The sequence below is a fragment of the Sphingomonas sp. SP1 genome (assembly GCF_058313395.1).
In genome coordinates this window covers 164,925-527,500 of record NZ_JBZFLC010000001.1, presented here as the reverse complement: position 1 = coordinate 527,500, position 362,576 = coordinate 164,925, and the positions used below count along the sequence as shown (strand labels likewise).

Sequence of the window (362,576 nt, the reverse complement as noted above, 5' to 3'; positions counted from 1 at the left end):
GAGTCTGAATAGGGCGATTTAGTTCGATGCATTAGACCCGAAACCCGGCGATCTAGGCATGACCAGAGTGAAGGTGCGGTAACACGCACTGGAGGCTCGAACCGATTAACGTTGAAAAGTTACCGGATGAGTTGTGTTTAGGGGTGAAAGGCCAATCAAGCCGGGAAATAGCTGGTTCTCCGCGAAAACTATTGAGGTAGTGCCTCGGATGTTTTCCTCAGGGGGTAGAGCACTGGATGGGCTAGGGGGTCGCGAGATCTACCAAACCTAACCAAACTCCGAATACCTGAGAGTATAGTCCGGGAGACAGACGGCGGGTGCTAAGGTCCGTCGTCAAAAGGGAAACAGCCCTAACCTACAGCTAAGGTCCCCAAGTCATCACTAAGTGGGAAAGCATGTGGGAATCCCAAAACAACCAGGAGGTTGGCTTAGAAGCAGCCATCCTTTAAAGAAAGCGTAACAGCTCACTGGTCTAAATAAGGGTTCCTGCGGCGAAGATGTAACGGGGCTAAAGTGATGCACCGAAGCTTAGGGTTCGATCGCAAGATCGAGCGGTAGCGGAGCGTTCCGTAGGCCGATGAAGCGGAAGGGTAACCGACCGTGGAGGTATCGGAAGTGCGAATGCTGACATGAGTAGCGATAAAGAGGGTGAGATGCCCTCTCGCCGAAAGCCCAAGGGTTCCTGCGCAAGGCTAATCCGCGCAGGGTGAGTCGGCCCCTAAGACGAGCCCGAAGGGGGTAGTCGATGGGAACACGGTTAATATTCCGTGACCTGGTGGTGTGTGACGGATCATGCAAGTCGTTCTTCCTTATCGGATTGGTAAGGGCGGCGAAGTGGTTCCAGGAAATAGCCCCACCGTATAGACCGTACCCGAAACCAACACAGGTGGGCAGGTAGAGTATACCAAGGCGCTTGAGAGAAGGGTGTTGAAGGAACTCGGCAAATTGCCTCCGTACCTTCGGAAGAAGGAGGCCCCATCTAGACGCAAGTCCTGATGGGGGGCACAGGCCAGGGGGTAGCGACTGTTTAACAAAAACACAGGGCTCTGCTAAGTCGGCTTCAAGACGACGTATAGGGTCTGACGCCTGCCCGGTGCCTGAAGGTTAAGAGGAGGAGTGCAAGCTCCGAATTGAAGCCCAGGTAAACGGCGGCCGTAACTATAACGGTCCTAAGGTAGCGAAATTCCTTGTCGGGTAAGTTCCGACCTGCACGAATGGCGTAACGACTTCCCCACTGTCTCCAACACCTGCTCAGCGAAATTGAATTCTCCGTGAAGATGCGGAGTACCCGCGGTTAGACGGAAAGACCCCGTGCACCTTTACTGCAGCTTCAGAGTGGCTGTGGGAAACAATTGTGTAGAATAGGTGGGAGGCTTCGAAGCCCGGGCGCCAGCTCGGGTGGAGCCACAATGTGAAATACCACCCTGTTGTTTTCTACAGTCTAACCTCGCACCGTTATCCGGTGCAGGGACCCTCTGTGGCGGGTAGTTTGACTGGGGCGGTCGCCTCCTAAAGAGTAACGGAGGCGCGCGATGGTAGGCTCAGGACGGTTGGAAACCGTCTGTTTAGAGTGCAATGGCATAAGCCTGCCTGACTGCGAGACTGACAAGTCGAGCAGAGACGAAAGTCGGTCATAGTGATCCGGTGGTCCCTCGTGGAAGGGCCATCGCTCAACGGATAAAAGGTACGCCGGGGATAACAGGCTGATAACCCCCAAGAGCTCATATCGACGGGGTTGTTTGGCACCTCGATGTCGGCTCATCACATCCTGGGGCTGGAGCAGGTCCCAAGGGTTTGGCTGTTCGCCAATTAAAGTGGTACGTGAGCTGGGTTCAGAACGTCGCGAGACAGTTTGGTCCCTATCTGCCGTGGGCGTCGATACTTGAGAGGAGTTGCCCCTAGTACGAGAGGACCGGGGTGAACATGCCTCTGGTGGACCAGTCGTCGTGCCAACGGCGCAGCTGGGTAGCTATGCATGGACGGGATAACCGCTGAAAGCATCTAAGCGGGAAGCCTCCCTCAAGATAAGGTATCATCGAGCCGTGGAAGACCACCACGTTGATAGGCCGGGTGTGGAAGTGCAGTAATGCATGGAGCTAACCGGTCCTAATTGCTCTGTTCGCGCTTGAGAGTCCCACCATCATCGACAGTTCTGTCGGTGGGGTTTGAGCTCAGCTAGATGACGCCAGTTTTGGTCAGCACGATTTCTAGATATTTGTTCGCACGCCGGCTTCATAGCTTGGTGACCATAGCGCCTGTGACCCACCCGATCCCATCCCGAACTCGGCCGTGAAACCAGGCAGCGCCAATGGTACTTCAGCTTAAGCTGCGGAAGAGTAGGTCGTCGCCAGGCTTTGTAGCCGGCGTGAGAGCAAAACCCATTCACATGTCATGACAAGGCCGCTGCCGGTTGATCCGAGCGGCGGCTTTGTTGTTTTTGCTGCCTTCATTCGCAAGTTGCGTATTGCGGATCGAGGGCAGAGGGCTGCGGCGCAACTGTGTCGTACGTCTGGAATGGTGACGCGGGGTGGAGCAGCCCGGTAGCTCGTCAGGCTCATAACCTGAAGGTCGTAGGTTCAAATCCTACCCCCGCAACCAATATCAATAATGGCCCTCCGGTGACAAGCCGGAGGGCCATTGTCGTATCCGGCTGTCAGCAGCGCTCGATTGGTGCCACTCCGATCCGACGGCACGAACGCGGGGCAGCCCGTTTCAAGGGAAGGCTGCACCGGTTTTGGTGCCCGCAAGCGTGGTCCCCGTCGGCAGCAATGGCTTGGCGCCATCTCCCAGAATGATGAAGGCTGCCCAATAGAAAGGATGGGACGTCTGTTTGTCATCCATAAGGGTTTGCTGCGCCAAGGCCAATGATCCGGCCAGCGGAGAACCTGGCGCGCCTCCGAGCAGGCCGCCCATCAGCCGGCGGGTTGCGCCGAAATCGTCCGGCACGGGCCAATGGCTCGCCACCACCGATCGTGCGCCCGCACCCACAAAGGCGCGTACCAGCCCGTCGAGCGCATAATTGCCCCCTCCGCTGACTCCCGCCTCGCGGCTAGCCGCGACCGTGGCGAGGCCGGCGGTGTCGCAGGCGGAGAGAATGATCACGTCAGCGTCGAGTTTCAGGTCGAAGATCTCACGGAACGAGAGCAGACCGTCGGAATCGCCGCCTCCGAATGAGGTCAGTAGCGCGGGGCGCGGCGGACAGTCAGGCCTCGGCGCCGTCACCAGGCCGTGAGTGGCAAAGTGCAGGATCCGGAAATCGCTCAACTCATTGCCGCGCAGAAGCTCCGTATCGGAAAATGCGGCCCCCGTAATGAGCTGAGAGCGCGCGGCGCCAAACCGCTCCTCGGCGCGCTTGAGCTCGTCGGTCGAGATCGGGGCTTGCCATGCGGCAAGGGGCCAGTCGCAGCTGTCAGCCACCGCCGCCACAGGCCGGGCGGCGGGCACCGCGTTCCCACCCAGGCCAAGATAAAGGCGCCGAGCCGCGGAGGCCGGCACCTGTCGCACATCGAGAAAGCTGCGCGCGCTGACCGCGGTCGAGATTTGCCGGCCGCGCCCGAGCCACGCCACGTTCCGAAAATCATACTCGTCGGCGCCAGCTTGGGAAAGGCGAGCCTTGTATCGCGTGACGCTGGCATCGTCGGTCACCAGCACCGAAACCGGAAGCTGGAGCAGGGCGCCGTCCGGCTCAACGATGAGGTGGCGAACGCCCGGCAGTTCCGCCGCGATCGGCCCCACCAGGCGGGTGAACAAGCTACGCGAACGCTGGATGTCGAAGGGGTCGGTGACTACCTGCCCGTCAGATAAGCGAGCGATGCTGTCGCGCAGCGCGCGCACATCCGCCGCCAGCGCGTCTCGGTCCAGTCCAGCGCGATAGATGCGGGCCGAGGACGGCGTGGCGAACAGTGCGAAGATGTCCGAGCCGGACTCGACAAGTTGCCAATAGGCTTCGCCGGGGCGGAGCTGACGTTGCAGATCCGACAGCTCGACCACCGAACGGCTGAGCGCAAGGTAGCGGGGGTAGGAGCCCAGCCGCGATTGCAGTCCGGTCTGCTCCTCGCGCAGCGCCGCGAGATTGCGTTCGGCCTCGGCCGCCCGGACCCGCTCCTGCGCAGTAGCGTCCGGCCGGGCCTTCAGCTGTGCCAGTTCCTGTTCGGCCTGCGCAATCTCCCGGCTGCGGGCGACCGACAGTCGGAACAGCGACGACGCCTCGTCGCTGCCTTCCGAGAACTGACGCGCTAGGACCGCCTGCGTTTGCGCCACGCCGGGCCTTTGGCGCGACTGCGCCGCCAGGAACATGGCCGTGGCCGCGCTACCGTCGCCGCGCTCTGCAAGCAGTTGGAAATAGGGCCCGAGCAGGCCGCGAAGCGTCGCCCCACCGTCGGGCACGCCATTGCTGTCGCGAACGACCTCGGCAAACAATGCCGCTGCTGCCGGTTTGTCGCCCTGGCGGACCAGCAACGCTGCCTTGCGTGCTCGTGCCGAAAGGAGCGCGGGCGAGTCGGGGTAGACGCGGGCAAGCTCCGCGATCGCCGCGTCGAAGCTGGTGACAGAGCCAGCGCGATCCCCCTTTGCTTCGGCAATCAACGCCTGCTCGATCGCAACGTCGGCGAGCATGAAGGTGGTGGAAACGACCTTGCCGCCGCGGACCGCCTTGATCCGCTGCGCCGCGCTGGCAAGGGCGGCCGATGCGGCCACCAGCCTATCCTGCTGGCGCAAGGCGGTGCCGGACAGCGCCTGGGCCTGCGCATCGAGGATCTCAGCACGCTCGGCCGCCGTCAGGGCGCTGTCGAGGGCCCGCAATTGGCGCGCTTCCTCGCTCTCGTTGTTGAGCTCATAGGAGATCGGGGCGCTGATCTGCCCGACCCGCAGCGCGTCCCGCTCGCTCGTTTTCTCGATCTCCGGTACCGGCGCTGCCAGCTGAGCCAGCGCCTCGTCCGGAGCGCGTCGATTGAGTTCGGCAATGGCGCGATAATTGCGCAGTAAGCGGCGCAGGACGGGATCGGTGGGTCCGATCCGTTCGGCCGCCTGGGCGAATAGCGCGGAAGCCGCGGCGTGGTTGCCGAGGTTCGATTGCTGGAGGCCCTGATTGACCAGTGCTTCGGCCACCGTCAGCGGATCGGTCCGCGCCCGGGCGGCGAGCGTATCGAAGAATTCGGCCGACTCTGCGAACGCGCCGCCGTTGTTGCGATTATAGCCTTCGACCCGAACGCCGGACGATTCCAGCGCGCCGGCCTGGATCCGCGCGAATGCGGCGGGATCGCTGAGATTGGTGGTCGCGACCTTGACCAGCCCGGGTTGCGGACGGTCGTTGACCACGGCAGCGAGCGCCAGCCGAAGGACGCTGTCGTAGCCGGCCAGTCCTTCCGCCAGATACTCCGTCTTCCCGCGGCGGATCGCATAGCGGCGATAATCGAGCTTTTCCGCCGGATCGACGCAGGCGAGGCTGCGCACCGGCCCGATCCCCTCGACCGCTTCGCGGACTTCGGTTCCGCATTGCTGGCCGTCCTTCGGCGCGGCAAGGTCGACGGGCTTGCGGAGCGCCACCACCGTCCCGACCGCGGTTGCGGCGTCCCGACAGGTCAGCCGGTAAGCCCGGTCGAACACCCCGCTCGTGCGAGGATCGAGCGCGGTGAACTGGGCGCTGCACAGCACGCCCTCCGAACCGATCCGGAAGCTGTTGCGGATGGACAGGGGCTCAGCGACAGCCGAAGCGGGGGCGAAGCAGGACACCGCAGACAGAAGCGCGCCAAGCGAGGCATGCAGGCGGGCGGAGATCACTGCTTGCCTCCCCCTTCGATCAGAGCAGAGTTGCCGCTGCCGGCAACGGGTTCCTCGATCAGCTGGTCGGAGCGCAGCGCGCAGTCATTCACCAGGCTGCCGGGCCGCGAGGAGTCACAGGCTTCGTCGCCGGTGAAGAACTGGTCGGACAGCGGCGGCTCCGTGTCAAAGGTAAGATCCGGCCGCGGGGGATCGATCGTGGGTCCAGGATCGATCGTTCCACATGTGGCGGCGGTCAGCAGGCAGCCATTGATGCTGCTGTTGTCGGTGAAGAGCCCCCCGGTGAAGTCCGGATCGGCCGTGATCGCTTTCCACACCGCCGGGCCGGCAACCGTCCCTCCTTCGATCGCGATCTGCCCGTTGATCATCAGTTCGACCAGGCCGTCGGCCCGGGTGCCTGCTGCGGCGAGCGGCACCGTCTGGTCGATGATATCACCGTCGGCGGCCAATAGGCCCGCTGGCACGTCGGTCGTGCTGGTGTTCTGCACCAGAATCTGGTTCGCATCGTACACCGTGATGTCGAAGGCGCGCAGCACGCCCTCCGGTCGCTGCACCGCGGCCGCCTGATTGAGGTCTTCCTGCCGACCGGCGTAGAAGGGGTCGGCGGCCAGTTTGCCGAGGATCTCCTCGTCGGCCGCCCAGACCTGCCCGGCGACGATTTCCAGATAACCCGACAGCTTGCCGCCGCCGTCCGTGATCCCGACCGAACCGGTGGCGGCATTCAGTTCGAAGCGACCGGAGGAAAAGGCGACGGTCTGGTCGAGGGTGAAGCCGGTGGCGGCAAGGTTGCCGTTGACGCGAATGACGCCGGAGCGGCCTTCGGTGCCCGTGTAGAAGGCAAGCGTCCCTTCGCTGCCGATCCGATCGCCACGGACATCGAGGCCGCCGATGAGCATGGTCGGCGCGGCCTCGCCGCCGATGCTGCCGAGATGGATGCTGCCACCGCTGAGCCGGCCAAATTCCGCATTGCTCAGTTGGTAACCCGCGCTGCCCAGCCCATCGCCGATCAGCATTCCGCCGCCATTGGTGGAACGAAGATGGAGCAGCCCGCTCGCCGTCAAGCTTCCCGAGGTGCCGATCGCGAGGTCGCCGGAGGTGACGAGGATATCGTCGGCGGTTACTGCTCCTTCGAATTGGGCGCGTCCGCCGGCCTCGATGGCGACACGACCGGCAGTGACATCGGCAATCGCGAGGTCGGTCGCGGCGCGGATGCTGATGTCGTCACCGCCCAGGGTCACATCGCCTGCGGCCGACACGTCGCCCAGTTGAATGAAGCCGTTGCGGGCCGTCAGGCTCAGGCGCGAACCGCCGGTCAGATTGGCGATGGTGATGGAGCCCGGTGCGGTCAACGCAAACGGGTTGGCGACCTCCATGTTGGCCGCCGTGTAGAAATCCTTGGCGGTCGTGATGTCGGCGGTTCCGGCCCGGATGAGGCCCGCTGCGGAAGGAGGCTCGGCCGTGTCCGGCACGAAATCGGCAGCGCTCAGCTTCAATGTTCCAACGTCAAGCAGGCCGCTGTCAACGAACAGCGACATGCTGCCGCCGGTGGTGAAGGAAAAGCTGTCGATCACGGCCTCGCCGTTGATGACGGCAACATAGCTCGGACCGGCGTTGCCTGCTTCCGAGGCGGCGGAGACGTCGATGGTCAGGCTGGTCACATCCATGTCGGCGTTGCGTACGACAAGGCCGCTGCCGCCCTGGTTGATCGCCGACCCGCCAGCCGTGGTGGCGATGCTGGTCGCCGCAATGCTGCCACCGGTCAGCAGGCCGCGCGTGCCGAAACCGGCCCGATCGGTGACGATGATGTCGACCCCGCCCGGGGCGATCAGCGTGGCGTTCCCGCCAGCTCCGGCAAGGCCGGACGCGCCGCTGCCGGCGCCACCGGTCCCACCGGTCGCATTCGACTGCATGGTGGCGGAGGTGACGTCGACTTTCGCCCCGCGCACCAGCAGCACGGTGCTGCCGCGCTCGGCCCCGCCGCCAGCCCCGCCGTCGGCGCTGCCAAAGCCGCTGCCCGCGCGGCCGCCGGCGCCGCCTGTCCCGTTGGAAGAGGCAAGAACGGTGGTGAAGGTCGCGCGGCCATCGGTCTGGCCGCCGTCTTCGTCGGAGCCGCTTTCGACCCCGAAGGTCACCGCGCCGGCGTCGCCGAAGCCGCCTGCGCCGCCATTGCCCGAAGGTGCCCCAGTTCCGGCATTGCCGCTTCCGCCCGCGCCTCCGGTTCCCCCCACACCGTTCGCGGTCAGCGTCGCGCTGCCGAGCCCGAGGACGCCGTTGCCGGCCGAAGCAAGCACGCTAACCCGCCCGCCGGTCCCGCGCCCGCCGCTACCGCCATTCTGCCCGGCAGCGCCGCTTCCCCCGGCACCGCCGGTGCCATTGGCCGAAGCGATGGCGTTGGGTGTCGTCAGGCTGCTGGGCCCGAAGCTGTCGTTCGTCGCGCGGATGGTCGACCAGCCGCCCCGGCCATTACCTCCCGTTCCACCATTCGCGCCGTCTCCGCCTCGTCCATCGGTCAGGACCGATGCCATTCCGCCGATCGAGATCGCCCCGCCGTCCGCCAGCAGGTGCGCGCCGTCGTCGATCGCCTGCCCATCCTGGAACAGGCCTCCGCCGCGGCCGATACCGCCGGTCACGCCGTCGCCACCGAAGCCGGACGCGTTGGCGGTCAGCTTACCGGCGACGCTGATGCTGCCGCCGTCCAGCGCCTGTATTTCCGCATTCCGGCCGAAACCGTCGCCGCCTTTGCCGCGCACTGAGGCGCCGCCGCGGCCGGTCGCGTTCACCACCAGGTCGGTGCCGACGAAGATCGAGCCCCGGTCGGCGCTGACGATCCCGCTGCCGCCGAGCCCATTGCCGCCGTTTCCGTCGCCGGTCGTCCTGCCGAAGCTTTCGCCGCCATAGCCGCCGACATCGATCGACAGTTTGCCGCCGACGTGAAGGCCGTAGCCTTGGACCTGGCGGGCGTAAGACGCGACCAGCGCGGTTCCGCCCTCGCCGTCGCCGCCCGTGCCGCCACGATCGTTCGGGCCGGCCGAGCCATAGGCTGCGATGGCGAGGTCACCGCCGATGAACAATGGCGTGCCTGCCTGGGCAATCAGGTTGACGTCGCCGCCGAAAGCGTTGCCGCCCGCGCCGGCACTGCCGAGGCCGCCATAGCCGGAAGCGGAGAGATGCAGGTCACCGCCGAATCTAATCGCGTTGCCGGTGCCGGCGGCATTCTTGCCGACCGCGATCGTCCCGCCTTGCCCGACGCCACCCGGGCCGCTGCATCCGCTGCACTCGCCGCCTGATTGGCCCGAGCGTCCGTCGGCGGTCAGGCGCGTATCGCGGGTGACAACGAAGGACGAACCGCCGCCGGTCGCCGAGACGCCGATCTCGCCGCCCGTCCCGTCGCCGCCCTGGCTGCCGCCGCCTCTGCCGGTCACGTCGACGTCGAGCGTGGCATGGCGGATCGAGCCGCCGTCGAGCGCGTCGAACGTCGCGCTGCCGCCCTGTCCGTTGCCGGAATCGAGGCCGAAGGAGGCGAAGCTGCCGAAGCCGAGCGCGGCGATATTCAACGCCCCGGTGGTGATCGCGCCATTGTCCGCGCGGACCTTGACGGCCCCGCCCGTGCCGAGTGCACCGGCCACGCCCTCGCTGTAGACCGGACCGCCATAGCCATTGGCATTGATCCTGGCCGCGCGGATTTCCAGGGACGCGCCGGCTTTTGCAAGCAGATCCACCGTTCCACCGGTGCCGGCCCCAGACGCGCCGGAAACGCCGGTCCCGCCGCGGCCATCGACGTCGATATTGAGCCGCTCGAAGTCGGAACTGTGCCCCTTGCCCGTGCCGCCGGACACCAGCACGGTGCCGCCCCAGCCCTGGCCGCCGCGACCGCCGCAATCCGAGCAGTCCCACGGACCGCCGCCGATGCCCTGCGCGACGATGAATGTTTCATCGTCGATCAGGAAGGATCCCGCAGTCCCGATATTGTCGATCCGTACCGTCCCGCCGGTACCGGTGCCACCCGTTCCGCCGAGTTCATGCAGGTCGCCGCCGCGACCGCTGGCATGGATGAACAGCTCCTCGTCGATCCCGAACGTTCCGCCGTCGGAGGTCTGGAGCACAATCGTGCCGCCGGTCCCGTTGCCGGCGTCCCGGCCGGCCGTGAAGCTGTCGCCGCCAAAGCCATCGGCGGTCAGGAAGACGCGCTTCTCGAAGTCCAGCACGCCGCCGTTATCCGCCAATAGCGAAATGCTGCCGGCGGTGACGTCCTCGGACTCGGTCGACCCGCGGCGGCTGGTATCGGCGGTGAAGTCGCGGTCGAATTGCAGCTTTCCGCCGTTGGTGGCGTAGGCCTTGATGGCGTTCACCGCGGTCAGATCGACAATCGAGTTGAAGGTCGCGTCCTGTCCCACGATGTCGCCACCGACCGTGACCGTGCGCGTGCCCAAGGCGATGCTGTCGCTTGCCCGGGCGTACAGTGCCGAGGTGACGCGGCTGGGGGTAACGCTCATGCTGGCAGTGGCTCCCGCCGCCTTGGCCGGGTTCGCGTCGATCTGTCCGCCGGTGATGTTGTGGCCGGCCGACAGCACTACCGCATTGCCCACGACCTGAGCCGCGCCCGCCACGTCGAAGCCCAGCCTGCCGCCGGCAACGGCCATGGTAATGGCGTCATTCTTGGGCACGGCGACCATGTACACGCGGCGATTGTCAGGATCGCTTCCCTTGGCCGCCCCGGTGATCGCACCCGAACTCGTCAGCTTCTGGCCGGCGCCGCCGGATCCCACGGTAACCTGGATGTCGAACAGTCCGTTGGGGTTGAACGTAATGGTCGCCGCTTCGGCCGCGACCAGCGCGGCGGCCCCGTCGACCTGGGTCGAGCCGGCGTAGTCGATGACCGGCGCCACCATCGCGACATAGTTGCCGCCGCCGGTTGCGGTGATCTGGGCGCCGGCGGTCACCGCCACCGACGACCCCGCCAGCGCCTGGCGGAAGGTGACACGGTTCGTCGCCGTATCGAACCAGTCATTGCTTTCGCCGTCCCAGGGGTCGGAGGTGGTCAGCCCCAGCCGACCGACATCGATCCGCGCGTTGGACCCGAGGATGAGGCCATTGGGGCTGTAGAAGAAGACGGTACCGCCGCGAACGCCATCGACCCGCGAGTTGATGATGCCGTTCAGCGAAACCTTGGCGTCGCCGGTCGGCAGAATGCGATTGAGGACGAAGAAATCGGCCACCCCGCGCCCGTTCTGGAACAGAGCGGTGCCGGAACTTTGGAAGACCTGCACGCCGTTGCTGACGCTGCCGTTGGCATTCCAGGTAATCACCGCCTGCGGACTGTTCAGCGTCACCGTCGTCTTGGCGGAGTTCGGGAGGGCCGGGATGGCGGCTTCCTGCACCACCGAAGCTGACCCGCGGTCGACCGCCCAGCTGCCCTGGAACGAGCCGTCCTGAGCACGCGCCTGGCCGGGCACCAGCAGCGCGGTCGCAATCGCGAGGGTCGAGGTCAGGCAGGCGGTTGGCACACGCATGGCTTATCTCCAGGGGAGCAGTCGGGCGGTCAGCGAAACCAGGAACCTCAGGCCGGGCTTCTGGTCGAAGATGCCGGCCCGCCTCAGCGGCTTGGCGAGGGTCGCGTCGAGCCGCAGGCGATCGCTCAACTCCCCGCGCACGCCGCCTCCGACCGAGTAAAGCCTTTCCGGGCCGCTTTCCCCGTCATCCTTGTTCCAGGCCCAGGCGGCATCGCCGAACACGAAGGGCTGCAGCCGCAAGGCGCTGTCCTTGAACACGGCCAGTCGGGGTCCGCGCACTTCCGCGACGAGGCCGATGCCCCCGTCGCCTAGCAGCGTGCCCGGTTCATACCCGCGCCCGACGGTGAAATTGCCGCCGGTGAATTCCTCGAAACTCAGCAGCGGGTCGAACGCATATTGCGCGCGCGGCGAGACAAAGACGGCGATGTCCCGACCCAGCGCATATTCCCCACTCAATTGCCCGCGGACCAGCGTCGCGGTGGGATCGCCGTCGAACCGACTGGGCGGAACCACGTCGGGATCGAGGCAATCGTCTTTGTCACAGCCGCCGCTGGCGCCGAAGATATCGATCCCCCTTCGCACTTCGAGCGAGCCGCCCAGAATCCAGCGGGGAAAATCGCTGCCGCCGTCCAGCGCGTCGAACGCGGTGCGCAGCCACAGGACGCGCAGCTTGTCGCGGGTGAGCGGTACCAGCAACTCGACGCGCTGGTTCACGATGTCGAGCCCGCCGGACAGATACCAGTTGCGCGATTGACTGCGAACCAGCGGGTAGGACGCGCCGATGGTTGCGAACAGGGTGCGGGCCTTGAGGGCGGGGTCGCTGTCTTCCGCCCCGATGTCGGGTCTGGTCCAGGCGAGCGTCAGCTGCCCGTCGACTACCAAGCCCTCGCTGCCTGGACGGAAGGAATGCCCGGCCTGGAAGATGCGCTGCTCGCGCCAGCCGCCAATCGTGTTGCTGTAGCTGATGGTCGTCACGTCACCGAGGCCGGTCAGCCCGAAAGCCTGTGCCCGTAACTGTCCGGCCCAGCGCCCGGTCTCGCGAGCATTGAGGTTTTGAAGGGTGGCGTCGAGCGAATAGGGGCGACGGATCACCGTCACTTCGCCGATCAATTCTCCCGGCGCGGTTCCCGCCGGCCGAAGCGTCAGTTGCACGTTGTAGCCGGGCAAGTCCCGGGCGAGCAGAAGGTACCGTTCCGCGCGGCGCCGATCGAAGATCTCATCCTCGGCCAATGGCGCCAGATACTGGACCAGCTTGGACTCTGCGCCGCCCGTCTGGCCGCGAGCGCGGATGGCGGTCACCCGGCCGTAAAGGACCTCCAGCCGGACGACGCCGTTCTCGATCCGCTGCACGGGAACCTGGATCGCCGCAAGATAGCCCTTGTCGCGCAGCAGCGTCGCGGCCCGGTCGCGGATTTCGCAAATGGTGCTGACCGGCAATTCGCTGCCCGCAAAGGGGGCCCAGCTGTCCCGCATCTCGGCTGCGGTCGCGCCCTTGAGGTTGTTGAACTGCACCTCGCTGATCGTGACCCGGATATCGGCGAACTGCGGATCGGCCAGGGCGCAGGGCGACCGCTCCACATCTCCCTCGACCGACAGCCTGGGTACAGTCTGTTCCGGAGTGGGCTGGGGGCGAGTGAGCTCATCGCGAGTGGGGGCGATCGTTTGTGACCAGGCCGTCGCCGGAATCATCGCCGCACCTACCAGCGCAGCTGCCGCTCGCCGCCCGCCCCAACAGCCCAGCCCCATCGCTGCCCCTTTTGGTTTAGTGCAGTCACCGGCCGGTACGCGGCGAGTCGTAACCGCTGACTGTGTTAGTAACTTCAGTTGAGAGTCAATGTTGGTGAACGCAAATTTACCAACGGTTCTCGCGGACTGGGGTGTCGAGCGCCGGCCTGCAGCCGGCCCGCGAACCGGATGGCGGCCCCGGGCGTTGGGCCATCGTGCGCATCGCCACTTATAACGTGAACGGGGTCAACGGCCGCTTGCCGGTCCTGCTGGAATGGCTCGGTGCGACCGCGCCGGATGTCGCCTGCCTTCAGGAATTGAAGGCCGCGGACGAGCGCTTTCCAAAACAAGCAATTGCCGATGCCGGCTATCAGGCGATCTGGCGCGGACAAAAGAGCTGGAACGGGGTCGCGATCCTGGCCCGCACGACCATGGTGGAAACCCGCCGTGCCCTGCCGGACGACCCAGCAACCGACCAGAGCCGCTACCTCGAGGCGGCGATCGGCGGCGTGCTGGTGGGTTGCCTGTATGCGCCCAACGGCAATCCCAAGCCGGGCCCGAAATTCGACCTGAAACTGAACTGGCTCGACCGGTTCGAGGCACACGCCAAGACATTGTTCGACCTCGACGAGCCGGTCGTCCTGGCCGGGGACTACAACATCATTCCGACGGAGCGCGACGTGTACAAGCCGGAACGCTGGCTGGACGACGCCCTGTTCGACCCGACCGCGCGCGCCTTGTACGCACGGTTGGTGGCGAGCGGGTGGACCGACGCGCTCCGCTTTCTCCATCCGAACGAGACCGTGTTCACGTTCTGGGACTACTTCCGCAACGCCTTCGCCCGCGACGCCGGGCTTCGCATCGATCATTTTCTCCTGAACCGGTCGGCGGCGAAGCGGCTGCGTCAGGCGGGCGTCGACCGCAGCGTCCGGGCCATGCCCAAGACCAGCGATCACGCGCCGGTGTGGATCGAACTGAAATGAGCGCGCCGGCACCGATGGAAGCGCTGCTGGTCGAACAGCTGCCGGACGAGCCGGGCTGGCAATACGAGCCCAAGTGGGACGGCTTTCGCTGCCTGGCGCAGCGCGAGGGCGCCACCGTCGAACTTTGGTCCAAGTCGGGCAAGCCGTTGGCCCGATATTTCCCGGAAGTCGCGGCGATGATCGCCCGGCTCAAGCCCGACCGATTTCTGCTCGACGGCGAGCTGATCATCGAGACGGACGAAGGGCTGAGCTTCGATGCGCTGCAGATGCGGTTGCATCCGGCAGACAGTCGAGTGCGCAAGTTGGCGGCGGAGACCCCCGCGTCATTGATGGTCTTCGACCTGCTGGAGGTTGGCGGCGAAGCCTTGGCAGGCCTCCCGTTGAGCGGGAGGCGCAAACGGCTGGAAGCGTTCATGGCGGGGCAGCGCGAGCCGGCACTGATGTTGTCTCCCGCAACGGCAAACGCCGCGAAGGCCGCGCGGTGGCTGAAACGAACCGGCGGAGCGCTGGATGGAGTGATCGCCAAGCGACTGGACGATTCCTATCGGTCGGGTGAGCGGGCGATGGTGAAGGTCAAGCAACACCGAACGGCGGACTGCGTGGTCGGCGGCTTCCGCTACGATCGGGACGGCCGGCACATGGCGTCCTTGCTGTTGGGCCTTTACGATGATGCGGGACTTCTCAACCATGTCGGCTTCTGCTCGTCGTTCAACGCAGAAGAGAAGCGCCAGTGGGCCGATGAACTTCGTCCGCTGATCGAGCCGCCGGGCTTTACCGGCTCGCGACCGGACAAGCCGAGCCGGTGGGCCCGGGAGCGAACGAGCGAATGGCAGCCGCTGAAACCCGCGATCATTGTCGAAGTGCTGTACGACCAGGTCACGGCCGGACGTTTCCGCCACGGCACGCGCCTGCTCCGCCGCCGTCCCGACAAGCGGCCGGATCAATGCCGGATGGAACAGCTCGACCATCCGCTGACGCCGGCGCAACTGCAGCAATTGCTCCGCGCCCACTAAGGCCGAGCAGGCCCGATCCCCGGGCCTCGCTACGACGAGCAGATCAGCCACCAAGCAAGCGCGGACCGCTAGCCAGCGTTCGACTAAGGCCGTAGCGTCGCGCCATGCTCGATTTCCTGCGCGCCTTCATTGACGGCGAATATGCACCGCACGGCTATTGCCTGCTGTGGAACCCCACCCTGGTGTGGACTCACGTCGTCTCCGATGCGCTGATCGCCGCCGCCTATTTTTCCATTCCGATTGCGCTGATCGTATTTGTGCGAAAGCGGCCGGACGTGAACTTCGGCAAGATGTTCTGGCTGTTCGCCCTGTTCATCATGTCCTGCGGACTGACCCATGTCATGGGCATCTGGAACCTGTGGAACGGCGATTATGGCGCGGAGGCCGGCATCAAGGCGTTGACCGCCGCGGCGTCCGTCCCGACCGCGCTGTTGCTGTGGCCATTATTGCCGCGCCTGCTGGCGATCCCTTCTCCGACCATGCTCCAGCGGAAGAACGAGGAGCTCGCCGCGGCGCTCACCGAACGCGATCAGGTCCTGGATCAACTTCGCGCCGAAGTGATGCAGCGCGAGCGGGCCGAAGCGGCGCGGTCCAGTCCAAGAAGATCGAGGCTGTCGGGCAACTGACGGGTGGCATCGCCCATGACTTCAACAACCTGCTGCAGGCGGTGGCTGGCAATCTGGAACTGATCGCCCATGCGCCGGAGAATTGCGAAAAGGTGCAGCGCTGGGTCGGGAATGCCACCCTGGCAGTGGAACGCGGGACCAAGCTCACCAGCCAGCTGCTGACCTTTTCGCGTCAGCAGCGCTTGGAATCCAAGCCGATCCATGTCCCGTCGATGGTGGCGGGGATGCAGGAGCTGCTGCGCAACTCGGTAGGGCCTCAGGTCGAGCTGAAGGTTACGGTCGCACCCGATGTCTGTGCCGTGGTTTCCGACCGCACCCAGCTGGAGCTGGCGGTGCTTAATCTCGCGATCAATGCGCGTGATGCGATGCCCTCGGGCGGTACGCTGTCGATCACGGCCGAACGGGTTACGGAAGACGATCGCGAGTTTGTCGCCTTGCGCGTGACGGATGACGGGGTGGGGATGTCGCCCGAAGTCGTCGAACGCGCGTTGGAGCCGTTTTTCACCACCAAGGGGCCGGGGCGCGGGACGGGACTTGGGCTCAGCATGGCCTTTGGCGTTGCCCAGCAAGCCGGCGGCGATTTGAGAATCGAAAGCCAGGTCGGGCAGGGCACCAGCGTCGTAATGCTGATGCCGTGCCATGATGGGTGGGACGAAAGCACCACTTCCGCCGGCAGCAATGGCCTGCAACCGGCGACTCGCAGCGCGACCATCCTGCTAGTGGATGACGATCACGACGTCCGCTCGACGCTTGCCGACCTGCTCGACGCGCACGGCCATGAAGTGGTGCAGGCCGAAAGCGGTCAGGACGCGCTGGCCGAGCTTGAGCAGCGCGCAGTCGAGCTCATGCTCCTCGACTTCGCCATGCCGGGGATGAACGGCGCCGAACTGGCGGAGCGGGCGCTGGCCCTGCGGCCGGATGTCCGCTTGCTGTTCATCACCGGCTTTGCCGAAAGTGAGGCGCTCGACCGGGTCCTGGAGGGTCAGGCCACCATTCTGAAGAAACCGGTGACGGCTGCCGACCTGGCGAAGGCGATCGAAGGAATGCTGGGCTAGGGGCGTTCCTCGAAGCCGCTCAGCACTTCGGCCAGCCAGCGGCCGGCCGTCAGTGCGCTGAGGTCGGTCGGATCGAGCGGCGGGTCCCATTCGGTGAGGTCGATCGCGCGCACCTTGGGGAAGGCGGCGGCGAGCTTCACCGCATCGAGAAAGTCGTGCAGCTGCAAACCGCCGGCCCGCGCGCCGGGGGCGGCGGGAAACAGTGACCGGTCGAGCACGTCTATGTCGCAATCGAGCAGGATCGCGTCGAGCGGCTCGAGCCGGGCGAGAGCCTGATCCATCGCCCACGCCCCGCCATTCTCGCGCACGTCGCGGGCCGTCAACACCAGATGCCCGCCGGAGACCGCGTCCTCATGCATCTCGCGGCTGTTGGCATAGGGGGCGAGGCCGATCTGGCAGATGTTTGCGCCCGGCAGCCCGTCTTCGCGCAGCGCCCGCACCGGATTGCCGTTGCCTAAGCCCTGGCTGAGGTCGCGCATGTCGAAATGAGCGTCGAGCGTGACCAGGCCGACCCGGTTCAGGGGCACGCCCACAGCGTCCGCCATCCCCAGCACGCCGGGACGGGTGACCGCATTGTTGCCGCCGATCAGCAGGGTGAGGTCATGCGCCGAAACGCTGGCCTCCACGGCGTCACGGATCGCTGGAGTTGCCTCCTCGATGCTTTGTCCATGCAGCTGCAGGTCGCCGCGGTCACAGATCGGCGCCGACAATTCCTTGCCGCTGTCCGCGTCATAGCGCCCGATCCGGCGCAGTATCGCCCGCAGCGCGGACGGCGCGAGATCGCAACGGCCCGGCGTCACCGAACCCGCCCCCAACGGTGCGCTGACCCATCCGACCGGCGCGGCCTCGTCACGGGTCAGCAAGTCGAGGAGGTTGGGCCATGCACTGGTCATTGCATGGCAACCTAGCAGCGCCCTATGCGGAGCGCCATGTGGGATCGCCTGCTTACCGATTGTCATGTCTGCACCATGGTTCCGACCCGCGGCGATCCGCTCGGCCTGGTGGAGCACGGCGCCATCGCCATCGCCGACGGCAAGATTGTCCGCGTCGGCAAGCGTGCCGAGATGGCGGGCGCGCAGGTCAAGGAAATCGTCAAGCTCGGCGGCGCCTGGGTGACGCCTGGCTTGATCGACTGCCACACCCATCTCGTGTTCGGCGGCAATCGCGCCCACGAGCACGCCATGCGGCGGGCGGGTGCGACTTACGAGGAGATCGCCAAGGCGGGGGGCGGCATCGCCTCGACCGTCAATGCGACCCGCGCAAGCTCCGCCACCGAGCTGATGGAAAGCGCGCGCGGACGGCTCCGCGCGTTGATGGCCGGCGGCTGCACGACTGTTGAGATCAAGTCGGGCTACGGCTTCGACACGGCAAGCGAACTCAGGCTGCTCAACGTGGCGCGGGCGCTTGGGGGATCGGAGCAGGTGCGCATCTTTCCGACTCTGCTGGCCCTTCACGCGCTACCGCAGGGTGCCGACCGCGCCGAATTCGTGCAGATGGTGATCGAGGAGATGATCCCGGCCGTCGCCCGCGCCGGCACCGCCTACGCCATCGACGGTTTCTGCGAGGGCATCGGCTTCCTGCCGCACGAAATCGAGCAATTGTTCGCCGCCGCCGAGAACCACGGCCTGAGGGTGAAACTTCACGCCGAGCAGCTCAGCAATCGGGGCGGCGCCAAGCTGGCCGCGCGGTACAATGCGCTGTCGGCCGACCATCTCGAATATCTGGACGAGGCGGGCGCGGAGGCGATGGCCGAGGCGGGGACCGTGGCGGTTCTCTTGCCCGGCGCTTTCTACGCGTTGCAGGAAAGCCAGAAGCCGCCCGTCCAATTGCTGCGCGACTATGGCGTGCCGATTGCCGTCGCCACCGACTGCAATCCCGGCACGTCTCCGCTGGTCAACCCGCAGCTGGCCATGAACATGGCCTGCACCCTGTTCAATCTCACACCGGAAGAAGCGCTGGCCGGAATGACGGTCAACGCCGCCCGCGCGCTCGGGCTGGAAGGGGAACTTGGCAGCATCGCTCCGGGCAAGGTCGCGGACCTGTGCGCGTGGGCAATCGACCATCCGGCGGAGCTTGGTTACTGGATCGGGCTGCCCGGGCCGGAGCGGCGAATGCTGGCCGGAGTGGATACGTGGGGCGTGGCGTCGTAGGTTTGACTACATCCTTTGTCATTGCGAGGAGCGCAGCGACGCGGCAATCCACGGCCAGGCGAGAGGGCTGGATTGCTTCCCCCGGCCTCCGCCGGGGTCGCAATGACGAGGACTGACTTGACCGACCAACGCAGAGACAACAGCCGCCGCATCCGCGCTCGCCGAGGGTCCGAGATCGTCGCCAAAAGCTGGCTGACCGAAGCCGCGGTCCGTATGCTGATGAACAACCTCGACGACGAGGTTGCCGAGGACCCGCAGAGCCTGGTCGTCTACGGCGGCATCGGCCGGGCCGCGCGCAACTGGGCCTGCTACGACAAGATCGTCGAGACCCTGGAGCGCCTTGAGAACGACCAGACCCTCCTCGTCCAGTCGGGCAAGCCGGTCGGCGTGTTCCGCACCCACCCCGACGCGCCGCGCGTGCTGATCGCCAATTCCAACCTCGTGCCCAAATGGGCCACCTGGGAGAAGTTCAACGAGCTCGATCGCGCCGGGCTTATGATGTACGGCCAGATGACCGCGGGCTCGTGGATCTACATCGGCACGCAGGGCATCGTCCAAGGGACCTACGAGACCTTCGCCGAGATGGGTCGCCAGCATTATGGCGGGGACCTGAAAGGCAAGTGGATCCTGACCGCCGGCCTCGGCGGCATGGGCGGGGCGCAGCCGCTGGCGGCGGTGATGGCCGGCGCGCACTGCATCGCCATCGAATGCCAGGAAAGCCGCATCGAGAAGCGGCTCGAAACCCGCTACCTCGACCGCCGCGCCGCCACCATCGACGAAGCGCTGGAAATCATCGCCGCCGCCACCGAACCCACCAGCGTCGGCCTGCTCGGCAATGCCGCCGAGATCATCCCAGAGATGCTCGCCCGCGGCATCCGCCCCGACGCGCTCACCGACCAGACCAGCGCCCACGACCCGGCCAACGGCTACCTCCCGATCGGCTGGAGCGTCGCCAAGTGGCAGGAGATGCGCGAGCGCGATCCGCAGGCCGTCGCCGAGGCCGCGCGCATCTCCATCGCCCGCCACGTCGAGGCGATGCTGTCCTACCGGGAGCTGGGCGTTCCCACCTTCGACTATGGCAACAACATCCGCCAGGAAGCGCTCGACACCGGCGTCACCCACGCCTTCGACTTCCCCGGCTTCGTCCCCGCCTATGTCCGCCCGCTGTTCTGCCGCGGCATCGGCCCTTTTCGCTGGTGCGCGCTGAGCGGCGACCCGGAGGATATCTACCGCACCGACAGTCGAGTGAAGGAGCTGATCCCCGACGACCCGCACCTCCATCGCTGGCTCGACATGGCGCGGGAGCGGATCGCCTTCCAGGGCCTCCCCGCGCGCATCTGCTGGGTCGGCCTCGGCCAACGCCACCGCCTCGGCCTCGCCTTCAACGAGATGGTGCGCAGCGGCGAGGTCAGCGCCCCCATCGTCATCGGCCGCGACCACCTCGACAGCGGCAGCGTTGCGTCACCAAACCGCGAGACAGAGGCGATGAAGGACGGCAGCGACGCCGTGTCCGACTGGCCGCTGCTGAACGCGCTGTTGAACACGGCCAGCGGCGCGACCTGGGTCAGCCTCCACCACGGCGGCGGAGTCGGCATGGGCTATTCGCAGCACTCAGGCATGGTGATCGTGGCGGATGGCACCGACGAGGCCGCACGGCGGCTGGAGCGGGTACTGTGGAATGACCCGGCGACGGGCGTGATGCGGCATGCGGATGCGGGGTATGACGAGGCGGTGGACTGCGCGCGGGAGCAGAGGCTCGACCTCCCCATGATCTAACCCAAGAACCTCCCTGTTTCGCGAAGCGGAATGGGGAGGGGGACCGCCGCCAAAGGCGGTGGAGGGGCCAACGCCCTCCCGACAAGAACCTCCCGAAGCCAAACCGTCGCAGGCCCCTCCACCCCTCAGCCTAACGGCTGAGCTTTCCCCTCCCATTGCTGCGCAACGGGGAGGTTCTGGCGAGAGGCAGCGTGAGCTGGCGAAGCAAGCATTGCGCCTCGGAGCGTAGCGGCGCATCATCGCATCGTGGCTAACTCGCTGGACCTCGACCCTGAGTGGGGTGCGATCGACCTGCTTGAAGAGGTCGAGGGCACATTCGGCACCAAGATCGCCGATGAAGAGGCTGAGCGTTGTTCGACAGTTGGAGACTTGTACGACATCCTTGTCGCTCATCTGCCAAACTGGGAGCACCAAAACGGAAGCTGCGGCTCGTCGATGGTGTTCTACCGCCTCAGACGCAGCTTAGCTCCAGGGGACAAGCGCCGAGTGACTCCAGCCACTCCGCTCGCCGCCTATGGTTTGCCGCCGAGCCGCCTGTCCGAGAAGCTCTCGCGTGTTACCGGGCTCCGGCTTCCAGCACACGAACTCACATGGCTCGGAATGACGGGAGGCTTATTGCTGACCTTCGGCATACTGGCTGGCATCGTGGCTCTACTTACTGGTCATTGGATGATCAGCGGTGCAGCGATCCTGATTGCGGCTGCCGGATGGCCGCTCCTGCGAATGGACCCAGGACGCTTTCCGACTGGCACGGCGACTGTTGCGGACTTGGTACGACGAACCGCTCCCCTGAATACAGCCACCCTTCGGACGGCTGGCGCCCGGCCTGCCGATCTCTGGTCAGTTCTTGTTGCCCTCTGTGCCGAGCATGGGAGACTTCCACCCGATCAGATCGGACCAGAAAGTTTCTTCCACAAGAAGAGCTTAGAGCTAGCAACCGCGGGCTAAGGTCGCGGCCGCTGGCCCGGTCTCCGCAAACCCCCTAAACGCCCACCCATGCTCACCCTCAACCCCGAAGCCATCGACCTCGCTACCCTCCGCCAGCTTTGGACCGGCGCGCCGTCTTGCCTCGACGCCGCCAGCATGGACCGCGTGCGCGCGTCTGCCGCCGCCGTCGAGCGCATCGTTGTCGGTGGAGAGACCGTCTACGGCATCAACACCGGCTTCGGCCTGCTCGCCAATGAGCGCATCCCGGCCGGCCGCCTCGCCGAGCTTCAGCGCAACCTGATCCTGTCGCATTCGTGCGGGCTGGGCGACGCGCTGCCGCGGCATGTCACGCGGCTGATGATCGTGCTGAAGCTACTCGGCCTCGGGCGCGGCTATTCGGGGGTGCGGCCGGCGGTGATCGACGCGCTGCAGGCGTTGCTCGACCGTGACGCCATGCCGGTGATCCCGGCGCAGGGCAGCGTCGGCGCGTCCGGCGACCTCGCCCCGCTGGCGCACATGACGGCGGCGCTGATGGGGTTTGGCTGGATCGACCTCGCCGGCGAGCGGGTCGCGGCGGGGGAGGCGTTGCAGCGGCTTGGGATCGCGCCGCTGGAGCTCGGGCCCAAGGAGGGTCTCGCCCTGATCAACGGCACGCAGGCGAGCACCGCCATCGCGCTCGACGCCCTGTTCGCCGCCGAGCGCGTGTTCGGCGCCGCGCTCGCTGCGGGCGCGCTGTCGGTCGACGCGCTGAAGGGCAGCGCCAAGCCGTTCGACCCGCGCATCTCGGCTCTGCGCGGACAGCCCGGCCAGATCCGCGTCGCCGCCGAGATCGCCCGCCTGCTCGACGGGTCTCAGATCGTCGAAAGCCACCATCGCTGCGGCCGGGTGCAGGACCCCTACAGCTTCCGCTGCCAGCCGCAGGTGATGGGCGCTGCGCTCGACCTGCTGGAGAACGCCGCCCGCACCCTCACCATCGAGGCGGCGGCAGTTACCGACAATCCGATCGTGTTCGAGGACGAGGACACGGCGATCAGCGGCGGCAACTTCCACGCCCAGCCGGTCGCCTTCGCCGCCGACACCATCGCCATGGCCCTGTGCGAGGTCGGCAGCCTGTCCGAGCGCCGCACCTCCGTCCTGGTCGACCCCAAGATGAGCGGGCTTCCGGCGTTCCTGGTCGACGACGGCGGGGTCAACTCAGGCCTGATGATCCCCCAGGTCACCGCCGCTGCACTGGTCAGCGAGAACAAGAGCCTTGCCTTTCCCGCTTCCGTCGACTCGATCCCGACCAGCGCAGGCCAGGAAGACCATGTATCCATGGCCCCGATCGCCGCGCGGAAAGCGGGGACCATCGTCCGCAACGCGGCCGGCGTGATCGCGATCGAACTAATCGCCGCGGCGCAAGGGGTGGATTATCACGCGCCGCTGAAGACCTCCGAACCCCTCCGGGCGCTGCACTCGAAAGTTCGTGCGCTCAGTCCCCACCTGGAGGCAGACCGTTATTGGGCGGACGAGATGGCGGCGCTGCAGGCCGCCGTCCTGGGGGGTGAACTGGCGGAGTTCGCGCTCAGCTGACCCGCACCCAAGCCTGGCTCTTGCACAGCAGGCCGGCAACGCAGCCCTGTACTGTCAGCTGATTGCGGCCGTTCAACGTCAGATGGCCGCCGACGTGCCGGCCCAGCTTGGGCACGAACACCTGGCTTTTCCACTTGTTGGGACCGGTCTGGTGAATGCTGTTCAGCACCGTCTTGCCGACGATATTGGGTGCGCCCTGCTTGGCGGCCTTGCGCTGCACCTTTTCCGACGCGTCGACCATACGGCCGCACAGCTGCGCACCGCACTGGGCGATGCGCACCGTCGCAGTGCCTTTTGGCGTCCGCCACAGGCCCTCCAGCGGCGATTTCGCCATGGCAGAGGACGGCACCAGCAGCAGTGCGCCGGCGAGGGCGAAAGCAAGCTTCTTCATGAGGCCCTTTTAGCAATGAAATCTGACCCTAAGCTTGCGCAACAAGGGCGAAAATGTGGCATCTCGTTCGCCCGGCCAAAGCCTAGCTGTCCCACGTGCCGCAACCCGGCTACATGGACGCCATGGCCGAAGCCGCACCAGCCCCAAGCGAGTATCGCACCGGTTCCGACCCACGCACCCTGCGTGACGCGCTTGGCTGTTTCGCGACCGGGGTCACGGTGGTCACCTGCCTGGACGAACAGGGGGATCCGGTCGGGCTTACCGCCAATAGCTTTACCTCCGTCAGCCTCGATCCGCCCCTGCTGCTGGTCTGCGTCGGGCGCGCCACGGCGAGCGCATCGGCGCTAACCCGTGCCAATCACTTCGCGGTGAACGTGCTGCAGACCGGGCAGCAACCCGCCTCCATCCGCTTCGCCACCAAGGATCAGGACCGGTTCGGTACCACCCCCTGGAGCCCCGGCGAGTTCGGACCCCCGGTGCTGCGCGATTCGCTCGGCGTGTTCGAATGCGCCGCCCATGCCGTGCACGAAGGGGGCGATCATCATATCGTGGTGGGTGAGGTGCTGCGGGCAAGCTTCGACCCGACGCTGGACCCCCTGCTCTACTTTCGCGGCCGCTACCGCCGCCTTCATTTCGACTAGCGGCTGAGCGCCAGCCCGGCGAACACGGCGGCCAACGACAGGAAAACACTGGCCGCCGAATAGCCTATCGCCGTCCATGGCTGGTCCCGCCACAGCAAGGCGAAGTCCAGCGCAAAGGCGGAAAAGGTCGTGAAGCCGCCCAGCAGGCCGACGCCCAGCAGCAGCCGCCAGCTCTCGCCCTGGGCCCGTCCGATCAGCCAGCCCGCGAGCAGGCCCATGAGAAGACAGCCGACGACATTCACCAGCAACGTCGCGATGGGGCCGCCCAGCGTTCGGCTGAAGCCCCACCGCAGGATTGCGCCCGCACCGCCGCCGACGAAGACCAGCACCGCGTTCAGTGGGCCGCGCCTTCTGCCTCGGCCACGTCCGCGCCGCGGCGCAGCAACTTGACGAGGTGCAGTGCCCCCACGATCGCGCCCCCGACGATGATTCCGGCGATTGCTCCGCCTAGGGCATTGAGCAGCCACTCCCACACCGGCACCCAGAAGCCGATCGCTTCTGCGCCGGCATGGGCCCCGTCATGGACCAGGTGCGGGATCGTGCCGAAGCCGAGCTCCTCCATCCCGTGCAGAAGGATTTGCCCACCGACCCACAGCATGGCGGCGGTGCCGATGATCGCCAGGGCGGACAACAGCTTGGGGACACCCCGCACAAGGAGACGCCCGAAGGACCGGGCGACGCTCGGTCCGCGCGTGGACAGGTGCAGGCCGATATCGTCCAGCTTTACGATGACGCCCACCAGACCATAGACGGCGACGGTGATACCGATCGCGACCGCGGCCAGGGCGCCGGCCTGCAGTGCGAAACTGCTCGTCTCGACCTCGGCCAGCGCGATCGCCATGATCTCGGCCGACAGGATGAAGTCGGTCCGGATCGCGCCCTTGACCTGCCGCTCTTCCAGCTCGCCGGGGTCGGCCGCTTCCATCAGATCCTCGGCCGTATGGTCGTGACCGCTGAGCTTCTCCCAGATCTTGTGCGTCGCCTCATAGGCCAGGAACGCGCCGCCGATCATCAGCAGCGGCACGATCGCCCAGGCCGCGAAGGCGCTCAGCAACAGCGCGACCGGCAGCAGGATCAGCATCTTGTTCTTGAGGCTGCCCCAGGCGATCTTCGCGATGATCGGCAGTTCGCGCTGCGGGCTCAGGCCCGTCACGTAGCGCGGCGTCACGGCGGTATCGTCGATGACGACGCCCGCAGCCTTCATGCCCGCACGCCCCGCGGCGGCGCCGACATCGTCGACAGAGGCCGCCGCCAGCTTGGTCAGCGTGGCGACATCGTCGAGCAGGGCAACAAGTCCGGACGGCATTCTTTTTCGATCCTCAACGGCGTTCGATGGAAATGGTCGGGCTGGTCTTCGCATTCGCCAACCGGTCGGCGGCCGCTTGATCGTCCGCCAGCACGGCCGCGAGAAAATCGCGACTCAGCGCCGCAACGACCCGGAAGCCGGTGGCCGAAGGGGTGGACGCCAGGAAGTGGTCGCCGCCCGACACCGTCACCAGCGTCTTGCGGCCCGCCGCCGCTTCCTCGAACGGGAGGCGGTGTGTTTGCGGGTCGGGCACGAAGCCCGGCACCACGTCCTTGTCGCCAGTCACCAACAGCATGGGCAGCTTAACGTCCGCAAACGCGCCTGGAGCCACGACTCCCGGAATTGCACCCGGCGAGGAGAACAGCAGCAGCCCGGCGACCGGGGGTCCGGCAAGCGGCCCGGCCGGCGTCTTCGCCCCCGCGCCCATCAACGCGAACAACGAGCCGTAGCTGTGCCCGGCCAGAACGACCTTGTGGCCGGGATAGCGGCTCGCGACGAAGCCGCGCGTAATCATCAGGTCCTCGGCCCGGGCCCCGAACCCCGCCACCTGGTCAAATTCCGCCCGACGCGGATGCGCCCGGCTGTCCACCGCCAGAGGCGCCACCACCGTGAAGCCGGCCTTGCGCCAATTTTCGATGAGGTCGGCGTAGGTGCTGGGCTGCGCCCCCATGCCATGCCCGAACAGCACCACGCCGCGCGTGCGCTCCGCCGGGTGGACGAATAGCGATACCGTCCTCCCCTTGCTCGCCTGCAGCTCGATCCGCTCCGCCGGCGCGACGACTGTCGCGACCGGTCTAGCCGGGGCAAGCGCCGTTGGCGCCGCCAGTTGGAGCAGCAGAAAAGCACTGACGAACATTCTGAAATCCCCCGAAAGTTGCATTCCGCTCGCTCTAGCGACGGGTCCACCCCCTTGCCAGCACCTTGATGATGCCGCATCGGACCGCGCCATGCTGAGCCTAGAGCAAGTCCGCCACGACCGCGCCACAGTGGAGCGCGCCATCGCCGCCAAGGGGGTCGATCTCGATCTCGACGCGCTGCTGCGACTGGACGGCGAGGCCCGCGCGCTGAAGACCGAGATCGATGGCTTGCGCGCCACCCGCAACGCCATCTCCGCCGGCTTCAAAAGCGCCGCGCCGGAGGAGAAGGCCGAACTCGGCCGCCGCGCCAAGGAAGCCGGGACCAAAGCCGGGGAGCTCGAGACGGAGCTGTCGATCAAGGAAACCGAATTGAAGGAGCTTATGCTCCGGCTGCCCGGCATTCCGTGGGACGGGGCGCCGGTCGGTCCGGACGAGAGCTTCAACACAGTCATTCGCACCGAGGGCGCCGTGCCCGACTTCGCGTTCGAGCCGCTCGATCATGTCGCGCTGATCGAGAAGAACGACTGGGCGGACCTCACCCGCATCGTGCAGGTGTCTGGCAGCCGGACATATTGCCTGAAGGGCCGCCTGGCGCTGCTGGAAGGCGTGCTGATGAATTGGGCGCTGCAGAAGATCGCTACTGCCGGCTTCACGCCGATCACCGTCCCCGCCATCACTCGCGAGGACGCCTTCCTCCGCCAAGGCCAATTCCCAGGTCATCGCGAGGAGACCTACCAGCTCCCGAACGACGATCTGTGGCTCGCCGGGACGGCAGAGGTGGCGCTGACGTCGCTGCACTCGGGCGAGATCCTCGACCTGTCGAACGGACCGGTGCTTTATGCGGGCTATTCCCCCTGCTTCCGACGCGAGGCGGGCAGCGCCGGGCGCGACGTGCGCGGACTGCTTCGCGTCCACCAGTTCCTGAAGGTCGAGCAATATGTCATCTGCGAGGCGGACGAGGCTGTGTCAGCCGAATGGCACGCCAAGCTGCTGGGGCTGGCCGAGCAGCTGCTGACCGAGCTCGAAATCCCCTACCAGGTCATCGAAACCTCGACCGGCGACATGGGCCTCGGCAAATATCGCATGAACGATATCGAAAGCTGGGTGCCTAGCCTCGGCAAGTATCGCGAGACGCACAGCTGCTCGACCCTGCACGATTGGCAAGCCCGCCGGGCCAACCTCCGCTACCGTGACGCCGACAGCAAAGTGCGCTTCGCCCACACGCTCAACAACACCGCGCTCGCCAGCCCGCGCATCCTGGTTCCGCTGCTCGAGAACCATCAGACGGAGGACGGCCGGGTTCGGCTACCCGCCGCAATCCGCCCGCTGATGGGCGGGGCTGAGTATCTGTGATCGCCACGCCGGCCTTGAGCCGGGGTCGGCCTTGCTCCATCGTGACCACATGACAGAAAAAGGGCGGGCGTCGGATCAAGTTCGGCCTGACGAACAGGATACCCGTCCGCCGCCGCCCAGCGCCCGAGTTCGCGAAATCGCGGCATTCATTCCGCGCGCATGGAAAGCGATGGCGCCCGTTCGGCCGCTCGGACCGGAAGGCGGACCCAAATGCCTGGTTCTTCCCGGCTTCCTCGCCAGCGACAGCTCGACCGCTGCTCTGCGTCTGGCATTTGCCCGGGCCGGCTGGCGAACCGAAGGTTGGGACCTCGGTCTCAATACCGGCGCCAAGGCCGATACCCTCATGCGGCTGCGTCACCGGTTCGACGCCTTCGGTCAGGGCGAAAAGATACTGATCGTAGGCTGGAGCCTGGGCGGCGTCTTCGCCCGCGAATTGGCCCGGGAGGTGCCGGACCACGCACTGGCGGTGGTCACGCTTGGTTCGCCCTTCTCCGGCGATCCGCACTGGAACAATGTCTGGCGGCTCTACGAATGGGTGGCCGGACACAAGGTGGACCAGCCGCCCATCATGCGCGATCATTCCAAGCCGCCGGTGCCCACGCTTGCTCTATGGTCGCGGAAAGACGGCATCGTCGCCCCACGCGCGGCCTACGGCCTGCCGGAAGAATGTGACGAGGCTGCCGAGCTTGGGTGCAGCCACATGGGCTTCGCGGTATCCGATCGCGGCACCCGCGCGGTTGTCGACAGGACCACGCGATTCCTCGACGAACGCGGGATCTTGCCCCACCAACGACCGGCGGCGTCGCCGTCGCGCTCCTTGTTGCCCCGCGCCTGACTTCCCACCTCTCTCATCAACAAAGAGGAGACAGGCATGACCGACGAAGGCAAGCGCATGGCAAAATATGCGGCGGTAGGCGCGATCATCGCCATTCCCGTTCCGATCGTCGGCCCGATTATCGGCGGTCTGGTGGGGGCCTATCTCGGCCACCGCAAGAACGAGCGGATGGCGCGCGGCGTTTATTGAGCTGAGGCTTGGGCGAGGGCGTCGATCGCCTTCGCAAGCCCCCGGTCGCGGTCGGTGACCTGGCCCGCGTCATGGCTCGTCAGGCGGAAGTCCACCCTGTTCCAGACGGAGGTGAACTCCGGATGATGGTCGACCTTTTCCGCGTGCAGCGCGACACGCGTCAGGAAGGCGAACGCCTCGCTGAAGTCCTTGAAGCGAAAACTGCGATGCAGCGCGCCATCTCGCTCACTCCACTCATCCATGCCATTTCTCCTATCCTGCAATGCCGTACGCTACTAGGCGCAACAGTACCGTGGGTTGGTGATTGATGGGGTCAGCCTGACATGCCTGACAACCCCGCCTTTCACAGCCGGACACATGTCTGGCAGCGACTTGAAATGGCGCTCGGGCGAGAGCAGGGGAGGGGCGAACAAGGAGTATTTGATCATGGCCACCGCGACCGCTGAACTCTCGCCCCTGGGGCTTGAGAACCCGATGGGAACCGACGGTTTTGAATTCGTCGAATATGCCGCGCCAGATCCGGAGCTGCTTCGCTCGCTTTTCGCCAAGCTCGGCTTTCCCGCCATCGCCCGTCACAAGCGGCGCGATCTGACCCTGCATCGGCAGGGCGACATTAACTTCCTGATTAATGCTCAAGACGACACCCACGGCGCGGGCTTCGCCTCCGAACACGGCCCATCCGCCAATGCCATGGCCTTTCGGGTCAAGGACGCCCCTGCCGCCCACAAGCGCGCCCTGGAGCTTGGCGCCAGTGATGCCACCGCTCAAGGGCACGGCTGGCCGGCGATCGAGGGCATCGGCGGTTCGTTGCTCTACCTCATCGACCGCTATGGCGACGAAGCATCCGTCTACAGCGAAGATGAATGGACCTATGAGCCTGGCTGGCAGGAGCGGGTGGCTGAGGCCAACGCGCACCTCGTCTATCTCGATCATCTGACCCACAACGTTCACCGCGGCCGGATGGCTTTCTGGGCCGAATTTTACGAGCGGCTCTTCAACTTCCGTGAGATCCGCTACTTCGACATCGAGGGGAAGGTCACCGGCCTCTTTTCCAAGGCGATGACCTCGCCCTGCGGCAAGATCCGCATTCCACTGAATGAGAGCCAGGACGACAAGAGCCAGATCGAGGAGTTCCTGCGCGAGTACAAAGGCGAGGGCATCCAGCACATCGCCCTTGGATCTGACGATATCTACAAGTCGGTCGACATCCTATCGGAGCGCGGCATTCCGTTCCAGGACACCATCGACACCTATTACGACCTGCTCGACGATCGCGTGAAGGATCATGGCGAGCCGCTGGCGGAGTTGAAGAAGCGCAAGATTCTCGTCGACGGTGCGCCGACCGAAGGGCAGGGCCTGCTGCTGCAGATCTTCACCCAAAACGTGATCGGTCCGATCTTCTACGAGATCATCCAGCGCAAGGGGAATGAAGGCTTCGGCGAAGGCAACTTCAAGGCGCTGTTCGAGTCGATCGAGCTCGATCAGATCCGCCGTGGGGTAATCTCGGCGGAATGACCGAAGCCTATATCTGCGACGCGGTTCGCACCCCCATCGGGCGCTACGGCGGGGCGCTCTCCAGCATTCGCGCCGACGACCTTGCCGCAATTCCGATCCGCGCCCTGATCGACCGCAACCCGGGCGTGGACTGGGCGGAGCTCGACGACGTCATTCTGGGTTGCGCCAATCAGGCGGGAGAGGACAATCGCAACCTCGCGCGCATGGCCGGTCTGCTTGCCGGCCTGCCCGACAGCAGTGGCGGCGTGACGCTGAACCGGCTGTGCGGCTCCGGGTTGGATGCGGTCGCGATGGCCGCCCGCGCAATCCGCGGCGGGGAAAGCGACCTCGTCATCGCAGGCGGCAGCGAGAGCATGAGCCGCGCGCCCTTCGTGATGCCAAAGGCGACCGCCGCCTTCGACCGCACCGCCGAAATCTATGACACCACCATCGGCTGGCGCTTCGTCAATCCCAAGATGAAGGACGCATATGGCGACGACACGATGCCAAGCACGGCGGAAAATGTCGCCGACGAGTTTGCCATCAGCCGCGAGGACCAGGACGCCTTCGCGCTCCGCAGCCAGCAGAAGACGGCAGCCGCCCAGGCGAACGGGCGGTTCGATGCGGAAATCGTCAGTGTCACCATCCCCAGCCGCAAGGGTGAAGCGACCGTCGTCGACAAAGACGAACACCCCCGCTTGACCAGTCTCGACAAGCTGTCCGCTTTGAAGCCGATTGTCCGCAAGGACGGCACGGTCACCGCGGGCAACGCGTCGGGAGTGAACGATGGCGCGGCGGCGCTGATCATCGCGTCCGAAGACGCAGCGCGCCGCAACGGCCTGACACCGCGTGCCCGCATTCTAGGCGGAGCCGTCGCCGGAGTGCCGCCGCGCATCATGGGAATCGGCCCGGCTCCCGCCTCACAAAAGCTGCTGAAGCGGCTTAGGCTATCCTTCGTTGAGCTCGCGGTCATCGAGCTCAACGAAGCGTTCGCCGCGCAAGGATTGGCGGTTCTGCGCGAGCTTGGTCTTCCGGATGACGACGCCCGCGTGAACCCCAATGGCGGCGCGATCGCGCTTGGCCATCCGCTCGGCATGTCCGGCGCCCGGCTGGCGCTCACCGCAACAGAGGAGCTGGCACGAACCGGCGGCCGCTACGCGCTTGCAACCATGTGCATTGGCGTCGGGCAAGGCATCGCTCTCGCGATCGAGCGCGTCTGATGAAGGCACTCTGGGACGTCCTGAATGAAGTCCCGGACCCGGAAATTCCGGTCGTCTCGGTCGTCGACCTTGGCATCGTCCGCGCGGCTGACGAGGAAAGGGTGGTCATCACCCCCACCTACAGCGGATGCCCGGCCACTGCGGCGATCGAGAAGAGCGTCCGCGAAGCTCTCGACGCAGCGGGATATCGAAACGTCCGGATCGACACGGTCATCGCGCCGCCCTGGACCACCAAGTGGATCACGGCGGAGGGACGGGAGAAGCTTCGCCGCTACGGCATCGCTCCGCCAGAACCCTCCGGTGAGGTTCTGTGTCCGCAGTGCGGTTCAGCAGATGTCGAAGAAGTCAGCCGCTTCGGTTCGACGCCGTGCAAGAGCCAGTTTCGCTGCAAGAATTGTCTTGAGCCGTTCGACCGCTTCAAGTGCCACTAATCAGCCGCACTGGGCGCGGTGCAGCAACTTGTGGTCCGCCAGCACGAACGCGACCATCGCCTCGACGACAGGCGCGCCGCGAATTCCGACACAAGGGTCGTGCCGCCCCCCGATGCCGATGCTGGAGGTCGGCTTGAATGCCACCCGCAGCACGATCGTCTGTCCGGTCGAGATGCCACCATCGATTCCGCTCTTTTTCATTGCGTCGAGGCTGGCTCGACCGCTCGCCCTTCCAGCAGCGAAACCCTCGCCGATCTCGACCGCTTTGACCGCATTGATCCCCATCATCGCTCCGGCGAGGTCGGCGTCCAGCTTGGCATAGACCGGCGCCCCCCAGCCGGCCGGAACGCCACTTGCAGCGCACTCGATTACCGCACCGAGGCTGTCCTGCTCCGAGCGGGCCTGATCGAGCAGTTGTTCCCACCTGGCACTGTCGGCTTCCCCGCCGATTTCCGCCACCTGGGCCACAACGGTCACCTCGGGGATGACCAACCGGGCTATCGCCCCCGCCGCGACCCGTGCTGCCGTTTCCCGAGCGGAGGCTCGGCCCCCGCCGCGCGGATCGCGGACACCGTATTTCGCCTCGTAGGCTGCATCGGCATGACCGACTCGGTGCGGCAGCCCGGCATAATCTTTGGGCCGCGCATCGACATTCTCGATCATCAGGCTGATCGGCGTACCGGTTGTCCGGCCCTCATAGACGCCAGATAGAATGCGGACCCGGTCCGGTTCCTGTCTCGGCGAGACATTCCGGCCGGTCCCAGGTCGCCGCTGGTCGAGCCACTGCTGCACCCATGCCTCGTCCAGCGCGAGACCCGGCGGACAGCCGTCAACCACCGCACCGATCGCCGGTCCGTGGCTTTCACCCCAGGTTGTGAAGCGCAACAGGCGTCCGAAGCCGTTCCAGCTCATACTACTTCCTCGATCCGGGCTCCGATCCCACGCATTGCTTCTCGGAAGCCGGGAAAGCTGGTGGCGATCATGGCGGCCTCGTCGATCTCGACCGGTTGAGTGGCAGCGAGCCCAAGCACGAGATGCGCCATGCCGATACGATGGTCGCCCTCGGTACGGACGGCAGCACCACCCGGCACTCCGCCACCCTGGATCACCAGCGCATCACCGTCCGTCCGGGCATCGACGCCGCACGCCTGCAAACCCTCTGCCATCAACGCGAGCCGGTCGCTTTCCTTGTGGCGCAGTTCGTCCAGTCCCTCGATCCGCGTTTCCCCGCGGGCAAAGGCGGCCACGACCGCCAATGCGGGAATCTCGTCGACCATCGAAGGGATCTCCTCGGCCGTGAATTCCGCGCCGAAGATCGGCCCATAGCGCACCCGGACATCGCCGATCGTCTCTCCGGCAGAGCCCCGCACATTGTCCAGCCGGACATCCGCACCCATCCGCTGCAGCGCCATGATGAAGCCGGAGCGCAGAGGGTTGAGTAGCACGCCGGTGGCATGAACCTCGCTATCGGGGACGATCGCTGCCGCTGCCCAGGCGAAGGCTGCGGAGGAGGGGTCGCCGGGCACGTCGACAAGTTGTCCCTGCAGCGTTCGCCGCTGCCCAAGCTCGGTCACGGTACCGTGCCGCCGCACCTCGGCACCGAAATGCCGGAGCATGATCTCGGTATGGTCGCGGCTCGGCAAAGGCTCCGCCACCGCCACCCGTTCCTCCGAGCCCAGGCCTGCCAGCAGGACTGCGGATTTCACCTGGGCCGACGCGGGTGTGTTGAGATGATCGATGCCGCGCAGCTTCCCACCATGCAGCGTCAGCGGCAGCGTGTCCCCGCCCTCGAAACGGACTCCCATCGCCTCGAGCGGACGCCGAACGCGCGCCATCGGGCGGCGGCTCAGAGAGGCGTCGCCTGTGATCCGAACCGTGAGGTCGAACCTCGCGGCCGCGCCCATCAGCAAGCGCGCAGCCGTTCCGCTGTTGCCACATTCGATCGGTCCGGCGGGCGACTGCCATGGCGCTCCGAGGACTCGCCACCGGCCCGGACCAAAACGCTCAACTCGCGGACCGAAAGCGCGCACGGCCGCCGCAGTGGCGAGTACGTCGTCGCTCTCCAGTAATCCGGAAACAATCGTCTCACCCTCGGCCAGCCCGCCGAGGATCAGCGCCCGATGCGAGACCGATTTGTCGCCGGGAACGGCGAAGCGGCCAGACAAGCCACCGCCCGGATGAGCACGCAGTTTCAGGCGGCCTCCGCCGTGCCGGCCAACCGAGCCACATCGGCTGCAAAGGCGAGCGCCTGGTCGCGGTTGAGGCGGGGGTCGCAGGCGCTCCGCCAATTCACCAGTTGCGCCGGATCGAAAAGCTCGCCGCCCAGGCACTCGGTCACCCCTTCGGCCGTGATTTCGAGATGAAGCCCGCCCGGCCACAGACCTTCTGCCTGAAGCAGCGTCGAAAACCGCTTCGCCTCGGCAAGCATGGTCTCGTATCGCCGAAGCTTGCGTGGGCCGCCGCGCTCCGTGTTGCCATGCATCGGATCGCAAACCCACAACGGCCTGCGCCCGGCCGCCTTGATGGCTCTCAACCAGCCCGGCAATATCGCCTCGATCCGATCCGCGCCCAGTCGCACGATGAGCGTCAGCCGGCCCGGCTCGCGCTGTGGATCGAGCAAATCGCACAGACGCAGCAATTCGTCCGCGGCGAGCGTCGGACCGCATTTCACCCCAACCGGGTTGGCGATGCCGCGAAGAAACTCGACATGCGCCCCGTCAACCTGACGCGTGCGATCCCCTACCCACAGGAAGTGACCGGATACCGACCAGTGCCGCCCGTCTGCCGCATCGCGCCGCACCAGCGGTTCCTCGTAGGGCAGCAGCAAAGCCTCGTGGCTGACGAACAGCGGTTCAGCCAGCCGGCGGACCAGGCGCTGTGTGGCGAGCGCATGCGCATGGCCGCGCAGCATTCGCGATGGCTCGGCGCGCCGCTCCATCGGGGTATGCCCACGACCGTTGATCAGATCGCCGCGATAGATCGGCAGGGTGGTGCCTTCGCGTTGCTCAGTGCTGCTGCCGCGCGGCTTGGCGAATTGCCCAGCGATGCGGGCGAGGTGAATGACTGGGCCACCCGTGGCGATTGCCAGTGGCTTTGCCATTTCGTCGAACAGCTTGGCAAGGTCGGCAATCCGCTGAGTGGTCCCGTCGTCAAAGGTTTCCGCGCAATCTCCGCCCTGCAGCAAGAAGGCGCGACCCGCCGCGGCTTGGCCCAGCAGTCCTTTTAAATTCTCGCTTTCCCCAATTGCCGCGATCGGGGCTGCCTGGGACAGCGTCCGTTCCGCCTCCAGCAGGGCATCCGGGTCGGCATAAAGCGGCATCTGCGCGGCCGGGCGGTCCCGCCAGCTTCCAGGATGCCACTTTACCGTATTCATGCCCTAAGAGCCTAGCGCCTTGCCGAGTTCGATCTGGCCCTGCTCCAGCCCCGACGCCGGGATCGTCGCGGTGGCCGGGTCGCCGATCTCCGCCAGCCGATCGAGGATTGCCTGCGCCGCGTCGAGATCGTCCATCCCCTTGATCGAGATGCCCCTGGTGAGGGTGACGTGCGCCTGTTCGACACCCTGCGCCCCGGCAGCGAGGATCGTCCGATTGGGCGCGTCTTCCGCCACCAGCGCGAGCAGCGCCGGGCTGACATAGTCGGGCTTGAGTAGTTCCAGCGCCGGCGGAGGCAAAAGGTTCTCGGTCATCGCGGTGCGAGCCGTGGGCGCAAGGCAGTTCACCCGCACATTGTTCTTCGCGCCTTCGAGGCTCAGCGTCTGCATCAGGCCAACAAGTGCCATCTTGGCCGCGCCGTAGTTGGACTGGCCGAAATTTCCGTACAACCCGCTGGAGGAGGTCGTCATGACGATGCGACCGTAATTGCGCGCACGCATGCCGTCCCAGACCGCCTTCGTGCAGATGACGCTGCCCATCAGGTGGACCTCGACGACCAGCCGGAAGTCGGCCAACTCCATCTTGGCGAAGCTTTTGTCGCGGAGGATGCCGGCGTTGTTGACGAGGATGTCGACCTCGCCTGCCGCGGCGACCATCTCCGCCACTGCAGTTTCATCGGTGACCGAGGCGCCGGCCGCCTGGGCCTGGCCGCCGGCGGACCGAATTTCCTCCACTACTGCGTCGGCGTTGGCGAGATTTTCAGGAATGTCGTTGACGACGACCCGGGCGCCGGCCCGGGCGAGCAACAGCGCATGGGCGCGGCCTAGCCCGCCTCCGGCGCCGGTGACGATCGCGGTCCTGCCCTCAAGCGAAATGGCCATGGTGCTCCCTTTGTGCGGTCGTCAGCGCAGTAGCGCGCTTCATGGCCGAGACAAGATTGCGCAGCGCATCGCCATCAGCCCCCAGCTTCACCAGGGCCGATCCGGCGATCACGCCCCGCGCGCCCGCCCGCATCGCCTCTGCAACATGGTTCGCCGTCGAGATGCCGAATCCAAGCACGGGCGGCGGCGCACCTACGTCTGCAAGCATGGCAAATAGCTGGTCGTGATCCAGCGTCAGTGCATCGCGCGTGCCGGTCACGCCGGGCCGAGCGACGCAATAGGTGTAACCGGAAGAAAGCTCGGCGATCCGGTGCACGACCGGCTCCGGCGTATTGGGGGCGGCGATCATCACCAGGTCGAGGCCGGCAGAGCGCGCGGCAACGGCATAGGGTGCGGCTTCGATGCTCGGAACGTCGGCAACCAGGATCGAGTCGGCCCCGGCGGCGGCGGCATCGGCCATGAACCGATCCCGTCCGCGGGCGGCGAGGAGATTGGCATAGGTCAGGATGCCGAGCGGAACGTCTGGATGGCGGGAACGGAAGCCTGCGATCAGTGCGAAGCAGTCGTCGACCCTCACTCCGGCGCGCAACGCCCGGTCGGCTGCTGTCTGGATGACGGGGCCATCGGCGACCGGATCGGAGAAGGGGATGCCGACCTCGACCATGTCGGCCCCGCCCTCGACCACCGCATCAAGCAGCCGGCTGCAGGTTTCGAGATCGGGATCGCCGAGCATCAGAAATCCGCCGAACGCGCCTTCCCCCTGCGCCCGGAGCCGTTCGAACATTGGCGCGTATCGGCTCATGCGGCATCCTTCAGCGGCCTGACTGCCTGATCTGCTCCCTTGCCCGTCCCCAGCAGCCGGACGGCCTGCGATATGTCCTTGTCGCCCCGACCGGAGAGATTGACGACGAACACCTGGTCGCGACGGCTTTCCCCCGCCATCTTCACGGCATGGGCGATGGCATGTGCGCTTTCAAAGGCCGGGATGATCCCCTCATTGCGCGCCAGTTCCTGAAAGGCAACCAGCGCGTCCGTGTCCTCGACCCCGACGTAGGTCGCCCGACCACTTTCCCGGAGATGGGCGTGCTCCGGTCCGACGGCGGGATAGTCCAGCCCGGCCGAGATCGACCAGCTGTCGGATACCTGCCCGTCGCTGTCCTGCAGCACCAGCGTCTCGGTTCCATGAAGGATGCCGGGCGAGCCGCGAAGGATCGTGGCGCCATGTTCATGGCCGGCCAGGCCCTTGCCCGCCGCCTCGACGCCAATCAGCTCGACCCCGGCATCGCCGATGAAGTCGCTGAACATGCCGATGGCGTTGGAGCCGCCGCCGACGCACGCGATCACCGCGTCCGGCAAGCGTCCCTCGGCCTCAAGGACCTGGGCCCGCGCTTCCTTGCCGATGACCCGCTGGAACTGGCGAACCATGGTCGGGAAGGGGTGCGGACCGGCTGCGGTGCCAAGCAGATAGTGGGTGTCGGCAAAGCTGGCCGTCCAGTCGCGCAATGCCTCGTTGACGGCATCCTTCAAGGTTCGTCCGCCGGCAGTCACGGGGATCACCCGGGCGCCCATCAGCTCCATCCGAAACACGTTCAGCTGCTGCCGCTCCACATCGTCCGCGCCCATGTAGATTTCGGTGTGCAGCCCAAACAGCGCGCCGGCGAGCGCGGTCGCAACCCCATGCTGACCGGCGCCGGTTTCCGCGATCAGCCGCCGCTTTCCCATGCGCCGTGCCAACAGGGTCTGGGCGAGCACCTGGTTGGTCTTGTGCGCGCCCCCGTGCAGCAGGTCCTCGCGCTTGAGATAGATTCGGGAAGTCGTGCCGGCCGCGAGGTTGCGGCACAGGGTGAGCGGCGTCGGCCGACCGGCATAAGTGGTGAGCAGCTGCTGGAGCTCCTCGTGGAAGACCGGGTCTGTCTCCGCTTCGAGGAAGGCGGCCTCCAGTTGCTCGAGCGCCGGGACCAGGATTTCCGGAACGAAGCAGCCGCCGAACCGGCCGAAGCGACCGTCGCTCTTCATGCCCCCACCGTGCGGTCGGGAAGCCGCAGCGCGGCGAACAGGTCTTGCATGGCAAATATATCCTTGCGGCCGGGATGGAGTTCGATGCGGGAGCCGACGTCGATACCGTAAACGCCGGTGCGCTGCGCCGCGCGGGCGTTGTCGGGACCGATCCCGCCTGCGAGGAACGCGTCCGAAAGACGAGGTTCGCCGATCAACTGCGACCAGTCGAACGGCTGGCCAGTGCCGCCCTGGCCATTGTCGTACAACGGCCGGTCGCCGCCGCGATCATGGCCCGGCGTGCTCGCCGTCCAGACCTCGCCGCCGAAGCCGGCCTTGATCGCCGCGATCCGTTCGGGGGCTTCCGACCCGTGCAGCTGAACGGCAGCCAGTTCCAGCTCGTTCGCGGCCGCGATCACATAGGGCGCGGGCGCATCGCGGAAGACGCCGACCGGTCGCATGCCGGCGTTGCGGGCGGCCTCCACCAACGGCAGCGAATGGCGCGCCTCAAGCGCTCGGGGCGTACGGGGAACGAACACGAAGCCTGCATGCGTCGCGCCAGCGAGACTTGCGGCCCAGATGTCGTCGAGATGGGTGAGACCGCAGATCTTGACGTGCCCGTACACCAACGCGCGGGTGGCGTCGGCTATGTCGCGCGCGGCCATCAGCGACGAACCGACCAGAAAACCATCGCAAAAGGGCGCGAGCCGTTCCGTGTCCGCCCGCGATCCGACCCCGGATTCGCTGATCAGCAGCACATCGTCCGGTACCCGCCGAGCCAGCCGCTCCGTTACGGCGAGATCGGTTTTCAGGGACTTGAGATCGCGATTGTTGATCCCGACGATCGCTGCTCCAAGAGCCAGCGCACGGTCGAGTTCGGTCTCGTTGTGTACTTCGACGATCGCGTCCATGTCCAACCGATCAGCCTCGGCAAGGACTTGAGCGGCCGTCTCATCGTCCAGGACGGACAGCATGCACAGGACCGCGTCGGCGCCATGCAGGCGCGCCTCCGCCACCTGGCGCGGATCGACGATGAAGTCCTTGGCCAGGATCGGTCCGTCGAAGGCGGCGCGGACGCTGGCCAAGTCGTCCAGAGAACCCTGAAAGAACGGTCCGTCGGTCAACACGCTGATCGCATCGGCAACCGGAGCGTAGGCCCGTACTGCCGTTCCCAGCGAATGGCGCGCGGCGTGTCCGGAGGGGGAGGCACGCTTCACTTCGGTGATGAAACGTACGCCAGGTTTCCGCAGAGCGTCCCGCAGGCTTCGCTTGGTCGGCGCGGCCGCGGCGGGATCGACGGCCGCCAGCCGCTGGACGACATCCGCCCGTTTCCGCTCGACAATGGTCGACAAAACGTCAGTCACGGCTTGCCTCGATGAATTGCGCGAGCACCTTGCCGGCGCGGCCATCAAGCAACGCTTCCCGCGCGTGTCCGGCTCCATCGCGCAGATCTGAGCATTTGCCGGCCGTGTACAACAGCGCGGCAGTGTTCAGCACGACGATGTCCTGTTCTGCTGGCGCGCCGGCCCCATTCAAAAGCCCGCGCAGCCGGTCGGCATTCTCCACGGCGTTGCCGCCCACGACGCCACCCAGCGCGGCCCGCTCAAGCCCGGCCTGCTCGGGGGTGATCACCATCTCGGTCAATTCTCCGTCCGAAATCCGTACCGCCCGGGTTTCCGCGTGGAGGGCTACCTCGTCGAGGCCGCCGCCATGCACCACCATCGCCCGCTCAACGCCTAGCGCCTGCAGGGTTTGCGCAATTCGACGCAACATCCTGGGGTCCGCGACGCCCAGCAGTTGCACCGACGGGCGCGCCGGATTGATGCACGGACCGAGCAGGTTCATCACCGTCCGCACGCTCAGTTGCCGCCGCACCAGCCCTGCATGTTTCATGCCCGGGTGATAGGCGGGCGCGAAGAGGAAGCAGAAGCCGGTCTGGTCGAGCAGCCGCCGGGCCCGGCCGGGCTCCAGCTCGATTGCCGCGCCCAGCGCCTCCAGCACATCGGCCGAGCCGCATTTGCTGCTTACCGAGCGATTGCCGTGCTTGGCGATCGGCAGGCCGCACGCCGCCGCCACAAATGCCGTCGCAGTTGATACGTTGATCAGCCCGGAACCGTCGCCGCCGGTCCCGCAGCAGTCTGCGTAAAGATAGGATGGCCGCTCGAACGGCAGGGCAGCGGCGGACAGCGCATGGGCGGCGCCGATCATTTCCTCCGCTGTTTCGCCCTTCATCCTAAGCGCGATCAGCATGCCGGCGATCTCCGCCGGTTCGAGCCGGCCGAGCACGAGCCGCTCAAACAGGTGCCGCGCTTCGTCGGTACTCAGATCCTCCCCGCCGAGCAATCGAGGCAGGGGATTGGGAACCGGACCGTGATCCACGGGCGGTGGGAAAGCCGACGGAAGGGGGGCAAGCGCGACATTGTTCATCAGGGACCTCGGGCAAAAAGAAACCCGCCGTGAGGCGGGTCGATGAAGCAGAACTGGAAGGGAGTGGTCGTGGGGTGCGATCAGCTCACCGCCAGCGCCATCGCGCCGCCGAGGTCATGGGCCGCCACCAGCGCCAATTGGCGCCGTCCGTCGAATGGATCGGAAGAGGGGTGCGGGTCATCGTGGCCGGATGTCGACAGTTCGCCGTAGCTTGTCAATGGCTTTGGATACGGTCCATCTGCGGTAATGGATCGGCCACGGATCGTGATTGCGGGTGCAGGCAGCATCGGCTGCTATGTCGGCGGACTGCTGATCGCAGGGGGCGCGGACGTGATCCTGCTCGCCCGGCAGCGGATCGCGGACGAAATTGGCCGACATGGCCTCCGCCTCACCAGTCTCGACGGTGTCGACATCAAGCTTCCCGCCAGTCGCGTTCGGATTGCGACCGATCCGGCAGTGCTGGACATGGCCGATATCATTCTGGTCACGGTGAAAAGCGGTGCAACCGAAGAGATGGCTCATCTCATCGGGGCGCACGCGCCGTCGCCAGCGGTGGTGGTCAGCCTCCAGAACGGGATCGGCAACGCCGATATGCTGCGACGCGGACTGCCGGGGCGGACGATCCTTGCCGGAATGGTGCCCTTCAATGTCGTGCATCTTGCGGAAGGCCATTTTCACCGCGGCACGTCGGGCAAGCTGATCATTCAGAAAGCGAGGGGGGACGCGGTTGCGGCGCTGGCCGTACCGCATCTTTCAGTCGAGACCGCGGACGATATGCAGGCCGTGCTGTGGGGCAAGCTGCTGCTTAATCTCAACAATGCGCTGAACGCCCTGTCCGGCCTGACCCTATACGAGCAGCTGCAGGATCGCGGTTGGCGGACCATCCTCGCCCGACAGCAGGCGGAGGCTTTAGGCTTGCTCAAGCCTGTCGGCATCAAGCCGTGGAGCATGGGACCACTTCCCGTAAGGTTGTTGCCAACCGTCCTGCGCCTGCCCACGCCCTTGTTCCGCTTGCTGGCGCGCTCGGCCGTCACGATCGATCGCCGCGCCCGATCCTCCATGTGGGAGGACCTCGAACGACGCCGCCCGACGGAGATCGACCAGTTGCAAGGTGCGGTGGTCAGGCTCGCTGCAAGCGTTGGGAGGGAGGCGCCGGTCAACGCCCGCGTCCTGCGATTGGTGCGCGAGGCAGAGGCGAAGGGCACCGGCTCACCCGGTCTTGGTCCAGACACGATCGGGTGAAGGAGGAAATGGCGGAGCGGGAGGGATTCGAACCCTCGATACGGTTTTGCCGTATACTCACTTTCCAGGCGAGCGCCTTCGACCACTCGGCCACCGCTCCGCACGACAGCTGCTCGTCGAGAACGCATTTCGACGCGCATCAGCTGCTCAACCAGACGCCTGGAACGCGACCATCTAGTCGGGAGATCGGCCCGGGGCAAGGACGTGCGCTTGGCGCGGGGGAACGGCTGCCCTATGCGCCAAGGACATCATGCGCAGCTTCGGTCCGCCCCCATCCGCCGACGAGATCGAGGCCGTCGCCCGCAAGGCAATGGAGCGGCTGCCCGAGCCGTTCGCAACACATCTCCGCTCGGTGGTCCTGCAGGTGCAGGACTTCGCCGACGCCCGGACGCTGGCGGAATTCGGCCTGGAAAGCCCGTTCGAGCTGACCGGCCTCTATTCCGGTCGGCCGCTGACCGAGAAAAGCGTCGAGGAGTCCGGCGCCCTTCCCGACCACGTCTTTCTCTACCGGCGGCCGATCCTGGACGAATGGGCGGAAGAGGGCGAGGAACTGGAGCATCTGGTGGCGCATATCCTGATCCATGAGGTCGGCCATCATTTCGGCTTTTCCGACGAGGACATGCACGCGCTGGAAGCAGAGGCGCGTTGAGCGAGCTGCTGCGGTTCGACCAGGTCGCCTGCGTGCGCGGTGGAAGACTGCTGTTCGAACGGCTGAGCTTTGTGCTTGCCGCCGGAGAGATGCTGTGGGTTCGCGGACCCAATGGGGCCGGAAAGTCGAGCCTGCTTCGGCTGGCGGCCGGATTGCTGAAGCCAGCCACCGGCGTCGTCGCTGCTTCGTCCGCAGCCCTGGCCGACGACGCCCTGGCACTCGACCGCGAGCAGCCTCTGGGCAGAGCGTTGGGCTGGTGGGCGGAGCTGGACGGTGGGTCGGCCACCGAGGCGATGATCCTGTTCGGGCTGGAAAACTTGCGCGAAGTCCCCGTTCGCATGCTGTCCACCGGCCAGGCGCGGCGCGCCCGGCTGGCGCGGGTCGCGGCATCGGGCGCGCCGCTGTGGCTGCTCGACGAACCGGTGAACGGACTGGACACCGCCAGTGTCGAGTTGTTCGGACGCGCGGTGGAGCGACACCGAGCAGGTGGTGGCGCGGTCGTCGCCGTATCGCACATCGGCCTGCCGGCTCCGGGACTGCGCAGCCTGGAGTTGGGCGAGTGATCGGTCGCCTGATCGTGCGGGAAGTCCGCCGCTCGCTTCGGGGTGGGGCATGGCTGCCGGTGATCTTTTTCCTGTTGGTGGCGACCGCCGTGCCCTTCGCGGTAGGCCCCGACGCGGCGCTGCTCGGAAGGGTCGGCGGGGGAGCTTTGTGGATCGCCGCCCTGACCGCCGCCCTGCTGCCGATCGAACGACTCGTCGAGCCCGACTGGGCCGACGGCGTGATCGATCAACTGGCCGTGCGCGGGATCAGCGGAGAGGAGGTGGCCTTCGCCAAGATCGTCGGTCACTGGCTGACATTCGGCCCGCCTTTGATGACTGCAGCCATTCCCGGCGCCGCGCTGCTGGGATTGGACGGTAACGCGCTTGTTCGAACCCTCGCCACGCTGGCGATCGGGACGCCCGCCCTGGCGGCCTTGGCGGTCGCGGTGGCAAGCCTGACGGCGGGTTTGCGCGGCAATGCGGCGCTTGGAGGGCTGCTGCTCGTCCCGCTCGCCGTCCCTTTGTTGATTTTTGCCGCATCGGCCACCGGCGACGGGGAAGCCGGCGCCATGAAACTGGAGGCTGCCGTCGCGCTGTTCACCATTGCGGGAGCACCGTTCGTCAGCGGCGCTGCCATCCGTGCGCTGCGGACCTAGCGCCTAGTCGCGACTCCAGCGGGCGAAGATCGCGGTCGGCAGCAGCAATCCGCGGGCTTCTTCGCGCACTGCCATTTCCCCGCACTCGACCGATCCGCCGAGTTCCGCCAGCGTCTGCCGAACCAGTTCGCCGATCGCCAGTGCCGACATGCGCACCGCATAGACGGTTAGCACCAGGAATCGGCTGTCGGCATCCAGCAGCTTGCGACAGTCGGCCAGAAGGGGGGCGAGATGCTCTTCCAATCGCCATACCTCGCCGGTCGGACCGCGCCCGAACTTCGGGGGGTCGAGCAGGATGCCATCGTAGCGGCGGCCCCGTCGGACCTCACGCGCGGTGAACTTGGCCGCATCGTCGATCATCCAGCGGATCGGGCGACCGCTCAGACCTGACAGGGCGGCGTTGGCCTTGCCGCCCTCAACGCTTTTTTTGGAAGCATCGACATGGGTCAGTCGCGCTCCCGCCTCGCTGAGGAGGAGGGTGCCCACGCCGGTGTAGCCGAACAAATTCATGATCTCGGCGCCGTCGGCGCGATCACGCATCCAATCCCACTGCGGGGCCATGTCGGGGAAAAAGCCGAGATGCCGGAACGGGGTCAGGGACGCGTGGAAGCGGACCCCGCCACGGGACAGCGCCCAATTTGGCGGTATCCGCCGATGTACCATCCAGCGTCCGCCACCCTCTTCGTCGCTGCCCGGCACAAACTCCGCATCGGCCTGCCAGTCGGCGGCTGCGGGCGCCCACATCGCCTGGGGCTCCGGCCGGATGACCCGCACATCGCCATAGCGCTCGTACTTGCGGCCATCACCGCAGTCGATGAGCCCCCAATCGGCCCATGGCTCGGCGATCAAAGTCTCAAGGTCGCTCATGCGGCAAGTGCGAGCGGTCCGCCGCCGACCGAGGCCAGCGCAACTGCCCCGGCCAGCATCTGCTGGCCAGCGGCACGGGCCGCTGTCAGGTTGACCGACCGAAGTTCGGCAAGCTGTTCTTCGACGGGCACGAGCCGACCGAACAATTCGATCGAGCGAGCGTGTTGGTCGGCGCGGCCCTGCACGGTTTCCAGCGTCATCAACAACGCCGCTTCGACCTGCGCCCGGGCGCGGGTGAGTTCTGCCTCGGTCAAGGTTGCGGCGGTCGCCCCAACGATGTCGCGGGTTAACTGCAACGCCGCTGACGCATCCTTGCAATCGGTGGCGGCGCTGACCGCCAAAAGGCCGCAGTCGGCAAATCCCTGGGTCCAGGCGTAGACCGAATAGCATAGCCCCCGGTCTTCGCGCAGCTGTTGGAACAGCCGGGACGACATGCCACCGCCAAGAGCCTGCGCGAAGAGCGTCACGGCGGGCATGGTCGGGTCGACCGCCGCGACGGTTGGAAAGGCGAGATTCCAGTGGGCCTGTTCGCATTTGCGCCGGTCGATCCGCTGGCCGCCGGTGAATCGCGCTCCGGCGATCGGCGAATACGCGCTGCCGGCCATGTCGCCGAAGCGCTTCTCGGCAAGGTGCAGCAGCTGGTTCTCGTCGACGGCGCCGGTGGCAATCAGGACCAGCCGGTCGGGGGTAAGCTGTCCCTCCACCCAGGTTCGCAGATCGCTGGCCGAAAAGGCTGCGATCGCCCTTTCCGTCCCGATGACCGGATGACCCAGCGCCTGACCGTCGAAGGCCGCTTCGAACAGCAAGTCGCCAGCCAGATCCTCCGGATTGTCCGCGATCTCGCCGAGCTCCGACAGGATGACGCCCTTCTCCCGCTCCAGATCGTCCGGGTCGAAATGCGGAGCGCGCACGAGGTCTGCGATCAGGTCTAGCGCGAGTGGGACATCGCCCCCGAGGGTCCGCGCATGAAACGCCGTTTGGTCGCGCGACGTCCAGGCATTGAGATGGCCGCCGACATCCTCGATGGCCTCGGCAATGGTGCGGGCATCGCGCGATCCGGCCCCTTTGAAGACCATGTGCTCGACCATGTGCGCAAGGCCGCCCTTGCCATGGGGCTCGGAGCGGGAGCCCACTCCAGCGTAGAGGCCGACCGCCGCCGACAGCGCGCCTGGCATTGGGTCCACGACCAGCGTCAGGCCATTGGGCAGCCGGTGCAGGACGGCGCTCATTTCCGCATCTCCGTCTCGCGGCCGCGAAGCGCCAGCAGGTAGATGCCGACTGCGAGCGCGGCGAACAGGAACCACTGGATCGCGTAGGACCGGTGGTTGTTGGGGATGTTCTCCGGAGTTGGCGGCGCGCTGGCCTGGAGTCCGGAGAGGCCCTGCGCCGACACCAGCTTCATCCGCAGCTCGCTGTCCGGGGCGATCACCCCCGCGACCAGCCCGCCGCGCCAGTCGGACTTGGCGCGAGGATCCTTGGACCATCCAATGTCGACCCGCATACCTGGCCCTTCGGCGCCGGTCCGGCAATCGACGAGGTGGCTGTAGCCGCTTTCGCCCTGAAGGTTGCGCCCGGCGACGACTTTCATGTTCATCGGCTGCAGGCACATGCCGGACGCGCGCCGGAAGAGCGGTAGCTGGTCGTCCCTTGTCAGGCTTCCCGGCCATGCGGCGGGGGGCTGCCCCGCGGCGGCTTCGTACCGGGCAAGCAGCGCTTCCTTCTGGGCGGCTCGCTGCAACTGCCAGATGCCGAGGCCGACCATGACGACAGCGGCCGCAAGCACGATCAGGGTCGGAACGAGGGGAAGGCGACGGATCATGAGCTTAGCCGTCCCTCGCGTGCCCGATGGCGGTACTCCGCACCAAGCAGCCAGGCCTTGGCGAGGCGAAGTCCGCCGCCGGTCAGCAGCAAGCCCACCGGGATCCACACAAGGTGCACCCACCAGGCAGGCTCCGCCGCTGCATCGAGGACCAGGGCAGAGATGACCAGCACCGCTCCGACGATGAGAATCAGGAAGGCCGCCGGGCCATCCCCGACATTGAATTGTCCATAGTCGAGGCCGCAGATCCGGCATCCACTGCGAAAGCGGACCGCGCCGAGGAACAGCGGCCCCTCACCGCAGCGGGGGCAGCGGCCAGCCAGCGTCGTTCGGAGCGCGGACGGCTGCTGCCCGGAGCCTTGGTCTTGCACTAGTGGACCGGTGCGCCCCACCCGCCCCACAGGTAGATGGAAACGAACAGGAACAACCACACCACGTCAACGAAGTGCCAATACCAGGCGGCCGCCTCGAAGCCGAAGTGCTTCTGCGGCGTGAAGTCGCCCCTCACGGCGCGGATGTAGCAGACGATCAGGAAGATCGTACCAATGAGGACATGGGCGCCGTGGAAGCCCGTCGCCATGAAAAAGGTCGAGGTGTAGATGTTGGCGGGATGCTCGGCATCCGCGCCGGTCGAGCTGAAGGAGAAAGGCGCGACAGCGTATTCATACGCCTGGATGAACGAGAAAATGATGCCCAGCGCGATGGTCAGCAGCAAGCCGGTCTTCAGGCCCTTGCGGTCGCCGTTGATCAGGCAATGGTGCGCCCAGGTGATGGTCGTGCCCGAGCAGAGCAGGATCAGCGTGTTGAGCAGCGGGTAGCCCAGCGGATTGAGAACCTCCATGCCCTTGGGCGGCCATTGGGCGCCGACGGCGTCGACTGCGCTGGGGAACAGGGCATTATCGAAGAAGGCCCAGAACCAGGCGACGAAGAACATCACTTCCGACGCAATGAACAGAATCATCCCGTAGCGCAGATGAAGCTGGACGATCGGCGTGTGGTCGCCGGCGCGGCTTTCATGAACGACATCGCGCCACCAGCTGAACATGGTGAACAGCACGCCCGCCAGGCCAAGCAGCGTGACAAACTTGCCGTAGGGATTCTCATGCATCCACAGGACGCCGCCACCGGTCAGCAAAAGTGCCGAGAAGCTGCCCACCAGCGGCCAGAGGCTGGGCGGCAGGATATGGTAAGGATGGTTCTTGGTAGCGGCCATCGTGCTGCGGTTTCCTGTTGAGTTTGCGCGAGGGGCTTAGCCGGGCTGTCCCGGCTTTTCCACTGGGAAGAAGGTATAGGACAGGGTGATTTCGTCGATGTCGCGCGTAGCCTCGTCCTCCCGAATTTTCGGGTCGACGAAGAACACCACCGGCATCTCGACCCGCTGACCGGGCCGAAGCGTCTGCTCGGTGAAGCAGAAACACTCTATCTTGTTGAAATACTGTCCGGCCTTGGCGGGGGTGACGTTGAAGATCGCCCGTCCCGTCGTGCTGCGCGCGGTTAGATTGTGGGCAACGTAATTGGTCACCATCCGCTCGCCCGGGTGGATCTTGATTACCGTTTCCTGCGGTTTGAAGGTCCACGGAAGGGCGGGATTGATATTGGCGTCGAAGCGGACGCCCACCTGCCCCGCAACCGCGCCGGGTGCCGCATCGGCGCGCATCGGGGTGCCGCCAAATCCGGTCACCTGGCAGAAGATGCGGTAGAGCGGCACCGAGGCGAAGGCGAGTCCGACCATGAACAGCACGAAGAGCACTGCCCGAAGCGCGACGGTCCGATTCTTGTCCGCCAGCGTCGTCACTGGTTCAGCGACAGCTTCGCAATGGTGATGGCGAAAACCAGAACGACGAAGCCGATCAGCAGCAGGGCGGTGACCCGGGAGCCGCTTTTCTGGCGTGCGCGCACCAGATCTTCGTCGGGACGGGGAGCGGTCATCTGCCTACAGCCAGCGATCGACAACCAGCGCGCCGAAAAGCCCGAACAGATAAAGGATCGAGAAGGCGAACAGCTTCTTCTCGGGCTTCATCTCGGCGGGTTCGGTAGCTTTGTTTGCCAGCACGGCAACGGCAAGAACCATAAAGACTGCCGATAGCAAAGTTGCCGACAGGCCGTAGATCGCGCCGGTCAGTCCGAGTGGCCACGGGACGATCGCAGCGGCGACCATTGGCAAGGTGTAAAGGAACACCTGGCGACGGGTCGTCTCGATCCCGGACACGACCGGCAGCATCGGCACTCCGGCAGAGGCATAGTCGGTTCGCACGAACAGGCTAAGCGCCCAGAAATGCGGCGGCGTCCACAGGAATATGATCAGGAACAGGAGGACGGGCAGGGTGGCGATCTCGCCGGTCACGGCGACCCAGCCGATCAGCGGCGGAAAGGCCCCCGCGGCGCCCCCGATGACGATATTTTGGGCGGTGCGGCGCTTCAGCCAGACGGTGTAGATCACCGCATAAAAGAAAATGGAGAAGGCCAGGATCGCGGCCGCCAGATAATTGGCGGCCAGCATCATCAGCACGACGGACGCACCCGAAAGGCCGATCCCGAAATGCAGCGCTGTCTGGCGGCTGACTCGCCCGGTCGGAAGCGGTCGGTTGCGCGTCCGCTTCATATGGGCATCGAGGTCGGCCTCGTACCACATGTTGAGCGCCGCTGCCCCACCCGCGCCCAGCGCGATGCACAGCACCGACGCGAAGCCGAGCACCGGGTCGATCGGCCCCGGCGCTGCCAGCAGGCCGCACAGCGCGGTGAAGACGACCAGCGTCATAACCCGCGGCTTCGTCAGCGCGAACAGGTCCCGCCAGTCGGCAGGCAGGGCAGGGTTGGCAGCGAGCGTGGTCATGACTCGAGTGGGCGTATAGTGACGTTCATCCGGAGGCGCTAGGCTTCGCGGATGATCACGCGATTCGCCTTAGCGCTCAGCCTTTTCAACGCCATGCCGGCTGTCGCCCAGACGGTCCCTCCAGCACCTTCGGAGGCGCCTCGGGACGACCTCGTCGAGGTGGCTCTCGACACGGAAAAAGGCCGGATCGTGCTGGCGCTCGATCGCGGGCGCGCGCCTGCCACGACCGCCAATTTCCTGCGCTACGTGGAATCGAAGCGGTTCGACGGGATCGGCTTCTATCGTGCCATGCCCTACGGAAAGAGCGGCCTCGTTCAGGCGGGCATTACCAAGGATGCGCGCCTGCTGTATCCGCCGGTCAAGCATGAGCCGCCCTCCGAGACCGGATTGAAGATGGCGGCTGGCGCGGTGGCCATGGCCAATGTCGGACCAGGCACGGCGCGGTCCGATTTTTTCATCCTGGTCGATCCGATCACCACGTTCGGCGACAGCTTTGCGGTGTTCGGGCGGGTCGTCGAGGGAATGGACGTGGTGAAAGCGATCCTCGCCTCCCCGGTAAGCGCGACGAAAGGCGAGGGGTCGATGAAAGGTCAGATGCTGGATCCGCCAGTGACTATCCGGACGGTTCGCAAGTTGGCGGAATAAGCGGGCTCAGCTGCCCATGATCGACGCGATCTCCTGATTGCGGCCGAGATAGGTGTCGCGCCGGCATCGATCGGAGCCACAGCCGCCAAGGCGGGCAAGGAAACTGTTCCGGCTGCTGATCAGCAGGGCGCGCTTGCGGGCGTCGGCCGCCAGATAGCTTTGCTGGTAGAGAATGGTCTGGTGCCGCTCGAGCGCCGACAGGTCGATCCGCGGCTCATTCGCGGCGGTGGCCGGCATGGCCCCTGGCCGGGCCACCTGCTGCCGAGCCGTCCGTGGAGGGGCCGGTCTAGGGATCGAACGGGTTTCCGGAGGAATGCGCGGTGGTTCGGATACGGCGGTCGGCGCGGACCCAATGGGCGATGATCCGGTCGGCGGCTCAAGCACGAGAGGTTCGGCCGCTGCGAGTTGGACGGCCCGGCCGAGGGTGGTCAGTGCTTGCGACACCGCGTCATCGGTCTCCAGATCCAGCGGCAGGTCGCTGTCAGAAGTCGCCGGGTGAAACCAGACGTCCGCAAGCAGGCTGTGCGATCCGTTGGCGGTTGAGATGCCATCGGGCAAGCGCAGCGCGACGGTAGCTCGGCACCGCACGTTGCCGAGCAACTCCGACCCTTCGGCATGGATCGGCGATAGCTGGATTTCGGCCGACGCCGCGGCGATGCGAAAAGCGTCGGGATCGGCCAGCTCGTCGCGGCGCGCTGTGCGGAACAAGGCGCGGCGAACATCCTTGGGATCAGCCTGGTCCGGACAGCCGCGTTCAGCATCCTGGGTTGCGCGGTCGGTCGCAGCTGGACGCGGGGCCGACGGGGTTTGCGAGATGCCGGTTGGCCGGGTCGCGGCGAAAGCCAGCAGTCCCGCCGCCGCTACCACCATCATGGCGAAGGCGCCTCGACCCCGGGGCGCCGGACGGGCAGGCGCCCAGACCTGCGGCACGGCCCGGGCGGCCAGTTGCCGGTCATAGGCGGCGCGCCTCGCCGGGTCACTTAGCACCGCGTAGGCGCCAGACACGCGCTTGGCTTGTTCCGCAGCGTCCGCATCCCGGTTCTGGTCGGGATGATAGCGCCGCATGAGCGCAAGGTAAGCGACACGGATCGCGCCGTCCTCGGCAGTGGGCGACACGCCCAAGGTGCGATAATGGTCGGTCATCGTCGCTTCACGCTGCAGGCCATTCTGGCCCCGAACGTCAATCCTTAAACGGTCCGGGACAATTGCGCGACCTGTGCCGATGTCGGCTTTCACTGGAGAGCGGACGAAGCGTTCAGCCGATCGGCGTTGACAACGCAAAAGACCCGCCTCGCTGCCGCAAGGCGGGTCTTCAGTGTTTGCCGGCCCTGATTGAGCGCGCCGGGCTCAATCAATCTTCGGCAGTGTCTCGAATTGGTGGTAGGGCGGCGGGCTTGGGAGGGTCCATTCCAGCGTCGTCGCGCCTTCGCCCCAGGGATTGTCCGGCGCCTTCTTGCCGGCCGCGAGCGACCAGAACAGGTTGACGAAGAAGACTCCCATTCCCGCAATGGTGATCATGTAACCGATGGTCGAGATGTTGTTCCAATATTGGAAGGCGTCCGGATAGTCCGGGTACCGCCGCGGCATGCCATCAAGACCAAGGAAGTGCTGCGGGAAGAAAATCACGTTCACGCCGATGAACATCACAAAGAAGTGAAGTTTGCCGAGGAACTCGTTGTACATCTTTCCCGACATCTTCGGGAACCAGTAATAGAAGCCCGCGAACAGGCCGAACACGGCACCAAGCGACAGCACATAGTGGAAGTGCGCCACCACATAATAAGTGTCGTGCATGTAGGTGTCGACGCCGCCGTTGGCGAGCACGACCCCGGTCACGCCGCCGACCGTGAACAGGAAGATGAAGCCGATCGCCCACAGCATCGGCGTTTCGAACGAAATGGACCCGCCCCACATGGTCGCGATCCAGCTGAAGATCTTCACGCCCGTCGGGACCGCGATGATCATGGTGGCCGCAGTGAAGTACATCTTCACATTCACGTCGAGGCCGACGGTGAACATGTGGTGGGCCCAGACGACGAACCCGACCACGCCGATCGCGACCATGGCGTAGGCCATGCCGAGGTAGCCGAACACCGGCTTCCGGCTGAACGTCGCGACGATCTGGCTGACGATTCCGAATGCGGGAAGGATCATGATGTAGACTTCGGGGTGACCGAAGAACCAGAACAGATGCTGGTAAAGCAGCGGATCGCCGCCGCCGCTGGCGTCGAAGAAGCTGGTGCCGAAGTTGCGGTCGGTCAGCAGCATGGTGATAGCGCCGGCCAGCACCGGCAGCGCGAGCAGCAGCAGGAAGGCGGTGACCAGCACCGACCATACGAACAGCGGCATCTTGTGCAGGGTCATTCCCGGCGCACGCATGTTGAAGATGGTGGTGATGAAGTTGATCGCGCCCAGGATCGAACTGGCGCCGGCAAGGTGGAGGGCGAAGATCGCCATGTCCACCGCCGGACCGGCCGAGCCACTGGTCGACAACGGGGCGTAGACGGTCCAGCCGGTGCCAGCACCGATGCCGGTCCCGCCCGGCACGAAGGCCGAGCCGAGGAGAAGGATGAAGGCGGGGACGATCAGCCAGAAGCTGACGTTGTTCATGCGCGGGAACGCCATGTCGGGGGCCCCGATCATGATCGGCACGAACCAGTTGGCGAAGCCGCCGATCAGCGCGGGCATGACCATGAAAAACACCATGATCAGGCCGTGGGCGGTAATCAGCACGTTCCAGTGATGCAGCGCTTCATCGAAGTTCGCGCTGCCCGCGCCGATCGGCCAACCCTGCGTCAGGATCTGGATGCCCGGCTGAGCGAGCTCGGCCCGCATGATGCCGGAGATCGCGCCGCCGATGATCCCCGCGATGATCGCGAAGATCAGGTAAAGCGTGCCGATATCCTTGTGGTTGGTGGACATGAACCAGCGGGCAAAGAAGCCCGGCTTGTGGTCCGCGTCGTGGCTGTGGGCATCATGGGCCTCGTGGGCCGTGAGCGGGAGAGTGTCTGCGGTGGTGGCCATGGTTCTGTTGCTCGTCCGCTCTTAATTCGTGTTGCTGCTGTCGGTGGCGCGATTGGCGACGCCGGCCTGCCCATTGCCTGCGACGGGCTGTGCCCCTTCGGCAGTGTTACCGACCGCTGCGGTCGGCGCGGGGCCGGCCGTGACGCTGGTGAGCGTGACCGTGGTTGCCGCCGTGCTGTCCGCTACGGGGGCGGGACGCGCACCCGGCATGGTGCCGCCCTTGGTCGAAACCCACTGTGCAAAGCGCTCGGGCGTCACAACCTCGACGCCGATCGGCATATAGGCGTGGCGGGCGCCGCATAGCTCGGAACATTGGCCGAAGTAGACGCCCGGACGGTCGACCTTGACCCAGGTCTCGTTGAGGATGCCGGGATTGGCGTCGATCTTGGTCCAGAACGCCGGCACGGCGAAGCTGTGGATGACGTCGTTGGACGTGACGATGAACTTCACCACGGCGCCGGCCGGGATCACCAGCCGCTCATCCACCGCCAGCAGGCGCGGGCCATCGCGGTCGGTGCGGGCACGGGCGCCGCCGGTGACCTCATTCGCTTCCTTCAGCATGTTGGAGACGATCTCGAACCCGCCGTTGTCCGGATACTGGTAGGTCCAGTACCACTGGTTGCCGATCACCTTGATCGTGAGGTCCGCGGGCGGCGGCGTGTACTGATGCCGAATGAGGCGGATCGAGGGGATTGCGATCGCCACCAGGACCAGCACTGGGACGAGGGTCCAGACGACCTCGACAAAGGTGTTGTGGCTGGTGCGCGACGGCGTCGGGTTCGCGCCGCGGCGGTAGCGCAGCATGGTGTAGGCGAGCAGGCCCAACACGAATAGGCTGATCGCGGCGCAAAGGAGCAGCAGCCAGTTGTTGTGGAACGCGGCACCCTCCTCGCCGATCGGCGTGAACTGCGGCTGGGTGCCCATCGCGCCGCGCGGCATGCCGACGCCCGGAGTCGGCGCGGCATGGTCAAAGGCCGGCGTAGCCGATGCTCCCGGCGATGCAGGCGCGACTGCACTGGCCTGCGGGGTTGGATCGGTCGCGGCGCCCGGCGCCGTAGTGTTGGGTTGCGCCTCCGCCGGAGCGGCGGTGGTCGCGGTGGTGCTGGCAGCGCTGCCCTGGGCCCCAACTTCCGGCGGAGTTTGGGCACTTAAAGGAGTGAGCCCGGCCGCGGCAAAGGCGATAACCCATCCGGAAAACTTCATTGCAACCCCAAAGACAGCGAACGGTGACGCGACAGGACGAAGGTGCCGCCTGCGACAAGTGGCGGCCTTGTAGCGGGGGACTGCCCCTCTCTCAAGCGCTTGTCTCCGCCTGATGCCTGAACGGTTGATGACCCTTTGTCCGGGTCCTATCAACATGGGCAAAAGGGCAGATGGGTTGCAATGACGAACGAAGAAGTCCTGGCGGAATTCCGCGCCGCGGGTGCGTTACTGGAAGGGCATTTCATCCTGTCCTCGGGCCTTCGAAGCTCGCGCTATCTCCAGTGTGCACGCGTACTGATGGACGGGAAAAGGGCCGAACGCCTGGCGCGGGCGCTGGCAGCCAGGCTGCCGGAGGACCTGCGCGGTGCGGTCGATCTGGTGATCTCGCCGGCGATGGGGGGCGTGATCATCGGCCATGAGATGGGACGGTCGCTGGGCAGGCCGGCGCTGTTCGTGGAGCGGCCGAGAGGAACGTTCGAACTGCGCCGCGGCTTCGCGATCGAGCCGGGCCAGAACGTCCTGCTGGTCGAAGACGTGGTAACCACCGGCCTGTCCTCACGCGAGGCGATCAAGGCAGTGGAAGCGGCCGGCGGCCGCGTTATCGGCGCGGCGGCGCTGGTTGATCGATCGAACGGCTCGGCCGAGTTCGGAGTGCCGTTCACCTCGCTGATCCGACTCGATGTGCCCACCTACCAGCCTGATTCGCTCCCGCCCGAACTCGCGGCCATGCCTGCGGTGAAGCCGGGAAGCCGGGCGGAGGCATGACGGACCAGCTGCGCCTTGGGGTCAACATCGATCATGTCGCCACCATCCGCAACGCGCGAGGCGGCGACTTTCCCGATCCGGTGCGGGCCGCGCACCTTGCTGAAGAGGCGGGAGCGGACGGGATCACGGCGCACCTGCGCGAGGATCGGCGGCACATCACCGATGGCGATATCGAGCGCTTGATGCGCGAGATCCGGTTGCCGCTGAACCTGGAGATGGCGGCAACCGACGAGATGCTTGCAATCGCGCTGCGACACCGGCCGCACGCGGCCTGCATCGTTCCCGAAAAGCGGGAGGAGCGCACCACGGAGGGTGGACTCGACGCCGAGCGGCAGTTCGACCTGCTGGCGCCGATGGTGGGGCGGCTGGTCGATGCCGGGGTGCGGGTCAGCCTGTTCATCGAGCCGGACCCGCGGCAGATCGAGGCGGCCATGCGGCTCGGCGCACCGGTCGTGGAACTGCACACCGGGCGGTATGCGCATTTGTCGGGCGAGGAACGGGCCGTGGAGCTGACGCGGCTGGCCGACGCGGCGGCGCTGGCCGCGAAAAACGGGATCGAGGTCCACGCAGGACATGGCCTGACCTACGACAATGTCGTGCCGGTCGCGGCCATCCCGCAGGTGCGGGAGCTGAACATCGGACATTTCCTGGTGGGTGAAGCCATCTTCACCGGGCTCGACGCAAGCGTCCGGCGGATGCGCGAACTGATGGATTCGGCGCGTTGATCGTCGGCCTGGGGTCGGACCTGTGCAATATCGAGCGGATCGAAAGGTCGCTCGATCGCTGGGGAGAGCGCTTCCTGCGGCGCGTCTTCACCGAGGTGGAGCAGGCCAAGGCCGCGCGGCGGCCGTTCACCGCGGCGGGCACGCTGGCCAAGCGCTTCGCGGCGAAGGAGGCCTTTTCCAAGGCGGTCGGCACCGGCTTCAAGCGCGGAGTGTTCATGAAGGATATCGGCGTCGTTAATCTTCCGTCCGGTAAGCCGACGCTCGCGCTGACCGGGGGCGCGCGGGCGAGGCTTGACGCGCTCACCCCTCCGGGCCACGCGATGGAGGTCCACCTGACCATGACCGACGATCATCCCTGGGCGCAGGCGTTCGTCATTCTGGAAGCCCGCACGCTGGAGAGCTGATTGCCTGACGACACGATGACCGCGGACCCGAATGCCGTGCCGCCGAAGGCCGAGCCGATCGCGACCACGAACCCGTCACCGAAGGAATCCGCGCTGTGGCGCGAGATCAAGGGGTTGTTCTGGGTCCTGCTGGCGGTGCTGCTGTTTCACAGCTTCGTTGCCAAGCCGTTCTACATTCCCAGCGAATCGATGATGCCGGCGCTGCTAAAAGGCGACCGGCTGGTGGTGAGCAAATATCCCTACGGTTGGTCGTGGGTCAGTCCGAGCTTTCACCTGGCCCCGCAAATGGAGGGTCGCCTGCTGGGCAGGATGCCGACGCCGGGTGACGTGGTGATCGTCACTCCACCGGGCGCGCGTGAGGACTATATCAAGCGCGTGGTCGCAGTGGCCGGCGACACGGTCGAGGTCGAGGATGGTCGCCTGATCATCAACGGCCAGCCGGTTGCTCGAGAAGTACGGCCGCCGGCAATGGTGCCGGTGGACGCCAATGCGCCCTGCGGGATCGAGTTTGCCGGGTTCCAGGTCCAGGCGGAGGACGGGAAGCGCTACTGCCGGCTGCCGATCGTGCGCGAAACGCTGCCCAACGGCGCGAGCTACGACACCATCGACCTCGGCAATAGCCCGGGGGACGACTACGGACCCGTCACGGTCCCGGCAAAGCACGTCTTCCTGATGGGCGACAATCGCGACCGCAGCGCGGATAGCCGCTTCGAGGCGGGCGAGCTGGAGCATGGCCTAGGCGGCCCGGTGCCGTGGGAAAATATCGGTGGCCGGGCCGAATTCATCACCTTCAGCCTGGACGGTTCCACCCAGCTGTTGAATCCGGTCAGCTGGTTCCAGGCCCTTCGCTCGGGCCGGGCCGGAGCAAGTCTGCGCCCGGAGGTCCGCGAATAACCTCCGCTTTTTTCCGGAAATCCTGGCGGTGGTCCGCGACCGGGCCGCAATCCTGGAATTGCCGCGCGATTGACGATCGGCGCAGGGGCTGACTGCAAGGCGGCTGAGTCCGCCAGGCTTCAGCGGCGGCACTCACCGAAGACGGACCAGCAAGACCGGTCAGTCAGTTCTTCGAAAACCGGGTCTTGATGGCGGCAAGCAATCGGCGAAGACATGCCTTCACGGGCCGATTGCGGCCCGCCGGTTGCGTCGGCGAGCTCGCGCCCGGCAAGGCCTTACTGGCCGGGCTGCCCCGGGACGGGCGGACCGTCGGCGCCTGGCGGCGGCATCTGGCTCATCATCTGCGCGGCGTTGGGAACCACCTGCACGACCTCGACATCGAATTCGAGATCCGCGTTCGGCGGAATCGGACCACCCGGCGGCGGGTTGGCGCCATAGGCCAGGGTCGAGGGAATGCGAATCTTGTAGCTGCCGCCCTTCTGCATCTTCTGCAGCGCTTCAGCAAAGCCGGGGATCACTTGACCGGCGATCATTGGGGCCGGGCCCTTGCCCTCGGTCGTGTCGAACACGGTGCCGTCCAGAAGGCGGCCCTCATATTCAATGACCACGCCGTCGTTGGCCGTTACCAGCGGCCCTTCACCGGCCTGCACCGTTCGGAACTGCAGCCCGCTGGCGGTGGTCTCACCGCGCAGGGCGCCGGCGCCGAACCAGGCCAGCAGGACGCCCGCGAGAACCAGGAGCAACAGACCGCCGAAGGTGCGAATGCGAGTCGCCCCGGCAACGGGACGGATCGGAACCTGGGTGACGCTCATCGGAGTTCCTCGAAGCGGACTGGCAGCTTGAAAGCAAAAGGCCGCCCGGTTTCGAGCGGCCCCTTGGATATGAAAGTGATTTAGCGGGCGCCTTCGCGCTCCGCCCGCTTGCGCTCCAGTTTGCGTGCGCGGCGGATGGCGGCCGCACGCTCACGAGCGCGCTTCTCGGACGGCTTTTCGTAGTGACGGCGAAGCTTCATCTCGCGATAGACGCCCTCGCGCTGCAGCTTCTTCTTGAGCGCGCGCAGCGCCTGGTCGACATTGTTGTCGCGAACGATGATTTGCATAAAAAGGCCGTCCAACTCCCATCCAAATTGCGTGCCGGTTCGCCGGCGGGCGGCACTGCGGACAACCGAATCGGCCATCGCTTCGCAAATGCCAATGAATATTGTTCGTCGCGAGTCAGACCCACGCCGGTGGTGCGCCCCTTAACAGCGGTCATCGTGGGTTTCAAGCTTCCGCGAGCCGGTCGACCTGCGACGAAAAGAACAGGAGTCAGGGCGGACCGCTCGTTACGGGCAATATCGTTATCGGCCATTAACCCTTTGACATGTATAAGACGTCTTTCCGTCAGGAGGGTCGTGAATGAGCGTGAATCGCCGGGAAATGCTGCGTTGGGGCACGATTGGAGCGGGGGCCGCGATGGTTTCCAGCGCCGCGACTCCTGCCGGTCTGCCGGCGGTCGTCTTCGCCGCGCCCACACCTCCGCCGGTTCCACCTGCTCCCGTGCCCGCGGCCCCGGCCACCCCGTTGGGGGTCAATCCGCAGCTGTTCGCCCGCGCCAAGGCTGCGCTGGACCAGCACAGCCGCCGCGGGGCCGCGCGCTACCGGGATAATCTTGGCATCGTGGATTTCAACATGGCCAGCCGTGAAGCGCGGTTCCACATCGTGGACCTGGCGAACGGTCGGACGGACAGCCACCTGGTCGCTCACGGCCGGGGTTCGGACCGTGCACATTCCGGCTGGCTGGAGCAGTTCTCGAACGACTTCGGCAGCCTCGCGACATCCAACGGCGCTTATTCGACCGCGGAATATTATCACGGCAAGTACGGGCTTTCGATGAAGCTGCATGGACTGGACTGGTCCAACAACAACGCGCTGGAACGCGCGATCGTGGTGCATCAGGCCTGGTATGCCGAGCCCGACATGATCGACATTCACGGCAAGCTTGGCCGCTCGGAGGGCTGCTTCGCCTTCTCGGCCAAGAGCCATTACGAAGTGATGCAGCGGCTGGGCGGCGGGCGCATGATCTTCGCTGACAAGATCGCCTGACGAAAACCGGTTTCGCGAGGGGGTGAAGGGCCGGTGCCGCGTTGCAGCGGTGCCGGCCCTTCCTGTTTCAAGGGGTTTAGCGGGCTGCGGTCTTGGCCGGCTTCGGCGCCAGCTTGTCGACTCCGTTTCGGTCGTTCAATGCCGACAGCACCCGCCCGTCACGGCCGTAGAGATCCTTGTACTGGACCAGCTTGCCATCGGTCAGTGCAGCGGTGCTGAAATAGACGATGTACACCGGCACCGGCTTCACGAAATTGGCCTGGACCGTTTTACCGCTGTCGAGGATTCCGTCGATCCGGGCACGGTCGTACTGCCCGCCGTCGTCGCTCAACAACTCGGTGGCTAGGTCGAGGATATTCTCGGTCCGGATACAGCCGTGACTGAGGAACCGCGCCTGACGATCGAACAACCCGCGATTATTGGTGTCGTGGAGGTAGATGGCTTCGGAGTTCGGCATCACGAACTTGATCTTGCCAAGCGCGTTGCCCGGACCCGGCGGCTGGCGCCAGCGCTGAACCTTTCCATCCTTGCCGCGCACGGCGACGTAGCCCCTCTTCCCACCGACTTCGCCGGCGAGGCTTTTGGGCACTTCCCACCAGGGATTGAGGATCACGCCCGTGGCATTGACCGACAGCTGGGGGGTCGGGGTCTTCACCGCCCCGGCAATCGCCCGATGCTTCCAGCGCGTGACGCTGTTTTCGACGAGGGTGGCGTGTTCCCCGGGGACGTTGACGATGATGTAGCGCGCGCCGAGGTCGCGGGGGAGCCAGCGCCAGCGGTCCATGTTGAGGCGGACCTTGCCGATCGCCGTCGCGTCGGCCGGATCGGCGAGGGACAGGGCGTTCTTGAGCGCGCCATATTGTGGATGCGTCGGCAGCAGGCCGTTCAGCGTGTCGGCGACGCGCATGGTGCCGACCGCTTGCATCAGCAACTGTCGGGGCCGGTCGCCGTCCATGTCCGGGTCCTTGACGAACCATTGATGCCGCGCCGAGCCGCGCACATGGCCAAGCGCCAGATCGCCCGCCAGCTTGTTGAAGCTGTCGGTCGCGGCGCGCGAAATGGTCATCGGGTCGCGGCCCCGCAGCGCCATGTCCAGCACCTCGGGATTATAATCGCGCGGGTCGAGCCCTTCGCGTCCGACCTGACGGATGTAGGCGAGCAGTTCCTGCGCGGCACCGACCTGCCACAAGGGCGGCGGAAGGTCGACCGGCGGGGTCGGAGTGGCCGGAGCGGCGGCCGTCGGGGGCACCGGTTGCGGCGCGGCAACCGGGGCGGACTGCGCCCAGGCCACGGCCGAAGATCCGACTGCGGCGGAGGCCAGCAGAGGCAGAAGGAAATCACGCGCTTTCATGGCACCCCAACCCATTGTTCAATCCGCAAGCGGGCACCTTTGACGCGCACCCGACCCGTCTTTCTTGGGTGAGGTCACCAATACACCGGATGAACCGCGCCCGCCAAGTGTCGGCAGAGCCACAGTGACGTGCGACGATGCCGCCGCTAATGGCATTGCCCGACTCATGACCAAGAACCGCCAGGAACCTTCACAGGAGCGAGACGCTAACGCCGCGAGCGCGCACGACGCGCGCGCGCCGGAGACGTATGGCGTGGAGATCGAAGCCCGCATTCAGGGCCAGGAGGAAGCCGGTGAGCGGCGGCGTGCCGAACGCGAACCGGTCGAGGTCGACGCCCGCCTGCGCGAGCTTGGCAGCGAAGGCTGCGAAGCACGGGTGCTGAACATCTCGTCGACCGGGTTCATGGCCGAGGCGGTCGAGGAGTTCGCCGTCGGCGCGCGGGTGTGGCTGATCCTGCCGGGCCGCGAGCGCGCCAATGCGGTCATCCGCTGGGCCGAGGGCAAGCGGATCGGCGCCGAGTTCGCGGAACCGATCGATACGGACGGGCTGCTCGGCCGCTAGGGGCGGGCGGGACGGGCCAACGCGCGCCGGACGCTCGGCAGGATGCCGGTGACGATCCGCTTCACCCCTTCGAAGTTCGGGTGCACCCCGTCCTGCAGCAGCAGCGCCCGGTTGAGCGCCACCCCCTGCAGGAAGAAGGGATAAAGCTCCGCGTCATATTTGCGCGCCATTCGCGGAAAGATGCTTTCGAAGTTGCGGCGATAATTCGGCGGCAGGTTGGGCGGTGCGAGCATCCCGCCGATGAGGACAGGAATGCCGCGCCGGTCCAGCTCGGCCACGATGGCGTCGAGGTTCTGTTCGGTCACCTTCGGGTCGACGCCGCGCAACATGTCGTTGGCGCCCAGTTCGACGATGGCGAGATCCGGGGTGCGCTCCAGCCGTTGCAGCGTCCAGCCGAGCCGGGCCCGGCCGCCGGAGGTGGTGTCACCGGACACTCCCGCGTCATGGACGGTGGCCTTGATGCCGTGGCGGCGCAGCGCTGCCTGCAGCTGAGGCGCGAAACCGAGGCCACGGCCAAGTCCGTAACCGGCAGTCAGGCTGTCGCCGAACGCCAGGATATAGGGCTCGGCCGCGCGGGGCTGTTGAGCGGCGGCGGGGATGGCGAGAGAGGCGGCAAGCGCGGCCGCGGCAGCTTTCAGGAACATATACCTTCATCTAGGCCGTTGCGGCGCGGCTTCAATCGCCCCATCTGCGCCTGAGCATGGCAGACCCCCTGATCGACCTTTCCGACATTCGCCTGACCCTTGGCACCGGCGCGGCCCGGACCGAGATCCTGCGCGGCATCGATTTTCAGCTGGCCGAGGGCGAGACCGTCGCCATCCTGGGCGCGTCCGGATCGGGCAAGAGCAGCCTGATGGCGGTGATCGCCGGGCTGGAGCGGGCGAGCGGCGGGTCGGCGAAGGTGCTCGGCCAGGATGTGAGCGCGCTGGGTGAGGACGATCTGGCCCGGCTGCGCGGCCGGAGCATCGGGGTCGTGTTGCAGGCGTTTCACCTGCTGCCGACCATGACCGCGTCCGAGAACGTCATGGTGCCGATGGAACTGGCCGGCGTCGATGATGTCCGGGGGCGGGCGGAAGCCGAGCTTGAGGCGGTCGGCCTGGGCGGGCGGCTGACCCATTATCCCGCGCAACTGTCGGGAGGCGAGCAGCAGCGCGTGGCGATCGCGCGGGCGACCGCATCCCGGCCGCGCCTGCTGCTGGCCGACGAGCCGACCGGCAATCTTGATGCAACAACCGGCGCAGGGATCATCGACCTGCTGTTCGAGCGGGTGGCGGCTTCGGGCGCGGGCCTTCTGGTCATTACCCATGATCCGGCGGTGGCCGAACGGGCGAGCCGGATCGTGCGCATCGCCGACGGACGGATCGCCGCCTGATGAATGGCTGGGCGCTCGCCCGAAGGGACCTGCGGGGTGGGGTCGGCGGACTGTGGCTGCTGCTGGTCTGCCTGGCGATCGCGGTTGGTGGCTTGGCGGCGGTAACGAGCGTCGCTTCGTCTATTCGCGCAACCATTGAAAACAATGGCCGCGAACTGCTGGGTGCCGACCTGCTGCTGAGCACGTCGCAGCGCGATGCGACGCCGGAAGAACGGGCGGCGATGACCGCGCTCGGGCCGGTGTCCGAAAGCACGACGCTGCGATCGAACATCGTCACGGCCGGCGGAAGCGCACTCGTCGAGCTGTCGGGCGTCGAAGCTGGCTGGCCACCCGCCGGCGCGGTCCGCTTTGCCGCGGGACGAATGCCCAATGCCGGGGAAGCGGCGGTGGGGCGCGAACTGGCCGACCGGTTCGGACTGCGGGTCGGATCGGGAGTACGGCTCGGCTTTGCGAACTTTCGGGTCAGCGGGGTGGTGACCGAGCTGCCGGCGGTCGGCGGTTTCGCGCTGGCGCCGCCGGTGCTGGTCAGCCGCGAGGGCCTGGCCCGCACCGGCCTGGTTCAGCCCGGCAGCCTTTACACCAGCAGCTATCGCCTGCTGCTTCCGGGAGGAGCAGACGCTAAAGCCACCGGGGAAGCGTTTCAGCAGCGCTTTCCCGACGGGGGCTGGCGGGCGCTGGAGAGCGACGATGCCGCGGGTGGGACGCGGCGCTTCGTCGATCGCGTCGGCCAGCTTCTGCTGCTGATCGCGCTTGGCGCGCTGGGGATCGGAAGCATCGGCATCGCAAGCGCCGCGGCCGCCTTCGCCGCGTCCCGCCAGCGGACCATCGCCGTCTTGAAGGTCCACGGGGCGTCGCGCCGCGACCTCGGTCTGATGCTGGGTTGGAGCGTCGCGCTGCTGGCCCTGATCGCGATCGTCATCGGCCTGGCGCTGGGCGCCGTTGCTCCGGCGCTGGTCGCGCGGGCGGCGGAAGGCCTGTTGCCGGTCCAGCCGGAGCGCGGGGTGCAGTGGGGAGCGTTGGCCCTGTCGGCCGTGTTCGGGGGGCTGGTGACAATAGCGGCCAGCTGGTCGCCGCTGGCGAAGGCGGTGGACGAACGACCGGCGGCCGTCCTGCGCGGGGACGTCGACGAGCGGCGCGGCGTGCGGTGGCGGAACCTGGCCGTTCCCGCGGTGGCCGGACTGGCGGCGGCGGCCTTGGCCCTGTGGAGTGCCGACGATCGCCGCCTGACCTTGTGGGCGTTCGGTGGAGCGATGGTGCTGGTAGTGGCCTTCGTGGCCCTGGGCTGGCTGGTTGCGCGGGTCGCACGTCTGGCCAGCGGGCGCGGTGGGCCGATCACCCGATTGGGCGTTGCTGCACTGCATCGGCCCGGGGCCGCGACGATTCGGTTGAGCGTCGCGTTGGGGCTTGGCCTTTCGCTGCTGGTCGCCTTGGCCGGGATCGGATCGAGCGTTTCTGCCGAATTGACTGGAACGTTGCCACGCAAGGCGCCCGCCCTGTTCATGCTCGACATCCCGGCGGCGGAGGAAGCGCGGTTACGGTCGCTTGCGGCACGCCACCTGCCGGACGCCGATTTGCGGTTGGTGCCATCGCTGCGGGGGCCGGTGACGGCGCTCAACGGCCAGCCGGTCAGCGCGATGCGGGCCATCCCCGAGGGCGCCTGGATTCTGCGCGGCGATCGCGGTCTGACCTTTGCGCGCGATCTGCCGGAGGGCAATCGGGTGGTGGCGGGCGAGTGGTGGCCGGCCGATTATCGCGGGCCACCGCTGATCTCGCTCGACCTCGAAGCGGCAGAAGCGCTGGGACTGAAGGTCGGCGACACCATGACGGTCGCGGTCCTGGGGGCGCCCATTGAAGCGCGGATCGCCAATTTGCGGAGCATCGACTGGCGCAGCTTCGGCTTCAATTTCGCGATCATCTTCGCGCCGGGAGCGCTGGAAGGCGCGCCCTACACGCTGATGGCGACGGCCGCGCCCGATCCGGGCCGGTCAACGCTGGCGCTGGAACGGGCGCTGTCGGCCGAATTGCCGATGGTCAGCGTGATCCGGGTGGCGGAAGTGGTGGAGCGGGTGAGCGCCATCCTGATCGCCATGAACGCGGCGATCACCCTGGCGACAGCAGTCGCGATCCTGATCGGGGTGGCGGTGCTGGCCGGCGCGGTGGCCGCGACCCGGGCCAAGCGGTCGCGCGAAAGCGTGCTGCTGAAACTGGTCGGAGCGACGCGGGGCCAGGTGCTGCGCGCGCAATTGATCGAGTTTCTGGCAATGTCCGGAGCAATCGCTGCGACGGCCTTCGCCCTGGGCACCGCGGCGGCCTGGGCGGCGACCACGCAATTGTTCGAGCTTGCGTTTCGACCCGACTGGCCGGCGCTGGTGGCGCTTCCGCTCGCGGGGATCGGCGTGGCGGTTGCGACCGCCTTACTGGCCGCCTGGCCGGCCCTTGCCGCACGCCCGGCGGCAGCCCTCAGGGCTGTCTGACGGCGGACATGGTTTCCAAATTGAACCGAATCGGCGGGTTGGTCGTTGTGCCCCTCCGAAAGGATTTTTGTGATGTCGAATTTCCCGAGCCTTGGCGATCTAGGTCTGAAGCACGACCCAGCCGGCCGCGGTTATCATGCGGTCTACCGGGAGCATGAAGTCAACCATTGCCCCGGCTGCGGCCGCACCCATTGGCTGATCGGGCGGGTTTCCGCCGAGTGTGCCTTCTGCGCCACGGCCCTGCCGCTGGCCGAAGCGAGCATGCGTCACCATAATCCGCCGGTGGTCATCCAGCACCGCAACCGGAATAATCAGGATCACGCCTGGGCGGCGTAACGAAACTCCCCTCCGGCAACCGACACAGGGCATAGGCGAGGACCGCGAGCAACGCGGTCGCGCGACCGCCGGCAGGGGAGACTAATTCCCCAAGGGGCGACGGCCGGAAGCTTAGCGCGCCGGTGTCCGACGAACGGGCACCGGCGCATTGCACAAGTCCACGCCGCCAGCCGGAACGCGATAGAAGTCGTCCTGCCGATTGGCCCGGGCGCGAAGATAGGCAGCAAAGCTGGGACTGGTTTCCATCAGGTACTGGAACGCTGGACGTTCCGCGGGCGAGAGCGCAGAGGCCAGGCGAACGGCGCGGATCCGCTTCGCCACCGTCCCTTCCTTGTAGAAGCCGAGCGCCTCGGTCCCGCGTGGCAGTGCGCTGAGGTGCTCGATGCCTTCGACAACCCGGCCGACGATGGCGATATTGCGATCAAGATGGCGCGGGCCGTGGCCGATGACGGCGTAAAGTTCGCCGCCCATTCCGGTGTCCGGATCGAGATCGCGACCGACCCCGACCGTCCCGTAGCAATGCGTGAGGCTGACCTGCCCGTTCCGATAGCGTGCCACCGGCCAGCCGCCGCTGTGGCCGGTGCCGGCGGCATAGGGGTCGGACCAGGGGAAGGGCCGGATCGCCAGGCCCCGCGGTGAGCGGGTGTATTCGGCCGGCGGCTTGCGCACGACGGCGGCGGGCAGCGGCTTCTTGTCGTCGTTGGTGCCCCATTGCGCGACATAATTGTCCTGCACCCGGTAGACCGAAGCGCCGTTCCAGTAATCGGCGCCGGCCAGCGCCCGGATATTCGCGACGTGGACCGGCGCGAAGGCCGGGGCGAGCTGGATGACGGTCCGGCCGCCTCCGTCATAGTCGATCAGCAGCAGGTCTTCGGCCGGGATCGTCCGCCAGGCCGAGGCCGGGGCCTGTGCGACGATCTCAGTGGGTGTGAGCGGCTTGGGCGGCGCGGCGGCGAGCAGCAGCAGGGCGGATACGGCGGCGGCAAGGCGCATGAAAACAATCCCCCGGATATACAGATGGTCCGCAGCCTTGCTAACGCGCCGTCATGTTCATCGCCAGACTGATGCTGCTGGGATCCGGCGAACTGGGCCGGGAATTCGCGATCGCCGCCAAACGATTGGGGTGCGAGGTGGTCGCGTGCGACCGGTATCCCCGCGCGCCGGCGATGCAAGTGGCCGACGCGTGCGAAGTCTTTTCCATGCTGGACGGCGCGGCGCTGCGGTCCGCGGTGGAGAAGCACCGGCCGGACTTCATCGTGCCGGAGATCGAGGCGATCGACACCGCCACCCTGGCCGAGCTGGAAAGGGAAGGCTGGTGCGTGGTGCCGTCGGCCAAAGCGGCCCAGCTCACCATGAACCGTGATGGCATCCGGGAATTCGCGGCGGGCGAGCTGGGACTGGAAACCAGTCGCTACCGCTTTGCGGAAAGCCGAGAGGAGGCATTGGCTGCGGCGACATTCACCGGGCTGCCATGCGTGGTGAAGCCGGTCATGTCGAGCAGCGGCAAGGGGCAGAGCACGGCGCAGACGCTGGATGAGGTCGGGGCGGCCTACGATTACGCCGTCGCCAACATGCGCGGCGACCGGCCGCGAGTGATCGTCGAGGAGTTCATCCGCTTCGACACCGAGATCACGCTGCTGACGGTCAGCGCCGTCGATGGAATCCACTTCTGCGCACCCATCGGACACCGGCAGGAAGCCGGCGACTATCGTGAAAGCTGGCAGCCGGCGGCGATGAGCGAGGCGACACTGCGGTCCGCGCAGGATCAAGCGGCCAGGGTCGTCGAAGCGCTGGGCGGGCGCGGCATCTTCGGCGTCGAATTCTTCATTGCGGGGACCCGAGCGATCTTTTCCGAGCTCAGCCCCAGGCCGCACGACACCGGCATGGTGACGCTGGTCGGCCAGAGCCCCAATGAGTTCGAGCTGCACCTGCGCGCAATTCTGGGGTTGCCGGTCGGACCGATCGTCCCGGCCGGTCCGTCGGCCTCGGCGGTGATCCTGGCCGACCGGGACAGCGCAACATTCGCCTTCGACGGTGTCGCCGAAGCGCTTCGTGCCGCCGATGACCTCCGGCTGTTCGGCAAGCCCAGGACATTGCCGAATCGCCGCATGGGCGTGACGCTGGCACGGGGCGAAAGCGTCACTGCGGCAAGAAAGCGCGCGGTCGATGCAGCGTCCCGGGTTCGTATCCGTTATGACGGCGAAGAGGTGAGATGATGCGCTGGATGATGATCGCAGGTCTGGGTGCGATGGCGGCGGCATGCGGCCAGGGCGGCGGCGGCGGCGCCGCGCGTGACGGAGCAGTGGCGGTGAACCTGCCGCAGGATCAGCAGATCGCCGTGCGCAGCGCCGAGCAGGACCAATTGCACGAATTGGACGCGATGAACCGCGACATCGGCCTGAAGCGGGCGATCCTGGCCAGCGGTCTGCGCTGTCGCCGTGTCACCAAGTCGGGCTATGTGCAGGAATACACCAAGCTGTCGATGTGGTCGGCGAGCTGCGATGACGGGCGCGACTGGGCGATCTTCGTCGGGCCCGATGGCAGCGCGCAGGTGCGGGCGTGCAAGGACGTCGGCACGCTGGGCCTGCCCGGTTGCACCATCGCGGCCGACCCGACCGGCCGCACCGCCCGCGCGGCGGCCCGGGCGCAAAGAAGCGGCGGCCAATAGCGTAGAGCGAACGCCGGAGCGCTCCCTGCGCCGCGGTCATCTCGACAATTCGCTCCAGCGAGCCAGATCCTCGGGCCGGTCGCAGTCGGCAAGGGTCGGAAGCAGTGCAGGAACGATCCCTCTGCTGCGAAGCCGCTCCATCGTGAGGCGAAACACCTGATCCGTTCCCCAGGGCATGGCGTCGAACAGGAAATCCGCCGGGTCATTGAGGCCCAGCGCCCAATAGCCCCCGTCCTCGGCCGGTCCGATCACTGCCTGATGGGAGCGCATGAGATTTGCCGCGTCGACGAGATGCGCGGCGGTGAGGTCGGGAAGGTCGGAGCCGATGAACAGCACCGGCGTAGGGATGGCGGCCCGTCGCAGACGTTGCCCGAGATCGCCATCGCCCTGATCCGCGAATGCCAGGTCATCACCCAGCCAGTCGGCGAACGCACGGCGGGAATTGCCGGTGGTGCGGACCTCGATCGCAAGGCGCGAGGCCTTGGCGGCGGACACGGTCCGTTCGGTCAGCCGGCGATGAAGCGCAGCGGCACCCTCGGCGCCGAGCGTCGGGATGAGGCGGGTCTTGGCGCGTCCGGGCTCCGGATACCGGGTGAAGACGACAAGTCGGATCGGGCTCATCACGCGGCTGCTAGATCAACCGGGACCATGGGGCGAATGAATAGTCGCTGGAATCATGGCATGAGCGACAGGTGAGCTCTCCCTCGCACCTCGAGCCCTGGATCCGCCTCGGAGCCTTCGCCGGCGTCCTGTTGCTGCTGGCGGCGGCCGAATTGCTGGCCCCGCGCCGGCGGCAGTCCGTCGGCCGTTGGCAGCGCTGGCCCGGCAATCTTGGCGTGGTCGCGCTCGATACGATCATCGTCCGGATCCTCTTCCCCTTGGGGGCGATGGGCGCGGCGCTGCTGGCGGAGACTCGTGGCTGGGGCATATTCAATGTGATCGAACCGCCCTTGTGGCTGGAGGTCGGACTGGCGGTGATCCTGCTCGACCTTCTGATCTACGGCCAACATGTGCTGTTCCATGCGGCCCCCTGGCTGTGGCGCGTGCATCGGGTGCATCATGCCGACCTGGAATTCGACGTCACCACAGGCCTTCGCTTCCATCCGGTCGAAATCCTGATTTCCATGGTAATCAAGATCGCGGCGGTCGTCATTCTGGGTGCGGCAGCGCTGGCCGTGCTGATCTTCGAAGTCGTCCTGAACGCGACCTCGATGTGGAGCCATTCCAATATCCGATTGCCGGGCTGGATCGACCGGCCACTGCGCCTGTTGATCGTCACACCCGATATGCACCGGACCCACCATTCGGTGGTGCCGCGCGAAACGCACAGCAATTTCGGGTTCAATCTCGCGTGCTGGGACAGGGTGTTCGGCACCTATCGGGATCAGCCGGAGGCGGGGCATGAAGGAATGACGATCGGCGTGCCGCACTATCGGTCCGCGCGCGAGCTACGGCTCGTCAGCATGTTGCTGCAGCCGTTCGGCGAGGCGCGAGAGGGGGACAGGCGATGACGGACGAAATGGCGAACCACGGCTGGGGAAGGCGCTTGTCGATCCTTGCGCTGGTCCTCAGCGTCGGTGGCGTGGGAACGGCCCTGATCGCGGGGCTTGGGACCGGTGCGGGGTGGTGGACGTACGGGGCCGGTCTTGGCGCATTGCGCTACGCCCTGATCGGGGCGGTGGCGGGTGGCCTGCTGGCGATCGTCGCCTGGTTCATCGCACGCCGGAGGGGGGCCAGGACGGGTTGGCTGAACGCATTGGCCCTGCTTACCGCGCTGCTGTTCGTGGGCTATCTCGGCAATCTGATCGTCACTGCGCGGAGCGTGCCCGCAATCCACGACGTGACGACGAATCTGGACGACATGCCGCAGTTCGCCCGCCTGACAGTCAGGGACGACAACCTGAAGAATATCCCCGACGAGGGAAATCCGGAGCTGGCCGCAATGCCGCCCGAGCAGCGGTGGAGGGCACTGCACCGCCGGGCGTACGGCGACATCCGTCCGCTTCGGCTGGCAGCGCCGCCCGAACAAGTGCTGCGGAGCGCGGAACGGCTGGCCCGTGATCGCGGGTGGGAGGTTGCGGCGGTCGATCCGCGCCGCGGTACGATGGAAGCGACCGCCACCACCCTGTTCTTCCGCTTCAAGGACGATGTCGTGGTGCGGGTACGGCCCGATCCCGAGCGCGCCGGCGGTTCGGTCGTGGACATGCGCTCCATCAGCCGGGTCGGGGTCAGCGACGTCGGAGTCAACGCCAAGCGCATCCGTGGCTTTCTGGCGGATCTGGCGGAGGCCGGGCGATGAGCGAATGGACGGTCGGCATCATCGGCGGTTCGGGCCTCTATGCCATGGACGCACTCGAGGATGCGGTCTGGATCGCCGTCGATACGCCGTGGGGCGCCCCGTCCGATCAACTGCTGACAGGGCGGATCGGGGCGGTCCGCCTGGTCTTCCTGCCCCGGCACGGCCGCGGTCACCGCATACCGCCGAGTGAGGTCAACGCCCGCGCCAATATCCACGCGCTGAAGGCCGCGGGGTGCACGGACATTGTCTCGATCTCCGCCGTCGGCTCCCTGCGCGAGGAACTGCCGCCCGGGCAGTTTGTGGTGGTCGATCAATTCATCGACCGCACGGTGGCCCGGCCGGCAAGCTTCTTCGGCCCCGGCCTCGTCGCCCACGTCAGCATGGCCGACCCGACCTGCGCACGCCTGTCGGGACTGTGCGCCGACGCGGCGGTGGCGGCCGGGGCGAGCGTCACGCGGGGGGGCACCTACCTGGCGATGGAAGGACCGCAATTCTCGTCGCGCGCGGAAAGCCGGCTGTTCCGGCAGTGGGGCTGCGACGTTATCGGCATGACCGCCATGCCCGAAGCGCGGCTCGCGCGGGAAGCGGAGCTTCCCTACGCATTGGTCGGCATGGTCACCGACTATGATTGCTGGCGAAGCGAAGGTGAAAGGGTGGAAGTGGCGGCGGTGATCGCCCAGCTCGCCGCCAATGCCGATCTTGGCCGCCGACTGGTGGTCGAACTTGCCCGATCCCTGCCTGAGCAACGGGCGCCGTCGGCAGTCGACAAGGTGCTCGACATGGCGTTGATCACCGCTCCGGATGCCCGCGATCCGGCCATGATCGCCAAGCTCGACATCATCCTTGCGCGGACGCTCGGGTCTCAGTCGTAGAAGCGGGCGATGCGGTTCGGGTCGAGGCCGAGGAAATAGGCGGCAAGGCATGACAGGTTGCGCACCGAGCGCTTGGCCCACCCGTCCCGACGCCACCGCTCGGCGGAGGTCGTGGCCGGGATGGCGAGATGCCGAAGCCGTTTTCGACCGACGCGACGGATGAGGTCGACATCCTCCATTAACGACAGGGCGCGATAGCCGCCGATCCCGTCGTACAGGCTGCGCGAGATCAACAGCCCCTGATCGCCGTAAGGCAAGGCGAGCGCCCGGGCGCGCAGCGTGGCGCCCCGCTCCACCAGTCTCGCCTGCCATTGGGAATCGTCCAGCCGGAAGCCGAAACAGGCAGCCTCGCCCGGCCGATCGTCCATATGCCGCCGGACCGCTTGCAGCCACCCTTCGCCCAACAGGGTGTCGGCATGAAGAAACAACAGCCAGTCGCCCCGAGCCGCCGCCGCCCCTGTTGCAAGCTGTCGGCCCCGCCCGCGCGGCGCGTGGATCACCCGGGCGCCACATTCCACGGCAAGCTGCTCGGTCCCGTCGATCGATCCGCCATCGACGACGATTAGCTCGTCCGCGCCTGCCAGAGGCGCGAGGCAGGCACGCAGGCCGGCCGCCGCGTTCAAGGTCGGAATGACGACCGACAGCGATGCGCCGGCCGTGCTCAGGCCGAGCAGCTCGCGCCGCCCAGCACGCAAAAGCGCGCGCAATGGGGATGGTTGAGCGCGACTGGCCGATCCGCTTCGGCCAGGGTCTCCCCCATGGTGAAGGCGGGGTCGTAGGGAATGAGGGTACAAGCAACGACCGTGGCCCGCGGCTCGCCCTTGCGCTTCACCACCATCCGGCTCGACGCGCACATGATCGAGGCCGGCGATTTGCCGAGGATGTCCCAGCAGGTCTCGGTGATTTCGGGCACGTCGGCGGTCGCGTCCATCTCGGGAAACAGCACCAGCGCCGCCGGGTCATCGGCGTCGACCGACAAGCCGCTTGCCGCAAACAGCGCGGAATAACCGGCCCGGGCACGCGCTTCGTCCTCGCCGGGAAGCTGGCGGCCGGCGATCGCCAGCCGAAAGCCCTGATCCGACAGCCACCGGCACCCGGCGATTGCCTTGTACCACGTGCCGGCGCCGCGCTCAGCTTCGTGGACCGGCCGGCTGTAATGGTCGAGGCTGACGCGCATCGTCAGCCGGTCGCTGCGAAGCGCAAGCAGCGCGTCCTCGAAACGGCGCATCGGGCGCATGGCGTTGGTCAAGATCAGGACATCGAAGCCGCGGGCGAGCGCGGCCTCCATCATCCTGGGCATGTCCGGGTTCATGAAGGGCTCGCCGCCGGTGAAGCCGATCTCGCGGGTACCAATCGCCTGGGCTTCGTCGAGGTAGCATTCGACCTCGGCCAAGGTGAGATAGACCAGCGCGTCGTTGCGCGGACTGCTTTCGATGTAGCAGGTCCGGCAGGCGAGGTTGCACAGCGTACCGGTGTTGATCCACAGCGTGGCGAGACCCGTCGGCGCCACCATCGCCCGCCGCTCCCCGGAAGCGGTCACCAAAGGATCGCGGAACTTGCCCGGATCGAGTGCACGGGCACCGGCCACGACAAAGGGGCTGAGGTCGTTCACCGGCGCGGACCCTAGCGGCCGCCCCACACTTCGGCCAGGCGCGCGTCTCGCCCGCAGCGTGAGCGATAGAAGCGATAGCGGATCGGGTTCTTCTTGTAATAGTCCTGATGATACTCCTCGGCCGGCGTGAAGGCCGACGCCGGAAGCACCAGGGTCGCGACCGGCTTGCCTAGTAGCTGCGCGCTACGGGCCTTGGCCGCCTCGGCGACCCGCCGCTCGGCCGCGTTGGCGACGAAAAAGGCGGAACGGTACTGATAGCCGCGATCGCAGAAGCTTCCGCCCGCATCCAGCGGGTCGATCGTCCGCATGAAGCGGGCCGCCAGCTGGCCGTAGCTGACCTTCGCCGGATCGTAGGTCACCCGCACCGCCTCGATATGCCCGGTATCGCCGGCCGATACCTGCTCATAGGTCGGATTGCGGGTCCGGCCCCCGGTGTAGCCCGAGACGGTGGACACCACGCCGGGGATTTTGTCGAAGTCGCTTTCGGTGCACCAGAAGCAGCCGCCCGCGAAAATCGCGGTCGCCCGCTGTCCGCTCGGCGCGGACTCCGCCGGCGCCGGCTCGCTTCCGCATGCCGACAAGGAAGCGACAAGGGCGGCCGCGGCCAGGCGTCCGGCCGTCACGGTGCGCCGGCTATGCCGCACGGAACGTCATCGCGGCGCCGTTCATGCAGTATCGCTTGCCGGTCGGCGGCGGCCCATCGTCGAAGACATGGCCGAGGTGCCCACCGCAGCGGCGGCAATGGACCTCCGTGCGCTTGAACGGTCCGAAGCCGTCGGGCCGGGTCCGGACTGCGCTGGGGATGGGCGCGAAGAAGCTCGGCCAGCCGGTACCGCTCTCATACTTGCTCTCGGACCGGTAGAGCGGCAGCGCGCAGCCGGCGCAGGCGTAGATTCCGCGCCGCTTTTCCGCATTCAGCGGGCTCGAACGGGGCCGTTCGGTCTGCTCCTCGCGAAGAACCGCGAAGGCCGCGGGCGACAAGGTGCGTCGCCATTCGTCGGTCGACCGGGTGACCTCGAACGTCGGCTTGGCCTCGGACGAGCCGCAGCCCGCAAGCAGGCCGCCAAGCGCCGTCAAGGAACCGCCCAGAAAGCCTCGCTTCGTCATGTGCGTGTCCATACTGCCCTTCAGCCTTGCTTGACCCGGGCAGGCTTCGATGCCCTACGCGAGAGCATGGAGAGTGCGGCGGCCGGGTTCGCGCCAGGCAGCGAAGATGGGGAGCGGTAGTGCCGATGCCAAGCCACAGGGGACGCGGCGCGCTGGCGGGCAGGCTTGGCCTCCTCATGATCCTGGTCGGGGCGATCGCAGCCTTTTTCCTGTTCGACCTTCATACCTACCTGACGCTCGACAGCCTCAAGGCGCGGCAGGCCGGCCTTGCCGACTTGCTCAGCGAACGCCCGCTGATGGTGATTGGTGGTTTCTTTCTTCTCTATGTCGCGGCGACCGCATTATCGCTTCCGGGCGCGGCAATCCTGACCCTGGCGGCGGGCGCGATCTTTGGACTGTGGCTCGGCACCCTGATCGTGTCGTTTGCAAGCGCCATCGGGGCGAGCCTGGCGTTTCTGTCCTCCCGCTACCTGCTACGCGACTGGGTGACGGCGCGCTTCGGCCGGCGAACGGCCGGAATCGATCGCGGCATCCAGCAGGACGGCGCCTTTTATCTCCTGACCCTGCGGCTGATCCCCGCCTTTCCCTTTTTCCTCATCAACCTGGCGATGGGGCTGACGGCGATCCGGCTGCCGGTCTTCTACCTGGTCAGCCAGATTGGGATGCTGCCGGGCACGATCGTTTACGTGAATGCCGGGACGCAGCTCGCCAGGATCAAGGGTACGTCCGACATCCTGTCGCCCGCGCTGATCGGCTCCTTCGTCCTTCTCGGGCTGTTTCCACTCGTCGCCAAATGGCTGATCGGGCTGGTCAAGCGTCGCCGCATCTACACGGCATGGCAAAAGCCCAGGCGTTTCGACCGCAACTTGGTGGTGATCGGCGCCGGAGCAGGGGGACTGGTGACCGCCTTCATCGGTGCGACCGTCCGGGCCAAGGTGACGCTGGTCGAAGCGCACCGGATGGGGGGCGACTGCCTCAACACCGGCTGCGTGCCCTCGAAGGCGCTGATCCGCAGCGCACGTGCCGCCCACGACCTGCGCCGCGCGGGAGACTTCGGGATCCTGTCCGTTGAGCCGACCGTCGACTTTCCGGCGGTCATGCGGCGCATCCGGGACGTGATCACCACCATTGAGCCCGCCGACAGCGTCGAGCGTTTCACCGGCCTGGGCGTCGACGTGCGCATCGGTCATGCGACGATCGTCGACCCGTGGACGGTGGAGATTGCGGAGCAGGGCGGCGGCAAGTCGCGACTTACGACCCGCGCGATCGTGATCGCTGCCGGTGGTGAGCCGGTCCTGCCCGACATCCCCGGCCTCGAGGCGTCGGGCGCGCTGACCAGCGAAACGCTGTGGGACGCCATGGCCACGCGCGACCGGGTGCCAGATCGGCTGGTGATCGTCGGTGGCGGTCCGATCGGGGCCGAGCTGGCGCAATCCTTTGCGCGCCTTGGATCAGCGGTCACCCTGGTCGAGGGCGGCCCGCGCATCCTGCCGAAGGACGATGTCGAGGCTTCGGAATTGATTCGAGACGCGCTCCGCCAAGACGGCGTGACCGTACTGACCGGACACCAGGCGCACCGCTGCGAAGGCAAGACCCTGATCGTTCAAAGCGACGAAGGGGAGGTCGCGCTGCCGTTCGATGACATCGTCGTTGCCGTCGGCCGCCACCCGAGGCTCAAGGGATACGGGCTCGAAACGCTCGGCATCGACACCGACCGCCCGCTTGCACTGAACGAGCGGCTGCAGACGGTCTTTCCCAACATCTATGCCTGCGGCGATGTCGCCGGCCCCTACCAGTTCACGCATTTCGCCGCCCACCAGGCCTGGTACGCCGCGGTCAACGCCCTGTTCGGCACCTTCCGCAGCTTCCGAGCCGATTACCGGGTCATCCCTTGGACCACCTTCACCGATCCCGAGGTCGCGCATGTCGGCCTTACCGAGGCAAGCGCGGCCGAGGAGAATGTGCCGTTCGAGGTGGTGCGCTTTGACATCGGCCACCTCGACCGGGCCGTAGCGGAAGGCGCCCGGGCAGGATTCGTCAAATTGCTCGTCCAGCCCGGCAAGGACCGCATCCTCGGGGCGACGATCGTCGCGTCAGGGGCGGGCGAGATGCTGGCCGAATATGTCCTCGCGATGAAGCATGGCATTGGCCTCAACAAGCTGCTCGGCACGATCCACGCCTATCCGACGATGACCGAGGCGAACAAATATGCCGCCGGCGAGTGGAAGAAAGCCCACAAGCCGGAGACGCTTTTAAAGTGGGTGGAGAAATTCCATCGCTGGCGGCGGGGCGGCGATACGGGACGGTGATCTTCCGGATTTGCGGGCCGAAGAGTCCCGTCTGTTGGAACAATCAAATATCCGTCCGGTTCAGCCAGGAGATGCCCTCTCCCCTCCAAGCCAAGCCCCTGCGGATCGCCGTGATCGCGCACCTTCGCCACCCCATAGCCGCCCCCTTCATGGGAGGCATGGAGGCGCATTGCGAAACCCTGACCCGCGGCCTGGTGGCGGCGGGGCACGATGTCACGCTGTTTGCCAGCGGGGACAGTGCGGGTGACCTTCCCGTTCGCGCCGTCGCCGATGCTTCGTACGAAAAGGAGCTGCCCTGGGCGGTGTGGCATGGCACTTCGACGCTACGCGAATGGCTGGGCCGCGCGTATCGCCGCTGCTGGGATGACATTCTCACGGGCGGGTTCGACCTCGTCCATAACAATTCCCTGTTTCCGGACCTGCTCGATTGGGCGACCCGCGACGGCATCGCCATGGTGACGTCGCTGCACATCCCTCCGTTCGAAGTCCTTGCTGACGCCGTCGCCCGCAATGCCGCGACGCCCTGGCAGCAATTCACAATATGCTCGGAGCAGCAAAGGCATCTCTGGCCGGCAGTCGAGCCCCGCGTCGCCTGGAACGGCATCGCTATCGATCGCTGGCCCTTTGCGCCAGCAAGCGAGGGACGTGCCATCTGGGTAGGACGGATCACCCCGACCAAGGGGACGCTGGAGGCCATCGCCGCCGCAGAGGAGGCCGGCGTGCCGCTGGACATCATCGGGCCAATCGACTGCCGCGACTATTGGGCCGAGGTGCGGGTCCGCCTGCGCGGCCCGCATCGCTACCTCGGCCACCTGTCAGGCGCGGCATTGACGACGGCGGTTCAGCAGGCCTCCGTGATGATCGCCACGCCGATGTGGGACGAACCGTTCGGCCTGACGATGGTCGAGGCCATGGCGTGCGGGGTGCCCGTAGCCGGCCTCGCCCGGGGAGCGATTCCCGAAGTGGTTGGAGAGGCCGGCGCCGTCGTCGACAGCGTGGCCGCCCTGCCGGGAGCGGTTTGCCGGGCGGTGAAGGTCGCCCGCACAGTGCCCCGCCAGCGGGTGGAGCGGCATTTCACCGTCCAGGCCATGATCGCCCGGTACGGCGCGGCCTACGCCTCGGCGACCGCAGGCTTGGCCGCCGCCTCGAGTTGCGCCAGGACCCGCGAACTGCTGGCATAGGGCTGGTCGGCCTGCTGCCTGGTCAAAGCCAGGTCGGCCTCCACCGGATCGCGCCGCCGGACGAAGTTTTCGCCCTGTTGTTCGACGAGGCCCATCAGCGTGAACGCTTTCAGCCAATGGTCCATGGTCACATGCCCCCATTTGTCGCGAAAGCGATGGGCATTGGCCAGCACGCTGTCGAGGTGATGCACCGGCGGCATGTGGTGGGGGTGATATTGATGATAGGCACGGGCGCCCCGTGTCCAGTGAAAGGGGAGGCCAGCTTCGGCCGCAGTGCGACCGAAGTCGGTGTCTTCACCGCCATACCCGACATAGCCTTCGTCGAACCCGCCAAGGCCCAGGAATTCGGATCGCCTCATGGCGAAGTTGAGCGACCAGAAGCAGCGATAGTCGGTGCAGACACCGATCGGCGTATCGGGAGGGCCCGATCGCTCGCTATGCTTCACCCCCAGCCTGGAAAATGCCGCGAAATCCAAGCCATGATCGGTCGCGCCTTTCGGCAGGTAGAGCACCTCGCCCATCAGAATGCCGTCGGCGCAATCCATCCGCGCCTGATAATCGGCGACCAGCGAGGGGTCGGGGATGCAATCGATATCAAGAAAGATCAGCCGATCGTTCTCGGCCTCGGTGGCTGCCCGGTTGCGGGCCGCCGCCAACGTCAGCCTGCCGCTACCCAGCACATATTGGCGAACGGGGAAGGGCGTGTCCGGCAGACTGTAGGGCTCCTCCTGCATCACCCCGATCACCAGTTCGGCAGGTTGCAGGCGGCTTGAGGCCAGTCCTGCCACCAGGTTGCGGAGATGCGCGTCGCGCCCGGATCCAAGCGTGCAAACGCTGATCGGTGCGCTCACGAGGCCGTCACCGCGCGCAACAGCGGTTCGGATCGCGGTTCGGCCCCCCACGATCGGACCATCAGGCGACGCAGCCACGCGGCTGTGCGATTGGCCGCCTGCGGGTCGACCAGCGCCTTTTGTCGCCTGAGATCGAGGCCGCGAGCCTGCTCCCATAGCCTGCTCCAGGCGGCGGCACTGGCCGGCCAGCCGTCGGCGAAGACGGCCGCCCCGGCCTCGCCAAGCATCCGCGCTTTCCAGCGCTGCTCGTCGAAATAGCGCCATTCGGGGACCACGATCCATGGCCGGCCGGCCGCGGCGACCATGTGAACGGTGGTATTGCCGGCAGACGATACGATCCGGTCGGCGGCCGCGACCCAGCGGCTTGCATCCTCTACCCAGCCCTGGTGCCGCAGATTGGCGGGGGGTGTGTCGTGCCAGGCCTCGGTGACGGATCCGATGGTGATCCACAGACTGTCCGGCTCGGCCCGCGCCCCCAGGCTGAGCGGCGGCGCCGGGGTGCCCTCGCCACCGCCGCCGGCAATGACGAGCACCATTTCCCGATCGTCTGCGATGCCAAGCGCGGCCCGCGCCGCGGCCTTGTCGATCGCCTTCGCTTCCACCCCCAGCCCGCCGGCATGGAAGATGAGGTCCCGCATCCAGTCGGGGCGGCCCGGCTGTTCCAGTTCGGCGGCATAAGGGGCCAATATGCCGATCGCGCTCTCATACGCTGCCATGTGGCCGGTATCGTCACGATCGCCATGCTGCAATACCGGCACGCAGGGGATCGAGGCGATGCGGGAAAGCTGGGCCAGCTCGGCCGAGACGTCGCTGATGAATAGCGCCGGGCGTGCGTCGTGGAACCAGTGCGTCAGCGTCGCGACTGCATCGGTAATCTGGGTCCAGCCGAGCGGGGCACAATGAAGTGTCGGCGGTGTTCGAACATGGGCAAGACCATTCGGCACATCCGTGGCCGCTTCGAACAAGGACGGCAGACGCTGCACATGCGCCCAGTTGGGCAAAGGCGGAAAGATGTCGTCACGCGCTGAGAAGAGGGTCACCGGCGTGTCGGGACCAAGCGCGTGAACCAGCGCTGCCGCGCGTTCGGCGTGACCGCGACCCTGATGATGGACGAAATATCCGATCGCGTTCCTCATGCCGCAAGCAATCCCTGCGCGTCGGCGCGGTCGAATCGTTCGAGCGCTTCCACGATACCGCCTGCGTGGGACGCGCCGGCGAGGTAGACATTGGTCCGCCCGGCGAGGTCGGCGATCGTCGGGCAGTGATTGGCGACCAAAATCGCACGCGGACAGTGTTCGAGCATGTCCCGGTCGTTTCCGCTGTCGCCCGCTGCGAACACGGCTGTTAGCGGCAAGCCCAGTTGCTCGGCGACCCAGCGCATCGCCGCGGCCTTGCCACCTCGACGGGGAAGCACGTCGAGAAGGTTGCCGTGGCTGTGAATCACCCGGGCCGCGAGACCTTGGCTGGCAAGGCGCCGCTCGACGTTCGTGGCAATGTCAGCGCCGGTCGCGAAATAGCTGATCTTGTGACGCCGCTGCTCCACCGGAGGCTGTGGGGTCAGCCCGTCGAGGTCAGCCAGCGCCCTGCGCACCAGTTCCGGCTTCCAGCCATCAGAAAGATATCCGGCGAAGCATTCGTCGAACGCAAGGCGATGGCCATGCCGCCAGTAGATTTCCGAACCGACCGACGTGATCAGGACCGTCGGATCAGGGTAATGCCATTCGCGCAGGATCCGCTGTGCTTCCTGGAGCGAACGGCCGGTTGCGATTCCGAACAGGCGCTGCGGATCGCGGGCTAGGGCTTCCTGCAGGCGCTTCGCGCCGTCACGGCATCCCGTCAGCGTTCCGTCGATATCCGAAAGCAGCAGGTCGCGGCCGCGACGAACCACGCCCAGAGGAGCGCGGACGCCCCTGGCGATGGTCACGAACTGCTCGGCATAACGTTCCCAGCTATGGGCCTGGACGCGAGCCTGGCCGGACCTCGCTGCGGCGATCCAGGCCGCGCGGTCGCCAAGCATGGTCTGCATTGCCTCGACAAAGCCTTGCCCGTCGGCCGGATCGGCGCTGATCCCGTGGCCGAGTTCCGCAACAATGTCGGCTGCACCGCCATGGCAGGTTGCTACCACCGGCACGCCGTGCAGCGCCGCCTCCGTCAAGGTCAGCCCGTAAGGCTCGGTCACCGCCGGGTTTACGAACAGGCCGCGGCTTTCGCGGGCATAGGCATAGAAGGAGGCAATGTCGGATTGCTCATGCCGTTTGGGCAAGGCGAGCATCCCGTGGAGATCGTAGCGATCGAGACCGTCGAGCAGCCCGGCGATAACCTCACGCTGCTCCCGTTCCCCGCTGTCCGGCGCGTCGCGCAGCCCGGCAACGATCACGAGATTGGCCGTCTCGCGAAGGGCCGGGGAACGACCGTAGAGCTCGACCAGTCGGCCGAGGTTCTTTTTGTGGACGGGGCGGGCAATCGCCAGGATGATCGGCTTGGTGGGGTCGCGGAGGAAGGGCGCGGTCAGTGCCATTGCCCGTGCAGGGTCGGCCACACGGGGATGATGCAGCCCAGCCCCGGGCGAGACGCGATGAATCTTCGACGCGTCGGCGGACGGATAGCGCATGAGCTGCCGTTCCACCTCGTCGCGAGACGAGGCGATGATCGCATCGGCGCTGGCAATGGCCCGGTCCTCGAACCCGATCCGAGAATGCAGGTCGGCGCCTGCCGCGACATGGTCGGCCTTGTCGATGCCCAGCGAATGCGCGGTATAGATGAAAGGAATGCCGAAGCGGTCGCGGATCGCGATGGCCGCTTCTGCGGCATCGGCGAAATGGGCGTGAACGATGTCGGGCAGGACCTCGCGCGCCGAAAGGTCGGCGAGCAATGCGGCGATGAATGCGGGACGATCGGCGGTCGCGGCATCCTTGGACAGGTACCGGCGGTCCCCGCTGTCGATCCGGCGAATCCGCAACTTGTCCCCGCAGGCCTGCAGCGGCTGGGTGTAATCCGCGCCAAGACGGGGATCGTCGAACAGGCGGGTGACCAACTCGACATCGACGACATCGTCGCGTGCGGCCAGCGCCTCGGCCGCGCCCCACAGATAAGTGAGGTGGCCGCCGCTGTCCTCGGTGATCCCGAGCGGTATCGGCGGCGGGCGCAGGCATCCGCCGAGTGCAATGGACATGATTCGCAAAACCCGGCTCCCGGATTGAGACGTGTGGGGAACAAGAGAAGCGAACGGTCTCGCGATTGGTTGCTACGGACGAAGGTCGGTGTGCGCGGAGGTGGCGCCAAAAGACGCGGCCTTCCCCGGCCGGATCGATCGTCCCATCGCGGGACGCTTAACCCAAATTCTTAACATTCCGTAAAAACTACGGGTAGCGAATCGATGTTCCCATCCCTTAACCGTTTGTTAACCGCCGCTTCTGGGGCAGAGGCGGTTCGGGGGGAGGAAAACTCTCGTCGGGCATATTCCATGCCGCTGCTCCGGTCTCACACACGGAACGGAAATTCATTCATGAAGAAGCTTCTCATCGGCGCAGCCGCGCTGTCGTTCGTCTCGACCCCCGCGCTGGCCGACAACACGCTGACCTATAACCTGGACGCCGACGTCGGTTCGATCTGCGGCGTGTTCAACTACCAGGGCAACACCGTTGCCGTGCCGTTCGGCGACCTCGCTACGGTCGCAGACACTGCGCAGGTTGTTGTGCCCGCCGGCAGCGCGTCCTACCGCTGCAACTCGGCCGCCGGGTTCACCCGCACGATCAGCTCGGCCAATCAGGGCAAGCTGGTTCGCGCTGGTTCGAACGGCGATGCCAATAACTCGATCGGGTTCGAGATGACGCATGGCGGCGGCAACGGGCTGGGCTTCGCCTATCAGAGCCTCGCTTCGAGCAAAGTCCAGAGCTTTGGTGGTTCGCCGGCGTTCCTCAGCGGCCAGACCGGCGGCGTGACCTTCCGCGTCAACGGCGTGTACAACGTCAATGCGAACGCCAACAATGCGCCGGGCACCACCGTGTTCGCAGGCGAATATACGGATACCGTGACGATCTCGGTAACCGCTAACTAATCGGTCATTTTTCCAACAGAGAAGGGCGGGGCATCTGGTCCCGCCCTTTTTGCAGGACTGAACTGCTGGCCACTGGCCAAGCCATTACGCGTACCGGGGGACGACATGCGACATCTGCTGACCTGCCTGGCTGCGGCCCTGGCCGCATTGCTGCTGCCTAACGCTGCTCATGCTTACGAAGTCAGCCCGCTGCGGATCTTTCTTTCGCCCTCGCAGGGACGGCTCTCCTCGACCATCTCGGTCAATAACACCCGCGACGAGGAACTCTTGTTTGAGGTGAAGACGTTCCGCCGCAAAGTGGCCCGAGACGGAAGCCAGACGCTTGAGCCGGTCGATAGCGATTTCACCGCCTTTCCACTGCAGGGCCGGGTCGCACCCAAGCGATCACAGGCCGTGCGCATTCAATATCGCGGCGCGCCGGTGACCTCCGTTAGCGACTCCTATGTGATTCAGATCGCAGAAGTGCCGGTGATCAAGTCCGGCTTTTCGGGGGTCCGCTTTGCCTATAACTTCGGGGTCGCAGTCTACGTCGACCCCCCCCGGGCCGAGCCGCGCCTGCAGGTTCAACAGCCCGCCTCCTTGCCGAACGAGCTCCGCTTCTCCCTCGTGAACAGCGGAAACGCCTACGGCTTCACAACGGGCCGCGCGCTCCGCTACCGCACAGCCGACGGCGCCACCAAGACCATCGAGCCCGACGAACTGGCAAAGTTGATCGACAAGCCGATCGTGCCGCCAAACAGCACGCGCGACTTCGTGGTGCCGCTGCAAGGGCTAAGCGCGGGTTCGGTCCAGTCCGTCGAATTGATCGACCGCACCCGCTGAGATCGAACATGACTCGCCGGCGTCTTCTCGCGGCCTGCCCGCTGCTGCTTTGCACGTCCGCGCTGGCGTCCGCCGCCGACGCCTCGACCATAGCTGCGAGCGGTCTTGCCGCGACTGACGTGACGCGTATCGACCTGCCCGCGGTGATCGACTCTCGACCGGGTGCCACGATCGATGCGCAAATCAGTGGCGAGACGCTGATCGCCATCGACTCGGCCGACCTGGCGCAGGCACTGACCGGCCTCGCGCGGCCCGAAATCATTGAAGCGCTGCGCTCACGGGGTGGCGCCGATGTTCCCGTTGCCGAACTTGCCAACCTGGGCGTTGCGGCGCGGTTCGATCTTTCCAGGCTCGCAATCGCCATCGACCTGTCGGTCTCGAGCCGCGCCGCAGTGCAGGTCGATCTCTCCTCCGGGTCGAGGGAGATGAGTGGGGACCCGGCACCAGCGGCCGGCTTCTCGGCCGGTTTTACTGCCGCTGTCACCCATTTGCGCGATATCGGCACCTCTGACCGCTCGGCGACCGCGATCGAGGGCGCGGGGTTCGCAAACCTGGGCGGTAAGGGCGGCTATTATCTGCTCTACAGCGGCGCGCTTCGGCTGTCCGGGGAAGATCGGCAGTTCGAGCGCGGTCGGGTGATCGCATTCAAGGACGACCTGAAGCGGGTGCTCCGCTATTCGGCGGGTGACCTGCTCCCCGCGGTGCCGCGCCTGATTGGGGATGTGCAACTGGCCGGCTTCGGGATCGATCGCCGCTACGAAGATCTCCAGCCGCTTCGGAACGTGCGTCCGACCGGCAGCCGCTCTTTTGTCGTCGAGCGTCCGTCGCGGATCGAGATTTACTCCAATGGCGCCCTTGTCCGGACGCTGGACGTGCAACCCGGACCGGTCGATCTGCGCGACATTCCCGCCCTGTCCCTGTCGTCGAACATCAGCATCATCATCGAGGACAGCTTTGGACGCCGGGAACTCGACAGCTTCTCGCTCGGCAACGACCTGGAACTGCTAGCAGCAGGGCTGAGCGAGTTTTCGGTCGCGGCCGGGGTTCTGCGCAATGCGGAATTCGGCAACCTCCGCTATTCGCGCAAGCCGGCGCTGGTCGGCAGCTACGCACGAGGAATCACCAATCGGCTGACTGCGGGTGGCCACCTGGCCTTTACCTCGGCCTACCAGAATGCTGGGCTCGACCTTGCGCTTTCGGCGTTCGGTGGTCTCGTCGTCGCCAGCGGCTCGGTTGCTCGAAGCGATGCGGGGACGGGCGGCGCAATCACGCTGGACTATCGTGGCGATCCCTTTGGCCAGTCGGAACGCAACGGTCAGTTCAACCTCCGCGCGGACCTGCGCACGTCCGGTTTTCGGACGCTCTCCACCTTCGGCATCGCCGACCGGACCAAGATCGAGCTGGCGGCCGACTATCGCTTCGACCTGAGCGAAAAGCTTTCGGCCAGCATGGGCGGAAGCCTGTTCCAGCGCTATGGTGAAGGCGGAGCAAGCTGGTCGGCCTTTGCCGGCCTGCAGGCCAACTTCGATCGCTTTTTCGTAACCGCCACCGGCCGCTTCGCCCGCCGCTCGGACGGAAAAAGCGACAGCGGCGTCCTGCTCACCCTGTCTTTGCCGATCGGGCGCAATCACCTGCTCACCGCTGCTGCCGATCCCGCGCAAGGGGTCGGCCGGGCCGAGATCAGGCGCAGGCGCGATCTGGACATTCCCGAGTTCGACTATTCCGCGGCCATTGCCCGCGATCGCCTCGGCACCGACCTGTCCGCCCGGTCCCGTTTTGCCGGGTCACGCTTCGAAGTCGAAGGATCGGCCGCCCGCCTATTCTCGCGCGAAGACGGCAGCCAGACGCGCCTCACCTTGCGCGCGCAAAGTGGCATCGCCTTTGCCGACGGCCGGTTCGGTATCGGCCGCGATCCCGGGCGGGGCTTCGCGCTCGTGTCGCGTCACCAATCGCTCGCTGGAACTCCGATCGATCTGTTCAGCAGCGGCACCGGACGGCGCGTTGCGCAAATCAATGGTTTCGGACCCGGCATCGTGTCGCAGGTCGCACCTTATCGTCCCGACACCATCACCTTCAACATGCTAGACCCGCCAATTGGCTACGACGTCGGCGCGGGGAAATATGCGACCGACACGGGCGCCTACACCGGCCATGCGATCGAGATCGGAACCGACGAGTACCGCAGCGCCCTTGCCAACCTAACCCTCCCGGACGGACGGCCGCTATCGCTCCGATACGGGCGACTTCAAGGAGGCAAGGGGCCGGCAACCGCCATCTTCACCAACGGGGAAGGCCGCGCCGTCCTGAGTAACCTTGGCCCAGGGCAGTACGAGATCCTTTTCGAGGAACGTTACCGGCACCGCTTCACGGTTCCGGAGGACGCGCCGGCTGTGATCGACCTGGGCACCATCAGACTGGAGGAAGCCCCGTGATTCAGAAACTCCTGCCGTTTGCCGCTGTTGCCGTGTTGGGCATCGCATCCGATCCCGCACGGGCCGGCGAGTGCACCTACGGCATCCACGTGGTCCAGACCGGCAGCACTGCTTACGATCCTGCCAACATCGCGGGCGGGATCGTGCGACTTGCCCTTTCCTCCACGACCACTGGCCTTGCCAAGAATTGTCAGAACACGCCCGTTCGCATCCTGTCGGCAGACGGAGCGGACTTCCGCTTCCGCTACGCGGACGCGCAGCTGCAACACACGCTGATCAACAGCAGTCAGGTCGAAGGACCGCGGCCGTCGCGGATCGACCTCAATGGCAATGCTCGCAAGGACATCACGGAGGGCCGCACGGTCAGCGTCGATCTGTTCGCCGCTCCCGCCGGGCAGTTCGTGCGGGCAGGCTCTTACGACGCCAATTTGGTCGTCCAGGTCGGCGATGCGGCGCCCGTCCCGATCGTTGCCCGGCTGATTGTGGAACCATCATTCCGGTTCGCGGCCGAAAATGGCGCAACGACGAAGACCTTGTCCTTTGGCGAGGTTTCACAGGGCGCGGAGCGAAGCAGCAGCATCTATTATCTCACCAACTCCGCAATTCAGATCCGCGCGACGTCCCTGAATCGGGGCGTGCTTGTCCATGAAGACGGGGATGGGCTGGGTGCGATTCCCTATGTGGCGCGATACAACGGCTCGCCGATCAACCTTACCGCGGGGCCGACCAACGTCGCCCGCGGCTATCAAGGGATGTCGACCCAGGTCGACAATCTGAAAGTTACGATCGAGCCACAAACCGGAAAGTTCGCCGGCAAATATCGCGACACGATCGTTCTGGAATTCATTCCCTATTGAGGGACCGCCGGTCAGAAAACTTCCAGGCTGATCCGGTTGAGCAAGGCCGGATCGACATCCCGCCCGAACTTCACGACAGCGGTCTGAAAACCCGGCCGACGCGACTGCACGATGATCGACGCGCCCTTCACCAGAGCGTCCTTCGCGTTCCCCTGAACCGCCTCGATCCGTGCGTTCTCCGGCAAGTCGACGAAGGTCAGCCGGTATGCGTCGGCATTGCATCGGGAGTGCACCACGACGGTCGGCTGACGACCTGCGGACACGGTAACCCGGTCGATGCCGCAAAGCTCCCGAACCTGTGCCGCAAGCGCGAACCCGACATCGGCCCGGCCAGGACTCGCCAGGCCGAGTGCACCAATGAAAGCAACGAACACGATACGCTTCGACATGTAGCCCTCCTGTTGGAGGCGGTACGTCATTACGTCTTAAGCAATTGCGAATAGCATTCGCCGCGCGTGTTTAGTGAACGCTCCAGTGGCGCCTGGCGAAGGCGAAAGGCCGAACGAAACGTCGATTGTCGCAGCGGGTTCTCATGCATCGTCCGTCGGGCGCGGAGACTTGGCTGGCCGATGCAGGCTCAGGGAATGGTGCCGCTTACAGGACTCGAACCTGTGACCCCCTCATTACGAATGAGGTGCTCTACCAACTGAGCTAAAGCGGCGCGGCCACGTGGGCGAGCCGGGCCACTAACAGCGCCGGAGGGCGGGAACAAGGGGGTGCGGGCAGGCGAGCAGGCTGCGCAAAGGTCAGCGAACGCGCAGGCACTTGGAGCGGAGCGCGTCGAGAGCACGAAACGGCGGCCGGCCTGCCCGCTATTGGCGCGACAGGACCGGCGTAGGGGATTGGCTTCCTGGCGGCCTTCGTCAGCGACCAGCCAGAGCGCGGGCAATCGTGTTGAAAATGTTAGCCAGGTTGAGGCCCAGCATTTGGAAAGCCATCAAGCATGCCAATGCGATCAGCGAAGCGATCAACCCGTACTCTATCGCAGTCGCACCAGTTTCATCGTCGATCAGTCGGAGCAAGTGCCGTCCTCCCCCTGCGGAGATCCGGCAAGCGATGTCTAAGTGAAAGACGTTGGTGCTTCGTTAAGACCGGCCTTGCATGTTCGCCGGAATGGCCAAGAAGAAGTGGATCAAGCGGTTTATGCCCGGTTGGTGGCACGCGAAACAGAAGCGCCGAGAGCTTTTGCCCAAGCTGCGGGAGGCCCAGCGCAATCTTTGTTGGCGGTGCGGGCACTCAATGCGGTTCGGTCCACCGCACAACATGAGCAAGGCGGCGACATTCGAGCATGTCCTGCCATTAAGCTCTGGCGGGACGTGGGCGGTCGAGAACCTGCGGCTTTGCCATATCGGATGCAACAGGCACTTGGCGGCGCAGCCACCTGAGCAGAAGGAGCGCATGCGGACGCGCCATGCTCGGGAGGTGCTGCCGTGAGCGAAGAGTCGCGTTCACCGATGGGCAATGGAGAAAGCAGGCGACGGCTTAAAAGTCTGGACGAATGTCGACCCGGAGAGTTGTTCGAGCGGCGACAGGAAGCTGGCCTCCGCGCGGTAGGGAGTACCCGTTGGGCGGGACCGCAGCTGCTCGACTGCGCTCTGCGTCAAAGGAAAGAGAGACCGGAGAACCCCAGCGAGCCGCTCACTGCGACCACCGTCCTTTTCGTGCTCGTAACCGCCGTCTGCGCTGGGGTAGCTGCGGCATTGGTCTAGTGGCGCGCGTTCGTGGTGTCTGGCAAGCGCAGGCGCGGTGGATGGACGACAGCCTGCATTATTCGTCGCTGTTTTTCCTCCCGATGCAGTAGCACTCACAAAGGATCGCTCATCAGCGGTGGTCTTGCGAGGTCACGTGACGAACGGAGCAGTCAGTGACCTCTGACATATTGAACTTTGCGCGAATGGGCGGAGAACAAGTCCCTACTCCGCCGCCACCCCGGCCGCCTCGAACAGACCACCCTCGCCATCGCCCTCGTTGGCGGCCTCGACCCCACCGGCCTTGGCCTTCATGCGGCGGTCGAAGTTGTCCCAGACGCTGTTCCAGTCGCCCTTGGTCGCGGCCTTGGAATATTCCGTGGCGCGGGTTTCGAAGAAGTTGGCGTGCTCGACGCCGTTCAGCAGCGGGGCGAGCCAGGGGAGCGGGTGCTCGTCGACCATGTAGATCGGCTGGAAGCCAAGCTGGCCCAGGCGCCAGTCGGCGATATAGCGGATGTACTTCTTGATCGCCTTGGGGGTCATGCCCTCGACCGGGCCCATTTCGAACGCCAGGTCGATGAAGGCGTCCTCCAGCCGGACCGTCTTCTGGCAGGCCTCGATGATGTCGTCCTTGACCCGCGCGGTCAGACAATCGCGTTCCTTCACGAAGGTGTGAAACATCTTGATGATGCCTTCGCAGTGCAGGCTCTCGTCGCGGACCGACCAGCTGACGATCTGGCCCATGCCCTTCATCTTGTTGAAGCGCGGGAAGTTCATCAGCATGGCGAAGCTGGCGAACAGCTGCAGCCCTTCGGTGAAGCCGCCGAACATGGCCAGCGTCTTGGCAATGTCCTCGTCCGTGTCGACGCCGAAGGTCGACAGATAATCGTGCTTGTCCTTCATCTCCTTGTACTGGAGGAAGGCGCTGTATTCGCTTTCGGGCATGCCGATAGTGTCGAGCAGGTGGCTGTAGGCCGCGATGTGCACCGTTTCCATGTTGGAGAATGCGGTCAGCATCATCTTGATCTCGGTCGGCTTGAACACGCGGCCGTACTTGTCGTGGTAGCAGTCCTGCACCTCGACGTCGGCCTGGGTGAAGAAGCGGAAGATCTGGGTGAGCAGGTTGCGTTCGTGGGGGCTAAGCTTCTGCGCCCAGTCGCGGCAATCCTCGCCCAGCGGCACTTCCTCCGGCATCCAGTGGATCTGCTGCTGCCGCTTCCAGAATTCGAACGCCCAGGGGTATTCGAACGGCTTGTACTGCTTGCGGGCTTCGAGGAGGGACATCAGCGGTCTCCGGTCTTGTCGTCGGTTGAGCGGGTTTCGATGGTGGTAACGCGAGGGCCGCGATTGCGGGTGGCGGCGAAGACGGCGACCAGCGCGCAGAAAATGGCGATCAGGGCCGCGATCAGGGCGATATTCATGCGAGCAGTCCCTTCAGATGGGGATAAAGGACGACGAGGATGGCGGCGGCGAGGATCGCGCCGCTCACCCGCGACCACCACCGATGGCGGCGGCGTTGCTCGGGATCCGCGGGCGTACCGAAGAAAAAGGGAGCGGTAGAGATCAGCAACAGGATGCCGACGAACTGAGCGTCGTCACGGAACGCGTCGCCCAGACCATAGTCGGCGCCAATACTGGTCGAGGCTGTGATCAGCCCCACGGCCAGAGTGAGCAGGACGAGACCGCCGGCGACGCGCATGCGGCTGGGAGGAACCGTAGGTTCTCTGGTCAGCGGATCATAGCTCGACTGCCGATAGCTCACGATGCTGTTCCCTCGTTGAAGTCATAGGGCTCGGTCGTCGCGTAGGCGATTGCGAAACCGGCCAGGACCAGGCCGAAGGCAAGGGCCATCATGCCTGCAATGAGCAGCGCGGTATGCTTGCGCTGGTCGCCGTGGCGATTGCGCAGCGCCGCGGTCAACATCAGCGCGCCGATCAGCGTCGCCAACGCGCCGACGATCAGGAACAGGATGTTGGCGGCGCTCACCCCAACAGCCTTTGCACGAGCCCGGCGGCAACGGCGGCGAACACCGCGCCGGCGAAGAGGAACAGGACGCCCGCCGTGCGGCGGTTGCGGCGGCGCAGCGGATCGGTTGCGCCGACGGGGAGCAGCAGCAGCAGGATGCCGGCGCCGCCGAGCAACACCGCCGCGACCCAATAGAGATTAAAGGCCGAACCGCCGCTCATCGGCCGAGTTCCGCCGCGGTCGGGCGATATTCGAGCCCGCCCAGGGCGACGACCAGGAAAATGATGCCGACTGCCAGCAGCAGCACGCCCGACTGGCTGCCATAGCTGTTGTTCTCCGTGCCGGAGCGGCGGCGATATTGCCAGATGCCAGCGACGATCAGCAGCACGGCGCCAATGAGCTTGAGGATATCGGCGAGGTCGAGGTTCATTGCCTTACCTCTCCGGCGCAGGAGCGAGCCGGCCGGCTTCCGTCACCGGCAGGCCAGTTTCGGTCGGAACGTAGATCAGCGACGCACGGCTGCTCTCGAGTGCCTGGATCTGCAGGTAGCGAAGGTAACCTTCAGGCCCGCCGAGACTATTCTGCAGGACGAGGTTGGCCCGTGCCGCACCCTGCGCTCGGATCACCTCAGCGTCCGCTAAAGCGATCGCGCTTTCTTTCTTGGCGCGGGCTTCAAGAACCGCAACCTGCCGCGAGGACTGCGCCTCGGCCAAGGCGACCTGTCCGGCGAGCCGCTGCGAGTACACGCGATACTGGGGCCACCCAAGCAACAGAATTGCCAGTAACAGCGCGCCACCGACGATTGCTGCCAAAGAGCATCCCGTTTTCTGGTCCATCACTGACACGCCAGACATTCGTCGTAATCCGTCGTCGCCAGCTCAAACTTGGGGGCTTCGGCGGTATTGTCCGCTTCCACTCCGCCCGCAAAGCCGGCGCGCTGCACGGACTTGGAGCGGAGATAATAGAGCGACTTGATGCCCAGCTCCCATGCCCGGAAATGGAGCATCATCAGGTCCCACTTGTCGACGTCGGCCGGGATGAACAGGTTCAGCGACTGAGCCTGGTCGATGTAGGGCGTGCGATCGGCGGCGAGCTCCAGCAGCCAACGCTGGTCGATCTCGAAGCTGGTCTTGAACGTGTCCTTCTCGTCGGGCGTCAGGAAGTCGAGATGCTGGACGGACCCGCCCTGCTCGAGGATCGAGTTCCACACGGCTTCCGAATTCTTCGATTTCTCGACCAGCAGTCGCTCCAAATGCGGGTTGCGGACCGAGAAGCTGCCGGACAGCGTCTTGTGGGTGTAAACGTTGCCGGGGATCGGCTCGATGCAGGCCGAGGTGCCGCCGCAGATGATCGAGATGGATGCGGTCGGCGCGATCGCCATCTTGCAGCTGAAGCGCTCCATCACGCCCATGTCGGCCGCGTCCGGACAGGGCCCACGCTCGTTGGCGAGCATCATGCTGGCTTCGTCGACCTGCGCCTTGATGTGCTTGAAGATCCTGAGGTTCCAGCTCTTGGCCATGGCCCCTTCGAAGGGGAGACCGCGGGCCTGGAGGAAGCTGTGGAAGCCCATTACCCCGAGGCCCACCGAGCGCTCCCGCTCGGCACTGTACTTGGCGCGCGCCATCTCGTCCGGCGCGCGGGCGATATAGTCGCTGAGCACATTGTCGAGGAAGCGCATCACGTCCTCGACGAAGCGCTTGTCGCCGTTCCACTCGTCCCAGGTTTCCAGGTTCATGGACGACAAGCAGCAGACGGCGGTGCGATCGGCGCCCAGATGGTCCTTGCCGGTCGGCAGGGTGATCTCGGAGCAAAGGTTGGAGGTCGAGACCTTTAGGCCCAGGTCGCGGTGATGCTTGGGCATCGACCGGTTCACCTGGTCGATGAAGATGATGTAGGGTTCGCCGGTCGCCAGGCGGGTTTCGACCAGCTTCTGGAACAGCGAGCGGGCGTCGACCTTGCCGCGTTCCGACCCGTCCTTGGGGCTGCGGAGCGTGAATTCGGAACCGTCGCGGACGGCCTCCATGAACTCGTCGGTAATCAGCACGCCGTGGTGGAGGTTCAGCGCCTTGCGATTGAAGTCGCCACTGGGCTTACGGATCTCGAGGAACTCCTCGATCTCCGGGTGCGAAACGTCGAGGTAGCAGGCGGCGGAGCCGCGGCGCAGCGACCCTTGGCTGATCGCGAGGGTCAGTGAGTCCATCACGCGGACGAAGGGAATGATCCCGCTGGTCTTGCCATTGAGGCCGACCGGCTCTCCGATGCCGCGGACACTTCCCCAATAGGTGCCGATGCCGCCGCCCTTGGAGGCCAGCCAGACATTCTCGTTCCAAGTGTTGACGATGCCGTCGAGGCTGTCGGACACGCTGTTGAGGTAGCAGCTGATCGGCAGGCCGCGGCCGGTGCCGCCGTTGGACAGCACGGGCGTCGCCGGCATGAACCACAGCTTGGAGATATAATCGTAGATGCGCTGCGCATGCTCCGCGTCGTCGGCGTAGGCCGCGGCGACGCGGGCGAACAGGTCCTGGTAGGATTCGCCGGGTAGCAGATAGCGGTCGCGCAGCGTTTCCTTGCCGAAATCGGTAAGAAGCGAGTCGCGCGACGAATCGGTCGTCACCGGAAAACGACGCGAGTCGATGGTCTTGCTGGTGGAGGCCGAAGCCGGTGCCACATCGTCCGATCCGACGGTGCTGGAGCTGGAAAAGTCCATCTGCGCTTCCTCCTGCGGCACGATGAGCGGCCGCGATGTTCCCGTTCTGTTCACAAGGGCCTTATGCGGCATCCTTGCCTGATTCGCCAGCCACGAGAGAGGCCTTCAAGCGCTTGTCCCCGCTATCCACAGGGACGCGTCGGCTCTAGGCCGGGGATATGGTTATCCCCAGCGCCAACCACAAGCTTGCGTGTTGGTGCCCCCTCGTTGCTACAAGATGTTGTGCTTGGAACCGCCGACGGACGCAAGCTGCAAAATGATGGTTAACGATTATTTTGCGATGGATTGTTTGCCGGCAACTCCCCGTCAGCCCGATTTGCCGAGCCATCCCGGAGGCGCCGTGCCGTCACGCGGTTCAGCCTTCGGCGCGTCATATTGATGGCGGCCCGGCACGGCGGCGATGATGATGGTCACTGCCATCACGGCAAGCATGGCCATCAACAGCAGGAAAGGCAGAGGACCAAGCGTGAAGCGGGCCCGTTCAGGCTCGGTCCGAGGCTCGAGTCGCTTGCGATTGCGAGATGCGGAGCGACGCCAAAGCCGGGCAAGATCGAGATAATCTTCCGCGCGAGTCCACCGCTCTACCGAGCGCGGCGCGATGTCGTCCTTGTCGCTCATGAGATGCCCAAGGTGGGACACACAAGACTTTAATACAATGAGGGCCTTGGACGGTGCGACGGCCCCTAGCACCAACTCGTCTTGAAGCCGGCATAGCGGCGGGCGAGTCCGCTTGCCCGCATGTCGGCGGCGATCGATTGGGTCGTGCCGTCGGGACGCTCGCGAGAGAGTGCGCGAAGATCCCGGCTGTATTTGTCCTGCATGTCCCCGATCCGGCCCGTCATGACGAATGGGCCCTCGTTGAGGAGCTCCTGCAAACGGACGGTCGATCGTTCGGCCAGCCGGCGCTCCGCCGGGCACTGGCCATTCACCTCGGGCGCATCGATACCGATGATGCGGATGCGGCGCTGGCCGATCTTGAAGGTGTCGCCGTCGACCACGCAGGCCCGGCCACGGCCTCGCCCGCACCGCGTGAAGGTGGCCGACACACGCTCGGGATCGCTGGCAAGTGGGCCAAGCGGCTCAACCAAAGCGGGATCCAGCGCCGGCCATAGCGCCAAAAGCGCCGCAAGCAGTGCAAAGGGACGCGCGCCCGAAAGGAGGCCGAACAGACCGCTGCGTCGGCGAACGGGCGCGCGGCGTCGAAACCGGCGTTGCGGATAAGCCCTCCTCCCCATCGGCCCGGCTTAGAGCGGAGCCGTTGGAGAGGCCAGCCGTGTCGAGCGGATCAGCCGAGCGGCTGGCCGCTTTCTTCTTCCTCGAACATCGTCGCCACGACATCCGCGTTGGCGCTGAGGCGGACCTGATCGCCGTCGACCGCCGCCACCAGGCCGCCGGGAAGGAAATGATGGTGATCGGTATGCGCCATCCCGCTGTCCTTCTTGGTCAGCTTGATGCGTTCGCCCTCGACCTTGTCGACGGTACCAAGGTGAACGCCGTCGGCGCCGATGACTTCCATATGCTCGCGGATGTTGCTGAGGTCGGCCATTCGGTGATGCTCCTTCTGGTTCATGGGCGTAACGCACGAACGGGCGAGTTGACCCATACCTGCGCGAGGCCGCAGAAATGGTTCGGGCGACGTTGGGGGGGGGGGCACGATGTCAGAACCGGGCCAAGCGCAGAAGCAGAGCACGAGCGGGGCGAGCCTGGTCCAACGTCTGGCCCGCAACGTCCGGGCAACCGACTGGTGGGCAGTTGCAGTCGAACTGGCCGTGGTCATCTTGGGAATCCTGATCGCTTTCGAGCTGACCGAATGGGACCAGCGCCGCCAGGACCGTGCGGAGGAATTGCTGGCCTTGCAGCATATCGAGGAGGAAGCCGCCGGCGATCTGGCGGCGCTGGAGAGAATCCGCGGCCAGCATCGGGAAAGCGTCGGCAACTTCGTGCGGCTGATCGCAGCGGCTGGAGAGGACGGCGCGGAATATAACCGTCCAGGCGTCGACAATTGCAACCTGCTGCGCGTGCCGGCGGTGCGGCGGCGATCGGCCGGTTCGGGCGGACTGGCAGGTGCCGACCGGCTGGCGTTGATCAGCGATCATCGATTGCGTGACCTGTTGCGGGGAGCGGAGGCGGAACGATTGTTCGCGGAAAGCCAGATCAACTATTTCCGCGACGCGTTCGGTCGCTACGCCGGCCAGCTCGATCCTTATACGCGATATGCGCTGAGGCTCGATGGGAACAGTTGCTGGATGGACATCGACGGAATCCGTTCGTCGCCTCGACTGATCGCCCTGCTGCCGATGATCGGCCGGGATCAGCAGAAACTGGCGGAGTATCGCGGGCGGGAAGCAGACGCGACTCGTGCCGTGCTGGAGCGGGTGCGCTGCCTTCAGGCCAACAGCTGTCCGGCCGACCGACCCAGCTGAAAGCCCGTATCCGACGGGGCTTGATCCTTGGTCGGGCGCGACTTATCTGCATCGCGCGGACCGGGCCCCTCTGGCGCGCTATAGCCTTGGCGAAAGCGCGTGATGTCGGACCGCATCGGATGACCCGATGGACCTGGCCCGGCGCGAACCCTCCGCCACACGACGGCAAACCGTCTGGTCTCCGATCGAGCAACATGTTCGAGCAAGAGGAGACGACCAGTGAACCCGCGATTGTACCGCCTGATGGAAACGCACAGCCGAATAGACGGCGCGTTGCGTGACGAGCAGCGGCGGCCCGCGCCCGACCCCTTCCGGCTGGGCCAGCTCAAGAAGCTGAAGCTCAGGGTGAAGGACCTGATGCATCGTTTCGCGCTGAAGCAGGCGATGGCCTGACGTCGTCGCAGAAGGTCGGGTCCGACGCGGACGGCCTGTCCGCCGCTGCAACAGGGAAGTGAGCTTACCAAATGGAATTTCTATTCAACGATTGGCTTGGCACGCCCGTCTGGTTCTGGCTGTCGTTCATCGGCATCGTCATTGCCTTGACCGCCTTCGACCTTGGTGTCCTTCACAAGGAAGACCGGGAGATGGGCATCGGCGAGAGCCTGAGGCTGTCGGCGTTCTACATCGGCATCGCGCTGCTGTTCGGCGCATGGGTCTGGTACGCCAAGGGCGCCGACCTGGGCATGAAATATTACACCGGCTTCTTCATCGAAAAGGCGCTGTCGATCGACAACGTCTTCGTGATCAGCCTGATCTTCACCTATTTCGCGATCCCGCGAATGTATCAGTATCGCGCGCTGCTGTGGGGCATCATCGCGGTGATCGTGCTGCGCGGCATCATGATCGGCTTCGGCGCGGCGGTGGTGCAGCAATGGTATTGGGTGCTGTACATCTTTGCCGCGTTCCTGGTGTTCACGGGGATCAAGATGCTTTTCGCCGGCGACAAGCCGATGGACATCGAACACAACCCGGTGGTGCGCTGGATCAGCAGTCACATGCGGGTGACCAAGGAGCTTCACGCCCAGCACTTCTTCGTGAAGGTGCCGGACGAAAAGACCGGCAAGTTGGTGCGGGCGGCAACTCCGCTGTTCCTGGCGCTGGTCGTGATCAACCTTGCCGACCTGGTGTTCGCGGTAGACTCGGTCCCGGCGATCTTCGCGATCACGACCGACACCTTCATCGTCTACACGTCGAACATCATGGCCATCCTGGGCCTGCGTGCGCTCTATTTCGCGCTGGCCGCGATGGTGCACCGTTTCCACTACCTGAAGTACGCGCTGGCCCTGGTGCTGGTCTTTATCGGCTCCAAGATCTTCGTGTCCGACTTCCTGCTGGGCGGCGACAAGTTCCCGCCGGTGCTGAGCCTGGGCGTCACCGCCGCGCTGATCGCGGGCGGCGTGCTCTTCTCACTGTGGAAGACGAAGGGCGAGCCCGAGCCGAACTGGCCGGCGGACGAGGGACCCGAGGGCGCCAAGCGGCACATCGAGCAACTGACCGATGGCAAGGCGATCTAGTGTTTACGACAACAAGGGAGAAGAAGATGCCTGAAGCGAATCGCCGATCGTTCCTGACCATGGGTGCCGCCGGGATCGGTGCTGCGACCATTTTGCCAAATGTGGTCAGCAGCGCGGCGGCAGCGGCCCCTGCTGCGGCCGTACCCAAGACCAATCTTACGGCGCAGCAGGCACTTGCGCGGCTGATGGAGGGTAATCGCCGCTTTGTCGCCGACCAGGACAATTCGTCGGACCTCAGCACCCGTCGCCGGCTTGCGCTGGCCCGCGGCCAAGGTCCGTTCGCGGCACTGGTGGGGTGCGCTGACAGCCGGGTCGGGCCAGAGCATCTGTTCGGTGCCGGTCTGGGCGAGCTGTTTATCGTCCGAACGGCGGGCAACTATGTTGACGACGCGGGCTACGGCTCGCTGGCCTATGCGGTGGCGGCGCTGGGCGTGCCCTTGATCGTGGTTCTCGGTCACGAGCGCTGCGGCGCGGTTGATGCAGCGACCAAGCTGGTGGTGAACAACGAACAGTTGCCGCCATCGCTGACCCGGATGGTGCAGCCGATCCTGCCCGCGGTGGTCGACGCCCGAGCGACCAATCGGGGCGGCGACCTGGTCGACGCGGCGATCCACATGAACGTCCGCCATGTGGCGCGGACGCTGCGCCGGAGCGACGATGCGCTGCTCGCCGAGCCCCTGCGGTCCGGCAAGCTGCTGGTGGTGGGCGCGTATTATGACCTGGACACGGGCCGGGTGGACTTTTTCGACCGCGGGTAGGTTTCTGGGAGGGGAGCCGTTCGTTGTTCGGGCGGCTCCCCTTACTCTTGAGGCTGGATGTTGAACGCCGCCAGCTTGTGGCCGTCGGGATCGCGGAAGTAAGCGAAATAATAGCCGAACTTCGGATCGCCCCGGAAACCGGGCGCGCCTTCGTCCGCGCCGCCCAACTCCAGCGCCTTGGCATGGAAGGCGTCGACCTTGTCGCGGCTATCCATCACCAGCGCCACCATGTTGCCGTTGCCGCAGTCGGCGGGCTGTTTGTCATACGGCTTGGTAATGACCAGCGCAGGCTGGGCCATGCTGGTTCCGTACATGGTGAACCCGCCCGCCTCGTCGCCGAACTGCATCAGCCGGCGCGCGCCGATCGTGCAGAGCAGCTGATCGTAATAGGCCCGTGCCCGGTCGAGGTCGTCGGTGCCCAGCGTGACGTAGCCGATCATGCCGCCGCGTCCGACGCAGCGGTGCATTCCCCGACCCGGCGCCCCGCGATATCCGCCTTCAGCTGATAATCGCCATCGCCGTAAAGCGAGGTGTTGGTGTCAACCGTTCCGGTGATGCCGTCGGCAGTGAACTGGCCGTTGACCTGGGCCATGATGTTGCCGGACGTCCCCGGCCGGGTGCACTTGAGGGTCAGGTCCATGCGGCCGTTGCGGACATAGGGATTTTCGACGGTGCAGCTGTCGCCCTTGGCGGCGAACAGCTCGGCCGGCGGTGTGCCGTCGGCGCCCACGCAAGCGCGGCTGGCGGTCCGTTCGCCCTGCCTGGCGGCGATGATCGGTGTCTTGCCGTCGGTCGAGCGGAAGCTGGCAACCGTCGTGGTCACCTCATATTGTCCCGGCGCAAGCTTGGCAGGCGCTGCAGCGACCGGGTTCTGCGGCGCGTCGTCCGCGCAGGCCACCAACAGCAAGGCGCCGGCGGCGGTCAACATCATACGCATCACTTCATTCTCCCCTGTTGATCGGATCGGTCACGCGTCTTCTGTGCCGGTGCACTCACCCACCCGGCGGGCGGTCACCTGCATCCGCATGGTCATGTTCGACGAGGGCGCGGCATCGGCTCCCCCCTCCGCGCGCATCTGCATCTGCATGGTATAGGCGTCAGGCGTGTAGCTGCCGGTCAACTGCATCGCCTGCCGGCGTCCGTCCGCCGCGCAATTCATCGCTACGTCGACCTTGCCGGCGCCCCAGTTGAAGCGGTCGTAGCGGCAATTCTTGGCATCGCCGGCGAAGAACTCCTCACGCGGGCGCTTGGCTTCTTCCGGGGTGAGGCAAGTGTTGAACGTCTGACCGCCCGCCATGACCTGCTGCATCCGTTCGCGCACCTGTGGCGGCATGCCGGGTACCTCCATTTCAAGCAACGTCATTGTCTGCTCCCAGCGGCCCGGATTGACGAACCGTTCTTCGACCGCGCCCTGCCGGCGCAGTTCCTGCTGGACATCGGCGACCGAGGCGTTCTCCATCGCGACTTCCGGTTCGCGATTGCATGCGGACAGGGCCAGTGATCCGGCCAACAGCAAGGACGCAGCGCGCATGGCTGTTCTCCCCCTAGGACAAGCCGCAGCATGAAGCGCTCGCGCCGGCTTGGCAATCGAGGGTCGCGTCAACCGATGCCGATCAGGCTGATCTGCCGGCCGTAGCTGGGCTCGCCGAGGTGCGTCGCACGGCGATAGCTGTAGAAGTCCCTGGGTCGAGCGTATGTATCCGCGGCAAGCGCTTCCACCCGGCCGATGCCGGCGGCAGCGAGGCGGTGAAGGACATAGGCTTCCAGGTCGAAGTGCGGTTTTCCCGACGGGCCTTCGCCGAAGAATCGATCGTTGCCGCCGTCCGCCTCGTTGAACCGATCGAGGAAGGGGTGATCCACTTCGTAGCTACGCTGTGCGATGCACGGACCAACGGCAGCGACGATGCGCTCTCGCCGAGCGCCCAGCCGCTCCATTGCCGCGATGGTCGCGTCCGTAATTCCGCCCAGCGCTCCTCGCCAGCCCGCGTGCGCAGCGCCGACCACTCGGGCCTCGCGATCGGCGAGCAGGACGGGCGCACAATCCGCGGTGAGGATGCCAAGCAAAACGCCGGTCTGGCCGGTGACCACTGCGTCTGCTGGCGGACGGTCATCATCGGGCCAATCCCCCGCCTCGACCGCGTCGGCGCTGTGTATCTGGTGCGGCGAGACGATCCGCGCGTTCGGGAGCACGGCGTCGGCCGCGAGGCGGCGGTTTTCCATGATCAGCGCCAGATCGTCGCCGCTGCCCCAGCCGCAATTCAGACTGCTCATCGCCCCGGTGCTGACCCCTCCGCGTCGCCCGAGGAAACCATGGGCGACGCCCTCCAGCGTGTTGGCTCGCCACACCGGCGGGGTCACAGCGCGGCCTCCCACACCCGATCGTGATCGGCCTGGTTACCGACCATGAAGTCGTAGCGGCCCCGATCCTCGAAGCCGTATCGGCGGTAAAAGGCCTGCGCGCGCCGATTGCCCTCCCACACCGACAGGGCGAGGCGACGAGCGCCCCGGCGACGTGCTTCGTCCATCACCCAGTCCATCAGCGAGGGACCAAGCCCAGTCCCGTGCGCCTGCCGGAGCAGGTAAAGTTGCTTAAGTTCCAGCGCTCCGTCGGGCTCGACATGCGGCAGCTTGAGCGGCCCCACCTTGGCATAGCCGAGCGGCTCGCCGCCGACCTCTCCGATCTGGAAGGCGTATCCGGGATTGTCGAACTCGGCCTGCCACGCGTCGGGCGTGAACTGGCCGAGAAAGATTGCCAGATCCTGGTCGGAATAAAGGTGCGCGAAGGTATCGCAGAAGCTGGTTCGAAAGATCCGGTCGATTGCGGGCAGATCGGCAGGGGTTGCGGGACGAATGATCATAGCCCCGCCGGGCTTGGCCAATCGGGGTGGTGGATGGCAAGCACCTTGAACAGCGACCCCATCTCGTCCGGCCTGCACAGTCGGGCGCGCGCCGTTTCGATGTCGCCTGCGCGTTCGGGTGCGGCATTGGCCAGCATCCGGGCGCGGGCGATGATGCCAAGCCGCTCCAGCCAGGGGCCCTGCTCGGCGGGGCCGGCCACGCAGGCCCCCGCCTCGCGCGCGACGTCGGCGACGCGTTGGAAATCGACATGGCTGGTCAGATCCTGCTCGCCAGGCTGGACCAGCACCGGGGCGAAGCGGTGGCCCGCCACCGCCTGAAGCGTGTCGCCGGGACCGCTGCGGGTGAAGCCGTAATCGATGATGAGCGCCGCTCCGCCGATCGCCACGATCCCCTCGGCCAGCCCGCCGACCGCCTCGTCGCGCGCCGGGGAGGATTCCACGATCTCGCCGTCACGGTCGAAGGCCAATCCGCCGCCGGCAACCACCACGTGGCGTTCGGCGCCGCCGACGTGCTGGCGGATCGGAAGCGCGTCGAGAAACTCGTTGGCGACGACCAGCAGCGGCTTGTCGCCGGGAAGGTCGTCGATGCGATCGTGCCACTGGGCGTGGGGAACAGCGCGCGCCTGGGCGGCACGAAGCGTCTCGCTGGTCTCTACGAAATGGACCGGCGGCTCCAGCCCAGCCGAGCGCATGACGCGCAGTGCGTCGCCGGCCAGCGTCCCGCGTCCGGGGCCGAGTTCCACATAACGCACGCCCGGTCGGCCGGCTCTCGCCCACACATCGGCCAGCGCGGCACCGATCAGCTCACCGAACATCTGGCTGATCTCTGGCGCGGTGGTGAAGTCACCATTCGTGCCAAGCGGATCGCGGGTCGCATAATAATAGCTGTTGCAGGCCTCCATGAAGGCCTCGACGGTCACCGCGCCCGCGGCCTTGATCCGCTCGCGCAAGGCACGTTCGAGTGGGGTCAGGCCACGCTCTCCGTCCCCGCGATCGGCTCGACGCGCTGCCGGCGACCCTTGGCCGTGGCCATGAGATAGGCGCCGCCAAGGATCATCGGCACGCACAGCCACTGGCCCATGTGGAGGCCGGTCGCCTGCGCGAACTCGACCAGGTGCGCGTCCGGCTCGCGGATGAACTCGACGCCGAAACGGAACAGGCCGTAGAACAGCAGGAAGGCCCCGACCAATTTACCTGGCTCGTAGCGAGAGCGGGTCTTCCAGAACATCCAGGCGAGGATGGCGAACAGAACGATGCCCTCCAGCGCCGCCTCATACAGCTGGCTTGGATGCCGCGGCGGGCCAAGGACGGTGACGCCGCCCACCACCTCGGGAAATCGCACGGCCCAGGGCACGGACGTGGGAGCACCCCACAGCTCGGCATTGACGAAGTTGGCGAGGCGGCCGGTGAACAGGCCGATCGGCACCACGCAGGCGACATAGTCATGGACGCGGAGCCAGTTCAGCTGCTGCTTCCAGGCGAGATACAGGATGCCGACGCTGGTCCCGATGACGCCGCCATGAAAGCTCATGCCGCCATCCCACAGCTTCACGATCTCCAGCGGGTTCTCGAGATAGAAGCCGGGCCGATAGAACAGGACGTAGCCGAGGCGACCGCCGAAGATGACGCCCAGCGCGGCGTAGAACACCAGATCGTCGGCGTGGCGGCGGGCCATCGGCGCGCCGGGCTGCTTCAGCAGTTTCAGCATGTACCAATAGCCGAGGGAGATGCCGGCCAGATAGGCCAGGCTGTACCAGCGCAGCTCGAAGAAGCCGAGGTCCAGCGCCACTGGCGACAGGCCGAGGTCGGTCCAGGCGATGCCGCCGGAAGATGGTGGAATGGTCATCGCTTAAGCTCTTCCCCCTTTGGGCTCGCCGCCTCATAAGAGCGCCCGACGGAAACGCCAAGGAGAGCGACACGATGCCCAGTGAACTCGACCAACGCTACGACGCAGTGTTGGCCGCGGTTACCGGGCCCGGCGGGCGCATAGTCGTCGGCAAGGACGACCAGGCGCGCACCGTCGTCACCAACTTTCCCGCCACCTTGCCGGCGTTCTTCAAGACTTTCTGTGCGGTCAACGGTCAGGTGGAAGGCGTCATCTGCGGCCCCGACCGGCTGACCTTCGCGGAGCTTGATCGCATATCCGACGATCTCGCACGCGCGCTGGTGGCTCATCATGACATTGCGAAAGGCGACCGGCTCGCGATCGCCATGCGCAACTGCCCGAGCTGGATCATCACCTACATGGCCGCGGTCAAGGCGGGGGCGGTCGCGACCCTGCTCAACGGCTGGTGGCAGGCGCACGAAATGCTCCATGCGCTGGAGCTGACGAATCCCAAGCTGATCATTGCCGACGCAGCCCGGGCCCAGCGCATTGCGGCCGCCTGCGGTCCCTGGCCGATCGTGACCCTGCCGGTAGACCAGCACCACGGCGCCGCGCTGCAGCCGCTGCTGAAGGAAGGCGCGCCGCTCGGCACCCATCTGCCTGAGATCGGGCCGGAAGACGACGCGACCATTTTGTTCACGTCGGGCTCCACCGGCGAGGCGAAAGGCGCGCTGTCGAGCCACAAGGCCGTGACCCAAGGGGTCTACACCTATGCTGCGTCGATCATGTGCCTGCTGGGGATCATGCAAAGCCAGGGCCGCGCGCCCGCCAACCCTCCCAAGACGCTGGTCAACGTGCCCCTGTTTCACGTCACCGGCGAAATCCCCGTCATGCTGAACAGCTTTGTCATCGGGCGCGGAATGGTGCTGATGCCCAAGTGGGACGCGGGCGAGGCGCTGCGGCTCATAGAGGCAGAGCGGATCACCTATTTCGTCGGCGTGCCCACCATGAGCCTCGAGCTGATGAATCATCCCGCTCGTGGCCAGTACGACCTGTCGACCCTGACCGACATCGCGGCGGGCGGCGCACCGCGCCCGGTCGCGCATGTGCAGCGGCTGAAGGAAAGTTTCGGGGATGCGCAGCCGGCGCTGGGATATGGGCTGACCGAAACCAACGCGGTCGGCTGCGGCAACTACTGGCAGAATTATACGGAAAAACCGGCTTCGACCGGACGGGCCCTGCCATTCGTCGAGATCGCGATCCTCGGCGCCCATGACGCCCATTTGCCGACCGGCGAACGGGGCGAGGTCGCAATCCGGTCGGCCGCCAATATCAAGGGCTATTGGAAGAACCCGGATGCGACCGCCTCCGCGTTCACCGCCGATGGGTTCTTTCGTACCGGCGATATCGGTTACCTCGACGAGGACGACTATCTGTTCATCGTCGATCGCAAGAAAGACATCATCATCCGCGGCGGCGAGAATATCAGCTCGGCCGAGGTGGAAGCAGCGATCTACGCCTGCGATAGCGTTCGCGAAGCCGCGGTGTTCGGCGCGCCCGACGAGCGCCTGGGCGAGATCCCGGTCGCGGTCGTGCTGCCGGCGGAGGGCGTCGACCTGACGGAGGAGGACCTGCGCGACTTTCTCGCCGCGCGGCTGGCCGGGTTCAAGGTGCCCGGCCGCTTCATCTGGGCATCCGAAGCACTGCCGCGGCTCGGCACCGGCAAGATCGATCGGGTCGCGCTCAAGGCGCAATACGCCGCTTGAAGCTTGACCGGCGAACGCTGCTGGTCGGCGGGGGCGCCGGCGTCGGGCTGGTCGTGGCATGGGGCCTGTGGCCGCGCACCTACGCGCCCGGCCTTAGCGCCGGTCCGGACGAGCAGGTGTTCGGCCATTATCTCAGGATCGGTGCCGACGGTCGGGTGACGGTTGCCGTTCCGCAGGTTGAAACCGGGCAGGGGGTCTGGACCAGCCTGCCGCAACTGCTGGCCGACGAACTCGGCGCGACATGGGAGAGCGTCGGGGTCGAACCGGCGCCGCCCGGACCCCCATACCGTAACGCGCTTGGCAGCGAGTGGGGAGAAGGACGGATTACCGCCGGTGCGACGTCTGTGCGGGCGTTCGGGCCCGTGATGCGCCAGGCAGGAGCAGCAGCCCGAACGCTGCTATGCCGCGCCGCCGCCGAACAATGGGGCGTCGCTGCGGCCGAATGCGATACCGCCAACGGGTTCGTCATGCATGAAGGCAAGCGGCTAGCCTTCGCCAAGGTCGCGGAACGTGCCGCAAGTTTTCGACTGCCGGCCGACACACCGCTGCGTCCCGCTGGCACCGGCCTGCTGTCGAGCCGATCGGTGGCAAGGCTGGATGGGCCGCCAAAGGTGGACGGATCGCTGCGGTTCGCCGCCGATGTGCGTTTGCCCGAAATGATCTATGCCGCGGCTCGTCTCGGCGATGTCGCCGGGCACCGGGGCGGGCGTGAGGTTCATGCCGGTGAAGGCTGGATCGCTGCCGTGGGGCCGACGGGCTGGGCGGCCGAGCAAAGGCTGGCGGCCTCCAACCCTCGCTTCAACGCTCCGCCGGACGGCACCGACGATGCGCTGGATCATGCGCTGGCTCAGGCCCTTGAAGCAGGTCCGGTCGACGTCGGGGTGCGAATCGGCGAGGGGGACCTCTCCGGGCGAACCGTCAGTGCCGAATATCGGATGGCTCCGATGCTGCACCTTGGCCTTGAGCCGATCGCGGCGACAGCCCGGATGCGCAACGGCAGGCTCGAGGTTTGGGCACCGACGCAAGCGCCCGACGAAACCCGTCGAGCGGCTGCCGCGGCCACCGGGCTTAGCGCGGACGAAGTGCTGCTTTATCCCATGCCGGTCGGCGCAGCCGATGGACGCGCCCTCCACGCGGATGCCGCCCCAATCGCGGCAACGCTGGCCGCCAAGCTCGGCAAGCCTGTGCAGGTCAGCATCGCTCCAAACTGGTCGCGGCGGGCGGAGCGGCCTCTTTCGCCCGCGAAAGCCAAGGTGCGGGCGCAACTCGGGCCGGACAATCGATTGCTGGGCTGGCACGGCAAGGCGGTCGGTGCGACGGAAAGCGACTTTCCCTATGAGATTCCGTTGGTCCGGCTTGAGCAGGCGAGTGCCGACCTGCCGCTCCCCCGCGGATATATGCGCGGCGGCGAACATTTCTTTTCCGCGTTCGTCCGCGAAAGCTTCGTGGACGAGCTTGCGCGCCGCAACGGCTTCGAGCCGCTCGCTTTTCGCATCGCCATGCTCGGCCGTGAACCGCAGCTCGCCCGGGTACTGTCCGCCGCCGCGACGATCGGAGGATGGGATGGCGGCGGGCCGGGAAGCAGTATGGGGGTGGCGTGTCACCAGGCCTATGGCAGCTATATCGCGCTGCTTGCGAGCGCGACGGTCGGCGCGGGCGGGCAGGTTCAGGTCGACCGGCTGGTCGCAGCAGTCGATTGCGGGCGAATGATTAATTCCGGAATTGTGCGGCAACAGGTGGAAGGAAACCTGCTCGGCGCACTGGCGCTGGTCACTTCTCCCAAAGCTTCGTTCCGGCATGGCATGCCAATCGGTGGTCCCTCCGCAGCACCAAGATTGCGGGCGACGCCCTCCATCAGCGTCGAACTGATCCCCAGCACTGCTCCGCCGGGCGGTCTGTCAGGCCTCCCCATGGCCGTATTGGCGCCCGCCGTGGCCAACGCCATTGCAGCGGCGACCGGGCGCCGCTTGCGCTCTCTACCCTTCGACCCGATGTCTGCCTGATCAATGATCCCACCGCCCGACCATCCCGCCATCCCGCCGCGCAAGGTGGGAGTGCTGCTCATCAACCTCGGCACGCCCGATGCGCCGGAGGCGCCTGCCGTGCGCCGCTATCTGGCCGAGTTCCTGTCCGACCGTCGCGTGGTCGAAATCTCGGCGATCGCATGGAAGCCGATCCTGCACGGCATCGTCCTCCGCACTCGGCCGGCCAAGTCGGCTCATGCCTACAAGCAGGTCTGGACAGACGAAGGCTCGCCGCTTGCAGCCATCACTGCTCGGCAGGCCCGCGGGTTGCAGGAGCGGCTGGGTGATGCAGCCTTGGTCGAATGGGCGATGCGGTATGGCAATCCCGGGATCCGGCCGGCGATCGACAAGATGGTCGCGGCCGGCGTCGACCGTCTGCTGGTGGCTCCGCTCTACCCGCAATATTGCGCGGCAACGACCGCGACGGCCAACGACACCGTCTTCTCCATGCTTGCGGAAATGCGCTGGCAGCCGGCGCTCAGGACGCTGCCGCCCTACTTCGACGATGCCCCCTACATCGATGCGCTTGCAGCCGATCTCCAGGCCCAGCTCGCCCGTCTGGAATTCGAACCGCAAAGGCTGTTGCTGAGCTTTCACGGCATGCCCCAGCGGACGCTGCGCAAGGGCGATCCCTATCATTGCCATTGCCGGAAGACTGCACGGCTGTTGTCCGAGCGCATGGCAATTCCCATCGACACGGCGTTTCAGTCGCGCTTCGGCCGCGACAAGTGGCTGGAACCCGCCACGGAGGATGTGCTGGCCGCTTATCCTGCCCAGGGTGTGTCCCGGATCGCGATCGCGGCGCCTGGCTTTTCCGCCGATTGCATTGAGACGATCGAGGAACTGGGCATCCGCGGCCGGGAAACCTTTGTCGAAGCGGGCGGAACCCATTTCGCGCGGCTGGAGTGCCTTAACGACCGAGCCGACGGCATGACGATGCTGGAACAGCTGGTGCGCCGCGAACTTGCCGGGTGGGTGGCGCCCGCTTAGGCTTCTCCGTTTTACGGAGGAGAGCATCGCATGGCACGGGTGGCGATCGTTACGGGCGGAACGCGCGGAATTGGCGAGGCGATCAGCGTCGCCCTCAAGGACATGGGAATGACCGTCGCCGCCAATTATGCTGGCAATGACGAGCGCGCGCGTCAGTTCACGGAGCGGACCGGGATCCGTGCATTCAAATGGGACGTCTCGGACTACGAGGCTTGTCAGGCCGGCGTGCGTGACGTCGAAGCAGCGCTCGGGCCAGTGGACATTCTGGTGAACAACGCCGGCATCACCCGCGACACCACCATGAAGCGCATGGATCACCAGAAATGGCAGGATGTGATCGACACCAACCTCGGCGGTTGCTTCAATATGGCCAAGGCGGTGTTCGAGGGGATGCAATCGCGCGGTTACGGCAGAATCGTGAACATCGGATCGATCAATGGCCAAGCCGGCCAATATGGCCAGGTCAATTACGCCGCGGCCAAGTCGGGCATCCACGGCTTCACCAAGGCGCTGGCCCAGGAGGGCGCACGCAGCGGCGTGACCGTGAACGCGATCGCGCCGGGGTACATCGATACGGATATGGTGGCGGCGGTGCCCGAGGACGTTCTCGGCAAGATCGTTGCCCGAATCCCCGTCGGGCGGCTCGGCCGAGCGGACGAGATCGCCCGCGGGGTTGCGTTCCTGGTCGATGAGAATGCCGGTTTCGTGACCGGATCGACACTGTCGATCAACGGCGGCCAGCATATGTACTGATCGGGTGGCGAACCTCGGGCGTTCTGCGACGTTGAGGTGACATAAAGGCGATGCGGAATACCTCCCGTCGCTCACATGGAGCACTTCTTGTCAGAAGCAGTCACCTATTCGCCGCCCGTCAAGCGATCGGTGCTGATTGCGGGTCACCCGACCAGTGTCAGCCTGGAACCCATTTTCTGGAGCGCGCTGGAAATCGCGGCGCGGGATGCGGCCCTTCCGGTCAATGCGCTGGTGGCGGAAATCGATGCCGCGCGGATGAATGTCGCTGAGCCGCCCAACCTGACCAGCGCGATCCGCCAGTGGCTATTTGGCCGCGCGCTCGGCGGCTGAGCAAATCGCCTGGGCAAAGCGCGGCTTGGCCTGTTCGGCGCAGTGCAGAAAGAGGGCGGGCTCGATCAGCTCGAGCTCGATGACTTGCAGCGCATTGTCCAGCCCAACGACCAGGTCCACGCGGGCGTAACTCGTCTGTGCCGGCGCAGCGGCGAGCGCCGCCTGCGCGATCTCGATTGCTTCGGCAGGTGGCTCGCAGGCCTGGGTCTCGCCGCCGAAATTCGGCTGCACGCGAAAGTCGCCATTGCTGGGACGCTTGACCACGCAATGGCTTGGCTCGCCGTCGAACAGGATCAGCGAATATTCGCCGACGTCGGAGATCGAATGCAGGAACGGCTGGATCATCATCCGCTGGCCATGAACATCGGTCGGAACGTGGGCGCCTTCCCCCCGCCGCAAACGATATGTGCCGCTCGCACCGGCCGAAACGGGCGGCTTCACGACCACTTGATCGGATCCCAGAGTGCCGAAGGCGGCGGCCAGCGCGGCTTCGTTGAGATGATCGACCTCCAGCGTCGGGACGGTCGGGATGCCAAGGGCCGCCAGCTCGCGCAGGTACGCCTTGTCGCCATTCCACCGCAGCACGGTCGAAGGGTTCGCAACCGCAACCCGGTCGGTCTCGAACTGATCGAGCAGATCGAGCCATTCGGCATACCGCAGGTGATAACCCCATGCGACGAGCGGGAGCACCAGATCGAAGGGCGACAGGTCGCCGGCGGCAGTCCAGGGCCGCGACGCGACCTCAGCGCCTGCTTCTCGAAGGGCCTCAGCCTGCACATGGAAAGCCCAGGCGAATGGCTCCGGATAGGCCGGGTCCGGCGTCAGGATCAGCAGGTGCATCAGCGCTGAAGCAGAATGCGGGCCTGATTGGCGATCTGTGCGAGCATGGGAATGGTCGGTGTTCCAGCTGCCCGAGCCCGGGCGATCAGGCCGCGGAATTGCTGCAGCCGGTCGGCATGCCGCTCGCTCCACCGTTCCACCGCCTGTTCCAGGTCGTCGCTGCGCGCCCGGCTGATCCAATCGAGCCGAAGCTGCTCATATTCGCGGGCAAGCCCCGACACCAGCAGCCGCTCCCATTGATCGGCAGGCGCAAAGCGGCCGATCTGGCCCATCGCCCAATCGATCCCCAGCGCCTCGCCCAATCGGACATAGGCCTGGGTGAGCTTCAGCTCGTCGCTTCCCTTGCGGGCAGCAAGCGCGGCGATGCCGAACACGCCATCGAGTTCGTATAGCTTGACGAGGCCGCGGACGATCTCGGGACTTGCGCCGAGAGCTTCCAACCGCTCCTTGCGGGCCAGCGCCTCGTGCCGGACCTCCTCGCGAATGATGTAACGGGCGGCCGCGTTGACCTTGGTCATGCCGGGCTCAAGGAGTTCGACCAGCTTGCTGACACTGGTTTCGCCGCCGCTGGCGCGAAGGATGTCCGCCAGATGGGCGCGGACGCTTTGCGCTGCGGTGGCAAACAGCTCCAGCCGTGCCGCTTCCGATACCTGGGCGCCGTCGATCCGGTCCCACAGGACATCGAGCTGCAGCAGCCGTTCGGCCGCAAGGAAGGCGGCGACGACCTGTTGCAGGCTGGCACCCTCCTCCTCGGTCATGTCGAGCGCGATGCTCGGACCCAGGCGGTTGACGAACCGGTTCGCCACTTTCGTGGCCAGGATCTCGTGCCGCAGCCGATGGGCAAGGATCGCTTCCGGGTGCTTGCGACGCATGGGGGCCGGAAATGCGTCGAGCAGCTGCTCGTCCATCAGCGGATCATCGGCGAGGTGGAGGGCGACGGTGGCGTCCTTGAGGTTGATCTTGGTGAGGCTCAAAAGGACGGACAGCTCGGGCCGGGTCAATCCGCGGTTTTCCGAGACGCGGCGCAGAAGCATGTCGCTGGCGTCCAGTCCTTCGACGCGCCGGTCGAGGTTGCCGGCCGCTTCCAGCAGTTCGAGCGTGCGGACCTGCGCTGGAAGCGCTGCGGCCCCGCCGCTTTCGGCCACGGACAGGGCGAGCGTCTGGAGCCGATTATCCTCCAGTACCAGCTCGGACACCTCTTCGGTCATCCGTGCCAGCAGGAGGTTGCGATCCTCAAGACTGAGCCGCCCTTCGCGCATTTCGCGGTTGAGGGGGATTTTGATGTTCACCTCGTTGTCCGAACAGTCGACGCCGGCCGAGTTGTCGATGAAGTCGGTGTTGATGCGGCCGCCGCGGGAGGCGAATTCGATCCGGGCAGGCTGAGTGACGGCAAGGTTGGCGCCTTCGCCGATGACCCGTGCACGCATCTCGGCAGCGTCGACCCGCAGCGCGTCGTTGGCAGGATCGCCGACCTGCGCATGGGACTGCGTCGAGGCTTTGATGTAGGTCCCGATGCCCCCGAACCAGAGCAGATCCACGTCCGCCTTCAGGATGGCATTGATAAGGCTGGTCGGATCAATCTCCGCTGCCTCCAGGCCCAGTAGTTGACGCGCCTGGGGCGTAAGCTCGATCTGCTTCTGGCTGCGCGGGACGATCATCCCGCCCGGGCTGAGCAGCGCGCGGTCGTAATCGTCCCAACTGGAGCGGGACAGTTCGAACAGGCGCTGCCGTTCGGCAAAGCTGCTGGCCGGATCGGGGTCGGGATCGATGAAGATGTGCCGGTGGTCGAAGGCGGCGACCAGTTTCAGGCACTTGCTGAGCAGCATGCCGTTCCCGAAGACATCGCCCGACATGTCGCCGCAGCCGGCCACCCGGATCGATTGCGCCTGCACGTCGATGCCCATTTCACGAAAGTGGCGCTGGACCGAAACCCACGCGCCCTTCGCGGTGATGCCCATCGCCTTGTGGTCGTAACCGTTCGAGCCGCCCGAGGCGAACGCGTCGCCGAGCCAGAAGCCGCGTTCCAGCGCAATCGCGTTGGCGACGTCGGAGAAGGTCGCCGTGCCCTTGTCGGCGGCGACCACGAAATAAGGGTCGTCACCGTCGTGAATAACCACCTTCTCGGGATGGACCACTTGGTCGTCCACGATGTTGTCGGTAACCGACAGCAGAGAGCGGATGAAGATGCGATAGCTTTCCGTGCCTTCTGCCAGCCACGCTTCGCGATCCGTCGGGGCGGGGAGCTGCTTGGCATAGAAGCCGCCCTTGGCTCCAGTCGGCACGATCACAGCGTTCTTGACCAGCTGCGCCTTGACCAGGCCGAGAATTTCGGTGCGGAAATCGTCGCGCCGGTCCGACCAGCGCAGTCCGCCGCGCGCAACCGGTCCGCCGCGCAGGTGGATGCCTTCCACGCGCGGTGAATAGACCCACATTTCCCGATAGGGGATCGGCGCGGGCAGGCCGGGGATCAGCTTGGGATCAAGCTTGAAGGCCAGCGCTTCCTGCGCGGCGGGCGCGAAAGCGTTGGTGCGCAGGGTCGCTTCCACCACCGCCCGGATTCGGCGCAGGATCCGATCGTCGTCGATCCCCTTCACGCCCTCCAGCGCGTCGTCGAGGTCGCGGCGGCAAGCAGCGATGGCCGCGGCCCGGCCATCCACATTGGGCCGATGAGTCGCGGTGAATTGTTCAACGAGGGCCCGCGTTGCGGCAGGCGACCGCCGCAGTGCGTCCACGACGGTCATCAGCCCGTAAGACACGCCGGTCTGGCGCAGGTAGCGGAACCAGGCGCGCAACCACACCACCGGCTGCGGGTCGAGCCCGGCGAGCAGCACGAGCTGGTTGAACTCGTCGTTCTCGGCCCTGCCGTCGAGCACGTCGGTGATCGACCGCTCCACGGTATCGGCCCGGTCAAGGATCGCCGACAGGTCCGTGCCCGCCGGCAATTCGACCCGGAAATCGTGGATGTAGCCCAGCGTGCCTTCCCCAACTTCGGAGGGGATCTCCTCAAGCACCAGGAAACCGAAGTTTTCGAGCACCGGCACGGCGGAAGACAGGGGGATGAGCCCACTGCGGGCATAAATCTTGAGATGGAGTTCGCAGCTGCCGGGCGCCGATCGTTGGCACAGCCGGACAGCGCGCGGCGTCGCCGAGTCGAGCCGGCTAAGACGCAGAATGTCCTCGGCCGCTTCGGACGGACCGGTGCTTGCCTGATAGGCTTCGGCGAATGCGGTTTCGGCGAAGGTGATCGACAGGCGCGTGCCGCGGGCGGAGCCAACCTTGTCGGCAAGCGCTTCCTCGACCCCCGGGTGCCAGCCGCGAACCATGCTGTGCAGACGGGCGTTCAACCCGGCGCTGTCCGCCATCGGCATCCCGGCGTCGACATATTGCGTATAGCGGATGAGCGCGAGATTGCCCTCGCCGAGCTCGACCGACCAGGCCGTGATGGGCGACCCGACGGCTTCCTCAAGAAGTCCCGCCACCTGCAACCGCATCCGCGTGCTGAGATTGTCGCGCGGCAACCAGACGAAGGTGAACAGATGCCCCTTCAGGATGCTGCGCACCTGCACGAGGGCGGGACGGGGGCGGTCCGCCAGCGACATGGCGGTCAGAACCAGGTCGCGCACGCTGTCGGTGGCGAGGTTGATCAGCAGGTCGCGCGGAAGTGAGCTGATCGCGTGGCGCAGAGCCTTGCCGGAATGCCCCCGGGGATCGAAACCCAGTTGCTGATCGAGCTCCTCCAGCCGGCGGCGCAGGATCGGCACTTCCTCGACGGGGCGGATCAAGGCTTCGCTGGTCCACAGGCCGGCATAGACACCGATGCCGTCGACCTTGCCGTCGCCGACTGGGACGACGACGAGATCCATCGGCACACGGCGATGGACGGTCGATTTGCGGTCGGCCTTTGCCAGCAGCGGCACCTGCCCGCCACCGGCCAGATAATTCATTGCATTGAGGCAGCCGCCCTCATCCGTCGGCGCGCCGGGAATGCTGAAGATGCCAAGCGCGTCGGATGGAACCTGGCCGGGTCGTTCGACCTGATAGCCGAGCAGGGTCAATGCGCCTTCGGCGAACCAGCGCATGAGTTCCGCACCTTCCGCGTCAGGTGCGCGGTCGGCGTCGGCATGAAGCCGCGACTGCATCGCGCGCCAGTCGCGCACGGCCAACCGAACGTCTTCAAGGACCCCCTGAAGTTCGGCGACAAGTTCCTGCCGGGTGCGGGCGTCCGCGCGATCGAGTTCGATATACATCAACGATTCGCGCCGACTGGCATCGTCGCACAGCGGCTCCACCGTCCGAAGTTCGCCTTCGTCGTCGCGCGTCACGCAAACGACCGGATGGAGGAGGCGGTGGATGGTAAGCTGACGGCCGGCGATCGCGTTGGCCACGCTGTCGACCAGGAAGGGCATGTCGTCGTTGACGATGCCAAGGCGCATGCGGCGATTGCCGGCTTCCGATCCGCCGCGCGATTCGAGCCGGATGATGGCGCGTCCGCGCTCTCGCCGCGCTGCGACCTCGAGCAGGAAGCTGGCGGCCTCGTCCTGGTCTTCCGTCGCGAAACCCGCCGTTTCGCCGGGCAATGCGTTGAGCGTCAGGACTTCGCGCAGCGAGTCATGGAGGGACCGCGCCGCGCGCTTGGTTGCCGACATTAGCTGATTTACTCCGCCGATGATCTGGAAGGTCGGCGGCGCTATAGCCCCCCGCTCAAGGGAGGGACAACCCTTAGGGACCGCTCAGGCGGCGACGCGCTTCAAGACCTTGTCGAGCATCGTCGGGTCGCTGACCGCGGCAATGGGCGATACGGCGCCGTGAGCCTCGCGACGCACGAGCACCAAAGCGAACTCGCCGTTGCCGGCCAGGGCATAGAGCGGGCGAGCTTCGGCGGCGCGTAGCCGCGAGACCGCGGTTTCGCGCCAACCGCCGGTATCGCCGTCCGGCCTGCGCAGGCGCCGCTCGGCCTCGACCAGCCCCTTGAGGCCGCCTGGATAGGTGTCGATGAAAGACAGGAATCGGCCGCTGCCGATCTCCTGCCGGGCCGCATAGGACAGGGCGGCAGCATATTCGGTCAGCCGTGCCTTGTCGTAGGTAACGCCGAACACCAGCTTGGCCACAGCCGTCATCGGCGCGCGAGCCTGCACCACGATTTCGTATTCTTCCAGCAGCGCGGCATATTCGTCGGGCGACGCCACCGCGGCGCAGGCGAAGTCGTAGGCAAGACCCAGTGCCTGGTAGAGCGCCTGGCGGCTGCGACCGTCGGCGGCCTTGGCGTCTTCGGCGGTGGCGCGGGCGGCGGACAGCCAGTCGGCCAGCGTCGCTTCGCCTGCCGCCTGCAGCACGTCCGGATCGGCCAGCGGTCCATCCTGCCAGGCGATATGTTCCGCCGGCGGCGCGACTTGAGCCGCGGGTGAGGGCGGAGCGAAGTCTGCAACCGGTTGTTCGGCGGGAAAGTCGTCGAACGAGCCGTCCTGCATCTCTGCCGACAATTCCATCGCCTCGTCGTCCAGCTCGTCGCCGAGTTCCAGGGGCGGCAGGTTCGGCACCAGGACAGCGTCGGGAGCGGCCAGGCCGGGATCGGACTGGAAGACGGGGGCAGGTGCCGGGGCCGGCTGCGCGGCCACCTGTTCGGTCCAGCTGAACACGCCGTAGACGAAGTCGATCGTATCGCCGTCGGACGAGAAGGGCATCAGGATCCCGCGATAGCAGTGGCCGACCCCGCGCTGATTGACGAACTCCGCCTCGATCCCGACCGGCGCGCGGCTGTCGAGGATCTGGTCGTGATATTGCGTCAGCCGCGAGAGCAACGACCCTTCGGGCACCTCGTCCATGCTTTCGATATCATTGTCGAGATCGCATTCGCGGCGCAGTGCCACGCCGATATAGGCGGTGGTGGGGTTTGCCGGACCGGAGGTGAAGTCGAGCAGGACGCTGTTTTTGGCGAATTCGGCGACACTGGCCGGATTGAGATCCTCGATCGACGGAAAGTCGCGGCCGTCGAGCAGCGATGCCCAGTAATTATAGGCGCGCACCTGCAGTCGCCGCTCGTCGGCGCTGGCGGGAACTTCGGTGACTTCGGGCGCGTGGCTACCGAAGGCGGGTTCGAGTTCGTTTGCCAGATCGCGGAAACTGTCCATTGCTGCCCCAGATACAGTTCGTTCCGGACGAATATGACATAATGACGTTACCAAAGCGTTGAGCGTGTCCGCTAAACGGGTGGCACGCGGACTCACTGGAAGAACGGTTCGTCGCAGCGGAGGAATCCAAGCCGCTCATCGTCCGTTCTCCGCCAGGTGAGTCCCTCAACCCTCATTCGTGCCGCCCGCTATTGGCCCGACGATCGGGCGCTGGAACTCTGCTTCGCCGGAGGTCGCCGGTATCTTTACCTCAACGTGCCTCCCAAGCTGGCGGAACAGCTGGCTGCCGCGGGCTCGAAGGGGAAGTTCTTCAATGACCGGATCAAGGGCCGTTTCACCTGCCATGAGCTGGCCGACCGTACCGACACCGATCGGCGGCGCGCCGCCAACGACTAACTTGTCACGGGACAGGCGGAACCGCGTTCGCCCGGTGATCGTTACGCCGCCACAACAGGGAGTGGAGTATCCTCATGGCTGATGATCTGAACAACGACGGCGTGCGCGATCGGGACCCGGTGGTTGAGCGCACTACCATCGTCGAAACCGGCGGCGACCGCAGTGGCGGCGGCGGCGTGCTCGCCATCGTGCTGCTGATCCTGGTCCTCCTGGTGCTGGCGTTTCTGTTCCGCGACCAGCTTGGGTTCGGCGGCGATACGACCGAAATCACGGTCCCCGACAAGATCGACGTCAACATCAATTGATCCGCTGACGGCCGGATTGAGCAATGGAGGCGGCAGCTGGCGCTGTCGCCTCTTTGTTCGTTCAGGCAGCCCAAGCTTTTCACCACCGTCGACGACGCGTAGAGCATCGACATGCTCAGCAATTCTTCCCCAGCCTATATGAGCGGCTTTGGCGGCCATCATTCGACGGAAGCGGTGCCCGGCGCGCTTCCGCAAGGACGGAACAGCCCGCAGCGGCCAGCCTTCGGCCTTTACGCGGAGCAATTTTCCGGCAGCGCCTTCACCATGCCCCGGCACGAGAACCGGCGCAGCTGGCTTTACCGGATGCGGCCGAGCGCTGATCATCGCCCCTTCGTTCGCTATCAGGGTGCGCCGCGCCTGAAGGCGGAGGCCGGGCCGGAGCCGCTGGCGCCCAACCGCCTGCGCTGGGACCCGATCGCCCCGGCGCCGGCGGGGACCGACTTCGTCGACGGCCTGGTCACCGCGGTATTCAACCGCTCGCCGGCCGAGCTGGAGGGGGTGGCCGTCCATCTGTACGCCGCCAATCGTGACATGGACGGGCGCGTGTTCGTGTCCGCCGACGGCGAGCTGCTGATCCTGCCGCAGCAGGGCCGGCTCGACATACTGACGGAGCTCGGCCGGCTGGAGATTGCGCCGGGGCAGATCGCATTGATCCCGCGCGGGGTCCGGTTCCGCGTATTGCTGCCGGACGGTGAAGCGCGTGGCTATGTCGCGGAGAATTACGGCGCACCGTTCCGACTGCCGGACCTAGGCCCGATCGGCGCGAACGGACTTGCCAACCCGCGCGACTTCGAAACGCCGGTGGCCTGGTTCGAGGACCGCGACGAACCGACCGAGGTGGTGCAGAAATATGGCGGGCAGCTATGGACCACGGTGCTGGACCATTCGCCGCTCGACGTGGTGGCATGGCACGGCAACCTGGCGCCATTCCGTTATGACCTGGCTCATTTCAACACCATCGGGACGGTCAGCTTCGACCATCCCGATCCGTCCATCTTCACCGTGCTGACGTCGCCGTCGACCGTGCATGGACGCGCCAATGTCGACTTCGTGATCTTCCCGCCGCGGTGGATGGTGGGGGAGGACACGTTTCGGCCGCCCTGGTTCCACCGCAACGTGATGAGTGAATGCATGGGTCTGCTGACCGGCGAATACGACGCCAAGGCGGAGGGCTTCGCGCCCGGCGGGCTGTCCTTGCACAATTTGCTCAGCGGGCACGGCCCCGACGTGGACACGTGGCGCAGGGCCTCGGAGGCGGAGCTCAAACCCGTCAAGATCGCGGGCACGATGGCCTTCATGATCGAAAGCTGCTGGCCGTTTGAGGTCACCGCCGAAGCGCTCGGACGGGCGCAGCCCGACTACGATCTGGCGTGGGCCGACTTTCCCAAGGCGGTGCTGCCGTGAGCGGGCTCGATCACACCCACGACCCGGCGCTGACGAGTTGGGTCGAAAGCGCGAACGGGCACCGCGACTTTCCGGTGCAGAACCTGCCTCTCGGCGCATTTTCGGCGGACGGGCAGGGGCGGCGGATCGGCGTTGCGATCGGCGATTTCATCCTGGACCTGACGGGCGTTGCCGACCTGCTCGACGAGGAATGGCGCGAGGACCTGGCGCTTCCCGTTCTGAATGCCTGGCTGGCGCGCGGGCCGGCGGATCACACGGCGCTTCGCCACCGCCTGGTCAAGATATTGAGTGACGGGCGCTACCGCGACGATGTCGAGCCGGCGCTGATCGGTCAGTCCGAAGCGACGACCTATCTGCCGTGCATCGTCGGCGACTACACCGATTTCTACGTCGGCATTCATCACGCCACCAACGTCGGCCGGCAGTTCCGGCCGGACAATCCCCTGTTACCCAACTACAAATATGTGCCGATCGGCTATCACGGTCGCGCATCGAGCGTGCGGGCATCGGGCGAGCCGGTGGTCCGCCCAAGCGGCCAGCGCAAGCCGCCGGAAGCGGACATTCCCGAGTACGGTCCTTCGCGGCGACTGGACTATGAGTTGGAGCTCGGCCTGTGGATCGGGCGCGGCAACCGCTTGGGCGAGCCGATTCCGATTGGCGAAGCGGCGGAGCATATCGCGGGATATTGCCTGCTGAACGACTGGTCCGCGCGTGACCTCCAAGCGTGGGAATACCAGCCGCTCGGACCGTTTCTGGCCAAGAATTTCCTGACCAGCGTGTCGCCGTGGGTCGTGACGGCCGACGCATTGCGGCCGTTCCGCGTCGCCGGTTTCGAGCGGCCGGCGGGCGACCCGCAGCCGCTCGAGTACCTTCGCGACGAGGATCCGGCGCCGGGCCTTGGGCTGACGATTGAAGCGCTCATCTCGACCGAACGCATGCGCAGCGAAGGGATCGCGCCGCATCGGTTGAGCCACGGCAATGCCGCTGCCGCAATGTACTGGAGCGCGGCACAGATTGTCGCGCATCACAGCAGCAACGGCTGCAACCTGCAGCCCGGCGACCTGATCGGCACCGGTACCTTGTCGACGGCGAGCGACGACGGGCTCGGTTCACTGCTGGAAATCAGCCGCGGCGGCAAGCTGCCGATCACCCTGCCCAGCGGCGAGACCCGCAGCTTCCTGGAGGATGGCGACGAGTTGATCCTGACCGCCCGGGCCGAAGCGGAAGGAGCGGTCGCGATCGGCTTCGGCGAGTGCCGGGGAGTGGTGGTGGCGGCTTCGTGATGCGATTGATCGCTTGGGGCATGGCCGCCCTGTTGATGGCCGCGCCCGTGTCGGCGGCGCTCACCCCGGCGGAGCAGCGCATCGCAGCCACCGTGACCGTCGAACAGCCGCGGACGCTGGCGCTGCTTGAGCGGATGGTAAACCAGAACAGTGGCTCGCAAAACGTGGCCGGTGTGGAAGCCGTGGCGCAGATGCTCCGCCCCGAATTCGAGGCACTGGGCTTCGCCGTCCGCTGGATCCCGCTGCGACAGACCGGGCGAGCCGGCCATCTGGTCGCGACCAAGGCAGGCCGACGCGGCACGAAAAGGCTATTGCTGATCGGCCACCTCGACACCGTGTTCGAGCCGGACTCGCCCTTCCAGCGTTGGACCCTGGAGGGCGACCGCGGCCGAGGACCGGGCGCGGCCGACAACAAGGGCGGAGTGGCGGTCATCGTCGCCGCACTACGCGCCATGCAAGCGGCGGGGACGCTGCGGCAGGCCAATATCGAGGTTTTCTTGACCGGCGACGAGGAGGATCCGGGAGCGCCGCTCGACCTTGCCCGCCGTGACCTGATCGCGGCCGGCAAACGGGCCGACGCCGCGCTCGACTTCGAAGGGCTGGCGCAAGAAGCCGGGCGCGACATGGGCTCGATCGCCCGGCGCAGCGTCGCGGACTGGACCTTGACTGTCGCCGCCCGTGGCGCGCACTCCAGCGGCATCTTCTCCCCGGGCACCGGCTACGGCGCGAACTATGAGCTTGCGCGGATCCTGGACGAATTTCGCCGCGAGCTGACCGAGGACAAGCTGACCTACAATGTCGGGCTGATCGCCGGCGGCAGCTCGGCCAGGCTCGATGCGGGCAAGATCCGGGCGGAGGTCGCCGGCAAGAGCAACGTCATCGCCAGCGAGGCCGTTGCTCGCGGCGACCTGCGCGGATTGAGCCTCGAACAGGTGGCGCGGGCCAAGTCGCGGATGCAGTCGATCGTCGCCCGCCGGTTGCCCGGGGTCATGAAAGCCGAGCTGCTGTTCGAGGACGGCTATCCGCCTATGGCGCCGACGGCGGGTAATCGCGCGCTGCTCGACCGATTGAACGAGGTCAACACGGACCTGGGTCTGTCCAAGATGGAGCCACTTGATCCGGTCAAGCGCGGCGCTGGTGATATCAGCTTCGTTGCGGCGGATGTGGATGGACTGGTCGGACTGGGGCCGGCCAGCGAGGGCGATCACACGGAAAGAGAGCGGGTCGACATTCCCTCCATCTGGCGGCAGGCGACCCGCGCGGCCATTCTGATGAGCAGGCTGTCGCGGGAGCGCAGACGATGATCGATATCCACGACAATACGGAGGCCGGCCGGTTCGAAACAACGTTCGCGGACGGCAGTGTGGCATTCGCCGAATACCGCATCGAAGGCGATCGGATGGTCTTTCCGCATACCGTCGTCCCCCCGGCGCACGAGGGGCAGGGCGTTGCTTCGCAACTGGCAAAAGCGGCGCTGTCGACAGCGCGAGCGCGTGGGTTGCAGGTTGTGCCCCTTTGTCAATTCTTCGCCGCCTACATGGCTCGCCATCCCGAAACGCACGATCTTCTGGCCGACGATTTCCGGGGCAAGTTGCCGACTGTCGTCTGATGGTGCGCCACCCGGCATTTGGGCCTGTTTGCAGAACAGGCGGAAGGGTCTAGCTTGATGACATGGGGGCAGCCGATCCTTCCGGGCTGAGCGACCGCGTACCCGCGTTCGATTTCACGCAAGTGCTGGGCATCGCCGATGCCCTGCCGATGCTGCTGTGCTTCATCGATCGCGAGCAGCGTTACCGTTTCTGCAATCGCGCCTTTGCCGAATTCTTCGGGCGGCAGCGATCGGAGATCCTCGGCCGAACGCTGCAGGAGTTGCTTGGCGAGGAAGCGTATCGCGAACGGGCCCCCTTGCTGGACGCCGCAATGCGGGGGGAACGGCAATGGTTCGCGGCGGAATTCAATCATCCCGAGCGCGGCCGGCTGGCACTTCAGACCGAGTATCTGCCGCAAAGTGATCCGGACAGCGGCGAGATCATCGGACTCGTGATCCTGGTTCACGATGTCAGCGAGCAGCGGGTCGCCGAACGCGCCCTGCGCGAGTCCGAAGCGCGTTTCCGCAGGATTGCCGATTCCGCGCCGGTGATGATGTGGGTGACACGGCTCGACGGCCGGCGGGAGTTCGTCAACGAAGCCTATCTGCAGTTTGCCGGCCTGACCCGTGAACAGGTCAGTTCCCACGAATGGCGGCAATGGATTCATGCCGACGATTGGGACCGACTGGTCGCCGAGAGCCAGGCGGGCGAGGCGAGCCGGCAACCGTTCACGCTCGAGGCCCGCTACCGCCGGCACGATGGCGAATGGCGCTGGTTGCGGTCGGTCTCCCGCCCGCGATTCGGACCCGACGGGGAGCTGATCGGCTTCATCGGGGCGGCGTTCGACGTGACGGTGGCGAAGGAAGGCGAGCGCGCGCTGAAGGCTTTGGTCGACGAGCGGACCGCCGCATTGTCGGCAAGCGAGGCCCGCTTCCGAGCGATCTTCGATGCGGTGCAGGAAGTGATCGTTCTGTTACGTCCGGACGGCACGGTGCTGGAGGTCAATCAGACGCGCACCGGCTGGCGCGCGCATGATCCGCGCGAGGCGGTCGGTGGCAAGCTGTGGGACGCCCCCACGGTTCGCGCTTTTCCCGAGATTGCGGAGAAGGTGCACGAGGCGGTGGCCCTTGCGGCAAGCGGGGAGAATTATTCCGAGGAAGTGACGCTCGCCCGGCCCGGCTCCGCGACGCATCACCTGGCCGTGACCCTTCATCCCATCCTGGGAGAAAGCGGCGCGGTTCGCTACCTGCTGTTCGAGGCCCGCGATGTGACGGAATTGCGCGGGGCGCAGGAACAGCTGCGGCAAAGCCAGAAGATGGAAGCGCTCGGCCAGCTGACCGGCGGCATCGCGCATGATTTCAATAATTTGCTGACCGTGGTTGTCGGCGGGCTCGATATCATCGCCAAGCGGGAGACCGATCCCAAGCTGCAGCGCTACGCCAGGAATGCGCTGGAGGCAGCAGAGCGCGGCGCCCGGCTGACTGCACAGCTATTGGCCTTCAGCCGTGTGCAACGGCTGGAAGTGCAGCCGACCTATGTCGCGCCGTTGGTCGAGCATATGCGGCCGCTGCTTCGCAACGTGCTTGGACCGCGCATCAACAAGGTGTTCGAACTGGACGGCAATCTGATGCCGGTACTGGCCGATCCCACGCAGCTCGAACTCGCGGTTCTCAATCTTGCGATCAATGCGCGGGACGCCATGCCGGACGGCGGCACCCTCACCATCCGGACCGAAAAGGTGGCGGTCATCGGCGATCCGGAGATGGCCGACGGCGATTATATCGTGCTGAGTATCGAAGACGATGGCACCGGGATGCCGCCGGAGGTCGCCGAGCGCGCGTTTGAACCGTTCTTCACCACCAAGGAAGTCGGCAAGGGAACCGGGCTGGGCCTGTCGATGGTCTACGGCGTAGCGCGCCAGTCGGGCGGGACCGCGCGCATCAAGAGCACGCCTGGCTCCGGCACCTGCATCCAGCTGTTCTTCCGCAAGGCGAGCGAAAACGGCTCCGCTCCGGAAGCCAAGGCCGGGGCGTCGGCCCGGGCCGACGAATCGGTGGGCGGGTCGGTTCTGGTCATCGACGACGATCCCGATGTGCGCGGCTTCGTAACGGCGACGCTGGACGACCTCGGCTACCAGGTGCGCGAAGCGGCCGATGGACCTGCCGGGCTGGCCGAATTCCGGCGTGAGGCGCCCGATCTTGTGATCCTGGACTTCGTCATGCCTGGCCTTACGGGCGCCGATGTCGCGCGGGAGATCATGGCCGAACGGCCCGGCCAGCCGATCCTGTTCGTGTCCGGCTACAGCGAAACGGATGCGGTCCGGGAAGCGGCGCCCGGCGCCCCGCTTCTGGCCAAGCCGTTCCGGGCGGAGGCACTCGACGAAGCGGTGCGAGGCCTGCTCTGCGCGACCTGACCTGCGCCACGTGCAGCCAAGGGGCGGGTTGAACGTTAACCGTCGGGTATTCGCTTGGATGAAAGTTCGGCGCGATGATGACAGGGTTACTCTTGATGGTGGCGCAGGCGGCCGCAACGCCGTTCAATCCCGCGGCCGCGGAGCTGTTCGAACGGGACCCCGTACTGCATGGCTGGGCGGTCGAGGACCATGACCGCAATGGCGACGGCTGGCTGACCACTTTCGAGGCCCAGGGCGCAGCGGCGGCTTTCAAGGAAATGGCCGACGCGGACCGGGACGGACGAGTGACCGTGCGGGAGTTCGAGGAGGCCAAGCGTTTCATCATTGCGCGGAAGGGAAATGCGGGTCCGCAGGTCGCGGCGGCCCGCTGAACCCTATCCCGCGAGCCGCTTGGCGCCGAGACCCATCACCATCTGGTTCGCGCGGTCGTAGCTCAGGGGCTTGCCGAACAGATAGCCCTGGATCGTGTCGCAGCCGAGGTCGCGCATGCGCTCGAAATCCTCCGCGGTTTCCACCCCTTCCGCGGTTACCGACATGCGGAAGCTCTTGGCCAATTGCACGATCGATTGGATGATGGCGACATTGCCTGCCTTGTTACCCGCTTCGCGGACGAAGCTGCCGTCGATCTTCAGCTTGTGGAACACGGCCTTGTTCAGATAGCCGATCGACGAATAGCCGGTGCCGAAATCGTCGAGCGCGATTCCCACGCCGAGTTGGCGCAAGCGACCGAGGACGGCCAGCGTCCGATTATCGTCATCGAGGAATACGCCCTCGGTGACCTCGAGCTCCAGCCGGTTGCCGGGCAGTTTGTGCCGGGCCAGCGCCTGGCTGACCATGTTAGGCAGCGCGGGCAGGATGATTTGCTTGGGGCTGATGTTGAGCGCGACGGTGATCGGTTCGGGCCAGGTCGCAGCCGCCTTGCAGGCTTCCTCGATCACGAACTCGCCCAATTCCCCCATCAGGCCGCATTCTTCGGCCACTGGAATGAAGACGTTGGGCGGGACGAAGCCGCGCTTGGGATGGTTCCAGCGCAGCAGCGCTTCGAAGCCGACCAGCTTTTGCGTCTTGGCGCTGACCAGCGGCTGGAAGGCGAGGTGGAACTGGCGCGAGGCGAGCGCCGCGCGGATGTCGGCTTCCAGCCGGATACGGTCGTCCTGTTCGTGCTGCAGCTCGTGGCTGAAGTAGCGGGCGACACCGCGGCCGGCGTCCTTGGCTTGATAAAGGGCAAGGTCAGCCTTGAGGATGAGGTCGTCGACCGTCGCGCCGTCGATGGGACCGAACGCACAGCCGACCGACACGCCGATGCGGATTTCGACGCCGTCGATCCGATAAGGCTCGGCGACGGAAGCGATAATCCGCTCGGCGAGCTGTTCGACCTTGGCCCGGCTTTGCGCGTCGGGGATCACGATGGCGAATTCGTCGCCGCCCAGGCGGCCGACATGCCCGTCGCTGCCGACCTTGTCGCACAGCCGCTTGGCGACGGCCTGCAGCACGGCATCCCCCTTGGGGTGGCCGAACGTGTCGTTGACCGGTTTGAAGCCGTCGAGATCGAGGAACATGATGGCGCACGGCACATTGCTGGCCATCGCAACGCGCAGCGATTCCCCAAGCAGTTGCCGCACTCGGCCCCGGTTCGGCAGACCAGACAGGACGTCGACGTTGGCGAGGTGAGTCAGCCGTTCCTGGGTGTGCCGGATGTCCGTGATGTCCGACCCGACCCCGCGAAAGCCCTCGAAGCGGCCGGCCGTATCGATGATCGGATCGCCGGCCATCGAGATCCAGCGCGGGCCGTGCGGCGTCTTCAGTTCCATTTCCAGGTTGAGGAAGGCGCGCTTGTCGAGCAGCACGCGCCCAAGTTCGGCATGGCCGCCCAGCAATGCGGGCAAGGGCTGCCCGATAAGCTGGCTGCTGGGCCGCGCAAGCAGCGCGCTCATCCGGCTGGAGATATAGGTGACACGGTTGTCGGCGTCGATCTGCCACAGCCAGCCCACGCCGCGCTGTTCATATTCCTGAAGCAGCAGAGAAGCGCTTTCCGACTGCGACCCCATGTCGGCATTGGCCTTGAGCTGGCGGAAGGCCCAACGGGCGACGATCAGCACCCCGAAGATCGACACGCCCAGCGTGAACATGATGGATAGCATGTGCTGGTAGGGGATGGTGTCGCGGGCGACGAACATGCTGCCGCACATGCCGATGGTGAAGGCGACCATCCAGGCGGTCGCGCTGGCCGGCACCACCACGAGCGCCAGGCCGGCGACGGCGATCCCCGCCATGATCGAACCGGCAATCACCTGGTCGGCGGCGCCCAGCGAGGGAAAGAGATAGAGCGGCAGGCTGAGCCAGACGGCGGCGCGGACGACCACGTCGCCGATCAGCAGGGGCGGCGGCACGGCTTTGCCCGATCGGCCGACGCAGACCACCGCCTGATGCTGCGACCAGCGCATGGCGACGATGTTGAGGGCGCTGACGACCAGCGCCCACGGGAGCAGATATTCGGTCGGGACGGAGCCCCACAGCGCGGTGCAGAACAGGAGCGCCGCGACCATGTTGGCCGCCGCAAAGAAGGGCGCGAGCTGGCCCCGCGAGATGAGCTGGATGTCCTTGAGCGGGGAGGCCGCGCGATCGACATCCTTTGCGGCCGCCACCGACTCGCCATCGGGCAGCCGCGCCGCTATCATTCGCTTGTACCGGTCTGGTGCCTCGTACACGTTGCCTCGCTAGCCTCTTCAGCGCGGATTAGCCGAAGAGGGTTGAGGCCGAGTTAAGATGACGCCGAAATTACAGGCCCAGCTCGTCAAGCTCGCCGGTCACCAGCGGGTGGTACAAGGGCCTTGCCTGACGATAGACGCGTGATGCGATCGGCCGGCCCCAGCCGGCGTCGGCGGCCAACGCCTTGATCAGCGGCCGGACGAACTTGCGGCGGCCCTGCGTGGTCAGGAACCGCTCCAGCGCGGGCACGGCCGGATCGTAGCGATTGGCGACCGCAAGCTCGAGCCAGGCGAACTTCACTTCCATGTTGCCGGTTTCGTTGAGCTGAAATGCCCGCTCCAGCCGGTCGAGCGTGGCGCGGGCTTGCTGGCGCGGCAGGCGCTGGAGAAAGCGGAGACGCTCATCGGTCGTCCAGCGCGGCCATTGCGCGGTCGGGAGAGCGGCGGGCGCGGCAGCCACTGCGCGATCGACCTCGGCAAATGCCTGTCGATCTGCCGGCACGCTGTTGGCAGGGATGCCGGGCTGATAGACCCATTGATCAAGCTGCAGCTTCCGTTCGAGCGCCTGGTCGCCGCGGACGAGATACTGGCGCACCTCGGCCAGGAACATGGCGCTGGTGACGGGCTGAAAGGCGTGGCGGGCGAACCAGCCGCGCATGAAGTCGTCGAAGCGTTCCCGGCCGACATTGGCCTCGATCATGCGCAGGAAGGCGGCCCCCTTTTCATAAGCAATGTCGGTCAGGCCATCGTCCGGGTGGCGGCTCTTGAGGTCGATCGCGAGGCGCGTGTCGGCGCCGTTGGCCCCGCCATTGTCGGCGACGCCCTTGGTCATCGCGTCGATGCCCAGCGCGACCTGCTGCCGGGCGACCTTTTCGCCGTAGATCGCCTCCACGATCCGGCGTTCGGCGTAGGTGGTGGTGCCTTCGTTGAGCCAGAAGTCGGCCCAGGTCGCGTTGGTGGCGAGGTTGCCCGACCAGCTGTGCGCGAGCTCGTGCGCGATCAGGCTGGTAAGGCTCTTGTCGCCAGCGATGAAGGTCGGCGTAAGGAATGTCATGGTGGGATTTTCCATCCCGCCGAACGGGAAGGAGGGCGGCAGTACGATCATGTCGTAGCGGCCCCACTCGTAGGGGCCGAACAGCTGCTCGGCGGCGACGACCATCTTTTCGGTGTCTTCCAGCTCCTTCGCGGCGGCGGGGAGGCTGACGGGCTCGGCCCAGACGCCGGTGCGGGGACCGAGCGGCTGGAAGGCGAGATCACCGACCGCGATGGCGATGAGGTAGGGGGCGACGGGCTTGTCCATCCCGAACTGAAATGTTCGCTTCGGAAGTTCTGGATTGATCGTGCCACGCGACGGCGCGCTCATGACGACCTCGAGCGGCTCCGGCACGGTGATCTGCGCACTCCACGTTTGCCGGATTCCTGGCGAATCCTGCGTCGGGATCCAGCTACGGTTGAAGATCGACTGGCCCTGGCTGAACAGGAAAGGGTGCTGCTTGCCGGCGGTCTGTGCCGGGGTCAGCCACTGCAAGGCCTCCGCATCCGGCCTCGAGCGATAGCGGACGACGATCCGCCGGGTGTCGGGGCCAAGCTCGATCTGGAACGGCGTGCCGAGATCCTTGTCCTCGGCGCCGAAGCTATAGGCGAGCGGCCGGCCGGCGCCGTCGGTGACCGACTGCACCTCATAGCCCTTGCGGTCGAGGACGATGACGCGAGCGGTCGGCTGACGCTCGATATCGAGTGTCGCGGTGCCGCCAATGGTCTTGCTCGCGAAGTCGACTGCGAGGTCGAGCGCAACGTGCTGTACGCGCGCCTCCAGCGGCCGGGCGAAGCTGTGCGGGTCGACGGCGTCGGCGGTGGCGAGAACCGGCGCGACCATCCGACCGGATGGAGCCGGCCCTGGCTCCGGCGCCGGTGCGGGAGGCGGCGCCTGAACCACGGCAGCAGGCACGGTCTGGCAGGCGGCGAGCGCCAGCGCGCTGGAGAACAGAAGCAGGGTACGGGTCATGCGGCGACTCTCAAACAAGGATTGGCCGAACGCCGGCTGAACGGCGATTCGCGGAAATTCAACTTGGGCAACATGGACGCGACGTCCGCCATATGTTCACCTCCGCCGCGAGGTGCGGAAGCGGTCGGCTGGAGAAAGACGTTGCGAGACATGGGCGCTTCGTAGCGAAGCGCGGGTGAGTAGGACAGCGCGCTGGCCCCTCGCGTCAGCCGTCCGGCAGGGTGATATCTATTCAACCGCCGGCTTGTAGATGCTCTGCAACGGACGTTCGAACACCCGACGCACCATGGGTTCGAAGAATTCGAGGGGGGCGCTGTCGTAGGCCGGATCGAAGGCCGCCTGATCGTACTGCTCGCAGAAGCGAGCGGTATCCTCGAAATTGGGGTGGCCGCGGAATCGTTCGCGCAGGTCCCGATCCATGCCCAGGTGATGGAAGAAATAGTAGCCCTGGAAGATGCCATGCTGTTCCACGATCCAGTGCAGCCGCTCGTCGACGAAAGGTTTCAGGATGGCGGCGGCAATATCGGGATGGTTGTAGCTGCCCAGCGTATCCCCAATGTCGTGCAGCAGTGCGGCGACGACATAGCGCTCGTCCTCCCCGGCGCGATGGGCGCGGGTGGCGGTCTGTAGCGAATGCTGAAGCCGATCCACAGGAAAGCCACCATAGTCACCATCCAGCAGTCGCAGGTGGATGAGAACCCGGTCGGCAAGCCTGCCGGCATAAGGGAAGAAGTGGCCGGCGATCACCGCCCAGTCCTCGGCAGTGCCTTCGTCCATCGACCGGAAACCGGCGCGATCGGGTTGGTCGTTCATCGGTGACTCCTCGCCTGATGGAGGGTGCACCTCTCGAACGCGGCTCGCAATGCCGAAAGCAGCAGCCTATATTCGTTGCCATGAGGTGGACGGCCGAGCGAATCCATGGCGACCGATAGCGCGTCGTTGACAGCGGACCGGCCAGCCGCCGCGCCGGCAACGCCACCACTGACCTTGATGAAGCGACCTCGCGCGATCGAGCCGCGCCGCGGCCCGCTGGCGCAGTCGGTCGGGCTGGACCGGCCGTTCTTTGCCGACAAGAATCGGGCGTTCTGGATCCTGCAATCGGCCGGGTGGGCCGGTTATTTCGTCCTTCGCACGCTGGGCGGCGTCGCCAACGCCATGCCTGCGATGTTCGTGGTCCACACGTTGCTGCTGACAGCCACGGGCTATTCGCTGACGCTGCTGATGGGATCGCTGTTCCGGCGGCTGATCACCATGCGAGCGCTTTATACGGTGGTTTTGAGCCTGGGCGCGGTGGTGCTTGCGGCGGCTGCATTCTCGATCATCGAGACCTGGAGTCATTCGACGTTCGTCGATCCCGGCTCGCGGCCGGTGGGCGCCAAATATTTCGGCGCCATCCTGCTGAATTTCGCGCTTCTCGCGGCCTGGTCGGCACTTTATTACGGCATCAACTATTATCTGCTGCTGGAAGAGGAGATCGACCAGCGCGGCAAGCTGGAAAGCCAGGCCTCCACCGCCCAGCTGGCGATGTTGCGGTATCAATTGAACCCCCATTTCCTGTTCAATACGCTCAATTCCATTTCGACCCTGGTGCTGCTGAAACAGACGGAGCGAGCCAACGCGATGCTGGCGCGGCTGTCCTCGTTTCTGCGCTACACGCTGGCCAACGAGCCGACGGCGCAGGTGACGCTGGCGCAGGAAGTGGAAACGCTGAAGCTTTACCTGGAAATCGAGAAGATGCGGTTCGAAGATCGCCTGCGGCCGCATTTCCGGATTGATCCCGCGACCATCGGCGCTCGCTTGCCGAGCCTGCTGCTCCAGCCGCTAATCGAAAATGCGATCAAATATGCCGTGACGCCGAGTGAATCGGGGGCCGACATCTGGCTTTCGGCCACTCGCGAAGCGAACGGCATCCGGATCGAGGTGGCCGATAATGGGGCCGGGGGACAGGACGGGTTGGTCGCGACCCAGTCCACCGGTGTCGGACTGGCGAACACCAAGGACCGTCTGGCGCAAGCCTATGGCGCGGCGCACAGCTTCGCGACACGCACGAACGAACATGGGGGATTTAGCGTTATTGTCGACATTCCGCTCGACACCGGTCCTGTGGCCGGCTGATCGACGACCTCAAGAGGAACAAGCAGTTCATGAGCATTCGCACCATCCTGGTCGATGACGAGCCCCTCGCCACGCAGGGCCTGCGCCTGCGGCTGGAGGCGCATGAGGACGTGGAGGTGATCGCCACCGCCAACAACGGCCGGGAAGCGATCCGCGCGATCAAGACGCACAAGCCGGACCTCGTCTTCCTGGATATCCAGATGCCGGGCTTCGACGGCTTTTCGGTGATTCAGGGCCTGATGGAGGTGGAGCCGCCACTGTTCGTGTTCGTGACCGCCTTCGGCGACCATGCGCTGCGCGCGTTCGAGGCGCAGGCGGTCGATTACCTGATGAAGCCGGTGGAGGAAGACCGGCTGGCCGCGACCATGGAGCGGGTGCGGCAGCGGCTGTCGGAGAAGAGCGGAGCGCAGGAGGCCGAGCGGCTGAAGGCGGCCCTGGTCGAACATGCGCCCGAAGCAGCCGAGGAACTGGCCGAAGGCGGAACGGCCGAGCCGCACGCCTCCAACCGGTTCGAGAAGATGATCAACATCAAGGATCAGGGGCAGATCTTCCGCGTCGACGTGGACACGATCGAGCGGATCGACGCCGCCGGCGATTACATGTGCATCCAGACCGGCGACAATACGCTGATCCTGCGCGAAACCATGAAAGATCTGGAAAAGCGGCTCGACCCGCGCCGCTTCCAGCGGGTTCACCGCTCGACCATCGTCAATCTCGATCTGGTCAAGCAGGTGAAGCCGCATACCAACGGCGAATGCTTCCTGGTGCTCGACTCAGGCGCGCAGGTGAAGGTCTCGCGCAGTTATCGCGACGTAGTCGCCCGGTTCGTCCACTAGGATTGCGGCCCCGCTGCTGCGGCGGTCGCTGCTGGGGCCGCCTTCCACGGCCAGCGCCAGCGCCGCTGCGGCCCGCTTTTCAGCACGGATCGGCGGAAGAAAGCGGCGGCGAAGCGCAGGATCAGGGTCAGCCACAAGATCTGCCAGCCGATCGCCAGCAGGTGCGGCCACCAGCGCTCGTCCAGCGCCGCGCGGGCGAGCATCGCGTAGGGCGAGGATAGCGGGAAGGCGGCGGCGAACAGTCCTCCGGGCCCGTCCAGATTGCCGACCGCGGCGGCGGCGATGGCGAAGATGACCACCTGGCTCATGGTGATCGGCATGGACAGGGTCTGCACCTCGCGCACCGTGGAGGCCTGGGCGCCAATGCCGAGGAAGGCGCCGCCGATCAACAGGTAGCCGAAAGTGAAGTAAACTACCGACAGGAGAATGAAGCCGGGCCAGCCGAGCGCGGGCGCCGGAAGGGCCCCGAGCGCGCCGCTGTCGGCGAACAGCAGCACGCCGACGATCGCCGCGCCTGCCCAGACGGCGATGCCGAGCAGGGACACGCACAGCATGGCGAACAGCTTGCCCAGGAAAATGGCTTCCACCGGCACGGCGGCGGCGAGTACCTCGATCACCTTGTTCGATTTCTCCTCGATCAACTGCGACAGCAGCATGCCGGCGAGCAGGAGGGTCAGGAGGAACAGCAGCACCTGGCCGGCCTGGGCGGTGATGGTGCGCGCCGTGGCGGTCTTGCCGGACGAGCGATCGACCGTGGTGAGCTCGATCGGTCGGCCGGAGAACCATGACGGCAGCTGTGCCTGCGCATTGATAAGCTCGATCTGGCGCAGCACCGGGCTGTCCGCTTCCACCGAGCCGGTCAATCGCGGCTGCTGCGGCGCACCGCTCAGGACCGCGAGCGCGGGCGAGTTGGGCGCGTCGAGCAGCTTGCGGGTCAGTGCCTCGGGATTTCCGTTGGGACGAGCCTGCACGAGCCGCACGGTCGAGCCGGACGGCATGGCGCGAGACAGGCGGTCGCGGGCCGCGTTGAGGGCGGCGAATTCGGCGTCGGTCGCGATGACCGCCACCACCGGCTGTTCCGCCTTGCTGGCGACGCTGGCGCCGATACCCCCGAACAGCGCGCCGATCAGGATCGGGAACAGCGGGCCGATCAGGAAGAACAGGAAGGTCTTGGAGAAGACGGTGGCGGTGAAGTCGCGGCGGCCGATGACCAGCGCCGAGCGGAAGATGTTGAACGCCTTCACGAAGCCTCTCCTTCATCGTCGCCAAGAGCGCGGGCGGCCGCTTCGCCCGCGATGGCGACGAAGGCGTCGTGCAGGCCGGGACGCTCGATGGAGAGCGTCTCGATCCCCGCGCCGCCGTCGATCAGCGCCTTGAGCAGGGGTTCGGGACCGTCGGCGGGAAGCTCGAACGTCCACATCGGGCCTTCGCGCCGGGCATTGGCCGGCAGGGCCGCTCGCCACGGGCCGTCGGCCGTGCGGGTCGTCAGTTGTACGATCGGGCGGAGGGTGCCGCGCGCTTCGTCCACGCCGCCTTCGAACGCGACCTTGCCCCCGGCGATGATCGCGATCCGCTCGCACAGCCGTTCGGCATGGGCGATGACGTGGGTCGAGAAGATGACGGTAACCCCCTCCGCGGCGCGGGCGCGGATTTGCTCCTCCAGCTTGGCCTGGTTGATCGCATCGAGGCCGGAGAACGGCTCATCGAGCACGATCAGCCGCGGGTCGTGGACCAGGGTTCCAAGCAGCTGAACGGTTTGCGCCATGCCCTTCGACAGGGTTCGGATCGGCTTGTTGGTCCAGTCGCCAAGGCCCCGCTCGGCGAGCATCAGGGCGGCGCGCTTGCGGCCCTCCTTCAACGGCAGTCCACGCAGCGCCCCCATGAAGGCGATCGCCTCGCGCGCGGTCATTGCGGGGTAAAGGCCGCGCTCTTCGGGCAGGTAGCCGACCTCGTTCGCCGCCTCCAGCGGACGAATGCGGCCGAGCAGCGAGCGGGTGCCGGAGGACGGGTCGATGATGCCGAGCAGCATGCGCAGCGTGGTGGTCTTGCCCGCTCCGTTGGGACCCAGGATGCCGTAGATGCTGCCGGTCGGTACCGACAGGGTCACGCCGTCGACCGCGCGCTTGTCGCCGAAATCCTTGACGAGCGCGTTCGCCTGAACGGCGAGGTCGGAAAGCGGCGGGGCGTGGAGCACGAACGTTCCTGAGCCAAGACTTGAAGGACAGCCCTTCGACAAGCGCAGGGCAGCGAGCGTAATGGAGCCACGTGTCTGACTCGGAAAGCCTTAAGGAAGCAATACGGTCCGAGGCCGCGCGACTGGGCTTCGTGTCATGCGGCTTTGCGCGGGCCGATGCGGTGCCGGGCGCGGGCGAGGAGCTGAAACGCTGGATCGCCGCCGGGCGGCACGGATCCATGGGGTGGATGGAAGAACGGGCGGGCCAGCGCGCGCATCCCCAGGCGCTGTGGCCGGAGGCGAACAGCGTGATCGCACTGGCGATGAGCTATGCCCCGGCCGAGGATCCGCGGCGACTGGAGAGCGAAACGGGCATCGGGCGCATCAGCGTCTATGCGCAGGGCGGCGATTACCACAAGACGGTGAAGAAGGCGCTGAAGGCGCTTGCCCGCTTCATCGTCGAGACGGTCCCGAGCGAGCTCAAGGTCTTTGTCGATACGGCCCCCGTGATGGAAAAGCCATTGTCGGCCGCGGCCGGGGTCGGCTGGCAGGGCAAGCACACCAACCTGCTCAGCCGAACCCACGGCAACTGGTTGTTCCTCGGGGTCATTTTTACCGAGCTGAGGCTGGAACCGGATCCGCCGCGGCAGGAACATTGTGGAAGCTGCACCCGCTGTCTTGCCGCCTGCCCCACGGATGCCTTCGACGGGCCACGCCGGATCGATGCCCGGCGATGCATATCGTACCTGACCATCGAGCATGCGGGCCCGATCCCGCATGAGTTTCGCGCCGCCATGGGCAATCGCATCTATGGCTGCGACGAGTGCCTGGCGGTGTGCCCATGGAACCGGTTCGCGGAGCAGGCGCAGGCCAATATGGCCTTCCTGCCCCGCGCGGAGTTGGCCGCGCCCAGGCTTGCCGACCTGCTGGCGCTGGACGACGTGTCATTCCGAGAGTTGTTCGCCGGATCGCCGATCAAGCGGATCGGACTGAAGCGCTTCCTGCGCAATTGCCTGATCGCGGCCGGGAACAGCGGCGACCCGGCCCTGTTGCCAAGGGTCGATAGCCTGCGTTCGGATGAGGATCCGGTCGTCGCGGATGCGGCCGAATGGGCGAAGGCGCAGCTTCAGCCCGCGGCTTGCAGTGCCGCGATACATCCCGCCTGATCGGTCGGATCACCCGATGGCCGCCGCGCCTCGACATAGGTGACGCGCAAGGTTTCGCCGGCGGCATTGGCGGGCGGGTAGAGGAACGCGTCGAGCACGCAGGATGGCGCAGACCATTGCAGTTTCACCCCTGCGCCTTCGCGCACCTGAAAGCTGGGCTGGCCGAAGCGGGCGCCGAGTTCGTCAACGGTGAGTCCGACGAGGCCCCCCGCCGGCCGCGGGAGTTGTGGGGCGACCGGGCCGGGCGCCGCCGGCTGGGTCCTGGGGGTCGTCGTACAGGCCGCGAGCAGCAGCGCGGCAGTGGTCGGAGCTAGAAGGCGCATGGCTGCGCTGTTTGGCGGCGCGCGACTGGACTGGCAAGCGGGCGGCGGCTAGGCGGCGCGCTTTCCCGATCTGCTGAAAGCCCCGCTCTTATGACCAAGCCCCGCTACGACGTGCTTTGCGTCGGCAACGCCATCGTCGACGTGATCGCGGACGCGACCGACGCTTTCCTGGCAAGCCAGGAATTGACCAAGGGATCGATGCGGCTGATCGACGAAGCGGAGGCCGAGCGGCTGTATGGCGTGATGGGGCCGGGCCGCGAATTGTCGGGCGGATCGGCCGGCAACACGGCTGCCGGGCTGGCCGCGCTGGGATGCAGCACGGCCTATATCGGGCAGGTGGCGGACGATCAGCTGGGCGCCATCTATCGCCACGACATCAAGGCGCAGGGCATCGATTTCCTGGTCGAACCGCGCGGCGACGTCGGAGCCACGGCCCGCAGCCTGATCCTGGTGACGCCGGATGCCCAGCGGACCATGAACACCTTCCTTGGCGCCGCCCAGATGCTATCGGCCGACGTGATCGATCATCAGGCGGTCAAGGACGCCGGCATCCTCTATCTCGAAGGCTATCTGTGGGATCCGGAAGGGCCGCGCGCGGCGATGGAAGCGGCGATTGCCGACGCCAAGGCGGCCGGGCGCAAGGTCGCCTTCACCCTGTCCGACACGTTCGTGGTGGACCGGCACGGTCCCGACTTCCTGCGTCTGCTGGACGAAGGCAAGATCGACATCCTGTTCGCCAATGCCGCGGAGCTGGCGGCGATGACCGGCGAGCGCGATCATGAGGCAGGCCTGGCCAAGCTGGCGCCGAAGGTCCCGCTGCTGGTGGTGACCCACGGCGAACTGGGCGCGACCGCCACCGCGGGCGGCGAGCGGGCGAGCGTTCCGGCCGAGCCGATCGAGCGGCTGGTCGATACCACCGGTGCGGGCGACCTGTTCGCTGCCGGTTTCCTTGCCGGCCAGGCGCGCGGCCTTGGGCTGGAACAGTCGCTCAGGCTCGGTGCGATCGCCGCGGCCGAGGTGATCCAGCATTATGGCGCGCGGCCCGAAGCCGATCTCAAGGCGCTCGCCGGCGAAGTGCTGCAGCCGGCTTGAGGTTCCGTCAGCAGCGCCAGCCGCTGCCTGTCCAATATTGCCGCTCGCAGCTGCTGTTCTGGCTCACCCAGCGCGGCAGGCTGCGATCCGGCCGGTCGTGCCACCAGTCGTTGAAGCTATCGGGCGCGAAGCTGCGATTGTTGTAGTAAGCCCAGCCTTCGGGACTACCGAAGCCGTAAACGAGTGTCGGCCCTCGCACGCGCCGGCCATGATCGCCGTGGCCGCCGCCGTTGCCGGTGTGAACCCTGACGCCGTTTGACGGCGAGCTTGCCAGCTGAGCGTCAGCGGCGGCGGGAAGAGCGATTGCAGCCATTGCGGCAGCGCAGAGAAGGGGCAGGCGGGACATGGATCCGCGTTCCTTTCCTTTGCCCCCCGGTAGGGCATGAATGCGCGGGCGCAGGCGTGGTTGCAAAAAGGGCGGCGCCGTCGCCGGCGCCGCCCTTCCTTGCCCATGGTGTGCCGATGCGATCAGGCGCCGGGGGAGCCGCCTTCGCCGCCGACGCCGGCCACGTTCGGCGCCAGCTTGTCGACGTCGGCTTCCGGCACTTCCACGATGCCCTTGCCCAGATGGCTGTGGCGGTAGCCGTAGAGGTAGTAGATCACGAGTCCGACCGCGGCCCAGATCGGAAGCACGATCATCGCCTCGAACGGCAGGTTGAGGAACAGGAAGATACAACCCGCGATCGTCGCCGGTCCCAGCAGCCACAGCGCCGGGGTGCGGAACTTGCGGGGGCGGTTCGGCTCCTTCTTGCGCAGCATCATGACCGCGATTGCGACCATCATGAAGGCATAGAGCGTGCCCGCGTTGGCGATGTCGGCCAATGCGCCCACCGGCAGGAAGGCGGCGGCAATCGCCACCACCATGCCGGTCAGCGCGGTCACGATGTATGGCGTCTTCCACTTGGGATGGATGCTCGACAGCTTTTCGGGAAGAAGCCCGTCGCGGCTCATCACGAAGAAGATGCGGGTCTGGCCGAACAGCAGGATCAGGATCACCGACGGCAGGGCGACGAAGGCCGCGATGCCGAGCATGTTGCCGATGCCCGAGAAGCCGATCTCACGCAGGACGTGAGCAAGCGCCTCGTTGGAGCAGACCAGCCAATCGCTATACTGCGGCAGGGCGCACTGGCGGGCGAGCTCTTCCGAGCCGGCCGGGAAGGGCACGCCGCCCGGGCCCATGATCGGCTGACCGCCGGTGGGGGACGCGCCGATCGCGCCGGCGGCGACCAGGATGTAGAAGATGGTGCAGATCAACAGGCTGCCGACCAGGCCGATCGGCACGTTGCGCTGCGGATCGCGGGTTTCCTCCGCCGCGGTGGAGACCGCGTCGAAGCCGACATAGGCGAAGAAGATGGTCGCCGCGGCGCCCACCGCGCCCACGCCCGAACCGAACCCGCCGAAGACGCCGGCAGGAAGGAACGGGTTGAAGTGATCGGCCTCAGCCGCCGGCAGGGTCAGCACGATGAAAACCGTCAGCGCGGTGACCTTGATCGCCACCAGCACGGCGTTGACCTTGGCGCTCTCGCTGGTGCCGATCATCAGCAGCCAGGTGACGAGCAAGGCGATGATCAGAGCCGGCAAGTTGATGAGTCCGCCGGGCGCCCCCCCGAGCGCCAGCGGACCGGCGGCAAGAAAGGCCGGTAGCTGAATGCCCAGGAATTCGTTGAGGATCGTGCCCGAGAAATAGCCCGACCACCCGACTGACACGGCCGAAGCCGCCACCGCATATTCGAGCACCAGCGCCCAGCCGACCGTCCAGGCCAGAAGCTCCCCCATCACCGAATAGGTATAGGTGTAGGCAGAGCCTGCGACCGGGATCATCGCCGCGATCTCCGCATAGCAGAGGGCGGCGACGATGCAGATCGCCCCGGCGATGGCGAAGGCGAGCATCAGGCCGGGACCGGCCTTCTGTGCGCCGGCCGAGGTCAGCACGAAGATGCCCGTGCCGATGACGCAGCCGATCCCGAAAAGGGTCAGCTGGATTGCGCCGAGCGAGCGGTGCAGTGATTTCTTTTCCGCGGTGGCCAGAATGGCGTCGAGCGGTTTGACTCGAGCGAACTTCATTCGATTCCCCTTGATCGGGCGCCCTCCCAGTGGGCCCTTCTCGTCGGGGGCGGAGCCTAGCGGCTGAAACGGAGCGCGCAATCCCCGAAGCCGGCGGGAAAGGAAGCTGTCGCGCTTATGTTGCCTTAGCGCGCCAGCATTGGGCCCAGGGGCTGCCCGCCAAAGATGTGAATGTGGAGGTGTGCGACCTCCTGGCCGGCGCGTTTGCCGGTGTTGGCAAGGACACGGTAGCCCTGGGTGTTCGCCTCCACGACGCGGGCTGCTTCGCCGACGGCTCGGGTCAATGCCGCCAGTTCCGCGTCGGACGCCTTGGCGGAAAAATCGTCCCAGCTGACGTAGGCGCCCTTGGGGATTGCGAGCAGGTGGACGGGGGCGAGCGGATTGATGTCGTGAATGACCAACGCATGGTCGTTTTCATAGACTTTCCTGGCCGGCAGCTCGCCGCGCAGGATTCTGGCGAAAGCGTTTGAATCGTCGTACGGCAGCGTGTGATCGATCGGCATTACGTCGGTTTCCCCGGTTGACCCTGTAGCCCACCCCGCTACCACGGACGGCGATGGTCGACGAGACGCCCGAGAGCCTGATTCCCTATGATGAAATCGTGCAGGAAGCCCTGCGCGACGTGGTGGGGCGTGTTTTGACCGAGGTCGAGCAATCGGGTGGCACGCTGCCCGGCACCCACCATTTCTACATCACCTTCAAGACCCGCATGCCGGGCGTCGAGATCCCCAAGCATTTGTCCCAGCGTTTCCCGGACGAGATGACCATCGTCATCCAGCACCGCTTCTGGGACCTGAAGGTGCAGAAGGACTTCTTCACGGTGGGGCTGAGCTTCGGCGGCGTCCCTTCCACGCTTCGGGTGCCGTTCGCGGCGGTGACCGATTTCGTCGATCCGGCGGTGGATTTCAGCCTCAAGTTTCAGGCGAACGGGGCCGACGGCGAGGGTCATGAGGAACATGACGCGCCGGAAAATGACGGTTCGGACGACGCGCTGCCCGCGGCCAAGCCGGCGGAGGACGGTTCCAACGTCGTGTCGGTGGACTTCACGCGCAAGAAGTGATTCCCGGATCGGCGGCGCCGTTCGTCATTGCGAACGTAGCGAAGCGATCCGGCCGGCTCGATCCATGGCAAGAATCTGGATTGCTTCGTCGCTTTGCTCCTCGCAAGGACGACCCACACGACCGCTTGAGGAACGCATGACCAATACTCGAACCGAAACCGACAGCTTTGGCCCGATCGAGGTCCCGGCCGATTGTTATTGGGGTGCCCAGACCCAGCGGTCGCTCGGCAATTTCCCGTTCGGAGAGCGGGAACGCATGCCGATCGGGCTGGTGCGGGCGCAGGCGATCGTGAAGCAGGCGGCGGCGCGGGTAAACCGCAAGCATGGGCTCGACGCTGGCCTGGCCGACGCGATGGAAGCGGCGGCGGACGCGATCGTCCGGGGCAAGCATGACGACCAGTTTCCGCTGTCGATCTGGCAGACGGGCAGCGGCACCCAGACCAACATGAACGTGAACGAGGTCATCGCCGGCATAGCCAACGACGCTCTGGGCCAGGGGAAGGGCGGCAAGTCGCCGGTCCACCCCAACGACCATGTCAACAAGTCGCAATCGTCGAACGACAGTTTCCCGACGGCGCTGCATGTGTCGGCCGTGCTGGCCGCGGAGCGGGAACTGATCCCGGCGCTCGACCAGCTCCACGCCGCGCTGGAGGCTAAGGCCCAAGCCTGGGACCACATCATCAAGATTGGCCGTACGCACACACAGGATGCGACGCCGCTGACGCTTGGCCAGGAATTTTCCGGTTATGCGGCGCAACTCGCCAGCTGCCGGGCCCGGATCACCGGCGCGCTGGAGGGGAACCTGCGCAAACTGGCGATCGGCGGCACAGCGGTCGGCACCGGCCTCAACGCCCCGCAGGGCTGGGCCGACGACATGTGCCAGGCGATCAGCGACATTGCCGGATCGAAGTTCGTCCCAGCACCGAACAAGTTCGCCGAGATGGCCGCCCGCGACGGGCTGGTGTTCTTTCATGGCGCGCTGGTGACGCTGGCGGTCGCGCTGACCAAGATCGGCAACGACATCCGCTTCCTGGGCTCCGGCCCGCGTTCCGGCCTTGGCGAACTCAGCCTGCCGGAGAATGAGCCGGGCAGCTCGATCATGCCCGGCAAGGTCAATCCGACCCAGGCGGAGTCGCTGACGATGGTCTGCGCCCAGGTCATCGGCAACGGCCAGGCGGTTACCGTCGGCGGCATGCAGGGGCATTTCGAGCTGAACGTGTTCATGCCGCTGATCGGGGCCAATGTGCTGCGATCGATGTCGCTGCTGGCGACCGGCATGGTGAGCTTCGCTGAGCGTTGTGTCGAAGGGATGCAGGCCAACGAGTCTCACATCAAGACGCTGGTGGACCGTTCGCTGATGCTCGTCACGGCGCTGGCGCCGGAGATCGGTTACGACAACGCAGCGACCATCGCCAAGCACGCCCTCAAGAAGGGGCAGACGCTGAAGGAAGCGGGGCTGGAGCTGGGCTTGGTCGACGAGGAAACGTTCGACCGGGTGGTCAAGCCCGAACTGATGTTGGGGCGCTGAAGCGTTCGTTCAGGCGCCGGCCTGCCAGCCGCGGATGGTTTCGCTGGGTGCGAGCAGCATCCAGACGTTCAGCGTGAGATTGTCGCGGATGACGTGCAGCGGGATCAGTTCCAGCACGATGACCAGAGCGACCGTCGCCCAGACCGGCAGCTTGCGCGCCAGCCAGAAGCCGATGCCCATCATCAGGATATCGCTGACCGAATTCAGGATGCTGTCGCCGGTGTAACCGAGCGCAATGGTCGCCTCGCGGTAGCGATTGATGATCACCGGTGAATTTTCGACCAGCTCCCACGCCGCCTCGATCGTGGTGGCATAGAGAAACCGACGCTCGGCGGGGACCTTTTTAAGCAGGAGGGCGAACAGAGCGTAGAAGATGATGCCGTGGATGACGTGGCTGAAGCTGTACCAGTCGGCCAGCATCTGGCTTTGCTCGGGCCCGACCGCGCCCCACCACTCCACCCGTCCGCAGGTGCAGATCGGGGGCCGGCCCATCAGCCACAGCAGGGCAGCAGTGGCCAGGATCAGGAGGGCGGCGGCGATCAGCGGCCGCGCGGCGGAACGCTTCACTCGACCTCGACGGTTAGATGGACGAGGCGGCGGTCGTCACCGATCCGGCGACGGACCTCGGCGGGGGTGACCTTGCCGGTCACGGCGACGATGCTGGCATAGTGGCCAGGTCCCACCTGCCACAGATGGAAGTCATGGATGCGGACGTCACCCGGCCCCTCGATGGCGGAGCGGAGACGGTCGCACAGCGCCTGATCCGGCACCCGGTCGAGCAACACGCCGGCGGTGTCGGCGATCAGGCCGCGGCTCCAGATCAGGATCACCACCGCGCCGACGATGCCGACCGCCGGGTCGAGCCAGCGCCAGCCCAGCCACCAGCCGGCGGCAAGCGCGGCAATCGCCAGGACGGACGTCAATGCGTCGGCCAGGACGTGGAGATACGCCGAGCGAAGGTTGTGATCGTGGTGATGGTGGCCATGATCATGATGGCCGTGGTCATCGTGCCCATGTCCATGACCTCCGAGCAGCCAGGCACTGGCCAAATTCACTATGAGGCCGAGCACCGCGACCATCATGGCTTCCAGATAGTCGACCGGTCGGGGCGCCCAGAACCGGCTACCGCTTTCCCACACGATCCCGACCGCCACCGCCGCCAGCGCCAGCGCAGAGGCGAAGCCGGCGAGACTGCCGAGCTTGCCGGTGCCGAAACTGTAGCGGGGGTCGCGAGCCCAGCGCCGGGCGAGCCAATAGGCCCAGGCCGCGACGCCGAGCGCCAAGGCATGGGTCGCCATGTGCCAGCCGTCCGCCACCAAGGCCATCGACCCGGTGATCGTACCGACCACGATTTCCGCGACCATCATCACCGCGGTCAGCAAGACGACCCAGCGTGTGCGCTGTTCATTGCGATGGTGCGCGGCGCCCAGGAAGTCATGGCCGTGAGTGGAGGGCGTACTGCTCATCGCGCATGTGGCTAGGCGAGCGGCCAAGGCTTGCCAAGCGGGGTCGGAGCGAAGATGACCTGCGGTGATGCTACGCGCCTATGGTCCCGACTGCGACGGAAGCCTGATCGAGGCCGCCCACGGGGGGATACCCGCCGGCGCGACCTGGATCGACCTCGAAGAGCCGACCAGGGACGAGGAGCGACTGGTCGAGAAAACGATCGGGATCGCCATCCCGACCCGTGACGATCTGACGGAAATCGAGCCGTCGAGCCGGCTCTACGAACGTGGCGACGCGCTTTACATGACGCTGTCGGTGCTTCGCGGAGTGGACGAGGGCCAGCCGACGGTGGATCCGATCGGCTTCGTTCTGGCCGACAACCGGCTTGTCACCATCCGTTATTCAAGCCCGCGCCCCGTCTTCGCCTTCGCCCGGCATGTCCGGCACGAGCCTGAACTGGTCCGCGACGCCCTGACAGTGCTGGTACGGCTGCTGGACGCGATCATCGACCGGCTGGCCGATGAACTGGAGGGCGTGGGCAACGAGCTGGAGACGATTAGCAACGGGATCTTTGCAAAAGACATGGACGAGCGGCGCATACCCGCGAAGCAGCTGACGGCGCTGCTGACCCGGATCGGCCGCAGCCAGACCCTGCTGGCGCGAGCGCGTGAGACAGCGGTCAGCGCGGTTCGGCTGCTCAGCTTCCTGAACGGATCGGCCCGAATGAACCAGGACGAGTGCCGCTGGGCGCGGGACCACATCGTCAGCCTGCAAACCGACGCATCCGCTCTGCTCGATCACGCCGGCTACATCGGCGAGAACCAGTCTTTCTTGCTGGACGCTGCATTGGGCCTCATCAGCGTCGAACAGAACGCCGCCATGAAGCTGTTTTCATGGGCGGCGTTGGTGTTCCTGCCGCCGACGTTGATCGCCGGGATCTTCGGTATGAACTTTCACCACATGCCGGAACTGGACGAGCCCTGGGGTTATCCGATGGCGCTGACCCTGATGCTGGCGAGCGCGATCATTCCCTTGTGGTATTTGAAGCGGCGTGGCTGGATCTAGTTCAGGCGCGCAATAGCCAGGGGGCGGCGGCAGGGGCGGACGCAGCGATCGGATCAACGGCGCCCGGTCGATCGGAGCGTTCCTGGGAGAGGCGGCGGGCAAGGGCAACCGACGCGAACGAATCTGGACGAGCGCCAAAGCGTCCGGCTTCGGCCCGGGCAAGGGACGCCATGCGACGTTGATAGTCGTTGGTAGGGTTCATCTGGACTATCCCCGGAAGTAACCGGGACACAACCCGCCGGCGTCTGGCTTTGTTCCCTCCTGCAACCCTGCCGACGGCAATTCGTTTGGGGGCGGTAATGAAAGAACAGAAAAGCCGGGCGGTGCTGATCGGCGACCGCGTCTCCGAATGGGTTAGCAACCTGTTCGCCCATCCCTACATGCAAATCGCAGTGATCGTGCTGTGCGGCGCGTGGTTCCTGGTTGGCCTGCGCGCAGACATCCTGACGGCGGTTCTGTCGATCCTCGCCATCACTTTGTCGCAGATGGTGCTCAATCGACAGGGCGACCGCGAGGCGGAGGACCGCAAGCGCGATATCGCGATGCACGCCAAGCTGGACGAGCTTCTTCACGCCAAGCGCGGTGCCCGCGACGAGATGATGGGGATCGAGGACCTCGAAGAGATGGAGATCGTCGCCCTCAAGGAAGAGGTGAAGGCGGCAATCGATGCCGAGGGCGAGAAGGCGGGGGATCGGCGTGAACGCGCCACCGCCAAGGCTGCCGTCGACAAGGCCGGCAAGCCGAGCGCCCGAAAGAGCGGCCCGGTGAGGTCGAAAGCGAAGGTCAAGGCCTGACCCAGCGGTTTGCGGCCTTCCGGACGGCTTGCTAAGGGCCGCGCAACTTCACCAGACATCAGCGAGACTCGACGCCCATGATCCCGACCGGCCAGGACAGCCTTTCGACCCGCACGACCCTGGAGGTCGGCGGTAAGCGCTATGCTTACTACAGCCTGCGGAAGGCGGGCGCGGCGCTGGGCGATATCAGCCGGTTGCCGTTCTCCATGAAGGTCCTGCTCGAAAACCTGCTGCGGTTCGAGGACGGCACCACCGTCACCCGCGAGGACCTGCAAGCGATGGTCGACTGGCAGAAGGAGCGGCGGATCAGCCGCGAGATCCAGTATCGTCCGGCGCGCGTCCTGATGCAGGACTTCACCGGGGTTCCGGCCGTGGTCGATCTCGCGGCCATGCGCGATGCCTTGAAGAACCTGGGCGGCGATCCGCAGCGGATCAATCCGCTGGTGCCGGTCCACCTCGTCATCGATCACTCCGTCATGGTCGACGAGTTCGGTACGCCGAAGGCCTTCGAACAGAACGTCGACCTGGAATATGCCCGTAATCGCGAACGGTACGAATTCCTCAAGTGGGGGTCGTCCGCGTTCAACAATTTCAAGGTCGTGCCGCCGGGCACCGGCATCTGCCATCAGGTCAACCTGGAATATATCAGCCAGACCATCTGGACCGCCGAAGATACGAACGGCGAGACGATCGCCTATCCGGACACGCTGGTTGGAACCGACAGCCACACCACCATGGTCAACGGCCTGGGCGTCCTGGGTTGGGGCGTCGGCGGGATCGAGGCGGAGGCGGCCATGCTCGGCCAGCCTGTTTCCATGCTGATCCCCGAAGTGGTCGGCTTCCGCGTCTCGGGAGCGCTGGCCGAAGGCATCACCGCGACCGACCTGGTCCTGACCGTGACGCAGATGCTCAGGGCCAAGGGCGTGGTGGGCCGCTTCGTCGAGTTCTATGGGCCGGGCCTCGATGCGATGACCTTGGCCGACCGCGCGACGATCGCCAACATGGCGCCGGAATATGGCGCCACGTGTGGCTTCTTCCCGATCGATGGCCGTACCCTTGACTATCTGCGCCTGACCGGTCGCGATGAAGAGCGGATTCAGCTCGTCGAGGCTTATGCCAAAGCGCAGGGGATGTGGCGCGATGCCGACGCGCCGGAACCGGTCTTCACCGACACTCTGGAACTTGATCTGTCCTCGGTCGAACCGAGCCTTGCGGGGCCGAAGCGTCCGCAGGACCGCGTGCTGCTGACGGATGTCGACGATCAATTCAATTCCGAGTTGACCAGCACCTACAAGAAGACGCTCGACAACCGCGTGCCGGTCGCTGGGGCTGACCACGACCTGGGCAATGGCGACGTTGTGATCGCGGCGATCACCAGCTGCACCAACACATCCAATCCGTCCGTGCTGATCGCCGCGGGGCTCGTCGCCCGCAAGGCGCGCGAGCTGGGACTGGACAGCAAACCGTGGGTGAAGACGTCGCTCGCGCCAGGCAGCCAGGTGGTGACGGATTATCTCGATCGTTCCGGCCTGACGGAAGACCTCAATGCGATCGGCTTCGACCTGGTCGGGTACGGCTGCACGACCTGCATCGGCAATTCCGGCCCGCTGCCCGAACCGATCAGCGCAGCGATCAACGAGCAGGATCTGGTTGCAGTCTCCGTCCTGTCGGGTAATCGCAACTTCGAGGGCCGCGTGTCGCCCGACTGCCGGGCCAACTACCTCGCCTCTCCGCCGCTGGTGGTGGCCTATGCGTTGAAGGGCACCGTGACGTCTGACATGGTCAACGAGCCGATCGGCATCGCCCGTAACGGTGCGCCGGTGTACCTCAAGGACATTTGGCCGACCAACGACGAGGTCCGCGCGCTGATCGATGCACATGTGCATTCCGACCTGTTCCGCGCCCGTTACGCCGACGTCTACAAGGGCGACGAGCGCTGGCGCGGCATCGAGGTGACAGGCGGCGACACCTATGCTTGGCCGCCTGCTTCGACCTACATTGCCAACCCGCCCTATTTCGAGGGCATGACCATGACGCCCAAGCCGATCGAGGACGTTGGCGGGGCTCGCGCGTTGGCACTGTTCGGGGATTCGATCACCACCGACCACATCTCGCCCGCCGGCGCGATCAAGCTCGACAGCCCGGCCGGCAAATGGCTCACCGAGCGCCAGGTCAGTCGTGCCGAATTCAACAGTTACGGCGCGCGCCGGGGCAATCATGACGTGATGATGCGCGGCACCTTCGCCAACATCCGCATTCGCAACCGGATGCTTGACGGCGTCGAGGGCGGTTTCACCCGGCATATCCCGTCCGGCGAGCAGCTGCCGATCTATGATGCCGCCATGCGTTACAAGGCGGAGGGCACGCCCCTCATCGTGCTGGCCGGCAAGGAATATGGCACCGGATCGTCACGCGACTGGGCGGCCAAGGGCACCGTGTTGCTGGGCGTGCGCGCCGTGATCGCGGAAAGCTTCGAGCGCATCCACCGCTCGAACCTGGTCGGTATGGGCGTGCTGCCCCTGCAATTCCCGGATGGGCAATCGGCGGAAAGCCTCGGCCTGGACGGAACGGAAACCTTTTTGATCGCGGATGTCGGGGGGATCAAGCCCCGGCAGGATGTCGAGGTCCAGGTGACGGAGGCTGACGGATCCACCCGCAGCTTCACCGCTCGCTGCCGGATCGACACCTACAACGAGCTTGAGTATTTCCACGCTGGTGGCATCCTTCCGTACGTGCTGCGCCGCTTGGCTGCCTGACCGCCGGCCGAGCAAAGCTAGGGTGAAGGACGGGCGGCAGGGATGATCGTCGAGTTTGCCGGATCATCCTGCAGCGGCAAGAGCACGCTCATCCGCTCGCTGTCGCGCGCGCTGGAGGAGCGGCAGGTGCCCTTTCGATTGGCGAATGCATGGAGCACATCACGGCGGGATGTGGTCCGGGCCATTCGCTGCCCAGGGATTGTCGCCTGGAGCGCGCTAAATCCCGGCCTAGTCTTCAGTAACAGCGGACGTCAATTCCTGGGCGCGGTCGGCTATTCCCTTCGCTTGCGCGGCGAGGCGAGGCTGGTGTTGCTCGACGAGGGGCCGGTCAAGCTACACAAACGAAGTGTGCTGCGATCGTCGCGTGCCGCGCAGCTGCTGCAACGGGGACTTCCGGCGCCTGACCTGTTGGTCCTTGTGACCTGCGACCCCGCGGAACGGCTGGACCGGTTACGGAAGACCAAGCGACCACACGCCCTTAATCGCTCTGATGATTACCTGCTGACCGACCAGTCCGGGCGCGACATGGCGGAACGGTTCGCCACGAAGCGCAAGGTGCCGGTCGCACGGGTGGATACGACGGGCGGTGCGGACGGCGTCCCGCAGCTTTGGCCGGTTCTCGAGCAGCTGATGTCATGATGAACGTCGCGGTCGAGATCATCGGCTGGATCGCGGCTGCACTGATTCTGGGCGCCTACGCATTGCTGACGGCCGGGAAACTCAGCGCGCGCAGCATCGCCTATCAGGCCATGAACGTAATTGGAGCGGTGGGCTTCATCGTCAATTCGGGATGGAACGGGGCCATTCCGTCGGCGGCGCTCAACGTCGTCTGGGCCGGCATTGGCCTGTTCGCGCTGTGGCGGATGGTCAGAGCGCGCCCGCGAGCCACTCCGGAAGCTTGAGACCGGCCAGGTCATCGACCCGACGATGCTCCACGGCCAGCCCGAGATCGGAATAGTATACCCTGGTCCGCGGGCTCGGCCCGGCCGCTGGCACCACCACCAGTCGACGATTGATCTTCTGCCGCCAGTTCATCCGCGCGGTATTTTCCTGCCCGACGAAACATCCCTTGGTGAAGCTGACCCCGCCCAGTTCGCCCGCGTTGCATTCTAGCCAGAGCAAATCGCCCAGTTCGGTGCGGCCTTCGCAGACGCCAAGCGACAGCCGGTGAACGCGCCACGAATCGTCGGCACTGTCTTCGCCGGCCGCTGGAGCGAGCCAGCGCTGGCCCAGTTCTGCCAGCCGCGGATCGGATTCCCCGAAACTGCCGACGATCGTCCAATGCGAACTCAGGCCGGTCTCGCGCTCGATCGTGATCGGGCGGCGCAGGCGGTACAAACTCAGGCGTTTGGTAAGATCATCCGCCGCATCTCGCTCGCAGTCGATCAGCAGGTCGTCGCCATCCGCCCAGACCAGAAAGTCGAACAGACATTTGCCCTGGGGCGTCAGCAACCCGGTCCATACCGGCAGCGCACCGGACACGTCGCTGGTGACCAGCCCCTGAAGGAAGCCCCGTACGTCCTCCCCTGACAAGCGAAGGACTGAGCGATCGGTGAGGGTGGTTCCAGGCATGGGGCTTAGCTAAGAGCGGCACCGTGGAAACGCAAAGCATCACCATCCGCCGTCCGGACGACTGGCACCTCCACCTACGTGACGGCGACATGCTGCGCGCAGTGGCGCCCTATTCGGCGCGGCAATTCGCGCGCGCGATCGTCATGCCGAATCTTTCGCCGCCGGTGACGACCGTCGCCGCCGCCGCGGCCTATCGCACTCGGATCGAGGCGGCGGCTGGTCCTGGCTTCACGCCGCTGATGACCTGCTATTTGACCGACCAGGCGTCGCCCGACGAGCTGCAACGCGGCCATACTGAGGGTGTGTGGGTGGCGGCCAAGCTTTACCCGGCGGGCGCGACCACCAACTCGGCCAGCGGGGTCACCGACGTTTCCAACATCGCGCCCGCGCTGGAGCGGATGCAAAAAATCGGCATGCCCCTGCTGGTCCACGGCGAAGTGACCGATCCGTCGGTCGACATCTTCGACCGGGAGGCGGTCTTCATTGAGCGCGTGCTTGCCCCCTTGATGAGCGACTTTCCCGAATTGCGTATCGTGTTCGAGCACATCACCACCGCCGAAGCGGCCCAGTTCGTAACGGACGGACGCGACCGGATCGCGGCCACGGTCACGCCGCAGCATCTCGTGATCAATCGTAACGCCATCTTCGCCGGCGGTCTGCGCCCGCATGCCTATTGCCTGCCGGTCGCCAAGCGCGAACGCCACCGCCTGGCGGTCCGAGCCGCCGCGACCTCTGGCAGTCCCAAGTTCTTTCTCGGCACGGACAGCGCCCCGCATGTGCGCGAAGCCAAGGAATCGGGTTGCGGCTGCGCGGGTATCTTCAATGCGCCCTATGCACTCGAATCCTATCTTCAGGTGTTCGAGGAGGAGGGAGCACTTGATCGGTTCGAGGCCTTCGCCAGCGAGAACGGGCCGCGTTTCTACGGCCTGCCGCTGAACGAGGATATGGTGACACTGGAATACGCGACATCCATCGTGCCCGAGTGGATTCCCGCCGCCGGTTCCGCGCTCGCCCCGTTCCACGCCGGCGCTGCGCTGCGCTGGAGAATGATCGCCTAGCCGAAACCTCCGCGGCGATCGGAGCCGAGTACTGCGGCGAAATGATCCTCGACTGATCGGTAACATTCGCATGCAACCCGGGTCAGGCCCTTGCGATCGCGCACCTGAATGGCGCCGCGGCGATAGGAGATGAGACCCTGTTCCTGCAGCAGGCGAGCAACCGCATTGACGGTGGTGCGCTGAACACCCAGCAGGCCGGCCAGGCTTTCCTGCGTGAACGGCAGGCGCTCGCCCTCGACCCGGTCGGACGCGTGCAGCAGCCAGCGGGCCGCGCGCGCCTCGATCGAATGAAAGGAATTGCAGGCGACCGACTGCATGACCTGAGCGAGCAGGAAATCCGAATAACGGCAGAACAGGTTCTTCAGGTGCGGGCTCGACTGCTTGGCCGATTCCAGCACTTCCATCGGGACGGCCACCGCCCTGCCGGGGATCTGCACGGCAACATTGGTGAAAGCCGGGGCCGAGCCGCAGCTGACGATCCCACCGATCGCGCCTTCCTTGCCGATCGATGCAACCTCGACCGAGCGGCCGCCCGTAAGCTCCACGATCATCGACACGGTCAGATCGTCGACGGGAAACAGCGTCCGGTCCACTACGTCGCCTGAGCGCATGATGTGGTCGCCGGGAACGAATTCGACCGTCTCCATATGCGGACGGAGCAGGTCACGATCGGCGTCCGTCAACGTCGCAAGCAATCGATTGCCGGCAAATCCCAGCTCGACCACATCAACAGACAGGCTGTCAGGCAAGGTGTCGATCGGAAGATCCATGTGCCCCTTCACGGAAATACAGCGGCAGGTGTTTTCAACCGCACCCCTCCCGTCGGGGCCTGCCAGGCGCAAGCATTACGCCATCGTTCCGATCGGATGCAATAGCAAAGATTACAAGGACTTAGGGCCGTATCTATGTCGGCTTGCCGACACAAAATCTCAGGGGTGCATAAGCGTTCGTTGCCGCCGAGCCGCATCCGTTTGAAGCTTGTGGAAGCGCTTTCCGTCAGTCCAAGCGGCGGCGCAGGCTGCTTACTAGTGCGTATCGCAGAGCATCGAAGGCACGCGCTTGAGGGCGATATGCAGGTTGGGCGTTGATGGATCGATCGAGGCCCCCTATAGGCTCGCATCCTTGCCGCATCCGGAGACGTGGGTGAGTGGCTGAAACCAGCGGTTTGCTAAACCGCCGTACGGGGGATTCCCGTACCGAGGGTTCGAATCCCTCCGTCTCCGCCATTCCTTATCTTGCTTGCGCTTCCAGCATCCGCTGAAGGCACAACGGGTTTCTCCGTGGCAGTGCCGCCTTATCATGGGCCCCGCCAACGATCTTTCAATGCGAAGCGTTGGGGGGGGCTTGCCGGGGGGTTTAGTCGAACCCGCGGGTTCGTACTTAACGAAAGTATCAAAGCAGATAGACGCCCGGGCGTCTTTGGAGGACTCGCGACCGATTAGGCAGTGGCGCGTCGTCTCTGACCCTGCCTGGGTCATTAGGGTAAGCGTTGGGCAACCCGGTAGCTTAGTTTCCCGGCAGGCTGCTGGTAGCGCTGGGGTGGGCGCGATTTTTCGAACTTATAACAATTGACGTGCGTGGACTTCGACCTGTTGCCCCAGCCCATTGGGGCAAACACTGACGGCTGCACAATGGCTTTGCTGATCATCCCAGCACCCGCCTTCAACTGGCGAAGGACAAACGGTCCTTGTTATAGATGTCTTTGTGCTCGACGACCTGCTTCTCGGAGGGCATGGCGGTGAGATAGGTCAAGTAGACCGGAACGGGTCGTGGGAGCGGGATGTACTTGTCAGTTTCCGTAGCTGTATGATTGATGGCGTTGCCTAGAACGAGCCGTGACAAGCCTTCGGCGTCCTCCAATCGGACGCAGCCCGCACTGGCCAGGCGATCGTCCTGCTCGAATAGCGCCCGTCCGGGAGTGTCGTGCAGGTAGATGCCCATCTCGTTGGGAAACTTGAAGACGATCTTGCCGAGTCCGCTGGTCGGTCCCGGCTTCTGCCGAATATAGGCTTCGACCTTGCCTTGGACGACCGCGACCCAATCGACTGTGGCGGGGTCGAGGATCTTTGCGTTCATGGAGAAGTCGGACAGCACTTCATAATTCTTCGACCGGAGATAGGCCCCGCCGCCCTTCAGGACCCGTGGCGCGACTTTCTCGCGAGTGATGTCCGTTGGAATATGCCACGAGGGGTTCTGGATGGCGTACCGCATCATGCCGGCCATGACCGGTGTCTGGCTGTGCTTCGATCCAACGACCACTTTCATGCTTTCAAGAATGCGATCCCCTTCACGCACCTCCAGGCGCGCAGAGGGAATATTGACGAGGATGTACCGGGCTGGACCCCGGGGGAGCGCCTGGGCGCGCTGCAGGTTGAGCGCAACCAGTGCCCGCCGTCTCGGGTCGAGATTACCGGCGATCAATTCGCGCCGAAGTTGAGCATAGATCGGGTTCATCCAAGCCAGCGTTTCAATGAAGGTCTGGACTGACCCGCTTTCGCTCGCACGCAGGAGAAGGATCGTCGGGCGGACCGCGCGTGGGCGGGCAGCCGGGTCGACGTATGCGACCCCCGTGTCGCCGACTTGGACAAGGTCGGAGGCGAAGCGCACAAACGCTTGCGACAAAGCGATGTCCATCGGTCGGCGGTCGCGGCGAGAGTCCGCGAAGGTTTCGGCAGCGAGCTGGCGCAGTTCGCCGGTCCGGTAGGTCGGCGGGGACAAGCCATCCACACTGCTACTTTCCAACAGCTGGAGAAGCGCCTGCGCCGCGCCTGGCCATTGCGAGCCAGTGGCAGGACAAGCACGCCGCGTTTCACGAAGCGCTGATGAAGGCGCCGAGGCCGCTCACCGAGCAGTCGATGAGAGCGGCCGCGGCAAAGGCCGGCGTGAACTGGGCGAAGCTGGAAGCCGACCTCGAGGGCCGCAGCGCCGACGTCGAAGCACTGTTGGAGCGTAATGATCAGCAGGCGATGCAGCTTGGGCTCGACGGCACTCCGGGCTTCATCATCGGCAACACGCTTTACGCGGGCGGCATGGACCTCGCCGGCCTGCAAAAGGCCGTGGCAGATGCGCGCAAGGCGAACGGACCCAAGGCGATCATCCCTCTGAAGCCGGAAGGCATCTGAGGCGAGAATGCGGCTGCTGTTGACCCCCCTAGCATTGCTGCTCTGGCCTGCACCAGCTCAGGCGCGAAGTCAGCGCATTGCGGCGTCGCTAATGACGAGCATGGAGGAGCCCAGGCCCGGAAGCACGATCACCCTGGGTGTTCGCTTCCGGCCCCAGGCGGGGTGGCACGGCTACTGGACCAATCCCGGGGACAGCGGCCTCGCGCCAAAGGTCGAATGGGCCGCTCCGGCAGGTTTCCAGTTCGGCCCCTTGCGGCACCCCGCGCCCACGATCCTCCGGGTCGCCGGGATCAACAGCTATGTCCATGCAGGCGAGCATGTGCTGCTTTCCTCGGTCCGCATTCCGGCGTCGACCGCGCCCGGATCAAAGCTGCCAATCAAGGCATCGCTGAATTGGCTCGCCTGTTCGGACTCATTATGCGTTCCAGGGAAAGCGACAATTGAGATCGAACTGACCGCTGGCGAGGGCACGGCTGGTAGCGACGCGGCGATGATCCGGCGAGCGCAGGCTGAAATGCCCCGAAGGATTCTGGCGAGCGGCAGCTATGTGATCGAGGGGCCAAAGGTGAGACTGGCCGTGCCAGCCGGAGTCCGCCTCGATCCGAGGCGCGCCCGCTTCTTCCCCGACAGCAACGGCTTTCTCGATGCATTCACGACCCGTGTCGGACTTGGTGAGAATGGGAGCCTCCTGACCGCGACCGCATTGGGACGGCCCCCGTCGGTCATCAGTGGTGTGGTGTCTGACGGCCGGAGAGCATATCGAGTTCGGTTCACGACGGCGCTTGTCCAAGCGGAGAGCGGAGGTTCGCCGAACGAGACGCCGACCGCGTTCGCTTCATCGACGGACAGCGAAGGAACACGCAGACCGGCTGAGGGGGCGAAGGAGGTGCGTCGAGCTGCTGTGAAGTCGGCGGTCCGGCGACCAGTTCCAATGGACCGATGGGCCGCGTCGCTACCAGGCGGGACGGTGATACTGCTTGCCGTGCTGGCGTGTCTCCTGGGTGGCTTGCTCTTGAAGCTTATGTCCAGCGTTTTCCCAATCCTCAGGGGGGTAAGCTTCGTCCGCTCCGGCGGCCCGGAGCACGGTGCCCGGCGGTAGGCGCTCGGCTACGACGATTTGATGCGACCACCGTTCGTGGTTTCCTCCACGAAAGCTTAGCAAGCGAGTGCTTCTTTCTCGACCCGACTGGGTCCCTCAGGGACGAGAGAGGGCCGCCCGCGCTTTCGCGGTCGTATTTGACGATGCGAGGGGCCGGGTCTGCGGCACATGTCGGTAAGGTCGGGAGGGCATACCCACTCAAATATCACCAATCAGGCTCTTGACCGTACATCAGAAGATACTAAATAAGAAACCGCTTATGGAAAAGCAATTGCAAACTGATCTGACCATCGAGTTCCGCGAACAGGCTGAGGCCGCCGTCGGATTGCTGAAGGTTATGGCCAATGAAGTCCGCCTGCTGGTGCTTTGCCATCTTGCGGAGAGCGGAGAGCTGTCTGTCGGCCAGTTGCAGGGCCGTGTGGAACTTGGACAGTCCGCCCTGTCCCAGCACCTCGCCAAGCTGCGCGAAGAGGGTTTGGTCGCGACGCGGAAGGAGGCGCAGACCGTCTTTTACCGAGTGTGCGATCCCAAGGCCGCGCAGCTGCTGGCGCTCCTCCACGACCTTTTCTGTCCCGAACTCGGCCGCGAAGGCGCAACCGCAGGAACTGACGAATGACAAGCATTACCTACCCCGCCGACGCCAATCTCAACGCCGCGATCGCGCAGGTGGAGGCCTCGCTTCGCGGGGTAATCCGTGCCCCGCAGGTTAAGGCGTTCTTCGACGAGCCAACCTTCACTGCCAGCTACGTGGTGAGCGATCCCGCTACGAAGCAGGCCGCGATCATCGACAGCGTCTGGAACTTTGATCAGCCGTCCGGTCGCACCAGCTTCGATTCGGCTGACCAGATCGTCGCCTATGTCCAGGAGCAGGGACTGACCGTGGAGTGGATCCTCGAGACCCACGCCCATGCCGACCACCTGTCGGCGGCACCGTATTTGCAGGAGAAGCTCGGCGGAAAGATGGCTATTGGGCGGGAGATCGTCACCGTCCAGGGTGTGTTCGGCAAGATATTCAACGAAGGCACCGAGTTCGCCCGCGACGGATCGCAATTCGACCGGCTGCTGGAAGACGGCGACACACTGACGATCGGCGACATTTCGCTGCTTGCACTGCATGTGCCCGGCCACACGCCAGCCGACATGGCCTACGTCATCGGCGATGCGGCGTTCGTCGGCGACACCATGTTCATGCCCGACTACGGCTCCGCCCGCGCCGACTTCCCCGGAGGCGACGCGCGTCACCTGTATCGGTCGGTCCGGCGGCTGATGCAGTTGCCGGACCAAACGCGGGTGTTTCTGTGCCACGACTACAAGGCGCCGAACCGCGACGAGTATGTGTGGGAGACGACCATGCTGGCCGAGCGCACCGGCAACGTTCACATCCATGAGGGTGTCAGCGAGGACGATTTCGTCGCCATGCGCACACAGCGCGACGCGACCCTGTCCATGCCCAAGCTGATTCTGCCTTCGCTGCAGGTGAACATGCGCGGCGGGCACCTGCCGGAGCCGGACGAGAATGGGGTCAGCTACCTCAAGCTGCCGGTGAATCAGCTGTGAGCGAAGTTTTCGCAACTGCCCAACCGGGACAAGGCCTGATCGGCGGCGTGCTGATCGGCCTCGCCGCAGCACTGATGCTGCTTGGCGCTGGGCGCATCGCCGGCGTGTCGGGCATCGCTGCCAAGGCGACCGGCCTCGGCAGCGGCGACATGGCGATGACCAGTGCATGGGGGTTCCTGATCGGACTCCCGCTGGGTGCTCTGGCGGTCGCCCTGCTGCTCGGCCTGCCCGAAGCGCAGTTCGCTTCGTGGCCGGTTCTGGTGATCGCGGGATTGCTGGTCGGCTTCGGGACGCGCCTGGGTAGCGGCTGCACCAGCGGTCATGGTGTTTGCGGCGTCAGTCGGTTGTCCGGCCGCTCATTGGTCGCAACGGCAACCTTCATGCTGGCCGGCATTGCCACCGTCGGCCTTTCGCACGTCGCGTTGGGATGAGTGGCAAGGACAGGAGAACCACTATGACTCGCAACATGGGCATGCCGGACCGAATGATCCGGACCGTGATCGCGGTGGTGCTGGCTGTGCTGGTCATCACCGGTCAGATCACCGGTACCTGGGCGATCGTCGCCTCTGTCGTGGCGGCGGTGTTCATCGCCACCAGCCTTGTCAGCTTCTGCCCGTTGTATCGCCTGCTGGGGATGAACACGTGCAGCAGGGTCTGATTCGTAGGGTCCTGCCGCCGCTTGTCTCCGGCGCCCTGTTCGGGGCCGGGCTGACGATCGGCGGCATGACCGACCCGGCGCGGGTCCGCGGCTTCCTCGACCTGTTCGGACGCTGGGACCCGACCCTGGCCTTCGTCATGGGCGGAGCGCTGATCGTCATGGCGGTCGCCTGGCGCTTCCGAGAGCGCATGAGCCGCCCGCTGTTCGGCGAGCGCTTTTCGCTCCCTGACCGCAGCGACTTCGACGCCCGGCTCGTCGCCGGCGCGGCGTTGTTCGGCATCGGCTGGGGCCTTGCGGGCCTGTGCCCCGGGCCGGCGGTCGCATCGTTCGCGCTGGCGCCGCTCAGCGTCCTTCCGTTCGTCCTCGCCATGCTCGCGGGCATGGCCCTCCACCGGCTCGTTCCGGAACGCGTATTTCGCTCTCAAACCTTAGGAGCCTGACGTGAAGCTTGCCGTCCTCACCCCGAATGTCACCGCCCTTTCGCAGCCCACGGCGGAAGAGGTCAGCGAACTTGCCAAACGCGGCTTTCGCGCGATCATCGGCAATCGGCCGGAAGGGGAGACCCCTGATCAGCCGGACTGGGCCGAGCTCAAGGCCGCCGCGACCGCGAACGGAATGGAAGCAATCCAGATTCCGGTCGTTGCCAGCAAGATCAGTGAGCAGGATGTGAAAGTCTTCCGGGACGCGCTCGAGCGCCTGCCCAAGCCCATTGCCGCATTCTGCCGAACCGGCACGCGATCGACCCTGCTGTGGGCCTTGGCGAACCAAGGCAACCTTACCGTCGACGAACGCATCTCCATCGCGGCCAAGGAAGGCTTCGACCTTCAGCCTTTCCGGACGCTGCTGGAGGCCAGCGCGGCCGATAAGGAAAACGCCCATGGCCAGGCATGACGTCGTCATCGTCGGCGGGGGGCTGCTGGCATTGCAGCCGCCGCCTCGATGCTGAAGCGACGACCTGGTCTCGACATCGCGATTGTCGAACCTCGCGACGTTCACGATTATCAGCCCGGCTATACGCTTGTTGGCGCAGGGGTCTTCTCAATCGCGGACGTCCGCAGGAGAATGGCCGACGTCATTCCGCGAGGCGTCACCTGGCTGAAGACAGCTGCTCGCAGCTTCGATCCGGACAACAATGCGGTCGACCTGGAGAATGGGCAGCAGATAACCTACCGCCTGCTCGTGGTGGCGACCGGTAACCACCTCGATTTCAATGCGGTCGAGGGGCTTGCGGAGACCCTCGGTCAGAACGGCGTCACCTCCAACTACCGCGCGGACTTGGCCCCGTACACATGGGAACTGGTCCAGCAGCTGAGGTCTGGTACGGCGCTGTTCACGCAGCCACCGATGCCCATCAAGTGCGCAGGCGCGCCACAGAAAGCGATGTACCTCTCCTGCAGCCACTGGGAGACTGCAGGCTCGCTTGGGGCGATCAACGTGGAATTCCACTCCGCCGGTGCCGTGCTGTTCGGCGTGAAGGACTATGTTCCGGGACTGGAAAAGACTGTCCGGCGCTATGGCATCGACCTCAATCTCGCCAGCAACCTGGTGGCTGTCGACGGGCCCGCCAAGACAGCGACCTTTGCATCAGCGGGTGGCCAGATCACCCGCGAGTTCGACATGCTGCACGTCACTCCACCGCAGAGGAGCTGTGCGGTCGTCGCAGATAGTCCGCTTGGGGATAGCGCCGGCTATGTCGACGTCGACCAGGTAACACTGCAGCACAAGCGTTACCCGAACGTATTCGCCTTGGGTGATGCGGGGGGCATGCCGAACGCGAAAACTGCGGCAGCGGTGCGCAAGCAGGCTCCGGTTGTTGCGGTGAACGCCCTTCGAATGCTCGACAACCAGCCTCCGGAGGTTGGTTATGACGGGTACGGCAGCTGCCCGCTCACGGTCGAGAAGGGTAAGATCATCTTGGCCGAGTTCGGCTATGGTGGCGTCCTCCAGCCGACCTTCCCGACTTGGCTGATCGACGAGACCAAGCCGTCGCGCCTGGCATGGCTGTTGAAGAAGGACCTGCTGCCACCCCTTTATTGGTCCGGCATGCTGAAGGGTCACGAATGGCTGGCCCGCCCGAAGCCCTTGGCCCGGATGCACTGACATCATGCTGGAGCCCCTGCAGTATCTGCTCGGTGCCTTCTCTGGCGCCCTGGTCGGTTTCTCGCTTGGCCTGGTGGGCGGCGGGGGTTCGATCCTTGCCGTTCCGCTCATGGTCTACCTAGTTGGGGTCAGGAGCCCGCACGTGGCGATCGGCACCAGTGCGCTGGCAGTGGCGGTCAACGCCGCAATGGGCCTGATGAACCATGCCCGGGCCGGCAATGTCCGCTGGCGCTGCGGACTGATGTACGCGGCGGCTGGTGTGCTGGGAGCCTTTGCAGGGTCCACCTTTGGGAAGGTCTTCGACGGCCAGCGCCTGCTATTCCTCTTTGCGCTGAAGATGATCCTGGTCGGGTTTCTCATGCTTCGGCGCCGCCGGCATGAAGGAACAGCGGGCGCTCAATGCGACCGGACAAACGCGCCCAAGGTGCTTGGTTACGGTCTGGGCACAGGTGCCTTTTCGGGGTTTTTTGGGATCGGGGGCGGTTTTCTGATCGTCCCGGGCCTCGTCGCCTCCACCGACATGGCGATGATCAATGCCGTGGGTACCAGTTTGGTGGCCGTCACGGCCTTCGGCCTGACAACTGCATTCAATTACGCGGTCTCGGGGCTCGTCGACTGGCTGCTTGCGAGCGCATTCATCGGCGGCGGCATATTGGGCAGCGCCTTAGGCGCGCGTGCCGCCAAGCGTCTGTCGGGTGCAGGCCAGCTTACCACGGTTTTCGCAGCGCTGATCTTCGTCGTTGCTGCCTATATGCTTTGGAAGAGCGCGGCGTCGCTTTGAGCCGTGTGAAGAGTGCCTACTGAGGTAGGGCGACCGCGGGAGAGCGACGGCTTCTCGACCACATGTCCCCAAGCAGGCAGGAGGGAATGACCTTCTGTTCCAATTCGCCCTCTCGGTCGGCACACGCACCACCTTTCCGAACGCTTCGCCGCTTCAGTTCGTCGACCTGACGTTAGCGTGGGAGGCCTTTGTGCCATTAATCAAGGACTTAGCTCGCTTGAGTAAGTTGGGGTGCAAAGCGAATTGTTTCTCCTCCGGAACCCTCGCTGCGAAGTGGCGTTCATGGGGCGCTGACTTGCTTCCAAGGCTGTGCTTTCGCTGGCCGACGGAGAACAGGGTCTGCCGTTCAACCATCGGGAGAAGGCAATAATGAAAAAGACTGCAATGGCCATCATGCTGGCCAGCTCCATCTCGCTCGGTGCCTGCACCACGACCAACAACGACACGCTTGCCGACGCCGCCACGGGCGCCGCGGTTGGCGGTCTGGGCGGCGCTGCCGTCGGTGCCGTCGTTCCGGGTGTCAGCCCGATCGCCGGTGCAGCTGTTGGTGCGGCCATCGGCGGTATCGCCGGCGCCGTCTGGGCCGACCGCAACAACGACGGCTATGCCGACGGCTATGTCCAGAACGGCCAGTATTACGAAGGCCAGCCGCAGGGCTATGATTCGACCCTGGGGCGTGTCGCGACTGGCGCCGGCATCGGTGCCGCCGTGGGTGCGGGCGCTGGTGCGCTGATCCCGGGCGTCGGCATCCTCGAGGGTGCGATCGCCGGTGCGGTGGTCGGTGGCCTGGTTGGCGCCGTGTGGACCGACCGCGACGGTGATGGTCGCGTGGACGGCTACACCCAGAATGGCCAGTACTATCAGGGTGCCCCGGCCAACACGAGCACGCAGCCGACCTACTCGGCTCCGGTCCGGAGCGGCGAGCGCGGCTAAGCGCTCATACGCCTAACCTGCTCTCGTTCGCGCGAGAGCAGGAGAGCGTGCCGGTCGCCGAGTGCGGCCGGCACGTTTCGTTTTGGCGGCTTGGAACCGACGAGATATCTCGGGCTCAGCGATCCCAGGTCGAGGTGTAGCCGACCTGCACCGTGACCGGCCGGCCGGCCCGGTCCCGCGCAGGCTCCCACCGGCTGTTGGCGAGCATGATCCGGCACAACTCGGCGTCCAGGACGCCACTGCCGCTGCTGGCGGTGACCCGGCACATCGACACGCGCCCGGTCGGCTCCACGGTCAGCATCAGCGACGCCTCGCCGCGCGGCACCCCGACCTCGTAGAAGAAGGAGGAGGGTAGTCGCGCGCGGTTGCCGCCAACCAGACGCGCCTGATTGCTTAGCCCGCCGCCCGCGCCCACGCCGTCGCCGCCGGTCCCGCCGCCACCGAAACCCGTTCCTGAACCGCCGGCTCCGCGGCCGGGGCCACGCACCGCGGCAGCGCCGGCGCTTGTATCCGAGCCGGACACCGGCGCCCGCTCGTCGCTCGTGCGAACAGGCGAGGGGACGGGCAGCGGCCGCACGGGTTTTGGCGCGACGACCTCCGCCGGGCGCGCGCGAAGGTCTGGCGCGCCGGCGTCGTCACGGGCTCCCTCATCGAGCGGTTGGGGCGGCGGCTCCTCAACCGGCGCGATCGGCTGCGGTATGTCGAAGGTCGCCAGCCGTTCCGCCGCGTCCCGGACCTTGCCGCCCGCAAGGCCGAAGACAAGCGCGGCGCCCAGCCCGATGTGCAGCGCAATCACCAGCGCCATCGCCTTTGCCCGGTCTCGACGGTCGATCGCGTACGGCATGGTCTTGGACATCATCTAGCGAGCCGTATCATTTGTTCCAGCCCGCTCGCGTTCCATCAGCCGGGCAAGCTGGGCAAGTCCATTGAGATAGGGCGGCGGACAGACGGCATCGCGGTAATTTTGCGCGGCGGCGGCACGCAGCGTCCACATCGGGTCGATCAGGTGCGGCCGACCGATCGCGATCAGGTCGGCGCGTCCGGCGGCAAGGATCGAGTTCGCCTGATCCCAGTCGCTGATATTGCCGACCGCCATTGTCGCCACCCGCCCCTCGTTGCGAAGTCGGTCGGCAAAGGGCGTCTGAAACATGCGGCCGTAAACCGGGCGCGCGTCGGCCCAGGTCTGACCCGCGGAGACGTCGATCAGGTCGGCCCCGGCATCGGCGAAGGCGCGGGCGATCTCGACCCCCTCGGCGGGCGTTACCCCATCCTCTCCGGCCCAGTCGGTGGCGGAGATGCGGACGGACATCGGCTTCTGCGCTGGCCACACCTCGCGCATCGCGCGGAAGACCTCCAGCGGGAAGCGCAACCGGTTCCCAAGGCTGCCGCCATATTCGTCCGTGCGTCGGTTCTGGAGCGGGGTGATGAAGCTCGACAGCAGATAACCATGGGCGGCGTGCAGCTCGACCATGTCGAAGCCGACGGCGATCGCTCGGCGGGTCGACGCGACGAACTGGCCCAGCACTTCGTCCATGTCGGCCCGGGTCATGGGGGTCGGACGCTGGTTGGCCGCCGACCACGGCACGTCCGAGGCGGCGATGAGCGGCCAGTTGCCGGTGTCCAGCGGCTGGTCCATGCCTTCCCAGCCGACCCGCGTGCTGCCCTTGCCGCCCGAATGGCCGAGCTGAAGGCAAATCCTGGCCGCGCTGTTCGCATGAACGAAACGCACGATGCGCGTCCAGGCGTCAGACTGCTGGTCATTCCACAAACCGGTACAACCGGGGGTGATCCGGCCGGTCGGCGAAATACAGGTCATCTCCGTGAACAGCAGTCCGGCCCCGCCCTGCGCCCGGGCCCCGTAGTGGACCAGATGAAAGTCCGTCGGCACGCCGTCGACCGCGGAATAGGTCGCCATCGGCGATACCGCGATGCGGTTGGACACTGCCATGTCGCGAAGGCGGTAGGGCGCGAACATGGGCGGGGCGCTGCGATCCTCTCCGGCTTCCCGCCAGAACCACCGTTCCAACTGCCCCAGCCACTCGGCGTCGCGCAGCCGCAAATTGTCGTGGCTGATCCGCTGCGAGCGAGTGAGCAGGGAATAAGCGAATTGCAGCGGTTCGAAGTGAAGATAGCGTCCCAGCGTCTCGAACCATTCGGTGGAATTGCGTGCGCTGTTGGTCAGCTTCAGCACTTCGACGGACCGTTCCGCCTGATATTCCTCCAGCGCAGCATCCTGTGGGAGACCCGGACGATTGAGCACCTCAGCCAGCTTGATCGCATCCTCGAGCGCAAGCTTGGTCCCCGAACCGATCGAGAAATGTGCGGTGTGCGCCGCATCGCCCAGCAGGACGAGATTGCCTTGGTGCCAGCGAGCGCAGCTGATCCGGCGGAAGTTGAGCCAGGCCGCCGACCCGCGGAGATGCGTGGCGTTGCTCAGCAGCGGTGCGCCCTGCAGGTGACGGGCGAAGATCCGCTCGCACGCCGCAATCGCCTCGGCCTGCTCCATTCGATCGAAGCCAAGACCGCGCCAGGTTTCCTCCGAACATTCCACGATGAAGGTCGAGCGCTCGGCATCGAACCGGTAGGCATGGGCCCAGATCCACCCGGCCTCCGTTTCTTCGAAAGCGAAGGTGAAGGCGTCGAATTGCCGTGGTGTGCCGAGCCACACGAACTTGTTGGTGCGAACGTCAACCTCGACGCCGAATTCTTCACGATATGCCTCGCGGACCCGGCTGTTGATGCCGTCGCCGGCAATGACCAGGTCGTGACCTTGCGGAAGCTTCTCCACATCCGCTTCGAACCGCAGGTCCACCCCCAGCTCCCGGGCACGGGCATGGAGAATCTCCAGCAGGCGCTTGCGCCCGATTCCAATGAAGCCGTGGCCGCTGGTGCGCACGGCTTCGCCCCGGAAATGCACCTCGATGTCGTCCCAGTGGGCGAATTCACCGGCGATCCGGGCAGCGGACACGGGATCGTTGCGCTGCAGCTGTTCCAGTGTCTGATCAGAAAAGACCACGCCCCAGCCGAAGGTGACGCCCTCCGGGTTACGCTCGAAGACGGTGATTTGGTGCTCGGGCGATCGCAGCTTCATCGAAATGGCGAAGTAAAGCCCGGCCGGACCGCCGCCGATGACCGCAATGCGCATGCTGGCGAGCCTAGCGAGGCGCGAAGCCGGACCGCAATGAAAAAGGGAGCGGGCAAGCCCACTCCCTTCTCGCGCATTCAACAGATTGGCTTAGAACTTGGTACCGAGCCTCAATCCAAAGGTTTGTGGCCGGCCCGGGGTAATCAGTGTCCGTTCGCAGATGCTGCACACGACGCCGCGCGACAGTTGAGTTTTGTTGTTGAACAGGTTGGTCGCGAACAGCTGCACGCTGTAGGTATCCCAATCGTAACCGGCGGCGAGGTCGAACAGGGAGCGGCCCTTCAGCCGGCCAAGGTAATTGTTCGGATTGATGACGTTTTCCGAATCCCCGATGTTCCGGCGGATGTCGGCCGCGGCGCTGGTCTGAAAACTTACGCCGCCCTGCACGTGCGCGCGGCCCGCTGCCATCGGCCAGGAGTAGCGCGCGTTCACTGCGCCCTTCCACTTGGGCGTAACCGGCAGGCGGGTTCCGGACGGAGTCACGACGAAATCGTCCTCCCCATCGTCGTCCAGCCCGTTGCACTGGCTGTTGCCCTCGGAGAAATTGCAGATGTTCCCCTTCGTCCGGGCGTCCGTATACGCCAGGGCGGCGTTGAGGGTGAGGCCGCCGGCGACATAGCTGACGTCGGTTTCGGCGCCGTTGATGACCGCGTCGCGACCGTTCTGGATCACGGTCAGGCTGTTGAGGCCAAGGAAGCTGAACTGGAATTTCTCCCAACGTTGCCGGTAGATGGCACCATTCCAGCGCACCCGTCCGAAACTGGTTTTCCACCCCAACTCATAGTTGGTGAGGAAGTCGGGATCATAGTCGGGGGCAAGCGGCTGACGGTTGATGCCGCCCGGCCGGAAACCGCGTGACCAGGTGGCGTAGAACATCAGGTCGTCGTTCGGTTTGTACTGGCCGTTCAGCCGGTGGATGAAACCATTGCCCTTGGTCTTCTTGGGCACCGCCCGACCGTCGACCACCTGGCCCACGTTGGTGCAGGGCGTGCCATCCAGTCCACCGGGCGCCAGTTCCGACGTTTCATCGTCGAGCAGCGCCTCGCCATTGACGGTCAGGCACCGCCGGAGGCCGGACGAGCCGCCCGCGCCGTTGGGCGGCGGCGGGAAACCGAAATCCTCGGTGAACAGCGGGTTCTTGCCGAACCCGGCAAAGCCGAACAGCGAATTGTTGTAGCGATACAAGCGACCGCCCGCCGTCAGCGTGATCTGCGGCGTGAGATCGAAGCTCGCCTCGCCGAAGAGCGCATAATCCTTGTCCTTGCGCTCCTGTTTGGTGAGCCACAGCGTGCCGGGCCGACCATTGACCGACAGGTTGGGCGCAAGCCCGTCGACCCGGTAATCCTGGAAGATGTCGTTGGTCTGCTTGCTGTAGAAGGCGCCCGCGATCACCCGGAACCGCTTGTCCTGCGGGGAGGCAAAGCGCAGCTCGTGGCTCATCTTGCGGAAGTCGTTGGTGCCGATGATGTACTGGCGAGGATCGATCGTGTTCCCGGCCGCATCTTGGAAATAGAAATAGTTGGCGAGCCCGCCGTCGCCTTCATAAGCGGTGTCGTAGGCATCGGCGTAATCCGTGTAATCCGTGTCGCTGTAGGTGGGCCGCTTCAGATAGGCGCCGGCGTAAGTGACGTCGAAATTGAACAGCTTGCCTTCAACCGTCAGCGCAGCCTGGGTCCATTTGTCCTTGCTGACCTCATCGCGGAAACGGTCGACGCGCAGTTTGCCGAGGTCCGGGTCCACGCCATAATAGCCGTCGAGCTTGCCGTTCTGGTGCATGATCGTCGGAGTGACGGTCCAATTCTCGTCGAGCTCGATCTGCAAGGCGGCGCGCCCGCCGTAGACGCGATAGTCGTTGAAGTTCTGTTCGGTAAATTCGCTATTGTCGACGCTGATGCCGTTCCGGACGCAGCCGACCGTTTCGCCGTCCTCGACGATCGGGTCGCCGCAATAGGTACGGCTGGACAGGACATTGTCGATGAAGCCACCGTCGCGCTGGTAGAAGGCGACCACGCGGGCAGCGATCCGGTCGGTGATCGGCACGTTGAGCATGCCTTCCAGTGCCCCGCCCCAGTCACCGCCGGTGATCTTGTTGATCTCGCCGTCGACGCGCCCGTTGAAGCTGTTGGGATCAGGCTTGTTGGTGATGATGCGGATGGTGCCGGCCTGGCTGGACGCGCCATAGAGCGTGCCCTGGGGCCCCGCCAGGCTCTCGATCCGCGCGATGTCATAGATGTGGACGTCCAGCGTTCCGCCGATGGTGGTGACCGGCTGTTCGTCGAGATAGGTGCCAACCGACGGGAAAGAGCCCGAGTGATTGCCGTCGCCGCCAGTCGCGACGCCGCGCATGTAGACGGTGGTCGATCCCGGCTGCGACGTCTGGAACGACACGGACGGCAATTGCTTGGTGTAGTCCTCAAAGTTCGAGATGTTCAGCTGATCGAGGCGACGGGTACCGATCGCCTGGATCGACACCGGGACGTCCTGAAGGTTTTCCTCCCGCTTGGTGGCAGTGACCACGATCTCGGTCGTGTCCGGTTCCAGCCCATCGGTCGCGGCCTGCTGCCTGGGCGGGGCCGGCGTGTCGCTGCTGCCCGGTGCCGGCTGGTCAGCCGGTAAGGTCGCGCTCTGGGCCCAGACCGGCCCGGCGAGCGCCGTGGTTGCGAGCATGCCAAAAGCCAGCGTACGCATCTTGACCCTGATTGACATAAGTCGCTTTCCCCCCGGAAACTTGCCTGAAGCAGCATTGCGTCAGACGTGGCGGACCTTGTCAACGCGCACCCACCAAAACTACCGGTTTTGTTGCGCAACCGTTGCAATCAGGTCGCGGGGTAGGACTCCAGAACCGGTCCGAGCGCTTGTTTGAGCGGCGCCAGATGCGGTTCGTAATGCCGCCATTCGGCCGTTGCCTCGCGATAGATCGGCTGGCGCACCTGCTCCGAACTCGCGGTGCGGACCGGCCGCTCGGTCCTGTGGAAGTGGAGGCACGCCGGCTCGAAGTCGACGCCTATGAAGTCGAGCAGCCGCCGCACCTCAGCCTCGGTGTCCTCGACCATCCGCTCGTAGAAAACCCGGTGGACCTTGCCGGGCAGGACCCGATCGACATGGTCCATCAATCGCACATAGTCGGCATAAAAGCGGCCCATGTCCCCAAGGTCGTAGCTGAACGCCTGGCCCCGCGCGAAATGCTGACGATAGTTGCCCAGGCAGCAGCCGAGCGGATGGCGCCGGGCGTCGATGATTTTCGCATTGGGCAGGATCATCGCGATGAGCGGGACATACAGCCAGTTGTTGGGCAGCTTGTCGATGAACAGCGGGCGGTTCGTGCGGCGCTGGACCGACGAGCGCCGAAGATAGTCGTCGCCGGCCGCGGCAAGGTCGGCTCGCCCCATCGCCGCAATCGATGATGGGTAGCCCCGGATGGTCCGAGCCACCGCCGGCAGATCGGGCAGTTCGGAGGTTCCTTCGATCAGGCTGTGGCTGGCGAGAATCTGTTCGACCAGCGTCGACCCGGCGCGCGGCATGCCGACGATAAAAATCGGGTCAGGGGCAGGGGCCCCGCCCTGCGCGGCGCCGAGAAGTTGCGGCGTATAAGTGGCGGTCGCTCGATCCACGGCCTTGCAGATCCCGGCCGCATCGTAAGGGAGCGAACGCCGGCGGAGGGTGTTGGCCCTCGCGTAATGGCGGAACGCCTCGTCATATTGCCCGGCGTCGTGGCGAGCCTTGCCGAGCGCGAAGTGGAGATGAAACAGGTCCTCGTCGCCGACCGTCGGTTCGGCGGTTTCCCGCTCCATCACCGCGACGTCCTCGTCCGAGAAACGGACCGTCTTGAGATTGGCGAGGCTCCACCAGCCTTCGCCCAGCGCCGGGCGCAATTCCACGGCTCGGCGATAGGCCGCAATGCCATCAGACTGACGGCCGACCGTCTTCAGCATGTGCCCAAGGCTCAGCCAGACGCGTGGCTGCGCGGGCGTTCGCTCCAGCACTTTTTCGTAGAGGGCGATGGCTTCGTCGAAGTCGCCCAGCCGGCCGAGCGTCGCCGCCTTGAGATTGAAATTGCCGACGTCGTCGGGTTCGGCCTCGAACAATTCATCGAGGATCGGCAGCGCCTCGGCGGGGCGGCCGGTACGCCCCAGCAGCAAGGCGAGGTTGGCCCGGGCGGGGGTGAAGGCGGGCGCAATCTCCAGCGCCCGCCTGAGCAGCGTTTCCGCATCCTGCGCCCGTCCGATTCGGGCGGCCACTTCGGCCAGCATACGGATGGCCCGCACCTCGAATGGATCGTCCTTGAGATGGGCCTTGAGCAGCCGCTCGGCCACGTCCAGCCGGTTGTCGCCGAGCGCAAGGCCGGCATCGAGCAAGCGCGGGTGGATACGCGACGCGGCGAAGGTCACCGGTCGGCCTGGTCTTCGCAGCCGGCGAGGAAGGCTTCGACCACGCGGTTGAAGATCGCGGGCTGTTCCGCGTTGCTTAGGTGGCCCGCCCCGGCGATCTCGATCAGCGACGCCTGCGGAATGCGGTCCTTGAGATCCTCGCTGAGGGACGGCGGCGTGATCCGGTCTTCGCTGCCGCAGATGACAAGCGTCGGACACCGAATGTCACGCACCCGGGATCGCTGGTCGGCCAGCCACACCGCCGCGGCGCCCAGCCGGTAGGCGGCCGGATCGATGCCGGCCATGGTATTGATGACGCTGCTGCGAAGGTCGGGCGATGCGGCCGGGGCGATCAGCGCGTCGACCCGAGCCTCGGCCAGCCCGCGCATGCCGAGTTCGGCCGCCGCCGCGATCGATCGGTCGTGGATGGCCTGCCCCTCCGGATGGACGGCGAAGGTATCGGCAAGGACCAGCGATTCGCAGCGATGGGGAGCCTGCGCATGCATCGCGATCGCGACCACGCCGCCGAGCGACAGTCCGCACAGATGCGCACCGTCGATGCCAAGTGCCGTCATCGCCTGCCACAAGGCGGCGGCAAATTCTTCCCGGTCTGCATCGCGTCGGAGTGCGCTTTCCCCATAACCGGGATAGTCGAAAGCGATGGTTCGCCGGCTCGTTCCGAAGTGGTCGAGTTGCGGCCGCCATATCGCCTTGTCCGAGCCGACTCCATGCAGGAGCACCAGGGGGACGCCGTCCCTCCCAGCCTCGGCATAGCCGATCGCGCCACCTGGTAAGTCGATTACCCCCACGGGTTCATATTGGCATCGCGGCGGACGGCACGCTAGGCAAAAGCATGACCCGGATGACGGTGAACGGCCAGGCGCTCCACTATCGGCTCGATCCCGAGACGCCCTTGCTGTGGGCGCTGAGGGAAGCGTCCAACCTGACCGGCACGAAACATGGCTGCAGCGACGGCGGTTGCGGAGCCTGCACGGTGATTGTCGACGGCCGCGCGGAACGCAGTTGCACACTGCCGATTGCTGCGCTGGAAGGCGCCGGCGTCACCACCATCGAAGGATTGAGCCAGGGCCGCGCGCATCCGGTGCAGCAGGCGTGGCTGGCGGAGCAGGTGACCCAGTGCGGTTTCTGCGAACCGGGCTTCATCATGGCGATCGCGGCACTGTTGCAGGCCAGCCCGAGGCCATCGCGCGAACAGATCGAGGCCTTGCCCAACCAGTGCGCATGCGGCGCGCAACCACGGATCATGCGCGCGATTGCCCGCGCATCGCAGCAACTCTCATCCGCCGACCTGATTGGTGAACGCAGCACTTCATCGACGTTAAGCACCGGCTCATCCGCCAAAGTGCAGTCAGGAGATAACAAAACATCTCCATGATGAGGTCCACCATGCGTGCCCTGATTGCCCTGTTTCTTCTCTCGACCGCAGCCACACCGGCGCTTGCTGCCGAGCCCGGCAATCGCGGCGCCGATCTGCGCAGCGCAGTGGCCGAACGGGTCCGCGAGGCGCGCGAGCAGCGGACCGAGCGCCGTGAACAGCGCGCCGAGCAACGTGAGCAACGTGAACAGCGTATCGAGCGCCGCGAGGACCGCGCGGAGCGACAGCAGCGCGTTCGGGAAGTCGCCGTGGGCCAGGCGGAAGGGCGCGGCGATCGCCAGGTCCCGCGTCAGCAGCGGGCCGAGCGGCGCGATGGGCGTGAGCGGGCCGGTGACGTCGCGGCGAGGACCCCCGATGGCTTGTCGGGACGCGTATCGCGGGAACTGCAACGGCGGGACCGCCCCGTTCTGACCTCCAGCGGTGAGCGCATCACCGGCCCGGTGGTCAGCACCAGGCAGGGACCCGCACGCAGGGTGTCAGGCAACAGCGTGTCGCGCCAGATCGGCGATCATCTTCAGCGCAGCGGGATCGCCGAGCGGTTGGCCGATCCGCGGGTAGCGGAACGGTGGCGCGAGGATTGGCGGCGTGACCAGCGGCACGACTGGCGGCGCTGGCGCGAACATCATCGCGGCCTGTACCGGACCGGCTATTATCATGATCCGTTTGGCTTCGGGTACCAGCGCTTCGGCCTCGGCTGGCAGATCTGGCCGGCATATTATTCGAGCCGTTATTGGCTGAACGATCCTTACCAGTATCGCCTGCCCTATGTTGGTTATCCTTACCGCTGGGTGCGCTATTGGGACGACGCCGTGCTGGTCGATACGAGGACGGGCAGGGTCGTGGACGTGCTTTACGACTTCTTCTGGTAGACGACGGGCTGCCGTTGGTCGAAGGGGGCGTTGCCGTTTGCGCGGCGACGCCCCTTTGCCGTGGGGTAACCTGAGAGGAACGCCTGCTGCCATGACCCGTCGCCTGCTCCTGATCGCCACTGCAACTCTGGCCATGACCGGCTGCTTCGCCCCGCCGCCGCCAGCGGTGGAGGCGGCCGCGGCGGCGGAGGCGGAGGCGATCGCCACTCCGTCAACGCCCCCGGCGACGGCGCAAAGCGAGCATGACCGGCTGTTCCAGCTGTTCAAGCGCAGCGACGAGGCGAGCCTTCAGCGCAATCCCCTGTCGGCAATCTTTCGCGGCGACATGCGCTATGCCGATCGGCTCGGCGACAACATTACGGACGCCTACTTCGCCGCGGAGAAGGCGGCCGCGGAACGCGATCTCGCCGAACTCGCCACCATCAACCGCGAGGTCCTGAACCCGACCGATCAGCTGGCCTACGACACGTTCAAGTTCAGCACGAGCGACACGCTGCGCGGGCTGCAGCCCGACCTGTTGGCGCTGACCCGGGTCCGGCCGATGAACCACTTCTTCGGCATCCACACCTTCTATCCGACCTTTTCCAGCGCGGATGGGGCCGCGCCGTTCAAGACGCTCGCGGACTACGAGAACAATCTGAAACGGCATGCGGATTTCGTGATCTATCTTGATCGTGCGATCGGGCGCTGGCGCGAAGGCATGGGGACCGGTGTCGTCGATACCAAGATGACCGTGCGCAACATGATCGAACAGCTGGACACCCAGCTGAAGCAGCGGCCGACGGATTCACCCTATTACGGGCCAATCAAGAAATTCCCGGCGGAGATCGGAGCGGCCGATCGCGCCCGGCTGACCGCAGCTTACCGCGACACCATCACCGGCCAGATCTATCCGGCGTTGACCCGCGTGCGCGACTTCCTGCGCGCCGAATATCTGCCGGCGGCCCGCGACGGCGTCGGTCTCATGTACATGAAGGGCGGCGACCAGCTGTATCGGCAACAGGTGAAGTCGACCACCACGCTCGATCTGACGCCCGAAGCGATCCATCAGCTTGGGCTGGAAGAGGTCGCGCGCATCAAGGGCGAGATGGAGAAAGTCCGGCGGGAAGTCGGATTTCGCGGCGACCTGCCGGCGTTCTTCAACCATCTGCGAACCGATCCAAGATTCAAGGCGAAGAGCCGGGCTGCGCTGACGCAGGGCTATTACGACATCGGCAAGACCGTCGATGCCAAATTGCCGGCCTATTTTTCGACCCTGCCCAAGGCGGAACTGGAAATCCGCCCATACGAGCCCTTCCGCGAGAAGTTCGAAGCCGGCGGATCTTACGAACCGGGCACGCCGGACGCATCGCGGCCAGGCGTCTTCTATTTCAACGCCTACGACCTGCCGTCGCGCACGACCCCCGGCATGACCACCCTCTACCTGCATGAGGGCGCTCCAGGGCATCACTTCCAGATCAGCCTGGCGCAGGAGAACACGGCGCTGCCCGAGTTCATGCGCTTTGGCGGGAACACCGCCTATGTCGAAGGCTGGGCGCTTTATGCCGAGACGCTGGGCTACGACATGGGTTTCTACAAGGATCCCTATCAGCGCATGGGGACGCTGGACGACGAGATGCTGCGCGCAATGCGGCTGGTGGTCGACACGGGGCTTCATTCCAAGGGCTGGACCCGCGACCAGTCGATCAAATACATGCTCGACAACAGCAGCATGGGCCGGACCGACGCCACCGCCGAGGTCGAGCGCTATATCGCCATTCCAAGCCAGGCGCTGGCCTACAAGATCGGCGCGCTCACCATCCAGCGGCTACGACGCAAGGCGGAAGCGGAGCTCGGAGACCGGTTCGACATCCGCGACTTTCATGCGCAGGTGTTGATGACGGGCGCCCTGCCGCTGGCGATCCTGGAGCAAAAGATCGATCGCTGGATCGCGGAAAAGAAGGCGGGGTAGGGGTCTCTCGGAAGTGAGCGGCGTCGGGCAAATTTCTGCCGCTTATTTTCACCCCAATCCGTTCAACTGTTGCCGTACAGACACAACCCAGATTACTAATCATTGTCGCGGAACTTCCTACTCGTTGCACCGCTTTTTGAACGCCTCCCACGGGGGGTGATCGTCGTCCTGGCGACGGTCCAGTTCTTCCAATGAGGTAATCTCTTCATGAAATCAGTCCTTACGCGTGGCCGGCTGTTGTCCGGCTCAGCAATGGCTGTGGCCGGCTCATTGAGCCTGGCCTCGCCGGCGCAGGCGGAGTGCGTGGTCGCGGCCGGTGCCGTGACCTGCGGCACCACCGTCACCACAGACACCACGAACACCGGCACAACGCCGGCGGTGGACCGCCATTATCCGGTCGACACCTCGACCTCGGCCTTCACCGGGACGGTGAGCACCGGCGCGACGGTTAGCGGGTTCGGCCTGGCCTTCACCAACACGGTGGGCGGCACCAATGCGCTGAACGTGGTCAACGACGGCACGGTTCAGATCAACGCCGGCAACACGGCCACTCAGGGCGGTTCGGCTGCCCTGCAGATCAACGCGATTGGCGCGACGTCCGTCAATTATTCGGGCGCCGGCGACATCATCAATCTCGGTACCACTGGTGACGGCCTGTTCGTTTCGACGACAGGGACTGGTGACATCGTGGTTAATGTCGGTGGCGATGTCACTTCGGCTGTTGGAGGGAACGGCGTCAACGCGCTGAACAGCGGAACCACCGGAGACATCACCATCACCACCGCTGCCGACACCATTGTGAAGGCAGATCTCGTCGGAGTGTTTGCCCAGATCACCGCTCCCGCCAGCGATGGTTCGATCAGCATTACGAACAACGCCGGCATTGGGTCGCTTGATGGCGCAGCCGACATCACGCATGGTGTTGCCGCTAACAACTTCGGCACTGGCTCGGTCACCATTGAAAACAACGGTGACATCGGCAGTGCGACGGATGTTCCCATCGGTGCGGGCGTACTGGGACAAATCCTCAATGCCGCGTCCACCGGCGACGTCACACTCACCAACACCGGCGACATCTACGTCGCCGACGCTGCCATTGCCGGTTACAATGAGGGCCTCGGCGCCATCAACATCGACAACAGCGGCGCACTTACCAGCACCACCGTGGCGGGCATTTTTGCCCAGCAAGCGGGAACCGGCACCACGGGTGAGGTTGTTGTCAACAATTCCGGTGCAATCGATGCCGCAACTCACGGTATTCAGACGTCCAACGCTGGAACTGGCGGCGTTTCCATCACAAATGACGGTGCAATCACGGCTGCGGGCATGGGTATCCGTGCGCGTGGTTTGAGTGCGACCCAGACCGGCGACATTCTGGTCCAGGGTACCGGATCGATCGATTCGGGCGACCGCGGCATCTGGGCTGTAACGGCCGGGTCGGGCGATGTGACGGTTGACTACTCGGGCGCAATCGCGACGGCCGCTGGGGAGGGCATCCTCGCTCAGGGCACGACTGGCCTTCTGACTGTTACGTCTGGCGACATCACGGCGGCAGGCAACGGGATCACCGCCATCACGACAGATGGCGACCAGGCTATCACCGTGAACGGTGACGTCAGCGGTGGCGATATCGGCGTAAGCACTGATACCACCGGCAATCGGTCTATCACGATTGCAAGCGGCGGATCAGTGATCGGCACGAACGCGGCCATTCAGGTTGCAAACACCGGTGCAGTGACGATCACCAATGCCGGAACGATCGGTACCGACAACACCAGCCTGGCGATCAATGTGCTGGCAGATGCCGACACGACGATCGTCAACCAGACTGGCGGCGTGATCAACGGCGATATCCTGCTTGGCGCGGCTGACGACTCCGTCACTAACGCCGGCACGATCAATGCCGGCACATTGGCCTTCGGCGCCGGAACGGACGTGTTTACCAACCAGGCTGGCGGCGCGGTAACCGTCGATGGCGGAACGCCAGTTACGGGTCTGGAAACCCTGAACAACGCGGGCACCATCACGGCCGCCACCGGCCTTACCTTCGACGGGGGCGATACCGCGCTGAACAACACCGGCACGATCAACCTCGCCGGGGCCATCGACCTGGGTGCTGGAACCGACAGCTTCAGCAACACTGGCGCTGGCGTTCTCAACCTGACGGGCGCTTCCAGCATCGTCGGGGCCGAGACCTTCACCAACAGCGGCCGAATCAACCTGAACACCTTTGCCCTGACCGGCGAAGGTGCGTTTAACAACACCGGTACGATCGACACCAATGGCAATGCGTCGCTGGCGGGTTTCACCAGCTTCAGCAACGCCGGGACCCTTGATTTTGCGGCTGGCACGTTCACCGTTCCGGCAGCGGCGTTCACCAACAGTGGCACGATCCTGGCCGATGAAGGCGCGTCGACCATCACGGGTCAGACGAGCTTTGCCAATACCGGCACGATCGATCTGCAGGACGGCGCCGTCGGTGACGTGCTGACGATCAACAGCGCCTTTGCTGGGTCGGGCGGGTCCAATCTGCTGATCGACTTCAACGAGACCACGGCGGACCGGCTGGTGATCAACGGCGCGGCCAGTGGCTCGACCACGATCAACGCCAACTACCTCGGTAGCGGCCTGATCAATCTGGGCGGCGTACTGGTGGTCGACGCGACCACCGCTTCGTCGGGCGCGTTCGTGCTCGGCACGGTCGGCGGGAATACCAGCCCGCTGGTCGACTACAGCCTGGTTCAGAACGGTGGCGACTTCCTCCTTGTGTCGGCGCCAAACGCCTCGGCTTTCGATCCGCTGGCGCTGGCCGGTTTCGGCCGCAGCCTGTGGTACCAAACCGCCGATGAGGTGATCGCCCAGACCCGCCTGCCGGCCACCACCGTCGGAGCGAGCTTCTGGGGTCAGGTGTACCTCAGCCGCGATAAGTATGACGACGACTCGGTGCAGACCGTTGCCGGTACCGACTTCGGCATCGACCGCAACATCAGGACCAAGCGTCGCGGCATCCAGATCGGCGCCGACTACGGCTTCGGTGGCGGACGCGTGGGTCTTACCGGTGGTCTGGCCCGTGCAAAGGCGGACGATCGTGCCGATGCGACCGACCTCGGGATCAAGGCCCGCGGGTGGAACGTCGGCGTGTACGGTCAATTCGGTGGCGCCACTGGTCTGCACGGCGAACTGCTCGCCAAGCATGATCGGTACAAGCTGGACTTCAATTCCGGCGCGTTCGACGGCGAGGACACGAAGGCCCGGGCGAACGGCATCGACGGGTCGCTTGGATATCGCTTCGGCATCGGCGGCGACGCCACGCTCGACGCGAATGCCGGCGTGAGCTTCGTGCGCACCAAGTTCGACGACATCAACGCCTTCGGGTTCGGCTACGACCTCGAGACGGTGAAGTCGACGCGCGGTCGTGCGGGTCTGCGGGCGGCGTTCGGCGGCAGCATGTCGCCGTACGTCGACGGTACCGTGTACCGTGAATTCCGTGGCGATGGCCGGGTCGCGTTGTTCGACCGCGCGTCCTTCTATGACCTGGAAAGCGAAGGCAAGGCGACCTGGTTCAGGCTGGAGGGCGGCGTTCTGCCCAACCCGACCGGCCTGCTGCTGGCTGCCTGGGCTGACTTCGGCGACCGCAAGGGCATCGGTGCCCGCCTCGGCTTCCGCTTCGGCGGTGCACCGGTCGCGGCTGCGGCCCCGGCGCCGTTGCCGCCCGCGCCCGTGGCGCCGCCGGCTCCCCCGGCGACGCAGACCTGCCCCGACGGGTCGGTGATTCTGGCGACCGACAGCTGCCCGCTGCCGCCGCCTCCGCCGCCGCCCCCGCCGCCCGCTCCTGAGCGTGGTTAGTTGAGCAGTGGCGCGCCGCCAGTCGGCGCGCCGCAACCTGGCCGAGCGTCCCTAAAGGACGCTCGGCCTTTTTGCGTTTGGGGCGGTAGCTGCAGGGATGCCCGACCTGCTGCCAGATCAAGCGCTGCCGGTGGGCACAGAGGCGCGGACGTCAGTTTGCGCTTGCGGTCATTGACCTTGCTTCGGCAATCAGCCGACGGGTGTTTTCGATCCCGTACAGCGCGATGAAGCTGCCCATGCGTGGGCCCTGGGAACTGCCAAGCAGGATCTCGTAAAGTGCCTGGAACCAGTGACGCAGGCTCTCGAACGGATAGCGCTTGCCGATCTCGAACACCTGGTTCTGGATTTCCTCTGCGCTGGCATCGGCAGGGAGTTCGGCAAGCAGTGCATCGAGGTCCCGCAGTGCATCGGCCTCGTGACCCTTGGGTGGTCGGCGCTGCAGGGTCGGGACCACGAAGTCGCGGGCGTAGTTCACGGCGAGGCCGATCAGCTCGTCGAGTTCCGGATTGGCTTCCGGCGAGCAGCCAGGGTTGTAGCGCTGAACGAATTTCCAGGCGGTGTCCTTGTCGTGGCAGCCAGGCAGGCTGACCAGGTTCAGCAGCAGGCCGAAGCTGACCGGCAGCGCATAAGGCCTCGGAACGTCGCCATTGTGAATATGGTGCACCGGATTGCCGAGCCGCTGTTCGATCGGTTGATCCGACCACTTCTCACGGAACTGCCAATATTCGTCGACCGCGCGGGGAATCAGGCCGAGGTGCAGGCTCTTGGCCTTCTTCGGCTCGCGGTAGAGATAGAATTCCAGGCTCTTCTCGCTACCGTAGGTTAGCCATTGGTCGAGGCTGAGCCCATTGCCCTTGGACTTGGAGATCTTCTCCCCCTTCTCGTCCAAAAACATCTCATAGTTGAAGCCTTCGGGAGGGCGGCCGCCGAGCACGCGGGCGATCTTGCCGGATTGGATCGTCGAATCAATCAGGTCCTTGCCGGCCATCTCGTAATCGACGCCGATCGCCACCCAGCGCATCGCCCAGTCGACCTTCCACTGCAGCTTGGACTGTCCAGCAAGCGCCGACTGAGTGACCTCGGTGCCGTCCTCGTCGGCAAAAGCGATGGTGCCCGCCTCGGCATCGACGACGCGGACCGGAACCTGCAGCACGCGGCCAGTCGTCGGGGACACCGGCAGTACCGGCGAATAGGTCTGCCGCCGCTCCTCGCGCAAGGTCGGCAGCATGACCTCCATAATCCCGTCGTATTGGCGCAAGACCTGATGCAGCGCTTCGTCAAATCGGCCCGACGTGTAGCAATCAGTCGAGCTGATGAACTCATAATCGAACCCGAACCGGTCGAGGAAGCGGCGCAGCATCGCGTTGTTGTGGTGGGCGAAGCTTTCGTACTCTCCGAACGGGTCAGGCACGTGGGTGAGTGGGCGGCCCAGATGCTCGGCCAGCATCTCGCCGTTCGGCACATTGTCCGGCACCTTGCGCAGGCCGTCCATGTCATCGCTGAACGCGATCAGCTTGGCCGGCGCGCCGCCGGTGAGTGTCTGGTAAGCGTGCATCACCCAAGTCGTGCGCAGCACTTCGGTGAAGGTGCCGATGTGCGGCAGGCCTGACGGGCCGTAACCGGTTTCGAAGATCATCGGTTCGCTACCGGGCTTACCGTCGGGCCAGCGCTTCAGCAGTTTGCGTGCTTCCTCGAACGGCCAAGCCTTCGAAGTCATCGCCGCATCGCGATACTGCTGATCCACTGTTGCCCTTTCGTTCTCCCCGCCGGTAGAGGTGCGGGGTGGCTGCTCCTTTGCCTCTTCCCGCGTTGCACGCAACCCACGCCGGCATCTGGCTGGCCGCGGGCGGAGAGGTGCGTGAGGCGACCCGAGGCGAGGCGATCGCGCGGGCGGCGGAAACTCCGCACATCCTTTTGAATGCGCCGTTGATCGGCCAGCGGTTGGGCTACCCCGAGCTGTCGGGCCTGGATCTGCTCGAACTTTTCGCATTCGTGCACCCCGCGCGCTTCGCGGTGCCGACAGTGGCGGGGTTTGCGAAAGCGTTGGGAATGGAAGTTCCTGGCGGCGACACCGAGGGCGCCCGGCTGCTTCCGGCGTTGGCGGAACGGCTGCTGGCAGTGCTTGCGGACGACGGCTGGGCGGAACGCGAAGGCGCGTGGACCAGCAACGCGACGTTGCACCGGCTCGGCTGGGGCTGGGCGGGGCTGGTCGGACAGCGCCTCCCACGGCCGGAACGAGGGGAACGCATGCAATTCTCGCGGTTGCCGAGTTGGGAGGAAAGCGCGGACCGTCCGCCGCCACGCCCCGTCCGGATCGGCGATGGCGAAGCCGAAGCGCGGCTGGCGCAACTTACCGGCGCCGGGGCCGAGGCAAGGGCAGGGCAGCGGGCGCTGGCCGGCGCCGTGGGCCAAGTCTTCGCTCCGCGCAGGCGAGCCGAGGCGCCCAACCTCCTGCTGGCGGAAGCGGGGACGGGGATCGGCAAGACCCTTGCCTATCTCGCGCCCGCGTCGCTGTGGGCCGAGAAGGCTGGAGGCGCGGTCTGGGTTTCGACCTTCACCAAGGCGCTGCAGCGGCAGCTGGATGCCGAAGGGGCGCGGTTGTTCGCCGACCCTGACGAGCGCAAGCGCCGGATCGTGATCCGCAAGGGGCGCGAGAACTATCTTTGCCTGCTCAACTTGGAAGACGCGCTTCAAGGCGCGTTCTCTGGCCGGGCTGCGGTGCTTGCCCAGCTGGTTGGCCGATGGGCGGCCTACACCAAGGACGGCGACATGGTCGGCGGCGACCTGCCCGGCTGGCTCCCGAGCCTGTTCCGCCGGGCGGGCGCGACCGCCCTGACCGATCGGCGGGGGGAATGCGTCTACGCCGGCTGCCCCCACTATCGCCGCTGCTTCATCGAACGGGCGGAGCGCGCAAGCCGGGATGCCGATCTGGTGATCGCCAATCATGCGCTGGTCATGGTTAACGCAGCCCGCAGCCGCATGGCCCGTCCGCCCGAACGCCTGCTGTTCGACGAAGGCCATCACCTGTTCGACGCCGCCGACTCGACCTTTGCGGTCGCTTTGACCGGACAGGAAACCATCGAGCTTCGCCGCTGGATCGTGGGCCCGGAGAAGAGTTCTCGCGGGCGGCGGCGGGGCCTCTCGGCAAGGTTGCTGGACGTCTGCTCCTACGACGATGCGGGGGCCGCAGCGCTCGATGGCGCGGTCGAGGCGGCGCGGGCTCTGCCGTCGGACGGCTGGCTCGGCCGGATCGCGGAAGGTGCGGCATTCGGACCGCTGGAGGGCCTGCTGTCGGCAATTCGAGGCACGGTCTATGCGCGGGCCCGGGCGCAGGATGCGGGCTACGGCCTGGAAACCGAGCTGGCCGAACCGGACGGCGCGCTCGTCGCCACTGCGGCCGAAGCCGCGGAAGCACTGGAAGGGCTGCGGCGGCCATTGGCGGCTCTGGCTCGGCGGCTCGAGGCGGTGCTGGAGGATGCACCCGACTGGCTGGACACTGCGGCCCGCGCGCGGGTCGAAGGCGCAGTTGCCGGCGTTACCTGGCGCGGCGAGACGATCGCGGCGTGGATCCGTCTGCTGACGCGCGTGGGCGGCGAGGCGGATCCGGATTTCGTCGACTGGCTGCATGTCGAGCGAGTGGACGGGCGCGAGTATGACATGGGTTTGCAGCGACGTTGGCTCGACCCGACACGGCCCTTGGCGAAGGCGGTGCTGGAACCTGCCCACGGCGTGCTGATCACTTCGGCCACCTTGCGTGGTGGGGACGAGGGCTGGCAGGCGGCGGAAGCCCGGACCGGGGCTTTGCACCTCGCCGCGCCCGGTGACCGGTTTCACGCCGCCAGCCCCTTCGACTATCCCGCCTCGGCCGAGGTGCTGGTCGTTACCGATGTGCGGCAAAGCGACCTGCCCGCCCTGGCCGGAGCCTATGCGCGGCTGATCGAAGCGGCGGGCGGCGGCACCCTGGGCCTGTTCACCGCGATTCAGCGCTTGAAGGCGGTGCATGCGCGGATTGCCGATCGGTTGGCGCGCGACGGGCTGCCGCTGCTTGCCCAGCATGTCGATCCGATCGACACCGGCACGCTGGTCGACATCTTCCGCGACGACCCGCGTGCCAGCCTGCTCGGCACCGACGCGCTGCGCGATGGGGTCGACGTGCCAGGAGAGTCGCTGCGGCTGGTGGTGATGGAGCGGGTGCCCTGGCCTCGACCGACCGTGCTGCACGCGGCACGGCGGATGGCTTCCGGCGGATCGGCGTACGACGACCGGGTGGTGAAGGCCCGGCTGGCGCAGGCATTCGGTCGACTGATCCGGAGGCAGGGGGACCGGGGCAAGTTCGTGATCCTGTCGGCGGCCTGCCCGTCGCGCCTGCTCGATGCCTTTCCCCCGGGTGTAGCGGTCAGGCGGGTGCCGCTGAACGTCGCGATCGATGCAGTGCGGGCGCTAGGAACCGAGCGCGTCGAGCAACCGCTGGCGCACGCGGCGGAGTTCGTCGGGCGAAACCGCTGATACGCTGCCCGCGCCTAGCGGAATGGCGGGCGTATCTTCCGCCCCCGCCGTGCCTTCGCGCAGCAGCTTCTGCACGCCGCGGACGGTATAACCCTCTTCGTTGAGCAGCTGATTGATCCGCCGCGCCAGGGCGACGTCCGCAGGCCGATAGTAGCGACGGTTTCCCGCGCGCTGCAGCGGCTTCAATGGGAATTTGGTTTCCCAATAACGCAGGATGTGTTGGGCAACGCCCAACTCATCGGACAGTTCGCCAATGGTCCGGAAGGCATCGGGCGCCTTGCCGAGCATCTGGCGAAACCCGGACCCTAGCGGCCGCGCGCGACCCGGTCGCGCATGGTCTGGCTGGCGCGGAAGGTCATGACGCGGCGCGGTGCAATCGGCACTTCGACGCCGGTCTTGGGATTGCGGCCGACCCGTTCGCCCTTGTCGCGCAGGATGAAACTGCCGAAGCCGGAGATCTTTACATTCTGTCCGTCGGACAGGGCCGCGCACATGTGGTGGAGCAGCCGCTCGACCATCGACGCGGATTCGGCCCGGGAGAGCCCGAGCTTGCGGTGGACAACATCGCTAAGGTCCGCGCGCGTCAGCGTCCCCGAGTGCATCTCACTGTCACGCCCGCTCCGGGCGACACCCGCATCGGCCATCGGCTTTCTCCAACCCCCGAAAATCATCGACGACCTTCCCCAAGGCCGCCTTCATCACGCTTGTACCAACATTGCTTGTGTCGATAATCCGACAAGAGCATATTTTCGCAGCGATTTCAAAAGCGCAAAGCGGCAGCGCCCCAAGTAAAACCACCGCCCATCGCTTCGAGCACCACACAATCGCCTTTCTTTATGCGACCATCCTGCACAGCGACATCGAGCGCCAGCGGGACGGAGGCAGCAGAGGTATTGGCGTGTTGGTCGACGGTCAGCACGACCCGCTCGGCTGGTAAGCCCAGTTTCCGGGCGGTGGCATCGATGATCCGGGCATTGGCCTGGTGTGGCACGACCCAGTCGACGTCGTCCCGGGAAAGGCCGGCCGCTTCGAGGACCTCGTTGAGGACATCGGCGAGGTTTACCACCGCGTGGCGAAACACCTCCCGGCCCTTCATGCGCAGCTTGCCGACGGTCCCGGTCGTGGACGGACCCCCATCGACATAAAGCATGTCGCCGTGCCGCCCATCGGCGTGAAGGCGGGTCGCAAGGATTCCGCGCTCCCCATCGTCTTCCGCCTTGAGGACGACCGCGCCGGCGCCGTCGCCGAACAGGACGCAGGTGGTGCGATCTTCCCAATCGAGAATTCGGCTGAATGTTTCGGCGCCGATGACCAGCGCGCTGGAGGCATTCCCGCCGCGGACCATCGCGTCGGCGACGGACAAGGCATAGAGAAAGCCGGTGCAGACCGCGTGCACGTCGAAGGCGATGCAATCGTCGATGCCGAGCAGCGCCTGAACCTTGGTCGCGGACGAGGGAAAGGTTTGGTCGGGGGTGGCGGTGGCGAGGACGATCAGGTCAATGTCGGACGCGTCCATGCCGGCGTGGGCGAGCGCCTTGCGGCAGGCCTCGGCGGCCAGGGTCGCGGTTGTCTCCCCATCCCCCGCCACATAGCGCGTGCGGATCCCGGTCCGCTCGACGATCCATTCGTCGGAGGTGTCGACCTGTGCGGCAAGCTCCGCATTGTCCACCCGGCGCTGCGGCAGGGCCGAGCCGACGCCCTCGATAACCGCCCTGCGGGTCACTTGGCCGCCGCCTCGCTGTTCATGAAGGCGTGGGCCTGGAAGTTGTCGAGGTCGTCCGAGATCTTCCGGGTGATGTCGTTGCGCACCATCCGAGCAGCGACGGCGATCGCGTTGGCGACGCCTTTCGGGGTCGCTCCGCCATGGCTCTTCACGACAAGACCGTTGAGGCCCAGGAAAACGGCGCCGTTGTGATTGTTCGGGTCAAGATGGACCTTGAGCATGTGCAGCGCCGGCTTGCTCAATGCAAAACCTGCCTTGGACCGGAGCGAGGACGTGAAGGCGCGCCGGAGGAGGTCGGTGACGAAGCGGGCCGTGCCCTCGGCGGTCTTGAGCGCGATGTTGCCTGAAAAACCGTCGGTTACCACCACGTCGGTCTTGCCGCGGCTCAACTGATCGCCTTCGGTAAACCCGTCGAACTGCAGCGGAAGATAGTCGACCTCCCGCAGCAGGGCGGCCGCCTCCTTGAGCTCGTCGGTCCCCTTCAGCTCCTCCGTGCCGATGTTGAGCAGCCGGACTCGAGGCTTCTTGATGCCGGTCACCGTTCGGGCATAGGCCGCGCCCATGACCGCGAACTGAACGAGGTTCTGTGCATCGCACTCGGTATTGGCGCCGAGGTCGAGCATGATGAGGTCGTGCTCACCCAGGGTGGGGAGCAGGGCAGCAAGCGCCGGACGGTCGATGCCGGGCATGGTGCGAAGCGCAAGCTTGGCAATCGCCATCAGCGCCCCGGTGTTGCCAGCCGACAGAGCGGCGTGGGCATCGCCCGATTTCACCGCGTTGATCGCCATGCCCATGGACGTGGTCCGGGCGCGGCGCAGTGCAGCGCTCGGCTTTTCGGAACCTTCGATAGCGTCCGGAGCGTGCAGCAGATCGACCGAGCCGGCCGGCAGGACCAGCCGCTCGAATTCCGGCCGAAGGCGAGCTTCGTCACCGACGAGAAGGAAGCGGAGCGACCGATCCGCGCGAAGGGCGCGCGCCACCCCGCCCAGCATCGCTGCCGGACCGGAGTCGCCTCCCATGGCGTCGATCGCAATCCGCGGCGCCTCGATGGTCGCGGCGCTGTCCGGCTTGCGGGTCACAGGCTTACGGAGCCGCTCAGACCTCGGTCGAGACGACTTCGCGGCCGTTGTAATGGCCGCAAGCGCTGCAAAGGTTATGCGGGGCTTTCAGTTCGCCGCAATTCGGGCATTCCTGGAAGCTCGCCGGGCTCAGCGCGTGATGGCTACGGCGCATGTTGCGCTTGGAGGGCGAGGTTTTTCTCTTGGGGACGGCCATTGCGGCACCTGTTCTCGTGTTGGCTCAAAAAGAATGCGACGAGCCTCGCCAATGCTCATACGGGAAGCCCCGCGGCGGCGAAGGATCGTCGCGAACGCGTCGCCTATAGCGATTAGCGGCGCGGAAGCAAGCGGGTAGGCGCCGCGTTCACGCCGCGGCCAGCACCTGATCGCCGACAAAGGGATTGGAAGCACGCTCCCGCCCAAAGGTCGAGGCGGGACCGTGGCCTGGAAGAAAGACGGTCTCATTACCCATCGGCCAAAGCCGTTGCTGGATGGAATCAAGCAGCGCCTGATGATCGCTTAACGGAAAATCGGTGCGGCCGATCGAACCGGCGAACAGCACATCACCGACCAGCGCGAGCTTTGAGGGAGCATGGTGAAAGACAAGATGGCCGGGCGTATGGCCCGGCGTGTGATGAACCGCGAAGGTGAGATCGCCGACAGTCACTTCGTCCCCCTGAACGAGCCAGCGGTCGGGCTCGAAGGTCTGTGCCTCGATGCCATACTGCTGCCCGTCATCGGCGAGCCGGGCGATCCAGTAGCGATCCGCTTCATGCGGCCCTTCGATCGGCACGCCCAGTTCGGCAGCAAGCATGCCGGCCTGCCCGCAATGGTCGATGTGCCCGTGGGTGAGGAGGATCTTTTCAACCTCCACGCCCGTCTGCCGGACCGCCGCCCGAAGTTTCGGCAGGTCCCCGCCGGGGTCGACGAACGCGGCCCTGTTGGTCGCCGTGCACCAGACGAGCGAGCAATTCTGCTGCAACGGCGTCACCGGAATGATGGCGGCGCGAAGGGGCGGGTTCCGCTCGGTCATGGCCGGCGCCACTTGCCGAAGCGGGCAATCCGCCAGACGGCGCGCCAAAACCGTGCCTCCAGCAGCATCAGCCGCGCGATCCACTCCGGTGCGTCGCTTGCCTCCGCAATGTCTGCGGCGGTGCCTTTGCCGCTGAACGCAATCCGCGTGGCGGCGAGCAAAAGCCGAAGTTCGAAGACGGTTACGACCAAGAGCCCGGCCCAGCGAAGGGGTGCAAGCTGAGGCAGGATCGACTGGTGCTCGGTCGGAATCAGCCAGCTCGCCAGCCAAACCCCCGCGCAGGAAATGGCCAGCATTCGGACCGCCGTCTTGCGGACGGCTTGCCGGCGACCGTAGCACAGGGCGTAAAGCAGGGGCGCGGTGATGCACAGATCGGCCAGCAGCGCCGCTTCACCTCCAGGCTGCATGAAAGTTGGCGTCCGGGCGAGCAGCCATACCGCCGCCAGCATCGCGACGAATATGGGGGCGTACCAATGTGCGCCGGCGAAGCGAATTGCCCGCTTCACCGCGCCGCCGTCCGCGGGTTGCCCAGCAGGCTATTCTGCCAGAACTGGAGGGTGGACCAGAACAGATAGTCCTGGTTCTCCTTCTTGGCGAAGCCATGACCCTCGTTGTTGGCAAGGAGGTACCAGACCGGCGTGCCCCTGGCCCGAACGGCGGCCACGACCTGGTCGGCTTCGGACTTGGGCACACGCGGGTCGTTGGCGCCCTGGACCACGAAGAGTGGCGCCTTGATCTCGCCGATGCGGGTGAGCGGCGAGATTTCCTGCAGCTTGGCCCGCTGGGCGGGGTCGCGCTCATCGCCATATTCGACCCGGCGCAGATCGCGGCGATAGCTTTGCGTGTTTTCCAGGAAGGTATTGAAATTGGAAATGGCGACGTTGCACAGCGCGCCCCGGAAGGCGTCGGCGTAACGGATCGCCGAAGCGTAGCACATGTAGCCGCCATAGGAGCCGCCGGTCACGGCCATGCGGCTGGCGTCGAGGGCCGGGTCCGCTTTCAGGTGTTCGAGGAAGGCGCCGATATCCTTGACGGAATCTTCGCGCTTGAATGGCCCGTTGTCGAGACTGACGAAGCGCTTGCCAAAGCCGGTCGAGCCACGGACGTTGGGCAGGAAGACGGCAATGCCGAGTTCGTTGATCAGGTAATTGTCGCGACCCATGAAGCCGGGCCGCTCTTGCCCTTCCGGCCCGCCGTGGATGTCCACGATGACCGGGCGCTTGCCGGGGAAGCGGCGCGGATCGGGACGGTAGAGGAACCCGGACACCAGTTCCCCGTCGAAGCTCTTGATCTCGATCAGCTCGGGGTCGCGATTGCCGCTGAGGTTGACTCCGCCGGTCTCGCTCATCGTCCAGCGGGTGATCTTGCCGGTCGCGGGATTGAGCGCAAAGGCGTCCGCCGTGCTGCTGGCGCTGTTGTAGGTGAAGCCCAGATCGCCCCACGGTGCGAACTCCAGCCCGCCCGCGACACCGATCGGAAGGCTGGTGACCGGCCGCACGCGCCGGCTGGCCGCGTCCATCAGATAGAGGCGGCTGATCCCCGCTTCGTTGGTCATGAAGGCGATGGTGCGGCCATCGTGGGAAATGTCGAACTCGTCCACTTCCCAGCGTCCGGCCGGGGTGACCGGAGTGAAGCGACCACTCGCCGGATCGAGCACGCCGAGCCGCTGCACATCTGAGCCTTCGTCGGAGGTCGCCCACAGGGTGCCATTCGGCGCAAACTGCATCCCGCCGTAGGCGATGTCCTTGGAATGATCGCCGATCGGGGTCATGCGCCCGCTGGCAAGGTCGAGCAGGTATGGATCGGAGTTGGTGACCGACTTGTACTCCGCAACGACCGCGCGCTGGTTACCGGGCGCGAAGTCGACGATCGCCCAACCGCCGCCCTTGACCTCAGCCACCATGCGGTTGCTGGCCGGATTGCGCGGATCGATCACATAAAGATCGGTGTCCGTCCCGTTGCGGCGGGTGGAACTGTAGCCGAGCAGCTTTCCGTCGTGACTCCATGGACCCATGGTGTTGCGGCTCTTGCCGTCGGTAAGGAGGTTCAGGCGGCCGGCATTAAGCGTGTAGATCTGGAAGAATTCGTCGCCGCCATTGTCCTTGCTGACCGCCAGCACGTCGCCGGTTGGTGACCAGCTGCCGCCGAGCGGCTCGGGCTCGAAGCTGATCTGGAAGCGATCCATCATCGGCCCGGCCACGCGATGCAGCTGAGGGACGTTGGCGAAGCGGGTGCGGACCAGCATGCTGCGGTCGCGCGCATTCCAGCCGGCAAAGCTGGCGCTGCGCATCTCCATGTAGGGGCGCGAGCGGGCGGCAAGCTCGGCGGGGACGGCAGGCATGCCGTCCGCCACCAGCGCCGCGGGCTTCGGAGCCTCGGCGGCGGCGAGGGGACTGGTGACGAGGGCAGAGGCGACAAGCGCCAGGCGGAGGGTGATGCGCATGGCGGCGACCCTAGTTGGCCGGCTTCTCGGGCTCAAGCGCCGACATCGATGGCGGAGTTTCCTTCATGCGGGCGGCAGTCGCCTCTGCGCCCCGCAAGGCGCGGAGAACGTTGCCACCGGCGAGCTTGGCAAGGTTTTGATCCGACCAGCCCCGGCGGATCAGCTCCGCGAACAGCACCGGATAGGCTTCCACGCCTTCCAGGCCGGTCGGCGTATAGGGGATCCCGTCAAGGTCGGCGCCGATGCCGATATGATCGTAGCCGGCGACCCGCGCGGCATGTTCGACATGGTCGGCGACATCCTTGACGGTCGTTGCAGGCCGAGGGTTGGCCGCTTCCCAGCGCTTCAATCCGGCTTCCACTGCGGCGTTGCTGGCGCGGTGGACGGCCTTCAGCCGGGCCTCCTCGCCGGCACGATTGGCGGACCAGTCCCAGACGGCCTGGCTGATGAAACCCGGCACCCAGGTGACCATCACGACACCCCCGTTGGCCGCCAGTGATCGAAGCACATCGTCGGGCACGTTGCGCGGGTGGGGCGTGATTCCGATCGTGCTCGAATGGGAAAAGATCACCGGCGCCCGGCTGAGAGCAATCGCCTGCCGCATGACGTCCGGAGACACGTGACTGAGGTCAACCAGCATGCCGAGCCGGTTCATTTCGGCCACGACGTCCTTGCCAAAGGAGGACAGGCCGTTCCACTTCGGCTGGTCGGTCGCGCTATCCGCCCATTCGGTGGTCTGATTGTGGGTGAGCGTCATGTAGCGCGCGCCCGCGTCGTAGAAGAGACGAAGCGCCGCGAGGCTGTTGCCGATTTGACGTCCGCCTTCGATACCGATCAGGGAGGCGACGCGGCCCTGCCGGTGCACGCGAACGATATCGCCGGCGGTGTGCGCCATGGCGAGATCCTGCGGGTAGGCGCGGACCAGCCGGTGGACGGTGTCGATCTGTTCGATGGTCTGGCGGATTGCTTCGTCGCCCGTGACCGTGCCCTCGATGTAGACCGACCAGAATTGCGCGCCGACCCGCCCTTCGCGCAGTCGGGCGATGTCGGTCATCAACGGCGGCGTCCGGCTCGCCCCACCGCTGGCCAGTCCGGTCACGTCGCGCTTGAAGTCTTCGCGCAAGGCGTAGGGCAAGTCGTTATGCCCATCGATGAGCGGCGCTCGCTTCAGAATGCGGTCGATCCTTGCCTGGGTGCGGGAATCGACTGTCTGAGCCGTGGCGGGGGCGGCAAGGAAGGCGGCGAGCGCCAGGGCGGTGATGATACGCATGGAGCAGCTTTACGAAGCCCCATCGCCCCGGGCAAATGGAACGGTGAGCGACGCCTTTGCCCTGTTCGACGATGCGCGCAGCGGTGCGGACCCTCGCCTCTACCGCCGCCCGGTCGGGGTGATCGAGGCGCGGACCCAAGCCGAGGTCGTCCCTGCGCTGGCCGCATTGCAAGAGGCTGTCCGAGCCGGAGCGCATGCCGCCGGCTTTATTGCTTATGAGGCCGGTTATGCGCTCGATCCGGCGCTGGCGGCCGCGGCGCGAACGAGTGGCGGGCAGCTGCTGTGGTTCGGCCTGTTCGACGGTTTCGAGGAAGTCGTGGCAAAGGACTGGCTGCCGGACCCGGACGGCGCCTGGGCGCGGGCGCCGCGGCCTCGCATCACCCGCGCGCAATATCTGGAAGCGGCCGGGCAAGTCCGGGACCACCTGTTCGCGGGCGACTGTTACCAGGCCAACCTGACCTTTGGTTGCGATGTCGGGTTCGTCGGCGATCCGCTGGCGCTTTATGCCCGCATGCGGCAGGCGAGCCAAGCGGGATGGGGCGGCGTCCTGCGCTGGCCGGTCGGGTGGCTGCTGTCGCTCAGCCCGGAGCAATTCTTCACTCTGCGGTCCGGAGCGATCGAGGCCAAGCCGATGAAGGGGACGGCGCCGCTGTCCAGCCCGCCGGAAGCTTTGACGAGGGACGAGAAGAGCCGGGCCGAAAACCTGATGATCGTGGACCTGCTGCGCAACGACCTGGCGCGCGTGGCGGAACCAGGCAGCGTGGCGGTGCCCGAGTTGTTTGCGGTCGAGACCTATCCGACCCTGCGGCAGATGGTGAGCCGCGTGACTGCCCGGCTTCGGCCGGGGCTCGACGCGGTGGACGTGCTGCGAACCATTTTTCCGTGCGGTTCGGTGACCGGCGCGCCCAAGATCGCGGCGATGAAGGCTCTTCGGCAGCTCGAGCCGGAACCGCGGGGGGCCTATACCGGGGCGATGGGCTGGATCGAGCCGGGCGGGGATGCGGCCTTCAACGTCCTTATCCGAACGCTGGAGATCGGCAGTGGGGAGGAAACTGCGCGTCTTGGCCTGGGATCGGGGCTTGTGGTGGACAGCCAAGCCGTCGATGAATGGGCCGAGTGCCTGGCCAAGGGAGCCTTCGTGACCGCAAGCAATCCACCCGTCGACCTTATCGAGACCATGCGCTTCGATCCGCAGGAAGGCATAGTCGAGCTGGAACGGCACCTTGGACGGTTGGGGGAAGCGGCGCAGGTCCTGGGCTTCGATTACAATCGACATAATGCGCGCAACGAACTGCAGGCGGCGACCTTTGGCCGAAGCACGCCGGGGATGGCCAGGCTGCTGTTGTCACCGACCGGGACGATGGCGGTGGAGGTGAAACCCATTCATCGGCCGGCGGAGTTGCCGGTGCCGGTTGTCTTGCGACCGCTTCCCGTTGCGCCAAGCGATTTTCGACTGCGCTTCAAAACGACAGATCGCAGCTTCTACGATCGGGCGCGGGCGGATGGTGGCGCGTATGAGACCGTGTTCGTGGATGCAGACGGCTTCCTGACCGAAGGCACGTTCACCAGCCTGTTCGTGGAGCGCGACGGCAAGCTGCTGACGCCGCCGCTCAGCCGCGGACTGTTGCCTGGCGTCCTGCGGGGCAAGCTGATCGACGAGGGCAAGGCGGTCGAGGCGGACCTGCGCGCGGAGGACCTGCGAGATGGCTTCCAGATCGGCAATATCGTGCGCGGGCTGATGCCCGCCCGGCTGGCCTAGGCGGCGAGCGGGAAGCGGAGCATTCGGTCGGCCACCGGCACCAGAGCCGCGGCACTCGTCCCGACCTTCTTGCGAATCTCCGGATGTCCGGCGTCCAGGCCGCCAGTGAGCGAGCCGAAGGCCGGCAAAATCAGCTTGGTTGCGCTGGCGACGTAGCAGCGGCGCGAAATGTTCTTGCCGCGCAGTTGCAGGCGAAGCTTGGGGTGAAAGTGGCCGCTCATCTCCGGCGAGGTGTCGAGCGGGTCGGCCTCGTGTCGCAGGGTGAGCCCCCGCACATACGCCTCCTCCACCAGCCGCCCGCCGCAATGGTCCGCAAAGCCCGGATCGTGGTTGCCGAGAATCCAGACCCAATCGAGCCGCCCGGTCAGGGAAAGCAGCATTGCCCGCGCGGCTTCCGGCAGGCGGTCGCAGCCGAAGCGGTCGTGGAAGCTGTCACCTAGGCAATAAAGTTTCCGCACGCCGGTGCGATCGACCAGATCCGTCAGGGCGCTGAGGGTGGCCTGGCTGTCGTAGGGCGGCAGGAACTGTCCAAGCCGGGCAAACCAGCTGGCCTTTTCCAGATGCAGGTCGGCAACCAGCAGCGCCCGTTCGGCCGGCCAGAAAAGGGCGCCTTGCGGATCGGCGAGGAAGTCGTGGCCGGCGAACGAAAAGGGAACCATCTCAATCGCCCTGTGCCGCAACGCGCACGCTATTCCAAGTGGGCAAGCACATGATCGCGCAACGAGCGCGCATCGTGCAGGGCGTTGTGGGGAACTTCGCTGTTCCGCGCGGTCGAGAACCCCGGCAGTGTGATGAGGCGCATGGTGAGCGGCGGGACCGGCACCATCCGGCCCGAGCCGATGGTGAGCAGGCTGCAGAACAGCGAGAAATCCTCGGGCCAGTCGGCCAGTATCTCGATTTCCCGGAGACCGGCCAGCCACGCCGACATAAGGATTGCGGCCTGCTCCCGGCCAAGCGGATCGTGACGATGCGCATCCGGCACCATCCATAAATAGGGTGCGACGTTCCGCTCCACCCATTCGCTGAGCGGCCGTTCGTGCTGCAGGACGACGTAGAATTCCTCGCCACGGTCCTCCGGGACCAGCGCAAGGCTCAGGAGGGGGCCGCCGAAGCCATCATATTCGCAATCAAGGAAGTAGCGCATGGGGGCCGCTTAGCGCGGTTGGGGCGGCTCGCATATGTCGGTCGGCAACGGACGGCCCTTGCGGCAACGCTCCGCCATCTGGCGCGCTTCTCGTCCGCGTCGCTCCTCTTCCTTGCGGATGGCGCGTCCACGCTTCTCGTCCGCTTCCGACTGGCTGGTCGTGACCGCATCGACCCCGGCGGAGACCGCTTTCACCGGCAAGGTGACGACGTCGACGGCGGTGCTGGCGACCGTGCCGACCACGCAGCCGGATAAGGTTGGAAGCAGCAGCAACGGGAAAAGGACGCGCATCGGAGCGACGATAGCAACCGGTGGTTTCCCCTGCATGAACCTGCGTTCAGTCAAGCCGCATCGCCTCGGCCGCCAGCAACTCGGCCTCCTCCAGCAAGGCATCGTCGGCGGAGCCGCCGGCCGGCAGGGCTTCCCGGCCGATGATCACCATCAGGGGCACGGCCATCGGCGTCACCCGCTCGGCGCGAACGTGGACCATCTGGTCCGCCGCGCGCTCCACCAGACGGGCCAGTCGCCCCAATTCCGTCATTCTGGCCCGTGCGTCCTCCCATGCCGCTTTCATCAGCAGGTGCTCCGGTTCGTATTTGCGCAGCACGTCGTAGATGAGGTCGGTCGAAAAGCTGACCTGCTTGCCGGTCTTGCGCTTGCCGGGATGCTGGCGCTCGACCAGCCCGGCGATCACCGCAACCTCACGAAACGCGCGCTTCAAAAGCATGGACTGTTCGACCCACTCGACGAATTCGTCTTCCAATATGTCCGCCGACAGCAGCGGTGCGGGGTTGTCGATCGGTTCTAGGCCATAGACCGAGATGGCGTAGTCATTGGCAACGAAGCCCAATGGCTTGAGGCCAGCCTTTTCCATGCGCTTGGTGATGAGCATGCCGAGCGACTGGTGGGCGTTCCAGCCTTCGAAGCTGTACACAAGCATGTAGTGGCGGCCGTGGTGAGGAAAGGTCTCGACCAGCAGCTCGTCCGGTCGGGGCAGGCGGGAGCGGCGCTGCTGCACTTCCAGCCACTCGCGCACGTCGTCCGGAAAACGGTGCCATTCGCCAGGGGAGGCGAGAAACCCACGGACCCGGTCGGCAAGGTGCGTCGTCATGCTCATCCGCTGGCCGCCGTAGGTGACGAGCCGCGCTTCCTTGGCCGAGGCACGGACGATGATGTCGCTGTCCTTGAAGCTTTGTACCTCAAGGCTGAGGCCGGCGAAAAAGATGTGGTCGCCGACCACCAGCGTCGAGGCGAAGCCTTCCTCGACGCGGCCGAGCATCCGGCCGTTCTTGAAACGGATGTCGAGCATGGGATTGTCGACGATGATGCCGGCGTTGAGGCGGTGCTGCTGGGCCACCGCGGGTCTGGTAATCCGCCAGTGCCCGGAGCCCCGCGGCTCTTCCACCAGCCGGCGGAACTTGTCGTAGGCGCGCAGGGCATAGCCGCCGGTGGCGATATATTGGAGGACGCGCTCGAAGGTCTCGTCCGGCAATCCCGCATAGGGCGCGGCAGAGCGGATCTCGCGCAGCAGGTCGGCCTGCTCAAACGGCGCGGCACAGGCGCAAGCGAGGATGTGCTGGGCCAGCGTGTCGAGCGTACCGGGGCGGAAGATCTCCGGATCGAGCTCGCGGGCGTCCACCGCGTCGAGGGCGGCGCGCGCCTCGAGATATTCGAAGCGGTTGCCGGGGACGATGGTGCCGTGGCTCGGCTCGTCGAGCCGGTGGTTGGCGCGGCCTATACGCTGGAGGAGGCGGGAGGAGCCTTTGGGCGCGCCCATCTGGATCACCAGTTCGACGTCGCCCCAGTCGATCCCGAGGTCGAGCGAGGAGGTGCAGACGAGGGCGCGGAGGCGACCATCGGCCATCGCTGCCTCGACCTTTCGTCGGGCTTCCAATGCCAGGCTGCCGTGATGGACACCGATCGGCAGGCCGGCCTCGTTCACTTTCCACAAATCCTGAAAGATCAGCTCGGCCAGGCTCCGGGTGTTGCAGAAGACCAGCGTGGTCTTGTGCCGCTCGATCTGCTCCATCACCTGCCGGGCGGCGTAACGGCCAGAATGGCCGGACCAGGGGACGCGGCCCTCGGGAATGAGGATGTCCAGTTCCGGCTCCGCGCCGGGATCGCCGTTAACGAGGTCGACCAGCTCCGCGTCGGCGTCGGGGGCAAGCCAACCCTTGTATGCCTCGGGATCGGCGACGGTCGCGGACAGGCCGACGCGGCGCAGGTCGGGGGCGATCGCCTGCAGCCTGGCCAGCGAGAGGGCCAGGAGATCGCCGCGCTTGTCACGGGCGAAAGCGTGAATTTCGTCCAGGACCACCGTCTTCACCCCCGCGAACATGGTGAAGCTGTCCGGGTAGCTGAGCAGCAGGCTCAACGACTCGGGCGTGGTGAGCAGGACCTGTGGCGGACGGGCGCGCTGGCGAGCCTTACGGTCCGACGGCGTGTCGCCGCTGCGGGTCTCGACCCGGATCGACAGGCCCATCTCCTCGATCGGACCCAGCAGATTGCGCTGGACGTCGACCGCGAGCGCCTTCAGCGGCGAGATGTAGAGGGTGTGAAGGCCGTCCGCGGGCGCTTCCGCCAAGTCGCAGATCGTCGGCAGGAACCCGGCCAGCGTCTTGCCGGCACCGGTCGCCGCCACCAGCAAGGCGTGGCGGCCGGCGCGGGCGCGCTCCAGCATCTCGAGCTGGTGCCGCCGCGGCTGCCAGCCACGGGCGGCAAACCAGTCGCCGACGACCGCGGGAAGCTGGACTTCGCTCAGAGGCCGCTGCTCTTGTCGTTTTCGTGGGCGCGCTGTTCTTCCTGATAGAGCTCGTGCGTCGCCTGTTCGGTCCGCTCGATGCTGGCAGCCGATGATTTCCTGTTGCGCAGGATCGCCCAGGCGATGATGCCCAGCAGGAGGATCGGTCCTAGGATCGTGACCAGGGTCCAATAATCGACGTCGCTGTTACCGCCCATTTTTCTGTTCTCCGTTGCGTGGGCGGAACCAACCGCCGTGTCGCCCCTTAAGTGCGCGATGCCCCGATTGGGTTCCTGGATCGAGCCTTTTCCCGAAGGCATCTATGTGCGCCCGGCCGACGCCTGGGTGGACCCCTCGCAGCCCAAGGAACGGGCGCTGGTCACTCACGGCCATGCCGACCATGCCCGCGGCGGTCACGGAACGGTCTGGGCGACCCCGGAGACGCTGGACATCATGGACGTCCGCTATGGGGCGCAGAATGGGTGCCCGATCGAATATGGGCAGAGCGTCACCGTCGGCGAGGTGGAGGTGAGCTTCGTGCCGGCCGGCCATGTGCTGGGCAGCGCGCAGATCATCCTCGACTGGAATGGCGAGCGGGTGGTGGTTTCGGGCGACTACAAGCGGCGCGAGGACCCGACCTGCGAGCCGTTCCTGCCGGTCAAGTGCGACATTTTCATCACCGAGGCGACGTTTGGCCTGCCGGTGTTCCACCATCCCGAAACGGGCGGGGAGGTCGACCGCCTTCTGACAAGGCTTCACGACAATCCGGACCGTTGCGTGCTGGTCGGCGCCTATGCGCTGGGAAAGGCGCAGCGGGTGATCACCGAGGCGCGCAAACACGGCTATGACGAACCCATCTATGTGCATGGCGCGCTGGAGCGACTGAACCGGCTCTATTCCGACTGGGGCATCGACCTTGGCGAGTTGCGGTCGGCGACCGGCGCCAGCAAGGACGAGATGCGCGGGCGGATCGTGATGTGCCCGCCCGGCGCGCTGAACGACCGCTGGTCGCGACGCCTGCCGGACCCGATCACGGCCATGGCGTCCGGTTGGATGCGGATCCGCCAGCGGGCGCGCCAGAAAAATGTCGAGCTGCCGCTGATCATCTCCGACCATGCCGACTGGGGCGAACTGATCGACACCATCCGCGAGGTCGCGCCCAAGGAGGTGTGGATCACCCACGGGCGCGAGGACGCGCTGATGCACTGGTGCATGCTCCACCAGATCAAGGCGCGGGAGCTGAACCTGGTCGGGTATGAGGACGACGAAGACGAGTGATGTCCGACGTTCGACCTGACGTCGGCAGTGGACAAAAACAGCTTGCCTCCCAAGGGAAAGCGGCACGAAAGTGAGCGGGTGCCGAGCAGGAGTAGACGATGTTGGTCACTGCGTTGCTTGTATCGATTGCCGCGCAATCGTCGCCGCCGCCCGACGCTTCGGCAGAGCCCGTCATAATCAACTTGCTGCCGCCTCCCTGTCCGACTGAAAAATCTCAAGCGGACGTGACGGTCTGCGCAAGTCGAACCCCCGGCTACAGGATCGAACCCGAGATTCTGGCGGGTCAGCGAGCGCGCGATCCGCAATTGCCGGAACGGACGGAGCGCGCCCGCACGGCAGAAGCGACCGCGACGCACTGCGAGGATAAGCTTCTCAAGTGCCAGGGAACGGACGTGATCCCGCTGCTGCCGGTAGCTGCCAGGGCCGTTGAAGCAGTGATCCTGGCCACTCAGGGACAGGATTGGCGCGAGCCATTTCGGACCAAGCCTGACGAGTATCAGGCGTACAAGGCGGCGCGGGAACAACGGCGCGGTAAGGTCGATGTGGCCCTGAGTGCCACTGGTGGGGGCGGCGAGCGCCCCTGACCGGATTTCGTCGCTCCGTCGGCGGCACCGGAACCGATCCCCGGGCGTTTGAACGCTACAACCCATCGACGGAGACAAGGATGAACATCGATACGCTTGCCGGTGAAGGCACACAGATGAAGGGCGACCTCAAGACGTCGCTGGGCCAGGCCACGGGCGATCCAAAGCTGCAGCAGGACGGCGCGCTGGATCAGTTGTCGGGCAGCGCTCGCAAGGGCGTGGGTGCGGTGCGCGACTTCGCCAGGGCGCAGCCGATCGCAACGGCGGCGGCAGCGGCGCTGTTCGGCTTCGGCCTGCTGAAGACCCTGCGCGGCAAGGGCGCCCGCGTCTGATCCAAGGCCGGTCGACTAGCGTGGATGGACTAGCCGTTCACCGCGCCACCAATCGTCCGCTCCCCGGCGTATAACGATCGGCCTGGAAGGTGCGCCATCAGGTCGCGCCGGGGAGCCGGGCGATGGCACAGGATCTCTACGAACTGGAAATGGAGCTGGAGGCGCCGGGCGCCCCTGGCCCCGAAGTCAGCATGGAAGCCTTTCCGGAACTGATCGGCGAAGCGGAGCTGACGACGGCCGAATTGCTGGAAAGCCTGAACCCGGAGGAATTTTGCCGACGGCGAGGCCCGGGCGGATTCATCGTCCTTCGCGCTGATGCGGGCGATCCCGGACAGCGCCGATTACCGCAAATATATTCCGCTAAAATACCGGCTTGATGCCAAGGCCATCGTCGGCCGGCTGGCAGTGGATCTGCAGGAGCTGAAGACTCCCAGTGCCAGCGACCTGCGCAAGATGGCGGGAGACATCTACAAATTCGTGACGGGCGGCAGCATCGCCGCGCCGGTCAAGCTGTTGATCATGACCCTGAAGAACATTCCGGCAGGCTACATGGCCGCCGCGGCCAAGATCGCACGGGACTGGGCGGCCAGCGGCTTTTCACGCGGGGTGGTGATGGGCGCCAACGGCAAGAGCGTCAGATTCATGCTGAACATGTTCGGGCGCCGCGATATCGTGAAGAACAATTTCTTCCCGTATGGGACCAAGGTCGCCATGGCCAACTACAGCGCCGGACTGCTGGCCGGCTATGTCCAGGGGCGGTCGCTGTCGCCGCGGCAGCACAAGATTTTCTGGCGCGAGCTTGGCTATCACATGGGCGACCAATCCTATCGCGGGCCAAGCGACAAATGGAGCCAACGCGACTGGATCGACTGGTATGTCAGCGCCGCGGCCGTGTTCCGGCGCGAGCACCTGACCGCCTAGTGATCGGCCTCGGACCGCTGGATGCCGGATTGAGCCAGTTGTTCGTCGATGTCCGCCACCAGGCGCCGAAGGCCGGTTTCGTCCGTGGACTCGGCGCGTGCGACGAGGACGTCCTGGGTGTTGGAAGCGCGTAGCAGCCACCAGCCGTCGCCGTTCATGACCCGCGCACCGTCGGTCGGATCGACCCTGGCACCCTGAGCCGACAGGCGGGCGAGAACCTCGTCGACAACCGCGAACTTGCGGCTTTCCTCGACCGGAAAACGCATCTCGGGCGTTGCGATGCTGGTCGGCATTTCGTCCTTCAATTGCGTCAGGCTCTTGCCGGACTGCGCCACCGCCTCGATCAGGCGGACGGAAGCATAGAGGGCATCGTCGAAGCCGTACCAGCGGTGCTTGAAGAAGATGTGGCCGCTCATTTCGCCGGCCAGCGGCGCCAGGGTTTCCTTCATCTTGGACTTGATGAGGCTGTGGCCAGTCTTCCACATCAGCGGCTTGCCACCCAACTCGCCGATCCGGTCGAAGAGGGTCTGGCTGGCCTTCACGTCGGCGATGATGGTGGCGCCCGGATTGTCCTTCAGCACGGGGCCGGCGAGGATCATCAGCAACTGGTCGCCCCAGATGACCCGGCCTTTGCCGTCGATGGCGCCGATGCGGTCGCCGTCGCCGTCGAAGGCGATGCCGAAGTCGAGGTTCTTCTCTCGCACCAGGGCCTTCAGATGTTCGAGGTTCTTTTCGACTGTCGGGTCCGGATGATGATTGGGGAAGCGGCCGTCGACGTCGGTGAACAGCAGGTGATGTTCGCCAGGGAGCAGTTTGACGAGCTTTTCCAGCGCGGGTCCGGCCGCACCGTTGCCGGCGTCCCAGCCGATGCGAAACTCACCGCCCTGAAAATCCTCGACGAGCCGAGCGACGTAGCGGTCGAGGATGTCGACGTCCGTGACTTGGCCCTGTCCTTCGCTCCAGCGGCCTTCGAGCGCGCGGGCGCCGAGTTGCTTGATCTCCTCGCCGAACACCGAGCGATTGGGCAGCAGCATCTTGAAGCCGTTATAGTCGGCAGGATTGTGGCTGCCGGTGATCTGGATGCCGCCGTCGACGTCGAGCTCGGCCACCGCATAGTAGAGCATGGGCGATGGGCCCTGGCCGACGCGGACGACGTTGATCCCGCCCTCGGTCAGACCTCGGACGAGGGCTTCCTCCATTTCCGGCGAATGCTCGCGCCCGTCACGGCCCACGGCGAGGCGCTGGACTCCCTCCTCGCGGGCGTGAGCGGCGAAGGTGCGGCCGAGCGCGTAGGCGTCAGCTTCGTGAAGCGTTGAACCGACGACGCCGCGAATGTCATATTCGCGCAGGATGGTGGGATTGAAGCTATGGGTCATTGCGGGGCCGAACTCATAGGAGAGTTGAAGGTTCAATGTCATTGCGAGGAGCGAAGCGACGACGCAATCCAGTTCCGTCGCTGGGTTGCTTTGCGACGCTCGCAATGACGAGGATTCGCTAGGCCGCTTCGGCCCGCTCCGCCGCCGGAATCCCGAGGCCGGCGACCATCTCGCGCAGCTCCTGGCGGGCGGCGATATGACCCATGCCGACATCGCCGATCTGCTTCAGGTCGAGCAAGGTCAGGCCCTTGGGGAAGAGTTCGCGGTAGATGACGCGCTCGCCAAGGCCGGGGATCACCCGAAAGCCGACGCGGCGGGCAAGCTCGTCGAGGGCAGCGCCGACCCGCTGCTGATTATGGGAGCCGATGTGCTGCATCCGGTTGCGCAGCACGACCCAATCGACGCTCTTGCCCGCAGCCTTGGCGCGGGCGGTCCGGCTGTTCCAGATCAGCTCGGCATAGAAGCTGGGCTTGGTGACCTTGAAGTTTTCCGGGTGGACCTGGCCGATGAGGTCAAGGTCGACGAAGCTATCGTTCATCGGAGTGACCAGCGTGTCGGCGCGCAGGATGGCGGCGCGGGCGACGGCATCGTCGCGGCCAGGAGTGTCGATAACAAGCACATCCGCCTCCGCCGACAGTCGATCGATGGCAGCTGCCAGCGCCTCCTCCGTAAGATCGGCGAGCACTTCGAACGTGGGTTGGGCAAGCGCGGTGTCCAGCCGGCGCATGGTGGCGGCGCGATTGTCGAGATAACGGGTGGTGGTCCGCTGGCGATGGTCGAGGTCGAGGACGCCGACACGATGCCCGGCGGCTGCCAGGGCCACGGCGGTGTGAACGGCGGTGGTGGACTTGCCGGTGCCGCCCTTTTCATTGGCGAAGACGATGAAATGCGGTTGAGTCACTTGGATTTCCCTTGTCCGCGCTTCAAAGCGCCCTCACTTGCCGATGTTTAATGCGGGGGAATCGAGGGTGCAAATCATCCGTGGCGGTGAAGATGTCACGGCGGCGCGGCGTGGCTTCGGTGGCACGGTGGCGCTGGTTCCAACGATGGGCGCGCTCCACGAGGGGCATCTGGCGCTGGTGCGCGAGGCGCGAAGGCGGGCAAGCCAAGTGGCGGTCAGCATCTTCGTCAATCCGCTGCAATTCGGGGCGAGCGAGGACCTGGGGCGCTATCCACGGCAGGAGGCGCGCGACCTTGCCTTGCTTGACGCGGAAGGCGTGGACTTCGTCTGGTTGCCGGCGGTGGGCGACATTTATCCGGCAGGATTTGCGACCAGCGTCCAGGTGGCGGGCGTGAGCGAGCGCTGGGAAGGCGCGGCTCGGCCGGGGCATTTCGACGGGGTGGCGACGGTTGTGGCCAAACTGCTGATCGCCGTCGCGCCGGATGTTGCGGTCTTCGGGGAGAAAGATTGGCAGCAGCTCGCGGTTGTGCGGCGAATGGTGATGGACCTTGGCCTGCCCGTGGAGATCGCCGGGCTGGCGACGGTCCGCGAGGCGGACGGGCTCGCCCTCTCGTCGCGCAATGCCTATCTCAGCGAAGACGAACGGCGGCGGGCGGTGACACTTCCAACGACCTTAAGGCGAGCGGCCGCTGCGTTGCGCGAGGGGCGGTCGGCCGACGCGGTTCTGCGGGAAGCTACCGATGCGCTGACCGCGGCGGGCTTTGGTCCAGTCGACTATCTGGCGATGGTGGACGAGACGTCGCTGGAACCGATCGCGGCTGCTGGTCCCGGCGCCCGGCTGATCGCGGCGGCGCGGATCGGGAGCACCCGGCTGATCGACAATCTTTCGGTGGCGGAAACATCACAGCGATCAGGGTGATTTCCGCGTTAACCATTTGGTGACCAGCAGTGCCGCAGCTTCCTCTGCAACACGACGGGGAGATTACCAATGGCCATCAGCCTGAAGAGCGCCGAGTTTCTGATGCGGAGCCGGATCGCGGACGCGGAACGCGGCAATGTCGACGCACTGTTCGACCTGGGCGTCGCTTACTCCACCGGGCGGGGCGGCGTCATCGTCGACCTCATCGAAGCGCACAAGTGGTTCAACCTCGCCGCGCTGAACGGCTGCACGCGGGGCCAGCAGTGTCGCGCGGAGATCAGCGTAGAGATGACCGCGCGCGAGATTGCCGAGGCCCAGCGCCAGGCCCGTTCGTGGCTGGCGGCGACGGGTCACAACGAGCGGCGGATGGTTGCCTGACCCCTCGGAACCCGGCCAAAACCGGATCCCGAGAGCGCGTCGTCACCGCAAAGCCAATCGTCACCGGACGACGACGGTGACCGCCCGACGGTTGCGTGCCCAGGCCTGCTCGTCGGAGCCGGTCGCCTGCGGGCGTTCTTTCCCCCAGCTTACCACCAGCAGGCGATTCTCCGGGACACCCTGGCTGACGAGATAGTTTTTCGCCGCATTCGCACGGCGTTCACCCAGCGCCTGATTATATTCACGCGTGCCACGTTCGTCGGCGTGTCCTTCCACGCTGGCGCGAACATTGGGATTGGCGAGCAGCCAGCGCGCCTGAGCGGAAAGGACCGCCCGATCCTGGGCATCGACGATCGATTCGTCCGTCGCGAAGAAGATGGTATCGGTGCCCGCCGCGGCGACAAGGGCGGCCTGCGCTCCGGGCAGTTCGACCAGCCCAACCTCCTCCGGGTTGGTGCCGATCTCGGTCACGGTGCCTTCCGCGGCGGGCGGCGGCGTGGTGGCGACCTGCTTGCGTCCGCAGCCCGCGACGGTCAGCGCCAGCGCGGCGGCGGTGAGGATCAGGGTCTTGCGCATCTATGTTCTCCTTAGCGCTGAAGTGGTGACCAGGACGGGTCGGAGCCGTCCTGCGGGGTCGGAAGCCGGCGCGCGGTACCGCCGGCGACCGGAACGGCGAACAGGCTTGAACTGCCGGCCGGAGTGAAGCGGTTAAACATGATGAACTGGCCATTGGGCGCCCAGCTCGGGCTTTCATCCTGCCAGCCATCGGTCAGGATGCGCTCGCCACCGCCGCCGGCGTTCATGACGCCGATGCGGAACGCGCCAACCCGGACAAAGGCAATCCGGTCGCCGCGCGGGCTCCAGGCGGGCGAGGCATAGCCGCCGCCACCGAAGCTGATCCGGCGCTGGTCGGAGCCGTCGGCATTCATGACATACAGCTGCTGCGACCCGCCCCGGTCGCTTTCGAACACGATGCGGCTCCCGTCGGGCGAGAAGCTGGGCGCGGTGTCGATGCCCGGTGCGCTGGTCAGGCGGATCGGGGTGCCGCCGCCGGCGGCGTCGGTGACGTAGATATCGGTGTTGCCATTGGCCGACATCGCGAAGGCGATCCGGCGCCCGTCCGGGGAGAAGCGCGGCGCGGAGGTCAAAGCCAGGCTCGGGACCAGCAGCCGCTTGGCGCCCGTTGCGATGTCGAGCACCCATACCCGGGCGCGGCGACCCTGGTAGGACAAGTAGGCGAGGCGGCTGCCGTCGGGTGAGAAGCGAGGCGTCACGACGGTCGCTTCACCCTGGGTCAGGTAGCGCAAGTTCGCGCCGTCCGAATCCATGATCGCGATTCGCTTCAATCGGCGATCCTTGGGGCCGGTCTCGGCGACGAAAACCAGGCGGGTATCGAGGAAGGGCTGCTCGCCGGTCAGGCGGGAATAGACTGCATCGGCGCACTTGTGCGCGGCGCGGCGCCAGTTGGCTGGAGTAACCGCGAAGCCCTGCCGCACCAGTTCGCGGCCGGCAGTCACGTCGAACAGATAGCAGCCAAGGGTGAGCGCGTTGCCCGGTCCGCTTTCGAGGTAGCCGCTGACCAGATGCTGGGCGCCGGCGGAGCGCCAGGTGGGAAAGGCAGGGGCGGAAGCCTGTGCATAGCCATAGGTGGGGATGCCCTGCGGCCCCAGGGGGGTGAACTGGCCAGTGGAGCGCAGGTCGGAGGCGATGACGGAAGCGACCTGCGTGCCAAGGCTGGTATCGACCGTCCCCTGGGTCGGGATTGCCGGAACGGCGACCGTTCCCACGGTGCGCACACCACCGCCGACGATGTCGACCTCCACGGGCGGTGGCTCTTCCTGCGCGTGGGCGGCGCTGCCGATCAACAGCAGCGAGGCAATGGCGATGGATCTCAGCATAATGGTCCTCACGGCACCCGATAGGTCATGTTGATGTTGCCCCAGCCACCTTGCGGCGTGCTGTACAGTTCGGCCGGCAGGCGGAGCGGCGAGCAGGCGCGGTAGACGGCGATGGCCTGATCGGTGACAAGTTCTTCGAAGCGGGCGTTGTCGTCGTCGACGCCGCTGGTACGAACTACCGTCGGCGGGCGGCTCAGGCGGCCGGTAGGCGACAGCCGCAGGTTGAGGACCACCCGGATGCGCTCGGCGCCCGGCCCAAGGGCGGGCTGGCGGTCGGCGCAGGGCTGGATCTGCCGTTTGATCGCCTGGTCGACGCTGGCCTTTGCGGCGGCGCTGAAGGTCGCCGCGGACTGCGCGGCCGGCCGCTCGGATGGCGTGGCATCGGCAATGCCCTTGAGGAAATCGTCGCCTAGCCGGGAGGTGCGCGGAGGTGCGGGTCTGGGCCGGGCGGCTGGCGCAGGAGCGGGCCGCGTGGGCTGCGCCCGTGGAGGGGCAGGACGAGGCGCAACGATCGGAGCTGGCTGCGGTGGAGCCGATGTCGGTTCGATGCGTGGCACCGGAGGAGGCTGAGGCGCCGCGCTTCCAGCGGGCGCCTGGCTTGGCGGCGGTGGTGCGTTGGTCGGGGCGGCAGCCTGAAGCCCAACCTCGTCGCTATCGATCAGCTCGACCTCCATGCTCGGCGGTTCGGGCTCGTTCGGGACGGAGGCGAGGCTGGTGGTCAGCGCGATCACCAGCCCGGCGTGCAGCAGCAGGGCAAGCCCGGTCCCCCCGATCTCACCCCGGTCGAGCCTCATGGCTGATCGCCGCCGACCGAGACCAGCGCGACCCGATTGAGGCCGGCGCGATTGAGCTCGCCCATGACGCTCATAACCTTGCCGTAGTCGAGACCGCGGTCGGCGCGGAGGTAGATGCGCCTGCCTTCGGGCGGCGCCGGCTGGGCCGCAATGGCGGCAAGGCGCGCGGGCAGTGCGGAGGGATCGACGGGCTGGTCGTCGACGAAGATCACCCCGTTCCCGTCCATTGCGATCTGCACCGGGCTAGCCTGCTGGTCGAGCGCACCCGCCCGGGTTTCGGGCAGGTCGACCGGCACTCCGGCGACCAGCAGCGGAGCGGTCACCATGAAGATGATCAGCAGCACCAGCATGACGTCGACCAGCGGGGTGACGTTGATCTCGGCCATCGGCGCGCGGCGGCCACGGCCCCTGCGACTGGTGAGGTTCATCCCCACTAGGCGTCGACCTCCAGCTCGCGGCTGAGTGTTGCGTGGAAACGATCGGAAAAGCGTCCGAGCTTCGCTTCCAGGCGATCGAGGCCGTGAGTCAGCCGGTTGTAAGCGATGACCGCCGGAATGGCCGCGAACAGGCCGATGGCGGTGGCGAACAGAGCCTCGGCGATGCCGGGCGCGACCACTGCGAGCGAGGTGTTGTTGGCCCCGGCGATGGCGGTGAAGCTGCGCATGATGCCCCAGACAGTACCGAACAGGCCGACGAAGGGCGCGACGGAGCCGACGGTGGCGAGGATATTGAGCCGGTCCGACAGCCGATCGAGTTCGGCCGCGATCTCTCCATTCATGCGGCTGGCGAGCCGTTCACGCGTGCCGGATCGGTCGATCGCCTTGGTCCGGGTCGAGCGGCGCCATTCGTCGAGGCCGGCGGCGACGATCCGGGCGCTGGGCACCGGGTCCTTGCCGCGGCTGGCGTGAAACGCGTCGATATCCTTGGCCTGCCAGAAGTCGCCCTCCCAGCGGTCGGTGGCGCGGTTGATGCGGCGCAGGCGGGCGGCGTGCGTGATGATGATGCCCCAGGTCCATACGCTGGCGAGCAGCAGGCCGATCATCACGGCTTTCACCACCACGTCGGCATGCATGAACAGCGCCAGCGGGCTCATCATGTCGGCGGGCTGAAGTGCGCCCGTCATTGTTGTTCCCCCCGAGCAATGCTCTCAAACGTTTCGACCCACTGGCGCGGCTGGCGCGTGGGCCGGCCGTCCAGGGTCAGGAAAGCGGCGGTTATCCGCCCTTCCGCCAATATTTCCGGTCCGCGCCTGACCTGCTGATGAATAAGAACGGAGGCGGCACGAACCTGTTCGACGGTGGAGATGATCTGCAATTCGTCACCCAGCTTTCCGGGGCGGAGATACCGGATGTTCGCCTCGGCCACGGCGTAGACGCCTTCGCCGCCTTCCAGCGCGCCCCGTTGGTCGACGCCGGCGGCACGGAGCATGTCGGAACGCGCCCGTTCCATGAACTTCAGGTAATTGGCGTAGTAGACGATGCCCGCGACGTCGGTGTCCTCGAAATAGACGGTCAGGGCGAAGTGGTGTTCGCGCCCGACAAAGCCGCCGCGGTACGGCCGGCCAAGCTGGTGTTCGTTCATGTGCGCGGGCCTAGCGCCCGGTGCGGATAGCGCAACCGGAGCGGCGCGGCCCGTGGTCAGCGCGCGACGGGCCGCGCCCGATTGGCCGCCGGACCGACCTCCTGCACGAGGCGGACGAGATCGCCCTGCGGCGCGTTCATGTCGGCCAGGTGCATGCCCCAGCCGGGCAGGAAAAACCCGCCGATGCCGACTTCACCACCAATGCGGTCGGTGCGGGCATCGCGCGGATCGGCATTGACCCGAACCTCGAGATAACCCTGCGGTCCGTTGTTGACGCAGCGGGCCGAGGTCAGCCCTTCGGTGCGAACAAAGGGTGTCGGTGGAGCGCCCGCCGTGGACCAGACGATCGGTCCACCCGGGACGGGAAGGGTCGAACGGGTCGCCCAATAGCTGTCGAGCGTTTCCCAATTGCGGCTGCCCGGCCGCGCCGGATTGACGCAGCCGACGGTCATGCCGGGTGCGGGGGAGTAGCCGAACAGCGCACCCTTGGGCGGCGGGTTCTGCGTGCGGAAGCTGACGTAGCTGATGACGCAGCCCGTCTCGCCGGGGCGGCTGCATAGCGGGGTCGACTTGAAGGTTCCGCCGGTGAGCCTGCCTTCGGGCACGAGGACGTTGAAGCCGGGAATGATGGCAAGCGCCATCTGGCGCGCGAGCGGCTTGCCCTCGATTTCTTCCGCGATCAGGCGCTGAAGATGCCAGCTGCCCTGGCTGTGGCCGACGAGGACGAACGGGCGGCCGTTATTGCGGCTGGCGATATAGTAGCGGAAGGCGGCGCGCACGTCGCCGTAGGCAAGCTCCCTGGCCGGCCCAAGATCGGTGCCGACCGCCGCCGCGGCGATCGCCTGGGTCGTCATCTGCCGGTAAACGGGCGCGAAGGTCCGGCAACCGGCGGCGAAGCGGGCGAATTGTGACTGGGCGGCACCGTTTTCCTCGCTGGTCTGAAGATCGCTGTTCATCCCCCGATCCCGGCTGACCGTCGGGTAGACATAGAAGCAGTCGAGCGCGGGGGTGGCGGCGACCGGGCTGAGACCCGTCGAGCCGTAGCCGTTGGGGTTGAGCGCAGTCGTCGGCAGCGGGGTCGAACACGCGTCGCGGCGGCCCGGCAGGCACAGCCAGCTGGCCGCTTGCGCATAGTTGGGTGCGGCGGGAACCGCGACAGCGGGAGCCGCGGCGGACTGGGCGGCAAGCAAGGCAACAACAAGGCTCATCACTTCACTCCATTGCCGTCGAACAGGCCGGTTTGCGCACCGGCGGGCGGGTTGAGGCCAAGATGGGTCCAGCCGCGACCGTTGAGGCAGCGTCCGCGTGCCGTGCGGGCGATGAGGCCGAGCTGAATAAGATAGGGTTCGATGACATCCTCGATAGTGTCGCGCGGTTCGGACAGGCCCGCCGCGAGCGTTTCGACGCCGACCGGGCCGCCGCCGTAGAGGTCGGCGATCATGTGGAGGTAGCGCCGGTCCATCGCGTCCAGGCCAAGGGCATCGATCTCCAGCCGGGTCAGCGCCCGATCGGCGGTGGCAGCGTCGATGTGGTCGGATCCTGCCGCATGCGCGAAGTCGCGGACCCGGCGCAGCAGGCGACCGGCGATGCGCGGGGTGCCCCGGCTGCGGCGGGCGATTTCGTGCGCTCCATCCTCGCCAAGGTCCGCGCCGAGCAGCCGGGCGGCGCGGCGCACCACCTGTTCCAGTTCGTCCACAGTGTAGAAATTGAGGCGCACCGGGATTCCAAAGCGGTCGCGCAGCGGGGTCGTGAGCAGTCCCTGACGGGTTGTGGCGCCGACCAGCGTGAAGCGCGGCAGGTCGATGCGGACGGAACGGGCGGACGGACCCTCGCCGATCATCAGATCGAGCGCGCGGTCCTCCATCGCCGGATAGAGCACTTCCTCGACGGCGGGGTTGAGGCGGTGAATTTCGTCGATGAACAGGACATCGCCGTCTTCGAGGTTGGTGAGCAGCGCGGCAAGATCGCCCGACTTGGCGATTACCGGGCCGGAGGTGGCGCGAAAGCCGACGCCCATTTCCCGAGCGACAATCTGCGCGAGCGTGGTCTTGCCGAGGCCGGGCGGGCCGAAGAAAAGGACGTGGTCCAGCGCCTCGCCGCGCGCCTTCGCCGCCGAGATGAAGACCCGCAGGTTCTCACGCGCGCCCTTCTGGCCGACGAATTCGTCGAGCGACTTTGGCCGCAGCGCGGCATCGGCGTCTTCGGCCGTGCGCTCGGGCGTGGTCAGGCGGGCGGGATCCGTGGCCATCAAGGGTCAGGCGAAACGGTCAACTTGAACAACATGGACACTACGTCCCCCATTTGTTCGCCCCCTGCAATGGGCTTGTCGAGCGGCGCTGGAGTGCGAGAAGGGCGCGTCGGGCGCGACATGGGGCCACCTTGCACGCGGCGGGCGCTGTAGGACAGAGGGTTGGCGAGCGCCCTGTTAGTCGTGCTCGATGCCCGGGCCGGTGATCTCAAGCCAATCGTGCTTGCGTGATTCCCAGACCGAGTAAGCGGGAGCGAAGGCATGGGGATCGTCCAGCATGCCCATTGCGATGGCGATCGTCTCGGGCGAATAATCGTGCTGATAGTATAGCGCTCCGCCACAATCTGGGCAGAAATGGAAACGGGTGACGCCATTGTGACCCGCGTGGGCGTACTCACTCGCCGTGCCCTCGATCGTGACCCGATCGGCCGGAAAGCGCACCTGCGCCGCAAAGGACGAGCCGCTGCGTCGCTTGCAGTCCAGGCAATGACAGATCGATGCCCGCACCGGAGCGCCAAGCGCGGTGGCGCGGAGTTGGCCGCAGCGGCAGGAAGCGGTGTGAGTCATGGTCATGCCTCGATCTCGATCGGGGTTCCGTCGGGAACGGCGCGATAAAGCCATTCGATTTCGGGATTGGTCAATGCAACGCAGCCGTCGGTCCAGTCGGTTAGCGTGTGCCGGCTGCCAAGCGCCGCCTGGCCGTTGGGGAGACCATGGATCATGATGTCGCCACCCGGCGATACTCCCCGCCGGGACGCTGCCGCAACCTGCTCGGCGGTCGGATAGCCGATCCGCAACGAAAGGTGGAACGCGCTTTGCGGATTGTGGGCGGTGATCCGGTAACGGCCTTCCGGCACCCGCCCGTCCCCCTGCTGTTGCTTGGCTGCAAGGCCGCCCCGGCCAAGGGCGACGCGGAAGGCGCGCACCAGCTTGCCGTCGCGATAGGCCAGGAGCCGGCGGTCGGACTTGTCCACCTTCAGCGCGTCGACCCGGGGGTCGGGCAGGGCGGTGCAGCGCTTAGCCGAATAATCCCAAGCCCGGTTCCCGGCGAGGCAGGAATCAGTGCGTGCGTAATCGCCGGCGGTGGTGGCGCAAGCGGTCAACAGGCCGACGAAGATGCATGGCAAGACGCGCCAAACGGTGCGGGCAGGCACCCTCATGACGGCAGTCCACTTTCGGACGTGGCAAGCTTGGATGGAGAAGCTTGGGCGCGCCTGGTCGCCAGCATGACCAATCCGTGCTGCAGTGCGCCTCCGGCCAGGTAGGCCAGCACGTCCCGCCAGTCGGCAACGGAATGGGCCTGCACGAGAGGCACGATCACTTCCCAAGTCAGCGATGCTCCGAGCACGAGAGCGACTTTGCCGCCAAAGCTCGCCAGCAGCCGAACGACCGTGTCGGGCTTGCCCGGCCAGAGTTCGAATATCGACAGGAGGACGGCCCCGGCGATGACGTCAGGACCGTGGTCGCGCAGCAGGCTGTCGTGGTGGACCAGACCGGCGTGCACGCCTGCATAGAGCAGCATGCCGACCGCCACGATCGCCAGGTGCAGAATTCTCATTTCGCGGCCTTGCGCAGCGCCAGGCGCACCAGCGCATCCAGGGTCGCATTCGGGCCGAGCTCCTCGCTCGCGGCGGCGACGGCGCTGCTGGCTTCGGCGGGCTTGAAGCCGAGATTGGCAAGGGCGGACAGGGCGTCCTGGGTGTGGCCGCCGCGCGGAACGGTGGCGCCGGCCGTCGCGGCGAGCGCAGGAAGGCCAAGCTTGCCCTGAAGCTCCATCGCGATGCGCTGCGCCAGCTTGGGCCCGACACCGCTGGCCCGGGAGATGCTGGCCTTGTCGCCGGCCGACACGGCGCGGGCAAGGTCATCGGGCGGGAGGATGGAGAGGATCGCCAGGGCCAGCCGGCCCCCGACGCCCTGCACGCTGGTCAACTGGCGGAAGGCTTCCCGCTCGCCGGCCGAACCGAAGGCGAATAGCGTCATGCTGTCTTCGCGCACCTGCAATTCGGTCAGCAGCATGACGCTGCCGCCGGTCGGGCCGATTGCAGCCAGGGTCTTGGTGGAGGCGAGGACGAGGTAGCCGACGCCGGCGACATCGACGACGGCGCTATCGGCGGTGGTTTCGACGAGGGTTCCGGCAAGCCTTGCTATCAACGTCGCGCCATCCCGCTTGCCCTGTGCTTATCGAAGGGCGGCCCTTGTTCTGCCCATTGGTAGGAAGAAAGACAGCCCTCCGACAAGATTAGGACGGCGGATTTCTTAGCGGATCCCTCGCCCGGCACTTGCCAAATGATGCGCGTGGGTGATGGCGACCGCCAGCGCATCGGCGGCGTCAGGGCCGGCGATCCTTGCGCCGGGAAGCAGGCGCGCGACCATGGCGTGCACCTGATCCTTGGATGCGCCGCCGGTGCCGACCACGGCCTTTTTGACAAGCGTCGGGGCATATTCTCCGACTTCGATCGACGCCCGAGCGGCGCATAGCAGCGCGACCCCCCGCGCCTGCGCGAGCTTCAGGGTCGAGCCAGGGTTCTGGTTGACGAACACCTCTTCGGCGGCCGCGGCCCCCGGCCGGTGCGCGGCGATCACCGCCTCGAGCTGGGCCGCGAGTTCCAGGAGGCGCGCCGGCAGGGTGCCCGTCGCACGGGTCTTCACCTGGCCATTGGCGATGTGGCTGAGGCGATTGCCGTCGGCCCGGATGATGCCCCAGCCCGTTGAGCTGAGCGACGGGTCGAGGCCGAGGATGATCAGCCCAGCCGCTCCATCACGTCGTCCGGGATGTCGTAATTGCCCCACACGGTCTGGACGTCGTCGTCCTCTTCCAGCGTGTCGATCAGCTTCATCAGCTGCCCGGCCTCTTCCTCGCCAACCCCGACCGGGGTCTGCGGGCGCCAGGCGAGCTTCACGGCGGCGGGTTCGCCAAGCGTCGCTTCGAGCGCCTTGGCGACGTCGTGCATGCCGTCCATGCCGGTCCAGATCTGGTGGCCGTCCTCGTCGCTTTCGACGTCGTCCGCGCCGGCTTCGATGGCCGCTTCCAGCACCTGGTCGGAATTGCCGGCCGCCGCGTCATACTCGATCAGGCCAAGCCGTTCGAAGCCGTGGCTGACGGAACCGGACGCACCAAGGTTGCCGCCGTTCTTGCTGAACGCCGTGCGGACGTTGGTCGCGGTCCGGTTGCGATTGTCGGAAAGCGCTTCGACGATCAGGCTGACGCCGCCCGGGCCAAAGCCTTCGTAGCGGATTTCCTCGTAATTCTCGGTGTCGCCGGTCGAGGCCTTGTCGATCGCCCGCTGGATATTGTCCTTGGGCATCGACTGGGCCTTGGCCGCCAGCACCGCGGCGCGCAGGCGCGGGTTCATGTCGGGATCGGGCAGCCCCATCTTGGCCGCGACCGTGATTTCACGCGACAGCTTCGAGAACATCGCCGAGCGCTTTTTGTCCTGCGCCCCCTTGCGATGCATGATATTCTTGAATTTGGAATGCCCCGCCATGGGGTGCCTCCTTAATGCAGTCCGAGGGCGTTGCGATAGGTTTCGAGCAGCGCGTCGGCCTCGTCACGGGCGTGCTTCTCCATCTTCCGCAGGCGGACGACGGCCCGCATCGTCTTGGTGTCGTAGCCGTTGGCCTTGGCCTCCGCGTAGACGTCCTTGACGTCGTCCGCGACGCCCTTCTTCTCTTCTTCGAGCCGCTCGATGCGCTCAATGAACAGCCGCAGCTGATCGGCCGCGACGTTGCCGTCTGACATGTGGTCCCACCCCTATAGTGTTCGGATTCGAACCGCTCGTTAGGCGACCCGGGCGCGGCGCTCAAGCGGTTGAACCTGCCGGGCAAGCGGCTATGGCGGCGGCGCAACACGGAGGTTCATGGTGGTGAAGTCGGTCGGCCCGCGCGGGCGCAAGGTCAGGATCCTGGCGACGCTCGGCCCGGCAAGCGATACCCCGGAGATGATCGCGCAGCTGACCGAAGTCGGCGCCGATGCCTTCCGCATCAACATGAGCCACGGCGACCAGGAGACGAAGCGCCGGCTGGTGGAAACCATTCGCGAAGTGGAGCGGCAGCTTCGCCGGCCGACGACCATCTTGTTCGACCTGCAGGGGCCGAAGTTGAGAGTCGGCAAGATGGCCGGTGGCGGTGCCCTGGTCGAAACCGGCAGCCGCTTCACGCTCGACCGGTCCATCGAGCCCGGCGACGCCAACCGGGTCGAACTGCCGCACGCCGAATTGTTCGAGGCCGTGAGCGAGGGCGATCGTTTGTTGATCGACGACGGCAAGGTGCGGTTGCGGGTCGCCGCGGCCGGGCCTGAGCGGATCGACACCATCGTCGAGGTCGGAGGCCGGATCAGCGACAACAAGGGCGTCAACGTGCCCGACGTGCTGGTGCCGATCCCGGCGCTGACGGACAAGGACCGTTCCGATCTGGAATTTGCGCTGGAGATGGGCGCGGATTTCATCGCGCTGTCGTTCGTCCAGCGGGCGGAGGACGTGGAGGAGGCACGCCGGCTGGTGGGTGACAGGGCCGCGCTGATGGTCAAGATCGAAAAGCCGGCGGCGATCGAGCGGCTGGAAGCGATCCTGCAGCATACGGATGCGGTGATGGTGGCCCGCGGCGACCTGGGCGTGGAGTTGCCCGCCGAAGCCGTGCCGCCGCTGCAGAAGCAGATCGTCGCCCGCTGCCGCGAGCTCGGCAAGCCTGTCGTGGTCGCGACCCAGATGCTGGAATCGATGATCAATTCACCCACCCCGACGCGGGCGGAAGTCAGCGACGTCGCCAACGCCATCTACGACGGGGCCGATGCCGTAATGCTGTCGGCCGAAAGCGCGGCGGGCCAGTTCCCGTGCGAAGCGGTGGCGATGATGGACCGCATCGGCCGGACGGTGGAGGCCGACCCCGGCTATGCCGCGCGGGTCCATTTCACCGCGACCCCCGCCGAGCCGACCACTGCGGACGCGCTGGCGGAGAGCGCCGGGAATATCGCCAACACCGTGCCGGTGGCGGCGATCGTCTGTTATACCTCGTCGGGGTCGACCGCCCGCCGCATCGCGCGCGAACGCGGGCCGGTCCCGCTGCTGGTGATGACCGCGAGCGAAAAGGTTGCCCGGCGGATGGGGCTGGTGTGGGGCGTGCACGCGGTCAACACGCGGGATGTCTCGAGCTTCGAGGAAATGGTTGCCAAGGCCAAGCGCATGGCGCTGCGGCAGAAGATCGCGGGTCCCGGGGAGCGGGTGATCATCATGGCCGGCGTGCCGTTCGGGACGACCGGATCGACCAATGTGATGCATGTGGTGCAGCTGGTCGGGGACGAGCTGGACGATTACGGCGGCGCTTGATCCCGATTCAATTACTGGGGGGGAACAGCAGGCTTGGCACCTCGTCCGGTATCTCACGCGCCAGATAGCCAAGCGTACCGATCTTTTGTCCAAGCCGGCGACCTGCTTCGCCATGGCACCACACGCCCCACAGCAAGGCGGAAAGCGGGTCTGCTCCACGGGCGAGCAGTCCGCCGACGATTCCCGCCAGAGTGTCGCCCGAGCCCGACACCCCGAGCCCCGGACCGCCGCCCCGATAGTGGAATGCCTGCCCGTCCGGTGCGACCACGTAGCTTTCGACGCCCTTTACCAGCGTGACGCTGTCATAGCGGTCGGCGCAGCGCCGCCCGGCGGCCAGCGGGTCCGCCTCGACGTCCGCTTCCTCGCAGTCGAGCAGGCTCGCCATCTCTCCCGCGTGAGGCAGCAGGATCGTCGGGCATTGGGACCGCTGCACCGCTTCCTGACGCTTGGGCAGTGCGTGCAGCAACGCCGCGTCGAGCACAAGGGGATTGCCATTGCCGACAAGGGCGGCGGCAAGCCTGGGGCAATGGCTGTTCCCACGCAGGCCCGGTCCGGCGACGACCGCATCCGCCGTGCCGGCAAGTTTGGCGAGGGGCTTCACCGTCGAAGCCGCAAAGCCGCCATCGCGGCCCTCGGCCATTGCACATACCATCGCTTCGGGCATGGCCATGCCGAGCTGCGGCGCGGCGCTCGTGACCGTCGCGATTTGCAGCCGCCCGGCTCCGGCCCGCATGGCCGCGAGCGCCGTTAGTAGCGCTGCACCCGGCACATCGTGACTGCCGGCGACGATCAGGATCGAGCCGCGCTGGTCCTTGTCCCCGGCGGCGACGGGCGGAAGCGGGTGCCGCCGGAGCAGCGCCGCGTCCAGCTTTGCCACCGTCATCGCGTTCCCACGATGGCGTCGGGCGCGGACGTCTTGGGAGCGGCGCTCTCTTCCAGCGGGGCACCGTGGTTCCACAGCGACAGGCGCGGCGCACAGTCGAGTTCGTGCGGCTGGAAGTCGAAGGTGCAGATCCCGCAATTGAGGATATCCGCCTGCTTGTCGATGCCCAGGATCTGGGCCTCGTCCAATTCTTCGAGGATATAGCGCATGCACAGCACCACGACCTGATGACACACGATCAGCACGCGCCGGTCCGCATAATGGAGGTTGATCGAGTTCATGGCCGAACGAAGCCGCAGGATGACGTCCGCCCAGCTCTCGCCGCCCGGTGGCCGATGGTAGAACTTTCCAAGTCGGCTGCGGTGGGCGGCCTCTTCGGGAAACATCTGGCGGATGCCGAGGCTCGTCAGTCCGTCGAACACGCCAAATTCACGCTCGCGTAAACGCTCATCGATGACCGTGCGGGCCTTGCCACCGGACAGGCCACCCGCTTCGCAGATCGCCTTCGCGGTCTGGCGCGCCCGCAAATAGGGTGAGGACAGGATCACCTCGGGTCGCTGATCCTGGGGCAAGGCGGCAAACCACCGACCGGCCGCCTCTGCCTGGCGATGGCCGAGGTCCGAGAGGGGCACATCGACATCGCGGATGTCGATGCCGATCCGGGCGGCGGCGGCGGCCTCGGCCGCATCCCGGGCGACGTTGCCTTGGCTTTGACCATGACGGACCAGCCACAAGCGTTGGGGCCAGTGGGATTGCGGCATCGTTCCTCCTGTTGCCAAATGAGAAAGCATGAGGGCGGCGAAGGGTCCAGTGCACTTCCGCCATGCCGCGGAGGGGCAAGGCGGCTATCCACCACACGGACGGTGGCGACCGCCAGGTTTCTGTCGTAGGCAGCGGCCGCCATTCGCGAATTTGGCGTATTTCAGGGAAGGGTAGGCGTGGTCGTTGCGGTCGTTCTTGGCATGCACAAGTCGGGGACCAGCCTAATCAGCGAGACCTTGCACGCCAGCGGCATCGAAATGGTCGAGGGTGCACCCTCCGCCCGCTACGACCAGGGCTACCACCACGAGCGGCGCCGGACCGGCGAGATCAACAAGGACCTGCTCGGCGCACGCGGCCGGGACAGCCTGGACACGATCCGGCGGCTTGGCCTGGCGGAGGCGGATCCGGGACATGTCGCCGAGGCAAGGGCATTCGCGGCCGAGATGGATGGGAAAGGCCGCGACTGGGGGTTCAAGGATCCCCGCACCTGCCTCACCTACGAGGTATGGCGGTCGGTGCTTCCGCCCCATAAGCTGATCTGCGTGTATCGCGACCTTGCCGAAGTCATGCGGCACTATCTGTCGCGGCGGGAGGGTGCCCGGGTGGCGAAGGTGCTGGATGCCTGGTTCATCTACAACCAGGCGATGCTGGCGGCCTATCGTTCGGCGGCCCCGGGTGATCGACTGCTGCTCCATTATGGCCGGTTCATGAGCGACAAGACCAGCATCGCAGCACTCGAGCAGGTGCTAGGTCGGACAGTGACTGATCGCCGCGACCGCATGCTTCGGCGCAGGGTAACGGCGATGACCACCAAGCTACGGCTGCGGGCACTGCTGCACCGGCTAGTGACCGGTCGTGACGTTCTTGGCCTGCAGCGCGAGCTGGACGCGGTGGCCAGGATCGATGCGGCATCGCCGCGGATTGCGCCGACCGCCGCTGATTTGGCCGGCTTCGAAGGCACGCGCGCTTGACGACCCTAAACACGCCGAGCGGTGTGCTGTTCTTTGTCAGACGGGATCGATACTAAGGATGGGTCTGAAGAAAAGATTGCGTTCGTCAGCGAAGCAGTTGTGGCTCCGCATCGGCCCGGCCCGGCGCACCCGGGACGTGGTCTTGATCTCTTTTCCAAAGTCCGGACGGACCTGGGTGCGATTCATGCTGGAACGCGCGGGCGCAAGAATTGCATATTCGCATTCAGGGGCGGACAACCGCCTCGGCCTTCCGTTCGAGCGGATCGCTGACAAAGTGACGGAGTGGCGCGATCGCCGCGTCATTTTCATGGTTCGCGACCCCCGCGACACGATCGTATCCTGCTATTTTCAGGCGACGCGGCGGATCGCGGAAGAAGCGCGCTTCCACGGGACAATGGCCGAATTTATCCGTCATCCCGGGTACGGGATCGACAAGATTGCACGCTTCAATCTTCACTGGCTGGAGCAGGCCGAGGTGTTTCGGGACTTCACCGTCCTGACATATGAGGGCCTGCACGCCGACACGCCGGCAGAGCTGTCGCGCGTGGTTCGCTTCGCAATTCGGCGGGACCCGGGAAAAATACGCATCGCGCGCGCATGCGAGGCCGGTCGGTTCGACAATATGCGCAAGGTCGAGGTGGCGATCGGGGACAAGGGCGAGCAGGACAAAACTCGGCTTGGCGGCGGCGCGGTGGGTGACGCCGAGAGCCTGAAGACCCGAAAAGGCAAGGTTGGCGGCTGGGTGGACTATCTATCGCCCGAAGACGTCGCCTACTGCGAGGAGACGCTTGAGCGGTTATCCTATTGGCCACGGCTTGAGGGCTTTCTCAATAAGTATGGAGGAAAGCCGGGTCGGCTTTCGGCTCAGCCGGCGGTGGCGGCAGATACGCCAGCCTGATCGGCGATGAACGCGTCCATCAAGGCCTGTTGCCGGCGAACTTCCTCCGCATAGTCTTCGCAGACGCGGCGCGCGCCGTCCTTGTCCGCGTTGCTCAACAGGCCGACCTTGCAATCCCGGCCGTTGTCCCAGCCGGGATAGTCGGTGATCGGATAAAGGCAGATCGCCTGGATGTCGGCACCCCTGCGCATGGCGGCGCGGACTTCGCCGCAGACATAGTGCAGCCAGGCCGGACGGGCCGTGCCCTCGGCGCCCGTTTCCGAGATGAAAAGCGGCTTGCGGTAGCGTTCCCACACTTCAACCAGCATGTCGCGCAACGGGCGGTATTCGTGGTGGCCCATCGGAATGGTCGGGCCATCGTAATACCATTGGTTGTGCGGGTAGAAATTGAGGCCGATGGCGTCGACCATCTCCGCATGCCCGCCGAGTTCCGGGGCGGCCAGGCCAAGCAGCATATCGTAGGCCTCGAACTGCGAGCTGCGCATGCGCTCCGCTTCACGGCGCTGCATGCTGCTGCGGTTGTGGGGCGCGACGTGGATCAGCGGCTCGGCCCAGAAGAAACGCCGGCCGGGACAAACATGCTCCATCGCGTCGGCGGCGGCGATCGCCGATTGCACCAGCCGGCGCTTCATCCAGCCGATCGGGTGGTCGTCGTCCAGCTCCGGCGGGAAATAGCCCACCTCGAGCGCCCAGGTGAAGAAGCTGATCTCGTTGAGCGGCACGGCGCGGATCGGCTTGCCGGTGTGCTGAAGGTGCTTTTCGGCCGCGGCCGCAGCATAGGCGGCATAGGCGTGGATGAAGTCGTCGCTGCGCGGATCGTGAAAGTCGGGATAACCGTAGTGGAAGATGTCCCAGATCACGTCGATGTCGGCTTCCGCCGCTGCGTCGAGCATCGGGAGCCAGTCGGAGAAGTCGAACTTGCCGGGCACGCTTTCGATGCGGTGCCAGCGCAGGCCGTCACGCACGGAGCGGAAGCCGAGGCCGAGCAGCGTCCGATAGTCCTCTGCCGCCGTCCTGTCGTGCCGCGTCGCCCGCAGCAGATCGAGCCGCACCCCGTCCTTGCGGCGGTGTGAGGAGCATTCGAAACCGGCCATCCAGAAGCCTGGAAACAGCGGTTCAGGAGTGGGGTCGGGCGCCATGGATGGGTCGGCCTTGCCGCCGGGCTGCCGGTCGCGAACGAACGGCAGCCCGATCGGCTTACACGGCCACCCGCATCCCTGCGTTCGCCATCAGGCCATTACGCGCCTGATCCATGCGCCGGAAGGTGGCAAGCGCCTGCCCGACGATCTGGTCCATGTTGTAGTAGCGATAGGTCGCCAGCCGTCCCACGAACGTCACGCCGGCCGTGGAGTCGGCGAGCGCCTCGTACTTCTTGAACAGCGACTGGTTTTCCGGTCGGGGGATCGGATAATAGGGGTCACCCTCCGCGGACGGATATTCCAGCGTGATGGTCGTGCGCGGATGCGACTGGCCGGTGATGTGCTTGTATTCGGAGATGCGGGTGTAGGGGATATCCTCCGCAGGGTAGTTGACCGTCCCGACCTCCTGGAACTGCTCCTTGTCCACGGTCGAGTGGACAAAGCGCAACGAGCGGTAAGGCAGCTTGCCGAACTTCCAGTCGAAATATTCGTCGATCGGCCCCGTATAGATGATGTGCGCGGCATCGATCTCGTCCCGCACGTCGCGGAAATCGGTGCCGAGCGACTTTTCGATCAGCGGGTGATCGAGCATCCGCTCGAACATCCGCGTGTAGCCGTGAAGCGGGATGATCTGGTGCTTGTCAGTGAAATAGCGATCGTCGGTGTTGGTCCGCGTCGGGATGCGGGCGGTGACCAGCTTGTCGAGCTCCGACGGATCGAGACCCCATTGCTTGCGGGTATAGCCGCGGAAGAAGAGCTCGTAGAGCTCGCGGCCGACGGCGTTGATGACGACGTCCTCTGAGGTCTGGATGTCGGCCACCGGCTCGGCCCGCGCGGCCAGGAAGGCGGCGGCCTCTTCGTCCGTCTTCAGGCCCGCGTCGAACAGCTTGTTGAGCGTGGTGCGGTTGATCGGGATCGGGACCAGCTGGTCGCGCACGTTGGCGAGCACGCGATGTTCGTACGGCCGCCATTCGGTGAACTGCGAAAGGTAGCTGACGATCTCGTCGGAATTCGCATGGAAGATGTGCGGCCCGTACTTGTGATACAGGATACCGTCGTCGTTCAATTCGTCATAGGCGTTGCCCGCGATATGGTCGCGCTTGTCGATCATCAGCACCCGGGCGCCATGTTGGGTGGCAAGCCGTTCAGCCAGGACCGAGCCGGCAAAGCCGCAGCCGACAATGAGGTAATCATATTTCTTCGACTTCGGGAACGTCGTGGCGTGACTGGCACCGAACGCCGGACGCTCGATCTTGCGGGCGGGTTCGACCACCTGGTCGATCAGGGCGGCCATGCGCGCCTGGGTCGTGTCCCAGCTCATGTCCGCCAACAGCAGGTCCACCTCGGCCAGCCAATTGTCGTCACCTTGGCTGAGCGCCAAGGCGCGATCGCAGGCGGCGATGAACTGCTCCGCCGTCCCCGCGATGCTGACGCCGGCGATCTTTTCGTAGTGCCGCTTCACGTCCTTGATCGGCGTGGAGACCACCGGGCGGCCACCGGCGAGATATTCGGGAGTCTTGGTCGGCGAAATGAAGCGGGTCGCCTCGTTGATGGCGAAGGGCATCAGCGCCACGTCCCAGCCGGACAGGTAGGACGGAAGTTCGTCGTAGCTCTTGCCCCCAAGGTAATGGATATTGTCGCGGCGCGGCAGTTCATCCTCGCTGATCTTCACCACCGGGCCGACCATCACCAGCTGATAGTCCGGACGGGCGTCGGCGACGGCGGCCAGCAGGTCCAGGTCAATCCGTTCGTCGATTACGCCATAGAAACCGAAGCGCGGCTTTCCGATGCCAGCCTGATCCGCCGGGGACCGGTCACCTTCGCGCGCCTTGGCGAAGTGCTTGCGGTCGACCGACGATGGAAACGGATGGACGTTGCCGTGGCGCTTCTTCTTGGCCTCGTACAACGAATAGCCGCCGGTGAAGACGACGTCCGCCGCCTCCAGCAGCTCGCTTTCAAGATTCAGCAATTCCTGCGGCGCGAAGCGGAAGGCGGACAGCTCGTCCATGCAGTCGTAGACAGTCGCGAGCGCATCCAGGTGCCGCGAGAAGGGCAGCATCATCGGCGTGTAGTACCAGCGGATGAACTTGCCGTGCAGCGGCGCGACATAGCCGTCGAGCAGTCCTTTCAGCACCGTTTCCTGGCGCACCGGGTCCAAGCCCTCGGGGATGCGCGGGGTTACGATGGTGATGTTCTCCACGTTCGCGGCGGGGCGGGCGTGCAGCGACGGGCCTTCGCCTGCGGGCGCGGGGATCGGCTCTTCCCAGACCACGACCGGCATCGACCGTGCGAAGCGGTTCATCAGATGCTGCGGCCGCTGGAACACGAATTCCCAGCGGAGATGAGAAAAACAAATCAGGGTGGTCTGGTTGCTGGAGGACGCCGGAACCGGAGCACTTCCTTCACTGGACACGCCGACAAACTCCGACATTCTTCGATACCTCACACATGAATGGCTGTTAATAACGGTTCAACAACAACGGTCCGATTCGAGTTCCCTCGGTCTTTGGTTGGAAACCCAAAGACTTGCCGCACTGCGACAAGGACCCGGTTATGCGCGCTGGACCGAAGGCTCGCGGATCCCGGCGAACGTCAGACCGGCTCGGCCATCCGGTTCCGGGTCGAGCGACCACCTTCGCGGCCCGCGGCTGCGGCCCGCTCGCGATTGTTGGCGAAGTTGCCGCCCGAGGCCTTCCCGCCCTTGCTTGCGATCTCACGCTGCTTGGCTGGATCCATGGCTGCGAAGCCGCGACGGGCGCGGGTAGGTCGTTCCTGCATTTTTCCTCCGAAACGCCCGGGCGGGACGCGCCGGGCGGCAAGGAAACCGACCGACAAGCGAACGGTTCACAAGCTTAACCTTGGTTAGTGTCCGCTTGGACGGATCGTACGCTCTCCCGCCAGCCGTTGACGCGGACGCGCCGCTGGCCGAAAGCCGCTGCCCATGACGACCACGATCGCGGAACTGGAGCGGCGGCGAGAGGCCGCAAGGATGGGCGGCGGACAGAAGCGCATCGACGCGCAGCACGCCAAGGGACGGCTGACCGCGCGCGAGCGTCTGCAGGTGCTGCTGGACGAAGGGAGTTTCGAGGAGGTCGACACCTTCGTCGAGCATAATGCCACCGACTTTGGCATGGCCGAGCAGAAGATTCCGGGCGACGGCGTGGTCACCGGCTCGGGCACGATCAACGGCCGGCTGGTCTATGTCTTTGCTCAGGACTTCACCGTCTTCGGCGGATCATTGTCGGAGCGGCATGCGCAGAAGATCTGCAAGATCATGGACGCGGCGATGCGCAACGGCGCGCCGGTTATCGGGCTGAACGACAGCGGCGGCGCGCGCATTCAGGAGGGCGTCGCCAGCCTCGCCGGCTATGCCGAGGTGTTCCAGCGCAACGTGCTGGCGTCCGGCGTCATTCCGCAGATCAGCTTGATCATGGGTCCGTGTGCGGGCGGCGCGGTTTATTCGCCGGCGATGACCGACTTCATCTTCATGGTGAAGGATTCAAGCTACATGTTCGTCACCGGCCCTGAGGTGGTGAAGACCGTCACCAACGAGGTGGTAACGCAGGAAGAACTGGGCGGCGCGGTGACGCACACGTCCAAGTCGGGCGTCGCCGACGTGGCGTTTGAGAACGACATCGACGCGCTGCTGGCAGCCCGCGAGTTCTTCGACTTCCTGCCTCTTTCGAACCGGATGGAGGTGCCCGAGCGGCCGTCGGCGGACCCTTGGGATCGGGTGGATGAAAGCCTCGACACGCTGATCCCGCCATCGGCCAACCAGCCCTACGATATGCACGAGCTCATCCGGAAGGTCGCCGACGAGGGCGACTTCTTCGAGCTTCAGCCGAACCATGCGGGCAACATCATCATCGGTTTTTGCCGGATCGAAGGGCGCACGGTCGGCGTGGTCGCCAACCAGCCGATGGTGCTGGCGGGCGTGCTGGACATCAACTCGTCCAAAAAGGCGGCGCGCTTTGTCCGCTTCTGCGACGCGTTCGACATTCCGATCCTGACATTCGTTGACGTGCCGGGCTTCCTTCCCGGCGTCGGCCAGGAGCATAACGGCATCATCAAGCACGGCGCCAAGCTGCTGTTCGCCTATGCCGAGGCGACGGTGCCCAAGATCACGGTGATTACCCGCAAGGCCTATGGCGGCGCCTATGACGTGATGGCCTCCAAGCACTTGCGCGGCGACTTGAACTACGCCTGGCCCACCGCCGAGATCGCGGTGATGGGCGCCAAGGGCGCGGTGGAGATCATCTTCCGAGGGAAAACGCCGGAAGAGATCGCCGAGCGCACCGCGGAGTATGAGGAGCGTTTCGCCAACCCCTTCGTGGCGGCGAGCATGGGCTTCATCGACGAGGTCATCATGCCGCACTCAACGCGGCGGCGGGTGGCGTTGGGATTACGCAAGCTGCGGGGGAAGCAGCTGGAGAACCCGTGGAAGAAGCATGACAATATCCTGTTGTAGTTCGTCATTGCGAGCGTAGCGAAGCAATCCAGGCGGCCGGCTGCTTGAATCTGGATTGCTTCGTCGCTTTGCTCCTCGCAATGACGGCGCATGAAGCAGCCTGCAGTCTACATCATGGCCAGCAAGAGAAACGGAACGCTCTACACGGGCCTGACGTCGAACCTCGTGCAGCGTGGTTGGCAACACCGAGAAGGGCTGATCAAGGGCTTCACCCAACGCTACGGATGCAAGCTGTTGGTCTGGTTCGAGGCGCAAGAAACGATGCAAGATGCCATCGTCCGTGAAAAGCAGATCAAGGCGGGTTCTCGATTTGCAAAGAAGAAATTGATCGAAGCGAGCAATCCAGATTGGCGTGACCTCTATCCGGAGATCGTGTGACTGGATTGCTTCGCTTCGCTCGCAATGGCGAGGAAAATAGATGAAACTCGGACGCCTCAATCACATCGGCGTAGCGACACCGTCCATCGAGCGGTCGGTCGCTTTCTACCGCGAGCGCATGGGCGCGGAGCATATCGGAGAGCCGTTTGACCTGCCGGCTCAGGGCGTCCGGGTGTGCTTCGTCGATGCGCCGAACACGCAGGTGGAGCTGATCGAGCCGCTCGGGCCGGAGTCGCCGATCGTGAGGTTCCTCGAGAGAAACCCGGAAGGCGGGCAGCACCACCTCTGTTTCGAGGTGCCGGACATCGAACAGGCGCGCGCCTGGTTCGAAGGGCAGGGTGCGCGCGTACTCGGGCCGACGCGCATCGGGGCGCATGGGACGCCGATCTTCTTCCTCCATCCCAAGGACATGGGCGGGGTGCTGACGGAAATCATGGAGAGCCCGAAGCAGGCTCATTGAGGCGCTAGGCCGAGCCTTCCGTGCATGGCTTGATTGCCGATGGAGCAGGCCGCTCCCCGGCCGGTTTGAACGCCGCGAAATAGCTGTCGCCGCCGGGCAAACGCTGAAAGCGGTCGAGCCGCAGGCCGACCGCCGCGAGCTCGCACTTGAGCCGTTGGGGCGGGATGCCGTGGCGTTTCACCGGGCGGTCGGCATCGACCACGATCACCTCGCCGTCCGGCTTCAGCCCGGTGCGCAGGTTCCACAGAAAGGCATAGGGGTCGGTGACCTCATGATACATATGGACGAGCAGGATCCGGTCGAAGCTGTTGGCGGGGAGCTTGGGATCGGCCGGTTCGCCCAGCCGCACCGCGACATTGTCGAGGCCTTCGCGCTGGACCCGTTGCGACAAGAGCTCGCGAGTGTCGGCGCTGATGTCCTGTGCGAGCACCCGGCCGTCGCGGCCGACGATGGGGGACAGGCGGACGGTGTAATAGCCTTCGCCCGCGCCGACGTCGGCGACCCACATGCCGGGCCTGATGCCGGCCGCTTCGATCACCGCCTCGAACTCGCCGGCCCGGTCGCGCGCGTCTTCGGTCGAAAAGGCGTCCGACACGATCGGCGCCACGTCGCGGCCGGCCGGCGGGAAGGGGGAGGTGGGAGTGGTAGGCCCAACGCGGCAGGCGGTGAGGAGGAGGGTGAGAACCATTCCGCTTGTCCTGAGCGAAGCGCGTAGGCGCGAAGTCGAAGGGCCTCGACGCGAGGCGACGCCCTTCGACTTCGCTGCGCTGCGCTCAGGACGAGCGGGGTCGGGACAAATCGCCATCCCTATTCCACGTCCTCCACCTCGACCTTTTCGCCGGTCACGCGCTGGCTGAGCGCGGAGGCCATGAACCGGTCGAGGTCGCCGTCGAGGACGTCACCTGGCGCCGTTGAGGTGACGCCGGTACGCAGATCCTTCACGAGCTGATAGGGCTGCAGCACGTAGGACCGGATCTGGTGGCCCCAGCCGATGTCGGTCTTGGCCGCCGCACTGGCGTTGGCCTCCGCCTCGCGCTTCTGCAACTCCACCTCGTAAAGCCGGGCCTTGAGCTGCTTCATGGCTTCGGCGCGATTCTTGTGCTGCGAACGCTGGTTCTGACATTGCACGACGATATTGGTCGGAATGTGCGTGATGCGCACCGCGCTGTCGGTCGTGTTGACGTGTTGCCCGCCGGCGCCAGAGGCGCGGTAGGTGTCGATGCGGAGATCGCTTTCGTTGACTTCAATGTCGATGTCGTCGTCGACTTCGGGATAGACCCAGACGGAGGCGAAGCTGGTGTGCCGGCGTGCGGAGCTGTCGTAGGGACTGATGCGGACCAGGCGGTGCACGCCGCTTTCGACCTTCAGGTTGCCATAGGCGTTCTCGCCCTTGATCAGCAGGGTGGCGGACTTGATGCCGGCCTGTTCCCCGGCGTGGAAATCGATCAGCTCGACCTTCATCCCGTGCCGCTCCGCCCAGCGGGAATACATGCGCTGCAGCATTCCGGCCCAGTCCTGGCTTTCGGTGCCGCCAGCGCCCGAATTCACCTCGACATAGCTGTTGTTGGCGTCAGCCTCGCCGGCCAGCAGAGCGGCGACCTTGTCGCGCTCGGCCCGCTCGGCAAGCTCGGCGAGCGCCCGGACCCCATCGTCGACCAGCGCGTCGTCGCCCTCCAGTTCCGCCATTTCGATCAGCTCGGCCGTGTCCTTGAGCTCGGTCTCCAGCTTGCGGGTGGCGCCGATCGCCTCTTCCAGCCGGCGGCGTTCGCGCATGACCTCCTGCGCGGCTTTGGGATCGTCCCACAGCGTGGAATCCTCGACCTTCGCGTTGAGCTCTTCCAACCGCTTCAGCGCGCGGTCCCAATCGAGGAAGCGGCGCAGCAGCTGGGTCGCGGCGTTGATCTGGTCGATATGGGCCTGCGCTTCGGCGCGCATGTGAGATCCTTTTGTGTCAGACCTGCGAACGGCAGGTCCGACCGGCCCTAGTAGACCCCACCCTGCCTCTGCAAGAAGTCGTCTTGCGCCGGCGCCGGTTGCGGCGCGCTGGGAGCGGGTCGCGGCCGGGGGCGCGGGGCGGCGGCCGTACGCCGGGCGGGGCGAGAAGCCGCCACCGCCGGCCGCTCCACGTCCTCGCCTGACGAGGCGCGGCGGATGGAGCGCCGCGGCTCGGTCTCCGGCTTGAAGGCTTCCCAGATTACGGCGGACTTCGGATCTTCAGTGGTCGGGAAGGTGCCGAACACCCGCCGGCCGCTGTTGCGATCGATGCGGACCATGCGGATGCCGCGCGGCGCGACGAACGGTGTCGGCGGCACGTCCTTGAACGCGGCCTGCGCAAACTGCTTGAAGATCGGCGCCGCAATGCGGCCACCCTGGGCGGCACCACCCATGGAGCGCGGCTGATCGTAGCCAAGGTAGGTACCGGCGACGATGTCGGGCGTGCCGCCGACGAACCAGACGTTGGTCGGTCCCGAGGTAGTGCCAGTCTTGCCGAACAACGGGCGATTGAGGTCGCGCAACACCGTCGCCGTACCGCGTTCGACGACGCCGGTCAGGATATGGACCATCTGGAAGGCTGCCTGCGGATCGAGCACCTGGCGCGAGCGCGAGGGTGGCCGCGGCATGGCCCCGCCATCCCAGTCGCGGGCGTTGCAATTGCCCATCACCTCACACCGGTTGTCGGCACGGAAGATGACCTTGCCGTTGCGATCCTGGATATAGTCGATCAGGCTGGGCGAGGTCGCCCGGCCATGGTTGGCAAGAATGGCGTAGGCGTTGGTGAGCTTCATCACCGTGGTGTCGCCGGCACCGAGCGCGATCGACAGATAGTTGGGGTAGTCGCCGACCCCCAGCTTGCGTGCGGCGTCGGTAATCTTGGGCATGCCGGTCTGCGACGCCGCGCGAACGGTCATCAGGTTGCGCGACTGTTCCACGCCCCAGCGCATGGTCTTGGCGCCATAATAGCGGCCGTCGAAGTTGCGGAAGCATTTGTTGCCAAGGCCGGCGCCCTGCCACACGCAGAAGGGCGCATCGGGGATGATGCTGGCCGGGGTCATCCCGTTCTCAAGTGCCGCTTCGTAGACGATCGGCTTGAAGGTCGAGCCGGGCTGGCGCAACGCCTGGGTCGCGCGATTGTACGAAGATCCCCGCGCATCGAACCCGCCCTGCATTGCGAGCACGCGGCCGGTGCGGACTTCCTGCGCGACGAAGCCGCCGCCGATCTCCGGAATGGAGCGCAGCGCATAGCTGCTGGTGCCGAGCTGCTTGACGATGATGATCATGCCGGGCCGAAGGTGGCTGAAGGCCGACCCGCCGACCCCGCGCTTGGGCTGCTGCGCGGCTGAGGCCGGCAGAGTGCCGGTCGAGCCATCGTCGAACCCGATGCGCGCAGTTCCGCCGCTTTTGGACAGCACCACCGCCTTGCGCCAATCGGGGAAGCCCGTGCCAACAGGCGTACGATCCAGTTCGGCGCGCCAGTCGCCATCGACGTCGACCGACTTTTCGATGTCGCGCCAGCCCCGTCCGCCGTCGAACTTCGCGAGGCCTTCACGCAGTGCTTCGGCGGCAGCGTCCTGCATCTTGGGGTCCATGGAGGTGCGGACCCACAGCCCGCCGGCATAGACGCTATTCGGCCCGGCCTCGGCGTTTTCCCCGAACCGCTTCAACAGGTCGCGCCGGACCTCTTCCATGAAATAGCCGCCCTGCTCGCGGAACTTCACGTTCGAGCCATAGGGAATGGTGCCGAGCGGAGTCGCCGAGGCGGCGGCGGCCTGGCTGTCCGTGATGTAGCCGTTGTCCGCCATTTCCCGCAGCACATAGTTGCGGCGGTCGAGTGCCCGCTGGGTCGCGCGAACCGGATCATAGTTGGACGGCGCCTTGGGCAGAACCGCGAGATAGGCGGCTTCGGGCAGCGTCAGATCGGCCACGTCCTTGTCGAAATAGGCCCGCGACGCCGCCTGCACGCCATAGGCGTTCCGGCCGAGGAAGATCTGGTTGAAATAAAGCTCGAGGATCTGCTCCTTGCTGAGCGTCGATTCCAGGCGAAAGGCGAGGATCGCCTCGCGCACCTTGCGGCTGACGGCGTAGCTGGAGTCCTGAAGCAGCGCTTTCGCCACCTGCTGGGTGATGGTCGAGCCGCCGCGGGCCCGGCCGCCCCCCGTCGCCTTCTTGGTCACGAAGTCGCCGACCGCGCCGATCAGGCCCGGGTAGTCGATGCCGCCGTGGCTGAAGAAGGTCTTGTCCTCCGCCGCGATGAAGGCGTTGATGACCAGCGGCGGATATTCGTCGAAACTCAGCTCGACGCGCCGTTCGCGCGCGAAGGTCTGGACCGGCTGGCCATCGTAGCCGCGCACGTTGGACGGCAGCGGCGGTTGGTAGGCCAGCAGCGTCTGGCTGCTTGGCAGGCCAGAGGCGAAGACCACCCAGACGAGGATGAATGCGAAATAGCCAAGCACGCCCAGCCAAGCCGCTCGGCGAAGCCATTTATTGGCCCACAGCGAGTGCAGCCGATCGGCGATGCGGTGGTGGCGCTCCATCCATTGCGGGGTCGGCGGCGGTGAGGCAACGGCGTCCATCGCGGCCCATCTACCCGTTCGCGCCGCAAGGTCCAAGCTTTGAAACTACGTTTGCCTTCAGACGATTAGCGGCGAGTAAGCGCCGTTTCCGTTTCGATCGCCTGCGTCAGCGCTTCGACGATGCGGCGGCGCTGCGCTGGATCGCGCAACATGGCTTCATCCTCGGCATTGGTGAGGTAGCCCATCTCGAACAGCACGGCCGGCGCCCCGGACTGACGCAGCACCCGGAAAGCGGCGAAGCGATGCGGCTCGGGCCGAAGTTCCAGGTGGCGGCCGGCGCTCCGCAAAAGCCGCACGGCGAAATCGGCCGACCCCGCCATGGCGTCGCGTGCGGCAAGGTCGGCCAGCAATCCGCGCACGCTGGCATCCGGCGATGTCGAGACCGCCGAACCGCCCTGCGCTGCCGCCATTCGCGCGGCATCGACGTCCGAGGCAACGTCTGACACGGAATAGACTGTCGCTCCGCGAGCCGAAGGGGTGCTGCCGCTGTCGGCGTGGAGCGAGATGAACAGGTCGGCGCCCAGGCGGCGGGCGATCTCCGCCCGCTGCCCCAGTTCGAGCGTCTGGTCGCCGTCACGGGTCAGCGCAACCCGCACTCGGCCCCGGGTGGCGAGCCGGGCGCGCAGCTCGCGGGCGACGAGCAGGGTCAGTTGCGCTTCCTTGATGGTGCCCGACGCGCCGCTTGCGCCAGGATCGCGGCCGCCGTGGCCAGGGTCGATCACGACCAGCGGTCGACCGGGGACGCGGGCTTCCGTCACTCGAACATTGGCCAGGCTTTCGGGCAGGCCGACCGTCATTGCCCCGGTCCGCGCCTCGCCCAGCACCCCACGGTCAGCGCCTGAGCGGGCACCCGACGGGTTGGAAAGAACGACAATGACCGACAGGCACAGCAGCAATGCCGCGCCCGCCAGTGATAGCTGTCCCGTTCGCGTTCCCCACCAGCCCGGCATGGCGACGAGCTTAGGCCAGTTCGGCGCGCGCTTGAAGCGGCCTGTTCGGCGGTGGGACGGCGCGCTTCCCTAAGGACGCGGCGCGCTGGTTGCGGCGGTGAAAGGACAATGCTAGGCCCGCTCTGTCCGGCGGATTTCTCGTCCGGGCTTTGCCGGGACCAACTCTTTTTGTGGTTTCCGGTTGTTTTCAGGTTGACGCTGCATGACGCCAAAGATCGCCCGCTTCGCGCTCCTTACAGAGCACGACGGTGCGTCTCTCCCGGCAATTCCCGGGGGGCAGCAGGCAGCAGAGGCACATTCCATCATCATCCTTCCCGGCGCCCGCGGTCCATCCGCGCCCGCGCTGGACAGAGCACGCGCGCGCCGCTTGGGCCCGCCCGCCGCGCGCGCCCGGAGACAATTTCATGACCATGCGCATGCTGATCGACGCGCGCCACCCGGAAGAAACCCGGGTCGCGGTCGCCAAGGGTAACCGGATCGAGGAATTCGATTTCGAATCCGCCGAGCACAAGCAGCTCAAAGGCAACATCTATCTCGCCAAGGTCACCAGGGTCGAACCGTCGCTGCAGGCGGCGTTCGTCGATTATGGCGGCAATCGCCACGGCTTCCTGGCCTTCAGCGAAATCCACCCGGACTATTACCAGATTCCGCTGGAGGACCGTCAGGCCCTGCTGCGTGAGGAGGCGGAGCACGCCGCCGAAGAGGAGCGTCTGCGCGCCGAGGCCGACGACCTGGAACCGATCGACGGCCATCACGAGGATGACGGTACCGACGACCGCCCCGAGGAGATGGGCAACGGCGACGACGACGGGGAAGACTTCGACGAGACGCAACCAGAGGAAGGGTCCGGCGACCGAAACAGCGCCCGCTCGCGCCGCCGTGCCGCCGACGAGGCCGCGGAGGAGCTGCGCCGCAAGCGCCAGAACCTGCGCCGGCGCTACAAGATCCAGGACGTAATCCATCGCCGGCAGGTGCTGCTGGTCCAGGTCGTCAAGGAAGAGCGCGGCAACAAGGGTGCGGCGCTGACCACATACCTGAGCCTCGCCGGCCGTTACTGCGTGCTGATGCCCAACACCTCGCACGGGGGCGGGATCAGCCGGAAGATCTCCAACGGCGCGGACCGCAAGCGGCTGAAGTCGATCATGGCCGAACTGAAGCTGCCGAGCAGCATGGGCCTGATCGTGCGCACCGCCGGGCTGCAGCGGACCAAGACGGAGATCAAGCGCGACTTCGATTATCTCGCCCGGCTGTGGGACGAAGTGCGCGAAAACACGCTGAGCTCCAGCGCTCCGGCACTCATCTACCGCGATAGCGACCTGGTGAAGCGCGCCATCCGCGACCTTTATCATCGCGAGATCGACGAGGTGCTGGTCGAGGGTGAGGACGGCTACAAGGCTGCGCGCGGCTTCATGAAGCTGCTGATGCCAAGCCACGTCCGCCGGGTGCAGCAGCACACGGAATCGACGCCGCTGTTCCAACGCTATGGCGTCGAGGATCAGCTTGGCGCGATGTACCAGCCGGTGGTCCAGCTGAAGAGTGGCGGTTACCTGGTCATCAATCCGACCGAAGCGCTGGTATCCATCGACATCAATTCCGGGCGTTCGACCCGCGAGCACAACATCGAACAGACCGCGTTCGCGACCAACATGGAAGCGACCCACGAGATCGCTCGTCAGCTGCGCCTGCGCGACATGGCGGGCCTGGTCGTGATCGACTTCATCGACATGGAACAGAACGGCCATGTTCGTAAGGTCGAGAAGGCCATGAAGGAGGCGCTGAAGAACGATCGCGCCCGCATTCAGGTCGGCCGCATCTCGGGCTTCGGGCTGATGGAGATGAGCCGTCAGCGCTTGCGCACGGGCGTGCTGGAAGCCTCCACCAAGGCTTGCCCGCATTGTGAGGGCACGGGCCTTATGCGCACCGCCTCGTCGGCGGGCCTCCAGGCCTTGCGCATGCTGGAGGACGAAGCGGCTCGGGGCCGGGGCGAGCGGGTCTGCCTGCGCGCCGGTCGCGAGGCGGCGATCTATGTCCTCAACAAGAAGCGGGCCGAGCTCGCCGACCTTGAGGCGCGCTACGGCGTAATGGTCGAGGTGCTGGTCGACGAAAGCTTCGAAGGTGCACGGATGAGCGTAGAGAGCTCCGGCCCGCGCCCGGTGGCTCCGCCGCGTCCGCTCGCAGCCGCGCAACCGGTCGAGCATGAACCCGAGATCGACGAGATCGAGGAGTTCGAGGACGACGAGGAGTTCGAGGCGGAAACCGGCGAGCGGGAAGATGGCGTCGGCCCCGAAGGCCACGGCGAAGGCGAAGAGCGCAACGGTCGCCGCCGCCGCCGTCGCCGTCGCGGTGGACGAGGCCGCAGCCGTCGCGACGAGGAGCTGGGCGAACAGTCCGAGCAGTCCGAGCAGTCCGAGCAAGTCGATCGGCCGGAGGAGTCGGAGCAGCCCGAGGCGATCGAGGACGGATCGGACGAGGACAGCCGCCGCGGGCGCCGTGGCCGCCGCGGTGGTCGTCGCCGGCGCGGCGAGCGCGAACGGTTGGACGGCGAGCGCGAGGTTTCGGACGAGCCGGCCGAGCTTCCGTCTCCGGACGAGGCGCCGATGAAGGAGCCGGTGCCATCGGAAGATCCGTCGCCCGAAACGGTGGCGGCCGTGCCCGAGCCTCAGCCCGAGGCCGGCGAGGAGAAGCCGAAGGCTCGCCGCCGTCCCCGCTCGCGCAAGGCGCAGGCCGATGCGGCCGAGCAGCCCGTGGCCGAAGCGGCTCCAGCCGAGCAGCCCGCGCCGGAAGTGACGGCCGACGACACCGCTGCCGCCGAAACTCCGGTCGAAAAGCCCAAGCGTCGGACCCGGGCGCGCAAGCCCAAGGCCGAGCCGGTCGAGCAAGCGCCGGTCGAGGACGCTGAGGCGGTGGAGGCCCCGGCCGACGCGGAAACCGTGGCGTCGGAGACTTCGCCGGAAGCCAGCAACGATACGGCCGAACCCGGCGCTTCGCCGCGCCGCGGATGGTGGCAGCGCACGTTCGGCTAAGGATTCGCCGCACCTCCCTGTGGACACGGTTCACGGGGAGGTGCAGCGGATTTTCACCTCCCGTTCAGCCCGGGGCGGAGAGAGCGTCGACATGCGACGCGTGACCAACCTTGTCCGCTGGCTGATGCTCGCGCTGGCGCTTGCCACCGCTGCCGCCCAGCCTGCCGCTGCCCAGTCGCTCCTGCGCGACAGCGAAACCGAGCAGCTGTTCAACGACCTGTCGAAGCCGCTGATCGAGGCCGCCCAGCTCGATCCCAAAACGGTCAAGGTCGTGCTGGTCAACGACAATGAAATCAACGCCTTCGTGGCCCAGGGACAGGTGGTCTACATCCATACCGGCCTGCTGGTGGCAGCGGATAACGCCAACCAGCTGCAGGGCGTGATCGCGCACGAGCTTGGGCACGTCGCCGGCGGCCATTCGATCCGCATGTACGACGGCGTGAAGAAGGCCGGCATGATCCAGATCCTGAGTCTGGTGCTGGGAGGACTGGCGATGGCGGCGGGGGCGGGCGAGGCCGCGATGGGTGCAATGGCGCTGGGGCAGGCCGCGGCGCAGAGCAGCTTCCTGTCCTTCACGCGCGCCCAGGAAAACACCGCCGACCAAGCCGGGGCGGCGTATCTCAGTAAGGCGGGCATGAGCGGGCGCGGCAGCCTCGACTTCTTCAAGAAGCTGCAGAATCAGGAATTCCGTCTCGCCGTTTATGCGACCGACAGCTACGACCGCACCCACCCGCTGTCGTCCGAGCGCATCAATGCGCTGCGCCAATCCTATGAGCGCGATCCCGCATGGAACCGGCCGACCGACCCGAAGCTGGAAGCGCGCTACCAGCGGGTCCGGGCCAAGCTCGTCGGCTACATCTCCGACCCGCAGATGGTGCTGGCGCGCTATCCGGAAAGCGACAAGTCGGTGCCCGCGCATTATGCGCGGGCCTATGCCTACCACCGGCAGGCCTATCGCGACCGCGCGCTGGGGGAGGCCGACGCCTTGCTCGCGACGGCGCCGAACGACCCGTATTTCCTGGAGCTGAAGGGGCAGGTGCTGCTCGAATCCGGGCGCCCGCAGGATGCGATCGAGCCGCTGCGGCGCGCCGTCGCGGCCGCGCCTGACATGCCGATGATTGCTGCCATGCTGGGCCATGCGCTGATCGCGACCGAAAGCCGCGCCAACTTCCCTGAGGCGGAAAAGGTGTTGAAGGCCGCGGTCAACCGCGACAACGACAATCCGTTCGCCTGGTATCAGCTGGGTGTGATCTACGACCGCAAGGGAGATATCGCCCGCGCGGCCCTGGCCACTGCCGAACGCTTCAACCTCCAAGGCAATCCCAAGCTTGCGCTGGTCAGCGCCGAGACCGCCATGCGCGGCATCCCGGCGGGAACGCCGGACTATCTTCGCGCGCAGGATATCGCCATGGTCTCGCGCGAAGAAGTCAAGAAGGACAAGAAGAACAAGTGAGCGAGGGGAAAAGCGGATCGTCCTTGGGCACGGCGATCCTCGGGGGTGTGATCGGGGTTGTGCTGACGCTGATTATTCTGGTCGGCGCCGCCCGGCTCGGCATCACGGATCGCTTCGTGCGCGAGGCCATGAACCGCAATCCGGAAATCCTGGTGGAGACTGCCGACGCCTTGCGCGAGAAGCAGTTCGAACCGGCGCTGCGGGCGCGCCGCGCCGCGCTGGAAACGCCGTTCGGTTCATCGTGGGAAGGATCGGCCAACCCGGATGTGACCCTGGTCGAATTCTACGACTATGCCTGCGGTTACTGCAAGGCGAGCCTGCCGGTTCTCGACCGCTTGGTGAAGGAGGATCCGGGCCTGCGCGTGGTGTACCGCGAGTTCCCCATCCTTGGGCAGAATAGCGAGGCAGCGGCCAGGATGTCGCTGACCGCGAGCAAGGCCGGGCGGTTCATCCAGTTCCACGACGCGCTCTATGCCGCCGGTCGTCCCTCGCCGGACACGCTGGCCAAGGCCGCGGCGGCCGCCGGGATTCCGCAGGCGATCCCGAGCAGTGCGGAGATCGACGCCGAACTGCGCCGCAATTTCCAGATCGCGGGTGAGCTTGGCGCGAACGGTACCCCGCTGTTCATCGTCGGCAACAAGGTGCTGAACGGCGCCGTCGGCTATGAAGCCTTGAAGCAGGCGATCGCGGACGCGCGGGCAGCCAAGGGCTAAGCTCCAGAACGAGTGGGCTTGCCTCTTTCGGCTCTTGTTAAGGTCTCGGCATTAGCCCGGGACCATGGCTGACCTGACCGACGAACTCCTGCAAAGAATTGCTGCACGGGCGCAGGATCCCTCGCGCCGCTACCTGATGGCCGCGGACGACGAAGCACGGGTGGAACTGCCGGTCGAGGAAATCGAGCAGCGCGAAGAGGCATGGACCCGGCGAAATCTTCTCCGGTCTGCCGAGGCCAGCGGTGAGCCGATGTCGAGCGAAGATATTGAGCGCCACATGGACGAGTGGCGTGCGAGCCGCGACACCGCCCGGCTCGCTATGGAGGCGCAGATGCGCGCCTGGGGGCAGGTCCCGCCAAAAACCCAAAGCTTCATCGAGACCGAAGCCTATGTTCGATCGTCATCCGAGCCGGCGGGGGCCAAACCGCTCCAGCCGCCTCCCTCGGCGGCGGGCGACTGGCAGGCGCTCGAGCAAGTTGTCGGCCGTCCCATTCCGGAGGATATCAAGCGGCTCTACACGATTGCGGACGGGGGGTTCGGTCCTGGCTTCACGGGTCTCAACCCCGTGCAACTCATCGGACGCTCTTGCGAGGACTTTCGCCGACGCGGGCCGGACTATTGCGGCACCGTCGTCTATCCGGCCAGCTTCATCCCGCTCGCCACCGAGCATCTGGATTATCATTATGATCTGGAAACGGGCCGTATCATTTCGAGCAACCAGAATTGGGAGAATGATGGGCTCGAGGCCGAGGATATCTACGACATCGCGTTCCAGAGCCTTGCGCAGATGATGGAGGACTGGCTGGCGCGCAGCTGAGATCGACGCGAACCTCGGCTCAGTCCTGCGGCTCGGCGCGGCCCTTGAAGCCCTGCGCCACGACATACCATTCGCTGGAGCCTTTGCGGCTGGCGGGCGGCTTGGCATGCTTGACCGTCGTGAAGTGCTGCTTGAGCTGTGCCAGCAGTTGATTGTCGGTGCCCCCGGCCAGCACCTTGGCGACATAAGCGCCACCCGGCTTCAGCACATCGACCGCGAACTCCAGGCCTAATTCGACGAGCGCCATGGTGCGGAGATGGTCGGTCTGCGGGTGCCCGACCGTGTTCGCGGCCATGTCGGACAGGACGAGGTCTGCCGGCCCGCCCAGCGCATCCTTCAGCCTGGCCTCCGCCTCATCGTCGTTGAAGTCCATTTGCAGAATGGTGACCCCGTCGATGGGATCGGTCGGCAGCAGGTCGATGCCAGCAACCGCTGCCGCCGGCACCCGCCTGCGCACCACCTGACTCCATCCGCCGGGTGCGATGCCGAGGTCCACGACCGTCCTGACGCCCTTCAGCAGCCCGAACTTTTCATCCAGCTCGAGGAGCTTGTAGGCGGCTCGGCTGCGATAGCCTTCCGCCTTGGCGCGCTTGACATAAGGGTCGTTCAACTGCCGCTCGAGCCACTTGGTGGACCCGACCTTGCGCCCCTTGGCGGTCTTGATGCGCTTCAAAGGACGTAGCCGTCGCGCGCCATCAGGCTGCGCAGGATGCCTTCTCGGATGCCGCGGTCGGCGACCCCCAGTTGTTCGGCCGGCCAGATGTCGATGATCGCCTCCAGGATGGCACAGCCGGCGACGACGAGATCGGCCCGCTCCGGCCCGATGCAGGGCAGGGAGGCGCGGTCGGCGAACTCCATCTCGGCAATCGCGGTGCTGATGTCGCGCATGGCGCCGATCGGGACATGAAGTCCGTCCACCGCGCGACGGTCGTAACTTGGCAGGGCCAGATGGACCGAGGCGAGGGTCGTGACGGTGCCAGAAGTTCCCAGCAGCCGGATGTTGGTCTTGTCTGCCGGCAGCAGCTCGGCGAACCTCGCAAAGGCATGGCGCGCCCGTTCGCGCATGCGACCGAAAGCGGCAACGCGGTCGGGTCCCTCGATCGCTTCACGGCCTTCGCTTTCGGTGAGGGACACGACTCCCCACGGCGCGCTCCACCAGGCCTTGATCCGCGGCGGTTCGTCGTCCCCGCCCGGTTCAACCAGCACCAATTCGGTCGAACCGCCGCCGATGTCGAAGATCAACGCAGGTCCATCGCCCGGGCCGAGCAGTTTGTGACAGCCCAATACCGCCAGCCGCGCCTCTTCCTGCGGCGGAATGATCTCCAGGACCACGCCGGTTTCATGCCGCACCCGATCGATGAAATCCCGGCCATTGGCGGCGCGGCGACAGGCCTCGGTCGCTACCGACCGGGCGAGACTAACGCGCCGACGCTTGAGCTTGTCGGCACAAATGCCGAGGGCGTCGACCGCCCGATCCATCGCGTCCTGACTCAGGCGACCGCTGGTCGCCAGCCCCTCGCCAAGGCGAACGATCCGGGAAAAGGCGTCGACCACGGTGAAGCCGCCTTCGGTGGGACGAGCGACCAGCAGCCGGCAGTTGTTGGTGCCAAGATCGATGGCCGCATAGGTGTGGCGACTGGATCCGCGACAGCCTGTCTCGTCGGTGGCCGCTTGCTGGCCGACGTGGCCAAGCGGCGCGCTGGCGGCAAACTGCGCCATCTTGCATCGCCCAATCTTATCTTCACCGCTGCCCGGCTTGAGTCGGGAAAACGGCTGACTTGGCGGCGGTTTAACCGGAAGTTGGCTCCGGCTGCAAGTTGACAGGGGTGGCGGGTCAACCTAGTTGGCAGCCCGCAAGCCCAAGCTGCCCGATCGTCTAATGGTAAGACTACGGACTCTGACTCCGTCAATCGTGGTTCGAATCCACGTCGGGCATCCATCTTCAGGCGCTGAACCCAAGAATTAGCTGGCCGATCGGCGCGGTTCGACGGCTGACTTGCCCCCTTTAAGTTCACGACAAATGCCGCAAATCCAGGTCGCTGGGCGGCGAGTGTGTCGGACCGCTCGACTTACCAAGCTGCCAACCGCGTCGCGCTTGCCCGGTCCAAGCCATAGATGTCGTCGGCCATCGTCAATTCCCCGCCCTCGGGTCGCACCGTGAGGTAGGTGATATAGACTGGCACCGGCTGGGGCAGGGCGACCTGCTGCTCCGGCGCGGAGCCTGCCGCGACCGGCTCGCGGCCCAGCAGCCATCGACCAAGCGTAGCGGCATCCTCCAGCCGGACGCAGCCCGAGCTTGCAGTGCGGGTGCCAAGCTTGAACAGCTCCTTGTCCGGGGTGTCGTGCAGATAGATCCCGTGCCGGTTGGGAAAAGCGAACTTCATCGCGCCCATCATGTTGCCGGCGCCGGGGCGCTGGCGAAGGCGAAGCTCGGTCCGGCCATCGGCAACCGCTTTCCAGTCGGTCGCCGAGGCATCGAGAACCGCGGCATTCGCATCCCAACCGGACAGCGCTTCATAGCCCTTGGCGCGAAGGTAGGATTCGCCGCCGCGCAACACGGCAGGCGCAATGTTGCGGCGGACCAGGTCGACGGGCACGTTCCAATAAGGGTTGAGCGTCGCATGGCTGATCGTGCCGGCGATCAGCGGCGTGGGCATCTCGGCTTTGCCGACCACGACGCGCATGGTGCCGACGGCCCGTTCGCCCTCCATCATCCACAGTCGCTGACTGGCGAGATCGACCAGCACGAACCGGCCGCGGCCTGGAAGCGCGCGCGCGCGGTCGGCATTGGCAAGGATTTTCACCTTGAGCGCGGCGTCGGTGGTGGTCGACGCAGCCGCGCGCAGCTGGGAATAGATCGGATTCACTGCGGCGATCCGCTCGATATGCTCGTCGAGGGACGGAGCCGATGCTAGCTCGGAGAGTATTGCCGCAGGGGTGGGGATGCGTGGTGCAAGCGCCGGATCGGCGTAGATCATTCCCGCGCTGGGCCAATGCAGCGCCTGGACGTAGAGCACCCAGGCCGACGACAGCAGACGCTCCGCCTCCCGCACGGCAGCGGGCTCGCCGGTCGCGGCGCGCTCGGCAGCCGTGTGCGCTGCGTTCGCCAATTGCGGACCTTGGGCAAAGCCGTCGAGCGGCGCCTGTCGCAGCGTTGCCAGCAGACGACGGACAGCAGGGCCGTCGGCGCCGTCGCGCAGCCACAGCGGGCGCTCACCGCGCGCCGTGGCGAAGCGGTCCACCGCATAGGCAGGGGCGAGGCTGGACGCATTGATAGCCCGTGGCATGGCTGCAGCAGGCACTGTCAACAACAGCGCAGCCAGCATCGCCGCGGGGCGGAGCGGCTTGGAGATCAGAGTGGTGAAGCGACCGGACATCATCGGGTTAACGAGCCACTAACCCTTTGGCTCCGGCCGATAGTGTCTCGGCTTAGTGCGCCATCCCGGTGATCCATTGCCCCAGACGCCGCGACAAGGACCGGCGCGCAGGCACGATCACGTCCTGAGTGTGAGAATGCTCGGCCTCGTCGTCCGGCGTTTCATAGAGCGTGAAATTGGCCGGCATGCGCGGCCGCAAGGTTTCCCGCCCGCGCATCATGTCTTCGGCCATGGCGATCGTGCGGTGGACGTCCTCGCCGGTGAAAGGCTTGAGCAGACAACCAAGCGCCAGGTCCGGCATTGAGAAGGGTGGTGCTTTTCCGCTGACGAACAGGCAGGGAATGCCGGCGTCGTTCAGCCGGGCGGCGACCGAGAAGCCGGTCGAACCGCGCGCCAGATGGAGGTCGATCAAGGCAAGGTCAGGCTGCTCGGCGTCGGCAACCGACAAGGCGCCGGCAAAATCCTCGGCCGTGCCGACAACCCGGTAACGCGGGTTGTCCTCAACCAGATATTTCAGGGTGGAGGCGAGTTGCCGGTCGTCCTCCACAATCATGATCTTCAGCATGACGCTTCCCTCCCCAGGGCTGGCCGTGGCCTGTGGATAAGGTTGCGCAACCGAACCGTTCTGCGAATCCCCGCGTTACGAGATTATCGACCAGTGGAATCCGGCGGGCGGCGAGCCGAGTGGCGTCATGCCGTCGACCGCCGCCGGGTAAACAGGTTAAGCGCGATAGAAGATGTGCGCGCCGATTTTCTCGACCCGGCTCAAGCGGCGGCCCCAGACGGGCGCAACATAATCGGCATGGTACCACAGCACGTCATCGGGAAGCGTGTCGGCCAGCCGTTGCTTGGCGATGCGGGTGATGGCCTGGGCATAAGCCCACGACGGACTGGCCGTATTGACCCGCGGAAACTGGCCCGCCCGCACGAAGCTGAACTGCCACGGTTGCTTCACCACCGCGCAATAGCTCGACGGATAGCGGCCCGAGTATGCCCGGTTCATCACCACCTCGGCAACCGCCAGCTGGCCGTCAAAGCCCTCGCCCCGCGCCTCGAAATAAACGGCGGTCGCGATGCAGTTTTCTTCTTCGTTAAGCGCCGCGCCCGTCATGTTGGCCCAAACCAACGGCCACAGGGCGGTGTGGCTCACCGGCTGGGAAATCGCTGCCACTGGCTGCGCTGCTGGCCGCGGCGCGACCGTCACAACCGCCGGCGTGGGCCGGGGGAGGGCGACGCTGGCGCTGGCAGTACCGGCCGCGACCGGAGTTGCATTGATGGTGGAAACCTGCGCGCTGGCGCCGCTGGAGGCGCCGATCGCAAGAATGCAGGCAGCAGCAATAGCCGACGCACCGCCGGCACCGAAAAATCGGGTCATCTAGTCTTTCACACTTTGCGGCCAAGGCCGGACGCGCGAGATACTCGTTGGCGCCGATCTGTCGGCGCGCTCGCGGTCGGTCCCTTGTCCGTCTGGGTCTGAAGCCGGCTCGACGCCCGGCTTCATCGCTGTCGTTAACTTGTGAAAGCCGAGATACGGACCCTCAACGCAAGCGCAACCCAACCGCGGTTGAACCGGTTGAGTCGCAGGATGAAACGAAGGAACAATTCCCTTTTCGGGACAGAGGCTTAGATGGACCGACCCGCTCGGTCGGTAAACCGAGGGGGTCCCTGATCAGGCCGCCTCCGACTTACGCGATTCCCGCTTGCGCTCGTGCGGGTCGAGGAAGCGCTTGCGAATGCGGATGACCTTGGGCGTGACCTCGACCAATTCATCGTCCTGGATGTAGGCGATTGCCTGCTCCAGCGTCATGCGCCGTGGGGGCGTCAGGCGGATGCCTTCGTCCTTGCCGGATGCACGGAAGTTGGTGAGCTGCTTGCTCTTGAGCGGATTGACCTCAAGATCCTGCGGCTTGGCGTTCTCGCCGATGACCATGCCTTCATAAAGGTCGTCGCCCGGCGAGATGAACAGGACGCCCCGGTCCTCCAACGCATTCAGCGCATAAGCGACCGCCTTGCCCTTCTCCATGGAGATGAGCACACCGTTCTGCCGGCCGGTGATCGGGCCCTTGTAGGGGCCGTATTTCTCGAACAGGCGGTTCATGATGCCGGTCCCGCGCGTATCCGACAGGAACTCGCCGTGGTAGCCGATCAGGCCGCGCGAAGGGGCCGAGAAGGTGAGGCGGGTCTTGCCACCGCCAGATGGCCGCATGTCGGTCATCTCGGCCTTGCGCATCGCCATCTTCTCGACGACCGTGCCGGAGAATTCATCGTCCACATCGACCACGACCGTCTCATACGGCTCCTCACGGCCGTTGGGACCGTCGCGGAACAGCACGCGCGGGCGGCTGATGCCGAGCTCGAAGCCTTCGCGGCGCAGGGTCTCGATCACAACGCCGAGCTGAAGCTCGCCGCGACCGGCAACTTCAAATGCCTCGCCGCCCGGCGTCTCGCTGACGCGAATGGCGACGTTGCCCTCGGCTTCGCGCTCCAGCCGCTCGCGGATGACTCGGCTTTGCACCTTGTCGCCGTCCTTGCCGGCGAACGGGCTGTCGTTGACCGCGAACGTCATGGACAGGGTTGGCGGATCGATCTCACGCGCTTTCAGCGGTTCGGCGATCTGCGGCGTGCCGATGGTGTTGGAAACGGTGGCCTTCATCAGGCCGGCGATCGCGACGATGTCGCCCGCCTTCGCGCTCTCGACGGGCACGCGCTCCAGCCCTTCGAAGGCGAACAGCTTGCTGACCCGGCCGTCCTCGACGACCTTGCCGTTGACGTCCATCGCACGGATCGGATCGTTGATGTTGAGCGTGCCGCTTTCGATGCGGCCGGTCAGGATACGGCCGAGAAAGTTATCGCGGTCGAGCAGGGTGGCGAGCATCTTGAACTCGCCTTCCGGATCAAGCTGCGGCGCGGGCACATGATCGACGATTTTCTGGAACAGCGGCGTCAGGTCGCCCTCGCGCACGGTGTCTTCGGTCCCGGCATAGCCGGACCGCCCGGAAGCATAGAGCACGGGAAAGTCCAGCTGATCGTCGTTGGCCTCAAGATTGAGAAACAGCTCGAACACCTCGTCCAGCACTTCGGCCGGGCGCGCGTCGGGGCGATCGATCTTGTTCACCACCACGATCGGACGCAGGCCGAGGCTCAAGGCCTTGCCGGTCACGAACTTGGTCTGCGGCATCGGGCCCTCGGCCGAGTCGACCAGCAGGATGACGCCATCGACCATCGACAGGATGCGTTCCACCTCCGCACCGAAATCGGCGTGGCCGGGGGTGTCGACGATATTGATGTGGGTGCCGTTCCATTCGACCGAGGTGCACTTGGCCAGAATGGTGATCCCGCGCTCCTTTTCGAGGTCGTTGGAGTCCATCGCCCGCTCTTCGACGCGCTGGTTGTCGCGGAAGGTGCCGGATTGACGGAAAAGCTGGTCGACGAGCGTGGTCTTGCCATGATCGACGTGGGCGATGATCGCCACGTTGCGGAGGTTCATTGGTTTTCCTTGGAGAAGTCGCGGCGCCCCTAGCGGAAATGCTGCAGCGCGGCAACCGCATCGCTTGCGCGGCACGTGCGTTTTGATCGCGGAAGGAGATGCACCGATGCCGCAGGGAGACAAGAACGCCTACACCGACAAGCAGCGGCGGGAGGCCGATCACATTGCCGAAGGCTACGTGAAGCGTTGCGTGTCGCGAAAGGAAGCGGAAGAGCGTGCCTGGCGCACCGTCAATGCTCATGAAGGCGGCGGCAGGAACAGCGGATCAGGCCGCACCAGCAGCCGTAGCGAGGCCGCGAAGGAGGGCTGGGAAACGCGCAGGCGCAATGCCCGTAAGAAATAGCTAGGCTGGGGCGGTGAGCCGTCCTCGCCTTCCTCGCACCGTATGGGTCCTGGGTTTCGTCAGCCTGTTGATGGACCTGAGTTCCGAGATCTACCACGCGCTGCTGCCGCTGTTCGTGACGGTCACTTTGGGCGCATCGGTGGCCGTGTTGGGCGCGATCGACGGGGTGGCCGAGGCGACCGCCAACTTTGCCAAGCTTGCGGCCGGGCGGCTGAGCGACCGTTCCCAGCGGCGCAAGCCGTGGATCCTGCTCGGCTACGGCCTGGCGGCCATGACCAAGCCCTGGTTCGCCTTGGCCACCACGCCGGTCATGGTGCTGGGCGCCCGGCTGGTCGATCGGACCGCAAAGGGCATTCGAGGCGCGCCGCGCGACGCGATGGTGGCGGATGAAACGCGTCCCGAAATCCGGGGTGCCGCCTATGGCCTGCGCCAAAGCCTGGATACGGTCGGGGCGTTTCTGGCGCCGCTCGCAGCGGTCGGGCTGATGTGGCTGTTCGCCGAAGATATCCGCGCCGTATTCTGGGTGGCGGTCATCCCGGCCATCGCCTCGGTGACGTTGGCGTGGCTGCTATTGCGTGAGCCGACGCGACATGTCGCCGCGGGAACAATGCAGCCGTTGCTGCGCGGTTTCCGGGAGGTCGACAAGGCGAGCCGGAGGCTGATCCTCGTGGCGTTCGTCTTCACCCTGGCGCGTTTTTCGGAGAGTTTCCTGATCCTCAAAGGTCATTATGCCGGGCTGAGCCTCGCCGCGGCGCCGCTGGTGCTCGTGGTATTCAACTTCGCTTACCTTCTGCTCAGCTATCCGGCGGGGGCGCTGAGTGATCGACGCGACCCGCGCGGCGTACTGGTGGCGGGGATCGCCATGCTGGTCGCCGGCAACCTGGTGCTGGCACGGACGGACGGTTTGGCCTGGGCCGCGGTCGGTGTCTTCCTGTGGGGCGGGCACATGGCCCTTACCCAGGGACTGTTCGCGCGGCTGGTAGCGGATTGCGCGCCCGAACAGCTTCGCGCGACCACCTTCGGCCTGTTCCACTTCGCCACCGGCATCGCGACCTTGCTGGCGAGTGTCGCGGCCGGCCTATTATGGGAGCGGCAGGGACCGACCGCGGCGTTCACTGCGAGTGCGGTGGTCGCGGCCCTTGCGGGCATGCTGGTGATGAGCCTGCCGCCGAGCGGCCGGGCCGAGCGCTAATATCGGGCCTCGACCCTGGCGGAACCTTGCCCGACGACGACCTCTTCTCCGTTCGCGGGACGGAAGGGGGGCATCCGGCCCGACGAAGGGCCACGATCGATGAGCTGATGCTTGATCGCCGCGGCAGCGTGGATGACGATCAGCGCGATCAGGACGAACGCGAGCAGGGCATGCGCTTCGCCTGCCACTTCACCCAAACCCTCGGGAATTCCGGGGATGGTCGGAATGGTGATTCCGCCAATCAGCGTCGTGGGCTGACCCTGCGATCGTGCCGAAACTGCGATGAAACCGCCAATCGGCAGGCCGATCAGCAGCAGGTAGAACAGCCGGTGGTTCCAGGTGCCCGCGATCCGTTCCCAGCGCTTCATGTCGGTCGGGTACGGTGGGGGCGGATTCTTCAGGCGGTAGGTCAGGCGGGCAAGCGTCAGCAGCAGGACCAGCGCGCCGACGGTCTTGTGCCAATTGAACGTTCCCGCCCGCTCCGGGCCCGGCGGCGCGTCTTCGAAGCTGAACCCGAGCCAGATCTGGAAGATGACCAGCGCGGCCGTGATCCAGTGAATGGCCACGGCAAGGTTGGAATAACGGCGGACGGGGTGCTGCTCACGCGCTTCGGGAACACTCGCCATCCGCCATTCTCCTAGGGGTTGTAGGCCTTGAACGACCTAACGGGTGAATTTCTCCCCCTTTTCCGCCTTGTCGAGCAGTAGCTTGGAGAAGGAGAAGTTCTCCATGCGGTCTTCCTGGTTGCGCAATCCCTCGACGATTCTGGCAAGACCCTCGCTATCGGCCCAGTGCATCGGGCCGCCACGGTAGACCGGCCAGCCGTAGCCGTAGACCCACACCACATCGATGTCGGACGCGCGCTGGGCCATGCCTTCCTCGAGGATCTTCGCGCCCTCGTTGACCATGGTGTAGATGGTGCGCTCCGTGATCTCCTGGTCGGTGATCTCGCGGGCGGTCACACCGGACTTGGCGCGGAAGTCCTCGATGATCTCCTGCACCCGGGCGCTCGGGGACGGCTTACGCTTGTCGTCGTAATCATAGAAGCCCGCCTGCTTTTTCTGTCCCCAGCGGCCTTCGGCGGCGAGCGCGTCGCGGATGTTCTCGATGCGGGTCGGATCGCGGTGCCAGCCGATGTCGACGCCGGCGAGGTCGGCCATCTGGAACGGCCCCATCGGCATTCCGAAGTCGGTGTGAACCTTGTCGATCTGCGCCGGGGTCGCACCCTCCAGCAGCAGGCGGGTCGCCTCCGTCTGGCGCGGGATCAGCATGCGGTTGCCGATGAAGCCGTAGCAGACGCCCGCGACGACGGCGACTTTCCGGATCTTCTTGGCGAGCTGCATGGCAGTGACCAGCACGTCGGGCGCGGTTTCCTTGCCGCGCACGACCTCCAGCAGCTTCATGATGTTGGCGGGCGAGAAGAAGTGCAGGCCGAGCACGTCCTGCGGACGGCTGGTCGCCGCCGCGATCTCGTCGATGTTGAGGTAGCTGGTGTTGGACGCGAGGATCGCGCCCGGCTTGGCGATTGTGTCGAGGCGGCCAAAGATGTCCTTCTTGATCTCCATCTGCTCGAACACGGCCTCGATGATGAGGTCGCAGTCGGCCAGCTCGTCAAAGTTCAGCGTCGCCTTCAACAGGCCCATGGCCTGTCCGACCTGCTCGGCGGTCAGCTTCCCCTTGGCCGCGCTCGCCTGATAGTTTTTGAGCATCACGCCCGTGCCGCGATCAAGCGCCTCCTGCGCCATCTCGACGATGGTCACCGGAATGCCGGCCGACAAAAAGTTCATCGAAATGCCGCCGCCCATGGTGCCGGCGCCAATCACGCCGACGCGCTTGATCTCGCGGGGCTTGGTGTCCTCGGGAATGCCGTCAATCTTGGACGCTTTGCGCTCGGCGAAGAAGAAATATTGCTGCGCCTTGGCCTGGCTGCCGCTCATCAGCTCCATGAACAGCTTGCGCTCGACCTGCACCCCTTCCGCATAGGGGCTTTGGGTTGCGGCGCGGACGGCCTCCAGGTTCTTCATCGGCGCTTCGAAGCTGCGGAAGGTGCGGGCGTTGTTCTTGATAAACTCGTCGAAGATCGCCGGATCGGTGCCTTTGATCTTGTCCTGTCGTTCCGAGCTTTTCGGCAGCGGGCGGACCTCGGCAACCTCGGTTGCGTAGGCGACGGCATGCTGCAGCAGGTCGCCTTCGATGATGCGGTCAACCAGGCCGACGTCATAGGCTTCCTGGGCGCTGACCGGCGTGCCGCTAGTGGTCATCTCCAGCGCCTTTTGAACGCCCGCCACGCGCGGCAGCCTCTGCGTCCCGCCCGCCCCTGGCAGTAGGCCGAGCTTCACTTCGGGCACGCCGAGCTTGGCCGAGGGCACGGCCACCCGGTAGTGAGCAGCAACCGCCACCTCCAGTCCGCCGCCTAGCGCGGTGCCGTGAATGGCGGCGACGACCGGCTTGGAGCAATTCTCGATGATGTCGACGACCTGCGGCAGCATCGGTTGGGCGAACGCCTTGGGCGTGCCGAACTCGCTGATATCGGCCCCGGCGAAAAAGGTCTGCCCCTCGCCGATGATCACCACCGCGGCGACACTTTCATCGGCTTCCGCTTCCTCGATCCCCTTCACCAGCCCCTCACGCACGGCATGACCGAGCGAGTTCACCGGCGGGTTGTTGGAGCGGATGATGAGAACGTGGCCGTGCTTTTCAGTGGTGATGGGGGAGGTCATGTGGGGCTCCGTAAGTTAAATGGCCGTGCGGCCGTAATCTTGGCGGTTGAACGGGTGCGACGAGGACAGCCCGCCATCGACCACCAGTGCGTGGCCGTTGACGTAGCTGCTTTCGTCGGAGGCGAGGAACAGGGCGGCGTGGGCGATCTCGTTCGGCTGCCCGCCCCGACGCAGCGGATTGAGGTGGCCGAGCTTGTCCTCGACGCCCTTGGCGCGGGCGCGTTCGTAGACGAATTCGGTCATGCCGGTTTCGATGAGGCCGGGGCAGATGGCGTTCACGCGGACGTTGGAGCCGGCGAGCTGCTGCGCGGCGGTCTTGACCAGACTGATGACGCCCGCCTTGCTGGCAGAATAGGCCGGCCCGCCCGCGCCCGAGCGAAGGCCGGCAACGCTGGCGGTGCAGATGATCGATCCGCCGCCCTGCTGCTTGATCACCGGCGCCGCATGCTTGATGGCGAGGAAGGGGCCGATCAGGTTGACGCGCAGGATCTCCTGCCAGTCCTCGACCGATTGTTCGAAGATCGAGGCAAGCCCGCCGGAGATGCCGGCGTTGGCGAAGAACCCGTGCAGCGCCCCATGCTGTTCGCGCGCGATCGAAACGAGGCGCAGGACGTCCTCTTCCTTGCCCGCGTCGGCAAGGTGGTCGGCGCCCTGCAAATCACCCGCGATCACGGTCGCGCCATGGTCGCGAAACAGCTCGCACGTCGCCTTGCCGATGCCGGAGCCGGCACCGGTAATGACGATCACCTTGCCTTCGAGGCGCGGATGGTGGCGGTGTTCCGGTTCGACGCTCATCAGAACCCCGCCCCGAAGGTGCTTCCGCCATCCACGACCAGCGTCTGACCGGTGACGAAGCTCGCAGCGTCACTTGCCAGGAAGATCGCCGCGCCAGCAAGTTCGCGCGGTTCGCCGATGCGCTTCAGTGCGGCCACCTTGGTCACGGATTTGAGGATGTCCGGATTCTCCCACAAAGCGCGGGCGAAGTCGGTACGGACCAGGCCTGGGGCGATGGCGTTGACGCGCACGCCCTCGGGCCCGAACTCCGCAGCCAGGTTGCGAACGAGCTGCAGGTCGGCCGCCTTGGAGATGTTGTAGGCGCCGATCACGGTGGAACTGGTCAGGCCGCCGACGGACGAGACGATGATGATTGATCCCTCGCCGCGCTCCACCATTTCCGGCGCGACCATGCTGGTCAGCCAGTGGTTGGCGAGGACGTTGTTGTCCATGATCTTGCGGAACTGCTCGTCGCTGATCCCGGCCATCGGCCCGTAATAGGGGTTGGAGGCGGCGTTGCAGACGAGGATGTCAATCTTGCCGAATTGGGCGCGGGTCTCGTCGACCAGCTGCTGCAGCGCTTCCTTGTCGGAGATGCTGGCGGCAATCGCCACCGCCCGCCCTTCGCCATGTTGCGCGTTGATGGCAGCGGCGACTTCGTCGCAAGCGTCCTGCTTGCGGCTGGAGATGACAACCTTGGCGCCCTGCTCGGCCATGCCCTCGGCAATCGCGCGGCCGATGCCGCGGGAAGAGCCGGTAATGATGGCGACTTTGCCGGTCAGGTCGAAGAGTGAGGTCAACTGGCGTCTCCTTTGTCGCTCGTCCTGAGCGAAGCGTAGCGAAGTCGAAGGGCGTTCGCTCGTGCCGGCGCCCTTCGACTTCGCGCTGCCGCGCTCCGCTCAGGACGAGCGTGGTTCTGCATGATCACGGCACCTGCGGATCGACCGGCGCGTGCTTGCCGAACTCGATCATCGCGATGCTGCGGTTGTGGACCTCGTCGGGGCCGTCCGCCAGCCGAAGCGTGCGGATACCCGCCCAGCTGTGCGCCAGCGGCGTGTCCTGGCTGACGCCGGCGCCGCCATGCGCCTGGATCGCGTCGTCGATGATCTGCAGCGCCATGCGCGGCGCCTTGACCTTGATCATTGCGATCTCGGCCTTGGCGGCCTTGTTGCCGGCCTTGTCCATCATGTCCGCAGCCTTGAGGCAGAGGAGGCGGGTGGCGTCGATCTCGATTCGCGCCTCCGCCACGCGCTGTTCCCACACGCTATGCTCGGACAGGCGCTTGCCGAACGCGACGCGGGACTGCAAGCGGCGGACCATCAGTTCCAGCGCTTCTTCGGCCGCGCCGATGGTGCGCATGCAATGGTGGATTCGGCCGGGCCCGAGGCGGCCCTGGGCAATTTCGAACCCGCGCCCCTCGCCGAGCAGCAGGTTATTGGAGGGCACGCGAACGTCCTTGAGCTCAATTTCCATGTGACCATGCGGCGCATCGTCATAGCCGTAGACGTTGAGCGCCCGCTCGACCGTCACGCCGGGCGAATCCAACGGCATCAGGATCATCGATTGCTGCTGATGCTTGCGGGCTTCCACGTCGGTCTTGCCCATCAGGATGGCGACCTTGCAGCGCGGGTCGCCGGCGCCGCTCGACCACCATTTGCGGCCGTTGATGACATAATCATCGCCGTCGCGCTCGATCCGGCATTCGATGTTGGTCGCGTCCGACGAAGCGACGCCCGGCTCGGTCATCAGGAAGGCGGAGCGGATCTCGCCGCGCATCAACGGAGCGAGCCACTGATCCTTCTGCTGCCGAGTGCCATAGCGGTGGAGCACTTCCATGTTGCCGGTGTCCGGCGCGGAGCAGTTGAACACCTCGGCCGACCACAGGATTCGGCCCATTTCTTCCGCGCAGAGGGCATATTCGAGATTGGTGAGTTGCTCGCCCTCGAAGGGGAAGCTCTCGTCCACGTGCTGGAGCGCCCCGCCGGGTGGCATGAATAGGTTCCACAGGCCCTGGCGCTGAGCGAGGGGCTTCAATTCCTCGATCACCGACAGCGGCTGCCACCGGTCCCCGGTCGCGATCTCGCGAACATAGTCCTGCTGGCGCGGGCGGATGTGGCTGTCGATGAATTCGCGCACACGGTCGCGGAAGTGGGCCTGACGGTCGGTAAGGTCGAAGTCCATGACACCTCTCGGAAACGGCTTGCCGGTCGCTCTGTCAGAAAGCCGGAGCCGGCGCCAGCCCGTCGGTGCGGCGCTGGCACGGAACGTCGGTGGACGGCGGCGGTTGGTCGCGGATGCGACTCCTAATCACAGCCGCGACCGCCGTGCTTCTGGTCGCCTGTTCGTCCGACCGTGACTTGGGCGACGAGACCGCGCAGAACGCGTTGATAACCGTCGATCCGGAGGATCGCTCTGGCGCGCCGCTGACGGAGGTGCCGGCCTATATTCCCGGCGCTACCCGGAATGCCGGCGCGGAGCAGCTTCCTCCGCCACCGCCGATCGCGCTTCCCGGCAGTGCGCAGGACGCCGCTGGCATCGTGAGGCGCTATTTCGGGTTGCTTGCGGCGCGGCAATTCGTCGACGCCCACAAGCTTTGGACCGTTGGCGTCGGCGACCTCGCCGACGAGACCTTCGCCGATCAGTTCTCCGGCTATCGCGAATACCGCGGGGTCATCGGCGACCCGGGTCGGGTCGAGGGCGCGGCCGGTTCGCTGTTCGTGACGGTGCCGGTGCAGGTATCGGGCGTGACCAGTTCCGGCGAGCGGTTCGAAGAGCCGCAGATCGTGACGTTGCGCCGGGTCAACAATGTGCCGGGCGCGACGGCCGAACAGCTGCAATGGCGGATCACCAAGGTGGACAAGCCGCCGCATTGACGCGTTCGTCCGGGCCGGGCATCGCCGCTGCCGGAGGACACGCCATGACCGATCTCGAGACCTTCCGCGCCGATACCCGTGCCTGGCTTGAGGCGAACTGCCCGCCGGAGATGCGGACGCCGGTGAAAAGCGAGGATGACGTCTGCTGGGGCGGGCGCCATTTCCAGTTTCAGTCGGAAGCGCAGAAGCGCTGGCTGGAGGTCATGGCGGAGCGCGGCTGGACCGTGCCGGATTGGCCGAAGGAATATGGCGGCGGCGGCCTGTCGCCGGCCGAGGCCAAGGTGCTGAAGGAGGAACTGCGGGCGATCGGCGCGCGGCCGCCGCTGACCAGCTTCGGCATCTCCATGCTTGGGCCGGCGCTGCTGAAATATGGCACGGAGGAGCAGAAGAAGCGCTTTCTGACAGAGATTGCGCGGGGCGAGATCCGCTGGTGCCAGGGCTATTCGGAGCCGGGTGCAGGGTCGGACCTTGCCGGGCTGCAGACCAAGGCCGAGGACGCGGGCGACCACTGGATCGTCAACGGGCAGAAGGTGTGGACCAGCTATGCCGACCAGGCCGACTGGATCTTCTGCCTCGTGCGGACCTCGACCGAATCGAAGCACGGCGGGATCAGCTTCGTGCTGTTCGACATGGAATCGGAGGGCGTTTCGACCAAGCCGATCCTGCTGATCAGCGGCTATTCGCCCTTCTGCGAGACATTCTTCGACAATGTGAAGGTGCCCAAGAGCCAGCTGGTGGGCGAGCTCAACAAGGGTTGGGACGTCGCCAAATATCTGCTCGGCCACGAGCGCGAGATGATCAGCGGTATGGGGCTTGGCGGCGGATCATCGATTCTCGGCAAACAACTGGGCGAGATTGCCGACCCAATGCTGCGCGCCGAGGTGGCGGCGTTCGATGTCGACGCGCTCGCCTTCGCGGCGATGAGCGAGCATTTCCTCGACCAGCTGAAGGCCGGCGAAGCGCACCCCGCCATGCCGAGCATGATGAAATATGCCGGGACCGAGCTCAACAAGCGGCGGCACGAATTGGTGATGGCAGCGGGCGGTTCCGACACGCTGGAGTGGGAGACCGAGCGCACCCGCGGCGGCAAGCCGGCGCGCGAGTGGCTGCGGACCAAGGCCAATTCGATCGAGGGCGGCACCAGCGAGATCCAGCTTGGGATCGTCGCCAAGCACATCTTGCGGCTCCCGGGAGCCTGAATCGAGATCGCCGTTCGTCCCGAGCGAAGTCGAGGGACATTCGGTAAGCGTGTCTCGACTTCGCTCGACACGAACGGAAATAGTTTACGATGACCATACTCACCGACGACCAGAAACAGCTTCAAGACATGGCCCGCTCGTTTCTGGCGGAAGAGGGCACAATCAAGAAGCAGCTTCGCCATTGGCGCGACACGGGCTGCAAGGACGGGCTCGGCCACGCCTTGTGGAAGCAGTTCGGCGAGCTGGGACTGACCGGCGTCATGGTGCCCGAAGACAAGGGCGGGCTCGGGCTCGGCGCGACGGAGGCGGCGCTGGTGCTTGAGGAAGTGGGACGCAATTTGACGCCGTCGCCGTTCCTCACGACCGCCATGGCCGCGGTGCGGGCGCTGGACGGCACGGCGCAAGGCGACCGGTGGTTCCTGGGCATCGTCGCTGGTGAGACCGTAGCCGCACTGGCGATTGACGAAGGCAAGCATCACGCCCCGGAGCAGATCGCGCTGGAAGCCAAGCGGTCGGGCAACGGCTTCACCCTGTCTGGCGTCAAGCAGTTCGTCGTGCATGGCGCGTCGGCCGACGTGATCCTGGTCGCCGCGCGCACCGGTGGCTCGGCTGGTGAGCGGGATGGCGTGACCCTGTTCGCGCTCGAGCGGGACGCGTCCGGGCTTGAAGTCGAAAACGTCACCCTTGCCGACGCGAGCAAGGCGGCTCGGCTGACCCTGAATAATGTCTCGGTCGACGCCGATGCCGTGGTCGGAGACGTCGACGGAGGGTGGACTCCGATCTCGCGTGCGCTTGCAGCCGGCCGAACCGGCGCCGCAGCGGAGCTTGTGGGGCTTGCAGCCGGCGCCACCGACATGACGGTCGAATACCTGAAGGCCCGCAAACAGTTCGGCCGGCTGATCGGCGAGTTCCAAGCGCTGCAGCATCGCGCCGCACACCTGTTCGGCGAGATCGAGATCGCTCGGGCGGCGACGTACAAGGCTGCGGAACTGCTAGACGCGGGCAGCGAGCGGGCGGAGCTGATGGTCCATGTCGCCAAGGCCAAGGCCAATCGCTCCGCGCAGCTTGCGGTGCAGGAAGGGGTGCAGATGCACGGCGGCATCGGCATGACCGACGAACATGACATCGGCCTTTACATGAAGCGGGAAGCCGTGCTCGGCCGGCTGTTTGGCGACTGGCGCTACCATGCGGGCAAAGTGGCGGCGCTGAGCGGGTATTAGTCGTCGTTGCGAGGAGCGAAGCGACCAAGCAATCCAGTGTCCCGCGCTATGGATTGCTTCGCTGCGCTCGCAATGACGAAGTCTCCCGATCCAGCAGGAAATTGATCCGCGCGCTGGCGATGGGTCGCTTGCGGTCCTGTTGCCAGGCGAACGCCTCGACATTGGCGATGCTTCGGCCGAGCCGTTCAATCACCGCGTCGGCATAGGTTTCGCGGTCACGGCCGCCCAGCATATAGTCGACCGTCACGGTGATCGGCTTCATCACCACCTGTTCGCTGTCCAGGGCCTGGCGGAGGGTCGCGTAGGCGGCGAACTCCAGCAGGCCGGCGATGGCCCCGCCGTGGAGGAATTGTGGTCGGCCCATCACATCGTCGTGCCAGGGCATGATGAACAGCGGCGATCCGTCTTCGCGCTGCTCGGTGCGCAGCTGCAGCAGGTCGGCATAGGGCGGAAGATCGGTCATCACCTGCCCTCATAGTCTGAGCGGCCTTTGCCGCAATGCCGCCCCTTTGCGTTGTCACAGCCCGCCGCGATAGATTAGGGACCCTTCATGACCGACCGTGACGAACGCCTCCAGACCATCCTCAAGCTCATCGGCGAGTTCAATAAGAAGGGCGTCGCCGTCAGCGAGGAAACCCGCTTCGCGCAGGATCTGGAGTGGGACAGCCTGACGGTGATGGATTTCGTCGCTGCGGTCGAGGACGAGTTTGACATCATCATCACGATGAACCGCGCCGCCGAGATCGAGACGGTCGGACAGCTGGTCGACGCCGTTGCCGAACTGAAGGGCGAATAAGTGACCGACCCGGGTCTCGCCATGACCGCCGACGCCGGCAAGGCCGCTCCGCGAGGCAGCTCGCCGGACCTGTTCGACAAGTTCCAGCCGTTGATCGACCAGCGCGAACAGCTGCTGTCGACCGGGCTCACTGACCCGTTCAATCTCGTCATGGAACGGGTGGAAAGTCCGACGGTCGCCATTTGCAACGGCCGCCGCACGATCCTGCTCGGCACCTACAATTACATGGGCATGACGTTCGACCCGGACGTGATCGCCGCCGGCAAGCAGGCGCTCGATGACTTCGGCAGCGGCACGACCGGCAGCCGGGTGTTGAATGGTACCTATCGGGGTCACCGGGAGTGCGAGGATGCGCTGAAGCAATTTTACGGAATGGACCACGCGATGGTCTTTTCCACCGGCTACCAGGCGAACCTCGGCATCATTTCCACCATGGCCGGCAAGGATGATTACGTCATCCTCGATATCGACAGCCATGCGTCGATCTATGACGGATGCGCGCTCGGCAATGCGCAGATCGTCGCCTTTCGTCACAATGACGTGGAAGCGCTGGAAAAGCGGTTGAAGCGCCTGCCGGCCGAAGCCGGCAAGCTGGTCGTGCTGGAAGGTGTCTATTCGATGCTGGGCGACGTCGCTCCGCTGAAGGAGATGGTCGCCATCTCCAAGGCGCACGGCGCGATGGTGCTGGTGGACGAGGCGCATTCGATGGGCTTCATCGGCGAGAACGGCCGCGGCGTCGCCGAAGCGCAAGGCGTGATCGACGATGTCGACTTCATCATCGGCACGTTCAGCAAGTCGGTCGGCACCGTCGGCGGCTTTTGCGTGTCCAACCACCCCAGGTTCGAGATCCTGCGGCTGGTCTGCCGGCCCTATGTCTTCACCGCGTCGCTGCCGCCCAGCGTGGTCGCGACCGCAGCGACCTCGATCCGCAAGCTCATGCACGGCGGAGACAAGCGCACGCACCTCCTGCAGAACAGCAAGCGGCTGCACTCCGGCCTGAAGCGCCTCGGCTTCACGCTCGGCACCGACGAGCCGCAAAGCGCCATCATCGCCGTCATCATGCCAGACCTGGAGCGTGGCGCCGCCATGTGGGAGGCGCTGCTGCACGAGGGGCTGTACGTGAATCTCGCGCGTCCGCCGGCGACCCCGCAGGGCATGACCCTGCTCCGTTGCTCGCTCTGCGCCGAACATTCCGAAGCCCAGGTCGGTGAAATCCTCGGCATGTTCGAGGTCGCCGGCAAACGGGTCGGCGTGATCTAGCCCGCCGCCGCCGCCGCTGCCGTGTTGGTCATCAGCCGCCAGCCGTCCGGCAGGTAATCGGTCGACATGTAATAATAGAAGGCGCAGCTGTTGCCTTCGAGGAACGCGCCGCCCTTCAACACCCCAAGCGCGGTGGTCCCGATGAAGACCGGCGCGCCGCTGTCACCGCGCCGGCAGTTGGGCCCCTTGGCCGTCACCCAGCTGGTCGTGCACAGGCCGCCGCACAACTCGCCCGGCGGCGCGAAGTCGGTCAGCTCCACTTCCGAGCAGCTGCCGCCGGTGGCTTCCCCCCGCTTGCAGACCCAGTCGCCGGCGCGGGTCATCGGGCGCGTGATCCAGCCTGTCACCGGCCGAGCGACCGTCCGCGCCGTGTCGGAATAGATGAGTGGGGGATCGTAACCGACGCCGGTGTGCACCTGGATGTCGCGAAAGCCGGTGCCCCACTGACCGGCGAACTTCAGCTGCCGTTCCTCGCCATCGGGCCCGCGATAGCTCATCCGGTCGGCACAGTGCGCGGCGGTCGTGATGCCGCGTTCCTCGCCGCGCTGCACCAGAAAGCCGGTCGTGCAGACATAACGGGTCGTGCCTTCGTCGCTCACCACGCGCGAGCCGCCGATGGCGCCGGCGTTGGCGAAGGTGGCGGCGATCGCGCGGACTTCCACATCCACCCCGGTCAGCCGGGTCAACTCCGCGGCGACCTCGGCGACCGGGCGGGCCACTGCGGACGCGCGCTGAAAGACGAGCAGCCGCCCGGAGCGCGGGTCATGGCCGATGCCGCGCGTGCCCGGCACCGCGGCGGCAATCTGCGCGCGGTAACGGTCGATCGCGGCCAGAACCTCGGCCCTGGTCGCCCCGGCCCCGCCGCGCACGGTGACCGGGATGCGCTCGCCCGTCGCGGTCGGCAGCAGGAGATCGAACGGCTGCTGCGGCCCTTTCAGCAGGACGATCAGGCGCCAGTCGGGCGCGTGTTCGATCGACAGTCCGGCCAGCCGCTCGGCGAAGCGGAGCCGAAGCTGCTCGCTGGCGGGAATGCTGCTTCGCTGCAGCCGCAGGCGTCGCAAGGATTCTTCGGCACTGACGCCGTGGACCTGCGCATAGGCATCGGCGTCGCGCGCGATCGCGGCCGCGTCGGTGTCGATGACAGGCCCGGCGGCAGCGGCTGGGGCGGCGGCCAACAGAAGGGGCAGGAGGTGCTTCAGCATTCTTTGGGGGCGCTTACCACCGTCAATATGAACCGGTTCAAGCAAAAACGGGTAGCGTCCGCTTGCCTGCGGTCCTAGACTCCGTCCCATGTTAGCGTCGGTCGAGGACCGGAACTTCAATTGGCGCCGTGGCGGCGCGGCCGCGGGCGCTCTTTTTGCGACCTTGGTCCTGCTCGGCATGGTCCTGCTGGTCGCCATTTCGAACGAAGCCCGCGACGAGGCCCTGAAGCGCGAACGGCACGCCTATGACGTGACCCTGCTGGTCCGGACGGTGGACGCCACCATTTCGCGCTCGGAGGCCGCACTTGGGCGCTTCGTGCTGGACGAAGACGTCCGGCCCGAAGGCAGCGGCGCCATTTATGCCGACCAGTGGCGCCTTGCCGGTCACCAGATCCGGCAACTGGCCGCCCAGGTCCGCGCCAACCCGGCGCAGCGCGAGCGGGTGGCCGAATTGCGCGATCTTTACCATCAACGCGGGGTGGAGCTCGGCCAGGCGGCGCGGGCTGCGGCGGGCCAGCAGGGGCAGGGTGGGGCCCCCCTCTACTATGCCGCTTCATTGACCCAGACCGGGCCCGACCTGCGCGACAAGCTGGCAGAGATCGCGAATGCCGAACGGTTGGAATTGCGGCGCAGCATGCTGCGAACGCAATTCTTTTCCGCCGAAGCCGACCGGCTGACCGATTATCTGTCGTGGCTTGGCGTCATCGTCGGCCTTGGCGCAATCGGGCTCGGAATCCTGGCGATCCAGGTGCTGCGCGAAAACATCGCCGCGCGCCGGGAAGCGGAAACCCTCGAGCAGGCGGTGGCGCTACGCACGCAGGAATTGAGCGAGGCCAACGCGATGCTCAAGGCCGAGGCGGAAGAGCGAGAGGCGGCCGAGGCCCAACTACGCCAGGTCCAGAAGATGGAGGCCGTCGGACAGCTGACCGGCGGCATCGCGCATGATTTCAACAATATGCTGGCGGTGGTGGTGGGGGGCATCGATCTTGCCCGCCGCCGCCTGAACGGGCCCAAGCGAGAAATCCTGCTGCACCTCAACAACGCGATGGAAGGCGCGACCCGGGCAGCCGCGCTCACTCGCCGGCTGTTGAGCTTCGCCCGGTCGGAGCCGCTGCTTCCGTCGCGGATGGATCCAGCCGAGCTGGTCGGCGGCATGTCGGAACTGCTCGACCGAACCCTGGGGGAGCGGGTCCGGGTGGAGGTGCGCGCACCGGCCGGGTCCTGGCCGGTGTTCGTGGATCCGCACCAGCTTGAGAATGCGGTCCTGAACCTTGCGGTTAACGCGCGGGATGCCATGGACGGCGACGGTGTGGTAACCATCGCCACCGATAACGTCACGGTCGGTCCGGGCGAGGTCGGCGATATCCGTGGCGGCGATTATGTCCGGATATCGGTAAGCGATACCGGCTGCGGCATGACGGCGGAAGTGATGGAGCGGGCGTTCGAACCGTTCTTCACGACTAAGGAGGTCGGCAAGGGCACCGGCCTCGGCCTGTCCCAGATCTTCGGTTTCGCCCATCAGTCGGGCGGAGAAGTCGGGATCGAAAGTTCAGTAGGCGTCGGCACGACCGTTTCCATCTACCTGCCCAGGACCCAGGTGGAACCGGCCGAAGTGAGGATGCACCCGGCGATGCAGCAAAGGTTCGAAGCGGAAACGGCAGTGCCTGGCGCACGAATCCTGCTGGTCGAGGACGATCCGCGGGTCCGCGCGGCGACCGTCGGAGCGCTCGAAGACCTGGATTACGAGCCGGTGTCCTGCTCCTCCGGCGCCGAGGCGATCGCACTGTTTTCGAATCAGGAATTCGACCTGGTCATATCGGACGTCATCATGCCCGAGATGACCGGACCCGAGCTGGTGCGGGAGCTGAAGCAGCTGCGTCCGCAAACGGCGATCCTGTTCGTCACCGGCTTCGTCGGCGACGGCGAGGGCGATGATCTGGTCGGCTATGACCTTCTGCGTAAACCGTTCACCGTCACCGCCCTTGCAACCGCGGTCGCGACGGCGCTCGGCCGGTCTGTGCCGGACGAACCGCGCCGCGCCGCCGGCTAACGGATCGCGCGCGAGCGGAACAAGCGGGGCGCGAGGGTCAGCGCGGCCAGCAAAGGCCAGCGGCGCTGCCACGGCTTCAACTGAATATCGGTCCCGGCGTGGCGATTGATCTTCCACGCGATATAATCGGCGCCGCCGGCGAACGTCGCGCTGGCCTTGGCCAGACGCAGCACGGACAGGGCCTTGCCTTCCAGCCGCCGCCGACGCCAGCTGGAATGCCGTCGCCGGTTTTCCGCCCGGGCGGCCGCGAGCGCGGGTCCGGTGAAGCGCAGGTAGCGCTCCGGGTCGGAATCGACCACCGATTGTCCACGCTCCTTCTTCTCGGCGCGGAGTTCGGCGGAGTAGGTCAGGGCGAAGGCGGCGCGCCACAGGTCGAGCGGTCGCTGGTCGTTCGGGAGGACGGCGAGCGCTGCGCAGAGCAGCGTCGGAGCGGCACGGGCGACGGCCGAGATGGCCCGGCCTTCCGCCGCAACGTCCGACGACCAGACCAGCCGCGACGGTTGGGCGAAGCGGGCCCAGACGGACACGTTGCGGGTCTCCGGCCCGTTGAGACGGTGAAAGTCCGCCTCGCTGAGCACTGCATATTTGGCGTGCAGTCCGTTGTGCGCAAACGGAAAGACATTGGGGGGAATCAACCGGTTCGCGGCCGCCAACCATCGCCGGTCATAGGCGGCGCGGTAATCGGATACGATGAGATAGAAATCGAGCATCAACCCATCGAGCTGGCTCTCGCGCAGGCACGACCCGTAAAATAGCACCGCGCGGCTCGCCGGTCCGTGCCGCGCGGCGATGGCTTCGGCGAGAGCGCGGACCCTTGGATCGACCGGCTGCCGCAGCTCGGCCGCGACAAGATCGCGCAGTTGGCTCATCGAAAACTCAGGCGGCAAGCCGAACGAACGACAGCGGCTGGGCTCGCGACAGGTGGATGGGATGGCCGAGGTTGGCGGTGAAGGTCTCGCCGTCGAGGATAACGCTCGACCGTTCCCCCTCGATGCTGATCTCGTCGGCTTCTTCCACATGAACGCCACTGAGCTTGCCCTGGCCCAGCCGGCCGGCGAGCCCCGCGAACAAGCCGCGAATCATGGAGGACGGCCGCTGTTCGATCGCGACCATCTTGAGCCGGCCGCGCTGCTCTCCCCGCAACTCGCCGCCTAGCAGCAGCTTCTCGAGCGTCGTGACCGCCAGCAGTGCGAAGCGCCCGTTGATCGCGCGTCCGGCCGGAACCGATACCAAAAGCGGGCTCGGTTCGGGCGGCAGGAAGCCGGCCTTCAGGCCGAACAGTCCGCGCAACATCACCGCCACCGCCGTGATGAAATGGCTGATGCCGTTGGGCAGGCCGAGCGGGTAGATCCGGTTGCGGCAGTAGAGCATCGTATCGGCCAGGCCCGCGCCCCCTAGGAACATCCCGATCACCGGGTGCTGGGTGTCCGCGCCGCATCGCAGCGCGATGAGCTCGCGTTCGACGAGGTGGGGCGCCATGTCGCTGCGGGCGATCTCCAGCAGTCGCTCCAATGCGACGATCGGATCGCCTTGTGCCCCGAGGTCCAGCGCGATGAGGTTGGTCTTGCCGTTCGGAAGCACGGCGACAGGCGGAGTCGAACCGCCGAAATGCCCGCCATTGTGCAGCTCGGTCAGAGCACCCTGGACGGTGCCGTCGCCACCGTTGATGACCAGCATGCGCGGCCGGATGCGGGCGATGGTGCGCATCGCTTCGCCGACCTGCTCGACCTGCTCGACCTCATAGTGGAAGATGTCGGGATGCTCGGCACAGAAGGCACGGATACGGGGCAGCTGGCGCAGATTACCCGTGCTGCGAGGGTTGGACAGAAGGGCGATACGGCCGGCGCTCATCTTCAATTCACCTTCACCGCCAGAGAAAGAGCGCCCTTCCAGCCAATAATCCGAATGCCATTCGCCATCGGTTCGCTATAAGCCTGTCCAGAAGCCGGCCGGGAACGATCCCAGCCTTTCATCAACCTTCCTGCCCGCGATTTGCGGCCAAAACATGGTGTTAGAGCAACTTAAACGTGGGTAGCCTGTCGCTGATCGACCGCTACGTCGCCAAGAGCGTGGCCGTGCCCTTGCTGGGCACGCTGCTGATCGCCGCGATGCTGCTGGTCCTCGACAAGATGCTGCGGCTGTTCGATTTCGTGGTGAACGCGGGCGGGCCGGTCAGCGTCGTGTGGCGGATGCTCGCCAATCTGCTGCCGGAATATTTCGCGCTCGGAATCCCGATCGGGCTGTTGCTGGGCATCTTGCTGGCGTTTCGCAAGCTGGCGATGAGTTCCGAGCTGGACGCGCTTCGTGGGATCGGTTCCGGCTTTGGACGCCTGCTGCGCGTACCCTATTGGTATGCCTTCGTCCTGCTGCTGCTGAACCTGTTCATTGTCGGCTGGCTGCAGCCGTGGACCCACTATGGGTATGAGCGGCTTCGCTTCGACCTGCGCTCCGGCGCGTTGGGGGCCAGCCTGAAGGTCGGCGAGTTCAATACCCTGTCCAAGCGCTTCACGCTGCGGATCGATCGGTCGGAGCGCAACGGCACGCAGTTGCACGGCATCTTCGTGCAGGTCGACGACAAGTCCGGCACCAGCGTGGTCGCCACGGCCGAGCACGGGCGATTCCTGTCGACCGACGATCCGGACACGATCCTGTTCCGGCTGGAGCGCGGGCGGCTGATCCAGTCGAACCCGAGCTTCGTCACCCCCCGGACCCTGGCGTTCGAAAGCTATGACCTGCCGATCACGCTGCCGCGGGTGGACAGTTTCCGCGCGCGCGGGGATGCCAGCGACGAGGTCGATGAAAAGACGCTGCCGGAGCTGATCGCCGAAAGCTATGCCGGTGCGGCGGCATCGGGCGAAGCGCAACTCGCGGCCCGTGCGAACCTTCATTTTCGCCTGGTGGAGGTGGTGATGATGCTGTTGCTGCCGCTGCTGGCGGTGGCGCTGGCGATCCCGCCGAAGCGAAGCTCCTCGTCGCTTGGGATCTTCGTCGGGATCGTGATGGTGGTTGCCTACCACAAGATCAATCAGTGGGCGGAGGCGACGGGCGCGCGCGGGAACATCCCGCCCGAGATCGCCTTGTGGATCCCGTTCTTCATCTTTGCCGGCCTGATCGTGTGGATGTACTGGACGATCGCTCGCAAGCCGGGAGGGCAGCCGATCGGCGCGCTCGAGCGGGGCGCGGCAAAGGCCGGCAAGGCGATCGGGCGACTGCTGCCCCAGTTCGGTCGCGGGGCCGAGGCGGGCGCATGATCAACCTCGATTTCTTCCCTTCCCGCCGGCTGGCGCTGTACACGGTCAAGCTGTTCCTGACCCGGACCTTTGCGGTGCTGCTGGCGCTGGTGCTGGTGCTGATGACGCTCGACCTGTTGGGCGAGAGCGGCAAGATCCTGGCAGTCGAGGGTAATGGCGAGGCAGAACTGTGGCGCTATGTCGCGCTGCGGGTTCCGATGCTGATCAGCCGCTTCCTGCCCTTTGCGGTGCTGCTTGGCACGCTCATCACCTTTACAACCCTGAACCAGAACAGCGAGGTCGTCGCAATGAAGGCGGCCGGACTGTCCGCGCACCAGATCCTGGCGCCGCTGATCGTGGCCAGCCTGTTCGTCGCCGGCGCGTCCTTCGCGTTCAACGAGCGCGTGGTCACCAAGGCGACCCGGACCGTCAGCGCCTGGGACGACAATGACTATCGTCCCTTGCCGCCGGAGAGCGGGGTTAAGACCAATGTGTGGATCATGGACGGAGACGACCTGGTCCGAGCGCGGCTGGTTGTGGGTCGAGGCGCCGCCACCCGGCTCGAGCGGGTCGAGATCTACGAGCGGGAGGGCAACCTCATCGAGCGGATCATCCGGGCGGAGACCGCTCGGCCGGACGGCGACGGCTGGCTGCTGCGGAACGTCGGCGTATATAGTTCCAGCATGAACCTGTTGCGGCGGGTCCCGGCCATGCGGGCGATGGAGGGCGTCGAGCCCGCTCGCCTGACGCTGGCCAAGGTCGACCCGGAATCGACCGACTTCTTCACGCTGCGCCAGTCGCTGGACGATCTGCGCGCGTCCGGCCGGCCGACCGCGACCGTGGAATCCGGTCTGTGGCACAAGCTTGCGGCGCCGCTGTCATCGGTGCTGATGCCGCTGCTTGCCGCCGTCGCGGCGTTCGGCCTTGCGCGCTCCGGCAAGACGTTGCTGCGGGCGGTGATCGGGATGGCGCTTGGCTTCGGCTATTTTGTGGCCGACAATTTCAGCCTGGCGATGGGCAATGTCGGGGCCTACCCGCCGTTGCTGGCCGCCTGGGCTCCCTTCTTTCTGTTCCTGCTGATCGGCGAGACGGTGCTGATCAGAAGCGAGGAATGAGCCCCGTTCCGCCGTCGCCCACGAAGGTTATCGCCATGCTGTCCCTGCTTCTGCTTGCTGTTGCTGCTGCACCCACCAAGCCTGCCGCCGCTGTTCCGCGCAACTGGACGTCCATGGTGGCGACCACTCCGGTCGGCTGGCGGGTCGGCAATCCGGCAGCGCGCCTGAAGCTGGTCGAATACGGCTCCCTCAACTGCCCGCATTGCGCGCATTATTCGGAGTTCGCGACCGCGCCGATCATGGCCGCGGTGAAAGGCGGCCGGGCGAGCTTCGAATATCGGCCGTATCTCATCTTCCCGCATGACGTTGCCGCGACCCTGATTGCTCGCTGCGTGCCGGCGGGTCGCCGCTTCGGCTTCATCGAGGATTATTACCGGGCCACCGGTGCCTACACCGACAAGCTGCGCGCGGCCGACCCGTCCGAGCTTGCCGCCGCGCGCGAGGCTGGCGCAGCGACCTTCAACCGCAAGCTGGTCGCCGTCAGCGGCATGAGCCAACTTGCCGCCCGCTATGACCTGACCCCGGCCGCGACCAATCGGTGCGTCGCTGATCAGGCGGGCTTGAACTGGCTGCAGGCGGCCTATGGCAAGGCGCAGGCGGCGGGCGTCAAGGGAACGCCGGCCTTTCTGCTGAACGGGAAGCCGGTGGAATTCAGCAATGCCGCCGAACTCACCGCCCTGCTGAAATAGATTTCGCTAGCGCTGGCCGAGCGTACTGCGCGCTAGTCTGACGACCAGCGGCGTCAGCGCCCGGTGGTTGGTCACGTGAAACGCGCTGTCCGCGCCCAGCGCGCCACTCAATCGACGATGGGCCTCGCCCAGATTGTGATAGGGCACGCCCGGCAACAGGTGGTGCAGCGCGTGATAGCGCAGGCCAACGGGCGCCCACAGGGCGGGCAGCGTGGCTGGCGGCGGAACGTTGACGCTATCCAGATACTGCGCCGTCACGCTCATCGGCTCGCCCTCGTTCTCCCACAGATGCGCAACCAGCGTCCGCACCTGATTGAGGAACAACACGCCCGACGTGATGCACAGCAGGATCAGCAATGCGCGCGGCGGGATCACTCCGCTGATCGCCAATGCGCTGAAGGTCATTGCCCACAGGCTGCAGGCCGTTTCCAGCCGAATCCATTGCCGGCGGAACTCACCCTCGGGTGGCCGGCGGCGGAAATGCGGATTGATCTGCAACCCGGAATAGCGCTCCACCACCAGCTTGCGGAGCGGCGGGATCAGCAGCGATAGCGGCGTCAGCACGGCAAAGCGGACCAGCAGCACGATTGGCGCCAGCGCCGCCGCCACCAGGAACAGCGGCAGGGTCCAGGGCTTCATCAGCGCCAGCGGCAGATACTCGGGATCCTCGACCGTGCCGTAGCGAGTTTTGGCATGGTGCATGTTGTGGATGCCCTCGTACAGAAACGAAGGCACCAGCAGGGGTACGCCGATCAGGAAATTCCAGGCGCGGCGGAAACCGGGCAGCTGGCTGTGCTTGATATGGGTTAGCTCATGAATGAAACTGCCCAGGCGATACAGGGCCAGTGTTGCCACGATGCCGGACAGGACCATGTCGAGTGTCGACGTTATAACCAGGGCAGCCCCCAGCGCCAGGTAGCCAAGCACGGCCGAACCGATGAGATCGGCCCAATAGATGCGGCGGTCGGGCGTATTGAGGTCGCGCGTCAGGTCGGCGGCCGCACGCAGCATGGCACGGTCGTCCGAGCGCGCATCGACACGCGCCTTGCCGGCAACGGGCTGATCCGCAGCCCGTGCGAGGCCGCCATTCGAAAGCGTCATCTGTTGCATAGGAATAGGTGGAGTTAAGATGGGATTGGGGCCTCAACAAGGCGAACGGCCACTCCAAGGCGCTTGCCGTCAGATTTTCAGCAGATTGGCGAGCATGGCATCGCCGGGGGTCGTCAGGATGCTTTCCGGATGGAACTGGACCCCGGCCTGGCGGGCGAGCGGGTCGGAAAAGGCCATCACGGTGTCTCCCGTCCTTGCGTGAACGGTGAAACGGGGCGGCAGGCCGGCGACGCCAAGCGAGTGGTAACGCGCCACACGCAGCGGGCTTGGCAGGGCGGTGAATGGTCCGGCGCCGTCATGGTCGATCAGCGTCGCCTTGCCATGCACCGGGTCCGCCGCGCGTCGCACCTTCGCTCCGGCCTCATGCGCGATGGCCTGGTGGCCAAGGCAAATGCCCACCAGCGGCACCCGGCCCCTGGCCATGGCGATCAGATCGAGGCAGCAGCCCGCGTCCTCGGGTCCGCCCGGCCCCGGGGAAAGCATCAGCAAACTGTCCGACTGCTCGGCCTCGGCCATCGCGGAGGCGGCAGCGACCGAGTTGCGCAGCACCCGGACGTGGGCGCCGAGCCGCCTCAGGCTTTCGACCAGGTTGAAGGTGAAGCTGTCCAGATTGTCGATCAGCAGGACGTTCATGCCGCCAGCACTCCCAGCAGCGCGCTCGCCTTGCGGCGGGTCTCGTCCGCTTCCGCCTGCGGCTCGCTGTCATGCACGACGCCTGCGCCGGCCCTGACCTCGGCAATGCCGCCCGCGACCAGGGCGGAGCGGATCACGACAGCGGTGTCCATGTCTCCGCCCGCGTTGATCCAGCCCGCCGCGCCGCCATAAGGGCCGCGGCCGGTCGTCTCCAGGTCACGGAGCAGCTGCATGGCGCGAAGCTTGGGAGCGCCGGTCAGCGTGCCGACGTTCAGGCAGGCGGCAAGCGCGTCGAACGCATCCAGGCCGATGCCAAGCTTGCCCGTCACCGACGAGACCAGGTGCATGACCCGGGCATAGCGTTCCACGGTCAGCAGTCGCGTCACGCGCCGGGTGCCCGACAGGCTGATCCGCGCAACGTCGTTGCGGGCAAGATCGACCAGCATCATGTGTTCGGCCAGTTCTTTGCTGTCGAGCCGCATTTCGGCCTCGAGCCGGTCGTCCTCGTCCGGGGAGGAGCCGCGCGGGCGCGTGCCCGCGATCGGCTTGATCTCGACGCTGGTGCCCGCACCGTCGCGAAACAGGCGCACGCTGGTTTCCGGACTGGCCCCAAGCAGGGTCCAGCCGGGGCCGGAGAAGAAGAAGCGATAGCTGGTCGGCTCCACCTCGCGAAGGTCGACGAAGGCGGCAAACGGGTCGGCGCAGGGGGCCGAGAAACTGCGCGACGGGACGATCTGATAGACATCGCCCGCAGCGATGGCGTCCTTGGCGCGCAGCACCACAGCCTTGAAGGCCTCGTCATCAAGGTCGGCGGTGATTTCCGCCAATCCTTGGGCTGGGGGCGTGGCCACGCGGCTGGGCGCGGTCGGCCGGGACAGCAACTCCTCCAGGCGACGGGCGGCGTCATGTTGCTGGCGCGGGTCCGGCCCAAACGCCGGGCACAGCAGCCGGGCCCCGCCGGACGGTTCGACCACCGCCAGGCTGTCGGGCACCCAATAGATGAAGTCGGGAAAGCCCAGCGGATGGGGCGCACCGTCGGCCAATTCCTCGCCGAACGCGGCTTGGTCGAAACCGCTGATGCCGAGCAGCAAGGCGCCAAAAGGGTCGGCAGCGCTCAAGGGCGCGGCGCAGCGCAGCAATCCGCGAAGGGCGTGCAGCGGGGCGGGCGCCAGCAGCCGCTCCTGCGGGTCGAGACTGGCCGGCACCGGATAATGCAAGCGCAGGGTATCGCCGGGCGGCAAGTGCAAGCGCGCCGCGAGCAGGTCGAGCAAGGCTCGGCCATTCGCGCTGAGCGCCTCCAGCAACACCTCTCCACCTCGCGCCGTCGCCCGCACCGCCGCGGCCGTCATCACCAGGGTCCGGCCGTCATTGCCTTCGAAGATCGCGGTATCGGGCCGGGTCCCCCCGTCGGTCGCGGCCGAATAAAAGGCGAGCGGGTCGAACTCGCGCTCTACCCGCCGCTGGATGACCTCGCTCATGGTAGCGGTCGCCCGACGGCGGCGGCGACGGGGCGGAGCGAGTTCATCAGGCGTGCGAAACCGGTCGGGTCGAGCGATTGGGCACCATCGGACAGGGCTTGCGATGGGTCGCGGTGGACCTCCACCATGATCCCGTCGGCGCCCGCCGCGACCCCGGCCAGCGCCATGGCCGGAACCAGGTCGCGGATCCCGATACCGTGGCTGGGGTCGACCACGATCGGAAGGTGGGTCTTGGTCTTCACATAGGGTACTGCGTTGAGGTCCAACGTGTTGCGCGTGGCGGTTTCGAAGGTCCGTATGCCGCGTTCGCACAGGATCACCTGCGACTGGCCGGCGGCGAGCAGATATTCGGCCGCCAACAGCCATTCCTGGATGGTGGCGGATAGGCCGCGTTTCAGCAGAACGGGCCGTCCCGCCTTGCCGACCGCCCGCAACAGCGCGAAATTCTGCATGTTGCGCGCCCCGATCTGCAGCGCGTCCGCCTGCGCGGCAACCGCCTCGATATCCGCGGTGTCCATCACCTCGGTCACCACCGGCATCCCGAGTTCGTCCGCGACTTCGCGCAGGATCGAGAGGCCGGCCGGACCATGTCCGGCAAAGCCGTAGGGCGACGAGCGCGGCTTGTAGGCGCCCGCACGAAGGATCCGGGCGCCTGCCTCCTTGGCCGCGACCGCGCTATCGTAAAGCTGTTCGCGGCTTTCGACCGCGCACGGCCCGGCGATCACCGCGAGGTTCGCGCCACCGACCGGGACACCGCCGACGTGGACCACCGTATCGTGCGGGTGAAGCTCCCGGCTGACGAGCTTGTACGGCGCGAGGATCGGCTTGACGCTTTCCACCGCCGGGTCGCTGTCGAGCGCGAGGTCGTTCAGGACGCGCTCGTCGCCCAGCGCACCGAGCACCACGCGCTCGCTGCCGGGCATGTGCAATGGCTTCAGCCCGGCCTCCTCGATCCGGGCAAGCAGGCGCGAAGCGCTGTCGGCGGGGGCGTCGGGCTTGAGGACGATGATCATGTGGGAAACTCGCTGGCTGAAGAGGCAACAAAAAACCCGCCGGGTCGCGGCGGGCTGGCTGAACACAGAAACCTCGAAACGAGGCGGACGTCAGGCAGGCGCGCCGGGCAGGTGCTCGGAAAGCCAGCGCCACCAACGCACGGCGGCCGGAGCGGCAGCAGAAACGGTGCGGGTGGTTTGAGCGGTCATCGGGGGAGGTGTTAGGCGGGCTCGGCGCCGACGGTCAAGCGGCTCTGCAGGCGGTGCATGCGACCAAGGGAGAGCGATTGGGCCGAGGTGGCGCGCCCGGGCAGGTCGGGCGGCCGAGATTTACTCAAGCGGTCGCTTACTGGGCGATGCCGCGGATGGCGATTGCCACCGGGGCAATGCTGGTCGTGCCGTTCGTCGCCAGCTGCTGCGCCCGCTCGATGGCCTGGGCCATTTGCGGACGAGCACCGTCCCAGGCGAAGTCAACGCATTCGCCGTAACGGCTGCGAGCCGAGCGATCGCGATGCGGCTCGCAAACGTAGCGAACGGCGCGCGAGACGCGGCGGTCCAGGCTCTTCTGTCCAGGCGCGCTTGCCAGATTGAGGTCGGCGTACGAAACGCCGCGGCTGAGCGACTCGCCGTCCTCGTCGGCGTATACGGTGACGTCCTTGGCATGTGCCGAGCTGGCCGCAGCCGTCAGCGCGCCTGCGGAAGCCAGCAGCGCTGCCGAGAAGGCGAGCAGGTGCTTGGCGGTATTCGTCATGAGATGAACTCCTGTTTCGATCCCGACCTGCTGGCCGGGAACAGGAATGTTTATGCGCTCGGGTGATGGCGTCCGCATTTGCCGTTCGTTGCGGTCTTCGACGGCAGTCTGCGGATCGACAAAAGGCCGAGGGGTGTCGACAGAGCGGCAGCGCATGTCGACGGCTGGTGGCACCAACGGCGGTGGCTCGACCGCCCGGCGATCAACGGCGGCAGCGAGGCCGCCGCCCGGCAGTCAGGCGGCCTGATTCGTGTGCCGGTCCAGGGCGTCCAGGTAACGGCGCAGCAGGCATTCGTGAGCGTGACGCGCCTCTGGTGACGCTGCGCGCTCGACCGCCAGCCGTTCTTCGCTAAGCCGCCGGCTCAAGTAATCGCGATCCGTCTCCATACACCTTACCCCGCTGAAATTACGGGCAAATATGCCCGCGGGGAACGTGCGGATCTATAACAAATATTAGGCGGAGTGCCCGCTATTCGCCGTCGAGCGGAAGCGTGTCCTCTTCATAAGCGACGCCCGCCGCGCTGCCGGCCGCATCGGCCAGCGGCTCGCCCTCGATCGCATCGCGGGCGGCGAATTCCGCCGCGATTGCTCCCTCGGCGGTTCCGGCGAGCTTGGACGGGCTGCTCAGCGGATGCTCGTTCCCGAACTCGGTATCGTCGGTGGTGACGGCCGCGGGGTCCTGTTCCTCGGGCGTCGGGGGCTTGCGGTCCTGTTCCATGATCAAACTCCTCCAGTCAGCGGTAACGCGTCAATCGGGCAGGGTGTTCGTCGGCTCGTCGAAAAAGCGCTTGGCAGGCCCGGCACGGCTTGCAAGCGTCGACCGCTCGATTCGTCCTTGGGGGTAAGATACTGATGAGCATGCGTTTTCCTGCCGCGCTTGCGGCTGTTCTGCTGGCGACTTCGGCCCCGGTCCTCGCGCAGTCCGCCCGGCAGGATATCCCCGCCACCGCCTTCACTCAGCGGACCTTGCCCAATGGCCTCAAGGTGATCGCCATTCGCGACACCGCCACGCCCAATGTGACCGTGTCCATGTGGTACGAGGTCGGGTCGAAGCATGATCCGGACAAACGCTCCGGCTTCGCTCATCTGTTCGAGCATATCCTCAGCCGCAAGACGGAGAACATGCCCTACAACACCATCAACAAGATGGTGGACGACGTCGGCGGCACCCGCAACGCGTCGACCTGGTACGATCGCACCAATTACTACGAGATCGTTCCCGCGGAGTATCTGGAACGGATGCTCTGGACGCATGCCGAGCGCATGGCCCGCCCGGTGATCGACCAGGAAGTGTTCAACAACGAACGCAACGTCGTCAAAGAAGAACTCCGCCAACGCGTCCTCGCACCTCCCTATGGGCGGCTGTTTTCGTTCGTGCTCGGTGAAAACGTCTATAATGTGCTGCCGCACCGGCGGCCGACCATCGGGTCGATCGAGGATCTGGACAGCGCCACCCTGGAGGACGCGCGGGCGTTTCACGAGGCTTATTACGGTCCGGATACCGCAACGCTGATCGTGGCGGGCAATTTCGAACCACGACAACTCGATGTGCTGGTCGACAGATATTTCCGCTCGATTCCCAAGCGACCGCGGCCGGCGCCGCTGGCGATCAGGGTGAAGGACAAGCCGCTGACCGGCAGTCGGCAGGTTGTCGCCAGCGGACCCAATGTGCCGTTGCCGGTGGTCGGCACCGCCTATCAATTGCCCGGCGCCGGACATCGCGACATGGCGGCGCTGCAGGTGCTGGAGGGAATCCTGGCGGGCGGCGATCACAACCGCCTCGACACCGCGCTGGTGAAGACCGGTATGTCGACGCAGACGGGCAGCTTCTTCAATGACAGCGAAGAACAGGGTTTCCTGGCTTTGATGAGCTGGGTGGCAAGCGGGAAACAGCCGCAACTGGTCGCTGCGGCGCTGGATGCGGAACTGGAGCGGTTGCGCGCATCCGGTCCGACCCCGGACGAAGTGACCGAGGCCGTCAACGAGTTGCTCGCGGCGGGGCTGGGCGAGCGCGAAACGGCATCGACCCGCGCCTTCACGCTTGGCGAAGGACTTGTCCGGACCGGCGATCCGCGGGCGGCGGACAAGCGGCTGGCGGCGGTCACGCGAGTCACGCCCGAGGATGTGCGCCGGGTCGCCCGCCTTTACCTCGATCCGGCCAAGCGCCTGACGCTGCGGTATGAAAAGGGCGACGGGCAGGCCGCCGGCTGGGCCAACCCGACCCCGCTTCCGACCTTTGCCAGCGTTCCCGCAGCGCGTGGCCCCCAACTGCAGTTGAAAGCCGAGGGAGAGCGGCAACCACCGCCTGCGCCAGGCGCCAAGGCGGCCTTCTCCCTGCCGCCGGTAACGGACACGCGCCTGTCGAACGGCGTCCGGCTGGTGTCGGCGCGAAGCGGGCGCGTTCCGCTGGCGACCTTCAGCATCCTGTTCCGCGCCGGCGCTGCCGTCGACGACCGGGCGCAGGCCGGTCGCGCCGCGCTCGCCGCCACGGTCGCCAAGGAGGGCACCGCCACCCGCACCGGCGACCAGATTGCCTCCAGTCTCGAAAAGCTCGGGGCCAGCCTGACCACGACCGCGGGACCGGACGGGACCATCTTGTCCGTCACCGCACCGACCGCCAACCTTGGCGAGGCGGCGGCGATCCTGGGCGATATCGCTCGCAATGCGACCTTCCCGGAGAAGGACTTTGCCCGAGAGCGGAAGCGGGCGCTTGACGGGTTGCAGGTGGCGCTGAAGGACCCGGGCCAGATCGCATCGATGGCAATGGCGCCGGTGGTGTACGGGGCCGCACCCTATGGCGGTCAGGCCAACGGCACGCCGCAAAGCCTGGCCGCGCTGACCCGCACCGACCTCGCCAACTACCGGCAGACATGGTGGCGGCCCGAACTTGCAACGGTGGTGGTTTCCGGCGGGATCGATTCAGAGCAGGCCCGGACGGTGGCGGAGCAGGCGCTTCGCGACTGGCGGGCCAACGGGCCTGCGCCGACCCCGCCTGCGAGCCTGGCGGGCGCGGAGCAGCCAGCGCGGACTCTTGTCATCGACCTGCCCGGTGCGGGCCAGGCGGCGGTGGTCGCAGTGGCGCGAGGACTGAAGCGCACCGACGCGTCCTATTACAACGCGCTGCTGGCCAATTCAGTGCTGGGCGGGTCCAGCACCGGCCGACTGTTCGAGGAAGTGCGAACGAAGCGGGCATTGAGCTATGGCGCTTACAGCTCGGTCAGCGGCGCGCTCGATCAGGGCGTCGTCGCGGCGAGTGCCCAGACCAAGAACGAAAGCGCGGCGGAGGTTGCCAAGATCTTCCTCGACGAATTCGCCCGCATCGCCCGCGACCCGCTGGACGCCAGCACGGTCACCAACCGCCAGACGCTGCTCGGCGGCAGCTTCCAGCGGCAGCTGGAAACCAGCGCGGGTTTGAACGGGCAACTCGGCGCTGCGATCCTGCGTGGCGTGGATCCGGCCGAGGCGCTGGCCTACGCCCAGCGGATCAATGCCACGACCGGGTCCGGCGCAACCGGAGTGATGGGTCGCCTGCTGCAGCCGGAACGGGTGTCGCTGGTGATCGTCGGCGACAGCGCCAAGTTCATCGACCAATTGCGCAAGCTGCGGCCGGATGTTGAGGTTGTCCCCGCCGACCGGCTTGATCTCGCCACGGCGGCGACCCTGTCGGGCACCGGTCGCTAGGCGCCAATTGCCTGGGCCGCGGCATGGCCGCTGGCCCAGGCCCATTGGAAATTATAGCCGCCCAGCCAGCCGGTCACGTCCACCGCTTCACCGATGGCGTAGAGGCCGGGCACCCTGGTTGCTTCCAGGGTGCGCGAGGAGAGGGCATCGGTGCTGATTCCGCCTGCGGTCACTTCGGCCTTGGCATAGCCTTCGCTGCCGTTCGGGTTGAAGCGCCAATTGGCCAGCCGCTCCTCGGCGGACTGGAGAATGCGGTCCGGCGTGTTGGCGAGTTCGGTTGGGATGTTGATGCGCTCGGCCAGCGTGTCGGCGAGCCTCTCGGGCAGGTGCGTGGCCAGCACGGACGACAGTCGCGCCCGGGGCCGCTCGCGCTTGGCCGCCACCAGCCAGCCCTTCGGTCGGCCGGGGAGAAAATCGATGCCCACAGGATCGCCGCGCCGCCAGTAGCTGGAGACCTGCAGGATGGCCGGCCCGCTAAGGCCGCGATGCGTGAACAGGGCCGCTTCGCGAAAGGCGGCGCCATTGCAGCGGGCTCCAACCGGCGCGGCGACTCCGGACAGCGTGCGGAACAGGGTCTCCTCACCGCCAAGGGTCAGTGGAACCAGCGCCGGACGCGGTTCGACGACCTTGAGGCCGAACTGACGCGCCAGGTCATAGGCGAACCCGGTAGCGCCGAGCTTGGGGATGGACGGGCCGCCGGTCGAAATGACGAGGGCCGGAGCGGTCGCGTCGCCGACCTGGAAGCGCCCATCCGAATGCCGCACCTCGCCAACCGACTGGCCGAAGCGGAAGTGAACGTCGCCCTTCGTGCACTCATCCATCAGCATGGCGACGATCTGTCGCGCGGAGCCGTCGCAGAACAGCTGGCCGAGCGTCTTCTCGTGCCACGCGATGCCATAGGCTTCGACCAGCGCCAGGAAGTCCTGCGGCGTGTAGCGGCTAAGCGCGGAGCGGGCGAAATGACGGTTGGCCGACAGGTAGCGGTCGGGCGCGGTATGGATGTTGGTGAAATTGCACCGTCCGCCGCCGGAGATGAGGATCTTGCGGCCCGGTTCGGGAGCATGGTCGATGACAAGGATTCGCTTGCCGCGCTGGCTCGCCACGGCGGCGCACATCAGCCCGGCGCCGCCTGCCCCGAGAATGATCGCGTCGTAGGCTTCGGCGTGCGGCGGCATGCGGCGGCTCTAGCGCAATGGAGTCGAGGGTCCAGAGCAGGATGCTTTCCGGCAGGTGTTTGCGACGTTCCGCTACGGGCAGAAGACAGGGGCTTTCCACAAAGGCCAGCGGGTAACCGATATCGGCGGGCATGCATCCGGCTTGTGGTACCGCAGGATCGCGGGCAGTAGGGTCGAGGCGAAAACTGGGCAGGGACGGGGGTCCGGCCAGCGACGAGCTTGAGGCTGGATGATTGTAGGACGTGCTCTTGTCGAGCTTGGTGATCGGATGCGGGATTTGGGTGAGCCCCGCGATATTGCCTACGCCGCGGCGTCAATCCTGGGGCAGGAACTTGAAGTCGCCCGAGTTGGCTACGCCGCGATCGATCACGATGCCGAAACGCTGCATGTCGAGCAGGACTGGACCGCCCCGGGGGTCGAGACACTCGCGGGAATACTGCCCTTGCGGGCGTACGGATCCTTCATCGACAGTTTGAAGCAGGGCGAATTCACCGTCATCAACGACGTTCGAAAGGACGCCCGCACCGCTCAGGCTGCCGCTGCGCTGGAGGAGAAAAGCTCCCGCGCCTTCGTCAACGCGCCGGTGCTCGAACACGGCCGATTGGTTGCCGTCTTTTACGTTAATGCATCGACCGCGCGGGAGTGGAGCGACGACGACCTGACATTGATCAGGGAATTTGCCGACCGGACGCGTCTGGCGGTGGCACGGGCCCGGGCGCAAATCAGCCTGAGGGACAGCGAGCAGCGCTACCGCACTCTGTTCGAGCGCCTTGACGAAGCCTTCTGTGTCATCGAGTTCGTCGATGGTGCCGACGGGCCACTCAGCGATTATGTTCACGTGGAAGCCAACTCGGCCTTTGTCGAGAATACGGGCATCGCGGGGGTTGTCGGCAAGCGGCTGCGGGAGGTCGTCGGCCGCGATGAGGCCGAGGGTTGGCTCGAGGTTTATCGCAAGGTCCTCCTGACCGGCGAGCCGGTCCGCTTCGAGCGCGATCTGGGGGTCACCGATCGCAAGCTCGAACTTGCCGCCTTTCGGATCGAGCCCGCCAACAGGCGGCAGATCGCGGTCCTGTTCAAGGACGTCACAGCACGGAGGCGAGCCGAGCAACGCCTGCGTGAGCTCAACGAAAACCTCGAAGCGCAGGTCGCCGCCCGAATCTCCGAGCGTGACGGTCTCTGGAATCTCTCGCAAGACATGCTTGCCCGTGCCGACTTTTCCGGAATGATGTCGGCCGTCAGCCCGGCCTGGACGGCGGTCCTCGGCTGGACCGAGGATCAGCTTCTCACCCGACCCTATGCGTCGTTCATGCACGAAGAGGACATGCCGCCGACGCTAGCGGCCATCGCCAACATGGCCGAGACGGGCCAGCCCGCGCGGTTTGAAAACCGCATCGCCACGGCCGACGGCAAGTGGAAGCATATCGACTGGACGGTGGCGCCCGAACCCGATGGCATCAATTTCGTGGCCGTCGGACGAGATGTCAGTCTGGCCAAGACGAGGGATGCCGAACTGACGCTTGCGCAAGACGCGTTGCGGCAAAGCCAGAAGATGGAGGCGATGGGCAGCCTGACCGGAGGGGTGGCCCACGACTTCAACAACCTCCTGACGCCGATTATCGGCTCGCTTGACCTGCTGGTGCGCAAAAAGGTCGGGACCGCGCGCGAGCAAAAGCTGATCGACGGCGCGCTTCATTCTGCAGAGCGGGCGAAGACGCTTGTTCAGCGCCTGCTCGCCTTTGCGCGCCGCCAGCCCCTGCAACCGGTGCCGGTGAACATGGCCGTCTTGCTCGATGGGGTGGCCGAATTGCTCGGTTCGACGCTTGGCCCGACCATCGACATCCGGGTTCAGCTGGACCCAAATGTTTCAACCGCCCAGGCCGATCCCAATCAGCTTGAAATGGCGCTGCTGAATCTGGCGGTGAACGCCAGGGACGCGATGCCCAATGGCGGCGAGCTCACGATCCGCGTCGACAATCAGCGCATCGCGGCCGGGCAGCGATCAGGGGTCAAGCCAGGTAACTATGTCCGCATCAGCGTCCGCGACACTGGCTTCGGAATGAGCCCGGAAGTGCTCAGCCGCGCCGTCGACCCCTTTTACTCCACCAAGGGCGTGGGCAAGGGAACCGGTCTCGGCCTGTCCATGGTGCACGGCCTTGCGGCGCAGCTGGGGGGAGGACTGGAACTCGAGACAGAAGTGGGCGAAGGCACTACGGTCACCTTGTTGCTGCCATCCACCTCGGCACAGGCGCAAAGGGTGTCGGTGCCGATCTCGCCCGAGGGTCCTGCCGCGCTCGGCGGCGTCGCCCTGCTCGTGGATGACGAAGAGTTGGTTCGCTTCAGCACTGCGGAAATGCTCTCCGAAATGGGGTTCGACGTTGTGGAAGCGGCCTCAGCGGAAGAAGCCCTCAGGCTCATCGACGAGGGTGCCAGGCTCGACCTCCTGGTCACCGATCATCTGATGCCTGGGATGAGCGGGGCGGACTTGGCGAGGTCGGTCAAGTCCCGTCAGCCGGAACTGCCAATCCTGATCGTTTCTGGTTACGCGGAAGTCGAAGGCATCGCTCCCGACCTGCGCAGGCTGACCAAACCCTTTCGCCGGGCCGAGCTTGCCGCAACGGTGGCGCAATTGGTGCCAAGCCAGATCCTGTTGCGAGGCTGACCAGCAGGGTTGGCCGGTCATCGAGGCCGGCCACAGCGTTCGTAATGGCCGCTATGACTCGAAAGCGGACAGGTCTCTTGAGACGTCTCGCTTGCCAACAAAAAGGGCCGGAGCGTCGCCGCCCCGGCCCTTTGCTGTTCCTGCAATCGCGGTCGCTTAAGCGGCAACCTCGTCGAGGGCGAGCTTCAGGCCCGGACCCATGGTCGAGCTGATTGCAGCCTTCTTGAGGTACTTGCCCTTGGCTCCGGCCGGCTTCGCCTTGACGATCGCGTCCACGAATGCGTCGTAATTGGCGCGGAGGTCCTCCGCCGGGAAGCTCACCTTGCCGATGCCGGCGTGGATGATGCCCGCCTTTTCGACGCGGAACTCGATCTGGCCCGCCTTGGCGTCGGTCACCGCCTTGGTGACGTCCATGGTGACGGTGCCGAGCTTCGGGTTCGGCATCAGGCCCTTGGGTCCCAGCACCTTACCGAGGCGGCCGACAACGCCCATCATGTCGGGGGTGGCGATCACGCGCTCGAAGTCGATCTGGCCGCCCTGGATGCTCTCCATCAGGTCCTCGGCCCCGACCACGTCGGCGCCCGCTGCCTTGGCTTCGTCAGCCTTGGCGCCCTTGGCGAACACGGCGACGCGAACGGTCTTGCCGGTCCCTTTGGGCAGGTTGACGACGCCGCGGACCATCTGGTCGGCGTGGCGCGGATCGACACCCAGGTTCAGCGCGACCTCGACCGTCTCGTCGAACTTGGAGGTGGCGAGCGTCTTCACGAGGTTCAGCGCTTCATCGACGCCATAGAGCTTGTCGCGGTCGATCTGGTCGGCCTGGCTCTTCTGCTTCTTGGTCAGCTTGGCCATCGCTTAGCCCTCCACAACCTGGAGGCCCATGGCGCGCGCCGAGCCTTCGATGATCTTCGTTGCGGCCTCGACGTCGTTGGCGTTGAGGTCCTTCATCTTGGTTTCCGCAATCTCGGCGAGCTGCGAACGCTTGATGGTGCCCGCGGAAACCTTGCCCGGCTCCTTCGAGCCCGACTTCAGCTTGGCGGCCTTCTTCAGGAGGAAGCTGGCCGGCGGCGTCTTGGTGGCGAAGGAGAAGGAGCGGTCCGCATAGACGGTGATGACCGTCGGGATCGGAGCACCCTTTTCCAGTTCCTGCGTGGCGGCATTGAACGCCTTGCAGAATTCCATGATGTTAACGCCGCGCTGACCCAGGGCCGGGCCGATCGGCGGCGACGGATTGGCGGTGCCGGCCGGCACCTGCAGCTTGATATAGCCGGTAATCTTCTTGGCCATGTCACTCTCTTGTGTTGGCCCGCGCGGAGGCGGACACGAAGTTTAGCGGTACAAGCGGCCGTCCAAGACGACCTCCCGCAGGCTTTCCAACAATGTGCTGGAGGCGGCGCGCTTAGCGGATGAGATGGGTGGAAGCAAGGGTGGCGCATACAGGCCGGGTGTCTATCACCAAGTGACCGACCGCTAGTCGCCGGCGGGGAGCATGCCCCCGGCATGTTCCTTATCCGCCGCGCTCCAAAATGGCCCCCGGCCATTTTGGAGCGGGTGAAGGGAATCGAACCCTCGTCGTAAGCTTGGAAGGCTTCTGCTCTACCATTGAGCTACACCCGCACGAACAACCGCAGTTGCCGCGAAAGGCCGCTGATGGCTGACGTTCGATAAGCCGCCAGCGGTCGTTGGGCCGGATGCACGACGCGGCAGTTTCGGTCAACCTGCTTGGCGGCAAGCCGTGCTCGCGCGGACTTCAGGGAACCCATCAGCCCCAGCGCGCATTAGCAATGTCGGCTCGGCGTTGATGAGCTTACGACCAGTCGGTCGGCACGGGCATTGCGCGACGGCGCAGGTTTCGGCTGGTGGTCGGGAAAAAAAGGGGATCGATCTTGGCCAGCAGTCCGGCGCTACGCCGACATATTCATCCGGTGCACGCCATTTTTTTGGCGTCGATTCTGCCGCTATTTCTTGGCGCGTTGCTCAGCGACTGGGCTTATTCGTCGACCAAGGAGGTGCAGTGGATCAACTTCGCGGCCTGGCTGAACGCCGGCGCGCTGGTCTTCGCGGGGCTGGCGCTGCTGTGGGCGGTCGTCGATTTCTTCCGCTCGGATGTCCGGCGCGACCGGGTGTCGGCGCTCTACCTGCTGGTCCTGATCACGACCTTCATCCTGGGGTTCATCGGGGCACTGGTCCACGCGAAGGACGCATGGGCGACCATGCCCGCCGGCCTGATCCTGTCGTTGCTGGTGTTTCTGCTGTCCGTAGTCGCGGTGGCGCTCGGCTTTTCCACTTTACGGGCGGGAGCCGCACGATGAGCAAACTTCGCCTGTCGGTCGCGCTCGGCGCGCTTTTGCTGGCCGGTTGCGGCTCCGATTCGGAGGTTGCGCAGTACGGTCCCAACCCCACGCTTCCCGACAAGGAGCGGGGGTTGCTGCCCGGCATGACCATCGCCAGCCCGGCCGGCTGGGGCGACCGGCGACCCGTCGTGCCGGAGGGCTATGCCGTGTCGGCGATCGCCACCGACCTCAAGATCCCGCGGCAGATGCTGGTGCTGCCCAATGGCGACATCCTGGTGGCGGAAGGCAAGGGCGGCGGCGACGCGCCGAAGATGCGGCCCAAGGACCTGATCGCGGGCTTCCTCAAGGCCAAAGGGACCAGTTCGGTCAAGGGCGGCGACCGGCTGACCTTGCTGCGCGACGCCAATGGCGACGGCGTTTACGAAGGGCGGACGGTGTTCGCCGAAAACCTCAATGCCCCCTACGGCCTGGCCCTGATCGGTAACCGGCTGTTTGTCGCCAATCAGGATGCGCTGGTCCGGTTCGACTATCAGCCGGGCCAGACCCGCGCGTCCGGCGCGCCGGTGCTGGTCACGCGCCTGCCGGCGGAGATCAATCACCACTGGACCAAGGCCCTGACCGCCAGCGCGGACGGCAGTTACCTGTTCGTGGGCAACGGATCCAACAGCAACATCGGCGAACGGGGCATGGCGGCGGAAGAAGAACGCGCGATGGTGTGGCAGATCGATGCGCAGACCGGGGCGCATCGCCGGTTCGCCACCGGGCTTCGCAATCCGACGGCGCTCGCCGTGCAGCCAGGAAGCGGGCAGTTGTGGGCGGTCGTGAATGAGCGCGACGAGCTGGGCCCCAATCTGGTGCCCGACTATCTGACGTCGATCCGTCAGGGGGCCTTCTACGGCTGGCCTTACGCCTATTGGGGGCCCAACCCCGATCGCCGGGTGCAGCCGTTCAAGGAAGAAATGGTCCGCCAGACGGTTCGTCCGGATTATGCACTCGGCTCTCACACGGCGCCGCTGGGACTGGCGTTCTCTAGCGCTGCGATGGGTGGGAGGTTCGCCGATGGCGTCTTCGTCGGCATGCACGGCAGCTGGAATCGTGAAACGCCGGTCGGCTACAAGGTGGTGTTCGTGCCCTTCCGGGGTGGACGTCCGGCCGGACCGCCGGTTGATTTCGTCACCGGCATGCAGGCAGACGGCAAGACGTTCGGCCGACCGGTCGGGGTGGCGGTCGATCCCCGCGGTGCGTTGCTGGTCGCCGACGACCTGTCCAACACGGTCTGGCGGGTGGCTCCGGCTCAGCGGTCCGCTCCGCCGCGCGTCGCCGCCGTGAGGTGAGCCAGCCGGCCGCAACGATCTGGTTGCCCTATTGCGGTGCGGCGCCCGTGCCGGCGGACCTGTTCGAGCGGTGGAACGCCGATCCGCTGCTGCTGGGCCCGCTCGCAATCGGTTCCGTCGTGCTTTGGCGACTGGCGGAGACGCCGGCGCAACGGCAACGAGCCGCAATCTCGATCGGGTTGGCGCTGCTGCTGTTCGTGTCGCCGTTCTGCGCACTGAGTTCGGCGCTGTTCTCGGCCCGGGTGACCCACCACGTCCTGCTCGCCGCGGTGTTGGCGCCCTTGCTGGTGCATGCTTTGCCGCACGACCGAACGCGCTGGCCTGGGTCGCTGGCGCTGTGGACGGGCTTGCAAGCGGTTGCCTTCTGGCTGTGGCATGCGCCCGGCCTGTATGCGGAGGCGCTTTCGAGCGACCTCACCTATTGGGCCATGCAGGTCAGCATCACCGCCACCGCCATGGGATTCTGGGCCGCGCTGCGCCGATCTAGCGGGCTGTCGGCGGTCGCCGCGTTGCTGGTGAGCACGGTGCAGATGGGTCTTCTGGGCGCGCTGCTGACCTTTGCCGGAGCGCCGCTCTACCGAGCGCATTTTCTGACCACGGAAGCCTGGGGCTTCAGCCCGCTGGAGGACCAACAGGTGGCCGGCCTCATCATGTGGGCGCCGTCCGCCGGGCTCTATCTGGCGGCCGCCCTGCTGGTCGCGCATCGCTGGTTCGCGGCCGAGGAGCGCAGGTTCGCCGCATGATCGAGCGGCTGCGGGCCTGGGGCAACAGCTACACCAGCCAAGGGCGCTATTCCCCGGTCGGGATCCTGTTCCACTGGGTCATGGCGCTGCTGATCCTGTTTCAGCTGGGCTGGGGGTTCTGGACCGACTGGATGATGCCGGGCGGCGACAAGGTCTTTGCCTATCAGGTCCACAGTGCGGCGGGCCTGCCGATCCTGTTGCTCGCCGTGGGACGGATGGTGTGGCGCACACTGATAACCGATCCGTACAACGATGCCGACCGACAGGGCTGGCAGACGACGGTCGCGCATGTCACCGCCTATCTCTTCTACCTGACATTCTTCACGCTTCCGCTGTCGGGCTGGGTGATGTGGTCGTCGGTCGCCGCGCCGGGGCCGCTATATCTGGGCGGGTTGGTGCCGTGGCCGCAGGTGCCGTTGGAAGGGCTGGAGCCCCTGACGCGCTACGCGATTCTGGACCTTGCCGAGGATGTGCACATCGCCTCCGTCATTCTGCTGCTCTTGCTGATTCCGGCACATGCAGGGGCGGCCCTGAAGCATCATTTCTGGGATCGGCACGACGTGCTTCGCGGGATGTTGCCGGAGATCGAGGATTGGCCGGGCCGCCCGAAAGAGCGGCGGAATAGGCCGCAAGCGCCTGCGCTTCCGAAGGAGTCAGGAGTTGGCTGATCCGCAGCATCACGTCACCCGGGTCGTTCCGCCGCTTGCCGATGCTCCACATGCGCAGTTGTTCGGCGAGGTAGGCGGCCGGCTGTCCGGCAAGCGGCGGGTTGGCGGGGCCGAGACCTTGCCCCTGTTCGCCGTGGCAGGCCGCGCAGGCCAGAAGTCCACGGGCGGGGTCGCCCCCGTGATACAGGGGCAAACGGGCCGCGGGGGAAGCGGCAGCGGGCTGCTGGGCGGGCAGGGAGGCGTAGTAATAGGACACGGCCTGCCGCTCTTCCGCGCTAAGCGCCTGCGCGATCCAGCCCATCTGTGCATGGTAGCGCCGGCCGTCCGCATAAGCTTCGAGTTGACGCTCGAGATAGCCGGCATCCAGTCCGGCAAGTCGAGGCGAGCCGGCTCCGTTTCCCCGACCCTCAAGCCCGTGACAGGTAAAGCAGGCGTTGGCGGCGCCGGCCTCCGCGCCGCTGAGGGCGATCACCCGGCCGTCCTGCGCGAACCGGTCGAGCGACGTGCTGTCGGCGGCCGCGCAGCCGGTCAGGCATGCCGCCGAAGCGAGAAGGGGAAATATGCGCACCCGGGCGCAACAGCTCGGTCCATCCGCTTGTTCCGGTTTGCGCCACTTCTGCTGCTCGCCGCCTGCAAGCCGCCGTCCGACCAGCGGCAGTTCGTGCCGGCAGCCGACCCGGCGCAAGGCCTGGCGGCGATCGAACGGGTCGGCTGCGGAAGCTGCCATGCCATTCCAGGAGTCCGCTGGCCGAAGGGCAAGGTGGGTCCGGACCTGGGCGGGTTGGCCGAACGGGCGTTGATCGCCGGCCAATTGCCCAATCGCCCCGATGTGCTGGCGGCGTATATCCGCAATGCGCCCGCGCTGGTCCCCGGCTCCGCAATGCCCGCCATGCCGGTGACGGAGCGCGAAGCGCGCGACATTGCGGCCTACCTTTACGAACAGGAAGTGAAGTGAACGATGTTTGAAGGCTGGCCGCCACCGGTGCTCGATCCGGCAGGACCTTATGCAACGTCCGTGACGCTGCTTAGCTGGATCCTGTTCGCGATGGGCGCTGCCGTGATGTTGGTGGTGCTTATCGCGCTGTACCTGGCGCTGTTCGGCCGGCGCGAAGTCCAGCAGAAGGTTGGGGGCAAGACGATCATCTGGGTCGGCGGGATCGCTTTCCCGCTGATCGTTCTGACGGCCCTGCTGATCTACGGGCTGTCGCTCACTCGCCACTTGTCCGATCCCATTCAGGGCAATGAGTTGCGCGTGCGGATCACCGGCGAGATGTGGTGGTGGCGGGTCGCCTACCTCGACGGGCAAGGCCGCGAAGTCGTTCAGGACGCGAACGAGCTGCACATCCCCGCCGGCCGGCCGATCGTGCTGGAACTGGAGTCCGCCGACGTAATTCACAGCTTCTGGGTTCCGCGACTGTCCGGCAAGCTCGACATGATCCCGGGCCGGCGAAATCTGATGCGCATCCAGGCCGACCAGCCGGGCGTGTTCGGCGGCCAGTGCGCCGAATATTGCGGTGGTCCCCATGCCTTGATGGGCTTTACCGTCGTCGCGCACGAGCCCGCCGTCTTTGCGCGGCTTATCCTGGGGCGCCTGACCCGACAGGCCGCTGCCGCACCTTCGGCCGCCAGCGGTGCACAGCTGTTCGACACGGCGGGCTGTGCCGCCTGCCATCGGATCGCCGGAACTGGAGCCAACGGTCTTGCCGGCCCAGACCTCACGCATGTCGGCAGCCGCCGGACCCTCGGCGCCGGCATCCTGCCCAACAACCGCGGCACGCTGATGGGGTGGATCGGCAACAGCCAGGCGATCAAGCCGAACAACCGGATGCCGCCCTACACGGTCCTGTCGGCCGAACAGCTGACCGAGCTCGCCACCTATCTCGAGGCGCAGAAGTGAGGTCCGAGACCGGGTTCGACCCGAAGCTCTACGATCGGTTTCCAACGTCCGAGCCGCGTCCGCAGAGCGAACTCGAAGAACTCGAACGGGTCTGGAAGGCGCCCACCGGGTGGCGGCGGTTGACCATCGTCAACAATAACTACGTGGGGTTGTGGTACGTCGCCACGGCCTTCCTGTTCTTCCTGCTGGCGGGCGTACTGGCGCTGGTGATCCGCACGCAATTGTCGCTGCCGCTGCTGGGTGTGCTGCCCCAGGAAACCTACAACCAGTTCTTCACCATGCACGGCACGGTGATGATGTTCCTGTTCGCGGTGCCGATCATGGAAGCGATCGGGGTCATGCTGCTGCCGCAGATGCTGGCGGCCCGCGATCTGCCCTTTCCCCGCCTGTCGGCCTATGCCTTCTGGGCCTACGCAGTCGGGGGCCTGAGCTTCTTCGCGTCGATTTTCGTCGGCCTGGCGCCCGACGGCGGCTGGTTCATGTATCCGCCGCTGACCAGCACTACCTATTCGCCCGGGATCAACGCCGACTTCTGGTTGCTGGGCATCGGCTTCATCGAGATCAGCGCCATCGCCGGCGCGATCGAGATCCTGGTCGGCATCCTGAAAACCCGGGCGCCGGGCATGACGCTTGCCCGCATGCCGCTGTTCGCCTGGGCGATGCTGGTGTTCGCGGGTATGATCCTGATCGCCTTTCCCGCCGTGATCCTGTGTACGCTGCTGCTGGAACTGGAACGGGCGCTCAACTGGCCCTTTTTCGACGCGGCGCGCGGCGGCGATCCGATGCTGTGGCAGCACCTGTTCTGGTTCTTCGGCCATCCGGAGGTCTACATCATCTTCCTGCCGGCTGCCGGCCTCGTGTCGATGATGGTGGCGACGCTCGCCCGGACGGAACTGGTCGGATACCAGCTGATCGTGCTCGCGCTGCTCGGCACCGGCTTCATCAGCTTCGGCGTTTGGGCCCATCACATGTTCGCGACCGGAATGCCGACCCTGTCGGTCGGCTTCTTCTCCGCTGCGAGCATGGCCGTCAGCATTCCCGCCGGCGTGCAGGTGTTCAGCTGGATCGCGACGCTGGCGACCGGCAGGCCGAGCGTCAACACGCCGACGCTGTTCGTGATCGGCGGCCTGGTCACCTTTGTCATGGGCGGACTGACCGGCGTCATGGTGGCGATGGTGCCGTTCGACTGGCAGGCGCACGACACCCACTTCATCGTCGCGCATCTTCACTACGTGCTGATTGGCGGCGCAGTGATGCCGGTGTTCGCCGCCTTCTATTACTGGTTCGGAATGACCAGCAAGCGGGCCTTGTCCGAGCGGCTCGGCAAATGGGTGTTCTGGCTGTTCTTCGCCGGCATGCACCTGACCTTCCTGCCGATGCACCTCACCGGCCTGATGGGCATGCCGCGCCGGGTCTATACCTACCTGCCGGGTTACAATTGGGAATGGACCAACCTGCTGTCGACGGCCGGAGCGTTCGTGCTGGCGGCGGGGGTGGTCCTGTTCCTGATCGATCTGGCGCGTAATTTCCGCTTCACGGTCGATGACGACGCCGGCAACACCTACGGCGGCGGGACGCTGGAGTGGCTGCCGACCGGCCTCTATTCGACCCGTAGCATTCCCGTGGTCAAAAGCCGCAGCCCCTTGTGGGACAACCCCGAACTGAGCCGGGAAGTGGAAGAAGGCAGGCACTTCCTGCCGCGCTCGGCAACGGGATTGCGCGAAACGCTGATCACCAGCCCGATGCGCGCGGAGCCGCAGTATCTGCAGATCATGATGGGTCCATCCGTGTGGCCGCTGCTGGCGGCAGTCTTCACCGCGGGCTTCTTTCTGCTGTTGACGGTGCAGGCGTATTTCCTGTCCGTCGCCTGCCTGCCGCTGGCGATCTTCTCGGTACTTCGCTGGCTGTGGGACACGGACCGGCCGGTTGAGCAGAAGCAGGTGGATGTCGGCGCCGGCATCATGCTGCCGACCTATGTCACCGGTCCGAGCGCGCACGGATGGTGGGCCACCATCTGCGTGCTGGTCGTGTGCTTCATGATCTTCCTGATGGCCGTGTTCGGCTATTTGTTCGTGTATGGCATCCACCCGAGTTTCTGGACGGTGCCGGTGGATCGGTGGTGGGCGCTTCCGATCACCGTCCTCTATGCCGCAGGGGCATTGCTGGTGCTGTATGGCCGCAAGCTCATCCGGCGGGAAGGCTCAACCAACTGGAGTCCGACGGCGGCGGTCCTGTTCGCGGCGGCCTTCCTCGTCGCCGGATTGGCGGCCGACTGGATAAGCTGGCAGGAACAGGGAATCGACCCGGAGCGGACCAGCCAGGGGGCTTTTTCCTTCGCCATGCTGGCGCTTCAGGGGCAGCTGGTGGCGATCGTCGTGCTGATGGGCATCTACCTTGCCGCACGGACGGCGCGCGGGTTGGTGACGCGGCCAGCGAACACCACGTTCGACGTGGTCAGCCTGTTCCTGCTGTACACCGCCGCCCAAGGCGCCGCGACGGCACTGCTGCTGCGCCTGTTTCCGGTCAGTGTGCCATGAGGCAGTGGTCGTTTCTGCTTGGCGGCCTGCTGGTCTGGACCGCGCACTTCTTCGGCGTCTACGTCGCGGCCAGCCTGTTTCCGGGCTCGCCCGTTGCTCGGTGGCTGACCGTTGCCATCACTCTTGCAGCCTTGGCGGCGGCCGGATGGCTGCTGGCGGTCAGCTTGCGCGGCCTCAACCGCTTGCAGGCCCCTTCGTTCGAGCGATGGAGCTATGGCATCTCGGCCCTCGGCAGCGGTCTCGCCCTGGTCGCGATCCTGTTTCAGGGCCTGCCGGCGCTATTCAGCCGCTGATCCCTCAGAACCACATCCGCAAACCTGCAAGCAGCGAAAGGCCGCCGGCGTCCTCGCCCTCCGCCTGGCGAAAGCGCCGGGTTGCACCGAACGCCCGCTCGTACGATACGCCGACATAAGGCGCGAACTGCTGACTGACCTGATATCGCAGGCGAAGGCCGAGTTCGGCGGTGCTGAGACCGGCCCCGATGCCGACCTCCCTGATGTCCTGGGCCGACAGCTCAACCTCCGCCAGCGGCTGCAGGATCAATTTCTGCGTGATCCGCAGGTCGTATTCGACCTCGGCCCTGGCGGTGAGCTCGCCTTTGGTCGAGAGGAACAGCGCGGCGTCGACTTCCCACCAATAGGGGGCCAGTCCCTGGACGCCCACGACGAGGTGGGTTCGGTCCGGACCAAGGTTGGCGTCGTGCCGGACGCCGGCCTGCAGATCGAACCAGGGGTCAATCGCCCGGCTCCACAGCGCTTGCATTTCGATATGTTCCGGCGTTCGTCCGCGCTCACCCGCAAGCTCGGTCTTGAGCCACAGCTTGTTGACGTCGCCGCCGTACCAGCCCTGCGCTTCGAGCAGATAGCCGTCCCGGCCCTTGCCGCCCTGCCACTCCAGCCGATCGACAAGAAGCTTGGCGGTGCGTCCGCCGCCGTGCTCCACGCGAAGGTTCTCCCGGGCCCTGGCCATGGCCGCGGCACCAAAGATTTGGTCGGCGGCATGGTCCGGTCCGCTCAAAGCCGCGGCCGGCGGCGGCGCGACCGGCGGTGCCGGCGCGGGGCTTCCATGCCCCGCGTGCGGATCGGCCACGGGCATGTCGTGCCCCGCGTGCGGATCGGTCGCAGGCATGTCGTGACCGGCGTGCGGATCGGCCGTCGGAGCCGAGTGCTCCTCGTGGCTGTCCGGCGGCGGCGGCGGGGCGGGCTCGGGCATGGTGCAATGGCCCATCGCAGTGTGCTCGGCAGTGCACCCGCTCGGCGGCTCCGCAGGCGCAGAAGCGTGGCCCTGATGCTGCGCCACGGCTGGAGCCGCAGCGCCGGCGATCAGCACGGGAAGAAGCGCCCGGATCATGCGGCACCTCCGTCCAGCGGACGAACGGTGACGACCCGCATCATCCCGGCATGCATGTGATACAGCATGTGGCAGTGGAACGCCCAGTCGCCCGGTGCGTCCGCCGTCAGGTCGAGGTCGACATAGCCGCCGGGCAGGACCCGGACCGTATGCTTCAGCGGCTGGTGCGTCCCGTGGCCGTTGACCAGTTCGAAGAAATGCCCGTGCAGGTGCATGGGATGGGTCATCATCGTGTCGTTGATGAGCCGCAGCCGCACCCGCTCGCCCCGCGCGAAGCGATACGGCTCGGGCGCTTCGCTTAACTGCTGGCCGTCCATCGACCACATGAACCGTTCCATGTTGCCGGTCAGGTGGATGTCGATCCGGCGCGTCGGCGCACGCGTGTCCTTGTTCGGCCCGACCGCGACCAGGTCCCGGTAGGTCAGCACCTTGTGCCCGACCTTGTCCAGCCCGATCCCCGGGTCACCGATCCGATCGACCGGCATGGGCGCGATCATGTCGACGCCGACGCCGACCGGAAAGTCGACCTTGGACTTGTCCCGCATGCTGTGGTCCATCGCCGGGCCGCCCCCCGCGGCCGAGCCGTGACCGGCATGCGCGCCATGGTCCATGCCGCTCATCGCGCCCATGCCCATGTCCTTCATGCCGAGCGTCGGGCGCTCCCTCAGCGGCGGGACCAGCGCCCGCAGGCCCGGCCTTGGCGACAGGGTGGCGACGCCCATGCCGGACCGGTCGATCGTTTCCGCGACGATGCTGTACGGCTGGTCGGCGGGCGTGACGATGACGTCATAGGTCTCCGCGTTGCCGATCTGGAACTCGTCGACAACCACCGGTTGCACGGGAATGCCGTCGGTCGCGACCACGGTCATCCGGAGGCCGGGAATGCGGAGGTTGAAGATGGTCTGCGCGGCCGCGTTGATGATCCGCAGCCGCACCCGTTCACCGGCGCGGAACAGGCCCGTCCAGTTCTCGCGCGGGGAGTGGCCGTTGACGAGGAAGCTGTAGGCCGCCTCCGTCACGTCGGAAATGTCGGTCGGGTCCATTCGCGCACGGGCGAACATCGCGCGCTCTTGCGGGGTCATCGGGTCCTTGCCCGACAGCCGGTCGGCCAGCGTGCGCTTCTGGCGATTGAAGAAGCCGCCTTCCTGCTTCAGCCGGGTGAAGATTTGATGGGGGTGCAAAAAGCTCCAGTCGCTGAGCACCAGCACATGTTCCCGGTCCGAATCGATGGGATCGGGACCGGCCGGGTCGATGATCAGCGGGCCGTAATGACCGGCCTGCTCCTGAAGGCCGGAGTGGCTGTGATACCAATAGGTGCCCGACTGCTTCAGCGGAAATTCGTACACGAAGGTGGAATGCGGCTTGATGCCTGGAAAACTCACGCCGGGAACGCCGTCCATCTGGAAGGGTAGGATCAGGCCGTGCCAGTGGATGGACGTATCCTCATCGAGATGGTTTTCCACGGTCAGCCGCACGTTCTGGCCCTCGCGCAGCCGAATAAGCGGCGCGGGCAGCGTCCCGTTGATGGTGACGGCATGACCGGTCCGGCCGTCGACCGGAAACCGGCTCTCGGCCACGGTCAGCTTGATCTCGTTTCCAGCCAGCGTTCCAAAGCCTTTGGCCGACAAGCCATGGCTGACCGGACGCGCCCACGCCGGGCGCGCGGCGGCAAGGGCTGACAGACCGGCTCCGCCGGCAAGAAACGCGCGGCGGTTCCACTCGAGGGTGGCGTTCATAATTCGGGACTCCGGGAAGTCGCGCGCAGACGACGAGGGCTGCGGTTATGCCCGCAGCGCCTCGTCCTGGATGCGGTGCTTTTAGTGGGCGTGGCCTTCGTTGGCGTCGGCCTTCGGCGCCGGAGCAGCCGACATGGCCTTCATCATCGCCTCGCAATGTTCCTTAGCCTTACCGGTCGCTTTGCCCGACTTGCACTCTTCCATCATCCGGGCGTGGTCGGCCGCACTCATGCCATGGTGCTGCATGCCCTTGTGATCTGCGCCGCCGTGCTGAGCGTGGCCGGCATGAGGGTTTTGAGCAGGTGCGGTTTGAGCGACGGCCGGAACTGCGAGCGTGAGCGCGAGTGCGCCAAAAAGGGTCTTCATGATGCCAATCTCCAACGAATATCTGGTCGTGTCGTCAGTCGTTCACGATCCTCGTGGAGGAGGGATGGCAGGAGGGATCGAGGTGCCCAGCAAGTAAGGCGCTGGCGCCGCGGCCTGAACCGCGACGATGTCATCGGGAGAGGCCACAACTTCCGGCGGCTGTGATGGCAGCGCGGTGCAGGCGGCGGCGCAGTGCATGGCCATGCGCGCCTTGCCGGAACTGTCGGACCGGTTGTCGTCGCAATGGCCTTGCGCGGCCGTGGTGGACGAATGGCCTGGCATCGCGGCAGCCGTCGACTGGCTCATGCCGAACGACATGAGGAGCATGGCGGCGATTGCCAGCAGACGACAGAATAGGACGGTCACCACAGTTCACATAGTCGTGCGCGGCTTTACCGGCAATGACTGCCGCGAACCGGCGGCAAGTCTCGGCGCTTACAGTGACAGGAGCGCGATGGCCGACGCGCCTAGGCTGAGCAGTGCGACGATCACCACCAACGCGATCCAGCCCTGCTGCTGCTCCCGCGCCTTCATCCGCGCGCGATCGAGATAGTAGCCACCGTTCCACGGGCGAATTGTGGCAGTACCGACCAGCTCCGTCAGCGCTTCTTCCTGCTCCCCGCCATCGGGCACCAAGGCCAAGGTCGTGCCCGGCCCGAAGGCCTTGGCGTCCTTGAGTTGCTTCAGCAGGGCATCCCGCGCCTCCTGTCGCTTGGCGGCGGATGCGATCAGCGCAGCATTGATGGCTGGATTCATGAACGCAGTCTAACCGGAACACCTTGCCCGCCAAAGGATTGAATCGCTTCAGCAACGACCTTTGAAGCAGGAGCCTTACGATGGCGGCACGGCCAGCCTGGCGTGGACAGATCAAGCTGGCGCTGGTTTCGATACCGGTCGAGATCTATCCGGCGACGAAATCCGGCGCGACCATCGCCTTTCATCAGATCCATGAACCGACCGGCAAGCGGATCAAATATGAGAAAGTCGTGCCCGGCGTGGGACCGGTGGACCGCGACGACATCGTCAAGGGCTTCGAGGTCAGCAAGGGCGAGTATGTGCTGCTCGAGCCCGAGGAGATCGAAAGCGTCAAGCTGGAAAGCCGCAAGACGCTCGACCTGGTGCAGTTCGTCGACACGCACGAGATCGATGCCATCTATTATGACAAACCCTATTTCGTCGTGCCCGCCGACGACCTGGCCGAAGAAGCGTTCATCGTATTGCGCGACGCCCTTCGCGCGGCTCGCAAGGTCGGGGTGGGCCAGCTTGCAATGCGCGGTCAGGAATATGTCGTGGCTCTGAAACCATGCGGACGCGGCATGCTGCTGGAGACGCTCCGCTACTCCGACGAGGTCAACAAGGCGGCGAGCTATTTCCGTGAGATCGAGGATGCGGAACCCGACGCCGACTTGCTGGACCTTGCTTCCACGCTCATCGAGAAAAAGAGCGGAAAGTTCGATCCGGCGGAATTCCACAATCGCTATGTCGACGCGCTGAAAGGTCTGATTGAAGAGAAGCGCAAGAAAAAGGGTGAGCTGGTGATCCAGGATCCGGACGACGGATCGAGCAAGCCCAAGAGCAATGTCATCGATCTGATGGCAGCGCTGAAAAAAAGCCTGGGCGACGACGCGCGGAACGACAACGCGCCGGCGGGCAGGAAGCCAGCAGCGAAGAAGGTCGCGCCGGCGCGCAAGCCTGCCGCGGCGAAGAAGGCTGCTTCTGCTGCTCCAAAAAAGGCGGCGGCCGGCGGGCGGAAACGGTGAGTGCCACTGCGAAGGCAGGGGTTCAATCCGCGGCCGTAGCGCAGCGCCTGTGGCGCTGGACCAGGCCTTTCCCTTCGCAGGAGCAGTCGGGTGGCTAAGTCTGCCCGCGCCAAGGGTTTCGATATCGCGACCTACAATGCCAAGCGGGACTTCACCAAGACCGCCGAGCCGAAGGGTCGCAAGGCCCGGGGCAAGGGCAGCAGCTTTGTCGTGCAGAAGCATGACGCTTCCCGGCTGCACTGGGACTTCCGGCTGGAGCTGGATGGAGTGCTGAAGAGCTGGGCGGTCCCGCGTGGGCCGAGCCTTGATCCGGGCACCAACCGGCTGGCGATGCGGACGGAGGATCATCCGCTTAACTATGGCACGTTCGAAGGGACGATCCCCAAAGGCGAATATGGCGGCGGGACGGTCATGTTGTGGGACCGCGGCAACTGGACACCCGAGCCGGGCAAGAATCCGGCCAAGACGCTGGAAGAGGGGCATCTCCACTTCAGCCTCGACGGCGAACGGATGCACGGCGAATGGGTCATGTTTCGGATGAAACCCAAGCCCGGCGACAAGGGCGAGCCGTGGATGCTGAAAAAGGTCACCGACGAGCATGCCAGGCCCGACGAGGGCGACGCGCTGGTCGAACAATGCCTGGTCAGTGTCACGACCGGCCGGACCATGGCCGAGATCGCTGCCGGCGAGGACGTGTGGGAGTCCAATCGCGGCGGCAAGAAGGGCGGGCGCACAAAACGCAAGGGTGGCGTTGCACCGCCACCATTTCGCGATCCGCAACTCGCAACCTTGGTGGACGAGGTGCCGACCGGCAACGATTGGCTCCACGAATACAAATATGACGGCTACCGATTGCTGCTGGCCACTGGCGACAGCTCGGTGTTGGCCTGGACCCGCAACGGCAAGGACTGGAGCGATCATTTCGCGCCGCTGGTGAAGGCAGCGGCCAAGCTGCCGCCGGGCTGCCTGATCGATGGCGAGGCCGTCGCGCTCGGTGAGGGCGGGAAGCCGGACTTTCAACTGCTGCAATCGACCTTGAAGGGCGGCAAAGCAGAGCTCGCGTTCTACGCGTTCGACCTTCTCGTGGACAGGCAAGAGGATATCACCGCACTGCCCAACATCGAGCGCAAGGCCAGGCTCGCCGCCCTGTTGAAAACCGCGCCGCCTGCCATTCTCTACGGCGACCATGTCGTGGGCAAAGGTGAGAAGCTGTTCGAGGCGATCTGCAAGGAGGGCGGCGAGGGGATCATCTCCAAAAAGGCAAGCGCCCCTTATCGCGGGACCCGGTCGCGCTGCTGGCTCAAGATCAAGTGTATTCAGCGGCAGGAATTCGTGATCGTCGGCTGGCAGGCGAGCGACAAGCGGCGAGGGTTTCGCTCCCTCCATCTGGCGGTCCGCGAGGGCCAATCGTTGCGCTACGTCGGAAAGGTCGGAACCGGCTTCGACACCAAAATGATCGATGAGCTTTCCGGGTTGATGAAGCCGCTGACGCTGGACCAGCCGGCATTGGAGGTGCCCCGCCTGGCGCGCAGGGGCTCTACCTGGATCGAGCCGAAGCTGGTGGCGGAGGTCGCCTTTACCGAATTCACCAGCGAGGGCGTGCTGCGCCATCCCAGCTTCATTGCGCTGCGGTCGGACAAGTCGGCCGGGGATGTCGTCCGGGAAGTCCCGAAAAAGCTGAAGGCGGCGGACCGCAAGGGCGATCTCGCCACTTACGAGAGTCTTGGCCTGCGGCTCACCAGTCCGGAGCGGATCGTCTTCCCCGGGGACGAACTGAGCAAGGGTGACCTCGCCAACTATTATGCCGCCATCGCCCCCCTGCTGATGATCGACCTGGCGAAGCGCCCGATGACCCTTATTCGCTGCCCCCAGGGCCGGTCAAAGCAGTGCTTTTTCCAGAAGCACGACAGCGGTTCGATGGGGGGGCACGTCCTGCATGTTCCGGTGAAGGAGAGCGACGGCGAGGTGCAGGATTATCTGTATGTCGACGAGCCGATCGGCGCGCTGGAATGCGTGCAAATGAACACCATCGAGTTTCATGGCTGGGGCAGCCGGATCAAGCCGCTCGAGAAACCGGACCGACTGGTGTTCGACCTTGATCCCGATGTCGGGTTGGACTTCGGCAAGGTGAAGGCAGCCGCCATTCGCCTGCGCGAACTGCTGGCCGACCTTGGGCTGATCACCTTCCCACTATTGTCGGGAGGCAAGGGCATCCATGTCATTGCGCCGCTCGACCAGACGGCGGACTGGCCGGCGGTCAAAAGTTTCGCCGAACGGTTCAGCCGGGCGATCGCCGAGGCCGAACCGGAGTTGTTTACGGCCAACATCCGCAAGAACCAGCGGACCGGCCGGATCTTTCTCGACTGGCTTCGCAACCAGCGCGGCGCAACCGCCGTCCTTCCGTATTCGGCGCGGGCGCGCGAAGGTGCCCCGGTGGCGGCGCCGGTCGCGTGGGAAGAACTGGATGGGCTGGATCGCGCCAGCATCTTTTCCATTCGCGACGCGCAATTGCTGACGGAACGGGCCTCCGGCGACCTGCTCAAGGGGTGGGGACAGGCACGGCAGTCGCTTCCTCGCCATTGAGTGATGCCATCGGCGGCGTGAAGCCGATCAATTCCCACAAGGCGCGCTGCATCGGAGCGATGCAGGCTTGTGTGTAGGTGAATGGACCATCGGTTGAGAAGGCGATGAAGTTCATGCAGGCATTGGCCTCGAACAAGACCAGCCGACCGTCCGGCAGGATCGAGAAGTCGATTCCGAACAGATCGAGGCCCAAGCGCTTGCGGATGGCGCGAAGCACCTCCGTCACCGGGCCGGGCAAGCCCCCCGCTTCGAAGATGCCGCGCTCTTCCGCGATCAGATCCGGGCGCTCGCCCATGAAGCCCTTGCGGACATCGACGTGAACATTCCAGCCATCAGAGACGACCATATGCCGGAAGATCATCCGGTCGCCGACGCACCAGACTCGATATTTGCGATAGAGCCCGTCGCCGCTGCGAAAATCGATGAACTGGGTCACAAGGTGATCGGTGGCGCCGGCGAGGGCAGGAGCAAGATCTTCCGACTGCCTCGCAACCCCGGTGAAACGACCGGTGTGCGTGCCGGCTTCGCGCACTAATAAGGGGAACTTCAATCCGGATCGGATCACCGCCTTGGCGGCGAGATCGGCTGGCTGGCGGCGGAGGCGGAGGACTTGCGGGACCTGCAGGCCAGGGGTGCCGGCAAGCGCTTCTGCGACCTTTTCCCGGGTGCTTCGCTTCACGGCAGCCGGAGGGTTGATCACTCGCCCTTGAAAGCCGTTCAGTAGCCGGTCGGCGACCTCCAGCACCCGGGGGTTCTGGTCGGGGTCCGTAATTAGATTGAAGACGATATGATAGCGATGGAGCGGCGGCCGCGTGCTCTTTTTCAGGAAGTTGGGCGTCACCCGCAGCCCGTCCCGCGGCACCAGCGTACCAAGCAGCTTGTAGACATCGGTGCTGCCTTTGTCCCGCATCTGGCCAAGTGGGCCCACCGCCCGCGCCTCGTCACTTCCGTGCAGCAGCAGAAGGGTTGGCGAACCGTGAAGCCCTTGCAAGGTCATCAGCGATTGCCGCCCGCGAAATGGTCAGTGGCGCGAACGAGCGCGTCAAGCACGCCCGGCTCGCTGTAGAGGTGGCCGCCGTCCGGCACGATCTCCAGATTCGCCTCGGGCCACGCCTTGTGAAGCGCCCAGGCCGCCCGTGGCGGCGTACAGCTGTCGTGGCGACCCTGCACGATGACACCTGGAATGTGACGGAGCTTCTCGGCGCCGCGCAAAAGCTGGCCTTCGTCGAGCCAGCCGCCGGCGCGCATATAGTGGTTTTCGATCCGCGCGACCGCGATCGCCTTGGCTGGCTCGGTGAATTCTTCGATCGTATCGGGGCTGGGCAGAAGCGTGACAGTGACGCCTTCCCACTTGCTCCACGCCTTGGCAGAGGTCAGTTGAACCTGCGGGTCGTCCGATGTCAGCCGGCGATAATAGGCCTCGACCAGATCATGCCGTTCGTCGAGGGAAATGGAGGCGATGAATTCATCCCATCCATCGGGGTAGATGGAGGACGCGCCACCTTCCTTGTACAGCCAGTCGACCTCATGCTGGTCGAACAGGAAGATGCCGCGCAGCACCATTTCGGTGACACGCTGCGGGTGGGTCTGAGCATAGGCGAGCGCCAGCGTGGAGCCCCAGCTGCCACCGAACACCTGCCAGCGCTCGACGTTGGCGACCTGGCTGCGAAGCTTCTCGATGTCATCGACAAGGTGCCACGTTGTGTTGGCGTCGAGGCTGGCGTGGGGCGTAGACCGCCCGCAGCCGCGCTGGTCGAACAGCAGGATATTGTAGCGCTGCGGATCGAACTGGCGGCGATGGTCGGGCGACGCGCCGCCGCCCGGTCCGCCGTGGAGGAAGACGACGGGCTTGCCGTCCGGGTTGCCGCATTGTTCCCAGTAAAGGCGATGACCGTCACCGACGTCCAGCATGCCGGTGCGGTGCGGCTCGATGGGCGGATAAAGGGTGCGGCGATCGGTCATGTCCGCAACGCTAGCGTCGACGTCAGGCTTGGCATAGCCTTGCCAGATGCGCCCCCTGGTCATCGCCTTCATCCTGCTGCTCTCCATTCCAGCCGCAGCCGCGCCCGCATCGGACCTCCAGCGATGGCAGGCGCAAGCCCAACGGGTGACCATCACTCGCGATCATTGGGGCATTGCCCATGTCCGCGGACAAACCGACGCCGACGCGGTGTTCGGGATGATCTACGCCCAGGCGGAGGACGATTTCCCAAGGATCGAAGCCAACTATCTGACTGCCCTCGGGCGCACTGCCGAAGCGGAAGGCGATAAGGCGATCTGGCGGGACCTGCGCGCCCGGCTTTACGTCAGCGAAGCGGAATTGAAGGCTCACTACGCTGCGTCGCCCCGCTGGCTTCAGTTGCTGATGAGGGGCTGGGCTGACGGCCTGAACTATTATCTTCACAAGCATCCGGTGGTGAAGCCGCGCGTGTTGAGCCGGTTCGAACCGTGGATGGCGCTGAGCTTTACTGAAGGAAGCATCGGCGGAGACATTGAGCGGATCGACCTTGCTGCACTGCAGCGCTTCTATGCGGGCGGAGACCGGGTCGCGCAGGCTGCGGTTCGGACCGAACGATCGGACAACGATCCGCGCGGATCGAACGGGATTGCGATCGCGCCGGCCCTGAGCAGTGGGGGCAAGGCGCTGCTGCTTATCAACCCCCACACCAGCTTTTTCTTCCGGTCGGAGCAACAGGTCACCAGCGAGCAGGGGCTTAACGCTTACGGCGCGGCGACGTGGGGACAGTTCTTCATCTACCAGGGTTTCAATGACCGCGCCGGCTGGATGCACACATCCAGCGGAGTGGACAGCGTGGACGAGTTCGTGGTCCGGCCGGAGCAGATCGGCGGTCGGCTTGGCTACCGCTTCGGGCCGATGATGCGACCGATGACGGCGCGGCCCGTCGTCATCCGGTACCGGACAGCGGATGGAAGGCTGGGAGAACGTCGGTTCAACACTTGGCGGACCCACCGCGGCCCGGTCGTGAAGTCCAACGGGGACGGGTGGATCGCCTTTGCGATGATGGACCGGCCGGTGGAGGCGCTTCAGCAGAGCTTCCTGCGGACGAAGGCAAAGAATCTGGCGGGCTTCATGGAGGTCGCGAAGCTGCAGGCGAACAGTTCCAATGCCACCCTCTTTGCGGATCGTGGCGGCGCCATCGCTTACCTGCATCCGCAGTTTGTCCCTCGGCGCGCTCGAGCACTGGACTATTCCCGTCCGGTGGCACTGACGCCGAAGTCGGACTGGTCTGGCATCCATCCGGCAAGCGAATTGCCCAACGCCGTTCGACCGCCCAACGGCTGGGTCCAGAACACCAACAATCATCCATGGACGGCGGCCGGTCCGTTCAGCCCAAGGGCAAGGGCTTTTCCGCGCTATATGGACAGCTATGGCGAGAACCCGCGGGGCGTTCACGCGGTGCAGCTGCTGTCTGGCAGCAGGGAATGGACGCTCGATCGATTGCAGGCGGCCGCTTACAGCAACCGCCAGCCCGGGTTCGAGATGCTCGTCCCACCGCTGGTTTCCGCCTGGCGGCAGCTGCCGGCCGGCGACGCTCGAAAGGCGCGGTTGAGAGTTCCGGTCGCGACGCTGGCCGGGTGGGACCGGCGGTGGAGCGCGAATTCCGTGGCGAACACGGTGGCGAACTTTTGGGGCGAGGAGCTGTGGAAGCTGGCCACCGGGCCCGACTGGGATGATTCTCTGTCGGTTTACCGGCGGCTGGAGCAGACCACGCCGCGGCAGAAGCTCGATGCCTTGGACACTGCAATTGAGCGGCTGAAGACGGACTTCGGCCGGTGGGACGTGCCGTGGGGCGAGGTCAATCGCTTCCAGCGGATTTCACCGGCCATCGACCACCCGTTCAGCGATCGAGACGCCAGTATCCCGGTGCCGTTCAGCTCTGGCCGGTGGGGCTCGCTGGCCTCGTTCGGAGCGTCACCCAAGCCCGGGACCCGGCGCTGGTACGGGACCGGCGGCAACAGCTTTGTCGCAGTGGTGGAGTTCGGTCCAAGGGTGCGGGCGCGGGCGGTCACGGCGGGCGGCGCGAGTGGGGATCCCCGCTCGCCCCACTTCAACGATCAGGCGGCCAGCTATGCGGCGGGCGCGCTGCGAGATGTGTATTTTTACCCGGATCAGCTCCGGGGACGAATTGAACGAGTGTACCGACCCTGAGGCGTCAGAAGCTCAGTTCATCATAAACCCGGCGGACGTCTCCGTTCCATTCGCCGTGGTACCAGTCGAGCAGTCGGTCGGCGGGGGTGACGCCGGTCGCAACGATCTCACGCAGCGGGTCGAGGAAGCCGCCTTCGTTGTCGCCGGCGGCGTTGAGCCGGGCGCGGGCGGTGAGGCCCGTGGCGGCGATGTCGAGCACCTTCGCAGCCAGGTCGCGCACGGTTTCGCCGTCGGGAGTCGACGCGTCCAGGGCAAGGCGGGGCACGTCCCGGCGAAGCTGCTCGCGCTGATCGATGGTCCAGTGCTTGACGAGGTCCCACGCGGCATCCAGTGCGCTCTGGTCATAGAGCAGGCCGACCCAAAGCGCGGGCAAGGCGCAGATCTTCCCCCAGCGGCCGCCGTCGGCGCCGCGCATTTCCAGGAAGCTCTTGAGGCGCACTTCGGGAAACGCGGTGGACAGGTGGTCGGTCCAGTCGCTCCGACGCGGACGCTCGCCCGGCAGCTGCGGAAGTCTGCCGTCCAGGAAGGCGCGGAAGCTCTCGCCCGCGCAGTCGATGTACTGGCCGTCGCGAAAGACGAAGTACATCGGCACGTCGAGCGCATAGTCGCAGTAGCGTTCGTATCCGAAGCCATCCTCGAACACGAACGGGAGCATGCCGGTCCGGTGCGGGTCGGTGTCTTCCCAGATATGGCTGCGGAAACTCTTGTAGCCGTTGGGCTTGCCTTCGGTCAGCGGCGAGTTGGCGAACAGGGCGGTGGCCACCGGCTGGAGAGCGAGGCCGACCCGGAACTTCTTGGCCATGTCGGCTTCGGATGAATAGTCGAGGTTGACCTGGATGGTGCAGGTCCGAAGCATCATGTCGAGGCCCAGCGTGCCGACCTTCGGCATGTGGTTGAGCATGATCTTGTAGCGGCCCTTGGGCATGATCGGCAGCTCGGCGCGGCTCTTGTCAGGCCACATGCCGAGGCCGAGGAAGCCAAGCCCCAGCCGGTCGCCGACCGCCTTGCACTGCTTCAGGTGCCGAGCGGCCTCGGCGCAGGTTTCATGCAGGTTTTCGAGCGGGGCGCCGGACAATTCGAACTGGCCCGCCGGTTCCAGGCTGATGGTGCCGTCGACGCCGGTCAGCGCAATGATTTTGCCGACCTCTTCGACTGGCTGCCAGCCGAATTCGGTCAGGCCAAGGAGGAGATCCCGGATGCCGCCCGGCTCATCCCATGCGGGCGCGCGGTGATCGGCGACCCGGTAGACGAATTTCTCGTGCTCGGTGCCGATCCGCCACCGCTCCACCGGCTTTTCGCCGCCTGAGAAGACGGCAAGGAGATCGTCCCGACCTTCGATGAGGGGGCTTTCGGTAAGGTCGGTGCGTGTGGTCATGCCGGGCGGCGCTTAGCGCCAGTCTCCGGCCAGCGCCATATAGGCTGAGATCGCTGCCAGCGCGGCGGTTTCGGCGCGGAGGATGCGGGGGCCGAGGGAGATGGCGCGAGCATTGGGAAGCGCGCGGATGCTCTCGCGCTCTTCAGGGGTGAAGCCGCCTTCGGGGCCGGTGAGGATGGTGGCGGGTCCGGGCTGGAAGGCGGTGACGGCTGGCTCGCCACCGGTTTCGTCGGCGAAGTAAAGGGCGCTTTCCGCGGACTGAAGGAAGGCCGGGAGGGCCAGCGGCTCGGCGATCTCGGGCAAGAGCGTGCGTCCGCATTGCTCGGTTGCCTCGACCGCGATGCTGTTCAGGCGTTCGAGCTTGATCCGCTCGACCACGGTCCGGTGGGTAATCACCGGTTGAAGGCGCAGCACGCCGAGTTCGGTGGCCTTTTCGACCAGCCAGTCGACCTGCGCACGCTTCACGGGTGCGAAGGCGAGGGTGAGATCGGGGATGTGTTCGAGCGGTTTGGTCTGGCGCTCGACCGTCAACGTCACGCGCTTCTTGGCCGCGTCGCTGATGCAGGCGAGCCATTCGCCGGAGCGGCCGTCGAAGATCAACAGTTCGGCGCCGACGCCGAGGCGAAGGACATTGCCGAGATAGTTGGCCTGGGCGGCGTCCAGTTCAACGGTTGCGCCGTCCTGCAGGGCCGCGGTCACGAACAAGCGCGGGAGGGATCTGGGCGGCCAGGCGGGAGTCGCGGGCACGGCCTAATGGCCCTTCGGCGCGTTCAACTTGGACAAGTTGGGCACTACGTCCCCCACGTGTCCGCCTTGCCCGCGAAGAGATCGGCCGCAAGAAAGGAGGAGGCGGTCACGATGCATTTGACCGGGATGGCAGGCGCAATCCTACTTTGCAATTTGCGGGTTGGGGGCGGGGTAGGGTCGGCTTTGGGTGGATAACGGACATAGCGCAGGCGCGCCTGATGTGTCAGGTGGAGGTCATGCGACGACGCTATCTCAAGTTTGCCTTGGTGACGGCCCAGCTTTGCTATTTCGTCTCGATTTTGGAGTTTTGGTTTAACAGAACTTTTTGGTCGATGGCCGTCGGTTCATTCTTCCTGCTCAGCATCGGCTGGACCAAGTGCCGACACTGCTCGACGGAGATATGGAAACCGGAAATAATGGGCCGGTGGGTGCCAGTTACGCCACGCATTATCGACGCTTGTCCGGTGTGCAGCAATCCGATGGCCTAATGTCCGTAATGGGTCGGAAGGAGACATCGCCTTACGCACCCGCAAGCATCTTCTTCACCCCGCGTGCTGCCTGCCTCAAGCGCTGCTCATTTTCGACCAGGGCAATGCGGACGTGGCCTTCGCCTTCTTCGCCGAAGCCGACGCCCGGTGCCACCGCGACGCCGGCTTCCACCAGCAGGCGCTTGGCGAACTCCATGCTGCCGAGGTTATGGAAGCGCTCGGGAATGGGCGCCCAAGCGAACATGCTGGCCTGTGGTACGGGGATGTCCCAGCCGGCGCGAGCGAAGCGGTCGACCAGCACGTCACGGCGCTTTTTGTAGAGCTGGCGGTTCGCCTCGACGCAGTCCTGTGGGCCGTTCAGTGCGGCGACGGCGGCGGCCTGGATCGGAGTGAACGCGCCGTAGTCGAGATAGCTCTTCACCCGCGCCAATGCCTCGATCAGCGTCGGGTTGCCGACGGCGAAGCCGATGCGCCAGCCGGCCATGGAGTAGGTCTTACTCATGCTGGTGAACTCAACCGCCACCTCTTTCGCGCCCTCGACCGCCAGGATGGAGGGAGTAGGCGTTTCGCCGAAATAGATCTCGGCATAGGCGAGGTCGGATATGATCCAGATCCCATGTTCGCGGGCGAAGGCGACGAGGCGTTCATAGAAGGCCTTGTCGGCGACATAGGCGGTGGGGTTGGAAGGGTAGCCGATCACCAGCACCTTGGGCCGTGGTACGGTGTAGCGCATGGCGAGGCGCAGGCGCTCGAAGAACGCCTCGCCAGGCGCGGCGGGGATGGAGCGGATGGCGGCGCCGGCGATGATGAAGCCGAAGCTGTGGATGGGGTAGCTGGGGTTGGGCGCCAGCACCACGTCCCCGGGGGCGGTGATTGCCTGCGCCAGATTGGCCAGGCCCTCCTTTGAGCCGAGAGTCACGATGACTTCGCGATCGGGATCGAGCGCCACGCCGAAGCGGCGCTCGTAATAGGCGGCCTGGGCCTTGCGAAGGCCGGGGATGCCGCGGCTGGCGCTGTAGCGATGGGCGGTCGGCTTGGCGGCGACCTCGGCCAGCTTGGCGATGACGTGCGGCGGGGGCGAGCCGTCCGGGTTGCCCATGCCAAGGTCGACCACGTCCTCCCCGCGGGCGCGCGCCGCCGCCTTCATCGCGTTGACTTCGGCGAAGACGTAGGGCGGCAGGCGGCGGATGCGGTAGAAATCGGTGTCCATGGATCAGGTTCTGAACGCAGGATGCGCGACCTTCAACCCGCTGTCCTGTGCGAAGCCGCTAATCCCGATACGCCGGCAGACTCCAGCCGCGGCCGATGGCGATGCCGCGCAGGGCGAAACCCGCAAGGGCGGCAAGGATCACGGCGACTGGTCCGCCAAAACCGAGCATGGACATCCCGACCAGCAGTCCGGCGCTGAGCGCGGCGGCGGTGACGTAGAGTTCGGGCCGCATGAGGATGCTTGGCTCGCCCGCCAGCACGTCGCGGATGATGCCCCCAGCGCACGCGGTCAGAACGCCCATGGCAAAGGCGGGAACCGGCGCCACCCCATAGGCCAGCGCCTTGGCCGCGCCGTAAGTGCCGTAGGCGGCAAGGCCCATCGCGTCGAACCACAGCAAGGCTTGGCCCGCCAGCACCCGCCGTGCACCGGCCCAGACCAGCAGCGCGGCGACGATGCAGATCAACAGGAACATGTTGTTGTGAACCCAGAAGACCGGCGCGCCGATCAGCAGGTCGCGCAGGGTGCCGCCGCCGACACCGGTCGCGACCGCGAAGAAGATGAACGTGACGAGGGTCTGCTTCTTTTCGGCGGCGAGCAGTGCGCCGGAGATGGCGAACACCGCGATGCCGAACAGGTCGAGGGCGACGAGGGCTTGGGGAATGGTCGGGGTGGAAAGGTCGGGGGTCACTTCGCTGTCATTGCGAGGCGGAAGCGACGAAGCAATGAACTTCTCCATGGGGCAGCATCGGATTGCTTCGCTACGCTCGCAATGACGGCTATGGTGAGGCCATGACCCAGACCAGCCTTCCGCCGCTTCCGACCCTCGAAGACTGGCAGCATTGGACCGCCGTCATGGGCCGGGCGCAGCAGATGCTGATGGAGGCCTGGGCCGAGCAACTGAAGGCGCCGGAGGTGCCACAAGCGGCCGCGGTCGATCCGATGGCGTGGCTCACCGCAGGCGCGGAGGCGTGGAGCAAGGGGATCGAAGCCTGGGGCAAGGCGCTGGAGGCGACGCAGAAGGCGGCTGAAGCCAGGGATCGTCGCTTTGCCGCCCCCGAATGGCGCGACAATCCGGTGTTCGACACGATCCGGCAGAGCTATCTCGCCATCTCCGACCAGCTGCTGAAAGGGGTGGAGCAGGTCGAGGGGCTGGACGAGGCAGCGCGGCAGCGGCTGCGTTTTGCCACCAAGAGCTTTGTCGATGCGATGAGCCCATCGAACTTCGCGCTGACCAATCCGCAGGTCTTGAAGAAGACGATGGAGACGCGAGGCGAGAACCTGCTCAATGGCCTGCGACACATGCTGGACGACATCAAGGCGGGCCAGATGACCCAAACCGCCAAGGGTGCGTTCGAGGTGGGGCGCAATCTGGCAACCACGCCGGGCAAGGTCGTCAAGGAAACCCCGCTTTACCAGCTGATCCAGTATACGCCGGTCACGGACAAGGTCCTGAGGACCCCGCTGGTGATCTTTCCACCGTGGATCAACCGCTTCTACATTCTCGACCTGACCCCGGAAAAAAGCTTCGTCCGCTGGTGCGTGGAGCAGGGAATCAGCCTGTTCATGGTGAGCTGGAAGTCGGCGGACGAAAGCTGCCGGGACTTGTCGCTGGACGATTATGTGCTGCGCGGGCAGGTCGACGCGATCGACACGGTGCGCGATTTGCTGGGCGTCGAGAGCGTCCACGCGATTGGCTATTGCGTGGCGGGGACGACACTGGCCGCGACGCTGGCCTATCTGACGGTCGAAGGTGAGGCGGCGAAGGTCAAGTCGGCAACCTTCTTTACCGCGCAGGTCGACTTCAGCCAGGCCGGTGACCTGAAGCTGTTCCTGGGCGATGAGACGATGGGCCTGCTGAATCAGCTGACCGCCGAAAAGGGCTATCTGGACGGACGCTACATGGCGGCGACGTTCAACCTGCTGCGCGGACGTGACCTCATCTGGAACTATGTGGTGAACAATTACCTGCTGGGGGACGAGCCGGCGCCGTTCGACCTGCTGCACTGGAACAGCGATGTGACCAACCTGCCGGCCGGCTGGCACCGCGATTATCTGGAGACGATGTACAAGGGGAACAAGCTGACGGAGAAGGGCGGGATCAGTGTCGCCGGAGTGCCGATCGACCTGGGCTCGGTCGAGACGCCGGCCTATGTGCAGGCCGGGCGCGAAGACCATATCGCACCGCCGGAAAGCGTTTGGAAGATTACCGGCCATTTCCGCGGGCCGCTGCGCTTCGTGCTCGCTGGGTCGGGGCATATCGCAGGGGTGGTGAACCCGCCGTCGGCGCAGAAGTATCAGTATTGGGTGAACGAAGGCGGGGCGGCGAGCTTGGACGAGTTCGTCGCCGGCGGGAGCGAGCATAAGGGCAGCTGGTGGCCGGATTGGCTGAGCTGGCTGAAAGCGCAGGACCCAGCCGAGGTGAAGGTCGCCGGCGCACGGGTGCCCGGCGGGGGCAAGCTTAAGGCGCTGGAGGACGCGCCCGGGAGCTATGTAAAAGCGCGCTAGATGATGCCGCCGCCGAGGCTCAGGCGGACGATGCCGACGATGATCACGAAGATGTTGAGGTTGCGACCGGCCTTGCTGGCGGCGCTCATCTGGCCGACGCCGGCGCCGATGACGGCCAGCGGAATGATCAGCCAGTTCGCCCAGCCGAGCAGCGGAATGAAGGCGACCGCGACCAGCATCAGGGACACCACCCCGATCACGAGGGACACGAAGTTGGTCATGACGGTTCGCTCTCCTATTCGGGCACCAGCTCCGGCGAGCGGGCGCTTCGCCAGGCAGAGATGAGGTAGAGGGTGGCCGCTGTCCAGATGGCGCCGAACGCAATTGCGTGCGCGGCGGTGAACGGCTCGCCATAGCCGAACACCGCGACCAGGAACTGGAGCGTGGGAGCGATGAACTGGAGGATGCCAAGAGTCGAATAGCGCAGCCGGCGCGCGGCGGCGGTGAAGAAGAGCAGGGGAATGGTCGATGCGATGCCGGTGCCGAACAGCAGCAGCATGTCACGCTGGCCGCTGCCCCAGACCGGCGCGCCCGCCGCCGTTTCGCTCCACAGCCATAGGGCGGCCAGCGGGAACAACAGGCCGGTCTCAATCGCGAGGCCGGCGGTCGCCTCCACCCGGGCGATCTTGCGGAGCAGGCCGTAGACGGCGAAGCTGACGCACAGGGTCAGGCTGATCCACAGGTGAGACAGCGCCCCGACGGCGAGCACGGCCACACCGGCGGCGGCAATGGCGACGGCGAACCATTGCAGCCGGGCCAGCGGCTCCTTCAGCAGGAAATAGCCCAGGAGGATGTTGGCGAGCGGGTTGAGATAATAGCCGAGGCTGCCCGCGAGGATGTGCCCGCTGTTGACGGCATAAACGTAGACCAGCCAGTTAACCGCGATCAGTGCCGAGCTGGCGAGCAGGAGGCCAAGCGTCCGACGGTGGGCCAGCGCGGTCCGGACCTGCCCCCAACCGCGGAACACAAACAGCAACGCGCCCAGCAGCAAAAGCGACCAGACGATGCGGTGGGCGACGATCGCCACGGAGGGCACCGCCTGCAGCCATTTGAAATAGATCGGCAGCAGGCCCCACAGGCCATAGGCGCCGACCCCGAACGCCATCCCGGCGCGGGTTCGCGCAATTCTTTCCTGCTGATTCACCATTTTGTCGCCGCTTAAGGGTCGTCTGGCGCGGTGGGAAGGATTTGTTAACCTTTATGAAGGTTCAACAGGGAGCGACGCCCTGCTAGCGCCGGAAACGAGCTCAAAAAAAGGTTAACCGTGATCACTCGTCTCGCCCTGTTGCCGACCGCCGCGCTGCTCTTGTTCCTGGGCGGCTGCGGTCAAGCGCCGCGTCCGCAACAGCCGGTGGTGCAGCAGGAGGACAAGACCAAGCGGGATGTCTGGCAGGAGGTCGCCAATCCGAGCGACGTCAGCCGCATCGCCCGGTTGGACAGCGCGTGGGAGACGGCCCTGCGGGAGGCGCGGGCAAGCTATCGGCGCGAGGTTGCGGCCGAAGGCAAGCTGCTCGATCCCGGGGCCGGGCTGGCCCGTCCGGCGCCGACCCCCGGAAGCTACGAGTGCCGGCTGATCCGACTCGGCAAGACGGAGGCGAGAACCCGCGCCTTCGAACGATTCAAACCCTTTTTCTGTTATGTGGAAGTCGACGGGGACCTGTTGACCATCGTCAAGCAGACCGGAAGCCAGCGCCCCGCCGGCCGCTTGTGGGAAGACGACGAAACGTCCCGGCTGGTGTTTCTGGGCAGCCTTGCGCTGGGCGACGAGCAGCAGCCCAAGGCTTACGGCGACGATCCGCAGCGCGACATGGCCGGTGTCCTGGAGCGGATCGCTCCGTTCCGCTGGCGGCTGGTCATCCCCTGGCCGCGCGGCACGTCGAAGCTCGACGTATTCGAGCTAACCCCGGTGGCGGAGCAGCCGCGAGCATCGTGAGCCTGGCAGACCCGCAGGAGGTACGTGCGTACCTGATCGCGGCGGCGACCGCCGGACATTCGCTGACCTATTCCGAGTTGCTCGAGCGGCTCGGCTATCCGTTCTCGCGACCGAAGATGCGGGCCTTGTGCAAAGTCCTCGCGGCGGTGGACGAGGAGGCCGAAGCGCAGGGCGAACCGGAGTTGGCCGTGCTGGTGGTGCGCCAATCGGACGGCCTGCCGGGGCAAGGCTGGTGGGTTGGAAGCTGGGAAAGGCACGGCTTCGCGGGCGATTGGACCGGGCCCGACGCCCGTAAGCTGATCGACCGGCTGCAGGGCGACGCTTTTCGCTATTGGCAGGCGCGGGACGGCGAGTAAGTTCCCTGCCGACAGAGGGAGTTCAAAATCATGAAAGCTGTTGCCTTGCTTGCGGCTGTGGCGGCCGCCGCACTTGCCGCGCCTGCCGTGGGCCAAGCGCCGCCCGCCGGCACCCAGCCCCAGCCGGTGACGGTGATCCACGCCGGAACGTTGATCGCGATCCCGGGACAAACGCCGCGCCGCAACGCGAGCGTGATTGTGCAGGGCCGCCGAATTCTAGAAGTGCGCGACGGCTTCGCCAACGTGCCCGGCGCAAGGGTCGTAGACCTTCGCACCAGCACGGTGATGCCGGGCCTGATCGACATGCACGTGCATCTTGGCGGCCTCGACGACCGCCTGCAGGCGCGACTGCAGGCGACGGTCCGCAACCAAGAGGACGAGGCGATCACTGGGCTGGTCAACGCCCGCAAGACGCTGATGGCCGGCTTCACCACGGTACGGGACCTGGGCGGCGATGCGGCGGAAATCCGGGCGCTTAAGTCGGCGATCGAGTCCGGCCGCTTCGCCGGTCCGTCGGTGGTCATGGCGGCCAGGATGGTGTCAGTGAGTGGTGGGCACGGGGACGGGCGCAACCTCGTCAATCGGGACCAGGTGGAGATCGCGTCCCATCAAACGGGCAACCTGTGCAACGGGCCGGAAGATTGCCGGCGGGCCGTGCGGGAGCAGATCGGCCAGGGTGCGGAGGTGATCAAGTTCGCCGCGACCGGCGGCGTTCTGAGCAACGTCGCTGGCGGCCTGGCTCAGCAGATGATGGAGGACGAAATGCGGGCGGTGGTGCAGACCGCAAAGATGTTCGGCCGCAAGGTCGCGGCCCATGCCCATGGCGTCGACGGCATCAACGCGGCGCTCCGGTCCGGCGTGGATTCGATCGAGCACGGCACCTTCACCAACGACGAGACTTTTCGGCTCTATCGCCAGACGGGTGCCTATTATGTCCCGACCCTGCTTGCCCCTGCAGCCGCGCTGGCGGACGGACGGCGCGGAGCACTGACGCCGGCGCAGCTGCAAAAGGCGGAACGAGCGGCAGGCAATGCGGAGCGCAGCTTTGCCCGTGCCATTCAACAGGGTGTGAAGATCGCTTTCGGCACGGACTCCGCGGTCAGCCCGCATGGGCGCAATGCGGAGGAATTTGCGTTGATGGTCCGCAACGGGATGCAGCCGATGGCGGCGATCAAGGCGGCGACGGTGAATGCCGCCGACTTGCTGGGCCGTTCCGAACAGGTGGGAACCATTGAAGCGGGCAAGGACGCCGACATCGTCGGGGTGGAAGGCGACCCGCTCACCGACATCCGCTTGCTGGAGAATGTCGGGTTCGTCATGAAATGGGGCAAGGTGGCGAAGCTGGGCGGCCAGCGCCAGGTGACCGAAGTGGACTGACCGGATCATCCTGACGGCGGAGCGATGCTATTCCGCGGCCGGCTTGTTCTGCGAAAAACCAGAGTGCTTCGTTGCTACACGGTTCGCAATGGCGCGCTTAGCCCGCGGACCGGCGCTCGATCGTGGCGCCGACCGCGCTGAGCTTTTCTTCCAGCCGCTCGTACCCGCGGTCGAGGTGATAGACGCGCAGGACTTCCGTTTCTCCCTCGGCGGCAAGACCGGCAAGTATCAGGCTCATGGACGCGCGAAGATCGGTCGCCATGACTTCGGCGCCGGTCAGGCGAGGAACGCCGTGAACGATGGCGGAGCGTCCGCGCACGTCGATGTTCGCGCCCATGCGGCGCAACTCCGGCACGTGCATGTAGCGGTTCTCGAAAATTGTCTCTTCGAGGTAGCTTTCTCCGTCGGCCATGCACAGCATCGCCATGAACTGGGCCTGCATGTCGGTGGCGAAGCCGGGGAAGGGCGCAGTCGAGACAGTCAGCGGCTTCAGCCTGCCGTCGGCAGTGACCTTGATGCCCTTGTCGTGGATTTCGACGATCAGCCCGCAGTGGGCAAGAGCATTGGTGGTGGCGAGCATGTCTTCGGCGCGTGCACCCACGAGGTCGATAGAGCCGCCGGTGATCCCCGCCGCGCAGGCGTAGCTGCCGGCTTCAATCCGATCGGGCATGACGGCATATTCGCAGCCGCTGAGGCCCTCGACGCCGTCGATGATGAGGTGCGAGGAACCGATGCCCTCGATCCGGCCGCCCATCGCCACCAGCAGGTTGCAGAGGTCGACAATCTCCGGTTCGCGGGCTGCGTTGAACAGCTGGGTGCGGCCGGTGGCCAGCACTGCCGCCATCAGCGCGTTTTCCGTTGCGCCCACCGACACCACCGGGAAGCTGTAGTCGCCGCCGCTGATGCGGCCTTTGGGGGCAGACGCGCGGACGTAGCCGGCGGTGAGCTCGATCTGAGCGCCCATGGCCTCGAGTGCGCGCAGGTGAAGATCGATGGGGCGATCGCCGATGGCACAGCCGCCCGGCAGCGAGACGGTCGCTTCCCCGGCGCGGGCCAGCATCGGCCCCAGGACCAGGATCGAGGCCCGCATCCGCCGGACCATGTCGTAGGGCGCGGTGGTTGAGGTGATCTCCTTGGCCCGCAGGGTCATGCGGCGGCCGAATTCGTTCGGGCGCATGGCATCGACCATGGTCGATACACCCAACATGTTCATGAGGTGGCCGAAGCTGTCGACGTCGGCCAGGCGAGGAAGATTGGTGAGAGTAAGCTTGTCGGCCGTTAGCAGTGCGCAGGGCAGGAGGGTCAGCGCCGCATTCTTGGCGCCGGAGATGGGGATAGCGCCTTCGAGGCGCTTGCCGCCCTGGATGTAGATCGAGTCCATTCGCCGCGTTTACGGATTCGTTGCGGGGGCGCAAGTGACGGCCCAACTGGAAGGAGTGGTGACCCGCTAGTTCGTCACGCCTTTTCCAGCGTGCACTGAAGCGGGTGCTGGTTCTCGCGGGCGAAATCCACGACCTGAGCGACCTTGGTTTCGGCGACTTCGTAGGTGAAGACGCCGCACACCGCGATTCCCTGCTGATGCACCTGGAGCATCACTCGGGTGGCATCGTCGATGCTCATCGAGAAGAAACGCTGGAGGCAGAGGACGACAAACTCCATCGGAGTATAATCGTCATTGAGCATCAGCACCTTGTAATTGCTGGGCTTGCGCGTGCGCGGCCGGGTGCGGACGGCAACGCCGCGCTCGATCTCCTCGACGCCGTCACCTTTACCGGGTGCATCGTCCTCGGGGCCCATGATTATCCACTCAAGCATATTCGCGCTCAGATATGGCATCGTTCGAACGCTTGCCAAGCGGGGCTGCTCCGCTTTGTGCCGACACGGTGCAAAAAGAAGAACGGCCGCTCTCCGTGGGGAGGGCGGCCGTTCGAATGCGCCTGACAGGAGGAGGAGAGGTCAGGCAGCAAGCTCGTTGAGCTTTTCCGCGTTCAGCGCGGCGCGGTTCGACAGCGGCTGGAAGGCCTCACCGGCCAGCTTCACCATCGATTCGGCGAAGCGGCTGCTCTCGGCGACCATGCGGTCGAACTGGGTGCGGGCGATTTCGCTCTGCAGCTGAAAGAACTCGGTCGGCGAACCGGCTTCGGTCAGCGTCTTGGCCTGCGCCGCGACCTGCTCGAGGTTTTCGCGGGTGCGGGCCAGGGCTTCCTGGCCGAGCGTCTGCGCGCCGGCAGCGGCGATCTTGGAGGTTTCCACCATCGCCTCGACGTTGGCGCGGGTCAGCTCGACCATCTCGCCGGCGACCTTCTGGCTCTTTTCGACCAGCTGCTGGCCACGCTCACCGGCGTCGGCGAACAGGGTCTGCATCTTGTCGGCGCCCGGCAGCGCGGCGGTGTTGGCGAAGTTGTTCATCCAGTTGGTTGCGTCGAAGTTCATGACGGTTTCCTTTTGTTCAGGTGCCGGGGCAGCCTGCTTGATACGGGGAGTCGGCGTCGCGGAGTTGACCGCCTTGCGGGCGCGCGGCTTGCGCTCGGTCTTCACGCGGCGGGCGTTGACCTTCTTCACGGCCTCGACCACGTCGGCCTCGACGGGCAGTTCCGCGGCCTCAACAGGCGTTTCGATCTGATCGTTCATGGTCTCTTCCACTGTGTCTTCCAATCTCATGTTGCAGTGCACAATATAGTGCAGTGCACAAGATTTCAAGTCCCCGTTCGCAAGTGCAGCATTGACGCGCGGCGCGAGGGCGCGGCAAGAGCGCGCATGGACCAGCAAATCCGCACCCGCCGCGGCCTCCTGATTGTGCTTTCCTCGCCCTCGGGGGCCGGCAAGTCGACCATTTCGAGAATGCTGCTGGCGGCCGATCCTGAGGTCACCATGTCGATCTCCGCGACCACCCGGCCGATGCGTCCGGGCGAAGCGGACGATCGCGACTATCACTTCGTCTCCGAAGAGGAGTTCGATCGGTTGATCGACGAAGGGGAGTTTGTCGAGTGGGCTCCGGTCTTCGATTATCGCTACGGCACGCCCAAGGCTCCGGTTAAGGCGGCGCTGAAGGCGGGCAGTGACATCCTGTTCGATATCGACTGGCAAGGGACCCAGCAGCTTCATGCCGCGATGGGCGAGGACCTGGTGCGGATCTTCATCTTGCCGCCGTCGATGTCGGAACTGGACCGCCGGCTGCGGTCGCGCGGGACGGACAGCGAAGAGGTGATTGCCAGCCGCATGCAGCGGGCCGCAAGCGAGATCAGCCACTGGGCCGAATATGACTACGTACTGATCAACCGCGATATGGAAGTGTGCCTGGCACAGGTCCGGTCGATTGTCGCCGCCGAGCGGTTGAAGCGGCAGCGGCAGCTTGGCCTGGTACCGTTCGTCCGCGACCTCGTAGCGGGCCGCTAAAGCAGCGTCAGGAACCGCGCCGCCGCCATGTAGTCCGCGCGACGATTGGCAAGCGCGGTTTCGGCTTCGGCGTCGCTGCCCCATTTTTCCAGCTGCCACGCCTCGTCGATGGTCAGCGCAATCCAAACGGATACGGGATCGGCTTCACCTTCCAGTACGGCCAGCGCGGCGACCAGCGACCCGCCGATGGTCACCAATGGGGACAGGCCGGCGAGCCGGAAGGGGTCCAGAGCCGCCACCGCGTGAGACAGCCGGGCGACTGTCGCAGGCGGCTGTGAAACGTGGATGATGCCATGGGTCACCGCGAAATCGACGTCGTACCGTCGGCGAGCCCATTGCAGCAGAGGGTCCCAGGCGGCGGCCTGGCGGTCGATCAGCTCCAGCGGTCCATCGGCGCGATAGCAGAGCAGGTCCCCCTCCGCGTACCGGGCGAGGTCGGTCGCGAAGCGCTGGGTGTCGGGTGCAACCCGGTCGATCGCAGCGTTGGCGAGGCCGGTGAGCGGCATGGCGCGCGGATCCACGGTTTCGGCTGTGCCCTGCCATTCGTCGGCGACCGCGCGTGCGAGCGACTGCTGCGGAAGGGCGAGGGGCGCCCGGGCCGGCGTCCGCACGGGGCGGCCGTCAAGCTCCACGCCCCACCCGTTGCTGCCCGCAACCGCTTCCACCTTCGTCCAGAAACGCTTCATCGCGGCTTGATGCGGCTCAGGATCTTGGGCGCGAGGACGGCCTGGGCGAGGCCGATGAAGGCGAGCGGAATGCCTGCCGCCGGGAGCCCGCCCGGGTGAAACATGTCGCTGAAGGCGATGGCGATGCCCAAGAGGAACATTGCCAGCGCACTCAGGCGGATGACGGTGAATACCAGGAATCGGTTGCGATCAGCCCGGTCATCCACGGGGAAGTTCCTCCACAAGCGAAGTCGCGAGCGCGAACACATCCTGCGGCGCGGCTGCGAGCACATCAGCGCCGGAAAGCCTGAGCTCGGCGCCGTCGTGATAGCCCCATAGCGCTCCGATCGCGCGGGCGCCCGCTGCCTTGGCCATGCCCATGTCCCAGCCGGTATCGCCGATGACGACCGTCCGGGACGATTCCGCGCCTGCTTCCTGCATGGCGGCGAGCGCCATGGAGGGGTGGGGTTTGGACGGGTGCCGGTCGGCGGTCTGGAGCGACACGAAGCGGTCGTAGAGTTCATGGCATGACAGGCAGAGGTGCAGCCCCCGGTCCGACTTGCCGGTCGCGACGGCCAGCAGCCAGCCGTCCGCCTCGAACGCATCGAGCGAGGACAGGATACCCTCGAATAGCGGTTCATCGACCTCCCGCGCGGCGCGCATGCCCTGGAAAACTTCGCGATAGGTCGCGGCGAGAGCGGCGTGCTCATGAGGTTCCGCTTCCGGCGCCAGGAAGGCCATCGCCTCGTGCAGGCTGAGGCCGACGACGCGCTTGGCTTCATCCTGCGGCGGGACTGCTCGGCCATGCCGATCGAATGCTTCGCCCAGCGCGCGATGGATGGTGTGGCCGCTGTCGACCAGCGTGCCGTCGCAGTCGAAGATGGCGAGACGGGTCACCGCTTGCGGGTCCGCGGCTTGGCCGGCGCAGCACCGCCACGTGCCCGGCGTTCGCCCTTGCGTTCGCGCCTGCGCTGCTTGGCGGCGGCGGCTTCGCGCTGGCGCTTGACGACCGGGTCCTTGGCGGGATCAGGGTTGTCGAGCGGCATGTTGTCGCCGGCCATCGTGTCGAAGCCGAGGGTCGAAAGGCTTTCGGCAAAGTGGGCCGGAAGTTCAGCCTGCTGGTCGATCACGCGGTTGTCCGGAGCATCGATCCGCAGACGCCGGGCGTGAAGGTGCATCTTGCGGCTGATTCCGCCGGTCAGGAACGCCTCTGCCCCGCCATATTTTGCGTCGCCGACGATCGGGTGGCCAAGTGCCGCCATGTGGGCACGCAGCTGATGCGTGCGGCCGGTGAGGGGCTGCAACTCCACCCACGCGGCCCGATTGCCGGCGCGGTCGATCATCCTCCAGCGAGTGCGGGCCGGTTGGCCCTCGTCTTCATCGACATGCATCTTCTCACCGCCGGTGCCGGGCTGCTTGGCGAGAGGCAGGTCGATCAGCCCCTCTTCAGCCGAGGGCACGCCGACCACCAGCGCCCAATACACCTTGCGCGCGGTGCGGCCGGAGAAACTTTTTGAGAAGAAGGCCGCGGCGCGCGCGGTGCGGGCGACTAGCAGCACGCCGCTGGTATCCTTGTCGAGACGATGAACCAGCTTGGGCCGGCGGCCTTCTCCGTCGACCAGGCCGTCGAGCAGGCGGTCGAGATGCTGGTTGGTCTTGGTCCCGCCTTGGGTGGCGAGCCCCGGCGGCTTGTTGAGGACGAAGGCATCGGGTGTGGTGGCGATCACCATCTCTTGGACAAAGGCTTGCTCGTCGGGGGTAAGCGGGACCACGCGCCGTTCCGGCCGCGCGCTCCGAACCGGGGCGGCCTCGGCGGGAGGCATGCGGATCGTTTGACCGGTTTCGATCCGGTCGCCGGGGGTAGCCTTCTTGTCATTCAGCCGCAGCTGGCCGGTCCGGGCCCAGCGGGACACGGTATTGAAGCTGGTATCCGGCAAATGCCGCTTGAACCAGCGATCGAGCCGGATGCCGTCGTCGTCTTCCCCGACGGTGAAGGTGCGCGTGTCGCTGGTCATGGCCGCGCCCTAGCCGCTGGCCAGCGTCTTCGCAAAGCGCATGGAGGTACGCTTGTAGCCGAGGTGACGGTAAGAGGCCTGCGCGGCGGTCAGGCGGTTATTGCTCTTCACTTCGATGACTCGCGGCTCATAAGCCGTCGATGACGTGGAGCACCAGGCCGACGAGACCGCCGACCAGCGTACCATTGATGCGGATGTACTGAAGGTCCCGGCCGACGGCGGCTTCGAGGCGATTGGTAATGGTGCGCGCGTCCCAGCTGCGGACGGTATCGCTGACCAGCCTGACGATCGAGCTGCCATAGCTGGCGGCCATGCCGGCTACCGCGCGGCGGGCGAATTGGTTGACGGCACTGCGGATGCGGGGGTCGCTCTCAAGCGTCGAGCCCATCGATTTCAGCACTTCGCCCAGCTTCCCCGCCATCACCGCGTCGGGATTGCGGGCGGCGGCGATGATGGCGGCACGCCCCTTTTGCCACAGGGTATCGAGCCATTGTGCGACGGAGGTGTTCGCCAGCAGGTCATCCTTCCATCCCTCCACCCGGGCGCGGGTTTCGGGGTTGTTCTGCAGGTCGTGCCCCAACTCGACCAGCGCGACCTCCATCTTCAGGCGGACCGGGTGCGCCGGGTCGGTGCTCATTTCCACGGTCAGCTTGCGCAGGCCTTCGATGATCGAATCGGCCAGCTTTTCGTCGAGCGCCGCGAGCCGCAGCATCCAGCTGGCACGGCGGCGAACCATTTCACGAATCAGGCTTTCGTTGGCATCGAGCGCGCGGGCGAGCGCGCGGATCGCAGCCTCAAGCATGGGAACATGGCGGTCCTCGGCGATCGCCGATTCCAACGCCTTGCCGAGAACGGGCGCGACCTCCGCCTGCCTGAGCCGGGAGGAGATGGCGGTCTTGACAAGGCCGCCCAGCCGTTCGTCGTCAAGCGCCTCGAAGATGTCGCCGATCAGGCGCGAGGCGCCCTGGCGAATGCGCGAGCGGGTCGCTTCGCCGCCGGCCGGAGCCTGGAGGAAGCGCCCGGCTGCCCCCGCCACGTCGATGTTGCGCATGCGCCGCGCGACCACCGGAGCGATGAGGAAATTGTCCTTGAGGAAAACCGCCAGCGTGTCGCCGATGCGGTCCTTGTTCTTGGGAATGATCGCGGTGTGCGGGATGGGCAGGCCGAGCGGATGGCGGAAAAGAGCAGTAACGGCGAACCAGTCCGCCAGTCCGCCGACCATCGCGGCCTCGGCGAACGCCTTGACGAAACCCCAGCCAGGGTGATCGGCTTCGAACGCCCGAGCGGCGAAGAACAGCGCGGCCATCACCACCAGCAGGCCGGTTGCCGCAGCCTTCATGCCGGCAGCACCGGGCTGGGCAGGGTTGAAGCGGGTCAGGGGTCCTCGAACGGACGGATCGGCGCGGCTCATCGATCCATCAATAGACGAGCCGCGCTTCCGGTTCACTCCGCCGGTTGCGGCAGCTGCTCGACAGGCCGCTGGCCGGCCGGAAGTTCATGCGCGCTATTGCCGATGAAACGGCGGAACACGCGCCCGATCCGGGTCTCGATGCTGATCGCGATCGAATAATAGGCCGGCACCAGCACCAGCGTCAGCAAGGTGGACAGTATGAGGCCGCCGATCACCACCACGCCCATCGGCGCGCGCCAGCTGGCGTCGCCTTCCACCGAAGTCGCGATCGGAACCATGCCCGCCACCATTGCCACGGTCGTCATCAGAATCGGCTGAGCGCGCTTATGCCCGGCCTCGACGATCGCCTCGTCCTTGGGCATTCCGTGATTCATCATTTCGACCGCGAAATCGACCAGGAGGATGGAGTTCTTGGCGACGATTCCGAACAGCATGAGAATGCCGATCAGAACCGGCAGCGAGACCGGATTGCCGGTAAGGTGCAGTGCGATCACTCCGCCCAACGGAGCCAGCAATAGCGACCCCATGTTGACGAACGGCGCCAGGAATCGGCGATAGAGCAGCACCAGCACCGCGAACACCAGCAGAACGCCCGAGATCAGGGCCACGGCGAAGTAGAACATCAATTCCGCCTGCCATTTCTGCTCGCCCAGGCTCAGCTGCTGGATCCCGTCGGGCAGATTCTTGACCGAGGGCAGTTCGTTGATCTTGGGCCACACGTCGCCGCTGACCAGACCGGGGGCAAGGTCCGCGCCCACCGCGAGCCGGCGGACCTGGTCGGTCCGGCTGACACTGGTCGGGCCTGCTCCGAAGCCGACCTCCGCGACGCTCTTCAGCGGGACGGAGCCACCGCTGGCGGTCGGGACGGGCAGGTTCTCGAGCACCGACAGGTCGCGCCGCTGATCCTCCGAGATGGATACGCGGATGGGCACCTGCCGATCAGCCAGGCTGAACTTGGCACTGTTCTGTGCAATGTCGCCAATGGTCGCGATCCGGATCGTCTGGCTGAGGGCAGCGGTCGTAACGCCGAGGTCGGCGGCCAGATCGAAGCGCGGCTTGATCAGGATTTCCGGACGCGTGAGGTCGCCCTGTGCGCGGGGTGCACGCAATTCGGGCAGTCGCTCCATCTCCTTGACGATCCGGTTGGCGGTTTCGGTCAGAAGCTCGGGGTTCTCGCCGCCCAGGAACAGGGTGATGTCGCGTCCGCCGCCGCCTCCGCCTTCCGGACCGCCGCCGCTCTGGCTCTGGAAATTGACGCGCGCGTCGGCGATCGCCGCAAGCTTGGGCGCAAGGCTGCGTTCGAACTCGGTCGACGTGACTTCGCGGTCCTTCTTGAGGACGATGTTGACGAAGCCAGAGCCAGTGAAGATCCGCTGGAACACGCGCTCGACGTTGGGATCCTGGCTAACGATCTCCGCGACCCGATCGACCACCTCCTCGGTTTGCGCGACGGTGGTGCCGGGCGGCATGAAGATGCGCGCTCGGCTGTAGTCGACGTTCACGGTCGGCTGGAAGGTGAAGGACAGCATGGAGAAGAGCACGCCGGTGAGCGCCAGCGAGGCGAAGCCGACGCCGACCATGTAGAGCCGGTGGTCCCAGATGAGGGACTTCAGCTTGTTGAAGCGGCCCGGATTGCGGGCGCGGTATTCCCGGGCCTTGCTGTCGTCGATGCTCCAGCGCAGCGCGTGGAGATATTTTTCCATGATCTTGCCGGACGCGTGCGGCGCCTCGCCATGCGACTTCAAGAAGTAAGCCGCGATCAAGGGTGTGATCATACGCGCGACGAGCAAGCTCATCAGCACCGCAATGACGACCGTATAGCCGAAACTCTTGAAGAATTGGCCGGAGATACCGGGCATCAGTGCAACGGGCAGGAAGACGGCAACGATCGCCATCGTGGTGGCTAGCACCGCAAGACCGATCTCGTCCGCCGCGTCGATCGAGGCCTGGTAAGCGGACTTACCCATGCGCATGTGGCGGACGATATTCTCGATCTCCACGATCGCATCGTCAACCAGCACGCCCGCGACCAGGCTCAACGCCAGCAGCGACAGGCCGTTGAGGGTAATCCCCATCAGGTCCATGAACCAGAAGGCGGGAATGGCCGACAGTGGAATGGCGAGCGCGGAGATGAGCGTGGCGCGAATGTCCCGAAGGAACAGCAGCACGACCAGCACGGCGAGGACGGCGCCTTCGATCAGGCCCTTCATCGCCGAACTATACTGGTCCTTGGTGTATTGGACCTGGTTGACGATTTCCACGAATTTGATGCGTGGATCGTCTTTCTCGAGCTGGCGGAGTTCGGCCCAGGCGTCGTCGTAGGCCGTGACTTCCGAGGCGCCCTTGGACCGCTGAACGTTGAAGCTGATGACTTGCCGGCCGTCGAGTTTGGCGATCGTGCGCTGCTCGGAATAGGAATCCTTCACTTCGCCCAAATCGGCCAGCCGGACGGTGCGGCCCCCGGGTACCGCGATCTGCGTTTGCGACAGGTCGTAGGCGGTGCGGGCGTTGCCGAGCACCCGGACGGATTGCTCCGAACCGGCGATCTCGGCCCGGCCCCCGGTGGCATTGATATTCGTCTGGCGCAGCTGGTTGTTGACCTGGGCCGCAGTAATGCCCTGAGCCTGCAGCGCAGCGGGATTGAGAATGACACGAATCTCGCGATCGACCCCGCCTTCGCGGGTGACCGCCGCGATGCCCTCCACGCCCAGCAGACGGCGGCTGACGGTGTTGTCGACATACCAGCTGAGCTGTTCCAGCGTCATGTCGGTGGTCTCGGCGGCCACGAAGAGGATCGGGTCGCCAGCAATGTCGACGCGGCTGACCTGCGGTTCGAGAATACCCTCGGGCAGGTCGCTGCGGATCTGGGTGATGGCGTCGCGGATGTCGTTGATCGCGCGGTCGGTCGGGGTCCCGATCTCGAACTGGACGAACGTGTTGCTGTTGCCTTCGCGGACCGACGAGTTGATCTCGTCCACGCCGTTGACGCTGCGGATTGCCGCCTCGACCTTTTGCGTGATCTGGTTTTCCATTTCGACCGGCGCGGCGCCGGGCTGCGAGATCGAGACGTTGGCTGCGGGGAAGTCGATGTCGGGGTTGTTGTTCACGTCCATGCGCATGAACGTGACCAGGCCCGCCAGCAGCAAGGCGATGAACAGCACGATCGGCGGCACCGGATTGCGGATGCACCAGGCTGAAATATTACGGAAACTCATGGCGGTACGCCTGTCCTTGCTCGTTCAGCTCAGCGCGCTGCCTGGCGCCGCGGATTGATCTTCTGACCCGGGTTGAGGAAGGGGCCGGCGGAAAGCACCACCGCTTCCTGGCCCGAAAGGCCCTCGACGATCGTAACCCCGTTCTCGTCCACCGAGCCGATCTCGACGGCGCGGCGCTCCACCTCGTTCTTGGGATTGACGATGTAGACAAAGCTGCCGTCCGCATCGGACAGCACCGCGCTTTGCGGAAGCAACGGTGCCGTGGTCGCGCCGGCAGTGATGCGCGCTTCGGCGAACCCGCCGGGGCGAATGGTGGGATCGTAGGGTACTGCGATCCGGACCTCGCCGAGGCGGCTTTGCGGATCGATGACCGGAGCGACCTGCCAGACGGAACCCGCGATCTGCCGGTCGGTGCCCAGCGGAGTCACGGTCGCCGCCATGCCCGTGCGAACGGCGGCAAGATCCTGCTGCGACATCTGGGCGCGCATTTCCATCTCGCCGCCCTGGGCGATCCGGAACAGGCCCTGGCTGCCGCCGCCAATGACCTGGCCGACTTCGAGATTGCGCTGGAGCACCAGCCCGGAGGTGGGCGCGCGAACGTCGAGCAGACCGACACTGGCGCGGGTGGCGCCAAGCTGAGCCTGGGCAACGCGCACCTGCGCCCGCGCCTGATCCAGCGCCGACTTCTTGCGGTCGAGGTCGGCGCGCGACACGAAACCGCGGTTCACGAGCGACGCGCTGCGATCATACTCGTTCTGCGCCAACGCGGCCGACGCGCGGGCTGATTCCACGGCCGCGGCAAGCTGCGCCGCCTGCTGGACCTGGACGGACCGGTCGACGGTCGCAAGCGTCTGCCCCTGCCGGACCCAGCTGCCAGCATCGACCAGCACTGCTGTCACCCGGCCACCGGCGCCGGCAGCGCCGACTGGCTGATCGCGGCGGGCGGCCAGTGCGCCGCTGGCGGTAACGACCCGCGCCACCTGGCTTCGGCCCGGCACGACCACGGTCACCGTCGGGACCTGTCCACCACCCGGGCCGGCACCCGCCGCCGCACCGGGAGCAGCCGCAGGCTCCTCGCTGCCGCGGAACAGGAGGAACGCCCCGACGAGCACGGCAATTGCGACCACGGCGGCAATCAGCAGGTTGCGATTACGCCGCGACCTGTCCACCACCACCAAAGTATCCGAGCGCTCCAGCCGGGTTTCCCGATTCATCACTATTCTTCCGTCCTGTGTCGACGCACTCAGCCGAATGCGGCAACTGTATTACGTTATTAGGGCAGTTGCGGCAACAGGGCGCAGCACGCCGCTTAAGCGCAATCCTTTTTCGACCAATGACGCCGCAGTTGCCGCAAACGTCGGTTTACAGTTGCAGCGGGATTTGGTGAGGTCCTGGCCGAGACACAACAGGGGAGTGATTTGATGATCGAAAGTTATGGCGTGATCGGTTGGATCGTCATCGGCCTGCTGGCGGGCGGAATCGCCAAGCTGCTGATGCCGGGCAAGGATCCGGGCGGCTGTATCATCACCATCCTGCTGGGCATCGCCGGTGCATTGCTGGCCGGTTTCATCGGCAAGTCCGTCGGCTGGTACGATGACGGCGAGGCGGCCGGTTTCCTGGCCGCTATCGTCGGGGCCTTCATCATCCTGTTCATCTACCGCATGGTGGTCGGACGGCGCCGTCGCCTGTAGAATTTCCGTTCAGCAAGGGGCCAGCGAGCCGTCCGCATCACGGCTCGCTGATTGTCTTGCAAGGCGGGAGTTCGATCGATGTTGAAGCAATTGGTTGGTGCGGCAGCGCTGGCTGGGGCAGCCATGGCCTCGACCGGTGCGAACGCACAGACGGTCGTGGCGCAAGCGGTCGGTGGAACGCGACTCGATATCAGCGCCACCGGGGAGGTGAGCCGTGTCCCCGATATCGCGATCATCTCTGCGGGCGTGGTCACGCGAGGCCAGACGGCAACCCAGGCGCTGAGCGCCAACGCCGACCGCATGGAGCGGGTGCGGGCGGCTTTGCGCCGGGCCGGCATTGCCGAGCGGGACATCCAGACCAGCACGGTCAGCCTTAATCCCGACTATGTCTATCAGGAGCGGCAGCCGCCGCGACTGAGCGGCTATCAGGCCAGCAACCAGCTGAATGTCCGCTTTCGGGACATTCGCAATGCCGGCCGGATCCTGGACGCTCTCGTGGCGGAAGGCGCCAACTCGATCAACGGGCCGACACTGACCATCGACAAGCCGGACAGCGCGCTCGATGAGGCGCGGACCAGGGCCCTCGCGGCCGGCCGGGCGCGGGCAGAACTTTATGCCCGATCGCTTGGCATGCGTGTGGTCCGGCTATTGTCGGTCAGTGAGCCTGGCGTGGTGCGTGGACCGGAGATCATGGTCACCGGCATGCGTGCCGAGGCCGCCGATGCCGCGGCCAAGACCGAGATCGTCCCGGGCGAGCAGCAGTTGAGTGTCACCCTGCAGATGAGCTTTGAGCTGCAATAGGATGAAAAAAGGAAAAGGCCGCCCGGCGTGAACCGGGCGGCCCTCCATTGAAACCGCTGGTGACAGCGAGTGCTTAGCGCACCCGACCGCGACGCAGCAGGTTCACGATCGCCAGCAGGATGATGGCACCCAGCAGCGAGATCAGAAGGTTGGGCAGCGAGAAATCGCCCGAGGTGATCGATCCACCGCCAAGTAGCGGGGCGAGCAGCAGACCGCCAAGGATCGCGCCGATGATGCCGACGACGACATTGAGCAGGATGCCCTGTTGCGCATCGGTGCGCATCACAATGCTCGCCAGCCAGCCAAGAATACCGCCGACGATGATGATCAAAATCCAGGTAAGCATGCGTTCCCTCCTGTCATTGGCCTTGCATTAACGTCGCAAGGCCTTGCGGTCACAAGACGCACGCTGGTCCGACTTGTTCCGCAGGAGGAACCATACACAGTTAAGAACGCTTGCGAAACGAGCATTGAAAAAAGCTTCGTTTCCCAGCGTGGGGAGGTCAGTAACGCTGCTGCCGCTCGTACACCTGGCGATAATGCTGGATCCTGGTCACCCGCAGTCCAGGCATGCCGCTGCGATCCACCGCGCGCTGCCAGCTGGCGAATTCCTCCAGGCTGAGGCTGTAACGTTCGCACACCTCGTCGACGGTCAGGAGCCCGCCTGCGACGGCCGCCACAACTTCCGCCTTGCGCCGAACAACCCACCGGGTGGTGCTGGGCGGCGGGAGCGAATCCAGGGTCAGCGGCTCGCCGAGGGGGCCGATGACCTGGTGGGGACGGAATTTCTGATTTTCGAGCATCAGTTCCTCGACGAATGGGTAATGGTCTGTTCGTGAGGCCGGTTTACCGGCACGGCGTTGAAGGAAAGCTGAAACGTGGGGGTTAACGGACCATTCACTCCTTCCTTGCTGTCTCGAACAGAGACGGGCTGCTGTCGGCAAAGGCACCGCTAAGCCCCGGTGCCTCCCCACCGTTCTCGCCGCGCGCAAGAAAGCGGACGAACGCCTGGCGTTCGCGTGGGGGCAGTTCGCGCAGCACCTGCGTGCGCTGAACCAGAGCGGCCGCTCGAATATGACTGTTGTGCGTGGTCAAGCTATTGCGTTCCTCTCGACCGCAACACCTAGCCCCGATGAGTGAATGTCGGGTAAAGAGCCTGACCAATGCACATCGAATTCGGACTTGATCGCCCGGTTTCCGAGGCCCGGATCGTCGTCGCCATGTCGGGCGGCGTCGACAGCTCGGTCGTCGCCGCGCTGGCCGCGCGGACGGGCGCCGAGGTGATCGGCGTGACCTTGCAGCTTTACGATCATGGCGAGGCCGCCAAGCGCTCGGGCGCCTGCTGCGCGGGGCAGGACATCTATGACGCGCGGACCGTGTGCGACCGGCTGGGCATCGCGCATTATGTGCTGGATTTTGAAAGCCGCTTCCGCAGCGGCGTGATCGAACGCTTTGCCGACGAATATGCCCGGGGCCGCACGCCCGTACCTTGTTCGCTGTGCAACCAGGGCGTGAAGTTCACCGACCTGATCGCCTTCGCTCGTGAGCTCGGGGCCGATTGCCTGGCGACTGGTCATTATGTCCGGCGGATCGTGGGTGCCGGCGGGTCCGAGCTCCACAAGGGCCGGGATCCGGCGCGTGACCAGAGTTACTTCCTTTACGGCACTACGCGGGAGCAGCTCGACTTCCTGCGCTTTCCCCTCGGCGACCTGCCGAAAAGCGAAGTGCGGAAGCTGGCGGAAGCGGAGGGCCTGATCGTCGCCGCCAAGCCCGACAGCCAGGACATCTGTTTCGTGCCCGATGGCGATTATGCCGGACTGGTCAAGAGGCTGCGGCCGGCGACGGCCTCTCCCGGCGAGATTGTCGACCTTGCCGGGCAGGTGATTGGGCACCACCCGGGTGTCGTGCACTTCACCGTCGGTCAGCGTCGAGGGATCGAGATCGGTGGGCAGAAGCAGCCGCTCTACGTGGTTCGGATCGAGCCGGACGAGCAGCGACTGGTGGTCGGACCCCGGCGGGCGCTGGCGATCGCGGAGGCGCGATTGAGCGCCATGAACTGGATCGGCGAAGGACAGCGGGAGGTGACCGTCAAGGTTCGCTCGCTGGCGCCGGCGGTGCCGGCCTTGCTCGATGGCGACCGGGTCTGTTTCCGTTCCCCGGAATATGGCGTCGCGCCCGGTCAGGCGGCGGTGATCTATGAGGAGGACCGGTTGCTCGGCGGCGGGTGGATCGAAGAAACGGTAGCAGCCGACCAAAACCTCGTCGCAGCGGCCTGATGGCGCCGCCGCTCAGCGCCGGGGTCTTGCTGTGGCGGCGCAACACGGGCGCGATCGAAGTCCTGCTGGTCAAGCCGGGTGGCCCGTTCTGGCGCAGCAAGGACGAGGGCGCGTGGATGATCCCGAAGGGGATGGTGGAGACGGGGGAAACGCCGGCCGAAGCCGCACTGCGCGAGTTCGAGGAAGAAACCGGCACCGCTTTAACTCAAGTCCCGCATCATCTCTGCCGGGTTCGGCAAGCGGGTGGCAAGATCGTGGAAGTCTTCGCGGAAGAAGGCGATCTCGATCCGGAAGCGGTCTGCAGCATCGAATTCGAGATGGAGTGGCCGCCCAAGAGCGGTGCATTGCAACGCTTTCCCGAGGTCGCCGAAGCGCGGTGGATGACGTTGGACGAGGCGCGTCAACTGATGCTCAAGAGCCAGTTGCCGATCCTGGACGCATTGAAGGAGCGGCTGGCGGCCTAGAGCTGAAAGCTTCCCTCGATCACTGTCCGGCACTCGCCGCCGAGCAGGACCCGGTCACCGGCGAGTTCGCATTGGAGGAGGCCGCCGCGAGGGCCGACCTGCCCCGCCGAAAAACGGGTCCGGCCAAGGCGCGGCGCCCACAAGGGCACGAGCGCGGCGTGAGCAGACCCGGTGACGGGATCCTCGTCGATGCCATGGTAGGCTGCGAACACGCGGCTGGCGATCGCCGTGTCCCGGCCGGGGGCCGTGACCATCACCAGCGAGGGGATGTTGCGGAGCGCCGCGAAGTCGGGACGGACGGCGCGAACCGCGTCCTCATCCGGCAGCGAGACGATCACCGAACCATTGCCGCCGCGACCGCGATGCACCTCGCCAGCAACTCCAAGTGCTGCGAGCGCTTCGGGCGCGTCGCCCGCTTCAACGGTGGCTGCGGGCAGATCAAGTTGGAGCAGGTCTTCATCGCGCCGCACGGACAGGATGCCGGAACGGGTCTGGAAGGTGACCGCGTCGCCGGTGAGCAAGACGTGTCCCGCGGCGAGGGTGGCGTGGCCGCACATGTCGACCTCCACCGTCGGGGTGAACCAGCGAAGATGATAATCGGCCGATCCGTCGGCGAGGGGCACGGTGAAGGCGGTCTCGCTCAAATTGTTCTCGGCCGCAATTGCCTGCAGCTGCTGATCCGGCAGCCATTCTTCCAGCGGCATCACTGCAGCGGGATTGCCGGTCAGGGGTCGCGGGGCGAAGGCATCGACCTGGAAGAAGGGGAGGATCATCGGGTTTCCGTCAACTCGTGCGGCAGCATGCCCTCACGGTCGGTGTGCCCCTCGGGATCGAGGTGAAGAAAGATCTCCACGCCGGGAAAGCGGCGCTGCAGGTCCTCTTCGACCGCGTCCATCCGATCATGCGCTTCGCGCACCGACCATTCCTCCGGTACCCAGCAGTGGAATTGGATGAAGTCGTGCGCGCCGCTGGACCGGGTGCGGACGTCGTGGATGCCCTTCAATTCCGGATAGTCGGCGCAGGCGGCGAGGAAAGCGGCCCTCTTCTCGACCGGCCATTCCGCGTCCATCAGCTGGTTGACGGAATCGCCGGCGGCGCGCCACGCGCCCCACAGCAGCCAGACCGCGATGGCGATCCCGAAGGCGGCGTCGGCACCGCGGATCCTGAGCCATTGGTCGAGCACCAGCGCCGCGATCACCGCGCCGTTGAGGAACAGGTCCGACTTGTAGTGGATGTTGTCGGTCCGGATGGCGATGCTGCCGGTGCGGGCGATGACGCGCTTTTGATAGGCGAGCAGCAGCATCGTGGCGGCCATCGCGGCGATGCTGACCCCGATCCCAAGCTCGGCGTTGGCCGTCGGAGCGCCGTTGATCAGCCGGTCGATCGCGCGCCAGCCGATGCCCAGCGCGGATGCAGCGATCAGAACCACCTGGCCCAGCGCAACCAGCGCCTCCGCCTTGCCGTGGCCGAAGCGATGGTCGGTGTCCGCCGGCAACGCCGCGATACGAACGCCAACCAGCGTGACGATGCTGGCGACCAAATCAAGCGCCGTGTCGGCAAGGCTGCCGAGCATCGCGGTGGAGTCGGTTGCGATCGACGCCCATGCCTTGGCGATCAGCAGGCTCAAGGCCATCGCGATGCTGGCCATCGCCGCGCGTTGGGTCAGGCGGGAACGCGCGTCACCGGTCACTCTCATGGATAGAGCAGCCCTTCTGCCCAGCCCGATCCCGTGCGCACGAACAGGCGACGATGATGCAGGCGGGAAGGGCGGTCTTCCCAGAATTCGATTCGGTCTGGCACCAGCCGGAAGCCCGACCAGTGCGGCGGGCGCGGGACTTCGGGCGCGTCGGCGAAGCGGGCCTGTGCTTCTTCGACGCGCTGTTCGAACGTCGCGCGGCTATCCAGGGGGCGGGACTGGTCCGAGGCCCACGAGCCGATCCGGCTGTCGCGCGAGCGGCTGGCGAAATATTCGTCCGCATCCGCATCGCTGAGCCGCTCAAGCCGGCCTTCGGCGCGCACCTGCTTGCGCAGCGATTTCCAATGGATGCACAGCGCGCCGCAGGGATTGGCGGCAATCTCTTCCCCCTTGCGGCTTTGCAGGTTCGTGAAGAAGCCGAAGCCCTCCGGCCCGTGACGGCGCAGGAGAACCATTCGCACCGACGGCCGGCCGTCAGGCGTGGCCGTGGCAATCGCCATCGCATCGGGATCGTTGGGTTCCTGTTCTTGCGCCTGGGCAAACCAGGTTTCGAACAGAGCGAATGGGTCGTCGGCCATGGCGGCGCAAATAGGCTTGGCACCCGGGCAAGGCAAACTCACTAGCGCGCAAACGAACTTCTGCCCTAAGAGCCTCGGTTATGGATTTGTACGCACGGCTCGGGGTCAAGCGCGGAGCGGACGACGCCGAGATCAAGAAGGCGTATCGCAGTCTCGCCAAGCAGCTTCACCCCGACAAGAACAAGGACAACCCCAAGGCGGCCGAGCGCTTCGCGCAGGTGACGGCGGCCTATGACCTATTGTCGGACAAGGACAAGCGGGCGCGTTATGACCGCGGCGAGATCGACGAGGAGGGCAATCCCAAAATGCCCTTCGGCGGCGGCTTTGGCGGCGGTGGTTATGGCGGCGCCCGCACCGGCGGCGGAGGCGGGCCGGGCGGGTTCGAGGGTTTCCCCGGGGGATTCAGCGGAGACACTGCGGATTTGTCCGACCTGTTCGAAGGCCTGTTCAACCGTGGTGGCGGCGCGCGCGGCGGGGCAAGCCCGTTCGGCCGGCGCAACGCTCCCCCGCAGAAGGGCGCGGACGTCGTCTATCGCCTGACTGTCCCGTTCATCGACGCCGCGACGCAGGAACCGCAGCGCGTGACGCTGGCCGACGGCAAGACGATCGATCTCAAATTGCCTGCCGGCGTCGAGGACGGCACCAAGATCCGGCTCGCCGGACGGGGTGAAGCCGGGCCGGGCGGCGCCGGCGATGCCATCATCCAGCTGGTGATTGAGCCACATCGTTTCTTTACGCGGGACGGTAACGATGTTCGCCTGACCCTTCCAATCACGCTGAAAGAGGCGGTGCTGGGGGCCAAGATCAAGGTTCCGACCCCGGCCGGTCCGGTGATGTTGACCGTGCCCAAGGGAGCCACGTCCGGCAAGGTGCTGCGGATCAAGGGACGCGGCTTTTCTGCCAAGGGCGGGGCAAAGGGCGACCAGCTGGTGACGCTGGCGGTCGACCTGCCGGCGGGTGACGCAGCATTGGAACGGTTTGCGGCCGATTGGGCCGGTGGAGGCAACCCTCGGGCCGGTCTGGGCGTCTAGGCCGCTGATGCAGGGTATTTCACCGCACTCTCCGGAAGCCCGGCGCCGGCGCCTGGCGGAGATCAAGGCCAAGTTCGGCGAGCGCGTGGTGGAGCGGGTGAAGCCCGGAACCAAGCCGTTCGAGATCGTCAAACGGGTTGCGGTCGGCGTCTACAACGACGGTTTCATTCATGCCGGCAACCTTGCCTATCTGGCGCTGCTGTCGATGTTTCCCTTCTTCATCGTCGTGGCGGCGTTGGCGCAGCTGTTCGGTCGCAGCGAGGACAGCGCGCAGGCAGTGGCCACCGTGTTGCAGCAATTGCCGCCCGACGTGGCGAACGTGCTGCGCGGACCTATCCAAGAAGTACTAACGGCGCGCACCGGGCCCCTGTTGTGGTTCGGCGCCCTGGTCGGGTTATGGACCGCGACCAGCTTCACCGAGACGATCCGCGACATCCTCCGCAGGGCCTATGGAACCCAATTCAGCGCGCCGTTCTGGGAATATCGTTTGATCTCCGTGGCGTTCATCCTGGGGTCGGTGCTGCTGTTGATGATCGCCTTCGCAGCGTCGGTGATGATGTCGTCGGTCGAAAAGCTGATCGTCGCGCAATTTCCCCAGTTCGGGGACGTTGCGTCACTGATTCAGATCTATCGCATCGTGCCGGCGGTCGCCTTGTACGGGACGATCTACGCCATCTTCGTCGTGTTGACCCCATCGCGCTATCGCAAGCGGACCTGCCGCAAGTGGCCGGGCGCCCTGTTGGTCACGCTATGGTGGCTGGGCACTGCCGAACTTCTGCCGGAGGCGATCGGCCTGGCGGGCGGCTACAGCCTCACCTACGGCAGCCTGGCAGGCGTGATGATCGCGCTGTTGTTCTTCTTCGTGGTGGGCCTGGGCGTGGTGATGGGTGCCGAACTGAATGCCGCGCTGGCCGAAACCGATGCCGTGGCGCTAAAGGGCGAGGTGTTCGAGGGGCCGTTCAAGGACAGCCTCGAAGTCGAGGAGCCCGCACCGGGCGAAGACGTGGAAGACGAAAGCAGGGGAAGCATCGCGGTATGACGGGGCTGATGCAGGGCAAGCGGGGGCTGATCATGGGCCTCGCGAACGATCGTTCGCTGGCGTGGGGGATTGCCCAGAAGCTGGGTGAGGCGGGCGCGGAGATGGCATTCAGCTATCAGGGCGAAGCGCTGGAGAAGCGGGTGCGGCCGCTGGCGGAACAGCTCGGCTCGGACCTGTTGATCGATTGCGACGTGTCGGACATGGCCGGGCTGGATCGCACGTTCGCCGCTCTGCAGGAGCGCTGGGGCGGGCTGGACTTTCTGGTCCACGCGATCGGCTTTTCGGACAAGAACGAGCTGCGCGGCAAGTTCGTCGACACCAGCCTCGACAACTTCCTCGTGACCATGAACATCTCGGTCTACAGCTTCGTCGCCTGCGCGCAGCGCGCGGCGCGGATGATGCAGCCGGGGGGCGCGATGCTGACGCTGAGCTATTACGGCGCGGAGAAGGTCATCCCGCATTACAACGTCATGGGCGTGGCCAAGGCCGCACTGGAGACGTCGGTAAAGTATCTTGCGAGCGACCTCGGGCCCGATGGGGTGCGGGTCAACGCGATCAGCGCCGGCCCGATCAAGACGCTGGCGGCGAGCGGCATCGGGGACTTCCGCTACATCATGAAGTGGAACGAATATAACGCGCCGCTGCGTCGCAACGTGACGATCGAGGATGTCGGCGGGGCGGGGCTGTATCTGCTTTCGGATTTGGCGTCGGGCGTGACGGGTGAGGTGCACCACGTCGACGCTGGATACAATGTGGTCGGCATGAAAGCCGAGGACGCACCGGATATCGCGACCGTCTAATCGCCGGAGAGCAGCTGCCGGGCGCTTTCTCGCAAAAGTTGTCGGTCGTCAGCGCTCTTCATGGCATCTTCTGCGCGCTGGACGATACGATGAGCATGTTCCCGAGCAGCCTCTCTAAACATGCCCGGCGCAGTGTCCGCAACGGCCTGCAACACTGCCAGGAGCCGCTCCTGAACCTCGAGCATCGCGGCGCCGTCCCGCGCTATAGGGTTGATGAAGGCAAAGAGAAGATCCTTCGGTTCCAAGGGCTTCACATAAACACGGGCGCAGCCTTTCACTGAGGGCTGACGCACCGCAGACTCCTTGGCGAAATCCACGAACAGCCGCATGCCCGCGCCGGCCACCTCAATCGCCGTGCCCGGATCGTTCACCGCGGGGGACAGTGCTCGGGACGCAATTTCCGACAGAACCACGAGGCCGTAGCGCGGATCATGATCGAACTCGCGTTCCTTACCGATGGAGAAGCATTCAATCAGGGCTTCCCCAACCTCCTCGCCAACCGCCGGTTCGACGTGAAGCAAGGGCCTCGACGAGTGGATCAGCGTTCCGGGAATGGCGTCCACATGAAGCGCCAGCCCTTCCTCGCTCGCAATCTTCTCCAGTTGTTCGATATCGACGTGCTGCACATAACCATTCGCGGGCGATCGGATCGCCTTGGCGGCGGTCGGGACTGGAACCGGCGCGACCCCGCCGCCGAATGGCTCGTCGGCGAGGGCAAGTAGCGGAGCTCTTGCGGCTTCCTCCACCCGAATGATCGTGTCGCTAACTCGACCGAAGCGGCCAAGATGCTCGATCCAGCGGAGCATGGCCGTGACGACAACCAGCAGCGCCACCAGCGTTGCAAGAAAGAGCAGCACGCGGCCTTGGCTCTGGTACAGGCCAGCGGACAGCCCAATGATCCCAACGATGCTGAACAGAAACGCGCCGAGGAATGTCGACAGCGTATTTTGAGCAAGGCGATCGGCCCGGAGCAGCTTCGTCGAGCGTGGCGTGGCATTGGACGTCGCGGCGGCGTAGGCCGACACCATGATGGAAAGCGAAAAGGTCGTGACCGCCAGCATGGAACTGGCAAGGATCGTCAATATGTCGTCGACCGATCCAGAAGCCAGCGTCAGATCGGGCTGGTAGGGGATATACGGCCCGACAACGGATGCCAGGAGCGCTGCTGAAATCCCGGCCAGACTGAATAGCGTTGCCCTCAACCAGACCTGGCGGAACATGCGACGGAGAAACCAGCCCGCCCTCCCGACCGGATCGTAGCGAGCGCTCAATTCGAGTGGTGACCGTCAGCTTCGGGCATTGACCTTTAACCGTTCGTCAAGGCTACGGTTGCCTAGCCTGCGAACGGATCGCGCACCAGGATCGTGTCGTCCCGCTCCGGCGAGGTCGAGACCAGCGCGACCGGGCAGCGGATCAACTCTTCGACGCGGCGGATGTACTTGATCGCCTGGGCGGGGAGGTCGGCCCACGATCGTGCGCCGGCGGTGGTGCCGGTCCAGCCTTCCATCTCCTCGTAGATCGGCTCGACCCGCTTCTGGTCGGCGGTGTGCGGAGGCAGGTAGCTGAACTCACGCCCATCGACGCGGTAGCCAGTGCAGACCTTTACCGTTTCCAGCCCGTCCAGCACGTCGATCTTGGTCAGCGCAATTCCGGTGACACCGCTGACCGCGACGGCCTGACGGACCAGCACGGCGTCGAACCAGCCGCAGCGGCGCTGGCGGCCGGTGACGGTGCCGAACTCACGCCCGCGCTCGCCGAGCCGCTGGCCGACCTCGTCGTGGAGCTCGGTCGGGAAGGGGCCGGAGCCGACACGGGTGGTGTAGGCCTTGACGATGCCAAGCACGAAGCCGGCCGCGCCCGGCCCCGTGCCGCTGCCGCTACCGGTCGTCCCCGCGACGGTGTTGGAGGAGGTCACGAAGGGGTAGGTGCCGTGGTCGACGTCGAGCAGCACGCCCTGCGCCCCTTCGAACAGGATGCGCTTGCCCTGGCCGCGGGCCTCGTCGAGGTCCACCCAGACGGGGCGAGCGAATTGAAGCACAAAGTCGGCGATCTCCGACAGGTCGGCGCGCAGCTGCTCTCGATCGACCGGCGGGTGGCCGAAGCCGGCGCGAAGCGCGTCGTGGTGAGCGCACAGGCGGTCGAGCAGCGGGTCCAGCTCGTCGAGATGCGCCAGGTCGCAGACGCGGATGGCGCGGCGGCCGACCTTGTCCTCATAGGCCGGACCGATGCCGCGGCGAGTGGTGCCAATCTTGCCGGCGCCCGACGCGTCCTCGCGCAGCGCGTCGAGGTCGCGGTGGATGGGAAGGATCAGCGGGCAGGTCTCGGCAATGCGCAGGACCTCGGGCGTGACCGCGACGCCCTGGGCGCGAATGCGGGTCACTTCGTCGCGCAGCGCCCAGGGGTCGAGCACCACGCCGTTGCCGATGATGGACGGCGTGCCGCGAACGATGCCGCTCGGCAGCAGCGAGAGCTTGTAGACCTCGCCGCCGACCACCAGCGTGTGACCGGCGTTATGACCGCCCTGGAAGCGGACCACCACGTCGGCGCGGCTGGCGAGCCAGTCGACGATCTTGCCCTTGCCCTCGTCGCCCCATTGCGCGCCGATGACGGTAACATTGCCCACAAGACAGTCCTTCCTGAACATCGCGGTCATCCGCGATTCAGCGTGCGCTCCTATTGGCAAGGGGGTGATGCGTCCAGTTCAACACTCGACCGGCCTGTCCCGAGGATGGATAGGCGCGCTGATCCTTGCGATCAGTGCGCTTCTGGCGCGCGGCCTCGCCCTTTAAAAGCTGAGCGGCACCACTTCGCGCACCCCTTTGAGCCGGGAAAGCTGTTGCACCACTTCCGGCCCGACCGGATCGTCCACCGCGACCAGCGCGACCGCTTCGCCGCCAGCGGCACGGCGGCCGAGGTTGAAGGTGGCAATATTGATGCCGGCATCGCCAAGCGTGCTGCCGAGCTTGCCGATGAAGCCCGGCGAGTCATCGTTGACGATGTAGAGCATGGCGCCGTTCAGTTCCGCCTCCACGGCCACGCCGAAGATATCAACCAGACGCGGCGCCTGGTGGCCGAACAGGGTGCCGGCGACGCAGCGTTCGCCCCGGTCCGTGCCGGCGGTCACGCGCACCAGCGTGTGGTAATCGCCTTCGCGGTCATGCCGAATTTCGCGAACGTCGAGGCCGCGTTCCTTCGCCAGGAACGGTGCGTTCACCATGTTCACCGTCTGGGAATAGGTGCCCATCAGGCCGGCCAGCACGGCGCCGGTGATCGGCTTCTGGTTCAGCTCGGCGGCGGCGCCCTCCACTTCGACCGCGACCGAGCGGACTTCCTCGCCGAGGATCTGGCCTAGCAGCTTTCCCAGCTTCTCGGCCAACGCCATGTAGGGCTTCAGGCGGGGCGCTTCCTCGGCGGAGAGCGAAGGCATGTTGATGGCGTTGGCGACTCCGCCCGCCAGCAGGAAGTCGCTCATCTGTTCGGCGACCTGGATGGCGACATTGACCTGCGCCTCGCTGGTCGACGCCCCCAAGTGGGGGGTGGAGATGAAGCCGGGCGTGCCGAACAGGGGTGAGGCGGTGGCGGGCTCGGTCTCGAACACGTCGAGGGCCGCGCCGGCGACCTGGCCGCTGTCGAGTGCGTCCTTCAGCGCCGCCTCGTCGATCAGGCCGCCGCGGGCGCAATTGATGATCCGCACGCCGGCCTTCGTCTTGGCCAGATTATCGCGCGACAAGATGCCGCGGGTCTGGTCGGTGAGCGGGGTGTGCAGCGTGATGAAGTCGGAGCGGCGGAGCAATTCGTCCAGCTCGACCTTTTCCACGCCTAGTTCGAGCGCGCGTTCGGGCGTCAGGAAGGGGTCGAAGGCGATGACCTTCATCTTGAGGCCAAGCGCGCGGCTGGCGACGATCGAACCGATGTTGCCGGCACCGATCAGGCCCAATGTCTTGGCGGTCAGTTCGACGCCCATGAAGCGGTTCTTTTCCCACTTGCCCGCCTGGGTCGAGGCGTCCGCCTCCGGCAGCTGGCGGGCGAGCGCGAACATCAATGCGATGGCGTGTTCCGCGGTGGTGATGGAATTGCCGAACGGAGTGTTCATGACCACTACGCCGCGTGCCGTGGCGGCGGGAATGTCGACATTGTCGACCCCGATCCCGGCGCGGCCGACCACTTTCAGCCTTGCGGCATGATCAAGCAGCCCGGCGGTGACCTTGGTGGAGGAGCGGATCGCGAGGCCGTCATAATCACCGATGATCGCAGCGAGTTCGTCGGGAGACTTGCCTGTGATCTCGTCCACCTCGATGCCGCGTTCGCGGAAGATGGCGGCAGCCTTGGGGTCCATCTTGTCGGAGATGAGGACTTTCACGGTCATATTTCCCTCGTCATTCCCGCGAAAGCGGGAATCCATCTCCCGGTCTTCGCGCATGTGATAGTTTCACGAGATAAATCCCCGCCTTCGCGGGGGTGACGGATCAAGGTGCCGTCTCGGCCCATGCCCAGTCCAGCCAGGGGCCGAGGGCAACAATGTCCTGAGTGGCGACCGTGGCCCCGCACCAGATGCGAAGACCCGGCGGCGCGTCCCGGTAGCCGGCAATGTCGTAGGCGACATTTTCGGCTTCCAACAGCGCAGCGATCGCCTTGATCCGCGCCTCGTCAGCGCCGGCCAGCGTCAGGCACACGCTGGTGCGTGAGCGGGTCGCCGGGTCGGTCGCGAGGTGCGACAGCCAGGGTCGAACCTCGACGAACCGGTCCAAGGCCGCGGCATTGGCGTCGGAGCGGGCGATGAGGCCGTGCAGTCCGCCAAGTCCCCGGGCCCATTCCAGTGCGAAGATCGCATCCTCGACCGCCAGCATGGACGGGGTGTTGATCGTCTCGCCCTTGAAGATGCCCTCGATCAGCTTGCCCTTCGATGTCAGGCGGAACAGCTTGGGAAGCGGCCAGGCGGGCGTGTAGCTTTCCAGCCGCTCGACCGCGCGCGGCCCGAGGATCAGTACCCCGTGGGCGCCCTCTCCACCGAGCACCTTCTGCCAGGAGAAGGTGGCGACGTCGATCCGGTCCCACGGCAGGTCATAGGCGAACACCGCGCTGGTTGCGTCGGCAAAGCTCAGCCCCTGACGGTCCGCCGCGATCCAATTGCCATCGGGCACCCGCACACCCGAAGTGGTGCCGTTCCAGGTAAACAGCACATCGTTGCTCCAGTCGACCTGGGCCAGGTCGGGGAGGTGGCCATAGTCGGCGCGAACAACCGTCGGATCGAGGTCCAGCTGCTCGACGGCGTCGGTCACCCAGCCTTCGCCGAAACTTTCCCATGCAAGGGCCGTCACGGGACGGGCGCCGAGCATGGTCCACATCGCCATTTCATAAGCGCCAGTGTCCGAGCCGGGAACAATTCCGATACGATGGGTTGCCGGCAGTTCGAGCGCCTCGCGCATCAAGTCGATACAGTGGGCGAGGCGGGATTTGCCAAGTTTGGACCGGTGTGAGCGGCCCAGGCTTTCAACGCGGAGCTTGTCGGCGGACCAGCCGGGCGGCTTGGCGCAGGGACCGGACGAAAAGAAGGGACGCGCGGGACGGGACGTCGGCTTCGCCCGCTGCGAACCCGCAGCGGGAAGGGGTGTGTCAGTCATCATAACTCTCCTCGCAGAGAGCACGCGCCGCGTTGGGACGGCGTGGCCCGCCAGCAGCTCTAGCGGGCTCTGCGGGGATGACAAGCCAACGGCGAGATTGATTCGATTGTGTGGATAACTTTGGATTTTGTTCCCGCCGAACCCAACAAAAATCAGCGACTCGGCTCATTTCATCGCTTCATCGCCGCCGTTCGTCCCGCGACCCACCGGAATGAGTTGAAAACATTAACCAACGCGGGTTTCTTCATGGTCGTCAGCACCTGCCGAAGGGCAATTGGCTTGTGCAGACTGGGGCTGGGGAGCTCCTGACATTTCGGACGGAGCCGCGCCGTGTTGGCGCGACCTTTTAGTTCGTTGAGTAGAGATTGGGAGCGACGACTTCGCATGGCGCACGCACTGACCGCTTCGAACGGCCTGTTCCGCAGCCGCGACCTGTTCGTGCATGATGGCGCGAAGCTGCGTCGGATCCGCCTGTCGGTGCCGGTTCAGGCGCTGTTTCTGCTGGCCACCCTGTTGTTGATTGGCTGGTCGCTGTTCGCTGCCACCAACATCCTGACTGCGAAGCAAGTCCCGACCAAGGTCGTGTCGGTTGCTATGCCTGCGAGCGGTGAGATCGAAGAGCGCGCCCACATGCTGGAGCAGCGACAGGCATTGATCGAAGCCATGCTGGCGGGTGAGGAAGTCGATCCGAAATTGCTGACGGAAGCAGCCGCAGCCGCAGCAGTCGCCGCGACTGGGCCGCTGGCCAAGGTCGAAGCGGCCCAGGCGGAGCAGGCCGCTTTGGTCGCCAAGGCGCTGGAAGCCCGGTACAAGATGACTGCGCAGGAACTTCGCAAGCTTGGACTCACTCCGTCCAAGATCGGCGGCGTCGGCGGTCCGTTCGAGCCTGTGACCAAGGGCGCCGACCCCACGTTCAAGGCGTTGTTCAACAGCTGGAAGAAGCTCGACAGCCTGCAGGACGGCGTTGTGACCGTTCCGTCCGACAAGCCGGTCAAGACGGCCGCCTTTACCTCCAGCTTCGGTGTTCGTTCGGATCCGTTCCAGGGTCGTGCCGCGATGCACGCCGGGATCGACCTGTCGGGTCCGGTGGGTACGCCGATCTACGCCACCGCCGACGGCCTGGTCAGCAGCGCCGGCTGGCACAATGGCGGGTACGGCAATCTCATCAAGCTCGATCATGGCCGCGGGATCGAAACTCGTTACGCTCACCTTTCGGGTGTCTCGGTCCGTCCGGGCCAGCGCGTGAAGCGCGGAGACCTGATCGGGCGCATGGGTTCCACCGGCCGCTCGACCGGCAGCCACCTTCACTATGAAGTGCGGATCGACGGTCGCGCAGTGAACCCGATCCCATTCATGAAGTCGACCGACTACATCCTGGCCCTGCGCAACCGTTCGGGCGGCGCATCGATGGACGCGGTGGCGCTGGGCGGCCCCAAGACCAATCGCGCCAAGTAAGCTTGCGGCGCCCGCTGGCGCTGCCTATCTCGTCCCCATCATGCTGACCCTGACACCCTCTGCCGCCAAGCGCGTGGCCGTGATCGCTGCCAAGCAGGGCAAGCCGGCCTTGCTGCGGCTGGCCGTCGATGGCGGGGGTTGCGCCGGTTTTTCCTACAAATTCGCCTTGGCCGAACAGGTTGCGGCGGATGATCAGGTTGCCGAGACCGAGGGCGTGAAATTGGTGGTCGACCCGATCAGCCTCGACCTCGTCGACGGTTCCGCAGTGGACTATGTCGAAGACCTGGGCGGAGCGGCGTTCAAGGTGACCAACCCCAATGCCGCCAGCGGCTGCGGCTGCGGGTCCAGCTTTTCGATCTGAGCCGGGCGGGCTAGGGCGGGCCCATGAAGATCGCCTCCTTCAATATCAACGGTATCCGCGCGCGTTTGCCGCGCCTCCTGGAATGGCTCGAGCGGGAGCAGCCGGACGTCGCATGCCTGCAGGAACTGAAATGCGCCGACGAGTCGCTTCCAATCGGCGATATCGAGGCGGCCGGCTACGGCGCGGTATGGCATGGGCAGAAGGGCTTCAACGGGGTCGCAATCCTGGCTCGCGGCAGCACCCCGCACCTTCGCCGCGTCGGCCTGCCCGGCGATCCGGATGATAGCCATTCGCGCTACATCGAGGCCGAAGTCGGCGATATCATTGTCGCCTCGCTCTACCTGCCCAATGGCAATCCGATCGGAACGGAGAAGTTCGACTACAAGCTGCGATGGATGGAGCGGCTGAGAGCGCATTCGCTTGGACTGCTGGCAGACGAACGGCCAGTCGTGCTGGCGGGCGACTGGAACGTGCTGCCGGAGGATCGCGATGTTTTTTCGGCCAAGGCGGCAGCCAATGACGCGCTGATCCAGCCGGAAACGCGGGCGGCGTGGCGGCGAATCCTCTATCAGGGCTGGACCGACGCGCTGCGGGCGCTGCACCCGACCGAAGACAAGCTCTACACCTTCTGGGATTATACCGCCGGCTGCTGGCAGCGCGACGCCGGGTTCCGGATCGATCATCTGTTGCTGTCACCAACCGCGACCGATCGGCTGCGGGTCGCTGGTGTTGACCGCTGGGCGAGGGGTGAGGAAAAGGCCAGCGATCACGCCCCGACCTGGGTGGTGCTCGACGAGGCCGCCTAGATCACTTGACTGTTATAGCTGTGCCAGGCCAGCACGGCCGCCGCCCCCCGATAGGGCGACCAGGGCTCGGCCAGCGTGCGAAGCAGCTTCTCGCTCGGGCGGGTCTCGTGGCCGAGCAGTCGGCCAAGTTCGATCTGCACTGCCAGATCGCCCGCCGGAAAGACGTTGGCGCGACCCTCCGCGAACAACAGGTAGATTTCCGCGGACCAGCGACCAATCCCCTTGATTCGGGTCAACAGGGCGATGGCTTCCTCGTCGTCGGCCGGAAGGTTGGCGAGGTCGAGTTCGCCAGTCAGCACAAGGCCAGCCAAGCTGCGCAGATAGCCCGCTTTCTGCCGTGACTGGCCAAGCGCCCGCAATTCGTCGTCACTGGAATCAAGGATCCGCTGGAGGTCGGGCGAGCTGCCAAAACCGCCTTCCAGCTTGCTCCACATAGATCGTGCGGCGGCGACACTGACCTGTTGGCCGACGATCGTGCGCAGAAGCGTGGTGACGCCGGGCTCACTGTTGCGCGGTTCGGGACGACCGTGGGTCGAAAGCGCCCGCGCAAAGGCAGGTTCCGCGGAAGCAAGGTGGTCGAGGCCGGCGTCGAGTGTGTCCCGGGTACGAACCATCAGGCGACGGTGGCCGCGTAAAGCGCCACGGCGGCGGCGTTGGAGACGTTTAAGCTCTCCACCGCATCGCTGATCGGCAGGCGGGCGAGCGCGTCGCAATGCTCGCGGGTATTGGCGCGCATGCCAGGCCCTTCGGCCCCGAGGACCAGCGCGATCCGCTTCGGTCCGAGGGCGTGCTTAAGGTCGCTCTTCGCATCGCCTGCCAGCCCGATACGCCAGAAGCCGGCCTCCGCGATTTCCTCCAAGGCTCGGGCAAGATTGACCACGCGAACCCACGGGACCCTTTCCAGGGCGCCCGATGCGGCCTTGGCGAGGACCCCTCCCTCCGGTGGCGAATGGCGATCCTGGGTGACGATCCCGAGGGCGCCGAATGCGGCAGCGGAGCGGAGGATGGCCCCCACGTTATGGGGATCGGTGACCTGGTCGAGGACCAGCAGTGTCGAGCGTTCCTCGGCTTGGGCGAGCAGATCGCCGAGCCACAGGTCCTCCAGCGGCTCGGCCTCGACCACCACGCCCTGGTGCGGAGCGTCGTTGGGCACGAGCCGGGCAAGGTCGGCCACGTCCGCGAACGTGACCGGAAGCTCCGGCGGAAAGTTCATGAAACCGGCCGCCTCGCGGGTCGACCAGGCCTTGAGCACCCGGCGTTCGGGATTGTCGAGGGCAGCGGCGACCGCGTGCTTCCCCCAGAAACGCGGACGCTGGGCGGAACCGTGGGATTGATGCGACTTCTTGCGACGAGACATGCAAGCGCTCTTAAGCGCTGATGACCGACGCGCCTAGCTAGGCCGTGCCTTCAGAATCCAGTGCATAGCCCGCCGAACGGACGGTCCGGATGATGTCGGGCTCGCCAAGCGCCAGGCGAAGGCGGCGGATGTGAACGTCTACGGTGCGCAATTCGATATCCTCGCTGTGCGGCCAGACCGTTTCGAGCAGCTGCTGGCGCGAGTAAACGCGGCCCGGGTTCTCAAGGAAATGGCGCAGCAGGCGGTATTCTGTCGGCCCAAGGGTGACCGGCTGTCCATCGCGACGGACGCGGTGGGCGGCGAGATCCATCTCCAGCCCGGCATATTCCAGCTGCTCGGCGGCGAGCGCGGGCCTGACGCGGCGCAAAACGGCGCCTGCGCGTGCAACCAGTTCCTTCGGGCTGAACGGCTTGGTGACATAATCGTCCGCTCCGGTTTCCAGCCCGCGGACCCGGTCGTCTTCCTCGCCGCGCGCGGTCAGCATCACGATCGGCAGGTTGGCAGTGCTGGGCCGGCGTCGAAGGCGGCGGCACACCTCGATCCCGCTAATGCCCTCGATCATCCAATCGAGCACGACCAGGTCCGGCTTGATCTCCTCGACCAGGATCAGCGCTTCCTCGCCGTCACCGGTGCGGGTGACGTTGTAGCCCGCGCGATCGAAGTGGAAGCCGATCAGCTCGGCCAGCGACTTGTCGTCCTCGACGAGGAGGAGTTGCTTCGCGCCCATTAGCGGAGATCCGTCGCGTCCGGACCCTTGGTCCGTTCGCCCAAGTGACGCCCGGTGGCGGCGTAGTAGACCATCTCGGCGATGTTGGTGGCGTGATCGCCGACCCGCTCGACGTTCTTGGCAACGAACAGCAGGTGCGCCGCCTGGCCGATGTTGTGCGGATTTTCCATCATGTGGGTAAGCAGGGTGCGGAAAATGGAGTCGTAGAAGTCGTCCACCGCCTTGTCGCGCTCGCACACCTTGATGGCCGCCTGCGCATCGCGGTTGACGAAAGCGTTCAGCACGTCGTGGACCATGCCGGAGGCGATGCGGGCCATTTCCGGAAGCAGGCTGATCGGCTCGATCTTGCCCGCATCCTCCAGCAAGGGAACGCGTTTCGCGATGTTCTTGGCGTAGTCGCCGATCCGCTCGACCACGCCCGAGATCTTGAGCGCAGCGACGACGTCGCGCAGGTCGCCCGCCATCGGTGCGCGCAGGGCGATCAATTGAACGACGCGTTTTTCGGTTTCGACCTCGAGCGCATCGAGGCGCTTGTCCTCCTCGATGATCTGATGCGCACCGTCCGTGTCACGTTCGGTCAGGCAGCGCATCGCCTCGCCGATGGCATGCTCGGCCAAGCCGCCCATCTCGGAGATGAGCGCGCGCAGGCGGTCGAGATCCTCGTCGAAGGCCTTGAGCGTATGTCCCTGGGTCGCCATTCGGTTGCTCCAACTCAGCCGTAGCGGCCGGTGATGTAGTCCTGCGTGCGTTGTTCACGCGGGTTGGTGAAGATGTTGGTGGTCTTGCCGTATTCGATCAGCTCGCCGAGGTGGAAGAAGGCGGTTCGCTGCGACACCCGCGCCGCCTGCTGCATATTGTGGGTGACGATCGCGATCGCATAGCGGCCGCGCAGTTCGTGAATGAGTTCCTCGATCTTGGCTGTCGCGATGGGATCGAGCGCCGAGCAGGGCTCGTCCATCAGGATGACCTCGGGATCGACCGCGATGGCGCGGGCGATGCACAAGCGCTGCTGCTGGCCGCCGGACAGCGCGGTGCCGCTTTCCTGCAACCGGTCCTTGACCTCATCCCATAGGCCGGCTCGCTTCAGGGACTTTTCGACGATCACGTCCATGTCGGCCTTCCCGGCGGCGAGGCCATGGATGCGGGGGCCGTAGGCGACGTTCTCATAGATCGATTTTGGAAACGGGTTGGGTTTCTGGAACACCATGCCGACCCGGGCGCGGAGTTGCACCACGTCCATGTCGGGGGCGTTGATATCCTGCCCGTCCAGCCGGATATCGCCCGTGACCCGCGCACCGGCGATGGTGTCGTTCATGCGGTTGAGGCAGCGCAGGAAGGTCGATTTGCCGCATCCCGACGGGCCGATGAAGGCGGTAACCTTGTCGTCGTGGATCTGGATGGAGACGCTCTTCAGCGCCTGCTTCTCGCCATAGAACACGCTGACCTGGTCCGCTTCCATCTTGGGCGTACGACCCGTGTCGACATCCGGCTGCTGCGGTTCGGGGACAGGCGCGGGAAGCCCGTCCAGTGTCGGCGCATGCTCCGGCTGCTGGTTGTAGGCCGTGTCGCCCTTGGCCACGCCTTCCTCGTCCCGGGCTGCTTCGGCCGCCACCGCAGTAGACGGGAACGGCACTGCCGAGTTGGTCGTGATGGGCTGTTTTTCCTTGGTCATCTGTATCGAAGCCTACCAACGTCGCTCGAAGCGGTTGCGGAGATAAATGGCGAGACCGTTCATCAGCAGCATGAACACCAGCAGCACGATGATCGCGGCGCTGGTCTTTTCAACGAACGCACGGTCGACCTCGTCCGACCAGAGGAAGATCTGGACAGGCAGGGCGGTCGCGGGATCGGTGATGCCCTGCGGCGGCGAGGCGATGAAGGCGCGCATGCCGATCATCAGCAGCGGCGCAGTTTCGCCGAGCGCGCGCGCCATGCCGATGATCGTGCCGGTCAGGATGCCGGGAAGGGCCAGCGGCAGGACATGGTGGAACACGACCTGCATCTTGGACGCGCCGACACCCAGCGCGGCATCGCGAATGGAGGGCGGCACGGCCTTGATGGCGTTGCGCCCCGCGATCACGATCACCGGCATGGTCATCAGCGCAAGCGTCAGACCGCCGACGAGCGGAGCCGAGCGGGGCAATTGCATGAAGTTGAGGAACACCGCGAGGCCAAGCAAGCCGAAGATGATGGACGGGACCGCGGCGAGGTTGTTAATGCTCACCTCGATGAAGTCGTTCCAGCGGTTTCTCCGGGCGAACTCCTCAAGATAGACCGCGGTCAGCACGCCGACGGGGAAAGCCAGCGCCATGGTGACGATGATGGTGAGAAAGCTGCCCTTCAGCGCGCCCCAGACGCCCGCCATTTCCGCACTGGTCGAATCCGATGCGGTCAGGAAGCCCGCGCTAAGCCCGCCCGCGCCGCTTACGACCATGGTGATGAGCAGGAATGCCAGAAAGGCGATGCTGAGGCCGACGGCGGCGAAACCGAGCAGCTTGAAACGGCGCTCGGCGGCGTAGCGCTTGGCCACGCGCCGCTGCATCGTCTCGTCGGTCCAGCGGGAGAAAGCGGCGCTACTCATAGGCTTCCCGATATTTGCGGACCACCCGCAGGGCGATGAGGTTGAGGATCAGTGTCACCACGAACAGCACCAGGCCGAGGGCGAAGGCGGCCAGCGTCTTGGGGCTGTCGAATTCCTGGTCGCCGGTGAGCAGCTGAACGATCTGGGTCGTAACGGTGGTCACGCTGTCGAACGGGTTGAGGGTCATGTTGGCCGCGAGGCCGGCGGCCATGACCACGATCATGGTTTCGCCGATCGCCCGGCTGATCGCCAGGAGGACGCCGCCGACGACGCCCGGCAGGGCGGCGGGCAGCAGCACCTTCTTGATGGTTTCCGAGCGGGTCGCGCCGAGTGCCAGGCTGCCGTCCCGCATCGCCTGCGGAACAGCCGCGATGCTGTCGTCGGACATGGAAGAGACCAGCGGGATGATCATGATGCCCATGACGAGGCCGGCGGCGAGGGCGCTTTCCGAGCTGGCCGAGGCCATGCCCAGGGTCAGGCCGAGATCGCGCACCAGTGGGGCAACCGTCAGCGCAGCGAAATAGCCATAAACCACGGTCGGAACGCCAGCGAGGATCTCCAGCGCAGGCTTCAGCACGGAGCGCAGCCGGGCGGGCGCATATTGTGTCAGAAAGATCGCGCTCATCAGCCCCAGCGGGATGGCGACGATCATGGCAATGATGGCACCGATGAAGATCGTGCCCCAGAACAGCGGGATCGACCCGAATGCGCCCGAGGAACCGGCCTGATCGGCCCGCAGCGCCATCTGCGGCGACCATTGCGTTCCGAACAGGAACTCGGTGGGCGATACCATCGAGAAGAAGCGCAGCGATTCGAACAACAGGGACAGGACGATTCCGGCCGTGGTGAGGATCGCGATCAGAGACGCGGCGACCAGCACCCCCATCAGCCAGCGTTCGACCCCGGTGCGCGCCCGGAAATCGAAGCGGATACGGCTGAATGCCCAGCCCGCGCCGGCCAGTGCGAGCAGCAGCGCGAAGCCCCCGCCGATGGTTCCGTAGAAGCTGAGCGAGCGCGAATAGACCGCTGCCAGGGTGGCCGCCTGGGGATTGAAGGCGGTCGTGATTTCGCCGGTGGCAAGCCCCCGCGCTTCGGACAGAATCGAGGAACGCGCCAGATCGAAATCCGGAAGCTGGCGACCTTCGGGCGAGGCCAGCACCGCCTGGTCGACCAGCCCGCCCTGGATCGGGGCCCAGACCGCCAGGAAGAGCAGCGCCGGAATGGCAGCCCATAGGAAACCGTAGGCGCCATGATAGCTCGGCAGGCTGTTGAGGCGCGTGCCGCCGCGCAGCGCGCTCGCCCGGCGGTAACCGAGGAACGCGGCTGCGGCGGCGACCGCCAGCACCAGCAACAGGGCTAAACCAAGCGTCATGGCGCCGGTTGGCTTACTTCAGGCTCGCAGCGTCGATCGGCTTCAGCGCGGTCGCCTGCGCATTTGCCGCCTGCGCCTGGGCACCGCCGAACGGAACCAGGCCACGGCCCTGCAGCAGGCCGCCCGGCCCCCATGCCTTGGCGTAGGCATCGATGAACTGCTTCATACCCGGCTTGACGGCCAGATGCTCACCCTTGGCATAGACATAGAGGGTCCGTGCGCCAGGATAGCTGAGGTTCTGGATCGTCGCTTCCGTCGGCAACACGCCACCGAGCTCGATCGGCCGCACCTTGTCCTGGTTTTCTTCCAGGAAGCTGTAGCCGAGGACGCCAACCGCGGTGGGATCGCCGGCGACCTTCTGCACCATCAGATTGTCGTTTTCGCCGGCTTCGACAAACGCCCCATCCTCACGGATCTTGGTGCAGACCGTCTTGTGCCGCTCGCTGTCCTGCTCCTTCAGCGCCTTCATCGCCGGATCGGATTCGCAGCCCTTGGTGAGGATCAGTTCGGCCAGGCTGTCGCGGGTACCCGACGTTGGCGGCGGCCCGAGCACGCGGATCTTGATCGCCGGAAGCGCCGGATTGACGTCGCGCCAAGTCTGGGCGGTCTGCGGACGGCCGAACGGTTCGGCGGCGAGCGCGGCATAAACGTCGCGCACGGTCAGCTTGAACGGCTGCGCTTGGGTCGATTCGATCAGGGTCAGGCCGTCGATTCCGATCGGAAGCTCGATGACATTGCGTGCGCCGGCCTTGGCGCAATCCTCGTACTCGCTGGCCTTCATCTGGCGCGAGGCGTTCACCATGTCGGGGAACTGCTGGCCGACGCCCTGGCAGAACAGCTTGATGCCCGATCCGGTGCCGGTCGATTCGACGATCACGCTGCTGCCGGGATTGGCGCGCTGAAACGCTTCGGCGACGGCAGTGGTGAATGGGTAAACCGTGGACGAGCCGACGATCTTGAGCTGCGCCGCTGCATTATTGGCGCCGGAGCCTCCGCCGCTGCCGCAGGCTGCAAGTAGCGCCGCCAGCGGCAGCGCGAAAGCGATCTTTTTCATGGTGGTCCTTATTCTCCCCTGAGCGCTGCGTCTTCACGGCCGCTCCGGGATCCCCTTTGCTTCGGTTCCGAGTGGGCTTTGCGACGGTTCGGTGACACTTTCGTGACAGCGTCTCAGGCGAGCGGAAGGCGGACCGTCACTTCCGTCCCTTTTCCGGGCATGCTGTCGAAGCTCATGGAGCCACGGTGCCGCTCGACGATGTGTTTGACGATGGCGAGCCCGAGGCCGGTGCCGCCCGAGTCGCGGCTGCGCGCCGCGTCGACGCGGTAGAAGCGCTCGGTCAGGCGCGGGATATGTTCGGCGGCGATCCCCTCGCCCCTGTCACGAACGGAAAGTCGTGCTTCCTTGCCATTACGGCGGACGGACACCAGCACCTCGCTGGCGGGCCCGCTGCAGCCGTAGCGGACCGCGTTGGCGACGAGGTTGTCGGTCAGCTGAAGCAACTGGGCGAAGTCCCCCGCCACTTCGAGCGGATCGTCCTGCAAGTCGACGGCGATCGTGCAGCCACGGCTATCGGCCAGGGGCTTGCCGTTCTCGGCCGCGATCCGCGCCACCTCGGCCAGGCTGACACGCTCGGACGGTTCCACAAAGCGTTCAGCCTCGATCCGCGACAAGCTCATCAGATCGCCGACGATCCGCAGCATTCGGCGCGCTTCGGCGTGAATGGACGCGCCAAAACGACGGCGCAGATCGGCCGGGAGGTCGCCATCCTCGGCCAGCGTTTCGGCATAGCCGAGCACCGTGGCGAGGGGAGTCCGCAGCTCATGACTGGCGTTGGCGACGAAATCGACCCGCATCTTTTCCGCCGCCCGAACCGCCGACTGATCGGTGAGCCGGACCAGCAACATACCGCCGTCCAGCGGCCGAACCAGCATGCTCCAGGTCCGTCCCACGCCGCCGATGCCGGTGACCTCGATCTCGGCGGCGCGACGCCGGAGGATGGCGGCAAGAGCCTTGGGCTGGCGGATCGCAAGCCGGATGTCTCGGCCGATCACGTCGGTGCCGAGAAGTTGGCGGGCCGCGGTGTTCGCGGCGAGCGTTCTTTCTTGCTCAACCAGCAGCGCCGGTTCGGCGATCGCGTCGAGTAGCGCGCGAACCAGCGGTGGGGGAGTGGCCATCACGGGCGCCACGTGTAGCGGTCGCGCCGGTCGACGCAACTAGCCGCGCGCCGCGTCCATCGCCGAATAATGGCGGCTGCGCAGCGCGGCGGCGATCACGATCAGGAGGATCGGATAGCTCCAGAAGCGCATGGCCGCATGGTAGGCCAGGTCGAGCAGCGTCGGCTGAAACAGGAACAGCAAGTGTGACGTGGAGGCGGTCAGCTGAAGCCCGCTCACCCATAGCGGCCAGAACCGATGGGAGCGCAACGCAATGGCGACGAAGCTGGCGAGGACCGCCAGATCGACCAGTGCGATGCCTGCTTCAAGGCTGTCGTCGTCGCGGATCAGCGCGGCCGACAGAAGCGACGCGCCGAGGCAGATCGTAGCCGCGAGCCGCGTCTCCTTGTCGCCCCGGCGAAACGCCACCAGCACGACCGTAAGCAGCAGCAGATAGTAAAAGGCGATCCTTATCATTCAGCCGTCCCGAAAGGACTGAAGGCCGGCCGCCCCAGGGTGGAGCAACGCCGGCCTTCCAAGAGAATGGGGCGCTTAGCCGACGGCGCGGAGGATCGCGAGATTCTCCTTGGGGCATTCCATGCCGTCTCCGAAGGCAACGGTGCGAAGGCCGGGAACCCGGCTCTTGGCGTCGACCAGGGCGGCGTGGGCATGAGCCATGCCGCCGCGGGCCGCGACCAGCCCCTGGAGGGCGGAGGCAATCTGTTCCAAGGCTTCATGGCCGACGGCGATACCGACGCCCGACACGGCGCGGGCCCGGATGAAGCGGCTCTGCAGCTCGGCCAGCTCGCTCAGCGCGGCTTCGATGCTGTCTTCGACGGCGCGGACCTGGGTCGCGACTTCGTGGGCGGATTGTTCGATCATTTGTTTGCGCATGACAGCTCCTTTCCGGACGCGGGCAAGCGCGCCGGATGTTTGTTGCCGCGGAAATGAAAGAGCGAGAACCTACCGTCCGGCGAGGCGCGCCAGACTTTCCAGGCCCGCCAGATACATGCCGGCGGAAAAGCTTGCGCCCATTGCGATCAAGGCGATCCACAACAGCCGCTGCCCGACGCTCATCTCATTCCGCGGACTGCTTTGGGTTGACCACGGAAAAACAGAAGGAGACCGGGACAAACCCGTCCTCTGCTCGGTATCGAGGCCGATACTGGCCCCGGCCTCCTCCTGACGATCAGCGTGCCGAATCTGAAAACCGATCGCCGGACCGTCTTTGATCGGATCGGCGGGAGCGTCGATGTACGGCGGTTGATGTATCAACCGCTGATATGGATGGGTCAGGGCAACCAGGCGCGCGGCCTCCTGGCGGCGGCCAACGTTCAGGATGCGGATGGCGGTGCGGATACGCTGGTCGACCGTGTGTGGGGAGATGCCGAGCTGCGCGCCGATCTCCTTGCTGCTCATGTGCTGGTCGACGAGCTTCAGCACGTCCAGCTGGCCCTGGTTCAGGCGCGCGACACGGGCGGCCGCATCGGCCTGCACCGCTTCATCCGCGACTTCCTTCGGGCGATCTTCCACGCATACTCCCATGGTCGGATCACTACCTTGTCAAAACGCCACTCAACGTGGGTCCATAAACAGGTAAATGGGCTGACCTGCAAATCGGTTGCGGATCGAAGATTCGTCGGCAACGCGAAGCTACGGCGCAATCGCGCCACGGGCTAATGGTGGACAGGGCTGGATTCGAACCAGCGTACGGGAAACCCGGGCAGATTTACAGTCTGCTGCCTTTAACCACTCGGCCACCTGTCCACGAGGTGCGGGGGGCAAATGGCTGGGAGGGACCAGCCTGTCAACAAGCTGGAGGGCCGGCGCGCGGAGAAAAACTCGGGTCGCCGCCGATTGCTGGTTGCTTCAGCGCAGCTTGGCGATGCGAAGGCCGTCCGCCTTGGCCCGGTCCTTGACCGATTCCTCGCTCCGGGTGAGTGCCTTGGAGATGGCCTTCAGCGGCATTCCCTTGGCCGCCAGCTGATGAAGCTTCTGGATTTCCTCGGGCTTCCATGGCTGCCGATGGCGTTCGAAGCGTTCAGCCATGCGGATCTCCAACGAAAAAGGCCGCCCGGTGCGGGCGGCCTTTCTTCTCGTCCAGTTCGATGAGCGTCAATCTTATTTGACGCGTTCGACCTGTTCGAATTCAAGTTCCACCGGCGTTGCGCGACCAAAGATCGACACGCCGACCTTGACGCGGCCGCGATCGAAATCGAGTTCTTCGACCAGGCCGTTGAAGGTGGCGAACGGACCATCGAGGACCTTCACCGAATCGCCGATCTCGTAATCGACGTTGATCTTGGTCTTCGGCGCTGCCGCGGCGGCTTCCTCCTTGGTGTTGAGGATGCGCGCGGCCTCTGCTTCGCTGATGGGCTGCGGCTTGCCGTTGGGGCCGAGGAAGCCTGTTACCTTGGGCGTGTTGCGGACGAGGTGGTAGACGTCGTCGCTCATGCCGAGCTTGGCCAGCACATAGCCCGGGAAGAACTTGCGGTCGGAAGTGACCTTCTTGCCCCGGCGGATTTCGGTCACCTTTTCGGTGGGGACTTCCACCGCCTCGACCAGTTGCTCGAGACCAAGGCGCTTGGCTTCGGAAAGGATCGATTCCCGAACCTTGTTCTCGAAGCCCGAATAGGCGTGAATGATGTACCAGCGGGACATGGACAGATGACCTTGCGTGCGCCTCAGCCGAGCAGGCCGAGGAGGAATTGGACGATGGCGGAGAAGGCGCTGTCGACGCCGAAGAAGAACAGCGCCAGCAGACTGGTCATGATGAAGACCATGATCGCCGTGACCCAGGTTTCCCGGGCCGTCGGCCATACGACCTTGCGCCCTTCGGCGCGGACCTGGCGCATGAATTCGCCGGGGGATGTCTTGGCCACGGTTCAGCAAACCTCTTCGAGATATAAAAACGAGGTCCGCGGGGGCTTCCCGCCGGACCTCGGACGAGGGGCGATGTAGCGCCAATCCTTCTTCGCTTCAAGAAGCCGCCGCCACGGAATAAATGCGTGACATGCGACGCCGCTTTGTGCGCTGACCGGCCGTTCGCGTCTGCGAGGCAGACCGTTCACGAAGCCGAGGGCTTCCTTCCCTCGCTCCGGCGCGCAGGGGCAGAGGGACTCGAACCCACGACCCTCGGTTTTGGAGACCGATGCTCTACCAACTGAGCTATACCCCTATGGCGCGTCGGGCGAGTTAGCGCTCGCCCGTTCAGCACGCAAGCCGTCATGGGGGTGAATCCCGTGGCGCCAGCCGTTGCGATGCGAGGGCCGCCGGGTCAGGCGGCGATGTCGAAGGGAACGATTTCGCCCGAGAGATAAAGGTTGCGAGCCTTGGTCCGTGACAGCTTGCCGGAACTGGTGCGCGGCAGGCTGCGGGGCGGAATCAGTTCGACAACCGGGGAAATGCCCGTGATGGCGCGGACCCGCTCCTTGATGTCGTCGCGAAGCCGGCCACGTTCCTGCGGGTCCGATACCCGGCAATGCACCAGCACCGCCGGCTGTTCTTCGCCCGTCGGACCGGTGATCGCAAAGGCGGCGATGTCGCCGGACTTGAAACCGGGCAATTGTTCAACCGCCCATTCGATGTCCTGCGGCCAGTGATTGCGGCCGTTGATGATGATCATGTCCTTGGCGCGGCCGACGATGAAGATGTAACCGGCCGACAGATAGCCCATGTCGCCGGTGTCGAGCCAACCGTCCTTCATGCACGCATCGGTCGATTCCTGATCGCGGAAATACCCGACCATCAGGCTCGCGCCGCGAACCCAGACCTTGCCGATCTGCCGGTCAAGGAGGAGGGAGCCGTCGGCGCCGCGCACCTCGATCTCCATTCCCTCCACCGGCTTGCCGCAGTTCACGATCGCGCGATAGCGGCGCGGCCGCTCCTGCGCCGGCGTGCCCACGCCCGACAATTCGCTTTCCTCGACCAATTCGACCCGGATCCCTTCCCCGGGGGGCATCAGCGACACGGCCAGCGTGGCTTCGGCCAGGCCGTAGCTGGGGCAAAAACTCTGCGCCTTGAAGCCGGCGTCGGAAAAGGCGTCCACGAACGCCTGCATGACGTCGGGACGGATCATGTCGGCACCATTGCCGGCGATCCGCCAGCGCGAGAGATCGAAGCGATCGGAGGCTTTGATCTGGCTCGACATGCGGCGGGCGCAGATGTCGTAGCCGAAGGTCGGCGAATAAGAGAGGGTCGAGCCGGGATTGCGGCTGATCATGTCGAGCCACGCCAGCGGACGGCGGGCGAAGTCCTCGGTCTTGAGATAATCGACGCTGATCTGGTTGGCGAGCGGGGACAGCATGCAGCCGACCAGTCCCATGTCGTGATACCAGGGAAGCCAGCTGACCACCCGATCCGTTTCCTCGACCTGCAGGCCCAGGCCATGAGCGCGCAGATTGTCGAGCAACGCATGATGAGTGACCGCGACGCCGTGCGGAAAGCGGGTCGAGCCGCTGCTGTACTGAAGATACGCGATCTCCTGCGGGTCGGCGCCCGGGAATTCGCCATCGGCCTGCGGTACCTCGGCCAATGCCTCCCACGTCCGCCCTTCGACGCCGTGCTGACTGGCGGCCTCGTCGCAGAAGCCGGCAAGGTCGGCCGGGTAAAGGAACAGCTTCGGATCGGAGCTTTGCAGCATGACCTTCAGCTGTTCGACATATGCCTCCCGCCCGCCGAAGCTGGTGGGCAAGGGCAGGGGCACCGGCCATAGTCCGGCATAAACGGCGCCAAAGAAAGTGGCTGCGAACTCGGGCCCGGTTTCCGCTACCAGCGCAAGGCGATCCCCCTTGCCCAGGCCGAGCGCTTTCAGGCGGCGCGCTGCCGCAAGCGCATCCTCACGCAGTTCTGCGAAGGGATAAGGTCGCGCAAGATTGCCGCGCGCATCATGGAAATTCATCCCCCGGCGACCCAGGGCCGCATAATCGAGCGCTTCGCCGAGGGTCCGAAAATCCGCAATTCGCCGCGGATGGCGATCCACCGTCGGAGTAGCGCCCACGGGGGCAAGGTCGGCCGTAGCCTGTGGGTTGCGGTCGAGCACGCCGGATTTCCTGCTTGGTCCGAGTTAAGCGATATCGAGCCCTTCGAATGGCCCATTGTCAGCTTTCACCTTCACGGGACAGTGTGGCACAATCAAGGCGTGGACAGGGTCGAACCGGAGCGGAATGGCGGAAAAGGGCGCCGGCGTGAACGTCCGCCGCTCAATCAGGAGCAATTGCGGGAGCTGGCGCTGCGCTATGTCGGTCGTTTCGCAACCACCCGCCACAAATTGTCCGACTATCTGCGGCGCAAGGTCAGGGAACGCGGCTGGTCCGAGGATAATGAGCCGGACATCAGTGAACTGGTCGAGCGCATTGCCGAGCTTGGCTACGTCAACGACGCCGCGTTCGCCATCGCCAAGGCAAATTCGCTTACCGCGCGCGGCTATGGCGAGGGCCGGTTGCGGCAGGCGCTGCGAGTTGCCGGAGTGGGCGAGGAAGACGGGCAGGCCGCGCGGCAATCGGCGGAAACGCAAGCGGCGGCCGCCGCCCTGAAGTTCGCCAGGCGACGGCGGATCGGACCTTTCGCAGACCGGCAAAGCGACCCGGCAGCACGGCAGAAAGCCTTGGCTGCAATGGTCCGGGCCGGCCATGGTTTCGCGCTCGCAAGGCTGATCGTCGAGGCGGAAACAGGCTCCGAAATGACGGAAGAAGAGCTGGTTTCCCTTGTGTCGTGAAGGGAACGTAACGTTTTGTGTTAACCGGTTAACGGTGCTATAGTTGCTTTGTGCAACGTGAGTTGGCGTCCAGCGAATCACACGTCGAGGCGGATCAGATCGATCCGGCCGCTCCCGGACTGCGCGTCCGTGGCCGGATCAAGTGGTTCGACGCCACCCGCGGCTTCGGGTTCGTCATCGCGGAGGAATGCGAAGGCGATATCCTCCTCCATTTCTCGGTCCTAAAAGAACATAATCGTCGCAGCCTGCCCGAGGGTGCGCTTGTGGAAGTGGAAGTGGTGCGGCAGAACCGCGGCCTTCAGGCAAGCCGCGTGCTGTCGATCGATCTCAGCCAGGCGACCATCGTGCGGCCGACGCCCGCGATCAACCTGGCCGACCGGGCCGACCGGGCGGCGCTGCTTGACGAGGCGGGCCCGTTCGAGCCGGTGGAGGTGAAGTGGTTCAATCGCGTAAAAGGCTATGGCTTCGTCAATCGGGTGGACGACCCGGCGGACATCTTCCTGCACATGGAAACGGTTCGCCGATCGGGCATCGCGGAACTGGAGCCGGGCCAGATGGTGGAGGCCCGGATCGCCCAGGGAAAGAAGGGCCTGACGGCCGTCGCTCTGCGCGATCGCGAGTAGGGCTGACCGTTGCCGCGCTCGCGCTTCCGCTAACCCTTGGTGCGGCCGGCTGTCAGCCTTCCACCGAACAACCGACGCTGGAGCAGGCTCCGTCCGGCCTTGAGCAGGTGCCGTTGACGATCACCGGTTCGAACGGGCGCACCCATCGCTTCGTGGTGGAGGTCGCGCGCAGCCAGGAGGAGCAGGCCACGGGCCTGATGAACCGGCAAAGCCTGGCGCCCGACCGTGGCATGATCTTTCCCTACGCGACGCCGCGGCCGGCCAGCTTCTGGATGAAGAATACCCTGATCCCGCTCGACCTGATCTTCATCCGACCGGATGGGACCATCGGGCGGATCGAGGCCAATGCCGTGCCGCTGAGCATGGACCCGATCCCCAGCCTGGAGCCGGTTTCGGCGGTTCTGGAGATTGCCGGCGGGCGGTCCGCGGAGCTTGGGATCCAGCCCGGCGACCGGGTCCAGTGGTAGGCTGCGCGCTTCGTCGCTTGCGCTTGCCGCGCTGACGGGGCAGAGGCCTCGGCCCATGGGTTTTCTCGGCAGCATCTTCACCTGGTGGAACGGCGCCACGATCGGCACGAGCCTGTGGACACGGCGTCACGGCAAGGAGGTCGGTCGTGACGAAATGGGGAATGTCTATTTCCAGCATCGCGCCGATCCGACTCGCCGCTGGGTAATCTACGACGGCAGCAACGATGCGAGCCGGGTGCCTCCCGGCTGGTCCAGCTGGCTGCGCGGCCAGATCGGCGAGGTGCCGTCCAAGTCGATGACCACCCGCCGATCGTTCGAGAAACCCGGGCTTCCCAACCTGTCGGGAACCGGCGAGACCTATCGTCCGGCTGGAAGCCTGGCACGTGGCGGTCAGCGACCGGCGGCGACCGGCGATTACCAGGCCTGGACGCCCGAATAAGGTGAGAGCCGTCGGTCTGCCTGTTCTCGCCCTGCTGGCGCTGACCGGTTGCGACCGTTCCGCTCCGTCCGAAAACCAGGTTCAGCGACAGTTGCCGGCGGCGCAGAGCCCCGAACAGGCGTCGGCGCCCGGCGCCACGCCGATGAACGAGCGGGTGGCGGTGCTTGGCTTTCTGAACAAGCGAAACGGCATCGCCCGCGACATCACGCTGAAGCCGGGCCAGGCGCTGCGGATCAAGGATGCCATCATCCGGCTGCGCGCGTGTGAGACGACGCCACCGTGGGAATTCGACCGGCTGACCGGGGCGTTCGTGCAGCTCGATGTGCAGCAGCCAGGCGGAAGCTGGCGCCGGGTCTTCTCTGGCTGGTTGTACAAGGAATCGCCGTCGCTGAATGTGGTCGAGCACCCGGTCTACGACGTGTGGCCCAAGAGCTGCGTTATGAACTTCCCCGAAGCGGCGGAGTCCGCGGCGAGCCCGGCAGCGGCAAGCAGCCGATCGAGTGCTCCGAACTCCGCACCCTCCCGGAGACCCGCCCCCTCCGGCGCCACGAGGCCAGCCGAGCCGGAGGACGTGAGCCCGCCGCCCGCGCCAGAGGCTACGCCGGTCGCGGCGGACAGCAACGCCACATAAGTCTTGCGGCTGACCGACACGGCGCCAAGCGATGCAAGATGATCGGTCATGAATTGGCAATCGAACAGCTCGAAGCCGCCGACTTTAAGGCGGGCAATCAGCCAGGCGAGGGCGACCTTGGACGCGTCGGTGCAACGACTGAACATGCTTTCGGCGAAGAAGGCGCGGCCGAGAGCAACCCCGTAAACACCCCCGACCAGGGCGTCCCCGTCCCACGTCTCCACCGAGTGAGCGAAACCGGCAGCGTGAAGGTCAAGCATCGCCCGTTCGATCGGGCCGTTGATCCAGGTTTCGGGGCGGTCGGCACAGCCCATCAGGACGCCGTCGAAATCTTGGTCCGATGTGACGAGGAAGCGACCGGATCGAAGCCGGCGAGCAAGCGAGCGCGAGAGGTGAAAGGCGTTGAGGGGAATGATCGCCCGCTCGCGCGGTTCGACCCAGAACAGGTCATCGTTGTGACGGCTCTCGGCCATTGGGAACACGCCAGTGGCATAGGCGTGCAGCAACAAGGCGGGATCGAGCCGGGCGGCCGAGCCATGCACGTCAAATGATCTCTGACACGCGTTCCTGCGGTCGGCAGAGACGGACGCCCTTGTCCGTTTCCACCAGAGGGCGGTTGATCAGGATGGGGTGCGCCAGCATCGCATCAAGGATCTGGTCGTCCGTCGCTTCCGCGGTTGTGAGCCCCAACTCCGTCGCCAGCGGCTCCTTGGCGCGCAGCCCGTCGCGCGGGGTGATGCCCGCCCGAGCATAGAGCCGGGCCAACTCATCGCGGGTCGGCGGCGATTTCAGATACTCGATCACCTCGACGTCAGCGCCCGACTCCTCCAGAATTGCGAGGGCCTTGCGCGACGTGCCGCAGGCGGGATTGTGGTAGATGGTCGCTTTCATCGCACTCGTCCGGTTGGTCGCCGCCGGCATGGCACAGCCGCCGCGCCGAGGAACAGCTATTTCGCGCCTTCGCTGAGCGGCGTTGCAGCGAAGATGGCGGCCGCGGCGCGCACATCGAACGGCTTGCGGAGCAATGGCACCCCCGCGAACCGCTCGGGGATCAGTGAGCGGCCTGCATAGCCGGTGCAGAACAGGAAGGGCACGCCAAGCTCCACAAGGCGGTCGGCTACCGCGAAGCTTTTTTCGCCGCCGAGATTGATGTCCAGCAGGGCGCCGTCCGGACGGTCACCGGCCAACAGGTCGAGCGCTTCCGCCACCGAGCCTGCCACCCCCACCACCTCGCATCCTTCGGCTTCCAGCGCTTCTTCCAGCTGAAGGCCGATGAGGGCCTCATCCTCGACCAGCAGGATGCGTGGACTTTCGATACCCACGATCGAAGGCGACGGTCGTGGCTCGTCGATCGTTTCGCCAGTATCATCCGGATTGTTGCCGGCCAACACATGCTCGGCGGGGATCAATAATTGGACGGCGAGGCCGTCGCCGGACCAGTCGTACGCCAATTCCCCGCCCAGTTGCCGTTCCACGCTGGCGCGGATCAGGCGGGAGCCGAAGCCGACCCGGCTCGGCGGAACGGTCCGCGGGCCGCCGGCTTCCTGCCACTCCAGCCGAACTGGCGTCGCCTTTCGGCGGGAGCGCGTCCAGTGGACGGTGAGGCGACCACCGGGGGTGCTGAGCGAACCATATTTGGCGGCATTGGTGGCAAGTTCGTGAAGCACCAGCGCCAGGCTCTGGCCGGCCGCCGGTCCGAGCCTCAACGCAGGGCCCTCGATCCGTACGCGAGACGGATCGTCGGTAATGAATGGGGCCAACTCGTCGCGCACCAGCTGCCCAAGTTCGACCCCTTCCCATCGCGCGGCGGCAAGGAGGCTGTGGGCGCGGGCGAGCGACTGGATGCGGCCGGTGACGCCCGCCTTGAACGAAGCGATGTCCTCCGCGCGGCTCATCTGGACCACCGATTGAACCACTGCCAGCAGGTTCTTGGCGCGGTGGTCGACCTCCCGTGCGAGCAGTTGCTCGCGCTCCTCGGCGGCTTTGCGGTCGGTGATGTCGGTGGCAACGCCGACGATCCCGATCACTTCCCCGTTGCTGTCGCGAAGGGGGGCTTTCAGCGAGCGGTACAGGCGATGGATTCCATCCGGCCCGACGGCTTCTTCGTCCATCTCCTCGGAAATGCCGGTCTCCATCACCCGCCGGTCGTTTTCCATGTACAGCGCGGCGAGCGCAGGATCGGCCCAGTCGCGGTCGTCCTTGCCGCGTTGTTGGTCCAGCGGCCGTCCGATGATCCGGGCGACCTGCTCGTTGTAATAGATGTGCCGGCCCTCCCGGTCCTTCGCGAAAATCAGGCTGCCGGCTGAATCGCCGATCAGTTGGAGCATGGAGGTGGCGCGGCGAAGTTCCTCCTCGCTCTCGCGGCGTTCGGTGACATCACTGACAAGGCCCACGAGCCGCAGCGCCCTGCCGTCCTTGTGGCGAACGACCTCCCCGGTATCACGGATCCACATGAACGACCCGTCGTGGCAGATCACCCGGTACTCCATGGCGTAGCGTTCGGCCCGGGCCTTGGCTTCTGCCACCGTGTGCCGGAAGTCCCCCACGTCGTCAGGATGAATGATCGCCTCCCAATCGCGGATCAAATCATCGGATTCGCCCGGCGAATGGCCGGTTTCGTCGAACAGGAACTGATCGCGACTGAACTCTCCGGTGCGCAGATCGAATTCATATGCGGAGCAGCGGGCGGCCCGCTGCGCCAGCGTCGCGCGATTGATCAGACGGGTCTTCTCCTCCTCCTGCCGCCGTTCGTCGGCGGTGGCGGCGAGCACCAGGATGGTGCCGGCCGACACCAGGATGAACAGCTGAAGCAGCACCAGCCCCGGGATGAGGTCCAAGATGAGGGAAGGCTTGGCGGCGAACGGTCCGCGCCCGAGGCTGACGCCGGCGACTGCCACCGCCATAGTGATGAAAACCGCTACGGCCGCACCTCGAACACGCAAGGCGACCGCCGCCCAAACCAGAACCGGGTAGATCATCCAGGCGCCGGTTATCGGGGGGCCAAGGAAGATCGCGATAGCGATCATGAAGGTCAGGACGCAGATGCCAGCCATCCAAAGCAGCTGCCGTGACCCCATTTTGGGTTCATCCGCAGGGCACCAGCTCAGAAGCAATGCGCCGATGACAAGCGCGCCCGCGCTATCGCCCAGCAGCCAGCCGATCAGCACCGCGGGAAGCTGATTGGCAGCGACCGCTCTAGCGACGAATAGGGCGCCCACCCCCATCAACGCCGAGACGAGGCCGAGGAGCAGGCTTGCAGCCATCAGCGAGAGGAGTTGCTGGAGCGAGAAGGCGCCCCAACCCCGCCCGCCAAATCGATGAAAGACCGCAGCGGCGGCCAAGGTCGCAAGCCCATTCCCCAGCGCGGCCGCGAGTTGGGCCGGCAGCGGGTTCGAGGCGCCGTTCCATTGATAGGCAATGAGCGTCCCGAGGACGATCGCCGGCCATAGCCGCTTGTGCCACAGGATAAGGCCGGCAAGGCCCACGCCTGCGGCCGGCCACACGGGCGAGGCCGCGCCCCCGACCGTTCCCCATTGCAGGCCGAGCAAGGCCGTCATGGCGTAAGCGATCAGCAGAATCAGGCCACGCAGTAATGTCGCGCCCGAGCCCACACCGGTGGACGGTGCCAGCGCATGCCCGTCGACGGTCGACAGCCTGTTCATGCCGCGACTCACCACTCCCACCCTGCTAGGTGGTAACGCTATGTTAAAGCTTTCACCCGCGCAACAAGAGCCGGAAAACCGGGATTTGTGTCCAGTAGACGACTCCGGATCCGATTAGCCGCGCTGCTCTTCCAGCCAGCGCTCGAGCCATTTGATGGTATAGTCGCCTGACAGGAAAGCCTCGTCGCGAATGACGCGTTGGTGAAGCGGGACGGTGGTCTTCATTCCCTCGACCACGAATTCCTCGAGCGCCCGCTTCAGGCGCATGATGCAGCGTTCGCGATTGGTGCCGTAAACGATCAGCTTGCCAATCATGCTGTCGTAGTAGGGTGGCACCCTATAGCCGGTGTACAGGCCGCTATCGACCCGGACGTGCATGCCGCCGGGCGCCACATAATTCTTCACCAGCCCGGGTGACGGCGCAAAGGTTTCCGGATCCTCGGCATTGATCCGGCATTCGATGGCATGACCCGTCAGGCGGATGTCCTCCTGCCGGCAAGAGAGGCCGTCGCCTTGCGCGACACGAATCTGTTCACGCACCAGGTCGATACCGGTGATCATCTCGGTCACCGGATGCTCGACCTGCAGTCGGGTGTTCATCTCGATGAAGTAAAACTCGCCGTCCTCGTAAAGGAATTCGATGGTGCCGGCGCCCCGATAGCCCATGTCGGCCATCGCCTTCGCCACCCGCTCACCCATCTCGGCGCGCTGTTCCGCTGAGATGACGGGGGAGGGCGCTTCCTCGATGACCTTCTGGTGGCGGCGCTGGATCGAGCAATCGCGCTCACCCAGGTGCACCGCAGCCCCCTCGCCGTCGCCAAATACCTGGAACTCGATGTGGCGCGGGTCGCCAAGATATTTTTCCATGTAGACGGTGTCGTCGCCGAACGCCGCCTTCGCCTCGGATGCGGCTTGCGCCATGAGGCTTTCGAGCTGGTCCTCGGACGGCACGACCTTCATGCCGCGGCCGCCGCCACCCGATGCGGCCTTGATGAGGACCGGATATCCGATTTCGTTGGCGACCGCGTGCGCTTCCTCGATCGTCTCCAGCGGCCCCGGTGAGCCGGGAACCAGCGGGAGACCGAGCGCGGCGGCAGTGCGCTTGGCTTCGACCTTGTCGCCCATCACGCGGATGTGTTCGGGCTTTGGGCCGACCCAGATGATGTTGTGGGACTCGACGATTTCCGCGAACTGCGCGTTTTCCGACAGGAAGCCGTAGCCGGGATGGATGGCGTCGGCGTGCACGATCTCGGCGGCGGAGATGATGTTCGGGATATTGAGATAGCTGTCGGCGGCGGCGGGCGGGCCGATGCAGACGGCCTCATCGGCAAGGCGGACGTGCATCGCATCCGCGTCCGCGGTCGAGTGCACGGCGACCGTCTTGATGCCCAGTTCGTGGCAGGCGCGGTGGATGCGCAACGCAATCTCGCCCCGATTGGCGATCAGCAGCTTGGTGATCTTTGCCATCGTTATTCGATCACGATCAGCGGCTGGTCGTACTCTACCGGCTGGGCGTTCGAGATCATGATCTGGCGCACGGTGCCGCCCTTGGGCGCGGTGATCGGGTTCATGACCTTCATCGCCTCGACGATGAGAAGGGTGTCGCCCGCCTTTACCGTCTCGCCGGCAGTGACGAACGGCTTAGACCCCGGCTCGGCCGACAGATAGGCCGTGCCGACCATCGGGGAGCGCACGATTTCCCCCGGGATCATGGTTTCGGCGGCAGCTTCCTGTGCAGCGGCGGCAGCAGGCGCGGCCGGAGCTGCGGCAGTGGATGGAGCAGGCGCGGCTGCATAGGTCATCGGCGCCGCCGCGACGGTGAGTTCGCGGCGAACGCGAATCTTGCGGTCGCCGTCCTCGACTTCAATTTCCGTCAGTTCATTGGCGGACAGCAATTCGGCCAACTCGCGCACGAGCGCGCTGTCGACGCGCATCTGGTTGCCATTGCTCATCTCGCCGTTTTCGTCGGCCATTGCCAAGTCCCTGCTGTGTGAAGCCGCCGCCCTTGTCAGAGCCGCGCCGCCGCGTCCAGTGCCAGCAAGTAGGACAACGGGCCGAAACCGCTGATGGACCCCCTGCAAACGCCTGAGATCAGGCTTCGGCGGCGAAAGCTTTCGCGAGCCTGGGGATTGGACAGGTGAACCTCGATGACCGGCGTGGAGATCGCCGCGATCGCGTCGCGCAGGGCGACCGAAGTGTGGGTGAAGCCCCCGGCATTGAGGATCACGGCGCGGGCATTCTCGCGCGCCGCTTCGTGCAGCCATTCGATCAGGTGACCTTCATGGTTGGACTGGCGCAGATCCACCTCGACGTCGTGCGCGGCCGCCGCTTCGTGCAGTTCGGCGGCGATATCGTCGAGCGTCTGGTGACCATAGACTTCCGGCTCGCGCGTCCCGAGCAGGTTAAGGTTAGGCCCGTTCAGGACATAGAGCTTGCGCATTGTGCGCGGGGACTGCGCCACCTAGATGCACCAGTCAATGAGCGAGACCGAAACCCTGTCGATCAGCGTCAATGGCGAGCACCGGCGCGTGCCGGCCGGAATCACGGTTGCCGGCCTGGTGAACGAGATCGGGCTCGACCCCGCGCGCGTAGCGGTCGAGCGCAACATGGCAGTGGTTCCGCGCTCAACGCTGGGCGACGTCCGGGTCGAGGATGGCGACGACTTCGAGATCGTCCATTTCGTCGGGGGCGGTTGATCAGTCGCGGAAACGCGTGTTCGACGCTGGCATCCTCGCGCCGTAGCGGCGGGCGATGGCCGTTACGAGATCGAAGCTGTGATTAATTCGTCGGCGCGCCTTGGCGATCGCAGCGCCGTTCGGCACGCGATCGATGTCCGTGGCACTCGCGCCGCGCGGTCGTTCCTTTGCCGCGGCATAATCCTGCCATGCGCGCACGTGCGCCTGGTAGGCGACCCAGAAATTCATCGGCGCCTGGCCACGCGCAATGGCTGCCATCGTGTCGGCCACCTCGCGCGCGGGCAGATTGTCGACGTCGAGATTGTCGGCCTGCAGGATGCGCTCGATCGCCGGGCGGGCGGCGCTGGCCCGGACGGTCACCTCTTGCTCCGACATCGGCGTGGCCGGCAGATCCTGTGGCTGGCCGGCGAGCAAAAGAAGGGGCAGGAGCTTCTCAATCATAGCGCAAGGCCTCATATCACCCGCCCTGCCGGTCTTGCATAGGAAAGCTTTCGTGAACGCACCCCAAATCATGGTCGATGACAGCTGGACCGTCGCGGGACGAACCTTCTCATCGCGGCTGATCGTGGGCACGGGCAAGTACAAGAGCCTGGAGCAGAATGCCGCGGCGGTGGCGGCGTCGGGGGCGGAGATCGTCACGGTCGCGGTTCGGCGCGTGAACGTCAGCGATCCGAACGCGCCGATGCTGACGGACTTCATCGATCCCAAGAAGGTGGCCTACCTGCCCAACACCGCCGGCTGCTTCACCGCCGAGGAGGCGATCCGCACGCTGCGGCTGGCGCGCGAGGCGGGCGGGTGGACGTTGGTCAAGCTGGAGGTGCTGGCGGAGGCCAAGACGCTTTACCCGGACATGATCGAAACGGTGCGCGCGACCGAGCTGCTGGCGAAGGAAGGGTTCGAGGTGATGGTTTACTGCACCGACGACCCGATCATGGCCAAGCGCTGCGAGGATGCGGGCGCGGTGGCGGTGATGCCGCTGGGCGCGCCAATCGGGTCGGGCCTGGGCGTGCAGAACCCGGTGACGATCCGGCTGATCGTCGAGGGCGCCAAGGTGCCGGTACTGGTCGATGCGGGGGTCGGCACCGCAAGCGACGCGGCGGCAGCGATGGAGCTGGGCTGCGACGGCGTGCTGATGAATACCGCAATCGCCGAGGCCAAGGACCCGATCCTGATGGCGAGAGCCATGAAGGCGGCCGTGGAGGCGGGAAGGCTCGCCTATCGTGCCGGACGAATGGCCAAGCGGCGATATGCCGACCCGAGCAGTCCGTTGGCGGGATTGATCTAGGACGGCAAATTTGCCTTTGCATGAGAAGCGGTCTCTGCGCTTCTTGTCGACGGGTAAGACAAGGTGGCCTGAGGATGGATAAACGCTGGGACTGGCCATCGATTGCAGCAGCCTTTTTGTGCGCGGTTCCGGAAATCGTCACGACCGCCTACGTGGGCATACCGGATGATCTTGGCTGGGAGCTTCCGGTCCTGCTGGCGATCTCGGCAGCGATATTGGCAACGCCTCAGATTGTGATGTTTGCCTTCGTCAGGGCTGTCCAATCGAAGGCGTCAAGAACCGTCTTTGTGCTCGGGTCGGCCGGATTAGTGATCGCCTATGCCCTGTTTGTGCCAACCGTGGATCTGGCGAGTGACGCTCAGGCGGCCCTCGCTTTTCCAGTCTTTCAGATACTTATGGCGGGGGCCGCGGCTGTTGCCGGCGGCCTCATGCTGTGGGTTAAGCGCCGATACCTGGACCAAGACGCGAAGTCCTGAATTCCGCGACGTAGACAGGCTCACTCCCACTCGATCGTGCCGGGCGGCTTGCTCGTGTAATCGTAGACCACCCGGTTGATGCCGGCGACTTCGTTGACGATGCGGGTCGCGACCCGGCTGAGGAATTCGCTGCTGAACGGATAGACGTCCGCGGTCATCCCATCGACGCTGGTGACGGCGCGCAGGGCGCAGACGTAATCGTAGGTGCGTGCGTCGCCCATCACGCCGACGGTTCGGACGGGGAGGAGGACGGCGAAGGCCTGCCAGATGGCGTCGTAAAGACCGGCGTTGCGGATCTCTTCGAGGTAGATGCTGTCCGCCTTGCGCAGGATGTCGCACTTCTCTTTTGTCACGGCGCCGGGAATGCGGATGGCGAGGCCGGGGCCGGGGAAGGGGTGCCGGCCGACAAAGGCGGGCGGCAGGCCGAGCTCGCGGCCGAGCTCGCGAACCTCGTCCTTGAACAGCTCTCGCAGAGGCTCGACCAATTGCATGTTCATGCGCTCAGGCAGGCCGCCGACATTGTGGTGGCTCTTGATGGTGACGCTGGGTCCGCCGGTGAACGACACGCTTTCGATCACGTCGGGGTAGAGGGTCCCCTGCGCCAGGAAATCGGCGCCGCCGATCTTCGTCGCCTCGGCCTCGAACACGTTGATGAACTCGGCGCCGATGAATTTTCGCTTGGCTTCCGGGTCGGAGACGCCGTCCAGGCCGCCGAGGAAATCGGCGCTGGCGTCCACATGGACAAGCGGGATGTTGTAGTGCCCACGGAACAGGGAGACGACCTGTTCCGCCTCGCCCGCGCGCATCAGCCCGTGGTCAACGAACACGCAGGTCAGCTGGTCGCCGATCGCTTCGTGGATGAGGACCGCTGCCACCGCGCTGTCGACGCCGCCGGACAGGCCGCAGATGACCTTGCCGTCGCCCACCTGCGCGCGGATGTCGGCAATCTTGGCTTCGCGGAACTTGTCCATGCTCCAGCTGCCGGAACAGCCGCAGATGTGGCGCGCGAAGTTGGCGAGCAGCTTGCCGCCGTCGGGGGTGTGAACCACCTCCGGGTGGAACATCAGGCTGTAGCGCTTCGCCTCCTCATTGGTGGCGATGGCATATGGCGCGCCTTCCGATCGGGCGACGACCTCAAAGCCCGGGGCGAGGCTTTCGACCCGGTCGCCGTGGCTCATCCACACCTGGTGCGTTTCGCCGACCTGCCACAGCCCATCGAACAGGGCCGAGGGCGCGACCACCTCGATGAAGGCGCGGCCGAATTCCTTCTGGTCGGAGGTGACGACGGTTCCGCCAAGCTGCTGGTGCAGCGTCTGCTGCCCGTAGCAGATGCCCAGCAGGGGGAGGCCGCTGTCGAACAGGACTTGCGGGGCGCGGGGGCTGTCCCGATGGGTAACGGAGGACGGGCCGCCGGAGAAAATGATGCCCTTGGGGTTCAGTCGCGCGAAGGCGTCTTCGGCGGCGTTGAAGGGGGCGATCTCGCAATAAACGCCGGCTTCGCGGATGCGGCGGGCAATGAGCTGGGTGACCTGGCTGCCGAAGTCGACGATCAGGATGGTCTCGCCAAAGGTTTCCGGCATCTGAAGCGTCATCGGGCACCCGCGTGAATGGACAAAAAGAAAGTGCGCGACCCACTAGGGGCCGCGCACCTTCCTGTCCACTTGGGGCTAGGGCTTAGTAGCCGTAACCGTAGCGGGCATAACGCTGGCGATTGACGTCCACATCGGTGACCCGGCCGTAGCGCGCGTCGAACTTGCAGCTGAAACGGTAGCTGGGCGCCGGGGCGTTGCCGTACTGGCCGCCATAGGGGTTGCCATAGCCGCCATAATTGCCGCGCCAGCCCGCATCGCCGGCCCAGCCGACCACGCGGAAATTGCCGTTACGGGTCCGCTCCACGCGCTCGATCTGGTTCACGCGTACACCGGCATTGTTGTAGCCGTAGCCGCCATAGGGCGCGTTATAGCCGCCGCCATAGCCGTATCCGCCGCGATACTGGCCGTTTAGCCGGTACTCGGCCGCTCGGGCACACTGGTCGACTGCAACGCGCTCGTTGGCATAGTTATATCCACCATAGCCGCCATAGCCGCCGTAGCGGTTGGTACCGCCACGCAGGATCTGGTCGAGGATGGTGCCGAGCAGCACGTTGCCGGTGCCATAGCCGCCGCCAGGGTAATATTGAGCCGCGGCAGGAGCCGCGAAGCCAGCGACTGCGGCAACCGCCGCACCACCGATAAGGAACTTACGAACAGCCTTCATGGCCCTTCTCCTAATAAGCTCGCGCGGGCCCTCCCGCCGAATGAACGCCTGTTAGGTCGTTTCGGCTGCATCAGGTCTGAATGCGGCTGTCGCCTGCCGTTCAGCTAAAGGTTAACGGCGCAGGCTGTCGCGGATTTCCCGCAGGAGGAGAATTTCCTCTGCGATCGCATCGTCTTCTACCTTGCGGCCCATGGCGCGATTGGCGGCCTTGACCAGCAGGAAGATGACGAAGGCAAGGATCAGGAACTTGATCACAGCCGAGATGAAGGCGCCGTAGCCGAGCAGAGGTACGCCCGCCTTCTTGAGAGCGGCATAGTCGGTGAGGGAGCCGGTATAGCCGGCGGGTATCTCGCCCAGGCGGACGAAATAGCTGGAAAAGTCCAACCCCCCGAACACGGCGCCGATCAGCGGCATGATGATGTCGTCGGTCAGCGAACTGACGATGGCCGCGAAGGCCGCGCCGATGATGACAGCGACGGCAAGGTCGAGGACGTTGCCACGGGCGATGAAAGTCCGGAATTCGGCCAGCATTGCTCCCCTCCTTGCTTGGGGAGGGGAGCATGACACAAGTGGCGGCGATTGCCGAATCCGCTGCTCAGTTCACCTTCAGTCCGGTGAAGCGAGCGAAGAAGGCGACCACGTCGGACGCTTCCTCGATGATCTTGTCGGTCGGCTTGCCCGAGCCGTGGCCGGCGCGGGTCTCGATCCGGATAAGGTGCGGCGCGCCGGTTGGATTGGCGTGCTGCAAGGCCGCGATGTACTTGAAGCTATGGCCCGGAACGACCCGGTCGTCGGTGTCCGCGGTGGTCACCAGGATCGGCGGGTAGGCCACACCCGGCTTGATATTGTGGTAGGGCGAATAGGCCAGCAGGGTGCGGAAATCCGCTTGCCTGTTGGGGTAGCCATAATCGTCCACCCAGTAACGCCCGGCGGTGAAGCGGTCGAAGCGCAACATGTCCATGACGCCGACCGACGGGTTGGCGGCGGCGAACAGGTCGGGCCGCTGGTTGACCACCGCGCCGACCAGCAGACCGCCGTTGGAGCCGCCCTGGATCGCCAGCTGGTTCTTGCCGGTGATGCCATTGGCGATGAGATATTCGCCCGCGCCGATGAAGTCGTCGAACACATTCTGCTTGTTGGCGAGGCGGCCGGCGTCGTGCCACGCCTTGCCATACTCGCCGCCGCCGCGGATGTTCGCCAGCACCCAGGTCCCGCCGTTTTCCAGCCAGGCGAGCCGCGTGGCCGAGAAGCTGGGCGTCAACGAAACGTTGAAGCCGCCATAGCCATAGAGCAGCGTGGGCGAAGGACCGGTAATGCCCTTCTTGCGGACGATGAACATCGGAACGCGGGTTCCGTCCTTCGACGCGTAGAAGCGCTGTTCGACGCTGTAGTCGTCCGGGTTGAACTTCAGCGCCGGGGTGAACCAGGCCGACGAGGCGTTCGAACGGACGTCATAGCGATAAACGGTGGTCGGCCGATTGAAGCTGGTGAAGCTGAAAAACGTCTCTGCATCGTCGAAGTCGCCGCTGAAGCCGCTGGCGGTGCCAAGACCGGGGAGCTCGATCACCCGTTCCCGCGCCCCCGTAAGCGAATGGACGCGGACATCGGTGCTGGCGTCCTTCAGGTAGGAGGCGATGAGCTTGCCGCCGACGAGATTGGCGGAGTCCAGCGTCGCTGCGTCCTCCGCCACCACCGTGCGCGCGACCGGGCGCGCCTGTGACACGTCCATCGCCACGATCTTGAGCCGCGGCGCGCCGTCGTTGGTAATGAAGTAATAGGTCGAGCCGCGATTGCCGACATAGCTGTAATTATTCTCGAAACCCGGGATCAGGGTCCGCGGCTTTGCACCCGGCTTCTTCCAGTCGAGGAGTATGACCTCATACCGGTCGTCGGTACCGCTCGACGAGGTGATGACCAGGGTCGATCCGTCGTCGCTAACGGTCGCGCCATGGCTGAGGTCGGGTTTGGACGGCGTCGCATACATCAACCGGTCGGCGCTCTGCGGCGTGCCGAGACGGTGGAAATAAACCATCTGGTTCTTGTTGAGGGACTGGAAGTCCTGGCCCTGGGCAGTCTCGGGAAAGCGGGAATAGAAGAAGCCGCTGTTGTCCTTAGCCCACGACAGGCCGGAAAACTTGACCCACTTGATCTCGTCGCCGACCGGCTGGCCGGTGGCGACGTCGAGCACGCGCAGGGTGCGCCAGTCGCTGCCGCCATCCTGGATGGCGTAAAGGACAAATTTGCCGTCTTCGCTGGGCACCCACTCGGCCAGCGCGGTGGCGCCGTCGGCAGACCACTGGTTTGGCTCGATCAGCAGCCGCTCGGAGCCATTGACGCTGTCGCGGACGTAGAGCGGCGACTGATTCTGAAGGCCGGTATTGCGCTGATAGAAGTAGCGGCCACCCTTCTTGGTCGGGGTGCCGACGCGCTCATAATTGTAGAGTTCGGTCATCCTGGCCTTGAGCGTGTCGCGGCCCGGCAGGGTGGCAAGAAACGCGTCGGTCACCTGGTTCTGCGCGGTCACCCAGTTGCGGACCTCCGGCGACTGGCGGACGTCGGTCTCCAGCCAGCGGTACGGATCGGCGACCTGCTGCCCGAACAAGGTTTCGACCGTGGCCTCGCGGCGGGTCGGCGGATAGACAAGTGCGGGGGCGGCGGCCACCTGCTCTTCCGTGACCAGATTGCCCGGCGTCGGACTGTCGAGGTTGGCGGTGGTCGTGGTGCAGGCGGAGACAATGGGAAGGGTCATCAGCAACAGGCTCTTACGCATGGATCCCCCGGGGGCAGGAAACGGTGGACCGGTCTGGTAGCAGCCTGCCCGGACCATGCAACGGCGGATGGGGTTGCGTGGCAAGGCCCGGCTGCTAGGCGTGCCGACCGCCATGTCCGCTCCACCCCCACCCTGGCCGCCGCTCGTCACCATCGTCGGCGCACCGCGCTGCGGGACGACAAGCCTGGCCGATTTTCTCCGGTGGCATCCGGACGTCGTGTTCTCGGTTCCCAAGGAGCCGCACTATTTCGCGATCCACGACCTGACGCAGGTGCATGGCGCCGAGCTGGAGGACATCGTCCGGCGCGGCTATCTCGATCGCTTTTTCCCGGACTACCGGCCCGACGCGCGCTACCTGGCCGAGGGTTCCGTCTCCTACCTGTACGGGGCGGAGCGGATGCGGCCGATCCTGGAACTGTGGCCCGATGCGCGTTTCATCATCGGCGTGCGCGATCCGATGAAGCTGGTTCCGTCTCTGCACCAGCGATATCTGGTGACGGGCGACGAGGTGGAAGAGGATTTCGAACGCGCGTGGGCACTCGTGCCGGAGCGGGCGGAGGGGCGGAAAATCCCGCGGTCCTGCCTCGACCTCCGCTTGTTGCGTTATGACCTCGCGGGACGGCTGGGCGAGCAGGTTGAACGCTTTTTCGCCGTCGTCGGGCGCAAGCGCTGCCACGTGGTGGTGCACGACGATCTCGTCGCCAGCCCGGCCCAGGTCTACGCCGACATACTGGCTTTCCTCGATCTTCCCCATGACGGACGCAAGAAGTTCAAGCAGAAGCGCAAAGCCGAAGGCTATCGTTTCGGATGGCTGCAGAGATTGTTGAAGCGGCCCCCGATGGCGACGGCCGTATTGGCGGGTGAAGAATTCCGGCGCCGGGTGGTGGAGAAGCCGAAACGGCCCCCATCGCTGCCGGTCCGCAAACTGATGGACGTCCGCAAGGCGCTGCTCCGGTGGAACAAGGCCCCCGCCAAGCCGGTGCGCTTGTCGCGGACCATGCAGGAAGCGCTGCGGGATGAGTTCGCCCAGGACGTCGCGCATCTCGGCAGGCTGCTCGGCCGCGACCTGTCACACTGGCTGAAGGTGTCCGACAAAGCGCACTGAAGCTGCGGGGAGTGTGACTCCCCCTGTGGAAAAGATTGTTTTAGGTTGTCCCGGCGACTCGGATCTGGATGGGTCGTAACCCATGCGCCTGGGGGGGTTGCTGATGGAAAACGATGCTCGTTACTTCTGGCGCCGTGCGGTGGAGGAGATGGCCGCCGCCCGACGTTCGGTGACTACGGCAGCGCGTGAGCGCCATGAGAATTTCGCCCGGCTTTATCTCGACCGTCTTGCCCAGCTGGGCGCTCCGA

At 65.8% G+C, this 362,576-nt stretch carries 359 protein-coding genes, 8 tRNA genes, 2 rRNA genes and 5 pseudogenes (2 of these 374 cut by a window edge); 160 read left to right on the top strand and 214 right to left on the bottom strand.

What is annotated here, in order from left to right; translation table 11 throughout:
• From AC4GYS_RS02760 to AC4GYS_RS02750, 3 genes are all read left to right on the top strand, one after another.
• Positions 1–2,130: ribosomal RNA gene (locus tag AC4GYS_RS02760) — 23S ribosomal RNA — on the top strand (it extends 665 nt beyond the left edge of the window).
• 108 nt (positions 2,131–2,238) lie between these two features.
• Positions 2,239–2,353: ribosomal RNA gene (rrf, locus tag AC4GYS_RS02755) — 5S ribosomal RNA — on the top strand.
• 168 nt (positions 2,354–2,521) lie between these two features.
• Positions 2,522–2,598 (top strand) — tRNA-Met (locus AC4GYS_RS02750).
• Between the two features lie 114 nt (positions 2,599–2,712).
• Here the strand turns inward: AC4GYS_RS02750 and AC4GYS_RS02745 are convergent.
• Genes AC4GYS_RS02745 through AC4GYS_RS02735 form a run of 3 tightly spaced genes read right to left on the bottom strand, consistent with a single transcriptional unit; the run spans position 2,713 to position 13,034 of the window.
• On the bottom strand, positions 2,713–5,778 hold the full coding sequence (locus tag AC4GYS_RS02745) for a CHAT domain-containing protein (protein WP_491107578.1): 3,066 nt from the start codon (positions 5,776–5,778) through the stop codon (positions 2,713–2,715).
• The gene (locus AC4GYS_RS02740) at positions 5,775–11,288 is read right to left on the bottom strand and encodes a beta strand repeat-containing protein (protein WP_491107577.1); all 5,514 of its coding nucleotides are present in this window, start codon (positions 11,286–11,288) and stop codon (positions 5,775–5,777) included. The genes AC4GYS_RS02745 and AC4GYS_RS02740 overlap by 4 nt, the downstream gene beginning before the upstream one ends.
• Positions 11,289–11,291: 3 nt before the next feature.
• Positions 11,292–13,034: a ShlB/FhaC/HecB family hemolysin secretion/activation protein gene (locus AC4GYS_RS02735; RefSeq protein ID WP_491107576.1), complete on the bottom strand. Its 1,743-nt coding sequence runs from the start codon at positions 13,032–13,034 to the stop codon at positions 11,292–11,294.
• Positions 13,035–13,228: 194 nt separating this feature from the next.
• On the opposite strand from AC4GYS_RS02735, the gene xth reads away from it, so the two are divergent.
• The 4 genes from xth to AC4GYS_RS02715 all read left to right on the top strand — a co-directional run bounded on the left by xth (position 13,229) and on the right by AC4GYS_RS02715 (position 16,690).
• On the top strand, positions 13,229–13,996 hold the full coding sequence (gene xth, locus AC4GYS_RS02730; protein ID WP_491109348.1) for an exodeoxyribonuclease III: 768 nt from the start codon (positions 13,229–13,231) through the stop codon (positions 13,994–13,996).
• Positions 13,993–15,009 carry an ATP-dependent DNA ligase gene (locus AC4GYS_RS02725; RefSeq protein ID WP_491107575.1) on the top strand — a complete coding sequence of 339 codons (1,017 nt, stop codon included), beginning with the start codon at positions 13,993–13,995 and terminating at the stop codon, positions 15,007–15,009. Before xth ends, AC4GYS_RS02725 begins: the two co-directional genes overlap by 4 nt.
• A gap of 104 nt (positions 15,010–15,113) precedes the next feature.
• Positions 15,114–15,635 (top strand): hypothetical protein, encoded by a 522-nt coding sequence (locus AC4GYS_RS02720; protein ID WP_491107574.1) that lies wholly within the window; start codon positions 15,114–15,116, stop codon positions 15,633–15,635.
• A gap of 41 nt (positions 15,636–15,676) precedes the next feature.
• Entirely contained in the window at positions 15,677–16,690 is a 1,014-nt protein-coding gene (locus tag AC4GYS_RS02715; RefSeq protein WP_491107573.1) for an ATP-binding protein, read from the top strand.
• Here AC4GYS_RS02715 and AC4GYS_RS02710 read toward each other — a convergent pair.
• Complete coding sequence (locus AC4GYS_RS02710) at positions 16,687–17,583, bottom strand: arginase family protein (protein ID WP_491107572.1); 897 nt, start codon at positions 17,581–17,583, stop codon at positions 16,687–16,689. The two genes, AC4GYS_RS02715 and AC4GYS_RS02710, sit on opposite strands and share 4 nt — an antisense overlap.
• 36 nt (positions 17,584–17,619) lie before the next feature.
• On the opposite strand from AC4GYS_RS02710, the gene hutI reads away from it, so the two are divergent.
• The 4 genes from hutI to hutH all read left to right on the top strand — a co-directional run bounded on the left by hutI (position 17,620) and on the right by hutH (position 23,115).
• Positions 17,620–18,840 (top strand): imidazolonepropionase, encoded by a 1,221-nt coding sequence (gene hutI, locus AC4GYS_RS02705; RefSeq protein ID WP_491107571.1) that lies wholly within the window; start codon positions 17,620–17,622, stop codon positions 18,838–18,840.
• A 102-nt stretch (positions 18,841–18,942) separates the two neighbouring features.
• The gene (gene hutU, locus AC4GYS_RS02700) at positions 18,943–20,616 is read left to right on the top strand and encodes a urocanate hydratase (RefSeq protein WP_491107570.1); all 1,674 of its coding nucleotides are present in this window, start codon (positions 18,943–18,945) and stop codon (positions 20,614–20,616) included.
• Positions 20,617–20,862: 246 nt separating this feature from the next.
• The gene (locus tag AC4GYS_RS02695) at positions 20,863–21,564 is read left to right on the top strand and encodes an acyl carrier protein (RefSeq protein ID WP_491107569.1); all 702 of its coding nucleotides are present in this window, start codon (positions 20,863–20,865) and stop codon (positions 21,562–21,564) included.
• 48 nt (positions 21,565–21,612) lie between these two features.
• Positions 21,613–23,115 (top strand): histidine ammonia-lyase, encoded by a 1,503-nt coding sequence (gene hutH / locus AC4GYS_RS02690; protein ID WP_491107568.1) that lies wholly within the window; start codon positions 21,613–21,615, stop codon positions 23,113–23,115.
• Here the strand turns inward: hutH and AC4GYS_RS02685 are convergent.
• Positions 23,108–23,506: a DUF2147 domain-containing protein gene (locus AC4GYS_RS02685; protein ID WP_491107567.1), complete on the bottom strand. Its 399-nt coding sequence runs from the start codon at positions 23,504–23,506 to the stop codon at positions 23,108–23,110. The genes hutH and AC4GYS_RS02685 overlap by 8 nt on opposite strands.
• Before the next feature lie 122 nt (positions 23,507–23,628).
• Between AC4GYS_RS02685 and AC4GYS_RS02680 the strand changes: the two genes are divergently transcribed.
• Complete coding sequence (locus AC4GYS_RS02680) at positions 23,629–24,147, top strand: flavin reductase family protein (RefSeq protein WP_491107566.1); 519 nt, start codon at positions 23,629–23,631, stop codon at positions 24,145–24,147.
• Here the strand turns inward: AC4GYS_RS02680 and AC4GYS_RS02675 are convergent.
• The 3 genes from AC4GYS_RS02675 to AC4GYS_RS02665 are packed head-to-tail and all read right to left on the bottom strand — an operon-like array spanning position 24,144 to position 26,309.
• The gene (locus tag AC4GYS_RS02675) at positions 24,144–24,476 is read right to left on the bottom strand and encodes a fluoride efflux transporter FluC (protein ID WP_491107565.1); all 333 of its coding nucleotides are present in this window, start codon (positions 24,474–24,476) and stop codon (positions 24,144–24,146) included. The genes AC4GYS_RS02680 and AC4GYS_RS02675 overlap by 4 nt on opposite strands.
• A 5-nt stretch (positions 24,477–24,481) precedes the next feature.
• Positions 24,482–25,453, bottom strand: coding sequence for a DUF808 domain-containing protein (locus AC4GYS_RS02670; protein ID WP_491107564.1), 972 nt, complete (start codon positions 25,451–25,453; stop codon positions 24,482–24,484).
• 13 nt (positions 25,454–25,466) lie between these two features.
• Complete coding sequence (locus AC4GYS_RS02665; RefSeq protein WP_491107563.1) at positions 25,467–26,309, bottom strand: alpha/beta hydrolase family protein; 843 nt, start codon at positions 26,307–26,309, stop codon at positions 25,467–25,469.
• Positions 26,310–26,400: 91 nt separating this feature from the next.
• On the opposite strand from AC4GYS_RS02665, the gene serS reads away from it, so the two are divergent.
• The 3 genes from serS to AC4GYS_RS02650 are packed head-to-tail and all read left to right on the top strand — an operon-like array spanning position 26,401 to position 28,687.
• Positions 26,401–27,663 (top strand): serine--tRNA ligase, encoded by a 1,263-nt coding sequence (gene serS / locus AC4GYS_RS02660; protein WP_491107562.1) that lies wholly within the window; start codon positions 26,401–26,403, stop codon positions 27,661–27,663.
• Positions 27,664–27,712: 49 nt separating this feature from the next.
• Positions 27,713–28,498 (top strand): alpha/beta fold hydrolase, encoded by a 786-nt coding sequence (locus tag AC4GYS_RS02655; RefSeq protein ID WP_491107561.1) that lies wholly within the window; start codon positions 27,713–27,715, stop codon positions 28,496–28,498.
• Between the two features lie 36 nt (positions 28,499–28,534).
• Positions 28,535–28,687: a hypothetical protein gene (locus AC4GYS_RS02650; protein ID WP_491107560.1), complete on the top strand. Its 153-nt coding sequence runs from the start codon at positions 28,535–28,537 to the stop codon at positions 28,685–28,687.
• Here the strand turns inward: AC4GYS_RS02650 and AC4GYS_RS02645 are convergent.
• Positions 28,681–28,950, bottom strand: a complete 270-nt coding sequence (locus AC4GYS_RS02645; protein WP_491107559.1) for a 4a-hydroxytetrahydrobiopterin dehydratase — start codon at positions 28,948–28,950, stop codon at positions 28,681–28,683. The two genes, AC4GYS_RS02650 and AC4GYS_RS02645, sit on opposite strands and share 7 nt — an antisense overlap.
• A 163-nt stretch (positions 28,951–29,113) precedes the next feature.
• Here AC4GYS_RS02645 and hppD point away from each other — a divergent pair, with 163 nt between their 5' ends.
• From hppD to paaD, 3 genes are read left to right on the top strand one after another with little or no spacing between them, the layout of a single operon-like run.
• Positions 29,114–30,202, top strand: a complete 1,089-nt coding sequence (hppD, locus tag AC4GYS_RS02640) for a 4-hydroxyphenylpyruvate dioxygenase (RefSeq protein WP_491107558.1) — start codon at positions 29,114–29,116, stop codon at positions 30,200–30,202.
• On the top strand, positions 30,199–31,401 hold the full coding sequence (pcaF, locus tag AC4GYS_RS02635; RefSeq protein ID WP_491107557.1) for a 3-oxoadipyl-CoA thiolase: 1,203 nt from the start codon (positions 30,199–30,201) through the stop codon (positions 31,399–31,401). The genes hppD and pcaF overlap by 4 nt, the downstream gene beginning before the upstream one ends.
• Positions 31,401–31,832: a 1,2-phenylacetyl-CoA epoxidase subunit PaaD gene (gene paaD, locus AC4GYS_RS02630; RefSeq protein ID WP_491107556.1), complete on the top strand. Its 432-nt coding sequence runs from the start codon at positions 31,401–31,403 to the stop codon at positions 31,830–31,832. Before pcaF ends, paaD begins: the two co-directional genes overlap by 1 nt.
• Here the strand turns inward: paaD and AC4GYS_RS02625 are convergent, their stop codons facing one another.
• Genes AC4GYS_RS02625 through trpD form a run of 8 tightly spaced genes read right to left on the bottom strand, consistent with a single transcriptional unit; the run spans position 31,833 to position 40,458 of the window.
• On the bottom strand, positions 31,833–32,744 hold the full coding sequence (locus AC4GYS_RS02625; protein ID WP_491107555.1) for a chorismate synthase: 912 nt from the start codon (positions 32,742–32,744) through the stop codon (positions 31,833–31,835).
• Entirely contained in the window at positions 32,741–33,997 is a 1,257-nt protein-coding gene (gene aroA, locus AC4GYS_RS02620) for a 3-phosphoshikimate 1-carboxyvinyltransferase (protein ID WP_491107554.1), read from the bottom strand. The genes AC4GYS_RS02625 and aroA overlap by 4 nt, the downstream gene beginning before the upstream one ends.
• Before the next feature lie 26 nt (positions 33,998–34,023).
• Positions 34,024–35,205 (bottom strand): 3-deoxy-7-phosphoheptulonate synthase, encoded by a 1,182-nt coding sequence (locus AC4GYS_RS02615; RefSeq protein ID WP_491107553.1) that lies wholly within the window; start codon positions 35,203–35,205, stop codon positions 34,024–34,026.
• A gap of 3 nt (positions 35,206–35,208) precedes the next feature.
• Entirely contained in the window at positions 35,209–36,084 is an 876-nt protein-coding gene (locus AC4GYS_RS02610; RefSeq protein ID WP_491107552.1) for an SDR family NAD(P)-dependent oxidoreductase, read from the bottom strand.
• A complete protein-coding gene (gene trpA / locus AC4GYS_RS02605; protein ID WP_491107551.1) occupies positions 36,068–36,886 on the bottom strand; it encodes a tryptophan synthase subunit alpha in 819 nt (272 codons plus the stop codon). Before trpA ends, AC4GYS_RS02610 begins: the two co-directional genes overlap by 17 nt.
• Positions 36,883–38,100: a tryptophan synthase subunit beta gene (gene trpB / locus AC4GYS_RS02600; RefSeq protein ID WP_491107550.1), complete on the bottom strand. Its 1,218-nt coding sequence runs from the start codon at positions 38,098–38,100 to the stop codon at positions 36,883–36,885. Before trpB ends, trpA begins: the two co-directional genes overlap by 4 nt.
• Positions 38,097–39,443, bottom strand: a complete 1,347-nt coding sequence (gene trpCF / locus AC4GYS_RS02595; RefSeq protein ID WP_491107549.1) for a bifunctional indole-3-glycerol-phosphate synthase TrpC/phosphoribosylanthranilate isomerase TrpF — start codon at positions 39,441–39,443, stop codon at positions 38,097–38,099. The genes trpB and trpCF overlap by 4 nt, the downstream gene beginning before the upstream one ends.
• A complete protein-coding gene (gene trpD / locus AC4GYS_RS02590; RefSeq protein ID WP_491107548.1) occupies positions 39,436–40,458 on the bottom strand; it encodes an anthranilate phosphoribosyltransferase in 1,023 nt (340 codons plus the stop codon). Before trpD ends, trpCF begins: the two co-directional genes overlap by 8 nt.
• A 90-nt stretch (positions 40,459–40,548) precedes the next feature.
• Here trpD and AC4GYS_RS02585 point away from each other — a divergent pair, with 90 nt between their 5' ends.
• Together AC4GYS_RS02585 and AC4GYS_RS02580 are read left to right on the top strand one after the other, a co-directional pair.
• On the top strand, positions 40,549–40,716 hold the full coding sequence (locus AC4GYS_RS02585; RefSeq protein WP_491107547.1) for a hypothetical protein: 168 nt from the start codon (positions 40,549–40,551) through the stop codon (positions 40,714–40,716).
• Between the two features lie 36 nt (positions 40,717–40,752).
• On the top strand, positions 40,753–41,748 hold the full coding sequence (locus AC4GYS_RS02580) for a 2-dehydropantoate 2-reductase (RefSeq protein ID WP_491107546.1): 996 nt from the start codon (positions 40,753–40,755) through the stop codon (positions 41,746–41,748).
• Positions 41,749–41,757: 9 nt separating this feature from the next.
• Here the strand turns inward: AC4GYS_RS02580 and AC4GYS_RS02575 are convergent.
• Positions 41,758–41,848: transfer RNA gene (locus tag AC4GYS_RS02575), tRNA-Ser, on the bottom strand.
• 150 nt (positions 41,849–41,998) lie between these two features.
• Between AC4GYS_RS02575 and AC4GYS_RS02570 the strand changes: the two genes are divergently transcribed.
• From AC4GYS_RS02570 to AC4GYS_RS02560, 3 genes are read left to right on the top strand one after another with little or no spacing between them, the layout of a single operon-like run.
• A complete protein-coding gene (locus tag AC4GYS_RS02570; RefSeq protein ID WP_491107545.1) occupies positions 41,999–42,397 on the top strand; it encodes a metallopeptidase family protein in 399 nt (132 codons plus the stop codon).
• Complete coding sequence (ccmA, locus tag AC4GYS_RS02565) at positions 42,394–42,960, top strand: heme ABC exporter ATP-binding protein CcmA (protein ID WP_491107544.1); 567 nt, start codon at positions 42,394–42,396, stop codon at positions 42,958–42,960. The genes AC4GYS_RS02570 and ccmA overlap by 4 nt, the downstream gene beginning before the upstream one ends.
• A complete protein-coding gene (locus AC4GYS_RS02560) occupies positions 42,957–43,595 on the top strand; it encodes a heme exporter protein CcmB (protein ID WP_491107543.1) in 639 nt (212 codons plus the stop codon). Before ccmA ends, AC4GYS_RS02560 begins: the two co-directional genes overlap by 4 nt.
• Positions 43,596–43,598: 3 nt before the next feature.
• Here AC4GYS_RS02560 and AC4GYS_RS02555 read toward each other — a convergent pair whose 3' ends face one another.
• From AC4GYS_RS02555 to AC4GYS_RS02520, 8 genes are read right to left on the bottom strand one after another with little or no spacing between them, the layout of a single operon-like run.
• Positions 43,599–44,462: a class I SAM-dependent methyltransferase gene (locus tag AC4GYS_RS02555; RefSeq protein ID WP_491107542.1), complete on the bottom strand. Its 864-nt coding sequence runs from the start codon at positions 44,460–44,462 to the stop codon at positions 43,599–43,601.
• The gene (locus AC4GYS_RS02550) at positions 44,459–45,691 is read right to left on the bottom strand and encodes a M16 family metallopeptidase (RefSeq protein WP_491107541.1); all 1,233 of its coding nucleotides are present in this window, start codon (positions 45,689–45,691) and stop codon (positions 44,459–44,461) included. The genes AC4GYS_RS02555 and AC4GYS_RS02550 overlap by 4 nt, the downstream gene beginning before the upstream one ends.
• Positions 45,688–46,281: an SURF1 family protein gene (locus tag AC4GYS_RS02545; protein ID WP_491107540.1), complete on the bottom strand. Its 594-nt coding sequence runs from the start codon at positions 46,279–46,281 to the stop codon at positions 45,688–45,690. The genes AC4GYS_RS02550 and AC4GYS_RS02545 overlap by 4 nt, the downstream gene beginning before the upstream one ends.
• Positions 46,278–46,652, bottom strand: a complete 375-nt coding sequence (locus AC4GYS_RS02540; protein ID WP_491107539.1) for a DUF983 domain-containing protein — start codon at positions 46,650–46,652, stop codon at positions 46,278–46,280. The genes AC4GYS_RS02545 and AC4GYS_RS02540 overlap by 4 nt, the downstream gene beginning before the upstream one ends.
• Positions 46,652–47,494, bottom strand: coding sequence for a cytochrome c oxidase subunit 3 (locus tag AC4GYS_RS02535; RefSeq protein WP_491107538.1), 843 nt, complete (start codon positions 47,492–47,494; stop codon positions 46,652–46,654). The genes AC4GYS_RS02540 and AC4GYS_RS02535 overlap by 1 nt, the downstream gene beginning before the upstream one ends.
• Positions 47,495–47,530: 36 nt before the next feature.
• A complete protein-coding gene (locus AC4GYS_RS02530) occupies positions 47,531–48,076 on the bottom strand; it encodes a cytochrome c oxidase assembly protein (protein ID WP_491107537.1) in 546 nt (181 codons plus the stop codon).
• Positions 48,073–48,210 (bottom strand): cytochrome c oxidase system small membrane protein, encoded by a 138-nt coding sequence (locus AC4GYS_RS02525; protein ID WP_491107536.1) that lies wholly within the window; start codon positions 48,208–48,210, stop codon positions 48,073–48,075. Before AC4GYS_RS02525 ends, AC4GYS_RS02530 begins: the two co-directional genes overlap by 4 nt.
• Before the next feature lie 4 nt (positions 48,211–48,214).
• Positions 48,215–49,114, bottom strand: coding sequence for a heme o synthase (locus tag AC4GYS_RS02520; protein WP_491107535.1), 900 nt, complete (start codon positions 49,112–49,114; stop codon positions 48,215–48,217).
• 51 nt (positions 49,115–49,165) lie between these two features.
• Between AC4GYS_RS02520 and AC4GYS_RS02515 the strand changes: the two genes are divergently transcribed.
• The gene (locus tag AC4GYS_RS02515; protein ID WP_491107534.1) at positions 49,166–49,759 is read left to right on the top strand and encodes a peptidylprolyl isomerase; all 594 of its coding nucleotides are present in this window, start codon (positions 49,166–49,168) and stop codon (positions 49,757–49,759) included.
• Between the two features lie 6 nt (positions 49,760–49,765).
• Here AC4GYS_RS02515 and AC4GYS_RS02510 read toward each other — a convergent pair whose 3' ends face one another.
• The 3 genes from AC4GYS_RS02510 to coxB (AC4GYS_RS02500) form a co-directional block, all read right to left on the bottom strand.
• Positions 49,766–50,902: a J domain-containing protein gene (locus AC4GYS_RS02510; protein ID WP_491107533.1), complete on the bottom strand. Its 1,137-nt coding sequence runs from the start codon at positions 50,900–50,902 to the stop codon at positions 49,766–49,768.
• A gap of 204 nt (positions 50,903–51,106) precedes the next feature.
• Positions 51,107–52,783: a cytochrome c oxidase subunit I gene (gene ctaD / locus AC4GYS_RS02505; protein WP_491107532.1), complete on the bottom strand. Its 1,677-nt coding sequence runs from the start codon at positions 52,781–52,783 to the stop codon at positions 51,107–51,109.
• A gap of 21 nt (positions 52,784–52,804) precedes the next feature.
• Entirely contained in the window at positions 52,805–53,986 is a 1,182-nt protein-coding gene (coxB, locus tag AC4GYS_RS02500) for a cytochrome c oxidase subunit II (RefSeq protein WP_491107531.1), read from the bottom strand.
• A 180-nt stretch (positions 53,987–54,166) separates the two neighbouring features.
• On the opposite strand from coxB (AC4GYS_RS02500), the gene pyrE reads away from it, so the two are divergent.
• Genes pyrE through lepB form a run of 4 tightly spaced genes read left to right on the top strand, consistent with a single transcriptional unit; the run spans position 54,167 to position 56,774 of the window.
• Positions 54,167–54,751, top strand: a complete 585-nt coding sequence (gene pyrE / locus AC4GYS_RS02495) for an orotate phosphoribosyltransferase (protein WP_491107530.1) — start codon at positions 54,167–54,169, stop codon at positions 54,749–54,751.
• Entirely contained in the window at positions 54,748–55,476 is a 729-nt protein-coding gene (locus AC4GYS_RS02490; RefSeq protein WP_491107529.1) for a pyridoxine 5'-phosphate synthase, read from the top strand. Before pyrE ends, AC4GYS_RS02490 begins: the two co-directional genes overlap by 4 nt.
• A complete protein-coding gene (gene acpS, locus AC4GYS_RS02485; RefSeq protein WP_491107528.1) occupies positions 55,473–55,880 on the top strand; it encodes a holo-ACP synthase in 408 nt (135 codons plus the stop codon). The genes AC4GYS_RS02490 and acpS overlap by 4 nt, the downstream gene beginning before the upstream one ends.
• 15 nt (positions 55,881–55,895) lie before the next feature.
• On the top strand, positions 55,896–56,774 hold the full coding sequence (gene lepB / locus AC4GYS_RS02480) for a signal peptidase I (RefSeq protein ID WP_491107527.1): 879 nt from the start codon (positions 55,896–55,898) through the stop codon (positions 56,772–56,774).
• Positions 56,775–57,049: 275 nt separating this feature from the next.
• Here lepB and AC4GYS_RS02475 read toward each other — a convergent pair whose 3' ends face one another.
• Positions 57,050–57,586, bottom strand: coding sequence for an FKBP-type peptidyl-prolyl cis-trans isomerase (locus tag AC4GYS_RS02475; protein WP_491107526.1), 537 nt, complete (start codon positions 57,584–57,586; stop codon positions 57,050–57,052).
• Positions 57,587–57,666: 80 nt separating this feature from the next.
• A complete protein-coding gene (gene rpsU, locus AC4GYS_RS02470) occupies positions 57,667–57,873 on the bottom strand; it encodes a 30S ribosomal protein S21 (protein ID WP_029941857.1) in 207 nt (68 codons plus the stop codon).
• Between the two features lie 298 nt (positions 57,874–58,171).
• Here rpsU and AC4GYS_RS02465 point away from each other — a divergent pair, with 298 nt between their 5' ends.
• The gene (locus tag AC4GYS_RS02465; protein WP_491107525.1) at positions 58,172–58,858 is read left to right on the top strand and encodes a murein L,D-transpeptidase catalytic domain family protein; all 687 of its coding nucleotides are present in this window, start codon (positions 58,172–58,174) and stop codon (positions 58,856–58,858) included.
• A gap of 76 nt (positions 58,859–58,934) precedes the next feature.
• On the opposite strand, the gene AC4GYS_RS02460 is transcribed toward AC4GYS_RS02465, so the two are convergent.
• Positions 58,935–60,224, bottom strand: coding sequence for a L,D-transpeptidase family protein (locus AC4GYS_RS02460; protein WP_491107524.1), 1,290 nt, complete (start codon positions 60,222–60,224; stop codon positions 58,935–58,937).
• 151 nt (positions 60,225–60,375) lie between these two features.
• Here AC4GYS_RS02460 and AC4GYS_RS02455 point away from each other — a divergent pair, with 151 nt between their 5' ends.
• On the top strand, positions 60,376–60,771 hold the full coding sequence (locus tag AC4GYS_RS02455) for a PilZ domain-containing protein (RefSeq protein ID WP_491107523.1): 396 nt from the start codon (positions 60,376–60,378) through the stop codon (positions 60,769–60,771).
• Here AC4GYS_RS02455 and AC4GYS_RS02450 read toward each other — a convergent pair.
• Positions 60,768–61,415: an arylesterase gene (locus tag AC4GYS_RS02450; protein WP_491107522.1), complete on the bottom strand. Its 648-nt coding sequence runs from the start codon at positions 61,413–61,415 to the stop codon at positions 60,768–60,770. The two genes, AC4GYS_RS02455 and AC4GYS_RS02450, sit on opposite strands and share 4 nt — an antisense overlap.
• 56 nt (positions 61,416–61,471) lie before the next feature.
• Here AC4GYS_RS02450 and AC4GYS_RS02445 point away from each other — a divergent pair, with 56 nt between their 5' ends.
• The 3 genes from AC4GYS_RS02445 to AC4GYS_RS02435 all read left to right on the top strand — a co-directional run bounded on the left by AC4GYS_RS02445 (position 61,472) and on the right by AC4GYS_RS02435 (position 64,953).
• Positions 61,472–62,143 (top strand): ABC transporter ATP-binding protein, encoded by a 672-nt coding sequence (locus AC4GYS_RS02445; RefSeq protein WP_491107521.1) that lies wholly within the window; start codon positions 61,472–61,474, stop codon positions 62,141–62,143.
• Positions 62,143–64,617, top strand: a complete 2,475-nt coding sequence (locus tag AC4GYS_RS02440; protein ID WP_491107520.1) for an ABC transporter permease — start codon at positions 62,143–62,145, stop codon at positions 64,615–64,617. Before AC4GYS_RS02445 ends, AC4GYS_RS02440 begins: the two co-directional genes overlap by 1 nt.
• A gap of 72 nt (positions 64,618–64,689) precedes the next feature.
• Positions 64,690–64,953, top strand: a complete 264-nt coding sequence (locus tag AC4GYS_RS02435) for a hypothetical protein (RefSeq protein ID WP_491107519.1) — start codon at positions 64,690–64,692, stop codon at positions 64,951–64,953.
• A gap of 111 nt (positions 64,954–65,064) precedes the next feature.
• Here AC4GYS_RS02435 and AC4GYS_RS02430 read toward each other — a convergent pair whose 3' ends face one another.
• Positions 65,065–65,946: a peptidylprolyl isomerase gene (locus AC4GYS_RS02430; RefSeq protein WP_491107518.1), complete on the bottom strand. Its 882-nt coding sequence runs from the start codon at positions 65,944–65,946 to the stop codon at positions 65,065–65,067.
• A 53-nt stretch (positions 65,947–65,999) separates the two neighbouring features.
• Between AC4GYS_RS02430 and purT the strand changes: the two genes are divergently transcribed.
• Together purT and AC4GYS_RS02420 are read left to right on the top strand one after the other, a co-directional pair.
• Positions 66,000–67,169: a formate-dependent phosphoribosylglycinamide formyltransferase gene (gene purT, locus AC4GYS_RS02425; protein ID WP_491107517.1), complete on the top strand. Its 1,170-nt coding sequence runs from the start codon at positions 66,000–66,002 to the stop codon at positions 67,167–67,169.
• Positions 67,166–67,621, top strand: coding sequence for a hypothetical protein (locus AC4GYS_RS02420; protein WP_491107516.1), 456 nt, complete (start codon positions 67,166–67,168; stop codon positions 67,619–67,621). The genes purT and AC4GYS_RS02420 overlap by 4 nt, the downstream gene beginning before the upstream one ends.
• Before the next feature lie 36 nt (positions 67,622–67,657).
• On the opposite strand, the gene AC4GYS_RS02415 is transcribed toward AC4GYS_RS02420, so the two are convergent.
• Positions 67,658–68,242, bottom strand: a complete 585-nt coding sequence (locus AC4GYS_RS02415) for a TIGR04282 family arsenosugar biosynthesis glycosyltransferase (protein WP_491107515.1) — start codon at positions 68,240–68,242, stop codon at positions 67,658–67,660.
• 71 nt (positions 68,243–68,313) lie between these two features.
• Between AC4GYS_RS02415 and AC4GYS_RS02410 the strand changes: the two genes are divergently transcribed.
• From AC4GYS_RS02410 to AC4GYS_RS02400, 3 genes are read left to right on the top strand one after another with little or no spacing between them, the layout of a single operon-like run.
• Positions 68,314–69,132 carry a sterol desaturase family protein gene (locus AC4GYS_RS02410; protein ID WP_491107514.1) on the top strand — a complete coding sequence of 273 codons (819 nt, stop codon included), beginning with the start codon at positions 68,314–68,316 and terminating at the stop codon, positions 69,130–69,132.
• On the top strand, positions 69,129–69,920 hold the full coding sequence (locus AC4GYS_RS02405) for a DUF1499 domain-containing protein (RefSeq protein WP_491107513.1): 792 nt from the start codon (positions 69,129–69,131) through the stop codon (positions 69,918–69,920). Before AC4GYS_RS02410 ends, AC4GYS_RS02405 begins: the two co-directional genes overlap by 4 nt.
• A complete protein-coding gene (locus AC4GYS_RS02400) occupies positions 69,917–70,792 on the top strand; it encodes an S-methyl-5'-thioadenosine phosphorylase (protein WP_491107512.1) in 876 nt (291 codons plus the stop codon). The genes AC4GYS_RS02405 and AC4GYS_RS02400 overlap by 4 nt, the downstream gene beginning before the upstream one ends.
• Here AC4GYS_RS02400 and AC4GYS_RS02395 read toward each other — a convergent pair.
• From AC4GYS_RS02395 to msrB, 4 genes are read right to left on the bottom strand one after another with little or no spacing between them, the layout of a single operon-like run.
• On the bottom strand, positions 70,783–71,487 hold the full coding sequence (locus tag AC4GYS_RS02395) for a TIGR04283 family arsenosugar biosynthesis glycosyltransferase (protein WP_491107511.1): 705 nt from the start codon (positions 71,485–71,487) through the stop codon (positions 70,783–70,785). The genes AC4GYS_RS02400 and AC4GYS_RS02395 overlap by 10 nt on opposite strands.
• Complete coding sequence (locus AC4GYS_RS02390) at positions 71,454–72,404, bottom strand: radical SAM protein (protein WP_491107510.1); 951 nt, start codon at positions 72,402–72,404, stop codon at positions 71,454–71,456. The genes AC4GYS_RS02395 and AC4GYS_RS02390 overlap by 34 nt, the downstream gene beginning before the upstream one ends.
• Before the next feature lie 11 nt (positions 72,405–72,415).
• Positions 72,416–73,048 carry a peptide-methionine (S)-S-oxide reductase MsrA gene (gene msrA / locus AC4GYS_RS02385; protein WP_491107509.1) on the bottom strand — a complete coding sequence of 211 codons (633 nt, stop codon included), beginning with the start codon at positions 73,046–73,048 and terminating at the stop codon, positions 72,416–72,418.
• A complete protein-coding gene (gene msrB / locus AC4GYS_RS02380) occupies positions 73,038–73,511 on the bottom strand; it encodes a peptide-methionine (R)-S-oxide reductase MsrB (RefSeq protein WP_491107508.1) in 474 nt (157 codons plus the stop codon). The genes msrA and msrB overlap by 11 nt, the downstream gene beginning before the upstream one ends.
• A 125-nt stretch (positions 73,512–73,636) precedes the next feature.
• On the opposite strand from msrB, the gene AC4GYS_RS02375 reads away from it, so the two are divergent.
• Both AC4GYS_RS02375 and AC4GYS_RS02370 read left to right on the top strand, forming a co-directional pair.
• Positions 73,637–75,820: a dihydrolipoyl dehydrogenase family protein gene (locus AC4GYS_RS02375; protein WP_491107507.1), complete on the top strand. Its 2,184-nt coding sequence runs from the start codon at positions 73,637–73,639 to the stop codon at positions 75,818–75,820.
• Between the two features lie 71 nt (positions 75,821–75,891).
• Positions 75,892–77,001, top strand: coding sequence for a glycosyltransferase (locus AC4GYS_RS02370; RefSeq protein WP_491107506.1), 1,110 nt, complete (start codon positions 75,892–75,894; stop codon positions 76,999–77,001).
• Here the strand turns inward: AC4GYS_RS02370 and AC4GYS_RS02365 are convergent.
• Genes AC4GYS_RS02365 through AC4GYS_RS02355 form a run of 3 tightly spaced genes read right to left on the bottom strand, consistent with a single transcriptional unit; the run spans position 76,932 to position 81,024 of the window.
• Positions 76,932–77,852, bottom strand: a complete 921-nt coding sequence (locus AC4GYS_RS02365; RefSeq protein ID WP_491107505.1) for a glycosyltransferase family 2 protein — start codon at positions 77,850–77,852, stop codon at positions 76,932–76,934. The two genes, AC4GYS_RS02370 and AC4GYS_RS02365, sit on opposite strands and share 70 nt — an antisense overlap.
• Positions 77,849–78,988 carry a hypothetical protein gene (locus AC4GYS_RS02360; protein WP_491107504.1) on the bottom strand — a complete coding sequence of 380 codons (1,140 nt, stop codon included), beginning with the start codon at positions 78,986–78,988 and terminating at the stop codon, positions 77,849–77,851. Before AC4GYS_RS02360 ends, AC4GYS_RS02365 begins: the two co-directional genes overlap by 4 nt.
• Positions 78,985–81,024, bottom strand: a complete 2,040-nt coding sequence (locus AC4GYS_RS02355; RefSeq protein ID WP_491107503.1) for an HAD-IIB family hydrolase — start codon at positions 81,022–81,024, stop codon at positions 78,985–78,987. The genes AC4GYS_RS02360 and AC4GYS_RS02355 overlap by 4 nt, the downstream gene beginning before the upstream one ends.
• A gap of 333 nt (positions 81,025–81,357) precedes the next feature.
• Here AC4GYS_RS02355 and AC4GYS_RS02350 point away from each other — a divergent pair, with 333 nt between their 5' ends.
• The 4 genes from AC4GYS_RS02350 (at position 81,358) to AC4GYS_RS02335 (ending at position 86,020) form a co-directional block, all read left to right on the top strand.
• Positions 81,358–81,909, top strand: coding sequence for a hypothetical protein (locus tag AC4GYS_RS02350; RefSeq protein WP_491107502.1), 552 nt, complete (start codon positions 81,358–81,360; stop codon positions 81,907–81,909).
• A gap of 105 nt (positions 81,910–82,014) precedes the next feature.
• Positions 82,015–82,731 carry a fimbrial biogenesis chaperone gene (locus tag AC4GYS_RS02345; protein ID WP_491107501.1) on the top strand — a complete coding sequence of 239 codons (717 nt, stop codon included), beginning with the start codon at positions 82,015–82,017 and terminating at the stop codon, positions 82,729–82,731.
• Between the two features lie 8 nt (positions 82,732–82,739).
• Positions 82,740–85,163 (top strand): fimbria/pilus outer membrane usher protein, encoded by a 2,424-nt coding sequence (locus tag AC4GYS_RS02340; protein WP_491107500.1) that lies wholly within the window; start codon positions 82,740–82,742, stop codon positions 85,161–85,163.
• Positions 85,160–86,020: a hypothetical protein gene (locus tag AC4GYS_RS02335; RefSeq protein ID WP_491107499.1), complete on the top strand. Its 861-nt coding sequence runs from the start codon at positions 85,160–85,162 to the stop codon at positions 86,018–86,020. The genes AC4GYS_RS02340 and AC4GYS_RS02335 overlap by 4 nt, the downstream gene beginning before the upstream one ends.
• Before the next feature lie 11 nt (positions 86,021–86,031).
• Here AC4GYS_RS02335 and AC4GYS_RS02330 read toward each other — a convergent pair whose 3' ends face one another.
• The 3 genes from AC4GYS_RS02330 to AC4GYS_RS02320 form a co-directional block, all read right to left on the bottom strand.
• A complete protein-coding gene (locus tag AC4GYS_RS02330) occupies positions 86,032–86,409 on the bottom strand; it encodes a hypothetical protein (protein WP_491107498.1) in 378 nt (125 codons plus the stop codon).
• Between the two features lie 196 nt (positions 86,410–86,605).
• A tRNA-Thr gene (locus AC4GYS_RS02325) sits at positions 86,606–86,681 on the bottom strand.
• Positions 86,682–86,883: 202 nt separating this feature from the next.
• The gene (locus AC4GYS_RS02320) at positions 86,884–87,042 is read right to left on the bottom strand and encodes a Flp family type IVb pilin (protein WP_491107497.1); all 159 of its coding nucleotides are present in this window, start codon (positions 87,040–87,042) and stop codon (positions 86,884–86,886) included.
• A gap of 91 nt (positions 87,043–87,133) precedes the next feature.
• Between AC4GYS_RS02320 and AC4GYS_RS02315 the strand changes: the two genes are divergently transcribed.
• A complete protein-coding gene (locus AC4GYS_RS02315) occupies positions 87,134–87,454 on the top strand; it encodes an HNH endonuclease (RefSeq protein ID WP_491107496.1) in 321 nt (106 codons plus the stop codon).
• A gap of 479 nt (positions 87,455–87,933) precedes the next feature.
• Here AC4GYS_RS02315 and AC4GYS_RS02310 read toward each other — a convergent pair whose 3' ends face one another.
• The 11 genes from AC4GYS_RS02310 to AC4GYS_RS02260 all read right to left on the bottom strand — a co-directional run bounded on the left by AC4GYS_RS02310 (position 87,934) and on the right by AC4GYS_RS02260 (position 93,926).
• Positions 87,934–88,992 (bottom strand): ribonucleotide-diphosphate reductase subunit beta, encoded by a 1,059-nt coding sequence (locus AC4GYS_RS02310; RefSeq protein ID WP_491107495.1) that lies wholly within the window; start codon positions 88,990–88,992, stop codon positions 87,934–87,936.
• A complete protein-coding gene (locus AC4GYS_RS02305; RefSeq protein ID WP_491107494.1) occupies positions 88,992–89,129 on the bottom strand; it encodes a hypothetical protein in 138 nt (45 codons plus the stop codon). The genes AC4GYS_RS02310 and AC4GYS_RS02305 overlap by 1 nt, the downstream gene beginning before the upstream one ends.
• The gene (locus AC4GYS_RS02300; RefSeq protein WP_491107493.1) at positions 89,126–89,470 is read right to left on the bottom strand and encodes a hypothetical protein; all 345 of its coding nucleotides are present in this window, start codon (positions 89,468–89,470) and stop codon (positions 89,126–89,128) included. The genes AC4GYS_RS02305 and AC4GYS_RS02300 overlap by 4 nt, the downstream gene beginning before the upstream one ends.
• A complete protein-coding gene (locus AC4GYS_RS02295; RefSeq protein WP_491107492.1) occupies positions 89,467–89,694 on the bottom strand; it encodes a hypothetical protein in 228 nt (75 codons plus the stop codon). The genes AC4GYS_RS02300 and AC4GYS_RS02295 overlap by 4 nt, the downstream gene beginning before the upstream one ends.
• A complete protein-coding gene (locus AC4GYS_RS02290; protein WP_491107491.1) occupies positions 89,691–89,894 on the bottom strand; it encodes a hypothetical protein in 204 nt (67 codons plus the stop codon). Before AC4GYS_RS02290 ends, AC4GYS_RS02295 begins: the two co-directional genes overlap by 4 nt.
• The gene (locus tag AC4GYS_RS02285) at positions 89,891–90,103 is read right to left on the bottom strand and encodes a hypothetical protein (protein ID WP_491107490.1); all 213 of its coding nucleotides are present in this window, start codon (positions 90,101–90,103) and stop codon (positions 89,891–89,893) included. Before AC4GYS_RS02285 ends, AC4GYS_RS02290 begins: the two co-directional genes overlap by 4 nt.
• 4 nt (positions 90,104–90,107) lie before the next feature.
• Entirely contained in the window at positions 90,108–90,527 is a 420-nt protein-coding gene (locus AC4GYS_RS02280) for an SPFH domain-containing protein (protein WP_491107489.1), read from the bottom strand.
• Positions 90,509–92,380, bottom strand: a complete 1,872-nt coding sequence (locus AC4GYS_RS02275) for a ribonucleoside-diphosphate reductase subunit alpha (RefSeq protein ID WP_491109347.1) — start codon at positions 92,378–92,380, stop codon at positions 90,509–90,511. Before AC4GYS_RS02275 ends, AC4GYS_RS02280 begins: the two co-directional genes overlap by 19 nt.
• A gap of 306 nt (positions 92,381–92,686) precedes the next feature.
• Positions 92,687–92,998, bottom strand: coding sequence for a hypothetical protein (locus AC4GYS_RS02270; protein ID WP_491107488.1), 312 nt, complete (start codon positions 92,996–92,998; stop codon positions 92,687–92,689).
• A 65-nt stretch (positions 92,999–93,063) separates the two neighbouring features.
• Positions 93,064–93,615 carry a thermonuclease family protein gene (locus tag AC4GYS_RS02265; RefSeq protein ID WP_491107487.1) on the bottom strand — a complete coding sequence of 184 codons (552 nt, stop codon included), beginning with the start codon at positions 93,613–93,615 and terminating at the stop codon, positions 93,064–93,066.
• 50 nt (positions 93,616–93,665) lie between these two features.
• Positions 93,666–93,926 carry a DUF2171 domain-containing protein gene (locus tag AC4GYS_RS02260; RefSeq protein WP_491107486.1) on the bottom strand — a complete coding sequence of 87 codons (261 nt, stop codon included), beginning with the start codon at positions 93,924–93,926 and terminating at the stop codon, positions 93,666–93,668.
• 109 nt (positions 93,927–94,035) lie between these two features.
• Here AC4GYS_RS02260 and AC4GYS_RS02255 point away from each other — a divergent pair, with 109 nt between their 5' ends.
• The 4 genes from AC4GYS_RS02255 (at position 94,036) to AC4GYS_RS02240 (ending at position 97,075) form a co-directional block, all read left to right on the top strand.
• A complete protein-coding gene (locus tag AC4GYS_RS02255; RefSeq protein ID WP_491107485.1) occupies positions 94,036–94,803 on the top strand; it encodes a hypothetical protein in 768 nt (255 codons plus the stop codon).
• 219 nt (positions 94,804–95,022) lie between these two features.
• The gene (locus AC4GYS_RS02250) at positions 95,023–95,196 is read left to right on the top strand and encodes a YdcH family protein (RefSeq protein ID WP_491107484.1); all 174 of its coding nucleotides are present in this window, start codon (positions 95,023–95,025) and stop codon (positions 95,194–95,196) included.
• Positions 95,197–95,267: 71 nt separating this feature from the next.
• The gene (locus AC4GYS_RS02245; protein WP_491107483.1) at positions 95,268–96,317 is read left to right on the top strand and encodes a TerC family protein; all 1,050 of its coding nucleotides are present in this window, start codon (positions 95,268–95,270) and stop codon (positions 96,315–96,317) included.
• Between the two features lie 26 nt (positions 96,318–96,343).
• The gene (locus tag AC4GYS_RS02240; RefSeq protein ID WP_491107482.1) at positions 96,344–97,075 is read left to right on the top strand and encodes a carbonic anhydrase; all 732 of its coding nucleotides are present in this window, start codon (positions 96,344–96,346) and stop codon (positions 97,073–97,075) included.
• A gap of 41 nt (positions 97,076–97,116) precedes the next feature.
• Here the strand turns inward: AC4GYS_RS02240 and AC4GYS_RS02235 are convergent, their stop codons facing one another.
• From AC4GYS_RS02235 to lgt, 7 genes are all read right to left on the bottom strand, one after another.
• Complete coding sequence (locus tag AC4GYS_RS02235; RefSeq protein ID WP_491107481.1) at positions 97,117–97,515, bottom strand: VOC family protein; 399 nt, start codon at positions 97,513–97,515, stop codon at positions 97,117–97,119.
• Entirely contained in the window at positions 97,512–98,012 is a 501-nt protein-coding gene (locus AC4GYS_RS02230) for a DUF3617 domain-containing protein (RefSeq protein ID WP_491107480.1), read from the bottom strand. Before AC4GYS_RS02230 ends, AC4GYS_RS02235 begins: the two co-directional genes overlap by 4 nt.
• Positions 98,013–98,042: 30 nt before the next feature.
• Positions 98,043–98,606 (bottom strand): DUF3617 domain-containing protein, encoded by a 564-nt coding sequence (locus AC4GYS_RS02225; RefSeq protein WP_491107479.1) that lies wholly within the window; start codon positions 98,604–98,606, stop codon positions 98,043–98,045.
• A 68-nt stretch (positions 98,607–98,674) separates the two neighbouring features.
• A complete protein-coding gene (pgeF, locus tag AC4GYS_RS02220) occupies positions 98,675–99,433 on the bottom strand; it encodes a peptidoglycan editing factor PgeF (protein ID WP_491107478.1) in 759 nt (252 codons plus the stop codon).
• Positions 99,430–99,933 (bottom strand): GNAT family N-acetyltransferase, encoded by a 504-nt coding sequence (locus tag AC4GYS_RS02215; protein ID WP_491107477.1) that lies wholly within the window; start codon positions 99,931–99,933, stop codon positions 99,430–99,432. The genes pgeF and AC4GYS_RS02215 overlap by 4 nt, the downstream gene beginning before the upstream one ends.
• Positions 99,930–100,883 carry a class I SAM-dependent methyltransferase gene (locus tag AC4GYS_RS02210; RefSeq protein WP_491107476.1) on the bottom strand — a complete coding sequence of 318 codons (954 nt, stop codon included), beginning with the start codon at positions 100,881–100,883 and terminating at the stop codon, positions 99,930–99,932. Before AC4GYS_RS02210 ends, AC4GYS_RS02215 begins: the two co-directional genes overlap by 4 nt.
• 17 nt (positions 100,884–100,900) lie before the next feature.
• Positions 100,901–101,779: a prolipoprotein diacylglyceryl transferase gene (lgt, locus tag AC4GYS_RS02205; protein WP_491107475.1), complete on the bottom strand. Its 879-nt coding sequence runs from the start codon at positions 101,777–101,779 to the stop codon at positions 100,901–100,903.
• Positions 101,780–101,853: 74 nt separating this feature from the next.
• Between lgt and AC4GYS_RS02200 the strand changes: the two genes are divergently transcribed.
• From AC4GYS_RS02200 to AC4GYS_RS02180, 5 genes are all read left to right on the top strand, one after another.
• Positions 101,854–103,524: a class I adenylate-forming enzyme family protein gene (locus AC4GYS_RS02200; protein WP_491107474.1), complete on the top strand. Its 1,671-nt coding sequence runs from the start codon at positions 101,854–101,856 to the stop codon at positions 103,522–103,524.
• Complete coding sequence (locus tag AC4GYS_RS02195) at positions 103,521–105,527, top strand: molybdopterin cofactor-binding domain-containing protein (RefSeq protein WP_491107473.1); 2,007 nt, start codon at positions 103,521–103,523, stop codon at positions 105,525–105,527. The genes AC4GYS_RS02200 and AC4GYS_RS02195 overlap by 4 nt, the downstream gene beginning before the upstream one ends.
• 3 nt (positions 105,528–105,530) lie before the next feature.
• Positions 105,531–106,538: a ferrochelatase gene (gene hemH / locus AC4GYS_RS02190; RefSeq protein WP_491107472.1), complete on the top strand. Its 1,008-nt coding sequence runs from the start codon at positions 105,531–105,533 to the stop codon at positions 106,536–106,538.
• Positions 106,539–106,568: 30 nt separating this feature from the next.
• Positions 106,569–107,291, top strand: a complete 723-nt coding sequence (gene phbB / locus AC4GYS_RS02185; protein ID WP_491107471.1) for an acetoacetyl-CoA reductase — start codon at positions 106,569–106,571, stop codon at positions 107,289–107,291.
• An 87-nt stretch (positions 107,292–107,378) separates the two neighbouring features.
• Positions 107,379–107,621: a ribbon-helix-helix domain-containing protein gene (locus AC4GYS_RS02180; protein WP_491107470.1), complete on the top strand. Its 243-nt coding sequence runs from the start codon at positions 107,379–107,381 to the stop codon at positions 107,619–107,621.
• On the opposite strand, the gene AC4GYS_RS02175 is transcribed toward AC4GYS_RS02180, so the two are convergent.
• The 3 genes from AC4GYS_RS02175 to AC4GYS_RS02165 form a co-directional block, all read right to left on the bottom strand.
• A complete protein-coding gene (locus AC4GYS_RS02175; protein WP_491107469.1) occupies positions 107,595–108,461 on the bottom strand; it encodes an ATP-grasp domain-containing protein in 867 nt (288 codons plus the stop codon). The genes AC4GYS_RS02180 and AC4GYS_RS02175 overlap by 27 nt on opposite strands.
• Positions 108,461–113,107: an NAD-glutamate dehydrogenase gene (locus AC4GYS_RS02170; RefSeq protein WP_491107468.1), complete on the bottom strand. Its 4,647-nt coding sequence runs from the start codon at positions 113,105–113,107 to the stop codon at positions 108,461–108,463. The genes AC4GYS_RS02175 and AC4GYS_RS02170 overlap by 1 nt, the downstream gene beginning before the upstream one ends.
• Before the next feature lie 84 nt (positions 113,108–113,191).
• On the bottom strand, positions 113,192–114,589 hold the full coding sequence (locus tag AC4GYS_RS02165; RefSeq protein ID WP_491107467.1) for a PAS domain-containing protein: 1,398 nt from the start codon (positions 114,587–114,589) through the stop codon (positions 113,192–113,194).
• A gap of 156 nt (positions 114,590–114,745) precedes the next feature.
• Here AC4GYS_RS02165 and AC4GYS_RS02160 point away from each other — a divergent pair, with 156 nt between their 5' ends.
• The 8 genes from AC4GYS_RS02160 to AC4GYS_RS02125 all read left to right on the top strand — a co-directional run bounded on the left by AC4GYS_RS02160 (position 114,746) and on the right by AC4GYS_RS02125 (position 122,350).
• Positions 114,746–114,985: a KTSC domain-containing protein gene (locus AC4GYS_RS02160; RefSeq protein ID WP_491107466.1), complete on the top strand. Its 240-nt coding sequence runs from the start codon at positions 114,746–114,748 to the stop codon at positions 114,983–114,985.
• Positions 114,986–115,059: 74 nt separating this feature from the next.
• Positions 115,060–115,290: a hypothetical protein gene (locus tag AC4GYS_RS02155; RefSeq protein ID WP_491107465.1), complete on the top strand. Its 231-nt coding sequence runs from the start codon at positions 115,060–115,062 to the stop codon at positions 115,288–115,290.
• 111 nt (positions 115,291–115,401) lie between these two features.
• A complete protein-coding gene (gene hmgA / locus AC4GYS_RS02150; protein WP_491107464.1) occupies positions 115,402–116,694 on the top strand; it encodes a homogentisate 1,2-dioxygenase in 1,293 nt (430 codons plus the stop codon).
• Positions 116,691–117,977 (top strand): fumarylacetoacetase, encoded by a 1,287-nt coding sequence (gene fahA / locus AC4GYS_RS02145; RefSeq protein WP_491107463.1) that lies wholly within the window; start codon positions 116,691–116,693, stop codon positions 117,975–117,977. The genes hmgA and fahA overlap by 4 nt, the downstream gene beginning before the upstream one ends.
• Complete coding sequence (locus AC4GYS_RS02140) at positions 117,977–119,281, top strand: M20/M25/M40 family metallo-hydrolase (protein WP_491109346.1); 1,305 nt, start codon at positions 117,977–117,979, stop codon at positions 119,279–119,281. Before fahA ends, AC4GYS_RS02140 begins: the two co-directional genes overlap by 1 nt.
• On the top strand, positions 119,278–119,586 hold the full coding sequence (locus AC4GYS_RS02135; protein ID WP_491107462.1) for a GNAT family N-acetyltransferase: 309 nt from the start codon (positions 119,278–119,280) through the stop codon (positions 119,584–119,586). The genes AC4GYS_RS02140 and AC4GYS_RS02135 overlap by 4 nt, the downstream gene beginning before the upstream one ends.
• A 62-nt stretch (positions 119,587–119,648) precedes the next feature.
• On the top strand, positions 119,649–121,979 hold the full coding sequence (locus AC4GYS_RS02130) for a PAS domain-containing hybrid sensor histidine kinase/response regulator (protein WP_491107461.1): 2,331 nt from the start codon (positions 119,649–119,651) through the stop codon (positions 121,977–121,979).
• A 77-nt stretch (positions 121,980–122,056) separates the two neighbouring features.
• Positions 122,057–122,350 (top strand): hypothetical protein, encoded by a 294-nt coding sequence (locus tag AC4GYS_RS02125; protein ID WP_491107460.1) that lies wholly within the window; start codon positions 122,057–122,059, stop codon positions 122,348–122,350.
• 3 nt (positions 122,351–122,353) lie between these two features.
• Here the strand turns inward: AC4GYS_RS02125 and AC4GYS_RS02120 are convergent, their stop codons facing one another.
• The 3 genes from AC4GYS_RS02120 to AC4GYS_RS02110 all read right to left on the bottom strand — a co-directional run bounded on the left by AC4GYS_RS02120 (position 122,354) and on the right by AC4GYS_RS02110 (position 127,505).
• Positions 122,354–124,687, bottom strand: coding sequence for a putative bifunctional diguanylate cyclase/phosphodiesterase (locus AC4GYS_RS02120; protein ID WP_491107459.1), 2,334 nt, complete (start codon positions 124,685–124,687; stop codon positions 122,354–122,356).
• Between the two features lie 70 nt (positions 124,688–124,757).
• The gene (locus AC4GYS_RS02115; RefSeq protein ID WP_491107458.1) at positions 124,758–126,692 is read right to left on the bottom strand and encodes a M1 family metallopeptidase; all 1,935 of its coding nucleotides are present in this window, start codon (positions 126,690–126,692) and stop codon (positions 124,758–124,760) included.
• Between the two features lie 228 nt (positions 126,693–126,920).
• Positions 126,921–127,505 (bottom strand): HD domain-containing protein, encoded by a 585-nt coding sequence (locus AC4GYS_RS02110; protein WP_491107457.1) that lies wholly within the window; start codon positions 127,503–127,505, stop codon positions 126,921–126,923.
• Between the two features lie 105 nt (positions 127,506–127,610).
• Here AC4GYS_RS02110 and AC4GYS_RS02105 point away from each other — a divergent pair, with 105 nt between their 5' ends.
• Together AC4GYS_RS02105 and AC4GYS_RS02100 are read left to right on the top strand one after the other, a co-directional pair.
• Entirely contained in the window at positions 127,611–128,807 is a 1,197-nt protein-coding gene (locus AC4GYS_RS02105) for a sensor histidine kinase (protein ID WP_491107456.1), read from the top strand.
• A 29-nt stretch (positions 128,808–128,836) separates the two neighbouring features.
• Positions 128,837–129,643, top strand: a complete 807-nt coding sequence (locus AC4GYS_RS02100; RefSeq protein ID WP_491107455.1) for a LytR/AlgR family response regulator transcription factor — start codon at positions 128,837–128,839, stop codon at positions 129,641–129,643.
• On the opposite strand, the gene AC4GYS_RS02095 is transcribed toward AC4GYS_RS02100, so the two are convergent.
• Both AC4GYS_RS02095 and AC4GYS_RS02090 read right to left on the bottom strand, forming a co-directional pair.
• On the bottom strand, positions 129,640–130,887 hold the full coding sequence (locus AC4GYS_RS02095) for an ABC transporter permease (protein ID WP_491107454.1): 1,248 nt from the start codon (positions 130,885–130,887) through the stop codon (positions 129,640–129,642). The genes AC4GYS_RS02100 and AC4GYS_RS02095 overlap by 4 nt on opposite strands.
• Positions 130,884–131,837, bottom strand: coding sequence for an ABC transporter ATP-binding protein (locus tag AC4GYS_RS02090; protein ID WP_491107453.1), 954 nt, complete (start codon positions 131,835–131,837; stop codon positions 130,884–130,886). Before AC4GYS_RS02090 ends, AC4GYS_RS02095 begins: the two co-directional genes overlap by 4 nt.
• Before the next feature lie 71 nt (positions 131,838–131,908).
• Here AC4GYS_RS02090 and queG point away from each other — a divergent pair, with 71 nt between their 5' ends.
• Entirely contained in the window at positions 131,909–132,982 is a 1,074-nt protein-coding gene (gene queG / locus AC4GYS_RS02085; protein ID WP_491107452.1) for a tRNA epoxyqueuosine(34) reductase QueG, read from the top strand.
• Here queG and AC4GYS_RS02080 read toward each other — a convergent pair.
• Entirely contained in the window at positions 132,943–133,305 is a 363-nt protein-coding gene (locus tag AC4GYS_RS02080; protein ID WP_491107451.1) for a hypothetical protein, read from the bottom strand. The two genes, queG and AC4GYS_RS02080, sit on opposite strands and share 40 nt — an antisense overlap.
• A gap of 90 nt (positions 133,306–133,395) precedes the next feature.
• Here AC4GYS_RS02080 and AC4GYS_RS02075 point away from each other — a divergent pair, with 90 nt between their 5' ends.
• Complete coding sequence (locus tag AC4GYS_RS02075; protein ID WP_491107450.1) at positions 133,396–134,397, top strand: adenosine kinase; 1,002 nt, start codon at positions 133,396–133,398, stop codon at positions 134,395–134,397.
• A gap of 7 nt (positions 134,398–134,404) precedes the next feature.
• Here AC4GYS_RS02075 and AC4GYS_RS02070 read toward each other — a convergent pair whose 3' ends face one another.
• The 3 genes from AC4GYS_RS02070 to AC4GYS_RS02060 form a co-directional block, all read right to left on the bottom strand.
• Positions 134,405–134,743: a hypothetical protein gene (locus AC4GYS_RS02070; RefSeq protein ID WP_491107449.1), complete on the bottom strand. Its 339-nt coding sequence runs from the start codon at positions 134,741–134,743 to the stop codon at positions 134,405–134,407.
• A gap of 122 nt (positions 134,744–134,865) precedes the next feature.
• Complete coding sequence (locus AC4GYS_RS02065; protein WP_491107448.1) at positions 134,866–136,461, bottom strand: amino acid permease; 1,596 nt, start codon at positions 136,459–136,461, stop codon at positions 134,866–134,868.
• Between the two features lie 125 nt (positions 136,462–136,586).
• On the bottom strand, positions 136,587–136,964 hold the full coding sequence (locus AC4GYS_RS02060; protein WP_491107447.1) for an HIT domain-containing protein: 378 nt from the start codon (positions 136,962–136,964) through the stop codon (positions 136,587–136,589).
• A 53-nt stretch (positions 136,965–137,017) separates the two neighbouring features.
• On the opposite strand from AC4GYS_RS02060, the gene AC4GYS_RS02055 reads away from it, so the two are divergent.
• Complete coding sequence (locus tag AC4GYS_RS02055) at positions 137,018–137,521, top strand: SspB family protein (protein WP_491107446.1); 504 nt, start codon at positions 137,018–137,020, stop codon at positions 137,519–137,521.
• 136 nt (positions 137,522–137,657) lie between these two features.
• Positions 137,658–139,049, top strand: coding sequence for a class II fumarate hydratase (gene fumC / locus AC4GYS_RS02050; protein ID WP_491107445.1), 1,392 nt, complete (start codon positions 137,658–137,660; stop codon positions 139,047–139,049).
• A gap of 9 nt (positions 139,050–139,058) precedes the next feature.
• Here fumC and AC4GYS_RS02045 read toward each other — a convergent pair whose 3' ends face one another.
• Positions 139,059–139,616 (bottom strand): DUF2585 family protein, encoded by a 558-nt coding sequence (locus AC4GYS_RS02045; RefSeq protein ID WP_491107444.1) that lies wholly within the window; start codon positions 139,614–139,616, stop codon positions 139,059–139,061.
• Entirely contained in the window at positions 139,613–140,515 is a 903-nt protein-coding gene (gene dmeF, locus AC4GYS_RS02040; RefSeq protein ID WP_491107443.1) for a CDF family Co(II)/Ni(II) efflux transporter DmeF, read from the bottom strand. The genes AC4GYS_RS02045 and dmeF overlap by 4 nt, the downstream gene beginning before the upstream one ends.
• Before the next feature lie 67 nt (positions 140,516–140,582).
• Here dmeF and AC4GYS_RS02035 point away from each other — a divergent pair, with 67 nt between their 5' ends.
• From AC4GYS_RS02035 to AC4GYS_RS02015, 5 genes are all read left to right on the top strand, one after another.
• Positions 140,583–141,560: a magnesium transporter CorA family protein gene (locus AC4GYS_RS02035; protein WP_491107442.1), complete on the top strand. Its 978-nt coding sequence runs from the start codon at positions 140,583–140,585 to the stop codon at positions 141,558–141,560.
• A gap of 299 nt (positions 141,561–141,859) precedes the next feature.
• Positions 141,860–142,354 (top strand): low affinity iron permease family protein, encoded by a 495-nt coding sequence (locus tag AC4GYS_RS02030; RefSeq protein ID WP_491107441.1) that lies wholly within the window; start codon positions 141,860–141,862, stop codon positions 142,352–142,354.
• 77 nt (positions 142,355–142,431) lie between these two features.
• Positions 142,432–145,110, top strand: coding sequence for an aconitate hydratase AcnA (gene acnA, locus AC4GYS_RS02025; RefSeq protein WP_491107440.1), 2,679 nt, complete (start codon positions 142,432–142,434; stop codon positions 145,108–145,110).
• A 42-nt stretch (positions 145,111–145,152) separates the two neighbouring features.
• On the top strand, positions 145,153–145,749 hold the full coding sequence (locus AC4GYS_RS02020; protein WP_491107439.1) for a P-loop NTPase family protein: 597 nt from the start codon (positions 145,153–145,155) through the stop codon (positions 145,747–145,749).
• Positions 145,746–146,012: a CBU_0592 family membrane protein gene (locus AC4GYS_RS02015; protein WP_491107438.1), complete on the top strand. Its 267-nt coding sequence runs from the start codon at positions 145,746–145,748 to the stop codon at positions 146,010–146,012. Before AC4GYS_RS02020 ends, AC4GYS_RS02015 begins: the two co-directional genes overlap by 4 nt.
• Here AC4GYS_RS02015 and ygfZ read toward each other — a convergent pair.
• Entirely contained in the window at positions 145,978–146,682 is a 705-nt protein-coding gene (ygfZ, locus tag AC4GYS_RS02010; protein WP_491107437.1) for a CAF17-like 4Fe-4S cluster assembly/insertion protein YgfZ, read from the bottom strand. The two genes, AC4GYS_RS02015 and ygfZ, sit on opposite strands and share 35 nt — an antisense overlap.
• Positions 146,683–146,705: 23 nt before the next feature.
• Between ygfZ and pyrC the strand changes: the two genes are divergently transcribed.
• Positions 146,706–147,740, top strand: coding sequence for a dihydroorotase (pyrC, locus tag AC4GYS_RS02005; RefSeq protein ID WP_491107436.1), 1,035 nt, complete (start codon positions 146,706–146,708; stop codon positions 147,738–147,740).
• Here the strand turns inward: pyrC and AC4GYS_RS02000 are convergent.
• Entirely contained in the window at positions 147,737–148,510 is a 774-nt protein-coding gene (locus AC4GYS_RS02000) for a Crp/Fnr family transcriptional regulator (protein ID WP_491107435.1), read from the bottom strand. The genes pyrC and AC4GYS_RS02000 overlap by 4 nt on opposite strands.
• Before the next feature lie 363 nt (positions 148,511–148,873).
• Here AC4GYS_RS02000 and AC4GYS_RS01995 point away from each other — a divergent pair.
• Positions 148,874–148,966 (top strand) — tRNA-Ser (locus AC4GYS_RS01995).
• Positions 148,967–149,402: 436 nt separating this feature from the next.
• On the opposite strand, the pseudogene AC4GYS_RS01990 reads toward AC4GYS_RS01995, so the two are convergent.
• Positions 149,403–150,503 (bottom strand): annotated as a pseudogene (locus tag AC4GYS_RS01990) (L,D-transpeptidase family protein); the annotation flags it as partial.
• Between AC4GYS_RS01990 and AC4GYS_RS01985 the strand changes: the two are divergent.
• The 11 genes and pseudogenes from AC4GYS_RS01985 to AC4GYS_RS01935 form a co-directional block, all read left to right on the top strand.
• Positions 150,488–150,862 (top strand): annotated as a pseudogene (locus AC4GYS_RS01985) (DsbA family protein); the annotation flags it as partial. The pseudogenes AC4GYS_RS01990 and AC4GYS_RS01985 sit on opposite strands and share 16 nt — an antisense overlap.
• A gap of 91 nt (positions 150,863–150,953) precedes the next feature.
• A complete protein-coding gene (locus tag AC4GYS_RS01980; RefSeq protein WP_491107434.1) occupies positions 150,954–151,961 on the top strand; it encodes a protein-disulfide reductase DsbD domain-containing protein in 1,008 nt (335 codons plus the stop codon).
• Positions 151,962–152,220: 259 nt separating this feature from the next.
• On the top strand, positions 152,221–152,577 hold the full coding sequence (locus tag AC4GYS_RS01975) for an ArsR/SmtB family transcription factor (RefSeq protein ID WP_491107433.1): 357 nt from the start codon (positions 152,221–152,223) through the stop codon (positions 152,575–152,577).
• Positions 152,574–153,518, top strand: a complete 945-nt coding sequence (locus AC4GYS_RS01970) for an MBL fold metallo-hydrolase (protein ID WP_491107432.1) — start codon at positions 152,574–152,576, stop codon at positions 153,516–153,518. The genes AC4GYS_RS01975 and AC4GYS_RS01970 overlap by 4 nt, the downstream gene beginning before the upstream one ends.
• Entirely contained in the window at positions 153,515–153,949 is a 435-nt protein-coding gene (locus tag AC4GYS_RS01965) for a YeeE/YedE family protein (protein ID WP_491107431.1), read from the top strand. The genes AC4GYS_RS01970 and AC4GYS_RS01965 overlap by 4 nt, the downstream gene beginning before the upstream one ends.
• Before the next feature lie 23 nt (positions 153,950–153,972).
• Positions 153,973–154,176, top strand: a complete 204-nt coding sequence (locus tag AC4GYS_RS01960) for a YgaP family membrane protein (RefSeq protein ID WP_491107430.1) — start codon at positions 153,973–153,975, stop codon at positions 154,174–154,176.
• Positions 154,161–154,616 carry a DUF6691 family protein gene (locus AC4GYS_RS01955; RefSeq protein WP_491107429.1) on the top strand — a complete coding sequence of 152 codons (456 nt, stop codon included), beginning with the start codon at positions 154,161–154,163 and terminating at the stop codon, positions 154,614–154,616. The genes AC4GYS_RS01960 and AC4GYS_RS01955 overlap by 16 nt, the downstream gene beginning before the upstream one ends.
• A gap of 1 nt (position 154,617) precedes the next feature.
• Positions 154,618–155,067, top strand: coding sequence for a protein tyrosine phosphatase family protein (locus tag AC4GYS_RS01950; RefSeq protein WP_491107428.1), 450 nt, complete (start codon positions 154,618–154,620; stop codon positions 155,065–155,067).
• A 48-nt stretch (positions 155,068–155,115) separates the two neighbouring features.
• Positions 155,116–156,276 (top strand): NAD(P)/FAD-dependent oxidoreductase, encoded by a 1,161-nt coding sequence (locus AC4GYS_RS01945; RefSeq protein ID WP_491107427.1) that lies wholly within the window; start codon positions 155,116–155,118, stop codon positions 156,274–156,276.
• A 4-nt stretch (positions 156,277–156,280) separates the two neighbouring features.
• Positions 156,281–157,057 carry a sulfite exporter TauE/SafE family protein gene (locus AC4GYS_RS01940; RefSeq protein ID WP_491107426.1) on the top strand — a complete coding sequence of 259 codons (777 nt, stop codon included), beginning with the start codon at positions 156,281–156,283 and terminating at the stop codon, positions 157,055–157,057.
• Positions 157,058–157,426: 369 nt separating this feature from the next.
• A complete protein-coding gene (locus AC4GYS_RS01935) occupies positions 157,427–157,990 on the top strand; it encodes a YMGG-like glycine zipper-containing protein (protein WP_491107425.1) in 564 nt (187 codons plus the stop codon).
• 115 nt (positions 157,991–158,105) lie between these two features.
• Here AC4GYS_RS01935 and AC4GYS_RS01930 read toward each other — a convergent pair whose 3' ends face one another.
• The 5 genes from AC4GYS_RS01930 to AC4GYS_RS01910 form a co-directional block, all read right to left on the bottom strand.
• The gene (locus AC4GYS_RS01930; protein WP_491107424.1) at positions 158,106–158,849 is read right to left on the bottom strand and encodes an energy transducer TonB; all 744 of its coding nucleotides are present in this window, start codon (positions 158,847–158,849) and stop codon (positions 158,106–158,108) included.
• Positions 158,850–161,135: a bifunctional salicylyl-CoA 5-hydroxylase/oxidoreductase gene (locus AC4GYS_RS01925; RefSeq protein WP_491107423.1), complete on the bottom strand. Its 2,286-nt coding sequence runs from the start codon at positions 161,133–161,135 to the stop codon at positions 158,850–158,852. It abuts the gene before it with no gap.
• A gap of 90 nt (positions 161,136–161,225) precedes the next feature.
• Positions 161,226–163,823 carry a TonB-dependent receptor gene (locus AC4GYS_RS01920; protein WP_491107422.1) on the bottom strand — a complete coding sequence of 866 codons (2,598 nt, stop codon included), beginning with the start codon at positions 163,821–163,823 and terminating at the stop codon, positions 161,226–161,228.
• Positions 163,824–163,951: 128 nt separating this feature from the next.
• Complete coding sequence (locus tag AC4GYS_RS01915) at positions 163,952–165,523, bottom strand: sulfotransferase family protein (RefSeq protein ID WP_491107421.1); 1,572 nt, start codon at positions 165,521–165,523, stop codon at positions 163,952–163,954.
• Complete coding sequence (locus AC4GYS_RS01910; RefSeq protein WP_491107420.1) at positions 165,520–166,311, bottom strand: alpha/beta fold hydrolase; 792 nt, start codon at positions 166,309–166,311, stop codon at positions 165,520–165,522. The genes AC4GYS_RS01915 and AC4GYS_RS01910 overlap by 4 nt, the downstream gene beginning before the upstream one ends.
• 44 nt (positions 166,312–166,355) lie before the next feature.
• Here AC4GYS_RS01910 and AC4GYS_RS01905 point away from each other — a divergent pair, with 44 nt between their 5' ends.
• From AC4GYS_RS01905 to AC4GYS_RS01890, 4 genes are all read left to right on the top strand, one after another.
• The gene (locus AC4GYS_RS01905) at positions 166,356–166,898 is read left to right on the top strand and encodes a (2Fe-2S)-binding protein (RefSeq protein WP_491107419.1); all 543 of its coding nucleotides are present in this window, start codon (positions 166,356–166,358) and stop codon (positions 166,896–166,898) included.
• Positions 166,899–166,909: 11 nt separating this feature from the next.
• Positions 166,910–167,767: an RcnB family protein gene (locus tag AC4GYS_RS01900; RefSeq protein WP_491107418.1), complete on the top strand. Its 858-nt coding sequence runs from the start codon at positions 166,910–166,912 to the stop codon at positions 167,765–167,767.
• Between the two features lie 91 nt (positions 167,768–167,858).
• Entirely contained in the window at positions 167,859–169,718 is a 1,860-nt protein-coding gene (locus tag AC4GYS_RS01895; RefSeq protein WP_491107417.1) for a DUF885 domain-containing protein, read from the top strand.
• Between the two features lie 207 nt (positions 169,719–169,925).
• A complete protein-coding gene (locus AC4GYS_RS01890) occupies positions 169,926–173,564 on the top strand; it encodes an autotransporter outer membrane beta-barrel domain-containing protein (protein WP_491107416.1) in 3,639 nt (1,212 codons plus the stop codon).
• Positions 173,565–173,715: 151 nt separating this feature from the next.
• Here AC4GYS_RS01890 and AC4GYS_RS01885 read toward each other — a convergent pair whose 3' ends face one another.
• On the bottom strand, positions 173,716–175,281 hold the full coding sequence (locus tag AC4GYS_RS01885) for a lysine--tRNA ligase (RefSeq protein ID WP_491109345.1): 1,566 nt from the start codon (positions 175,279–175,281) through the stop codon (positions 173,716–173,718).
• Positions 175,282–175,346: 65 nt separating this feature from the next.
• Between AC4GYS_RS01885 and AC4GYS_RS01880 the strand changes: the two genes are divergently transcribed.
• Positions 175,347–178,070 carry an ATP-dependent DNA helicase gene (locus AC4GYS_RS01880; RefSeq protein WP_491107415.1) on the top strand — a complete coding sequence of 908 codons (2,724 nt, stop codon included), beginning with the start codon at positions 175,347–175,349 and terminating at the stop codon, positions 178,068–178,070.
• Here the strand turns inward: AC4GYS_RS01880 and AC4GYS_RS01875 are convergent.
• The 9 genes from AC4GYS_RS01875 to AC4GYS_RS01835 form a co-directional block, all read right to left on the bottom strand.
• Positions 178,005–178,358 carry a MerR family transcriptional regulator gene (locus AC4GYS_RS01875; RefSeq protein ID WP_491107414.1) on the bottom strand — a complete coding sequence of 118 codons (354 nt, stop codon included), beginning with the start codon at positions 178,356–178,358 and terminating at the stop codon, positions 178,005–178,007. The two genes, AC4GYS_RS01880 and AC4GYS_RS01875, sit on opposite strands and share 66 nt — an antisense overlap.
• A gap of 17 nt (positions 178,359–178,375) precedes the next feature.
• On the bottom strand, positions 178,376–178,714 hold the full coding sequence (locus tag AC4GYS_RS01870) for an integration host factor subunit alpha (protein ID WP_491107413.1): 339 nt from the start codon (positions 178,712–178,714) through the stop codon (positions 178,376–178,378).
• Positions 178,715–178,830: 116 nt separating this feature from the next.
• Complete coding sequence (locus AC4GYS_RS01865) at positions 178,831–179,793, bottom strand: beta-ketoacyl-ACP synthase III (RefSeq protein ID WP_491107412.1); 963 nt, start codon at positions 179,791–179,793, stop codon at positions 178,831–178,833.
• Positions 179,790–180,812, bottom strand: coding sequence for a phosphate acyltransferase PlsX (plsX, locus tag AC4GYS_RS01860; protein ID WP_491109344.1), 1,023 nt, complete (start codon positions 180,810–180,812; stop codon positions 179,790–179,792). The genes AC4GYS_RS01865 and plsX overlap by 4 nt, the downstream gene beginning before the upstream one ends.
• A 76-nt stretch (positions 180,813–180,888) precedes the next feature.
• The gene (gene rpmF / locus AC4GYS_RS01855) at positions 180,889–181,068 is read right to left on the bottom strand and encodes a 50S ribosomal protein L32 (protein WP_491107411.1); all 180 of its coding nucleotides are present in this window, start codon (positions 181,066–181,068) and stop codon (positions 180,889–180,891) included.
• A gap of 147 nt (positions 181,069–181,215) precedes the next feature.
• Positions 181,216–181,884 carry an MBL fold metallo-hydrolase gene (locus tag AC4GYS_RS01850; protein ID WP_491107410.1) on the bottom strand — a complete coding sequence of 223 codons (669 nt, stop codon included), beginning with the start codon at positions 181,882–181,884 and terminating at the stop codon, positions 181,216–181,218.
• Positions 181,881–182,390 carry a hypothetical protein gene (locus tag AC4GYS_RS01845; protein ID WP_491107409.1) on the bottom strand — a complete coding sequence of 170 codons (510 nt, stop codon included), beginning with the start codon at positions 182,388–182,390 and terminating at the stop codon, positions 181,881–181,883. The genes AC4GYS_RS01850 and AC4GYS_RS01845 overlap by 4 nt, the downstream gene beginning before the upstream one ends.
• On the bottom strand, positions 182,387–184,327 hold the full coding sequence (locus AC4GYS_RS01840; RefSeq protein WP_491107408.1) for a S9 family peptidase: 1,941 nt from the start codon (positions 184,325–184,327) through the stop codon (positions 182,387–182,389). The genes AC4GYS_RS01845 and AC4GYS_RS01840 overlap by 4 nt, the downstream gene beginning before the upstream one ends.
• 10 nt (positions 184,328–184,337) lie before the next feature.
• Positions 184,338–185,597: a dipeptidase gene (locus tag AC4GYS_RS01835; protein ID WP_491107407.1), complete on the bottom strand. Its 1,260-nt coding sequence runs from the start codon at positions 185,595–185,597 to the stop codon at positions 184,338–184,340.
• Positions 185,598–185,640: 43 nt separating this feature from the next.
• Between AC4GYS_RS01835 and pabB the strand changes: the two genes are divergently transcribed.
• A complete protein-coding gene (gene pabB, locus AC4GYS_RS01830; RefSeq protein WP_491107406.1) occupies positions 185,641–187,356 on the top strand; it encodes an aminodeoxychorismate synthase component I in 1,716 nt (571 codons plus the stop codon).
• Here the strand turns inward: pabB and pdeM are convergent.
• From pdeM to AC4GYS_RS01805, 5 genes are read right to left on the bottom strand one after another with little or no spacing between them, the layout of a single operon-like run.
• Positions 187,353–188,015, bottom strand: coding sequence for a ligase-associated DNA damage response endonuclease PdeM (gene pdeM / locus AC4GYS_RS01825; protein WP_491107405.1), 663 nt, complete (start codon positions 188,013–188,015; stop codon positions 187,353–187,355). The two genes, pabB and pdeM, sit on opposite strands and share 4 nt — an antisense overlap.
• 29 nt (positions 188,016–188,044) lie before the next feature.
• Positions 188,045–188,500, bottom strand: a complete 456-nt coding sequence (locus AC4GYS_RS01820; RefSeq protein ID WP_491107404.1) for a hypothetical protein — start codon at positions 188,498–188,500, stop codon at positions 188,045–188,047.
• A gap of 9 nt (positions 188,501–188,509) precedes the next feature.
• Positions 188,510–188,791: a hypothetical protein gene (locus AC4GYS_RS01815; protein WP_491107403.1), complete on the bottom strand. Its 282-nt coding sequence runs from the start codon at positions 188,789–188,791 to the stop codon at positions 188,510–188,512.
• A 46-nt stretch (positions 188,792–188,837) separates the two neighbouring features.
• Positions 188,838–191,261 carry a ligase-associated DNA damage response DEXH box helicase gene (locus AC4GYS_RS01810; protein ID WP_491109343.1) on the bottom strand — a complete coding sequence of 808 codons (2,424 nt, stop codon included), beginning with the start codon at positions 191,259–191,261 and terminating at the stop codon, positions 188,838–188,840.
• On the bottom strand, positions 191,258–191,458 hold the full coding sequence (locus tag AC4GYS_RS01805; protein ID WP_491109419.1) for a hypothetical protein: 201 nt from the start codon (positions 191,456–191,458) through the stop codon (positions 191,258–191,260). The genes AC4GYS_RS01810 and AC4GYS_RS01805 overlap by 4 nt, the downstream gene beginning before the upstream one ends.
• Positions 191,459–191,516: 58 nt before the next feature.
• On the opposite strand from AC4GYS_RS01805, the gene AC4GYS_RS01800 reads away from it, so the two are divergent.
• From AC4GYS_RS01800 to AC4GYS_RS01780, 5 genes are all read left to right on the top strand, one after another.
• The gene (locus AC4GYS_RS01800; RefSeq protein WP_491107402.1) at positions 191,517–192,518 is read left to right on the top strand and encodes a ligase-associated DNA damage response exonuclease; all 1,002 of its coding nucleotides are present in this window, start codon (positions 191,517–191,519) and stop codon (positions 192,516–192,518) included.
• Between the two features lie 224 nt (positions 192,519–192,742).
• Positions 192,743–193,102 carry a hypothetical protein gene (locus AC4GYS_RS01795; protein WP_491107401.1) on the top strand — a complete coding sequence of 120 codons (360 nt, stop codon included), beginning with the start codon at positions 192,743–192,745 and terminating at the stop codon, positions 193,100–193,102.
• Positions 193,103–193,182: 80 nt separating this feature from the next.
• Positions 193,183–193,434, top strand: a complete 252-nt coding sequence (locus AC4GYS_RS01790) for a CsbD family protein (RefSeq protein ID WP_491107400.1) — start codon at positions 193,183–193,185, stop codon at positions 193,432–193,434.
• A gap of 122 nt (positions 193,435–193,556) precedes the next feature.
• Entirely contained in the window at positions 193,557–193,811 is a 255-nt protein-coding gene (locus AC4GYS_RS01785; protein WP_491107399.1) for a hypothetical protein, read from the top strand.
• Positions 193,750–194,355, top strand: a complete 606-nt coding sequence (locus AC4GYS_RS01780) for a hypothetical protein (RefSeq protein WP_491107398.1) — start codon at positions 193,750–193,752, stop codon at positions 194,353–194,355. Before AC4GYS_RS01785 ends, AC4GYS_RS01780 begins: the two co-directional genes overlap by 62 nt.
• Here AC4GYS_RS01780 and pgmG read toward each other — a convergent pair.
• On the bottom strand, positions 194,352–195,731 hold the full coding sequence (pgmG, locus tag AC4GYS_RS01775; RefSeq protein ID WP_491107397.1) for a phosphoglucomutase/phosphomannomutase PgmG: 1,380 nt from the start codon (positions 195,729–195,731) through the stop codon (positions 194,352–194,354). The two genes, AC4GYS_RS01780 and pgmG, sit on opposite strands and share 4 nt — an antisense overlap.
• A gap of 118 nt (positions 195,732–195,849) precedes the next feature.
• Entirely contained in the window at positions 195,850–196,638 is a 789-nt protein-coding gene (locus tag AC4GYS_RS01770) for a division plane positioning ATPase MipZ (RefSeq protein ID WP_491109342.1), read from the bottom strand.
• Positions 196,639–196,699: 61 nt separating this feature from the next.
• Here AC4GYS_RS01770 and panC point away from each other — a divergent pair, with 61 nt between their 5' ends.
• Complete coding sequence (gene panC, locus AC4GYS_RS01765; RefSeq protein ID WP_491107396.1) at positions 196,700–197,551, top strand: pantoate--beta-alanine ligase; 852 nt, start codon at positions 196,700–196,702, stop codon at positions 197,549–197,551.
• A 69-nt stretch (positions 197,552–197,620) separates the two neighbouring features.
• Complete coding sequence (locus tag AC4GYS_RS01760) at positions 197,621–197,929, top strand: hypothetical protein (RefSeq protein WP_491107395.1); 309 nt, start codon at positions 197,621–197,623, stop codon at positions 197,927–197,929.
• Positions 197,930–197,989: 60 nt separating this feature from the next.
• On the opposite strand, the gene pal is transcribed toward AC4GYS_RS01760, so the two are convergent.
• The 15 genes from pal to AC4GYS_RS01685 all read right to left on the bottom strand — a co-directional run bounded on the left by pal (position 197,990) and on the right by AC4GYS_RS01685 (position 208,189).
• On the bottom strand, positions 197,990–198,505 hold the full coding sequence (gene pal / locus AC4GYS_RS01755) for a peptidoglycan-associated lipoprotein Pal (protein WP_491107394.1): 516 nt from the start codon (positions 198,503–198,505) through the stop codon (positions 197,990–197,992).
• 11 nt (positions 198,506–198,516) lie between these two features.
• The gene (tolB, locus tag AC4GYS_RS01750) at positions 198,517–199,827 is read right to left on the bottom strand and encodes a Tol-Pal system beta propeller repeat protein TolB (protein WP_491107393.1); all 1,311 of its coding nucleotides are present in this window, start codon (positions 199,825–199,827) and stop codon (positions 198,517–198,519) included.
• An 8-nt stretch (positions 199,828–199,835) separates the two neighbouring features.
• Entirely contained in the window at positions 199,836–200,621 is a 786-nt protein-coding gene (locus AC4GYS_RS01745) for a hypothetical protein (RefSeq protein WP_491107392.1), read from the bottom strand.
• On the bottom strand, positions 200,618–201,055 hold the full coding sequence (locus AC4GYS_RS01740) for an ExbD/TolR family protein (RefSeq protein ID WP_491107391.1): 438 nt from the start codon (positions 201,053–201,055) through the stop codon (positions 200,618–200,620). Before AC4GYS_RS01740 ends, AC4GYS_RS01745 begins: the two co-directional genes overlap by 4 nt.
• Positions 201,055–201,744: a protein TolQ gene (gene tolQ, locus AC4GYS_RS01735; protein WP_491107390.1), complete on the bottom strand. Its 690-nt coding sequence runs from the start codon at positions 201,742–201,744 to the stop codon at positions 201,055–201,057. The genes AC4GYS_RS01740 and tolQ overlap by 1 nt, the downstream gene beginning before the upstream one ends.
• Complete coding sequence (locus tag AC4GYS_RS01730) at positions 201,741–202,202, bottom strand: YbgC/FadM family acyl-CoA thioesterase (RefSeq protein WP_491107389.1); 462 nt, start codon at positions 202,200–202,202, stop codon at positions 201,741–201,743. The genes tolQ and AC4GYS_RS01730 overlap by 4 nt, the downstream gene beginning before the upstream one ends.
• A gap of 56 nt (positions 202,203–202,258) precedes the next feature.
• Positions 202,259–203,410, bottom strand: a complete 1,152-nt coding sequence (locus AC4GYS_RS01725) for a DUF3089 domain-containing protein (protein WP_491107388.1) — start codon at positions 203,408–203,410, stop codon at positions 202,259–202,261.
• Positions 203,410–204,450, bottom strand: a complete 1,041-nt coding sequence (gene ruvB, locus AC4GYS_RS01720; protein WP_491107387.1) for a Holliday junction branch migration DNA helicase RuvB — start codon at positions 204,448–204,450, stop codon at positions 203,410–203,412. Before ruvB ends, AC4GYS_RS01725 begins: the two co-directional genes overlap by 1 nt.
• 177 nt (positions 204,451–204,627) lie before the next feature.
• A complete protein-coding gene (locus AC4GYS_RS01715) occupies positions 204,628–205,023 on the bottom strand; it encodes a GFA family protein (RefSeq protein ID WP_491107386.1) in 396 nt (131 codons plus the stop codon).
• Positions 205,020–205,610 (bottom strand): L,D-transpeptidase family protein, encoded by a 591-nt coding sequence (locus AC4GYS_RS01710; protein WP_491107385.1) that lies wholly within the window; start codon positions 205,608–205,610, stop codon positions 205,020–205,022. The genes AC4GYS_RS01715 and AC4GYS_RS01710 overlap by 4 nt, the downstream gene beginning before the upstream one ends.
• Entirely contained in the window at positions 205,607–206,008 is a 402-nt protein-coding gene (locus AC4GYS_RS01705; RefSeq protein WP_491107384.1) for a hypothetical protein, read from the bottom strand. The genes AC4GYS_RS01710 and AC4GYS_RS01705 overlap by 4 nt, the downstream gene beginning before the upstream one ends.
• Positions 206,005–206,601, bottom strand: coding sequence for a Holliday junction branch migration protein RuvA (gene ruvA / locus AC4GYS_RS01700; RefSeq protein ID WP_491107383.1), 597 nt, complete (start codon positions 206,599–206,601; stop codon positions 206,005–206,007). The genes AC4GYS_RS01705 and ruvA overlap by 4 nt, the downstream gene beginning before the upstream one ends.
• Positions 206,602–206,706: 105 nt before the next feature.
• Positions 206,707–207,195, bottom strand: a complete 489-nt coding sequence (ruvC, locus tag AC4GYS_RS01695; RefSeq protein WP_491109341.1) for a crossover junction endodeoxyribonuclease RuvC — start codon at positions 207,193–207,195, stop codon at positions 206,707–206,709.
• Positions 207,192–207,935, bottom strand: coding sequence for a YebC/PmpR family DNA-binding transcriptional regulator (locus AC4GYS_RS01690; RefSeq protein ID WP_491107382.1), 744 nt, complete (start codon positions 207,933–207,935; stop codon positions 207,192–207,194). Before AC4GYS_RS01690 ends, ruvC begins: the two co-directional genes overlap by 4 nt.
• An 11-nt stretch (positions 207,936–207,946) precedes the next feature.
• Positions 207,947–208,189, bottom strand: a complete 243-nt coding sequence (locus AC4GYS_RS01685) for a DUF2312 domain-containing protein (protein ID WP_491107381.1) — start codon at positions 208,187–208,189, stop codon at positions 207,947–207,949.
• A 118-nt stretch (positions 208,190–208,307) separates the two neighbouring features.
• Here AC4GYS_RS01685 and pyk point away from each other — a divergent pair, with 118 nt between their 5' ends.
• Positions 208,308–209,771, top strand: a complete 1,464-nt coding sequence (gene pyk, locus AC4GYS_RS01680) for a pyruvate kinase (RefSeq protein ID WP_491107380.1) — start codon at positions 208,308–208,310, stop codon at positions 209,769–209,771.
• A gap of 7 nt (positions 209,772–209,778) precedes the next feature.
• Here the strand turns inward: pyk and AC4GYS_RS01675 are convergent, their stop codons facing one another.
• Together AC4GYS_RS01675 and AC4GYS_RS01670 are read right to left on the bottom strand one after the other, a co-directional pair.
• A complete protein-coding gene (locus AC4GYS_RS01675) occupies positions 209,779–210,654 on the bottom strand; it encodes an NAD(P)H-hydrate dehydratase (RefSeq protein WP_491107379.1) in 876 nt (291 codons plus the stop codon).
• A complete protein-coding gene (locus tag AC4GYS_RS01670) occupies positions 210,651–211,415 on the bottom strand; it encodes a histidine phosphatase family protein (RefSeq protein ID WP_491107378.1) in 765 nt (254 codons plus the stop codon). The genes AC4GYS_RS01675 and AC4GYS_RS01670 overlap by 4 nt, the downstream gene beginning before the upstream one ends.
• Before the next feature lie 177 nt (positions 211,416–211,592).
• Between AC4GYS_RS01670 and AC4GYS_RS01665 the strand changes: the two genes are divergently transcribed.
• Positions 211,593–212,387, top strand: coding sequence for a sulfotransferase (locus tag AC4GYS_RS01665; protein ID WP_491107377.1), 795 nt, complete (start codon positions 211,593–211,595; stop codon positions 212,385–212,387).
• 184 nt (positions 212,388–212,571) lie between these two features.
• Positions 212,572–213,285: a sulfotransferase domain-containing protein gene (locus AC4GYS_RS01660; RefSeq protein ID WP_491107376.1), complete on the top strand. Its 714-nt coding sequence runs from the start codon at positions 212,572–212,574 to the stop codon at positions 213,283–213,285.
• On the opposite strand, the gene AC4GYS_RS01655 is transcribed toward AC4GYS_RS01660, so the two are convergent.
• From AC4GYS_RS01655 to AC4GYS_RS01645, 3 genes are all read right to left on the bottom strand, one after another.
• Positions 213,252–214,424 carry a hypothetical protein gene (locus AC4GYS_RS01655; RefSeq protein ID WP_491107375.1) on the bottom strand — a complete coding sequence of 391 codons (1,173 nt, stop codon included), beginning with the start codon at positions 214,422–214,424 and terminating at the stop codon, positions 213,252–213,254. The genes AC4GYS_RS01660 and AC4GYS_RS01655 overlap by 34 nt on opposite strands.
• A gap of 58 nt (positions 214,425–214,482) precedes the next feature.
• Positions 214,483–216,855, bottom strand: coding sequence for a UDP-galactopyranose mutase (gene glf / locus AC4GYS_RS01650; RefSeq protein ID WP_491107374.1), 2,373 nt, complete (start codon positions 216,853–216,855; stop codon positions 214,483–214,485).
• 161 nt (positions 216,856–217,016) lie between these two features.
• Complete coding sequence (locus tag AC4GYS_RS01645; protein WP_491107373.1) at positions 217,017–217,202, bottom strand: con-10 family general stress protein; 186 nt, start codon at positions 217,200–217,202, stop codon at positions 217,017–217,019.
• 163 nt (positions 217,203–217,365) lie between these two features.
• Between AC4GYS_RS01645 and AC4GYS_RS01640 the strand changes: the two genes are divergently transcribed.
• From AC4GYS_RS01640 to mce, 3 genes are all read left to right on the top strand, one after another.
• Positions 217,366–218,892, top strand: a complete 1,527-nt coding sequence (locus AC4GYS_RS01640) for an acyl-CoA carboxylase subunit beta (RefSeq protein ID WP_491107372.1) — start codon at positions 217,366–217,368, stop codon at positions 218,890–218,892.
• Between the two features lie 90 nt (positions 218,893–218,982).
• A complete protein-coding gene (locus tag AC4GYS_RS01635) occupies positions 218,983–219,270 on the top strand; it encodes a GIY-YIG nuclease family protein (RefSeq protein ID WP_491107371.1) in 288 nt (95 codons plus the stop codon).
• 40 nt (positions 219,271–219,310) lie between these two features.
• On the top strand, positions 219,311–219,730 hold the full coding sequence (gene mce, locus AC4GYS_RS01630) for a methylmalonyl-CoA epimerase (protein ID WP_491107370.1): 420 nt from the start codon (positions 219,311–219,313) through the stop codon (positions 219,728–219,730).
• A 4-nt stretch (positions 219,731–219,734) separates the two neighbouring features.
• Here the strand turns inward: mce and AC4GYS_RS01625 are convergent, their stop codons facing one another.
• The 4 genes from AC4GYS_RS01625 to AC4GYS_RS01610 all read right to left on the bottom strand — a co-directional run bounded on the left by AC4GYS_RS01625 (position 219,735) and on the right by AC4GYS_RS01610 (position 225,251).
• The gene (locus AC4GYS_RS01625; protein WP_491107369.1) at positions 219,735–220,418 is read right to left on the bottom strand and encodes a class I SAM-dependent methyltransferase; all 684 of its coding nucleotides are present in this window, start codon (positions 220,416–220,418) and stop codon (positions 219,735–219,737) included.
• Between the two features lie 119 nt (positions 220,419–220,537).
• Positions 220,538–221,665 carry a peptide chain release factor 2 gene (gene prfB / locus AC4GYS_RS01620; RefSeq protein ID WP_491107368.1) on the bottom strand — a complete coding sequence of 376 codons (1,128 nt, stop codon included), beginning with the start codon at positions 221,663–221,665 and terminating at the stop codon, positions 220,538–220,540.
• 47 nt (positions 221,666–221,712) lie between these two features.
• Entirely contained in the window at positions 221,713–224,301 is a 2,589-nt protein-coding gene (locus AC4GYS_RS01615; protein ID WP_491107367.1) for a penicillin-binding protein 1A, read from the bottom strand.
• A gap of 65 nt (positions 224,302–224,366) precedes the next feature.
• Positions 224,367–225,251, bottom strand: coding sequence for an N-acetylmuramoyl-L-alanine amidase family protein (locus AC4GYS_RS01610; RefSeq protein ID WP_491107366.1), 885 nt, complete (start codon positions 225,249–225,251; stop codon positions 224,367–224,369).
• Positions 225,252–225,655: 404 nt separating this feature from the next.
• Between AC4GYS_RS01610 and AC4GYS_RS01605 the strand changes: the two genes are divergently transcribed.
• From AC4GYS_RS01605 to AC4GYS_RS01590, 4 genes are all read left to right on the top strand, one after another.
• Positions 225,656–228,274 carry an Rne/Rng family ribonuclease gene (locus AC4GYS_RS01605; protein ID WP_491107365.1) on the top strand — a complete coding sequence of 873 codons (2,619 nt, stop codon included), beginning with the start codon at positions 225,656–225,658 and terminating at the stop codon, positions 228,272–228,274.
• Between the two features lie 91 nt (positions 228,275–228,365).
• A complete protein-coding gene (locus AC4GYS_RS01600; protein ID WP_491107364.1) occupies positions 228,366–229,727 on the top strand; it encodes a M48 family metalloprotease in 1,362 nt (453 codons plus the stop codon).
• On the top strand, positions 229,724–230,440 hold the full coding sequence (locus AC4GYS_RS01595; protein ID WP_491107363.1) for a DsbA family protein: 717 nt from the start codon (positions 229,724–229,726) through the stop codon (positions 230,438–230,440). The genes AC4GYS_RS01600 and AC4GYS_RS01595 overlap by 4 nt, the downstream gene beginning before the upstream one ends.
• A gap of 64 nt (positions 230,441–230,504) precedes the next feature.
• Positions 230,505–231,257, top strand: a complete 753-nt coding sequence (locus tag AC4GYS_RS01590) for an SMI1/KNR4 family protein (protein WP_491107362.1) — start codon at positions 230,505–230,507, stop codon at positions 231,255–231,257.
• Between the two features lie 19 nt (positions 231,258–231,276).
• Here the strand turns inward: AC4GYS_RS01590 and AC4GYS_RS01585 are convergent, their stop codons facing one another.
• Both AC4GYS_RS01585 and AC4GYS_RS01580 read right to left on the bottom strand, forming a co-directional pair.
• Positions 231,277–231,930: an RlmE family RNA methyltransferase gene (locus tag AC4GYS_RS01585; protein ID WP_491107361.1), complete on the bottom strand. Its 654-nt coding sequence runs from the start codon at positions 231,928–231,930 to the stop codon at positions 231,277–231,279.
• Positions 231,927–232,976, bottom strand: a complete 1,050-nt coding sequence (locus tag AC4GYS_RS01580) for a Ppx/GppA phosphatase family protein (protein WP_491107360.1) — start codon at positions 232,974–232,976, stop codon at positions 231,927–231,929. Before AC4GYS_RS01580 ends, AC4GYS_RS01585 begins: the two co-directional genes overlap by 4 nt.
• Before the next feature lie 146 nt (positions 232,977–233,122).
• Here AC4GYS_RS01580 and AC4GYS_RS01575 point away from each other — a divergent pair.
• Positions 233,123–233,196, top strand: a tRNA-Gln gene (locus AC4GYS_RS01575).
• A gap of 130 nt (positions 233,197–233,326) precedes the next feature.
• On the opposite strand, the gene AC4GYS_RS01570 is transcribed toward AC4GYS_RS01575, so the two are convergent.
• From AC4GYS_RS01570 to typA, 4 genes are all read right to left on the bottom strand, one after another.
• On the bottom strand, positions 233,327–234,544 hold the full coding sequence (locus tag AC4GYS_RS01570; RefSeq protein WP_491107359.1) for a L,D-transpeptidase family protein: 1,218 nt from the start codon (positions 234,542–234,544) through the stop codon (positions 233,327–233,329).
• A 142-nt stretch (positions 234,545–234,686) separates the two neighbouring features.
• Entirely contained in the window at positions 234,687–235,199 is a 513-nt protein-coding gene (locus tag AC4GYS_RS01565) for a response regulator (protein ID WP_491107358.1), read from the bottom strand.
• A 156-nt stretch (positions 235,200–235,355) separates the two neighbouring features.
• A complete protein-coding gene (locus AC4GYS_RS01560; RefSeq protein ID WP_491107357.1) occupies positions 235,356–236,009 on the bottom strand; it encodes a cell wall hydrolase in 654 nt (217 codons plus the stop codon).
• Between the two features lie 294 nt (positions 236,010–236,303).
• On the bottom strand, positions 236,304–238,121 hold the full coding sequence (typA, locus tag AC4GYS_RS01555) for a translational GTPase TypA (RefSeq protein ID WP_491107356.1): 1,818 nt from the start codon (positions 238,119–238,121) through the stop codon (positions 236,304–236,306).
• Positions 238,122–238,227: 106 nt separating this feature from the next.
• On the opposite strand from typA, the gene AC4GYS_RS01550 reads away from it, so the two are divergent.
• Complete coding sequence (locus AC4GYS_RS01550) at positions 238,228–238,464, top strand: plasmid stabilization protein (protein ID WP_491107355.1); 237 nt, start codon at positions 238,228–238,230, stop codon at positions 238,462–238,464.
• Between the two features lie 13 nt (positions 238,465–238,477).
• Positions 238,478–239,656 carry an MFS transporter gene (locus AC4GYS_RS01545; protein WP_491107354.1) on the top strand — a complete coding sequence of 393 codons (1,179 nt, stop codon included), beginning with the start codon at positions 238,478–238,480 and terminating at the stop codon, positions 239,654–239,656.
• Here the strand turns inward: AC4GYS_RS01545 and AC4GYS_RS01540 are convergent.
• From AC4GYS_RS01540 to AC4GYS_RS01520, 5 genes are all read right to left on the bottom strand, one after another.
• A complete protein-coding gene (locus AC4GYS_RS01540) occupies positions 239,653–240,282 on the bottom strand; it encodes a cytochrome b (RefSeq protein ID WP_491107353.1) in 630 nt (209 codons plus the stop codon). The two genes, AC4GYS_RS01545 and AC4GYS_RS01540, sit on opposite strands and share 4 nt — an antisense overlap.
• Positions 240,283–240,318: 36 nt before the next feature.
• On the bottom strand, positions 240,319–242,376 hold the full coding sequence (locus AC4GYS_RS01535; protein ID WP_491107352.1) for a 3-hydroxyacyl-CoA dehydrogenase NAD-binding domain-containing protein: 2,058 nt from the start codon (positions 242,374–242,376) through the stop codon (positions 240,319–240,321).
• Positions 242,377–242,391: 15 nt separating this feature from the next.
• Positions 242,392–243,171 carry an SDR family NAD(P)-dependent oxidoreductase gene (locus AC4GYS_RS01530; protein WP_491107351.1) on the bottom strand — a complete coding sequence of 260 codons (780 nt, stop codon included), beginning with the start codon at positions 243,169–243,171 and terminating at the stop codon, positions 242,392–242,394.
• On the bottom strand, positions 243,171–243,950 hold the full coding sequence (locus tag AC4GYS_RS01525) for an SDR family NAD(P)-dependent oxidoreductase (protein WP_491107350.1): 780 nt from the start codon (positions 243,948–243,950) through the stop codon (positions 243,171–243,173). Before AC4GYS_RS01525 ends, AC4GYS_RS01530 begins: the two co-directional genes overlap by 1 nt.
• Before the next feature lie 124 nt (positions 243,951–244,074).
• The gene (locus tag AC4GYS_RS01520; RefSeq protein ID WP_491107349.1) at positions 244,075–245,331 is read right to left on the bottom strand and encodes an acyl-CoA dehydrogenase family protein; all 1,257 of its coding nucleotides are present in this window, start codon (positions 245,329–245,331) and stop codon (positions 244,075–244,077) included.
• Positions 245,332–245,444: 113 nt separating this feature from the next.
• Here AC4GYS_RS01520 and AC4GYS_RS01515 point away from each other — a divergent pair, with 113 nt between their 5' ends.
• The 3 genes from AC4GYS_RS01515 (at position 245,445) to AC4GYS_RS01505 (ending at position 248,442) form a co-directional block, all read left to right on the top strand.
• Positions 245,445–246,023, top strand: a complete 579-nt coding sequence (locus tag AC4GYS_RS01515) for a hypothetical protein (RefSeq protein ID WP_491107348.1) — start codon at positions 245,445–245,447, stop codon at positions 246,021–246,023.
• A 44-nt stretch (positions 246,024–246,067) separates the two neighbouring features.
• Complete coding sequence (locus AC4GYS_RS01510) at positions 246,068–247,222, top strand: acyl-CoA dehydrogenase family protein (RefSeq protein ID WP_491107347.1); 1,155 nt, start codon at positions 246,068–246,070, stop codon at positions 247,220–247,222.
• A gap of 89 nt (positions 247,223–247,311) precedes the next feature.
• Entirely contained in the window at positions 247,312–248,442 is a 1,131-nt protein-coding gene (locus AC4GYS_RS01505; RefSeq protein WP_491107346.1) for an acyl-CoA dehydrogenase family protein, read from the top strand.
• A gap of 46 nt (positions 248,443–248,488) precedes the next feature.
• Here the strand turns inward: AC4GYS_RS01505 and AC4GYS_RS01500 are convergent, their stop codons facing one another.
• A complete protein-coding gene (locus tag AC4GYS_RS01500; protein WP_491107345.1) occupies positions 248,489–248,905 on the bottom strand; it encodes a PaaI family thioesterase in 417 nt (138 codons plus the stop codon).
• Positions 248,906–248,992: 87 nt separating this feature from the next.
• On the opposite strand from AC4GYS_RS01500, the gene AC4GYS_RS01495 reads away from it, so the two are divergent.
• Entirely contained in the window at positions 248,993–249,238 is a 246-nt protein-coding gene (locus AC4GYS_RS01495) for an acyl carrier protein (RefSeq protein ID WP_491107344.1), read from the top strand.
• A gap of 21 nt (positions 249,239–249,259) precedes the next feature.
• Positions 249,260–250,498 (top strand): serine palmitoyltransferase, encoded by a 1,239-nt coding sequence (spt, locus tag AC4GYS_RS01490; RefSeq protein WP_491109340.1) that lies wholly within the window; start codon positions 249,260–249,262, stop codon positions 250,496–250,498.
• On the opposite strand, the gene AC4GYS_RS01485 is transcribed toward spt, so the two are convergent.
• Positions 250,495–251,700 carry a chymotrypsin family serine protease gene (locus AC4GYS_RS01485; protein WP_491107343.1) on the bottom strand — a complete coding sequence of 402 codons (1,206 nt, stop codon included), beginning with the start codon at positions 251,698–251,700 and terminating at the stop codon, positions 250,495–250,497. The two genes, spt and AC4GYS_RS01485, sit on opposite strands and share 4 nt — an antisense overlap.
• A gap of 88 nt (positions 251,701–251,788) precedes the next feature.
• On the opposite strand from AC4GYS_RS01485, the gene AC4GYS_RS01480 reads away from it, so the two are divergent.
• Positions 251,789–253,750 (top strand): ATP-binding protein, encoded by a 1,962-nt coding sequence (locus AC4GYS_RS01480; RefSeq protein ID WP_491107342.1) that lies wholly within the window; start codon positions 251,789–251,791, stop codon positions 253,748–253,750.
• Here AC4GYS_RS01480 and AC4GYS_RS01475 read toward each other — a convergent pair.
• On the bottom strand, positions 253,747–254,619 hold the full coding sequence (locus tag AC4GYS_RS01475; protein ID WP_491107341.1) for a hypothetical protein: 873 nt from the start codon (positions 254,617–254,619) through the stop codon (positions 253,747–253,749). The two genes, AC4GYS_RS01480 and AC4GYS_RS01475, sit on opposite strands and share 4 nt — an antisense overlap.
• 7 nt (positions 254,620–254,626) lie before the next feature.
• Complete coding sequence (locus AC4GYS_RS01470) at positions 254,627–255,601, bottom strand: diacylglycerol/lipid kinase family protein (RefSeq protein WP_491107340.1); 975 nt, start codon at positions 255,599–255,601, stop codon at positions 254,627–254,629.
• A 176-nt stretch (positions 255,602–255,777) separates the two neighbouring features.
• Here AC4GYS_RS01470 and lptF point away from each other — a divergent pair, with 176 nt between their 5' ends.
• The 3 genes from lptF to AC4GYS_RS01455 are packed head-to-tail and all read left to right on the top strand — an operon-like array spanning position 255,778 to position 258,784.
• On the top strand, positions 255,778–257,001 hold the full coding sequence (gene lptF / locus AC4GYS_RS01465) for an LPS export ABC transporter permease LptF (protein WP_491107339.1): 1,224 nt from the start codon (positions 255,778–255,780) through the stop codon (positions 256,999–257,001).
• Positions 256,998–258,095: an LPS export ABC transporter permease LptG gene (gene lptG, locus AC4GYS_RS01460; RefSeq protein ID WP_491107338.1), complete on the top strand. Its 1,098-nt coding sequence runs from the start codon at positions 256,998–257,000 to the stop codon at positions 258,093–258,095. Before lptF ends, lptG begins: the two co-directional genes overlap by 4 nt.
• Positions 258,096–258,130: 35 nt before the next feature.
• Positions 258,131–258,784 (top strand): DsbA family protein, encoded by a 654-nt coding sequence (locus AC4GYS_RS01455; RefSeq protein ID WP_491107337.1) that lies wholly within the window; start codon positions 258,131–258,133, stop codon positions 258,782–258,784.
• A gap of 6 nt (positions 258,785–258,790) precedes the next feature.
• Here the strand turns inward: AC4GYS_RS01455 and AC4GYS_RS01450 are convergent, their stop codons facing one another.
• From AC4GYS_RS01450 to AC4GYS_RS01430, 5 genes are all read right to left on the bottom strand, one after another.
• Positions 258,791–259,885: a fatty acid desaturase family protein gene (locus AC4GYS_RS01450; RefSeq protein WP_491109339.1), complete on the bottom strand. Its 1,095-nt coding sequence runs from the start codon at positions 259,883–259,885 to the stop codon at positions 258,791–258,793.
• A 78-nt stretch (positions 259,886–259,963) separates the two neighbouring features.
• Entirely contained in the window at positions 259,964–260,527 is a 564-nt protein-coding gene (locus tag AC4GYS_RS01445) for an anthranilate synthase component II (RefSeq protein ID WP_491107336.1), read from the bottom strand.
• Positions 260,524–262,005 (bottom strand): chorismate-binding protein, encoded by a 1,482-nt coding sequence (locus AC4GYS_RS01440; protein WP_491107335.1) that lies wholly within the window; start codon positions 262,003–262,005, stop codon positions 260,524–260,526. Before AC4GYS_RS01440 ends, AC4GYS_RS01445 begins: the two co-directional genes overlap by 4 nt.
• Positions 262,002–263,018 carry a 3-deoxy-7-phosphoheptulonate synthase gene (gene aroF, locus AC4GYS_RS01435; protein WP_491107334.1) on the bottom strand — a complete coding sequence of 339 codons (1,017 nt, stop codon included), beginning with the start codon at positions 263,016–263,018 and terminating at the stop codon, positions 262,002–262,004. The genes AC4GYS_RS01440 and aroF overlap by 4 nt, the downstream gene beginning before the upstream one ends.
• Before the next feature lie 325 nt (positions 263,019–263,343).
• The gene (locus AC4GYS_RS01430) at positions 263,344–263,748 is read right to left on the bottom strand and encodes a UrcA family protein (RefSeq protein ID WP_491107333.1); all 405 of its coding nucleotides are present in this window, start codon (positions 263,746–263,748) and stop codon (positions 263,344–263,346) included.
• Positions 263,749–263,826: 78 nt separating this feature from the next.
• Here AC4GYS_RS01430 and AC4GYS_RS01425 point away from each other — a divergent pair, with 78 nt between their 5' ends.
• A complete protein-coding gene (locus tag AC4GYS_RS01425) occupies positions 263,827–264,066 on the top strand; it encodes a hypothetical protein (RefSeq protein WP_491107332.1) in 240 nt (79 codons plus the stop codon).
• Positions 264,067–264,217: 151 nt separating this feature from the next.
• On the opposite strand, the gene AC4GYS_RS01420 is transcribed toward AC4GYS_RS01425, so the two are convergent.
• Positions 264,218–264,466 (bottom strand): hypothetical protein, encoded by a 249-nt coding sequence (locus AC4GYS_RS01420; protein ID WP_491107331.1) that lies wholly within the window; start codon positions 264,464–264,466, stop codon positions 264,218–264,220.
• A gap of 140 nt (positions 264,467–264,606) precedes the next feature.
• Between AC4GYS_RS01420 and AC4GYS_RS01415 the strand changes: the two genes are divergently transcribed.
• Positions 264,607–267,429, top strand: coding sequence for a M16 family metallopeptidase (locus tag AC4GYS_RS01415; protein ID WP_491107330.1), 2,823 nt, complete (start codon positions 264,607–264,609; stop codon positions 267,427–267,429).
• Here the strand turns inward: AC4GYS_RS01415 and AC4GYS_RS01410 are convergent.
• Positions 267,426–268,604, bottom strand: coding sequence for a BaiN/RdsA family NAD(P)/FAD-dependent oxidoreductase (locus AC4GYS_RS01410; RefSeq protein ID WP_491107329.1), 1,179 nt, complete (start codon positions 268,602–268,604; stop codon positions 267,426–267,428). The genes AC4GYS_RS01415 and AC4GYS_RS01410 overlap by 4 nt on opposite strands.
• Positions 268,605–268,872: 268 nt before the next feature.
• Between AC4GYS_RS01410 and AC4GYS_RS01405 the strand changes: the two genes are divergently transcribed.
• Positions 268,873–271,263, top strand: a complete 2,391-nt coding sequence (locus AC4GYS_RS01405; RefSeq protein ID WP_491107328.1) for an ATP-binding protein — start codon at positions 268,873–268,875, stop codon at positions 271,261–271,263.
• A 156-nt stretch (positions 271,264–271,419) separates the two neighbouring features.
• On the opposite strand, the gene rplA is transcribed toward AC4GYS_RS01405, so the two are convergent.
• The 3 genes from rplA to AC4GYS_RS01390 all read right to left on the bottom strand — a co-directional run bounded on the left by rplA (position 271,420) and on the right by AC4GYS_RS01390 (position 272,880).
• Entirely contained in the window at positions 271,420–272,115 is a 696-nt protein-coding gene (rplA, locus tag AC4GYS_RS01400) for a 50S ribosomal protein L1 (RefSeq protein ID WP_491107327.1), read from the bottom strand.
• Between the two features lie 3 nt (positions 272,116–272,118).
• On the bottom strand, positions 272,119–272,550 hold the full coding sequence (gene rplK, locus AC4GYS_RS01395; protein ID WP_491107326.1) for a 50S ribosomal protein L11: 432 nt from the start codon (positions 272,548–272,550) through the stop codon (positions 272,119–272,121).
• A gap of 256 nt (positions 272,551–272,806) precedes the next feature.
• Positions 272,807–272,880, bottom strand: a tRNA-Gly gene (locus tag AC4GYS_RS01390).
• Positions 272,881–273,149: 269 nt separating this feature from the next.
• Here AC4GYS_RS01390 and AC4GYS_RS01385 point away from each other — a divergent pair.
• Genes AC4GYS_RS01385 through AC4GYS_RS01370 form a run of 4 tightly spaced genes read left to right on the top strand, consistent with a single transcriptional unit; the run spans position 273,150 to position 276,302 of the window.
• On the top strand, positions 273,150–273,575 hold the full coding sequence (locus tag AC4GYS_RS01385) for a DUF2231 domain-containing protein (RefSeq protein WP_491107325.1): 426 nt from the start codon (positions 273,150–273,152) through the stop codon (positions 273,573–273,575).
• The gene (locus tag AC4GYS_RS01380) at positions 273,572–274,891 is read left to right on the top strand and encodes a PQQ-dependent sugar dehydrogenase (protein WP_491107324.1); all 1,320 of its coding nucleotides are present in this window, start codon (positions 273,572–273,574) and stop codon (positions 274,889–274,891) included. The genes AC4GYS_RS01385 and AC4GYS_RS01380 overlap by 4 nt, the downstream gene beginning before the upstream one ends.
• Positions 274,888–275,634, top strand: a complete 747-nt coding sequence (locus tag AC4GYS_RS01375) for a cytochrome c oxidase assembly protein (RefSeq protein WP_491107323.1) — start codon at positions 274,888–274,890, stop codon at positions 275,632–275,634. The genes AC4GYS_RS01380 and AC4GYS_RS01375 overlap by 4 nt, the downstream gene beginning before the upstream one ends.
• On the top strand, positions 275,631–276,302 hold the full coding sequence (locus tag AC4GYS_RS01370) for a cytochrome b (RefSeq protein ID WP_491107322.1): 672 nt from the start codon (positions 275,631–275,633) through the stop codon (positions 276,300–276,302). Before AC4GYS_RS01375 ends, AC4GYS_RS01370 begins: the two co-directional genes overlap by 4 nt.
• 13 nt (positions 276,303–276,315) lie before the next feature.
• On the opposite strand, the pseudogene AC4GYS_RS01365 reads toward AC4GYS_RS01370, so the two are convergent.
• Positions 276,316–277,029, bottom strand: a pseudogene (locus AC4GYS_RS01365) (c-type cytochrome); the annotation flags it as partial.
• Between the two features lie 33 nt (positions 277,030–277,062).
• Between AC4GYS_RS01365 and AC4GYS_RS01360 the strand changes: the two are divergent.
• From AC4GYS_RS01360 to AC4GYS_RS01345, 4 genes are read left to right on the top strand one after another with little or no spacing between them, the layout of a single operon-like run.
• Positions 277,063–277,257, top strand: coding sequence for a c-type cytochrome (locus AC4GYS_RS01360; protein ID WP_491107321.1), 195 nt, complete (start codon positions 277,063–277,065; stop codon positions 277,255–277,257).
• A 3-nt stretch (positions 277,258–277,260) separates the two neighbouring features.
• Positions 277,261–278,199: a cytochrome c oxidase subunit II gene (gene coxB, locus AC4GYS_RS01355; RefSeq protein WP_491107320.1), complete on the top strand. Its 939-nt coding sequence runs from the start codon at positions 277,261–277,263 to the stop codon at positions 278,197–278,199.
• Positions 278,196–280,736 (top strand): cbb3-type cytochrome c oxidase subunit I, encoded by a 2,541-nt coding sequence (locus AC4GYS_RS01350; RefSeq protein ID WP_491107319.1) that lies wholly within the window; start codon positions 278,196–278,198, stop codon positions 280,734–280,736. Before coxB (AC4GYS_RS01355) ends, AC4GYS_RS01350 begins: the two co-directional genes overlap by 4 nt.
• Positions 280,733–281,029, top strand: coding sequence for a hypothetical protein (locus AC4GYS_RS01345; protein ID WP_491107318.1), 297 nt, complete (start codon positions 280,733–280,735; stop codon positions 281,027–281,029). Before AC4GYS_RS01350 ends, AC4GYS_RS01345 begins: the two co-directional genes overlap by 4 nt.
• A 4-nt stretch (positions 281,030–281,033) precedes the next feature.
• On the opposite strand, the gene AC4GYS_RS01340 is transcribed toward AC4GYS_RS01345, so the two are convergent.
• The 5 genes from AC4GYS_RS01340 to AC4GYS_RS01320 all read right to left on the bottom strand — a co-directional run bounded on the left by AC4GYS_RS01340 (position 281,034) and on the right by AC4GYS_RS01320 (position 284,944).
• Positions 281,034–282,086, bottom strand: coding sequence for a copper resistance protein B (locus AC4GYS_RS01340; RefSeq protein ID WP_491107317.1), 1,053 nt, complete (start codon positions 282,084–282,086; stop codon positions 281,034–281,036).
• The gene (locus AC4GYS_RS01335) at positions 282,083–283,822 is read right to left on the bottom strand and encodes a copper resistance system multicopper oxidase (protein ID WP_491107316.1); all 1,740 of its coding nucleotides are present in this window, start codon (positions 283,820–283,822) and stop codon (positions 282,083–282,085) included. The genes AC4GYS_RS01340 and AC4GYS_RS01335 overlap by 4 nt, the downstream gene beginning before the upstream one ends.
• A gap of 81 nt (positions 283,823–283,903) precedes the next feature.
• Positions 283,904–284,188 (bottom strand): hypothetical protein, encoded by a 285-nt coding sequence (locus AC4GYS_RS01330; RefSeq protein WP_491107315.1) that lies wholly within the window; start codon positions 284,186–284,188, stop codon positions 283,904–283,906.
• A gap of 42 nt (positions 284,189–284,230) precedes the next feature.
• Complete coding sequence (locus AC4GYS_RS01325; protein ID WP_491107314.1) at positions 284,231–284,554, bottom strand: hypothetical protein; 324 nt, start codon at positions 284,552–284,554, stop codon at positions 284,231–284,233.
• Positions 284,555–284,623: 69 nt separating this feature from the next.
• Positions 284,624–284,944, bottom strand: coding sequence for a hypothetical protein (locus tag AC4GYS_RS01320; RefSeq protein ID WP_491107313.1), 321 nt, complete (start codon positions 284,942–284,944; stop codon positions 284,624–284,626).
• An 80-nt stretch (positions 284,945–285,024) separates the two neighbouring features.
• On the opposite strand from AC4GYS_RS01320, the gene ku reads away from it, so the two are divergent.
• Positions 285,025–285,948, top strand: a complete 924-nt coding sequence (ku, locus tag AC4GYS_RS01315; protein ID WP_491107312.1) for a non-homologous end joining protein Ku — start codon at positions 285,025–285,027, stop codon at positions 285,946–285,948.
• Between the two features lie 90 nt (positions 285,949–286,038).
• Positions 286,039–288,531, top strand: a complete 2,493-nt coding sequence (ligD, locus tag AC4GYS_RS01310) for a DNA ligase D (RefSeq protein ID WP_491107311.1) — start codon at positions 286,039–286,041, stop codon at positions 288,529–288,531.
• Here ligD and AC4GYS_RS01305 read toward each other — a convergent pair.
• Entirely contained in the window at positions 288,488–289,528 is a 1,041-nt protein-coding gene (locus AC4GYS_RS01305; RefSeq protein ID WP_491107310.1) for an ATP-grasp domain-containing protein, read from the bottom strand. The two genes, ligD and AC4GYS_RS01305, sit on opposite strands and share 44 nt — an antisense overlap.
• Positions 289,528–290,493, bottom strand: a complete 966-nt coding sequence (gene pip, locus AC4GYS_RS01300; protein WP_491109338.1) for a prolyl aminopeptidase — start codon at positions 290,491–290,493, stop codon at positions 289,528–289,530. The genes AC4GYS_RS01305 and pip overlap by 1 nt, the downstream gene beginning before the upstream one ends.
• A gap of 46 nt (positions 290,494–290,539) precedes the next feature.
• Here pip and AC4GYS_RS01295 point away from each other — a divergent pair, with 46 nt between their 5' ends.
• Positions 290,540–292,702 (top strand): penicillin acylase family protein, encoded by a 2,163-nt coding sequence (locus tag AC4GYS_RS01295; RefSeq protein WP_491107309.1) that lies wholly within the window; start codon positions 290,540–290,542, stop codon positions 292,700–292,702.
• A 4-nt stretch (positions 292,703–292,706) separates the two neighbouring features.
• Here the strand turns inward: AC4GYS_RS01295 and AC4GYS_RS01290 are convergent, their stop codons facing one another.
• The 4 genes from AC4GYS_RS01290 to AC4GYS_RS01275 form a co-directional block, all read right to left on the bottom strand.
• Positions 292,707–294,077: a glutamate--cysteine ligase gene (locus AC4GYS_RS01290; protein ID WP_491107308.1), complete on the bottom strand. Its 1,371-nt coding sequence runs from the start codon at positions 294,075–294,077 to the stop codon at positions 292,707–292,709.
• A 12-nt stretch (positions 294,078–294,089) separates the two neighbouring features.
• Entirely contained in the window at positions 294,090–294,824 is a 735-nt protein-coding gene (locus AC4GYS_RS01285) for a 16S rRNA (uracil(1498)-N(3))-methyltransferase (RefSeq protein WP_491107307.1), read from the bottom strand.
• A 519-nt stretch (positions 294,825–295,343) separates the two neighbouring features.
• Positions 295,344–296,522 (bottom strand): LL-diaminopimelate aminotransferase, encoded by a 1,179-nt coding sequence (locus AC4GYS_RS01280; RefSeq protein WP_491107306.1) that lies wholly within the window; start codon positions 296,520–296,522, stop codon positions 295,344–295,346.
• A 58-nt stretch (positions 296,523–296,580) separates the two neighbouring features.
• Positions 296,581–297,258 carry a trimeric intracellular cation channel family protein gene (locus AC4GYS_RS01275; protein ID WP_491107305.1) on the bottom strand — a complete coding sequence of 226 codons (678 nt, stop codon included), beginning with the start codon at positions 297,256–297,258 and terminating at the stop codon, positions 296,581–296,583.
• Positions 297,259–297,311: 53 nt separating this feature from the next.
• Between AC4GYS_RS01275 and AC4GYS_RS01270 the strand changes: the two genes are divergently transcribed.
• Positions 297,312–299,027, top strand: coding sequence for a PHA/PHB synthase family protein (locus AC4GYS_RS01270; protein WP_491107304.1), 1,716 nt, complete (start codon positions 297,312–297,314; stop codon positions 299,025–299,027).
• Here the strand turns inward: AC4GYS_RS01270 and AC4GYS_RS01265 are convergent.
• Together AC4GYS_RS01265 and rarD are read right to left on the bottom strand one after the other, a co-directional pair.
• The gene (locus tag AC4GYS_RS01265; RefSeq protein ID WP_491107303.1) at positions 299,024–299,248 is read right to left on the bottom strand and encodes a hypothetical protein; all 225 of its coding nucleotides are present in this window, start codon (positions 299,246–299,248) and stop codon (positions 299,024–299,026) included. The genes AC4GYS_RS01270 and AC4GYS_RS01265 overlap by 4 nt on opposite strands.
• A gap of 14 nt (positions 299,249–299,262) precedes the next feature.
• A complete protein-coding gene (gene rarD / locus AC4GYS_RS01260) occupies positions 299,263–300,174 on the bottom strand; it encodes an EamA family transporter RarD (RefSeq protein ID WP_491107302.1) in 912 nt (303 codons plus the stop codon).
• Between the two features lie 117 nt (positions 300,175–300,291).
• Between rarD and AC4GYS_RS01255 the strand changes: the two genes are divergently transcribed.
• From AC4GYS_RS01255 to AC4GYS_RS01245, 3 genes are read left to right on the top strand one after another with little or no spacing between them, the layout of a single operon-like run.
• A complete protein-coding gene (locus AC4GYS_RS01255) occupies positions 300,292–300,960 on the top strand; it encodes a DUF4893 domain-containing protein (RefSeq protein WP_491107301.1) in 669 nt (222 codons plus the stop codon).
• The gene (locus AC4GYS_RS01250) at positions 300,957–301,316 is read left to right on the top strand and encodes a ribose-phosphate pyrophosphokinase (protein WP_491107300.1); all 360 of its coding nucleotides are present in this window, start codon (positions 300,957–300,959) and stop codon (positions 301,314–301,316) included. The genes AC4GYS_RS01255 and AC4GYS_RS01250 overlap by 4 nt, the downstream gene beginning before the upstream one ends.
• Positions 301,317–301,346: 30 nt before the next feature.
• Entirely contained in the window at positions 301,347–302,693 is a 1,347-nt protein-coding gene (locus AC4GYS_RS01245) for a metal-dependent hydrolase family protein (protein WP_491107299.1), read from the top strand.
• 97 nt (positions 302,694–302,790) lie between these two features.
• On the opposite strand, the gene murA is transcribed toward AC4GYS_RS01245, so the two are convergent.
• The 3 genes from murA to AC4GYS_RS01230 form a co-directional block, all read right to left on the bottom strand.
• On the bottom strand, positions 302,791–304,074 hold the full coding sequence (gene murA / locus AC4GYS_RS01240) for a UDP-N-acetylglucosamine 1-carboxyvinyltransferase (protein WP_491107298.1): 1,284 nt from the start codon (positions 304,072–304,074) through the stop codon (positions 302,791–302,793).
• Positions 304,075–304,148: 74 nt separating this feature from the next.
• Positions 304,149–304,490: an ATP-dependent Clp protease adapter ClpS gene (gene clpS / locus AC4GYS_RS01235; protein ID WP_491109337.1), complete on the bottom strand. Its 342-nt coding sequence runs from the start codon at positions 304,488–304,490 to the stop codon at positions 304,149–304,151.
• Positions 304,491–304,649: 159 nt separating this feature from the next.
• Positions 304,650–305,324 carry a phasin family protein gene (locus tag AC4GYS_RS01230; RefSeq protein ID WP_491107297.1) on the bottom strand — a complete coding sequence of 225 codons (675 nt, stop codon included), beginning with the start codon at positions 305,322–305,324 and terminating at the stop codon, positions 304,650–304,652.
• Between the two features lie 126 nt (positions 305,325–305,450).
• On the opposite strand from AC4GYS_RS01230, the gene gmk reads away from it, so the two are divergent.
• Complete coding sequence (gmk, locus tag AC4GYS_RS01225; protein ID WP_491107296.1) at positions 305,451–306,089, top strand: guanylate kinase; 639 nt, start codon at positions 305,451–305,453, stop codon at positions 306,087–306,089.
• Here the strand turns inward: gmk and AC4GYS_RS01220 are convergent.
• From AC4GYS_RS01220 to AC4GYS_RS01190, 7 genes are all read right to left on the bottom strand, one after another.
• Positions 306,086–306,775: an ATP12 family chaperone protein gene (locus AC4GYS_RS01220; RefSeq protein WP_491107295.1), complete on the bottom strand. Its 690-nt coding sequence runs from the start codon at positions 306,773–306,775 to the stop codon at positions 306,086–306,088. The genes gmk and AC4GYS_RS01220 overlap by 4 nt on opposite strands.
• Positions 306,772–306,981 (bottom strand): hypothetical protein, encoded by a 210-nt coding sequence (locus AC4GYS_RS01215; protein ID WP_491107294.1) that lies wholly within the window; start codon positions 306,979–306,981, stop codon positions 306,772–306,774. The genes AC4GYS_RS01220 and AC4GYS_RS01215 overlap by 4 nt, the downstream gene beginning before the upstream one ends.
• Positions 306,974–307,651, bottom strand: coding sequence for an HAD-IA family hydrolase (locus AC4GYS_RS01210; RefSeq protein WP_491107293.1), 678 nt, complete (start codon positions 307,649–307,651; stop codon positions 306,974–306,976). The genes AC4GYS_RS01215 and AC4GYS_RS01210 overlap by 8 nt, the downstream gene beginning before the upstream one ends.
• The gene (locus AC4GYS_RS01205) at positions 307,648–308,769 is read right to left on the bottom strand and encodes an RluA family pseudouridine synthase (RefSeq protein WP_491107292.1); all 1,122 of its coding nucleotides are present in this window, start codon (positions 308,767–308,769) and stop codon (positions 307,648–307,650) included. The genes AC4GYS_RS01210 and AC4GYS_RS01205 overlap by 4 nt, the downstream gene beginning before the upstream one ends.
• Positions 308,770–308,896: 127 nt before the next feature.
• The gene (locus AC4GYS_RS01200) at positions 308,897–310,180 is read right to left on the bottom strand and encodes a DUF445 domain-containing protein (protein ID WP_491107291.1); all 1,284 of its coding nucleotides are present in this window, start codon (positions 310,178–310,180) and stop codon (positions 308,897–308,899) included.
• Positions 310,181–310,212: 32 nt separating this feature from the next.
• Complete coding sequence (locus tag AC4GYS_RS01195) at positions 310,213–313,395, bottom strand: efflux RND transporter permease subunit (RefSeq protein ID WP_491107290.1); 3,183 nt, start codon at positions 313,393–313,395, stop codon at positions 310,213–310,215.
• A gap of 29 nt (positions 313,396–313,424) precedes the next feature.
• Positions 313,425–314,609: an efflux RND transporter periplasmic adaptor subunit gene (locus AC4GYS_RS01190; RefSeq protein WP_491107289.1), complete on the bottom strand. Its 1,185-nt coding sequence runs from the start codon at positions 314,607–314,609 to the stop codon at positions 313,425–313,427.
• 207 nt (positions 314,610–314,816) lie between these two features.
• Between AC4GYS_RS01190 and AC4GYS_RS01185 the strand changes: the two genes are divergently transcribed.
• Together AC4GYS_RS01185 and AC4GYS_RS01180 are read left to right on the top strand one after the other, a co-directional pair.
• Positions 314,817–315,086: a GlsB/YeaQ/YmgE family stress response membrane protein gene (locus AC4GYS_RS01185; RefSeq protein WP_491107288.1), complete on the top strand. Its 270-nt coding sequence runs from the start codon at positions 314,817–314,819 to the stop codon at positions 315,084–315,086.
• 78 nt (positions 315,087–315,164) lie between these two features.
• A complete protein-coding gene (locus AC4GYS_RS01180) occupies positions 315,165–315,887 on the top strand; it encodes an SIMPL domain-containing protein (RefSeq protein ID WP_491107287.1) in 723 nt (240 codons plus the stop codon).
• A 73-nt stretch (positions 315,888–315,960) separates the two neighbouring features.
• On the opposite strand, the gene AC4GYS_RS01175 is transcribed toward AC4GYS_RS01180, so the two are convergent.
• From AC4GYS_RS01175 to AC4GYS_RS01165, 3 genes are all read right to left on the bottom strand, one after another.
• Positions 315,961–316,233 (bottom strand): GlsB/YeaQ/YmgE family stress response membrane protein, encoded by a 273-nt coding sequence (locus AC4GYS_RS01175; RefSeq protein WP_491107286.1) that lies wholly within the window; start codon positions 316,231–316,233, stop codon positions 315,961–315,963.
• 157 nt (positions 316,234–316,390) lie between these two features.
• Positions 316,391–316,690, bottom strand: coding sequence for a CtrA inhibitor SciP (gene sciP, locus AC4GYS_RS01170; RefSeq protein ID WP_491107285.1), 300 nt, complete (start codon positions 316,688–316,690; stop codon positions 316,391–316,393).
• Positions 316,691–316,784: 94 nt separating this feature from the next.
• The gene (locus tag AC4GYS_RS01165) at positions 316,785–316,982 is read right to left on the bottom strand and encodes a hypothetical protein (RefSeq protein WP_491107284.1); all 198 of its coding nucleotides are present in this window, start codon (positions 316,980–316,982) and stop codon (positions 316,785–316,787) included.
• A 68-nt stretch (positions 316,983–317,050) separates the two neighbouring features.
• On the opposite strand from AC4GYS_RS01165, the gene mnmA reads away from it, so the two are divergent.
• Together mnmA and AC4GYS_RS01155 are read left to right on the top strand one after the other, a co-directional pair.
• Positions 317,051–318,163, top strand: a complete 1,113-nt coding sequence (gene mnmA / locus AC4GYS_RS01160) for a tRNA 2-thiouridine(34) synthase MnmA (protein ID WP_491107283.1) — start codon at positions 317,051–317,053, stop codon at positions 318,161–318,163.
• Positions 318,163–318,627, top strand: coding sequence for an NUDIX hydrolase (locus AC4GYS_RS01155; protein ID WP_491107282.1), 465 nt, complete (start codon positions 318,163–318,165; stop codon positions 318,625–318,627). The genes mnmA and AC4GYS_RS01155 overlap by 1 nt, the downstream gene beginning before the upstream one ends.
• On the opposite strand, the gene AC4GYS_RS01150 is transcribed toward AC4GYS_RS01155, so the two are convergent.
• The 3 genes from AC4GYS_RS01150 to pdxH are packed head-to-tail and all read right to left on the bottom strand — an operon-like array spanning position 318,624 to position 320,901.
• Positions 318,624–319,400 (bottom strand): PhzF family phenazine biosynthesis protein, encoded by a 777-nt coding sequence (locus AC4GYS_RS01150; RefSeq protein ID WP_491107281.1) that lies wholly within the window; start codon positions 319,398–319,400, stop codon positions 318,624–318,626. The two genes, AC4GYS_RS01155 and AC4GYS_RS01150, sit on opposite strands and share 4 nt — an antisense overlap.
• The gene (locus tag AC4GYS_RS01145; RefSeq protein WP_491107280.1) at positions 319,397–320,323 is read right to left on the bottom strand and encodes a cation diffusion facilitator family transporter; all 927 of its coding nucleotides are present in this window, start codon (positions 320,321–320,323) and stop codon (positions 319,397–319,399) included. Before AC4GYS_RS01145 ends, AC4GYS_RS01150 begins: the two co-directional genes overlap by 4 nt.
• The gene (pdxH, locus tag AC4GYS_RS01140) at positions 320,320–320,901 is read right to left on the bottom strand and encodes a pyridoxamine 5'-phosphate oxidase (RefSeq protein WP_491107279.1); all 582 of its coding nucleotides are present in this window, start codon (positions 320,899–320,901) and stop codon (positions 320,320–320,322) included. Before pdxH ends, AC4GYS_RS01145 begins: the two co-directional genes overlap by 4 nt.
• Before the next feature lie 80 nt (positions 320,902–320,981).
• Between pdxH and AC4GYS_RS01135 the strand changes: the two genes are divergently transcribed.
• Genes AC4GYS_RS01135 through fabI form a run of 3 tightly spaced genes read left to right on the top strand, consistent with a single transcriptional unit; the run spans position 320,982 to position 323,771 of the window.
• The gene (locus AC4GYS_RS01135) at positions 320,982–321,932 is read left to right on the top strand and encodes a DnaJ C-terminal domain-containing protein (RefSeq protein ID WP_491107278.1); all 951 of its coding nucleotides are present in this window, start codon (positions 320,982–320,984) and stop codon (positions 321,930–321,932) included.
• The gene (locus AC4GYS_RS01130) at positions 321,898–322,971 is read left to right on the top strand and encodes a YihY/virulence factor BrkB family protein (RefSeq protein ID WP_491107277.1); all 1,074 of its coding nucleotides are present in this window, start codon (positions 321,898–321,900) and stop codon (positions 322,969–322,971) included. The genes AC4GYS_RS01135 and AC4GYS_RS01130 overlap by 35 nt, the downstream gene beginning before the upstream one ends.
• Positions 322,968–323,771: an enoyl-ACP reductase FabI gene (fabI, locus tag AC4GYS_RS01125; protein ID WP_491107276.1), complete on the top strand. Its 804-nt coding sequence runs from the start codon at positions 322,968–322,970 to the stop codon at positions 323,769–323,771. Before AC4GYS_RS01130 ends, fabI begins: the two co-directional genes overlap by 4 nt.
• Here fabI and AC4GYS_RS01120 read toward each other — a convergent pair.
• From AC4GYS_RS01120 to AC4GYS_RS01105, 4 genes are all read right to left on the bottom strand, one after another.
• Entirely contained in the window at positions 323,768–324,991 is a 1,224-nt protein-coding gene (locus tag AC4GYS_RS01120) for a DUF2254 domain-containing protein (protein ID WP_491107275.1), read from the bottom strand. The genes fabI and AC4GYS_RS01120 overlap by 4 nt on opposite strands.
• A 113-nt stretch (positions 324,992–325,104) precedes the next feature.
• Complete coding sequence (locus tag AC4GYS_RS01115) at positions 325,105–326,394, bottom strand: adenylosuccinate synthase (RefSeq protein WP_491109336.1); 1,290 nt, start codon at positions 326,392–326,394, stop codon at positions 325,105–325,107.
• Between the two features lie 162 nt (positions 326,395–326,556).
• Complete coding sequence (gene serA, locus AC4GYS_RS01110; protein WP_491107274.1) at positions 326,557–328,137, bottom strand: phosphoglycerate dehydrogenase; 1,581 nt, start codon at positions 328,135–328,137, stop codon at positions 326,557–326,559.
• 100 nt (positions 328,138–328,237) lie between these two features.
• Complete coding sequence (locus AC4GYS_RS01105) at positions 328,238–329,392, bottom strand: phosphoserine transaminase (protein ID WP_491107273.1); 1,155 nt, start codon at positions 329,390–329,392, stop codon at positions 328,238–328,240.
• 384 nt (positions 329,393–329,776) lie between these two features.
• Between AC4GYS_RS01105 and AC4GYS_RS01100 the strand changes: the two genes are divergently transcribed.
• Genes AC4GYS_RS01100 through AC4GYS_RS01090 form a run of 3 tightly spaced genes read left to right on the top strand, consistent with a single transcriptional unit; the run spans position 329,777 to position 332,014 of the window.
• Entirely contained in the window at positions 329,777–330,847 is a 1,071-nt protein-coding gene (locus tag AC4GYS_RS01100; protein WP_491107272.1) for a M23 family metallopeptidase, read from the top strand.
• Positions 330,848–330,887: 40 nt separating this feature from the next.
• Positions 330,888–331,208 carry an iron-sulfur cluster insertion protein ErpA gene (erpA, locus tag AC4GYS_RS01095; protein ID WP_491107271.1) on the top strand — a complete coding sequence of 107 codons (321 nt, stop codon included), beginning with the start codon at positions 330,888–330,890 and terminating at the stop codon, positions 331,206–331,208.
• Between the two features lie 23 nt (positions 331,209–331,231).
• Positions 331,232–332,014 (top strand): exodeoxyribonuclease III, encoded by a 783-nt coding sequence (locus tag AC4GYS_RS01090; protein WP_491107270.1) that lies wholly within the window; start codon positions 331,232–331,234, stop codon positions 332,012–332,014.
• Here AC4GYS_RS01090 and AC4GYS_RS01085 read toward each other — a convergent pair.
• From AC4GYS_RS01085 to AC4GYS_RS01000, 18 genes are all read right to left on the bottom strand, one after another.
• Complete coding sequence (locus AC4GYS_RS01085; RefSeq protein ID WP_491107269.1) at positions 332,011–332,628, bottom strand: DNA-3-methyladenine glycosylase family protein; 618 nt, start codon at positions 332,626–332,628, stop codon at positions 332,011–332,013. The two genes, AC4GYS_RS01090 and AC4GYS_RS01085, sit on opposite strands and share 4 nt — an antisense overlap.
• A complete protein-coding gene (rlmB, locus tag AC4GYS_RS01080) occupies positions 332,628–333,371 on the bottom strand; it encodes a 23S rRNA (guanosine(2251)-2'-O)-methyltransferase RlmB (protein ID WP_491107268.1) in 744 nt (247 codons plus the stop codon). The genes AC4GYS_RS01085 and rlmB overlap by 1 nt, the downstream gene beginning before the upstream one ends.
• 37 nt (positions 333,372–333,408) lie before the next feature.
• The gene (phoB, locus tag AC4GYS_RS01075) at positions 333,409–334,098 is read right to left on the bottom strand and encodes a phosphate regulon transcriptional regulator PhoB (protein ID WP_491107267.1); all 690 of its coding nucleotides are present in this window, start codon (positions 334,096–334,098) and stop codon (positions 333,409–333,411) included.
• Positions 334,098–334,796, bottom strand: a complete 699-nt coding sequence (gene phoU / locus AC4GYS_RS01070; RefSeq protein WP_491107266.1) for a phosphate signaling complex protein PhoU — start codon at positions 334,794–334,796, stop codon at positions 334,098–334,100. Before phoU ends, phoB begins: the two co-directional genes overlap by 1 nt.
• Before the next feature lie 14 nt (positions 334,797–334,810).
• Positions 334,811–335,557: a phosphate ABC transporter ATP-binding protein PstB gene (gene pstB, locus AC4GYS_RS01065; protein WP_491109335.1), complete on the bottom strand. Its 747-nt coding sequence runs from the start codon at positions 335,555–335,557 to the stop codon at positions 334,811–334,813.
• Positions 335,558–335,782: 225 nt separating this feature from the next.
• Positions 335,783–336,679, bottom strand: coding sequence for a phosphate ABC transporter permease PstA (gene pstA / locus AC4GYS_RS01060; protein ID WP_491107265.1), 897 nt, complete (start codon positions 336,677–336,679; stop codon positions 335,783–335,785).
• A complete protein-coding gene (gene pstC / locus AC4GYS_RS01055) occupies positions 336,672–338,051 on the bottom strand; it encodes a phosphate ABC transporter permease subunit PstC (protein ID WP_491107264.1) in 1,380 nt (459 codons plus the stop codon). Before pstC ends, pstA begins: the two co-directional genes overlap by 8 nt.
• 13 nt (positions 338,052–338,064) lie before the next feature.
• Positions 338,065–339,105 carry a substrate-binding domain-containing protein gene (locus AC4GYS_RS01050; RefSeq protein ID WP_491107263.1) on the bottom strand — a complete coding sequence of 347 codons (1,041 nt, stop codon included), beginning with the start codon at positions 339,103–339,105 and terminating at the stop codon, positions 338,065–338,067.
• Between the two features lie 113 nt (positions 339,106–339,218).
• On the bottom strand, positions 339,219–340,223 hold the full coding sequence (locus AC4GYS_RS01045) for a sensor histidine kinase (protein ID WP_491109334.1): 1,005 nt from the start codon (positions 340,221–340,223) through the stop codon (positions 339,219–339,221).
• A 39-nt stretch (positions 340,224–340,262) separates the two neighbouring features.
• Positions 340,263–340,679, bottom strand: a complete 417-nt coding sequence (locus tag AC4GYS_RS01040; RefSeq protein ID WP_491107262.1) for a hypothetical protein — start codon at positions 340,677–340,679, stop codon at positions 340,263–340,265.
• A gap of 75 nt (positions 340,680–340,754) precedes the next feature.
• Positions 340,755–341,084 carry a hypothetical protein gene (locus AC4GYS_RS01035; RefSeq protein ID WP_491107261.1) on the bottom strand — a complete coding sequence of 110 codons (330 nt, stop codon included), beginning with the start codon at positions 341,082–341,084 and terminating at the stop codon, positions 340,755–340,757.
• Between the two features lie 81 nt (positions 341,085–341,165).
• Entirely contained in the window at positions 341,166–341,735 is a 570-nt protein-coding gene (locus tag AC4GYS_RS01030) for a helix-turn-helix domain-containing protein (protein WP_491107260.1), read from the bottom strand.
• Between the two features lie 147 nt (positions 341,736–341,882).
• Positions 341,883–341,969, bottom strand: a tRNA-Tyr gene (locus tag AC4GYS_RS01025).
• Between the two features lie 102 nt (positions 341,970–342,071).
• A complete protein-coding gene (locus tag AC4GYS_RS01020; RefSeq protein ID WP_491107259.1) occupies positions 342,072–342,251 on the bottom strand; it encodes a hypothetical protein in 180 nt (59 codons plus the stop codon).
• 72 nt (positions 342,252–342,323) lie between these two features.
• A complete protein-coding gene (gene nusG / locus AC4GYS_RS01015) occupies positions 342,324–342,863 on the bottom strand; it encodes a transcription termination/antitermination protein NusG (RefSeq protein WP_491107258.1) in 540 nt (179 codons plus the stop codon).
• 23 nt (positions 342,864–342,886) lie between these two features.
• A complete protein-coding gene (gene secE, locus AC4GYS_RS01010; protein ID WP_491107257.1) occupies positions 342,887–343,084 on the bottom strand; it encodes a preprotein translocase subunit SecE in 198 nt (65 codons plus the stop codon).
• A 223-nt stretch (positions 343,085–343,307) separates the two neighbouring features.
• A tRNA-Trp gene (locus AC4GYS_RS01005) sits at positions 343,308–343,380 on the bottom strand.
• Positions 343,381–343,479: 99 nt separating this feature from the next.
• Positions 343,480–345,243 (bottom strand): fatty acyl-AMP ligase, encoded by a 1,764-nt coding sequence (locus AC4GYS_RS01000; protein ID WP_491107256.1) that lies wholly within the window; start codon positions 345,241–345,243, stop codon positions 343,480–343,482.
• Between the two features lie 99 nt (positions 345,244–345,342).
• Here AC4GYS_RS01000 and AC4GYS_RS00995 point away from each other — a divergent pair, with 99 nt between their 5' ends.
• The 5 genes and pseudogenes from AC4GYS_RS00995 to AC4GYS_RS00975 all read left to right on the top strand — a co-directional run.
• Positions 345,343–345,918: a regulatory protein RecX gene (locus AC4GYS_RS00995; protein ID WP_491107255.1), complete on the top strand. Its 576-nt coding sequence runs from the start codon at positions 345,343–345,345 to the stop codon at positions 345,916–345,918.
• A gap of 62 nt (positions 345,919–345,980) precedes the next feature.
• On the top strand, positions 345,981–346,541 hold the full coding sequence (locus AC4GYS_RS00990) for a cold-shock protein (protein ID WP_491107254.1): 561 nt from the start codon (positions 345,981–345,983) through the stop codon (positions 346,539–346,541).
• 107 nt (positions 346,542–346,648) lie between these two features.
• Entirely contained in the window at positions 346,649–347,008 is a 360-nt protein-coding gene (locus AC4GYS_RS00985) for a DUF192 domain-containing protein (protein ID WP_491107253.1), read from the top strand.
• Between the two features lie 55 nt (positions 347,009–347,063).
• Positions 347,064–347,447, top strand: a complete 384-nt coding sequence (locus tag AC4GYS_RS00980) for an NADH:ubiquinone oxidoreductase subunit NDUFA12 (RefSeq protein ID WP_491107252.1) — start codon at positions 347,064–347,066, stop codon at positions 347,445–347,447.
• 142 nt (positions 347,448–347,589) lie between these two features.
• Positions 347,590–347,823, top strand: a pseudogene (locus AC4GYS_RS00975) (DUF2155 domain-containing protein); the annotation flags it as partial.
• Between the two features lie 35 nt (positions 347,824–347,858).
• Here the strand turns inward: AC4GYS_RS00975 and aat are convergent.
• The 6 genes from aat to aroQ form a co-directional block, all read right to left on the bottom strand.
• Positions 347,859–348,620, bottom strand: a complete 762-nt coding sequence (gene aat / locus AC4GYS_RS00970; RefSeq protein ID WP_491107251.1) for a leucyl/phenylalanyl-tRNA--protein transferase — start codon at positions 348,618–348,620, stop codon at positions 347,859–347,861.
• Position 348,621: 1 nt separating this feature from the next.
• Positions 348,622–348,969, bottom strand: coding sequence for an arsenate reductase (glutaredoxin) (gene arsC / locus AC4GYS_RS00965; protein ID WP_491109333.1), 348 nt, complete (start codon positions 348,967–348,969; stop codon positions 348,622–348,624).
• Between the two features lie 56 nt (positions 348,970–349,025).
• Positions 349,026–351,740 (bottom strand): HWE histidine kinase domain-containing protein, encoded by a 2,715-nt coding sequence (locus tag AC4GYS_RS00960; protein ID WP_491107250.1) that lies wholly within the window; start codon positions 351,738–351,740, stop codon positions 349,026–349,028.
• Between the two features lie 114 nt (positions 351,741–351,854).
• The gene (gene accC / locus AC4GYS_RS00955) at positions 351,855–353,207 is read right to left on the bottom strand and encodes an acetyl-CoA carboxylase biotin carboxylase subunit (RefSeq protein ID WP_491107249.1); all 1,353 of its coding nucleotides are present in this window, start codon (positions 353,205–353,207) and stop codon (positions 351,855–351,857) included.
• Between the two features lie 2 nt (positions 353,208–353,209).
• Complete coding sequence (gene accB / locus AC4GYS_RS00950) at positions 353,210–353,713, bottom strand: acetyl-CoA carboxylase biotin carboxyl carrier protein (protein ID WP_491107248.1); 504 nt, start codon at positions 353,711–353,713, stop codon at positions 353,210–353,212.
• A 35-nt stretch (positions 353,714–353,748) separates the two neighbouring features.
• The gene (gene aroQ / locus AC4GYS_RS00945) at positions 353,749–354,180 is read right to left on the bottom strand and encodes a type II 3-dehydroquinate dehydratase (RefSeq protein ID WP_491107247.1); all 432 of its coding nucleotides are present in this window, start codon (positions 354,178–354,180) and stop codon (positions 353,749–353,751) included.
• Positions 354,181–354,217: 37 nt separating this feature from the next.
• Here aroQ and thiS point away from each other — a divergent pair.
• Positions 354,218–354,433 (top strand): annotated as a pseudogene (thiS, locus tag AC4GYS_RS00940) (sulfur carrier protein ThiS); the annotation flags it as partial.
• 3 nt (positions 354,434–354,436) lie between these two features.
• Here thiS and AC4GYS_RS00935 read toward each other — a convergent pair.
• A complete protein-coding gene (locus tag AC4GYS_RS00935) occupies positions 354,437–354,877 on the bottom strand; it encodes a hypothetical protein (RefSeq protein ID WP_491107245.1) in 441 nt (146 codons plus the stop codon).
• Positions 354,878–354,947: 70 nt separating this feature from the next.
• Between AC4GYS_RS00935 and AC4GYS_RS00930 the strand changes: the two genes are divergently transcribed.
• Both AC4GYS_RS00930 and AC4GYS_RS00925 read left to right on the top strand, forming a co-directional pair.
• Positions 354,948–355,721 (top strand): thiazole synthase, encoded by a 774-nt coding sequence (locus AC4GYS_RS00930; protein ID WP_491109332.1) that lies wholly within the window; start codon positions 354,948–354,950, stop codon positions 355,719–355,721.
• Positions 355,722–355,795: 74 nt separating this feature from the next.
• The gene (locus tag AC4GYS_RS00925; protein ID WP_491107244.1) at positions 355,796–356,197 is read left to right on the top strand and encodes a hypothetical protein; all 402 of its coding nucleotides are present in this window, start codon (positions 355,796–355,798) and stop codon (positions 356,195–356,197) included.
• Between the two features lie 20 nt (positions 356,198–356,217).
• On the opposite strand, the gene guaA is transcribed toward AC4GYS_RS00925, so the two are convergent.
• The 4 genes from guaA to AC4GYS_RS00905 all read right to left on the bottom strand — a co-directional run bounded on the left by guaA (position 356,218) and on the right by AC4GYS_RS00905 (position 361,223).
• Complete coding sequence (guaA, locus tag AC4GYS_RS00920; protein ID WP_491107243.1) at positions 356,218–357,789, bottom strand: glutamine-hydrolyzing GMP synthase; 1,572 nt, start codon at positions 357,787–357,789, stop codon at positions 356,218–356,220.
• A gap of 82 nt (positions 357,790–357,871) precedes the next feature.
• Positions 357,872–358,453: a hypothetical protein gene (locus AC4GYS_RS00915; RefSeq protein WP_491107242.1), complete on the bottom strand. Its 582-nt coding sequence runs from the start codon at positions 358,451–358,453 to the stop codon at positions 357,872–357,874.
• A gap of 111 nt (positions 358,454–358,564) precedes the next feature.
• A complete protein-coding gene (mscL, locus tag AC4GYS_RS00910) occupies positions 358,565–358,984 on the bottom strand; it encodes a large conductance mechanosensitive channel protein MscL (protein WP_491107241.1) in 420 nt (139 codons plus the stop codon).
• 64 nt (positions 358,985–359,048) lie between these two features.
• Positions 359,049–361,223, bottom strand: coding sequence for a prolyl oligopeptidase family serine peptidase (locus AC4GYS_RS00905; protein WP_491107240.1), 2,175 nt, complete (start codon positions 361,221–361,223; stop codon positions 359,049–359,051).
• Positions 361,224–361,335: 112 nt separating this feature from the next.
• Between AC4GYS_RS00905 and AC4GYS_RS00900 the strand changes: the two genes are divergently transcribed.
• Positions 361,336–362,328 carry a sulfotransferase family protein gene (locus AC4GYS_RS00900; RefSeq protein WP_491107239.1) on the top strand — a complete coding sequence of 331 codons (993 nt, stop codon included), beginning with the start codon at positions 361,336–361,338 and terminating at the stop codon, positions 362,326–362,328.
• A gap of 82 nt (positions 362,329–362,410) precedes the next feature.
• Positions 362,411–362,576, top strand: the 5' portion of a protein-coding gene (locus AC4GYS_RS00895) for a hypothetical protein (protein ID WP_491107238.1). It continues 68 nt past the right edge of the window; only the first 166 of its 234 coding nucleotides appear in the window; its start codon is at positions 362,411–362,413; its stop codon lies beyond the right edge, outside the window.

Excerpts from the sequence above, each read along its gene's own strand:
- AC4GYS_RS02740 (WP_491107577.1), bottom strand. The coding sequence starts at position 11,288 with ATGCGTGTGCCAACCGCCTGCCTGACCTCGACCCTCGCGATTGCGACC.
- AC4GYS_RS02735 (WP_491107576.1), bottom strand. The coding sequence starts at position 13,034 with ATGGGGCTGGGCTGTTGGGGCGGGCGGCGAGCGGCAGCTGCGCTGGTA.
- AC4GYS_RS02725 (WP_491107575.1), top strand. The coding sequence starts at position 13,993 with ATGAGCGCGCCGGCACCGATGGAAGCGCTGCTGGTCGAACAGCTGCCG.
- AC4GYS_RS02720 (WP_491107574.1), top strand. The coding sequence starts at position 15,114 with ATGCTCGATTTCCTGCGCGCCTTCATTGACGGCGAATATGCACCGCAC.
- AC4GYS_RS02710 (WP_491107572.1), bottom strand. The coding sequence starts at position 17,583 with ATGACCAGTGCATGGCCCAACCTCCTCGACTTGCTGACCCGTGACGAG.
- hutI (WP_491107571.1), top strand. The coding sequence starts at position 17,620 with ATGTGGGATCGCCTGCTTACCGATTGTCATGTCTGCACCATGGTTCCG.
- hutU (WP_491107570.1), top strand. The coding sequence starts at position 18,943 with ATGACGAGGACTGACTTGACCGACCAACGCAGAGACAACAGCCGCCGC.
- hutH (WP_491107568.1), top strand. The coding sequence starts at position 21,613 with ATGCTCACCCTCAACCCCGAAGCCATCGACCTCGCTACCCTCCGCCAG.
- AC4GYS_RS02685 (WP_491107567.1), bottom strand. The coding sequence starts at position 23,506 with ATGAAGAAGCTTGCTTTCGCCCTCGCCGGCGCACTGCTGCTGGTGCCG.
- AC4GYS_RS02680 (WP_491107566.1), top strand. The coding sequence starts at position 23,629 with ATGGCCGAAGCCGCACCAGCCCCAAGCGAGTATCGCACCGGTTCCGAC.
- AC4GYS_RS02670 (WP_491107564.1), bottom strand. The coding sequence starts at position 25,453 with ATGCCGTCCGGACTTGTTGCCCTGCTCGACGATGTCGCCACGCTGACC.
- AC4GYS_RS02665 (WP_491107563.1), bottom strand. The coding sequence starts at position 26,309 with ATGTTCGTCAGTGCTTTTCTGCTGCTCCAACTGGCGGCGCCAACGGCG.
- serS (WP_491107562.1), top strand. The coding sequence starts at position 26,401 with ATGCTGAGCCTAGAGCAAGTCCGCCACGACCGCGCCACAGTGGAGCGC.
- AC4GYS_RS02655 (WP_491107561.1), top strand. The coding sequence starts at position 27,713 with ATGACAGAAAAAGGGCGGGCGTCGGATCAAGTTCGGCCTGACGAACAG.
- AC4GYS_RS02650 (WP_491107560.1), top strand. The coding sequence starts at position 28,535 with ATGACCGACGAAGGCAAGCGCATGGCAAAATATGCGGCGGTAGGCGCG.
- hppD (WP_491107558.1), top strand. The coding sequence starts at position 29,114 with ATGGCCACCGCGACCGCTGAACTCTCGCCCCTGGGGCTTGAGAACCCG.
- pcaF (WP_491107557.1), top strand. The coding sequence starts at position 30,199 with ATGACCGAAGCCTATATCTGCGACGCGGTTCGCACCCCCATCGGGCGC.
- paaD (WP_491107556.1), top strand. The coding sequence starts at position 31,401 with ATGAAGGCACTCTGGGACGTCCTGAATGAAGTCCCGGACCCGGAAATT.
- AC4GYS_RS02625 (WP_491107555.1), bottom strand. The coding sequence starts at position 32,744 with ATGAGCTGGAACGGCTTCGGACGCCTGTTGCGCTTCACAACCTGGGGT.
- AC4GYS_RS02615 (WP_491107553.1), bottom strand. The coding sequence starts at position 35,205 with ATGAATACGGTAAAGTGGCATCCTGGAAGCTGGCGGGACCGCCCGGCC.
- AC4GYS_RS02610 (WP_491107552.1), bottom strand. The coding sequence starts at position 36,084 with ATGGCCATTTCGCTTGAGGGCAGGACCGCGATCGTCACCGGCGCCGGA.
- trpA (WP_491107551.1), bottom strand. The coding sequence starts at position 36,886 with ATGAGCCGATACGCGCCAATGTTCGAACGGCTCCGGGCGCAGGGGGAA.
- trpB (WP_491107550.1), bottom strand. The coding sequence starts at position 38,100 with ATGAAGAGCGACGGTCGCTTCGGCCGGTTCGGCGGCTGCTTCGTTCCG.
- AC4GYS_RS02585 (WP_491107547.1), top strand. The coding sequence starts at position 40,549 with ATGAAGCAGAACTGGAAGGGAGTGGTCGTGGGGTGCGATCAGCTCACC.
- AC4GYS_RS02580 (WP_491107546.1), top strand. The coding sequence starts at position 40,753 with ATGGATCGGCCACGGATCGTGATTGCGGGTGCAGGCAGCATCGGCTGC.
- AC4GYS_RS02570 (WP_491107545.1), top strand. The coding sequence starts at position 41,999 with ATGCGCAGCTTCGGTCCGCCCCCATCCGCCGACGAGATCGAGGCCGTC.
- AC4GYS_RS02555 (WP_491107542.1), bottom strand. The coding sequence starts at position 44,462 with ATGAGCGACCTTGAGACTTTGATCGCCGAGCCATGGGCCGATTGGGGG.
- AC4GYS_RS02550 (WP_491107541.1), bottom strand. The coding sequence starts at position 45,691 with ATGAGCGCCGTCCTGCACCGGCTGCCCAATGGCCTGACGCTGGTCGTG.
- AC4GYS_RS02545 (WP_491107540.1), bottom strand. The coding sequence starts at position 46,281 with ATGATCCGTCGCCTTCCCCTCGTTCCGACCCTGATCGTGCTTGCGGCC.
- AC4GYS_RS02535 (WP_491107538.1), bottom strand. The coding sequence starts at position 47,494 with ATGGCCGCTACCAAGAACCATCCTTACCATATCCTGCCGCCCAGCCTC.
- AC4GYS_RS02525 (WP_491107536.1), bottom strand. The coding sequence starts at position 48,210 with ATGACCGCTCCCCGTCCCGACGAAGATCTGGTGCGCGCACGCCAGAAA.
- AC4GYS_RS02520 (WP_491107535.1), bottom strand. The coding sequence starts at position 49,114 with ATGACCACGCTCGCTGCCAACCCTGCCCTGCCTGCCGACTGGCGGGAC.
- AC4GYS_RS02515 (WP_491107534.1), top strand. The coding sequence starts at position 49,166 with ATGATCACGCGATTCGCCTTAGCGCTCAGCCTTTTCAACGCCATGCCG.
- AC4GYS_RS02510 (WP_491107533.1), bottom strand. The coding sequence starts at position 50,902 with ATGACCGACCATTATCGCACCTTGGGCGTGTCGCCCACTGCCGAGGAC.
- ctaD (WP_491107532.1), bottom strand. The coding sequence starts at position 52,783 with ATGGCCACCACCGCAGACACTCTCCCGCTCACGGCCCACGAGGCCCAT.
- coxB (WP_491107531.1), bottom strand. The coding sequence starts at position 53,986 with ATGAAGTTTTCCGGATGGGTTATCGCCTTTGCCGCGGCCGGGCTCACT.
- pyrE (WP_491107530.1), top strand. The coding sequence starts at position 54,167 with ATGACGAACGAAGAAGTCCTGGCGGAATTCCGCGCCGCGGGTGCGTTA.
- AC4GYS_RS02490 (WP_491107529.1), top strand. The coding sequence starts at position 54,748 with ATGACGGACCAGCTGCGCCTTGGGGTCAACATCGATCATGTCGCCACC.
- lepB (WP_491107527.1), top strand. The coding sequence starts at position 55,896 with ATGACCGCGGACCCGAATGCCGTGCCGCCGAAGGCCGAGCCGATCGCG.
- AC4GYS_RS02475 (WP_491107526.1), bottom strand. The coding sequence starts at position 57,586 with ATGAGCGTCACCCAGGTTCCGATCCGTCCCGTTGCCGGGGCGACTCGC.
- rpsU (WP_029941857.1), bottom strand. The coding sequence starts at position 57,873 with ATGCAAATCATCGTTCGCGACAACAATGTCGACCAGGCGCTGCGCGCG.
- AC4GYS_RS02465 (WP_491107525.1), top strand. The coding sequence starts at position 58,172 with ATGAGCGTGAATCGCCGGGAAATGCTGCGTTGGGGCACGATTGGAGCG.
- AC4GYS_RS02460 (WP_491107524.1), bottom strand. The coding sequence starts at position 60,224 with ATGGGTTGGGGTGCCATGAAAGCGCGTGATTTCCTTCTGCCTCTGCTG.
- AC4GYS_RS02455 (WP_491107523.1), top strand. The coding sequence starts at position 60,376 with ATGACCAAGAACCGCCAGGAACCTTCACAGGAGCGAGACGCTAACGCC.
- AC4GYS_RS02450 (WP_491107522.1), bottom strand. The coding sequence starts at position 61,415 with ATGTTCCTGAAAGCTGCCGCGGCCGCGCTTGCCGCCTCTCTCGCCATC.
- AC4GYS_RS02445 (WP_491107521.1), top strand. The coding sequence starts at position 61,472 with ATGGCAGACCCCCTGATCGACCTTTCCGACATTCGCCTGACCCTTGGC.
- AC4GYS_RS02440 (WP_491107520.1), top strand. The coding sequence starts at position 62,143 with ATGAATGGCTGGGCGCTCGCCCGAAGGGACCTGCGGGGTGGGGTCGGC.
- AC4GYS_RS02435 (WP_491107519.1), top strand. The coding sequence starts at position 64,690 with ATGTCGAATTTCCCGAGCCTTGGCGATCTAGGTCTGAAGCACGACCCA.
- AC4GYS_RS02430 (WP_491107518.1), bottom strand. The coding sequence starts at position 65,946 with ATGCGCCTTGCCGCCGCCGTATCCGCCCTGCTGCTGCTCGCCGCCGCG.
- purT (WP_491107517.1), top strand. The coding sequence starts at position 66,000 with ATGTTCATCGCCAGACTGATGCTGCTGGGATCCGGCGAACTGGGCCGG.
- AC4GYS_RS02420 (WP_491107516.1), top strand. The coding sequence starts at position 67,166 with ATGATGCGCTGGATGATGATCGCAGGTCTGGGTGCGATGGCGGCGGCA.
- AC4GYS_RS02415 (WP_491107515.1), bottom strand. The coding sequence starts at position 68,242 with ATGAGCCCGATCCGACTTGTCGTCTTCACCCGGTATCCGGAGCCCGGA.
- AC4GYS_RS02405 (WP_491107513.1), top strand. The coding sequence starts at position 69,129 with ATGACGGACGAAATGGCGAACCACGGCTGGGGAAGGCGCTTGTCGATC.
- AC4GYS_RS02400 (WP_491107512.1), top strand. The coding sequence starts at position 69,917 with ATGAGCGAATGGACGGTCGGCATCATCGGCGGTTCGGGCCTCTATGCC.
- msrB (WP_491107508.1), bottom strand. The coding sequence starts at position 73,511 with ATGACGAAGCGAGGCTTTCTGGGCGGTTCCTTGACGGCGCTTGGCGGC.
- AC4GYS_RS02375 (WP_491107507.1), top strand. The coding sequence starts at position 73,637 with ATGCCAAGCCACAGGGGACGCGGCGCGCTGGCGGGCAGGCTTGGCCTC.
- AC4GYS_RS02370 (WP_491107506.1), top strand. The coding sequence starts at position 75,892 with ATGCCCTCTCCCCTCCAAGCCAAGCCCCTGCGGATCGCCGTGATCGCG.
- AC4GYS_RS02360 (WP_491107504.1), bottom strand. The coding sequence starts at position 78,988 with ATGAGGAACGCGATCGGATATTTCGTCCATCATCAGGGTCGCGGTCAC.
- AC4GYS_RS02355 (WP_491107503.1), bottom strand. The coding sequence starts at position 81,024 with ATGTCCATTGCACTCGGCGGATGCCTGCGCCCGCCGCCGATACCGCTC.
- AC4GYS_RS02350 (WP_491107502.1), top strand. The coding sequence starts at position 81,358 with ATGAAGAAGCTTCTCATCGGCGCAGCCGCGCTGTCGTTCGTCTCGACC.
- AC4GYS_RS02345 (WP_491107501.1), top strand. The coding sequence starts at position 82,015 with ATGCGACATCTGCTGACCTGCCTGGCTGCGGCCCTGGCCGCATTGCTG.
- AC4GYS_RS02340 (WP_491107500.1), top strand. The coding sequence starts at position 82,740 with ATGACTCGCCGGCGTCTTCTCGCGGCCTGCCCGCTGCTGCTTTGCACG.
- AC4GYS_RS02330 (WP_491107498.1), bottom strand. The coding sequence starts at position 86,409 with ATGTCGAAGCGTATCGTGTTCGTTGCTTTCATTGGTGCACTCGGCCTG.
- AC4GYS_RS02315 (WP_491107496.1), top strand. The coding sequence starts at position 87,134 with ATGGCCAAGAAGAAGTGGATCAAGCGGTTTATGCCCGGTTGGTGGCAC.
- AC4GYS_RS02310 (WP_491107495.1), bottom strand. The coding sequence starts at position 88,992 with ATGTCCCTCCTCGAAGCCCGCAAGCAGTACAAGCCGTTCGAATACCCC.
- AC4GYS_RS02305 (WP_491107494.1), bottom strand. The coding sequence starts at position 89,129 with ATGAATATCGCCCTGATCGCGGCCCTGATCGCCATTTTCTGCGCGCTG.
- AC4GYS_RS02290 (WP_491107491.1), bottom strand. The coding sequence starts at position 89,894 with ATGAGCGGCGGTTCGGCCTTTAATCTCTATTGGGTCGCGGCGGTGTTG.
- AC4GYS_RS02285 (WP_491107490.1), bottom strand. The coding sequence starts at position 90,103 with ATGAACCTCGACCTCGCCGATATCCTCAAGCTCATTGGCGCCGTGCTG.
- AC4GYS_RS02280 (WP_491107489.1), bottom strand. The coding sequence starts at position 90,527 with ATGTCTGGCGTGTCAGTGATGGACCAGAAAACGGGATGCTCTTTGGCA.
- AC4GYS_RS02275 (WP_491109347.1), bottom strand. The coding sequence starts at position 92,380 with ATGGACTTTTCCAGCTCCAGCACCGTCGGATCGGACGATGTGGCACCG.
- AC4GYS_RS02270 (WP_491107488.1), bottom strand. The coding sequence starts at position 92,998 with ATGAGCGACAAGGACGACATCGCGCCGCGCTCGGTAGAGCGGTGGACT.
- AC4GYS_RS02265 (WP_491107487.1), bottom strand. The coding sequence starts at position 93,615 with ATGGGGAGGAGGGCTTATCCGCAACGCCGGTTTCGACGCCGCGCGCCC.
- AC4GYS_RS02260 (WP_491107486.1), bottom strand. The coding sequence starts at position 93,926 with ATGGCCGACCTCAGCAACATCCGCGAGCATATGGAAGTCATCGGCGCC.
- AC4GYS_RS02255 (WP_491107485.1), top strand. The coding sequence starts at position 94,036 with ATGTCAGAACCGGGCCAAGCGCAGAAGCAGAGCACGAGCGGGGCGAGC.
- AC4GYS_RS02245 (WP_491107483.1), top strand. The coding sequence starts at position 95,268 with ATGGAATTTCTATTCAACGATTGGCTTGGCACGCCCGTCTGGTTCTGG.
- AC4GYS_RS02240 (WP_491107482.1), top strand. The coding sequence starts at position 96,344 with ATGCCTGAAGCGAATCGCCGATCGTTCCTGACCATGGGTGCCGCCGGG.
- AC4GYS_RS02235 (WP_491107481.1), bottom strand. The coding sequence starts at position 97,515 with ATGATCGGCTACGTCACGCTGGGCACCGACGACCTCGACCGGGCACGG.
- AC4GYS_RS02230 (WP_491107480.1), bottom strand. The coding sequence starts at position 98,012 with ATGCGTATGATGTTGACCGCCGCCGGCGCCTTGCTGTTGGTGGCCTGC.
- AC4GYS_RS02225 (WP_491107479.1), bottom strand. The coding sequence starts at position 98,606 with ATGCGCGCTGCGTCCTTGCTGTTGGCCGGATCACTGGCCCTGTCCGCA.
- AC4GYS_RS02215 (WP_491107477.1), bottom strand. The coding sequence starts at position 99,933 with ATGATCATTCGTCCCGCAACCCCTGCCGATCTGCCCGCAATCGACCGG.
- lgt (WP_491107475.1), bottom strand. The coding sequence starts at position 101,779 with ATGACCATTCCACCATCTTCCGGCGGCATCGCCTGGACCGACCTCGGC.
- AC4GYS_RS02200 (WP_491107474.1), top strand. The coding sequence starts at position 101,854 with ATGCCCAGTGAACTCGACCAACGCTACGACGCAGTGTTGGCCGCGGTT.
- hemH (WP_491107472.1), top strand. The coding sequence starts at position 105,531 with ATGATCCCACCGCCCGACCATCCCGCCATCCCGCCGCGCAAGGTGGGA.
- phbB (WP_491107471.1), top strand. The coding sequence starts at position 106,569 with ATGGCACGGGTGGCGATCGTTACGGGCGGAACGCGCGGAATTGGCGAG.
- AC4GYS_RS02175 (WP_491107469.1), bottom strand. The coding sequence starts at position 108,461 with ATGCACCTGCTGATCCTGACGCCGGACCCGGCCTATCCGGAGCCATTC.
- AC4GYS_RS02170 (WP_491107468.1), bottom strand. The coding sequence starts at position 113,107 with ATGTCGGCAACCAAGCGCGCGGCGCGGTCCCTCCATGACTCGCTGCGC.
- AC4GYS_RS02165 (WP_491107467.1), bottom strand. The coding sequence starts at position 114,589 with ATGGACAGTTTCCGCGATCTGGCAAACGAACTCGAACCCGCCTTCGGT.
- AC4GYS_RS02155 (WP_491107465.1), top strand. The coding sequence starts at position 115,060 with ATGGCTGATGATCTGAACAACGACGGCGTGCGCGATCGGGACCCGGTG.
- hmgA (WP_491107464.1), top strand. The coding sequence starts at position 115,402 with ATGCTCAGCAATTCTTCCCCAGCCTATATGAGCGGCTTTGGCGGCCAT.
- AC4GYS_RS02140 (WP_491109346.1), top strand. The coding sequence starts at position 117,977 with ATGCGATTGATCGCTTGGGGCATGGCCGCCCTGTTGATGGCCGCGCCC.
- AC4GYS_RS02135 (WP_491107462.1), top strand. The coding sequence starts at position 119,278 with ATGATCGATATCCACGACAATACGGAGGCCGGCCGGTTCGAAACAACG.
- AC4GYS_RS02130 (WP_491107461.1), top strand. The coding sequence starts at position 119,649 with ATGGGGGCAGCCGATCCTTCCGGGCTGAGCGACCGCGTACCCGCGTTC.
- AC4GYS_RS02125 (WP_491107460.1), top strand. The coding sequence starts at position 122,057 with ATGACAGGGTTACTCTTGATGGTGGCGCAGGCGGCCGCAACGCCGTTC.
- AC4GYS_RS02115 (WP_491107458.1), bottom strand. The coding sequence starts at position 126,692 with ATGACCCGTACCCTGCTTCTGTTCTCCAGCGCGCTGGCGCTCGCCGCC.
- AC4GYS_RS02110 (WP_491107457.1), bottom strand. The coding sequence starts at position 127,505 with ATGAACGACCAACCCGATCGCGCCGGTTTCCGGTCGATGGACGAAGGC.
- AC4GYS_RS02105 (WP_491107456.1), top strand. The coding sequence starts at position 127,611 with ATGGCGACCGATAGCGCGTCGTTGACAGCGGACCGGCCAGCCGCCGCG.
- AC4GYS_RS02100 (WP_491107455.1), top strand. The coding sequence starts at position 128,837 with ATGAGCATTCGCACCATCCTGGTCGATGACGAGCCCCTCGCCACGCAG.
- AC4GYS_RS02080 (WP_491107451.1), bottom strand. The coding sequence starts at position 133,305 with ATGCGCCTTCTAGCTCCGACCACTGCCGCGCTGCTGCTCGCGGCCTGT.
- AC4GYS_RS02075 (WP_491107450.1), top strand. The coding sequence starts at position 133,396 with ATGACCAAGCCCCGCTACGACGTGCTTTGCGTCGGCAACGCCATCGTC.
- AC4GYS_RS02070 (WP_491107449.1), bottom strand. The coding sequence starts at position 134,743 with ATGTCCCGCCTGCCCCTTCTCTGCGCTGCCGCAATGGCTGCAATCGCT.
- AC4GYS_RS02065 (WP_491107448.1), bottom strand. The coding sequence starts at position 136,461 with ATGAAGTTCGCTCGAGTCAAACCGCTCGACGCCATTCTGGCCACCGCG.
- AC4GYS_RS02060 (WP_491107447.1), bottom strand. The coding sequence starts at position 136,964 with ATGCCGATCGATCACACGCTGCCGTACGACGATTCAAACGCTTTCGCC.
- AC4GYS_RS02055 (WP_491107446.1), top strand. The coding sequence starts at position 137,018 with ATGGTCGACGAGACGCCCGAGAGCCTGATTCCCTATGATGAAATCGTG.
- fumC (WP_491107445.1), top strand. The coding sequence starts at position 137,658 with ATGACCAATACTCGAACCGAAACCGACAGCTTTGGCCCGATCGAGGTC.
- dmeF (WP_491107443.1), bottom strand. The coding sequence starts at position 140,515 with ATGAGCAGTACGCCCTCCACTCACGGCCATGACTTCCTGGGCGCCGCG.
- AC4GYS_RS02035 (WP_491107442.1), top strand. The coding sequence starts at position 140,583 with ATGCTACGCGCCTATGGTCCCGACTGCGACGGAAGCCTGATCGAGGCC.
- AC4GYS_RS02030 (WP_491107441.1), top strand. The coding sequence starts at position 141,860 with ATGAAAGAACAGAAAAGCCGGGCGGTGCTGATCGGCGACCGCGTCTCC.
- acnA (WP_491107440.1), top strand. The coding sequence starts at position 142,432 with ATGATCCCGACCGGCCAGGACAGCCTTTCGACCCGCACGACCCTGGAG.
- AC4GYS_RS02020 (WP_491107439.1), top strand. The coding sequence starts at position 145,153 with ATGATCGTCGAGTTTGCCGGATCATCCTGCAGCGGCAAGAGCACGCTC.
- AC4GYS_RS02015 (WP_491107438.1), top strand. The coding sequence starts at position 145,746 with ATGATGAACGTCGCGGTCGAGATCATCGGCTGGATCGCGGCTGCACTG.
- ygfZ (WP_491107437.1), bottom strand. The coding sequence starts at position 146,682 with ATGCCTGGAACCACCCTCACCGATCGCTCAGTCCTTCGCTTGTCAGGG.
- AC4GYS_RS02000 (WP_491107435.1), bottom strand. The coding sequence starts at position 148,510 with ATGGATCTTCCGATCGACACCTTGCCTGACAGCCTGTCTGTTGATGTG.
- AC4GYS_RS01980 (WP_491107434.1), top strand. The coding sequence starts at position 150,954 with ATGACGAGCATGGAGGAGCCCAGGCCCGGAAGCACGATCACCCTGGGT.
- AC4GYS_RS01975 (WP_491107433.1), top strand. The coding sequence starts at position 152,221 with ATGGAAAAGCAATTGCAAACTGATCTGACCATCGAGTTCCGCGAACAG.
- AC4GYS_RS01970 (WP_491107432.1), top strand. The coding sequence starts at position 152,574 with ATGACAAGCATTACCTACCCCGCCGACGCCAATCTCAACGCCGCGATC.
- AC4GYS_RS01960 (WP_491107430.1), top strand. The coding sequence starts at position 153,973 with ATGACTCGCAACATGGGCATGCCGGACCGAATGATCCGGACCGTGATC.
- AC4GYS_RS01945 (WP_491107427.1), top strand. The coding sequence starts at position 155,116 with ATGCTGAAGCGACGACCTGGTCTCGACATCGCGATTGTCGAACCTCGC.
- AC4GYS_RS01940 (WP_491107426.1), top strand. The coding sequence starts at position 156,281 with ATGCTGGAGCCCCTGCAGTATCTGCTCGGTGCCTTCTCTGGCGCCCTG.
- AC4GYS_RS01935 (WP_491107425.1), top strand. The coding sequence starts at position 157,427 with ATGAAAAAGACTGCAATGGCCATCATGCTGGCCAGCTCCATCTCGCTC.
- AC4GYS_RS01930 (WP_491107424.1), bottom strand. The coding sequence starts at position 158,849 with ATGATGTCCAAGACCATGCCGTACGCGATCGACCGTCGAGACCGGGCA.
- AC4GYS_RS01925 (WP_491107423.1), bottom strand. The coding sequence starts at position 161,135 with ATGCGCATTGCGGTCATCGGCGGCGGTCCGGCCGGGCTTTACTTCGCC.
- AC4GYS_RS01920 (WP_491107422.1), bottom strand. The coding sequence starts at position 163,823 with ATGCGTACGCTGGCTTTTGGCATGCTCGCAACCACGGCGCTCGCCGGG.
- AC4GYS_RS01905 (WP_491107419.1), top strand. The coding sequence starts at position 166,356 with ATGACCCGGATGACGGTGAACGGCCAGGCGCTCCACTATCGGCTCGAT.
- AC4GYS_RS01900 (WP_491107418.1), top strand. The coding sequence starts at position 166,910 with ATGCGTGCCCTGATTGCCCTGTTTCTTCTCTCGACCGCAGCCACACCG.
- AC4GYS_RS01895 (WP_491107417.1), top strand. The coding sequence starts at position 167,859 with ATGACCCGTCGCCTGCTCCTGATCGCCACTGCAACTCTGGCCATGACC.
- AC4GYS_RS01890 (WP_491107416.1), top strand. The coding sequence starts at position 169,926 with ATGAAATCAGTCCTTACGCGTGGCCGGCTGTTGTCCGGCTCAGCAATG.
- AC4GYS_RS01885 (WP_491109345.1), bottom strand. The coding sequence starts at position 175,281 with ATGACTTCGAAGGCTTGGCCGTTCGAGGAAGCACGCAAACTGCTGAAG.
- AC4GYS_RS01875 (WP_491107414.1), bottom strand. The coding sequence starts at position 178,358 with ATGCTCGGCAAGGCGCCCGATGCCTTCCGGACCATTGGCGAACTGTCC.
- AC4GYS_RS01870 (WP_491107413.1), bottom strand. The coding sequence starts at position 178,714 with ATGGCCGATGCGGGTGTCGCCCGGAGCGGGCGTGACAGTGAGATGCAC.
- plsX (WP_491109344.1), bottom strand. The coding sequence starts at position 180,812 with ATGGGAGGCGACTCCGGTCCGGCAGCGATGCTGGGCGGGGTGGCGCGC.
- rpmF (WP_491107411.1), bottom strand. The coding sequence starts at position 181,068 with ATGGCCGTCCCCAAGAGAAAAACCTCGCCCTCCAAGCGCAACATGCGC.
- AC4GYS_RS01850 (WP_491107410.1), bottom strand. The coding sequence starts at position 181,884 with ATGACCGAGCGGAACCCGCCCCTTCGCGCCGCCATCATTCCGGTGACG.
- AC4GYS_RS01840 (WP_491107408.1), bottom strand. The coding sequence starts at position 184,327 with ATGCGCATCACCCTCCGCCTGGCGCTTGTCGCCTCTGCCCTCGTCACC.
- AC4GYS_RS01835 (WP_491107407.1), bottom strand. The coding sequence starts at position 185,597 with ATGCGTATCATCACCGCCCTGGCGCTCGCCGCCTTCCTTGCCGCCCCC.
- pdeM (WP_491107405.1), bottom strand. The coding sequence starts at position 188,015 with ATGGTTCCCTTTTCGTTCGCCGGCCACGACTTCCTCGCCGATCCGCAA.
- AC4GYS_RS01820 (WP_491107404.1), bottom strand. The coding sequence starts at position 188,500 with ATGCGCTACTTCCTTGATTGCGAATATGATGGCTTCGGCGGCCCCCTC.
- AC4GYS_RS01815 (WP_491107403.1), bottom strand. The coding sequence starts at position 188,791 with ATGCGCGTCCTTTTCCCGTTGCTGCTGCTTCCAACCTTATCCGGCTGC.
- AC4GYS_RS01805 (WP_491109419.1), bottom strand. The coding sequence starts at position 191,458 with ATGGGCGGTAACAGCGACGTCGATTATTGGACCCTGGTCACGATCCTA.
- AC4GYS_RS01800 (WP_491107402.1), top strand. The coding sequence starts at position 191,517 with ATGCCCCGATTGGGTTCCTGGATCGAGCCTTTTCCCGAAGGCATCTAT.
- AC4GYS_RS01790 (WP_491107400.1), top strand. The coding sequence starts at position 193,183 with ATGAACATCGATACGCTTGCCGGTGAAGGCACACAGATGAAGGGCGAC.
- AC4GYS_RS01785 (WP_491107399.1), top strand. The coding sequence starts at position 193,557 with ATGGCACAGGATCTCTACGAACTGGAAATGGAGCTGGAGGCGCCGGGC.
- AC4GYS_RS01780 (WP_491107398.1), top strand. The coding sequence starts at position 193,750 with ATGCGGGCGATCCCGGACAGCGCCGATTACCGCAAATATATTCCGCTA.
- pgmG (WP_491107397.1), bottom strand. The coding sequence starts at position 195,731 with ATGACCCATAGCTTCAATCCCACCATCCTGCGCGAATATGACATTCGC.
- AC4GYS_RS01760 (WP_491107395.1), top strand. The coding sequence starts at position 197,621 with ATGGCCATCAGCCTGAAGAGCGCCGAGTTTCTGATGCGGAGCCGGATC.
- pal (WP_491107394.1), bottom strand. The coding sequence starts at position 198,505 with ATGCGCAAGACCCTGATCCTCACCGCCGCCGCGCTGGCGCTGACCGTC.
- tolB (WP_491107393.1), bottom strand. The coding sequence starts at position 199,827 with ATGCTGAGATCCATCGCCATTGCCTCGCTGCTGTTGATCGGCAGCGCC.
- AC4GYS_RS01745 (WP_491107392.1), bottom strand. The coding sequence starts at position 200,621 with ATGAGGCTCGACCGGGGTGAGATCGGGGGGACCGGGCTTGCCCTGCTG.
- tolQ (WP_491107390.1), bottom strand. The coding sequence starts at position 201,744 with ATGACGGGCGCACTTCAGCCCGCCGACATGATGAGCCCGCTGGCGCTG.
- AC4GYS_RS01730 (WP_491107389.1), bottom strand. The coding sequence starts at position 202,202 with ATGAACGAACACCAGCTTGGCCGGCCGTACCGCGGCGGCTTTGTCGGG.
- AC4GYS_RS01725 (WP_491107388.1), bottom strand. The coding sequence starts at position 203,410 with ATGAGCCTTGTTGTTGCCTTGCTTGCCGCCCAGTCCGCCGCGGCTCCC.
- ruvB (WP_491107387.1), bottom strand. The coding sequence starts at position 204,450 with ATGGCCACGGATCCCGCCCGCCTGACCACGCCCGAGCGCACGGCCGAA.
- AC4GYS_RS01715 (WP_491107386.1), bottom strand. The coding sequence starts at position 205,023 with ATGACCATGACTCACACCGCTTCCTGCCGCTGCGGCCAACTCCGCGCC.
- AC4GYS_RS01710 (WP_491107385.1), bottom strand. The coding sequence starts at position 205,610 with ATGAGGGTGCCTGCCCGCACCGTTTGGCGCGTCTTGCCATGCATCTTC.
- AC4GYS_RS01705 (WP_491107384.1), bottom strand. The coding sequence starts at position 206,008 with ATGAGAATTCTGCACCTGGCGATCGTGGCGGTCGGCATGCTGCTCTAT.
- AC4GYS_RS01690 (WP_491107382.1), bottom strand. The coding sequence starts at position 207,935 with ATGGCGGGGCATTCCAAATTCAAGAATATCATGCATCGCAAGGGGGCG.
- AC4GYS_RS01685 (WP_491107381.1), bottom strand. The coding sequence starts at position 208,189 with ATGTCAGACGGCAACGTCGCGGCCGATCAGCTGCGGCTGTTCATTGAG.
- pyk (WP_491107380.1), top strand. The coding sequence starts at position 208,308 with ATGGTGGTGAAGTCGGTCGGCCCGCGCGGGCGCAAGGTCAGGATCCTG.
- AC4GYS_RS01675 (WP_491107379.1), bottom strand. The coding sequence starts at position 210,654 with ATGACGGTGGCAAAGCTGGACGCGGCGCTGCTCCGGCGGCACCCGCTT.
- AC4GYS_RS01670 (WP_491107378.1), bottom strand. The coding sequence starts at position 211,415 with ATGCCGCAATCCCACTGGCCCCAACGCTTGTGGCTGGTCCGTCATGGT.
- AC4GYS_RS01660 (WP_491107376.1), top strand. The coding sequence starts at position 212,572 with ATGCTGGAACGCGCGGGCGCAAGAATTGCATATTCGCATTCAGGGGCG.
- AC4GYS_RS01655 (WP_491107375.1), bottom strand. The coding sequence starts at position 214,424 with ATGGCGCCCGACCCCACTCCTGAACCGCTGTTTCCAGGCTTCTGGATG.
- glf (WP_491107374.1), bottom strand. The coding sequence starts at position 216,855 with ATGTCGGAGTTTGTCGGCGTGTCCAGTGAAGGAAGTGCTCCGGTTCCG.
- AC4GYS_RS01645 (WP_491107373.1), bottom strand. The coding sequence starts at position 217,202 with ATGCAGGAACGACCTACCCGCGCCCGTCGCGGCTTCGCAGCCATGGAT.
- AC4GYS_RS01640 (WP_491107372.1), top strand. The coding sequence starts at position 217,366 with ATGACGACCACGATCGCGGAACTGGAGCGGCGGCGAGAGGCCGCAAGG.
- AC4GYS_RS01635 (WP_491107371.1), top strand. The coding sequence starts at position 218,983 with ATGAAGCAGCCTGCAGTCTACATCATGGCCAGCAAGAGAAACGGAACG.
- mce (WP_491107370.1), top strand. The coding sequence starts at position 219,311 with ATGAAACTCGGACGCCTCAATCACATCGGCGTAGCGACACCGTCCATC.
- AC4GYS_RS01625 (WP_491107369.1), bottom strand. The coding sequence starts at position 220,418 with ATGGTTCTCACCCTCCTCCTCACCGCCTGCCGCGTTGGGCCTACCACT.
- prfB (WP_491107368.1), bottom strand. The coding sequence starts at position 221,665 with ATGCGCGCCGAAGCGCAGGCCCATATCGACCAGATCAACGCCGCGACC.
- AC4GYS_RS01615 (WP_491107367.1), bottom strand. The coding sequence starts at position 224,301 with ATGGACGCCGTTGCCTCACCGCCGCCGACCCCGCAATGGATGGAGCGC.
- AC4GYS_RS01610 (WP_491107366.1), bottom strand. The coding sequence starts at position 225,251 with ATGCCGGGCTGGTGGGGAACGCGAACGGGACAGCTATCACTGGCGGGC.
- AC4GYS_RS01605 (WP_491107365.1), top strand. The coding sequence starts at position 225,656 with ATGACCATGCGCATGCTGATCGACGCGCGCCACCCGGAAGAAACCCGG.
- AC4GYS_RS01600 (WP_491107364.1), top strand. The coding sequence starts at position 228,366 with ATGCGACGCGTGACCAACCTTGTCCGCTGGCTGATGCTCGCGCTGGCG.
- AC4GYS_RS01590 (WP_491107362.1), top strand. The coding sequence starts at position 230,505 with ATGGCTGACCTGACCGACGAACTCCTGCAAAGAATTGCTGCACGGGCG.
- AC4GYS_RS01580 (WP_491107360.1), bottom strand. The coding sequence starts at position 232,976 with ATGGCGCAGTTTGCCGCCAGCGCGCCGCTTGGCCACGTCGGCCAGCAA.
- AC4GYS_RS01570 (WP_491107359.1), bottom strand. The coding sequence starts at position 234,544 with ATGCCACGGGCTATCAATGCGTCCAGCCTCGCCCCTGCCTATGCGGTG.
- AC4GYS_RS01565 (WP_491107358.1), bottom strand. The coding sequence starts at position 235,199 with ATGCTGAAGATCATGATTGTGGAGGACGACCGGCAACTCGCCTCCACC.
- AC4GYS_RS01560 (WP_491107357.1), bottom strand. The coding sequence starts at position 236,009 with ATGACCCGATTTTTCGGTGCCGGCGGTGCGTCGGCTATTGCTGCTGCC.
- typA (WP_491107356.1), bottom strand. The coding sequence starts at position 238,121 with ATGAACCTCCGCAACGTGGCGATCATCGCCCACGTCGATCATGGCAAG.
- AC4GYS_RS01550 (WP_491107355.1), top strand. The coding sequence starts at position 238,228 with ATGCCGCAGGGAGACAAGAACGCCTACACCGACAAGCAGCGGCGGGAG.
- AC4GYS_RS01540 (WP_491107353.1), bottom strand. The coding sequence starts at position 240,282 with ATGGCGAGTGTTCCCGAAGCGCGTGAGCAGCACCCCGTCCGCCGTTAT.
- AC4GYS_RS01535 (WP_491107352.1), bottom strand. The coding sequence starts at position 242,376 with ATGACCTCCCCCATCACCACTGAAAAGCACGGCCACGTTCTCATCATC.
- AC4GYS_RS01530 (WP_491107351.1), bottom strand. The coding sequence starts at position 243,171 with ATGAGCGTCGAACCGGAACACCGCCACCATCCGCGCCTCGAAGGCAAG.
- AC4GYS_RS01520 (WP_491107349.1), bottom strand. The coding sequence starts at position 245,331 with ATGGACTTCGACCTTACCGACCGTCAGGCCCACTTCCGCGACCGTGTG.
- AC4GYS_RS01515 (WP_491107348.1), top strand. The coding sequence starts at position 245,445 with ATGCGACTCCTAATCACAGCCGCGACCGCCGTGCTTCTGGTCGCCTGT.
- AC4GYS_RS01510 (WP_491107347.1), top strand. The coding sequence starts at position 246,068 with ATGACCGATCTCGAGACCTTCCGCGCCGATACCCGTGCCTGGCTTGAG.
- AC4GYS_RS01505 (WP_491107346.1), top strand. The coding sequence starts at position 247,312 with ATGACCATACTCACCGACGACCAGAAACAGCTTCAAGACATGGCCCGC.
- AC4GYS_RS01500 (WP_491107345.1), bottom strand. The coding sequence starts at position 248,905 with ATGACCGATCTTCCGCCCTATGCCGACCTGCTGCAGCTGCGCACCGAG.
- AC4GYS_RS01495 (WP_491107344.1), top strand. The coding sequence starts at position 248,993 with ATGACCGACCGTGACGAACGCCTCCAGACCATCCTCAAGCTCATCGGC.
- spt (WP_491109340.1), top strand. The coding sequence starts at position 249,260 with ATGACCGCCGACGCCGGCAAGGCCGCTCCGCGAGGCAGCTCGCCGGAC.
- AC4GYS_RS01485 (WP_491107343.1), bottom strand. The coding sequence starts at position 251,700 with ATGCTGAAGCACCTCCTGCCCCTTCTGTTGGCCGCCGCCCCAGCCGCT.
- AC4GYS_RS01480 (WP_491107342.1), top strand. The coding sequence starts at position 251,789 with ATGTTAGCGTCGGTCGAGGACCGGAACTTCAATTGGCGCCGTGGCGGC.
- AC4GYS_RS01475 (WP_491107341.1), bottom strand. The coding sequence starts at position 254,619 with ATGAGCCAACTGCGCGATCTTGTCGCGGCCGAGCTGCGGCAGCCGGTC.
- AC4GYS_RS01470 (WP_491107340.1), bottom strand. The coding sequence starts at position 255,601 with ATGAGCGCCGGCCGTATCGCCCTTCTGTCCAACCCTCGCAGCACGGGT.
- lptG (WP_491107338.1), top strand. The coding sequence starts at position 256,998 with ATGATCAACCTCGATTTCTTCCCTTCCCGCCGGCTGGCGCTGTACACG.
- AC4GYS_RS01455 (WP_491107337.1), top strand. The coding sequence starts at position 258,131 with ATGCTGTCCCTGCTTCTGCTTGCTGTTGCTGCTGCACCCACCAAGCCT.
- AC4GYS_RS01450 (WP_491109339.1), bottom strand. The coding sequence starts at position 259,885 with ATGACGCTTTCGAATGGCGGCCTCGCACGGGCTGCGGATCAGCCCGTT.
- AC4GYS_RS01445 (WP_491107336.1), bottom strand. The coding sequence starts at position 260,527 with ATGAACGTCCTGCTGATCGACAATCTGGACAGCTTCACCTTCAACCTG.
- AC4GYS_RS01440 (WP_491107335.1), bottom strand. The coding sequence starts at position 262,005 with ATGAGCGAGGTCATCCAGCGGCGGGTAGAGCGCGAGTTCGACCCGCTC.
- aroF (WP_491107334.1), bottom strand. The coding sequence starts at position 263,018 with ATGATCATCGTCCTCAAGCCCGACGCCCCCGCCGACAGCGCTTCGCGC.
- AC4GYS_RS01430 (WP_491107333.1), bottom strand. The coding sequence starts at position 263,748 with ATGACGAATACCGCCAAGCACCTGCTCGCCTTCTCGGCAGCGCTGCTG.
- AC4GYS_RS01420 (WP_491107331.1), bottom strand. The coding sequence starts at position 264,466 with ATGGAACAGGACCGCAAGCCCCCGACGCCCGAGGAACAGGACCCCGCG.
- AC4GYS_RS01415 (WP_491107330.1), top strand. The coding sequence starts at position 264,607 with ATGCGTTTTCCTGCCGCGCTTGCGGCTGTTCTGCTGGCGACTTCGGCC.
- AC4GYS_RS01410 (WP_491107329.1), bottom strand. The coding sequence starts at position 268,604 with ATGCCGCCGCACGCCGAAGCCTACGACGCGATCATTCTCGGGGCAGGC.
- AC4GYS_RS01405 (WP_491107328.1), top strand. The coding sequence starts at position 268,873 with ATGCGGGATTTGGGTGAGCCCCGCGATATTGCCTACGCCGCGGCGTCA.
- rplA (WP_491107327.1), bottom strand. The coding sequence starts at position 272,115 with ATGGCCAAGCTGACCAAGAAGCAGAAGAGCCAGGCCGACCAGATCGAC.
- rplK (WP_491107326.1), bottom strand. The coding sequence starts at position 272,550 with ATGGCCAAGAAGATTACCGGCTATATCAAGCTGCAGGTGCCGGCCGGC.
- AC4GYS_RS01380 (WP_491107324.1), top strand. The coding sequence starts at position 273,572 with ATGAGCAAACTTCGCCTGTCGGTCGCGCTCGGCGCGCTTTTGCTGGCC.
- AC4GYS_RS01370 (WP_491107322.1), top strand. The coding sequence starts at position 275,631 with ATGATCGAGCGGCTGCGGGCCTGGGGCAACAGCTACACCAGCCAAGGG.
- coxB (WP_491107320.1), top strand. The coding sequence starts at position 277,261 with ATGTTTGAAGGCTGGCCGCCACCGGTGCTCGATCCGGCAGGACCTTAT.
- AC4GYS_RS01345 (WP_491107318.1), top strand. The coding sequence starts at position 280,733 with ATGAGGCAGTGGTCGTTTCTGCTTGGCGGCCTGCTGGTCTGGACCGCG.
- AC4GYS_RS01340 (WP_491107317.1), bottom strand. The coding sequence starts at position 282,086 with ATGATCCGGGCGCTTCTTCCCGTGCTGATCGCCGGCGCTGCGGCTCCA.
- AC4GYS_RS01335 (WP_491107316.1), bottom strand. The coding sequence starts at position 283,822 with ATGAACGCCACCCTCGAGTGGAACCGCCGCGCGTTTCTTGCCGGCGGA.
- AC4GYS_RS01330 (WP_491107315.1), bottom strand. The coding sequence starts at position 284,188 with ATGAAGACCCTTTTTGGCGCACTCGCGCTCACGCTCGCAGTTCCGGCC.
- AC4GYS_RS01320 (WP_491107313.1), bottom strand. The coding sequence starts at position 284,944 with ATGAATCCAGCCATCAATGCTGCGCTGATCGCATCCGCCGCCAAGCGA.
- ku (WP_491107312.1), top strand. The coding sequence starts at position 285,025 with ATGGCGGCACGGCCAGCCTGGCGTGGACAGATCAAGCTGGCGCTGGTT.
- AC4GYS_RS01305 (WP_491107310.1), bottom strand. The coding sequence starts at position 289,528 with ATGACCTTGCAAGGGCTTCACGGTTCGCCAACCCTTCTGCTGCTGCAC.
- pip (WP_491109338.1), bottom strand. The coding sequence starts at position 290,493 with ATGACCGATCGCCGCACCCTTTATCCGCCCATCGAGCCGCACCGCACC.
- AC4GYS_RS01295 (WP_491107309.1), top strand. The coding sequence starts at position 290,540 with ATGCGCCCCCTGGTCATCGCCTTCATCCTGCTGCTCTCCATTCCAGCC.
- AC4GYS_RS01290 (WP_491107308.1), bottom strand. The coding sequence starts at position 294,077 with ATGACCACACGCACCGACCTTACCGAAAGCCCCCTCATCGAAGGTCGG.
- AC4GYS_RS01280 (WP_491107306.1), bottom strand. The coding sequence starts at position 296,522 with ATGGACACCGATTTCTACCGCATCCGCCGCCTGCCGCCCTACGTCTTC.
- AC4GYS_RS01275 (WP_491107305.1), bottom strand. The coding sequence starts at position 297,258 with ATGGAGAAGTTCATTGCTTCGTCGCTTCCGCCTCGCAATGACAGCGAA.
- AC4GYS_RS01270 (WP_491107304.1), top strand. The coding sequence starts at position 297,312 with ATGACCCAGACCAGCCTTCCGCCGCTTCCGACCCTCGAAGACTGGCAG.
- AC4GYS_RS01265 (WP_491107303.1), bottom strand. The coding sequence starts at position 299,248 with ATGACCAACTTCGTGTCCCTCGTGATCGGGGTGGTGTCCCTGATGCTG.
- rarD (WP_491107302.1), bottom strand. The coding sequence starts at position 300,174 with ATGGTGAATCAGCAGGAAAGAATTGCGCGAACCCGCGCCGGGATGGCG.
- AC4GYS_RS01245 (WP_491107299.1), top strand. The coding sequence starts at position 301,347 with ATGAAAGCTGTTGCCTTGCTTGCGGCTGTGGCGGCCGCCGCACTTGCC.
- murA (WP_491107298.1), bottom strand. The coding sequence starts at position 304,074 with ATGGACTCGATCTACATCCAGGGCGGCAAGCGCCTCGAAGGCGCTATC.
- clpS (WP_491109337.1), bottom strand. The coding sequence starts at position 304,490 with ATGGGCCCCGAGGACGATGCACCCGGTAAAGGTGACGGCGTCGAGGAG.
- AC4GYS_RS01230 (WP_491107297.1), bottom strand. The coding sequence starts at position 305,324 with ATGAACGATCAGATCGAAACGCCTGTTGAGGCCGCGGAACTGCCCGTC.
- gmk (WP_491107296.1), top strand. The coding sequence starts at position 305,451 with ATGGACCAGCAAATCCGCACCCGCCGCGGCCTCCTGATTGTGCTTTCC.
- AC4GYS_RS01220 (WP_491107295.1), bottom strand. The coding sequence starts at position 306,775 with ATGAAGCGTTTCTGGACGAAGGTGGAAGCGGTTGCGGGCAGCAACGGG.
- AC4GYS_RS01205 (WP_491107292.1), bottom strand. The coding sequence starts at position 308,769 with ATGACCAGCGACACGCGCACCTTCACCGTCGGGGAAGACGACGACGGC.
- AC4GYS_RS01200 (WP_491107291.1), bottom strand. The coding sequence starts at position 310,180 with ATGAGCCGCGCCGATCCGTCCGTTCGAGGACCCCTGACCCGCTTCAAC.
- AC4GYS_RS01195 (WP_491107290.1), bottom strand. The coding sequence starts at position 313,395 with ATGAGTTTCCGTAATATTTCAGCCTGGTGCATCCGCAATCCGGTGCCG.
- AC4GYS_RS01190 (WP_491107289.1), bottom strand. The coding sequence starts at position 314,609 with ATGAATCGGGAAACCCGGCTGGAGCGCTCGGATACTTTGGTGGTGGTG.
- AC4GYS_RS01185 (WP_491107288.1), top strand. The coding sequence starts at position 314,817 with ATGATCGAAAGTTATGGCGTGATCGGTTGGATCGTCATCGGCCTGCTG.
- AC4GYS_RS01180 (WP_491107287.1), top strand. The coding sequence starts at position 315,165 with ATGTTGAAGCAATTGGTTGGTGCGGCAGCGCTGGCTGGGGCAGCCATG.
- AC4GYS_RS01175 (WP_491107286.1), bottom strand. The coding sequence starts at position 316,233 with ATGCTTACCTGGATTTTGATCATCATCGTCGGCGGTATTCTTGGCTGG.
- sciP (WP_491107285.1), bottom strand. The coding sequence starts at position 316,690 with ATGCTCGAAAATCAGAAATTCCGTCCCCACCAGGTCATCGGCCCCCTC.
- mnmA (WP_491107283.1), top strand. The coding sequence starts at position 317,051 with ATGCACATCGAATTCGGACTTGATCGCCCGGTTTCCGAGGCCCGGATC.
- AC4GYS_RS01155 (WP_491107282.1), top strand. The coding sequence starts at position 318,163 with ATGGCGCCGCCGCTCAGCGCCGGGGTCTTGCTGTGGCGGCGCAACACG.
- AC4GYS_RS01150 (WP_491107281.1), bottom strand. The coding sequence starts at position 319,400 with ATGATCCTCCCCTTCTTCCAGGTCGATGCCTTCGCCCCGCGACCCCTG.
- AC4GYS_RS01145 (WP_491107280.1), bottom strand. The coding sequence starts at position 320,323 with ATGAGAGTGACCGGTGACGCGCGTTCCCGCCTGACCCAACGCGCGGCG.
- pdxH (WP_491107279.1), bottom strand. The coding sequence starts at position 320,901 with ATGGCCGACGACCCATTCGCTCTGTTCGAAACCTGGTTTGCCCAGGCG.
- AC4GYS_RS01135 (WP_491107278.1), top strand. The coding sequence starts at position 320,982 with ATGGATTTGTACGCACGGCTCGGGGTCAAGCGCGGAGCGGACGACGCC.
- fabI (WP_491107276.1), top strand. The coding sequence starts at position 322,968 with ATGACGGGGCTGATGCAGGGCAAGCGGGGGCTGATCATGGGCCTCGCG.
- AC4GYS_RS01120 (WP_491107275.1), bottom strand. The coding sequence starts at position 324,991 with ATGTTCCGCCAGGTCTGGTTGAGGGCAACGCTATTCAGTCTGGCCGGG.
- serA (WP_491107274.1), bottom strand. The coding sequence starts at position 328,137 with ATGACCGTGAAAGTCCTCATCTCCGACAAGATGGACCCCAAGGCTGCC.
- AC4GYS_RS01105 (WP_491107273.1), bottom strand. The coding sequence starts at position 329,392 with ATGACTGACACACCCCTTCCCGCTGCGGGTTCGCAGCGGGCGAAGCCG.
- AC4GYS_RS01100 (WP_491107272.1), top strand. The coding sequence starts at position 329,777 with ATGGCGCACGCACTGACCGCTTCGAACGGCCTGTTCCGCAGCCGCGAC.
- erpA (WP_491107271.1), top strand. The coding sequence starts at position 330,888 with ATGCTGACCCTGACACCCTCTGCCGCCAAGCGCGTGGCCGTGATCGCT.
- AC4GYS_RS01090 (WP_491107270.1), top strand. The coding sequence starts at position 331,232 with ATGAAGATCGCCTCCTTCAATATCAACGGTATCCGCGCGCGTTTGCCG.
- AC4GYS_RS01085 (WP_491107269.1), bottom strand. The coding sequence starts at position 332,628 with ATGGTTCGTACCCGGGACACACTCGACGCCGGCCTCGACCACCTTGCT.
- rlmB (WP_491107268.1), bottom strand. The coding sequence starts at position 333,371 with ATGTCTCGTCGCAAGAAGTCGCATCAATCCCACGGTTCCGCCCAGCGT.
- phoB (WP_491107267.1), bottom strand. The coding sequence starts at position 334,098 with ATGGGCGCGAAGCAACTCCTCCTCGTCGAGGACGACAAGTCGCTGGCC.
- phoU (WP_491107266.1), bottom strand. The coding sequence starts at position 334,796 with ATGGCGACCCAGGGACATACGCTCAAGGCCTTCGACGAGGATCTCGAC.
- pstB (WP_491109335.1), bottom strand. The coding sequence starts at position 335,557 with ATGGAAGCGGACCAGGTCAGCGTGTTCTATGGCGAGAAGCAGGCGCTG.
- pstA (WP_491107265.1), bottom strand. The coding sequence starts at position 336,679 with ATGAGTAGCGCCGCTTTCTCCCGCTGGACCGACGAGACGATGCAGCGG.
- pstC (WP_491107264.1), bottom strand. The coding sequence starts at position 338,051 with ATGACGCTTGGTTTAGCCCTGTTGCTGGTGCTGGCGGTCGCCGCCGCA.
- AC4GYS_RS01050 (WP_491107263.1), bottom strand. The coding sequence starts at position 339,105 with ATGAAAAAGATCGCTTTCGCGCTGCCGCTGGCGGCGCTACTTGCAGCC.
- AC4GYS_RS01045 (WP_491109334.1), bottom strand. The coding sequence starts at position 340,223 with ATGGCCACTCCCCCACCGCTGGTTCGCGCGCTACTCGACGCGATCGCC.
- AC4GYS_RS01040 (WP_491107262.1), bottom strand. The coding sequence starts at position 340,679 with ATGATAAGGATCGCCTTTTACTATCTGCTGCTGCTTACGGTCGTGCTG.
- AC4GYS_RS01035 (WP_491107261.1), bottom strand. The coding sequence starts at position 341,084 with ATGATCGAACAATCCGCCCACGAAGTCGCGACCCAGGTCCGCGCCGTC.
- AC4GYS_RS01020 (WP_491107259.1), bottom strand. The coding sequence starts at position 342,251 with ATGGCTGAACGCTTCGAACGCCATCGGCAGCCATGGAAGCCCGAGGAA.
- nusG (WP_491107258.1), bottom strand. The coding sequence starts at position 342,863 with ATGTCCCGCTGGTACATCATTCACGCCTATTCGGGCTTCGAGAACAAG.
- AC4GYS_RS00980 (WP_491107252.1), top strand. The coding sequence starts at position 347,064 with ATGGGTTTTCTCGGCAGCATCTTCACCTGGTGGAACGGCGCCACGATC.
- arsC (WP_491109333.1), bottom strand. The coding sequence starts at position 348,969 with ATGAAAGCGACCATCTACCACAATCCCGCCTGCGGCACGTCGCGCAAG.
- AC4GYS_RS00960 (WP_491107250.1), bottom strand. The coding sequence starts at position 351,740 with ATGAACAGGCTGTCGACCGTCGACGGGCATGCGCTGGCACCGTCCACC.
- accC (WP_491107249.1), bottom strand. The coding sequence starts at position 353,207 with ATGGCAAAGATCACCAAGCTGCTGATCGCCAATCGGGGCGAGATTGCG.
- accB (WP_491107248.1), bottom strand. The coding sequence starts at position 353,713 with ATGGCCGACGAAAACGGCGAGATGAGCAATGGCAACCAGATGCGCGTC.
- aroQ (WP_491107247.1), bottom strand. The coding sequence starts at position 354,180 with ATGCGCAAGCTCTATGTCCTGAACGGGCCTAACCTTAACCTGCTCGGG.
- AC4GYS_RS00935 (WP_491107245.1), bottom strand. The coding sequence starts at position 354,877 with ATGATTGAGAAGCTCCTGCCCCTTCTTTTGCTCGCCGGCCAGCCACAG.
- AC4GYS_RS00930 (WP_491109332.1), top strand. The coding sequence starts at position 354,948 with ATGGTCGATGACAGCTGGACCGTCGCGGGACGAACCTTCTCATCGCGG.
- AC4GYS_RS00925 (WP_491107244.1), top strand. The coding sequence starts at position 355,796 with ATGGATAAACGCTGGGACTGGCCATCGATTGCAGCAGCCTTTTTGTGC.
- guaA (WP_491107243.1), bottom strand. The coding sequence starts at position 357,789 with ATGACGCTTCAGATGCCGGAAACCTTTGGCGAGACCATCCTGATCGTC.
- AC4GYS_RS00915 (WP_491107242.1), bottom strand. The coding sequence starts at position 358,453 with ATGAAGGCTGTTCGTAAGTTCCTTATCGGTGGTGCGGCGGTTGCCGCA.
- mscL (WP_491107241.1), bottom strand. The coding sequence starts at position 358,984 with ATGCTGGCCGAATTCCGGACTTTCATCGCCCGTGGCAACGTCCTCGAC.
- AC4GYS_RS00905 (WP_491107240.1), bottom strand. The coding sequence starts at position 361,223 with ATGCGTAAGAGCCTGTTGCTGATGACCCTTCCCATTGTCTCCGCCTGC.
- AC4GYS_RS00900 (WP_491107239.1), top strand. The coding sequence starts at position 361,336 with ATGTCCGCTCCACCCCCACCCTGGCCGCCGCTCGTCACCATCGTCGGC.